The organism is Mycobacterium sp. UNC410CL29Cvi84, from assembly GCF_000686745.1.
Lineage (GTDB): Bacteria > Actinomycetota > Actinomycetes > Mycobacteriales > Mycobacteriaceae > Mycobacterium > Mycobacterium mucogenicum_B.
Genome location: NZ_JMLM01000001.1, coordinates 222860 through 684232 on the forward strand (window position 1 = coordinate 222860; position 461373 = coordinate 684232).

The 461373-nt window shown below is 67.7% G+C and carries 440 protein-coding genes, 3 tRNA genes and 2 pseudogenes (2 of these 445 only partly in view); 162 read left to right on the forward strand and 283 right to left on the reverse strand.

The window, feature by feature from the left end:
• From BR47_RS0101165 to pptH, 9 genes are all read right to left on the reverse strand, one after another.
• Positions 1–65, reverse strand: partial view of an acyl-CoA dehydrogenase family protein gene (locus tag BR47_RS0101165; RefSeq protein ID WP_020101932.1) — the 5' end (the start) only. 1204 nt of this gene lie to the left of the window's left edge; only the first 65 of its 1269 coding nucleotides appear in the window; its start codon is at positions 63–65; the stop codon falls past the left edge of the window.
• A complete protein-coding gene (locus BR47_RS0101170; protein ID WP_029118334.1) occupies positions 62–928 on the reverse strand; it encodes an SDR family oxidoreductase in 867 nt (288 codons plus the stop codon). Before BR47_RS0101170 ends, BR47_RS0101165 begins: the two co-directional genes overlap by 4 nt.
• A gap of 23 nt (positions 929–951) precedes the next feature.
• Positions 952–1827 carry a MaoC/PaaZ C-terminal domain-containing protein gene (locus BR47_RS0101175; protein ID WP_029118335.1) on the reverse strand — a complete coding sequence of 292 codons (876 nt, stop codon included), beginning with the start codon at positions 1825–1827 and terminating at the stop codon, positions 952–954.
• A gap of 1 nt (position 1828) precedes the next feature.
• Positions 1829–2269 carry a type II toxin-antitoxin system Rv0910 family toxin gene (locus tag BR47_RS0101180; protein ID WP_020101935.1) on the reverse strand — a complete coding sequence of 147 codons (441 nt, stop codon included), beginning with the start codon at positions 2267–2269 and terminating at the stop codon, positions 1829–1831.
• Positions 2270–2321: 52 nt separating this feature from the next.
• Positions 2322–3527, reverse strand: a complete 1206-nt coding sequence (locus tag BR47_RS0101185) for a lipid-transfer protein (protein WP_029118336.1) — start codon at positions 3525–3527, stop codon at positions 2322–2324.
• Positions 3528–3648: 121 nt separating this feature from the next.
• The gene (locus BR47_RS0101190) at positions 3649–4305 is read right to left on the reverse strand and encodes a TetR/AcrR family transcriptional regulator (protein WP_051634579.1); all 657 of its coding nucleotides are present in this window, start codon (positions 4303–4305) and stop codon (positions 3649–3651) included.
• A gap of 83 nt (positions 4306–4388) precedes the next feature.
• A complete protein-coding gene (gene truB, locus BR47_RS0101195) occupies positions 4389–5291 on the reverse strand; it encodes a tRNA pseudouridine(55) synthase TruB (protein WP_029118338.1) in 903 nt (300 codons plus the stop codon).
• The gene (pptT, locus tag BR47_RS0101200) at positions 5288–5947 is read right to left on the reverse strand and encodes a 4'-phosphopantetheinyl transferase PptT (protein ID WP_020101939.1); all 660 of its coding nucleotides are present in this window, start codon (positions 5945–5947) and stop codon (positions 5288–5290) included. The genes truB and pptT overlap by 4 nt, the downstream gene beginning before the upstream one ends.
• A complete protein-coding gene (gene pptH / locus BR47_RS0101205) occupies positions 5944–6885 on the reverse strand; it encodes an ACP phosphodiesterase PptH (protein WP_020101940.1) in 942 nt (313 codons plus the stop codon). Before pptH ends, pptT begins: the two co-directional genes overlap by 4 nt.
• A 162-nt stretch (positions 6886–7047) precedes the next feature.
• On the opposite strand from pptH, the gene BR47_RS0101210 reads away from it, so the two are divergent.
• Complete coding sequence (locus BR47_RS0101210) at positions 7048–7623, forward strand: DUF3558 domain-containing protein (protein ID WP_029118339.1); 576 nt, start codon at positions 7048–7050, stop codon at positions 7621–7623.
• A 31-nt stretch (positions 7624–7654) separates the two neighbouring features.
• Here BR47_RS0101210 and BR47_RS0101215 read toward each other — a convergent pair whose 3' ends face one another.
• The 3 genes from BR47_RS0101215 to BR47_RS33640 are packed head-to-tail and all read right to left on the reverse strand — an operon-like array spanning position 7655 to position 9251.
• Positions 7655–8056 carry a type II toxin-antitoxin system VapC family toxin gene (locus BR47_RS0101215; RefSeq protein ID WP_029118340.1) on the reverse strand — a complete coding sequence of 134 codons (402 nt, stop codon included), beginning with the start codon at positions 8054–8056 and terminating at the stop codon, positions 7655–7657.
• Positions 8053–8295 (reverse strand): type II toxin-antitoxin system VapB family antitoxin, encoded by a 243-nt coding sequence (locus BR47_RS0101220; RefSeq protein WP_029118341.1) that lies wholly within the window; start codon positions 8293–8295, stop codon positions 8053–8055. The genes BR47_RS0101215 and BR47_RS0101220 overlap by 4 nt, the downstream gene beginning before the upstream one ends.
• 50 nt (positions 8296–8345) lie before the next feature.
• Positions 8346–9251, reverse strand: coding sequence for a hypothetical protein (locus BR47_RS33640; protein WP_231506629.1), 906 nt, complete (start codon positions 9249–9251; stop codon positions 8346–8348).
• A 29-nt stretch (positions 9252–9280) separates the two neighbouring features.
• Here BR47_RS33640 and BR47_RS0101230 point away from each other — a divergent pair, with 29 nt between their 5' ends.
• The gene (locus tag BR47_RS0101230; RefSeq protein ID WP_090562291.1) at positions 9281–11041 is read left to right on the forward strand and encodes a CocE/NonD family hydrolase; all 1761 of its coding nucleotides are present in this window, start codon (positions 9281–9283) and stop codon (positions 11039–11041) included.
• Here BR47_RS0101230 and BR47_RS0101235 read toward each other — a convergent pair.
• Complete coding sequence (locus BR47_RS0101235) at positions 11030–11578, reverse strand: DUF1802 family protein (RefSeq protein WP_029118344.1); 549 nt, start codon at positions 11576–11578, stop codon at positions 11030–11032. The two genes, BR47_RS0101230 and BR47_RS0101235, sit on opposite strands and share 12 nt — an antisense overlap.
• Positions 11575–11841, reverse strand: coding sequence for a DUF2277 domain-containing protein (locus BR47_RS0101240; RefSeq protein ID WP_029105342.1), 267 nt, complete (start codon positions 11839–11841; stop codon positions 11575–11577). Before BR47_RS0101240 ends, BR47_RS0101235 begins: the two co-directional genes overlap by 4 nt.
• Positions 11842–11912: 71 nt before the next feature.
• On the opposite strand from BR47_RS0101240, the gene BR47_RS0101245 reads away from it, so the two are divergent.
• Positions 11913–12662, forward strand: a complete 750-nt coding sequence (locus BR47_RS0101245) for an enoyl-CoA hydratase (RefSeq protein WP_020101948.1) — start codon at positions 11913–11915, stop codon at positions 12660–12662.
• A 179-nt stretch (positions 12663–12841) separates the two neighbouring features.
• Here BR47_RS0101245 and BR47_RS0101250 read toward each other — a convergent pair whose 3' ends face one another.
• From BR47_RS0101250 to rimP, 7 genes are all read right to left on the reverse strand, one after another.
• Complete coding sequence (locus tag BR47_RS0101250) at positions 12842–14140, reverse strand: MATE family efflux transporter (protein ID WP_029118345.1); 1299 nt, start codon at positions 14138–14140, stop codon at positions 12842–12844.
• A gap of 111 nt (positions 14141–14251) precedes the next feature.
• Complete coding sequence (locus tag BR47_RS0101255) at positions 14252–15259, reverse strand: DHH family phosphoesterase (RefSeq protein ID WP_286154327.1); 1008 nt, start codon at positions 15257–15259, stop codon at positions 14252–14254.
• Positions 15228–15704 carry a 30S ribosome-binding factor RbfA gene (gene rbfA / locus BR47_RS0101260; protein ID WP_020101951.1) on the reverse strand — a complete coding sequence of 159 codons (477 nt, stop codon included), beginning with the start codon at positions 15702–15704 and terminating at the stop codon, positions 15228–15230. Before rbfA ends, BR47_RS0101255 begins: the two co-directional genes overlap by 32 nt.
• On the reverse strand, positions 15705–18554 hold the full coding sequence (gene infB, locus BR47_RS32380) for a translation initiation factor IF-2 (RefSeq protein ID WP_081831162.1): 2850 nt from the start codon (positions 18552–18554) through the stop codon (positions 15705–15707).
• Positions 18555–18687: 133 nt separating this feature from the next.
• Positions 18688–19083, reverse strand: coding sequence for a YlxR family protein (locus BR47_RS32385; RefSeq protein ID WP_081831183.1), 396 nt, complete (start codon positions 19081–19083; stop codon positions 18688–18690).
• A complete protein-coding gene (gene nusA / locus BR47_RS0101270; protein WP_020101953.1) occupies positions 19061–20104 on the reverse strand; it encodes a transcription termination factor NusA in 1044 nt (347 codons plus the stop codon). The genes BR47_RS32385 and nusA overlap by 23 nt, the downstream gene beginning before the upstream one ends.
• Positions 20101–20655 (reverse strand): ribosome maturation factor RimP, encoded by a 555-nt coding sequence (rimP, locus tag BR47_RS0101275; protein ID WP_036426523.1) that lies wholly within the window; start codon positions 20653–20655, stop codon positions 20101–20103. The genes nusA and rimP overlap by 4 nt, the downstream gene beginning before the upstream one ends.
• A gap of 168 nt (positions 20656–20823) precedes the next feature.
• On the opposite strand from rimP, the gene BR47_RS0101280 reads away from it, so the two are divergent.
• Together BR47_RS0101280 and BR47_RS0101285 are read left to right on the forward strand one after the other, a co-directional pair.
• On the forward strand, positions 20824–21354 hold the full coding sequence (locus BR47_RS0101280; protein WP_029118348.1) for a hypothetical protein: 531 nt from the start codon (positions 20824–20826) through the stop codon (positions 21352–21354).
• Positions 21351–21824 (forward strand): ferritin-like domain-containing protein, encoded by a 474-nt coding sequence (locus BR47_RS0101285; protein ID WP_029118349.1) that lies wholly within the window; start codon positions 21351–21353, stop codon positions 21822–21824. Before BR47_RS0101280 ends, BR47_RS0101285 begins: the two co-directional genes overlap by 4 nt.
• A 57-nt stretch (positions 21825–21881) precedes the next feature.
• On the opposite strand, the gene BR47_RS0101290 is transcribed toward BR47_RS0101285, so the two are convergent.
• From BR47_RS0101290 to mqo, 11 genes are all read right to left on the reverse strand, one after another.
• A complete protein-coding gene (locus BR47_RS0101290) occupies positions 21882–23627 on the reverse strand; it encodes a proline--tRNA ligase (protein WP_020101957.1) in 1746 nt (581 codons plus the stop codon).
• 11 nt (positions 23628–23638) lie between these two features.
• Entirely contained in the window at positions 23639–24298 is a 660-nt protein-coding gene (locus BR47_RS0101295; protein WP_029118350.1) for a 4a-hydroxytetrahydrobiopterin dehydratase family protein, read from the reverse strand.
• 76 nt (positions 24299–24374) lie between these two features.
• The gene (locus BR47_RS31850; protein WP_141772140.1) at positions 24375–24791 is read right to left on the reverse strand and encodes a hypothetical protein; all 417 of its coding nucleotides are present in this window, start codon (positions 24789–24791) and stop codon (positions 24375–24377) included.
• 61 nt (positions 24792–24852) lie between these two features.
• On the reverse strand, positions 24853–26277 hold the full coding sequence (locus BR47_RS0101305; RefSeq protein ID WP_029118351.1) for an alpha/beta hydrolase: 1425 nt from the start codon (positions 26275–26277) through the stop codon (positions 24853–24855).
• 33 nt (positions 26278–26310) lie between these two features.
• A complete protein-coding gene (locus tag BR47_RS0101310) occupies positions 26311–27846 on the reverse strand; it encodes an MFS transporter (RefSeq protein ID WP_051128518.1) in 1536 nt (511 codons plus the stop codon).
• 55 nt (positions 27847–27901) lie between these two features.
• Positions 27902–29131: a uroporphyrinogen-III C-methyltransferase gene (gene cobA / locus BR47_RS0101315; RefSeq protein WP_020101962.1), complete on the reverse strand. Its 1230-nt coding sequence runs from the start codon at positions 29129–29131 to the stop codon at positions 27902–27904.
• A gap of 22 nt (positions 29132–29153) precedes the next feature.
• Positions 29154–30536 carry a cobyrinic acid a,c-diamide synthase CobB gene (locus tag BR47_RS0101320; protein ID WP_051634546.1) on the reverse strand — a complete coding sequence of 461 codons (1383 nt, stop codon included), beginning with the start codon at positions 30534–30536 and terminating at the stop codon, positions 29154–29156.
• Positions 30537–30639: 103 nt separating this feature from the next.
• Positions 30640–31254, reverse strand: coding sequence for a cob(I)yrinic acid a,c-diamide adenosyltransferase (cobO, locus tag BR47_RS0101325; protein ID WP_029118353.1), 615 nt, complete (start codon positions 31252–31254; stop codon positions 30640–30642).
• A gap of 21 nt (positions 31255–31275) precedes the next feature.
• Positions 31276–33123 carry a magnesium chelatase subunit D family protein gene (locus BR47_RS0101330; protein WP_029118354.1) on the reverse strand — a complete coding sequence of 616 codons (1848 nt, stop codon included), beginning with the start codon at positions 33121–33123 and terminating at the stop codon, positions 31276–31278.
• Positions 33123–33590 (reverse strand): GNAT family N-acetyltransferase, encoded by a 468-nt coding sequence (locus BR47_RS0101335; RefSeq protein WP_020101966.1) that lies wholly within the window; start codon positions 33588–33590, stop codon positions 33123–33125. Before BR47_RS0101335 ends, BR47_RS0101330 begins: the two co-directional genes overlap by 1 nt.
• A 14-nt stretch (positions 33591–33604) precedes the next feature.
• Positions 33605–35101, reverse strand: coding sequence for a malate dehydrogenase (quinone) (gene mqo, locus BR47_RS0101340; RefSeq protein WP_029105347.1), 1497 nt, complete (start codon positions 35099–35101; stop codon positions 33605–33607).
• 114 nt (positions 35102–35215) lie between these two features.
• Here mqo and BR47_RS0101345 point away from each other — a divergent pair, with 114 nt between their 5' ends.
• The gene (locus BR47_RS0101345) at positions 35216–36277 is read left to right on the forward strand and encodes an alpha/beta hydrolase (protein WP_051634581.1); all 1062 of its coding nucleotides are present in this window, start codon (positions 35216–35218) and stop codon (positions 36275–36277) included.
• Between the two features lie 4 nt (positions 36278–36281).
• Positions 36282–37658: a mycothione reductase gene (gene mtr, locus BR47_RS0101350; RefSeq protein WP_029118356.1), complete on the forward strand. Its 1377-nt coding sequence runs from the start codon at positions 36282–36284 to the stop codon at positions 37656–37658.
• Here the strand turns inward: mtr and nicT are convergent.
• The 5 genes from nicT to BR47_RS0101375 form a co-directional block, all read right to left on the reverse strand.
• Positions 37655–38755: a Nickel transporter NicT gene (nicT, locus tag BR47_RS0101355; RefSeq protein ID WP_051634547.1), complete on the reverse strand. Its 1101-nt coding sequence runs from the start codon at positions 38753–38755 to the stop codon at positions 37655–37657. The genes mtr and nicT overlap by 4 nt on opposite strands.
• Before the next feature lie 15 nt (positions 38756–38770).
• Positions 38771–42007 carry a DEAD/DEAH box helicase gene (locus BR47_RS0101360; RefSeq protein WP_029118357.1) on the reverse strand — a complete coding sequence of 1079 codons (3237 nt, stop codon included), beginning with the start codon at positions 42005–42007 and terminating at the stop codon, positions 38771–38773.
• Between the two features lie 186 nt (positions 42008–42193).
• Positions 42194–42730, reverse strand: coding sequence for an alpha/beta hydrolase (locus BR47_RS0101365; RefSeq protein WP_029118358.1), 537 nt, complete (start codon positions 42728–42730; stop codon positions 42194–42196).
• A 43-nt stretch (positions 42731–42773) separates the two neighbouring features.
• Complete coding sequence (locus BR47_RS33420) at positions 42774–43121, reverse strand: hypothetical protein (RefSeq protein ID WP_138158366.1); 348 nt, start codon at positions 43119–43121, stop codon at positions 42774–42776.
• Between the two features lie 23 nt (positions 43122–43144).
• On the reverse strand, positions 43145–43531 hold the full coding sequence (locus tag BR47_RS0101375; RefSeq protein ID WP_029118359.1) for a hypothetical protein: 387 nt from the start codon (positions 43529–43531) through the stop codon (positions 43145–43147).
• A gap of 18 nt (positions 43532–43549) precedes the next feature.
• Here BR47_RS0101375 and BR47_RS0101380 point away from each other — a divergent pair, with 18 nt between their 5' ends.
• The 4 genes from BR47_RS0101380 to BR47_RS0101395 all read left to right on the forward strand — a co-directional run bounded on the left by BR47_RS0101380 (position 43550) and on the right by BR47_RS0101395 (position 48203).
• On the forward strand, positions 43550–44209 hold the full coding sequence (locus BR47_RS0101380; RefSeq protein WP_020101974.1) for a response regulator transcription factor: 660 nt from the start codon (positions 43550–43552) through the stop codon (positions 44207–44209).
• Position 44210: 1 nt separating this feature from the next.
• Complete coding sequence (locus BR47_RS0101385; protein WP_029118360.1) at positions 44211–45584, forward strand: sensor histidine kinase; 1374 nt, start codon at positions 44211–44213, stop codon at positions 45582–45584.
• Positions 45581–46510, forward strand: a complete 930-nt coding sequence (locus BR47_RS0101390; RefSeq protein WP_020101976.1) for a TAXI family TRAP transporter solute-binding subunit — start codon at positions 45581–45583, stop codon at positions 46508–46510. Before BR47_RS0101385 ends, BR47_RS0101390 begins: the two co-directional genes overlap by 4 nt.
• 103 nt (positions 46511–46613) lie before the next feature.
• Positions 46614–48203, forward strand: coding sequence for an amino acid permease (locus BR47_RS0101395; protein ID WP_029118361.1), 1590 nt, complete (start codon positions 46614–46616; stop codon positions 48201–48203).
• Here the strand turns inward: BR47_RS0101395 and BR47_RS0101400 are convergent, their stop codons facing one another.
• The 10 genes from BR47_RS0101400 to BR47_RS0101445 form a co-directional block, all read right to left on the reverse strand.
• Entirely contained in the window at positions 48204–49691 is a 1488-nt protein-coding gene (locus tag BR47_RS0101400; protein WP_029118362.1) for a cobyric acid synthase, read from the reverse strand.
• A 1-nt stretch (position 49692) separates the two neighbouring features.
• Positions 49693–50550 (reverse strand): type I methionyl aminopeptidase, encoded by an 858-nt coding sequence (gene map, locus BR47_RS0101405; RefSeq protein ID WP_029105350.1) that lies wholly within the window; start codon positions 50548–50550, stop codon positions 49693–49695.
• Between the two features lie 25 nt (positions 50551–50575).
• The gene (locus BR47_RS0101410; protein WP_020101980.1) at positions 50576–51157 is read right to left on the reverse strand and encodes a DUF1707 SHOCT-like domain-containing protein; all 582 of its coding nucleotides are present in this window, start codon (positions 51155–51157) and stop codon (positions 50576–50578) included.
• 31 nt (positions 51158–51188) lie between these two features.
• A complete protein-coding gene (locus BR47_RS0101415) occupies positions 51189–53003 on the reverse strand; it encodes a penicillin-binding transpeptidase domain-containing protein (RefSeq protein WP_029105351.1) in 1815 nt (604 codons plus the stop codon).
• Between the two features lie 186 nt (positions 53004–53189).
• A complete protein-coding gene (locus tag BR47_RS0101420; RefSeq protein ID WP_029105352.1) occupies positions 53190–54044 on the reverse strand; it encodes a GNAT family N-acetyltransferase in 855 nt (284 codons plus the stop codon).
• A 70-nt stretch (positions 54045–54114) separates the two neighbouring features.
• Positions 54115–55281 (reverse strand): flavodoxin-dependent (E)-4-hydroxy-3-methylbut-2-enyl-diphosphate synthase, encoded by a 1167-nt coding sequence (ispG, locus tag BR47_RS0101425; RefSeq protein ID WP_020101983.1) that lies wholly within the window; start codon positions 55279–55281, stop codon positions 54115–54117.
• Between the two features lie 9 nt (positions 55282–55290).
• Positions 55291–56526, reverse strand: a complete 1236-nt coding sequence (locus BR47_RS0101430) for a M50 family metallopeptidase (RefSeq protein ID WP_020101984.1) — start codon at positions 56524–56526, stop codon at positions 55291–55293.
• Positions 56523–57683, reverse strand: a complete 1161-nt coding sequence (dxr, locus tag BR47_RS0101435; protein ID WP_029118363.1) for a 1-deoxy-D-xylulose-5-phosphate reductoisomerase — start codon at positions 57681–57683, stop codon at positions 56523–56525. Before dxr ends, BR47_RS0101430 begins: the two co-directional genes overlap by 4 nt.
• An 88-nt stretch (positions 57684–57771) precedes the next feature.
• On the reverse strand, positions 57772–58572 hold the full coding sequence (locus BR47_RS0101440) for a DUF4097 family beta strand repeat-containing protein (RefSeq protein WP_029118364.1): 801 nt from the start codon (positions 58570–58572) through the stop codon (positions 57772–57774).
• 44 nt (positions 58573–58616) lie between these two features.
• Positions 58617–59120 carry a hypothetical protein gene (locus BR47_RS0101445; RefSeq protein WP_029118365.1) on the reverse strand — a complete coding sequence of 168 codons (504 nt, stop codon included), beginning with the start codon at positions 59118–59120 and terminating at the stop codon, positions 58617–58619.
• 166 nt (positions 59121–59286) lie between these two features.
• Between BR47_RS0101445 and BR47_RS0101450 the strand changes: the two genes are divergently transcribed.
• Positions 59287–59541 carry a DUF2631 domain-containing protein gene (locus tag BR47_RS0101450; RefSeq protein WP_020101988.1) on the forward strand — a complete coding sequence of 85 codons (255 nt, stop codon included), beginning with the start codon at positions 59287–59289 and terminating at the stop codon, positions 59539–59541.
• 60 nt (positions 59542–59601) lie between these two features.
• Here BR47_RS0101450 and BR47_RS0101455 read toward each other — a convergent pair whose 3' ends face one another.
• The 4 genes from BR47_RS0101455 to BR47_RS0101470 are packed head-to-tail and all read right to left on the reverse strand — an operon-like array spanning position 59602 to position 62877.
• A complete protein-coding gene (locus tag BR47_RS0101455; protein WP_029118366.1) occupies positions 59602–60345 on the reverse strand; it encodes a YoaK family protein in 744 nt (247 codons plus the stop codon).
• Between the two features lie 55 nt (positions 60346–60400).
• The gene (locus BR47_RS0101460; protein ID WP_029118367.1) at positions 60401–60829 is read right to left on the reverse strand and encodes an FHA domain-containing protein; all 429 of its coding nucleotides are present in this window, start codon (positions 60827–60829) and stop codon (positions 60401–60403) included.
• Positions 60830–60865: 36 nt separating this feature from the next.
• The gene (locus BR47_RS0101465) at positions 60866–62503 is read right to left on the reverse strand and encodes a SulP family inorganic anion transporter (RefSeq protein WP_029118368.1); all 1638 of its coding nucleotides are present in this window, start codon (positions 62501–62503) and stop codon (positions 60866–60868) included.
• Positions 62500–62877 carry an ArsR/SmtB family transcription factor gene (locus BR47_RS0101470; protein ID WP_029118369.1) on the reverse strand — a complete coding sequence of 126 codons (378 nt, stop codon included), beginning with the start codon at positions 62875–62877 and terminating at the stop codon, positions 62500–62502. Before BR47_RS0101470 ends, BR47_RS0101465 begins: the two co-directional genes overlap by 4 nt.
• A gap of 147 nt (positions 62878–63024) precedes the next feature.
• On the opposite strand from BR47_RS0101470, the gene BR47_RS0101475 reads away from it, so the two are divergent.
• Together BR47_RS0101475 and BR47_RS0101480 are read left to right on the forward strand one after the other, a co-directional pair.
• Positions 63025–64365: a condensation domain-containing protein gene (locus BR47_RS0101475; RefSeq protein ID WP_029118370.1), complete on the forward strand. Its 1341-nt coding sequence runs from the start codon at positions 63025–63027 to the stop codon at positions 64363–64365.
• Between the two features lie 25 nt (positions 64366–64390).
• Positions 64391–64930, forward strand: coding sequence for a TetR/AcrR family transcriptional regulator (locus BR47_RS0101480; protein WP_029118371.1), 540 nt, complete (start codon positions 64391–64393; stop codon positions 64928–64930).
• Between the two features lie 4 nt (positions 64931–64934).
• Here the strand turns inward: BR47_RS0101480 and rlmN are convergent, their stop codons facing one another.
• The gene (gene rlmN / locus BR47_RS0101485; protein ID WP_029105356.1) at positions 64935–66032 is read right to left on the reverse strand and encodes a dual-specificity RNA methyltransferase RlmN; all 1098 of its coding nucleotides are present in this window, start codon (positions 66030–66032) and stop codon (positions 64935–64937) included.
• Positions 66033–66126: 94 nt separating this feature from the next.
• On the opposite strand from rlmN, the gene BR47_RS0101490 reads away from it, so the two are divergent.
• Positions 66127–67092 carry a DMT family transporter gene (locus BR47_RS0101490; protein WP_081633439.1) on the forward strand — a complete coding sequence of 322 codons (966 nt, stop codon included), beginning with the start codon at positions 66127–66129 and terminating at the stop codon, positions 67090–67092.
• On the opposite strand, the gene BR47_RS0101495 is transcribed toward BR47_RS0101490, so the two are convergent.
• The 4 genes from BR47_RS0101495 to BR47_RS0101510 form a co-directional block, all read right to left on the reverse strand.
• Complete coding sequence (locus BR47_RS0101495; RefSeq protein ID WP_020102016.1) at positions 66983–67855, reverse strand: phosphatidate cytidylyltransferase; 873 nt, start codon at positions 67853–67855, stop codon at positions 66983–66985. The two genes, BR47_RS0101490 and BR47_RS0101495, sit on opposite strands and share 110 nt — an antisense overlap.
• 31 nt (positions 67856–67886) lie before the next feature.
• Positions 67887–68444 carry a ribosome recycling factor gene (frr, locus tag BR47_RS0101500; RefSeq protein WP_020102017.1) on the reverse strand — a complete coding sequence of 186 codons (558 nt, stop codon included), beginning with the start codon at positions 68442–68444 and terminating at the stop codon, positions 67887–67889.
• Between the two features lie 41 nt (positions 68445–68485).
• Complete coding sequence (gene pyrH, locus BR47_RS0101505) at positions 68486–69241, reverse strand: UMP kinase (protein WP_020102018.1); 756 nt, start codon at positions 69239–69241, stop codon at positions 68486–68488.
• A 126-nt stretch (positions 69242–69367) separates the two neighbouring features.
• Positions 69368–70057, reverse strand: a complete 690-nt coding sequence (locus BR47_RS0101510) for a class I SAM-dependent methyltransferase (protein WP_029118372.1) — start codon at positions 70055–70057, stop codon at positions 69368–69370.
• A 45-nt stretch (positions 70058–70102) separates the two neighbouring features.
• Between BR47_RS0101510 and BR47_RS0101515 the strand changes: the two genes are divergently transcribed.
• Positions 70103–70528 (forward strand): MarR family winged helix-turn-helix transcriptional regulator, encoded by a 426-nt coding sequence (locus tag BR47_RS0101515; protein ID WP_020102020.1) that lies wholly within the window; start codon positions 70103–70105, stop codon positions 70526–70528.
• 6 nt (positions 70529–70534) lie between these two features.
• On the opposite strand, the gene BR47_RS0101520 is transcribed toward BR47_RS0101515, so the two are convergent.
• From BR47_RS0101520 to BR47_RS0101535, 4 genes are all read right to left on the reverse strand, one after another.
• On the reverse strand, positions 70535–70984 hold the full coding sequence (locus tag BR47_RS0101520; protein ID WP_029118373.1) for a DUF350 domain-containing protein: 450 nt from the start codon (positions 70982–70984) through the stop codon (positions 70535–70537).
• A gap of 19 nt (positions 70985–71003) precedes the next feature.
• Positions 71004–72167: a glutathionylspermidine synthase family protein gene (locus BR47_RS0101525; protein WP_020102022.1), complete on the reverse strand. Its 1164-nt coding sequence runs from the start codon at positions 72165–72167 to the stop codon at positions 71004–71006.
• A complete protein-coding gene (locus tag BR47_RS0101530) occupies positions 72167–72781 on the reverse strand; it encodes a hypothetical protein (protein WP_029118374.1) in 615 nt (204 codons plus the stop codon). The genes BR47_RS0101525 and BR47_RS0101530 overlap by 1 nt, the downstream gene beginning before the upstream one ends.
• Positions 72782–72998: 217 nt before the next feature.
• Positions 72999–74405 (reverse strand): amidase, encoded by a 1407-nt coding sequence (locus BR47_RS0101535; protein ID WP_029118375.1) that lies wholly within the window; start codon positions 74403–74405, stop codon positions 72999–73001.
• 289 nt (positions 74406–74694) lie between these two features.
• On the opposite strand from BR47_RS0101535, the gene BR47_RS0101540 reads away from it, so the two are divergent.
• Positions 74695–76428: a purine-cytosine permease family protein gene (locus tag BR47_RS0101540; RefSeq protein WP_036426524.1), complete on the forward strand. Its 1734-nt coding sequence runs from the start codon at positions 74695–74697 to the stop codon at positions 76426–76428.
• 50 nt (positions 76429–76478) lie between these two features.
• Here BR47_RS0101540 and BR47_RS0101545 read toward each other — a convergent pair whose 3' ends face one another.
• Positions 76479–77573, reverse strand: coding sequence for a substrate-binding domain-containing protein (locus BR47_RS0101545; RefSeq protein ID WP_036420757.1), 1095 nt, complete (start codon positions 77571–77573; stop codon positions 76479–76481).
• 158 nt (positions 77574–77731) lie between these two features.
• Here BR47_RS0101545 and BR47_RS29425 point away from each other — a divergent pair, with 158 nt between their 5' ends.
• Entirely contained in the window at positions 77732–78190 is a 459-nt protein-coding gene (locus BR47_RS29425) for a MarR family winged helix-turn-helix transcriptional regulator (protein ID WP_231506631.1), read from the forward strand.
• Positions 78191–78254: 64 nt separating this feature from the next.
• Here the strand turns inward: BR47_RS29425 and fmdA are convergent, their stop codons facing one another.
• Positions 78255–79508: a formamidase gene (fmdA, locus tag BR47_RS0101555; protein ID WP_029118377.1), complete on the reverse strand. Its 1254-nt coding sequence runs from the start codon at positions 79506–79508 to the stop codon at positions 78255–78257.
• Positions 79509–79635: 127 nt separating this feature from the next.
• Here fmdA and BR47_RS0101560 point away from each other — a divergent pair, with 127 nt between their 5' ends.
• Complete coding sequence (locus BR47_RS0101560) at positions 79636–79920, forward strand: FmdB family zinc ribbon protein (RefSeq protein WP_029105360.1); 285 nt, start codon at positions 79636–79638, stop codon at positions 79918–79920.
• A 116-nt stretch (positions 79921–80036) separates the two neighbouring features.
• Here the strand turns inward: BR47_RS0101560 and tsf are convergent, their stop codons facing one another.
• Together tsf and rpsB are read right to left on the reverse strand one after the other, a co-directional pair.
• Positions 80037–80852, reverse strand: coding sequence for a translation elongation factor Ts (gene tsf, locus BR47_RS0101565; protein ID WP_020102030.1), 816 nt, complete (start codon positions 80850–80852; stop codon positions 80037–80039).
• Position 80853: 1 nt separating this feature from the next.
• Positions 80854–81675, reverse strand: coding sequence for a 30S ribosomal protein S2 (gene rpsB, locus BR47_RS0101570; protein ID WP_020102031.1), 822 nt, complete (start codon positions 81673–81675; stop codon positions 80854–80856).
• A gap of 289 nt (positions 81676–81964) precedes the next feature.
• Between rpsB and BR47_RS0101575 the strand changes: the two genes are divergently transcribed.
• Positions 81965–82450: a M23 family metallopeptidase gene (locus BR47_RS0101575; protein ID WP_029118378.1), complete on the forward strand. Its 486-nt coding sequence runs from the start codon at positions 81965–81967 to the stop codon at positions 82448–82450.
• 159 nt (positions 82451–82609) lie between these two features.
• Here the strand turns inward: BR47_RS0101575 and BR47_RS0101580 are convergent, their stop codons facing one another.
• From BR47_RS0101580 to BR47_RS0101600, 5 genes are all read right to left on the reverse strand, one after another.
• Positions 82610–83506, reverse strand: coding sequence for a tyrosine recombinase XerC (locus tag BR47_RS0101580; protein WP_020102033.1), 897 nt, complete (start codon positions 83504–83506; stop codon positions 82610–82612).
• Between the two features lie 68 nt (positions 83507–83574).
• The gene (locus BR47_RS0101585) at positions 83575–84738 is read right to left on the reverse strand and encodes a lactate 2-monooxygenase (RefSeq protein WP_029118379.1); all 1164 of its coding nucleotides are present in this window, start codon (positions 84736–84738) and stop codon (positions 83575–83577) included.
• Between the two features lie 85 nt (positions 84739–84823).
• Positions 84824–85669 (reverse strand): siderophore-interacting protein, encoded by an 846-nt coding sequence (locus BR47_RS0101590; RefSeq protein ID WP_029118380.1) that lies wholly within the window; start codon positions 85667–85669, stop codon positions 84824–84826.
• 37 nt (positions 85670–85706) lie between these two features.
• Complete coding sequence (locus BR47_RS0101595) at positions 85707–86777, reverse strand: glycoside hydrolase 5 family protein (RefSeq protein WP_029118381.1); 1071 nt, start codon at positions 86775–86777, stop codon at positions 85707–85709.
• A gap of 49 nt (positions 86778–86826) precedes the next feature.
• On the reverse strand, positions 86827–87483 hold the full coding sequence (locus tag BR47_RS0101600; RefSeq protein ID WP_020102037.1) for a TetR/AcrR family transcriptional regulator: 657 nt from the start codon (positions 87481–87483) through the stop codon (positions 86827–86829).
• A gap of 106 nt (positions 87484–87589) precedes the next feature.
• Here BR47_RS0101600 and BR47_RS0101605 point away from each other — a divergent pair, with 106 nt between their 5' ends.
• From BR47_RS0101605 to BR47_RS0101635, 7 genes are read left to right on the forward strand one after another with little or no spacing between them, the layout of a single operon-like run.
• Positions 87590–88720 (forward strand): VOC family protein, encoded by a 1131-nt coding sequence (locus BR47_RS0101605; RefSeq protein ID WP_029118382.1) that lies wholly within the window; start codon positions 87590–87592, stop codon positions 88718–88720.
• Positions 88717–89655 (forward strand): fumarylacetoacetate hydrolase family protein, encoded by a 939-nt coding sequence (locus BR47_RS0101610; protein WP_020102039.1) that lies wholly within the window; start codon positions 88717–88719, stop codon positions 89653–89655. The genes BR47_RS0101605 and BR47_RS0101610 overlap by 4 nt, the downstream gene beginning before the upstream one ends.
• Positions 89652–91535, forward strand: a complete 1884-nt coding sequence (locus tag BR47_RS0101615; protein ID WP_029118383.1) for an acyl-CoA synthetase — start codon at positions 89652–89654, stop codon at positions 91533–91535. The genes BR47_RS0101610 and BR47_RS0101615 overlap by 4 nt, the downstream gene beginning before the upstream one ends.
• A complete protein-coding gene (locus tag BR47_RS0101620; protein ID WP_029118384.1) occupies positions 91532–92308 on the forward strand; it encodes a 1-acyl-sn-glycerol-3-phosphate acyltransferase in 777 nt (258 codons plus the stop codon). The genes BR47_RS0101615 and BR47_RS0101620 overlap by 4 nt, the downstream gene beginning before the upstream one ends.
• Positions 92309–92326: 18 nt before the next feature.
• Positions 92327–93889, forward strand: coding sequence for a bifunctional 3-(3-hydroxy-phenyl)propionate/3-hydroxycinnamic acid hydroxylase MhpA (gene mhpA, locus BR47_RS0101625; protein WP_029105362.1), 1563 nt, complete (start codon positions 92327–92329; stop codon positions 93887–93889).
• A gap of 18 nt (positions 93890–93907) precedes the next feature.
• Positions 93908–96673, forward strand: coding sequence for an MMPL family transporter (locus BR47_RS0101630; protein WP_020102043.1), 2766 nt, complete (start codon positions 93908–93910; stop codon positions 96671–96673).
• Positions 96670–98265, forward strand: coding sequence for a YhgE/Pip family protein (locus BR47_RS0101635; RefSeq protein WP_029118385.1), 1596 nt, complete (start codon positions 96670–96672; stop codon positions 98263–98265). Before BR47_RS0101630 ends, BR47_RS0101635 begins: the two co-directional genes overlap by 4 nt.
• Before the next feature lie 273 nt (positions 98266–98538).
• Here BR47_RS0101635 and BR47_RS0101640 read toward each other — a convergent pair whose 3' ends face one another.
• From BR47_RS0101640 to BR47_RS29430, 4 genes are all read right to left on the reverse strand, one after another.
• On the reverse strand, positions 98539–98895 hold the full coding sequence (locus BR47_RS0101640; RefSeq protein WP_020102045.1) for a DoxX family protein: 357 nt from the start codon (positions 98893–98895) through the stop codon (positions 98539–98541).
• Between the two features lie 25 nt (positions 98896–98920).
• Positions 98921–99781 (reverse strand): fumarylacetoacetate hydrolase family protein, encoded by an 861-nt coding sequence (locus BR47_RS0101645; protein ID WP_029118386.1) that lies wholly within the window; start codon positions 99779–99781, stop codon positions 98921–98923.
• A gap of 90 nt (positions 99782–99871) precedes the next feature.
• The gene (locus BR47_RS0101650) at positions 99872–100558 is read right to left on the reverse strand and encodes a VOC family protein (RefSeq protein WP_029118387.1); all 687 of its coding nucleotides are present in this window, start codon (positions 100556–100558) and stop codon (positions 99872–99874) included.
• Between the two features lie 5 nt (positions 100559–100563).
• Complete coding sequence (locus tag BR47_RS29430; RefSeq protein WP_051634549.1) at positions 100564–101415, reverse strand: alpha/beta hydrolase; 852 nt, start codon at positions 101413–101415, stop codon at positions 100564–100566.
• 106 nt (positions 101416–101521) lie between these two features.
• On the opposite strand from BR47_RS29430, the gene BR47_RS0101660 reads away from it, so the two are divergent.
• From BR47_RS0101660 to BR47_RS33975, 4 genes are all read left to right on the forward strand, one after another.
• A complete protein-coding gene (locus BR47_RS0101660) occupies positions 101522–102181 on the forward strand; it encodes a TetR/AcrR family transcriptional regulator (RefSeq protein ID WP_036426526.1) in 660 nt (219 codons plus the stop codon).
• A complete protein-coding gene (locus BR47_RS0101665; protein WP_020102050.1) occupies positions 102174–102818 on the forward strand; it encodes a polysaccharide deacetylase family protein in 645 nt (214 codons plus the stop codon). Before BR47_RS0101660 ends, BR47_RS0101665 begins: the two co-directional genes overlap by 8 nt.
• A gap of 390 nt (positions 102819–103208) precedes the next feature.
• The gene (locus tag BR47_RS33970; protein ID WP_081831163.1) at positions 103209–103601 is read left to right on the forward strand and encodes an FAD-dependent monooxygenase; all 393 of its coding nucleotides are present in this window, start codon (positions 103209–103211) and stop codon (positions 103599–103601) included.
• Positions 103520–105370, forward strand: coding sequence for an FAD-dependent monooxygenase (locus tag BR47_RS33975; RefSeq protein WP_177127299.1), 1851 nt, complete (start codon positions 103520–103522; stop codon positions 105368–105370). The genes BR47_RS33970 and BR47_RS33975 overlap by 82 nt, the downstream gene beginning before the upstream one ends.
• A 137-nt stretch (positions 105371–105507) precedes the next feature.
• On the opposite strand, the gene BR47_RS0101680 is transcribed toward BR47_RS33975, so the two are convergent.
• Positions 105508–106209: a TetR/AcrR family transcriptional regulator gene (locus tag BR47_RS0101680; protein ID WP_081633441.1), complete on the reverse strand. Its 702-nt coding sequence runs from the start codon at positions 106207–106209 to the stop codon at positions 105508–105510.
• 249 nt (positions 106210–106458) lie between these two features.
• Between BR47_RS0101680 and BR47_RS0101685 the strand changes: the two genes are divergently transcribed.
• Together BR47_RS0101685 and BR47_RS0101690 are read left to right on the forward strand one after the other, a co-directional pair.
• The gene (locus BR47_RS0101685; RefSeq protein ID WP_020102053.1) at positions 106459–107649 is read left to right on the forward strand and encodes a cytochrome P450; all 1191 of its coding nucleotides are present in this window, start codon (positions 106459–106461) and stop codon (positions 107647–107649) included.
• Between the two features lie 61 nt (positions 107650–107710).
• Positions 107711–108799, forward strand: a complete 1089-nt coding sequence (locus BR47_RS0101690; RefSeq protein ID WP_029118391.1) for an S-(hydroxymethyl)mycothiol dehydrogenase — start codon at positions 107711–107713, stop codon at positions 108797–108799.
• A gap of 24 nt (positions 108800–108823) precedes the next feature.
• On the opposite strand, the gene dprA is transcribed toward BR47_RS0101690, so the two are convergent.
• From dprA to BR47_RS0101705, 3 genes are read right to left on the reverse strand one after another with little or no spacing between them, the layout of a single operon-like run.
• On the reverse strand, positions 108824–109957 hold the full coding sequence (gene dprA / locus BR47_RS0101695; RefSeq protein WP_029118392.1) for a DNA-processing protein DprA: 1134 nt from the start codon (positions 109955–109957) through the stop codon (positions 108824–108826).
• Positions 109954–111462, reverse strand: coding sequence for a YifB family Mg chelatase-like AAA ATPase (locus BR47_RS0101700; RefSeq protein ID WP_020103732.1), 1509 nt, complete (start codon positions 111460–111462; stop codon positions 109954–109956). Before BR47_RS0101700 ends, dprA begins: the two co-directional genes overlap by 4 nt.
• Positions 111462–111818, reverse strand: a complete 357-nt coding sequence (locus BR47_RS0101705) for a YraN family protein (protein ID WP_020103733.1) — start codon at positions 111816–111818, stop codon at positions 111462–111464. The genes BR47_RS0101700 and BR47_RS0101705 overlap by 1 nt, the downstream gene beginning before the upstream one ends.
• A 245-nt stretch (positions 111819–112063) precedes the next feature.
• Here BR47_RS0101705 and BR47_RS33425 point away from each other — a divergent pair, with 245 nt between their 5' ends.
• Positions 112064–112231: a hypothetical protein gene (locus BR47_RS33425; protein WP_020103734.1), complete on the forward strand. Its 168-nt coding sequence runs from the start codon at positions 112064–112066 to the stop codon at positions 112229–112231.
• Between the two features lie 57 nt (positions 112232–112288).
• On the opposite strand, the gene BR47_RS0101715 is transcribed toward BR47_RS33425, so the two are convergent.
• Genes BR47_RS0101715 through BR47_RS0101725 form a run of 3 tightly spaced genes read right to left on the reverse strand, consistent with a single transcriptional unit; the run spans position 112289 to position 115891 of the window.
• Positions 112289–113851 (reverse strand): acetolactate synthase large subunit, encoded by a 1563-nt coding sequence (locus BR47_RS0101715; protein ID WP_029118393.1) that lies wholly within the window; start codon positions 113849–113851, stop codon positions 112289–112291.
• A gap of 40 nt (positions 113852–113891) precedes the next feature.
• Positions 113892–114692, reverse strand: coding sequence for an acyl-CoA thioesterase (locus tag BR47_RS0101720; protein WP_029118394.1), 801 nt, complete (start codon positions 114690–114692; stop codon positions 113892–113894).
• Entirely contained in the window at positions 114689–115891 is a 1203-nt protein-coding gene (locus BR47_RS0101725) for a CoA transferase (protein WP_029118395.1), read from the reverse strand. Before BR47_RS0101725 ends, BR47_RS0101720 begins: the two co-directional genes overlap by 4 nt.
• A 113-nt stretch (positions 115892–116004) precedes the next feature.
• Between BR47_RS0101725 and BR47_RS0101730 the strand changes: the two genes are divergently transcribed.
• On the forward strand, positions 116005–116844 hold the full coding sequence (locus tag BR47_RS0101730) for an alpha/beta fold hydrolase (RefSeq protein ID WP_020103738.1): 840 nt from the start codon (positions 116005–116007) through the stop codon (positions 116842–116844).
• 270 nt (positions 116845–117114) lie between these two features.
• Complete coding sequence (locus BR47_RS0101735; protein ID WP_029118396.1) at positions 117115–118509, forward strand: WS/DGAT/MGAT family O-acyltransferase; 1395 nt, start codon at positions 117115–117117, stop codon at positions 118507–118509.
• Positions 118510–118605: 96 nt separating this feature from the next.
• Here BR47_RS0101735 and BR47_RS0101740 read toward each other — a convergent pair whose 3' ends face one another.
• Positions 118606–119211, reverse strand: coding sequence for a TetR/AcrR family transcriptional regulator (locus BR47_RS0101740; protein ID WP_036421529.1), 606 nt, complete (start codon positions 119209–119211; stop codon positions 118606–118608).
• 94 nt (positions 119212–119305) lie between these two features.
• Here BR47_RS0101740 and BR47_RS0101745 point away from each other — a divergent pair, with 94 nt between their 5' ends.
• Positions 119306–120463 carry a serine hydrolase domain-containing protein gene (locus tag BR47_RS0101745; protein WP_020103741.1) on the forward strand — a complete coding sequence of 386 codons (1158 nt, stop codon included), beginning with the start codon at positions 119306–119308 and terminating at the stop codon, positions 120461–120463.
• Positions 120464–120543: 80 nt separating this feature from the next.
• Here the strand turns inward: BR47_RS0101745 and BR47_RS0101750 are convergent, their stop codons facing one another.
• From BR47_RS0101750 to BR47_RS0101760, 3 genes are all read right to left on the reverse strand, one after another.
• Positions 120544–121344 (reverse strand): mycofactocin-coupled SDR family oxidoreductase, encoded by an 801-nt coding sequence (locus BR47_RS0101750; RefSeq protein ID WP_020103742.1) that lies wholly within the window; start codon positions 121342–121344, stop codon positions 120544–120546.
• Positions 121344–122951 carry a flavin-containing monooxygenase gene (locus tag BR47_RS0101755; RefSeq protein ID WP_020103743.1) on the reverse strand — a complete coding sequence of 536 codons (1608 nt, stop codon included), beginning with the start codon at positions 122949–122951 and terminating at the stop codon, positions 121344–121346. Before BR47_RS0101755 ends, BR47_RS0101750 begins: the two co-directional genes overlap by 1 nt.
• Before the next feature lie 118 nt (positions 122952–123069).
• Entirely contained in the window at positions 123070–123351 is a 282-nt protein-coding gene (locus BR47_RS0101760) for a hypothetical protein (RefSeq protein ID WP_141772143.1), read from the reverse strand.
• A gap of 282 nt (positions 123352–123633) precedes the next feature.
• Here BR47_RS0101760 and BR47_RS0101765 point away from each other — a divergent pair, with 282 nt between their 5' ends.
• The 6 genes from BR47_RS0101765 (at position 123634) to BR47_RS0101790 (ending at position 130068) form a co-directional block, all read left to right on the forward strand.
• On the forward strand, positions 123634–124815 hold the full coding sequence (locus BR47_RS0101765; RefSeq protein ID WP_029118397.1) for an acyl-CoA dehydrogenase family protein: 1182 nt from the start codon (positions 123634–123636) through the stop codon (positions 124813–124815).
• A 1-nt stretch (position 124816) separates the two neighbouring features.
• On the forward strand, positions 124817–125725 hold the full coding sequence (gene bphC, locus BR47_RS0101770) for a biphenyl-2,3-diol 1,2-dioxygenase (RefSeq protein ID WP_029118398.1): 909 nt from the start codon (positions 124817–124819) through the stop codon (positions 125723–125725).
• The gene (locus tag BR47_RS0101775; protein WP_036426600.1) at positions 125722–127185 is read left to right on the forward strand and encodes an FAD-dependent oxidoreductase; all 1464 of its coding nucleotides are present in this window, start codon (positions 125722–125724) and stop codon (positions 127183–127185) included. The genes bphC and BR47_RS0101775 overlap by 4 nt, the downstream gene beginning before the upstream one ends.
• 254 nt (positions 127186–127439) lie before the next feature.
• Positions 127440–128240: an IclR family transcriptional regulator gene (locus BR47_RS0101780; protein ID WP_029118400.1), complete on the forward strand. Its 801-nt coding sequence runs from the start codon at positions 127440–127442 to the stop codon at positions 128238–128240.
• A 31-nt stretch (positions 128241–128271) separates the two neighbouring features.
• Complete coding sequence (gene lipP1 / locus BR47_RS0101785) at positions 128272–129180, forward strand: LipP1 family hormone-sensitive lipase (RefSeq protein WP_029118401.1); 909 nt, start codon at positions 128272–128274, stop codon at positions 129178–129180.
• Between the two features lie 33 nt (positions 129181–129213).
• Entirely contained in the window at positions 129214–130068 is an 855-nt protein-coding gene (locus BR47_RS0101790; protein WP_029118402.1) for an SDR family oxidoreductase, read from the forward strand.
• A gap of 12 nt (positions 130069–130080) precedes the next feature.
• Here BR47_RS0101790 and BR47_RS0101795 read toward each other — a convergent pair whose 3' ends face one another.
• On the reverse strand, positions 130081–131007 hold the full coding sequence (locus BR47_RS0101795) for an AraC family transcriptional regulator (protein WP_029118403.1): 927 nt from the start codon (positions 131005–131007) through the stop codon (positions 130081–130083).
• A gap of 96 nt (positions 131008–131103) precedes the next feature.
• Between BR47_RS0101795 and BR47_RS0101800 the strand changes: the two genes are divergently transcribed.
• A complete protein-coding gene (locus BR47_RS0101800; RefSeq protein ID WP_036426601.1) occupies positions 131104–131616 on the forward strand; it encodes an anthrone oxygenase family protein in 513 nt (170 codons plus the stop codon).
• A gap of 6 nt (positions 131617–131622) precedes the next feature.
• Here the strand turns inward: BR47_RS0101800 and BR47_RS0101805 are convergent, their stop codons facing one another.
• On the reverse strand, positions 131623–132237 hold the full coding sequence (locus BR47_RS0101805) for a TetR/AcrR family transcriptional regulator (protein WP_029118405.1): 615 nt from the start codon (positions 132235–132237) through the stop codon (positions 131623–131625).
• A 101-nt stretch (positions 132238–132338) separates the two neighbouring features.
• Here BR47_RS0101805 and BR47_RS0101810 point away from each other — a divergent pair, with 101 nt between their 5' ends.
• Positions 132339–133283 carry an SMP-30/gluconolactonase/LRE family protein gene (locus BR47_RS0101810; RefSeq protein WP_051634550.1) on the forward strand — a complete coding sequence of 315 codons (945 nt, stop codon included), beginning with the start codon at positions 132339–132341 and terminating at the stop codon, positions 133281–133283.
• Between the two features lie 84 nt (positions 133284–133367).
• Positions 133368–134150 carry an SDR family NAD(P)-dependent oxidoreductase gene (locus BR47_RS0101815; protein WP_029118407.1) on the forward strand — a complete coding sequence of 261 codons (783 nt, stop codon included), beginning with the start codon at positions 133368–133370 and terminating at the stop codon, positions 134148–134150.
• A gap of 51 nt (positions 134151–134201) precedes the next feature.
• On the opposite strand, the gene BR47_RS0101820 is transcribed toward BR47_RS0101815, so the two are convergent.
• From BR47_RS0101820 to BR47_RS0101830, 3 genes are read right to left on the reverse strand one after another with little or no spacing between them, the layout of a single operon-like run.
• Positions 134202–135002: an SDR family NAD(P)-dependent oxidoreductase gene (locus BR47_RS0101820; protein WP_029118408.1), complete on the reverse strand. Its 801-nt coding sequence runs from the start codon at positions 135000–135002 to the stop codon at positions 134202–134204.
• 4 nt (positions 135003–135006) lie between these two features.
• On the reverse strand, positions 135007–135285 hold the full coding sequence (locus BR47_RS0101825) for a hypothetical protein (RefSeq protein WP_020103757.1): 279 nt from the start codon (positions 135283–135285) through the stop codon (positions 135007–135009).
• On the reverse strand, positions 135285–136418 hold the full coding sequence (locus BR47_RS0101830) for a 3-ketosteroid-9-alpha-monooxygenase, oxygenase component (RefSeq protein WP_036426528.1): 1134 nt from the start codon (positions 136416–136418) through the stop codon (positions 135285–135287). The genes BR47_RS0101825 and BR47_RS0101830 overlap by 1 nt, the downstream gene beginning before the upstream one ends.
• Positions 136419–136561: 143 nt before the next feature.
• On the opposite strand from BR47_RS0101830, the gene BR47_RS0101835 reads away from it, so the two are divergent.
• Positions 136562–138268 (forward strand): 3-ketosteroid-delta-1-dehydrogenase, encoded by a 1707-nt coding sequence (locus BR47_RS0101835; RefSeq protein WP_029118410.1) that lies wholly within the window; start codon positions 136562–136564, stop codon positions 138266–138268.
• A gap of 3 nt (positions 138269–138271) precedes the next feature.
• Here BR47_RS0101835 and BR47_RS0101840 read toward each other — a convergent pair whose 3' ends face one another.
• Positions 138272–138658: a DUF2237 family protein gene (locus BR47_RS0101840; protein WP_029118411.1), complete on the reverse strand. Its 387-nt coding sequence runs from the start codon at positions 138656–138658 to the stop codon at positions 138272–138274.
• Positions 138659–138661: 3 nt separating this feature from the next.
• Positions 138662–139144 (reverse strand): PTS sugar transporter subunit IIA, encoded by a 483-nt coding sequence (locus BR47_RS0101845; protein WP_020103761.1) that lies wholly within the window; start codon positions 139142–139144, stop codon positions 138662–138664.
• Between the two features lie 137 nt (positions 139145–139281).
• Between BR47_RS0101845 and BR47_RS0101850 the strand changes: the two genes are divergently transcribed.
• Positions 139282–140832 (forward strand): PTS transporter subunit EIIC, encoded by a 1551-nt coding sequence (locus BR47_RS0101850; RefSeq protein ID WP_029118412.1) that lies wholly within the window; start codon positions 139282–139284, stop codon positions 140830–140832.
• On the opposite strand, the gene BR47_RS0101855 is transcribed toward BR47_RS0101850, so the two are convergent.
• On the reverse strand, positions 140829–141497 hold the full coding sequence (locus BR47_RS0101855) for a PadR family transcriptional regulator (RefSeq protein WP_020103763.1): 669 nt from the start codon (positions 141495–141497) through the stop codon (positions 140829–140831). The two genes, BR47_RS0101850 and BR47_RS0101855, sit on opposite strands and share 4 nt — an antisense overlap.
• 60 nt (positions 141498–141557) lie before the next feature.
• Positions 141558–142091: a TetR/AcrR family transcriptional regulator gene (locus tag BR47_RS0101860; RefSeq protein ID WP_020103764.1), complete on the reverse strand. Its 534-nt coding sequence runs from the start codon at positions 142089–142091 to the stop codon at positions 141558–141560.
• 142 nt (positions 142092–142233) lie between these two features.
• Between BR47_RS0101860 and BR47_RS0101865 the strand changes: the two genes are divergently transcribed.
• Positions 142234–143448 carry a cytochrome P450 gene (locus tag BR47_RS0101865; RefSeq protein ID WP_029118413.1) on the forward strand — a complete coding sequence of 405 codons (1215 nt, stop codon included), beginning with the start codon at positions 142234–142236 and terminating at the stop codon, positions 143446–143448.
• A gap of 50 nt (positions 143449–143498) precedes the next feature.
• Here the strand turns inward: BR47_RS0101865 and BR47_RS0101870 are convergent, their stop codons facing one another.
• The 4 genes from BR47_RS0101870 to rplS form a co-directional block, all read right to left on the reverse strand.
• Complete coding sequence (locus tag BR47_RS0101870) at positions 143499–143804, reverse strand: DUF2469 domain-containing protein (protein WP_003893809.1); 306 nt, start codon at positions 143802–143804, stop codon at positions 143499–143501.
• A 92-nt stretch (positions 143805–143896) separates the two neighbouring features.
• Positions 143897–144580 (reverse strand): ribonuclease HII, encoded by a 684-nt coding sequence (locus tag BR47_RS0101875; protein ID WP_051128607.1) that lies wholly within the window; start codon positions 144578–144580, stop codon positions 143897–143899.
• Between the two features lie 9 nt (positions 144581–144589).
• Positions 144590–145459, reverse strand: coding sequence for a signal peptidase I (lepB, locus tag BR47_RS0101880; protein ID WP_029118414.1), 870 nt, complete (start codon positions 145457–145459; stop codon positions 144590–144592).
• 43 nt (positions 145460–145502) lie between these two features.
• Positions 145503–145844: a 50S ribosomal protein L19 gene (rplS, locus tag BR47_RS0101885; protein ID WP_020103768.1), complete on the reverse strand. Its 342-nt coding sequence runs from the start codon at positions 145842–145844 to the stop codon at positions 145503–145505.
• 316 nt (positions 145845–146160) lie between these two features.
• On the opposite strand from rplS, the gene BR47_RS0101890 reads away from it, so the two are divergent.
• Positions 146161–147081 (forward strand): serine hydrolase, encoded by a 921-nt coding sequence (locus BR47_RS0101890; protein WP_029118415.1) that lies wholly within the window; start codon positions 146161–146163, stop codon positions 147079–147081.
• 32 nt (positions 147082–147113) lie between these two features.
• Here BR47_RS0101890 and trmD read toward each other — a convergent pair whose 3' ends face one another.
• The 6 genes from trmD to BR47_RS0101920 form a co-directional block, all read right to left on the reverse strand.
• Entirely contained in the window at positions 147114–147803 is a 690-nt protein-coding gene (gene trmD, locus BR47_RS0101895) for a tRNA (guanosine(37)-N1)-methyltransferase TrmD (protein WP_029118416.1), read from the reverse strand.
• Between the two features lie 5 nt (positions 147804–147808).
• Positions 147809–148336: a ribosome maturation factor RimM gene (gene rimM / locus BR47_RS0101900; protein WP_029118417.1), complete on the reverse strand. Its 528-nt coding sequence runs from the start codon at positions 148334–148336 to the stop codon at positions 147809–147811.
• A gap of 2 nt (positions 148337–148338) precedes the next feature.
• Entirely contained in the window at positions 148339–148581 is a 243-nt protein-coding gene (locus tag BR47_RS0101905) for an RNA-binding protein (RefSeq protein ID WP_003881089.1), read from the reverse strand.
• The gene (gene rpsP / locus BR47_RS0101910) at positions 148578–149048 is read right to left on the reverse strand and encodes a 30S ribosomal protein S16 (RefSeq protein ID WP_029105754.1); all 471 of its coding nucleotides are present in this window, start codon (positions 149046–149048) and stop codon (positions 148578–148580) included. Before rpsP ends, BR47_RS0101905 begins: the two co-directional genes overlap by 4 nt.
• Before the next feature lie 225 nt (positions 149049–149273).
• Positions 149274–149705 carry a nuclear transport factor 2 family protein gene (locus BR47_RS0101915; protein ID WP_029118418.1) on the reverse strand — a complete coding sequence of 144 codons (432 nt, stop codon included), beginning with the start codon at positions 149703–149705 and terminating at the stop codon, positions 149274–149276.
• Between the two features lie 182 nt (positions 149706–149887).
• Positions 149888–151294: an HNH endonuclease signature motif containing protein gene (locus BR47_RS0101920; protein ID WP_051634552.1), complete on the reverse strand. Its 1407-nt coding sequence runs from the start codon at positions 151292–151294 to the stop codon at positions 149888–149890.
• 186 nt (positions 151295–151480) lie between these two features.
• Here BR47_RS0101920 and BR47_RS0101925 point away from each other — a divergent pair, with 186 nt between their 5' ends.
• Both BR47_RS0101925 and BR47_RS0101930 read left to right on the forward strand, forming a co-directional pair.
• Complete coding sequence (locus BR47_RS0101925) at positions 151481–152359, forward strand: D-alanyl-D-alanine carboxypeptidase family protein (protein ID WP_020103775.1); 879 nt, start codon at positions 151481–151483, stop codon at positions 152357–152359.
• 64 nt (positions 152360–152423) lie between these two features.
• Positions 152424–153257: a D-alanyl-D-alanine carboxypeptidase family protein gene (locus BR47_RS0101930; protein ID WP_020103776.1), complete on the forward strand. Its 834-nt coding sequence runs from the start codon at positions 152424–152426 to the stop codon at positions 153255–153257.
• Between the two features lies 1 nt (position 153258).
• Here BR47_RS0101930 and BR47_RS0101935 read toward each other — a convergent pair whose 3' ends face one another.
• A complete protein-coding gene (locus BR47_RS0101935; RefSeq protein ID WP_051634553.1) occupies positions 153259–154356 on the reverse strand; it encodes an amidohydrolase family protein in 1098 nt (365 codons plus the stop codon).
• Positions 154357–154358: 2 nt separating this feature from the next.
• Positions 154359–155936 (reverse strand): signal recognition particle protein, encoded by a 1578-nt coding sequence (gene ffh / locus BR47_RS0101940; RefSeq protein WP_029118421.1) that lies wholly within the window; start codon positions 155934–155936, stop codon positions 154359–154361.
• A 134-nt stretch (positions 155937–156070) separates the two neighbouring features.
• Between ffh and BR47_RS0101945 the strand changes: the two genes are divergently transcribed.
• The gene (locus BR47_RS0101945; protein WP_029118422.1) at positions 156071–157516 is read left to right on the forward strand and encodes an FAD-dependent monooxygenase; all 1446 of its coding nucleotides are present in this window, start codon (positions 156071–156073) and stop codon (positions 157514–157516) included.
• Here BR47_RS0101945 and BR47_RS0101950 read toward each other — a convergent pair.
• From BR47_RS0101950 to BR47_RS0101980, 7 genes are all read right to left on the reverse strand, one after another.
• Entirely contained in the window at positions 157497–159995 is a 2499-nt protein-coding gene (locus BR47_RS0101950) for a [protein-PII] uridylyltransferase (RefSeq protein ID WP_029118423.1), read from the reverse strand. The two genes, BR47_RS0101945 and BR47_RS0101950, sit on opposite strands and share 20 nt — an antisense overlap.
• 17 nt (positions 159996–160012) lie before the next feature.
• Positions 160013–160351, reverse strand: coding sequence for a P-II family nitrogen regulator (locus tag BR47_RS0101955; RefSeq protein ID WP_020103781.1), 339 nt, complete (start codon positions 160349–160351; stop codon positions 160013–160015).
• A gap of 60 nt (positions 160352–160411) precedes the next feature.
• Positions 160412–161731, reverse strand: a complete 1320-nt coding sequence (locus BR47_RS29440; RefSeq protein ID WP_167542136.1) for an ammonium transporter — start codon at positions 161729–161731, stop codon at positions 160412–160414.
• Positions 161732–162006: 275 nt separating this feature from the next.
• Positions 162007–163371: a signal recognition particle-docking protein FtsY gene (gene ftsY, locus BR47_RS0101965; protein ID WP_020103783.1), complete on the reverse strand. Its 1365-nt coding sequence runs from the start codon at positions 163369–163371 to the stop codon at positions 162007–162009.
• Between the two features lie 105 nt (positions 163372–163476).
• Positions 163477–167064, reverse strand: coding sequence for a chromosome segregation protein SMC (gene smc / locus BR47_RS0101970; RefSeq protein ID WP_029118424.1), 3588 nt, complete (start codon positions 167062–167064; stop codon positions 163477–163479).
• 51 nt (positions 167065–167115) lie between these two features.
• A complete protein-coding gene (locus BR47_RS0101975; RefSeq protein ID WP_020103785.1) occupies positions 167116–167421 on the reverse strand; it encodes an acylphosphatase in 306 nt (101 codons plus the stop codon).
• Positions 167418–167822, reverse strand: a complete 405-nt coding sequence (locus BR47_RS0101980; protein ID WP_020103786.1) for an OsmC family protein — start codon at positions 167820–167822, stop codon at positions 167418–167420. The genes BR47_RS0101975 and BR47_RS0101980 overlap by 4 nt, the downstream gene beginning before the upstream one ends.
• 99 nt (positions 167823–167921) lie before the next feature.
• On the opposite strand from BR47_RS0101980, the gene BR47_RS0101985 reads away from it, so the two are divergent.
• The 3 genes from BR47_RS0101985 (at position 167922) to BR47_RS31860 (ending at position 170303) form a co-directional block, all read left to right on the forward strand.
• Complete coding sequence (locus tag BR47_RS0101985; RefSeq protein ID WP_081831165.1) at positions 167922–168617, forward strand: hypothetical protein; 696 nt, start codon at positions 167922–167924, stop codon at positions 168615–168617.
• An 88-nt stretch (positions 168618–168705) separates the two neighbouring features.
• Positions 168706–169416, forward strand: a complete 711-nt coding sequence (locus tag BR47_RS29445) for an Rv0361 family membrane protein (protein ID WP_020103789.1) — start codon at positions 168706–168708, stop codon at positions 169414–169416.
• Between the two features lie 95 nt (positions 169417–169511).
• Positions 169512–170303, forward strand: coding sequence for an Rv0361 family membrane protein (locus BR47_RS31860; RefSeq protein ID WP_051634554.1), 792 nt, complete (start codon positions 169512–169514; stop codon positions 170301–170303).
• 9 nt (positions 170304–170312) lie between these two features.
• Here BR47_RS31860 and mutM read toward each other — a convergent pair whose 3' ends face one another.
• The 10 genes from mutM to BR47_RS0102045 form a co-directional block, all read right to left on the reverse strand.
• Entirely contained in the window at positions 170313–171173 is an 861-nt protein-coding gene (gene mutM / locus BR47_RS0102000) for a bifunctional DNA-formamidopyrimidine glycosylase/DNA-(apurinic or apyrimidinic site) lyase (RefSeq protein WP_020103791.1), read from the reverse strand.
• Positions 171166–171891, reverse strand: coding sequence for a ribonuclease III (gene rnc / locus BR47_RS0102005; RefSeq protein WP_020103792.1), 726 nt, complete (start codon positions 171889–171891; stop codon positions 171166–171168). The genes mutM and rnc overlap by 8 nt, the downstream gene beginning before the upstream one ends.
• Complete coding sequence (locus tag BR47_RS0102010) at positions 171888–172460, reverse strand: YceD family protein (protein ID WP_171024441.1); 573 nt, start codon at positions 172458–172460, stop codon at positions 171888–171890. The genes rnc and BR47_RS0102010 overlap by 4 nt, the downstream gene beginning before the upstream one ends.
• 56 nt (positions 172461–172516) lie before the next feature.
• On the reverse strand, positions 172517–173254 hold the full coding sequence (gene sepIVA, locus BR47_RS0102015; protein ID WP_020103794.1) for a cell division protein SepIVA: 738 nt from the start codon (positions 173252–173254) through the stop codon (positions 172517–172519).
• 240 nt (positions 173255–173494) lie between these two features.
• Positions 173495–173971 carry a pantetheine-phosphate adenylyltransferase gene (gene coaD, locus BR47_RS0102020; RefSeq protein WP_020103795.1) on the reverse strand — a complete coding sequence of 159 codons (477 nt, stop codon included), beginning with the start codon at positions 173969–173971 and terminating at the stop codon, positions 173495–173497.
• Between the two features lie 29 nt (positions 173972–174000).
• On the reverse strand, positions 174001–174573 hold the full coding sequence (gene rsmD, locus BR47_RS0102025) for a 16S rRNA (guanine(966)-N(2))-methyltransferase RsmD (RefSeq protein WP_081831166.1): 573 nt from the start codon (positions 174571–174573) through the stop codon (positions 174001–174003).
• Positions 174570–177953, reverse strand: a complete 3384-nt coding sequence (locus BR47_RS0102030) for a pyruvate carboxylase (RefSeq protein WP_029118427.1) — start codon at positions 177951–177953, stop codon at positions 174570–174572. The genes rsmD and BR47_RS0102030 overlap by 4 nt, the downstream gene beginning before the upstream one ends.
• Positions 177954–177987: 34 nt before the next feature.
• Complete coding sequence (locus BR47_RS0102035; protein WP_029118428.1) at positions 177988–178596, reverse strand: vitamin K epoxide reductase family protein; 609 nt, start codon at positions 178594–178596, stop codon at positions 177988–177990.
• Positions 178593–179426: a DsbA family protein gene (locus BR47_RS0102040; RefSeq protein WP_029118429.1), complete on the reverse strand. Its 834-nt coding sequence runs from the start codon at positions 179424–179426 to the stop codon at positions 178593–178595. Before BR47_RS0102040 ends, BR47_RS0102035 begins: the two co-directional genes overlap by 4 nt.
• Before the next feature lie 48 nt (positions 179427–179474).
• Positions 179475–180626: an alpha/beta hydrolase gene (locus BR47_RS0102045; RefSeq protein ID WP_177127300.1), complete on the reverse strand. Its 1152-nt coding sequence runs from the start codon at positions 180624–180626 to the stop codon at positions 179475–179477.
• On the opposite strand from BR47_RS0102045, the gene BR47_RS0102050 reads away from it, so the two are divergent.
• The 3 genes from BR47_RS0102050 to BR47_RS0102060 all read left to right on the forward strand — a co-directional run bounded on the left by BR47_RS0102050 (position 180619) and on the right by BR47_RS0102060 (position 183056).
• Positions 180619–181473 (forward strand): aldo/keto reductase, encoded by an 855-nt coding sequence (locus tag BR47_RS0102050; protein WP_404822202.1) that lies wholly within the window; start codon positions 180619–180621, stop codon positions 181471–181473. The genes BR47_RS0102045 and BR47_RS0102050 overlap by 8 nt on opposite strands.
• A gap of 5 nt (positions 181474–181478) precedes the next feature.
• Positions 181479–182315, forward strand: coding sequence for an aldo/keto reductase (locus BR47_RS0102055; protein ID WP_020103802.1), 837 nt, complete (start codon positions 181479–181481; stop codon positions 182313–182315).
• Positions 182316–182696: 381 nt separating this feature from the next.
• Positions 182697–183056 (forward strand): hypothetical protein, encoded by a 360-nt coding sequence (locus BR47_RS0102060; RefSeq protein ID WP_131809957.1) that lies wholly within the window; start codon positions 182697–182699, stop codon positions 183054–183056.
• A gap of 324 nt (positions 183057–183380) precedes the next feature.
• On the opposite strand, the gene BR47_RS0102065 is transcribed toward BR47_RS0102060, so the two are convergent.
• From BR47_RS0102065 to BR47_RS0102075, 3 genes are read right to left on the reverse strand one after another with little or no spacing between them, the layout of a single operon-like run.
• Positions 183381–184088, reverse strand: coding sequence for an HNH endonuclease family protein (locus BR47_RS0102065; protein ID WP_029118431.1), 708 nt, complete (start codon positions 184086–184088; stop codon positions 183381–183383).
• Complete coding sequence (gene recG / locus BR47_RS0102070) at positions 184085–186307, reverse strand: ATP-dependent DNA helicase RecG (protein ID WP_029118432.1); 2223 nt, start codon at positions 186305–186307, stop codon at positions 184085–184087. The genes BR47_RS0102065 and recG overlap by 4 nt, the downstream gene beginning before the upstream one ends.
• A 2-nt stretch (positions 186308–186309) precedes the next feature.
• Positions 186310–187986 (reverse strand): DAK2 domain-containing protein, encoded by a 1677-nt coding sequence (locus tag BR47_RS0102075; protein WP_029118433.1) that lies wholly within the window; start codon positions 187984–187986, stop codon positions 186310–186312.
• Between the two features lie 250 nt (positions 187987–188236).
• On the opposite strand from BR47_RS0102075, the gene rpmB reads away from it, so the two are divergent.
• Positions 188237–188431, forward strand: coding sequence for a 50S ribosomal protein L28 (gene rpmB / locus BR47_RS0102085; RefSeq protein ID WP_029105766.1), 195 nt, complete (start codon positions 188237–188239; stop codon positions 188429–188431).
• A 265-nt stretch (positions 188432–188696) separates the two neighbouring features.
• Here the strand turns inward: rpmB and BR47_RS0102090 are convergent, their stop codons facing one another.
• The gene (locus tag BR47_RS0102090; RefSeq protein WP_029118434.1) at positions 188697–189380 is read right to left on the reverse strand and encodes a uracil-DNA glycosylase; all 684 of its coding nucleotides are present in this window, start codon (positions 189378–189380) and stop codon (positions 188697–188699) included.
• 9 nt (positions 189381–189389) lie between these two features.
• The gene (locus BR47_RS0102095) at positions 189390–190352 is read right to left on the reverse strand and encodes a thiamine-phosphate kinase (RefSeq protein ID WP_029118435.1); all 963 of its coding nucleotides are present in this window, start codon (positions 190350–190352) and stop codon (positions 189390–189392) included.
• Between the two features lie 68 nt (positions 190353–190420).
• Between BR47_RS0102095 and BR47_RS0102100 the strand changes: the two genes are divergently transcribed.
• Positions 190421–190996, forward strand: a complete 576-nt coding sequence (locus BR47_RS0102100) for a DUF3515 domain-containing protein (RefSeq protein WP_051128610.1) — start codon at positions 190421–190423, stop codon at positions 190994–190996.
• Here the strand turns inward: BR47_RS0102100 and BR47_RS0102105 are convergent.
• From BR47_RS0102105 to BR47_RS0102115, 3 genes are read right to left on the reverse strand one after another with little or no spacing between them, the layout of a single operon-like run.
• Entirely contained in the window at positions 190993–192102 is a 1110-nt protein-coding gene (locus BR47_RS0102105; RefSeq protein WP_029118436.1) for a D-alanine--D-alanine ligase family protein, read from the reverse strand. The genes BR47_RS0102100 and BR47_RS0102105 overlap by 4 nt on opposite strands.
• Before the next feature lie 20 nt (positions 192103–192122).
• Positions 192123–193226, reverse strand: a complete 1104-nt coding sequence (locus tag BR47_RS0102110; protein WP_020103812.1) for a cystathionine gamma-lyase — start codon at positions 193224–193226, stop codon at positions 192123–192125.
• Between the two features lie 3 nt (positions 193227–193229).
• A complete protein-coding gene (locus BR47_RS0102115; RefSeq protein ID WP_036421563.1) occupies positions 193230–194210 on the reverse strand; it encodes an NAD(P)H-dependent glycerol-3-phosphate dehydrogenase in 981 nt (326 codons plus the stop codon).
• A 52-nt stretch (positions 194211–194262) separates the two neighbouring features.
• Between BR47_RS0102115 and cofC the strand changes: the two genes are divergently transcribed.
• The 3 genes from cofC (at position 194263) to mutT1 (ending at position 198173) form a co-directional block, all read left to right on the forward strand.
• Complete coding sequence (gene cofC / locus BR47_RS0102120) at positions 194263–194940, forward strand: 2-phospho-L-lactate guanylyltransferase (RefSeq protein ID WP_502685808.1); 678 nt, start codon at positions 194263–194265, stop codon at positions 194938–194940.
• Between the two features lie 62 nt (positions 194941–195002).
• Positions 195003–197180, forward strand: a complete 2178-nt coding sequence (locus tag BR47_RS0102125; protein WP_020103815.1) for an RNA degradosome polyphosphate kinase — start codon at positions 195003–195005, stop codon at positions 197178–197180.
• A gap of 63 nt (positions 197181–197243) precedes the next feature.
• On the forward strand, positions 197244–198173 hold the full coding sequence (mutT1, locus tag BR47_RS0102130) for an 8-oxo-(d)GTP phosphatase MutT1 (RefSeq protein WP_029118438.1): 930 nt from the start codon (positions 197244–197246) through the stop codon (positions 198171–198173).
• Positions 198174–198244: 71 nt separating this feature from the next.
• On the opposite strand, the gene BR47_RS0102135 is transcribed toward mutT1, so the two are convergent.
• The 3 genes from BR47_RS0102135 to leuC all read right to left on the reverse strand — a co-directional run bounded on the left by BR47_RS0102135 (position 198245) and on the right by leuC (position 201180).
• Complete coding sequence (locus BR47_RS0102135; RefSeq protein ID WP_029118439.1) at positions 198245–198901, reverse strand: HU family DNA-binding protein; 657 nt, start codon at positions 198899–198901, stop codon at positions 198245–198247.
• Between the two features lie 248 nt (positions 198902–199149).
• Positions 199150–199743 carry a 3-isopropylmalate dehydratase small subunit gene (gene leuD, locus BR47_RS0102140; RefSeq protein WP_029118440.1) on the reverse strand — a complete coding sequence of 198 codons (594 nt, stop codon included), beginning with the start codon at positions 199741–199743 and terminating at the stop codon, positions 199150–199152.
• Between the two features lie 12 nt (positions 199744–199755).
• Entirely contained in the window at positions 199756–201180 is a 1425-nt protein-coding gene (leuC, locus tag BR47_RS0102145) for a 3-isopropylmalate dehydratase large subunit (protein ID WP_020103819.1), read from the reverse strand.
• A 75-nt stretch (positions 201181–201255) separates the two neighbouring features.
• Between leuC and BR47_RS0102150 the strand changes: the two genes are divergently transcribed.
• The 3 genes from BR47_RS0102150 (at position 201256) to BR47_RS0102160 (ending at position 204619) form a co-directional block, all read left to right on the forward strand.
• Complete coding sequence (locus tag BR47_RS0102150) at positions 201256–201957, forward strand: IclR family transcriptional regulator (protein WP_029105769.1); 702 nt, start codon at positions 201256–201258, stop codon at positions 201955–201957.
• A gap of 120 nt (positions 201958–202077) precedes the next feature.
• Positions 202078–203394 carry a DUF1800 family protein gene (locus tag BR47_RS0102155; RefSeq protein ID WP_036426532.1) on the forward strand — a complete coding sequence of 439 codons (1317 nt, stop codon included), beginning with the start codon at positions 202078–202080 and terminating at the stop codon, positions 203392–203394.
• Positions 203395–203404: 10 nt separating this feature from the next.
• Positions 203405–204619: a DUF1501 domain-containing protein gene (locus BR47_RS0102160; RefSeq protein ID WP_020103822.1), complete on the forward strand. Its 1215-nt coding sequence runs from the start codon at positions 203405–203407 to the stop codon at positions 204617–204619.
• A 53-nt stretch (positions 204620–204672) separates the two neighbouring features.
• Here BR47_RS0102160 and BR47_RS0102165 read toward each other — a convergent pair.
• The 5 genes from BR47_RS0102165 to BR47_RS0102185 all read right to left on the reverse strand — a co-directional run bounded on the left by BR47_RS0102165 (position 204673) and on the right by BR47_RS0102185 (position 208464).
• Positions 204673–204745, reverse strand: a tRNA-Glu gene (locus BR47_RS0102165).
• A gap of 60 nt (positions 204746–204805) precedes the next feature.
• Positions 204806–204877, reverse strand: a tRNA-Gln gene (locus BR47_RS0102170).
• 128 nt (positions 204878–205005) lie between these two features.
• Entirely contained in the window at positions 205006–206463 is a 1458-nt protein-coding gene (gene gltX, locus BR47_RS0102175) for a glutamate--tRNA ligase (RefSeq protein WP_029118442.1), read from the reverse strand.
• A 1-nt stretch (position 206464) separates the two neighbouring features.
• Entirely contained in the window at positions 206465–207247 is a 783-nt protein-coding gene (locus BR47_RS0102180) for a fumarylacetoacetate hydrolase family protein (RefSeq protein ID WP_029118443.1), read from the reverse strand.
• 26 nt (positions 207248–207273) lie between these two features.
• Positions 207274–208464 carry an alpha/beta hydrolase family protein gene (locus BR47_RS0102185; protein ID WP_051634556.1) on the reverse strand — a complete coding sequence of 397 codons (1191 nt, stop codon included), beginning with the start codon at positions 208462–208464 and terminating at the stop codon, positions 207274–207276.
• 74 nt (positions 208465–208538) lie between these two features.
• Between BR47_RS0102185 and BR47_RS29455 the strand changes: the two genes are divergently transcribed.
• Entirely contained in the window at positions 208539–209768 is a 1230-nt protein-coding gene (locus BR47_RS29455) for an MFS transporter (RefSeq protein ID WP_020103826.1), read from the forward strand.
• A gap of 290 nt (positions 209769–210058) precedes the next feature.
• Here the strand turns inward: BR47_RS29455 and BR47_RS0102195 are convergent, their stop codons facing one another.
• The 7 genes from BR47_RS0102195 to BR47_RS0102225 form a co-directional block, all read right to left on the reverse strand.
• Positions 210059–210529 carry a DIP1984 family protein gene (locus BR47_RS0102195; protein WP_029105773.1) on the reverse strand — a complete coding sequence of 157 codons (471 nt, stop codon included), beginning with the start codon at positions 210527–210529 and terminating at the stop codon, positions 210059–210061.
• Positions 210530–210648: 119 nt separating this feature from the next.
• Positions 210649–210933: a hypothetical protein gene (locus BR47_RS0102200; RefSeq protein ID WP_029118445.1), complete on the reverse strand. Its 285-nt coding sequence runs from the start codon at positions 210931–210933 to the stop codon at positions 210649–210651.
• A 15-nt stretch (positions 210934–210948) separates the two neighbouring features.
• A complete protein-coding gene (locus tag BR47_RS0102205) occupies positions 210949–211239 on the reverse strand; it encodes a hypothetical protein (protein WP_141772144.1) in 291 nt (96 codons plus the stop codon).
• An 11-nt stretch (positions 211240–211250) separates the two neighbouring features.
• Positions 211251–211877 (reverse strand): dihydrofolate reductase family protein, encoded by a 627-nt coding sequence (locus tag BR47_RS0102210; RefSeq protein WP_029118447.1) that lies wholly within the window; start codon positions 211875–211877, stop codon positions 211251–211253.
• Positions 211878–211955: 78 nt separating this feature from the next.
• Complete coding sequence (locus BR47_RS0102215; RefSeq protein WP_029118448.1) at positions 211956–213230, reverse strand: DUF7373 family lipoprotein; 1275 nt, start codon at positions 213228–213230, stop codon at positions 211956–211958.
• A 9-nt stretch (positions 213231–213239) separates the two neighbouring features.
• Positions 213240–214121 (reverse strand): class A beta-lactamase, encoded by an 882-nt coding sequence (gene bla, locus BR47_RS0102220; RefSeq protein ID WP_029118449.1) that lies wholly within the window; start codon positions 214119–214121, stop codon positions 213240–213242.
• Positions 214122–214221: 100 nt separating this feature from the next.
• Positions 214222–214827 carry a TetR/AcrR family transcriptional regulator gene (locus BR47_RS0102225; RefSeq protein ID WP_029118450.1) on the reverse strand — a complete coding sequence of 202 codons (606 nt, stop codon included), beginning with the start codon at positions 214825–214827 and terminating at the stop codon, positions 214222–214224.
• Positions 214828–214897: 70 nt separating this feature from the next.
• Between BR47_RS0102225 and BR47_RS0102230 the strand changes: the two genes are divergently transcribed.
• Positions 214898–218143 carry an arabinosyltransferase domain-containing protein gene (locus tag BR47_RS0102230; RefSeq protein ID WP_081831167.1) on the forward strand — a complete coding sequence of 1082 codons (3246 nt, stop codon included), beginning with the start codon at positions 214898–214900 and terminating at the stop codon, positions 218141–218143.
• Between the two features lie 3 nt (positions 218144–218146).
• Here BR47_RS0102230 and BR47_RS0102235 read toward each other — a convergent pair whose 3' ends face one another.
• Genes BR47_RS0102235 through serA form a run of 3 tightly spaced genes read right to left on the reverse strand, consistent with a single transcriptional unit; the run spans position 218147 to position 221323 of the window.
• Positions 218147–218716, reverse strand: coding sequence for a hypothetical protein (locus tag BR47_RS0102235; protein WP_029118452.1), 570 nt, complete (start codon positions 218714–218716; stop codon positions 218147–218149).
• Between the two features lie 13 nt (positions 218717–218729).
• A complete protein-coding gene (locus BR47_RS0102240) occupies positions 218730–219740 on the reverse strand; it encodes a 3-isopropylmalate dehydrogenase (protein ID WP_029118453.1) in 1011 nt (336 codons plus the stop codon).
• The gene (gene serA / locus BR47_RS0102245) at positions 219737–221323 is read right to left on the reverse strand and encodes a phosphoglycerate dehydrogenase (RefSeq protein WP_020103839.1); all 1587 of its coding nucleotides are present in this window, start codon (positions 221321–221323) and stop codon (positions 219737–219739) included. Before serA ends, BR47_RS0102240 begins: the two co-directional genes overlap by 4 nt.
• Positions 221324–221399: 76 nt before the next feature.
• Here serA and BR47_RS0102250 point away from each other — a divergent pair, with 76 nt between their 5' ends.
• From BR47_RS0102250 to BR47_RS0102260, 3 genes are read left to right on the forward strand one after another with little or no spacing between them, the layout of a single operon-like run.
• On the forward strand, positions 221400–222830 hold the full coding sequence (locus BR47_RS0102250; protein ID WP_029118454.1) for a phytoene desaturase family protein: 1431 nt from the start codon (positions 221400–221402) through the stop codon (positions 222828–222830).
• Positions 222831–222844: 14 nt separating this feature from the next.
• The gene (gene wrbA / locus BR47_RS0102255; RefSeq protein ID WP_029118455.1) at positions 222845–223444 is read left to right on the forward strand and encodes an NAD(P)H:quinone oxidoreductase; all 600 of its coding nucleotides are present in this window, start codon (positions 222845–222847) and stop codon (positions 223442–223444) included.
• A gap of 46 nt (positions 223445–223490) precedes the next feature.
• Complete coding sequence (locus tag BR47_RS0102260) at positions 223491–223820, forward strand: hypothetical protein (RefSeq protein ID WP_020103842.1); 330 nt, start codon at positions 223491–223493, stop codon at positions 223818–223820.
• Between the two features lie 84 nt (positions 223821–223904).
• Here the strand turns inward: BR47_RS0102260 and ilvC are convergent, their stop codons facing one another.
• The 3 genes from ilvC to BR47_RS0102275 form a co-directional block, all read right to left on the reverse strand.
• A complete protein-coding gene (gene ilvC / locus BR47_RS0102265) occupies positions 223905–224906 on the reverse strand; it encodes a ketol-acid reductoisomerase (protein ID WP_177127309.1) in 1002 nt (333 codons plus the stop codon).
• 69 nt (positions 224907–224975) lie between these two features.
• Entirely contained in the window at positions 224976–225482 is a 507-nt protein-coding gene (gene ilvN, locus BR47_RS0102270) for an acetolactate synthase small subunit (RefSeq protein WP_029105777.1), read from the reverse strand.
• On the reverse strand, positions 225482–227323 hold the full coding sequence (locus BR47_RS0102275) for an acetolactate synthase large subunit (RefSeq protein WP_029118457.1): 1842 nt from the start codon (positions 227321–227323) through the stop codon (positions 225482–225484). Before BR47_RS0102275 ends, ilvN begins: the two co-directional genes overlap by 1 nt.
• A 259-nt stretch (positions 227324–227582) precedes the next feature.
• Between BR47_RS0102275 and BR47_RS0102280 the strand changes: the two genes are divergently transcribed.
• Positions 227583–227993: a PH domain-containing protein gene (locus BR47_RS0102280; RefSeq protein ID WP_020103846.1), complete on the forward strand. Its 411-nt coding sequence runs from the start codon at positions 227583–227585 to the stop codon at positions 227991–227993.
• A 23-nt stretch (positions 227994–228016) separates the two neighbouring features.
• On the opposite strand, the gene BR47_RS0102285 is transcribed toward BR47_RS0102280, so the two are convergent.
• Positions 228017–228919: a DoxX family protein gene (locus BR47_RS0102285; RefSeq protein WP_029118458.1), complete on the reverse strand. Its 903-nt coding sequence runs from the start codon at positions 228917–228919 to the stop codon at positions 228017–228019.
• 139 nt (positions 228920–229058) lie between these two features.
• Here BR47_RS0102285 and BR47_RS0102290 point away from each other — a divergent pair, with 139 nt between their 5' ends.
• A complete protein-coding gene (locus tag BR47_RS0102290) occupies positions 229059–230234 on the forward strand; it encodes a PQQ-dependent sugar dehydrogenase (protein ID WP_081633554.1) in 1176 nt (391 codons plus the stop codon).
• A gap of 29 nt (positions 230235–230263) precedes the next feature.
• A complete protein-coding gene (locus BR47_RS0102295; protein WP_029118459.1) occupies positions 230264–231373 on the forward strand; it encodes a hypothetical protein in 1110 nt (369 codons plus the stop codon).
• On the opposite strand, the gene gatB is transcribed toward BR47_RS0102295, so the two are convergent.
• Positions 231370–232866 carry an Asp-tRNA(Asn)/Glu-tRNA(Gln) amidotransferase subunit GatB gene (gene gatB, locus BR47_RS0102300; RefSeq protein WP_020103850.1) on the reverse strand — a complete coding sequence of 499 codons (1497 nt, stop codon included), beginning with the start codon at positions 232864–232866 and terminating at the stop codon, positions 231370–231372. The two genes, BR47_RS0102295 and gatB, sit on opposite strands and share 4 nt — an antisense overlap.
• A 23-nt stretch (positions 232867–232889) precedes the next feature.
• On the opposite strand from gatB, the gene BR47_RS0102305 reads away from it, so the two are divergent.
• Together BR47_RS0102305 and BR47_RS0102310 are read left to right on the forward strand one after the other, a co-directional pair.
• Positions 232890–233561, forward strand: a complete 672-nt coding sequence (locus tag BR47_RS0102305; RefSeq protein ID WP_029118460.1) for a hypothetical protein — start codon at positions 232890–232892, stop codon at positions 233559–233561.
• Positions 233562–233606: 45 nt separating this feature from the next.
• Positions 233607–234608: a glycerophosphodiester phosphodiesterase family protein gene (locus BR47_RS0102310; protein ID WP_036426535.1), complete on the forward strand. Its 1002-nt coding sequence runs from the start codon at positions 233607–233609 to the stop codon at positions 234606–234608.
• Here BR47_RS0102310 and BR47_RS0102315 read toward each other — a convergent pair.
• The 3 genes from BR47_RS0102315 to gatC all read right to left on the reverse strand — a co-directional run bounded on the left by BR47_RS0102315 (position 234605) and on the right by gatC (position 237513).
• Positions 234605–235636: an ATP-dependent 6-phosphofructokinase gene (locus tag BR47_RS0102315; protein ID WP_029105781.1), complete on the reverse strand. Its 1032-nt coding sequence runs from the start codon at positions 235634–235636 to the stop codon at positions 234605–234607. The genes BR47_RS0102310 and BR47_RS0102315 overlap by 4 nt on opposite strands.
• 96 nt (positions 235637–235732) lie before the next feature.
• Positions 235733–237217 (reverse strand): Asp-tRNA(Asn)/Glu-tRNA(Gln) amidotransferase subunit GatA, encoded by a 1485-nt coding sequence (gatA, locus tag BR47_RS0102320; protein WP_020103854.1) that lies wholly within the window; start codon positions 237215–237217, stop codon positions 235733–235735.
• The gene (gene gatC / locus BR47_RS0102325; RefSeq protein WP_020103855.1) at positions 237214–237513 is read right to left on the reverse strand and encodes an Asp-tRNA(Asn)/Glu-tRNA(Gln) amidotransferase subunit GatC; all 300 of its coding nucleotides are present in this window, start codon (positions 237511–237513) and stop codon (positions 237214–237216) included. The genes gatA and gatC overlap by 4 nt, the downstream gene beginning before the upstream one ends.
• 113 nt (positions 237514–237626) lie before the next feature.
• Between gatC and BR47_RS0102330 the strand changes: the two genes are divergently transcribed.
• The 5 genes from BR47_RS0102330 to BR47_RS0102350 all read left to right on the forward strand — a co-directional run bounded on the left by BR47_RS0102330 (position 237627) and on the right by BR47_RS0102350 (position 241470).
• Positions 237627–238283, forward strand: a complete 657-nt coding sequence (locus tag BR47_RS0102330) for an ACT domain-containing protein (protein WP_020103856.1) — start codon at positions 237627–237629, stop codon at positions 238281–238283.
• A gap of 91 nt (positions 238284–238374) precedes the next feature.
• Positions 238375–238986: a DUF4178 domain-containing protein gene (locus BR47_RS0102335; protein WP_029118462.1), complete on the forward strand. Its 612-nt coding sequence runs from the start codon at positions 238375–238377 to the stop codon at positions 238984–238986.
• Between the two features lie 9 nt (positions 238987–238995).
• Positions 238996–239412 carry a DUF4247 domain-containing protein gene (locus BR47_RS0102340; RefSeq protein WP_020103858.1) on the forward strand — a complete coding sequence of 139 codons (417 nt, stop codon included), beginning with the start codon at positions 238996–238998 and terminating at the stop codon, positions 239410–239412.
• Positions 239413–239437: 25 nt separating this feature from the next.
• Positions 239438–239896, forward strand: coding sequence for a DUF350 domain-containing protein (locus BR47_RS0102345; RefSeq protein WP_029118463.1), 459 nt, complete (start codon positions 239438–239440; stop codon positions 239894–239896).
• Positions 239896–241470: a polyamine aminopropyltransferase gene (locus BR47_RS0102350; RefSeq protein ID WP_029118464.1), complete on the forward strand. Its 1575-nt coding sequence runs from the start codon at positions 239896–239898 to the stop codon at positions 241468–241470. Before BR47_RS0102345 ends, BR47_RS0102350 begins: the two co-directional genes overlap by 1 nt.
• On the opposite strand, the gene ligA is transcribed toward BR47_RS0102350, so the two are convergent.
• Both ligA and BR47_RS29460 read right to left on the reverse strand, forming a co-directional pair.
• Positions 241467–243542, reverse strand: a complete 2076-nt coding sequence (ligA, locus tag BR47_RS0102355; protein ID WP_029118465.1) for an NAD-dependent DNA ligase LigA — start codon at positions 243540–243542, stop codon at positions 241467–241469. The two genes, BR47_RS0102350 and ligA, sit on opposite strands and share 4 nt — an antisense overlap.
• Positions 243543–243570: 28 nt before the next feature.
• Complete coding sequence (locus tag BR47_RS29460; RefSeq protein WP_051634557.1) at positions 243571–245562, reverse strand: alkaline phosphatase family protein; 1992 nt, start codon at positions 245560–245562, stop codon at positions 243571–243573.
• Between the two features lie 111 nt (positions 245563–245673).
• Here BR47_RS29460 and BR47_RS0102365 point away from each other — a divergent pair, with 111 nt between their 5' ends.
• Positions 245674–246069: an MmcQ/YjbR family DNA-binding protein gene (locus BR47_RS0102365; protein ID WP_029105782.1), complete on the forward strand. Its 396-nt coding sequence runs from the start codon at positions 245674–245676 to the stop codon at positions 246067–246069.
• Here the strand turns inward: BR47_RS0102365 and BR47_RS0102370 are convergent.
• From BR47_RS0102370 to BR47_RS0102385, 4 genes are all read right to left on the reverse strand, one after another.
• On the reverse strand, positions 246047–246688 hold the full coding sequence (locus BR47_RS0102370; protein ID WP_036426607.1) for a class I SAM-dependent DNA methyltransferase: 642 nt from the start codon (positions 246686–246688) through the stop codon (positions 246047–246049). The genes BR47_RS0102365 and BR47_RS0102370 overlap by 23 nt on opposite strands.
• A gap of 97 nt (positions 246689–246785) precedes the next feature.
• Positions 246786–248189 (reverse strand): HNH endonuclease signature motif containing protein, encoded by a 1404-nt coding sequence (locus BR47_RS29465; RefSeq protein ID WP_036426537.1) that lies wholly within the window; start codon positions 248187–248189, stop codon positions 246786–246788.
• A 141-nt stretch (positions 248190–248330) separates the two neighbouring features.
• Positions 248331–249656: an ABC1 kinase family protein gene (locus BR47_RS0102380; protein WP_029118467.1), complete on the reverse strand. Its 1326-nt coding sequence runs from the start codon at positions 249654–249656 to the stop codon at positions 248331–248333.
• 43 nt (positions 249657–249699) lie between these two features.
• Positions 249700–250851, reverse strand: a complete 1152-nt coding sequence (locus BR47_RS0102385) for a M24 family metallopeptidase (RefSeq protein WP_502685809.1) — start codon at positions 250849–250851, stop codon at positions 249700–249702.
• A gap of 52 nt (positions 250852–250903) precedes the next feature.
• Between BR47_RS0102385 and BR47_RS0102390 the strand changes: the two genes are divergently transcribed.
• On the forward strand, positions 250904–251854 hold the full coding sequence (locus tag BR47_RS0102390) for a 5'-3' exonuclease (RefSeq protein WP_029118469.1): 951 nt from the start codon (positions 250904–250906) through the stop codon (positions 251852–251854).
• Positions 251855–252011: 157 nt separating this feature from the next.
• Here BR47_RS0102390 and BR47_RS0102395 read toward each other — a convergent pair whose 3' ends face one another.
• Positions 252012–252755 (reverse strand): DUF4333 domain-containing protein, encoded by a 744-nt coding sequence (locus BR47_RS0102395; RefSeq protein ID WP_020100724.1) that lies wholly within the window; start codon positions 252753–252755, stop codon positions 252012–252014.
• A gap of 142 nt (positions 252756–252897) precedes the next feature.
• On the opposite strand from BR47_RS0102395, the gene BR47_RS0102400 reads away from it, so the two are divergent.
• Positions 252898–253776, forward strand: a complete 879-nt coding sequence (locus tag BR47_RS0102400; RefSeq protein ID WP_029118470.1) for an MBL fold metallo-hydrolase — start codon at positions 252898–252900, stop codon at positions 253774–253776.
• A 12-nt stretch (positions 253777–253788) separates the two neighbouring features.
• Here BR47_RS0102400 and BR47_RS0102405 read toward each other — a convergent pair whose 3' ends face one another.
• The 7 genes from BR47_RS0102405 to BR47_RS0102435 all read right to left on the reverse strand — a co-directional run bounded on the left by BR47_RS0102405 (position 253789) and on the right by BR47_RS0102435 (position 261879).
• On the reverse strand, positions 253789–256578 hold the full coding sequence (locus tag BR47_RS0102405; RefSeq protein ID WP_051634558.1) for a DEAD/DEAH box helicase: 2790 nt from the start codon (positions 256576–256578) through the stop codon (positions 253789–253791).
• Entirely contained in the window at positions 256562–257509 is a 948-nt protein-coding gene (gene tatC, locus BR47_RS0102410; RefSeq protein ID WP_029105058.1) for a twin-arginine translocase subunit TatC, read from the reverse strand. Before tatC ends, BR47_RS0102405 begins: the two co-directional genes overlap by 17 nt.
• A gap of 60 nt (positions 257510–257569) precedes the next feature.
• On the reverse strand, positions 257570–257827 hold the full coding sequence (tatA, locus tag BR47_RS0102415; RefSeq protein ID WP_020100720.1) for a Sec-independent protein translocase subunit TatA: 258 nt from the start codon (positions 257825–257827) through the stop codon (positions 257570–257572).
• A gap of 31 nt (positions 257828–257858) precedes the next feature.
• Complete coding sequence (locus tag BR47_RS0102420; protein WP_020100719.1) at positions 257859–258839, reverse strand: helix-turn-helix transcriptional regulator; 981 nt, start codon at positions 258837–258839, stop codon at positions 257859–257861.
• Positions 258836–259831, reverse strand: a complete 996-nt coding sequence (locus BR47_RS0102425; protein WP_020100718.1) for a helix-turn-helix transcriptional regulator — start codon at positions 259829–259831, stop codon at positions 258836–258838. The genes BR47_RS0102420 and BR47_RS0102425 overlap by 4 nt, the downstream gene beginning before the upstream one ends.
• 69 nt (positions 259832–259900) lie before the next feature.
• Positions 259901–261259, reverse strand: coding sequence for a Pup--protein ligase (gene pafA, locus BR47_RS0102430; protein WP_029105057.1), 1359 nt, complete (start codon positions 261257–261259; stop codon positions 259901–259903).
• Between the two features lie 53 nt (positions 261260–261312).
• Positions 261313–261879: a TetR/AcrR family transcriptional regulator gene (locus tag BR47_RS0102435; protein ID WP_020100716.1), complete on the reverse strand. Its 567-nt coding sequence runs from the start codon at positions 261877–261879 to the stop codon at positions 261313–261315.
• 112 nt (positions 261880–261991) lie between these two features.
• On the opposite strand from BR47_RS0102435, the gene BR47_RS0102440 reads away from it, so the two are divergent.
• A complete protein-coding gene (locus BR47_RS0102440) occupies positions 261992–262828 on the forward strand; it encodes an alpha/beta hydrolase (RefSeq protein WP_029118472.1) in 837 nt (278 codons plus the stop codon).
• A gap of 73 nt (positions 262829–262901) precedes the next feature.
• Here BR47_RS0102440 and BR47_RS0102445 read toward each other — a convergent pair whose 3' ends face one another.
• A complete protein-coding gene (locus BR47_RS0102445) occupies positions 262902–263108 on the reverse strand; it encodes a hypothetical protein (RefSeq protein WP_020100714.1) in 207 nt (68 codons plus the stop codon).
• 172 nt (positions 263109–263280) lie between these two features.
• On the opposite strand from BR47_RS0102445, the gene BR47_RS0102450 reads away from it, so the two are divergent.
• Positions 263281–263973, forward strand: a complete 693-nt coding sequence (locus BR47_RS0102450; protein ID WP_036420445.1) for a cupin domain-containing protein — start codon at positions 263281–263283, stop codon at positions 263971–263973.
• Positions 263974–263979: 6 nt separating this feature from the next.
• On the opposite strand, the gene BR47_RS0102455 is transcribed toward BR47_RS0102450, so the two are convergent.
• Genes BR47_RS0102455 through BR47_RS34180 form a run of 3 tightly spaced genes read right to left on the reverse strand, consistent with a single transcriptional unit; the run spans position 263980 to position 265645 of the window.
• The gene (locus BR47_RS0102455; RefSeq protein ID WP_020100712.1) at positions 263980–264249 is read right to left on the reverse strand and encodes a metal-sensitive transcriptional regulator; all 270 of its coding nucleotides are present in this window, start codon (positions 264247–264249) and stop codon (positions 263980–263982) included.
• 54 nt (positions 264250–264303) lie between these two features.
• Positions 264304–265485 (reverse strand): NAD(P)/FAD-dependent oxidoreductase, encoded by a 1182-nt coding sequence (locus tag BR47_RS0102460; RefSeq protein ID WP_020100711.1) that lies wholly within the window; start codon positions 265483–265485, stop codon positions 264304–264306.
• A 4-nt stretch (positions 265486–265489) separates the two neighbouring features.
• A complete protein-coding gene (locus BR47_RS34180) occupies positions 265490–265645 on the reverse strand; it encodes a DUF8730 family Cys-rich protein (RefSeq protein ID WP_090562312.1) in 156 nt (51 codons plus the stop codon).
• Positions 265646–265943: 298 nt separating this feature from the next.
• On the opposite strand from BR47_RS34180, the gene BR47_RS0102465 reads away from it, so the two are divergent.
• A complete protein-coding gene (locus tag BR47_RS0102465) occupies positions 265944–266375 on the forward strand; it encodes an MmpS family transport accessory protein (RefSeq protein WP_020100710.1) in 432 nt (143 codons plus the stop codon).
• A complete protein-coding gene (locus BR47_RS29470) occupies positions 266372–269215 on the forward strand; it encodes an MMPL/RND family transporter (protein WP_036426538.1) in 2844 nt (947 codons plus the stop codon). Before BR47_RS0102465 ends, BR47_RS29470 begins: the two co-directional genes overlap by 4 nt.
• A gap of 9 nt (positions 269216–269224) precedes the next feature.
• On the opposite strand, the gene BR47_RS0102475 is transcribed toward BR47_RS29470, so the two are convergent.
• Positions 269225–270754, reverse strand: a complete 1530-nt coding sequence (locus tag BR47_RS0102475; protein ID WP_029105055.1) for a PucR family transcriptional regulator — start codon at positions 270752–270754, stop codon at positions 269225–269227.
• A gap of 139 nt (positions 270755–270893) precedes the next feature.
• Here BR47_RS0102475 and BR47_RS0102480 point away from each other — a divergent pair, with 139 nt between their 5' ends.
• Genes BR47_RS0102480 through BR47_RS0102495 form a run of 4 tightly spaced genes read left to right on the forward strand, consistent with a single transcriptional unit; the run spans position 270894 to position 276712 of the window.
• On the forward strand, positions 270894–272324 hold the full coding sequence (locus BR47_RS0102480; protein ID WP_020100707.1) for a gamma-aminobutyraldehyde dehydrogenase: 1431 nt from the start codon (positions 270894–270896) through the stop codon (positions 272322–272324).
• A gap of 55 nt (positions 272325–272379) precedes the next feature.
• Positions 272380–274323, forward strand: coding sequence for a primary-amine oxidase (locus tag BR47_RS0102485; RefSeq protein WP_029118473.1), 1944 nt, complete (start codon positions 272380–272382; stop codon positions 274321–274323).
• A 3-nt stretch (positions 274324–274326) separates the two neighbouring features.
• Positions 274327–275178, forward strand: coding sequence for a universal stress protein (locus BR47_RS0102490; protein ID WP_020100705.1), 852 nt, complete (start codon positions 274327–274329; stop codon positions 275176–275178).
• Positions 275171–276712 carry an APC family permease gene (locus BR47_RS0102495; protein ID WP_020100704.1) on the forward strand — a complete coding sequence of 514 codons (1542 nt, stop codon included), beginning with the start codon at positions 275171–275173 and terminating at the stop codon, positions 276710–276712. Before BR47_RS0102490 ends, BR47_RS0102495 begins: the two co-directional genes overlap by 8 nt.
• Before the next feature lie 371 nt (positions 276713–277083).
• Here the strand turns inward: BR47_RS0102495 and BR47_RS0102500 are convergent, their stop codons facing one another.
• Positions 277084–279105 carry a fatty acid desaturase gene (locus BR47_RS0102500; protein ID WP_029118474.1) on the reverse strand — a complete coding sequence of 674 codons (2022 nt, stop codon included), beginning with the start codon at positions 279103–279105 and terminating at the stop codon, positions 277084–277086.
• A gap of 120 nt (positions 279106–279225) precedes the next feature.
• On the opposite strand from BR47_RS0102500, the gene BR47_RS0102505 reads away from it, so the two are divergent.
• Positions 279226–280242 (forward strand): AraC family transcriptional regulator, encoded by a 1017-nt coding sequence (locus tag BR47_RS0102505; RefSeq protein WP_020100702.1) that lies wholly within the window; start codon positions 279226–279228, stop codon positions 280240–280242.
• A gap of 13 nt (positions 280243–280255) precedes the next feature.
• On the opposite strand, the gene BR47_RS0102510 is transcribed toward BR47_RS0102505, so the two are convergent.
• Positions 280256–281440: a serine hydrolase domain-containing protein gene (locus BR47_RS0102510; RefSeq protein ID WP_029118475.1), complete on the reverse strand. Its 1185-nt coding sequence runs from the start codon at positions 281438–281440 to the stop codon at positions 280256–280258.
• A 47-nt stretch (positions 281441–281487) separates the two neighbouring features.
• Positions 281488–282975, reverse strand: a complete 1488-nt coding sequence (locus BR47_RS0102515; RefSeq protein WP_286154329.1) for a biotin carboxylase — start codon at positions 282973–282975, stop codon at positions 281488–281490.
• Positions 282976–283393: 418 nt separating this feature from the next.
• Between BR47_RS0102515 and gabT the strand changes: the two genes are divergently transcribed.
• The 3 genes from gabT to BR47_RS0102530 all read left to right on the forward strand — a co-directional run bounded on the left by gabT (position 283394) and on the right by BR47_RS0102530 (position 288831).
• On the forward strand, positions 283394–284734 hold the full coding sequence (gabT, locus tag BR47_RS0102520) for a 4-aminobutyrate--2-oxoglutarate transaminase (protein WP_029118476.1): 1341 nt from the start codon (positions 283394–283396) through the stop codon (positions 284732–284734).
• Positions 284731–286185 carry an NAD-dependent succinate-semialdehyde dehydrogenase gene (locus tag BR47_RS0102525; RefSeq protein ID WP_020100697.1) on the forward strand — a complete coding sequence of 485 codons (1455 nt, stop codon included), beginning with the start codon at positions 284731–284733 and terminating at the stop codon, positions 286183–286185. The genes gabT and BR47_RS0102525 overlap by 4 nt, the downstream gene beginning before the upstream one ends.
• Before the next feature lie 78 nt (positions 286186–286263).
• The gene (locus BR47_RS0102530) at positions 286264–288831 is read left to right on the forward strand and encodes an NAD-glutamate dehydrogenase domain-containing protein (protein ID WP_029118477.1); all 2568 of its coding nucleotides are present in this window, start codon (positions 286264–286266) and stop codon (positions 288829–288831) included.
• On the opposite strand, the gene BR47_RS0102535 is transcribed toward BR47_RS0102530, so the two are convergent.
• Together BR47_RS0102535 and BR47_RS29475 are read right to left on the reverse strand one after the other, a co-directional pair.
• Positions 288818–289255 (reverse strand): VOC family protein, encoded by a 438-nt coding sequence (locus BR47_RS0102535; protein WP_020100695.1) that lies wholly within the window; start codon positions 289253–289255, stop codon positions 288818–288820. The genes BR47_RS0102530 and BR47_RS0102535 overlap by 14 nt on opposite strands.
• A 70-nt stretch (positions 289256–289325) precedes the next feature.
• Positions 289326–289928: pseudogene (locus BR47_RS29475) on the reverse strand (alpha/beta hydrolase); the annotation flags it as partial.
• A 52-nt stretch (positions 289929–289980) separates the two neighbouring features.
• Here BR47_RS29475 and BR47_RS29480 point away from each other — a divergent pair.
• Positions 289981–290520: a GlxA family transcriptional regulator gene (locus tag BR47_RS29480; protein WP_231506633.1), complete on the forward strand. Its 540-nt coding sequence runs from the start codon at positions 289981–289983 to the stop codon at positions 290518–290520.
• Here BR47_RS29480 and BR47_RS0102550 read toward each other — a convergent pair.
• The 3 genes from BR47_RS0102550 to BR47_RS0102560 all read right to left on the reverse strand — a co-directional run bounded on the left by BR47_RS0102550 (position 290511) and on the right by BR47_RS0102560 (position 292945).
• A complete protein-coding gene (locus tag BR47_RS0102550; RefSeq protein ID WP_020103716.1) occupies positions 290511–290786 on the reverse strand; it encodes a DUF3303 domain-containing protein in 276 nt (91 codons plus the stop codon). The genes BR47_RS29480 and BR47_RS0102550 overlap by 10 nt on opposite strands.
• Before the next feature lie 153 nt (positions 290787–290939).
• Positions 290940–291965 (reverse strand): agmatine deiminase family protein, encoded by a 1026-nt coding sequence (locus BR47_RS0102555; protein WP_029118478.1) that lies wholly within the window; start codon positions 291963–291965, stop codon positions 290940–290942.
• A complete protein-coding gene (locus tag BR47_RS0102560) occupies positions 291962–292945 on the reverse strand; it encodes a nitrilase-related carbon-nitrogen hydrolase (RefSeq protein WP_029118479.1) in 984 nt (327 codons plus the stop codon). The genes BR47_RS0102555 and BR47_RS0102560 overlap by 4 nt, the downstream gene beginning before the upstream one ends.
• 83 nt (positions 292946–293028) lie before the next feature.
• Here BR47_RS0102560 and BR47_RS0102565 point away from each other — a divergent pair, with 83 nt between their 5' ends.
• Positions 293029–293643 (forward strand): TetR/AcrR family transcriptional regulator C-terminal domain-containing protein, encoded by a 615-nt coding sequence (locus tag BR47_RS0102565; protein ID WP_029105745.1) that lies wholly within the window; start codon positions 293029–293031, stop codon positions 293641–293643.
• Here BR47_RS0102565 and prcA read toward each other — a convergent pair whose 3' ends face one another.
• From prcA to dop, 4 genes are all read right to left on the reverse strand, one after another.
• Positions 293644–294411 (reverse strand): proteasome subunit alpha, encoded by a 768-nt coding sequence (prcA, locus tag BR47_RS0102570; protein ID WP_029118480.1) that lies wholly within the window; start codon positions 294409–294411, stop codon positions 293644–293646.
• Positions 294411–295253, reverse strand: a complete 843-nt coding sequence (gene prcB, locus BR47_RS0102575; RefSeq protein WP_231506634.1) for a proteasome subunit beta — start codon at positions 295251–295253, stop codon at positions 294411–294413. The genes prcA and prcB overlap by 1 nt, the downstream gene beginning before the upstream one ends.
• Complete coding sequence (locus tag BR47_RS0102580) at positions 295250–295444, reverse strand: ubiquitin-like protein Pup (protein WP_020103710.1); 195 nt, start codon at positions 295442–295444, stop codon at positions 295250–295252. Before BR47_RS0102580 ends, prcB begins: the two co-directional genes overlap by 4 nt.
• Positions 295445–295519: 75 nt before the next feature.
• Positions 295520–297028 carry a depupylase/deamidase Dop gene (dop, locus tag BR47_RS0102585; RefSeq protein ID WP_029118482.1) on the reverse strand — a complete coding sequence of 503 codons (1509 nt, stop codon included), beginning with the start codon at positions 297026–297028 and terminating at the stop codon, positions 295520–295522.
• Between the two features lie 43 nt (positions 297029–297071).
• On the opposite strand from dop, the gene BR47_RS0102590 reads away from it, so the two are divergent.
• Positions 297072–298253 (forward strand): hypothetical protein, encoded by a 1182-nt coding sequence (locus BR47_RS0102590; RefSeq protein ID WP_029118483.1) that lies wholly within the window; start codon positions 297072–297074, stop codon positions 298251–298253.
• Between the two features lie 68 nt (positions 298254–298321).
• Here the strand turns inward: BR47_RS0102590 and arc are convergent, their stop codons facing one another.
• Positions 298322–300160, reverse strand: a complete 1839-nt coding sequence (gene arc / locus BR47_RS0102595; RefSeq protein WP_502685812.1) for a proteasome ATPase — start codon at positions 300158–300160, stop codon at positions 298322–298324.
• Positions 300161–300327: 167 nt separating this feature from the next.
• Between arc and BR47_RS0102600 the strand changes: the two genes are divergently transcribed.
• The 3 genes from BR47_RS0102600 to BR47_RS0102610 are packed head-to-tail and all read left to right on the forward strand — an operon-like array spanning position 300328 to position 301689.
• Positions 300328–300834, forward strand: a complete 507-nt coding sequence (locus tag BR47_RS0102600; protein ID WP_020103706.1) for an MTB12 family secreted protein — start codon at positions 300328–300330, stop codon at positions 300832–300834.
• Between the two features lie 17 nt (positions 300835–300851).
• The gene (lppK, locus tag BR47_RS0102605; protein WP_029118485.1) at positions 300852–301388 is read left to right on the forward strand and encodes a lipoprotein LppK; all 537 of its coding nucleotides are present in this window, start codon (positions 300852–300854) and stop codon (positions 301386–301388) included.
• A gap of 7 nt (positions 301389–301395) precedes the next feature.
• Positions 301396–301689, forward strand: a complete 294-nt coding sequence (locus BR47_RS0102610; protein ID WP_029118486.1) for a DUF503 domain-containing protein — start codon at positions 301396–301398, stop codon at positions 301687–301689.
• Here BR47_RS0102610 and BR47_RS0102615 read toward each other — a convergent pair.
• Positions 301686–302543: a tRNA (adenine-N1)-methyltransferase gene (locus BR47_RS0102615; protein ID WP_029118487.1), complete on the reverse strand. Its 858-nt coding sequence runs from the start codon at positions 302541–302543 to the stop codon at positions 301686–301688. The genes BR47_RS0102610 and BR47_RS0102615 overlap by 4 nt on opposite strands.
• Positions 302544–302663: 120 nt before the next feature.
• On the opposite strand from BR47_RS0102615, the gene BR47_RS0102620 reads away from it, so the two are divergent.
• Together BR47_RS0102620 and BR47_RS0102625 are read left to right on the forward strand one after the other, a co-directional pair.
• Positions 302664–303497 carry a RecB family exonuclease gene (locus BR47_RS0102620; protein ID WP_020103702.1) on the forward strand — a complete coding sequence of 278 codons (834 nt, stop codon included), beginning with the start codon at positions 302664–302666 and terminating at the stop codon, positions 303495–303497.
• Positions 303494–304285: a thioesterase family protein gene (locus BR47_RS0102625; RefSeq protein ID WP_029118488.1), complete on the forward strand. Its 792-nt coding sequence runs from the start codon at positions 303494–303496 to the stop codon at positions 304283–304285. The genes BR47_RS0102620 and BR47_RS0102625 overlap by 4 nt, the downstream gene beginning before the upstream one ends.
• A 7-nt stretch (positions 304286–304292) precedes the next feature.
• Here the strand turns inward: BR47_RS0102625 and BR47_RS0102630 are convergent, their stop codons facing one another.
• Entirely contained in the window at positions 304293–304943 is a 651-nt protein-coding gene (locus BR47_RS0102630) for a winged helix-turn-helix transcriptional regulator (RefSeq protein WP_029105740.1), read from the reverse strand.
• A 63-nt stretch (positions 304944–305006) separates the two neighbouring features.
• On the opposite strand from BR47_RS0102630, the gene BR47_RS0102635 reads away from it, so the two are divergent.
• Positions 305007–306581, forward strand: coding sequence for an MFS transporter (locus BR47_RS0102635; protein WP_029118490.1), 1575 nt, complete (start codon positions 305007–305009; stop codon positions 306579–306581).
• Between the two features lie 437 nt (positions 306582–307018).
• The gene (locus tag BR47_RS33430; protein WP_177127301.1) at positions 307019–307492 is read left to right on the forward strand and encodes a polymorphic toxin-type HINT domain-containing protein; all 474 of its coding nucleotides are present in this window, start codon (positions 307019–307021) and stop codon (positions 307490–307492) included.
• Positions 307493–307512: 20 nt separating this feature from the next.
• Here the strand turns inward: BR47_RS33430 and BR47_RS0102645 are convergent, their stop codons facing one another.
• The 3 genes from BR47_RS0102645 to BR47_RS29490 all read right to left on the reverse strand — a co-directional run bounded on the left by BR47_RS0102645 (position 307513) and on the right by BR47_RS29490 (position 310091).
• Positions 307513–308019, reverse strand: coding sequence for a lipoprotein LppJ family protein (locus tag BR47_RS0102645; RefSeq protein ID WP_141772145.1), 507 nt, complete (start codon positions 308017–308019; stop codon positions 307513–307515).
• Entirely contained in the window at positions 308016–309218 is a 1203-nt protein-coding gene (locus BR47_RS31865; RefSeq protein WP_141772146.1) for a hypothetical protein, read from the reverse strand. Before BR47_RS31865 ends, BR47_RS0102645 begins: the two co-directional genes overlap by 4 nt.
• 141 nt (positions 309219–309359) lie before the next feature.
• Positions 309360–310091, reverse strand: coding sequence for a class I SAM-dependent methyltransferase (locus BR47_RS29490; protein ID WP_081831170.1), 732 nt, complete (start codon positions 310089–310091; stop codon positions 309360–309362).
• A 58-nt stretch (positions 310092–310149) separates the two neighbouring features.
• Between BR47_RS29490 and BR47_RS29495 the strand changes: the two genes are divergently transcribed.
• Complete coding sequence (locus tag BR47_RS29495; RefSeq protein WP_051634561.1) at positions 310150–310923, forward strand: helix-turn-helix transcriptional regulator; 774 nt, start codon at positions 310150–310152, stop codon at positions 310921–310923.
• A gap of 73 nt (positions 310924–310996) precedes the next feature.
• On the opposite strand, the gene BR47_RS0102665 is transcribed toward BR47_RS29495, so the two are convergent.
• The 5 genes from BR47_RS0102665 to hisG (BR47_RS0102685) all read right to left on the reverse strand — a co-directional run bounded on the left by BR47_RS0102665 (position 310997) and on the right by hisG (BR47_RS0102685) (position 316042).
• Complete coding sequence (locus BR47_RS0102665) at positions 310997–311446, reverse strand: NUDIX domain-containing protein (protein ID WP_029118492.1); 450 nt, start codon at positions 311444–311446, stop codon at positions 310997–310999.
• A gap of 33 nt (positions 311447–311479) precedes the next feature.
• The gene (locus BR47_RS0102670; protein ID WP_197035039.1) at positions 311480–312106 is read right to left on the reverse strand and encodes a histidine phosphatase family protein; all 627 of its coding nucleotides are present in this window, start codon (positions 312104–312106) and stop codon (positions 311480–311482) included.
• Between the two features lie 103 nt (positions 312107–312209).
• Positions 312210–314159 carry a glycosyltransferase gene (locus BR47_RS0102675; RefSeq protein WP_029118494.1) on the reverse strand — a complete coding sequence of 650 codons (1950 nt, stop codon included), beginning with the start codon at positions 314157–314159 and terminating at the stop codon, positions 312210–312212.
• Positions 314160–314250: 91 nt separating this feature from the next.
• Positions 314251–314934, reverse strand: coding sequence for a GAP family protein (locus BR47_RS0102680; RefSeq protein ID WP_029118495.1), 684 nt, complete (start codon positions 314932–314934; stop codon positions 314251–314253).
• A gap of 241 nt (positions 314935–315175) precedes the next feature.
• Positions 315176–316042 carry an ATP phosphoribosyltransferase gene (gene hisG, locus BR47_RS0102685; RefSeq protein WP_029118496.1) on the reverse strand — a complete coding sequence of 289 codons (867 nt, stop codon included), beginning with the start codon at positions 316040–316042 and terminating at the stop codon, positions 315176–315178.
• Between the two features lie 328 nt (positions 316043–316370).
• Between hisG (BR47_RS0102685) and BR47_RS0102690 the strand changes: the two genes are divergently transcribed.
• From BR47_RS0102690 to BR47_RS0102700, 3 genes are read left to right on the forward strand one after another with little or no spacing between them, the layout of a single operon-like run.
• On the forward strand, positions 316371–316697 hold the full coding sequence (locus BR47_RS0102690; protein WP_020103692.1) for an ArsR/SmtB family transcription factor: 327 nt from the start codon (positions 316371–316373) through the stop codon (positions 316695–316697).
• Positions 316684–317211, forward strand: coding sequence for an SRPBCC family protein (locus BR47_RS0102695; protein WP_029118497.1), 528 nt, complete (start codon positions 316684–316686; stop codon positions 317209–317211). The genes BR47_RS0102690 and BR47_RS0102695 overlap by 14 nt, the downstream gene beginning before the upstream one ends.
• A gap of 9 nt (positions 317212–317220) precedes the next feature.
• Complete coding sequence (locus tag BR47_RS0102700) at positions 317221–317856, forward strand: flavodoxin family protein (RefSeq protein ID WP_029118498.1); 636 nt, start codon at positions 317221–317223, stop codon at positions 317854–317856.
• Here BR47_RS0102700 and BR47_RS0102705 read toward each other — a convergent pair.
• Genes BR47_RS0102705 through BR47_RS0102720 form a run of 4 tightly spaced genes read right to left on the reverse strand, consistent with a single transcriptional unit; the run spans position 317840 to position 320906 of the window.
• A complete protein-coding gene (locus BR47_RS0102705) occupies positions 317840–319216 on the reverse strand; it encodes an FAD-containing oxidoreductase (protein WP_029118499.1) in 1377 nt (458 codons plus the stop codon). The genes BR47_RS0102700 and BR47_RS0102705 overlap by 17 nt on opposite strands.
• Positions 319203–319706: a DUF4126 family protein gene (locus BR47_RS0102710; RefSeq protein ID WP_029118500.1), complete on the reverse strand. Its 504-nt coding sequence runs from the start codon at positions 319704–319706 to the stop codon at positions 319203–319205. Before BR47_RS0102710 ends, BR47_RS0102705 begins: the two co-directional genes overlap by 14 nt.
• Positions 319707–319758: 52 nt before the next feature.
• Positions 319759–320604: an ATP phosphoribosyltransferase gene (gene hisG / locus BR47_RS0102715; RefSeq protein ID WP_029118501.1), complete on the reverse strand. Its 846-nt coding sequence runs from the start codon at positions 320602–320604 to the stop codon at positions 319759–319761.
• Positions 320605–320624: 20 nt separating this feature from the next.
• Positions 320625–320906 carry a phosphoribosyl-ATP diphosphatase gene (locus tag BR47_RS0102720; RefSeq protein WP_029118502.1) on the reverse strand — a complete coding sequence of 94 codons (282 nt, stop codon included), beginning with the start codon at positions 320904–320906 and terminating at the stop codon, positions 320625–320627.
• Positions 320907–321068: 162 nt separating this feature from the next.
• Here BR47_RS0102720 and BR47_RS0102725 point away from each other — a divergent pair, with 162 nt between their 5' ends.
• A complete protein-coding gene (locus BR47_RS0102725) occupies positions 321069–322466 on the forward strand; it encodes an HNH endonuclease signature motif containing protein (RefSeq protein ID WP_029118503.1) in 1398 nt (465 codons plus the stop codon).
• A 172-nt stretch (positions 322467–322638) separates the two neighbouring features.
• On the opposite strand, the gene BR47_RS0102730 is transcribed toward BR47_RS0102725, so the two are convergent.
• The 3 genes from BR47_RS0102730 to metH all read right to left on the reverse strand — a co-directional run bounded on the left by BR47_RS0102730 (position 322639) and on the right by metH (position 328607).
• Positions 322639–324093, reverse strand: coding sequence for a sugar porter family MFS transporter (locus BR47_RS0102730; RefSeq protein WP_020103683.1), 1455 nt, complete (start codon positions 324091–324093; stop codon positions 322639–322641).
• Positions 324094–324171: 78 nt separating this feature from the next.
• Positions 324172–324837, reverse strand: a complete 666-nt coding sequence (locus BR47_RS0102735) for an HAD family hydrolase (protein ID WP_020103682.1) — start codon at positions 324835–324837, stop codon at positions 324172–324174.
• A 5-nt stretch (positions 324838–324842) separates the two neighbouring features.
• Positions 324843–328607, reverse strand: a complete 3765-nt coding sequence (gene metH, locus BR47_RS0102740; RefSeq protein ID WP_051634562.1) for a methionine synthase — start codon at positions 328605–328607, stop codon at positions 324843–324845.
• A 265-nt stretch (positions 328608–328872) separates the two neighbouring features.
• Here metH and BR47_RS0102745 point away from each other — a divergent pair, with 265 nt between their 5' ends.
• The 10 genes from BR47_RS0102745 (at position 328873) to BR47_RS31875 (ending at position 342761) form a co-directional block, all read left to right on the forward strand.
• Positions 328873–329730, forward strand: a complete 858-nt coding sequence (locus tag BR47_RS0102745; RefSeq protein WP_155899670.1) for a PAC2 family protein — start codon at positions 328873–328875, stop codon at positions 329728–329730.
• Positions 329731–330006: 276 nt separating this feature from the next.
• Positions 330007–330804, forward strand: a complete 798-nt coding sequence (locus BR47_RS31870; RefSeq protein WP_029118505.1) for a helix-turn-helix transcriptional regulator — start codon at positions 330007–330009, stop codon at positions 330802–330804.
• Between the two features lie 47 nt (positions 330805–330851).
• On the forward strand, positions 330852–332156 hold the full coding sequence (locus tag BR47_RS0102755) for a S8 family peptidase (protein WP_036426543.1): 1305 nt from the start codon (positions 330852–330854) through the stop codon (positions 332154–332156).
• A 49-nt stretch (positions 332157–332205) separates the two neighbouring features.
• Positions 332206–334224 (forward strand): hypothetical protein, encoded by a 2019-nt coding sequence (locus BR47_RS0102760; RefSeq protein WP_029118507.1) that lies wholly within the window; start codon positions 332206–332208, stop codon positions 334222–334224.
• A 29-nt stretch (positions 334225–334253) separates the two neighbouring features.
• Entirely contained in the window at positions 334254–335294 is a 1041-nt protein-coding gene (locus BR47_RS29505) for a hypothetical protein (RefSeq protein ID WP_051634563.1), read from the forward strand.
• Positions 335295–335307: 13 nt separating this feature from the next.
• Positions 335308–337599: a hypothetical protein gene (locus BR47_RS0102770; protein WP_029118508.1), complete on the forward strand. Its 2292-nt coding sequence runs from the start codon at positions 335308–335310 to the stop codon at positions 337597–337599.
• 5 nt (positions 337600–337604) lie between these two features.
• Entirely contained in the window at positions 337605–337871 is a 267-nt protein-coding gene (locus tag BR47_RS0102775; protein ID WP_141772148.1) for a hypothetical protein, read from the forward strand.
• Positions 337871–338641: a hypothetical protein gene (locus BR47_RS0102780; protein ID WP_051634564.1), complete on the forward strand. Its 771-nt coding sequence runs from the start codon at positions 337871–337873 to the stop codon at positions 338639–338641. The genes BR47_RS0102775 and BR47_RS0102780 overlap by 1 nt, the downstream gene beginning before the upstream one ends.
• Positions 338642–338646: 5 nt before the next feature.
• The gene (locus tag BR47_RS0102785) at positions 338647–340698 is read left to right on the forward strand and encodes a hypothetical protein (protein WP_141772149.1); all 2052 of its coding nucleotides are present in this window, start codon (positions 338647–338649) and stop codon (positions 340696–340698) included.
• Positions 340699–340715: 17 nt separating this feature from the next.
• A complete protein-coding gene (locus BR47_RS31875; protein WP_051634565.1) occupies positions 340716–342761 on the forward strand; it encodes a glycoside hydrolase family protein in 2046 nt (681 codons plus the stop codon).
• A gap of 4 nt (positions 342762–342765) precedes the next feature.
• Here BR47_RS31875 and BR47_RS0102800 read toward each other — a convergent pair whose 3' ends face one another.
• Genes BR47_RS0102800 through BR47_RS0102815 form a run of 4 tightly spaced genes read right to left on the reverse strand, consistent with a single transcriptional unit; the run spans position 342766 to position 346934 of the window.
• Positions 342766–344193 carry a DUF1254 domain-containing protein gene (locus BR47_RS0102800; RefSeq protein WP_029118512.1) on the reverse strand — a complete coding sequence of 476 codons (1428 nt, stop codon included), beginning with the start codon at positions 344191–344193 and terminating at the stop codon, positions 342766–342768.
• Entirely contained in the window at positions 344190–345065 is an 876-nt protein-coding gene (locus tag BR47_RS0102805; RefSeq protein ID WP_029118513.1) for an SDR family oxidoreductase, read from the reverse strand. Before BR47_RS0102805 ends, BR47_RS0102800 begins: the two co-directional genes overlap by 4 nt.
• Positions 345066–345096: 31 nt before the next feature.
• Positions 345097–346335: a cysteine--1-D-myo-inosityl 2-amino-2-deoxy-alpha-D-glucopyranoside ligase gene (gene mshC, locus BR47_RS0102810; protein WP_029118514.1), complete on the reverse strand. Its 1239-nt coding sequence runs from the start codon at positions 346333–346335 to the stop codon at positions 345097–345099.
• A gap of 20 nt (positions 346336–346355) precedes the next feature.
• Positions 346356–346934 (reverse strand): tRNA-specific adenosine deaminase, encoded by a 579-nt coding sequence (locus BR47_RS0102815; RefSeq protein WP_020103676.1) that lies wholly within the window; start codon positions 346932–346934, stop codon positions 346356–346358.
• Between the two features lie 65 nt (positions 346935–346999).
• Between BR47_RS0102815 and BR47_RS0102820 the strand changes: the two genes are divergently transcribed.
• Positions 347000–347551, forward strand: coding sequence for a nucleotidyltransferase family protein (locus BR47_RS0102820; protein ID WP_036426630.1), 552 nt, complete (start codon positions 347000–347002; stop codon positions 347549–347551).
• On the opposite strand, the gene BR47_RS0102825 is transcribed toward BR47_RS0102820, so the two are convergent.
• From BR47_RS0102825 to pucL, 6 genes are read right to left on the reverse strand one after another with little or no spacing between them, the layout of a single operon-like run.
• Positions 347494–348624, reverse strand: coding sequence for an XdhC family protein (locus BR47_RS0102825; RefSeq protein WP_029118516.1), 1131 nt, complete (start codon positions 348622–348624; stop codon positions 347494–347496). The genes BR47_RS0102820 and BR47_RS0102825 overlap by 58 nt on opposite strands.
• Before the next feature lie 2 nt (positions 348625–348626).
• The gene (locus BR47_RS0102830) at positions 348627–349109 is read right to left on the reverse strand and encodes a nucleoside deaminase (RefSeq protein WP_020103673.1); all 483 of its coding nucleotides are present in this window, start codon (positions 349107–349109) and stop codon (positions 348627–348629) included.
• Positions 349106–351844, reverse strand: coding sequence for a molybdopterin-dependent oxidoreductase (locus tag BR47_RS0102835; protein WP_029118517.1), 2739 nt, complete (start codon positions 351842–351844; stop codon positions 349106–349108). Before BR47_RS0102835 ends, BR47_RS0102830 begins: the two co-directional genes overlap by 4 nt.
• 34 nt (positions 351845–351878) lie before the next feature.
• A complete protein-coding gene (gene uraD, locus BR47_RS0102840) occupies positions 351879–353804 on the reverse strand; it encodes a 2-oxo-4-hydroxy-4-carboxy-5-ureidoimidazoline decarboxylase (protein ID WP_029118518.1) in 1926 nt (641 codons plus the stop codon).
• Positions 353794–354621, reverse strand: coding sequence for an FAD binding domain-containing protein (locus BR47_RS0102845; protein ID WP_029118519.1), 828 nt, complete (start codon positions 354619–354621; stop codon positions 353794–353796). The genes uraD (BR47_RS0102840) and BR47_RS0102845 overlap by 11 nt, the downstream gene beginning before the upstream one ends.
• 3 nt (positions 354622–354624) lie before the next feature.
• Positions 354625–355527, reverse strand: a complete 903-nt coding sequence (pucL, locus tag BR47_RS0102850; protein WP_029118520.1) for a factor-independent urate hydroxylase — start codon at positions 355525–355527, stop codon at positions 354625–354627.
• Positions 355528–355729: 202 nt separating this feature from the next.
• Between pucL and uraD (BR47_RS0102855) the strand changes: the two genes are divergently transcribed.
• Genes uraD (BR47_RS0102855) through BR47_RS29520 form a run of 3 tightly spaced genes read left to right on the forward strand, consistent with a single transcriptional unit; the run spans position 355730 to position 357407 of the window.
• Complete coding sequence (gene uraD, locus BR47_RS0102855) at positions 355730–356218, forward strand: 2-oxo-4-hydroxy-4-carboxy-5-ureidoimidazoline decarboxylase (protein ID WP_029118521.1); 489 nt, start codon at positions 355730–355732, stop codon at positions 356216–356218.
• The gene (uraH, locus tag BR47_RS0102860) at positions 356215–356544 is read left to right on the forward strand and encodes a hydroxyisourate hydrolase (protein ID WP_029118522.1); all 330 of its coding nucleotides are present in this window, start codon (positions 356215–356217) and stop codon (positions 356542–356544) included. Before uraD (BR47_RS0102855) ends, uraH begins: the two co-directional genes overlap by 4 nt.
• The gene (locus BR47_RS29520; protein ID WP_081831171.1) at positions 356544–357407 is read left to right on the forward strand and encodes a MurR/RpiR family transcriptional regulator; all 864 of its coding nucleotides are present in this window, start codon (positions 356544–356546) and stop codon (positions 357405–357407) included. The genes uraH and BR47_RS29520 overlap by 1 nt, the downstream gene beginning before the upstream one ends.
• Here the strand turns inward: BR47_RS29520 and BR47_RS0102870 are convergent.
• The gene (locus tag BR47_RS0102870; RefSeq protein WP_029118523.1) at positions 357337–358122 is read right to left on the reverse strand and encodes a 3'(2'),5'-bisphosphate nucleotidase CysQ; all 786 of its coding nucleotides are present in this window, start codon (positions 358120–358122) and stop codon (positions 357337–357339) included. The genes BR47_RS29520 and BR47_RS0102870 overlap by 71 nt on opposite strands.
• Before the next feature lie 136 nt (positions 358123–358258).
• On the opposite strand from BR47_RS0102870, the gene BR47_RS0102875 reads away from it, so the two are divergent.
• Positions 358259–358516 carry a hypothetical protein gene (locus BR47_RS0102875; protein WP_020103664.1) on the forward strand — a complete coding sequence of 86 codons (258 nt, stop codon included), beginning with the start codon at positions 358259–358261 and terminating at the stop codon, positions 358514–358516.
• A 64-nt stretch (positions 358517–358580) separates the two neighbouring features.
• Here the strand turns inward: BR47_RS0102875 and BR47_RS0102880 are convergent, their stop codons facing one another.
• From BR47_RS0102880 to BR47_RS0102905, 6 genes are all read right to left on the reverse strand, one after another.
• Positions 358581–359246, reverse strand: coding sequence for a GNAT family N-acetyltransferase (locus BR47_RS0102880; protein WP_020103663.1), 666 nt, complete (start codon positions 359244–359246; stop codon positions 358581–358583).
• Positions 359247–359314: 68 nt separating this feature from the next.
• Positions 359315–360130, reverse strand: coding sequence for an SCO1664 family protein (locus tag BR47_RS0102885; RefSeq protein ID WP_029118524.1), 816 nt, complete (start codon positions 360128–360130; stop codon positions 359315–359317).
• Entirely contained in the window at positions 360117–360710 is a 594-nt protein-coding gene (locus BR47_RS0102890; RefSeq protein WP_020103661.1) for a DUF3090 domain-containing protein, read from the reverse strand. Before BR47_RS0102890 ends, BR47_RS0102885 begins: the two co-directional genes overlap by 14 nt.
• A 29-nt stretch (positions 360711–360739) precedes the next feature.
• The gene (locus BR47_RS0102895) at positions 360740–361459 is read right to left on the reverse strand and encodes a histidine phosphatase family protein (RefSeq protein ID WP_020103660.1); all 720 of its coding nucleotides are present in this window, start codon (positions 361457–361459) and stop codon (positions 360740–360742) included.
• A gap of 16 nt (positions 361460–361475) precedes the next feature.
• A complete protein-coding gene (locus BR47_RS0102900) occupies positions 361476–362306 on the reverse strand; it encodes an undecaprenyl-diphosphate phosphatase (protein ID WP_020103659.1) in 831 nt (276 codons plus the stop codon).
• 53 nt (positions 362307–362359) lie between these two features.
• A complete protein-coding gene (locus tag BR47_RS0102905; protein WP_029105734.1) occupies positions 362360–362671 on the reverse strand; it encodes a hypothetical protein in 312 nt (103 codons plus the stop codon).
• A gap of 128 nt (positions 362672–362799) precedes the next feature.
• Between BR47_RS0102905 and BR47_RS0102910 the strand changes: the two genes are divergently transcribed.
• The 3 genes from BR47_RS0102910 to BR47_RS0102920 are packed head-to-tail and all read left to right on the forward strand — an operon-like array spanning position 362800 to position 365220.
• Complete coding sequence (locus BR47_RS0102910; protein ID WP_051634567.1) at positions 362800–363852, forward strand: YncE family protein; 1053 nt, start codon at positions 362800–362802, stop codon at positions 363850–363852.
• Positions 363852–364151 carry a DUF5703 family protein gene (locus BR47_RS29525; RefSeq protein WP_051634568.1) on the forward strand — a complete coding sequence of 100 codons (300 nt, stop codon included), beginning with the start codon at positions 363852–363854 and terminating at the stop codon, positions 364149–364151. Before BR47_RS0102910 ends, BR47_RS29525 begins: the two co-directional genes overlap by 1 nt.
• A 10-nt stretch (positions 364152–364161) precedes the next feature.
• Entirely contained in the window at positions 364162–365220 is a 1059-nt protein-coding gene (locus tag BR47_RS0102920) for a quinone-dependent dihydroorotate dehydrogenase (RefSeq protein ID WP_020103655.1), read from the forward strand.
• Here the strand turns inward: BR47_RS0102920 and BR47_RS0102925 are convergent.
• Entirely contained in the window at positions 365145–366221 is a 1077-nt protein-coding gene (locus BR47_RS0102925; RefSeq protein ID WP_036426547.1) for an AraC family transcriptional regulator, read from the reverse strand. The genes BR47_RS0102920 and BR47_RS0102925 overlap by 76 nt on opposite strands.
• A 107-nt stretch (positions 366222–366328) precedes the next feature.
• Here BR47_RS0102925 and BR47_RS0102930 point away from each other — a divergent pair, with 107 nt between their 5' ends.
• Both BR47_RS0102930 and BR47_RS0102935 read left to right on the forward strand, forming a co-directional pair.
• On the forward strand, positions 366329–366880 hold the full coding sequence (locus BR47_RS0102930; RefSeq protein WP_020103653.1) for a 2,4'-dihydroxyacetophenone dioxygenase family protein: 552 nt from the start codon (positions 366329–366331) through the stop codon (positions 366878–366880).
• Positions 366881–366911: 31 nt separating this feature from the next.
• Positions 366912–368381 (forward strand): WS/DGAT/MGAT family O-acyltransferase, encoded by a 1470-nt coding sequence (locus BR47_RS0102935; protein ID WP_020103652.1) that lies wholly within the window; start codon positions 366912–366914, stop codon positions 368379–368381.
• Here the strand turns inward: BR47_RS0102935 and BR47_RS0102940 are convergent.
• The 3 genes from BR47_RS0102940 to BR47_RS0102950 all read right to left on the reverse strand — a co-directional run bounded on the left by BR47_RS0102940 (position 368359) and on the right by BR47_RS0102950 (position 371715).
• Complete coding sequence (locus BR47_RS0102940; RefSeq protein ID WP_020103651.1) at positions 368359–369714, reverse strand: hypothetical protein; 1356 nt, start codon at positions 369712–369714, stop codon at positions 368359–368361. The genes BR47_RS0102935 and BR47_RS0102940 overlap by 23 nt on opposite strands.
• Before the next feature lie 119 nt (positions 369715–369833).
• Positions 369834–370358 (reverse strand): YbhB/YbcL family Raf kinase inhibitor-like protein, encoded by a 525-nt coding sequence (locus tag BR47_RS0102945; protein WP_020103650.1) that lies wholly within the window; start codon positions 370356–370358, stop codon positions 369834–369836.
• Between the two features lie 28 nt (positions 370359–370386).
• The gene (locus tag BR47_RS0102950; RefSeq protein ID WP_020103649.1) at positions 370387–371715 is read right to left on the reverse strand and encodes a M20/M25/M40 family metallo-hydrolase; all 1329 of its coding nucleotides are present in this window, start codon (positions 371713–371715) and stop codon (positions 370387–370389) included.
• A gap of 74 nt (positions 371716–371789) precedes the next feature.
• Between BR47_RS0102950 and BR47_RS0102955 the strand changes: the two genes are divergently transcribed.
• Positions 371790–371875, forward strand: a tRNA-Leu gene (locus BR47_RS0102955).
• 83 nt (positions 371876–371958) lie between these two features.
• Here BR47_RS0102955 and BR47_RS0102960 read toward each other — a convergent pair.
• The 4 genes from BR47_RS0102960 to BR47_RS0102975 form a co-directional block, all read right to left on the reverse strand.
• Positions 371959–373410 (reverse strand): LLM class flavin-dependent oxidoreductase, encoded by a 1452-nt coding sequence (locus BR47_RS0102960; protein ID WP_029118527.1) that lies wholly within the window; start codon positions 373408–373410, stop codon positions 371959–371961.
• Between the two features lie 90 nt (positions 373411–373500).
• Positions 373501–374238 carry an SDR family oxidoreductase gene (locus tag BR47_RS0102965; RefSeq protein ID WP_029118528.1) on the reverse strand — a complete coding sequence of 246 codons (738 nt, stop codon included), beginning with the start codon at positions 374236–374238 and terminating at the stop codon, positions 373501–373503.
• A gap of 110 nt (positions 374239–374348) precedes the next feature.
• The gene (locus tag BR47_RS29530) at positions 374349–374807 is read right to left on the reverse strand and encodes a hypothetical protein (RefSeq protein WP_141772150.1); all 459 of its coding nucleotides are present in this window, start codon (positions 374805–374807) and stop codon (positions 374349–374351) included.
• Positions 374808–374819: 12 nt separating this feature from the next.
• The gene (locus tag BR47_RS0102975; RefSeq protein ID WP_029118529.1) at positions 374820–375239 is read right to left on the reverse strand and encodes a hypothetical protein; all 420 of its coding nucleotides are present in this window, start codon (positions 375237–375239) and stop codon (positions 374820–374822) included.
• A gap of 230 nt (positions 375240–375469) precedes the next feature.
• On the opposite strand from BR47_RS0102975, the gene BR47_RS0102980 reads away from it, so the two are divergent.
• The 4 genes from BR47_RS0102980 (at position 375470) to BR47_RS0102995 (ending at position 379295) form a co-directional block, all read left to right on the forward strand.
• Entirely contained in the window at positions 375470–376810 is a 1341-nt protein-coding gene (locus tag BR47_RS0102980; RefSeq protein ID WP_029118530.1) for an FAD-dependent oxidoreductase, read from the forward strand.
• A gap of 49 nt (positions 376811–376859) precedes the next feature.
• Positions 376860–377441: a TetR/AcrR family transcriptional regulator gene (locus tag BR47_RS0102985; RefSeq protein WP_029118531.1), complete on the forward strand. Its 582-nt coding sequence runs from the start codon at positions 376860–376862 to the stop codon at positions 377439–377441.
• Between the two features lie 29 nt (positions 377442–377470).
• Entirely contained in the window at positions 377471–378865 is a 1395-nt protein-coding gene (locus tag BR47_RS0102990; RefSeq protein WP_029118532.1) for a glycoside hydrolase family 1 protein, read from the forward strand.
• Between the two features lie 76 nt (positions 378866–378941).
• Positions 378942–379295: a heme-binding protein gene (locus BR47_RS0102995; protein WP_020103641.1), complete on the forward strand. Its 354-nt coding sequence runs from the start codon at positions 378942–378944 to the stop codon at positions 379293–379295.
• A gap of 88 nt (positions 379296–379383) precedes the next feature.
• On the opposite strand, the gene BR47_RS0103000 is transcribed toward BR47_RS0102995, so the two are convergent.
• The 9 genes from BR47_RS0103000 to BR47_RS0103040 form a co-directional block, all read right to left on the reverse strand.
• Positions 379384–380685: an NAD(P)/FAD-dependent oxidoreductase gene (locus BR47_RS0103000; RefSeq protein WP_029118533.1), complete on the reverse strand. Its 1302-nt coding sequence runs from the start codon at positions 380683–380685 to the stop codon at positions 379384–379386.
• Positions 380686–380991: 306 nt separating this feature from the next.
• Complete coding sequence (locus BR47_RS0103005) at positions 380992–381570, reverse strand: nucleoside deaminase (protein ID WP_081831172.1); 579 nt, start codon at positions 381568–381570, stop codon at positions 380992–380994.
• Between the two features lie 2 nt (positions 381571–381572).
• The gene (gene upp, locus BR47_RS0103010) at positions 381573–382202 is read right to left on the reverse strand and encodes a uracil phosphoribosyltransferase (RefSeq protein ID WP_029118535.1); all 630 of its coding nucleotides are present in this window, start codon (positions 382200–382202) and stop codon (positions 381573–381575) included.
• A 9-nt stretch (positions 382203–382211) separates the two neighbouring features.
• Positions 382212–383447, reverse strand: coding sequence for a URC4/urg3 family protein (locus tag BR47_RS0103015; RefSeq protein WP_036426549.1), 1236 nt, complete (start codon positions 383445–383447; stop codon positions 382212–382214).
• Positions 383444–384736 (reverse strand): GTP cyclohydrolase II, encoded by a 1293-nt coding sequence (locus BR47_RS0103020; RefSeq protein WP_029118537.1) that lies wholly within the window; start codon positions 384734–384736, stop codon positions 383444–383446. Before BR47_RS0103020 ends, BR47_RS0103015 begins: the two co-directional genes overlap by 4 nt.
• A gap of 90 nt (positions 384737–384826) precedes the next feature.
• The gene (locus tag BR47_RS0103025; protein ID WP_029118538.1) at positions 384827–388870 is read right to left on the reverse strand and encodes a bifunctional nitrate reductase/sulfite reductase flavoprotein subunit alpha; all 4044 of its coding nucleotides are present in this window, start codon (positions 388868–388870) and stop codon (positions 384827–384829) included.
• 174 nt (positions 388871–389044) lie between these two features.
• Entirely contained in the window at positions 389045–389875 is an 831-nt protein-coding gene (locus BR47_RS0103030; protein ID WP_029118539.1) for a sterol desaturase family protein, read from the reverse strand.
• A 12-nt stretch (positions 389876–389887) separates the two neighbouring features.
• The gene (locus tag BR47_RS0103035) at positions 389888–390592 is read right to left on the reverse strand and encodes a FadR/GntR family transcriptional regulator (protein WP_029118540.1); all 705 of its coding nucleotides are present in this window, start codon (positions 390590–390592) and stop codon (positions 389888–389890) included.
• A 133-nt stretch (positions 390593–390725) separates the two neighbouring features.
• Positions 390726–392219: a nitrate/nitrite transporter gene (locus tag BR47_RS0103040; RefSeq protein WP_029118541.1), complete on the reverse strand. Its 1494-nt coding sequence runs from the start codon at positions 392217–392219 to the stop codon at positions 390726–390728.
• Between the two features lie 173 nt (positions 392220–392392).
• On the opposite strand from BR47_RS0103040, the gene BR47_RS33980 reads away from it, so the two are divergent.
• Positions 392393–392518, forward strand: a complete 126-nt coding sequence (locus BR47_RS33980) for a hypothetical protein (protein ID WP_286154328.1) — start codon at positions 392393–392395, stop codon at positions 392516–392518.
• A 170-nt stretch (positions 392519–392688) separates the two neighbouring features.
• Here the strand turns inward: BR47_RS33980 and BR47_RS34185 are convergent, their stop codons facing one another.
• The 20 genes from BR47_RS34185 to BR47_RS0103145 all read right to left on the reverse strand — a co-directional run bounded on the left by BR47_RS34185 (position 392689) and on the right by BR47_RS0103145 (position 414416).
• Positions 392689–393249, reverse strand: a complete 561-nt coding sequence (locus BR47_RS34185; protein WP_029118542.1) for a hypothetical protein — start codon at positions 393247–393249, stop codon at positions 392689–392691.
• A gap of 10 nt (positions 393250–393259) precedes the next feature.
• On the reverse strand, positions 393260–394063 hold the full coding sequence (gene wag31 / locus BR47_RS0103055) for a DivIVA-like cell division protein Wag31 (RefSeq protein ID WP_020103630.1): 804 nt from the start codon (positions 394061–394063) through the stop codon (positions 393260–393262).
• 268 nt (positions 394064–394331) lie between these two features.
• Positions 394332–394625 (reverse strand): YggT family protein, encoded by a 294-nt coding sequence (locus BR47_RS0103060; protein WP_020103629.1) that lies wholly within the window; start codon positions 394623–394625, stop codon positions 394332–394334.
• A gap of 122 nt (positions 394626–394747) precedes the next feature.
• Positions 394748–395374 carry a cell division protein SepF gene (locus tag BR47_RS0103065; RefSeq protein WP_020103628.1) on the reverse strand — a complete coding sequence of 209 codons (627 nt, stop codon included), beginning with the start codon at positions 395372–395374 and terminating at the stop codon, positions 394748–394750.
• Positions 395375–395439: 65 nt separating this feature from the next.
• Positions 395440–396243 (reverse strand): YggS family pyridoxal phosphate enzyme, encoded by an 804-nt coding sequence (locus tag BR47_RS0103070; RefSeq protein WP_020103627.1) that lies wholly within the window; start codon positions 396241–396243, stop codon positions 395440–395442.
• A complete protein-coding gene (gene pgeF, locus BR47_RS0103075) occupies positions 396240–396950 on the reverse strand; it encodes a peptidoglycan editing factor PgeF (RefSeq protein ID WP_081633546.1) in 711 nt (236 codons plus the stop codon). Before pgeF ends, BR47_RS0103070 begins: the two co-directional genes overlap by 4 nt.
• A 42-nt stretch (positions 396951–396992) precedes the next feature.
• Entirely contained in the window at positions 396993–398171 is a 1179-nt protein-coding gene (gene ftsZ, locus BR47_RS0103080; protein ID WP_020103625.1) for a cell division protein FtsZ, read from the reverse strand.
• Between the two features lie 247 nt (positions 398172–398418).
• A complete protein-coding gene (locus BR47_RS0103085) occupies positions 398419–399399 on the reverse strand; it encodes a cell division protein FtsQ/DivIB (RefSeq protein ID WP_029118543.1) in 981 nt (326 codons plus the stop codon).
• Positions 399396–400805 carry a UDP-N-acetylmuramate--L-alanine ligase gene (gene murC, locus BR47_RS0103090; RefSeq protein ID WP_502685813.1) on the reverse strand — a complete coding sequence of 470 codons (1410 nt, stop codon included), beginning with the start codon at positions 400803–400805 and terminating at the stop codon, positions 399396–399398. Before murC ends, BR47_RS0103085 begins: the two co-directional genes overlap by 4 nt.
• Before the next feature lie 38 nt (positions 400806–400843).
• Positions 400844–401950 carry an undecaprenyldiphospho-muramoylpentapeptide beta-N-acetylglucosaminyltransferase gene (murG, locus tag BR47_RS0103095; protein WP_286154330.1) on the reverse strand — a complete coding sequence of 369 codons (1107 nt, stop codon included), beginning with the start codon at positions 401948–401950 and terminating at the stop codon, positions 400844–400846.
• 68 nt (positions 401951–402018) lie between these two features.
• Positions 402019–403743: a putative lipid II flippase FtsW gene (ftsW, locus tag BR47_RS0103100; protein WP_029118546.1), complete on the reverse strand. Its 1725-nt coding sequence runs from the start codon at positions 403741–403743 to the stop codon at positions 402019–402021.
• 292 nt (positions 403744–404035) lie between these two features.
• A complete protein-coding gene (locus BR47_RS31880) occupies positions 404036–404701 on the reverse strand; it encodes a DUF5642 family protein (RefSeq protein ID WP_029118547.1) in 666 nt (221 codons plus the stop codon).
• A 69-nt stretch (positions 404702–404770) separates the two neighbouring features.
• Entirely contained in the window at positions 404771–405850 is a 1080-nt protein-coding gene (gene mraY / locus BR47_RS0103110; RefSeq protein WP_020103619.1) for a phospho-N-acetylmuramoyl-pentapeptide-transferase, read from the reverse strand.
• On the reverse strand, positions 405847–407346 hold the full coding sequence (locus tag BR47_RS0103115) for a UDP-N-acetylmuramoyl-tripeptide--D-alanyl-D-alanine ligase (protein ID WP_029118548.1): 1500 nt from the start codon (positions 407344–407346) through the stop codon (positions 405847–405849). Before BR47_RS0103115 ends, mraY begins: the two co-directional genes overlap by 4 nt.
• Positions 407343–408884, reverse strand: a complete 1542-nt coding sequence (locus BR47_RS0103120; protein ID WP_029118549.1) for a UDP-N-acetylmuramoyl-L-alanyl-D-glutamate--2,6-diaminopimelate ligase — start codon at positions 408882–408884, stop codon at positions 407343–407345. The genes BR47_RS0103115 and BR47_RS0103120 overlap by 4 nt, the downstream gene beginning before the upstream one ends.
• A gap of 36 nt (positions 408885–408920) precedes the next feature.
• On the reverse strand, positions 408921–410861 hold the full coding sequence (locus BR47_RS0103125) for a peptidoglycan D,D-transpeptidase FtsI family protein (protein WP_029118550.1): 1941 nt from the start codon (positions 410859–410861) through the stop codon (positions 408921–408923).
• Complete coding sequence (ftsL, locus tag BR47_RS0103130) at positions 410858–412060, reverse strand: cell division protein FtsL (protein ID WP_090562326.1); 1203 nt, start codon at positions 412058–412060, stop codon at positions 410858–410860. The genes BR47_RS0103125 and ftsL overlap by 4 nt, the downstream gene beginning before the upstream one ends.
• Positions 412060–413208: a 16S rRNA (cytosine(1402)-N(4))-methyltransferase RsmH gene (gene rsmH, locus BR47_RS0103135; RefSeq protein WP_177127302.1), complete on the reverse strand. Its 1149-nt coding sequence runs from the start codon at positions 413206–413208 to the stop codon at positions 412060–412062. The genes ftsL and rsmH overlap by 1 nt, the downstream gene beginning before the upstream one ends.
• The gene (gene mraZ / locus BR47_RS0103140; RefSeq protein ID WP_020103613.1) at positions 413183–413617 is read right to left on the reverse strand and encodes a division/cell wall cluster transcriptional repressor MraZ; all 435 of its coding nucleotides are present in this window, start codon (positions 413615–413617) and stop codon (positions 413183–413185) included. The genes rsmH and mraZ overlap by 26 nt, the downstream gene beginning before the upstream one ends.
• A gap of 406 nt (positions 413618–414023) precedes the next feature.
• Positions 414024–414416, reverse strand: a complete 393-nt coding sequence (locus BR47_RS0103145) for an SCO2097 family morphological protein (RefSeq protein ID WP_029105722.1) — start codon at positions 414414–414416, stop codon at positions 414024–414026.
• A gap of 210 nt (positions 414417–414626) precedes the next feature.
• Between BR47_RS0103145 and BR47_RS0103150 the strand changes: the two genes are divergently transcribed.
• From BR47_RS0103150 to BR47_RS0103165, 5 genes are all read left to right on the forward strand, one after another.
• Complete coding sequence (locus tag BR47_RS0103150) at positions 414627–415220, forward strand: GNAT family N-acetyltransferase (protein WP_020103611.1); 594 nt, start codon at positions 414627–414629, stop codon at positions 415218–415220.
• A 90-nt stretch (positions 415221–415310) separates the two neighbouring features.
• Entirely contained in the window at positions 415311–415937 is a 627-nt protein-coding gene (locus BR47_RS0103155; protein ID WP_051128600.1) for an LppM family (lipo)protein, read from the forward strand.
• Complete coding sequence (locus BR47_RS33435; protein ID WP_177127296.1) at positions 415930–416073, forward strand: hypothetical protein; 144 nt, start codon at positions 415930–415932, stop codon at positions 416071–416073. Before BR47_RS0103155 ends, BR47_RS33435 begins: the two co-directional genes overlap by 8 nt.
• Positions 416074–416149: 76 nt before the next feature.
• Positions 416150–417208 (forward strand): bifunctional (2E,6E)-farnesyl/geranyl diphosphate synthase, encoded by a 1059-nt coding sequence (gene idsA2 / locus BR47_RS0103160; RefSeq protein ID WP_029105720.1) that lies wholly within the window; start codon positions 416150–416152, stop codon positions 417206–417208.
• Positions 417209–417214: 6 nt separating this feature from the next.
• Complete coding sequence (locus BR47_RS0103165; RefSeq protein WP_020103607.1) at positions 417215–418723, forward strand: alpha-(1->6)-mannopyranosyltransferase A; 1509 nt, start codon at positions 417215–417217, stop codon at positions 418721–418723.
• On the opposite strand, the gene BR47_RS0103170 is transcribed toward BR47_RS0103165, so the two are convergent.
• Entirely contained in the window at positions 418710–419114 is a 405-nt protein-coding gene (locus tag BR47_RS0103170; RefSeq protein ID WP_020103606.1) for an Rv2175c family DNA-binding protein, read from the reverse strand. The genes BR47_RS0103165 and BR47_RS0103170 overlap by 14 nt on opposite strands.
• Here BR47_RS0103170 and BR47_RS0103175 point away from each other — a divergent pair.
• The gene (locus BR47_RS0103175; RefSeq protein WP_051634572.1) at positions 419104–420345 is read left to right on the forward strand and encodes a protein kinase domain-containing protein; all 1242 of its coding nucleotides are present in this window, start codon (positions 419104–419106) and stop codon (positions 420343–420345) included. The genes BR47_RS0103170 and BR47_RS0103175 overlap by 11 nt on opposite strands.
• A 75-nt stretch (positions 420346–420420) precedes the next feature.
• Here BR47_RS0103175 and BR47_RS0103180 read toward each other — a convergent pair whose 3' ends face one another.
• Positions 420421–421806, reverse strand: a complete 1386-nt coding sequence (locus BR47_RS0103180; RefSeq protein WP_020103604.1) for a class II 3-deoxy-7-phosphoheptulonate synthase — start codon at positions 421804–421806, stop codon at positions 420421–420423.
• Between the two features lie 112 nt (positions 421807–421918).
• On the opposite strand from BR47_RS0103180, the gene BR47_RS29540 reads away from it, so the two are divergent.
• A complete protein-coding gene (locus tag BR47_RS29540; RefSeq protein ID WP_020103603.1) occupies positions 421919–422632 on the forward strand; it encodes a zf-HC2 domain-containing protein in 714 nt (237 codons plus the stop codon).
• On the opposite strand, the gene BR47_RS0103190 is transcribed toward BR47_RS29540, so the two are convergent.
• Both BR47_RS0103190 and BR47_RS0103195 read right to left on the reverse strand, forming a co-directional pair.
• Entirely contained in the window at positions 422629–423285 is a 657-nt protein-coding gene (locus BR47_RS0103190) for a DUF5134 domain-containing protein (RefSeq protein WP_029118555.1), read from the reverse strand. The genes BR47_RS29540 and BR47_RS0103190 overlap by 4 nt on opposite strands.
• Complete coding sequence (locus BR47_RS0103195; protein ID WP_051634573.1) at positions 423282–424655, reverse strand: PepSY-associated TM helix domain-containing protein; 1374 nt, start codon at positions 424653–424655, stop codon at positions 423282–423284. The genes BR47_RS0103190 and BR47_RS0103195 overlap by 4 nt, the downstream gene beginning before the upstream one ends.
• Before the next feature lie 113 nt (positions 424656–424768).
• Here BR47_RS0103195 and BR47_RS0103200 point away from each other — a divergent pair, with 113 nt between their 5' ends.
• A complete protein-coding gene (locus tag BR47_RS0103200; RefSeq protein WP_029118557.1) occupies positions 424769–426709 on the forward strand; it encodes a cytochrome c oxidase assembly protein in 1941 nt (646 codons plus the stop codon).
• Between the two features lie 70 nt (positions 426710–426779).
• Here BR47_RS0103200 and BR47_RS0103205 read toward each other — a convergent pair whose 3' ends face one another.
• On the reverse strand, positions 426780–429044 hold the full coding sequence (locus BR47_RS0103205; protein WP_029118558.1) for a heavy metal translocating P-type ATPase: 2265 nt from the start codon (positions 429042–429044) through the stop codon (positions 426780–426782).
• A 95-nt stretch (positions 429045–429139) separates the two neighbouring features.
• Here BR47_RS0103205 and sigC point away from each other — a divergent pair, with 95 nt between their 5' ends.
• The 5 genes from sigC (at position 429140) to BR47_RS0103230 (ending at position 432963) form a co-directional block, all read left to right on the forward strand.
• Complete coding sequence (sigC, locus tag BR47_RS0103210; protein ID WP_029105716.1) at positions 429140–429694, forward strand: RNA polymerase sigma factor SigC; 555 nt, start codon at positions 429140–429142, stop codon at positions 429692–429694.
• Positions 429695–429765: 71 nt separating this feature from the next.
• The gene (locus BR47_RS29545) at positions 429766–430224 is read left to right on the forward strand and encodes a hypothetical protein (RefSeq protein ID WP_020103597.1); all 459 of its coding nucleotides are present in this window, start codon (positions 429766–429768) and stop codon (positions 430222–430224) included.
• Between the two features lie 28 nt (positions 430225–430252).
• Positions 430253–430810, forward strand: a complete 558-nt coding sequence (locus BR47_RS31885) for a DUF5134 domain-containing protein (RefSeq protein WP_020103596.1) — start codon at positions 430253–430255, stop codon at positions 430808–430810.
• A 19-nt stretch (positions 430811–430829) separates the two neighbouring features.
• Positions 430830–431519, forward strand: a complete 690-nt coding sequence (locus BR47_RS0103225; RefSeq protein WP_029118559.1) for a YcnI family protein — start codon at positions 430830–430832, stop codon at positions 431517–431519.
• A gap of 49 nt (positions 431520–431568) precedes the next feature.
• Complete coding sequence (locus BR47_RS0103230; protein ID WP_167542221.1) at positions 431569–432963, forward strand: copper resistance CopC/CopD family protein; 1395 nt, start codon at positions 431569–431571, stop codon at positions 432961–432963.
• Positions 432964–432978: 15 nt separating this feature from the next.
• Here the strand turns inward: BR47_RS0103230 and BR47_RS0103235 are convergent, their stop codons facing one another.
• Entirely contained in the window at positions 432979–433473 is a 495-nt protein-coding gene (locus tag BR47_RS0103235; RefSeq protein WP_020103593.1) for a polyadenylate-specific 3'-exoribonuclease AS, read from the reverse strand.
• A complete protein-coding gene (locus tag BR47_RS0103240) occupies positions 433474–434313 on the reverse strand; it encodes a hypothetical protein (protein ID WP_020103592.1) in 840 nt (279 codons plus the stop codon).
• A 118-nt stretch (positions 434314–434431) separates the two neighbouring features.
• On the opposite strand from BR47_RS0103240, the gene BR47_RS0103245 reads away from it, so the two are divergent.
• The gene (locus BR47_RS0103245) at positions 434432–435697 is read left to right on the forward strand and encodes a glycosyltransferase family 87 protein (RefSeq protein WP_029118561.1); all 1266 of its coding nucleotides are present in this window, start codon (positions 434432–434434) and stop codon (positions 435695–435697) included.
• 162 nt (positions 435698–435859) lie between these two features.
• Here the strand turns inward: BR47_RS0103245 and BR47_RS0103250 are convergent, their stop codons facing one another.
• The 5 genes from BR47_RS0103250 to BR47_RS0103270 all read right to left on the reverse strand — a co-directional run bounded on the left by BR47_RS0103250 (position 435860) and on the right by BR47_RS0103270 (position 439234).
• Positions 435860–436561 (reverse strand): lysophospholipid acyltransferase family protein, encoded by a 702-nt coding sequence (locus BR47_RS0103250; protein ID WP_020103590.1) that lies wholly within the window; start codon positions 436559–436561, stop codon positions 435860–435862.
• Positions 436562–436648: 87 nt separating this feature from the next.
• Positions 436649–437059, reverse strand: a complete 411-nt coding sequence (locus tag BR47_RS0103255) for a hypothetical protein (RefSeq protein WP_081831185.1) — start codon at positions 437057–437059, stop codon at positions 436649–436651.
• Positions 437056–438309: an ArsA family ATPase gene (locus BR47_RS0103260; protein WP_029118563.1), complete on the reverse strand. Its 1254-nt coding sequence runs from the start codon at positions 438307–438309 to the stop codon at positions 437056–437058. Before BR47_RS0103260 ends, BR47_RS0103255 begins: the two co-directional genes overlap by 4 nt.
• Entirely contained in the window at positions 438302–438739 is a 438-nt protein-coding gene (locus tag BR47_RS0103265) for an SRPBCC family protein (protein WP_020103587.1), read from the reverse strand. Before BR47_RS0103265 ends, BR47_RS0103260 begins: the two co-directional genes overlap by 8 nt.
• 105 nt (positions 438740–438844) lie before the next feature.
• Entirely contained in the window at positions 438845–439234 is a 390-nt protein-coding gene (locus tag BR47_RS0103270) for a hypothetical protein (RefSeq protein ID WP_029105711.1), read from the reverse strand.
• A 119-nt stretch (positions 439235–439353) separates the two neighbouring features.
• On the opposite strand from BR47_RS0103270, the gene BR47_RS0103275 reads away from it, so the two are divergent.
• On the forward strand, positions 439354–441141 hold the full coding sequence (locus BR47_RS0103275) for an AMP-dependent synthetase/ligase (RefSeq protein ID WP_029118564.1): 1788 nt from the start codon (positions 439354–439356) through the stop codon (positions 441139–441141).
• Between the two features lie 78 nt (positions 441142–441219).
• Here the strand turns inward: BR47_RS0103275 and BR47_RS0103280 are convergent, their stop codons facing one another.
• The 4 genes from BR47_RS0103280 to BR47_RS29555 form a co-directional block, all read right to left on the reverse strand.
• Positions 441220–442356, reverse strand: a complete 1137-nt coding sequence (locus BR47_RS0103280; protein ID WP_029105710.1) for a glycosyltransferase family 4 protein — start codon at positions 442354–442356, stop codon at positions 441220–441222.
• Between the two features lie 18 nt (positions 442357–442374).
• Positions 442375–442884 carry a hypothetical protein gene (locus tag BR47_RS33660; protein WP_020103583.1) on the reverse strand — a complete coding sequence of 170 codons (510 nt, stop codon included), beginning with the start codon at positions 442882–442884 and terminating at the stop codon, positions 442375–442377.
• A gap of 290 nt (positions 442885–443174) precedes the next feature.
• On the reverse strand, positions 443175–444341 hold the full coding sequence (gene ripC, locus BR47_RS0103290; RefSeq protein WP_029105708.1) for a peptidoglycan hydrolase RipC: 1167 nt from the start codon (positions 444339–444341) through the stop codon (positions 443175–443177).
• A gap of 153 nt (positions 444342–444494) precedes the next feature.
• Positions 444495–444734 (reverse strand): hypothetical protein, encoded by a 240-nt coding sequence (locus BR47_RS29555; RefSeq protein ID WP_231388123.1) that lies wholly within the window; start codon positions 444732–444734, stop codon positions 444495–444497.
• 131 nt (positions 444735–444865) lie between these two features.
• Here BR47_RS29555 and BR47_RS0103300 point away from each other — a divergent pair.
• Positions 444866–446680, forward strand: a pseudogene (locus BR47_RS0103300) (DEDD exonuclease domain-containing protein); the annotation flags it as partial.
• Here the strand turns inward: BR47_RS0103300 and trpD are convergent.
• Entirely contained in the window at positions 446618–447721 is a 1104-nt protein-coding gene (trpD, locus tag BR47_RS32405) for an anthranilate phosphoribosyltransferase (RefSeq protein WP_502685814.1), read from the reverse strand. The pseudogene BR47_RS0103300 and the gene trpD overlap by 63 nt on opposite strands.
• 57 nt (positions 447722–447778) lie before the next feature.
• Here trpD and ctaE point away from each other — a divergent pair, with 57 nt between their 5' ends.
• The 5 genes from ctaE (at position 447779) to BR47_RS0103335 (ending at position 452563) form a co-directional block, all read left to right on the forward strand.
• On the forward strand, positions 447779–448390 hold the full coding sequence (gene ctaE, locus BR47_RS0103315; RefSeq protein ID WP_029105707.1) for an aa3-type cytochrome oxidase subunit III: 612 nt from the start codon (positions 447779–447781) through the stop codon (positions 448388–448390).
• Positions 448391–448425: 35 nt separating this feature from the next.
• Positions 448426–449253, forward strand: coding sequence for a cytochrome bc1 complex diheme cytochrome c subunit (qcrC, locus tag BR47_RS0103320; protein ID WP_177127312.1), 828 nt, complete (start codon positions 448426–448428; stop codon positions 449251–449253).
• Positions 449250–450413, forward strand: coding sequence for a cytochrome bc1 complex Rieske iron-sulfur subunit (qcrA, locus tag BR47_RS0103325; protein WP_020103576.1), 1164 nt, complete (start codon positions 449250–449252; stop codon positions 450411–450413). Before qcrC ends, qcrA begins: the two co-directional genes overlap by 4 nt.
• A complete protein-coding gene (qcrB, locus tag BR47_RS0103330; RefSeq protein WP_029118569.1) occupies positions 450410–452047 on the forward strand; it encodes a cytochrome bc1 complex cytochrome b subunit in 1638 nt (545 codons plus the stop codon). Before qcrA ends, qcrB begins: the two co-directional genes overlap by 4 nt.
• 291 nt (positions 452048–452338) lie before the next feature.
• Complete coding sequence (locus BR47_RS0103335) at positions 452339–452563, forward strand: TetR-like C-terminal domain-containing protein (RefSeq protein ID WP_029118570.1); 225 nt, start codon at positions 452339–452341, stop codon at positions 452561–452563.
• A 9-nt stretch (positions 452564–452572) separates the two neighbouring features.
• Here the strand turns inward: BR47_RS0103335 and BR47_RS0103340 are convergent, their stop codons facing one another.
• The 4 genes from BR47_RS0103340 to ctaC all read right to left on the reverse strand — a co-directional run bounded on the left by BR47_RS0103340 (position 452573) and on the right by ctaC (position 455730).
• Entirely contained in the window at positions 452573–453244 is a 672-nt protein-coding gene (locus tag BR47_RS0103340) for a DUF2561 family protein (RefSeq protein WP_029118571.1), read from the reverse strand.
• A complete protein-coding gene (locus BR47_RS0103345; RefSeq protein WP_029118572.1) occupies positions 453245–454072 on the reverse strand; it encodes a hypothetical protein in 828 nt (275 codons plus the stop codon). It lies immediately after the preceding gene.
• A 187-nt stretch (positions 454073–454259) separates the two neighbouring features.
• On the reverse strand, positions 454260–454679 hold the full coding sequence (locus BR47_RS0103350) for a cytochrome c oxidase subunit 4 (protein WP_020103569.1): 420 nt from the start codon (positions 454677–454679) through the stop codon (positions 454260–454262).
• 10 nt (positions 454680–454689) lie between these two features.
• The gene (gene ctaC, locus BR47_RS0103355; protein ID WP_020103568.1) at positions 454690–455730 is read right to left on the reverse strand and encodes an aa3-type cytochrome oxidase subunit II; all 1041 of its coding nucleotides are present in this window, start codon (positions 455728–455730) and stop codon (positions 454690–454692) included.
• A 138-nt stretch (positions 455731–455868) separates the two neighbouring features.
• On the opposite strand from ctaC, the gene asnB reads away from it, so the two are divergent.
• Positions 455869–457824, forward strand: a complete 1956-nt coding sequence (gene asnB / locus BR47_RS0103360; RefSeq protein WP_029118573.1) for an asparagine synthase (glutamine-hydrolyzing) — start codon at positions 455869–455871, stop codon at positions 457822–457824.
• 77 nt (positions 457825–457901) lie between these two features.
• Here asnB and BR47_RS0103365 read toward each other — a convergent pair whose 3' ends face one another.
• A complete protein-coding gene (locus BR47_RS0103365; RefSeq protein WP_029118574.1) occupies positions 457902–458873 on the reverse strand; it encodes a carbohydrate kinase family protein in 972 nt (323 codons plus the stop codon).
• A 74-nt stretch (positions 458874–458947) separates the two neighbouring features.
• Here BR47_RS0103365 and BR47_RS0103370 point away from each other — a divergent pair, with 74 nt between their 5' ends.
• The gene (locus tag BR47_RS0103370; RefSeq protein WP_029105705.1) at positions 458948–459580 is read left to right on the forward strand and encodes an Rv0361 family membrane protein; all 633 of its coding nucleotides are present in this window, start codon (positions 458948–458950) and stop codon (positions 459578–459580) included.
• Between the two features lie 31 nt (positions 459581–459611).
• Here the strand turns inward: BR47_RS0103370 and BR47_RS0103375 are convergent, their stop codons facing one another.
• Both BR47_RS0103375 and BR47_RS0103380 read right to left on the reverse strand, forming a co-directional pair.
• Positions 459612–459980: a HesB/IscA family protein gene (locus tag BR47_RS0103375; protein WP_020103564.1), complete on the reverse strand. Its 369-nt coding sequence runs from the start codon at positions 459978–459980 to the stop codon at positions 459612–459614.
• 45 nt (positions 459981–460025) lie between these two features.
• Entirely contained in the window at positions 460026–461090 is a 1065-nt protein-coding gene (locus BR47_RS0103380) for a glycerate kinase family protein (RefSeq protein ID WP_029118575.1), read from the reverse strand.
• 71 nt (positions 461091–461161) lie between these two features.
• Between BR47_RS0103380 and BR47_RS0103385 the strand changes: the two genes are divergently transcribed.
• On the forward strand, positions 461162–461373 hold the beginning of the coding sequence (locus tag BR47_RS0103385) for a DUF3043 domain-containing protein (protein WP_029118576.1). It continues 469 nt past the right edge of the window; 212 of the gene's 681 nt are visible here — the first part of the coding sequence; its start codon is at positions 461162–461164; the stop codon falls past the right edge of the window.

The window sequence follows — 461373 nt, forward strand, 5'->3', positions numbered from 1 at the left end:
TGCTTGTCGATGAACTCGCGGACGCTGTCGCGAATGAGCTCATCGGATTCGGACCACTCGATCATGACAGCCGCCCCGCGATGTCGTCGATCTCCCACAGACCGTCGGTCTCGATGGTGGTCAGGTCGTGCCAGCAACCGAGCTCAGAGATCGCACCGCCCTGCACCGCGAAGACCTTGCCGGTCAGCGGGCACTTCTCGGTCGCCAGGTACGCCACCAACGGCGAGATGTTCGCCGGGCTGAACAGGTCGACCTCGCCGTCGTCGGGCTCGGCCATCAGGGCACCCATGCCCGGCGTGGCCAGCGTCAGCCGGGTCCGCGCGATCGGGGCAATCGCATTGGCCCGCACGCCATAACGTTCCAGCTCTTCGGCCGCGACCAAGGTCATCGCGGCGATGCCGGCTTTGGCCGCACCGTAATTCACCTGCCCGGCGTTCGGGACGGTGAGACCCGATCCCGATGCCGTGTTGATCACCGCGGCATTCGGCTGGTTGCCGGCCTTGCTCTGCGCCTTCCAGTACGCGGCGGCGTGCCGGAGCACCGAGAAGTGACCTTTGAGATGCACCGTCACCACGGCGTCCCATTGGGATTCCTCCATGGTCGGGATGAAGCCGTCGCGCAGGATCCCGGCGTTGTTCACCACGACGTCCAGGCCGCCGAACTCGCTGACCGCCTGGTCGATCAGGCCGGCCGCGCCATCCCACGTGGCGATGTTGTCGGTGTTGGTGACGGCCTTACCGCCAGCGGCGCGGATCTCGTCGACAACCTCTTGCGCCGGGCCGGCGTCGGCACCCTCACCGGTGTTGCTGCCACCGAGGTCATTGACGACGACGCTGGCGCCTTCCCGGGCGAACAGCAGCGCGTGCTCGCGGCCGATGCCGCGCCCTGCGCCGGTGATGACGGCGATCCGTCCTTCCAGAGCTCCCATGTTGTGCAGTCCTTTCAAGTCGATTAGTCGGCGAAGACGGCGAGGCCGTCGGTGATGGCGAATTCCTCGCCGGCGGTTCCGTTTCGTACCGTCTCGAACGCGTACCTGGTGGTGCGGTTGCCGCGGCCCGACTGCCAGATTCGGGTCTCCAGATCGTCACCTGGGAAGACCATCTTGGAGAATCGGACGGCAAATCTCTTGAGCCCGTTGACATCTTCCCCACCGACCTCGGTCAGCAAGGCCCACGAGGTGAATGCCATGGTGCACAGGCCATGGGCGATGATGCCCGGCAGTCCCGCGTCCTTGGCCACCTCTTCGTCGAGGTGGATCGGCATCGGATCGCCCGATGCCGGTGAGTAGCGGAACGTCTGGTCCGCATCGACATGCTGAACGACTTTCGCCAGTGGGGGCTGGTCGCGCAGCGCGGCGTCGAACTTGTGATTCGGGCCCAATTCACCAATCTTCTTGCCGGCGTTGAACCCGCGGAAGAAGCACGTCACGTACTGTTCGTTGACGAGATCGCCGTCATCGGTCCGACATTCGAGGTAAACCGATGCTCGCGTGCCGTTCTCGAGCCCTTCGTAGCCGAGCATCATGCCGCGTGACACCAGTTTGTCACCCGGATAGATCGGCCGATGGAAGTGAAAGTCCTGTTCCCCGTGAACCACCCGAGGAATCAACTCCACGGGTGCCACATCGACGGTGGGCGTCAATAGGGATTCGAACACCGGCACGATCGCGAAGATCGGCGGCGCGACATCACCCGCAAGATGCGCGGATATCGGGTCGTTGGTGGCCTTGGCGTAGTCGATGAGATGTTCCCGGGTGACCTCGAAGTGGTCGTCGTCTGTCCATTTGTTCAACCCGGAGTCATCGAAAACCAGTTCCTCGTCGGCCATTTCAGACCGCCGCCGACGCAAGTGCGTCGAGCTGCTCGAGTGTCTTGTCGAGCTGCTTGGCGCCGTCCTTCTCGACCGCCTTGGCCAGCGCACCCTTGACCAGCGCGCCCTCGAAGTCGCCGGCCACCTTGAACTCCGAGCCGCTGCCCGATGGGGTCACGGTGAACTCGAAGAGCGCCTTGACGCCGGCCATACCAGTGCCGGACAGCACGAACGTGGTCGGCGCCTCCATCTTCTGGATCGTCCATTCGATCTTGTTGGCCATGCCGAGCATGACGATCTTCGCGGTCAGCGTGGTGCCCGGTGTGACCGTTGCCGGCACGTCACACAGCCACTTCTCGTGGACGGTGAACCACTTGTCCCAGTTGGGCAGATCGGAAACAATCGCCCACAACGCCTCCGGTGAGGCCGACAGCTGCTTGGTTGCTTCGATGTGTCCCATGATGGTGCTCCTCAGTTCTGATTGGATGTGTTGTGTTGTTAGATGTTTCGGTTCAGCGCTCGGCGCGCTGGTAGGCGGTGACGACGGCCGCCCCGCCCAAGCCGATGTTGTGCTGCAGGGCGGCCGTGACGTTCTCGACCTGCCGCTTGTCCGCGGTACCGCGCAGCTGCCAGGTGAGTTCGGCACATTGCGCCAGGCCGGTGGCACCCAGCGGATGCCCCTTGGAGATGAGCCCGCCCGACGGGTTGACCACCCACCTCCCGCCATAGGTGGTGTCGCCGTTGTCGATGAGCTTGGCCGCTTCACCTTCGCCGCACAGGCCCAGGGCTTCGTAGAGCAGCAGTTCGTTGGCGCTGAAGCAGTCGTGCAGTTCGATGACCTGGAAGTCCTCGGCCCCGAGTTCCGACTGCTCGTAAACCTGCTGGGCGGCAGCGACATTCATGTAGTAGCCGATGAGCGCCTTGCAGGTGCCGTCGAAGCTGTTCTCGAAGTCGGTGGTCATCGCCTGCCCGACGATCTCGACGGCCTGCCCAGCCAACCCGTGCTTCTCGACGAACGCTTCACTGGCCAGGATCGCCGCACCGGATCCGTCCGACGTCGGCGAGCACTGCAGCTTGGTCAGCGGGTCGTAGATCATCCGCGCGGCCAGGATGTCCTCAAGGCTGTATTCGTCCTGGAACTGCGCGTACGGGTTGTTGACCGAGTGCTTGTGGTTCTTGTAGCCGATCTTGGCGAAATGCTCTGCGGTCGAGCCGAATTGCTTCATGTGCTCACGGCCGGCGGCACCAAACATCCACGGCGCCGGCGGGAACAGCACCTCCGAGATTTCCGCCATCGCCATGATGTGCTTGGCCATGGGCTGTTCGCGGTCGTCGTAGGTGGAACCGAGCGAGCCGGGCTGCATCTTCTCGAAACCGAGCGCCAGCGTGCAGTCGGCGAGGCCGCTGCGCACCGCTCGTGCGGCGAGGTACAGCGCGGTGGATCCGGTCGAACAGTTGTTGTTGACGTTCACCACCGGGATGCCCGTCATCCCCAGCTCGTAGACCGCGCGCTGCCCCGAGGTCGACTCGCCGTAGACGTAGCCGACATAGGCCTCCTGAACTTCGCGATAGTCAATCCCTGCGTCCGCCAACGCTTTTGACCCGGACTCGCGGGCCATATCCGGGTAGTCCCACGCCGACCCGTCCAGATTGAGCCGAGAACCGGGCTTCTCGAACTTCGTCATCCCGACGCCGATCACATACACCTTGTTGGGCATGAAACCCTCTCTTTCTGTGCGGGTCGATAACATACCAACCTGTTTGTATCTTTACAAGAGGGTAGCCGAATACCCCGGCTCGATCAGCCGAGCGATCTCTGGCAAAAACGAAAAGAGCTGGCTAGGAAGTGATTTCGGCGTTGCCGGGTTGAACGGCCAGAGCCTCGACAAACATGCCGCGTAGCTGCTCACACACCCGGGCCCAGCGCTTGCGCGCCTTCTTCGTATCCCGATCCACGAAGGCCAAGAGCAGAATCCCCCGCAACGCATCCATTGCGGTGAACGCCAGGTCGCGCAAGTCCTTCTGTGCGGCCCGGCTCGGAATCAGTTGGGCCAGTGCGCTGATCAGCGCACCCGTGACGATGGGTTCGACACGCTCAATATGCTCGGCCAGCACCCGGTCAGTACGCGCCGCCACCCAGAGCTCCAGGGTCGCCACGAAGATCGGTCCCTGGTGGGATTCCCACAGGTAGTCCAGCGTCATCGTCACCGGATCCGGGCTGTTCGCCACCCGTCCGAGATCGCGGATGGCGGCCTGCACGCGCTGCTCGGCGAGGTGCTCGATCGCTGCGGCGACAAGATCTTCCTTGGACCGGAAATGGTGAACTTGGGCGCCACGCGTCACGCCGGCGATTTCCGCGACACGTTGCGTCGTGGTCCCGGAATAACCGTAGGTGACCAGGCAATCCACTGTGGCATCGAGCAGGCGGGTACGCATGGCGGCACTGCGCTCGGCCTGGGTACGGCGCTTGGCCTGCCCCTCCACACCTGCGGTCACGATTGCATCGTACGTGGCCAAAAGGTGAATTCCGGGCAGAAACCATTCCAATTGGTACGTAAATGCGCCATCTGTGGCCGCCGCTACAGCGTGGCCGGGCGCAGCACCACGACGCTGCTGGTGCGTTTGGGCCCGTCCTCCAACAGGGCGATCACGCGCCCATCGGCAGCGGTCGCGGCGTAGGTGCCCTCGATGCCGGCCGGCGCGAGGGCCCGGCCATGGCGCGTGTCCTCGGTCTCGGCGTCGGTCAGGTCCCTGCGCGGGAACCCCAGCAGACAAGCCGCATCCAGCGAGTAGCTCAATTCGGCGGCGTCGGTCAGCTGCTCCAACGTCCGCGCCTCGTCCAAGCCGTAGCGACCAACCTTGGTTCGCCGCAATGCCGTCAGGTGCCCGCCGACACCGAGCGTCGCGCCGACATCACGGGCCAGCGCCCGAATGTAGGTGCCCGACGAGCAGTCCACGGTCACGTCGACGTCGACGAATTCCTCGACGCGCCGCACCGCGTCAACAGTGAACCGAGAGATCCGCACCCGGCGCGCCGCCAGTTCCGGCGCCTTGCCTTCGCGGACCAGCTTGTACGCGCGCTCGCCGTCGACCTTGATGGCACTCACGGCCGATGGCACCTGGTCGATCTCGCCCCGCAATGCCGCGACCGCCGACTCGATCTTGTCGTCGGTCACGTGCGCGGCCGAAACCGTCTCCAGCACTTCGCCTTCGGCGTCTTCGGTCGACGTGGTCTGGCCGAGCCGGATGGTCGCGATGTACTGCTTGTCGGTGGCGGTCAGCAGACCGAGGATCTTGGTGGCCCGTTCGATGCCGACCACCAGCACGCCGGTGGCCATCGGGTCCAAAGTGCCGGCATGCCCCACTTTGCGGGTGCCGAACAGTCGCCGGCACCGGCCGACGACGTCATGGCTCGTCATCCCGGCGGGTTTGTCGACGATCACCAGGCCGGGTGGCGGGGCCGGCTTCGATGCAGCCTTCACAGTGAGATCGCCGTCAGGACAAGGCCGTTGGACACCGTGAAACGTCCCGGCAGTTCGGTCAACGGCGGCCCCGACTCAGCGGCCGGGTCGATGAGGATGCGCGACAGAAACGTGCCCGAAGTCCCCGACGAATCCAGCTCGAAGGTGATGTGCGCGTCCTCGAAACCCAGCCAACGGTGGGTCAACGGGAACCAGGCCTTGTACGTCGCCTCCTTGGCGCAGAACAGGATCCGGTCCCAGTGCAGGTCACCCTCCAGCGTCGTCACGGCGTCCTGCTCGGCAGGCAACGCGACGGCGCCAAGCACGCCCTTGGGCAGCACGCCGTGCGGTTCGGCGTCGATACCGACAGACCGCACCTCGGTGGCGCGGGCCACGACGGCGCCACGGAAGCCCTCGCAGTGCGTCAGGCTGCCGACGATCCCGTCGGGCCAGCACGGTTCACCCTTGTCCCCCTTGAGGATCGGGACCGGGCCGACGTCGAGCTTGCCCAATGCCTCACGGGCGCAGTGCCGCACGGTGATGAACTCGTTGCGCCGTTTGGCCACCGAGCGCGCGATCAGCGGTTCTTCCTCCGGCAGTGGAACCAGATCGGCCGGGTCGGAATAGGTCTCGGCGGTGGCTACCACGTCGGGCAGCACCTGGGTCAGCAAGGTCACAGTCGCCTCGAATTGATTCGGTCCTGCATCTTCTGCGCGTGCTCCCGCATTTCCTGGGTGATCTCGAAGTGACCACCGAAGTCGTTGAGGTAGCCGGGTGGGTACTGGGGGTCCGGCAGGATTTGGCGCATCCACCGATAAGGCTTGCGGCGCCGCCACTCTCGCGGATAGCCGACCGAGACCTCCTCGAACCGCACCCCGTCGTAGTAGGTGGTGCGCGGGATGTGCAGGTGGCCGTATACCGAGCAGATGGCGTTGTAGCGGGTGTGCCAGTCCTTGGTCGCCGTGGTGCCGCACCACAGCGAGAACTCCGGATAGAACATGGCGTCGCAGGGTTCGCGCACCAGGGGGAAGTGGTTGACCAGGACCGTGGACTCCATCCAGTCCAGGTCGTCGAGCTTCTTACGGGTGATGTTCACCCGGTCCCGGCACCACGCGTCCCGGGTGGCGTACGGCTCGCTCGACAGCAGGAACTCGTCGGTGCCGACGACGTTGCGCTCCTTGGCCACCGCGAGCCCCTCGGCCTTCGTGGCGGTGCCCGCGGGCAGGAAGCTGTAGTCGTACAGCAGGAACATCGGCACGATCGTCGCCGCGCCGCCGGGGCCGGTCCAGACCGGGAACGGATGCTCGGGGGTCACGATGCCCATCTGGTCGCACATGTCGACCAGGTAGTCGTAGCGGGCCTTCCCGAAGATCTGCATCGGGTCCTTGTTGGTGGTCCACAGTTCGTGGTTGCCCGGCACCCAGATCACCTTGGCGAAACGCTTGCGCAGCAGGTCCAGGGACCACCGGATGTCGTCGGTGCGCTCGGCGACGTCACCGGCGACGATCAGCCAGTCGTCCGGCGAGGCCGGGTGCAGCGACTCGGTGACCGGCTTGTTTCCGGTATGCCCGATGTGCAGGTCACTGATTGCCCAAAGGGTCGGCTGGGTCGACACAAAAATCCAGCCTACTTGGGTGGCAGCAACACCCGCTGAAGTGCCAACCGTCCCGCGCAGCGGGAGAAACTAGAACAGGTTCTCCCATCCTGTCCGGTGTGACGCAGGCGACTTGTAGACTCCCCGCAGTATTGCTCGGATCTAAGGGGTGTCATGGCAACGATGGCCGGGAAACTGCGGCTGGTGTCGGCGCTGTGTGCGCTCGTGACGGCAGGCGTGGTGGTCACACAGACCAACCCGGTGTCACCGACCGGCGGCGACAACGTAGAGCTACGCTCCACCTCCGCTCCACTCAGCAGCACCATCAAGTCGCCGATCATCTCCACGACGAACCCGAGCCCATTCGACCCGTGCGATCAGATTCCGCTCGACGCCATCAACGCCATGGGCCTGGCGTTCACCCCGCCCGACCATGAAGACGGCCTGCGTTGCCACTACGACGCCGGTAACTACCAGGTGGCCGTCGAGCCGATCGTCTGGCGCACCTACGAGCAGACGCTGCCGGCCGACGCCGTCGAGCTGAACATCGCCGGACACCGCGCCGCGCAGTACTGGATCATGAAGCCGACCGACTGGAATGACCGGTGGTGGGTGACCTGCATGATCACCTTCAAGACCAGCTACGGCCTGATCAACCAGTCGCTGTTCTACTCGCCGATCGAGTCGCCGGACCGCCCGGACTGCCTGCAGACAAACCTGCAGCGCGCCAACCAGCTGGTGCCGTTCTACAAGTTCTGATCGCGAGGCGACGGGCCCTGTGTCGCCACGTCTAGTTGGACTCGAGCGCTGACCGGACACCCGTGTGTCCGAAGTCATCGCCCTTCCACAGCAATGGCTCGCGGCAGTCGATCGCCAGTGCATATGCGAAGCAGTCACCGAAGTTCAGGCCCGCTGGGTGGCCACTGCCTTTCCCGAAGTCACGATAGGCCTGGCGGGCCAGCCGGGCCTGACGCTCGGTCACCGGTTCGATGACGAATCCGGCGCTATCCACCAGGTCATCGAACCGCGTACTGATGACTGGATCACGGCGTGCATCCAGGACGATTCCGCATTCGAGATAGCTTGCCGCCGACAACCGCGGCGCCACTGCGGCGGCGATCGCCCGGGCATAGACTCCCACGTCGTCCTCGTCAGCAATCAGCGCGACGATGGCCGATGTGTCCACGATCATTTGGGCAGTCCGTATTCGTCGTAAAGCAGCTCGCCATGGTCGGGAAGTCCCTCGGAGCCCAGCCGACTCCTGATACTGCGGGCAATATCCAGCAAGCGCTCTGCCAGGTCATCGGCCTGCAATCGTCGCAGCCGATCGTTCACCGCTGTCGCGACGGCCTGCGCCTGCGACTCGCCGGTGATCCTTGCGATCTCTTTCACGGCGTCATGGACGGCCGGGTCTTTGATATTCAGCGCCATGATTGGTACCTTCCTACCCCTTCGATGGTACCAATATTCCTTCGGGGCGGTCATGCCGATTTCACCTGGCGTCGCCGCGCACGCTCATAGGCCGCCGCGAACCGGGCCCATTGGTCTGCACTCGGAGGGACAGCAGCGTAGCTGCGGTCCATACCGCATGCTCTCTCGCGCAACCAATTCAGAACTTCGTCGAAATCTGCCTCCTCCACCGCGGGCAGTCGCAGCGCACCCCCGCAGGCGGCGAGTTGCTCTTCGTAGCGATCCTCCCAGCATTCGGTCCGCCAGCCGCTCCACAACTCAGGCAGCGCCCGGAACACACCCAAGACGTCGGCGGTGTTCCACACCCCGACCGCATTTCGGGGCACATCGATATGCACCCCGCCTTCGGGGATCTTGCCCAGCTTCAGTCGCTGGACGCCTTTACCCGGCAGCTTCTCGAGCAGAGCCGGCCCGTGCCATGCCTTGCTGTCGCCCCACCACAACGGCCACATCCGCAGCTCCCCCGACGCGTCGATCACGGAAACCAAGTGGCACAAAGCATTTCGCGATCTTGCCAGCTTCGGTATGGAGAGGACGTCCAGTGGCGGTAGGTCAAACCGCCTCCCGACGTATCCGCCAATTTCGGCGGTGCCGTCGTAGGCGTAGCAGATCTCATAGCCCGGCCACACCTCGGTGAGCGCCGCCAGGATGGTACGCCGGAACGGCATGTCCACCATGAGGCCGTCGCCGAAGAACACGACCCGCCGCCGGTCGAAATCGAAGACCGCACCACCGTCGCACCACAGCGGATCGGTCCACCAGTCATGGGAATTCTGCCGCCGCAGCGATTCCAGGAATTCCAGCGCCAGGTCCGGTCCGCCGATCAATAGGTCCACCATGCGGCAGCCCTCGCAGTGTGAGTAAACGTACTGCCACTCTTGGTCTTTCACGACAACAATGTTCGCTCGATTACCCATCGGATCCCCCCGCCTCGTGGGGTGCAGACATGTGCCGCACCGGCCTGAGTCCGGTCTACTCCGGGGGTCCGACAGATTGCGGTCCACAAGCGTCGGAGGCGCTCACGGCCGTCACGGTCCCCAGCAAGTGGGTACCCTTCGAAAACGTGAGCTCACGAACCACCCGCTTCGCTTCCCGACTACTGAGCCGCATCCTCGGCGTCCCACCCCCGACGACGGACTACACCGTCAGCCGCGTCACCACCCCGATGCGCGACGGCGTCGAACTCGTCGGTAGCCACTACGCGCCCACCGGCACTGCGAAGGGCACCCTGCTGGTGCGGTGCCCCTACGGCCGAGGGTTCCCCTTCGGCCCGGTGTTCGGCGCTGCATACGCCCGCCGCGGCTACCACGTGCTGCTGCAGAGTGTGCGCGGCACGTTCGGCTCCGGTGGCGACTTCGAACCGATGGTCAACGAGATCGCCGACGCCGTGGACACCGCGGCCTGGTTGCGCGATCAGCCGTGGTTCACCGGGTCGTTCGCGACAATCGGGTTGTCGTACCTGGGCTTCACCCAGTGGGCGCTGCTCACCGATCCCCCGCCCGAGCTCAAGGCCGCAATCATCATGGTCGGCCCGCACGACTTCGCCGAATCAACCTGGGGCACCGGCGCTTTCACGCTCGACAACTTCCTGGGCTGGAGCGACATGATGGCGCACCAGGAAGATCCACCGCTGGCCGTGCTGACCCGGCGCTTTCGGGCACCGCGCCTGGTCGCCCGCACGCACGACCAGGTGCCGGCCGGAGCCGCCGGACGCCGGCTACTGGGTTCCGGAGCGACCTGGTACGAATCCTGGCTGAGCCACCCCGACGGCGCCGACCCGTTCTGGGAGAACATGGCCCTCGCCGACACGCTCGACAAGGTCGACGTGCCGGTGCTGCTCATCGGCGGCTGGCAAGACCTGTTCCTGGAGCAGACCCTGACGCAGTTCCAGCGCCTGAAGTCGCGTGGCGTGCCGACCGCCGTCACCATCGGATCGTGGACCCACACCCAGGTGATGACCCGCGGCGGCGCCACGGTGCTGCGGGAATCGCTGGCCTGGCTCGACACCCACCTGGCCGAGCGCACCCCGGAGTCCGAACGGGCGGCCGTCCGGGTCGAGGTCAACGGGCAGGGCTGGCTGACCATGCCGGACTGGCCACCGGCCGCCACCGAACTCGAGCTCTACCTGCAGCCGGCGCACCGGCTCAGCGCGACCGCGCCCGCCGACACCGTGCCACCGTCGCGATTCACCTTCGATCCCGCGGCACCGACGCCCACGCTGGGCGGCCGGTTGCTGTCGTCGGCGGCGGGCTACCAGGAGGATTCCGCCCTCAGCCGGCGGCCCGACGTCGTCGACTTCACCGGTGAGCCGCTCGCCGAAGACCTGTACCTGGTCGGAAACCCGGTGATCGAGCTGACCCAGTCGTGCGACAACCCCAACCGGGACGTCTTCGTCCGGCTCAGCGCGGTCGACGCAAAGGGCAAGTCCCGCAACGTCAGCGATGGATTCCGCAGGCTGACAACACCTTCCGACGAGCCCGAGACCCTCCGACTCGAACTCGACGCAGTCGCGCACCGGATCCCCGCCGGCTCCAGGCTGCGGGTGATCGTCGCGGGCGGTTGCCACCCGCGGTACGACCGCAACCTCGGCACCGGCGAGCCCGTCGTCACGGGCGAGCGGATGGTGCCGGCCACCCACGCGGTGCACCACGGCTCCGGTGGGGTGTCCCGGCTGCTGCTGCCGGTGGTCGCGCTGTCAGCCGACTGAGTCGCGCACCCGCTCGGTGATGGCGGCCAGCGCCGCGTCGTCGTACACCGGCGGTCCCCACTCGGGCGTCACCGGCAGGTCCACCCAGCTGCGGCAGCCTGCGTAGTCGGGGGTACGCGGCAGCCGCACCGGTGCCACGAGTGGTTTGGCCTGCACCACCAGGACCGTCAGCCGGTGCCGGGGCCGGAAATCCAGCCGGTCGTTCTGCACGGATTCAGCGGTCCAAATATGCAGATCGGCGATGGCATCCAGCTGCTCCGGACGCTCAACTGGCACGGCCGCAACGACTTTCGCGCCGCCGCGCAGTACCACCTCGGTGTCGGTGCTGTCCCCCGCAGACTGCTCGAGAAGATCGGTGAACTCAGGACGGACCCGCGCCGCGTGGCTGTGCTCGACCGTCGGGAAGAACACGAACTCCGGTGCCGATACCTCGAAACGCTTCTCGCCGATACCGCCCTTGCGCAACAGCACCGTCTGGCGTCCGTCGAGCAGCGCCTGTACCGCCGCGCCCCACTCCTTGAGCGCGGGCGAATTCACTTGGCGGCCAACCTCGCCTGCACCTCGGGCCGCCGCAGCGGCGGCACCGTCTTGGGCGGCTGCCGACGGGCCGGCAGTTGGTTCAACAGTCTCTCGGTGACAGCCGTGACCTCCGCGACCGCGGCTTCGAAGGCGTCGACGTTTGCGGCGGTGGGACGGGTGATCCCGCTGACCTTGCGGATGTATTGACGCGCGGCGGCCTCGATCTCCTCGGCCGTGGCGGCCGGCTCCAGGCCACGCAGTTCGGTGATGTTGCGGCACATGGCCTCCACGATAGGCGCGTTCAGGCCGCAAGTTACGGTGTCGGTGGGTGACCGCAACGCAAGGAGCCAACGTGACCGACGTCCTACTGATCGACACCACCGACCGGGTTCGCACCCTGACGCTGAACCGGCCGAAGTCCCGGAACGCGCTGTCCTACGAGCTGCGCGATGCCTTCTACGGCGCGCTGCGCCAGGCCGAGGCCGACCCGGACGTCGACGTGGTGATCCTGACGGGCGCCGACCCTGTGTTCTGCGCCGGTCTGGACCTCAAGGAACTCGGCGAGGGCGCGGACCTGCCGGACATCTCGCCGAAGTGGCCCAACATGACCAAGCCCGTCATCGGCGCCATCAACGGCGCGGCCGTCACCGGCGGCCTGGAGCTGGCGCTGTACTGCGACATCCTGATCGCCTCGGAGAACGCCAAGTTCGCCGACACCCATGCCCGTGTCGGACTGCTGCCGACCTGGGGTCTGAGTGTGCGGCTGCCGCAGAAGGCCGGCGTCGGCCTCGCCCGCCGGATGAGCCTGACCGGCGACTACCTGTCGGCGGCCGAGGCGCTGCGCGCCGGGCTGGTCACCGAGGTGGTGCCGCACGACGAGCTGCTCCCGACCGCGCGCCGCGTCGCCGCCTCGATCGTCGGCAACAACCAGAACGCCGTGCGCGCGCTGCTGGACTCGTACCACAAGATCGACGGCTCGCAGACCGATGCCGGGCTGTGGATCGAAGCCGCGTCGGCCCGCAAGTGGATGGACGCCTCCAGCGGCAACGACATCGCCGCCAACCGCGACGCCGTCATGCAGCGCGGCCGCACCCAGGTCTAGTAGCTGTTCCCTCTCCCCGCGAGCGGCCGTGTTTGTACGCCGACACGCCGCTCCAGCTGTACGAGAACGTCCCGCTCACCGGCGATGAGCGGCACGTTTTTGTACGGGAACCACGGCGTGTCGTGTGCAGACATGGCCGCTCGCGAGAGGTGGGTGACGACGCCTTTCGGGCGCCCTGCTCACGCCCAGCGGCCGGACAGCGCGCGCCAGCCGACGAAGACGAGCCGCAGCACCAGGAACGTGGTCAGCCCGGACCAGATGCCGGCGAGGCCCCACCCGAAGGCGAGCGACAACCAGATCAGCGGCAGGAAGCCGACCAGCCCGCTGATCAGGGTGGCGTTGCGCATGAACTTCGCGTCACCGGCGCCGAGCAGCACCCCGTCGAGCGCGAAAACGATTCCCGCGATGGGCAATTGGGCCACCATGAACCACCACGGGATACCGATCTGATCCCGCACCGCATGGTCCGCGGTGAACACTGCCGGCAGCACACCGGAGCCCACTGCGAAAACCGCCGCCAGCACCGTCGCCGCGGCCGCCGAATAGACCGTCACGCGCCGCGCCACCGCCTTGGCATGCGCCGACTCCCCCGCGCCGAGGGCCGCGCCGACGAGTGACTGCGCCGCGATGGCCAGCGAATCCAGCACGAGCGCAAGGAAATTCCACAGCTGCAGCACCACCTGGTGGGCGGCGACGGCGGCCGCACCGAACCGGGCCGCGACCGCGCCGGCAGACAGGAAACACACTTGGAACGCCAGGGACCGTAGCACCAGGTCGCGGCCCATGGTCAGCTGCGCGCGCAGCACGTCGGGCCGCAGTCGCAGCGAAACCCGTTCGGACAGCAGCGCATACCCGAACAGCGCCGCGGCGATCCACTGCCCCACCAGATTGGCTACCGCCGATCCGGTCAGGCCGAGCCGCGGCAGCCCGAGCCACCCGAAGACCAGCACCGGACACAGCACCGCTGAAATACCCACGCCGACAAGCACATACCGCAGCGGCCGGACGGTGTCCTGCACACCGCGCAGCCAGCCGTTGCCGGCCATGGAGATCAGGATCGCGGGTACGGCCAAGATCGCGACACGCAGCCACGGCAGTGCGGTCTCGGCGATGCCGCCCCGTGACCCGGCGATGGCCGTGAGCAGAAAGGGCGCCAACGCCTGCACCACCACCACGATGAGCACGCCGACAGCCAGCGCCAGCCAGGTGGCCTGCACGCCCTCCCCGACCGCACCGGCCCGGTCACCGGCGCCGAAGCTCCGGGCCGACCGCGACGTCGTGCCGTACGACAGGAACGTCAGCTGCGAGCCGACAAGGCTGAGGATCAGGCCGCCGACCGCCAGGCCCGCCAACGGCAGCGCGCCGAGTCGGCCGACGACCGCAGTGTCGAGCAGGAGGTAGATGGGCTCGGCGGCCAGCACCCCTAGGGCAGGGAAGGCGAGGCCTGCGATGAGCCGGCCGGTGACCTCGGTGGTCATGACGCGCACGCTCGCCGGCCGCGAGCGGCACGAAGGTGCACGCCGAAGACGGCGTGTCGGCGTACAAACACGGCCGCTCGCGGGAAGGGGGCTGGCACGGGCAAGGGCCGGCTAGGAGAGCGCGGCGACGAGGGCCGCGACGACGTCGTCGGCGGTTCCGGTCGGTGAGTAGCCGGCCGCGAACCGGTGGCCGCCGCCGCCGAACGAACTCGCGAGCACCGACACGTCGATCTCGGTCTTGGCCCGCAGGGACACCGACCACTGCCCCGGCTCGATCTCTTTGAGCACCGCAGCCACCTCGGCCTCGGACGTGGTCCGCACGATGTCCACGATGCTCTCGACCTCTTCCGAGCGCGCCGCCGCGTATTCCTGGTGCGACACAACGGCATACACCAGGCCCTTACCTCCGGCGGCCTCGGGCACCAGGCACGCCGTCGACAACACGCGGGACAGCATGGGCAGCCACGAGTACGGGTGCGTGTCGAGCAGCGCGCGGCTGACGGCGGCGTTGTCGACGCCGATGTCGAGCAGCCGCGCCGCGAGCCGATAGGCCCGGGCGCTGGCCCACCGGAACGAGCCCGTGTCGGTGGTCAGGCCGGCGTACAGGCAATGCGCCACCGGCAGCTCGATCGGCTTGTCCCAGGCGTCCAGCAGCTCGGCCACCAGCATGGTGGTCGAATCTGCCGACGGGTCAACGTAATTCGCGGTACCGAACAACCGGTTCGAGGCGTGGTGATCGATCACCAGCACCTGCCGTCCGGGATCGGCCAGCTTCGCCAGCGACCCGAGACGGTTCACGCTCGGGATGTCGACGGTCACCACCAGGTCGGCGTCCGGACGCATCTGGTCCGGCGGCACCAGCAGGTGCCCGCCGGGCAGCGTCTGCAGCGATTCCGGCACGGTTGCAGGGGCGGCAAAACCGACCTGCACATCCTTACCGGCCTCGCTGAGCACCAATGCGAGCGCGAGGCCCGCTCCGATGGTGTCGGCGTCGGGGTAGACGTGGGCAACCACGCTCACGCTCTCGACCGCACCGAGCAGATCAGCCGCACCGCGCGCGTCAACCCGCGCGCCCTGCGGCCGAATCTCAGTCGTCGGTTCGATCGCCGTCACCTGCATCCTCGGAATCGCTGTCCCCCACCACACGGTACGGATCGGCGTCACCGGCGTGCTTGGCACCTTCGCGGATGCGAGCCACGTCCTCGTCGGCGGCACGGGCCCGGGCCAGCAGCTCCTCCATCTTCAGAGCCGCATCCGGCACGGTGTCGCGCTCGAAAGTCAGTGTGGGCGTGAACCGAACCCCGGTTCCCGCACCGACTCTCGTGCGCAACGCGCCCTTGGCCTTCTCCAGGGCAGCCGCGACGCCGGCGTAGTCCGGCTCCTCGTCGAGGCTGGTCCCGATCACCGTGTAGTACAGCGTGGCGTCGTGCAGATCACCGGTCATCTTGGCATCGGTGATCGTCACGCCGTCGAGCCGTGGATCCTTGATCTCGTACTCGATCGCCGAAGCGACGATCGTCGAAATACGCTTGGCCAATCGCTTGGCGCGTGCTGGATCGGCCACCTAGGTACGAGCCTTCTCGACGAGTTCGTACGTCTCGATGACGTCGCCTTCCTTGATGTCGTTGTAGGTCAGCGTCAGACCGCATTCGTAACCTTCGCGCACCTCGGTGGCGTCGTCCTTCTCGCGCTTGAGCGAAGACACCGTGAGGTTCTCGGCGATGACGATGTTGTCACGCAACAGGCGGGCCTTGGCGTTACGCCGCATGATGCCCGACTGCACGAGGCAACCAGCGATGTTGCCGACCTTCGACGACCGGAAGATGGCGCGGATCTCGGCGCGGCCGAGCTCCTTCTCCTCGTAGACCGGCTTGAGCATGCCCTTGAGCGCGCTCTCGATCTCGTCGATGGCCTGGTAGATCACCGAGTAGTACCGGATCTCCACGCCCTCGCGGTTCGCCAGCTCCGTCGCCTTGCCCTCGGCACGGACGTTGAAGCCGATGATGATCGCATCCGAAGCCGACGCCAGGTTGACGTTGGTCTCGGTGACGCCACCGACACCGCGGTCGATGACGCGCAGTTCCACCTCGTCGTCGATCTGGATGCCCATCAAGGCCTCCTCGAGCGCCTCGACGGTGCCCGAATTGTCGCCCTTCAGGATCAGGTTCAGCTGGCTGGTTTCCTTCAGCGCCGAATCCAGGTCTTCCAGGCTGATGCGCTTGCGCGAACGTGCGGCCAGCGCATTGCGCTTGCGCGCGCTGCGCCGGTCGGCGATCTGCCGGGCGATGCGGTCCTCGTCGACGACCAGGAAGTTGTCGCCGGCGCCGGGCACCGAGGTGAAACCGATGACCTGGACCGGACGCGACGGGAACGCCTCTTCGACGTCCTCGCCGTGCTCGTCGACCATGCGGCGGACGCGGCCGTAGGCGTCGCCGGCGACCACCGAGTCACCGACGCGCAGCGTGCCGCGCTGCACCAGCACCGTGGCGACCGGGCCGCGACCGCGGTCCAGGTGCGCCTCGATGGCCACACCCTGGGCCTCCATGTCGGGGTTGGCCCGCAGGTCCAGCGAGGCATCCGCGGTCAGCAGCACTGCTTCGAGCAGGCCGTCGATGTTGGTGCCCTGCTTGGCCGAGATGTCCACGAACATGGTGTCGCCGCCGTAATCCTCGGCCACCAGGTTGTACTCGGTCAGCTGCGCCCGGATCTTCTGCGGATCCGCGCCTTCCTTGTCGATCTTGTTGACCGCCACCACGATCGGCACATCAGCGGCCTGAGCGTGGTTGATGGCCTCCACCGTCTGCGGCATGACGCCGTCGTCGGCGGCGACCACCAGGATCGCGATGTCGGTGGCCTTGGCACCACGGGCACGCATGGCGGTGAACGCCTCGTGACCCGGGGTGTCAATGAACGTCACCAGACGCTCGTTGCCGTCCAGCTCGGTCAGCACCTGGTAGGCGCCGATGTGCTGGGTGATGCCACCGGCCTCGCCCTCGCGGACGTTCGCCTTACGGATCGTGTCGAGCAGTCGCGTCTTACCGTGGTCGACGTGGCCCATGACGGTGACCACCGGCGGCCGGCTGGCCAGGTCGTCCTCGTCGCCGGCGTCCTCGCCGTAGGTGAGGTCGAACGACTCGAGCAGCTCGCGGTCCTCGTCCTCCGGGGACACGACCTGCACGACGTAGTTCATCTCGCTGCCCAGCAGCTCGAGGGTGTCGTCACCCACCGACTGGGTGGCGGTCACCATCTCGCCCAGGTTGAACAGCGCCTGCACCAGCGAAGCCGGGTTGGCGTTGATCTTCTCGGCGAAGTCGCTCAGCGACGCGCCGCGAGCGAGGCGGATGACCTCGCCGTTGCCGTGCGGCAACCGCACGCCACCGACGATCGGGGCCTGCATGTTCTCGTATTCGGCGCGTTTTGCGCGCTTCGACTTACGGCCACGACGGGGTGCGCCACCGGGACGCCCGAAGGCACCCGCGGCACCGCCGCGCTGACCGGGACGACCGCCGCCGCCACCGGGACCACCGCCACCGGGAGCACCGCCGCCACCGGGGCGACCGCGGAAGCCACCACCGGCACCGGCACCTGCACCACCGCCGGCGCCACCGCCGCGGTAGTTACCGCCGCCACCGGCACCGCCGGGACGAGGGCCACCACCGGGACGCGGACCGCCACCGGGGCCGGGACGCGGACCACCCGGACGACCGACGGCACCCGGACGGGCACCCGGCGGACGCGGGGGCATGTTGCCGGGCGTGACACCCGGACGCGGGCCACCGCCCGGACGGGGTCCACCGGCGCCGGGACCCGGACGCGGGCCACCGGGACCGGGAGCCGGACGCGGGGCCGGGCGCTCGACCGGCTGCTGGGAAGAGAACGGGTTGTTGCCGACGCGCGGAGCTCGCGGGGCCGGCTTGGGGGCGCCAGGTCGCGGACCCGGGGTCGCGCCCGGGGTGGCCGGACGCGGCTGAGCCGGAGCGGCCGGGGCGGCCGACGCTGCCGGAGCGGCGGGCTCTGCGGGAGCCGGGGCCTGGGGCTGCGGAGCCGCGGGCCGGGGTGCGCCCGGCTTGGGTCCACCGGGAGCGGGAGCCGCCGGTGCGGGTGCTGCGGGTGCCGGAGCAGCCGCGGCCGGGGCCGCGGGCGCAGGCGCGGCAGGTGCCGCGACGGCAGCCGGCTTGGGTGCGCCGGGCTTCGGGGCACCCGACGGCTTGGCGGCCGCGGGAGCCGGTGCGTCGGACTTGGCGGGCTTGCCGCCGCCGAACGCCTCACGCAACCGGCGTGCGACGGGCGCCTCCACAGTGGAGGACGCAGATTTCACGAATTCGCCCTGTTCGCTCAGTCGGGCGAGCACTTCCTTGCTGGTGACACCGAGTTCTTTTGCCAACTCGTGTACGCGTGCCTTACCTGCTGCCACTTCTCTCCTCGTCGTGAGGCGTCAGCGGTGGGTAGGCCGCGCCTCGGTTTAGCTATGACGCATGGTCATCGGGACTTCACGGTGTGCTCATGTTCTTCGCTACCTGTTCTCTTGCTGTGGTGTTCCGGGTTCGTCAGGCGGGTAAGGCACTGAAGAACTCTTCGACCGCAGAGGTGTCCGGCGAACCGGTGATGCGCAACGCTCGGGCGAATGCTCGCCGCCGAACTGCCGCGTTGAGGCACTGCTGAACCGGGTGCAACCACGCACCCCGACCCGGCAGGCTACCCGCTGAATCGACCGAGACGGCGCATTTACCGTCCCCGTCGCGTACAGCTGCCACTCGAAGCAAGTCGACGGCCAGCTCTCGTTTCCGGCAGCCGATGCAGGTACGCACCGGAGCTGTCGGAGTCTCGCGCTGGATCACAGTGCAGTCTACCGTCTCGGGGCCCTTGAACTTCAATCGCGGTCTCGGCCCCGACACGCCGCCGGTAACTGCGGGTTTTTGCTCAGCGGTCGCGGCCGCCGCCATGGCCTGCCGACCGGCCACCGGCGTCCGCACCCTGACCGTCGGCGTCACTGCGGATGTCGATGCGCCAACCGGTGAGACGCGCCGCCAGGCGGGCGTTCTGGCCCTCCTTGCCGATCGCCAGCGACAGCTGGAAATCGGGCACCACGACGCGTGCCGCGCGCTGTGCCTCGTCGATCACCGTCACCGATACGACCTTGGCCGGCGACAGGGCGTTGGCGACGAACTTCGCCGGGTCCTCGTCGTAGTCGATGATGTCGATCTTCTCGCCCGAGAGCTCGCTCATCACGTTGCGCACGCGCTGACCCATCGGGCCGATGCAGGCGCCCTTGGCGTTCAGCCCCGGCACCCGCGACGCGACGGCGATCTTGGATCGGTGCCCGGCCTCACGCGCCACCGCGACGATCTCGACCGACTCGTCGGCGATCTCGGGGACCTCCAGCGAGAAGAGCTTGCGCACCAGGTTCGGGTGGGTCCGCGACAGCGTGATGACGGGTTCGCGGGCGCCGCGGGTGACCCCGACGACGTAGCAGCGCACGCGGTCGCCGTGCACGTAGCTCTCCCCCGGCACCTGCTCGGCGGCCGGGATCACGCCCTCGGAGCCCTTGGCCTCCGTGCCGACCCGCACCACCACGAGACCGCGGGCGTTGGCCCGGGCGTCGCGCTGGATGACGCCGGCGACGATGTCGCCCTCACGCGCCGAGAACTCGCCGTAGTTCTTCTCGTTCTCCGCGTCGCGCAATCGCTGCAGGATCACCTGACGCGCGGTGGTCGCCGCGATCCGGCCGAATCCCTCGGGGGTGTCGTCCCACTCGTGGATGACGGTCCCGTCGGTGTCGGTCTGGCGGGCGATCACCCGCACGATGCCCGACTTGCGGTCGATGTCGATGTACGCGTCGGGCTCGTGCCCTTCGGTGTGGCGGTACGCGGTCAGCAGCGCCGTCTTGATCGTGTCGACGACGACGTCGACGCTGATTCCCTTGTCCGCTTCGATGGCATGTAGTGCCGCCATGTCGATGTTCATCCGTCGGCCCCCTCTCCGGTCATACCCGCCAGCTCCAGTTCCCGGCGATTGGGTGGTGAAAATTCAACCTGTACAACAGCTTTCGTAATGTCCGCGAGCGCGACGGTCTGCACCGACAGCACTCCGCGGTTGGCGACGACCAGTTGGATCGCGCTGCCGTCGTGCTCGCCCAGCCGGCCCGTCAGCGACGTGCCGTCGGCCAGGGTCAGCGCGACCTTGCGACCACGGGCGCGACGGTAGTGCCGCTCCGCGGTCAGCGGACGCTCCACGCCGGGCGAGGTGACCTCCAGCACATACGGCTCGGAATCGGCGGCCACCTGGTCCAGCAGCTCGGATGCGAGGCGGGAAAGGTCGGCGACGGCATCGAGGTCAAGACCCGAGTCGCCGTCGGCCACCACGACGATGCGCGGAGGTCGCTTGGCAGCGTCGACCCGCACATCTTCGATGTCGTATCCGGCGTCCGCAAAAGCACTGCTGAGCAGCTCAAGCACTTGGCCTGTGGTCGGTAACCGACTGGGTGGCAGCGGTCGTTCCGGCGTGTCCCGGGCCACGGCGAGCTCCTCATCTTGAGTTGTGCGGACAGGGCCCCCAGAAGGGTGAACCCGGTACCAACGATACGCCAGCAGCGCATGGCCGAATGGCAATCGCGATCGCGGCACCGGAGAACATCCGGCGCCGCGGTGCCCGATGGCCGCTGTCCGCAATGGCAGGATGTGCCTGTGCCGCACACCGAAACCACCGTCAGCCGACGGCGTGTCCTGTTGGGCACGGCAGCTCTGGCGCTGCTCGGCGGCGCGGCGTCGGCCTGCGGGTCGGCACCGCAGCGCGATCCTGCCCTGGACATCCTGACCGCCGAACTCGACCGGGCCCGCCACGACAGTCAGCTGGCCACGTCCGCCGTCACCGGCGTACCGCCGCAGCTGGCGCCGGCGCTGACGGCCGTCGCGGCACTCCGGGACGCACACGCCCGCGCGCTGTCCGACGAACTGACCCGGATGGGCAACCCGCCGTCTGCCGCACCGTCGTCGACCACCGAGACCTCCGCCACCACCTCGCCGACGCCTGGCGCCACCCCGCCGCCGGCACCCCCGGCACCTCAGGAAGTCGTCGCGGCGCTGGAACAGGCCGCCGACAGTGCGGGCCGCGCCGCGGCCGGCCAATCGGGCTACCGGGCCGGGCTGCTGGCCTCGATCGCCGCCGCGTGCACCGCGGCACACACCGTCACCCTCGCCGGACAGGCCGCGCCATGACCAGCCCGCAACCCACCCCGACCCGCCCGGGCAGCGCCGCCGACGCCGCGCTGTACGACGCGATCGCCACCGAACACGGCACCATCTACGGCTACGGCCTGGTGTCGGCGCACACCACGCCGGACGTCAACGATCTGGTGGCCGAGGCCATGGCCAAGCACCGCGCCAACCGCGAAGCCGGCATCACCGCGCTGGCCGGACGATCGGTGCCGGCTCCGCTGCCGGCCGCGGGCTATCAGCTCCCCATCGACGCGAACAACCCGGCGGACGCGAGCAAACTGGCGCTGCAGATGGAAGAGGACACCGCCGTCGCGTGGCGCGCCGTGGCCGAGCAGGCCACCACCACCGAGGACCGGACCCTGGCCGTGAAGGCCCTCACCGATTGCGCGGTGCTGGCCGCCCGGTGGCGCGCGGCCCTCGGCGTGACGCCGGCCGTCGTGGCGTTCCCCGGCGGCGCCGAGCAGTCCTAGACGTCAACGCCGCGGATCGCAGTCACCTGGTGACCGCAATCCGCGGCACAACGAGGCCTACCCCGCCAGCGCGGCCGTGATCGCCGCCGCGGCGCCGTCGACCGGCACTTCGGTCTTCTCGCCAGTGAAGCGGTTGCGCAGCTCGACGGTGCCGTCGGCCCAGCCGCGGCCGACCACGACGATCCACGGCACACCCAGCAGCTCGGCGTCCTTGAACTTCACGCCCGGCGACGACGTGCGGTCGTCCAGCAGCACGTCGAGGCCGAGGCGGTCGAGTTCGCCCGCCAGCTCGGTCGCGCCGGTGCGGGCCTCGGCGTCCTTGTTGGCGATGACCAGGTGCAGGTCGAACGGCGACACCGACGACGGCCAGCGCAGACCGAGCTCGTCGTGGTGCTGCTCGGCGATCACCGCGACCATGCGCGACACCCCGATGCCGTAGGAGCCCATGGTCAGCCGCACCGGCTTGCCGTTCTCGCCCAGGACATCGGCACTGAAGGCGTCGGTGTACTTGCGACCCAGCTGGAAGACGTGCCCGATCTCGATGCCGCGCGCCGACACCAGCGGTCCGGCGCCGTCGGGCGAGGGGTCGCCGTCGCGGACGTCGGCGGCCTCGATGGTGCCGTCGGCCACGAAGTCACGGCCGGCGACCATGCCGACGATGTGCTTGTTGGGTTCGTCGGCGCCCGTGATCCACGACGAACCGTCGACGATGCGCGGGTCCACCAGGAATCGAATACCGTTCTCCAGCAACGCCTTCGGACCCACATAACCCTTCACGAGGAACGGGTTGGCGGCGAAGTCGGCGTCGTCGAGCAGCGCGTACTCCGCCGGCTCGAGCGCCGCGCCCAGGCGCTTCTCATCGATCTCGCGGTCGCCGGGCACACCGATACCCAGCAGTTCCCACTCGCCGCCCGGCTGGCGCACCTTCAGCAGCACGTTCTTCAACGTGTCCGCGGCGGTGATCTCGCGGCCGAGGTCAGCGGTGTTGGCCCACTCGACCAGGGTGGCGATGGTCGGGGCGTCAGGCGTGTCGTAGACGACGGCCTCGGGCTGGCCCTCGATCGGCAGCGACTCGGGAACCGCGGTGACGACGGCTTCGACGTTGGCCGCGTAGCCGGACTGCAGGCAGCGCACGAAGGTGTCCTCGCCGACCTCGCTCTCGGCCAGGAACTCCTCGGAGGCGCTACCGCCCATGGCACCCGACACCGCGGACACGATGACGTACTTGACCGCCAGCCGGTCGAAGATGCGCTGGTAGGCCTCGCGGTGGGCGTGGTAAGCGTCCTTGAGTCCGCTGTCGTCGATGTCGAACGAGTACGAATCCTTCATGATGAACTCGCGGCCGCGCAGGATGCCGGCGCGCGGACGCGCCTCGTCGCGGTACTTGGTCTGGATTTGGTAGAGCCGCAGCGGGAAGTCCTTGTACGACGAGTACTCCCCCTTGACCGTCAGCGTGAACATCTCCTCGTGGGTGGGCCCCAGCAGGTAGTCGTTCTTGCGGCGGTCCTGCAGGCGGAACAGGTTGTCGCCGTACTCGGTCCAACGGTCGGTGGCCTCGTAGGGGGCCCGCGGCAGCAGCGCCGGGAACAGGATCTCCTGCGCGCCGATGGCGTTCATCTCACTGCGGACGACGTCCTCGATCTTGCGGAGCACCTTCAGGCCCAGCGGCAGCCAGCTGTACAGGCCGGGCGCGATCGGGCGGACGTAGCCGGCCCGGATCAGCAGCTTGTGGCTCGGCACTTCGGCGTCGGCGGGGTCGTCGCGCAGCGTGCGCAGGAACAGCTCGGACATGCGGGTGATCACGGGTGGCCAGCTTAATCGCGGCCCTGCCAGGTGCAGACACACACCTCGTTGCCTTCGGCGTCGGCGAGCACCCAGAACGCCGGCGCCTCCCGATCGCTGAGCAGCACGCCGCCCGCCGCCAGTGCCGCCGCGATGCGCGCGGACGCCTGGTCGTGCGGGACGTCGACGTCGAGGTGGATGCGATTGCGTTGCGGCCGTGGCACATCCATCTGCTGGAACCACAAGGCTGGGCCACGGCCGGCAGGATCGACGAGTCCCCCACTCAGATCCGACGGCCCCGCTTCGTCGACGTAGCCGGTGACAGCCTTCCAGAACGGGCGCACCGCGGGGATGTCGATGGCGTCGATCGCGACCTCGATCGCCTGGACGGAAACGCCGCCCGGCGTGGTCGCCGCGCCGCGCTCGGCGAGCGATTCAGAGATGCGGCGTGCCAACGCGATGTCGTGCGCGGTGACCCCGTCGGCCGAGCGCAAGCGCAACACCACACGGTCGGCCCGTACGTCGAGGGTCAAGTGTCCCTGCGCTTCTGGGCCGGTCCCCTCGACCACTGCGGCGGCCAGTGCCGCCGCAGTGCCCAAACCGGCCGTCGGCACTTCCGTGTAGACCGCGCCGAGCACCAGACGCCACCCCAGCGGGGTCACCGCATCCGAAATGTCCTGCCGCCGCATCATGATTCGGCCCCCGCGACCATGTCATACCCCCTGGCGGTCATGCCTCATGCATAGCACTGCGGCGCGTGAGACGCCCTCAGAGCAGCGCTTTGTTCACCACCTGCTCGTACGCGGTCTTGTCCGTCACGCTGACCGTCGGGCCGAACTTCAGGACGATGTTCATCGCCTGGAAAGTGCCCGGCGTCGCCCCCGCGTAGCCTTCGGCAGCGCCGGTCGTGGAGAACACCAGCACCGTGACGGTGTCGGTCTCGATGGCCTCGATGCACTTGATGTCGGGGCATTTCTGCTTGGCCGCATCCCGCGGGTTGGCCACCGGCAGGCCCGCGGCACCCATGTCCCGCACCACGGCCTGCGCGGTGACGGTGTTGAGGATCGGGGCGCCCGTCAGCGCACCGGCCTGTGGCCCGGGAGCCGGCGGGCGCTGGCATCCGGTGATCACCATCGCGGCGAGCACAGCCGCCACGATCACAGCTCGGGCTCGCATTGCAGTCATGCACCATCAATAGCAGTGAAACCTGGAGCGCCGGCCACCGGGCGATGAAGCCGACGGCCAGCTACAGCGTCGGGACCGCGTGCGGGCCGGCTGCCCCACCGCCGGCATTCGAGGTGGTCGCCGTACCGGGCGCGCTCGGCCGGCCGGACGGTGCCGCGGCTCCCGGCGTGCGCAGCTTGCCTGCCACCCACGGCAGTGAATCCGCGAAGGCCTCATTGGCGAAGCCCCAGTCGTGAAGTCCGAGCAGCGCCCGGATGTCGGCGTTGATGCCGTGCTGCTGGGCGATTTCGCACAAGGTGCCGGCCGCGATGTCCTGGCCCTCCGGGTTCGCGCGCGCATCGCGCGGCACACCGGGGCCGGGTGCGTGGCAGGCCGCGACGGTCCCGGGGATTTCGAACAGCCCGGAGATGCCGTGGTACCGGCCGTACTGCCGCATCACGGTGCTCGGATCGAACTCGGCCCATTTGGCCGCGTCACCCCCGTAGAGCTTGGCGATGGTCTGGTCCTTGCTGCCGATGTTCGGGCTCAGGTCCCCGGCGATGTCGACGAATGCGCTGAACAGGTTGGGATGGCGCGTCGTGAGCTGCACCGCGCAGGTGCCGCCCATGGACCAGCCGACGATGCCCCAATTCTCGGGCTTGGGACTGACGCCGAAGTTCGAGATCAGATACGGAACGACCTCTTTGGTCAGGTGGACCGACGAATTGCCGTGGCTGCCGTTGACGCATTCGGTGTCGTTGTTGAACGAGCCGGTGGCATCGGCGAAGACGAACACCGGCGCCTCACCGCCATGGGCGGCCGCGTAGTTGTCGATCGTGGCCTTGGCATTGCCGGCCCAGATCCAGTCCGCCGGGGTGTTGAGCTGCGAGCCGATCATCATGACCGTCGGCAGCTGCGGCGGCGGATTGCTCGCGAACCATGCCGGTGGCAGGTAGACGAGTTCGGCGCGGTGCGTGAAGTTCGATTCCTGCGAGCTGGTCGAGATGGGCACCACGACACCGCGCGGCGGCCGGATGCCTTTGAGCTGCATGGCCGTGACCGTCCATCGGTCCACCTCGTCGGGCACCTTGCCGACGGTGAACTTGTGCCACGCCACGTACGCCGTCGGGAAGTATCCGACCCAGACATTCATCATCAGCAGTGCGCAGAGTGCACACAGGGGCACCGCGAGCAGGGCCACCCCGCGGCGCCGCCAGGGCGATCCGCGCCAGCCGAGGATCAGGACCGTGGCGGCGAACCCGCCGAGCGCCGTCCAGATCCACAGCAGTACCGGGGCCGGGTCACCGGCGATACCGAGCGAGGTGATGTACCAGTACAAGCCGGCCGCGCACGCGACGCCGACGGCGAGCGCCCACGGCAGCCGGCTGATGCTCCACTGCCGCGACCGTCGCCCGACCGCACAGCACAGCACCGCGAAAGTCAGTAGCTGGATCAGAAACGGAAGCCACCCATGCGTCAGCGACGCATGGGTGACGAACGAAGGCACGCCGATCCTCCAGGAAGCTACGTCGAGATCGAGCTACAGCTCTCCGGCGTCCAGCGCTTCCTTGGTGTCCTGCGCCGCCGCAACCTCGTCGGCGGTGTAGGTGATGAACAGCGCCACCACACCGACGATCACCGCCACCGCAGCGACCCAGAGCAGGCCGTACGTGTAACCGTGGTCGAGCGCCGTGTGCTGCGCGGCATTCATCTTGGCGACCGGACCGGTGGTCCCGCCGAGGTACAGCGTGCGCGAGGTGATGACGGCCTGGATGACGGCCAGCACGACCGGCCCACCCAGGTTCTGCAGCATCAGCGCGATGGCCGACAGCGGGCCGATGTCGCTCAGCGCGACGCCGGCGATGGCCGAGACGGTCAGCGGCACCACGATCATGCCGATGCCGAAACCACCGACGGTGATCGGGATGACGAGGTTCGGGAAGTACGGGATACCGCCATTGAGGGTGGAGCCGTAGATCATCGCGGCGAGCACCAGGACACCGCCGGCGATCACCAGCACGCGCGGCGAGAACATCGCCACCAGCTGCGACGACAGGCCCAGACCGATGCCGAGCGCGATGACGAACGGGATGAAGCCGATGCCGGCCTTCAGCGCGCTGTAGCCCATGATGTCCTGCACGTACAGGCCGATCAGGACGGTCAGCGTGAACATCACGCCACCGGCCAGGAAGACCGCGGCGAAGGTGGCCACGCGGTTGCGGTCCCGGAACAGGCTGAACGGAACGACGGGGTGCTCAGCGCTGCGCTCGACGAACAGGAACGCCAGGAACAGCACGGCCGCCGCGGCGCCGGAGCCCAGCGTCAGCGGGGACATCCAGCCCTTCTCCGGGCCCATCGAGAAGCCGAACACCGCCGCGGTGCAGGCCAGGGTCGCCAGGATGGCGCCGGCCGCGTCGAGCTTCATGCGCTCGCGGGACGTCTCGGTCAGGGTGGTGCGGGCCAGGTAGATCATGACGAGGCCGATCGGCACGTTCACCAGGAACGCGTAGCGCCACGAGAACACCGTCAGCGCGCCGCCGACGACGAGGCCCATCACCGAGCCGACGCCGGTCATGGCCGCGAAGATCGCGGTCGCGGCGTTGCGGGCCGGGCCCTTCGGGAAGGTGGTGGCGACGAGCGCCAGGCCGGTCGGCGAGGCGATCGCCGAACCGACACCCTGCAGCAGCCGGGCGATGACCAGGGTCGTCTCGTCCCACGCGACACCGCACAGGATGGAAGCGATGGTGAAGAGCGCGACACCGACGATGAAGGTGCGCTTGCGGCCGATGGTGTCGCCGAGGCGGCCACCGAGCAGCATCAGACCACCGAAGGTCAGCACATAAGCAGTGATCACCCAGCTGCGGCCGGCATCGGAAAGGCCGAGCTCGTCCTGAATCTTAGGAAGGGCAACGATGGCGACGGTGCTGTCCATCGTGGCCAGCAGCTGCATGCCACCGATGGCGATGACCGCGGAAAGGAAGCGGGGGGACGGAAGCCAAGCTGGATACCAGCTCTTTCGTTCGTCCTCGGTTTGCCCCACGTGAATCGTGAGCGGTTCGCGGCGGCTGTGTGCCATGGCGGTGCGCTCAGCGTCGTTGAGAGCCGTCATGGAAAGCTACCTTACAGTAATCTTAAGATTTCTTTAACCCTGCGAAGGCCGCCACATCCCCGATCACGATGATCGCGGGGGGTCGGATGCCCTCCGAACGGATGTCCTCCGCCGCATCGGCAAGCGTGGTCTGCAGCGTCTGCTGCGCCGCCGTCGTCCCGTGCTGGACCACCAGCACCGGTGTTTCCGCAGGTCGGCCGCCTTGCAGCAGAACCTTGGCGAAAAGTTCGATGCGCTCGACGGCCATCAGCAACACGATCGTGCCGCGCATCGCGGCCAGTGCGTCCCAATTCACTAACGATTCCGGGTGTCCCGGCGCGACGTGCCCGCTGACCACCACGAACTCATGGGTCACGGCCCGGTGGGTGACGGGAACACCGGCGAGGGCCGGAACGGCTATGGCACTGGTCACACCAGGTACGACGGTGACCGGAATGCCCGCGTCGGCGCACGCCAGCACCTCTTCGTAACCGCGCGCGAAGACGAACGGGTCGCCGCCTTTGAGCCGGACCACGAACTTGCCGTCCTTGGCCCGGTCGATCAGGACGGCGTTGATCGCGTCCTGGGCCATCGCCCGGCCGTACGGAATCTTGGCGGCGTCGATCACCTCGACGTGCGGACCGAGTTCGGCGAGCAGTTCCTGCGGGGCCAGCCGGTCGGCGACCACCACGTCGGCATGGGCGAGCAGCCGGCGGCCGCGGACGGTGATCAGCTCGGGGTCCCCCGGGCCACCGCCGACGAGCGCCACACCGCTGTAGCTGTCGGGTTCGGAGGCGTCGCCGATGGCGCCGCGCTGCAGCGCCTCATGGATGGCGGTGCGCAGCGCCGCCGAGCGCCGGTGTTCGCCGCCGGCCACCACGCCGACCGTCAGGCCGTCGTATTCGAAGGACGCCGGGGTCACCGCCGACCCTTCCAGGCCCGCGTCGGCGCGGACGCAGAAGATACGGCGACGGTCTGCCTCCGCGACCACCGCGGCGTTGACGGCCTCGTCGTCGGTCGCGGCCAGCACGTACCAGGCGCCGTCCAGATCGTCGGTCTGGAATTCCCGCGAGGTGAGGGTGATGCCGGTGCCGTCGGGGTTGTCGACGAGTGCTTCGACCACCGGGGTGGCGGCGGGCGCGACGACGTGGACGTCGGCGCCACTGGCGATGAGCAGCGGCAAGCGGCGCTGGGCGACGCTGCCGGCACCCACGACCACGACCTTCTTGCCGGACAGATGCAGCCCCACGAGGTAGGCATGCTGGGACGTCATTTTGCTCCTCGCGTGCGCAGTATCACCCGGCGAGTTTAGTTGCCGCCGATACGAACCGACGCACCGAGTGCGGATGCGCAGCCGGATGGGTGTGCAGGTAGCCGGCGTGCACGCCGCCGCGGACGGCCCCGTCGTGCACGGTGGCCTGCCCGGCGCCCCGGAAAACCCACGCCGGCGGCTGCTGCTCGGTGAATTCGACTGTGGTGCGGTGAAATTCGTGACCGGTGGCGCGCTCCCCCGCGGCGTGCATGCTGGAGTCGACCATCGCCACGGCATCCCGGTACCCCAGGGTCAGCCGCTCGGTGAAGCGCGCCGAACCCGGCAGCACGCCGCACATCGGGTGCCCGTCGAGGTCGTCGACCAGGTAGGTGAGGCCGGCACACTCGGCATGCACCGGTGCGCCGGCGGCCGCCAGCGCGGCAATCTGTTCGCGGACAACGGCATTGGCCGACAGTTCCGCGGTGAACTGCTCGGGGAAACCGCCCGGTATGACGAGCGCCTGCGTGCCGTCCGGCAGCGGGTCGGTGAGCGGATCGAAGGCCACGACCCGGGCGCCCGCCATCTCGAGGAGTTCGGCGTGCTCGGCGTACCCGAAACTGAAGGCCTTGCCGGCGGCGAGCGCGACGGTCGCGGGCGGACCGGACTCCAGCTCGGGAGCCCACTGCGGTGCGAGTGCGCCGATCCCGGCACACCGGGCCACCGCTTCGATGTCGACGTGGCGGGCGACGAGCTCGGTCATGACGTCGACGGCCTCATGCGCCCGGCGGCCGTGCTCGACGGCGGTGACGAGGCCGAGGTGCCGCGACGGAATCTCCAGACCGCTGTTGCGCGGGATGGCACCGAAAACCGGGATGCCCGCTTGCTCGCAGGCCTGCCGCAGCACCTCTTCGTGCCGCGGTGAGCCCACCTTGTTGAGGATCACCCCGGCGATCCGCACAGCTCGGTCGAACGTCGAAAAGCCGTGCAGCAGTGCGGCAATGCTCTGGCTCTGCCCCCGGGCGTCGACGACCAGCACCACCGGTGCGCCGAGCAGCCCGGCGACGTGGGCGGTCGACCCGGGCGCCGGGGACATCGGCTGATCGGTGATCCGGCCGTCGAACAGGCCCATGACGCCTTCGATGACGGTGACGTCGGCACCCGCGCTGCCGTGCCGGTAGAGCGGACCGATCAGGTCGGCGCCGACGAGGACCGGGTCCAGGTTGCGGCCCGGCCGGCCGGTGGCCAGGGCGTGATAGCCCGGATCGATGAAGTCGGGGCCGACCTTCGCAGCGCTCACCGTGTGCCCGGCGCGGCGCAGCGCACCCATCAGCCCGGTGGCCACGGTGGTCTTGCCGCTGCCCGACGCAGGTGCCGCGATCACGACCGCCGGGACGGCAGCGCCGGCGGTGGCGGTGCCGGTGGTCACTTTTCCCCCGCGAGCAGACACAAAACTGTCGTTTTCGAGCGAAAAACGACAGTTTTACGTCTGCTCGCGAGTGGGAGGTACCCCCAGCTCGTCAATGACACTTTCACCATTCGATGCCGCGCTGGCCCTTGCGGCCGGCGTCCATCGGATGCTTGACCTTGGTCATCTCCGTCACGAGATCGGCGGCGTCGAGGAGCTGCGGCGGGGCGTCGCGACCGGTGACGACGACGTGTTGGGTGCCGGGGCGCTCGGTCAGCGTCGTCACCACCTCGTCGATGTCCAGCCAGCCCCACTTGAGCGGATACGTGAACTCGTCGAGCACGTAGAAGTCGTGCTGCTCGGCGGCCAGCCGGCGCGAGATCTCGGCCCAGCCTTCGACGGCCGCGGCGGCGTGATCCTCGTCGGAGCCCTGCCTGCGGGTCCACGACCAGCCCGAGCCCATCTTGTGCCACTGCACCGGTCCCCCGACGCCCTGCTCGTCGTGCAGGCGGCCGAGCGTCTGGAACGCTGCTTCCTCCCCGACCTTCCACTTGGCGCTCTTCACGAACTGGAACACCGCGATGTCGAAGCCCTGATTCCAGGCGCGCAACGCCATCCCGAAGGCGGCAGTGGACTTTCCCTTGCCCGGGCCGGTGTGCACGGCCAGGATCGGCGCATTGCGGCGCGCCTTGGTGGTCAGTCCGTCGTTGGGGACGACGAGCGGTTGTCCTTGTGGCATGACGTTCTTCCTGCTGTTCTCTTACGCCGCGGCTTGCCCGGCCCGGACCACACGGGCCAGGTTGTCGGCGCGCAGCTGCGCCAGTTGCACGGCGGGCGCACCGAGCTGGCCCGCGAGCTGCTGCGCCAACCCCAGTCGAATGTAAGAGGTTTCGCAATCGACGACGACGGCGGCCGCGCCCTCGGCGACGAGGAGTCCGGCGGCGGTCCGGGTCCGGCCCAGTGGATCGGGTCCACCCGTGGCGCGGCCGTCGGTCAGCACGACCACCAGCGGACGACGGGCCCGGTCCCGCGTCTTCTCGCGCAGCACCACGTCCCGCGCGGCCAGAAGCCCTTGCGCCAGCGGCGTTTTCCCACCGGTGTCGAAACGGGCCAGGCGCCGGCTCGCGATGTGCACCGACGACGTCGGCGGCAACAGCAGTGTGGCCTCGGCGCCACGGAAGGTGACGACGGCGACCTTGTCGCGGCGCTGGTAGGCATCACGCAGCAGTGACAGCGTCGCTCCGCTGACGGCGGACATGCGGTCCCGCGCGGCCATGGAGCCCGAGGCGTCGACCACGAAGATCACCAGATTGCCCTCGCGCCCTTCGCGAATCGCATGACGGACGTCGGTGGGAGCCACGTGCAGGCGCCCGGCTTGTGGCCGGCGGTCGGCCGCGGCGAGCAGCGTGCCGAAGACATGTACGCCATGCCCGGCCTGGGCGTCGTCGGTCGCCGAGATCGGGGTGCCGGTGCGGTTGCGCGCCCGCGACCGCCGGCCGGGAGCACCCTCCCCGACGCCGGGCACGACCAGCGCCCGGGTCCGGAACGTTGCCGACGGCGGCGCACTGGGCCGCGATGTGCTGCCGGGTCCGGCCGAGTTTCCTTGCGGCGCCGCCTCTTCCGAGCTGTCTGCGGAAGTCCCGCCGCCCGGTGGGTCGGGATCGGGTTCCGGCTCCGGCTGGGACTGCGATTCAGCTTCGGCCTGCGCCATGGCATCGTCGAGCTGCTGCGGGTCCAGACCAGGATCGTCGAAGGGGTCCCGACGGCGCCGGTGCGGCAGCGCGAGTTCCGCGGCGACCCGGACGTCTTCCGCATCCACCGCCGACGCGCCGCGCCACGCCGCGTGGGCGACCGCCGTGCGGGCCACCACCAGATCGGCGCGCATGCCGTCGACGTCAAAGGCCGCACACAGCGCTGCGATCCGGCGCAACTCGTTGTCCGGCAACGACACCGATGCCACCGCGGCGCGGGCCTTGGCGATCCGGCCGGCCAGCTCGGCGTCATCGATGGCGTACCGCTCGGCGAAACCGGCCGGGTCGGACTCGTACGACATGCGGCGCCGGATCACCTCGACCCGGACGTCGACGTCCCGGGAGGCGTAGACGTCGACGGTGAGTCCGAAGCGGTCGAGCAGCTGCGGACGCAGCTCGCCCTCCTCGGGATTCATGGTGCCCACCAACATGAATCGCGCCTCGTGCGAATGCGAGACACCGTCGCGCTCGATGTGCACCCGGCCCATCGCGGCGGCATCCAGCAGCACGTCGACCAAATGGTCGTGCAGCAGGTTCACCTCGTCGACGTAGAGCACACCGCCGTGCGCGCGGGCCAGCAGACCGGGCGAGAAGGCATGTTCGCCGTCCCGCAACACCTTCTGCAGATCGATCGATCCGACCACGCGGTCCTCGGTGGCGCCGATGGGCAGCTCCACCAGGCGGGCTTCGGCGTCCACGGCGGCCAGCACTTCGGCCAGACCACGCACCGCGGTCGATTTCGCCGTGCCCTTCTCGCCGCGGATCAGCACGCCGCCGATATCGGGACGCACCGCGCACAGGATGAGCGCCAGCCGGAGCTGGTCCTGGCCCACCAGCGCGCTGAACGGATAGGTCACTACTGCTGCCCCGCTCCCAGACCCGGTCTGATCATCGGCACATGCGGTATGCCGTCCTCCAGAAATTCCTCACCGTCGCGGACGAATCCGTGGCGGGCGTACATGTCCTCGAGATAGGTCTGGGCGTCGATCCGGCAGGGGTAGGTGCCCACCTCGGCCAGGGCCGCCTGCATCAACCGGAGGGTGTGGCCCTGCCCGCGGTCGCTACGTTTGGTGCACACCCGCCCGATGCGGAACACCTTCTCCCCGCCGGGATGTTCCTCCATCAGCCGCAGCGTCGAGATGACTTGTCCGTCAGGGCTTTCCAGCCAGAAGTGCCGGGTCTCCGCCAATAGGTCGCGACCGTCGAGTTCGGGGTACGGGCACGCCTGCTCGACCACGAAGACCTCGACCCGCAACTTCAGCAGCTCGTAAAGTGTTGCGGCATCGAGATCCTTGGCCCAGCTGCGCCTCGGCGCGACGCTCATCCGACCCCCCGGCTTCAGGCCGGCTGGTCGAGCTTGAGTACCTTGGTCCCCCAGTCCCACACCTCGCGGTACAGCTTGGGTTCGCCCGACAGGCTCACGCCCAGCGACGGCACCATCTCCTTGAGCTTGGGCAGCCAGGTCTGGTAGCGGTCGCCGAAGCAGCGCTCGAGCACCTCGATCATGGCCGGCACCGCGGTGGAGGCACCCGGCGACGCACCGAGCAGACCGGCGATCCGGCCGTCCTCGGCGGTCAGGACCGTGGTGCCGAACTCCAGCACGCCACCGATGCCCTTGCGGCGGATCACCTGCACGCGCTGTCCCGCGACATCCAGCTCCCAGTCGGAATCGACTGCGCTGGGGGCGAATTCGCGCAGCGAATCGACGCGCTCACCCTCGCTGAGGGCCAGCTGCTCGAGCAGGTACTTCACCAGGCCCAGTTCGGTGACGCCGACGCCGAGCATCGACGCGAGGTTGTTGGGCTTGACCGACAACGGCAGGTCGGTGATCGAGCCCTGCTTGAGGAACTTCGGCGACCAGCCGGCGAACGGCCCGAACAGCAGCCACGACTGGCCGTTGATGATGCGGGTGTCCAAGTGCGGCACCGACATCGGCGGGGCGCCGACCGATGCCTGGCCGTACACCTTGGCCTGGTGCTTGACCGTCAGGTCCTGGTTGTCGGTGCGCAGGAACGCGCCGCCGACCGGGAAGCCACCGAAGCCCTTGGCCTCCGGGATACCGGCCTTCTGCAGCAGGTGCAGCGCACCGCCACCGGCGCCGAGGAACACGAACTTGGCGTTGATCTTCTGCCGGTCGCCGGTGCGCCGGTTCACGACGTTGAGCTTCCAGCTGCCGTCGGACTGCTTGCTGAGGTTGGTCACCTCGTGCCCGAACAGCGTCTCCATGCCGCGCTGCGCGGCGAACCCGATGAGCTGCTTGGACAACGAACCGAAGTCGACGTCGGTGCCGTCGGTGGTCCAGTTCAGTGCGACCGGGTCACTGAAGTCGCGCTGCTCGGCCATGAACGGCAGCCGGCGGGCGAACTCGTCCTTGTCGTCGATGTACTCCATGGTGGAGAACAGCGGGTTGGTCACCAGCGTCTCGCGCCGCTTGCGCAGGTAATCGATGCTGTCGGCACCGTGCACGAAGCTGACGTGCGGGATGGGGTTCAGGAAGCTCTTGACGTCCGGCAGGACGCCGTTCTCCACGGCGTACGCCCAGAACTGCCGCGTCACCTGGAACTGCTCGTTGACGTTGACGGCCTTCTTGATGTCGATGGTGCCGTCGGAGTTCTGCGGCGTGTAGTTCAGCTCGCACAGCGCCGAGTGGCCGGTGCCCGCGTTGTTCCACGGATCGCTGCTCTCGGCGGCGGCGCCGTCGAGGCGCTCGATCATGGTGATGGACCACTCCGGCTCGAGCAGCCGGATCAGTGCGCCGAGGGTCGCGCTCATGATCCCCGCGCCCACGAGGACGACGTCGGTCTGTGCGCTCCCAGCTACGTTTGCATTCGACACGTGATCGCTCGTCCTTCGTACTCGGGTTACCCGCCGGTATTGACGGTTGCTCGGTGCTCAAGGTTATCGCGACCGGTTTCGCCGCCGACGCGCTATCTCCTCCCATCGACCATGATGTTCGTCGCAGTTAGTGTTGAGCCCGTGACGCCGCAGGAGCCACAGGGACAACCCGAGTGGCAGCCGGACGTGCTGCCCGGGTACTGGCAGCAGACCATCGCACTGGGTCCCGACCCCGACGGCGAAGGTGACCTGGTCGCCACCGTCGTGCGGCGCGGTCAGCCCGGCCGCGCCGAGCACGCCGTGCTGGTGGTCCACGGCTACACCGACTACTTCTTCCACACCGAGCTCGCCGATCACTTCGCCAGCCGCGGCATCGCGTTCTACGCCATCGACCTGCACAAATGCGGGCGCTCGCGGCGTCCCGGGCAGACCCCGCACTTCACCACCGATCTGGCGTCGTACTACGGCGAACTCCGTCGGGCGCTGCAGCTCATCGGCGCGGACACCGCCGGCGCGCGGGTGTGCCTGTACGGCCACTCCGCCGGCGGACTGATCGCGACGCTCTTCACCGACCGCCTGCGCCGCGACAGCGCGCTGGGGACGCACCGGGTGACGGGCCTGATCCTCAACAGCCCGTTCTTCGATCTGCACGGGCCGGCCGCACTGCGTTCGGCGCCGGTGTCCGGCACGCTGCGGGCCCTGGCCCGCTTCCGCAAACTGGCGGTGATCCGCAAGCCCACCGAGGGCGGCTACGGCACAAGCCTGCACCGCGACCACGGCGGCGAGTTCGACTACAACCTGGACTGGAAACCGTTGGGCGGCTTCCCGGTCACCGTCGGCTGGATCAACGCCATCCGCCGGGGACAACTGCAGCTGCATCGCGGCCTCGACGTCGGGGTGCCGAACCTGATCCTGCGGTCGGACCACACCGTCGCCGAGACCACCACGGCGGCCGGGATGGAGCGCGGCGACGCCGTGCTGGACGTCAGCCAGATCGCCCGGTGGGCGGGCTGTGTCGGCAACCGCAGCACCGTCGTCCCGGTCACCGACGCCAAACACGACGTCTTCCTGTCACTGCCGGCGCCACGTGCCGTCGCGTTCGACGAGCTGAACCACTGGCTGGATTGGTATCTCCCCCAAGCGGTCTCCCGCACCACCCAACACGAACAGGCCTGACGTCATGGAGCACTACGACCTGACCATCATCGGAACCGGCTCGGGCAACAGCGTGCTCGACGAGCGGTACGACGGCCTGAAGGTCGCCATCTGCGAGCAGGGCAAGTTCGGGGGCACCTGCCTGAACGTCGGCTGCATCCCCACCAAGATGTTCGTCTACGCCGCCGACGTGGCCCAGACCATCCGGCACAGCGCCACCTTCGGCGTCGACTCGCACATCGACGGGGTGCGCTGGCCGGACATCGTCGAGCGCGTCTTCGGCCGCATCGACCCGATCGCGGCCGGTGGCGAGGACTACCGCCGCGGCCTGCCGAACATCACGGTCTACGGCAGCCACACCCGCTTCGGGCCGACGCTGCCCGACGGCACCTACACATTGCGGACCGCCGACGGCGACGAATTCAGCTCCGACCGGGTGGTCATCGCCGCGGGCTCGCGCAGCTGGATTCCCCCGACCATCGCCGGCTCCGGCGTCCCCTACTTCACCAGCGACGACATCATGCGCATCCCGGCGCTGCCCGAGCATCTGGTGATCATCGGCGGCGGCTTCATCTCGGTGGAGTTCGCGCATGTGTTCTCGGCACTCGGATCAAAGGTGACGATCGTCCTGCGTGGCGATCGGCTGCTCCGCCGCTGCGACGAGGAGATCTGCCGGCGGTTCAGCGCCGTGGTGGGCAAGAAATGGGACCTGCGCACGCAGGAGAACGTCGTCAGCGCACAGCGCGACGGTGACGGCGTCGTGCTCGAGTTCGACGACGGCGAGACCCTGCGCGCCGACGCCCTGCTGGTCGCGACGGGCCGGGTGCCCAACGGCGACCTGCTCGACGTGCAGCTGGCCGGGGTGAGCCTCGACGACGACGGCTACGTCGTCGTCGACGAGTTCCAACGCACCACGGCGCGTGGGATTTTCGCGCTGGGTGACGTGTCGTCGCACCACCAGCTCAAGCACGTGGCCAATCACGAGGCGCGGACGGTGAAGGAGAACCTACTGCGCGACTGGGACGGCGAGCTGGTGGCCAGCGACCACCGGTTCGTGCCCGCCGCGGTGTTCACCGATCCGCAGGTCGCGATGGTCGGCATGAACGAAGCCGAGGCGCGGGCAGCCGGTTTCGACGTCGTGGTCAAGGTGCAGGACTACGGCGACACCGCGTACGGCTGGGCCATGGAGGACACGACGGGCATCGTCAAACTGATCGGTGAGCGCGGCACCGGCCGGATTCTGGGCGCGCACCTGATGGGTTATCAGGCGTCGTCACTGATTCAGCCGCTGATTCAGGCGATGTCATTCGGGCAGACGGCACAGGACGTCGCCCGCGGTCAGTACTGGATTCACCCGGCGCTTCCCGAGGTGATCGAAAACGCGCTGCTGGGCTTGATCTAGCCGTCGGCCGGGCTGAGCCGGGCCGTCCACTTCTCCTCGATCCGGCCCCACCGCCACACCAGCAGCGCCACCACCCAGGTGACGACGAACAGCCCGACGATGCCGAATCCGACGGTGTTCAGGTCGATTCCGCCGATCCAGGCCCAGACGCCACCGGACCAGCCCAGCTCCTCGGCCAGCAACCCGAGCAGCTCGATGGTGCCGATCACGAGTGCCACCATGACGGACAGTCCGGTGATGGTGAGGTTGTAGTAGACCTTGCGCACCGGCCGGGCCAGCGCCCAGCCGTACGCGACGTTCATGAACGCGCCGTCGATGGTATCCAGCAGGCTCATCCCGGCCGCGAAGAGCACCGGCAGACAAAGGATTGCGTACCACGGCAATCCGGCCGAGGCGCCGGTTCCGGCCAGCACCAGCAGCGCCACCTCGGTCGCGGTGTCGAAGCCGAGGCCGAACAGCGCGCCCAACGGGTACATCTGCCACGGCTTGCTGATGGCGCGGGTGAACCGGCGCAGGATGCGGTTCATGAACCCGCGATTGTTGAGTTGATGTTCGAGTGCGGCCTCGTCGTACTCACCGCGGCGCATCCGCATGAACACCTGCAGGATGCCGACCAGGACAACGACATTGATGGCGGCGATCAGGTACAGGAAGAAGCCCGAGACGCCGGCGCCGATGAGCCCGGTGTACCGGTGGAGCATCGACGAATCGTCCTGCAGCGGGCCGACGATCGACGTGATGCCCAGCGACAGCAGCAGCGCCAGAGCGAACACGATGGTCGAATGCCCAAGGGAGAAGAAGAATCCCACGCTGAGCGGCCGGCTGCCACGTGCGTGAGGAGCCACGGCGTTGTCGGCCATGAGCTTGCGGGTGGTGTTGTCGATCGCCGCGATGTGGTCGGCGTCGAACGCGTGCCGCAGGCCCAGGGTGTACGCCGTGAGGCCGATCCCGATGCCGAGCGCCGTCCCGCCGACGGTGTGATGTTCCGGCACGACGACGAGGATCAAGGTCCCCCAGCCGATGACGTGCAGTGCGGCGATGACGCCGAACATCGCCGCCAGCCGCCCCCAATCCTGACCCGACAACGAAAGCCGCATGCGGTCCAGTCTCCCTCAGCCGAGTAGTTCGCGAATGTCGGAGGCGGATATTGCAGTGCCGAACATGTCGCCGTCGTCGATGACCGCGGCGAACAGCGCGCGCTTGCGTTCCTGCAGAGCGATCACCTTCTCCTCGATGGTGTTCTCGGACACCAGCCGGTAGACGTTCACCGGGCGCTGCTGGCCGATGCGGTGTGCGCGGTCGACGGCCTGCGCCTCGGCAGCCGGGCTCCACCATGGGTCGCACAGGAAGCAGTAGTCGGCAGCGGTGAGGTTGAGTCCGAAACCGCCGGCTTTGAGACTGATCAGGAACACCTTGGTCCGGCCGGCGCTGAAGTCGTCGATGGCTCGCGCCCGGCTCCGCGCGTCCACCGACCCGTCCAGGTAGCTGTACTCGATCCCGGCGGCATCCAGGCGGCCGCGCAATATCGCCAGAAAGCCGGTGAACTGGCTGAACACCAGCGCGCTGTGGTCCTCGGCGACCAACTGGTCCAGTTGTTCGATCAGGAAATCGACCTTGGTGGAGCCGGCCTCCATGGTCTCGGCATCGACGAGCCCGGGATGCAGGCTGAGCTGCCGCAGCAGGGTGAGCGACCGGAAAATCTGGAAGCGGTTCTTCTCCCACTCCCCCAGCAGGCCGAGCACCTTCTGTCGCTCGCGCGCCAGCCGGGTGTCGTAGATCTTCCGGTGTTTGGCCGACAGTTCGATGGCCAGTACCTGCTCCTGCTTCGGCGGCAGCTCCTTGACGACCTGATCCTTGGTGCGGCGCAACAACACCGGCTTGATCCGCCGTCGCAACAGCGCCAGGCGCCCGGGTTCGCCGTCGGACTCGATGGGCCTGCGGAAGTAGCGTTCGAAAATCTTGGGGCTGGGAAACAGACCGGGCACCGTGATGGACAACAGCGACCACAGCTCCATCAGGTTGTTCTCCATCGGGGTGCCGGTGATGGCCAGTTTGAACGGCGCATCGAGGCGGCGCGCGCACTGGTGCGTCTTGCTGTGATGGTTCTTGACGAATTGCGCCTCGTCGAGAATCATTCCGGCCCAAGCGATTTCCCGATACTTGTCGTTGTCGATCCGCAGCAGCGTGTAGGTCGTGACGACGATGTCGGCCGCGGCGACCTGCTCGGCGATGGGCACCGCGCCGCGGGCTTCGGTACTCGATACGACGACGGTGGTGAGCCCCGGCGCGAACTTCGCGCACTCCGCGGCCCAGTTGGATGCCACGCTGGTCGGCGCGACGACCAGAAACTTCCCCGCGCCCTGCTCGACGGCGCGGCTGATCAGGGCCAGGGTCTGGACCGTCTTGCCCAGGCCCATGTCGTCGCCCAGCACACCGCCGAGTCCGTTGTCCCACAGGAACGCCAGCCAATTGAGCCCGTCACGCTGGTAGTCGCGCAGCTCGGCCTGCAGTCCGGCGGGCGGGGACACCGGAACGGGCGGCTGCGCCGCGGCCAGCCGCGCCATGTTGTCGCGCCACTGCGCCAGTTCCCGGTCGACGACGCCGAGGCCCAGCAGCTCGTCCCACAATGTCGCGTTCAGCGACGACGCGTTCACCCGGTCGCCGTCGAGCTCCCCCAGCGCCTGGGCTTCCTCGATCAGGGCCCGCAGCCGCAGCAGTTCTGGGGTGTCGAGCCGGAAGTAGACCCCGTTCGACAGCAGCATGTGGGTGGCGCCCGACGCCAATTCGGCGATGACGGACGACAGCGCCACGGGGTAGCCGTCGACATCGATGGTGATGTGCAGGTCGAACCAGTCCTGCGCCGGCGCCTCGTCGGAGGACGCGGTGCCGAACCCGAGTTGCGCGCCGGCGACCGAGCGCCGGAATGCCGCGGCCCGCTCGTCGATTTCGACGATCAGCTGTTCGTACCCGGCGAGCTGCGGCAGCACCTCATGGCACAGCACCGCGATCTGCGGCAGGGACAGCCGGCGCGACAGCAACAGCGAGGCCAGCGGGTCGTCCTGCGCCGACAGTCCCGAAATCAGTTCCAGCGCCGGTGCGATCGCCCGCCACATCGCATCCTCGGCAGCGTTGTCCCGGATACCGCTCGTGCGCGTGACGCCCGCCGCGTCGAACTCCTGACGGCGCCCGTTCACCTCGTAGCGGGTGCGCCACTTCACGCGGCCGTCAACCTCGTCGGCCGTGATGCTGAGTACGGGCCACGGCCCCGCGATGTCGGGTTCGGCGAACAGGCCCTCCGGCATGTCGACGGGCACCGTCCGGCGCAGCCGCGGCAGCACGTCCACCGCGAACTCCGACAGCGCCTCGGGCGGAATCTGTACCTTCTCGTCGTTCGCGATCAACTTGAGCAGCGTGGGCCCGGGCACCGGCGCGAAGGCCCCGAGATGCAGGATGCCGTCCACCAATTGATGGATGCCGTGTGGCGTGGGTGCGCCCACCAGCCCGACGCCTTCGGGCGCCCGTGGTTCGCCGTCGACCACGAGCACCGTCGACATCTGCGCACCGCCGGTGTCGGAGACGGTGAAGTCCAGCCGCAACTGGACGTCCTTGGCAAGCTCCACCGCCCGGATTCCCGCTCCGGGGACGAGCGTGACGCCGGCCTCGACCGCCAGGTCCAGATCGGTCCAAAAGCTCTGTCCCACAGCGGAAAGCACCAACTGGTCGCTGCTGTACGGGTAGTAACCGGGCACCGCGAGCACCAGCGCCCGCAGCGCGCTGTACTGGTCCCGGTCGAACTCACCCGGGTCGGCCATGTCGAACAGGCGCCGCCAGCTGATGCCGCTCTTGATCCAGTTTCCGCGCTTGCCGACCGTCAACGTCCGGAGCGTCGCGATGGGCGTCGTGTGGTACCGGCCCGCCGGCAGCATCCCGAATTCCAGGGCCAACGACTTACCGGCGGCGTCGGTATCGGCGTCGGTCATCTCGTCCAGCAGCGAACCCAGCACCACTTGCCAGCGTTTTGGGGCCGCCCGGTCAGGTGCGCTCGGGATCGCCGCCAACAGCAGCGCGACCGCATGCTTGCAGTAGCGCCCCACCGGGCAGGTGCAGACGGTGTACTCGATCTCGAGGCCGGTACGGGGACCCGACAACGCCACTTCGACGTCGTAGTACTCGGACTTCGAACCGAGGCACGAGCCGGTGAGCGTCCCGTCGACCGCGTCATACCTCGCGGCCACCACGCGTCCCTGGTTGGCGTAGGTCTCGCCGCGGGCCAGCGTCTGGGCGTTGAAGGCACGAAGCACCTCGTGGGGCGCGAGCGCTAGCCCGGCCGTCGAGTCCGTGCCTTCCATGTCGTCACGATAACGGCCGGGACCGACAGGGGCAGATCCCGTCGCTTCGCTCGCCCTGGCGGCAGATCCCGTCGCTTCGCTCGCCCTGGCGGCAGATCCCGTCGCTTCGCTCGCCCCAGCGGCAGATCCCGTCGCTTCGCTCGCCCCAGCGGCAGATTCCGTCGCTTCGCTCGCCCCAGCAGCCGGTCACCAGGTACTGCTGCGCAGCACGATCTCGTTGGCCACCTGGGCGGTGAACTCCTCGGCACTGCGCCGGCCCAGGAGCTCGGCCAAGCGGAACTCGCCGTAGATGAAGCGTTGTCCAGCCTGCGCCCGCGCACGGGCATCGGCGCTGGTTACGACGACGGTGGTGTTGATCTCCACCGGCGGGCACCCGTCGCCCGACTCCCCGTCGGCCCGCGGATGGCTGCCGTCGACGGCCACCAGGGCGGTGAACCGGTCCAGACGAGTGGCCGCCAGCCGCCAGGCCAGCTCGCCCGCGCTGCGGTCGGCGAACAACAGCGCCCACTTCACCCCGAGCGTATCCAGAATGCCGACAACCGAATTCACGGTCAGCCGGTCATCGGCCTCGATCACCACGGTGCGCAGCGAAGCGGTGTGGAGCAGCTCGCACAAGGCGCTCGTCGCCTGCTTGGTCGTGAGCATGACGACTGTCGTGGCGGCGTCGGGGCCAGACACGTCGACGGTGGCGCCGAAACCGTCGACGGTCGGGATGATTGGCATGACGCCACCGTAGCGAACGTAACCGGACCGCAGGTACCGATATTCAGCAGCCGCCACCACCGCCGCCCCCGCAACCACCGCCGCCCCCGCAACCTCCACCACCGCAACCACCGCCGCCCCCGCAACCGCAGCCGCTCGAGCCACCGCCGTCCAAGAATCCGGCGCCCCACCCGCCGTCGGAACCCGCGCCCACGCCATAGGCCGCGGCACCGCGTCCGCCCGCACGAAGGCGGCGCGCTGCCCGACGGCGGCGCGAGCGCCAGGCCGCGAAGATGTGCATTCCGAGGATCGACCCGACGACCAAGAGGGACACGAGCATCGGCACCCACGAGGAATCACTGTCGGCGGCGTCCGCCATTCCGATCTCGGCTACCACGCTGACAACGTTCATGGTTTTCTCCGTTCCGTCGTCGCTCAGGCCGTCGGCCGCGAGTTGAGGTCCCAGTAGGCCCGGCCGACCGTGGGCGACGTGCCGTGGCGGTGCTGCCCGCCCTGGCACAGCGTGTGCGCCACGACCACGACATCGCAGGAGTGGCCGGTCGCCACCGGGTCCGATGCCGGCGCGAATCCGGTTGGGCTCGAGGCAGACCCGAGGGTTCCGAGGGCGACCAATGCGCCGGCCACGACGGAGACCGTCGCCTTGGCGAAATGGGTGTTCTGGTACATCGTGACCTCCTCATGTCTGTTGATGAGCACATGGTTTCCGCGCACCGCGTCCACCGGAATACTCCACGGGCCGCGCCGGGCCTTTCCTTGCACGATCCTCAGATCCAGCGCGAAATCAGGGGGTTCACCGACCACGAGCCCTACCATCGGCCCATGCGCGTGCTGCTCGTCGAGGACGACCAGGGTGTCGCCGCTGCGCTCGTCGAGCTCCTCGAACAGACCGGGCTCACCGTCACCCACACCACGCGCGGCGACGACGCACTCAATCGCGTCAAGGGCTGCGACCTGGTGTTACTGGATTTGGGTCTGCCCGACATGGACGGGCTGGACGTGCTGCGGACGCTGCGCCGCGCGTCGACCGCGCCGGTCATCATCATGACGGCGCGCGACAGCGACGGCGCCGTGGTGCTGGGGCTGCGCGCCGGGGCCGACGACTACCTGGTCAAGCCCGTCCGAAAGGCGGTGCTGCTGGCCCGGATCGAGGCCGTCATGCGACGGGTGCAGCGCGGCACCGGCCCCGTCGCCCGCCCGCCGGTGGTGGCCGGGCCGGTGACCATCGATCGCGACCGGCACGAGGTCACCGTGGGCGGCCAGGCGCAGGCGCTGACCAAGACCGAGTACCAGATCCTGGCCACGCTGGCTGCCCGTCAGGGTGAGGCGGTCAGCCGTGAAGAGGTGATGCTCGAATGCTGGGGCACCGCCGTGGTGGGCCGCTCGCGATCCCTGGATTTCTTCGTGGGCCAGATTCGGTCCAAGCTGGCCGGAATACCGCTGCACACCGTGCGCGGCTTCGGTTACCGGTTGGACCACTGACGTGGGTCTGCGGGTTCGCGCGCTGCTGATGACGCTGCTGCTCATCGCGACGGCGGCGCTGGCGATCCCGCTGGCCCTGAGCCTGGCCGACCACCGCACCAACGTCCTGCACACCGAACGCGAGCGGCAACTGACGACGCTGGCCGACGTCGCCGCCAGCGCGGGCGCACTCGACACCGAACTGGTCGAGCGTTACCACCGGGTGTACGGCGAAGGCGTGTTGATCGTCGACGCGGACGGCCGGACGCTCGCCGCCGCCGGCTTGTCGGTCACCGATCCGGGGGTGACGACGGCCGCCGAGCGGGCGTTGTCCGACGCTCCCGCCGCACCGCGGACCCGGATCATGCCGTGGGACCGGCGACCGATGCTGCAGGCCAAGGGAATTCGGCGGAACGGCGAGCTGGTCGGCGCGGTGGTCCTGGGCGTCGACCCGGCCACCGCCGCACACGACATCACCGTGGACTGGTTGTGGATCGCGGCGGGCTGCATCGTCTTGCTCGGGGTTGCGGCCGTCACCGCGCAGAGCGTGACCCGGTGGGTGCTGCGGCCGCTGGTCGGGCTGGAGCGGGCCGTCGAGGACATGGCCGGCGGCATCGCCGGCCAGCCGGCTCACGTGTCGGGACCGCCCGAGCTGCGGCGCTTCACGTCGGCGTTCAACGCCATGGCGCAGGCGGTGCACGCCTCGCTCGATCATCAACGCCGGCTCATCGCCGACGCCTCCCACCAGTTGCGCAACCCACTGGCCGCCGTGCGGCTGCGTGCCGACACCCTCGAAGACCACGTCGCCGAATCGGGGCGCCCGACCTACGACTCGATGTCGGCGGAGCTGGACCGGTTGGAGAACCTGCTGGCCCAGTTGCTCCGCCTGGCGCGCGCCGAGGAGGCCAGCCACAGCCACCGTTCCGGTCTGGTTGCGGCAGTGCATGACTCGACAGATCTGGACAGCGTCGTCGAGCAGCGGCTGGACTTCTGGCAGACCACCGCAGACCCCAACGACCAGCGACTGCGTTTCGAGACCGCCCACGCCCACCTCGCCGTCCAGATGCCGCGCCACGATGTCGAGCAACTCTTGGACATCGCGCTGGACAACGCCTTGCGCTACTCCGGCACGGGCACCACCGTCACCGTGTCGACGGTGCCGACCGACACCGGCATCGATCTCACCGTCAGCGACAACGGCCCCGGCCTACCGGCCGACACCGTCTCGCAGGCGGCCACCCGGTTCTGGCGCGGGCACGACGACAGCCAGGGCACCGGCCTCGGCCTGGCCATCGCCACCGAAATCGCGGCCGCACACGGCGGATTGGCGTCGGTCGAGCGGTCCCCCGACGGTGGTCTCGCGGTCCGCTATCACCTGCCGGCGAGCACATCATGACCCTGACCCGGCGCGCTTTCCTCGCCTCCTCTGCCGCGGCGGTCGCCGCGGGATGCCTGCCGAACAACACCCAGGGCACAATCCGGCTGGCCGCCGGAGATCGCGGTGGTCTCTACCTGGCGGTGGGCGAGATCTTCGCCCAGCGCCTCCGGGTTCGGTATCCCGGCATCACGGTCACCGTGATGCCCACCGCGGGCAGCGTCGACAATCTCGAGCTACTGCGGTCGGGCCAGGCGGACATGGCACTCGCACAGGCCGACGTGGTCGAGCAGCAGTTGCGAACCCGGCCGCCCACCGACGTCCCGCCGGCGGTCGCGCGAGTCTACGAGAACTATCTGCAGCTGGTCGTCCCCGACCACTCCGCCATCCGGCAGGTGAATGACCTTGCCGGACTGACCGTTTCCACCGGACCGTCCGGTTCCGGCGTCGCGGCCATCACCACGGTGCTCTTTCGTGCGGCGAATCTGACCGATCGGGTCCGGCGGGCCGACCTGCGCCTGAACGAGGCGGTTGCCGCGCTGGGCAACCGCACCATCGACGCGCTGGTCTGGTCCGGCGGCATCCCGACGCCCGCCATCGCCGAGCTCGACAAGACGCTGCCCCTGCGCATTCTGGACCTGACGCCGTGGGTGGCACCGATGACAGAACTGGCGTCCTACCCCTATCTGCTCCTGCGCGCGCCGATCGGCGCCTACGTGCCGTCGAGCGTGTACACCATCGGCTCCCCCGACCTGCTGCTGTGCCGGCCCGGCCTGCCGAACGCACTCGCGGCGGCCGCGGTCGATGTATTGGCGAACGACGCAACGCAACTCATGCCGCCCGAAGTCCGCGGACTGCAGTACCTGCAGCCGCCGTCGATGATCCAGACCGGCCGAATCCCGTTGCACCCCGGCGCCATCGAGGAATACCGCATCCTGCACGGCTGAAAACGGGCCGAAACATCCCCGAAACGGCGGCATCCGTTGGCCAGCGCGAAACCCTGACGCACCCTATTGTTCTTCAACATCCGGGGGTCCCAAGGAGGTCACAGTGCCAGAAGGACACGAAGCACTCACCGAAGACGAGCTGCTACTGGCCAAGCTCGGCTACAGCCAGGAACTGCATCGCTCCTGGTCCGGCTTCAGCAACTTCGCCATCTCGTTCTCGATCATCTCCATCCTCTCGGGGTGCTTCACCTCGTTCGGGCTGGGCTGGAACAATGGCGGACCCGCCGCCATCGCCTGGGGCTGGCCGATCGTCGCGACGTTCATCCTCGTCATCGGCCTCTGTATGTCCGAACTGGTGTCGGCGTTCCCGACCTCCGGCGGAATCTATTGGTGGGCAGCAAAACTCGGCGGCGCGAAGGCCGGTTTCTATGCCGGCTGGCTCAACCTCATCGGCCTGGTGGCCATCCTCGCCTCGGTGGCCTACGGCTGTGCGACATTCATCGACCTCACCTTGGGCACCCTCAGCGCCGACTGGCTGGCGGGATACAGCCTCACCCGGACATTCGTCATCTTCGTCGCCATCCTGGGCATCTCGGCGCTGATCAACATCTTCTCCAGCCACCTGCTGGCGATCATCAACAACGTCTCGGTGTGGTGGCACGTCTTCGGCGCGGCCGCCGTCATCGGCATCCTGATCTTCGTGCCGAGCCACCACGCGAGTTTCTCGGACGTCTTCGCCAAGACGATCAACAACAGCGGCATGTTCGGCGGCGCGACCTCGGGCGCCGGTTGGCTGTTCGTGGTGCTGCCGATCTCGGTGATCCTCACGCAGTACACGATCACCGGGTACGACGCGTCGGCACACCTGTCGGAGGAGACCAAGAGCGCGGCGGGCGCGGCTGCCAAGGGCATCTGGCGGTCCATCTTCTACTCGGCCGTCGGCGGCTGGATTCTGTTGCTGGCCTTCCTGTTCGCGGTCCAGGATTCCGATGCGGTGTCCAAGGGCGGCGGCGCGGTGGCCGCCATCTTCAACCAGGCGATGAGCTCGAACTGGGCGACGGCGGTGCTGTTCATCTCGACGGCCGGCCAGTTCTTCTGCGCCGTCGCCTGCCAGACCAGCGCATCCCGCATGCTGTTCGCTTTCAGCCGGGACCGTGCCGTGCCCGGCCACCGGTGGTGGTCGGAGGTCAACAAGCATCGGGTGCCGACGCACAGCGTCACGATCACCGCGGTCGTGGCCGCCGCACTCACGCTGCCGGCCCTGGTCAAGGTCGACATCAACGGCACGCCCACGCCCGTGGCGTTCTATGCCGTCGTGTCCATCGGCGTCGTCGGGGTGTACCTGTGCTTCGCCGTCCCGATCTACTACCGCTGGCGGGCCGGTGATGAATTCGCCACGGGCAGTTGGAATCTGCGCGGCCACCACAAGTGGATGGCACCGGTGGCGCTGGCCGAGATCACGATCACCTCGATCATCGCGATGTTCCCGACGTCCCTCGGCGGCGTGCCGTGGGACCCGAGTTTCGAGTGGAAGTTCGTGAACTACACGCCGCTGCTGGTCGGTGGCGTCCTGTTTCTGCTCTACATCTACTGGCACGTGTCGGTGAAGAACTGGTTCACCGGGCCCATCAAGCAGGTCGAGGAGCCCGTAGAACCGACAGCACCGGCAGAGCCGGTCGGCGAACCGGGCTGATCACCGGCACACGCTGCTGATCACCGGCCGGGCCGGCGCACCGGATTCGACGAGCTTCAGCACCGCGTTGATATCCACATGTGCGGCAAGCAGATCGGCCATCACGTCGAGTTGCACGTCGCGCAACGCGGCGACGTTCACGTCGTCGGCGACGACGAACCCGTCCTTGCCACAGCTCGTCGCGACCTCGGTGAGCCAGGTCCGCCGCACGGCGTCGTTGTCGAGCAGCCCGTGCCAGTGGGTGCCGTACACCTGGCCGCGCCGGATGCCGACTCCCAGCCAGTCCGGCTCCGCGCACCGCGCGACCCGGCCGTGGTGAATCTCGTAGCCGTACAACGGCGTATCCCAGTGTTTCAGGGTCTTGTCGGCATCGAACTCGATGTCGGCATCCAGCAGACCCAGGCCGGGGACCCGGCCCGCGCCGGACTCGACGGTGTCGTGGATCGTCGTGCACAGCATCTGGAACCCGCCGCAGACGCCGAGCACCGCGCGACCGGACCGGGCATGCGCCGTGGCGGCTTCGGCGAGTCCACGCTCGCGCAGCCAGTTCAGGTCGGAAACGGTCGCCTTGCTGCCGGGCAGCACCACCACATCGGCGCCGGCCAACTCGGCGGCGGTGTCGACCCAGCGGACGTGCACCCCCGGCTCGCACGCGAGGGCCTCGACGTCGGTGGAGTTCGAGATGCGGGGCAGTCGCACGGCGGCCACCGTCAGGACATCCCGGCCGCGCGGCGCCGTCGGCCGGCCCAGCTGCCCACGTGGCGTGACCGACAGCGAGTCCTCGGCGTCGAGCCACAGGTCGTCGCAGTACGGGATCACGCCGTAGGTCGGGCGTCCGGTGAGCGATTCCAGTTGCCGCAGGCCGGGTTCCAGCAGCGCCGGGTCGCCCCGGAACTTGTTGACGAGGAACCCGGCGATCAGTTTCTGGTCCGCGGGTTCCAGTACCGCCACCGTGCCGTACAGGTGCGCCAGCAGCCCGCCGCGGTCGATGTCGCCGACGACGACCACCGGCAGGTTCGCGGCGCGGGCCAGGCCCATGTTGGCGACATCGGTGGCCCGCAGGTTGATCTCGGCGGGCGAGCCCGCACCTTCACAGATCACCACATCGAATTCGCTTCGCAGCGAGGCCAATTCGTCGGACACGACGGTGGCCAGCTGTGTCCGGCGGGTGAAGTAGTCCCCCGCCGCCACCGTACCGGCGACGACGCCGCGCACCACGAGCTGCGAGGTCCGGTCGCCGCCGGGCTTGAGCAGGACCGGGTTGAACCGCACGCTGGGCGCCAGCCCGGCCGCCCGGGCCTGCATCGCCTGGGCCCGCCCGATCTCGCCGCCTTCGACCGTGACGGCCGAATTGTTCGACATGTTCTGGGCCTTGAACGGCGCCACCCGCACACCCTTGCGGGCGAGCAGCCGGCACAGCCCGGCCACCACCATCGACTTACCGGCGTCCGACGTGGTGCCGGCGACCAGCAGAGCCCCTCCGGTCACATCACGGCAGGGTCAGGATTTCGGCGCCGTCTTCGGTCACCACGAGGGTGTGCTCGAACTGCGCCGTCCACTTCTTGTCCACGGTCGCGACGGTCCAGTCGTCGTCCCAGATCTCGTAGTCGAGCGAGCCGAGGTTGATCATCGGCTCGATGGTGAAGGTCATGCCCGGCTCCAGCACGGTGTCGACCTCGGGCTTGTCGTAGTGCAGCACGATCAGGCCGTTGTGGAACGTCTCACCGATGCCGTGTCCGGTGAAGTCGCGAACCACGTTGTAGCCGAACCGGTTTGCGTACGACTCGATGACCCGGCCGACCACCGACAGCTGCCGTCCCGGCTTGACCGCCTTGATGGCCCGCATCGTGGCTTCGTGGGTGCGCTCGACCAGCAGCCGGTGCTCCTCGGACACGTCGCCGGCCAGGAAGGTGGCGTTGGTGTCGCCGTGCACGCCGTCCTTGTAGGCGGTGACGTCGATGTTGACGATGTCACCGTCCTCGATCACCGTCGAATCGGGGATGCCGTGGCAGATGATCTCGTTCAGCGAGGTGCAGCAGGACTTGGGAAAACCCTTGTAGCCCAGCGTCGACGGGTAGGCGCCGTGGTCGAGCATGTACTCGTGCGCCACCCGGTCCAGGTGGTCGGTCGTGACGCCGGGTGCGACGGCCTTGCCGGCCTCGGCGAGCGCCTGGGCAGCGATGCGGCCGGCGACGCGCATCTTCTCGATCACCTCGGGAGTCTGCACCCAGGGCTCGCTGCCCTCGCGCACCGTCGGCTTCCACGCGTACTCGGGGCGCGGGATCGACTTGGGCACCGGCAGGGTGGCGGACACCTCGCCGGGGCGAAGCGCAGTACGAACAGACATCGTCCCAGCTTAGCGAGCGCCGGAGTTATCGGTCGCCGCGGCCGAACCACGTCCGGCGCGGCCCGCGGATATCGACCGACCCGAACACCACCCGCCCGGTCAGGATGACGTGCGGGGTGCCGTCGGCGGGCGCGTCCTTGCGATGGTCGGTGGCACTGCCGACGGCCACCTCGACGTCGTCGATGGAGGCGCTGGCGCCGTCGGGCAACCGAAGATCCAGCGAGCTGAACTTGAGATCGAGTTCGATCACCACGATGGGCCCACCGAACCGGGCCCGCGTCAGGTCCAGGTCGATCGAGCCGACGCGCCGGACCAGCGCGAGCCGGGTCGGCACGACCCACTCACCCTGCCGCTTGAGCGACCCCATGACACCGCGCAGTTCGACGCGGTCGGCCGAGCCCGTGACGATCGCGTTGGGCGCGGGCAGGTCGCCGACCAGCACCGCCAGCTCAGCCTGCTGACGGGCGAGGGCGACCAACGCGGACCGCTCGGAGAACTCGTCCATGTCGATGAGCCCCAGAGCCACCGCGTTGTGCAGCCGCCGGAGCGTGCCGTTGCGGTCGGCGTCGGAGACGCGCAGGACCGCGATCTCGTCGCTGTTGGTCATCCAAACAGGCTACTCAGGCCGGGGCCTTCGGTCAGGCCAGGTAATCGGGCGGCAGGCCCTTGAACATGTCCCGGCACATGCGGACCGCGGTCTCCGACCCACCGCCGCCGACGATCAGGGCCGCGAAGGCCATGTCACCGCGGTAGCCGGCGAACCAGGCGTGCGAGCCGCCCTGGAACTCGGCTTCCCCGGTCTTCCCCCGTACGTCGCCGCTGCCGCGCAGATCCTTGGCTGTGCCGTTGGTCACCACCAGCTGCATCATGGGCCGCAGGCCGTCGATCATCTTCGTCGTGATCGGCGCCGTGTTGCCGGACACGGTCGTCGGGCGGCCCTCGATCAGCTGCGGGAGCGGGGTCTTTCCGGCCGCGACGGTCGCCGCTGCCAGTGCCATCCCGAAGGGGCTGACGACGACTTTGCCCTGGCCGAAGCCGTCCTCGGTGCGCTCGGCCAGGTTCACCGTGGGCGGCACCTTCCCGGTGACGGTGTCGATGCCGGCGACCTGGTAGTCGGCGCCGATGCCGTACTGGGCGGCGGCATTCGTCAGGGCGCGCGGCGGCATCCGGCTGGCCAGCTCGGCGAACGTCGTGTTGCACGAGTTCGCGAAGGCCCTGGACATCGGGACGACGCCGAGGTCGAACCGGTCGTAGTTCGGGATGGTGCGATGCCCGATGTCGATCGTGCCGGGGCAGCCGAGCAGCGTGTTGGGCCCGGCCATGTCGGTTTCGATCGCGGCGCCGGCGGTGATCATCTTGAACGTCGACCCGGGCGGGTACAGGCCCATGGTGGCGGTCGGGCCGTCGGCGTCGGCGGCCGCGTTCTGGGCCACGGCCAGGATTTCACCGGTCGACGGTTTGATCGCGACGATCATCGCCTTGCGGCCCACCATGTTCACGGCGTCCTGGGCGGCGTTCTGCACGTTGCGGTCCAGGCTGATGGTGATCGACGGCGCCGGCTTGCCCGGCACCTCGTTGAGGACGTCGATGTCGGCGCCGTTCTGGTTGACGCTGACGACGCGCCAGCCGGGCTGGCCGATCAGCTGATCGGCCACCTGCTTCTTGACCTCGGTGACGATCGCCGGCGCGAATCGGGGGTCGGTGGGCACCATCTCGGGCTGCGGCGTGATGACCACACCGGGCAGGTGCGCGAGCGCCCCGGACACCTTGTCGTTGTCCTCGCGGCGCAGGGTGATGAGGTTCAGCGGTCCGGTGGACGAGCTGGCCTGTTCGGCGAGCCGCTGGGCGTCCATGGTGTTGTCGAACTGTCGCAGGACGTCGGCGACCACGCGGGAGGTCCGCATCAGCTCGCCCGCCGCGGAACGGGCGTTCAGCGCGTAGTTGTAGTGGTACCCGGGTACCAGAACATTCGTGCCACCGAGTTCGTTGACCGAGGCGCGGACCGGTTGGTCGGCGCGCAGCTGGAAGCTCTGGTGCTCCCCCAGGTTGGGATGCAAATCCGTGCTGCCCCAACGGACTTGCCACCGGCCGTCCTGCCGGATCATGTTGAGCTGTCCGGTGTAGGCCCAGATGCGATCCTTGGGCAGGTGCCAGGTGTACCGGTAGGTGATCTTGCCGGTGTCCTGGGTGTACTTGGAGCCGAGCACCTGCGCGTCGAGCTTGGTCGCCTGCAGGCCCGACCAGGCCTGGTTGATCGCGGTTCGGGCGTCATTGGGCTTGTCGGACAGGTCGGCGGCGGCACCGGTGTCGCCGCGGCCGAGCGCGGCGAAGAACGCCTGCGCGGTGGGCTCGGGGCCGTTGGGCTTCGGGGTGCAGGCCGTCATCGCTCCTGCGACCGCCACCACCGACAACAACGCGGCCGAGCGTGAAACGGATGATGTGTGCGTTGCCATTGGGGCTGATGTTAGAAGTGTGACTAGCCCGCGACGTGGAGGCACACCGAGACGCAACCGTGACAGTTTTGTGAGCTACGCCGGATTGTGAGCTACGACGGGCCCCGGCGGCTACCTCGAGATCGACGTTCCATACCGCCCGCCCGGCGTGTCGCGTGCACAACGCGCATGTCGGGCGCGAAAACGTCAGTCCAGCAACACCGTGGCGTACGTGCCCAGCTGACTGAACCCGATGCGCCGGTAGATCGCCCGAGCCGGGGCGTTGAAATCGTTGACGTAGAGGCTGGGGGTCCGGCCGCTGCGCAGCACCGCCGACGCCAACGCCGCGGTACCCGCGGCGCCGAGGCCACGGCCACGCCAGTCGGGGTGCACCCACACACCCTGGATCTGACCGACTCGTGACGTCTGAGCGCCGATCTCGGCCTTGAACACGACCTGGCCATCCTCGAACCGCGCCCAGGCCCGGCCCGCCGCGATCAGCCCTGCCAGCCGGCGGCGGTAGCCGCGGCCGCCGTCGCCCATGCGTGGGTCGACCCCGACTTCGCCGATGAACATGTCCACTGCCGCAACGACATACGCGTCCAGCTCGTCCATCCGGACCGGACGCACCGCGGGGTCGACGGGGCATTGCGGAGCGTCGGACAGCGTCAGCAGCGGCTGGCAGTCCCGGACCTCGCGGGCCGGGCCCCACACCTGGGCCAGCTGCTGCCACATCGGCAGCACCAACTCGGCGCGACCCACCAGCGACGAACACCGCCGCGGCGCACTCATGACCTTGTCGGCGAACACCATCATGTCGGCCGCGGTGCCCCGCATCGGGATCAGGTTCACCCCGGCAAAGCACAGGGACTCCATGGGCTGGCTACGCGTCCACAGCTCGCCGCCGATGGCCACCGGATCGAGGCCGTGGTCACCGACCCGGGCGGCCACCATGCAGGTGCCGACCGGATCCTCGTCGAAGACCTGCTGCACCTGGGCAATTTCGCGCACCACTGATATCCGGCGCGCATCTGCGATCCGGAACAGAGGAGGTGCCGACATTCACCGACCTTTGTGAGTGTGACCTGGTTGCTATTCGGGGCCGTCCGTGACCGCAGTCACAGGACTGTGCTCAGCTTACGGTTACGACGGGCGAACCGCTCGCATCGGTTCCCGACTCGGCGGCGATTCGCATCGCCTCTTCGATCAGGGTCTCGACGATCTGCGACTCGGGCACGGTCTTGATCACCTCACCGCGCACGAAAATCTGGCCCTTGCCGTTGCCCGACGCCACGCCGAGGTCCGCCTCGCGGGCCTCACCCGGGCCGTTGACGACGCAGCCCATGACCGCGACGCGCAGCGGCACGTCCAGCCCGTCGAGGCCCGCCGACACCGCGTTCGCCAGCTTGTAGACGTCCACCTGGGCACGTCCACAGGACGGGCACGACACGATCTCCAGGCCGCGGGGCCGCAGGTTCAGCGACTCGAGAATCTGGTTGCCGACCTTGACTTCTTCCACCGGCGGCGCGGACAGCGAGACCCGGATGGTGTCGCCGATGCCCTCGCTCAGCAGCGCCCCGAACGCGACGGCGCTCTTGATGGTGCCCTGGAACGCCGGACCGGCCTCGGTCACGCCGAGGTGCAGCGGATAGTCGCACTTGGCGGCCAGCTGCCGGTAGGCCTCGACCATGATCACCGGGTCGTTGTGCTTGACGCTGATCTTGATATCGCCGAAGCCGTGCTCCTCGAACAGCGATGCCTCCCAGAGCGCCGACTCGACGAGCGCCTCCGGCGTGGCCTTGCCATACTTCGCGAGCAACCGCGGGTCCAGCGAACCGGCGTTGACGCCGATGCGGATCGGGATGCCCGCGGCACCGGCGGCCTTGGCGACCTCCTTGACCCGGCCGTCGAACTCCTTGATGTTGCCCGGGTTCACGCGCACCGCGGCGCAGCCGGCGTCGATGGCCGCGAAGATGTACTTGGGCTGGAAGTGGATGTCGGCGATCACCGGGATCTGGCTGTGCCGAGCGATCTCGGCCAGCGCGTCGGCGTCCTCCTGCCGCGGACACGCCACCCGGACGATGTCACAGCCCGACGCGGTCAGCTCAGCGATCTGCTGCAGCGTGGAGTTCACGTCGTGGGTCTTCGTGGTGCACATCGACTGCACCGCGATCGGGTAGTCGCTGCCGACGCCGACGTCGCGCACCATCAGCTGACGCGTCTTACGGCGCGGTGCGAGGGTCGGCGGTGCCGGGGGCTCGCTGCCGACGCCCGGCATACCCAAACCGATGGAGGTCATCACGGTCTCCTACTGGAAAAGTCGAATGGGGTTCACGAAGTCTGCCGTCACGGTCAACAGCATGTAGCCGCCGACCACCACCAGCACGACATAGGTGGCCGGCATCAACTTGAGGTAGTTCACCGGCGCCGCGGCGACTTTGCCGCGGGCCGCGCGAATCATGTTGCGGATCTTCTCGAAAGTCGCCACCGCGATGTGTCCACCGTCGAACGGCAGCAGCGGCAGCAGGTTGACCGCGGCGAGGACGAAGTTCAACTGCGCCAGGAAGAACCAGAACATCACCCAGATGCCGTGTTCGACGGTCTCCCCGCCGATCCGGCTGGCGCCGACGACGCTGATGGGAGTCTCCTTGTCCCGCTCGCCGCCGGCGATCGAATGGACGAGCGCGCCGATCTTGGTCGGAATCTTCGCCAGCGACTTACCCAGTTCGACGGACAGGTCACCGGTGAAGGTGAACGTCGCGGGTATCGCGGTCAGCACGTTGTACTGCGTCGGTCCGGGCTGCGGCGGCGCGGTCACGCCGATGGCGCCGACCGTCGCAGCGGTGTCGGAGTCCTTGTTCGTGAATCGCTGCGTCTGCTCGACGTTGACGGTGGTGGTGAACGTCCGTCCGCCGCGTTCGTACACGACGGGGACGGCGCCGCTGAGGCCGCGGATGGCCTTCGCCATCTCCTCGAACGTGCTGACCGGCTTGTCGCCGACCTTGACCACGACGTCCCCGGCTTTCAGGCCCGCCGCCGCAGCAGGTCCGGCGCCCGGGTGCGGGCACGGCCCGAACGGGTTGTCCCCCGTCTTGGCGACCTGCGGTGCGACACAAGCGGTCTCACCGATCACCGCGCTGGTCGGCGCGTGGAGGTCCGGCAGGCCCCACGACACCGCGATGCCGTAGATCAGCACCAGGCCGATGACGATGTTCATCGCGGGTCCGGCGAACAGCACCGCGACGCGCTTCCACACCTTCTGCTTGTACATCGCGTAGGGCTCGTCCTGCGGCGCGATCTCGTCGACCGACGTCATGCCCGCGATGTCGCAGAAGCCGCCCAGCGGGACGGCCTTGATGCCGTACTCGGTCGAGCCGAGCCGGTTCGGCCGGTGCGTGGACCACAGCGTCGGGCCGAAGCCGACGAAGTACCGCCGCACCTTCATCCCGGTGGCCCGCGCCACCCACATGTGGCCGCACTCGTGCAGGGCCACCGATACCAGCAGGCCCAGCGCAAAGAGCACGATGCCGATCGCATACATCATCGGGCGGGCACAACCTCCTGTGCGACGATGCGCCGCGCCCGGTCCCGGGCCCAATCCTGCGCATCGAGTACGTCCTCCACGGTACTGGGTTCGGCGGCCCATTGATCCGCGGCGCCCAGGACGTCAGCAACAGTCCGCACGATCGCCGGGAACCTGATCCGGCCGTCGAGGAACGCTGCCGCCGCCTCTTCGTTGGCGGCGTTGTAGACCGCGGTCAGGCAACCGCCGCGGGTACCGGCCTCACGGGCGAGCCGGACCGCCGGGAAGACGTCGTCGTCCAGTGGCTCGAACTCCCAGGTCGAGGCCGTGGTCCAGTCGCACGCCAGGGCGGCGCCCGGGACGCGGGCCGGCCAGCCCAGTGCCAGCGCGATGGGCAGCTTCATGTCGGGCGGGCTGGCCTGCGCGAGCGTCGAGCCGTCGGTGAAGGTGACCATCGAATGCACGATGGACTGCGGGTGCACCACGACGTCGATGCGGTCGTAGTCGATGCCGAACAGCAGGTGGGTTTCGATGAGCTCGAGCCCCTTGTTGACCAGCGACGCCGAGTTCAGGGTGTTCATCGGTCCCATGGACCAGGTGGGGTGGGCACCGGCCTGCTCGGGGGTGACGTCCTCGAGGTCCTTGGCCGCCCAACCGCGGAACGGTCCGCCCGACGCGGTGAGCACGAGCCGGGCCACTTCGTCACTGGTGCCGCCGCGCAGGCACTGGGCCAGCGCCGAATGCTCGGAGTCGACGGGCACGATCTGGCCGGGCTGCGCCGCCTTGAGCACCAGCGGTCCGCCGGCGACGAGCGATTCCTTGTTCGCGAGGGCAAGTCGGGCACCCGAGTGCAGCGCCGCCAGCGTCGGCTTCAGCCCGAGTGCGCCGACCAGAGCGTTGAGGACGACGTCGGCCTCGGTCTCCTCGACCAGCCGAGTGGCGGCGCCGGCGCCCGCGTACGTGACGTCCCCGATGCGCGCGGCCGCGGCGGTGTCGGCCACCGCGACGTTGGTGACGCCCGTCTCGGCACGCTGCCGGGCGAGCAGCTCGGCGTTGCCGCCGCCGGCCGCCAGGCCGACGATCTCGAACCGGTCGGGGTTGGCGGCGATCACCTCCAGGGCCTGGGTACCGATCGACCCGGTACTGCCGAGCACCAGGACTCGTAGCCGCTCACTCACGTCTCTATTGTGCCGCCCCGGCCGGGCTTCGGCGCCGGTGGTGGCACATCAGATCAGCAACGACGGGTCGCGGGGACGAGGCACCGCGTCAGGCAGGCACGGTCGTGGCGCGCCGGATCGTGATATCGCCCGAGGCGGTGCGGGCGTGCACGGTCAGCCGCCGGTCGTCGTTCTCGGGTCCTGCCGCGGGAGTCAGGTCGCTGCGCACGGTCCCGGACCGGCTGTCCAGATCGAGGTTGGCGGCGGTCCCCTGGGCGACGCCGACCTCGACGTCGCCGCTGGCGGTCGCGGCGGAAATCGACCCCGACTCGGCGGCGGCCACGGTCAGCGATCCGGACGCGGTCCGGCTGTGCACGCTCCCGCGCAAGGTGCCGACGGTCGCCGAGCCACTGGCTGCCTGAAACTTCAGGCCGCCGTCGAGACCATCGATCGACAGCTCCCCCGAAGCCGTGGACGCGTTGGCGTTGCCCAGCACGCGGCGGACTGCCAGGTCACCGGAAGCGGTGGCGGCCTTGATGTTTCCCTCGACAGCGTCGAGGGTGGCGTTGCCACTGGCGGCGTCGAACCGGCAGTCGCCGACTGTTCCGTCGACCCGCAGGTCCGCTGACGACACCGCGACCGCGAGCCTCGACAGCGACGGCAACGCGATGTCGACGGTGACCGCACCGCGCGACAGCGACAGCAGCTTCTTGCCGACGGTCACCGTCAGCGTGTCGTTGGCGAAGTCGATGTGCGCCTGCTCGGCCGCCCGGACGTCGGCCGCCCGCAGCGGGTCACGCGGCGTGACACGCACCTCGGTGTCAGGGCGGTCGGCGGCGGTGACGCGCACCGCGCCGGCACCCAGTTCGATCGTGGCGGTGATGGGGCCGGGCGTGGGAAAAGTTCGCATTGGGGTCTCCGATCGGTGGATGGGTTTTCTTCTGTTCGACGTCGTCAGCGGACCCAGCCGGTGACGGTGTTGCCGCGCTTTCGGTCACGTGGCGTCGACCCGCCGAGGGCGGCTCCGACCGCGCGAACCAGCCAGGCGTTGACCGACAGGCCGTCGCGTCGGGCGGCGGCATCCACGCCACCGCGCAGGGCCTCGGGCAACCGGAGGGTGACGCGCCAGGTTCCGCCGTCGTCGCCGGCCGGCACTGCGTCCCCGTCGGGAAGGTCCGTATCGGCAGGGTTCACACCGCGCGGATCGGCATCGGCCGCCGGCCCGGTCACGGCGAACTCCGGGTCTCGGCCGCGCAGGCGCACGTCGACCGACGCGGGCGCCAGTTCGCGGGTGATGTGCTCGGCCGCTTCGGACAACGCCTCGAGCAGCGCCAGCCGCAAGGCGGAGTCCAGTGGCGCGGTGAGCCGTTCGGCGAGTTCAGCTGCTTCCTCGCCACCGGCCGCAGCGGCGATTTCCAGCTCCAGCCGAACCCCGTCGACATACGGTTGCAGATCCATGACACCAATATGACACCACAGTGATGTCATCGCAAGTGTCATCTTGACGCCACGCATCGCGGCGGACGCACCGACTGCACCTGACCCGCCGCACTCCTCCGCACGAATACGACCGAGCGTCGTATGTAAGAATGTCGGCAATCCATCGGATCGTTAAGGAGTAGCCGTGGCCACCACCGAGGTCGAACGAAGCACCGGCGTCGACGTCGAGGACGTCCCCTCTGCCGAGTGGGGCTGGTCCAAGATGAACCGCGGCGTGATTCAGGCCGGTGGCATCCTGTCCGCCATCTTCTTGCTGGTGATGCTGCGCGGCAACCACGTCGGCCACGTCGAGGACGCCTGGCTGATCGGCTTCGCCATCCTGCTCCTGGTCATCGTCGTGCGCGGCTGGTGGCTGCGTCGCCGCGGCTGGATCCGCTAAGCACTTTCCACGACAAAGGCCACGAACTCTCGCGAGTTCGTGGCCTTTGTCGTTGGCGTCCTAGGCTGCCGCCTCAGGCTCGCGGTGCCGCTTGTCCGAATGGAAGAACGTGACGAGTGTCGTTGCGCCGCAGATCAATCCGACGGTACCGATGAGCTGCGGGCCGGTGAGACGGTCGGCCAGCCCGCCGCCCACACCCGCGCCGATCATGAACGACCCCAGCAGGGCGAGATATCCGAGCCAGTCATAGACGGTGCCCTTGCCGCAGATGTGGCGTTCCAGCCCCTGCCCCAGCTTCACGACCGTTCCGGTCACGTAGCTGAGCGGTACCGCCACTTCACCGTTCTTGACGAAGCTGGTGTTCAGCGCGCCCACCGAGAAACAGATGATCAGGATTCCGGTGAAGTTGACGTCCTCGTAGTACCAGCCGTCCTCATAGAGCTCGACCACCGACGCCACCAACAAACCGACGGTCACCAGGGCCGTGGCGCCGTGCGGATGGTTCTGCCAGTACCTGCGCCGCAGGAACGACGCCACGAAGACCCCCGCCAAGAAACACGCCATCAACCACAGGGCCGCCTGCGGCCCGGCCCCGGACACTTTCTGCCGTTCGGCGACGTCGAACCAGCCGAGCACGGCCCGTTCGGTGTTGCCCGTCATGAAGGTGACGAAGTAACCGGCACTGTGCAGGAACGCGACCGCGCCGATCATGCCGGCCAACCACGACAGCAGCCACGACAACCGTGCCTCCGGTCCGATGGCGGCTTCCTTGCTCACAACCCTGTCGGGCGACTGCTCATCCACCGGCACATTATGTACGGCACGGATCGACGGGCGGCTCCGATCAGTGCCCGCCCGGTCACCGGTCGTGCGGCCGGCAGGTGAAGCCGAGGCGGAACTTGCCGATCTGGATTTCGTCACCGTTGGTGAGCGGGAGGGACTGAACCAGGGCCCCGTTGACATAGGTGCCGTTGAGGCTGCCGCAGTCGATGATCCAGTATTCGTTGTCGAGCCAACGGATTTCGGCGTGGTGCCGGCTCACGGTGATGTCGTCGAGAAACACCGCACTGTCGGGGTGCCGACCGGCGGCGACGACATCGTCGGCCAGCAGGAACTGGCCGCCGGGGCCGGGGCCGCGGGTGATCACCAGCACACCCGAGCCCGGACACACCTCGGACACCGTCTGGTGGACGGCCTGGTCTTCGGCACGTTCGGTGATCACGCGGTGGATGGCGGTCGTGTGGACGGCAACGTCGGCGCCGAGGCGTGCGTCGTCGGTCAAACTCATATCGGGTTTCCTTTGCCTGGATGGGTTTTCGAAGCGCTACCGGGTGGTGTGGCTGCGGGCGTGGGCGATGGCATCGTCCAAGTTCTCGATGAGGTGGTTCTCGTGGCGCAGGGAGTCGATGATGCCGACACCCGCGAGCAGGTCTCGATGCTCGGGCCGGACACCTTTGATGATCACAGTGATACCCCGCGCCTCGAGGTCTTCGACGATTTGCGTCAGGGTGTGCGCGCCCGTCGCGTCGAGCATGCCGAGTTGCGACAGCCGGATGATCACCACCGACGTCTCGGGATGGTTGCCGTCGGTGATCGCGGCCGAAAGCCGTTCGGCCGCACCGAAGAACATGGCCCCGTCGAGCCGCAGCAGTGCGATGTGTTCGTCGCCCGGCACATACGGCCCCGGCAAGTCCTCACGAGTGACGCTGCTGCGCCGGGCCAGTGCCCGTAGCGCGAACAACGCCGTGGCCGCGATGCCGATCTCGACAGCCTGGATCAGGTCGAAACAGACCGTGACCGTTGCGGTCAGCACAAACGTCAGCGCGTCCGAACGCGTGGACCGCAGAATCCGCATGACCGTGTGGGGCGAGATCATCCGGAACGCCGTGACCATCAACACGGCCGAGAGCGCCGCCAGCGGGATGGTCCCGACGAGTCCGCTGACGAGATACACCACGGCCAGCAGCACCAGCGCGTGCACGATCGCCGCGACGCGGGTCCGCGCACCGGACCGCACGTTGACCGCGGTGCGGGCGATGGCCCCGGTGGCCGGCATGCCGCCGAAGACCCCGGAGGCGACCGACGCCAGCCCCTGTCCCACGAGTTCCCGGTTCGGGTCGTAGGGCCCGGTCGGGGACATCGTCGCCGCGACCCGTGCCGACAGCAGCGATTCGATGGCGGCCAGTGCGGCGATCGCCAGCGCCGCACCGAACAGCGAGTGCAGCACCGCCAGGTCGGCGTGCGGCCACACGGGAGCGGGCAGCCGTGACGGCAGCACCCCGATCCGGGGCGCCGACAATCCGGTACCCGCCACCAGTGCCGTCGCGGCGACAACAGCCACCAGCGACGCGGGCACCGCGGGGTGCAGACGGGGCAGCACAATCATCAAGACCGCCACCAGCGCCGTGACGACGAGGGCCGGCCGTGCCGCACCCATCTCGATGTGCGACAGGACCATGCCCGCGGCCACCAGCGGGGACCGTCCGGCGGGTGCCGCCTGCCCGAATGCGGCCGGGATCTGCTGCAGGAAGATGATGACGGCGATGCCGAGGGTGAATCCTTCGATCACCGGCCACGGAATGAAGGTCACCGCGCGTCCCACCCCGGTGACGCCGGCGACCACGACGATGACGCCGGCCAGGATGGTCACCGCGGCGACGCTGCCCAGTCCGTACTGGGCCACTATCGGTGCCAGGACCACCGTCATCGCCCCGGTCGGCCCCGACACCTGGACGTACGATCCGCCGAACACCGCGGCCACCAGCCCCGCCACGACAGCGGTGACCAGACCGGCCGCGGCACCGACGCCCGAGCTGATCCCGAACGCCAGCGCGAGCGGCAACGCGACCACCCCGACCGTCACCCCGGCGAGGACATCGCGTCGCCACGAGCGGCTCAGGCCCGCGTAGTCGGTGCGCGACGGCAGCAGCCGGGCGATGCGGTCACCGGCGACCGTGGTCATCTGCTGGTGCCGATCGGCGGCAGCGAGCCTACAGCGTCGAGCTGATCACGTTGCGCGGCAAGGGTATCGGCGAGGAAGGTCCGCGCGATGAGGAGCAGTTCGGCGATCTTCGGATGCGCCAGCGTGTAGTACACCGCATTGCCGGCCCGGTACCCGCTGACCACGTGATGACGTTTGAGCACGGCCAGATGCTGCGAGAGCAACGTCGGTTCGATATCGCTGGCGGCGAGGATGTCGCTCACCGGTGTCGGACCCTCGGAGGTCGACAGAATCTCGAGCACGCGGATGCGGGCCGGATGGGCCAGCGCTTTGAAGAGGTTCGCCTTGATCTCGTACAGCGGCCGTTCGGGACCGTCCAGCACGCTGTCGACCATCTGCCGCACTCCTACTTGATGGATTGAAGAAATTCTCAATCCATAGTAGCGCGTTCGGCACACCGGACCGATTCACGGGATGAGCCTCCCCCAGACAACTCACAGGCTCGCGCAGCGAAATATTGTGGGCTGGGTAACATTCGCGACATGACCGTAGCCGACAACACGATCGACCTGGGAGATCAAGCCTCCTTCACCGGCTTACGGGCGCTGGGTCGCGGCCCACTCATCCAGTACACCTGGATCTACGAACATCCGGTCGACCTCGATGGGCTGCGCCGGCTGCACCGCAATCTGGGTTCCGGCGGCCTGCTGGGCCGCCGGATCGAACGGTCGCCGCTGCCGTTCGGCCGCCATCGGTGGGTCCGCTCCACCGGGCCGGTGGACCTCGACGTCTCCCCCGGAACACGGCCTGTCTCCGAGCTGAACGACTGGGTCAACGAACGCGGCTACATCCCGGTCGACCCGGAACACGGCCCGCCATGGCATCTCGGCGTGCAGCAGCTCGAAGGCGGCGGCGCGGCGGTGTCGCTCGTGGTGTCGCACACCGTCGGTGACGGCCTGGCCATCGCCGAAGCCGTCGCCGACGCGGTCAACGGGTCGCCGCGCGATCTCGGCTACCCGATCGCCGGCGCCAGGACCCGGCGTGCGGCGCTGCGCGAAGACCTCCGCCAGACGGTCCGCTCGGTCCCCAGTTGGTTCAAGGCCGTGGTCGGGGCCGCCAAGATCGCCCGCGACCAGAAGGGCGACCTGGCGGCGTCGGCAAAATCGGTGAGCGCGCCGGTGTCCAGCGGGATCACCACGCCGGTGACGCCGCCGTTCGTCGTCGTCCACGTCGAGATCGAGGAGTGGTACCAGCGCGCGAAAGCCCTTGGCGGCACGAGCAATGTCCTGTTCGCCGCGCTCGCCGCCCGGGTCGGGCAGGTGGTGGGACGGTTGGGCGACGACGGCCGGGCCATGCTCTCGTTCCCCGTCAACATCCGCACCGAGGGCGACACCCGGGGCAATGCGCTGAGCACCATCACCGTGATGGCGGACCCCGAGAAGGTCAGCACCGACCTGTCCGAGTTGCGCAGCGACGTCAAGCGCGAGCTGGCCGGCGTCGACGAGTGGACCCGGATGATGCTCACACCCCTGCCGCTCACTCCCCTGGTGCCGAAGTTCGCGGTGCGGCGGCTCGAGAAGATGGTGCTCAAGGTCGGCAAGCCCATCGGCTGCTCAAACCTCGGGCAGTTCCCGCCGGCGTTCAACCGGCCCGACGGGACCGACGCCGACAACTTCCACGCCCGCCTGGTCGAGCCCGGACTGACCCCGGTGGACCTCGAGCGACTGAACGGTCACCTGTTCCTCGTGTTGTGCCAGACACCGACGTCGATGATCGTGACGGTCACCGCATGGGAACCGGGCGAGACGAACACCAAAGCGGCACTGGCTGATTCCACCCGCAAGGCGCTTGCCGAACTCGGACTCACCGGAACCGTCGACTAAGTTACCGAGTAGTACCATCGGTATCGTGGACAGCACCGCGAGCACCCCGGGCGGCTCCGTCGAGGACGCCTCGACTCCGAGCCGAATCCTGGTGGCCACCGCGGAAGTGCTTGCCCGTCAGGGCCAGACCAAGCTCAGCCTGTCCGAGGTCGCGACGCAGGCCGGCGTGTCCCGGCCCACCCTGTACCGCTGGTTCGCATCCAAGGAGGCGCTGCTCGAGTCGTTCGGGCGGTACGAGCGCGACTTGTTCGTCGACGGCATGACCGCGGCCACCGAGGGGCTACGCGGTACCGAAAAGCTCGATGCCGCACTGCAATTCATCGTGCAGTACCAGAAGACGTATTCCGGCGTACGGGTCATCGACATCGAACCGGAAGCGGTGCTCGCCCAGCTGCCGAACGTCGTCCCGACCATGCGCTCCCGTCTGCAGAAGCTGCTCTCCGGGCCGAACGCCGAGCTGAAGGCCGCGACGGCCATCCGGATCGCGGTGTCGCACTATCTCGTCCCGAGCGACGACACCGAACAGCTACTGGCGCAGCTGCGACACGCCGTCGGTTTGCGCTGAGAGACTAGCCCTCGGCCGCCAATTGCCCACAGGCAGCGGCGATTTCCCGGCCACGCGTGTCACGGACCGTGCACGACACCCCGGCCGCCTGCACCCGGCGCACGAACTCCCGCTCGACCGGTTTGGGACTCGCGTCCCACTCGCTGCCCGGGGTCGGGTTCAGCGGAATCAGGTTCACGTGCACCAGCGGACCGAGCGCGCGGTGCAGCTTCTTGCCCAAAAGGTCTGCGCGCCAAGGCTGATCGTTGACATCGCGGATCAGTGCGTACTCCACCGACACCCGGCGACCGGTGACGTCGGCGTAATACCGTGCGGCGTCGAGTACTTCGGCGACCTTCCACCGGTTGTTCACCGGGACCAGCGTGTCGCGCAGCTCGTCGTCGGGGGTGTGCAATGACAGCGCCAGCGTCACCCCCAGCTTCTCGTCGGCGAGTTTGCGGATCGCCGGAGCCAGGCCGACGGTCGAGACCGTCACCGACCGGGCGCTGATCCCGAAGCCCTCCGGCGGCGCCGCCGTGATCCGGCGGACGGCGGCCACCACCCGGTTGTAGTTGGCCAGCGGCTCGCCCATACCCATGAAGACGATGTTGGACAGCCGGCCGTCATGCTCGTTGCGCATCGCCGCCGACGCGGCCCGGACCTGCTCCAGGATTTCGGCGGTCGAGAGGTTCCGCTTCAGGCCGCCCTGGCCGGTGGCGCAGAACGGGCACGCCATACCGCAGCCGGCCTGCGACGAGATGCAGACGGTGTTGCGCTGCGGATAGCGCATCAGCACCGATTCGAACGTCGTGCCGTCCACCGCGCGCCACAGGGTCTTGCGGGTCTCGCCGGCGTCGCACTGAATCTGCTTCGCGGGGGTGATCAGGTCGGGGAACAGCGCCGAGGCCACCTGGTCACGCACCGAGGCCGGCAGATCGGTCATCTCGTGCGGGTCGGCGATCAGCCGGCCGTAGTACTGGTTCGCCAGCTGCTTGGCCCGGAACTTCGGCAATCCCAGCTCGGTGACGGCCTCGACCCGGCCGTCGGCGTCGAGGTCTGCCAAGTGCCGCGGCGGCATGCCGCGGCGCGGTGCATCGAACACCAGAGGAAGGGAAACGGCCATAACGGGCTTCAGTATCGCACCGACGGCACCCCCGGGACGAAATCACAGCCGAAAATCGTTGGACTCAGCGCCTATGACCACTCACCATGAGCCCATGCCACCCCGTCCCGCGTCACTCCTGGCCTTCGTCTACGCGTTAGGTTATCCCATTGGGGCCCTTGCCGTTTCGGCCCTGGCGCCGATGGCGACGCTGGTGTTCCGGTTCGGTCTGGCGGCTGCCATCCTGTCCACGTGGGCGCTGGTGGCGCGTGTGAAATGGCCCACTGGTACCAAGCTCGTGCACGTCGTGATCAGTGGTCTGCTCACGCAGGCCGTGCAGTTCATCTGCCTGTACCTGGCGTTGCTGCACGGCGCTCCGGCGGTGCTGGGCGCCGTCGTCATCTCGATGAACCCGGTCGCCACCGCGTTGTTGGCCGCGGTGTTCCTGGGCGAACGGCTGACCGCCATGCGCGTCGTCGCCCTGGTCCTGGGTGCGCTGGCGGTGCTGGCCGCGTGCGCCCAGCGGCTACTGATGGTCGGTGGCGTCGACGCGGTGATCGTGTTGCTGGTCGTCTCCCTGCTGGCCCTGGCCTCGGGCGGCGTCTACCAGCAGCGGTTCTGCCGCGGCGTCGATTTCCGCGCCACCGCGGCCGTGCAGAACGCGGCGTCACTGGTGCCGGTGGCGATCCTGGCCGCCTTCATGCCGTGGACGGTGACCAACCTGCACACCGCCGTCCTCGCGGTCGGAGCCGTGGTGCTGCTCAACGCGACGCTGTGCATGACGATGTACGTGCGGGCGATCGATCGCTACGGCGCCGCTGCGGTGGCCATGCTGTTCGCGGTCATCCCGGCGATCGCCGGCGTGCTGTCGTGGCTGCTGCTGGGCCAGCGCCCGGACCTGGGTGTGGTGGTCGGCCTGGTGCTCGGCGCACTGGCCTGCTGGCTCAACTCGCGAGCCGTGGCGCGGACCGTCAGGCCAGCAACTCCAGCACCAGCCATGCCGCCACTCCAGACGGCAGAATCGAGTCGATCCGGTCCATCAGACCGCCGTGACCGGGCAACAGAGTGCCCATGTCCTTGATCCCGAGGTCGCGCTTGACCTGCGACTCCACCAGGTCGCCCAGGGTGCCGGTGATGACGAGCATGATGCCGAGCGGCACGCCGACCCACAGCGGCCGGCCGGCCAGGTAGTGCACCGACAGCACCGAGACGACGATGCTGAACAGCAGTGACCCGCTGAAGCCCTCCCAGGACTTCTTCGGGCTGATCGCCGGCACCATCGGGTGCTTACCGAACAGCACACCCGCGGTGTAGCCGCCGATATCGGAGGCCACGACGCCCAACATCATGCAGAACACCTGCATGGCGCCTTCGTGGTAGCCGCCCTGGTGCGGGTAGATCAGCAGCGCCGTGAAGGCGCCGAACAGCGGCACCCAGGACGCCAGGAAGATCGTCACCGACACGTCGCGGGTGTAGTTGACCGGCGCGGCCTTGAGCCCGCCCGACAACAACCGCCAGATCATGCACAACGCGACGGTGGCGCCGAACGCCCCGAGGGCGCCGGCTTCCCGGTAGGGCCAGGTCAGCCAGATCATCGCCTGGCCGCCGATGAGCAGCGGGATCACCGGGACGGCGTAGCCGCCCTCCCGCAGCCGGCGCACCACCTCGTGCGTGGCCAGCGCAACCGCGAGGGCCACCAGCGCCACCCACAGCTGCGGGACGAACAGCAGAGTGGCGATGACGGTGCCGCCCAGGAGGACGCCGACGGAGATGGCCGCGGGCAGGTTGCGCCCGGCGCGCGATGTCTTCTTGGGCTCCCCGGTCGGGGTTGTTTCGGTGGCCACGAATGTGCGGATGCGGACGACTGGACGGTCCTCAGACCTCCAGCAGCTCGCCTTCCTTGTGCTTGACCAGATCGTCGATCTGAGCCGTGTAAGTGGCGGTGGTCTTGTCCAGATCCTTCTCGGCGCGCGCGACCTCGTCCTCGCCGGCCTCGCCGTCCTTCTTGATCCGGGACAGCTCGTCCATCGCCTTGCGACGGATGTTGCGCACCGACACCTTGGCGTCCTCGCCCTTGCCCTTGGCCTGCTTGACCAGTTCCTTGCGGCGTTCCTCGGTCAGCTGCGGGATCGAGATGCGGATGACGCTGCCGTCGTTGCTCGGGTTGACGCCCAGGTCCGAGTTCCGGATGGAGTCCTCGATGGCCTTGAGCTGGTTGGCCTCGTACGGCTTGATGACGACCAAGCGCGCCTCGGGGACGTTGATGCTCGCCAGCTGGGTGATGGGCGTCATCGAGCCGTAGTACTCGATGTTGATCCGGTTGAACATGCCCGGGTTGGCCCGGCCGGTGCGGATCGACCCGAGGTCGTCGCGGGCCACTGAAACGGCCTTGTCCATCTTCTCTTCGGCATCGAAGAGGGTTTCCTCGATCACTTCATCTTCTCCCGTCAGTCCCGCTCGCCCGGCCCCCAGCTCTAGCTGGAGACCAGCGTTCCGATCTTCTCACCCGCGACCGCGCGCGCGATATTGCCTTCGGTCAGCAGATTGAAGACCAGCATCGGCATGCCATTGTCCATGCAGAGGCTGAACGCAGTGGCATCGGCGACCTTCAAGTCGCGTTCCAACACCTCACGGTGGGTGATGCTGGTGATCATCTGGGCGTCGGGCACCTCACGCGGGTCCGCGGTGAACACGCCGTCGACGGCCTTGGCCATCAGGACCACCTCGGCGCCGATCTCCAGCGCGCGCTGCGCGGCGGTGGTGTCGGTGGAGAAGTACGGCAGGCCCATGCCGGCGCCGAAGATGACCACGCGGCCCTTCTCGAGGTGCCGGCGCGCCCGCAGCGGGATGTACGGCTCGGCGACCTGTCCCATGGTGATGGCGGTCTGCACGCGGGTGTCGATGCCTTCCTTCTGCAGGAAGTCTTGCAGCGCAAGGCTGTTCATCACAGTGCCGAGCATGCCCATGTAGTCGCTGCGGGTCCGCTCCATGCCGCGCTGCTGCAGCTGCGCACCGCGGAAGAAGTTGCCGCCACCGATTACGACGGCGACCTGGGCGCCGGCGCGCACGACCTCGGCGATCTGCCGGGCGACCAGAGCGACGACGTCGGGGTCCAGACCCACCGCGCCGCCGCCGAACATCTCACCACCGAGCTTGAGCAGCACCCGCTGGTAGGCCGGCCGGATCAAACCCTGGCCACCGTTGTCTGCCTCGTTGTCTGGGCTGGCCATCAGACTCCTTCGGTCCCCACACGTCACAGCTGCCCCGGCGATCGGCAGCGGCTCCATCCTGCCTCATGGCGATCGAGCCGGAGGCAAGGAGGGTGGAACCCGATGGGCGGGCGGCTACCTGGCGGACTACCCCAGGTGCGCCTGCAACAACCACGCACGAACCGACTTGAGTCCGTTCGGCTCGTCCCTGACGTCGACGTCGGCGAATCCCGTGCCGGGCGCTCCCGTCGTCCCGAAGCCCGCGGGCATGTTGCCGTGGATGCGGGCCGGCGAGATGTCGTCGATCACCCAGTACTTGCCGACGACCTCGCGCAGCTCGTCCTCGGTCACCGGGTTGGCCGGGCCGGCGGGCATGCCGCCGCGGTCGAAGACGAGGACGATGTAGGTGGCGCCGGGCGCGGCGGCCCGCACGATCGAGCGCTGGTAGCCGTCCCGGAGTTCGACGGGCATGGAGTGGAACAGCGTGCTGTCGATGATGGTGCCGAAGCGGCCGTCATATCCGGTGAAGTCGCTGATGTCGGCGACCGCGAAGCTGGCGTTGTGCGCACCGCGGCGGGCGGCCTCGGCCCGGGCCAGTTCGATGGCGGTGGCCGACTGGTCCAGACCCACGGTGGTGAAGCCGTGCTCGGCCAGGTAGATCGCGGTGGCGGCCTCGCCGCAACCGGCGTCGAGCACGTCGCCGTGCACCTTGCCGGCGTCGATCAGCGCGGCGATCTCGGGCTGCGGCCGGCCGATACTCCATGGCGGCCGGGCACCCATCTCGGGAGCCTCGCCGCGGTACGCGCTTTCGAACAGGGCATCTGTGGGTCTGGTCATACCTCCGGTTTATCAATGCACTTGATATATGTCAATATAATTGACATGTTCGAAGGTGAAGACGCTCCCCTGGGCTATCTGCTCAACCGGGTCGCCACTGCCCTGCGCGCCGAGATCACCGCCAATGTTCTTGACCCGCTTGGCCTGACGTTCCCACAGTTCGTCTGCCTGCGCATGGTGGACAACCGCCCCGGCATGTCCAACGCCGAGATGGCACGGTTCGTCGGGGTATCGCCTCAGGCGATGAACATCGTGGTGCGTGCGCTGCAGGACCGCGAGCTCATCACCCGGCCGTCGACCGTCGCGGCCGGGCGGTCCCGGCCCACCGAACTGACCCGGTCCGGCCGCACCCTGCTGGGCAAGACCGTCGCCGGCATCCGCGCCGCGGACGACGCCCTGCTGGCCGACCTGAGTCCCGCCCAGCGCCGGCAGTTCCGCGAGACGCTGACCAGCCTGGTGCCGCCGGAATAGCGGCGATCAGAGAATTGCGGCGGCGACGATCAGGCCGAACGCCAGGTACGAGGCCGCCACGTCCAGCACGACCGGGGAGAACTTCTCCTCGTGGAGCATCTCGCCGATGTCGAGGCCTTTGACGGCGCCGATCAGGCGCACCGAGAGTGCCTGTGCGGCAATGCCGACGAGGCCGAACACCAGTGTCTTGATCAGGCCGGCCGCCAGGTCACCCGACGAGCTGTAGATGGCGAGCACCACGATGAAGGCCATGGACACCACACCGGAGGCCGCCACCGCCGCGGCGTTGGGCCGGCCCGAGCGGACCAGCTCGCGCAGTGGCCCCGGCGTGGTCCAGTCGATCACGAAGAAGCCGAGGATCATCAGCGCGCCGCCGACGATCGCGTACAGCGCGATGGCCGACGCGCCGTGTCCGACGATGGACCAGTAGTCGTTGCCAAGAGCGGTCAGGGTCATGAAGTTCGTTTCCTTCCGGTCACTGCGGGATGCGGTGGGGCACAAAGGCTGCGCCGTTGTCGGTGACCAGACCCGAGGTCTCGCGGATACCGAGGCCGGCCGATTCGTCGCCGACGATCCAGGCGCCCAGCGCGGGACGCATGTCGTCGAACTGCGGTAGCGGATCGAGCAACTGGTACACGTAGCCCTCCTCGCCGTACACGCCGCCGGTCTGCGTCTCGTAGCCCGCGCCGACGATCGTCACGTTCGCCCCCTCGCGGCCGAGCTTGGGCTTGCGGACGTATTCGGTCAGCTCGTGCGGATCATCGATGTACGCCGGAAGCAGGTTCGGGTGTCCCGGGTACATCTCCCACAGCACCGCCAGGATGGCCTTGTTGCTCAGCAGCGATTTCCACAGCGGCTCGATCCACATGGTCTCCGGCAGGGATTCGGCTGCGTACTTGCCGAATTCGTCGTCGAGCACCCATTCCCAGGGGTAGAGCTTGAACAGCGTCGAGATCGGGGCGTCTTCCAGATCGACGAACCGATTCAGGTCCCGGTCCCAGCCGAGTTGCTCGATGGCCAGGCCGACGGTGTTCATGCCGGCCTCGGCGGCGCACTCCTGCAGGTAGGCCAGCGTCACGTTGTCCTCACCGCTGGTGTCAGCAGAGGACCAGGTGAAGTGGGCTTCGTTGCCGGGCAACCGATCCTGGATTTCCTTCCACCGCTCCACCAGCTTCTCGTGCAACGAGTTCCACTGGTCGTCGGCGGGAAAGACGTCGGTCTTCCAGTACCACTGCAGGATCGCGGCTTCGAGCAGCGATGTCGGGGTGTCGGCGTTGTACTCCAGCAGAACCGGGGGCCGGCGGCCGTCGTAGCGCAGGTCGAAGCGGCCGTACAGGTGCGGATCGCTACGGCGCCAAGACTTTTCGATGTGCGGCCAGCTCCACTCCGGCAACCCGAAGTCCCGGTAGCGCTCGGTCAGCACGATGTTCTCGACGGCTTCCAGGCACATCGAGTGCAGCACCTCGACCGAGGCCTCGATCGAGAGCACCTCGTCCATGTCGAACACGTAGTGCACCGACTCGTCCCAGTACGGACGGTCGTTCCCGTGTGCGTCGGTGGCCGGGGTGTCGAAACACATGCCCTGGCTGGCAACGATCTGCTGCCACCCCGGTCGCGGGGCGTGACGTTCGCGCCGCATCAGCTACCGGAGCTTCCGTGGCTCGACGAACCGAAGCCGCCGCGCGACACCGACGACCCCGACTTGGAGATGGAGGTGCCGGATTTCGTTGTGGCCGTAGTGCCTTTCGGCAGGGTCAGGGTGCCACCGTGCGCGATGCTGCCCACGCCGGAGTTGGAGCCGCCGTAGTAGTAGCGGTACGGCGATCCCATGTACAAGAACGTGCTGCCGCCGCCGTAGTTGGTGCCGCTGCTGCAGTAGCTGTCCGGCACCACTTCGTTGGTGCCGTCCTTGACGCAGGAAGCGCTGATCTGATCGTCGCGATGGAAGATCGCATAGCCGGCGGCGACGACTGCCACCACACCGACGCCGACCGCCGAACCGATGAGGACCTTCTTGCCGGTCGCCGCGCGCTTGCGGGCCTTCTCGGCCTTCACCCGCTCGATCTCTTCCTCGGCTTCGCGCGCCCGCTTGGCCTTGTCCCGGGCCCGTGCCTCACCGACGGTCGGCTGCCGCGGCTTGGCCGTGGCCGGGTCCTGCCAGCGGACGGAGCCCTGCGGTTCTGCCGGGGGCGCCGGGGGTGCCGGCGGCGTGAATTCCGGGGTCGGATTCGGGGTGGGACCCGCCGGGGGCACCGGCGGCGAACTCGGCTCGGACCCGGGCGCAGGATCGGACCCGCCGCCTTGAGCCGACGATTTCCACGGCTGCCTTTCAGCCCCGTTCTCGGGCCCGACAGTCATGCACACCCCCAATTGACGCAACCTGTGAGACAGCATAAGGCTGGCCGCGCGACAAAGCGGTCGTTGACGCTGCTTCCGTGGAGCAAAAGTGGCCGCCGTCGGCCGGGCTGCGTCAACGCGCCGCGAGCGACGGCCAGCCGATCTCCCGCTCGAGCTCGAAGGCCAGCGCCAGGAGCGTCGCCTCCTGCCCCGCCGCCGCGCCGAACATCATGCCGACCGGCAGTCCCGACGCGGACTGGGCCAGCGGCAGCGAAACCGCCGGTGCTCCACTGGCGTTCTGCAGCGGGGTGAATCCAACCCAGTCGATGAGCCGCGACATCACCTGGTCGAAGTCGGCGGTCGGGTCCAGGTGCCCGATCGGCGGGGTGACCTCGCTGAGGGTCGGGGTGAGCACCACGTCGTAATCGCGGGCCAGGCGCGCCGGAATGCGCCGCGACGCAGCCAGCCGGGCGATGGCGGCCGGCACGCGGTGCAGATTGCGGGCCGCCTTCGCTTCCAGTCCCAGGGTCAGGTTGTCCAACCTGATGCGATCGAAGCTGGGGCCGAAGGTGCGCTTTCCGCCGCGAACCAGCGCGAAGGCCAGGAAGGACCAGTAGAGCAGGAAGTCGTCGCGGAACCGCTCCGGTGCCGGGTTGCCGATCTCGGTGACGCGATGGCCGAGCTCCTCCAGCCGGGCCGCGGTCTGCATCGTCAGCTCCCGGATCTCCGGACTGGCCTCACGGCCGATCGAGCTGGTGCACACCGCGATGCGCAGCCGCCGCGGTCCGGGCGCGGTGACGTCGCCGATCGGCGCCAGCTTCGGGTTCCGGTAGACGCGCTCGGCCCCGCGGTAGAACGCCGCGGTGTCCCGGACGCTGCGGGTGAGGACGCCGTTGGCGACGATCTGCAACGGCATCCGGGTCTCGCGGTCCAGCGGCAACCGGCCGCGGGTGGGCTTGAGACCGACCAATCCGTTGCAGGAAGCCGGGATTCGGATGGAACCGCCGCCGTCGTTCGCGTGGGCGATGGGCACCACGCCGGCCGCGACGAACGCGCCCGAGCCGGACGACGACGCCCCCGCGGTCACCATGGTGTCCCACGGGTTACGTACCGGGCCCAGCCGCGGGTGCTCGGCCGAGGCGCTGAAACCGAATTCGGACAGCTGCGTCTTGCCGAGCGCCACCAGGCCAGTCGACAGGTACAGGCGCGCCCATTCCCCGTCCGCCGGCAGCGGCCTGGGCGTCCAGGCATCGGCGCCCTGCATGGTCGGCCAGCCGCCGACCGCGACGTTGTCCTTGATGAACGTCGGAACGCCGTCGAAGAATCCGCCGAAAGACCTTGGTGCGTTCGCCTTTTCGACCGCCTGGTCAAAGGCCTCGTACGCCATGCCGTTCAGTTCGGGCTGCGCCTTCTCGGTGCGGGCGATCGCCGCCTGCACCACCTCAGCCGCCGACACCTCGCCGCTGCGGATCGCGTCGGCGACACCGACCGCGTCGAGGTCACCGAGGGCGTCGTCACCGAATGTGCTGATCCGTGTCATAGGAGCCACGGTACCAAGCAGTACCACCGGCCCGCCTTACCCCCAGATTTCACGATGTGAGTCCGGACACCGACTTCGGGCGCCATTGAACGCGCTGCGTAAACGCCTAGTTTCCCCGGCGTAACTTTCCATTTGAACTAGTGCCATATGGAAGTAACTGGTGCTAATTTCCGTTCACCCGGCTGCTGCAGGTCGCGGACCGGTCCGGTCATTGGCGCCCGCATCCGACCTGCCTGCCTGATGCATTGCATCACTGGCGATTACGACGGATTCGACAGGAAACGCGTTCATGACAACCGAGCAATCCCTAGACGAAGTGCACGGCCAGCCGATGGCCGCAGCACGCGTCGGCCCCTGGTCCCGCTTCGTCACCTGGGCGAACCAGGACACCATCGAGGACTTCTCACTTCGCTACGCGCCCAAGTCTTTTCGCAAATGGTCACCGATGGCATGCGCCGTGGCCGCACTGGGCGGCATCGCGTATCTCGCCGACTACTCCATCGGCGCCTCGATCGCCGTCACCCACGGCGCGGCCAGCGCGGTCGTCGCGATCCTGGTCGCCGCGGTCACCATCTTTCTCACCGGCATCCCGATTGCCTACTATGCCGCCAAGTACAACATCGACATGGATCTGCTCACGCGCGGAGCGGGTTTCGGATACTTCGGCTCGACGCTGACGAGCCTCATCTACGCCAGCTTCTGCTTCATCTTCTTCGCGCTCGAGGGCGCGATCATGGCGCAGGCGATGAAGTTGGCGTTCGGCATTCCACTGGCGCTCGGCTACATCATCGGCTCCCTGATCATCATTCCGCTCGTGCTCTACGGCATGACGGCCCTGGCCAAGTTCCAGGTCTGGACCCAGCCGTTGTGGCTGATCCTGTTCGTCGCGCCCATCGCCTTCATCGCCACCGCGGATCCGGCGGGCTTCCACGGGTTCCTGAGCTGGGCGGGCAACGGCGGCAGCGAACAGGTGACGGCCATCGGAGTCGGCGCGGGCGCCGGCGTGGCACTGTCGCTCATCGCCCAGATCGGTGAACAGGTCGACTACCTGCGCTTCATGCCAGAGAAGTCGGAAACACCGCCACTGCGGTGGTGGGCCGCGGTACTCGCCGCGGGCCCCGGTTGGGTGATCCTCGGTGCGGCCAAGCAGATTTGCGGCGCCTTCCTGGCCTTCTACGTCGCGGGCAAGGTCGGTTTCGCGGCCGCCACCGAACCCATCGAGCAGTTCCTCGGCGGTTTCGGCTCGGTGATCCACAACGACGCCCTCGCGCTCGGATTGGCCACCCTCATGGTGTTGCTGTCGCAGGTGAAAATCAATGTGACGAACGCCTATTCGGGCTCGCTGTCCTGGTCGAACTTCTTCAGCCGGGTGCTGCACGTACACCCGGGCCGGGTGGTGTACCTCGGTCTGCACATCGCCATCGCGCTGGCGCTGATGCTCAGCAACATGTTCGCCGTGCTCAACACCATCCTGGGGTTCTACTCCAACGTCGCGATCGCCTGGATCGGTGCGATCGTCGCCGACCTGGTGATCAACAAGCCACTGCTCAAGCTCAGTCCGTCCTACGTCGAGTTCAAGCGGGCCTACCTCTACAGCATCAATCCGGTCGGATTCGTCTCCATGCTGGTGGGTTCGGTGTTCTCGATCTTGGCCTTCTACCACGCTTTCGGGGATTTCCTCGCGGCCTGGTCGCCGTACCTGGCGCTGACGCTGGCATTCGTGCTGTCCCCGGTGATGTGCATCGCGACCAAGGGCAAGTACTACCTGGCGCGGCGCAATCCACTTCGCGAGGAGATCGAGAAGGAGCCACTGTGGGCGGGACAGACGCTGCTGGACGTCGTCGACCAGAAGCGGTACGAACTGCCGGACATGGTGCACGACTGCCCGTTCCACAACGGCACCGTGTCCTCGCTGACGTGCACTCTCACGAAGGACTGCCATGACATGTGCAAGAAGGACGGATACACCGATTCCACCAGCGCAGAGCTATTGAAAACCGCGGTGGCACCGCAGTCGAACTGATGAACCGTCATGGCCTCGCCCAGAACACCGGGCGGGGCCATGGCTGTCAGTCAAGGGGTGAGCTCGGCGATCACATCGAATTCGAGTTGGTCCGCGCTGGCGAGGTACACGGGTTGACGAGTATGAGCACCACGCATGACGACCTCGCCGCGCGGACCCTGGTAGGCGACATTGGCGCGCGCCCGGTCGATCGCGGCCACCTCCAGGCTGCGGGCCGTCTGTGCGAGCGCCGTGAGCAACAGCAGCCCCTCGTAACAGGATTCACCGATGTTGTTGAGCGCCGGGGCCGCACTGCCGAACCGCCGCAGATAGTGCGAGCCGAACCCCATGTTCACCTCGGTGGGCAGGCTCTCGAAGTAGCCGCACGCGGTGTACAGACCGGTCGTCGCCCCACTTCCGCTGGCGCACAACACATCCTCGCCGATCATCAGCGACAGGCGCACGACGCTCTGGTCCAGGCCGGCGCGGGCGAACGCGCGGTTGAACGCCGCGTTGTCCGCACCCACCATCAACACGAGCACCCCGTCGGCGTCCGAGCTCGCGATGACGTCGAGCATCGTCCGGAAATCGCGCCCGCCCAGCGGCACGAATGCCTCACCGACGAATTCGAGGCCCGATCGCCACATGTACTCCTTGGTCACGCGGGCGGTCTGCCGCGGCCAGATGTAGTCGTTGCCGACGATGCACCAGCGCTTCAGCCCGAGGTGCTCACGCAACCACATCAACGCCGGAAACAGTTGCTGCTCCGGTGTTTCCCCCACCATGTACACGCCGTCGGTGCTCTCGCCACCCTCGTAGAACGTGGTGTACACGTAGGGCACCCGCCCGGCCGTCTGCGGCGTGATGACCCGCCGGGCATTCGACAGGTGCCAGCCCACCACGGCGTCGATCTGCTGCTGGGCGACGAGGCGGCCCAGCTCGTCCGCAAGCTCGCTCAACGGTGCTCCGGCGTCGACCGGATGAATCCGGACGGGCCGGTCCAGGATGCCGCCGGCGGCGTTGATGTCCTCGGCGGCCAGTTCAGCGCTCGCCTCGCACGACGGTCCGAACATCCCGGCGGGCCCGCTCAACGGCACCACGAGCGCAATGTCGACCACATCCCGGTCGGGGCGCGCGGGAGTCGTCGCAGGTTTCGGATTCACCATCACCTCACCTTGGGACACCGGCCCAGCCATGCCACACCAATCGCGACGACCACGACGTCCGTCGCCCGGGTGACCAGAATTCAATTTGAAGATACCTGCCGATCAGCGCTGTTTCACGGCGAGATGCAAGGTCCGACCACGGTAGGCTGGTCGCCACCATGGAAATGAAGCCCGGCGCCCGTGCAGACACCATCGAGGAGCTCGCTCGATTGGTGAAGTCGGTCGCCTTCGAACTGGACCGCGTCGTGACCGATCACCTGGGCGGTTTGACGGTGCGTCAGTGGCACGTGCTGGCCGCACTCGAGGGCGGTGCCGGAAAGCCGATGACGGCACTGGCCGAGGTGACGCTGCTGCCCGGGCCGAGCCTGACCAGGCTCGTCGACGGGATGGTCGACGACAATCTGGTGTTGCGCAAGGCCGATGTGGTCGATCGCCGACGGGTGTTGGTGTACCAGACCCGGCGGGGCAGCGCGCTGTACCGCCAGATCCGGGAGCGGCTCAACAAGTCCGAACAGCTGGCCGCGCTGTGCACGTCAGCGTCGCTGCAGCCCGAAACACTGACCGAACTCCTGGGCGTCCTGCAGGGTTCGACCTCCCCGGCAGATCTGCGCGACTGACCACCACACCCGCCAAACAGCCAGTCCCCCAAGGAGATCGGGGAACTGGCTGCCGGCTGCGGGATCAGAAACTGGCGTGTGGCGCGCCCATTCCGGGATCGATCTGGTACGGCCCGGACGCCGACGGCGCCACCGGGAAGTCGAAGATCGCCGTCGGGATGTACACCGTCGCACAGGAATTCGGGATGTCCACCACGCCGGAGAGCCGGCCCTCGATCGGGGCGGACCCGAGCAGCAGGTAGGCCTGCTCCGGGCTGTAGCCGAACTTCGTCAGGTAGTCGATGGCGTGCAGACATGCGCGCTGGTACGCCAGATCCGAGTCGAGGTACTTCTGCTCGCCATCGAGAGTGACCGAGGTGCCGGAGAACGCCAGCCATTCCGAGTACTGCGGGTCGGTGTTGCCGGGCATGAAGATCGCGTTCTCATGGACGCCGTAGGTTTCCATGCCGCCCTTGATCAGATCCACGTGCAGGTCCATGAACCCGCCCATCTCGATCGCGCCGCAGAACGTGATCTCGCCATCGCCCTGCGAGAAGTGCAGGTCGCCGAACGACAGGTTCGCGCCGGGGACGAACACCGGATAGAACACCCGGCTGCCCTTGGTGAGGTTCTTGATGTCCTGATTTCCGCCGTTCTCGCGGGGCGGCGCGGTGCGGGCGGCCTCGGCGGCAGCCTTGGTGAAGGCGTCGCCGCGCAACGAGCCCAGGATCGCGTCCTGCGGTTCGGGCGGCAATGCCAGCGGCGGCACGCGGTCGGGATCGGTGGCGATCAACGCGCCTTCGCGGGCGTTCCATTTGGCCAGCAGGGCCGCCGACGGCGCGGTGCCCATGAGGCCGGGATGCACGATGCCGGTGTACTTCACATGGGGCACGTGGCGTGAGGTGGCCTTCTGGCCGGAGAAATCCCAGATCGCCTTGTAGGCGTCGGGGAACTGGTCGGTGAGGAACCCGCCGCCGTTCTGCTTGGCGAAGATGCCGGTGTATCCCCAGCCCTGCCCTGCCAGCGGCCCCGAGTCTTCCTGCGGAATGGGCCCGACGTCGAGGATGTCGACGATCAGCAGATCACCCGGCTCGGCGCCCTCGATCGCGAACGGCCCGGACAGGCAGTGCACGCCCTTGAGCGGCGCGTTGAGGATGTCCTCGGCCGAGTCGTCGTTGTGGATGGCGCCGTCGAACCACTCGCGGCAGTGCGCCCGGAAGCTGTCCCCCGGCTTGACGGTGACGGCCGGCGGGATGTCCGGGTGCCATCGGTTGTGACCGACCAACTGTTGGTCGGTGAACTTCTTCGCCGAATCCAAGGGGAACAGCAATTCCGGCACGTTGACCTCCTAGCGACACAAAAACACTTGCTTCCGAATGGAAGTATTCAATAGTGAAGGTGTCTCGTCTGCGGTTCGGGCAAGTTACATCCGGATGACGTTGACGCAGAGGGCTTATGGTGTCGTTGTGCCTACCTACGTATTCCGGTGTGGACAGGGTTGCCCGGACTTCACCGAACAGCATTCGATGGCGTCCGCGCCCGCCGATACCCCGTGTCCGAGCTGCAGCGGCGCGGCCAAGCGCCGCATCGGCGCGCCTGCGCTGGGTGCCGGCAGCTCGCCGGGCATGCGGGCGCAGGACGCCACCCGCGCCACGGCGGATCGCCCCGATGTCGTCCAGAGCCTGCCCACGAGTCGCCGCCGCGCGCCGGTGACCACGAATCCGTTGCACCGCAAGCTCCCCCGGCCCTAGCCGGACAAAGCAAAACCCCGCGCACTCCGGGATCGCCGGGTTTGTGCGCGGGGTTTTGTCAGTGAGCGGCGACGGCGAGCCGTCAATCCTGGGTGTGGTGTGCCGCCCAAACTCTGTTACTGCTGGCCGACCTCGAACCGCACGAAGCGGGTCACGGTGACGCCGGCCTCGTCCAGCAGGGCCTTCACGGTCTTCTTGTTGTCGGACACCGACGGCTGGTCGAGCAGCACGACGTCCTTGTAGAAGCCGGTGACGCGGCCTTCGACGATCTTCGGCAGTGCGGCCTCGGGCTTGCCCTCTTCCTTGGCGGTCTCCTCGGCGATGCGACGCTCGTTGGCGACCAGGTCGGCGGGCACGTCCTCACGGGTGAGGTACTTGGCCTTCAGCGCGGCGATCTGCAGCGCGACCGCGTGAGCGGCCTCTTCCGAAGCACCGTTGTACTCGACCAGCACACCCACGGCCGGCGGCAGGTCCGCGGCACGCTTGTGCAGGTAGGTCTCGACGGTGCCGTCGAAGTAGGCGACCCGGCGCAGTTCGAGCTTCTCGCCGATCTTCGCGGACAGGTCCGCGACCAGCTGCTCGACGGTGGTGCCGTCGACGGTGGCGGCCTTGAGGGTCTCCACGTCGTTGGCCTTGGCCGCGACAGCAGCGGTGAGGATCTGGTCCGCGAGAGCCTGGAATTCGGCGTTCTTGGCGACGAAGTCGGTCTCGGAGTTCAGCTCGATGAGGGCGCCGTCCTTGGCGGCGACCAGGCCCTCGGCGGTGGCGCGCTCAGCGCGCTTGCCGACGTCCTTGGCACCCTTGATGCGCAGGACCTCGACGGCCTTGTCGAAGTCACCCTCGGTCTCAACCAGTGCGTTCTTGCAGTCGAGCATGCCGGAGCCGGTGAGCTCCCGCAGTCGCTTTACGTCAGCAGCGGTGTAGTTAGCCATCTCAGCTTTCTGTGGTGGTGGTTTCGGTGGCGGCTTCCGGAGAAGACGCGGTCTCGGTTCCTGCCGTGGCCCCGGCGAGCAGTTCCTGCTCCCACTCGGCGAGCGGCTCGGCGCCTTCGGCCTCGGTCTTGGCACCCGAGCGGGCCTGCAGACCCTCGGCAACCGCGGAAGCGATCACCTTGGTCAGCAGCGCGGCGCTGCGGATGGCGTCGTCGTTACCCGGGATCGGGTAGTTGACCTGGTCGGGGTCGCAGTTGGTGTCCAGGATCGCGATGACCGGGATGCCGAGCTTGATGGCCTCGGAAACGGCCAGGTGCTCCTTGTTGGTGTCGACGACCCAGATGGCCGACGGAACCTTCTGCATGTCCCGGATACCGCCGAGGCTGCGCTCGAGCTTGTTCTTCTCACGCGTCAGCATGAGGATTTCCTTCTTGGTGCGACCCTCGAAGCCACCGGTCTGCTCCATGGACTCGAGTTCCTTCAGGCGCTGCAGGCGCTTGTGAACGGTCGAGAAGTTGGTGAGCATGCCGCCCAGCCAGCGCTGGTTGACGAAGGGCATGCCGACGCGGGTGGCCTCGTCAGCGATGGACTCCTGCGCCTGCTTCTTGGTACCGACGAAGAGGACGGTGCCGCCGTGGGCAACGGTCTCCTTGACGAATTCGTACGCCTTGTCGATGTAGGTCAGCGTCTGCTGCAAGTCGATGATGTAGATGCCGTTGCGGTCGGTGAAGATGAACCGCTTCATCTTGGGGTTCCAGCGACGGGTCTGGTGCCCGAAGTGTGCGCCGCTGTCAAGCAGCTGCTTCATGGTCACTACGGCCATGTTGGTGCCTCACTTAGTTATCGGTTGTCGTCCGGTATCGGGTGATTCCGGACCCTGGCGTCTGCTGCGTGCCGGACCCAACTCGGTTGTCCGAGGTGGGACCGCCCGGCATGCGGTGGCGACCCGAGATCGAGCCGCTGTGCAGGCGCGCGAAGTCAACCCACGAATGCGGATTGCAACGGGAAGTTTACACGCTTCCCAGGGGTGCTTTTGTCCACAGTGCGCCGGTTATCCACAGATCGGGTTTCCGGGGGTGCCGAAACCGCCGCCGAAGCGCTGAACTGGCCTGATGCGGACCCTGGTGGTGCTCCTGATCGTCGGACTCTCCTCGACCGGCGTGGCGCACGCCACCGACGGCCGGCTGGACTGGCCGCTGCGGCCGCGACCGGCCGTCGTGCGCACGTTCGACGCGCCGCGGCCGAACTGGCAGCGCGGGCACCGGGGCGTCGACCTCGCCGGCGCCGCCGGCCAGACGGTGTACGCCGCGGCCCCGGGCACCGTGGTGTTCGCCGGGGAGCTCGCGGGCCGGCCGGTGGTGTCGGTCGCCCATCCGGGCGGGCTGCGGACCAGCTACGAGCCGGTCCGCGCCGCGGTCCGGCCCGGCGCCGTCGTCGCCGCGGGTGCGCCGCTGGGCACGCTGCTGGCGGGGCACCCCGGGTGCGCGAGCTGTCTGCACTGGGGCGCGATGTGGGGTGCGTCGTCCGATGCCGACTACGTCGATCCCCTCGGTCTGCTCGCCGAGACCCCGATCCGCCTGAAACCCGACTCCCCCTAACCGCGAGCGGCCGTGTTTGTACGGCGACACGCCGCTATTCGCGTGCACAATGTGCACCCTCGCCGGCCGCGAGCGGCCCCAAACTACACACCTGGCCCCGCGTGTCGCTGTGCAGACACGGCCGCTCGCGCGGAGATTGAGTGAAGTGGACCGGGCGAATCAGGCGCGAGGGTGGGCCTGGTCGTGGACGGCGCGCAGGCGGGCGACGGTCACGTGCGTGTAGAGCTGGGTGGTCGCGAGCGACGAATGGCCCAGCAGCTCCTGCACCACCCGCAGGTCGGCGCCGCCTTCCAGCAGGTGGGTGGCCGCGCTGTGGCGCAGCCCGTGCGGCCCGATGTCGGGGGCACCGTCCACGGCCGAGATCGTCTGGTGCACGACGGTCCTCGCCTGGCGGGGGTCGAGCCGTCGCCCTCGCGCCCCGAGCAGCAGTGCCGGGCCCGACGTCGCGACTGCCAGTGCCGGGCGGCCATCGGACAGCCAGGCCCGAAGCGCTTTGGATGCCGGCTCACCGAAGGGCACGGTGCGCTCCTTGTCGCCTTTACCGAGCACGCGCAGCAACCGGCGGCTCTGGTCGACGTCGTCGATGTCGAGGCCACACAGCTCACTGACGCGGATGCCGGTGGCGTACAGCATCTCGACGATCAGCCGGTCGCGCAGTGCCATCGGATCGCCTTGTTCCGCACCGGAATTCGCCGCCGACATGGCATCGACGGCCTGGTCCTGACGCAGCACGGCAGGCAGTGAGCGATGCGCCTTGGGGGTCTGCAGCCGCACGGCGGGGTCGGTCTCGAGCAGGCCCCGCCGCACGGCCCAGGCAGTGAAGGTCTTGACCGCCGACGTCCGGCGGGACAGCGTCGTCCGGGCGGCGCCCCTGCCGGCCTGCTCGGCGAGCCACGACCGCAGCGTCATGAGGTCCAGGTCGGCGATGGTTGCGTCGTCGCCGAGGAATTCCCCCAACGACCGCAGATCACCGAGATAGGCACGCCGGGTGTGCTCGGAACGGCCGCATTCGAGTTCGAGGTACTGATCGAACTCATCGAGAACTGCCTGGTGCACTCCCCTACGTTCGCAGAACGCTCGGCCGATCGCCCGTCACGCCACCCGTCGGTGGCCGAGCTGTGACCTCAGACGTCGACGCGGCGCAAGGCATCCGGCGTCAGGTCGGCCAGCGAGCGGTAGCCGTCGATGGCCATGGTCAGGTCGGTCTCCGCCAGCAGCGACCGCACCACGTGAACGACGCCGGCGGTGCCGGCCAGTGCCATGCCGTACGCGTACGGCCGGCCGATGCCGACCGCGGTCGCCCCCAGCGCCAGTGCCTTGACGACGTCGGCGCCGCTGCGGACGCCGGAGTCGAACAGCACCGGCATGCCGTCGGCCGCCGCGACGACGCCGGGCAGACAGTCGATGGCCGGGATTCCGCCGTTGGCCTGTCGGCCGCCATGGTTGGAGCAGTAGATGCCGTCGACCCCGGCGTCACGCACACGACGGGCGTCGTCGGGATGACAGATGCCTTTGACCAGCAGTGGCAGCTTCGTCAGCGAGCGCAGCCAGGCCAGGTCGTCCCAGGTCAGCGAGTTCCCGAAGTCCTGCACCCACTGCATCACCACGCCCTGCGGGTTCTGCTCCGGCGGCGCCGCCAGCTTGGCCCGGAACACCGGGTCGCTGGTGTAGTTGGACAGGCAGTGGCCACGCAACTGCGGGAAATTGGCCGTCGATAGGTCGCGGGGACGCCAGCCGGGCACCCACGTGTCGAGGGTGACGACGATGCCCTGGTAACCGGCGGCTTCGGCGCGGCTGACCAGGCTGGCCGCCAAGTCGCGGTCTTTCGGGGTGTACAGCTGGAAAAAGCCTGGGGTGTCACCGAATTCGGCGGCGACGTCCTCCAGCGGATCACTGGTGAGCGTCGAGACCATCATCGGCACCCCGGTCTGGGCCGCCGCGCGTGCGGCGTGCAGGTCGCCGTGGCCGTCGCGGGCGCAGATGCCCATGACGCCGATGGGCGCCAGGAACAGCGGCGACGGCAGCTTCAGGCCGAACAGGTCGATGGTCAGGTCCCGCTCGGTGGCCCCGACCAGCATCCGCGGCATCAGGCCCCAGCGCTCGAAGGCGCTGACGTTGACGCGCTGCGTCCGCTCGTCACCGGCGCCGCCGGCGACGTACGACCAGATCGACGGCGGCATCGCGGCCTCGGCGCGCGCCTCGAGCTCCGCGAACGAGATCGGCAGCGTCGGCACGACACCGCCCAACCCCTGCAGATAGATCTCGAGTTGGTAGTCACCGAACGCCATCAGGCCCGCCTTTCCGTTGCCACTTCGGCTGAGGATCGCACACTAGCGTCGGCCCGCGCCGTGGCTTCGGGCTCTGCGCGTCGGCCTATGCCTCGGCTTCGGCCTTGGCCAGCTCCGCCTTCCACTGCCGGAAGGTCTCCTCGGTGCGGCCGCGGCGCCAGTAGCCGGAGATGGACGCCCATTCGGCGCCGACGCCGCGCTCCTTGCGCAGGTACGGCCGCAGGTTGTGCATGACGGTCTGGGCCTCGCCGTGCACGAACACCTGGACCTGGCCGGGCAGCCAGTCGGCCGCCCGGACCGCCGCGACGAGCGGCGCGTTGTCGCCGGCCCGGTCGTCGGGCACCAGGTCGGCGCGGCCGCCGCGGTGGATCCAGTGGATCGTCACGCCTGCGGGCGCGGTCAGGTCGAGCTCGTCGTCAGGTCCGTCGACCTCGATGAAGGCCTGGCCGATCGCGTTGGGCGGCAATGCCTCCAGCGCGGTGCTCAGCGCGGGCAGCCCGGCTTCGTCGCCGGCCAGCAGGTGCCAGTCGGCGGCTGGGTTGGGCGCGTATGCCCCATTGGGTCCCATGAGATACGCCGGATCGCCGGGCGCCAACGACGCCGCCCACGGCCCGGCCACGCCGGTGTCGCCGTGCACGACGAAGTCGACGGTGAGTTCGCGCTGCTCGACATCGACGTTGCGCACGGTGTAGGTCCGCACCGTCGGGCGCTGGTCGGCCGGCAGCTCCTCGAAGCTGTCGAGCGTCAAAGGCTGCGCCAGGCCGGCGACCTCGATACCCGCGGGCACGATGACGAACTTGACGTAGGAATCGGTGAATTCCTTGGGACTGAAGGTGTCGAACCCGTTGCCGCCGAACACAACACGAATCATGTGCGGGGTCAGGCGCTGGGTGCGGAGTACTTCGAACGTATGAATCGGACGGCCTGCCACGCCTCGACTATACGAGCGGCGCGGCCACCGTGGTGGGCTACCGAGCCAGCACCGCCGCCGTGTACTTGGGCTTCCAGTCCGACGTCAGCAACGCGCCGAAGTTGGATTCGAGATCGTCACGTTTGGCGGTGTCGGTGTCGCGCACCGCAAAAATGAATGCCGGGCCGCTCCAACCGGCCCCTGCCACACCCGACAGCACCTGCAGGATCTGACGCGCCTGCTCGTCCTGGCTGACACCGCGGGCCTGCGGAGCGCAGGTCGAGGCGCCCAGTTCCGTCATCCAGACCTTCTTGTCACCGTCACCGTTGACGGTCATCAGATCGTGCACGCGCACCAGATCCGACCACCCGTTGTCACCGTCTTCGGCGATGCCGCCCGGGAACACATACGGGTGCATCGCGGTGGCATCGAAGAACTTCCGCGCACCATTGGCATACATGTCGGCGAGGAATTTCGTCGGCGCGTCCGAGCCGGTGGCGCGGCTCAGCCCGGCGGCGATGACCGTGGCGTCGGGCTGAATGGCCTTGATCGCCGGATACGCCGCCTTGAGCAGTTCGGTGTAGACCGCGGCGCGGTTGTCGGTGAATCCGAAGAACAGCGGCAGGTTCGGCTCGTTCCAGATCTCCCAATGGGCGACCCGGTCGCCGTAGCGTTGCACGACGGCCATGACGAACGCGGCGTAGTCGGCCGGATTCACCGGTGGCGCACTGAAATACGAGCCCGGTGCCCGAGCCCACGTGGGGCTGTACGCGATCAGGCCGAGCACCTTCAGACCCCGCTTCTTGGAGCCGTTCACCCAGTGGTCGACGTAGTGCCAATTGTATTGCCCCTTAACGGGTTCCACGATGTGCCAGTCGATCAGCACCCGCATCCACTCGGCCCGGGTTCTGGCGACGGCATCGAGTTCACGGTCGGCGTCGGCGTCGCTCATCCAGGACTGGGGCGCGCCGACGCTGAATCCGTAACCGGCGTCGGGCACCACAGGCATCGCGACGAGCGAGGGACGCACCCAGAGACAAGTACCTACCGTCAGCACGCCGACCAGCCCGACGACCACGGCGAGTCGACGGAACAAGCTGCTGACATGGTGGGTCACCGCGGGGGTCACGTGCTCCGGCCGAGATCGAAACTCATGCTGTGCCGGCGATCTGGCCGGCTCATGCAAACGGCGCCACGCCATCGAGATCGGGAAGTGGCCGCTGACAGATTTGATGCGCTTCGTCGGCGGGCAGACCGAACAGTCGTAGCAGGTCTTCGGTCACCCGATCGGTCGCTCCCGCGTCGTCGCGTTCAGGCTCTTGTTGCAGGAGCTTGCCGAGCCCGAGGAGTGCCCCGGCGGCAAGGGCCATGGCCAGTTTGGGGTCGTCGACGGTGAACCGGCCAGCGGTGGCGGCGGCCGTGATGTCCCGTAATGCGCGCGGCCCCAGGCCACGATCCGACGTCATGAGATTGAGGCCGTTGGCGAGCAGGATCCGACTCTCCTGCGGGCGGCGCCGGAACAGGCGACCGGTCAGCCGGTAGCTGCAGGCAAATGTTTCGGCCGGGTCGTCGATCGACGAAGCGGTGAGCTGGTCAAGCAGCGCGCCATAGTTATCGAGCACATCGGCCACCGCCGCCTCGAACAACTCCTCCTTGCTGTCGAAGTGGTTGTAGAACGAGCCCATTCCGACGTCTGCCGCTTGGGTGATCTCCAGGACCGGGACGTTCAGTTTTCCTTCTGCGATCAGCGCCTGCGCGGCCTGGATCAGCGCCGCGCGGGTGCGCTGTTTCCGGCGTTCGAGGCGGTTGACCGGCTCGTCCTGCAATGCGCTCACCGACTCAGAATAGCAGCGCTTATCAGTTTTGATGATTTCGTCAGAAACACTTGACTGAGCGTCACGTCGTATGTGACGATTTCGTCAGAATGAAAGGGGTCAGGCGATGAACGACCTGGTCGGCGCACACAACGATCTCCACAGCGAGCAGGGTGCCTTGGAAGGCGAGCATTGCGGGCGCTCCCGCAACCCCTTGATCAAGGTGACGGACGTCGCCTGGCTGGAATTCGACAAACCCGACCTGGCGCGCGCCGAGGCCTTTGCCCATGCGTTCGGCTTCGGCACAGCGCTGCGCACCGATACCGAATTGCATTTGCGCGGCAGCGATCCCGACGCCCCGTGCGTCCTCATCCGGCGTGGCCCGCAGACGCGTTTCCGCGGCATGGCGTTCGCCGCCGGCGACGACGCAGACCTGGTGCGACTGGCCGACAAGACCGGCGCGCCGGTCGCTGCGCTACCCGAATCGATCGGCGGCTCGGGTGTGCAATTGACCGACCCCAGCGGCATCCCGGTACGTGTGGTGTCCGGCACCCATCCGCTGACCCCGCTGCCGGCCCAGGCCCCGCACACCTTCAACGTCGGCCACGACGTCGAACGGATCAACGCGACCCAGCGGCCGCCCCGGGTGCCGACGACGGTGCAACGCCTCGGCCACGTCGTCGTCCAGTCCACCAAATACCATGCGGCACTGGACTGGTACCTCGATACGCTCGGCTTGATCGTCAGCGACTTCCTGTATTTCCCGGGGCAACGCCAACGCGGCCCGACGATGAGCTTCATCCGATGCGACCGCGGCTCGATCCCAACCGACCATCACACGCTGGCGCTGGCGCTGGGACCGGCGAACCGCTACGTCCACTCGGCCTATCAAGTCAGTGACCTCGACGCTCTCGCCGCCGGCGGCGAATACCTCAAAGACCATGGCTACCAACGTTCCTGGGGTATCGGTCGGCACATCCAGGGCAGCCAGATCTTCGACTACTGGCGCGACCCCGACGGATTCATGGTCGAGCATTTCACCGACGGCGACATGTTCGACAACACACTCGAACCCGGATGGGCGGAGTTCACCGCCTCCGGCCTCGCGCAATGGGGACCGCCGGCCACCTCAGACTTCCTGGGCACCAGTCCCCGGCACGCGCGCGGCGAGGTGCGAGAACTGCTCACCGCACTGCGCAGCCACAACGAATTCGACGTCAACCGCCTCATCGGCCTACTGAAAGCAGCCAAATCATGACCATCTCCGTTCTGCGCACCGCCGACGCTTGGTGGGTGTACACCGCCACCGGAGCGGCCAAGATCGCCACCGACGCGACCACCACGGGCGCCCTGCTCGGCGACCGCGCCGCCATCGAAGCCGCTGCCGCCGACACCGCCACGGTGCCGGTCGACAGCCTCGAACTCGTGTCACCCGTGACCGCACCCTGCCGGGTGGTCGCCCAGATGACGAACTTCGCCTCGCATGTCAAAGACGCGGGGATGGAGCCGGCCTCGATCCCGTTGACCTTCTTCCGTAAATCGTCGGCGTCGATCACCGGCCCATCGGACGCGATCGTCAAACCCAGCCACGTGCGGTTCCTGGACTATGAAGTGGAGATCGGTCTGGTCATCGGTACCGACATCCCGGTGGGCAGCACCATCACCGAGTCCAACCTCGCCGACTACGTGGCCGGACTGGTGGTCACCAACGACGTCTCCGCCCGCGACATCCAGCTGCCCCAGACACAGTTCTACGAGGCCAAGTCCTACCCCACCTTCACGCCCGTCGGCCCGGCCCTGGTGCTGTTGACCGCGGCCGAGCTCAAGCGCTTCGGCGAGCTGCGACTGCAGCTGCGCGTGAACGGCGAACTGCGGCAAGACATGCGCGTTGCCGGCGACATGATCTACCCGCCGCTGCAGGCCCTGCAATCGCTGACCCGCTTTCAGGACCTCAGTGCCGGCGACCTGATCCTGACCGGCACGCCCCTCGGCACCGCGCTGAGTGCGCCGCCCAAGGCCGTCGCCTTCATCGGGTCGCTGCTGCCGCCCGCCGTGAAATGGAAGGCCTTCTTCAAGAGCCAGGCACGCAACCCGAAATACCTGCACGACGGTGACATCGTCGAGACGACCATCGCCACCGATGACGGCGCCATCGACCTTGGCGCCCAGCGCAACATCGTGAAGTACGCATGAGCGCGAACCTGTTGTGGCCCAGGTACTCCAGCCCGACCGACCTGGCCGACATCGAAGCCGTCCCGCTGTCCGAGCGGGGATTGCCGGCCTCCACCTACGCGCTGCTGGCACGCGCCGCGCAGATGTGGCCGGACCGGATCGCCATCAGTGTCCTGCCCGACGGCGAACGTTGGGAGAAGCCCGTCGAGCGCACCTTCGGCCAACTGCTGCACGACGTGCACCAGAGCGCAAACCTACTGCGCGACTTGGGTGTTCAGCGCCATGATGCGGTTGCGCTCATCGCCCCGAACTGCGATGACCTGATCACCGCGACCCTGGCGGCCCAACTGACCGGCATCGCCGCGCCCATCAACGGCGCACTCTCCCCGGAGCACGTCAGTGAACTGGTGCGGCGATCCGGCGCCCGGGTCCTCATCACGGCGGACGCTCAGCTCGACGCCTCGGCATCGGCGGTGGCAGACCGCCTCGTCGGTGCCGGCTTGATCGACACCATCCTGCTGATCGGACCGACCGGCGCCACGCCGATCGACGTCCCTACCGTAGCCGGGGCGAACGTCGACTACCTGACCCGACTGTCCGCGGCACACGACGGCACCCGATTCCACGGGGCCGCAATGGAATCCACCGATCTGGCCGCGTTGTTCCACACCGGCGGAACCACCGGCGCGCCGAAACTGGCCGCACACACGCACGCCAACGAGGTGGCCGATGCATGGATGATCGCCGCCAACACCTTGCTCGATGAAACCTCGGTGTTGTTCGCCGCGTTGCCACTGTTCCACGTCAACGCACTCGTGGTGACGCTACTGGCGCCGCTGCTGCGCGGACAGCAGGTGCTGTGGGCCGGCCCGCTCGGCTACCGGGACATGGGGCTGTACGGCAACTTCTGGAAAATCGTTGAGCGCTACCGAATCTCGACTATGAGCGCGGTACCCACGGTGTACTCGGTGCTCAGCCAGATCCCAGTCGACGCCGACATCTCCAGCATGGAAATGGCCATTGTCGGCGCCTCCGCACTGCCAGATGCGGTGCGCCACGACTTCCAGTCGCACACCGGCGTCCCGCTGCTGGAAGGCTACGGATTGACGGAGGCAACCTGCGCCAGCGCGCGCAGCTTCCCCGGCCATCCCCGGCCCGGTTCGGTAGGCCAGCGACTGCCCTACCAGCAGGTCAAGACGGTCGACATCGACGACCATGGCGTCTGGCACGAACTGCCGTCCGGCCAGATCGGCACCCTCGCGATCGGTGGCCCCACCGTGTTCGCGGGCTATGTCACCGGCCGCAACACCGACGGTTTCGTACTCGACGGCAACGGCAAACTGGTCGACGGCTGGCTCGACACCGGCGACCTCGCATGGGTCGACGACGACGGCTTCGTGCATTTGTGCGGGCGCGCGAAGGACCTGATCATCCGCGGCGGGCACAACATCGACCCGGCGATGATCGAAGATGCGCTGCTGGCCCATCCCGACGTCACCGGTGTCGCCGCGGTCGGCCGTCCCGACGTGCACGCCGGTGAGGTACCGGTCGCGTATGTCACATTGCGGCCCGACGCTGCCACGACTCCGGATTTGTTGCGGCAGTGGGCCGTTGAGCACGTCGCCGAGAGCGCGGCTGCTCCGAGATCGGTGATCGCGATCGACGCCATCCCGGTCACCGCCGTCGGTAAACCGTACAAACTGCCGCTGCGGGCCGACGCCACCCGCAACGCGGTCCGTGACGCACTGGCCGCTGTACCCGGCGTCGCCGACGTCGAAGCAGCCGTCGACGACGGTGCCATCGCCGTGACGGTTGTGGTCGGCGCCGATGCCGACACCGACGCCATTGCCGCGACCCTGGGTCGCTACGCGCTCGCATGGGACATCAAGGAACGACCATGACCGACCCCTCCTCGACAGCATCGGCGCTCAAGTCCGTCATGCGCGTGGCGGTGCCGAACTATCTGCGGTGGTACCACCGCCACGAAATCCACATCGACGCCGAGATTCCCGAGCCTGCATTGCTTGTCGCCAATCACGGCTTCGGCGGCCTCGTGGACCTGAACGTCCTCGCCATGATCGCCGTGCGCGAAAAAGCGGCGCTGAGGCGGCCGACCACCGCGCTCGTTCACCAGGTGGCGTGGACGGTCGGCGCCGGCCGCATCGCCGAGTTTCTCGACGGCCGGCCCGCAAGCCAGGAATCGGCAGACGCCACCTTCGCCGCCGGGCACAACGTGCTCGTGTTTCCCGGTGGTGACGTCGACGCCGGGAAGTCTTGGTGGGATCGCAATCAGGTGCATTTCGACGCGCGCTGCGGGTTCGCCCGGCTGGCCATGAGCCACGGCGTACCGGTGGTCCCCGTCGTGACGGCAGGCGCCGGTGATTCGTTGTTCGTCGTGTCCGACGGTCGACGGCTCGCACAACAGCTGGGCCTGCCGCGGCGCCTGCGCATGAAGGCACTGCCGATCAGCGTCACCATCCCGTGGGGACTCAACATCGGCGTCGCCGGCATGCTCCCCTACGTCGCATTGCCGACCAAGCTGGTGACCGCCGTCCTGCCCCCGATGACGCCACATGCCGGGGAAACCGCCGAGGACTTCGCAGCCAGAATCGAGGCCGCCATGCAGGCCCGCCTCGACACTCTCGTCGCCAACCGCAAGCCGATCATCGGCTGATCCGAGTCGAGGACCGAAATGCCTGACCCTGTAACGCAATCCGTGCCCGTTGTCGTCGTCGGCGCGGGACCGACCGGTGTCACCGCGGCGACGTTGCTCGCCGACCACGGTGTGCCCACGCTGGTTCTCGACCGCTGGGAATCGGTCTATCCCCAGCCACGCGCGGTGCACCTCGATGACGAGATTCATCGCATCCTCGCCCGGCTCGGTGTCGCCGAAGAATTCGCCGCGATTTCGCGGCCGGCGCTCGGCTTGCGGCTGCTCGACCAGAACCACCACACGCTGGCCCAGTTCGACCGCGACCCCGCCCGCAGCAAGCACGGCTTCCCGCAGGCCAACATGTTCGACCAGCCGGTACTGGAAGAGCTGTTGCGCGCCAACCTGGCCAAGCGCCCAAATGTTGAGCTGCGCGGCAATTCCGAGGTCACCGGCATCACCCAGCACGAACCTGGCCGCGTGCGGGTGACCTACGCCGACCGTGCCACCGGAACAGAGCACGTCGTCGAAACCGGCTACGTGCTGGGCTGCGATGGCGCCAACAGCATCGTGCGAGCTGCCATCGGTGCCGCCATGGAAGACCTGCGTTTCGAGCAGCGCTGGCTGGTCGCAGACGTTGTCACCGAGGCCGAGCTCGATCAGTGGGATGGTGTGCATCAGGTGTGCGATCCCGTTCGGGCTGCGACGTACATGCGGATCGGTCCCGACCGCTACCGCTGGGAATTTCGGCTGCTGCCTTCGGAAACCACGGCCGACTTCAGCACCATGGCGACCCTACGGCCCCTGGTGGCCCCCTGGATCGGCGATGTCGCCGACGCTGAGCTCGACCTCGTGCGCGTCACTGAGTACACCTTTCGCGCACAGATTGCCGACAGCTGGCGCGAACGCAACGTGTTCCTCCTCGGCGACGCCGCCCACCTCACTCCGCCATTCATCGGGCAAGGCATGGGCGCGGGCCTGCGCGACGCGATGAACCTGGCGTGGAAACTCGCCGGCGTGATCAACGGAGAGCTACCCGAGGCCCTGCTGGCAACTTACGAACAAGAACGGAAGCCCCACGCGCGCAGCATGATCGGCCTGGCACTGGGCATGGGATGGGCGATGACAGCCGGTGGACATGCCGGAAACATCGTGCGACGCACCGTCGCCCCCAGGCTGGGGTTGATACCCGGCCTGCGCGACAAGCTCACCGACGGCACCACCCCGCGGCTGCATGAGTCGGCGCTGGTCATCAAAAGCCGTAGACCCCGTCGCCTTGCCGGATCGTTGTGCCCCAACCCGGTACTGGCCGATGGACAGCGCCTGGACACGTTGCTGGGCAATGGCTTCGCGCTCGTCACCACGACCCGTCCACTCGCGTTCCACTGCGCCGCGCTCGCTGAGCAAGGCATTGTGGTCCATGTCGCCGAACCCGGCGGTGAATTGGAACGGTGGCTCCGCCGTGGCCACGCCACCGCCGCTGTCATCCGGCCTGATCGCACGGTCATGTGCGCGGGCCGCGACGTGTGGAAACTCTGCGCGGCCATACCGGGATTTGCGACGATCGTTCAGCGCAGTAGTTCACACGCCACCGCATCCACCTAGACCAGTCAGGCGATCGGCATGTCGTCCTTCCTCTACCAATTGGGCCAGCTGCTGGTGCGCCGGCGCCGCTGGGTCATCGTCGCCTGGCTGCTCGTGCTCGCCATCGCCGTCGGCCTCGCCGGCTTCAACAAAGGCACCGACGACACCTTCGCTGTCCCCGGCACCCAATCGCAGGACGCCCTGGACTACCTCGGGCGCGTATTCCCCGAGACCAGCGGCTCCTCGGCCCAACTGGTCATCGTCGCCCCGGCCGGCCAGAACGTCACTGCCCTGGGCGCCGCACCCACCGCCACTGCCGTTGACCAGCTCACCAAACTGCACCAGGTCGCTTCGGTGATCAACCCGTTCGATCCCGCCCCGAAGACCGACACCCCACCAGGCAGCCCACAACCCCGAATCCAGGCGCCCATCTCAACCGATCATCGCGCCGCGATCCTCACCGCTCAGCTGACGGTCGCCCTCGCCGATGTCACACCCGAGACCCGCGACCAGATCACCCGCATCGGACAACAGCTGGCAACCGACATCGGCCACGGCGTCAGCGTGCATGTCGGCGGGCCCGCCTTCAGTAATCCCGTCCCCAAACTCAGTCCCACCGAAGGCATCGGTCTGCTGATCGCGCTCCTGGTGCTCCTGGTAGTCTTCGGCTCCCTGATCGCCGCTGGCATGCCGCTACTGACCGCGATCCTCGGCGTCGCGATCTCGGTGGCCCTCATCTACTCCGCCACCGTATTCACTCCCGTGTCCTCGACCGCGCCGATGCTCGCGGTGATGCTGGGGCTGGCGGTCGGCATCGACTATGCACTGTTCCTGCTGTCGCGGCACCGCGATCAGCTTGCCGACGGGCTCGAGGTCGGGGAATCCGTGGCCCGCGCCACCGCCACCGCCGGATCGGCCGTGACGTTCGCGGGTCTGACGGTCATCATCGCGCTACTGGGCCTGTTCGTCGGCGGTATCCCGTTCCTGACCACGATGGGTCTGGCAGCCGCTTCCGCCGTGGCCGTCGCCGTCGCGATCGCCGTCACCCTGATCCCGGCGCTGATGGCTCTCGCCGGTGAACGCCTGCGACCCAAAACCAAACCGACGCAGGCCAAAACTACCGCCACGACGCGACTGCGCCGCATCGAATGGAGTCGGCTCTGGGTGCAGACGGCCACCCGCAAGCCGGTGGTGACGGTCGTCGTCATCGTCGCCGGACTGGCCGTGTGCGCACTACCGGCGACTGAGCTGCGACTTGCTCTGCCGGACAACGGATCCGAAGAACACGGCAGCCCCGCCCGCGACACCTACGATGTCATCGACGAGCACTTCGGCCCCGGCTACAACGGCCCACTCATCGTCACCGCCGACATCATCGCCAGCACCGACCCGATCGGTGTGGTCAACAAGATCGCCGAAGACATCGCCCACCTACCCGGGGTGGCCAGCGTCCCGCTCGCCACGCCGAACCCCAAGGCAGACACCGGCATCATCCAAGTCGTCCCCACCACAGCACCGGACTCGGCGCAAACCGAGACCCTGGTGAACACACTGCGCGCCCAGCGCGAGCACTTCCAAAAGGCCTATGGCACCGACACCGCGGTCACCGGCATCACCGCCGTCGGTGTCGACGTGTCTGCCCAACTCGGGGCCGCACTGTTGCCCTTCGGGGTACTGGTCGTCGGGCTGTCACTGGTTCTCCTCGCGATGGTGTTCCGCTCAGTCTGGGTACCGGTCAAGGCCACCGCCGGATACTTGCTGTCGGTCGGAGCTGCCTTCGGAGCGACGTCCTTCGTCTTTCAGCAAGGCCACTTCGCCACCATGCTCGGGGTGGATCGCGTCGGCAGTGTGGTCAGCTTCCTGCCGATCATTCTCATGGGTGTGCTGTTCGGTCTGGCCATGGACTACGAAGTGTTCCTGGTATCGCGGATACGGGAAAGCTATGTGCACCAGGGTGATCCGCAGCAGGCCATCGAGTCCGGATTCATCTCGGCGTCGCGGGTGGTGGTAGCCGCGGCAGTCATCATGTTCGCCGTGTTCGCCGCCTTCGTCCCGGAGGGCAGCGCCGTCATCAAACCGATCGCGTTCAGCCTCGCCATCGGCGTCTTCGTCGACGCGTTCCTGGTTCGCATGACCCTGGTACCGGCAGTGCTGGCACTGCTTGGCCGGCGGGCCTGGTATCTGCCCGGCGCCATCGACCGCCGCCTGCCGATCTTCGACGCCGAAGGCGACGGCCTCATGCATGAGCTACGGCTGGCGGACTGGCCAGAACCTGGTTGCGACGACGCGATCGATGCCACCGGTCTAACTCGCACCGACGACCGCGGCCGCAACGTCTACGCCGGCATCAATCTGGCCGTGCCACGCGGTTCCGTCGTCGTGCTGCACGGCCCCGGGCCGGCCGGAAAGACCGCACTGCTGTACACCCTGGCGGGCCGTGTCGGCCGTATCGCCGGTGACCTCAAAGTTCTCGGACACGTGCTGCCGCAACATATGCGAACCGTCCGCCGGCAGGTCGCCGTGGTCACCTGCCACGACACCGCCGCGCCGGAAGCCGCGCTCGACGAGGCGCTCGCGAACGACATAGAGCTGATACTCATCGACGACGCCGACATCGTCATCCGCACCACCTCGCGTGACCGTGTGCGCGAAGTGCTCGCGGACCGCCGCAGCGCATCCGGACGCCCTGTCACCTTCGTGGTGACCTGCCAGGACCTCGCCCGCATCGCCGACCTGCTACCCGACGACACCGACAGTATCCACACCGTGGACCTCAACCCTGCAACCGCCGGAGCGAGCAAATGATCGCCTCTCTCGCAAGCCCGACTCACGACTCAGGCGCGCGCGGAAAGCTGCTGTGGCGCAGTTGGTTCGGACTACTGTTGCTACCGGTTCTGGTTATGGTCCTGTTCTTGTGGGCGTTCTGGGCTCCCGAATCGAACCACGGCGCCGCCAAAGCTGCCGTGGTCAACAACGACAAGCCGGTCACCGTCAATGGCCAGACCATCCCGCTGGGACGGCAATTGGCCAGCAACCTCACCACATCAAAAGCTGCCTTCACCTGGATCCTGACCGACGCCGCAGATGCGCGCGACGGTCTGGCGCGGGGCGACTACGGCGCCGTCGTCACCATCCCGGAAGACTTCTCCGCAAAAGCGACATCATCGGCGAATAGCAATCCGCTCAATGCCGGTCAAGCCGAAGTCCGGGTGCAGGCATCCAATGCCACCGGTGTCGCCGACCCGCTGGTCACCAGCCAAATCGCCCAGGTGGTGCTGCGAACCCTCAATCAGCAGATCGTCCAGACCTACCTGGACCGGGTGTACGTATCCTTCGGCAAGATCCACGACCAACTTGGTGCAGCAGCGAAGGGCGCATCCGAATTGGCCGACGGGGCAGACAAACTGACGGCCGGCGCAGCGCAGTTGGCAGCCGGAACTGGCCAGCTTTCCTCGGGCCTGGATGCGGCGCAAGCCCAAGCGAACCAGGTGCGAGCGGCAGCTTCCGGTCTGCAACAGCATCTTCAGCTACCGCCGCCTCCCTCACCGCCCGCAGCGGTCACCGACCGTGTCGACGCACTCACCGGGCAGATAGGTACCGCCATCAATGGCGTCCATCAACTCGATTCCGGTGCGCATCAGTTGGAGGGCGGTTTGCGGCAACTGTCCGGTGGCGCACACGAATTGGCGACCCAACTCGCACAGGGTCGCGATCAGGTGCCCGCCTACGACCAGACACAGCGTGACCGCATGAGCAATGTCGCGGCCACACCGGCCATCGCGGTCACCGACGGCACCGATCTGGGCGCAGCCGTCGCGGCGGTCGCGGTCACCCTGGCACTATGGGCCGGCGCGCTCAGCATCTTCATCAGCAGCCCGCCGCTGCCGAACGCCGTCCTCACATCACGGAAATCCACGCGACGGATCGTGGCGAGCGCCATCGCGCCCGGTGCCGCGATAGCGGTGGTGTCCGCAATTCTGTTGAGCGTCACACTCATACCGGTTCTCCATCTACCCGCGGGCAGGTGGTTCGGATTGCTCGGGGTCACGATACTGACCGCGTTGACCTTCACGGCTCTCAACCAGGCCGCCACCGCCGCGTTCGATCTGGCCGGCCGCTTCGTCTGCATCGCCGTCCTCGTTCTCGCGGTCGTCACCAGCCTGACCTCGACGATCCCGCCAGCTCTCCACGGCGTCGGGAACGTACTGCCCACGCACGCAGCGATCCTCGCCCTCCGTGGGGTCATCATCGGATCGAACACCACCATCGGCGGAGCTCTCGAACTCGCCGTCTGGATGATCGGCGCCGCGGTAGCGACCCTGTTTGTCACCGAAGGCCGTCGCTCGCTCAGCGGCCGACAGTTGCGCCTCGGCTACGTCTCTTCGCCTGAGGTATGACGAGAGAGCGATGCTTGCACCAACATCAATATGGGCGTGATCGAATTCCTGGTTGTTCGAGTTCAAACCGCTCACCCTCGCGCGTTTCATTGCGCGGGCACGCCGCGATGTTTGAGTCGGCCCTAGAAATCTTGGGTTTCCTTGCACGACTGAATCGCGCGGCAGTAACCAGCCCATCTACTGCGCATAGCGTGCTGCGCCGCTCGGTCACGAGCGCATCAGAACGGCAGGTCGACTCGGTGGCTTCGAGTCGGACTGGCAGGTGCCCTCCGGTCAGGAGATGTGACCGAGCTCGAGGACCAAGATCGCTGCCGCGGTAGCTCCCACCGCGAGTGCCGGGACGACGGCGAGGATGCGGTCGTGGACGCGGATATGACTCCCGGCGGCGCCGATCATCAGCAAGGTCACGCCAGTTGCCGCCGCGATCGCCAAGGGCCGCAAAATGAACCCGGCGAGCAGACCCGCTACGGCGACCAGTTCCAGGAGTCCGATAGCGCGGTTCAGTGCGTGCGGGACGCCGAGGTGTTCGGCATGGCGTTGCGCGGAGGGTGCATTGACGATCTTGGGAGCGCCTGCTGCGACGAGGATGATCGCCAGCGCCGCGGCCGCGATCATGCTGTAGGCGTGCATAAGTTAGTTCTCCTGCCGCTCGGCGCTATTGGGCTGTGATGGGGTTGCGCAGCTGGCCGAGTCCCTCGATGGTCGAGACCAGCAGGTTTCCTGGCTTGAGGTAGCGAGCCGGGATGCGCGAGTAGCCCACGCCGGCGGGAGTGCCGGTGAAGATGAGGTCGCCGCAGCGCAGTTCGCAGAACGTGGACAGGTAGCTGATCAAGGTGGCGATGTCGAAGATCATGTCGGAGGTTCGGGCCGATTGAACTGTGTCGCCGTCGACGGTCGTGCTGATGGCCAGGTCGTCGGGGTTGGCGAGTTCATCTGGCGTGGTGATCCAGGGGCCAATCGGGGTAAATGCGGCATGGCTCTTGGCCAGGCTGAATTGTGGTGGATCTCCGGCCATTTGGGCTTCGCGGTTGGAAATGTCTTGGCCGATGCAGAATCCGGCGATGTGGTTCGCAGCCTGTTCACGGGCGATGTTGCGTCCTGCCGTTCCGATCACGACGACCATCTCGACTTCCCAGTCGCAGGTCTCCGTGGGCAGTGGGATCGAGTCGGCCGGCCCGGTGATCGACGAGGGAAACTTAGTGAACACCAGTGGGACGTCGGGGACGCTCAGGCCGGTTTCTTCACTGTGGTCGGCGTAGTTCAGCCCGACCGCGAAGATTTGGCTGGGGTTGCTCACCGGCGGTCCGAGCGGGGTGGGATCTTTTGCGAGGCTGGCGAGAGTGTGCGTTAGTTCGGGTGTTGGTTGTGTCTTCCGGTACCAGTCACGAATGTCGGCGATGTGTGCGATAGCCGCGTCCGGGTTGCTGGAGAACAGCCCGTTGGAGCGACTGGCGAGATCGACGGTGCCTGCGTGGGTGATAAGTGTGGCTCGGCCGTTGAGGTTCGCGAGCTTCATGGCGTAAGTCCTTTGATGTCAGTGCTGTTGGCGGATAGGAGCCCGGCCGCCACCGAACGCGATCGGCAGCGGGCCGGATGGGGATGACCGTTAGTCGAGGCGAACCGGGGGGTCGGTTTGACTCACGAGCTGCCAGACCATCTCGTCGGGCATCGCGATGATCTGCTCGTAGACCTCTGCTGGGTAGTGCATGTGCGGTTTGGACGGATCGTTTCCGGGTTGGGTTACCGGTGCCGCCGATGGAATGAAAGGCTCTGGGTTGCGGTACTTTTCGAGTTCCTCGGCATCAATCCCGTTAATGGCAACAATTTCCGGGTCGATCCACGCGCGATCGTCGATCGCCTCGCCGGTCGTCAACTCCAGCGTGATGCCCTCGGGGCCGGCGAAGTAGATCGATTGGCAGAATCCGTGATCGATGGGACCGAGCACCACGATGCCGCGGCTGCGGATGCGATCACGCAGCGCCAGGAGCTCGTCAAAGTTCGCGACGTGCAGCGAGACATGTTGCATTGCACCGGCTGCTACCGGGTTGGTGGCATTCCCGGCATGCGTGACGCCGTAGTCGCGGGTGTCGGGGTTGTCGGGATGATAGACGAATGCGATGTATGACTCTGGGTTCAGTTCGACGAACCCGTGCCATGCCCCTTCCGCGCCGTGCATGCGGTAGAGCGCCTTGAGTGGGCAGCCGAGAACATCGGTGAAGAAGGCGATCTGGGCTTTGATGTCTCGAGTGGAGATCGCGAGGTGGTTGACCCCGCGTGGGTGGATTGCGGTCATCGCGCTTACCTTCCGTGGGTTGTTGGTGCGGTTGTGTTCGTCAGCTGCTTGTGGCACCAGGTGTGCACGACCTGGCTGTAGTCGGCGGTATGGAACAGCATCAGCTGGTGGACGCCGTTCGGGTGCACGTGGAATTCGACCGGCCCTCCCGTGGCGTCGACGACCAACTTGGCCAATGCGGGGGTGAAGATGGGGTCCTTTTCTCCGACCGCGAAGAGGATTGGTTTGGCGTTGTCCGCCAACGCAACAGCTGGGTCGTACCGCATGAGCGAACCCATCGCCTTGAAGTCGTAGGCCCAGGTGTTGAGCGGATCGCGGTGCTTCTGCTGGCCCGCCCCGCGGAAGCCGTAATCCTCGTCGAAGTCGATGAATCGGTCGATGTTGAACTCGAGCGCGTGGCCGTACATCGCGAGCAGCTGCTCGTACGCCGCGCTGCGGAAAGGATTGTCGGCAGGAACCAGCGGCGAGGATGGAATCGCGTAGCCCATCAAAATCGCACCCGCGATCCTCTCCGATGCGGCGTACGCGCAGTAGGCCGCCGCGGCACCGAGCGATGATCCCTTGATGAATACGGGCAGTCCTGTTGTGTCGCCGATGTGGTCCGCCATCTCCAGCGCGGCGGTAACCCATTCGTCGATGGTGAAATCACCCGCGCGCCGGCTCGCGCACGAACGGCCATGGCCAGGTGCGTCCATGGACCAGACGTCCGCGCCCAGCCCTGCGTAGTGCGCGGCAAAGTTGTCGTAGATACCGCCATGCCCACCCATACCGTGCTGGATGAGCAGGGCATGGTCAGCATCGGGGCTGGTGAACCGGTAAGCGAACGTTTCGCCCACCATGTGTTCTTCCCGTTTCATCGCGAATCTCCTGGGATCGACGTGAGGTAAATGGACCGGTTAAGTTGATGACCATCAATTAATCACAAATGTTGATGGCCGTCAACATCTTCGGTAGATTGAGGGCATGACATCGGAAAAACGCCGTGGTCGTCCGCCGGCAAGCGAGTCGCCCGCCTCGGTCGATGCGATCCTGGCGGCATCGCTGCGGGTGTTCGCCGAACGCGGATTCGACGGCACCTCGATTGCGGCGGTGAACCGGGAGCTTGGCGTCAGCCACAACCTCATCCACCAGCGGTTCGGCTCGAAAGAGGACCTGTGGTTTGCCACGGTGGATTGGGCCTTCGGCCTGGTTGAACGCGGCCTGGCCGATATCAATCCCGCCCCCGACACCGACCTTTTGGGCGCGACACGGAGCACCATCGTCCGGTTTCTCGAACTGCATGCCGAGCATCCCGAAATACTGCGACTTGTCACCGTCGAGGGAGCAGTGCCCAGTGCGCGTTTGACCTATCTCTGGGAGGCGCACATCGGCCCGTCGATCATGCGAGTCTTGTCCCCGTTGAAGGTGCTGGTCGACGCAGGGGTCCTAACGGAGGCAAACATCCGTAGCCTGCATTTCCTGGTCGCACACGGAGCGACCGCACCGTTCAGCTTGGTTCCACTGGCAGAGCAGATGGCGCCGGAAGATCCGCGTAGCACGGCCGCCGTCCGTGAACACGCCGAGTTCGTGGCAGACCTGGTCGTCGCAGGGCTCAAAGCGCGCGGAGCCGACCGCAGTGGATAGCGCCAAAGTCACTCTGAGCTTCGACAACGGACCGAGCGAGGTCACGCCGACGGTTCTCGACATCCTGCGTCAACGGTCAATTCAGTCGACGTTTTTCGTTGTCGGAGAACAACTATTGACGCCCGGTGCGATGTCGATGATCGAGCGGGCGGCGAGTGACGGACATTGGATCGGCAACCACACCATGACCCACTCGATACAGTTCGGGGATGACGACGACCCGCGATTACCTGAACAGGAGATCGGCGCCGCACAGCGTCTGCTCGAGCCATTCGCCCACCCGGACAAGCTGTTTCGACCCTACGGAGGTGGCGGCATACTCGACCAGCGCCTCCTCAGCGCGGCCGCGGTCGACTACATCGAGACAAACGAGTACACCTGCGTGCTGTGGAACTGCGTCCCACACGATTGGGACGAACCGGACCACTGGGTCGAACGCTGCGTGCGTGACGTGCTCACCCGTCCGTGGAGCCTGGTCGTCATCCACGATCTGCCCACCGGGGCGATGGACCACCTGCCGGCCTTGCTGGATCAACTGGACTCCCTGGGCATCGAAATCGTCCAGTCGTTTCCGCCGGATTGCGTCCCCATCCAATCCGGCCGGCGAACAGGGTCCCTGACCGGACTCGGGGTCTGATCCGCTGCCCGAGTCCACTTTTCGTCGACCGCGCGACCGACTGGACCAAAAGACCTTCTCGCCAATTACTGGGAACACGCTTCATCAGACACATTGGGCATCATCCCAATCCCGCTGCGATACAGGTGCTTTGCGCCACTTGTAGAACGCCTGGGTCGAGAATCCCAGGACCCGGCAACGATCCGCTTGACTGACGATAGATTCGTATATGAGGATATCGTCAGATTGTGTCGCAGGGCACATCGAGATGCGATGGAGGACAGCAACAATGGTCAGCACCTGCCAAGGGACGTCAAGATTCGACGAACTTCCTCATGGCCGTTGCCGACCGTGTCCTAGAGCCGCGGCCGGCCGGGCCGCGAAGACTGCCGACCGGATCGGCAGGCGGCGATGAGCGCCGACGGGTCGCAGGATTGTTACGACGTCGCCGTTATCGGTTTAGGTCCTGTCGGCGAGCTCGCGGCGATCTTGCTTGCCCGTAGCGGTCTTCGTGTTCTTGCCGTCGACCGGGAAGCCGATGTCTATGGCAACCCCCGCGTGGGGGTTCTCGACGGCGAAGCGCTGCGAAGTTTGCAGAAGGCAGGCGTCTACGAAGAGGCGGTGGTCGACATGATTTCCGGAGCGGGCGCACAATGGGCGTCACGGGCTGGAGCGATCCTTGCCACGACAATGCCCACGAAACTCCTCAGGCACACCCGTGGTTGTCGGCCATCTATCAACCGTTACTGGATCGCCACCTTCGGACTGCTCTGGCGAGTTACCAAATGGTTGACGTGCGGGTGAATCACGAGTTGACCGGGTTGATCCAGCACGCTGATGGAGTTGCGCTCGAGTTTCGGGATGGCCAGGGCGCCGTCAGCCGAGCCCGTGCGCGGCTGGTCCTGGGCTGCGACGGTGCCAATAGCACTGTTCGTGAAGCTGTAGGGGTGCAGCTCGAAGGATCGAGCTTCAACGAGCCTTGGGTGATCGTCGACGCGAAGCTACCTGAGCCGATTGCCCATGTTCCCTACTTTTGCTTCACGATGGATCCGGCGGGACCGCGGATGACCGGTCGGCTCGCCGACGGCAATCACCGTTGGGAGCGCAAGGTGATGCCCCATGAAAACCGTGACGAGCTCCTGCAACCAGGTGCCGCAGCGCAGATGATCGCCGAGCACGCCGACCCTGACACCGCACAGATACTGCGCCACGTCGTGTACACGTTCCAAGCCAAGCAAGCACAACGATGGCGGGTGGGCCGAGTCATGTTGTGCGGAGACGCAGCTCATTTGATGCCGCCGATGGCAGGCCAGGGCCTCAACTCGGGTATTCGCGATGTGACCAACTTGTCGTGGAAGGTAAGCGCGGTACTGCGCGCAGGAGCGCCCCTTGAGCTCCTCGACACATACGAAGATGAGCGCCGTCCACATGTCGTCGCGATGACCAACCTGTCATTACGGGCCGGTCGTCTCATCATGCTTCGATCATCACGAGCGGCGGCAGTTCGCGACAACGCCATCGCCGCGCTGATGCGCATACCGCAAGTGCGCCAACACGTTCGGCAAGGCCGCTACCGCCCGCCGGCGCGGTATCGGCGCGGACTGCTGATCGGAGCACCATCGCGGCGCTCGTCGGTCGGCATGCTGTTTCCCCAGCCCTACGTTCGCACCTACAGCGGCCAAGAGCACCGGCTCGATGACGTCGCCGGATCAGGATGGCGCATCATCGGCTGGGGCGACGATCCGCGAGCCGGTTTGTCGGTACAAGGACGTCGCTTGGCCCAGGAGGTCTTGAACGCCAGTTTCGTCACGTTGTGTCCGCCCGGTGGCCGCTCGATCACCCCGGGTGCCTCCCCGCAGGTTTTGGAGGACATCAGCGAAACGTCGCGTCGCATGTTCCGGGCTCAGCCCTTCGTCGTCGTACGGCCCGATCACTACGTGTGCGCCAATCCCGCACACCACGACCTGGATTCCGCGGTCCGCCAGATCGCCCAGCGGGTATCGAGCCGCGGATCGGACACGGCTGCCGGCGAGTCCGGCCCGTTGACGGGCACTTGGCTACTCGACCCTGGCACTGTGCACGTAGGCTTCACCGCCCGCGGGATATGGGGATTGCTGCCTGTCTCCGGCCATTTCGCGCAATCGTCGGGATCGCTGACGTGGAATGGAGATGGCTCCGCAGAGGTACGTCTCGAGGTGCAGGCCGCTAGCATCACGACAGGGCTGAAGGCGCGCGATCGACACTTGCTGGCGCCGGATTTCCTCGACGCGGCCGCATATCCCACCATCAGCTTCCAGGGGCATGCGTCCGCGCCACGCTCAGATGCGCTCACCGTGCGCGGTGCACTGACCATCCGCGGACGGACGGCCGAGACCGAAGTCGAGGTCACACTTTCGCGGGAGGGCGTCGAACTGGTCGGCGAAATGGCATCGCGAATTACGCTGAGCGACTTCGGGATTACGCCGCACTTGGGCATCGTGCGTCCCACCGTCGAGCTGCGCATGCACGGGCGCCTCATCGCGGAAAACACGGACATTACCGATGGGGCCCGTGCTACTGCGCGTAGGCCCTAACTTTCCGTGGGGCGCACCTTGCCCCGAAGTGCGCCCCAGGATGGCACTACTGCCGGCGCACCTCCAGTCAAGACTTCGTCCACGACTCGACGGTGCGAAAAAGACTCGAGCGGAAAGTAATTCAATACCGAAGAGGACTATTGCAATGAACCGCCGACGTGCTCCAGTCCGCTGGACTCGATTGCCGACAGATCCGGCAGAGGACGCCGGCACAGAGAGCGCGCCTGCTTGGAAGTCACGCCGAAAGCGCGCAATACCCCCTCCGCGATTTGGTCAGTGGCGGCGGCGTCATCCCGATCTGGCTGCTCGCGCAGGAGTGTGCCGAGGCCAAACAGGGCACCACCAGCAAGAGATAGCGCCAGTTCGGGATCGCCGATGGTGAAGCGGCCGGCGTCGATCGCGGCTGCAATGTCACGCAGAGCGCGCGGCGCCATCCCTCGATCGGAAAGCACCATCGCTGATCCGCGGCTCAAGATCAGCTGACCTTCTTGGGGTCGGCGCCGGAAGAGTCGACCACCGAGGCGGAAGCTGGTGGCGAACGCCTCGGCGGGATCGGCGATGTCAGCGGTATAGGCATCCAGTAGTGCGCCATAGCCGTCCAGAACGTCGTCGACAGCAGCTTCGAAAAGCTCTTCCTTGCTGGTGAAATGGTTGTAGAACGACCCTATCCCAACGTCGGCGGCCTGGGTGATTTCCAGGACAGGCACGTTGAGAGCACCTTGGGCGATAAAGCTCTGGGCCGCGCGAATGAGGGCGCCGCGAGTGAGCATTTTGCGGCGTCGCAGTCGGGAAATCGATTCAGCTCCGGCCTCGGAGGCGTCGGCGTTGGCCTCATTCATCCACCGACTGTATCAACCACATCAGTTATGAAGATTTCGTCATAACAGCCTTGACTGAGGATACAGTCGCATGTGATGATTTCGTCAGAAACAGTGAGAAGTGACGAACATGACTGCCGATTGAAGAACACTGGACTGTGTCGATCGAGCACATCGCCACGTTGAGCGACGTAGCCGGCGCTCTCCTGATCACAGCGACCCAATGACCCTTCGCGCGAGTGCGCGAACAACCCCGAATAGGACGACGCCATGTTGCGTAGCCCCCAGGGCATTGCCACCTACCGGCCGAATATCTACACCACCGAGGCAATCCGCCGACCCTATGAGCACTACCGCACTTTGCGCCGACTCGGACCGGTCGTGTGGTTGCCGCGCCACCGCCTCTACGCCCTGCCGCGCTACGCCGAATGTAAAGCCACTTTGCGCGCGGACAGCGTATTTGCGTCCGGGTACGGAGTCGCGGTTAATCCCCTGACCAACCGCTTGTCCCGCGGCACCACACTCAACAGCGACGGCGCCGAACACGACCAACGCCGCAAACTGGTGGCGCACCGCCTGATGCCCCGAGCGCTGCGTGCCCTGAGCACTGCAGTTGACCAGCAGGCCGCCGCCATCGTGGATGCAGCGGTGACCAAAGTCCACATCGACGGAGTCGCCGACCTGGCCACCGCGATGCCGGCGTCACTCGTACCCGACATGGTCGGCTGGCCCAGAGAACACCGAGACCACCTTATCCCTTGGGGCGCAGCAACATTCGATCTCATGGGGCCGATGAACTGGCAAGCGATCAAAGCAATCCCCCGTAGTCTGCAGATGCTGTGGTTCGCGCGGCGGGTAGTGCGCGACCGCAACGTCCTCGACGGCAGCATGGTCGACGAACTCCTGACCGCCGCCGACAACGGCGATCTCAGCCTTGACGATGTACCACCGCTGCTGCTCGACTACATCGCCCCGTCGTTGGACACCACGATCAGCGCCATCTCCAGTGCGGTCTACCTCTTCGCTACCCACCCTGAACAGTGGCAGCTACTCAGGGCAGAACCAACTCTGATACCCAACGCCATCAACGAGGTGATCCGCCTGGAGTCTCCGCTGCGGGCATTCACGCGAAAGGTTCTCACGGACACCGAAATTGCCGGCAGCCTGATCCCGGCAGGCGCACGCGTCCTGGCCTTGTATGCCTCGGCCAACCGCGACGAACGCGAATGGGACAAACCCGACGAATTCGACATCCGTCGCGACGCCGGTCGTCAAATTGGATTCGGCAACGGCGCGCACGCCTGTGCCGGGCAGGGTCTGGCCCGACTGGAGACCGCGGCTATTCTCACCGCCTTGACGGCGCGGGTGCAACGCATCGAATTGGCCGGCACGCCAGTGTGGGCGATCAACAACATCATTCATCGCCACGAGCATCTGCCTATCAGGCTGATCGCCGCTTGATAGGCCGTTCACTACAGACATTCCCTACCGCAGGACACATCATCTGTTAAGGAGAAACAGCGTGCCGCAGACAGTGCGTGGTGTGATTTCCCGGGCCAAGAAGCAGCCCATCGAGCTCGTCGACATCGTCATCCCCGATCCCGGACCCGGTGAAGTCGTCGTCGACATCATCGCCTGCGGCGTGTGCCACACCGACCTCACCTACCGCGAAGGCGGCATCAACGACCAATACCCGTTCCTGCTCGGCCACGAAGCCGCCGGCACCGTCGAAGCCGTCGGAGAGGGCGTCACCCACGTCGCCCCCGGCGACTTCGTCATCCTCAACTGGCGCGCCGTCTGCGGCGAATGCCGCGCCTGCAAACGCGGCCGCCCCCACCTGTGCTTCGACACCTTCAACGCCACCCACAAGATGACGCTCACCGACGGCACCGAACTCACCCCCGCCCTGGGCATCGGCGCCTTCGCCGACAAGACCCTCGTGCACGAACGCCAGTGCACCAAGGTCGATTCCGAAGCCGACCCCGCCGTCGCCGGACTGCTGGGCTGCGGCGTGATGGCCGGCATCGGCGCCGCCATCAACACCGGCGGCGTCACCCGTGACGACACCGTCGCGGTCATCGGCTGCGGCGGCGTGGGCGATGCGGCCATCGCCGGCGCCGCCCTGGTCGGCGCCAAGCGGATCATCGCCGTCGACACCGACAACAAGAAACTGCACTGGGCGCGCGAGTTCGGCGCCACCCACACCATCAACGCCCGCGACCTCGACGCCGTCGAGACCATCGCCGACCTCACCGACGGCTTCGGCGCCGACGTCGTCATCGACGCCGTCGGCCGCCCCGAAACCTGGAAGCAGGCGTTCTACGCCCGCGATCTGGCCGGAACCGTTGTCCTGGTGGGTGTTCCGACACCCGACATGACCCTCGAGATGCCGCTGATCGACTTCTTCTCCCACGGCGGATCGCTGAAGTCGTCGTGGTACGGCGACTGCCTGCCCGAACGCGACTTCCCCACCCTCATCAGCCTGTACCTGCAGGGCCGGCTCCCGCTGGAGAAGTTCGTCACCGAACGCATCGGACTCGACCAGATCGAGGACGCCTTCCACAAGATGCACAGCGGCGAGGTGCTGCGCTCGGTGGTGGTCCTCAAGTGAGTGGTCACGGCCCAGGAGCACACCTCATCCCGCCCTCCTGATCCGCCACTGCCCGTCCTGTTTCTCCACCAGACCGCTGATCTCCAGCAGCGCCAGCGGCCCGAGCACACGTTCGGGTGGCAGGGCCGCACCGACCGAGATCTGCTCGAGGCTGCGGAAGCCCCGTGCCGGCAGCGCCTCGTACACCTGAAGCTGGTCCGGGGTCAGGTCATCGAGCGGTGTCTCTGGATGCTCGGGTTCATCGGCCAGTTCGCCTATCCGCCCGATCAATTCGACGACCTGCTCGGCCCGGTCGACCAGGGCCGCACCGTTGCGGATGAGGACGTGGCATCCCGCCGAAGCGGCCGACGTCACCGGGCCGGGCACCGCACACACCTTGCGGCCCATCGCGGTCGCCCACGCCGCGGTGTTGGCCGCCCCGCTGCGCAGCCCAGCTTCAACCACCACGGTGGCCCCGGATAGCGCCGCCGCCAATCGGTTTCGGGTCAGGAACCGGTATCTGGTCGGCCGCTCCCCCGGCGGATACTCGCTGAGCAGCAGCCCCGAGGTGGCCACCCGGTGCAGCAGCGCCGAATGCCCCGACGGGTACGGCACGTCGATACCCCCGGCAAGCACTGCCATGGTGACGCCGTCCGACGCCAACACCGCGCGGTGCGCCGCTCCGTCGATGCCATAAGCGCCACCAGAGACCACCGCGGCGTCACGTTCGACGAGGCCCGCTGCAATCTCGGCAGCGACATGTTCGCCGTACGCCGTGCACGCCCTGGTGCCGACGATGGAGGCAGCGCGTTCGGCGATCTCATCGAGGCGGGCCGGGCCGAGCGCCCACAACACCATGGGCGGGTAACCCGATGGCCGCTCCCACACCGCCTTGTTCGCGAACGCGACGAACGACAGGTACGGCCACTCATCGTCGTCGGGCGTGATCAACCGCCCACCGCGGCGATCGAGAATCTCCAAATCCCGCGCCGCGCAATCAACCTCACGGCGCGCGGCGACGCTGCCGGTGAGGTCCGAATCCTCGCGGCCGCGCCGGATCATGTCTGCCACCTCGACCGGCCCGTGATCGGCCACCAATACCGTCAACCTCGGGCACGGCGGTTCAGCCACCCGCGACAGATACGCCCACGCCCGCAGTTCCTGCTCGTCGGCACTCATCGGACATCTCCCTCGCGGAAACCCAATGCCGTGCTGACGTCCTCGAGGTTGGGCGCATCGCGGCCCGCCAGATCGGCCAGGGACCACGCGACGCGCAACGTGCGGTCAACGCCGCGGATACTCAACCGGCCGGAATCGAGGGATTTGCGCAGCGGCTCCATGGCGTCCCGGCTCAGCCGGAATCTGCGGCGCAGCAGGGGCCCTGGTACCTCGGCGTTGGTCCGGACTCCGACGTCCTGCCATCGCTCGGCGGCGGCCGCACGGGCGGCGGCGACGCGGGCACGGACAGCACTGGTGGATTCGGCGGCGTGGTCACCGAAGGCGCCGGCGAGTACAGGGTGCATATCGACACGCAGATCGACGCGGTCCATCAGCGGCCCGGAGAGCTTGCCCAGATACCGACGCCGGTCGGCTGACGGGCACACACAGTCCCGCGGGTTCGGCGGAGCGCACGGGCACGGATTCGCCGCGAGGACCAACTGGAAGCGAGCGGGATAGCACGCCACGCCGTCACGACGTGCCAGCCGAATCTTGCCTTCCTCCAACGGGGTCCGCAGGGCTTCGAGCACGCTGGTCCCGATCTCGGCGCACTCGTCGAGGAACAGGACGCCGCGATGCGACCGGCTGATGGCGCCGGGGCGTGCCATCCCGGAGCCACCGCCGACGAGTGCCGAGACACTGGACGTGTGATGCGGCGCCACGAACGGCGGGCGGGTGATCAGCGGCGTATCACCGGTGAGCAGCCCGACCACCGAATGGATGGCGGTGACCTCCAGCGCTTCCTCCTCGGTCAGGTCGGGCAGCAGCCCCGGGAGCCGTTGGGCCAGCATCGTCTTGCCGATCCCCGGCGGCCCCGTGAGCATCAGGTGGTGGGCGCCGGCGGCGGCGATCTCCACTGCCCATCGAGCTTGGGTCTGACCGACCACGTCGGCCAGGTCGACGCCGTCGTCGGCGGCCGGCGCCGTCGTGTCGACCCGCCCGTCCAGCGGCGCCTTCCCATTGAGCCACGCCTGCATCTGTCCGAGCGTGCGAACGCCCCATACCTCGATGCCGTCGACGAGACTGGCTTCGGCCAGATTCTCGGCAGGCACGACCACCGACGGCCACCCTTCCCGCTTGGCAGCCATGACGGCAGGCAGCACGCCCTTGACCGGACGCACCCGACCGTCGAGTGCCAGTTCGCCCAGCAGGACCGTCTTGTCCAGCCGTCCCCAGTGCGTCTTCAGATGCGCCGACAGCACCGACGCGGCGATCGCCAGGTCATACATCGACCCACCTTTCGGCAGCGTGGCCGGCGACAGCCCGAGAGTCAGCCGCGACATCGGCCAGCTGTTGCCGCAGTTGGTGATCGCGGCCCTGACCCGGTCCCGCGACTCCTGCAGCGCCGCATCGGGTAGGCCGACCAGATGCACCCCCGGCAGCCCCGAGGTGATGTCCGCCTCGATCTCCACCATGACGCCGTCGAGGCCGCGGATGGCCACCGAGTAGGCCCGTCCCAGCGCCATCAGCCGATACCTCTCAGATGCACCAGCTCCGGCTCCCGGCCACCGAGCCGGACGCCGACCACATCGATCCGCACATCGGGCCAGTGCGCGTTCTGCTCAGCCAGCCACACGCTGGCCAACCGACGCAGCCGACGGGCCTTCTCGGGCGTCACCGCTTCCTCGACACCGCCGAACTCCGTGGTGGTGCGGGTCTTCACCTCGACGAAGACCACCGCACTGTGGTCCCTTTCGGTGGCGATGACGTCGAGTTCACCCCACCGGCAGCGCCAGTTCCGGGTCAGGACCGTCATTCCCAGCGAGACCAGGTGGTCGACCGCGAGCTGTTCACCGAGCGCTCCGATCTCGGCGCGGGTCATGCGTGGTGGTGTGTTCATGCCGTCACCGTGGCCGGAGCCACCGACAGATCACGAGACGAAGACCCTCGGATCCGGCGTCCGGAAGACAGTTATGCACAGTGCGCGATTCATCCACAGGACCGGCCGACAGACTGATTACTGCCGAAGAACGATCAATTGCTGCCAACGCCCAACTACAGAAATACTGCCGGCCCTCCACCCGTTGAACCGAGCATCAAAGCTTCAGATACAAGGAGTTGGGGACAATGAAGAAGCTCGGAATCGCCGCACTGGTGGCAAACGGATTGGCAGCAGCGGTGCTGGGACTGGCCGCGCCGGCGTCGGCGGACATCTCCCACCACGACTGGGTCAACGACATCCACCCGCGCGCCGAGGCGCCGCAGGTGGACAACAGCGTGCACCAGAGCCGCTGACCGTCAACAGGATTCGGGGCCCCTCACCGAGGGGCCCCGAATTTTTTTGCCCGGCACCTACAGCAGCGCCGGCACCGCCGCGTCGATCAGGTACGGCCCCGGTGTGGCGTAGCCCACGCGGAGCAGGTCGGCCAACTCCGCCGTTGTCGTCGCCTTCGCCGACGGCACGCCCATGGCCGCCGCCAGCGCCGCGAAATCCGTCGTCGGGCCCGAGAGATCAAGCATCGCCGCGGCTTTCGGCCCACTGGCCTCGGCCCCGACGCGCTGCAGCTCCATGCGCAGGATCGCGTAGGCGGCATTGTTGAGGATGACCGTCACCACGTCGAGCTGCTCGTGCGCCATGGTCCACAACGCCGAAATCGTGTACATCGCACTGCCATCGGACTGCAGACACAGCACCGGACGGTCCGGGCGGGCCACCGCGGCACCGACCGCACTCGGCAATCCGAACCCGATGGCGCCGCCGGTCAACGTCAACAGGTCGTGCCGCGGCGCGCTCATCGTCGCCTGCGGCAGCAGGAACCCGCTGGTGTTGGACTCGTCCACGATGATCGCGTCGTCGGGCAGCGTCGCGGCCACCACCTCGACCCAGTTCTGCGTCGTCAGAGCCGAGTCTGTCGGCAGCTCCGGCACTTTCAGCTCGGTCAGCACCGGCTCGGTACCCGGCGCCACCGAATCGGCCAGTTCTTCCAGACGCGCGACGATGTCGCTGCCCACGGTGTGTATCTGGCAGCCGCCCGGCACCAGGTCACTCGCCTTGCCGGGGTAGGCGAAGAACGACACCGGGGACCGGGCGCCGGCCAGCACGAGGTGCTCGGCGCCGGTGAGCTGGAACTGAGCGGCTTCGGCGAGATACGCCAGGCGTTCGAAGTTGGGCCGGCCGGCGCCGCGTTCGAGCCGGGCCGGGAAGGTCTCGATCAATACCTTGGTTCCGGTGGCCTCGGCGATCCGGCTCGCGGCACGAAGGCCGCGCTCCCGGCAGGCCGCGCTGCCCAGCAGCAGGACGGTGCCGGCGCCGAAGACTTCGGGACCGGCGTCGAGCAGCTCGTGTTCGTCAGGGTCGACGCCGGCGCGGTAGTCGAACGACGCCGCGCTCGTGGTCGGCTCCCCCGCCGCCGGCTCGGCGCCCTCGGTCCACGACACATCCGCCGGCAGGATCAGCGTGGCCACCTGTCCCTGCTGCGCGGCCTCGATCGCGGCCACCGCGTCGTTGGCGATGTCGGCCAATTTCTCGCACCGGCGCACCCATCCCGACACCGTGCCCGCCATCGCGTCGATGTCGGATTCCAGTGGTGCGTCGTACTTCTTGTGGCCGAGCGCATGGTCGCCGACGACGTTGACCATCGGCGAATAGGCCCGGCGGGCGTTGTGCAGGTTGGCGATGCCGTTGCCGAGTCCGGGGCCCAGATGCAGCAGGGTGGCCGCCGGCTTCTCGGCCATGCGGGCATAACCGTCGGCGGCACCGGTGACCACACCCTCGAAAAGGCAGAGCACACCACGCATCTCGGGCACGGAGTCCAGTGCCGCGACGAAGTGCATCTCGCTGGTTCCGGGATTACCGAAGCAGACGTCGACGCCGGCGTCGACCAGTGTGCGGATCAGTGCCTGTGCGCCGTTCATCGTTCTCCTAGGGTTCTTCACCAGCCTGCCGACGACGGTACTACCGGTCCGCGATCAGACCTTCCTGCACCATTGTCGCGACCCTGGTTCCGTCTGCGCCGACCAGACTCCCGGTGATCACACCGCGGCCCCGGCCCGCGGCCGGAGAACGCGATTCCAGCAGATTCCAGTGATCGGCCCGGATCGGGTGGTGAAACCAGATCGAGAAATCGGTGGTGCCGCTGCGGTGGGTGCGTGCCTGCATGGAGTGTCCGTGCACCTGCAGCGCCGGGTCGATCCCGTAGAGGTCGGTGATGTAGCAGGCAATCATCATGTGCGGCAACTGTTCCGGTGGCATCGCCACCGTGGCCCGCCACCACATGCGCCGGACGAACTCGCCCGACGACCGGTCGTCGACGATCCGGATGTCGATCTCGTCCAGCGGCACCGCGGGCGCCGGCCCCGGCGGCCCGGTCAACGGCAGCAGCTCGGGATCCTCTGGCAGTGACCGTGTTTCATCGTGTTCGGGGCCGGCCAGGTCCATCGAGAAGGACACGGTCGCGACGGTCAGCAGCCGCCCGGCCTGGCAGGCCTCGACCCGCCGCGCCGCCGCGGTCCGTCCGTCGTACACCCGGACCACCGTGTAGTCCGTGGTCGCGCCGGCCTCTCCCCCACGCAGGTACTGCAGGTGCATGACCGTCGGGCGCATCTCCGGGTTCACCGTCTGACATGCGGCGGACAGACTCTGCGCCATCAGCAGGCCGCCGAAGGCCCGCTTGCCGTTGGGTCCCCCGGCCGCCCCAAGCCAGGACTCGGGCCCGGCACCGGGCGACACCACCAACAAGTCGGGCAGCACGGTCATGCCACGGTCCCCGCTTCCGTCAGCCCGGCGACATCGGCTGCGGTGAGCCCGAGCCGCTCGGTCAGCACGGCGGTGGTGTCGTCGCCGAGCGCCGGCGCCGGCCGCGCGGGCGGATACTCACCGTCGATCCGCAGCGGCAGGCCCGGTGCCAGGTGGCGGCCGATGCGCGGCTGGTCGAGTTCGGTGAACAGCGGGTTGTCGGTCACCTTGGGACTCGCGGCCACCTCGCTGAAGTCGCGGTAGCGCTCCCACAGGATCGACGTCGCACCCAACGCCGCCGTGATCTGCTCGGCGGTGTGCGCACAGAACCAGACGGTGAACAGACCGGTGAGCGCGTCGCGGTGCAGATAGCGCTGCCCCTCATCGGTGAAGTCCGCACCGAGCGATTCCGACAGCGCGGCAACGGCTTTCGTCGTACCGGTGACCTCGACCAGATCCCGGAAATGGCGTCCGGTCAGCGCGACGATCATGAACGCGGCGCCGTCGGCACTGACGAACTGCTGCCCGTACTGGCCGAAGATCGAGTTGCCGATGCGTTCACGGCCGACCCCGTTGACCATCACCTCGGTCAGGAAGCTGAGATTCCCGGCGGTGGCCAGGGCCACGTTCTCCAGTGGGATGCTGACCTGCTGGCCCTCGCCGCTGCTGTCGCGGTGGCGGAGCGCCGCCGTCACCGCCAGCGCCAGGTACAGGCCGCACGACACGTCCCAGGCCGCCAGCACGTGGTTCACCGGAGTCTGCAACTCGGACGGACCGGTGACCAGCGGAAAGCCCAGCCCGGCGTTGACGGTGTAGTCCACGGCCGTACCACCGTCGGCCCGGCCGGACACCTCGGCGTGGATCAGGTCGGACCGCAGCGCGGAGAGGTTCTCGTACGAATGCCATTGCCGGCCCGCCACATTGGTGATGAAGACCCCGGCGTCGACGATCAGCCGGGTCACCAGGTCCTGACCTTCCGGTGAGCGCATGTCCACCGCGACGGATCGCTTGCCCTTGTTCAGGCCCGCCCAGTAGATGCTCTCGCCGTCATCGGTCACCGGCCAGCGGTGGTAGTCCGCGGCGCCGCCGATGGGATCGATCCGGATGACCTCGGCACCGAGCTGCGCCAGCGTCATCCCCGCCAGGGGCACTGCGACGAAACTGGAGATTTCGACGATGCGCACGCCCGCCAGTGGACGCGCAGACTCCGGCACGGTCATCTGGACACCATAAAGGCCGCTCGCAGCACAACGGGGCGCCCCCGGGCGCGACGCGTCCCGCCGGACGGGAGGTGGTGGCGACCGCGTGACATCCGCACCGTAATTTGGAACGTATGAGTGAGCTGAAGGAAGTCCAGACCGAGCGCGGAACGCTGCGTTATTACGACGAGGGCAGCGGCCCTGTAGTGCTGTTTCTGCACGGTTCGGGCCCGGGCGTGACGGGCTGGCGGAACTTCCGCGGCGTCCTGCCGACGTTCGCGGCACACTTCCGCTGCCTGATCCTCGAGTTCCCCGGCTTCGGCGTCAGCGACGACTTCGGTGGCCACCCGATGATCGACGCCCAGTCCGCGGTCGTGCCCTTCCTCGACGCGCTCGGGGTCGAGAAGGTGGACATCGTCGGTAACTCGATGGGCGGCGGCGTCGGCATCAACTTCGCCATCAACAACCCCGACCGCATCGGCAAGCTGGTCACCATCGGCGGTATCGGCACCAACATCTTCAGCCCCGGCCCGAGCGAGGGCATCCGGCTGCTGCAGGAGTTCACCGAGGACCCGACCCGGCAGCGGCTGATCGACTGGCTCAACTCGATGGTGTACGACGAGAAGATCGTCACCGAAGAGCTGATCGAAGAGCGCTTGAAGCTGGCCTCCGATCCCGAGACGCTCGAGTCGGCCCGCCGGATGTACGGCAAGGCCGCCTTCAAGATGATGATGAAGTTCATGCGGTCGGCCGATGCGCCGCCGCAGCCCTGGGCTCAGATGCACAAGGTGAAGGCGCCGACGCTGTTGACGTGGGGCCGCGACGACCGCGTCAGCCCGCTGGACATGGCGCTCATCCCGATGCGCACCATCTCCAACGCCGAGCTGCACGTGTTCCCGAACTGCGGGCACTGGGCGATGATCGAGGCCAAGGAGGCATTCGAGAGCACGGTGCTGGGCTTCCTGCAGCGCTGATCGTCTGCACGGGCGGCCGCGTACCGCACACCGATCCCATGGTGTGCGGTACGCGGCCGCCCGTTGTCATCTGGTCGCCGGAATATATTGTCCGGCTTATCAATTGACCGGAATGGAACATCGACCGTCGACGCCTGACCATCGGGTCACGTTGCGCGCCAAGACGATTGCCGAGCTACGGCGCGCGGAGACAACCGTCACACTCCGAAGTTCGTACCAATCCGCCGATTTCAAGCGAGGCGCACCCGCGCGCATTCTAGGATCAGCCCCATGAATCGCTTGTCCGGTGCCGACGCCACCTTCTGGTTCGCGGAGACCAACAGCTGGCATATGCATGTCGCCGCGTCGTCGATCTACGACCCCACCGACGCACCGGATTTCAGCTTCGAGTCCGTGAAGGCGCTCATCGCGGCGCGTTTGCCGGAGATGCCGCAACTGCGGTGGCGGGTGACCGGCGCGCCGCTCGGCCTCGACCGGCCGTGGTTCGTCGAAGACGAGGAACTCGATCTCGACTTCCACGTCCGCCACATCGCGGTCCCCGCACCCGGCGGCCGCCGCGAACTCGACCAGTTGGTGGGACGGCTGATGTCCTACAAGCTGGACCGGTCCCGGCCGCTGTGGGAACTCTGGTTCATCGAGGGCGTCGAGGGCGGCCGCGTCGCCGTGCTGATGAAGATGCACCACGCCATCATCGACGGCGTCTCGGGAGCCGGGCTCGGGGAGATTCTCCTCGATTTCACGCCCACCCCGCGACCGCCGGCGGCCGAACCGAGCGGATCACTGGTCGGCGTCAAAGCGCCCGGCATCGAATTGCAGGCCCTGGGCGGTCTGATCAACATCGGCATCAAGACGCCCTACCGCGTCGTGCGTTTCCTGGAACAGACCGTGCGCCAGCAGATTGCGGCACTCAGCGTCGCCAACAAGCCACCCGGCTACTTCGACGCACCGCCCACCCGGTTCAATGGCCCGATCTCACCGCACCGGCGGGTCAGCAATTCCGGCGTGTCCCTGGAGCGTGTGAAAGCGGTGAAGGAAGCATTCGGCGTGAAGGTGAACGACGTCGTGCTGGCGCTCGTCTCGAGTGCCATGCGCACATATCTGGAGGACCGGGGCGAGCTGCCCGACAAGTCGCTCATCGCGCAGGTCCCGGTGTCGACCCGCACCGAGAGTTCCAGCGATCAGGTCGGCAACCAGGTGAGCGCGATGTCGGTGTCGCTGGCATCCGACATCGTCGACCCCGCCGAACGCATCAAGGCCATCTACGCCAGCTCCCAGAGCGCCAAGGAAATGGCGAAAGCCCTTACCGCACACCAGATCATGGGGCTGACCGACACCACCCCACCCGGCCTGGTGGCCCTGGCCGCCCGGGCGTACACGGCGAGCAAGCTCGGCGGCACCCTCAAGCCGATGAACCTCGTCGTGTCCAACGTGCCCGGGCCGCCCGTGCCGCTGTACATGGACGGCGCCGTCCTCGAACAGATGATGCCGATGGGTCCCCTGGTGATGGACGTCGGACTCAACGTCACCTGCTTCAGCTACCGCGACCGCATCGATTTCGGCTTCGTCACGACGCCCGAGATGGCGAACGACATCGACGCCATGGCCGACGCCATCGAGCCGGCACTGGTAGAACTCGAGATCGCGGCCGGGCTCGTCGAACCATGACCGCGCACAGTCATAAGCGAGGCTGGGCACTTCGCGGGTGGGCATCCGAGTCAGCGGGCGACGTCGACGAATTCATCCGCCGACGGTCCTGAAGTCCTATTCCGAACGCCGGTCGATCATTTCGATCAGCGCCTCGATCGCGCGATCCACGCGACGTCGGTCACCCGTCAGCAGAAGATCGACCTGAAGACCACGCACCTGCGCCAGCACCAGGGTCGCAAGGGTGTCCGCCTCTTTGGGCGAACAGCCGGTCCGCACCAGCTGTGCCGCAATGATATTGAGCCAATCATGGATGCTCGCCTGCGCCAGGTCAGCAACGCGGCCACCCTCTCGGGTTGCCCGACCCACCACCTCGAAGAGAAGAACGAACTGCCGCTGCTCAGCCGGGTCGCAAAGCCGTTTCCACGTCGTGCGCAACAGCCGCGACGCCGTCTGGTCAGGATGCATCTGGTCATCACCGGACAGCTGATCGACGAAGTCCGCCCTGATCTTTGCGATGACCTGTAGCAGTAGGTCTTCCTTTGACACGAAGTGCCGCAGCAACGTGGCATGCGTGATCCCCAGGGCGCGTGCCATATCACGCAGCGACAGGTCACTGATTCCGTTATCGAGCACGTACTCGGTGGCGGCGGCCAGTAGTTCAGGCCGCCGATGCTGGTAACGGAGCGTACGTCCGTCCACTCGACCTTCGCTCGCCTGCATTCCGGGCCCCACTTTCAGATAGGCGTACCAACTGGTTGTACTAACCAGTTGGTACGCCTATATTAGGCGCACCGCCGCAAAATGAGAGGTTGACATGGCCGACCACACTCCGTCCTCGTTCGTTGAACTGGGCTTGTTCACCGGAATTCCACAACACGAGAACTTTTCCCGGATCCCCGAACTGCTTCCCACCAGCAAGATGTCCCCCTCCTCGACCCCACACGACTGGCCCGTCGGCGATCCCCTCGAATTGCCGAAGTCGTACGCGCTCAACGGAGAATGCAAGTCGACAGAGGACTTCCTGGCCCAAACGGACACCGCCGCACTCTTGGTTCTGCGCGACGGCGCCATCTCCCACGAGTGGTACGGGCTGACCGGCGGTCCGAACGTTCCGTGGATTTCGATGTCTGTGGCCAAGAGCGTCATCTCGGCACTTGTCGGCATAGCGGTCGAGGACGGGCACATTGCGGGTATCGATCGGCCCATCAGCGACTACATTCGCGTCGCCCCGGGCTCTGCGTATGACGGCGTCTCGATCAAGGATGTGCTCCAGATGTCTTCGGGTGCGCGGTGGAACGAGGACTATAACGACGCGGGGTCCGACATCTTCCGGTTGGCGGCCGCGATGGGCGAAGGTGGAACGCTCGAGGAGTTCGTCGCAACCATGGTCCGCGACATCGAACCGGGGCACGTCTGCCGCTACAACTCCGGCGATACGCAGGCTCTCGGAGCGCTGCTCGTCGGTGCGACGGGCCGTTCCATCACCGACTATATGCAGGAGAAGCTCGTCGAGCCCTTGGGCATCAGCTCACCCGCGTACTGGTTGGTCGACTCGACCGGCATGGAGGTTGCATTCGGCGGCCTCGTCATGACTGCGCGCGACTACGCGAAATTCGGTGAGCTGTATCGCAATGGCGGCCGCTGGCGGGGTCAGCAATTGGTTCCTCAGTCATGGGTGGACGCGTCGCTGGCGGCTGATGCCGAACATCTTCTACCGGGGCGTCCGATCATCGGCAGCCATCCGCTCGACCTGGGTTACGGCTACCAATGGTGGCTGCCCGCCGTGGATTCGGGAGAGTTCAGCGCCATCGGCGTGTACAACCAGTTCATCTACGTCGACCCAGGCAAGAAGACGGTGATCGTGAAACTGTCGGCGAACCGCAGGTACGGCACCAGCGACGACGAAATCACCAACCGCGAACTCGAGACGGTCGCCTTCCTCCGCACGCTGGTCGGTGAACCAGCCCGCTGAGCCGCACCGCGCGCCGGACCAGGAGTGGCCGATCATCGTTGCATCGCAGCAGAGTTCGTTTTCTGCACGTCCGAGGCGGGTCAGGCCTTCTGCGTCAGCCCCGCGTCGACGACCAGTTGAGTGCCGGTGATGTAGCGGGCCTCGTCGGACGCCAGGAACACCACCGCGTTGCTGATGTCCTCGGGCTCCACCCACGGCACCGGCAACAGGTTGCGTGCGGCAAGCACTTCCGCGACGTCGTCGGCGGTCGGGTTCTCCAGATCGGGCCGGATGCGCTTGAAGGTCTCCGGGTTCAGCACCATCGGGGTGCCGACCGCGCCGGGGTGCACGGTGTTGACCCGAATCCGCTTGGGCCCCAGCTCGTTCGCCAGAGTGCGGGCCAGACCCACCACCGCATGCTTGGTGGAGGTGTACGCGGCGGTGTTCGCGGAGCCGCGAAGTCCGTTGGTGGAGCTGATGATCACCACGGATCCGCCGGCCGGGCCGAAATGCGGAACGGCGGCCTTCACCGTGTGCCACACCCCGGTGAGGTTCACGCCGATGACGCGTTGCCAGTCCTCGGTGGTGACCTCCCACGACGGCGCCGACGCCGAATGGATGCCGGCGTTGGCGACCACGACGTCCAGCCGGCCGAACTCCCAGGCCCCTTCGTCGACCGCGGCTTGCACCTCGTCGAACGACGACACGTCGGCCACAGCGGTGAAACAACGCTGACCGCGCTGCTTCACGGCATCGGCAAGATCGGCCAAATCGGCTGCCGCACTGGCGACGTCGAGAGCGATGATGTCGGCGCCCTCGTCGGCGAACCGCTCACAGTGGGTCCGGCCGGTGCCGCGGGCGGCACCGGTGACGAGGGCGACCTTGTTCAGCAGCCCTGACATCAGCCGGCCTTGGTCAGTTCGAATCCCTTGTACCCGGCGGCCGCAACCTCGGCGCAGATGTCGTTGTAGGCGGCGAAGCCACCGATGAACAACATGAAAACCCGTGGCTTACCGGGCACATTCGCGCCCATGTACCAGGAGTTCGCCTTCGGGAACAGCGTCTGGTCGGCGCGGCGCACCAGTTCGGCGCCCCAGGCGTCGACCGCGTCCGTGGTCGCCTCGATGGCCGCATACCCGTTCTTGCCGACGTACTCGATCGCGTCGGCGATCCAGTTCACGTGCGCCTCGGCGTGCAGCACCATGTTGGCCAGCACGGCCGGCGCGCCGGGTCCGTTCACCAGGAACATGTTCGGGAAGCCGTCGACGCCCAGGCCCAGGTAGCTACGCGGTCCGTCCACCCAGTTCTGCTTGAGCTTCTCACCACCGCGGCCGGTGATGTCGATGCGTCCCAGAGCGCCGGTGAGCGCGTCGAATCCGGTGGCGAAGATGATGGCGTCCAGGTCGAACCGGGCCTCAGTGGTGGTGATGCCGGTGGCGTCGATCTGCTCGATCGGCGTCTTCTTCACGCTGACCAGCTTCACGTGTGGCTGGTTGAACGTCTGGAAGTAGTTGGTATCGGTGCAGATCCGCTTGGCGCCGATCGGGTGGTCGTTCGGGATCAGCAGGTCGGCGACCTCGGGATCGTCGATGACCGCGCGCACCTTCTCGTCGTAGAACTTCTTGGCCTCGGCGTTGGCCACCGGGTCGACCATCTGGTCCAGGAAGGTCTTGCTGAACAGCACGCCGCCCAGCTGCCAACGCTTTTCGAACTCCGCACGGCGCTCTTCGTCCGACAGCTCCATGGTGAGCTTGGGGTGCGCCAGGTGCGGTGAGCCGCCGCCGCTGCGCCACGACAGCTCGCGGCGCTGGTCGTAGCTGGCCTTGACCTCGGCTTCCCGCTCGGCCGTCAGCGGCTCGTTGCCGGCCGGCACGGAGAAGTTCGGAGTGCGTTGGAAGACAACGAGTTCGGCGGCCTGCGCGGCCACAATCGGCGTGGTCTGGATGCCCGACGAACCGGTGCCGATGAGGCCGACGCGCTTGCCGGTGAAGTCGACGCCCTCGTGCGGCCAGTTCGCGGTGTGGTAGGTCTCGCCGGCGAAGGTCTCGACGCCGGGGATGTTCGGCAGCAGCGGATCGGACAGCGCGCCGGTGGCCATGACGCAGAACTGCGCGTCCACCGTCTCACCGGTGTCGGTGGTGACGGTCCAGCGCAGCGTCTCCTCGTCGAGCGTCGCCGACACCACGCGGGTGTTCAGCCGGATGTCGCGGCGCAAGTCGAACCGGTCGGCGACATGGTTGATGTACGTGAGGATTTCGGCCTGGGTGGCGTACTTCTCGGTCCAGGTCCACTCCTGCTGCAGGTCCTTGTCGAACGAGTAGCAGTAGTCGATGCTCTCGACGTCGCACCGGGCGCCGGGGTACCGGTTGTAGAACCACGTGCCACCCACATCTGAGGCCGCCTCGAACACGACGACCGAATGGCCTTCCGACCGCAGCTTGTGCAGTGCGTAAAGACCGGCGAACCCGGCACCGACTACTACGACGTCAACCTGTCCAGCGCTGCTCATAGTGCGAAGTTAGCCGCCCTCGGAATGTCCCAGTACGAGGCGTCCCGGTGAACGGACGACCCGCCGGATCGCGTCCCGACCATCGGACCGGACACCCAAGGCGCGATGGCGCCGACGTTCACGGCACAGTCGGGTCGGACTCCGCCGGGCCGGGACTCGGATCTCCCGGAACGGGCGTGGCGCCCGATGCGACCGTTCCAGAGCCCGGTCCCCACTCGCCGTGCCCGTACGGGCCAGGTCCGAGACAGTCCGGATCCACACCGTGGGGTCCCCAACAGCCGGGCGGCTCGGCGACCATCGACTCGAACCCACCCGGCGCGCCTGAAATCTGGGTCACGGGCACAACCACGGCGCCGGCGATCGCCAGTACGGCGGCAACGGACACGGTCGGTCCGATCACCTGCTTCCAACGGCACGTCCATCCGTACATCGCGCTGCCTCGCCTCTGTCCGGTCGTCAACCTTCGGGCTCGATGATCCGCCGTCTCGGGCCGGGGAGGTAGAGCCCATCGGTCCGGCGACGAGAGCCTTAGGTCCCGTCGTGCTGTGAGCCAGGAATGCGATGCGCCAACCAGATCCACGTCGCTGAAGGATTTTCGCCCGCTGACCGGGAACAGCCTCCCGGTGCGCCGCGGGTGCGGTAAACCATTAATTAGCCCATCACAGGAGTTAGGAAAACGACCATGACCCAGCGGGTTATCGACAAACTCGGTGACATCGCCGACCAGCTTCGCGAACAAGCCTGGGAGGCAGAGAAGTTGGGCCAGCTGCCCGACGAGACCGTGAAGCTGATGAAGGCCGCCGGCAACATCAAGCTGCTGCAGCCCAAGGAATATGACGGCCTGGAGGTGCATCCGCGCGAGTTCGCCGAGACCGTGATGGCGACCGCCGCCCTGGACCCGGCCGCCGGCTGGATCAACGGCGTCGTCGGTGTGCACCCGTACCAGCTCGCCTACGCCGACCCGAAGGTCGCCGCCGAAATCTGGGGATCGGACACCGACACCTGGGTCGCGTCGCCGTACGCCCCGCAGGGCGTGGCCCGGCCCGTCGATGGTGGCTACATCTTCAACGGCCGCTGGCAGTTCAGCTCGGGCACCGACCACTGTGAGTGGATCTTCCTGGGCGCCATGCTCGGTGACGCCGAGGGCAAGCCCCTCATGCCGCCGCAGATGCTGCACATGATCCTGCCCCGCAGCGACTACGAAATCGTCCAGGACTCCTGGAACGTCGTGGGCCTGCGCGGTACCGGTTCCAAGGACGTCATCGTCAAGGACGCCTTCGTCCCCACCTACCGCACCATGGACGCCACCAAGGTGATGGACGGCCGGGCCCAGATCGAGGCCGGCATGACCTCCCCGCTGTACCTGATGCCGTGGTCGACGATGTTCCCGCTCGGCATTTCGTCGGCCGTCATCGGCATCGCCGAGGGCGCCCTGGCCGCCGCGCTCGATTACCAGCGTGAGCGCGTCAACTCCAGTGGTGTGGCCATCAAGGACGACCCGTACGTCATGTACGCCATCGGTGAGGCCGCCGCCGACATCAACGCCGCCCGCCAGGAACTGCTGGCCAACGTCGACCGGATCTACGACATGGTCGCCGCCGGCAAGGAGGTGTCGTTCGAGGACCGCGCCGCCGGCCGGCGCACCCAGATCCGGTCGGTGTGGCGCGCGGTGTCCGCCGTCGACGAGATCTTCGCCCGTTGCGGCGGCAACGCCACCCGCATGGACAAGCCTCTGCAGCGCTACTGGCGCGACGCGCATGTCGGTCAGGCCCACGCCATCCACGTGCCCGGTACCACCTACCACGCATCGGCGCTGAGCAGCCTGGGCGTGGATCCGCAGGGCCCGCTGCGAGGCATGATCTGACGTGAGTGACCTGAAGAGCCTGGGCTATGTGAAGGTCCAGACCGCCGACATCGAACGCTGGCGCCAATTCGCCTTCGACGTACTGGGTTTCGCGAAGGGCAGCGGTCCCGATCCCGATGCGCTGTACCTGCGGATGGACGAGCGCACCGCCCGCATCATCGTGGTGCCGGGCGATGCCGACCGCATCGTCACCGTGGGCTGGGAGGTCCGTGACGGCGCCGCCCTGCGCCGGGTGCAGGCCACCCTCGACGGCGCCGGGGTGCCGTGGAAGCAACTGTCGCTGGACGAGGCCGACGCCCGTCGCGTCGACGAGGTCATCTCCTTCGTCGACCCGGCCGGCAACGACGTCGAGGTGTTCCACGGTGCGGTGCTGGATCACAGCCCCGTCGTCACACCGTTCGGCGCCCGCTTCGTCACCGAGGGCCTCGGCCTCGGCCACGTGGTGCTGCCGGCACAGGATGCCAAGGGACTGTTCACGTTCTACACCGAGGTGCTGGGCTTCCTGCCCCGCGGCGCCTTCCGGGTGCCCGCTCCCCCGGAGTTCGGCCCCCTGCGCGTGCAGTTCCTGGGCATCAACGAGCGGCACCACAGCCTGGCGATCTGCCCGGCCGCGACGCTGCGTGACCCGAAGCTGATCCACCTCATGGTCGAGGTCGACACGCTCGACGCCGTCGGGCAGGCGCTCGACCGCGTGAACCGCGACGGCTTCCAGCTGTCATCCACGCTGGGCCGGCACACCAACGACAAGATGGTGTCGTTCTACGTGCGTTCGCCCGGCGACTGGGACATCGAGTTCGGCACCGAGGGCATGAAGGTCGACGAACGGCATTACACCGCAGAGGAAATCACTGCCGACAGCTACTGGGGCCATGAGTGGATGGGCGTTCCGCCGCGGGCGATGCTGCCATGAGTGCCGACCTGAAACCGGTCCCGGCATCGGCCATCACCTCGTGGGATGACGAGGCCGACGTCGTGGTCGTCGGCTACGGCATCGCCGGTGCGGCCGCAGCCGTAGAGGCCTCGGCGGCGGGCGCCGACGTCCTGGTCGTCGAACGCACCGGCGGCTGGGGCGGCGCCGCCGCCATGGCCGGTGGATTCATCTACCTCGGCGGTGGCACCGATCTCCAAAAGGCCTGCGGTTTCGACGATTCCGTGGAGAACATGGCCGCCTTCCTGAAGGTGGCCATGGGTCCCGGCGCGGACGCCGAACGGATCGACGACTACTGCGCGGGCAGCGTCGCCCACTACGACTGGCTCGTGAGCTGCGGCGTGCCGTTCAAGCCGGTGTTCTGGGGTGAGCCGGGCTGGGAGCCACCGAGCGACGAGGGCCTGATGTTCACGGGTGGCGAAAATGCCTTCCCGTACAACACGATTGCCGCCCCCGCCCCGCGCGGCCACGTGCCGCAGATGACCGACAAGGTCGCCGGTGAGCGCAGTGGCGGCTACATGTTGATGAAGCCGCTGGTGGAAACGGCCACCGCGCAGGGCGTCCGGTCGGTGTACGACACCGAGGTGCAGTCGTTGATCACCGAGGCCGACGGCCGGGTGGTCGGCATCGTGGCACGCCGCTACAGCGACACCGTGGCGATCAAGGCGCGCCGCGGCGTGGTGCTGGCCTCGGGCAGCTTCGCCTACAGCGACGCGATGGTCGCCCAGTACGCACCCCGCATCGCGGGCCGTCCGGCGGCGAGTATCGAGCAGCACGACGGCCGGGCGATCCGGATGGCCCAGGCGCTCGGCGCCGATCTGGCGCACATGGATGCCACCGAGGTGGCGTTCTTCTGCGACCCGCAGCAGCTGGTCCGCGGCATCCTGGTCAACGGCTTCGGCCAGCGCTACATCGCCGAGGACACCTATGCGGGACGCATCGGCCAGCAGACGCTGTATTACCAGGACAACACCGCCTACCTGATCATCGACGGCGATGCGATGGAAGAGGCCATGGCCGCGACCTCGGCGACGCCGTTCCTGCGCCGCCCGGCCACCTGGGTATGCGAGACGGTCGCCGAGCTCGAAGCCGAGATCGGTCTGCCCGCGGGGGTCCTGCAGCACACCGTCGCCTATTACAACGAGCACGCCGCGAACGGCGCGGACCCGCTGCTGCACAAGAAGCCGCAGTGGCTGCGTCCGATCGGGTCCCCCGTCGGCGCGATCGACCTGCGTAACAGCACCGGTGGGTTCACCCTCGGCGGCCTGCTGACCACGTTGGACGGCCGCGTCGTGCACGTCAGCGGCGAGCCGATTCCGGGTCTGTTCGCGGCCGGCCGGAGCGCGGCAGGCCTGTCTGCCTGGGGTTATGCCAGCGGGGTGTCCCTGGGCGACGGCAGCTTCTATGGTCGCCGCGCCGGGAGGTCCGCCGCGCAGAGCTGAAACCTCAGGTTCCGCGTGTCGTCACCGTGCGTGTCGCCGCCGCGGTAACCACTGTGGTCGTGTCCCAAATCTGGGCCATGAGCTGCAAAATTGATAGACGAGGCGTCCCTTGCCAACCCGGCTCGGGGCGCCTCGTCGTGCATATATTCTGCCGCGCTCCAGCGAAATGTGTGACAAGCCCCACCGCCGTGTGATACAAACAGTCATATTCCTAATAGGAATATCCCACGGAGCAACGGAGCTTGGAGGCCGACATGACAGCAGCAGTCGAATCCACCACCCCCAGCGCGGTCATCGACCGGGTCTCGCTGGTCCTCGACGCGTTCGACGGCCCCGGCCGCCTGACCCTGGCGCAGATCGTGCGCCGCACGGGTCTGCCCCGTTCCTCTGCCCACCGGATGCTGGAGCGCCTCGTGCAGCTGCGCTGGCTGCGCCGCAACGGCCGCGACTACGAACTGGGGATGCGTCTGGTGGAGCTCGGCTCGCTCGCCGTGCACCAGGACCGCATGCACCGGGCCGCCGGCCCGCTGCTGCACGAACTGCACCGCGCCACCGGCCTCGTCGTGCATCTCGCCGTGCTCGACGGCGGTGACGTCGTCTACCTGGAGAAGGTCGGCAACGGCATGATGACCGTGCTGCCGTCGCGGGTGGGTGGCCGCCAGCCGGCGCACTGTACCGCCGTCGGCAAGGCGATCCTGGCCTACAACCAGGACGCCGAGGTCGACCTCATGAGCCGCAAGACCAAGTACTCGATTGCCAACCGCGCCCAGCTCGCCACCGAACTGGCCAAGGTGCGCGCCCACGGCGTCGCCTTCGAACGCGAAGAGTCGGTGCCCGGATTCGGTTGTGTCGCAGCGCCGATCGGTCGCCAGGGTGAGGCCGTCGCCGCCGTCTCGGTGTGTGGTCCAATGAACCGCATGGCCTTCGAACAGCTGACCGCGCCCGTGCGCATGACCGCCATGGGCGTCTGGCGCAACGCCGAGGATTCCCGAGTCGCGCCGACGCTGCAGCCGATGCGGCCGCTGCGCATGGGCCCGGCGCTGCAGTACGCATGAGCCGCCAGCGAGTAGCGCTAGCGGATCGCGCATGAGCCTGGACCCCCAGATCGCCGGCCTCCTCGAGGCACTCAACAGCGGCTTCCCCGACCTGCCGAACATGACCGGGGCGCAGGCGCGCGCCGCCATTCGCGCGCGGTTCGTGGCACCTGCCGAACCCGAGGCGGTCGCCTCCGTCACCAACACAGAGGTCGACGGCATCGGAGTTCGCATCTACCGCCCCGCGACTGACGGTCCGCTGCCGATCTTCGTGTTCGCGCACGGCGGCGGCTTCGTCTTCTGCGACCTGGACTCGCACGACGGGCTGTGCCGCAGTTTCGCGAATTCGATTCCCGCCGTGGTGGTTTCGGTGGACTACCGGCTGGCGCCCGAACATCAGTGGCCGGCCGCCGCCGAAGACGTCTACGCCGTGACCCAGTGGGCCGCCGCCCATGCCGCCGAACTCGGCGGCGACCCGGCGAAGCTCGTGGTCGGCGGCGACAGCGCCGGCGGCAATCTCTCCGCGGTCACCGCGCTGATGACCCGCGACCGCGGCGGCGCGCCGCTGGCCGCGCAGGTCCTGCTCTACCCGGTGCTGACCGCCGACTTCACCTACGGCTCGTACCACGAGTTCCGCACCGGCTACTACAACACCACCGCCGCCATGCAGTGGTACTGGGACCAGTACGTGCCCAACACCACCGACCGCGAAAACCCCTATGCGGCACCACTGTCCGCGTCCGTCGAAGGCGTCGCCCCGGCCGTGCTCGTGGTCACCGGCTATGACCCGATGCGCGACGAGGCCCTCGCCTACGCCGAGGCACTGCGCGCGGCCGACGTACCGGTGACCGAGCTGTACTACGGAGCCATCCACGGTTTCCTGACCATGCCGGTGCTCGACATCGCGCATCGTGCCCGTCGCGACGTCGCCGACGCACTGACCAAGTTGCTCGCCGACTAGACGGCGATTCCCCCACCAATCGAGGAGATCATCATCGGCACCTACGCTGTGACCGGTTCGGCATCCGGCATGGGATACCAGGCGGCCAAACAGCTACGCGCTCAGGGCCATACGGTGATCGGTGTCGACCTCAAGGACGCCGACGTCATCGCGGACCTGTCGACCGCCGACGGCCGACGTACCGCCGCCACCCGGGTGCTGGAACTGTCCGAAGGCACGCTCGACGGTGCCGTGCTCGCAGCCGGGATCGGACCCGGGGCCGGCGCCGATCGCGCGCGCCTGATCGCCCAGATCAACTACCTCGGCACCGTCGACCTGCTGACGGCCTGGCAGCCGGCCCTGGCGGCCGCGGGCAACGCGAAAGTCGTTGCACTGGGCAGCAACTCCAGCACAACGGTGCCCGCGGTCCCCCGCCGCGCCATCCGCGCGCTGCTGGCCGGCGACGCCGACCGCGCGGCCCGCGCCGTGCGGTTCTTCGGCGGCGGCGCCTCCGCGCTCATGTACGCCGCGTCCAAGATCGCTGTGGCCCGCTGGGTCCGGCAGACCGCGGTGACGGCCGACTGGGCGGGCCGCGGCATCCGGCTGAACGTCCTGGCGCCCGGCGCCATCATGACCCCACTGCTGCAGGCGCAGCTCGATTCGCCGCGTGAGGGCAAGGCCGTTCGTGCCTTCCCGATCCCGACCGGCAACTTCGGCGATCCCGTGCACCTCGCCAACTGGATCACCTTCATGCTGTCGGACTCCGCCGACTTCCTCTGCGGCAGCGTCATTTTCGTCGACGGCGGCACCGATGCCTACTTCCGGCCCGACGGCTGGCCCAAGGGTGTTCCCCTGCGCGGCATTCCGCGGTACGTGTGGCGGCACCGCCGCTTCGCCAAGACCCGCTGACCGCCCGCCGGGCTACCCCTGGGCGCGGATTGCCTTGGGGCTCATGCCGTAACGGCGCTTGATCGCGGTGCTCAGCGCGAAGGCGGTGCCATAGCCCACGCGGCCGGCGACGGCTTCGATGGTGGCATCCGACCCGCGCAGCAGGTCGACGGCCAGCGCCAGGCGAATCTCGGTCAGCAGTGCCATCGGTGGCTCGCCGACGAGTTGGGTGAAGCGCCGCGCCAGTGCCGCCCGGGACAGCCCGACCTCGGCGGCCAGCGACCCCACGGTCCAGGGATGTGCCGGGTTGTTCTCGATGAGCCGAAGTGCCGTGCCCACCTGAGGATCTCGATACGCGCGGTACCAGGCCGGCGCCTCTGCCCGGGAGAACCAGCTGCGCAACGCGGCAATGGTGAGCAGATCGAGCATTCGGTCGAGCACCGCACCTTGGGCCGGCTCATCACGCGACATCTCGTCGAGCAGCAGATCGACCAGCATGGTGTTGAGCTCGCCCCGCCGGACCACCACAAGCGGCGGCAACGCGGTCAGCAGCCGCCGGCAGACCGCCCCAACTTCTTCGTAGGTGCCGGTGATCAACAAGGTCTGCGCATCGGGGCGGGTGCCCCAGCTGCGGATTCCCAGACTCAGTGCCTCACACAGTGGTTCCCCGTCGATGGTCGTGGTGACCTGCCCCGGGTGCACGACGACTTCGGGTGCGGTGGCCGCGTCATCGGCGACGGTGTAGCAGTCGGGTCCGCGGAAGATCGCGATGTCGCCCGCCTCGAGTCGGTGGCCGGCGGCGCCATCCGGCAGAACGGTCGCCGACCCACGGGCGACCACCACGATGGTGAGCGGAGCCTGGTCCTGCACGCGCAGCGACCACGGCGGGTCGAGCAACGACCGCATCAGAAATGCGCCACGGGCACGTGGCCCCTCCAATAACCCGGCCAGGGCGTCCACGCATCCACGGTAGACGACCGCCGATGTAGACGCTCACGTATGGAAGTGAGCCTCTTGACGATGGAACGTCCAACCGCCGGCCAATACCGTCAGCTCATGACCTTCACCAAGCTCCCCCAGCCGCTCGGCACGACGGCGCTCATCGTCGCCCTGTTGTCCTCCGGGCTGCTCGCCGGCCTGTACTACGCGTATGCCGTGTCGGTGATGCCCGCACTCGGTGCCTTCGACGACCGCACCTTCATCGACGTCATGAACAAGATCAACGTCGTCATCGTCAACCCGCCGTTCCTGCTGACCTTCCTCGGATCGGTCGGCTTCACCGCGCTGGCCGGGGCGTTCTACCTCAAGCCCGGCGCCCGGCCCGTACTGATCTGGATCGGCATCGGCCTGGCCCTCAACCTCGCCAGCCTCGCCGTCACATCGGTGGTCAACGTGCCGCTCAACGACAAGCTCGCCACCGCGGCCGCTTCGAGCAGTCCCGCCGATCTCGCGTCACTGCGCCAGCAGTTCGAGACGTCGTGGGTGCGCTGGAACATGATTCGCGCACTGGCGAACACCGCGGCCACCGGCGTCCTGGCCTGGGCGCTCGCCGTGCCGGTCCGCGGTTGACCCGGGCTACTGCCCCGCGGCCAGGATGCTGATCGCGATGTCGGTGGCCGGGCCGATGACGGTCTCGATGTCCAGGTCGTCTTCGGCGGTCTGCGCGGCGAGTTCGCGCACGCCGGCGAGCAGCATCACGGCTTTGGGCTTGGTGACGGGCGGCAGCCCGGCCCGCTGAAACCCGGGGTTGGTGGCGAGTTCGCCCAGCAGAGCGGCGAGTTCGGCGAAGTTTCGCCGCTGGATCGGACGGGCGGCGGCCCCCAACGCGGGCAGGTCGCGAATCCAGCTCAGTGAAATCGCCGGCCGTGCTGTGAGATGCGCGATGTAGGCAGTGAACATCTGGCGAATCTGATTGTGCCAGTGCGCATCTGAGTCGACGGCCGCCCGGATGTCGGCGACCAGATCGTCGGTCACCGAGGCCAGCAGCGCGAGGTAGCACTCCTGCTTGTTCGCGAAGTGCAGGTAGAAGGTGGTCTTCGAGGCCTGCGCGACCCGCACGATATCGACGACGGACGTCGCGGCGTAGCCGCGTTCGGCAATCAACGCCGCGAGGGCGTCGACGAACCGCTGACGGGCCACGTCGGGCGACTCACCGGCCGGTTCGCTGCTCTCGACCTCCGTGTTGCGCATCCCAGTACGTTATCGTACTGTCCCCTGACGTGCGAGTACGACGACGTACTCACACATGGATCGGGCGCGGGACGCCGGGTGACTGGGTGCGGAGGAAGACGATGATTCGTGAGGTACGACGCCGCAGACGCGCCGCCGTCGCCCGCCTGGTATCGACCGCGGCGCTGGCGCTGCTGGCCGTCATCGGCACACCGCCGGCACCCGCGTCCGCCGTGGCGATCACCCGCTGCCCGTGGCGGGCCACCACCGTCGCGAGCGGACTGGGCTCGCTGGAGAACCTCGCATTCGACGGTGCCGGCACCATGCTCGTCTCGCGCACCGTCGGCACTTCGGGCCAGCTGTACCGCCTCACGCCCGACGGCAAGGGCAGCACGCTCGTACCGAATGTTGCTGCGCCGGGCAGCATCACCGTCGCCGACGGGGCGGCGTACTTCACCACCGGCAACAACTTTCTCTCCGGCGTCTTCGGCAGCAAGGACGGCAGCATCGCCCGTGTGGACCTCGGCACCGGCGCCCTGACGACGATCGCGACCAAGCTCACGATGCCCAACGGCATGGTCCGGTTACCCGACGGCTCATTCGTCGTCTCCCGCAACATCGGCTGGACCACCGGACTGACCAGGATCAGCGCCGACGGCACCCGTGAAACCCACCTCGCACCGTCGGTGACCATGGCCAATGGCCTGACATACGACGCCGCGCACAACGCCGTCATCGCGTCGATGGACCTGCACCCCGTCAGCACCCTGGCCATCGTGGACGTCAACGATCCCACCCACATCCGCACCGTCAACCTGGGCCTGTTCGGGCTGTTCGGGTTCCCCGACGACCTCACGGTCGGCCCGGACGGCCTCATCTACCTGGCGATGGACGGCGGCGACATCGTCCGCATCGACCCCGACCACCACGCCGCATGCATTCTGGCCTCGGGGATGTTCGGCAGCACCTCGGTGCGCTTCGGCGCGGGCACCGGCTGGGACCCCCTCGCGCTGTACAGCACCGACCTCTTCGGCACCGTCCACAAACTCACGCCGACCGCAGGTTGAGAAGGCATCCCGGTGACCGGGCACCGGCCGTCCCGCCGGGCACGGGTGCCGCAAGAATCCTTCGGCAACGAAAGGACTTGCAGCATGGATAGATTCAGCGACCGCCGGGTCATCGTGACCGGCGCCGGGTCGGGCATCGGCCAGGCCACCGTGGCCCGCCTGCTCGACGAGGGCGGCACCATCGTCGCGTGCGACATCTCCGCCGAAGGGCTGGCCCGCACCCGGGAAGCCGCCGAAAAAGCCGGCACCGCAGCGCGTCTGACGACCACGGTCCTCGACATCTCGTCCGAAGCGGACGTCATCAAGGGCGTCGATGCCGCGATCGCCGACATGGGTGGCCTGGACGTGCTGGTCAACGTGGCCGCGATCGAAACCTGCTCGCACACCCACGAAACCACCCTGGCCGACTGGAACCGCATCATCGCGGTCAACCTCACCGGCACCTTCCTGATGACCCGCCAGGCCCTGCCGGCCCTGCTGGAATCGGGCCGCGGCGTGGTCATCAACTTCACCTCGACCTCGGCGAGCTACGCCCACCCGTACATGTCGGCCTACTCGGCCAGCAAGGGCGGCATCCTGAGCTTCACCCATTCGCTGGCGCTCGAGTACGCCAAGAAGGGGCTGCGCGCCGTGAACATCCAGCCCGGCGGTGTCTCGACCCCGCTGGCCAACGGCACGTTCGCCAAGATGCCCGAAGGCACCGACTACGGGCTGTGGACCAAGCAGGTCCCGATGCTCAACACCGGCAATGACGCGAACCTGGGTGATCCCAGCGCGGTCGCCGCGGTGGTCGCCATGGCGGCTTCCGATGACGGCGCGTTCCTCACCGGCACCGAGATCCGCATCGACGGCGGCGCGCACTGCTGAGGCGCCACGAACTTCCGCGGGTGCTCAGCGGACGGAATCCGATCTGTCCGCTCAGCGGACGACCACGTCGCTGGGCACCCGCGGATCACCAAGCATCGCCCGGTGCGACGGCGGCGTGCGGCCGTCGACATCGGTGATGCCGTAGCGCTGGGCTTCTTCCGCGGCGATCACGGTCTGCCCGCTGATGCCGTCCAGGTCCGGGTCCCGGTACAGCGCGTTGATCACATGCCCGATGAACTCCGGCGTCTCGAAGTTGCCCGCGGCCTTGGCCAGCGTCTCGGCGTCGAACGCCTGCTTGAACTTGTCGGTGAGCAGGATGCCCATCCAGATCGACAACGTCGACACCCCCGTGCCGTGGAAGTCGACGGCCATGTCGGCGGCCATCTTGTCCACACCGGCCTTCTGCGCACCGTAGGCGGGGCCGTGCATGTAACACACCGCACCCGGCGACGACGTGAACGCGATCAGGCCGCGGCCCTGTGCCACCAGTAGCGGTGCGGCGTGCCACGACGCCACATAGGCCGACCGCAGGCCGACGTCGAGCACGTCACCGAGGCCGATCGGCTTCTCCCAGAACGGCTTCGGATCGACGAGGTTGTCATGCACCACGGCGGCGTTGTTGACCAGCAGATCGAGCCGTCCGGCCTCGTCGGCCACCCGGGCGAACAACGCGGCCACGGCGTCGTCATCGCGGTGATCCACCGGAACGGCGATGCCGCCGTCGCCGGGATCGGTGACGGTCCGACCCGTCAGGTAGACCGTCCAGCCGTCGGCCACCAACGCCGCCGCAATGCCCTTGCCGGCGCCCCGGCTGGCTCCGGTGACGACCGCGACCCGCTTGTCTGAGCTCATGCGGCTATGGTGCCACGCCCAGTTCGTCCTGAACGACGTGCACGACACCGGCCGCCACCGCATCCGCGATGGACTCCTTCAGCTGGCCGCACGCCAGGAAGATCCGCCCCGGCAGGCACTCGGCCCGCTTGCGCTCCTCGCACCGCGCGGCCGACTCGCGCGTCCACTGCACGCTGGTCTGCTGCCAGCTGCCCTTGCGCGCCAACACCTCTGCGCCACAGGCACGGCAGGCCACCGGCACCATCGGCATGTCGGCCAGCCGGATGTCGGGCCGCGCGGTCATCAGACCGACTCCGCGGCCCGTGCTGCAGCGATGTTGGCTTCCATCTCCTTGGTCCACGCCTCACGCGGGACGGTGGTGTCCAGTTCGTATTCGAAGCGGTCGGTCATCTCCGGCACCACATCCGCGACGTCGACGTAGAACTGCTCGTACCACCGGCGCAGCTGGTAGACGGGGCCGTCCTCCTCGACCAGGAGCGGGTTGTCGATGCGGGCCTTGTTCTTCCAGATCTGCACGTCCTGCTCGAAGCCCTGTTTCACCCAGTCACCGAGCGCGTGCGCCGTCGCCACGGCAGCCTCCTCGGGCAGGCCCGTCATCTTCTTCACGATGATTCCGTACTGCAGCACAAACGAATTCGCGTCGATCGGGTAATGGCAGTTGATCAGGATGGTGTTGTGATCGGCGTCCGGGTAGTGGTACGTCAGGTCGTCGATCATGAAGGACGGCCCGTAGTACGACGCCACCGATGTCGAGCCGAGCATCTTCGCACCTTCGGTGCCCTGCATGTCCTCGCGGCCGCCGCCGTTCATGTACTGCGTCGCGACCTGGCCTTCGAAGATGTTCTTGAAGTGCGACGGCACCGCGCCGTGGATGTAGAAGAAGTGCGCCATGTCGACGACGTTGTCGATGATCTCGCGGCAGTTGACGTTGACAACCGTTGTGTACCAATGCCAATCGGTCCACTCGTCGCTGCCCGCCTGCTCGATGCGCGGGATGTAGTTCTCCGCCGGCGGCGCGCTGCCCTCGGGGTCGTTCCAGATGAACAGCATGCCGTCCTGCTCGAGGGTCTCCCACTTCGCGGTACGCGCGAGGCGCGGCGTGCGCTTGGCGTACGGCACGAGCTTGCACTTGCCGTCGCCACCCCAGCGCCAGTCGTGGAACGGGCAGGCGATCTCGTTGCCCTTGACGGTGCCCTGGCTCAGGTCACCGCCCATGTGCCGACAGTAGCTGTCCAGCACGTTGAGCCGGCCGTCCGCACCGCGGAACACGACGAGCTTCTGCCCGAAGGCTGCGATCGAGTGCGGTTTGCCGTCACCGAGGTCCTTGGTCAGGCCAAGGCAGTGCCAGCCACGGGCGAACCGGGTTGGCGCTTCACCGGCTTCGATCTGGCGAACATCGACATCCTCCAGCGACATCTGATGACCATCCTCACATTGAAAACTGGGCTGCAGTTTGATGTTTCAGGTCTAACAGCAACGGGGCGGGCGATGCACGTGTTCTCCCGCTGGCAGGGACGCCCGAGGCCGGAAATCCGTCTCTCGCAATACGCTTGGCGGCCGTGACGACATCTGCCGCGGCCACGATTCCGGCCGGCCTCGACATCACCGACACCACCGTCGATCTGCTGGTGATCGGTTCCGGCACCGGCCTGGCCGCCGCGCTCAGCGGTCATGAATCCGGGCTGAACGTCCTCGTGGTCGAGAAGGCCTCCGACATCGGCGGATCCACCGCCCGCTCCGGTGGTGCCCTCTGGCTGCCGGCCACGGAACTGCTGACCGACAAGGGCACCGCCGACACCGCCGATCGCGCCGCGACGTACCTCGACGCCGTCGTCGACGGGACCGCGCCGGCGGCCCGCTCGGCCGGCTTCCTCCAGCACGTCAACGCCACCGTCGACATGCTGGCCCGGACCACCCCGATGCGACTGTTCTGGGCCCGCGAGTACTCCGACTACCACCCTGAGCGACCGGGCGGCCGCGCCACCGGGCGCACCTGCGAATGCCGCCCGCTCAACGCCCGTGTACTGGGCACCTACCGGGACCGGCTGCGCGGCGGCGTCATGGAGGTCAAGGTCCCGATGCCGACCACCGGCGCGGACTACAAGTGGATGAACCTGATGGCGCGGGTGCCGCGAAAAGGCTTGCCGCTCATCGCAAAACGGCTCGCGCAGGGCGTCGGCGGCAAGCTGCTCGGGCGCGAGTACATCGCCGGCGGCCAGGCCCTGGCGGCCGGGCTGTTCGCCGGTGTGCTGCAGGCCGGCATCCCGATCTGGACCGACACGTCGCTGGTCCGGCTGACCGGCGACGGTCAACGGGTCACCGGTGCGGTGCTGTCGCACGGCGGCCGTGAGGTCGCCGTCACCGCCACGCGCGGTGTGGTGCTGGCCGCCGGTGGCTTCGACCACGACATGGCGATGCGCCACAAGTACCAGTCCGATTCGCTCGGCGACCACGAGAGCCTCGGCGCCGATTCCAACACCGGTGAGGCCATCCGGGCCGCCACCGATCTGGGCGCCGCCACGGCGTTGTTGGACCAGGCCTGGTGGTTCCCCGCGGTCGCGTCCGCCAACGGCCGCCCGCCCGCCGTGCTGCTGGCCGAGCGCTCGCTGCCCGGCTCGCTCATCGTCGATCAGGACGGCAAGCGCTTCGCCAACGAGTCGACCGACTACATGTCGTTCGGCCAGCGCGTGCTCGAACTCGAGCGGGCCGGCACCCCCGTCGAGTCGATGTGGATCGTGTTCGACCAGAAGTACCGCAACAGCTACGTCTTCGCCGCCGGCTCGTTCCCGCGGATGCCGCTGCCCAAGTCCTGGTACCGGGCCGGCATCGCCGCCAAGGCCACCAACTTCGCCGATCTGGCGGCGCAGATGGGTGTCCCGGTCGCCGATTTCGAGCAGACCATGACGCGGTTCAACGAGAGCGCGGCCGCCGGCATCGATCCTGATTTCGCCCGCGGCCTCAGTGCCTACGACCGCTACTACGGCGATCCGACGGTGACGCCGAACCCGAACCTGCGCCCGCTGGTCAAGGGCCCGTTCTACGCGGTGAAGATGACGCTGAGCGACCTCGGCACCTGCGGCGGCGTCGTGGCCGACGAGCGTGGCCGGGTGCGCCGCGAGGACGGCGGCGTCATCGAAGGGCTGTACGCGCTGGGAAACACCGCGGCCAACGCCTTCGGCGCGGTGTACCCGGGCGCGGGCGCGACCATCGCGCAGGGCCTGGTGTACGGCTACATCGCCGGCCGGGATGCCGCCGGAAAGTTGTAGAGCTCAGAGACCGCCGAGATCGTCGGGCACGTCGACGGCGTACGCCTGCAGCACCTCGAGCGGCACGACCTCGAGGGTCCGCTCGTGCGTGGAGGCGAGCACCACCGGTGCCGCGTAGCCGTCGTTGTGCGCCCGCAGCCAGTTCACCGCGGTCACGCACCAGCGGTCGCCCGGCGACAGGCCCGGGAAGCGGTATTCCGGCATCGGCGTGGACAAGTCGTTGCCGATCGAGCGCTGGTGCGCCAGGAACTCGCCGGTCACGACGGCGCAGATGGTGTGCCGGCCGGCGTCCTCGGGCCCGGTCGAGCAGCAGCCGTCACGGTAGAAGCCGGTCAGCGGTTCGGTGCCACACGGTTCCAGCGGAGCACCGAGCACATTGCGATCTGCCACCGGTCAATCCTGCCTTAGCTTGTTCGCAGTGAAAAGGCTTGCCCCGCACTCGATGTCCGCACCCGAGGTCACCGCGGCCGACAACGTCACGTTCTCCGGCACGCGTTCGTCCATGACCACCACGGCGACAATGGGATTGAGCCCCTTGGCCTCGACCGCGGGCACGTCGTAACCGATGACGACCTGACCCGCCGTGACGTCGTCACCCTGACTGACATGAGCCGTGAAACCGTCGCCGTTCAGCGTGACGGTGTCCAGACCGAGGTGCACGAGAACACCGACGCCGTCCGCGGTCAGGACGACGTAAGCGTGCGGCATTAGCTTCAGGAGCCTGCCGCTGACCGGGGCGACCGCCTCGATCACGCCGCGCGGCGGGTCGATCGCGGCGCCGTAGCCGACCATGCCCGCCGAGAACACGGGGTCCGGGACGTCCTCGAGCCGAACCGCACGCCCAGCGACCGGGGCGAGAACCGACGTCTGACTCACTGGCGTATCTCCTCTGTTCGTGCGCTCCAACAATACGAGCGCCGCCGAACGCGCTCTCACTGACGCATCTTCTCGTCTAAGCTTCCGCAAAGCTTGCGCGCCGAGTGGCGTTTTTGCGGCACAGAAGGGTCTCGCACATGAACGGCACCGCGAAAATCGCAGGAGCACAGGAAAAGTCGGAACTGCGCATCCCCGGCTTCGCTCAGCTGCAACGGCTCGGCAAGAGCCTCATGTTGCCGATCGCGGTGCTGCCCGCGGCGGGAATCCTGCTCCGGCTGGGGCAGGACGACCTGCTGGGCAAGATCAAGGCGCCCGTCATCGGGCCGTTCGTCCACGCGATGAGCGCGGCCGGCGACGCGATATTCACCAATCTCCCACTGTTGTTCGCCGTCGGTGTGGCCATCGGTTTCGCCCGGAAGGCGGACGGCTCGACAGCACTGGCCGCCGTCGTCGGCTACCTCGTGGTGCAGTCGGTGTTCAAGACCATGTCACCCGTCGTGCTCGCCGGCGAGGTCGACAAGGCGGGCAGCCAAGCCCAGATCAACTACAGCGTGTTCGCGGGAATCGTGGTCGGCCTGCTCACCGCGTGGCTCTTCGACCGCTACCACACCATCCAATTGCCCGCGTACCTAGGATTTTTCGGGGGCCGGCGGTTCGTCCCCATCGTGGTGTCGGTCACCTGCCTGTTCCTCGCGTTCGCGATGAGCTACTGCTACCCGCTCTTCGACGCGGGCCTGACAGGCCTGGGCAAGTTCATCGGCGGTTCGGGTGCCTTCGGCGCCTTCGTGTACGGATTCGCCAACCGCATGCTGATCCCATTGGGCCTGCATCACATCCCGAATTCCTACGTGTGGTTCCTCTACGGCGACTACCAGACTCCCGACGGCCACGTCGTCACCGGTGAACTCACGCGCTTCGCCTCGGGCGACCCGACCGCGGGCATCCTCACGTCGGGGTTCTATCCGGTGCTCATGTTCGGTCTGCCGGCCGCCGCCCTGGCGATGATCCACGTGGCGAACAAGAAGCAGCGGAAGGTCGCCGTCGGCATCCTGTCGGCGGCCGCGTTGACGGCGCTGCTGACCGGGGTCACCGAACCGCTCGAATTCTCGTTCATGTTCGTGGCGTTCCCGCTGTACGTCATCCACGCCGTGCTGACCGGGCTGTCGTTGGCGGTCGCGTACCTGCTCGACATCCACCTCGGCTTCTCCTTCTCCGCGGGGCTGGCCGACCTCCTCCTCTACGGCACCGCACCCGCCGCGAAGAACATCCCGCTGCTCATCGGCATGGGCATCGTCTTCTTCGTCGTCTACTACGTGCTGTTCCGGTTCGCCATCACCAAGTGGAATCTGCGGACCCCGGGGCGGGAGCCCGAGACCGAATTCGAAGCCGAGGAGCAGGCGAATCTCGGCGAAGGCGCGGACTCCACGACGGCGGTGGCCGCCGGCGGCGCAGCGGCGGAGAGCAGGCCGGAGCAGGTGATCGCGGCGTTCGGCGGCCGGGACAACCTCGTCGCCGTCGACGCGTGCATCACGCGCCTGCGCATCGAGGTCGCCGACAAGAGCAAGGTCGATCAGGACCGGCTGAAGAGTCTCGGTGCCGCGGGCGTCATCGAGGTCGGCAACAGCGTCCAAGCGGTGTTCGGCACCGACTCCGAAGCCCTCAAGAACGACATCACCGACATCCTCTAGACGTCGTGGCGGCCCTGAACCTCGCGCTCGACCTCACGCCACAGGCCCGGCATCGAACGCGGCATGCCCGCAACGCCTTTCGCCGCGGTCTGTAGCACCGCGTCGGCGTCGTCGATGTCCTTCATCAGTTCGAGCGCCAGTTCCCGCTCGGCGGCGTAGTACTTGGCCGCCCAGCGCAACGCGATCACCGAATACGCCCACACCGGCTGGGCCTTGGCCCCATCGGAGTCCTCGGCGGCCTGCCGCTCCATGGCCTCGCAGTAGGCGACGTGCTGCTCGAGCAGCTCCCGCAGCCGCGTCGGGTTGCTCAGGTGGCCGAACGTAACCCGCAGCAGCACACTGTGTTTGAGCACCGGCGGGTCGACGGGAGCGTTGTTGGTCCAGTCGGTCACGGCAGCCATGCCGGACTCGGTGATCTTGTACAGACGGCGCGTGCGCAGGCCCTCGTCCTGCTCCACGCGGGACTCGAGATAGCCAAGTCCCTCAAGCTTTTTCAGCTCGGTGTAGATCTGGCTGTACGACGGGCTCCAGTAGTAGAAACCGACGCTCCAGTCGATCCACTTCTTGATGTCGTAGCCGCTGAGTTCCTCTTCGTACGACAACATGCCCAGCAGCGTCCAACTCGTCGCCGCCAGCGACGGTTTGCTCTGCGGCTTGCTTGCCATCTGCTTAGCCTAACAATCTATTGCCGCAAAGGCCCCAGTCATGACCGCCTGTCGGGACAGTCATTGCCGGGCCACCGGCGGGGCTACGGCGGCCACATACCGGCGTACCACCAGCTCTTCGGCTTTTTCGTCGGCCAATGGCCAACACAGCAACGACAGCACGACCCGCACGATCCAGTCCGCGAGAAGCGGATCCGTGATCCCTGTCAGCTCGGCTGCCGCCTGTGAGAGCCGGGGTGAGTCGAAGTCGATGAGGGCGCCGGCACGCACGACACCCGAGGCCAGCGGGTCGGCCCGGACCACCCGCAGGGACGTCAGCACGGCCGCCGCGATCCGCTCGGGCCCGGTGTGCCCGGCCACCGCCTGCGCGATCTCCTGCCCGACCCGCATGACCGCGCGCGCCAGCACGCCGTCGCGCAGCGCCTGCTTACCGCCGACGTGCCGGTACACCGTGGCGCGCGAACAGCCCACGCTCGCGGCGACCTCGTCGATGTTCAACCGGTCCAGGCCCCGGGCCGCGGCGCTGGCCGCGGCGGCGGCATAGATGCGTTCGGCGCCCGCATCGCGGCGATCGGCGCCGATCAACCAGTCCATCTGCCTGATACTAATCCATCAATCTGTCTCACGGCGAGACGAAAATTCTGAATCCGTCTGCATCACCGCAGCTCGCGGACCGTGCGTGAGACAGCCGAATTTCGGCCTTGACATGCTGTTATGTGAGCCCAAAACTCAAGGCGTGCAACTGGTTTCAGATCTGCTCAGCCCGTCCACGCTGGACGATCCGTACGACTGTTATGCGCAGCTTCGCCTGGCCGGTCCGGTGCACCGCGTGCCCGGCACCGACTTCTACCTGGCCACCACCTGGGATGCCGTGCAGGAGGCCGTCAGCCGCCCGGAGGACTTCTCCTCCAACCTGACCGCCACGCTCGTGAATGCCGGAGCCAAGACGGGGGCGGTTCGGCCGGGGACCTTCGACATGGGAGCCGTCGACACCGCCGGGCATGTCCTCGCGACCGGCGACGACCCGCGGCATGCGCACGAACGCAAACTGGTGCTACCGGCCCTGGTGGCCAAGAGAATTCGGGCGCTCGAGCCGGCGATCGCCGACATCGCCCGGCAGCTGTGGCACGACGCGGCGGCGGACGGCAGCATCGAATGGATGTCCGCCATCGGCGACCGCCTGCCGATGACGTTGGTGGCCAGGCTCATCGGGCTGCCCGACGACGATGTGCCGCAGCTGGTGCAGTGGGGCTACGGCAGCACCGAACTGCTCAGCGGCGTCTTCGACCTCGACCACATCGGCACCGCGGTCGAGACGTCGGCACAACTTGCCGGCTACCTGTACGCGAAATTCGCTGAGGCACAAGCGAATCCGGGCGACAACCTGCTCGGTGACCTCGCCCGCGCGGTGGCCGAGAACACCGTCACGGCCGAGGTGGCGGTGCTGATGCTGCTTCAGCTGGTCGGCGCCGGCGGCGAATCCACCGCCGGGCTGATGGGCAACGCCGCGCGGCTACTCGCCACCCACCCCGACGTCCAGGAACAGGTACGGAACGACCCGCAGCTGGTGCCCGCGCTGCTGGAGGAGACGCTGCGGCTGGAGTCACCGTTTCGCAACCATCACCGGCACATCCGGCAGGACACCACGCTGGCGGGCGTTCCGCTGCCCAAAGACGGTCACCTGCTGCTGCTCTGGGGGTCGGCCAACCGCGATCCGGCGGCCTTCGATGACCCCGACCTACTGCAATTGGGCCGGCCGAACCTGCGGAATCATCTGGCGTTCGGGAAGGGCCTGCATTTCTGCGTCGGCGCGGCACTGGCCCGCACCGAGGCCCGCATCGGGATCACCACACTGCTCGAGGCCACCAACTGGTTCGAGCTCGCCGACGCCGAGTGGGTGCCGAGCCTCATGGTGCGCCGGCACCTGCGACTGGAGCTGCACTACCGCTGACCGTCGCCGGTGGCGCCACCGGCGAACAGCTCGCCGAGGGTCGGCACGGGCTATTCGGGCAGGCGCAGCTCGGGCTTCTCGACCTCTTCGATGTTGACATCTTTGAAGGTGATGACCCGGACCTGCTTGACGAACCGCGCCGGCCGGTACATGTCCCAGACCCAGGCGTCGGCCAGCCGCAGCTCGAAGTAGACCTCACCGTCGGCGTTGCGCGGGATCAGCTCGACGCTGTTGGCCAGGTAGAAGCGCCGCTCCGTCTCGACGACATAACTGAACTGCCCGACGATGTCCTTGTACTCGCGGTACAGCGAGAGCTCCATCTCGGTTTCATACTTCTCGAGATCCTCGGCACTCATCGGCACAGACTCATCAGTTCAGCGGTCCTTCGGTTTACTCGGTGTTGCAGGGCCATGTCTTGTTCGGATCGGCGGCCGGTTCCCATTTTCCCCTACCCGGATCGGCAGCGCTGCCCTATCGCCGGGTTGGCAGCGAGCTTGCGCACATTGGCGAACGAGAACCGGTGTTCGGGACACGGCCCCAGTTCGGCCAGCGCCGCGGTGTGGGCCGCGGTGCTGTACCCCTTGTGTACCGCAAACCCGTAGCCCGGATGCACGGTGTCCATCTCGACCATCAGGCGGTCGCGGCTGACCTTGGCCAGCACGCTCGCCGCCGCGATGCAGGCGGCTGCGGCATCCCCGCTGACCACCGGCAGCGACGGCACCGACAGGCCCGGCACCCGGAACCCGTCGGAGAGCACGTAACCCGGCCGCACGGACAGGCCCGCGACCGCGCGGCGCATGCCTTCGATGTTGGCGATGTGCACCCCGCGCCGGTCGACCTCGACCGACGGGATGAACACCACGTGGTACGCGAGCGCGTAACGCCGGATCAACGGGAACAGCCGCTCCCGCTCGGCTTCGTTCAGCTTCTTCGAATCATCAAGGGCCGCGAGGCTTTCCAGCCGATTCGGCCCCAGCACACAGGCCGCCACGACGAGCGGGCCGGCGCAGGCCCCACGGCCGACCTCGTCAACCCCGGCCACCGGCCCCAGCCCGCCGCGGTACAGCGCGGACTCCAGGGTGCGCAGGCCCGCGGACTTGCGGATCACCGTCCGGGGCGGCCAAACGGGCACCGAAGAACCTTATTGACCGGTCTGCGGATTGACCGTGACCACACCGCCCCAGCGCGACGGCGGCCAGGCGATGAACCGCGCTTTGCCGATCACATTGGCGACGGGCACGGTGCCCGCGGTCGGGTCACCGGTGCACATCAGCGCGTTGATCGCATCCGTCGGGGTGTTCGTGCAGTGCGCGCGCGAGTCGGCCGAGTGGGTGCGGTTGTCCCCCATCACCCAGAGCCGACCGTCCGGCACCTTCACCGGGCCGAACTCATTGCCCAGGCAGGGGTCTGTCGCCGGGTCGACCATCATGGTCGCCGGGTCCAGGTACGGCTCCTTGAGCTTCTTGCCGTCGACCGTCAGTCCCGTCGAGTTGCGGCACTGCACGGTCTGGCCACCCACGGCGATGACGCGCTTCACCAGATCGTTCTCGTCCGGCGGCACGAAGCCGACGACCGAGAGCGCGTTCTGAATCCAGCGCATGGTCGGGTTGTCCGAACGGATCGACTTGTAGCTGATGTTCCAGTTCGGCGGGCCCTTGAAGACCACCACGTCGCCCGGCTCGGGCGAGCTGAACCGGTAGGTCAGCTTGTCCACCATGATCCGGTCGCCGACGCAGCCGCTGCAGCCATGCAGCGTGGGCTCCATGGACTCCGACGGAATCAGGTACGGCCGCGCGACGAACGTCAGCACGAGGTAGTACAGCAGCACCGCAGTGACGACGAGGACGACGCCCTCACGCAGCGCGGCCAGCTTCGACTTCGGCTTCTCGTCGGCTTCTTCGGCCTTGCCGGCCTCGTCTGCCTTCGTGACCGAGTCAGCGGTCGCTGCCGTGTCGGCGTCGTCCGTCGTCGGACTGTCCGGAGTGGTGCTGTCTTCGCTTGGGCCGGTCACGGCACCAGGCTAATCAGCTCGGCGGAAAGGTCGCCGAACAAGCTCAGCGCTTTTCCTTGATCTTGGCCTTCTTGCCACGGAGCTCGCGCAGGTAGTACAGCTTGGCGCGACGGACGTCACCGCGGGTGACGACGTCGATGTGGTCGATGTTCGGCGAGTGCACCGGGAAGGTCCGCTCGACGCCGACGCCGTAGCTCTCCTTGCGGACGGTGAAGGTCTCACCGATGCCGCCACCCTGACGACGGATCACGACGCCCTTGAACACCTGGATGCGGTGCTTGTTGCCCTCGATGACCTTGACGTGCACATTGAGGGTGTCGCCGGGGTTGAAGGCCGGGATGTCGTCGCGCAGCGACGCCTGGTCGACGAAGTCCAGCGTTTTCATCGGTGACACTTCCTTGCTAACTCGCGGGCTACAGCCGCCGGACGCCATGCGGCGCGACGGAAAAGCCATTCTCTTTACGGACGTTGGTCGGATGCCGTAGCGGGCGGGGACACATCCGAAACAGACGCCGACCCCGCGCCCAGCGCAGACAACTGCTCAATTGTGCCAGACAGCCGCCGGGTGACGAAATCGTGACCCCAGCGGGGCCGGTGCAGCCGACATCACACCCGGCACCGTCACAGACGTCACACCCAACACACATTTACCCGTTACGCTGATCAATCAGATTTTTATCCACCGTGATCTGAGGAGACCCATGCGCCCGCAGCACTTCAAGCTGCTGACCATCACCGCTGCCGCGGCAACGGTGATGCTCACAGCTGGTTGCGAGGCCAAGGTCTATGGGGCCGCGCCGCCGAACAAGATTGCGCTGACCGTCGTACCGGTCGTGACCGCGCTGGAGATGCCGGAGGCCCCGGCCGCCGAGCCCGCCGCGGCCCTGACGGGCCTCGATGCCCGCGAACGCAGCGCCACCAACGACGCCGCGGCAGCCGGCGCGACGATCAGCGCCGCGGTCCTCGATCGGAACACGGGCCAGCTGGTCGCCACCGGCAACGGTTCCGCCATGCCCATCGCGTCGGTGGCCAAGCTCTTCATCGCCGACGACCTGCTGCTGCAGGAGGCCAAGGGCCAGATCGAGCTCACCGCGGCCGACCGGCAGTCGCTGGACACCATGCTGCGCTCGTCCGACGACTCCGCGGCGGAGATCTTCTGGAACCGCAGCGGCGGCAACAGCGTCGTCAGCCGCGTCGCGGCCCGCTACGGGCTGACCGGGACAACCGTGCCCTACGACGGCAAGTGGTGGAACACCATGAGCACCACCACCGACCTGGTGCACTACTACGACCAGTTGCTGAACGGCACCGGCGGGCTGCCGCCGGAGCGGGCCAGCATCATCCTGGCCAATCTGGCCGCCTCCACGCCGACCGGCGCCGACGGCTACCCACAGCGCTTCGGCATCCCGGACGGCCTCTACGGCGAACCGGTTGCGGTGAAGCAGGGCTGGATGCCCGAGTGGGGCGGCAACAACTGGATGCACATGTCCACCGGCGTGATCGGCGCCGACCGGCGCTACGTCATGGCGATCGGCTCGCTGCAGCCCACCGATGACGCCACGGCACGCACAACCATCACCAACGCCGTGAAGACGATGTTCCCGGGCGGGCGGATCAGCTAGCCGGGGCGAGCGAAGCGACGGGAAGTCGTCCGCTAGTCCGTCAACAGGTCCGGCCGGCGCTCCCGCGTCCGCTGCAGACCCTGTTCGCGGCGCCAGGCAGCGACCTTGGCATGATCGCCCGACAGCAGCACCGGCGGCACCTCGAGGTCACGCCACACCGGCGGCCGCGTGTAACTCGGCCCCTCCAGTACGCCCCCGACGTGCGCCGAGTGCGAATCATCTTGGTGCGACGCCGGATTGCCCAGGACGTCGGGAAGCAAGCGGACCACGGCCTCGATCATGACCAGTGCCGCGGACTCACCGCCGGGCAGCACGTAGTCACCGATCGACACCTCCTCGACCCGCATGCGCCGGGCGGCGTCGTCGGCGACGCGCTGGTCGATGCCCTCGTAGCGGCCGCACGCGAACACCAGGTGCTTCTCGCCGGTCCAGCGGTGCGCGTGTTCCTGTGTGAACAGCCGGCCAGCCGGCGTCGGGACCACCAAAACCGTTTCCGGCGTACAGATTTCGTCGAGAGCGGCACCCCAGATCGGCGCCTTCATCACCATGCCCGGCCCGCCGCCGTACGGCGAATCGTCGACCGATTTGTGGACGTCATGCGTCCAGTTCCGCAGGTCGTGCACACCGAGTTGGACGGTGCCGTTGGCGATCGCCTTGCCTGGTAGGGACTGCTGCAGCGCATCGAGATACGCCGGGAAGATGGTGACGACGTCAATCCGCATGGGCGTCAGTCCAACTCGAGCAGGCCGTCGGGCGGATCGATCTCCACCAGACCGTCGGCCAGCGACACCGTCGGCACCATGTGGGTGACGAACGGCACCAGTACCTCGGCACCGGATTCGGTTCGGATGGACAGCAATTCGCCGCCCGGGGTGTGCAGCACCTCGGTCACGACACCCACGTCGACGCCGTCGACGGTGCGGACCTTGAGGCCCTCGAGCTGGTGATCGTAGAACTCGTCGGGCTCGTCGATGGGCGGCAGGCTGGCGGAGTCCACCAGAAACAGCGTGCCGCGCAACGCATCTGCCGCGTTGCGATCGGTCACGCCATCGAGGCGGACCAGCAAGCGGCCGCCGTGCTCGCGCATCGATTCGACGACGAAGGTCCGTTCGGGACCGGGATTTCGGGCTCCCGGGCGGCCACGCAGCGATGATCCCGGCGAGAACCGCTCGCCGGGATCATCGGTACGTACTTCGACGACAACCTCGCCGCTGATGCCGTGCGCCTTGACGACGCGGCCGACCACGAGGTCCATATTTACTGGTCGGTGTCCACCACGTCGACGCGGATGCCCCGGCCGCCGATGCCGGCGACCAGCGTCCGCAGCGCGGTGGCCGTGCGGCCGCCGCGCCCGATGACCTTGCCCAGGTCATCGGGGTGCACGTGCACCTCGACGGTACGACCGCGGCGGCTGGTCACCATGTCGACCCGGACATCGTCGGGGTTGTCGACGATTCCGCGGACCAGGTGCTCTACGGCGTCGACGACGACGCTGCTCATTCGGCGGGCGCTTCGGCCTCGGCCTCAGTGGCCTCGGCAGCCTCGGTCTCGGCGGCAGCCTCAGCCGCTTCTTCCTTCTTGTCCTTGCGCTTCTTCAGCGTCACGGCCTCGCCACCGGGGGCGGCGTCGGCGTTGGCCAGCGCGGCGTTGAACAGGTCCAGCTTGGACGGCTTGGGCTCCTTGACCTTCAGGGTGCCCTCGGCGCCCGGCAGGCCCTTGAACTTCTGCCAGTCACCCGTGATCTTCAGCAGGGCGGCGACCGGCTCGGTCGGCTGTGCGCCGACGCCCAGCCAGTACTGCGCGCGCTCCGAATCGATCTCGATCAGGCTCGGCTCTTCCTTCGGGTGGTACCGGCCGATGACCTCGATGGCACGGCCGTCGCGGCGGGTGCGCGCGTCGGCGACGATGATGCGGTACTGGGGGTTGCGGATCTTGCCAAGCCGGGTGAGCTTGATCTTGACAGCCATGTTCTGCACTTCTCCTGATGATTGCCACGCTGCAATTCAGCGACTCAGGCGGATTGCCCGGTCCGGTCTTGCCTCACGTGTGTGACCGCCGCGCGGCGCATTGAACGAGTCGCGGACAGACAGCCGACCATTCTGCCAGAGCAGCTGCGACCGGCCCAAATCCCGAGGACGCGCTAAACCACACGTCGCCGGAGGCGACTCAGACCACCCGGTGCCGGAGGCGACTCAGACCACCCGGTCGAAGCACTTCGTCTCGACGCGGCGCGTCATGCGCCACCCCTCGGCGGTACGGACGAACTCGTCCTCGTACCAGAGACCGCAAAACAGCACTTGGCTCTGCTTCTCCGCGTCGCCCGACGGCAGCACCATCGGGTTGAAACAGATGGTGCGCGATTTCGCGGTGTCGCCGGTGATGGTGACGTCGAAGTTGCCGAGCATGTGGGCGTAGGCCGGAAAGTTCGGCAGCACCTGCGCCAACCATTCCTTGACCTCGGGGAAATGCCCGTCGATGCCGCCCATCGCGCGGTAGTCGATGTAGGCATCGGGCGTGAAAACCTGTGCCAGATCATCGAATCGGCGGGTATCGATGGCCGTCGAGTACGCGACCAACAGTTGTTGGATTTCCAGACGGTCCGAGATCTCTTCGAGGCTCAGCATGGTCCGATTGAACACCACCGGACAGCTGTCCGGATGGTGGGCCGGAGCTTGACGGAGTGGCGGCCGTCGGACCCGTTCGCGTCGCAGGCCCATCGAACATGCTCCAGCCGCTCCGGTACGCAAACTGAATCAGACATGAGGACCTCACGCGGCGGTCCTCATTGCCCCGTCGCGCAGTCCAATCACGTCGCCGGACTGTCACTTTCACCGTCACCGCCCTCGCCCTCGGCCGGGTAGAGCGTGGGGTGGTGGTAGTGGTTGGTTCGGGGTTGGCCGATGTCCAGTAGTGGTGGTGGGGTCCAGTGAGCGCGGCCGTTTTTCATGGTGGTGGTCCAGCCACCGTCGGTGGCCAGGCGGTTGTCGGGTCCGCAGGCCAACGTGAGGTCGGTGATGTTCGTCTGGCCGCCGTCGCGCCAGTCGGCGACCGCGTGATGGGCTTGGCAGTCGGCGGCGGGCCGTGTGCAGTCCGGGCGGGTGCAGCCTTTATCGCGGGCGAACAGGGCCAAGCGTTGACCGGTGGTGGCGGTGCGCCGCGCCCGACCCAGATACAGCGGAACATCACCATGGTTGTCGAAGACGGTGAGGTAGCAGGACGCCCCGGCGCGGGCGGCCAGGTTCACCAGATCCTTGACTGGCAGCGGCGATCCGGTGTGGGTGTCGGCGACCCCGGCCCGGTCTTCTAACTGCTCGAGCGTGCAGGTCGCCACGATGGTGACCGGAAATCCGTTGTGCTCACCCAAATCGATGGACAGCAGCAACCGGCCCATCGTTTCCCAGGCATCGTGGTGACGCTGAGCCAAGGTGCGGTGGTCGTTATCGATCTGCTCTTGGGTGGGGGTGCCGCAGGTGCACGGGTGTTCGTCGGCGGGGTTGCACATACCGGGGGCGGCGTACTTGACCATCAACGCTTCGTAGACCGCGCGGGCTGTCGGGGTGAGTCGGCCCCGCAGTTCACTGCTGCCATCGGGACGCTGTTTACCGACTACGATGCCCCGCTCGCGGTCGGGGTCAGGGTCGCGGTCATCAGGTTCGGGACCGTCCTGATCCAACTCGTAGAGTTTGCGTTTGACCACCGACCGCAACCCCTCGGGGGTCAGGTGGCGGGCGGCGGCCACCAGAGCGCATTCAGCCTCATCGACAGCGGCCAGGCCCGCCCAGGCGGGCAGTTTGACGAAAAACGACTCGATGACATCGACATGATCACCATTGATCACCCCCGCAGCCACCGCGTCCGCGACATGCGGCCGCAGCGGCGGCAGCACTTCCCCGGTCAGCGACCGCCGCGGGCCCAGAAGTTCGGCGTGCCGGACCCGGCGACGAGCCTCCTCGCTGCTGAGCCGGTCCCGGGCACGCAGCACGTCGGCCCAGTTTTTCGCCCCGATCTCGTTGGCGGTGGTTTGGGCCTGCAACGCGGCCACCACGGCATGATCAACGGCTTCGGCGGCGCACCGCATCTGCTCACGGTGCGACTGCAGCGCCAACAACTCCGGCACCGACAGGGTGCTGTAATCCAGGGCGGCGGCCCGGACCAGTGCCGAATCGAGGTCGTCGTAGACCTCCTCCACGAGCGTGGCCGTGCCGATACCCATATTTCGAACACTAGTTCGAATCACCGACATTTCGCTGTGACGAATGAGGCCCTAGTCACCCACCGTGACCAGCGCAAACAAAGTGACCAGAGTTTTCCAAGATTGTCGGTCGCGCCGAACAGGAGCCACTGGTGCGACGACGTCCAGGCGGCGCCGTCCAGGTTCGGCCAGTAGGCTGCTGGCTCCATGGGAAGGTTCGCAACCGCCGTCATGGCGACCCTGACGCTCGTGTTCCTCGTCGCGCCGCCGGTTGCGGCCGCTGACCCCGACATCCAACCGGTCGGCACCGTGCAGATCCCGGCAGGGCCGGCACCGGCCTGGATCGTCGCCGACATGGACTCGGGCCAGATCCTCGCCGGTCAGGACATCGACCTGCGGCATCCGCCCGCCAGCACCATCAAGACGCTGCTGGCGCTGACGGCACTCAGTGAACTGCCGAACCTGGACGCGACCGTGGCCGGCACCGTCGCCGACACCCAGGTGGAGTGCAACTGCGCCGGCATCGTTCCCGGCCACGTCTACACCGCCCGTCAGCTGCTGGACGCGGTGCTGCTCGCCTCGGGCAACGACGCCGCCAACGCCCTGGCCGACATGATCGGCGGCTACGACGTCGCCGTCGCCAAGATGAACGCCAAGGCCGCCGCCATCGGCGCCGTCGACACCCACGCCGCCACCCCGTCGGGCCTCGACGGCGCGGGCGGTTCCGGCTGGACCACACCCCGCGACCTGGCCATCATCTTCCGTGCCGCGATGGCCAACCCCTACTTCGCGCAGATCACCGCGCAGCCCGCCGCGACGTTCCCCGGCAAGAGCGGCAACGAGCAGATCGTCAACGAGAACCAGCTGCTGCAGCGGTACCCGGGCGCCATCGGCGGCAAGACCGGGTTCACTAACGCCGCCAAGAAGACCTACGTGGGAGCCGCCGACCGCGGCGGCCGCCGCCTCGTCATCGCGATGATGTACGGCATGGTGCGCGAGGGCGGGCCGACCTACTGGGATCAGGCCTCGCAGTTGCTGGACTGGGGCTTCGCGCAGGACCGCTCGGTCAGCGTGGGCTCCCTCTAACCGAGACCCGACCGGAATCTCGGCGCGAGCTGATCGCAGCCTGGGATCCGTAGCGTCGGCGCTCGTGCGCAAACTGTTCACGGCGACCGCGCTGGCCCTCGGCGCACTACTGGTGACGCCGATCGCTACACCCCTCGCCGCGGCCGAACCGTCCGGGCAGCCGACGGGCGCACAGGCGCTGGCGAACGGCCCCGCCAAAGCGTGGCTGGTCGCCGACCTCGATACCGGCCAGGTACTGGCGTCGCAGGACCCCAATGGCTCGTACGCGCCGGCCAGCACCATCAAGCCGCTGCTGGCGATGGTCGTCCTGGACAACCTCCGGCCCGATGCCCTGGGCCGGGCCAACGACTCGCACACCAAAGTCGAGTGCTCGTGCGTCGGGCTCAAACCCGGGCAGGTGTACTCCGTGCGGCAGCTCCTCGACGGGCTGCTCATGGTGTCGGGCAACGACGCCGCGAACATGCTGGCGGACATGCTCGGCGGCCAGCGCGTCACGGTGGCCGCCATGAATCGCAAGGCGGCGGCGCTCGGCGCCCGCAGCACCCGTGCCGGCTCACCGTCCGGGCTCGACGGGCCGGGCTGGGAATCGATCACCACACCGCGCGATCTCGGGGTGATCTACCGGGCGGCGCTGACCTATCCGGTGATCGCCGAGATCTTCCGGCAGACGTCGGCGCAGTTCCCCGGCCGGACCCTCACCAGTCAGAACGAGTTGTTGACCGGTTACCCGGGCGATTTCGCCGGCAAGACCGGCTACACGGACCGGGCCCGCAAGACGTACGCCGGTGCGGCACAACGCGGTAACCACCGGCTGGTCGTGGTGCAGATGTACGGCACCGGCGATCTCTACCCGCAGGCCCGGCAGTTGTTCGACTGGGGTTTCAGCCAGTACGCCTGAGTCAGTAGACCCGGCCGCGCAGGATCACCAGGGCTGGGTGGTCGAGCACGCCCGGTAGCCGTGGGTCCTCGGCGTAGCAGACCAGGTCGGCCGACGCGCCGTGCTCGAGTGCCGGACGCCCCAACCACTTTCGCGCATTCCAGCTGGCCGCTCCCAGCGCATCCGTCGGGCTCAGCCCCACCCGGCCGAGGGCGGCGACCTCGTCGGCGATACGGCCGTGGGCGATCATGCCGCCGGCGTCGGTGCCCGCGTAGATGGGAACGCCGGCCTCGTGTGCGGCGCCGACCCGCTGCGGGCACGTCGCGTACAGGTCGCTCATGTGCTTGGCGTAGGCCGGGAACTTGGTGGCTTTCTCCGCGATACCGGGGAAATTCTCGATGTTGATCAGGGTCGGCACCAGCGCCGTGCCGCGGGCCAGCATCAGCTCGATGATGTCGTCGGTGATGCCGGTGCCGTGCTCGATGCAGTCGATGCCCGCGTTGATCAGTCCCGGCAGGGCCTCCTCGCCGAACACGTGTGCCGTGACGCGGGCACCGTTGGCGTGGGCGGCGTCGATGGCCTGTTTGAGGATGTCGTCAGACCACAACGGCGCCAGGTCGCCCACTCCCCGGTCGATCCAGTCGCCGACGAGCTTGACCCAGCCGTCACCGCGGCGGGCCTGCTCGGCGACGTACTGCGGCAGCTGCGATTCGTCTTCGATGTCGATCGGCAGCCCCGGCATGTAGCGCTTGGGCCGGGCCAGGTGCCGTCCCGCGCGGATGATCCGTGGCAGGTCGTCGCGGTCGTCGAAGGCGCGGGTGTCGACGGGCGATCCGGCGTCGCGCAGCAGCAGCGCACCGGCCTGCCGCTCGGTCTCGGCCTGGCGCTCGGCCTCGTCGAGTTCGACAGGGCCGCCCGGCCCGATGCCGACGTGGCAGTGCGCGTCGACGAGGCCGGGGATGATCCAGCCGCCGTCGAAGATCGTCTCGGCGTTCGCGATCGGCTCGGCCGAGAGCACGCCCTGGTGTATCCAACACTGCACCTCGTCGCCGTCGGGCAGTCCCCGACCGCGGATGTGCAGCCTCGGGGCGAGCGAAGCGACGGGAGAAGCCGCCCGCACGGCTACTTCTTCGGGAACTTCAGCTGTGACAGATCGAAGTCGGCAAGGCCCGGCGGCAACTCGTTGAGCCCCTGCGGCATGTTCGACAGGTCCGGGAAACCGCCCGGCAGCGCACTCGGGTCGAGACCGAACGGGTTGGCGGCCGCCTTCGGCGCCGTCGGGCCCCGTCCGCCCTTCCGCCCCTTGCCGGCCTGCTTGTTCTTACCCTTGGCGGCTTTGCGAGAGCTCTTGCGGCCGAACGGCATTCCCATCTGGCCGGCCATCTGCGACATCATCTTGCGGACCTCGAAGAAGCGGTCGACCAGCTGGTTGACCTCGGCCACCGTGACACCGGAACCGTTCGCGATGCGCAGGCGCCGGGAGGCGTTGATGATCTTCGGGTCGGACCGCTCGGCGGGGGTCATGCCGCGGATGATGGCCTGAATGCGGTCCAGGTGGCTGTCGTCGACGGCCGCCAGGGCGTCCTTCATCTGACCGGCACCGGGCAGCATGCCCAGCAGGTTCCCGATGGGGCCCATCTTGCGGATCATCAGCATCTGCTCGAGGAAGTCCTCGAGCGTCAGTTCGCCGGAGCCGATCTTGGCGGCGGCCTCTTCGGCCTTCTTCTGATCGAAGACCTGCTCGGCCTGCTCGATCAGGGTGAGCACGTCGCCCATGCCCAGGATGCGCGACGCCATGCGGTCCGGGTGGAAGACGTCGAAGTCCTCGAGCTTCTCACCCGCGGAGGCGAACAGGATCGGCGCGCCGGTGACCTCACGCACCGACAGCGCGGCACCACCACGGGCGTCACCGTCCAGCTTGGTCAGCACGACACCGGTGAAGCCGACGCCCTCACGGAAGGCGTTGGCGGTGGTGACGGCGTCCTGGCCGATCATCGCGTCGAGGACGAACAGCGTCTCGTCCGGCTTGACGGCGTCGCGGATCGCCGCGGCCTGGGCCATCAGCTCCTCGTCGATACCGAGGCGGCCGGCGGTGTCGACGATCACGACGTCGAAGTGCTTGGCCTTGGCCTCGGCCAGACCCGCGGCGGCGACCGACACCGGATCACCGGTGGTCATCTGGTCGATGGTCACGCCATCGGGCGAGACTCCCGGGTGCGGCGCGAAGACGCTGACGCCCGCCCGCTCACCGACGATCTGCAGCTGGTTGACGGCGCCGGGGCGCTGCAGGTCACAGGCGACCAGCAGCGGCGTATGTCCTTGATCCTTGAGCCATTTCGACAGCTTGCCGGCGAGGGTCGTCTTACCGGAACCCTGCAGACCGGCGAGCATGATCACCGTTGGCGGGGTCTTGGCGAACGCCAGCTGGCGCGTCTCACCACCGAGGATGCCGATGAGCTCCTCGTTGACGATCTTGACGACCTGCTGCGCCGGGTTCAGCGCACCGGAGACCTCGGCGCCCTTGGCACGTTCCTTGATCCGGCCGATGAACTCGCGCGTGACCGGCAACGACACGTCGGCCTCGAGCAGGGCCAGGCGGATTTCGCGGGCGGTGGCGTCGATATCGGCGTCGGTCAGCCGGCCCTTGCCGCGCAGGCCTGACAGCGCACCGGTCAACCGGTCGGACAGGGATTCAAACACGGGGTTAAGCCTAACTGCAGCGCCCGTCGCCGGTACTTCGGCACCACCGTCCCCTTGACACGGTGACACCTCGACGCGCAGTATTTCATCACACGATGAATTCATTGCCTGATGAATTAATTGAGGAGCCGGAGATGACCACTTTGAACAGCACCGACGTCGTCGTTGTCGGCGCCGGCCCGACGGGCCTGGCGTTGGCATGCGAACTGGCCATGCGCGGCGTCGCGGTGCAGCTGCTCGAACAACGCCGCGACATCCCGAACATCACCCGGGCCTTCGGCGTGCATGCGCGGACGCTGGAACTACTGGACGCCCGCGGCCTGGCCGACGAACTCGTGGCGCGCGGCCTGCCGGTCCAGAGCGTGAGCCCTGTCCCGGGCGCCGCGATCAACCTGCAGGAAGTACCCACCCGCTACCCCATGGTCTTGATGGCACCGCAGAGCCTGACCGAACGGGTGCTGACCGCCCGCGCCATCGAACTCGGCGTCGAAATCCGTTACGGCGCGGAGGTTGTCGGCCTGACACAGGACACCGACGGCGTCACCGTGCGCCTCGCGGACCAGAGCACGGTCCGCGCCGGTTACCTCGTCGGCTGCGACGGCGCACACAGCGCGGTGCGCACCATGCTGGGCATCGGATTCGCCGGCAAGCAGTACCAGACCCACATCCTGCTGGCAGACGTTCAACTGGCGAACCCGCCGGCCGACGGGCTGGCCGCCGCCAACAGTCCCGACGGCGTCGTGCTGCTGGTCCCGTTCGGCGACGGCTGGTTCCGCGCCATCGCCTGGGACCGGACCCGGGAAGACGTGCCGCTCGGCGAGCCGGTACCGCTTTCCGAGATCACGGCCTCCATGCGCCGCATCGCGAAAACGGACTTCGGCATGGGCGAGATGCGCTGGAGTACCCGGTTCCTGTCCGAGCGACGCCAGGCCGACCGCTATCGCGTCGGACGCTGCTTCATCGCCGGGGACGCGGCCCACATCCACTCGCCTCTCGGCGCGCAGGGCATGAACACCGGCATCCAGGACGCGATGAACCTGGGCTGGAAGCTGGCGTCGGCCGTCAAGGGCACCGCACCGGCCTGGCTTCTGGACAGCTACCAGACCGAACGCCATGCCGTGGGCGCCAACGTCCTGAAACTCACCGACGCTTTCAATCAGCTGGTGCTGGGACGCAGCCTGCCGCGGCGACTGCTGCGGCGCGTCGCGATCACCGCGCTCCTGAGCACCGGACCGACCCGGCGTGCGTTGGGCGGCCGACTCAGCGGAATCGCGATCAGTTATCCACGCAAGCGCGACGATCATCGACTCGTCGGGCGACGGATGCCCGACATCGCGTGCGCGGGCACCCGCGTCTACGAACTGCTGCGCGACGGCCGGTTCCTGTTGCTGACCAAGAGCGGTCCGGCGCTCGGCCGCACCGACGTCACCTGCGCGGTCACCGGCGATGACCAGTTGCCGCCCGCCGTACTGATCCGACCCGACGGATACGTCGCGTGGGCCGGGGCGGCGGCCGATGCGCCCGCCGCCGTCCGGAAGTGGTGCGGCAGTGCCGAACTCGCTAACTCACCTCAGCGGTGATCACCGCGGGCTTGGCCGGCGCGGGCGCGGGCAACACCGCGTACAGATCCTGTTCGAACGCCGTCCGGGCCTCGGCGGCCGTCAAGGATTCCGGAACCACCAGACCGAACGCGTCGACGACGGTGGCGCCGAGCGTCGTCACCTTGGCCCAGGCGACGTCCGCGCCCTTGCGTTCGACCACCGCGGCCAGGCGCGCGAGCAGGCCGGGCCGGTCGGCGCTGCGGATCTGGACGACCAACTCGTCGTCCGAGGAGCCCGGGAACCACCGCACGCGCGGCGGCGCGACCGTGTGGTAACCCGGCACCGCTGCCAGAACCTCACCGGCGCGCCGGGTCGGGGCCGGAGTCTCCTCGTCCCGCTGCTCGAGTGCGGCGATCACGTCGAGATCACCGTCGAGCGCCAGGATGAACTGCTGGCGCAGCAGTTCCGCGGCGGGCGGAGAGCCGAAGTGCGGCGACACCACGAACGTGTTTATCGCCAGTCCCTCATGGCTGTTGACCGACGCCGAATGCACCCGCAGCGAATGCAGGGCCAGCACGCCGGCGGCTTTGGACAACAGGCCGCGCCGGTCCGGGGCGAGCATGGTGACGTTGAACATGTGCGCACTGTCCGCCGCGGTGAGTTCCACGTGGACGCCGCTCGGATCGGCCCGCGAAAGCAGTTGCGGATCAATGGGATCGGGGTGCGGCAGGTCCTCCCCCGCCATCATCAGCCGGCAGCGCCGGACCAGATCGCCGATCAGGGAGGCCTTCCAGTCACCCCACACGCCGGGGCCGGTGGCGAGCGAATCCGCCTCGGCCAGCGCGTGCAGCAGCTCCAGCAGCAGTCCGTCACCGCCCAGCGCGTCGACGACCGCGGCAATGGTGTTGGGGTCCTGCAGGTCTCGTCGCGTCGCCGTCTCCGGCAGCAGCAGGTGGTAGCGCACCATCTTGACCAGCACCTCGATGTCGGCCGGCCACAGGCCCAGCCGGATGCCGATCTGGTTGGCCAGTTCGGCGCCGATCACACTGTGATCGCCACCCCGGCCCTTGCCGATGTCATGCAGCAGCGCACCCAGCACCAGCAGATCGGGCCGGTCCACGCGGGTGGTGAAAGCGCTTGCCCGGGAGACAGTTTCGATCAGATGACGGTCGACGGTCCAGATGTGCACGACATCGCGCGGCGGGAGGTCGCGGATCGCGCCCCACTCCGGGAACAACCGGCCCCACAGCCCGGTCCGGTCGAGGGCCTCCACGGTGGACACCGCGCCGGGCCCGGCCGCCAGCATCACGAGCAGGTCGTTGAGCGCTTCTTTCGGCCACGGTGCCCGCAGTTCGGGCGCTGATTCGGCCAGCCGCGCCAAGGTCGATCCCGCGATGGGCAGTCCGTTGGTGGCCGCAGCGGCGGCCACGCGAAGAATCAGGCCGGGATCGCGCTGTGGCTTGGCGTCGCGGGCCAGGATGACCTCGCCGCCGAATTCCAGCACGCCCTCGTCCAGCGGTCGCCGGACCGGTCGCTTGAGCGCCGCAAATCCCCTGCGCGGCAGGGCATTCCCCGCGGTACGCACGCCGGCGTCCACGTAGAAGCTGATGGTGCGGGCGGCATCGCTGATCATGCGCGCCAGATCGAAGCGGTCACCGATACCCAGTGCGGCGCCGACCTCGTCGGCGTACTGGGCCAGCACCATCTCACGGCCCTTGTGCGAGACGCGATGGAGCTCGGTACGGACGTTGAGCAGTGCCAGGTGGGCGTCGCCCAGGGTGCCGATCGGTGACGCCACCGAACGGCTCGGGTAGACGTCGGCCAACTGCGCCATCGCCAGCGCGTTGAGCAGCTGCACATCACGCAGGCCGCCGCGGCCGTTCTTCAGATCCGGTTCCGCGCGGTGCGCGATCTGACCGGACCGCTCCCACCGCGCCGCGGCGTGTTCGATCAATTCGGTGAAGCGGGAAGTGATCCCGGTCCGCCACTGCCGCCGGGCACCGCCGACCAACAGCGACGACAGATCCGAGTCGCCCGCGATGTGCCGGGCGTCGAGCATGGCCAGCCCGGCGGAGACGTCGCCGGCGGCGGTCTTGAGTGCCTGTGGCACCGTCCGGACGCTGTGGTCGAGGTGAATGTTGGCGTCCCACAACGGGTACCAGAGCGCCTCGGCGACCTCGGTGACGGCGGCCTGCGGCAGGTCGTCGTGCAGGAGCATCAGATCCAGGTCCGAGTACGGCAGCATCTCCCGACGCCCGAGACCACCGGTCGCCACGATGGAGAATCCACTGGTCTCGGTGATGCCGATCTCGGTTGCCTTTGCGGCAAGCCAGAATTCGTACAGATCAACCAGCGCTTCGCGCAACGCCGCCGAATCGAGGCGGCGTGCGCCGCCGTTGAGCAGCTGCTCGACAGCAGCGCTCAGGTCGCTGGCCGGACGGGGTGATCCCGCTGCCGGAGCAGGCGAAACCGAAGTATCGTCGGCTCCGGCAGCGGAATCTGGTGTCTGCATTGTCATCTGGTGGTCAGCCGACGTCAGATGGCGTCGCTGCCCCGCTCACCCGTGCGGACGCGCACCACGGTTTCGACAGAGGTGACCCACACCTTGCCGTCGCCGATCTTGCCCGTCCGCGCGGCCTGCACGATGACATCCACGACCTTGTCGACCGACGCGTCGTCGACGATGACCTCGACCCGCACCTTGGGCACGAAATCCACCGAGTACTCAGCACCGCGGTAGACCTCGGTGTGGCCCTTCTGGCGGCCGTAGCCCTGCACCTCGCTGACGGTCATCCCGAGGATTCCCATTTGCTCCAGACCGGTCTTGACGTCTTCGAGCGTGAACGGCTTGACGATCGCCGTGATCAACTTCATTTGATCAATTCCTTCCAAATAACCGCGAAACCCGTGGATGTCACCGTAAATCCTTCCCGATCACGCGAATTCATAAGCGGTTTCCGCGTGTTCGGCCTCGTCGATACCGGTGGCCTCATCTTCCTTGTCGAGGCGCAGGCCGATGGTGTACTTGACGATCAAGGCCAAGATAGCCGTACCGATCGCCGAGTAGGCAAGCACCGCGAACGCGCCGACGGCCTGACGCCACAGCTGGTCGAACCCGCCGCCGTAGAACAGGCCCTTGACCGCGGCCGGAGCCTCGGGAGCGGCCACCAGGCCGACCATCAGGGTGCCGAACAGACCACCGACGAGGTGCACACCGACGACGTCGAGCGCATCGTCGAAGCCCAGCTTGAACTTCAGGCCCACCGCCAGCGCGCAGACCACACCGGCGCCCGCACCGATCGCCAGCGCACCGAGCACGTTGACCGACGAGCAGGACGGGGTGATGGCCACCAGGCCGGCCACGATGCCCGACGCCGCACCCAGCGAGGTGGCGTGGCCGTCACGAATCTTTTCCGTCAGCAGCCAGAACAGCATTGCGGCGGCGGTCGCCACCGTGGTGGTGACGAAGGTCGTCGCGGCGACACCGTCAGAGGTCAGCGCCGAACCGGCGTTGAAGCCGTACCAGCCGAACCACAGCAGACCGGCGCCCAGCATGACGAACGGCAGGTTGTGCGGCCGCATCGGAGTGGTGGGCCACCCGGCGCGCTTGCCCAGGATGATCGCCAGCACCAGACCCGCGGTACCGGAGTTGATGTGCACCGCGGTACCACCGGCGAAGTCGATTGCCTTGAGGTGGTTGGCGATCCAGCCGCCGTGCTCGCCGGTGATGCCGTCGAACGCGAACACCCAGTGCGCGACAGGGAAGTAGACGAAGGTGGCCCACAGGCCGGCGAACAGCAGCCAGCCGCCGAACTTGAGGCGGTCAGCCACGGCGCCGGAGATCAGGGCGACGGTGATGATCGCGAACATCAGCTGGAACGCCACGAACACCAGCTGCGGGATGGTCCCGGCGAGCGGGATCTTGACGGCCGCGGTGGTTCCCGCGGCAAGATGCGACACCAACGAGTTGCCGCCGATCAGGCCCTTGAGTCCCCAGTATTGCGTCGGATCCCCGACGAAGCCCCACTTGTCGTTGCCGAATGCCAACGAGTAGCCGAACAGCACCCACAAAACCGTGACGACGCCCATCGCACTGACGCTCATCATGATCATGTTGAGCACACCCTTACGGCGCACCATGCCGCCGTAGAAGAACGCCAGACCCGGTGTCATCAGCAGCACGAGTGCAGCACTCGCCAACATCCATGCTGTGTCACCGGTGTCCGGCGTGCCCAAGATAGGGAATCCATCCACTGGCCGCTTCCTCCTTAACCCATGTCACAGGCAGATGCCGATGACCTAGGCCAGAACTTTGCGCATCGGTTGTTTCGCCGACGGCGCGCGGGCGTTTCACATATGTGAACGGATCGACCAGTTACGTTTCGGCGCGGTTAATGCCCTCTTCGTAGGCCCCGGCCCGCCCTGTGAGTTCCCGACGCGCAACAACAAAACCGCCCTATTCCGGGTGGAATAGGGCGGTTTCGCATCTTCTCGTCAGCGGGAGGCAACCACTCGGCCGGCGGTGGCGACTACCCCAGGAGGGCGTCGACGAAGGCTGCGGGCTCGAACGGCGCCAGGTCGTCGGGCCCCTCGCCGAGACCGACGAGCTTGACCGGCACGCCGAGCTCCTGCTGCACCCGGAACACGATGCCGCCCTTCGCGGTGCCGTCAAGCTTGGTCAGCACCACGCCGGTGATGTCGACCACCTCGGCGAAGACCCGGGCCTGCGGCAGGCTGTTCTGGCCGATCGTGGCGTCGAGCACCAGCAGCACCTCGTCGACCTTGGCGCGCTTCTCGACGACGCGCTTCACCTTGCCCAGCTCGTCCATCAGACCGGTCTTGGTGTGCAGCCGGCCTGCCGTGTCCACCACGACGACGTCAGCGCCCGCTGCGATGCCCTTGTCGACGGCGTCGAAGGCGACGGAGGCCGGGTCCGCGCCCTCGGGGCCGCGCACGATGTCGGCGCCGACGCGGGCGCCCCAGCTCTGCAGCTGGTCGGCCGCGGCGGCGCGGAAGGTGTCGGCCGCGCCGAGCACGACGCGGCGGCCGTCCGCGACCAGCACGCGGGCCAGCTTGCCGACGGTGGTCGTCTTACCGGCTCCGTTGACGCCGACGACCAGCAGCACCGACGGCTTGTCGGCGTGCGGCAGCGCCTTGATGGACCGGTCCAGATCGGTTCGCAGTTCCTTGATCAGCACCTCACGCACCACCGCACGGACGTCGGCCTCGGTGCGCACATTGGCCTCGGCCATGCGGCTGCGCAGCGCGGTGACGATCGATTCGGTGGCGACGGGCCCCAGGTCGGCGATCAGCAGGGTGTCCTCGATGGACTCCCACGAGTCCTCGTCGAGGTCGCCGCCACCGAGCAGGCCCAGCATGCTGCGGCCCAGCGTGGTCTGCGACTTGGCCAGGCGGCCGCGCAGGCGCTCCAGCCGGCCCGCGGTCGGTGCGATCTCGTCGCGCGGGGCGACCTCGGGCTCCGGCTCGGGAGCTGCCTCGGGTTCGGGTTCGGGCGCAATCGTCGGCTCGGGCTCGGCGACCACGTCCGGCTCGGCGACCACGTCGGGCGCCTCAGCGACCACGTCCGGCTCGACCACGACCTCCGGCGCCTCGACCGCAGGCTCGGGCAGCTGCACATCGGCGATGGTGCGCTTGCGCGAGTCTCGCGGAATCTCGGCGTCGTCGCCGACGGTAGGCAGCTTCTCCGCGGTGTCCGAACTACTGAACGTGATGCCTGATGACGCCGTGTAGCCGCCGGACCGGTCCAGCTTCGGAGTCTCCTCCGGCGCGGACAGCGAAATCCTGCTGCGCCGGTAGCGGACGAATCCGACCACCAGCGCGGTGACAACGAGAACAGCAATGATCGCTATCGCGATCCAGAGACCTTCCGACACCGTGCCATTCTGTCAGCCGCTCCCCCGACGCCCACGCCTGGCGCTGACTCGGCGGTAGCGGCGCGCAAGTGCGCGTGGACGTCACCCCGGACGCAGGGTGCACCCCTACGTCGGGCTGGAGACCAACTCCTGGCCACGCATGCGCTGCGAGATCACCTGGGTGATGCCGTCGCCCTGCATGGTGACGCCGTAGAGCGCGTCGGCGACCTCCATGGTCGGCTTCTGGTGCGTGATGACGATCAGCTGCGACTTTTCCCGTAGCTGCTCGAACAAACTGATCAGACGGCGCAGGTTCACGTCGTCCAGCGCGGCCTCGACCTCGTCCATGACATAGAAGGGTGACGGGCGGGCGCGGAAGATCGCCACCAGCATCGCCACCGCGGTGAGTGACTTCTCACCGCCCGACAGCAGCGACAACCGCTTGACCTTCTTACCCGGCGGCCGGGCCTCGACCTCGATGCCGGTGGTGAGCATGTCGCTGGGATTGGTCAGCAGCAGCCGGCCCTCGCCGCCGGGGAACAGCGTCTGGAACACCTGGCTGAACTCGGCCTCCACATCGGCGTACGCCTCGGTGAACACCCGCAGGATGCGCTCATCGACGTCGGCGATGACGTCCATCAGATCCTTGCGAGCGCCCTTGACGTCCTCCAGCTGAGTGGACAGGAAGTTGTAGCGCTCCTCGAGCGCGGCGAACTCCTCCAGCGCCAAGGGATTCACCCGGCCGAGCTCGGCGAGTTCCTTCTCGGCCTTCTTCGCGCGGCGCTCCTGGGTGGGCCGGTCGAAGGCCATCGGCGTGGGCGCGCTGACCTGCTCGCCACGTTCCTTGGCCTGCTCGTACTCGGCCATCTCGAGTTCGGTCGGCGGCAGCGGCACGTCCGGTCCGTACTCGGCGACCAGATCGGTGACCGCCATGCCGAACTGCTCCAGCGCCTGCTGCTCGAGTTGCTCGATACGAAGGGCCGCTTGGGCTTTCGCGACCTCGTCACGGTGCAACGCCTCGGTTAACGCAGCTGCCCGGGCGCTGAGTTCGGACACTTCTGCCCTGACCCGCGTCAATCCCTCGGAGCGCTGAGCGCGCTCGGTGGCGAGCGCGTCGCGTTTGCGCGCCGCCAGAGTCACTGTGGCAGCCAGCTTTTCGGCCACCAGCCGCCCGGAGTCCGCGACCGCGGCCGCGACCTTCGCCGCGTTCTCGCGCGCTTCGCGGGCGCGCGCCGCCCGCACCCGAGCCTCACGCTCGGCCGCCGCGGCGCGGCGCAGCGAATCCGCCCGTCCGCGAACGGCATTCGCGCGCTCCTCAGCGGTACGCACTGCCAGCCGGGCCTCGACCTCGATCGCTCGCGCCTCTTCGGCGGCCGCAGTCGTCTCGGACCGGTCGACGAACTCGACGTCGAACATCGGCTCCTGCTGCGCGTTGTGGAACCGGTCTTCCAGCTCCGCCAGCTCGGCCAGGGTGCGGCTGCGGCCGGCTTCCAGCTCGTCGCGCTGCCGGATCAGCTGTTGCCACTCGGCCTCAGCGGTCCGGGCCTCGTGCCCGAGCCGGGCCAGCTGCTCATAGATCGCCGAGATCGCGGCGTCGGACTCGTGCAGCGCGGCCAGCGCGTGTTCGACGGCGTCACGACGCGCCTTCTGTTCAGCGAGGGCACCGGACAGCGCGGCACCGTATTCACCGGTCTGGCGATCGGCCTCGACCAGCGCGGCGCGAGCCTTGTCGATCTCTGCGGTGATCTCGAGGGCGCTCGGCTTACGGTCCGACCCGCCGCTGACCCACCCCGCGCCGACCAGGTCACCGTCGGCCGTGACGGCCCGCAGCTCCGGGCGCGCAGCCACCAGCTCCAGCGCCGCCGGCAGATCGTCGACCACAACGACCCGGCCGAGCATGGCGTGCATCGCTCCCGCCAACCGGGACGGTACCTCGACCAGGTCCAGCGCCCACAGCGCCCCGGACGGCAAATCCCCACGCGGCGAAGCGGTTTCGCCGGGCCAGTCACCCAGCACGATGGCGGCGCGGCCACCGTCGCCCTTCTTGAGCGCGTCGACCGCGGCCCGGGCGGCATCGAAACTCTCGGCCGCGAGCGCGTCGGCAGCGGCGCCCAGCACCGCCGCGATGGCCGCCTCATGGCCCGGCTGCACCCGCACCAGCTCGGCGACCGAACCGAAAAGCCCTGCGCCGTCATGGTTTTCCTGCAGCCACGCCGAGCCGTCTTTGAGATCCAGGGTCACCGACAAGGCGTCGATACGCGCGCGCAGCGAGGCCACTTGCTTCTCCGCGGCGCGCTCGGCGGCCTGCAGTTCGTCGACGCGTTCGTCGGCCTGCAGCATGGCGTTGATGGTGCGGTCGTGGTGTTCGTCCAGCCCGTACTCGCCGGCATCGAGCTCGCCGACCTTGCTCTGCACCAGTTCGAACTCGGCTTTCGCCTGCTCGACCCGGGCGGCCGCCTCCTCGATGCTGCCGGTCAGCCGGACCGCGCCCTCGTCGATCGATTCGATACGGGTGCGCATCGTGTCGACCTGTCCCGACAACCGCGCGAGCCCTTCGCGCCGGTCCGCCTCGGCGCGGGCCGCTGCCATCTGGGCGCGTTCGGCGTCGGCCGCGGCACGTTCGCATTCGGCCAGCGCGCCGCGGGCGGCTTCCAGCCGGGTCCGGGATTCGGCGAGTTCGGCGAGCAGTTGTTCCTCGTGCTCGGCGACGGCGTCGGCCTCGGCGTCGAGCGCGTCCGGGTCCGGCCCGGTCGACACCTCCGGATCGGCGTCGAGCAGATTGGTGCGCTCGGTGGCGATGCGGACGGTGGCGCTGACCCGTTCGGCCAACGCGGACAACCGGAACCAGGTCTGCTGCGCGGCCTCGGCCCGTCCGGACAGGCCCGATACCGCGGCTTCGTGGCCGGCCAGCTCCGCCGAGGCGGCCTCGAGGCGCTCGGCCACTTCTCCGTGCTCGCGCCGCAGCGCCGTCTCGGTCTGGTTGGTGTCGTCGAACTCGGCCTGCCGTGTCACCAGGTCGTCGGCGGCCAGGCGCAGCCGCGCGTCGCGCAGATCGGCCTGGATGGTCTGCGCGCGGCGCGCCATCTCGGCCTGCCGGCCCAGCGGCTTGAGCTGACGGCGCAGCTCGGTGGTGAGGTCAGTCAGGCGGGCCAGGTTGGCCTGCATGGCATCGAGCTTGCGGACCGCCTTCTCCTTGCGCCGGCGGTGCTTGAGCACACCGGCGGCCTCCTCGATGAAGGCGCGCCGGTCCTCGGGGCGCGATTCCAGGATTTCCGAGAGCTTGCCCTGGCCGACGATGACGTGCATCTCGCGGCCGATACCGGAGTCGGACAGCAGTTCCTGGACGTCCATGAGCCGGCAACTGCTGCCGTTGATCTCGTACTCGCTCGCGCCGTCGCGGAATACGCGCCGCGTGATCGAAACCTCGGAGTACTCGATAGGCAGGGCGTTGTCCGAGTTGTCGATGGTCAGGGTCACCTCGGCCCGGCCCAGCGGCGCTCGCGACGACGTGCCGGCAAAGATGACGTCTTCCATCTTGCCGCCGCGCAGGGTCTTGGCGCCCTGTTCGCCCATCACCCAGGTCAGGGCGTCGACGACGTTCGATTTGCCCGAACCGTTCGGCCCCACCACGCAGGTGATGCCGGGTTCGAAGCGAAGAGTCGTCGGCGACGCGAAGGACTTGAAGCCCTTCAGCGTCAGACTCTTCAGATGCATGGGGTGAAACCCTACCGTCGCGCCGGTTAAATGCCGGGGACCCCTGGGCTTCTAACGCTCAGAAAATCCCTCGATCGGGTCGCCCGCGGCGGCCCAGTCGTCGACGACTGTCGTGACCGTGCCCGGGGTCGTGCCGCTACGCAGGAGCTCCAGCAGCCGCTCGCAATCGGCGCGCGGCCCCTGTGCGACGACGTGCACCCGGCCGTCCGGCTTGTTGCTGGCGTAGCCCGTGAGGCCCAGCTCCAGCGCCCTGGCCCGGGTCCACCACCGGAACCCGACGCCCTGTACCTGGCCGTGCACCCAGGCCGACAGCCGGACCACGTCGGCGGAGCCGACAATCGGGCCTTCAGCGGTCACTCGGCAAACTCGAACGTGACCTCGGTGCCCGCCTTGAGCGTGCGGCCGACCGTGCAGACCTTGTCGATGGCCCGCTCGACGACGATCTTGAGCCGCTTGATCTCGTCTTCGGACAGGCTCGAGAGGTCCAACTCCATGGATTCCTGCAACAGCGGGTAGACCTCGTTCTCCCGGTCCGGCGGCCCCGACACCCGGATGGTGGTCTGGTAGTCGTCGCCGAGGCGGGTCCGCAACGGCGCATCGCTGCTCATCCCGCTGCACGCCGCCAACGCGATCTTGAGCAATTCCCCCGGGGTGAAGACGCCCTCGACGTCCTCGGACCCGACGAGGACCTCGGCTCCTCGCGAGCTGTGCCCGGTGTAGCGGCGCACCCCGGTCCGTTCGACCCACAGTTCCGTCATGGCTCATTTGTACCGTGCCGACGGCACTGTTCCTGCAGGGAACCTTGTTGAGGCCCAGGTAATGTCAGGGGCCGCACAACTCTCGGGGGGAGAGATCACATGACGTACCCACCGCAAGGCCCGTATCCAGGCCCGTCCGGGTACCTGCAGCAGGGCCCGTACGCCGTCGGCCAACCGGTTGCTCCCGGCTACCCCGCTTACGGACCGCCCGCCGCATATGGCCCGCCGGGATACGGTCCGGTGCCCGGTCAGCCGATGCCTTACGGCTATCCCGGTGCCACACCGCCGAACTCCGGTGGTCCGGGCAAGTGGATCCTCATCGTCGGCGCCGTGGTGCTGGTCCTGGTCCTCGGTGGCGTGGGCATCTACGCGTTGACCGGTTCCTCCGACGACGACCAGTCCACGTCCGCGAGCAGCGCGGGCAGTCAGTCGGGCCAGACGCGCAGCGGTGGAACCGCCCCTAGAACGTCGAGTGGCGCCAATTCAGAGGAAGACGAGATTCGCCAATTCCTGGCCACGTTCGGTGGCGGCGACATCGCCTCGATCTCCTGCGCCAACGACCGCAAGTTCTTCGGTCAGGCGGGCGGCGGCGCATTCGGCAGCATGCCGGTGCCGAAGGTCGCAGGTGACCCGGAGAGCATGAAAGCCCTCGACATCAACGTCACCGGTGACCGCGCCACGGTCCAGCCCCCGGGGTCGTCGCAGGTTGCGATCTGGCTGCGTAAAGAAGGCGGCGAGTGGAAGCTCTGCTCCACTGACAACCCGGTGTTCAAGAACCTTCCCGGGATGAAGTAACGCCCGAGGCTGACCGGCGTTTCCGGTGGTAGACGGCCCAGCGGTGTTAACTTGGACGGCAAGCACAGTTCACAGGGAGCGACCAGACATGACCTATCCCCCGCTCGGGCCGCAGCCAGGCGGTCAGCCGTGGCAGCAGCCGCAGCAGCCGGCACCCGGGTTCCCGCCGAGCGGCTACGGCCAGCCGGGATACGGCCAATCCCAGCCCGCCTACGGGCAGCCCACCTACGGACAGCCCGCCTACGGTCAGCCGGCGTATGGCCAACCGGCCTACGGCCAGCCCGGGTACGGACAGCCGCCGGGTTACCCGCCGATGGGCCCGGGGTTCCCCGGCGCACCGCAACCCAAGTCGAACGGCCCGAAGTGGGCCCTGATCGGTGGGCTCGCGGCCATCGTCGTCGTCGGCATCGTGCTCGCCGTGGTCCTGGTCACCAATTCCGGCGGTGGGCTCAGCGCACTGGGCGGCAATTCCGATGAGGATCAGATTCGGAGCCTGATGAGCTCGGGGCCGTCGTCGATCAAAGAGCGCTCGTGCGAGAACGACCAGAAGTTCTTCAGCAAGTTCCCCGGCATCGCCGACAGCACGGGCACCAATCCGACCGGGGCCAAGGGCAAGGCGACCGTCGACAGCGTCAACGTGACCGGGGATACCGCCACCGCGGAAGTCACCGCGACGTCGAGCAGCGGCCTGGAGCGTTCCGGCACCCTCTACTTCCGCAAGGAAAGCGGCGAGTGGAAGATCTGCTTCACCGACTCACCGCAGCTGAAGCAGCTGCAGAACCTGCCCGGCATGAAGTAATCGACCTGTGACTTACCCGGCCGCTGTTGGCATTTCGGGTAACGGCGCTGGTGTTACGTTGGACACCAAGCACAGTCCACAGGGAGCGCGCAGACATGACCTATCCCCCGTCCGGTTCGGATCCGGGCGCCCAGCCCTGGCAGCCGCCACAGCAGCCGACCGAGGGATACGGCCAGCCTGCGTACGGTCCACCGGCCTATGGGCAACCGGTCTACGGGCAGCCTGACTACGGCCAACCCGCCTACGGCCAACCCACGTACGGGCAGCCGGCCTACGGACAGCCCGTGTACGGACAGCCTGGCTATGGACAGGCGCCCTACGGTCAACCGGCCTATGGACCGCCGCCCGGATACCCGATGGGGCCCGGCTTCCCGGGTCAGCCGGGGTTCCCGCCGCCCACACCGCCCAACAACACCCGTAAGTGGGCGCTCATCGGCGCGGCGATCTGCGCCGTCGTCCTCGTGATCGGGGTCGTCGTCGCGGTGGTGGCGACACGCTCCGATTCCGGTTCGGACACCGCGTCCGGCGGTGGCCAGGTGTCGATCGGCGGGTCGTCGACGGACGAGGACAAGATCCGCGACCTGATGACGTCGCAGATCGATACCTTTGACGACTTCAAGGCGCACTCCTGCGCGAACGACGTGAAGCTGTACGACAAGGTGCCGTCGATCGCGGGCAAGTTCGGCAAGGGCAGCGACAGCGACGCCGGCCCCGGTTCGACCAAGAGCGCCGAGATCACCGACATCAACGTCAACGGCGATCGCGCGACGGTGAACGTCAAGTCGGCCAGCGGGGTCACCAGCGTTCCACTGCGCAAAGAAGGCGGCGAGTGGAAGTTCTGCATGACCGATTCGCCGAAGTTCAAGGGCATTCCCGGGCTGAAGTAGCCCGGACCGTCAGATCGGTCGCGGAATGCGTGGCCGCGGTTGGCATTTCGGACAGTAGTACGACGAGCGGTTCATGAACTTCTCCCGCCGGATCGCCGTGCCACAGCGGCGGCACGGCTCCCCTTCCTGGCCATAGGCGTCCAGCGACCGGTCGAAGTACCCGGACTCTCCGTTGACGTTGACGTACAGCGAGTCGAATGACGTGCCGCCTTGTGCCAGAGCCGAATTCATCACGTCGGCCGCGTGCACGAGGAGCTCCCCCAGCCGGCGGCGAGCCAGCGCCGAGGCCGGGCGAAACCCGTTGACCTGCGCCCGCCACAGCGATTCGTCGGCATAGATGTTGCCGACACCGGACACGACGGTCTGGTCCAGCAGCTGACGCTTGATCTCGGAGTCCTTGCGCCGCAAGACATTCACCACGGCATCAGGATCAAATGCGGGATCCAGCGGATCACGGGCGATGTGCGCCACCGGCACCGGCACGACGCTGCCGTCGACCTCGACCAGGTCGCACACCTGCCAACCACCGAAAGTCCGTTGGTCGACGAAACTCAGTTCGGTGCCGTCGTCGAGCACGGCCGCGATGCGCAGGTGCGACGGCCGGGCCGGCGGCCCGATCAGCATCTGGCCACTCATGCCAAGGTGCACCACGAGCGCCTCGTCACCGTCGAGGGTCAGCCACAGGTACTTGCCGCGGCGGCCCGTCCCGGTGATCCGGCGTCCGGCCAGCCGGCCGGCCAGATCAGCGGGACCGTTGTCGTGCCGTCGCACGGCGCGCGGGTGCAGCACCCGTACCGTGGTGAAACCTTTTGCCACGACATGTGATTCGAGGCCGCGGCGGACGACCTCGACCTCTGGAAGCTCAGGCATTGCTGACGGCGTCGGGATCGACCGCGGGGCTGGCCTCCAGCGCCTGGTACGCCGCCGCGGCGGCGTGCTGTTCGGCTTCCTTCTTGGTGCGCCCGGTGCCTTCGCCGTAGTCGATGCCGCCCACCACCGCCCGTGCGGTGAACTCCTTGTCGTGCTCCGGACCGGTGGACGTCACGACGTACGAGGGGACGCCGATCCGGCGGGCCGCGGACAGCTCCTGCAGGCTGGTTTTCCAGTCCAGACCCGCACCGAGACTCGCCGCGGTATCGAGCGCGGCGCTGAACAGCCCCATCACCACGGTTTGGGCCACCTCATGGCCGTGCTCGACATACGTTGCACCGAGCAGTGATTCGAGTCCGTCGGCCAGCAGGTTCGCCTTCTGGGCACCGCCGCTGGCCATCTCGCCGCGGCCCAGCAGCAGGTAGCTACCCAGCCCGTCGGGGGTGAGGCTGCGCGCGATCTCGGCCAGCGCCTGGGTGTTCACCACCGCGGACTTGAGCTTGGCCAGCTCGCCTTCACTCCGGTCCGGGTAGCGGCGGAAAATCTCGGCCGTGATCACCAATCCGAGCACGGCGTCGCCCAGGAACTCCAGCCGTTCGTTGGTCGGCAGGCCGCCGTTCTCGTACGCGTAGCTGCGGTGGGTCAGCGCCACGGTCAGCAGATCATCGGGCAACTGCACGCCCAGCGCCGCCAGCAGCGGCGCACGATCTACCGTCACGAACCGCCCTCCGACGAAGCCCCGTCGGCGTCGGAGGTCTCGGGCAGCAGCGCCGACAACTTCGCCCATCGCGGGTCGATCTTGTCGTGGTGATGGTCCGGTTCGGCATCGAGCAGGCGCACACCACAATCCGGGCACAGCCCCGGGCAGTCCGGCGTGCACAGCGGCGAGAACGGCAGCGACAGCCCGACCTCGTCGATGATCGACTGTTCGAGATCGACGGCGTCGTCGACGACGTGGCCGACCTCGTCTTCCTCGGTGGTGGCCTCGGTCGCGCTGTCGGGATACGCGAACAGCTCGGTGAGGTCGACGGTGACGTGCCCGGACATCGGGTTGAGGCACCGCGAACACTCGCCGGTGGTCGGCGCGGACACCGACCCCGTCACCAGCACGCCCTCCGACACCGACTGCAGTAGCAGGTCGAGTTCGATGGGCGCCCCGGGCGCGATCGCCATCAGATCCAGGCCGATCCGCTCGGGACTGGGCACGGTTTCGACGTGCGTGATCATCGACCCGGGCCGGCGGCCCAATCGGGCAATGTCAATGGTCAGCGGACTCGGGCCAGGCATTCCTCAATCCTACGTCGGCGCCGATCATCGACCGGACACCATTCCCGCAAAGCGGTTCAGCGCTGGGCGTAGTCGTGCGTGCCGGCAGCGGTACGCAGCTGGTGCCGGCCCCGGCTGACCGAGCGCAGCGTGCCCTGGAGGTGCTCCTCGAACTCGGCGAGCTTGGTGTCGACGTAGATGTCGCACTCGCCGCGCAGTCGGTCGGCCTCGGCGTGCGCGGAGTCGATCATGCGGGTGGCCTCGGCGTGGGCGGTCTGAACGACCTCGGTCTCGGACACCAGGCGCTGCTGCTCCTTGATGCCCTCCTGCACGGCCTTCTCGTAGGACAGATTGCCGCTCTCCAGCAGCCGGTCGACCTCGGCCTTGGCCCGGTTGGTGCTGGCCTCGTACTCACGCTTGGCGGTGCTGGCGATCCGGTTGGCCTCTTCGCGGGCCTCGACGACCATGCGCTCGCTGTGTGCGCGCGCCTCGGAGACCATGCGGTCGGCCTGCGCCTTCGCGTCGGCCAGCAGCCGGTCCGCCTCGGCACGGGCGTGGTTGACCAGCGAATCCGCCTCGGCCGTGGCCGACGACACCATCGAGTCGGCGTGCTGCTTGGCCTCGCGCAGCATCCCGTCGCGGGCGTCCAGGACGTCCTGGGCGTCGTCCAGCTCGCCGGGGATCGCGTCCTTGATGTCGTCGAGAAGTTCCAGAACATCGCCCCGCGGCACCATGCAGCCCGCGGTCATCGGCACTCCGCGTGCCTCTTCCACGATCGCGCCGAGCTCGTCCAGCGCCTCAAATACTCGGTACACGGCAACATCCTCCAGGCGTAGTTGGTTGTTACCAGTGTGCCTGTTGTTACTCGTGTGACTGGGCTTTGGCGGCCGGTGTGTCGCGAACAGGATTTGCTTGTTCGCTGACTCTGCCGCTGAGGCGCAGAAGTACAAGTAGCCCGAGCCCGGGTAACAGGACCGGCGATGACGTCCCGTCGGCTCTGCCAACAGGGCGCACAAGTGCGGGACGGCCGGGCCGTCACCGCGGGGTCAACGCCCTCAGCCGGCCAGCTTGGCCTGCAGCCGCTTGTTCACCACCGGCGGCAGCAGGTCGGTGACGTCACCCCCGAGGGCCGCCACCTCCTTGGCCAACGACGACGACACGAACGAGAACTGCGGCTTGGTCGCGACGAAGAACGTGTCGACGCCGGCGACGTGCCGGTTCATCTGAGCCATCTGCAGCTCGTACTCGAAGTCGGTGCCGGTGCGCAGGCCCTTGACGATGGCCGTCAGCCCGCGCGACCGGGCGAAGTCGACGACGAGACCCGACCCGGCCTCGGCGCGCAGGTTCGGCAGATGCGACGTCGCCTCGGTGATCATCGCGATGCGTTCCTCCGCGGTGAACATGCCCTTCTTGTTGGGGTTCACCAGCACCGCCACGACCACCTCGTCGAACTGGGCCGCCGCCCGCTCGAAGACATCGAGGTGACCAAGGGTTATCGGATCGAAGGATCCCGGGCAGACCGCACCACTCATAGCCCATGACGGTACAAGGCGCGGCGGCGTCAGTCCCGACTGGTCAGAGGAGTCCACTCCGCCATTTCGAGTCGGGTGTCGCCGTACCGCCGCTCCTTCAGCACGGTCCAGCCGGCCGGCCAGACGAGCGCCGGACCGGACGCCGGGCGCTCGATCACCGCGATGGCGCCATCGGCCAACCAGCCACCCGAAACAAGCTGTCCGACAACGGCTTCCACGTCGGCGGCCGGCACGTCGTAGGGCGGGTCCGCGAACACCAGGTCCACCGGCCGCGGCGCCGACGTCGCCGCCACACTGGATGCCGTACCGCAACGGACGACGGCGCCGTCGACCCCGAGCTCGGCGATGTTCCGCGAGATCACCGCCGCGGCGCGCCGGTCGGCCTCCACGAACAGGGCCGACGCCGCACCGCGTGACAACGCCTCCAGCCCGAGCGCACCTGACCCGGCGTACAGATCGAGGACCCGGGCCCCGTCGAAGTCCACCCGGGCCGCCAGCACGTTGAACAGCGACTCGCGGACCCGATCCGTCGTCGGCCGAGTCCCTTTGGCGGGCACCGAGATCCGGCGGCCGCCGTGGCGGCCGCCGATGATCCGGGTCAGCTGATCACCACGAGCAGATCACCACCTTCCACGCCCGCGGTGGGCGTGACGGCGATCCGCGCGACGGTACCGGCCTTGGGTGCGGTGATGGCCGCCTCCATCTTCATGGCCTCGATGGTGGCGATGGTCTGGCCCGCGTCGACCTGGTCACCGACCGCGACGCCGACCGTGACGACGCCCGCGAACGGCGCGGCGACATGGTCCGGGTTGGTGCGGTCGGCCTTCTCGGCGGCCGGCACGTCCGCGGCGATGGCGCGGTCGCGCACCAGCACGGGCCGCAGCTGCCCGTTGATCAGGCACAGCACGGTGCGCATGCCGCGCTCGTCGGGCTCGGACACTGCTTCCAGTCCGATGAGCAGCTCGACGCCCTTCTCCAGCTGCACGCGGTGCTCTTCGCCGCGGCGCAGGCCGTAGAAGAACTGGTTGGCGCTCAGCCGCGAGGTGTCGCCGTACTCCTCGCGGTGCGCCAGGAACTCCTTCGTCGGACCGGGGAACAGCAGCCGGTTCAGCGCACCCTGGCGCACGGGGCCGGGGGTGGCCAGCTGGGCCTCGTCCTCCGCTGTCAGCTGCTGCTCGGGCCGGGCCGGGCCGCGCCCCTCCAATGCCTTGCTGCGCAACGGCTCCGGCCAACCGCCGGGCGGGTCGCCGAGCTCGCCGCGCAGGAAGCCGATGACGCTGTCCGGGATGTCGTAGCGCGACGGGTCGGTCGCGAAATCATCGGCGGTGACGTGGGCACCGACCAGCGACAGCGCCAGGTCACCGACCACCTTGCTCGACGGCGTCACCTTGACCAACCGGCCCAGGACGCGGTCGGCGCCGGCGTAGGCGTTCTCGATCTCCTCGAACCGGTCCCCCAGGCCCAGCGCAATCGCCTGCTGGCGCAGGTTGCTCAGCTGGCCGCCGGGGATTTCGTGGGTGTAGACGCGACCGGTCGGCGCCGGCAGACCGGACTCGAACGGCGCGTACACCCGGCGCAGCGCCTCCCAGTACGGCTCCAGGTCGCAGACCGCCTCCAGCGACAGCCCGGTGTCGTACTGCGTGTGCGCGGCCGCCGCGACGATGGACGACAGCGCGGGCTGGCTGGTGGTGCCGGCCAGCGGCGCCGAGGCACCGTCGACCGCGTCGGCGCCGGCGTACCAGGCGGCCATGTAGGTCGCGAGCTGCCCACCCGGGGTGTCGTGCGTGTGCACGTGCACCGGCAGGTCGAAGCGAGACTTCAACGCGGACACCAGTTTTGCCGCGGCCGGCGGGCGCAGCAGACCGGCCATGTCCTTGATGGCCAGCACGTGCGCACCGGCTTCGACGATCTCGTCGGCGAGCTTGAGCCAGTAGTCCAGCGTGTAGATCGTCTCGCCCGGATTCATCAGGTCGCCGGTGTAGGACATCGCGACTTCGGCCACCGCGGAACCGGTTTCGCGCACCGCCTCGATGGCGGGGCGCATGGACGACACGTTGTTGAGCGCATCGAAGATCCGGAAGATGTCGATGCCGGTCGCCGTGGCTTCCTCGACGAACGCCGACGTCACCAGCTCCGGATACGGCGTGTAGCCGACGGTGTTGCGGCCGCGCAGCAGCATCTGCAGACAGATGTTGGGCATCGCCTCACGCAGTGCGGCCAGGCGCTCCCACGGATCTTCCTTCAGAAAGCGAAGGCCCACATCGTAAGTGGCGCCACCCCAACACTCGACCGACAGCAACTGCGGCGTCAACCGGGCGATGTACGGAGCGATCTCCAGCAGGCCGGTGGACCGCACGCGGGTCGCCAGCAGCGACTGGTGCGCGTCACGGAAGGTGGTGTCGGTGACGCCGACGGCCGGGGTGTCACGCAGCCAGCGCGCGAAGCCTTCCGGCCCCAGTTCGTCCAGCCGCTGCTTCGACCCCGCGGGCGGAGCCGCCTTCAGGTCGACGGCGGGCAGCTTGTCGCGCGGGTACACGGCCGCCGGGCGCGGCCCGTGCGGCTGGTTGACCGTGACATCAGCCAGGTAGTTGAGGATCTTGGTGCCGCGGTCGGCGCTACTGCGGGCGGTCAGCAGCTGCGGACGCTGGTCGATGAACGACGTCGTCACCTTTCCGGCGACGAAGTCGGGGTCGTCGAGCACCGCCTGCAGGAACGGGATGTTCGTCGAGACGCCGCGGATACGGAACTCGGCCAGGGCCCGCTTGGCCCGCGCCACGGCCGTCGTCAAATCCCTTCCGCGACAGGTCAATTTGACCAGCATGGAGTCGAAGTGGGCCGACACCTCGGCGCCGAGGTTGGTGCCGCCGTCGAGCCGGATGCCGGCGCCGCCCGGCGTGCGGTAGGCGGTGATGCGGCCGGTGTCGGGACGGAAGCCGTTGGCGGGGTCCTCGGTGGTGATGCGGCACTGCAGCGCGGCGCCGCGCGCCTGCATGGTCTCCTGGCTCAGGCCCAGCTCCTCGAGCGACGAGCCGGAGGCGATACACAACTGCGACGCGACGAGGTCGACCGCGGTGATCTCCTCGGTGACGGTGTGCTCGACCTGGATGCGCGGGTTCATCTCGATGAACACATGCTGGCCGCGCTCGTCGACGAGGAACTCGACGGTGCCGGCGCACGTGTAGCCGATCTGCCGGGCGAAGGCCACGGCGTCGTTACACATGCGCTCCCGCAGTTCGGGATCCAGGTTCGGCGCGGGCGCCAGCTCGATGACCTTCTGGTGCCGACGCTGGACGCTGCAGTCGCGCTCGAACAGGTGCATGACGTTGCCGTGGGTGTCGGCGAGGATCTGCACCTCGATGTGCCGTGGGTTGACGACGGCCTGCTCCAGGAACACCGTCGGGTCACCGAACGCCGAATCGGCTTCGCGGGACGCGGCTTCGATGGCCTCGCGCAGGTCGGCCGGGTCGGCCACGCGGCGCATACCGCGGCCGCCACCACCGGCGACGGCCTTGACGAACAACGGGAACTGCATGTGCTCGGCGGCGGCGAGGAGGTCGTCGACCGACGACGACGGCTCCGACGAGGCCAGCACGGGCAGCCCGGCGGCGCGGGCCGATTCGATGGCGCGCGCCTTGTTGCCGGTCAGTTCGAGGATGTCGGAGCTGGGTCCGACGAAGGTGATGCCCGCGGCGGCGCAGGCGGCCGCCAGTTCGGGGTTCTCCGACAGGAAGCCATATCCCGGGTAGATCGCGTCGGCGCCGCACGCCAACGCGGTCGCGACGATGTCGTCGACGTTCAGGTACGCCCGGACTGGATGGCCTTTCTCCCCGATCTGATACGACTCGTCAGCCTTGAGCCGATGCAGCGAGTTGCGGTCCTCGAACGGGTACACCGCGACGGTGGCGATACCCAGTTCGTTGGCTGCGCGAAAGGCCCGGATCGCGATCTCACCGCGGTTGGCCACCAGGAGTTTGGAAATCACCCAGTGACCCTAGCGGTTACGGCCAGCTGAAGCACTAGATCAGCGTGGACCAATAGCTCCAGAATCGATCAAGGATCAGCAGGGCGATCGCGGTGATCCACACGGCGTACAGCGGCCACCGCCACTGGTACAGGGTGTCCACCACTTTGTTGCCAGCAGCCAAGGGCCGCAACGCAATTGACGCCACCACGATCAACAGCGCCACGGTGACGACCCAGACCACCATGCAGTACGGGCACAGGGCGCCGATCTCGTACAGGCTCTGGTAGATCAGCCAGTGCACGAACACCGTGCCCAGCAGCGTGCCACCGGCCAGACCCGCCCAGTACCACCGCGGCAGCCGAACGCCCGCGACGGCAAGCACACCGGTCACGATCACGACGCTGAAGGCGGCGATGCCCAGGAGCGGGTTCGGGAACCCGAACAGCGAGGCCTGTTTGGTCAGCATCACCGACCCGCAGGACAGCACCGGGTTGATGCTGCACGACGGGACGTACGACGGGTTCTGCAGCTGCCGGACCTTCTCGACCGTCAGCACGAACGCGGCGAGTTCGCCGATGATGCCGGCGAGGAGAATCCAGACGGCGGCGGGGCGGCTGACCGCCACGCCCGCCTGCCGCTGCGAGGTGTCGACGTCGGTCACTGGTGCGGTGCCGGAGCGGGCTGCGGTGCCGGGGCGCCCGGTGCCGGAGCGGCGGGGGCCGCCGGTGCGGCGGGCAGGTTCGGCAGATCCGGCGCGACGGCCTTGATCTTCTCGATCAGGCTGTTCGGGTCACCGTTCGGGACGAGGCTGGTCTCGGTGCCGTTGATCTTGATGGTCGGGGTGCCCTGAATCTCGGCGTTGCGGGCCATGTTGTTGACCATCTCGGTGTAGACGCCGTTCTCGACGCACTTGCTGAGCGGATCATTCGGGCCGACGGCGACACCGGACTGGCGCGCGTACTCCAGCAGCTTGGCGTTGTCGGGGAACGACGCCGCGGTCTCCTCGGGCTGGTTCTTGTACAGCGCTTCGTGGAAGCGCCGGAACGCAGCCTTGTCCTCGTCGGCGACGCAGTACGCCATGGCGCCGGCGCGCGTCGAGTACGACTTCGGGTCGCCGCGGCCGATGATCGAGACGATGTTGTAGTCGACGGCGATGTCGCCGTTGTCGATCAGCTTGGCGATCGTCGGGCCGTACGTCTTCTCGAAGACGCCGCAGACCGGGCAGAGGAAATCCTCGTAGATCGTCAGGGTGACCTTCGGATCCTTGGTGCCGGGGTTGGTGACGACGTTGCTCGCCGCGATCTGGACCGCCTGTACCTTGTGCGGGTCGGCCTTGGGCTTGCCGTTCATGACGATGTACGCCACCAGTACCACCGCGAAGATGATGACAAGCGCGGTCAGCCCGCCCTTGACCACCCAGTCCCGCTTGCGGTCCGCAGCCTTCAGGTCATAGCTGGCGTTCTTCGATGACTTCGACGATTTCGACGGCACGGCGTCAAGGGTACCGACGCCGTCCCCGAACTCGGCCGGAGCCGTACCTCAGCGGGTGAGGTGAGCCCGGAACGCGGAGATGAAGTCCGCCGTCGCGACCGCGCTGTCGCCGCCGAGGGGGAAGAAGTTCGCGAAGGCGTGGACCAGGGACCCGTACCTGCGGTGGTCCACCGGCACCCCGGCGGCGGCCAGTGCCGCGGCGTAGGCGTCGCCTTCGTCGCGCAGCGGATCGAACCCACCGGTGAGCACCAGCGCGGGCGGCAGCCCCGACAGATCCTCTGCCAGCAGCGGCGACACCCGCGGATCCGCCGGATCGAGCGCCGATTCTGCGAGGTAGTTGGCCCGGAACCAGTCCATGTCGACCTTGCTCAGGAAGTAGCCGTCGGCGAACAGCACCTTCGACCGCGTGTCCCCCGCGAAATTCGTGACCGGATAGATCAGCAGCTGCAGGGCTGGCAGCGGCGCATGGTTGTCGCGGGCCCGCTGCGACACGACAGCCGCCAGGTTGCCGCCGGCGCTGTCACCGCCCACCGCGATCTTCGCCGGGTCGGCGCCCAGCCGCGCCGCGTTCTCCACGCACCAGAGATAGGTGGCGTAGCAGTCGTCGGAGGCGGCCGGAGCCGGATGCTCGGGAGCCAGCCGGTACTCGACGGAGACGACGTGCACGCCGGCGTCGCGGCTGATCAGCCGGCACAGCCCGTCATGTGACTCGATACCGCCGACGACGAATCCGCCGCCGTGAAAGAAGACCAGCAGCGGCGCGGGACCGGTGCCGTCGGGCTGGTAGTGCCGCGCGCGCAGGGGTTCGACCGGACCGGGAACCGTGAAGTCGGTCGTCGTGACGGCGATCGCCGGGTCGAGGTACTGCGACAACGCCAGCAGCTGAGTGCGCGAGACGTTGATGTCGCTGCTCACGACCAGGCCCCCGGCGCCGGTGGCGTTCTGCGCCGCCAGCATCAGCTGCAGAGTGGTGTCCAGGGTGTTGCCGTCGATCGTGACGCGACGCCCGCCGAGCAGCACGCGCTTCAGCTGATCGGGAATCTTGGGAAGGATGCGCAGGGCGATGCCGCCGGCCCGGGTCAGGACCGCCAGGCGCAGGCGACTCGGCCGTCCCGCGGCCGGATGCTCTGGCCGGACGACCAGTTCGACGTCGGTTGTCACTGCCGCCGGCACAGCGTCGCCTGGCATGCTCATGGTCATGGCTGATCCTTCAGGTGCTCCGAGTCCAACACTGACGCTCAACGACGGTACGTCCATTCCGGTGGTGGGTCTCGGGGTGTGGCAGACACCGGCCGAGGACACCGAACGCGCCGTCAGTGCAGCATTGCACGCCGGATATCGCCATATCGACACCGCGGCGGCCTACGGCAACGAAGACGGCGTCGGACGGGCCGTCGCCGCCTCCGGCCTCCCGCGCGAAGAGGTCTACATCACCACCAAGCTGTGGAACTCCGAACAGGGTTACGAGAAGACCCTCGCCGCGTTCGACGCCAGCATGGCGCGGTTGGGGCTCGACTACCTCGACCTCTACCTCATCCACTGGCCGACGCCCGCGCAGAACCTGTTCATCGACACCTTCAAGGCTTTCGCGCACCTGCGTGACCAGGGGCGAATCCGCGCGATCGGTGTCAGCAACTTCGAGCCCGAGCACCTCAAACTGCTCATCGACGCCACCGGGATCGTGCCCGCGGTGAACCAGATCGAACTGCATCCGCGACTGCCGCAGGCCGAGCTGCGCGAAACGCACGCCCGCTACGGGATCGCCACCGAGGCCTGGAGTCCGCTGGGGCAGGGTTCCCTGCTCGAGGACCCGATCGTCACCGCCATCGCAGAGCGACACGGAAAAACGCCAGCGCAGGTGCTGATTAGGTGGCATATCCAGCTGGGTAATATCGTCATCCCGAAATCGGTGAACCCAGACCGGATTGCGAGCAATTTCAACGTGTTTGATTTCGAGCTGAGCGAAGCGGACATCGCGTCCATCGCGACCCTCGACAACGGCACCCGCCTGGGCCCGGATCCACGAACATTCAACTTCACAGGGTAGGTGACATGGCCTCCGCAGAGATTCCCAATGTGGCGCTCCACGACGACAATACGATTCCGGCGCTTGGCCTCGGCGTCGCCGAGCTGTCGGACGCCGACACCGAGCGTGCCGTCTCAGCCGCGCTCGAGATGGGTATCCGCCTGATCGACACCGCCGCCGTCTACGGCAACGAGGAAGCCGTCGGGCGGGCCATCGCGTCGTCGGGCATCCCGCGCGCCGAGATCTTCGTGACGACCAAGCTGGCCAACGCCGACCAGGGTTTCCAGGCCGGCCAGGACGCATTCAAGGTCAGCCTCGACAAGCTCGGCCTGGAGTACGTGGACCTCTACATGATCCACTGGCCCGCCGGCGACATCAGCAAGTACGTGGACAGCTGGGGCGCCCTGATCAAGCTGCACAACGACGGCACCGCGAAGTCGATCGGCGTCTGCAACTTCACCGACGAGGACCTGTCGACCATCATCGACCTGAGCTACGTCAGCCCGGTCGTCAACCAGATCGAGCTGCACCCGCTGCTGAACCAGTCGGCGCTGCGCGCGGTGCACGCCGAGCGCGGCATCGTCACGCAGGCCTACAGCCCGCTGGGCGTCGGCAACCTGCTGACCCACCCGACCGTGCAGTCCATCGCCGCCGAGTACGGCAAGACCCCGGCGCAGGTGCTGATCCGCTGGAACCTGCAGCTCGGCAACTCGGTCATCCCCCGCTCGTCGTCGCCGGAGCGCATCGCCGAGAACCTCGACGTGTTCGGCTTCGAGCTGGCTGCCGAGCACATGGACGCCCTGAACGGGCTGGACGACGGCACCCGCTACCGCCCGGACCCCGCCACCTACACCGGCATCTGAGGCCGCCGGCGGTTCATCAACCGCTACCGACACAAATGGTCGTTCTCCCCTGGGGAGGACGACCATTTGTGTTTGGCGCGAACGATTTTGGGTAGTCGCGACGGGCGACTGCGCTCCCCTGTCACAGATGTGCCCAGTGGGTCACGTGTGTCGATTGTGGAAAAACTCGCAGCAATTGATTCGTGTTAACTATCCCACTATTACCTCCGGTGCGTTAATTTGATATTGCGTCCATTTATTCCGGCGCAACCAGACATCATCGAGCAGGGGGTTCGAGAAATGGTTCACTCATTCAGGAACACTTCGCAATTAACGACTCCGACAATTGGTCGCCTCTCCCAGCGCTTGCTAATGGGCGCGGCAACAATTGGACTGGGCGCATTGCTATTCACATTCGGAGCGGGCACGGCGCAGGCCGACACCTCCACCTCCGGGGTCACGAGCCACGCCAACGCACCCACCTCGAGTAGCCCGGTGGGCGGCATCGCAGGCGCGCTCGACGGCACGGTGAAGACCGTTGCCGGTGCGCTCCACGGCACCACCAAGACCCTGGCCGCCGACCTCAACGGCACCACCCACACCGTCGCCGCCGACCTCGACGGCACGACCAAGACCGTCGCCGGCGGACTCCACAACACCACCAAGACGGCCGCGGGCGCACTCGATGGCACCACCAAGACCGTCGCCGGTGCACTCAACGGCACCTTGAAGACCATCGGCGGCATTTTCGGACGCCGCTGAACAGGTCCCACGACAGGCAGGAGCGAATTTGGCATCAGGCTGCGGCGAAATATCGACAGAACACTGAATCGACGGCATTCCGGCATCCAATTCAGTAGCCCCGCTATCGATTATTTCGTCGTGTCCGCCGAATGAGATGAGCAGATATTGGTTGCCGAGTTGCGGTAGCTCGGCAACCAATATCTGCGCAATTCGCGCCAGACCCTATTCGAATTAGCCGGTTCGCCACCTAGACACATTCCAGCAAATGACCAACCGCCATTTGTTGTGCAGAATCACCCATACCGGCAACAAAACCGCAGAAGCTCGGTGATGTACTACGACCTAGCCCGTCGGGCAGGTGGCCGCGGCATCCCGTAAGACGGGCACCGACGGCGCGTCCACGGGCAGCCCATAGCCACGCAGCACCGCGATGTACTGCACCGCATACTGGCACCAGAAGCCATGGTTCGGCGGCATCCAGTCCGAGGGCTGCTTGTCGCCCTTGTCCTGGTTCGCTTTCCCCGACACCGCGAGCAGATTCGCCGGATCGTTGGCGAATCGGAGCCGGAGCTCGTCGTTCCAGTCCCTGGCCCCGAGGTCCCAGGCCAGCGCAAGCGGCACGATGTGATCGATCTGCACCGCCGCGCCGATCTGGTTGCCGCGCGTGAAGGCGATGGTGTCGTTCGTGTACGGGTCGCGCAGCACACCGGTCTTCACCGCCTGCGGGCACCGCTTCAGCGACACGACGGTCTTGTCGGTCAGATCCCGGTTCAGGATGTCGTTGCGGGTGTCGCAGCCGTTGTGGCCCTCGGGCGCCGAATTGTCGTCGGTCCAGGACTCGCCGAACGCTGCGCGCCGGTAGTTCGGGTCGCGCACGCGCCGCGGGATGACCGCCAGGCCCGCCAGGAGGTCGGTACCGGGGACGACAGTCGGGACGACGGCACCGTCGACGCCATCGGCGACCGCGGCCGGCTCGTCGGCCGTACCGACCTGGATGGCCACCACCACCGCCAGCACCACAGCCGCCACCAACCACAGCAGGCGCTTCACGCCTTGTCCAGGTACTCGACGCGATCGGTGTCGACGAACTGCGCGGCCAGTGCGGACATGCCCGGATCATCCGGATTCTGCGCGTACGCCGCCTGGCAGAAGGCGCGGGCCGACTCGATGACTTCCTGATGGTCGGCCAGCGACAGGAACCGCAGGTGCCCGGCCCGCCCGGATTGGTTGAGGCCCAGGACGTCACCCTCGCGGCGCTCCTGCAGGTCGAGATCGGCCAGTTCGAAGCCATCGAGGGTCCCGGCCACCGCCTCCAGCCGGGCGCCGGCCTTCGATCCCGGCGGCAGCTTGGTCGCGAGCAGGCACAGGCTGGCGTGTGAGCCGCGGCCGATGCGGCCGCGCAGCTGGTGCAACTGGCTGATGCCGAAGCGGTCCGCGTCCATCACGACCATGACCGTCGAGTTGGGCACGTCGACGCCGACCTCGATGACGGTGGTACACACCAGCACATCGATCTGTCCGGCCCGGAAGGCCGACATGATGGCGTCCTTCTCGTCGCCGGGCAGCCGGCCGTGCATGAGCCCCAGCTTCAGGCCCTCCAGCGGCCCCGCGCGCAGCTTGTCGTACAGCTCGACGACGGTGACCGGCGGTGGACCGGCCTGATTCTTCTCGTCACCCGTCTTGTCGTTCTCGTCGATCCGGGAGGCCACCACGTAGGCCTGCCGGCCGGCCGCGACCTCTTCACGGATGCGGGCCCACGCCCGGTCGAGCCACGCCGGCTTCTGGGTGACGAAGATGGTCTTGGTGTCGATCGGCTGCCGGCCCCGCGGCAGCTCCCGCATGGTCGAGGTCTCCAGATCGCCGTACACGGTCAGCGCGACGGTACGCGGGATCGGGGTCGCCGTCATCACCAGCAGGTGCGGCGTCAGACCGTCGGGAGCCTTGGCGCGCAAGCGGTCTCGCTGTTCCACCCCGAACCGGTGCTGCTCGTCGACCACCACCATGCCGAGCCGGTCGAACTCCACCGCGTCCTGCAGCAGGGCGTGGGTGCCGATGACGATGCCGGCCCGCCCGCTCGCCACCTCCTCGCGCACCTGCCGTTTCTGTTGCGCGGTCATGGATCCGGTCAGCAGCGCCACCGACGTCGCATCGTCGGGGGCACCGAGCTGGCCCGCCATGGCGAGCGGCCCCAGCACGTCGCGAACGGACCGCGCGTGTTGCACGGCAAGCACTTCCGTCGGGGCGAGCAGCGCGCACTGGTATCCGGCGTCGACCATCTGCAGCATGGCGATCAGCGAGACGATGGTCTTGCCCGAGCCGACCTCGCCCTGCAGCATCCGGTTCATGGGGCGGGACTCGGACAGCTCGGCCGACAGCACCTCGAGCACGTCACGTTGGCCCGCGGTCAACTCGAACGGCAGCCGGTCACGCAGGGCGGCCGCGAGACCGGTGTCGATCGGCGGCGCCGGCGGACCGGATTGCGACTGGGTGCCGTGCCGACGGGCGGCCAGTGCCCACTGCAGCCCGGCGGCCTCGTCGAAAGTCAGCCGCTCCCTGGCCTGTTCGCGATCGGCTTCGCGCTCGCCGAGGTGGATGCCGCGCAGCGCCTGGTCCTCCGAGATCAGGCCGCGCTGCGCGCGGATGGATTCCGGCAGCGGGTCGGATATCGGGTCCAGCACGGCGAGCACCTGCAGGATGCACGCGTAGATGTCCCAGCTCTGCACCTTGGCGCATGCCGAGTAGATCGGGAAGAACTCCCGCTCGAACGCCGACATCTGCAGTTCGCCGTGCATCTTCTCGGAGGCGTCGGCGATCTTCTTGAGCGCCGGCGAACCGAACGTGCGGCCGGCGCCGGAACTCAGGACCAGGTGCGCGGGATGCGTCAATTGCATTGTGCGCCCGTAGAATCCGACCACGCCCGACAGCATCACCCGGGTGCCCTCGACGAGGGATTTCTTGAGGAACTTGGCGTTGAAGAAGGTCGCGGTGACCTTCGGGTTGCGATTCCCGAGGGTCACCACCAGGTATTCGCGCTTGGGCGCCCGATTGGTCCAGCGCGTCTCCGCCTTGGTGATGACGTCGACGAACGTGACGTGGTCGCCTTCCTCGGGCAGCTCGGTGTCTTCGCCGAGCACCGTCATACCCTGGCTGTACTTGCGCGGATAGTGCCGCAACAGATCGTTGACGGTGCGGATGCCGAGGAATTCTTCCAGCGGCGCCGCCGATTTCGCGCCCAGTACGTGCACCAGTGAGTCGGTCAGCGCGACCACCGCTACTCCACCCCTATCAGTAACGCGTCGCCGCGGTGACCGGTGTGATAGGTCACCAACTCGGCCGCCAGGTGCTCCTGGCGCACGTGTTCGGCGAGCGCGACGCCCACCTCGGCGTCGACACCCGCGCCGGTCAGCACCGTGACCAGTTCTCCGCCCGACGACAGCAGCAGGTCGATCAGCCCGCTGGCGGCACTGACCAGATCGTGCCCGACGATCAGCACCTCGTCACCGGCGATGCCCAGCCCGTCCCCCGGACGGCACCGCCCGGCCCACGTCAGCGCCGCCTCGGTGGCGATCCGTACCGATCCGTGCCGGGCGCCTGCCGCCGCGCGCGCCATGTTGTAACCGTCGTCGACGGCCTGCCGGGCCGGGTCGTGCACGGCCAGCGCCGCCAGTCCCTGCACCATGGATCCGGCCGGTACCGGCACGACGTCCATGCCCCAGCTGATTGCCGTGGCGCAGCCGGCCACCAACTCCTCGGCGGCCAGAAAACCGTTGGGCAGCACCATGATCTGCGCGGCACCCGTGCCGACCAGCCCGGCCAGGAACTGCTGCGCACTGACCGGTCCGTCGCCGGGCCGCAGCACGTGCGCGCCCTCGCCGCCGAACAGTTCCCCCGCGCCGTCGCCGTCGACGATCGCCAGCACGGCGCGGTCGCGGCTCCAGCCGCCGGACGGGCGGGCCCCGGCCGCCCCGATCAGCGCGGTGACCTGAATCCGGCTGACGGTGCCCAGATCGAGGGCGGCCTCGATCGCGGCGCCGGCGTCGTCGGCGTGCACATGCACGCTGTATTGGACGCCGGCGATCGCGGCGGCGATGGCAACCGATTCACCGAGTCGCAGCAGCCGGGCGCGCAGGACCTCGACGTTGTCCGGGTCGCAGTCGCCCAGCAGGTACATCACCTCGAATTGTGGTGCTGCGCCGTTGATTTCGTGGTGGTCATGGTGGTCGTGACCGTGCTCTGCCCGCGCCTGCCCGGGTTGGTACTGAGGCCGGGGCGTCGAGCCGCCGGACAGCGTCACGGTCAGGGCGTCGAGCAGGACCAGCAGGCCGCGTCCGCCGGCGTCGACGACACCCGCTTCCGCGAGCACGTCGAGCTGATCGGTGGTGCGCTCGAGCGCTGCCGCGGCGGCATCCGAGACGGCGGCGGCCATCGTCGCGAGGTCGGTCACCCCGTCCTGACTCTCGGCTTCCAGCGCGGCCGCCTGCAGCACCGACACGATGGTTCCGGGCACGGTCTGCCCGACCGACGCGACGGCCAGTACCTGGGCGTGGTGCAGGGCCGCGGTGAACTCCGGCGCCGTGATCTCGCCGCACTCCCTGTCCTCACCGCGTTGCAACGCGGCCTCGGCGACCACGTCGGCCACGCCGCGGAGGATCTGCGACAGGATGACGCCCGAGTTGCCCCGGGCGCCGTGCAACGCCCCGGCCGACAACGCGGCCGACACCGCCACCACGTCATTGCCCGCCGTCTTGACGGCCTCGTCGGCCTGCGCGGCGGCAGCACGCATGGTGAACAGCATGTTGGTGCCGGTGTCGGAGTCGGCGACGGGATAGACGTTCAGCCGGTTGATCTCGTCGGTGTGGGCGATGAGGTGCAGGACCGCGGTGTGCGCCCAGTCGCGCAAGGCGATCCCATCCAGCGGACGGGGTGTGCGACCCACGCCAGCTGACATGTGACCTCCATCGCGTCCGCCCGGGTTCACCCCGATTCTCCAGTCGCCCGCCGGGTGCCCCTCGGCGCCCCGCCAGCCTAGCCACTGGCCCCGACAAATCTCCTGACCAGCTCCCGTGGAACCGCCGTCACCAGACCCATTTTGGTGATCGTCGGGCCGCCCGGTATCCTGGTCAGGTTGTCTGTTCGCGCCGCACAACCCTGTGGCCGTCGGACTCAGACCCCAAGTACTGATTTTCGAGGAGTTCTTCATGGCCGCCGTGTGCGACATCTGCGGAAAGGGACCGGGCTTCGGCATGTCCGTCTCGCACTCCCACCGTCGGACCAACCGCCGCTGGGATCCGAACATCCAGACCGTGCGTGCCGTCGACCGTCCGGGTGGCAACCGCAAGCGCGTCAACGCCTGCACCTCCTGCCTCAAGGCCGGCAAGGTCACCCGCGGCTAGTTTCGGCTACCGCCGGGCGGATTCGTTCCGCCTGACAACTGAAAGCTTCACACCTAAGCGCTGCACGAATCCCGTGCAGCGCTTTCGTGTGTCTTCAGTTCGCACTGTCGGTTGAGCGTGCGTCCACGCTGCGGCCTACTCGCACGATTACGCCCAGGACGCAGGGTCAACTCGATATCAGCGCTCAGAGCCGTTGACTCTCACGTGAGGGCGCACCTCACTCGAACAAATACGCCCTGGGTACAGGGTCAACGTGCACACAGCGCTAGGGCAGGCGCCAGTCGATGGGTTCGGCGCCGAGGCGCGTCAGCAGCTCGTTGGCCCGGCTGAACGGCCGGGACCCGAAGAACCCGCGTGACGCCGACAGCGGCGACGGGTGCACCGATTCGATGCTCGCGCAGCGTTCGCCGGTCAGCATGGGCTTGAGGGTCTGCGCGTCCCGGCCCCACAACACCGCCACGAGCGGCTGCGGCCGCGCGATCAGCGCGTTGATCGCGCATTCGGTGACGGCCTCCCAGCCTTTCCCGCGGTGCGACGCGGGATTGCCCGGCCGGACCGTCAGCACCCTGTTCAGCATCATGACGCCCTGTTTCGACCACGGGCTCAGGTCACCGCAACTGGGCGGCTCGTAACCCAGGTCGGCGGTGTACTCGGTGAAGATGTTGGACAGGCTGCGCGGCAGCGGCCGCACGTCGGGTGCCACCGAGAAACTCAGCCCGACGGCATGCCCGGGCGTCGGATAGGGGTCCTGGCCGACGATCAGCACCCGCACCTCGTCAAAGGGGAAGGTGAAGGCGCGCAACACGTTCTCCCCCGCCGGCAGATAGCCGTGGCCGGCCGCGTTCTCGGCGCGCAGGAATTCACCCATCGCGGTGATTTGCGGGGCGACGGGCTCCAGGGCCGCGGCCCAGCCGGGGTCGATCAGGTCGTGCAGGGGTCGGGCAGTCACGCCAGTACCTTACTGACCGAACGATTCCCAGCCGCCGACTCCATGCCAGGGCGCGCCGTCGACCGTCACGCGCGGGTCCCCCGAACCGACCGTCCCGATCGCCCGCCACCCCACGGGCAGTGCGCCACCGAAGGTGCCGACCAGCACGTGATCCTCGCCGCCGCCGAGCACCCAGTCGCGGGCGTCAGCGCCCAACATCGCGGCCGCCGGCGTCAACATCGCCACGTCGGCCTCGAGCGCTGCCATCGACAGGTCGATCGCCACACCCGAAGCCGCCGCGATGTGGCCGAGGTCGGCGACCAGGCCGTCGGACACGTCCGTCAAGGCCGTCGCGCCCGCCGCCGCGGCAGCCGGTCCCTGGCCATAGGCCACGTGCGGCACCAGATGCCGTCGGCGCAACTCGTCGAACTCGTGGATACCCTTGCGCCACAAGTCATATCCCGCTCCCGACCAGCCCACGTCACCGACCACCGCGACGGCGTCCCCCGGTTGCGCACCGGAGAGCAGCACGGGCGGGCGGCCACCCAGGTCACCGAGCACCGTCACCGACACCACCCACTGCGGCGCGGCCACCAGATCACCACCCACGATTCCGGCACCGAATTTCGTTGCCTCCGACCACATTCCGTCGGACAGCCGCTGCGCGTCCGCGGCCTCCGTGTCGACCGGCGCCCCGAAGCCGACGACGAACGCGTAGGCCCGCCCGCCCATGGCCTCGATGTCCGCGGCATTCTGCGCAATTGCCTTGCGCCCCACGTCATGCGGCGTCGACCAGTCCCGCCGGAAATGCCGGCCCTCGACCAGCATGTCGGTGGACACCACGACCCGGCCGTCGGCGACCGTCAGCAGGGCGGCATCGTCACCCGGGCCGACGACGACTTCGGCGGGCTGGGTGCGGCGGGCGGTGATCCGCCCGATGAACGCGAACTCGCCGAGCCCCGCCAGGGTCTCCCCGGATTCCGCGCTGGTCATGGTGGTGGAGTCTATGCAGGCTCACCGCCGTCAGCTTCCCCGGGCGGCGGGCGCTTAGAGTGGCCGTCATGACCGAACCCGGTGACCGCAACGATCTGACGGGCGATCCGGATGGGCCGCCCCGCGGCGCCATCATCGCTGCCGTCGTCGTGGCGGTCGCCGCGATCGTCGGTCTGCTCGCGTATGCCGCGCTGCGGCAGGCACCTGCCGACAAGCCCGTTGCGCTCCCGCTCGCCGGCGCCCCGGCACCGCAGGCCGACAGCGACCAGTGCCGAGCCCTCCTCGCGACGCTGCCGGACACCATGGGCGACTTCCGGCGGGCGACGCTCGCCGACCCCGCCCCGGCCGGCGCCGCGGCGTGGCTGGGCCCGACCGGCATCGACACGGTGGTGCTGCGCTGCGGCGTCGAGCGGCCCGACGATTTCGTCGTCGGCGCGCCGCTGCAGATGGTCAATGCGGTGTCGTGGTTCGAGGCCAGCGGACCGAGTGCCAGTACCTGGTACGCAGTCGACCACGGCACGCCGGCCACCTACGTCGCGCTGACGCTGCCGCAGGGCTCCGGTCCCACGCCAATCCAGACCATCTCCGAGCTCATCGAAAAGGTGATGCCGGCCCGCCCGCTGGACCCGGCACCGGCTCGCTAGCGCAGGCCCGTCCCGCGCCGGAGCGCGGTGTCCACCATGACACTGAGCAGTGTGGCGTAGTCGACCCCACTGGCCGCCCACATCTGCGGGTACATCGAGATGGTGGTGAAGCCGGGCATGGTGTTGATCTCGTTGATCACCGGCCCGTTCTCGGTCAGGAAGAAGTCGACGCGCGCGAGGCCCTGGCAGTCCAGCGCCTTGAACGCGCGGATGGCCAATTGCCTGATCTCGTCGGCGGTTTCGTCGTCGACCTTGGCGGGCACGTCGAGCTCGGCGGCGTCCTCGAGGTACTTGGTGGCGAAGTCGTAGAACCCGCCACCCACGCGAATCTCGCCCAGCTCGCTGGCCGCGACACGGCCGTCCGGGTACTCCAGCACACCGCATTCCACTTCGCGGCCCGGCATCGCGGCTTCGACGATCACCTTCGGATCATGTTGGCGCGCATAGGCGATGGCCTGATCCAGCTCGTCCCACGTGGCAACGCGGCTGACGCCGATGGACGATCCACCGCGGGCCGGCTTCACGAACACCGGCAGTCCCAGGCGCTCACGGTCATCCAGGCTCAGCGTCACATCGCGCGGCCGCAGCACCACCTGGTCGCCGATGGGCAGGCCGTCGGCGGCCAGCAGCTTCTTGGTGAATTCCTTGTCCATGCCGGCCGCGCTGGCCAGCACACCGGCGCCGACGTACGGCACGCCGGCCAGTTCCAGCAGGCCCTGGATGGTGCCGTCCTCGCCGTACGGTCCGTGCAGCACCGGGAAGACGACGTCGACGGCCGTCAGCACCTGCGCGACGCCGTCCTGCAGCGACAGCAGTTCACCGCGGCGGTTCGGATCGGCGGCCAGCGTCAGCGCGGTGCCGGACGCCTCGGTGACACCCGGCAGCTGTCCGTCGGTGATAGCGAGGGTCTCCGGGCGGCCGTCTCCCAGCACCCAGGATCCCTCCGGGGTGATGCCGACGGCGACGACCTCGTAGCGGGCCGGGTCCAGGTTGCGCAGGATGCTCCCGGCCGAAACACAGGAGATGGCGTGCTCCGAACTGCGTCCGCCGTAAACGACGGCGACCCGGGTACGGCCGGTGGCTCCTGAGGATTGAGGGGCAGTCACAACCTAGAGAGGCTACCTGGCTACCCCAGTGCACCCGTGATGTCGGCCAGCAGGTCGTCGGTGTCCTCGATGCCGAGCGATATCCGCGCAAAACCCGGCTCGACCGCATCGCCCCAGCGTGCGCGCCTGTCGACCGAGGTGTGGATGCCGCCGAAACTGGTCGCGGCGACGAGCAGCCGGCTGCGGTTCACGAGGTCCCGGACGGCGGCGGCATCGGCCAGCTCGATCGCGATCAGGCCGCCGAAGCGTCGCATCTGATCGCGGGCGACGGCATGCGCCGGATCGGTCGGCAGGCCGGGATATCGCACCGCCCGCACGGCGGGGTGCCCTTCGAGCGTCATCGCCAGGGCGAGCGCGTTGCCGCACTGGCGCTCGAACCGCAGACCGGCGGTGCCGAGACTCCGGAGCGCCAACCAGGCCTCGAAGTGGCCGAGGATCGCGCCGGCCAGCAGCCGGTCCCGTTCGATGGCGGCCATGAGCTCGCGGTGGCACCCGGCGACGTAGCCGGCGATCAGATCGCTGTGCCCGGACAGCCCCTTCGTCGCGCTGGCGACCACCAGATCCGCGCCGAGCGACAGGGGTCGCTGGCCCAGTGGCGTCGCGGCGGTGTTGTCGACCACCAGGGTCGCGCCGCGGGCACGGCAGATCGTGGACAGCCGGTGCAGGTCGACGACGTCCAGCGTCGGGTTGACCGGAGATTCGGCGAGCACGACGTCGGCGCCCACGGCGGCGTCGTACATCTGCGCGGCGCTCGCCTCGATCACCGTGACGCCGCGGGCCGCGAGATGCTCGGCCGCGTATCGGCGCACCTGGTAGTAACCGTCGGCGGGGACCACCAGAGTGGTGCCCGGGGTCGCCAGTACCCGCAGCGCCGACGAAATGGCGGCCATTCCCGAGGAGAACGTGAGCGCCGACACGGCACCCTCCAGTTCGGCCAGAGCCGATTCCAGTTGGCGCCAAGCCGGATTGGAGTTGCGGCCGTAGAAGTCCAGACCGTCCGATTCATCGTCGGACAAGTGGTAGGCCGCCACCGGAACCGGCGGCGGCGCCACCGGCTGTCCTGGAACCCGTTGCGACGCAGTCGCTTTGACGCTACGGGTGGAGTCGCCGAGCTGACCGTCCACGACTCACTCCGGCTTGGTGCTGCGGCCGAGCAACAACGCGAACGCCTGGTCCACCGACAAACCCTTGTGGCACACCCGGTTCACCGCGTCGGTCAGCGGCATCTCGACGTCGTAGCTCTCGGCGAGCGCCAGCACCGACTGGCAGGACGTGACGCCCTCGGCGACCTTGCCACTGGCCGCGGCCGTCGCCGACTCCATGGTGCCGCCGCGCGCCAGACGTTCGCCGAAGCTGCGGTTGCGGGACTGCGGTGAGGTGCAGGTCGCGACCAGATCACCGACGCCGGCAAGCCCGGCCAGCGTTACGCCCTTGGCGCCGAGCGCGATTCCCAATCGCATGATCTCGGCCAGCCCACGCGTGATGATCGCGGCGGCGGTGTTCTCGCCGAACCCGGCGCCCGCCGCCATCCCGCACGCCAGCGCGATGACGTTCTTGCAGGCCCCGCCCACTTCGGCGCCGATCACGTCGGCGCTGGTGTACGGGCGGAAGTAGCCGGTGGCGAATGCGCGCTGCAGCGCGACCGCGCGTCCGGAATCTGTGCACGCGATGAGGGTGGCGGCGGGCTGCTCGTCGACCACTTCGCTGGCCAGGTTCGGGCCGCTGAGGACTGCGACGCGACTCGGATCGGCACCCGTCACCTGGACGATGACCTGGCTCATGCGCAACAGGTTGTCGAGCTCGATGCCCTTGGCCACGCTGACCAGCGTGGTGTCGTCACCCAGATATCCGGTCCAGGCGGACAGGTTGGTGCGCAGCGTCTGGGACGGCACCGCCAGCAGCACGGTGCAGGCACCCGTCAGCGCCTCGGCGGGATCCGCCGTCGCCTTGATGGACGCCGGCAGCGCCCGGTCGCCGAGATATTTCGAGTTCCGGTGGGTCTCGTTGATCTCGCGTGCCACCTCGGCGCTGCGCGCCCACAACGTCACATTGTTGCCCGCGTCCGCCAGGACTTTCGCCAGTGCCGTCCCCCACGCGCCGGCACCCATCACCGCTGCCTCCACCACGCGTCAACAGTAGCCCCGCCGACGCTTTGGCAGTATGGCGGTCATGAGCGGCGACCCGAGGGTGCAGACGGCCGGTGATGTCACCGGTGTCGGGTTGATCATCGCGGTGAAACGGCTGGCCGCGGCCAAGACCCGACTGGCCCCCGTTTTCGCCGGCGATCTGCGCGAGCAGGTGGTGCTCGCGATGCTGCTCGACACCATCACGGCCGCCCTGGCCGTGCCGGCCGTCGGCTCGGTGACGGTCGTCACCCCCGACCCCGACGCCGCCGCCGCGGTGCGTGAACTCGGCGCCGATGTACTGGTGGACCCCACTCCGGCCGGACACCCCGATCCGTTGAACCACGCACTGGCCGCCACCGAGCGCGCGCTGCGGGACCGCGTGACGAACATCGCGGTGTTGCAGGGCGACCTGCCTGCACTGCGCACCGCCGAATTGGCCGACGCCATCGCCGGCGCCAGTCGGCATGCCCGCAGTTTCATCGCCGACCGGCACCGCACCGGCACCGCGGCCCTCTTCGCCTTCGGCGCCCCGCTGGTCCCCGAGTTCGGCACGGATTCCGCACGGCGCCATGCGGATTCGGGTGCGGTGGAGCTGGACGGCGAGTGGCCGGGACTGCGCTGTGACATCGACACCCCCGACGACCTCGAGACGGCGCGCCGGCTCGGTCTCGGCCCCGCCACGACCCGGATCGTCGGCGCGACGCTGCGTTGACCGTGCCCCGTTTCCGCCATCGGCATTCACCAACCATGTGGCTTGCGTCCCGCCGATAGGGAATGATCGTCGGGGTGACCGACGCCGACATCCGACCCGCACATACCGACCGGACACCCGTCGACTCGGACCCCGAACCGCTGCCGGCGGCCACCGCGGATCCGACGGACGGCGCACTACCTGATGACCGCTACCTCAACCGCGAGCTGAGCTGGCTGGACTTCAATGCCCGCGTCCTGGCGCTGGCTGCCGACCGGTCGCTGCCGCTGTTGGAGCAGGCCAAGTTCCTGGCGATCTTCGCCTCGAATCTCGATGAGTTCTACATGGTGCGGGTGGCCGGGCTGAAGCGCCGCGACGAGACCGGCCTGTCGGTCCGGTCGGCGGACGGGCTGTCGCCGCGCGAACAGCTGCGCCGGATCGGTGAACGCACCCAGCAGATCTCGACCCGGCACGCCAACGTGTTCGGTGAGGTGGTGCGTCCGGCACTGGCCGAGCAGGGCATCACGATCGTCAACTGGAGCGAGCTGGACGAGCACGAGCAGTCCAAGCTCTCCACGTATTTCCACGATCAGGTGTTCCCCGTGCTGACACCGCTGGCCGTCGACCCCGCGCACCCCTTCCCGTTCGTCAGTGGCCTGAGCATCAACCTCGCCATCACCGTGCGCAATCCCGACGACGGCACCCAGCATTTCGCCCGAATCAAAGTGCCGGACAACGTGGATCGGTTCGTGGAACTGCCCGACCCGGGGACGGCGGCCGACGGCGTGAAGTCGCGGGTGCGGTTCCTGCCGATGGAAGAACTCATCGCCGCATTCCTGCCGGTGCTGTTCCCCGGGCTGGACATCGTCGAGCATCACGCCTTCCGGATCACCCGCAACGCCGACTTCGAAGTCGAAGAGGACCGCGACGAGGATCTGCTGCAGGCGCTGGAACGCGAGCTTGCGCGCCGCCGGTTCGGCTCGCCGGTGCGGCTCGAAGTCGCCACCGACATGACCGAGAACATGCTCGACCTGTTGCTGCGCGAGCTGGACGTGCACCCGGGCGACGTCATCGAAGTTCCTGGACTGCTGGACCTTTCGTCACTGTGGCAGATCTACGGCGTCGACCGGCCCGACCTGAAGGATCGGCCGTTCGTGCCGGCGACTCCCCCGGCGTTCGGCGAACGCGAGACGCCGAAGAGCATCTTCTCGACGCTCCGCGACGGGGATGTCCTGGTGCACCACCCGTACGACTCGTTCTCCACCACGGTGCAGCGTTTCATCGAGCAGGCCGCCGCCGACCCGAACGTGTTGGCCATCAAGCAGACGCTGTACCGCACCTCGGGTGATTCGCCGATCGTCAACGCGCTGATCGATGCCGCCGAGGCCGGCAAGCAGGTGGTGGCGCTGGTGGAGATCAAGGCCAGGTTCGACGAGCAGGCGAACATCAAGTGGGCCCGCCAGCTGGAGCAGGCGGGCGTGCACGTGGTGTACGGCCTCATCGGACTCAAGACGCACTGCAAGACGGCGTTGGTGGTGCGCCGCGAAGGTTCGACGATCCGCCGGTACTGCCACATCGGCACCGGCAACTACAACCCGAAAACCGCACGCCTGTACGAAGACGTGGGCCTGCTGACCGCCGCACCCGAGATCGGCGCCGACCTCACCGACCTGTTCAACTCGTTGACGGGCTACTCACGCAAGGTCTCGTACCGCAACCTGTTGGTCGCTCCGCACAGCGTGCGACGCGGCATCATCGAGCGCATCGAGCGCGAGATCGAAGCCAAGCGCGCCGGCGGCGACGGCCGCATCCGGATGAAGATGAACGCGTTGGTCGACGAGCAGGTCATCGACGCGCTGTACCGGGCGTCGCAGGCCGGGGTGCGTGTCGAGGTCGTGGTCCGGGGTATCTGCGCACTGCGTCCCGGCGCCGAGGGATTCTCCGAGAACATCGTGGTGCGGTCGATTCTCGGCCGCTTCCTTGAACATTCACGCGTTATTCACTTCAACGCCATCAATGAATTCTGGATCGGCAGTGCCGACATGATGCATCGTAATCTCGACCGGCGCGTCGAGGTGATGGCGCAGGTGAAGGACCCGAGACTGACCGAGGAGCTGAGCGGCGTGTTCGATTCCGCGATGGATCCGGCGACCCGCTGCTGGGAGCTGGGTCCGGACGGACACTGGACTGCGCTGCCCCGGGAAGGCGAGAAGGTACGGGATCACCAGGTGTCGATCATGGAGCGGCACCGCACACCGTAGTTGTCGCACGGCAACTGACGCACCGCGAAAACCTGATCCCGACAACCACATCCAGGAGCACAGGTGCCGAACAAGACGGCGCACGACAACCGCGTGACGCCGGTGCTGGCGGCCGGGGCGGTGTTGTGGCGCCCCGGCGAGTCCGGAGAGCCGCTGATCGCCGTCGTCCACCGACCGCGCTACGACGACTGGTCGCTGCCCAAGGGCAAGGTGGATCCCGGTGAGACCGAACCGGTTACCGCCGTGCGGGAAATCCTGGAGGAGACCGGGTACGCGTCGGTCCTGGGCCGCCGGCTGGCCTCCGTCAGCTACCCGCTGGAGTACGGCACCAAGAAGGTCCGCTACTGGGCGGCGCGCACGACCGACGGCGACTTCAGTCCCAACTCCGAGGTGGACAAGCTCGACTGGCTGCCGGTGGCCGAGGCGATGCTCCGGCTGCAGTACCCGCATGACCGAAAAGTTCTGCGGCGCTTCACCCGTCGACCCGGCGATACCCGCACCGTGCTGATCGTCCGGCACGCCACCGCGGGCCGCAAGGCCCGGTACAAAGGTGACGACCGGCTGCGGCCTCTCGACAAGAAGGGCCGGGCACAGGCGGAATCGCTTGTCGGCCAACTGCTCGCTTTCGGTGCCAGCGACGTCCACGCGGCGTCGCGGACCCGGTGCCATCAGACCGTCGAGCCGCTGGCGCAGGAACTCGGTGTCCGGATCCGGGACGAGCCGACGCTCACGGAAGAGGCCTTCGCGGCCGACCCCGACGCTGCGCGGAAGCGGGTGCTGAAGATCGCCGCGAGAAGCGACAGCGAAACGGTCCCCGTCATCTGCACGCAGGGCAAGGTGATCCCGGACCTGATTTCGTGGTGGTGCGAGCGCAGCGGTATCCGGCCCGACAAATCGCGTAATCGCAAGGGCAGCATGTGGGTGATGTCACTGCACGGTGACACGCTCGTCGCCGCCGATCACATCGGCAGCCCCTTGCCGACCAAAAGCTAGCGCTCCACACACAGACACGCCGTGGATCGGTTGATCCACGGCGTGTCCGAGTCGGACCTATCGGATAGGGCTTAGCGGCGGCCCTTCTTGGCGGGAGCAGCCTTCTTAGCCGGAGCGGCCTTCTTGGCGGGAGCGGCCTTCTTGGCCGGAGCCGCAGCCTTCTTCGCCGGTGCGGCCTTCTTGGCGGGAGCGGCCTTCTTGGCCGGAGCCGCAGCCTTCTTCGCCGGTGCAGCCTTCTTGGCGGGAGCGGCCTTCTTGGCCGGAGCCGCAGCCTTCTTCGCCGGAGCGGCCTTCTTGGCGGGAGCGGCCTTCTTGGCCGGAGCCTTGGTGGCGGCAGCCTTCTTGGCGGGAGCAGCCTTCTTGGCCGGGGCGGCCTTCTTGGCAGCGCCGCGCTTGGCCGGAGCTGCGGTGGCGCCGCGCTTCACGGCGGGGCCATCAGCCGAAAGACGCTGCTGGCCAGCGACAACGGCCTTGAACTGAGCGCCCGGGCGGAAAGCCGGAACCGACGTCGGCTTCACCTTGACGGTCTCACCGGTGCGCGGGTTGCGCGCGACGCGGGCGGCGCGGCGACGCTGCTCGAAGACGCCGAAGCCGGTGATGGTGACGCTCTCACCCTTGTGCACGGCGCGGACGATGGTGTCCACGATGTGCTCGACGGCCGCGGTGGCCTGACGACGATCGGTGCCCAACTTTTCTGTCAGGGCATCGATGAGTTCTGCTTTGTTCATCCAAAACCTCCGATTTCAGTGGCCCTGGCTGGACCGACTAATGCACACGGTAAACCCAGTACCCGCCGATTTCCAAGAGCCACGCCCGGTTTCGGGCATAGCTATGACGAAATTCGGCAATCCGGTTGGCCCACTTGGGAGGTGGTTGAGAGGTTTCGAAACGTGGTTGCGGGGGCAGGGATTCGAGCTGCGCCCGAGTGCCGAAATTGCTCCGCAGGCCCTCTGACGGGACCTGCGGAGCCCCTTGGTCAGGCCGGCAGAGTGTGCGGTTTGTAGCTCGGCCGACGCTTCTCGAAAGCCTCGATCTCGTCGCGTTTCCGCAGCGTAAGGCCTATATCGTCAAGTCCTTCGAGCAGCCGCCACGCGGTGTAATCGTCAATCTTGAAGGGCAGCACGACCGTTCCCGCGGTCAAATTCCGATCTTGAAGATTCACAGTGATTTCCAGCCCCGGATTCTGCTCGATGAGCTTCCAGAGCAGTTCGACATCGTCCTGTGCGACCTCCGCGGCGAGCAATCCGGCCTTGCCAGAATTTCCCCGAAAAATATCTGCGAAGCGCGACGAGATGACGACCCGGAATCCGTAATCCATCAATGCCCACACCGCGTGTTCGCGCGACGAGCCGGTGCCGAAATCGGGTCCGGCGACCAGAACCGAGCCGCGGTCGAACGGCGGGAGGTTGAGGATGAACGACGGATCGGTGCGCCAGCCGGCGAACAGCCCGTCCTCGAAACCCGTTCGGGTGACCCGCTTCAGGTACACCGCGGGGATGATCTGGTCGGTGTCGACATTGGACCGGCGCAGCGGAACGCCGATTCCGGTGTGGGTGTGGAAAGCCTCCATTACAGTGCGCTCCTAGCTCAGATCAGCGGGTGAGGACAGGGTTCCGCGCACCGCGGTGGCGGCGGCGACGGCGGGAGACACCAGGTGGGTGCGGCCGCCCTTGCCTTGGCGGCCTTCGAAATTCCGGTTGGATGTCGAGGCGCTGCGCTCGCCCGGAGCCAGCTGATCGGGGTTCATGCCCAGACACATCGAGCAGCCGGCCTGCCGCCACTCGGCGCCGGCGGCGGTGAAAACCTCTCCCAGACCCTCGGATTCGGCCTGTGCACGCACCGCCATCGACCCGGGCACCACGAGCATCCGCACGCCGTCGGCGATCTTGCGGCCACGCAGCACATCGGCCACCACCCGCAGATCTTCGATCCGGCCGTTGGTGCAGGAACCGACGAACACGGTGTCCACCGCGATGTCCCGCATGGGCGTATTGGCCCGAAGGTCCATGTAGGCCAACGCCTTTTCGGCGGCCAGCCGGTCACCTTCATCGAACATTTGTTCTGGGTCAGGGACATTCGCGGACAGCGGCACACCCTGCCCGGGGTTGGTACCCCAGGTGACGAACGGGCTCAGGGTGGCCGCGTCGATGTGCACCTCGGTGTCGAATTCGGCACCCTCGTCAGTACGTAACGCCGTCCAGGCCGCCACGGCCGCGTCCCAATCCGCCCCCTGCGGCGCATGCGGACGGCCCTTGAGGAACTCGAACGTCGTCTCGTCGGGCGCCACCATGCCGGCGCGGGCACCCGCTTCGATGCTCATGTTGCAGATCGTCATGCGGCCTTCCATCGACAGCGATTCGATGGCACTGCCGCGGTATTCGATGACGTGACCCTGACCGCCGCCCGTACCGATCTTGGCGATCACCGCGAGAATGATGTCCTTGGCACTGACTCCCGGCGGCAGTTCGCCGTCGACATTGACCGCCATGGTCTTGAACGGCTTGAGCGGCAACGTCTGGGTCGCCAGCACATGCTCGACCTCGGACGTGCCGATGCCCATCGCGATCGCGCCGAAGGCGCCGTGCGTCGAGGTGTGGCTGTCACCACACACCACCGTCATACCGGGCTGGGTCAGACCCAGCTGCGGTCCGATGATGTGCACGATGCCCTGCTGCGCGTCACCCATCGGGTGCAGGCGGATGCCGAATTCCGCACAGTTGCGCCGCAGCGTCTCAACCTGAGTGCGGGACACGGGATCCGCGATCGGCTTGTCGATGTCGATCGTGGGGACGTTGTGGTCCTCGGTCGCGATGGTGAGGTCCGGGCGATGCACGGGACGACCGGCCAGGCGCAGGCCGTCGAATGCCTGCGGGCTGGTGACCTCGTGCACCAGATGAAGATCTATATAGATGAGATCGGGTTCGCGGGCGGCGCCTTCACCGGCACCCTCGACCACCACATGGTCCGCCCAGACCTTCTCCGCCATGGTGCGTGGCTTGTTCGTCATGACTGTGCAGTTCCTTCCGCGATACCCGGGAGGGCTGACCTACCATCTCACAATGCGAGACGTTAGTATCTCCCTGTGAGACAGGATAGCGGCATCGGCGTCCTCGACAAAGCGGTGGGTGTGCTGCATTCAGTGGCCGAGTCACCGTGTGGACTGGCCGAACTGTGCACCCGCACCGGGCTGCCCCGGGCGACCGCCCACCGACTGGCAGCAGGCCTCGAGGTCCACCGACTTCTGGCCCGCGACAACGAGGGACGGTGGCGGCTCGGCCCGGCACTGACCGAATTGGCCGGGCAGGTCAACGATCCGCTGCTGAGCGCGGCGGGCGCGGTGCTGCCCCGGCTGCGCGAGATCACCGGCGAGAGCGTGCAGCTCTACCGCCGGGAAGGCATGGCCCGGGTGTGCGTCATGGCCCTCGAACCACCGTCGGGTCTGCGCGACACCGTGCCGGTCGGCAGCCGCCTGCCCATGACCGCCGGCTCCGGTGCCAAAGTCCTGCTGGCGTACAGCGATCCCGCGACGCAGCAGGCGGTGCTGCCGACGGCGAAGTTCACCGACCGGGTACTGGCGGAGGTCCGCAGGCGCGGTTGGGCACAGAGCGCCGCCGAGCGCGAGCCCGGCGTGGCCAGCGTCTCGGCACCGGTGCGGGACAACCGCGGTGCGGTGATCGCGGCGGTGTCGGTGTCGGGGCCGATCGACCGGATGGGCCGCCGCCCCGGCGTGCGCTGGGCGAGCGATCTGCTGGCCGCGGCCGAAGCGCTCACCCGTCGTCTGTGACACCAATCAGCAAACCTTTGAATCCGCCGCATCCGGTGACGACGGCGGCGCTGATCACCTAAGTTCCTAAGAGGCCCCGGCAGCGCCGGCGGGGAGTACCGCCGTTGGAAAGTAGGTTTCATCGTGTCGCAGCCACCGCAGTGGCTGGCAACCGCACGGATGCTGCGCCGCACGGGCTTCGGAACCACCGGAGCCCAGGTGGACGCTGTCGTCAAGCAGGACTGGTCGGGGTATCTCGATTGGGCGCTGAGCCTCGATCCGAACGCCGACCCGGGTGCCATCGCGACCCCGATGCCGAAATCCCCCATCCCGCAATACCCGCCGTCGGGTGCCTCGGCCACCGAGATCGCCGCATTCGGCCAGGAACTCGTGGCGCGCATGCAGGAACTGTCGGGCTGGTGGTTGCGCCGCATGGCCGCCGTGCAGCAGCCCATCCACGAGAAGCTGACGCTGTTGTGGCACAACCACTTTGCCACCTCGGCAGAGAAGGTCAACGCGGCCCAGTTGATGGGCGAGCAGAACGAGAAGCTGCGCACCCTCAAGCTCGGTGACTTCGGCAGCCTCGCGTGGGCCATGCTCACCGACGGTGCGATGCTGCACTGGCTCGACGGTGACGTGAACACCGCCGCGGCGCCCAACGAGAACCTGTCCCGCGAGTTCATGGAGCTCTTCACCATGGGACATGCCAACGGCTACACCGAGATCGACGTCAAAGAGGGCGCCAAGACCCTCACCGGGCGGCACCTGAAGCCCGACGGCAGCACCGTCATCTACGCCGAGCATCACGACGAGTCCGTCAAGACCGTGCTCGGGGTCACCGGCAACCTCACCGACACCGACTTCTGCAACATCGTCCTGCGCCAGCCCGCCTCCGCCGCGTTCGTCGCCGGAACCCTCTGGCGCCTGCTGGCTTCGGACCAGCCGGCCTCCCCCGACACCGTGACCCGCCTGGTCGCCGCCTACGGCCCCAACCGAGATCTCAAGGCGCTCACCAAGGCCGTCGTGCTCGATCCCGAATTCACCAAGGCCGCCGGCACCGTCGTCAGCACTCCCGTGGAATGGCTGATGGGCATCGTCCGGTCGCTCGCGGTCCCCCTCGACGACGAGCACGTCCTCGCCGACCTCGACCAGGTGCTCCGGGTGATGGGTCAGCGCCCCTTCTATCCGCCGGACGTCGGCGGCTGGCCCCGCGGCCAGCTCTGGTTGTCGACCAACAGTGCGGCGGCGCGGGTCTGGGCCGCCAACCGGCTGCTGGCGCTCAGCGACATCAGCGCCGTCGAGCAGATGGCGTCCAGTGAGCGGATCGACGGCGTCGGTTACCTGTTCGGCATCGGCGCCTGGTCGGATCGCTCGGCAGCCGCGCTCAAACCGTTGGTCTCCGATCCACACCGGCTGGTGGCAGCGGCCGTCATCACCCCCGAGTACGTGACGTCCTGAAGAGATCCCCATGCCCGAGTTCAATCGCCGCAAGTTCTTGATCGCCAGCGCCGGTGCCGGCGCCGCCGGTCTGCTCGGCGGTGTCGCCGCGGTGACGCTGCCCGATCTGCTGCGCGAAGGTCAGGACCGTCCGCTGCCGACCAACCAGGGCATCCTGGTGATCGTCACGCTCTACGGCGGCAATGACGGCCTCAACACCGTTATCCCGTACGCCGACAACGCCTATCACGACGCCCGCCCCGAACTCGCCTACAAGCCCGAGGAAGTGCTCCACCTCGACCCGGCGTTCGGGCTCAACCCCGCGCTCACCGGGATGTCGAAGCTGTGGCAGTCCAACAAGCTCGCGATCGTGCGCGGTGTCGGCTACCCGAAGCCCGACCGCAGCCACTTCCGCTCCATGGACATCTGGCAGACCGCCAACCCCGTCGACGCGGTCACCAGCGGCTGGATCGGCCGCTGGCTCGACACCAGCGGCGACGACCCGATCCGCGCCGTAAACATCGGCACCGTGCTGCCGCCCCTGGCCGTCGGCCAAAAGCACGTCGCGGCATCACTTTCCGACTTCGTGCCGGCCATCCCGCCCGACGTCGCGCGCACGTTGGCCGCGCTCAGCGCCGACGACCCGAACGACACCACCGCCATGAGCCAGGTGTGCGAGTCCTACCGTGCCAACCACTCCACCAACAGCCGCTTCGCGCCGGTGATCAACGGCCGCCTGCAGACCATCGGCCAGGCCGACAACCAGTTGGCCAGTGACCTGGAACTGGTGGCCCGCTGCATCCGCGCCGGGGTGCCCACGCAGGTGTACATGACGCAGCTGCTGGGCTTCGACACACACGCCGACGAGCGCGCCCCCCAGCAGGCATTGCTCAAGACCCTCGACGACGCGCTCACGCCTTTCTTCCACAAGCTTCAGGGCACGCCGTACGGCCGCAACGTCGTGGTGCTGATGTACTCGGAATTCGGGCGGCGCGTCGCGGCCAACGCCTCACAGGGCACCGACCACGGCACGTCCGGTCCGGTGTTCATCGCCGGCACTCCCGTCAAGGGCGGGTTCTACGGCGACGAGCCGAGCCTTACCGATCTCACCGACGGCGATCTGAAGACCACCGTCGACTTCCGTGACGTTTATCACGAACTGCTCCACGGCACCCTCGGCGCCGATCCGGAGCCGTCGGTCGGGCGCGGCCGGCGGGATCTCGGATTCCTGGCCGGCGGCAGGTAAGACCCCGAGAAAGACAAAACGCCGGACCTGTTGTCAGGTCCGGCGTTCGTACGTACCCCCGATGGGATTCGAACCCACGCTACCGCCGTGAGAGGGCGGCGTCCTAGGCCGCTAGACGACGGGGGCTAGAACTTCCGGAGCGATAGCTTAGCTCAGTTGCGCTGGCTGACCTAATCGCTCCGGCAGCTGGGGTACCAGGACTCGAACCTAGAATGGCTGAACCAGAATCAGCTGTGTTGCCAATTACACCATACCCCATTTGATGCCCATAACCGCAGGTCACGGGCATCTTCGGCCTGGAAACCTCAGCGGATGTTCGCCGCTTTGCGCTTTCCGGGCCGACGAGCAGACTACCAAACAGTTGGCCCTGCCTTTAAATCGCCCGCTCACAGGCCGTTTCGGGCCGCCTGCAACCGCGCCAGACTGCGCTCACGGCCGAGCAATTCCATCGACTCGAACAGCGGCGGGCTGACCGTCGCGCCCGTGACCGCCACCCGGATGGGACCGAACGCCTTGCGGGGCTTGAGTTCCAGGCCGTCCAGAAGCGCCGCCTTGAGCGCGGCCTCGATGTTGGCGGTGTTCCACTCGCCGACGCCCGCCAAGGCGCTCAGCGTCGCGTCCAGGACCGCGGCAGCCTCGGGCTTGAGTTCCTTGGCCGCCGACTTCTCGTCGATCACGTAGGCGTCGTCGTTGAAGAACTTCACGAGGTCCCACGCGTCGCCGAGGACCACGATGCGGGTCTGGATCAAGTCGGCCGCCGCGGCGAAAGCCAAGGCGTCCAACGTGGTGTCGTGGCCGTGCGCGTCGAGGTACGCCTTGAGCCGTGCGGCGAAGTCCTCCGGGGCCAGCCGGCGGATGTGCTCGGCGTTGATGGCGTCGGCCTTCTTCTGGTCGAATCGCGCCGGGTTCGAGTTGACGTCGGCCACGTCGAAGGCCGCCACCATCTCGTCGAGACTGAAGAGGTCGTTGTCGTCGGCGATGCCCCAGCCCAGCAACGCCAGGTAGTTCAGCAGGCCCTCGGGGATGAATCCGCGGTCGCGGTGCAGGAACAGGTTGGACTGCGGGTCGCGCTTGGACAGCTTCTTGTTGCCGTCACCGAGAACGCTTGGCAGGTGGGCGAATTGCGGCACCGCGTCGGCGATACCGATCCGGATCAGCGCCTGGTACAGCGCGATCTGCCGCGGCGTCGACGGCAGCAGATCCTCGCCGCGCAGCACATGGGTGATCTTCATCAGCGCGTCGTCGACCGGATTGACCAAGGTGTACAACGGCTCTCCGCTCGCGCGCGTGATCGCGAAGTCCGGAACCACGCCGGCGGCGAAGGTCGTCTCGCCACGCACCAGGTCCACCCAGGTGATGTCCTCGTCGGGCATCTTGAGGCGCAGCACCGGCTTTCGGCCCTCGGCCTCGAACGCGGCCTTCTGCTCGGCGGTGAGGTCGCGGTCGTAGTTGTCGTAGCCCAGCTTGGGGTTACGGCCCGCCGCGAGGTGCCGGGCCTCGACCTCTTCGGGTGTCGAGTAGGCCTCGTAAACCTCGCCCGCGGCAAGCAGTTTCGCGATCACGTCGCGGTAGAGGTCGCCGCGCTGCGACTGCCGGTACGGCTCGTAGGGGCCGCCGACCTCGGGCCCCTCATCCCAGTTCAGCCCGAGCCAGCGCAGCGCGTCGAGGATCGCGTTGTAGCTCTCCTCGCTGTCGCGCGCGGCATCGGTGTCCTCGATCCGGAAGACGAAGTCGCCACCGGTGTGTCGCGCGTACGCCCAGTTGAAGAGGGCGGTGCGGACCAGGCCGACGTGCGGCGTGCCGGTCGGCGACGGACAGAAGCGAACCCTGACAGGTGTGGTCACGTTATTTCCCTTTACGCACAACAGGATTGGAGAGGGTGCCGATACCCTCGACGGTGATGCTGACGGTGTCGCCGTCCTCGATGGGGCCGACGCCCTCGGGGGTTCCGGTGAGGATGATGTCGCCGGGCAGCAGCGTCATGACGGCCGAGACCCATTCGATGATGGCGCCGACGTCGTGCAGCAGCAGCGCGGTGTTGCTGTCCTGACGTTTCTCACCGTTCACCTCGGTACGGATGTCCAGGTCGGCCGGGTCCACCGCGGTCTCGATCCACGGGCCGACGGGGCAGAACGTGTCGTGCCCCTTGGCCCGCATCCACTGGCCGTCCTTCTTCTGCTGATCACGTGCCGAGACGTCGTTGGCGATCGTGTAGCCGAGGATGTAGTCCTTGGCCTTGGCGGCCGGGATGTCCTTGCCCGGACGTTCGATGACCACCGCCAACTCGCCCTCGTGGTGCACCGGGTTGGCGTCTGCGGGCAACTGGATCGGGATGTTCGGCCCGATGATCGCGGTGTTGGGTTTGAGGAAGATCACCGGATCCTCGGGCGGCTCGCTGCCCATCTCACGGGCGTGTGCCGCGTAGTTCTTGCCCATGCAGATCACCTTGCTGGCCAGGATCGGCGCCAGCAGCCGGACGTCGGCCAGCGGCCAGGTGCGTCCGGTGAAGGTGGGGTTGCGGGACAGGTACTGCTCAGCGATTTCTTTGCAGACCGCATCGGAGTTCGGGTCGCCCTCGATCACCACAAAAGCGACGCCGTCTGGACTGGCAATTCGACCTAGGCGCATCCGCCCAGCCTAGTGAGGCCCGCTGGTCAGCCCGCGAACTGGGCTTGAAGGAACGGGGTGGAGTCGGCCATCGAGGTCAGCACAGTGCTGGAGTGGTCGTCTTCGGGGTAGACGTAGAGCGCCACGTCCTGGCCGTTGGCCTTGAGCTGATCGGCGAACTTCAGGGTCGACGACGGCGGCACGTCACGGTCTTTGAGGCCGACGCCGAGGAAGATCGGCCGGTCGTAGCCGGTGATCGGCGTGCCCATGAAGTCGGCCAGCGCGCCGCGCATGCCCGGTAGCGATGCCAGTGGGGCGGAGAAGAACTGCGACGGCGTCAGACCCGTGACCGCCGCGCTCAACGGTGCCGTGCACAGCGTTTCGGCCTTGTCGGCAGCGGCCAGACCAGCCGGTGTGAGCACACTGTTGACGTCCGGGCGGAGCTCCCGGAATCCGGCGAGGATGTACGCCGTATAGGCCGACGCGATGGGACCCAGCCCGGGCGGCAGCACCATGTCGGGACCGGCCGTGATGACGACATCGTCGATGTTCGCCGGGGTGCCGGTCGCCACGACGCCGCGGTAATCCAGGCCTGTCCCCTTGCTGAATTCGGTGGCCCACCGCGCGCTCGCGACCGCCGCGGCGCCGCCCTGGGACTGGCCGACGAGCGCCCACTTCGGCGACAGCGGCAGATTCATGTGATGCGCGGCGATCACCGAATCGATGATGGCGTGCGCGGTGGCGACGCTGTTGAGGTAGCTCATCAGGCCCGGGGTACCCAGACCCGTGTAGTCGGAGCCGACGACGACGTAGCCCTGATCCAGCCAGTGGGACAGGTATTCGTTGTCGCGCGCACTGCGCGGCTGCGCCGAGGGCGTGCAGTCGTCACCGAGGCCGACGGTGCCGTGCGCCCAGGCGATGACGGGCCACCCGCCCGCGGGGGCTTCGCCGTTCGGCACGAACACCGCTGCGGTGCTGACGGCGGGCGAATTGTGTTGGTCGGTGGTCGAATACAGGATCCGGTACGCGCGCGCCGCACCGGCGACCGACAGCTCGGGGCGCAGCGGGACGGTCCGGATGAGCGCGCCCGCCGGCGGCACCCGGTCCGCGAATGCCCGGGCGTCCAGGCCCGACCAGTTCGGCGCGGCCGCCCATGCCGTGGGCAGCGGCGCCGCCACCAGCGCCAAGCCGACCGCGAAAGCCGCCGCCAGCCGGGAAAGGTTCACTCGCAGAGCCATGACGGAACCCTATGCCTTCTCATATATTGAGAAATAGATTCATATCTTGAGAACCACGGTGGCACCATGAAGCCATGGCCACCAATGTGTCAGCCGTCCGCCGCTGGTCGATGCTGGTGATCGCGCTCGGTTCGACGATGTGCGCCAACGTCTTCATCAACGGCGCGGCCTTCCTGATCCCGACGCTGCATGGCGAACGCGGGCTGGACCTGTCACGCGCCGGGCTGGTCTCGGCCATGCCGAGCTTCGGCATGGTGCTGACGCTGATCGCCTGGGGCTGGGTCGTCGACCGGGTCGGTGAGCGGTTCGTTCTGGTTGTCGGGTCACTGTTGACGTCGTTGGCGGCGTTCGCGGCGGCCTGGGCCGACTCGTTGGTGGCGGTCGGCGCCTTCTTGTTGCTGGGCGGCATGGCGGCCGCGAGCTCCAATTCGGCGAGCGGCCGGTTGGTGGTCGGCTGGTTCCCGCCGGAGCAGCGCGGCCTGGTGATGGGCATTCGCCAGACGGCGCAGCCGTTGGGAGTCGGGTTGGGCGCCTTGGTGATTCCGCGTCTGGCCGAGTCGTCAGGGGTGTCCGCCGCGCTGCTGTTCCCCGCGATCGCCTGTCTGGTCGCCGCCGTGGTGACCGTGCTGGGCGTCATCGACCCGCCCCGGCCGCCCCGATCCTCCGCCCCCGCAACCGATCTGGCCAATCCCTACCGCGGGTCGTCGGCGCTGGCACGCATCCACGCGGTGTCGGTGCTGCTGGTCGTGCCGCAGTGCCTGGTGTGGACCTTCTCACTGGTGTGGCTGATGACAGCGCACGGTTGGTCCGCCGGAGCGGCGGGCACGATGGTGACGGTGGCCCAATTGTGCGGTGCCGCAGGGCGCATCGGCGCCGGCCGGTGGTCGGATCTCGCCGGATCGCGGCTGCACCCGGTGCGGGTCATCGCGATTCTGGCCGGTGCCACCATGGGGCTGCTGGCGCTGTGCGACTACCTGCACTGGCCGGTGGCGGTGTTCGTGATGGTGGTCGCGTCGGTGGTGACGGTGACCGATAACGGGTTGTCCTTCACCGCGATTGCCGAGATCGCCGGGCCGTTCTGGAGCGGCCGGGCGTTGGGTGTGCAGAACACGGCGCAGTTGCTGACGGCAGGCATCGTGCCGCCGGCATTCGGCGCCTTGATCGGAGTCTTCGGGTTCCCGGCGGCGTTCGCGGTGTGCGCGCTGTTCCCGGTGCTGGCCGTGCCGCTGGTACCGGTCGCGGCAGACCCGTTGCGGGCCAAGCCCGTTCCCGACGTCGACTCCTACGCCGAACGTGAGGCCTGACGAGACGACGCGCCGCCGGCGCCTCGAAATCCCCCACGCTCGGCCTAGGCCACAGCGCTGGCTGCCCAGCGATATCGCGGTGTAGGCCCCGTACCCACCCTCGTTGTCGTAGATCTGCACGTGGTGATGCGTTGTGCCCCGTGCTCTGTCACCTGTGCACACTGCTGGGCTGCGATGTGCCGGCGGGATTCGAACCCATTTGCACTGCCCTCCGCGCGCCTGGAACGGTTAGGAGCCGTTTGCGGTTTGTGCACGCCTCCGCGACAACTACCTGCTACACCATGCCGCTGTCAGTCCAGCAGCTCGATCTCCCAGTTGGCCTTCTGGATTCGGACGTCGAGCTCGCGCAGCTCCTGCGCCACGCGATCGGCCCGCGACCGCAGATCGCCGACAGACAAGGCCGACAACATCTTCAGTTCCGAACGCAGCTGCCGCGAGTAGCCATGCTGGTTGGCGCCCGCTGCCGCGTCCGCGGCCGTGGTCAGCACGTGGTGCCGCAACCGCAGCGCGTCACGCCGGCCGAGTGCGTCGGTGAGCGTGCCGTCCGCCCCGACCGAGTTGGCCGCGTTGGTCAGGTTGATCCGCCGGATCAGGGATTCGTAATCGCCCAGCGCGCCTTCGATCTCGACGAGTAGCGCTGCGGCGTCCTCGGCGGGCTCCTCGCCTTCCTGGAACCGGGCATTACCCACCACGCGCACGCGCAACTGCTCGATTCGGCGAACCGCGTTCGCACGCAACGACAAAGCTTCTGCCAACTTCATGATTTTCACCTCGCTTCTCGTGGCACAGGCCGAGCATTCGTTTCTCGGCCCGAACCATGATGAGCGCAAAAGGGTTGGCCGGCAACGCATTTTTCAGCGGGCCGGCCCGCCGGCCGCGATCAGTTCTGCGCGCCGACAAAGAACAGTACGAGTACCGCAACCAGACCGAACAGGGCGGCGAAGAATGCGCCACATGCCACGTCGTCGAACCGTGGCCGCACCGTCGCAACCAGAACCGCTGCCGCGGCGACCAGTAACGCGCCGGCCGGCGCGAACAGCCAGTAATACAACAACGGCGCCGGCGACATCACGACCAGGCCGAGCGCGTAGCCACCGAACAGATATCGCGGATCAACGTCCCGCTCGATCCGTGGATCGAGCGTGCTTTCATGCTCGAAGGACATACCCACCTCCTCTGGTCAGCGATACATCGTCACCGTGGCAACGGCCTGCAGGTACAGCAGACCGACAATGAACCAAACGCTCGCGGGTGCGACCACCAGTGCCACGGCGACGCTGGTGAGTACCCGTGCGCGCGACAGCAGCGCCGCAATCAGTAGGCATATCAGCGAAAGACACACCGCTGCAGTCAGATTCGTTCCGTCGACCCGATCGAGGTGCGGATCATCGCCGGGGCCCATGGCCCCGACCGCCAGCAGACCCCAGCCGATTCCCCCTAAGACCGCGCCGGCGAGTACGCCGCGCGTCAAGTCCCTACCAGTCAAACGTCCCCCCGATCCGGTGCACTCATATCCCCCGTCGCCGGCACGCCCTCGGCCAGCCCGTACTGCAGGTACACGATGCCGGCCGGGCTGGATACCGGGTCCTTGAGCAGCGTCAGATTGGACGGCACCGCGCCGCCGTCGAACACTTTCTTGCCGACCCCCAGCACAATAGGATGCACCCACAGGTCGATGCGATCAAACAGTTTTTCGCGCAACAGGGTCTGTACGAAGTTCAAACTCCCGACCACCTTCACGTGCTCGTGGCGTTCGCGGATTTCGCGCACTTCGGTCACCAAATCCGCGCCGATCTGCGACGAACCCGACCACGACAGGTCCGGCGTGCCGCGCGAGGCGACGTACTTGGGAATGCGATTGAACATGTCGGCGAATTCGTCATCCTGGTGCGGCCAGTAACCCGCGAAGATGTCGTATGTCCGCCGGCCCAGCAGCAGTGCATCGGTGCCCTCGTACGCGGCGCCGACCTGCTCCCCCGACACATCGTCGATCAGCGGTGCCTGCCACCCTTCGAACGGAAAACCGCCGTCGGCGTCTTCTCCGGGACCGCCGGGCGCCTGCCCGACGAGGTCGAGGGTGGCGAACAGCGCGAGGTGAATCTGGCCCATTTCTGGCTCCTGACGAGTCGGTGGTGTCTGTCAGTGAGGTAGACCATCGGACTCGGCGAAACTCATCGGAGCGGCCGGCTACTTCCCGGACAGCACCCGGTACTGCGCCGAAATCTGTTGGTCCACAGCAGTTTCGTCGTCGGCGAAGACCTGGAACACAAATCTGTCGGTACGCGCGAGGCAGCTGTAATGCCACCCCAGGATGCGCCATGTCACGGTGGCATCCGGGCGCGCGAAGTCGCGAAGGTGCTCGAAACACCGCGCGCCGGGGAACCCCGGCACCGGCCCCGCCATCTGCACGTCCGGATTCGTCATGGTCAAAGCGCTGGTGGCGTCCAGCAGCTGCGCGGCCGAATCCGCATTGGGCGCCTGGTAGACCCGGCCCCACCGCTGCGTCACCCACTGAACGCCGGCACGTTCGAACTGGGTGGTCATGCTCACCGGGTCGGATTCGAAATGCAGCCATGCCCGCGGTCGCCACGTCCCGATCAGCACCCCCTGCTGCCGATCGGGGGTGGTGATCGTCTTCGACAACAACTGGTCGTCGCTCGGATCTTTGGGCAGGTCAGCGAGTTTCGCCGGTTCGGTCGGCACGAAGCTCTTGATCAGCGATTGCTGCCTGCCGAGCAGGTCGGAAGCCAGCAGCTTGGCCCGCAGCGGCGCATTGGTCGACTTGGTGGCTTTGGCACTGACGAATTGGTACAGCACAAACCGCCCCTGCGCGGTGTATGCCGCGACGCCACTGGCGCCCGTGCCGTAGTCCGCGCCGAGCGCCGGCACCGTCCCGACACCGACCGAGATCTGGACCGGATACGTCGGGAACGGAGTGGCCACGATCGGGCCGAACTGCGCGGTGAACTCACCCGCGGCCGCGGCCGCCTGGGCATCATCGGGGAACATCAGCACCGCATTCTGGATTTCCAGATCAGAGTCTTTGGACCCGGATGACCGGTACGACCCGAAACCGGCAACCAGGTTGTGCGCCCTGGCAATGCCCTGCATGACATTGTCTTTGGACACCCCGAGGATGTTGTCGACGCCGAACTCCGACGTCATGGTGCCGGTCCCGATCGCCCCCGGTTTCGTCACCGACGCATCGATTTCCCAAGGCCCGACGACGTATTCGGCCATGCGGGTGGATTCGACGATCGACTGCGTGAGCGGGTTGGGGCCGGCGCTGAAGAACGGGGTGCTCGGCTTGATCTGGTAGTTACCGGTCCGCAGTTGGCTGACGTCGGGTTCGGGGTCGCTCAGGGAGCCGCCGAACCGCGCGGTGCCGGTCGTGGCCGTCGAGCAGCCGGCGATCACGCACACGCACGTGACCACGGCCAACGCCAGGTTCCGGATCCCCACGATCCAACACTAACTGTGGCCGAGGCGCGCCAGCACTGATCGCACGCACTCCGCGACCGCCTCGTTGAACGGCCCGGCGTCCCGCCGCACGGTGCGGGTGCGGATCAACACCGTGAGCATGACCCGCTCGCGTTTGGGTCCGATGAGCATGCCGGCGTCGTTGGTCGACCCGTAGTCGCCGCTGCCGGTCTTGTCCGCGCTGGTCCATCCCTCGGGCAGACCCGCGCGAAAACGCCTGGTGGACGTCGCCGTCTCGCCCATCCACCGTTGCAGCTGAAACTGCGCCGCACCCGGCAATGCATCGCCGACGAGAATCGCGCGGTACCCGCCGCACAGGGCCCGTGGCGTGGTGGTGTCGCGGAGGTCGCCGGGCGCCGCCTCGTTGAGGTCCGGTTCCCAGCGATCCAGCCGCGTCTGCGAATCGCCGATCGAGCGGGCGAAATCCGTCAGGGCGGACGGCCCGCCGATGGTCCGCAACATGATGTTGCCTGCGGCGTTGTCGCTCTGGGTCAGGGCCGCCGCACAAATGTCCCGTAGTGGCATCCGCGCCCCGACCGCGGGGCCCAGCACCGGCGAGTTGACAACGATGTCCGCGGTGGTGATCGGCACCATGGCATCGAGATTCGCCTGACCCGCCTTGGCCATCTGCAGGATGCGTGCCGCCGCATACGCTTTGAATGTCGAGCAGATCGCGAACCGCTCGTCGGGACGGTGCTCGACCGTCGCCGAAGACTCCAAATCAACTGCGTAGACGCCGATTATCGCCTGATAGCGATCTTCCAGTTCTTCGAAGCTGGTCGGCTCGTCCGCCTTGGTGGGCTGGCACCCGGCCAGCACGCCCGTGGCGGCCAACCCGACGATGAAATCCCGTCGGCTCAGCGATACCCCCACGCATCCCAGCCAACCATGTATCGGCGCGCCACGCCAACGCGGGGTGCTCCACCGGAGCACACCTGCCACGCAGCCACGCCTTCTTTTGGCTCCCAACCGGTTACGCCCGGTCGTCCGACTCAGTGGCAGCGAACGGCGCGAGCAGGAACTCGTCGACGAATCTGGTGAACGTCTCGTCGACAAAGGACGGGTCGGGTGCGGTGAAGTACTCGATGATCAAGCCCTGGAAGGTGGCCAGCGCGATCCGCGAGCGAGTTTCGGCGACGTGGTCGGGCATCCCCAGGGCGAGCAGGCGCGCCTTCGAATTGCGCGTCAGCAGCGACAGGGTGTCCCAGGTGTATTCGCGGTAGGGACTGTCGACCCCACATGCGGCGCCGAAGATCTGCAGCACGATGCGCAGACTGTCGCGGCGGTCTCCGCGGGTGCACTCATACCAGTCGTCGAAGCACCATTGCCGATGTGCGGCAACGGAATCCGGCAGGTCCAGCTCCTCGGTGGCCGGTATCGCCGCACGCTGTTGCCGGTTCAAGACTTCGAGCATGAGGTTCTCTTTGGTACCGAAGTAGTACACGAGCATCCGGGCACTGGTCCCGAGCTGAGATGCGAGCTCGCGCAACGAGGTGTCGACCACCCCGGTGCGCGCCAAAATGGCGCCGGCAGTGACCAATAGCTCTTCGCGTTTCGCGTGGTCGAATGGCCTCGGCACGCTTGACTGTAACAGTTGCTTCGAATACTGATGGTGTGGTGGGTGTGAACACGAGGGCGGGGGGCGCTCGGTGAGCCTGGTGCGCGATGACGCCGACTCGGTGACCAACGACGAGCCCGAGACCCCACTGGCCGGTGCCGACCGCCCGCTGCGCCGAACCCGGTGGGTGGCGATCGTGGCCGGCCTGGTGGGATTCGTTGCCAGCGTCATGATTCCGGTGCTACCGGTGGTGCAGACGACCGCGACGCTGAACTGGCCGCAAGGCGGGCAGCTGGGCAACGTCACCGCACCCCTGCTCTCGTTGACGCCGGTATCGCTGGCGGCATCGGTGCCGTGCACGCTGATTCGCGAAGTGCCGGCCGCCGGCGGCCTGATCCTGGGGACGGCGCCTGCGGCAGGTAAGCAGGCGATGCTCAACGGGCTCTTCGTCACCGCCACCGAGCAGCGCGTCGACGTGGTCGCACGCAACATCGTCATCCTCAGCGTGCCGCGCAGCCGCTTCAGCGACCCGCAATGCCGGCGGTTGCAGCTGTCGTCGTCGACGGCAGGCACGTTCGCCTCGATCATCGGCCTCAGTGATCCCGGAACCGGTGCGGCGCTGGGCGGCGGTTTCACCGACCCGAACCTGCGCCCCCAGATCGTCGGCCTGTTCACCGATCTGGCCGGTCCCGCCCCGGACGGACTCACCTTCTCGGCCACCGTCGACACCCGATTCACCAGCTCTCCCTCGGCGTTGAAAGCGGCGGCGATGCTGGCCGGTATCGCGGGCACAATCGTTGCGCTACTGGCGTTGTGGCGCCTGGATCGCCTCGACGGCCGTCGCGCCCGGCGGCTCATTCCCGTGCGCTGGCGGGCGTTCACCGCAGTGGATGCCACGGTGATCGCGGTGTCGGTGTTCTGGTACGTCGCCGGCGCGGGTTCCTCAGACGACGGCTACCAGTTCGGCATGTCCAACACGGCAAGTCACGCCGGCTACATGGCCAACTACTTCCGCTGGTTCGGCAGCCCCGAGGATCCGTTCGGCTGGTACTACGACCTGATCGCCGCGATGACCCGCGTCAGCCACGCCAGTCTGTGGCTGCGCCTGCCGGACCTCATCTGTGCACTGGTGTGCTGGCTGCTGCTGTCCAGAGAAGTGCTCCCCCGACTCGGTCCCGCCGTCGCCAGAAGCAAGCCGGCAGTGTGGGCGGCTGCCCTGGTGTTCATCGCGGCGTGGATGCCGTTCAACAATGGATTGCGTCCCGAAGGTCAGATCGCTACCGGCGCTCTCATCACGTACGTCCTGGTCGAACGGGCCATCGCGACGCGCCGACTCACACCGGTGGGGCTGGCGATCATCGTGGCGGCTTTCACGCTGGGCATCCAGCCCACCGGGATCATCGCCGTCGCCGTTCTGTTGGCCGCCGGTCGACCGATCGTCCGGATAATCGTGATCCGAGCCCGGACGATCGGGATCTGGCCCGCGCTGTTACCGCTTGCCGCAGCCGGATTCGTCGTGCTGACCATCGTGTTCGCCGACCAGACCCTGGCGGCGGTACGCGAGGCGACCGCGGTACGCACCGCCATCGGACCCGCCCAACCCTGGTACACCGAGAACCTGCGCTACTTCTATCTGATTCTGCCGACCACCGACGCCGCCCTGTCGCGCCGCTTCGGAATCTTGATGACCATCGCCTGCGTCTTCCCTTCAATGCTGATGTTGTTGCGCCGCAAACGAATTCCGGGCGTCGCCACCGGTCCCGTCTGGCGACTGATCGGCGTCATCTTCGCCACCTTGTTCCTGCTCACCTTCGCCCCGACGAAATGGATCCACCACTTCGGGCTGTTTGCCGCCGTGGGCGCCGCGATGGCGGCGGTGGCCACCGTGCTGCTCGGTCCGGCGGTACTTCGTTCGCCGCGCAACCGGATGGCGTTCCTGTCGGCCGTATTGTTCGTCCTGGCATTGTGTTTCGCCTCCACCAACGGCTTCTGGTACGTCTCCAGCTACGGCGTGCCGTTCAACGACAGCAGCCCCCATCTGGGGCCGGTCACCGTGAGCGCCGTCCTGTTCGCACTCTCTGTGCTGACCGCCGGCTACGCGGGCCGGCTGCATCTGGCCGCGCCCGCCGACCGCGAATCCCGCTTCACCCGGCTACTGACCGTCGCGCCCGTGCCGATCGCGGCCGGGTTCATGGTGCTGGTCTGTGTCGGGTCGATGCTGTACGGAGCCATCAAGGAATACCCCAGCTACTCCAATGGCTGGGCCAACCTGCGCGAGCTCGCCGGCGGCTGCGGGCTGGCCGATGACGTCCTGGTCGAACCGGACGCCAACAGCGGATTCCTGACGCCGGTCCCCGGAAACTACGGCCCCCTGGGGCCGCTGGGTGGCACCGATCCGATCGGCTTCGATCCGAACGGTGTACCCGAACACACACTGGCAGAGTCGGTTTGGCAGGATCACCCCAAATCAGGGACCGACTACGACTGGGACGCGCCCACCGCTCTCGACGCTCCCGGAGTCAACGGCTCCGGCGTCGTGTTGCCCTACGGCCTCGACCCCGCGCGGGTGCCGGTCGCCGGCAGCTTCGGCTACGGCCCGCAGCGCCTCAGCACGCTCGCGTCCGCCTGGTACCGGCTCCCCGCCGCCGACGCCGCCCACCCACTGGTCGTGGTCACCGCGGCCGGCACCATCACCGGCAACAGTGTCCTGTCGGGGCATACCGACGCCCAGACCGTCGCACTCGAATACGGCACACCCGGCCCCGACGGCGCACCGACCGCGCGTGGCCGACTCACGCCGTACGACATCGGCCCGCAACCGGCCTGGCGCGACCTGCGCTTCCCCCGCGCCGCAATCCCCGCCGACGCCCGTTACGTCCGGATCATTGCCGTAGACCAGTCGCTGGACGTCGGCGACTGGGTGGCCGTCACCCCGCCGCGTGTCCCCGAATTGCGTTCAGTTCAGGAGTATCTCGGCTCAACCCAACCGATCCTCCTCGACTGGGCGGTGGGCCTGGTGTTCCCGTGCCAGCAGCCCATGTTGCACGCCAACGGCGTCACCCAGGTCCCCACTTACCGCATCTCCCCGGACTATCCCGCCAAGATCGAAATGCCCGACACCTGGCAATCCGGCGAGAACGGCGGCCCACTCGGCATCACCGATCTTCTGCTGCGCGCCCACGTCATGCCGACCTACCTGTCGCGGGACTGGGGACGAGACTGGGGATCACTGCGCAGATACACACCGGTCGTCGATGCGCCCGAAGCACGTCTGGACCTCGGGACCGCGACCCGCAGCGGGCTGTGGAGCCCCGGCCCGATCCGTATCGGGCCGTGACACCTAGCGCGGGTGCCGAGGCCGCACCAACAGCGCGGCCACCAGGAAGCACAGTGCCCCGACAAACGTCCCGAAGTTGGCGAGCCACTCGTCGACCGTGACGCCGGTCTTGCGGACGAACGCCGCCAGCGCCGAGACCTGGAACGCGACGCAGCCCATCATGTTGATCCACGATGCCTGCCAGGCAACGGATTTCGGCGACCACAAGCCGACGACCATGACCGCCAGCAGACCACTGAGCAGGAAGGCCAGCGATCCGGCGGCGTCGGGCGCCCAGACGTAACGCCGTTCGGCGAGCACTGCATGCGCCCACACCGCCGCACCCGTGCTGACGTTGAACAGCACGGTGCCCATGAATTGGATTGCCGCCGACCACCATTGGATCCCCGGCGGGGCCAGCACGTATTGCATCAGGGCGGCGGTGGTGAAGAACCACGACCCGATGAAGCACAGCACGTTCGTCGCTCCGGCCCCGGCCACCGAGGGAAACCCCGGGACCGTGGCCAGCGCGAAGAACGTCGAGCCGATGGCGAACAGCCAGCACTGCCTGGTGAGGGTGGCAAGGCCGGTCATGCCGCTCACGGCATTACAGGAAGCTGCGAATCCGCTCGCCGGTCTCCGACGTCGACAGTTTGGCGTCGCCGCGCGTCGAAAGGTGCTCGGCGACAGCCTTGTCCACGCGGGCCGCGGCGTCGGTCTCCCCGAGGTGGGTCAGCAGCAGCGCCACGCTCATGATGGCGGCGGTCGGGTCGGCAAGACCCTGGCCGGCGATGTCGGGTGCGCTGCCATGCACCGGCTCGAACATCGACGGGTTGGTGCCCGTCGCGTCGATGTTGCCCGATGCCGCCAGGCCGATGCCGCCGGAGACGGCCGCGGCCAGGTCGGTGATGATGTCGCCGAACAGGTTGTCGGTGACGATCACGTCGAAGCGGCCCGGATCGGTCACCATGTAGATGGTCGCGGCGTCCACGTGCATGTAAGCGGTCTGGACGTCCGGGTACTCGGCCCCGATCTCGTCGACCGTGCGCGTCCACAGCGAGCCGGCGAACGCCAGCACGTTGTTCTTGTGCACCAGGGTCAGGTGCTTACGCCGCGTCCGGGCCTTCTCGAACGCGTAGCGCACCACGCGCTCCACACCGAACCGCGTGTTGGTGGACACCTCGGTGGCCACCTCGTGCGGGGTGCCGACGCGGATGGCGCCACCGGTGCCGGTGTACGGCCCCTCGGTGCCCTCGCGGACGACGACGAAGTCGATGTCCGGGTTACCGGCCAGCGGGCTGTCGACGCCTGCGAACAGCCGCGACGGCCGCAGGTTCACATGGTGATCCAGGGCGAACCGCATGGTCAGCAGCAGGCCGCGCTCGAGCACGCCGCTGGGCACCGACGGATCGCCGATGGCGCCCAACAGGATTGCGTCGTGCGTCTTGAGCTCGTCGACCATGCCCTCGGGCAGGGTCTCGCCGGTTTCGTGGTAGCGCTTGGCGCCCACGTTGTACTCGGTGCGCTCGACACCGGGCAGCACGACGTCGAGGACCTTCAGTGCCTCGCCGATGACCTCGGGGCCGATGCCGTCACCGGCAATGACGGCGAGCTTCACGACAGATCCACCAGTTCCAGCGTGGTCGCGCCGACGGCCTCGCCGATCGCGCTGAGCACCTCGGCCGGCACCTCGCGGTCCAGGCGCAGCATGATCGTCGCGCCCGAACCGTCGGCGTCCTGCGACAGCTGGGCCGCCAGGATGTTGACCTCGGCGGCACCGAGCAGCGTGCCGATCTTGCCCAGGGCACCCGGCTGGTCGCCGTAGTTGAGGATCAGGTTGACGCCCTCGGCGCGCAGGTCCAGGTTGCGGCCGTTGATCTGGACGACCTTCTCGACCAGCTGCGGGCCGCTCAGGGTGCCCGACACGTTGACGACCGAACCGTCGGCGGCCACGGCGCGCACGTCGACGACGCTGCGGTGGTTGGGGCTCTCGGTCTCGGTGGTGAGGACGGCCTCGACACCACGCTCGGCGGCCAGCGCCGGCGCGTTGACGAACGTCACCTGGTCCTCGATGACAGCCGAAAACAGGCCACGCATCGCCGAAAGCTTCAGAATCTCAACGTCTTCCGACGCCAGCTCGCCGAGCACCTCGACGTTCAGCGAGGCCGGGAGCGCCGGCGCCAGCGCACCGACCAGCAGGCCCAGCTTGCGCACCAGGTCGAGCCACGGGGCGACCTCTTCACCGACGACACCGCCGCCGACGTTGACGGCGTCCGGCACGAACTCGCCGGCCAGCGCCAGCTTCACGCTCGCGGCGACGTCGGTGCCGGCACGGTCCTGGGCCTCTTCGGTGGAGGCACCCAGGTGCGGGGTCACGACGACCTGCGGCAGCTCGAACAACGGGCTGTCGGTGCACGGCTCGGTGGCGAAGACGTCGAGGCCGGCGCCGCGGACGTGGCCGCTGGTGATCGCGTCGGCCAGGGCCTGCTCGTCGATCAGGCCACCGCGGGCGGCGTTGACGATGATGACGCCCGGCTTGGTCTTGGCCAGCGCTTCCTTGTTGATGAGGCCGGCGGTTTCCTTGGTCTTGGGCAGGTGCACCGAGATGAAATCAGCGCGACCCAAAAGCTCATCGAGGCTCAACAGCTCGATACCCAGCTGGGCGGCACGGGCCTGCGAGACGTAGGGGTCGTAGGCCACGATGTGCGCGCCGAACGCGGCCAGGCGCTGCGCGACGAGCTGGCCGATACGGCCCATACCCACGACGCCGACGGTCTTGCCGAAGATCTCGGTGCCCGAGAACTTGGAGCGCTTCCAGGTGTGCTCGCGCAGCGTGGCGTCGGCGGCCGGGATCTGGCGGGCCGTCGAGAGCAGCAGCGCCAGGGCGTGCTCGGCGGCGCTGTGGATGTTCGAAGTGGGGGCGTTGACGACCAGCACGCCACGCGCGGTGGCGGCGTCTACGTCGACGTTGTCCAGGCCGACGCCGGCGCGGGCGACGATCTTGAGCTTGGGCGCGGCGGCCAGCACCTCGGCGTCCACCGTGGTGGCCGAGCGCACCAGAAGGGCGTCGGCTTCCGGCACGGCGGCCAGCAGCTTCTCGCGGTCGGGTCCGTCGACCCAACGGACCTCTACCTGGTCGCCGAGGGCGGCGACGGTCGATTCGGCGAGTTTGTCAGCGATGAGTACGACAGGAAGGCTCACGCGCACAGACTAGTGGTCCAGGTTGCGCGCATTCCAATCGCGGTTACCTTGACTTCCCGCTCCCTAGGATCGAGTGGTGGACGTCACCGTCGTCGGTAGTGGGCCCAACGGACTGGCCGCGGCCGTCATCTGCGCGCGAGCCGGGCTGTCGGTCCGGGTCATCGAAGGTCAGCCGACTCCGGGCGGCGGCGCCCGCAGTGCCCCTGACCCCGAGTTTCCCGGTGTCCTGCACGACGTCTGCTCGGCGGTGCATCCGCTGGGCGTGGCATCGCCGTTCTTCGCGGAATTCGACCTCGCGGCCCGCGGGGTGGAGATGGTGACGCCGGAGATCTCCTATGCCAATCCGCTCGCCGGACGCCCGGCCGCGATCGCCTACCACTCGCTGGACCGCACCTGCGCCGAGCTCGAACACGGCTCATCGTGGCGACGGCTGCTGGGCCCGCTGGTCGAGCACGTCGACGGCGTCCTCGGCTTCTTCCTCGGCGACAAGCGGTCGCTGCCGCCGGACCTGCCGAGCACCGTCCGTGCCGGGCTGCGCGTGCTGGCCCAGGGCAGTCCGGCGTGGCATCTGCTGCGCGGCGACGATGCCCAGGCCCTGTTCACCGGCGTCGGGACCCACGCCATCCACCCCATGCCGTCGCCCGTCAACAGCGGCGCGGGCATCATGCTCAGCACTGTCGCGCACACGGCGGGCTGGCCGGTCCCCGTCGGCGGCACCCAGACGATCACCGACGCCCTCATCGCCGATCTGCGCGCGCATGGCGGCGAGCTCATCACCGGCTCCCCTGTCACGAGCCCGCCCGGCGGCGTCGTCATCTACGACACCTCGCCGACCGCGCTGCTCGACATCTACGGCCCGGCCGTTCCCGACCGGTATGCAAAAGCGCTGCGGCGCTACAAGTTCGGTCCCGGCGTCTGCAAGATCGACTTCGTGCTGTCCGGCGAAATCCCGTGGCGCGACCCGCGCATGGCGTCGTCGCCGACCGTCCACCTCGGGGGCACTCGGGCCCAGATGGCGCACGCCGAGCGCGAAATCTGGCAGGGCCGCCATGCCGAGCACCCCATGACACTGGCCTCGCTGCCGCACCTCGCCGATCCGTCGCGCATCGACGCCCAGGGCCGGCGACCCCTGTGGACCTACTGTCATGTGCCCGCGGGCTCGACCGTCGACCAGACCGAGACCGTGATCGCGTTATTTGAAGACGCCGCACCGGGTTTCCGCGATCTGGTGCTGGCGGCCCGGGCGGTGCCGGCAGCCGAGATGTCGCGGTACAACGCGAATTACGTCGGCGGCGACATCATCGTCGGCGGCGCGACGCTCAAGGCCGCGATGGTCGGGCCGACGCTGCGGGCCAACCCGTGGACCACGCCGATCCCCAAGGCATACCTGTGTTCGTCGGCCACCCCGCCGGGCACCGGCGTGCACGGGATGGCCGGCCTGTACGCCGCGCGCACCGTACTGCGTCGTGAATTCGGGGTGAAGACGCTGCCGTCGCTCGCGCCATAGTGTTGGCTTGGCGCATGGCCAAGCTTTCTGTGATCTTCTACTCCGCGACCGGGCACGGCACGTCCATGGCGCAGCGCATCGCGAGCACCGCCGAATCGCTGGGTGCCGAGGTGCGGCTGCGGCCCGTCGCCGAGACCGCAACCCCCGATTCCTTCGCACACAACCCGGCCTGGACCGCGAATTACGAAGCGACCAAAGATCTTCCGGTCGCCACGGGCGACGACATCGTCTGGGCCGACGCGGTGATCTTCGGTTCGCCGACCCGTTTCGGCTCGGTCGCATCGCAGCTGCGGGGATTCCTCGATTCCCTCGGCGGCCTGTGGTCGAAGGGTGTGTTGGCCGACAAGGTGTACGCCGGGTTCACCTCGACCAACACCGCACACGGCGGCCAGGAGACGACGCTGCTGTCGCTCTACATCACGCTCATGCACTGGGGCGGCATCATCGTGCCGCCCGGCTACACCGACCCGCTCAAGTTCGCCGACGGCAACCCGTACGGCGTGAGCCTGCTGGCCAATCACGACAACATCCGCCAGTTCGACGACAACACCTACGCCGCGCTGGACCACCTGGCGCGGCGGGTCGTCACGGTCGCGGACCGGTTGGGCGGGTAGAAATTTGGCGTCGGGACACCCCTGTCGGCCGACTTACGGTTGAGGGGTGACGTTCGCAGGCACAGCCCGGCTGGTGGGCGCGGTACCCAATGAGCGCTGGTTCGCCGTCGGCGATCTGGAGCTCTATCAGATGCGCCCGCCGTTGTGCGGGTATCACGTGATCGCGGCCGAACGGAGCATGTGGGCCATGCGCGCCCAGGCCATCTACCCAGATGGCCGCATCGAACCGCCCGAGCCCGATGATCCCGTGTCCACCGACTTCTACGGGGTGGCCGGCGAGGGCCTCGACATCGACCGGTCCGTGAAGCTGCCGGGCAGCGCCGACGGCCGCAACGTCGCCCGCGCGCTGGCGGGCATCGGGTACGCGTTGTACTGAGACGCCCAGAAACGCCGAAAGGCCGGTTATCGCACGCTTTTTCGTGAATCGCGTGCGGTAACCGGCCAGTCGGTGATCGAAAACCTAGGCGGTCTCGGTGATCGGCCGGTCGACCCAGCTCATCAGGTCGCGCAGCTTCTTACCGGTGACCTCGATCGGGTGCTCGGCGTTGGCCTTGCGCAGACCCTCGAGCTCCTTGTTGCCGCCCTCGACGTTGGCGACCAGGCGCTTGACGAAGGTGCCGTCCTGGATGTCCTTCAGGATGGCGCGCATGCGCTCCTTGGTGTCGGCGTCGATGACGCGCGGGCCCGACAGGTAGCCACCGAACTCAGCGGTGTCCGACACCGAGTAGTTCATGCGGGCGATGCCGCCCTCGTACATCAGGTCGACGATGAGCTTGAGCTCGTGCAGCACCTCGAAGTAGGCCATCTCCGGGGCGTAGCCGGCCTCGACCATGACCTCGAAACCGGTCTTGACCAGTTCTTCGGTACCACCACAGAGGACGGCCTGCTCACCGAACAGGTCGGTCTCGGTCTCTTCCTTGAAAGTGGTCTTGATGACGCCGGCGCGGGTGCCGCCGATGCCCTTGGCGTAGGACAGGGCCAGCGCCTGGCCCTCGCCCTTGGGGTCCTGGTCGATGGCGATCAGGGCCGGGACGCCCTTGCCGTCGACGAACTGACGACGCACCAGGTGGCCGGGGCCCTTGGGGGCAACCATGCCGATGGTGACGTTGGCCGGGGGCTTGATCAGGCCGAAGTGGATGTTGAGGCCGTGGCCGAAGAACAGCGCGTCGCCGTCCTTGAGGTTGGGCTCGATGTCGTTGGTGAAGATCTCGGCCTGTGCGGTGTCGGGCGCGAGCAGCATGATGACGTCGGCCCACTTGGCGACCTCAGCCGGGGTGTCGACCTCGAGGCCCTGCTCGGTGACCTTCTCGCGGGACTTCGAGCCCTCCTTCAGGCCGACCTTGACCTGCACACCCGAGTCGCGCAGCGAAAGCGAATGCGCGTGTCCCTGGCTGCCGTAGCCGATGACGCCGACCTTGCGACCCTGGATGATCGACAGGTCCGCATCGTCGTCGTAGAACATCTCAACTGCCACTTGACTTTTCCTTACCTTGTTTCTCTTGTTCGAAGTTCTGCTTGGGATCCAGCTCGGTTACTTGGCCGCGCCGATGCCGCGCGGGCCGCGCGCCAACGAAACCACACCGGACTGCACCAGCTCGCGAATACCATACGGCTCCAGCACTCGCAGCAGTGCTTCGAGCTTCTCCTGGGTGCCGGTGGCCTCGATGGTCAGTGACTCGGTCGACACGTCGACGACCTTCGCGCGGAACAGATTGACCGCCTCGATCACCTGGCCACGGGTGGTGGCGTCGGCCCGCACCTTGATCAGCGCCAGCTCACGGGAGACGGAGTTGTCCGGCTCCTGCTCGACGATCTTGATGACGTTGATCAGCTTGTTGAGCTGCTTGGTGATCTGCTCCAGCGGCAGCTGCTCTTCCACGCAGACCACGATGGTCATGCGGGACATGTTCTTCTGCTCGGTGGCGCCGACCGCCAGCGACTGGATGTTGAAGCCACGCCGGGAGAACAGCGCCGCCACGCGGGCGAGCACGCCGGGGGTGTCCTCGACCAGAACCGACAATGTATGAGTAGTAGCCACTAGACCTGATCCTCGTTGTCGAACAGCGGACGGATATCGCGCGCCGCCATGATCTCGTCATTGCTGGTGCCTGCGGCGACCATCGGCCACACCTGGGCGTCGGCCCCGACGATGAAGTCGATGACGACGGGCCGGTCGTTGATCTCGCGGGCCTGCCGGATGACGTCCTCGACGTCCTCGGCACGCTCGCAGCGCAGACCGACGCAGCCAAGCGCCTCGGCCAGCATCACGAAGTCCGGGATGCGGTGCGAGTGGGTGGACAGGTTGGTCTGGCTGTAGCGCTCGTCGTAGAACAGCGTCTGCCACTGGCGCACCATGCCCAGGTTGCCGTTGTTGATCAGCGCAACCTTGATCGGCGCGCCCTCGAGGGCGCAGGTGGCCAGCTCCTGGTTGGTCATCTGGAAGCAGCCGTCGCCGTCGATGGCCCACACCTCGGCCTCCGGGCGGGCGAACTTGGCGCCCATCGCGGCCGGGATGGAGAAGCCCATGGTGCCGAGACCGCCCGAGTTCAGCCAGGTCTTCGGGTTCTCGTACTTGATGAACTGCGCGGCCCACATCTGGTGCTGACCGACGCCCGCCACGTACAGCGCGTCCGGTCCGGCGATCTGGCCCAGCTTCTCGATGACGTACTCCGGCGAGAGGCTGCCGTCGCTCTGCGGGCCGTAGCTCAGCGGGTAGGTCTCCTTGACCCCGTTGAGGTAGGTCCACCAGTCGGCGAGGTCCAGCGTGTCGGCGGCGACGCCGTCGCGACGCAGCGCCGCGAGCAGATCGACGATGACGTTCTTGATGTCACCGACGATCGGCACGTCGGCGTGCCGGTTCTTGCCGATCTCGGCGGGGTCGATGTCGGCGTGGATCACCTTGGCGTCGGGCGCGAACGACGACAGCTGGCCGGTGACCCGGTCGTCGAAGCGGGTGCCGAGTGCGATCAGCAGGTCACTCTTCTGCAGCGCCGCCACGGCCGAGACCGTGCCGTGCATGCCGGGCATGCCCATGTGCTGCGGGTGGCTGTCGGGGAACGCGCCGCGCGCCATCAGGGTGGTGACGACGGGAATGCCGGTCAGCTCGGCGAGTTCCAGCAGCTCCGCGGACGCCTCACCGCGGATGACGCCGCCACCGACGTACAGCACGGGCTTGCGCGCCGCGGCGATCAGCTTGGCGGCCTCACGGACCTGGCGGCTGTGCGGCTTGGTGTTCGGCTTGTAGCCGGGCAGGTCGATGACCGGCGGCCAGCTGAAGGTGCACTGACCCTGCAGCACGTCCTTCGGGATGTCGACGAGGACGGCGCCCGGACGGCCGGAGGCCGCGATGTGGAACGCCTCGGCGATGACCTTGGCGATGTCGTCACCGTTGCGGACCAGGAAATTGTGCTTCGTGATCGGCATGGTGATGCCGGAGATGTCGGCTTCCTGGAAGGCGTCGGTGCCGATCAGCCCACGGCCGACCTGGCCGGTGATCGCGACGACCGGGATCGAGTCCATCTGGGCGTCGGCCAGCGGCGTCACCAGGTTGGTGGCACCCGGGCCCGAGGTGGCCATCATCACGCCGACCTTGCCGGTGGCATGCGCATAGCCCGACGCGGCGTGGCCGGCGCCCTGCTCGTGCCGCACCAGGACGTGGCGCACCTTCTTGGAGTCGAACAGCGGGTCGTAGACCGGCAGCACGGCACCACCGGGGATGCCGAAGATGGTGTCGACGTCGAGTTCCTCGAGCGACCGGACGACGGCCTGGGCACCGGTCATCTGCTGCGGGGCAACGATTTTCGAATGACCGTTAACCGCGCCGCCGGCGCCGTTGGGCTGCTGCGCCGACTCTGGCGGTCGCGTGGTGGGTGCGCTCACTCTTGTCCTCTTGATCGTGTTGCGGTTTTGGCGTTCCCGGGCAAACAAAAAACCCCCGTCAGCGTCTGCTGCTGTACGAGGGTTGCGCGTCGATGCTTGTAGTCGGCTTAGTCAGCCTGGTCACGCACCAACGCGCCCAGTTACTACAAGCAATGCCGAGGTCTGCATAACGGTGACGGTAGTCCTCGCGGCGCGCGCAGGTCAAATCACATCTCTTGCCGGACACACCCGGCAACCGCCCGATCCGCCGCCTGGGAAGATGAACGGTGTGAGCCGCCGAACCGCCTCGACCGCACCCCGACCCGTCGTGATCAAGATTCCGGGGGTCGCCCATCTGGCGGTGGGGTTCTTCGCCATCGGCCTGCTGGCCCTGGTGTTCGCCGGTCCGGCCTGGTGCGCGGCGCTGCTCGTCATCCCGATTCTGTTGTCGGCGATGGTGATTCGCTACCGCACGGTGGCCGACAAGAAGGGCGTCACCGCGCGGTCGCTGCTCGGCAGCCGGACGGTGACGTGGCAGGACATCAAGGGGCTCCGCTTCGACCGCTCCAAGTGGGCCAAGGCCGAACTGACCGACGGCACCGAATTGCGCCTGCCGGGTGTGACGTTCGCGTCACTGCCGGTGCTGACGGCCGCCAGCGGCGGCGTCGTGCCCAATCCGTACAACGAGTGAGGCCGGTCGAGCGTCGATCGAGCTCAGTGCAGCGGGTTTGATCCGTTCAGCAGCAGCCACACGCCGACGCCCGCGCCGATGCCGAGCAGCAGGCACAGGATCGACCCGATGAACGGCCGGCGGGCCCAACCTCGTCCGGCGTCGAAGCCGTAGAGCCCCGGCCCGGTCAGGGTCAGAGCCGCGGCCAGCACGATCAGGGTCACCAGGTACTCGTGGCCCTCGGGCAGGAAGTACGGGAAGTAGCCGTGCACGGGCTGTGCGGCCACCTCGACGGCGAGCGCGTTGACCAGGTAGGCCACGGCGACCGCGGCGGCCACCGGCGTGAACAGCCCCAGGACCAGCAGGACACCGGCCCCGATCTGCGCTCCGGTGGCGAGGTACGTCAGTATCCCGGCGTGCTGGAAGCCGGCGGCGGCCAGCGCGTGCTCGTACCCGTTCAGGCCCTGCCCGCCCCACCAGCCGAACGCCTTCTGCAGGCCGTGGACCACCAGCCAGGCGCCCAGGCCGACGCGCAGCACCATGAGACCCAGGTCCTGGGTGCCGCGGCGCTTGGCGACGCGCACGCGGGCATCGGTCTCGGGATCGGGCTCGATCTCGGCGGGGCCCAATGTCTGGGCCTGCTCCGCGTTCCTCTCCCGGGGTTGCACGTACGGCAGCGGCTCGGGTTCATGCATGAGATCGAAGGCCATCGAGGACGGCGTCGAGGACGACGCGGCCGTCACCTCGGTCGCCTCGTCGGACGACGCGTTGTCGAACCGCGGGATGGCCGTGGTCGCGGCGGTCTCACCGCCGTCTGCGCCGCCACTGCCGCGGTATGTCGTGATGGGCAGGTCGTCTTCTGGATCGACCAGGCGTGCCGACGCGGGCCTGGCGGCCGACTCATCGGGCCGTTGCCATGCACGCGGGTCATGGGAAGTACTGGTCATGGTTGCCAGGGTAAGTGCAATTGCACTGCTGACCGTGGATTTAAGGGGTGGTTTGGGCGGCTTGTTCTCGGGATTTGCCCGGCCCGGCGCGTGGCCCCGACGTGGCGAGCATCGTCAAACAGTCCGTAACCTGACGGGCATGACATTGCGGCGGTCGACGCGGGCTGCGCTGACGAGGCCCGAACACCGGCCTGGGCGTTCCGGCTCTGCACCCGCTCGGCGGGTCCTGGCGTTGTGCGCCATCGCTTTGCTGGCGCTGCCCAGCTGTGCCCGTTTCGATTCGGCGGCGTCCGAGCCGTTCACCATCGAGCCCGACCTCGGCGGGGCGCCCGCCTCGCCCCCGCCGCCTCCGCCGCCGCTGCCGCCCAACCCGTTCCCGAAGGCCTGCCCGGCGCCGGCCGTGCTGCAGGGCTGCCTGGAGAGCACCAGCGGCCTCATCATGGGCGGCGACAGCAAGTCGGCGATCGTCGCCGAGCGCGTCACCGGCGCCGTCAAGAACATCGCCACGAACGCAGAACCCAAGGTCAAGACCGTTATTCCGGTCGACGCGTCCGGTGACGGCGGGCTCATGGACATCGTGTTGTCGCCGAGCTATCAGCAGGACCGGCTGATGTACGCCTACATCACCACGCCGACCGACAACCGGGTCATCCGCATCGCCGACGGCGACGTGCCGAAGCCGATCCTGACCGGGATTCCCAAGGGCCCCACAGGCAACACCGGAGCGCTGATCTTCAGCAGCCCGACGACCCTCGTGGTACTCACCGGCGACGCCGGAAACCCCGCTGCCGCAGCCGATCCGGCTTCGCTGGCGGGCAAGCTGCTGCGCATCGAGCAGCCGACAACGGTGGGCCAGGCGCCACCGACCACCGCGCTGTCGGGCATGGGCTCCGGCGGCGGGCTGTGCATCGACGGCGCCAGCGGCTCGTTGTACGTCACCGACCGAACCCCGACCGGCGACCGGCTGCAGCGGATCACCAAGGACTCCAAGGTGTCGACGGTGTGGAGCTGGCCCGACCGCCCCGGTGTCGCGGGCTGCGTGGCGACCGACGACACCGTCATGGTCAACCTCGTCAACACCAAGAAGACGGTGGCCGTGCGGCTGTCGAAGGAGACCGGCGCGGTCACGGGTGACCCCGAGGCGCTCCGCACGGACACCCACGGCCATGTCTTCGCGCTGAAGCTCTCCCCCGACGGCAATGTCTGGGGCGCCACGGTGAACAAGACGGCCGGCGACGTCGAGAAGTTCGACGACGTCGTGTTCCCGCTGTTCCCGCAGGGCGGATTCCCGCGTAGCACTGACGACAAGACGTAATTGGCACCCGACGTGCGAGAGGTCGCTCGATGATGCGCGCCTGCCCGGCCGACTTCGCTCGGTTGGCCGGCTACCTGGGCTTTTCCTGCGACGACGATTCCTGGGTCAAGCTGCGCAACCCACTGACCCTGACCCACTGGACCATGCCGGTCGTCGAGCTGCTGATGCTGATCGGCGCCGCACTGGCGCTGGCCTACGCGCTGCGGCGCGTCCGGCGGGACCCGACCGGGATCGCCATCTGGCTGGCGTCGGTGGTCTATGCGCTGGTGACCGAACTCCCCCGCCATCCACCCGACATCTTCGCGGGCACCCGGCTCGGGGTCATGTTGGTGCACAACGTGTTCAGCGTCGATTTCGTCGACGGCCGGCTACCGCTGTACATCGTGGCGCTGTACCCGGCGACCATCACCCTCGCGTACGACATCGTCCGCGCCACCGGGGTTTTCGAACGGCGCGGCGCGGTGATCGGCGCCATCTGCGTCGGCTTCGTGCACGGCTGCGTCTACGGCGTGTTCGACCACCTCGGCCCGCAGCTGCGCTGGTGGGTCTGGAACACCGCGAACCCCCTGAATCACCCGACGCTCGGCTGCGTACCGGTCAGCAGTTGGGTCAGCCTGGCGGTCGTCGGGCCCGCGGCGGTCGCGTTCCTGGTGCATGTGCTGATCGGGCGCCGGGTAGCCGCGGGCACACCGCCGGGTGCGGTGTCGCTGGCCTGGCGCATACCGCTCATCAGCGTGCTGGCACCGGTCATCATGGGACTGCTCAGCCTGCCGACGTTGCTGTCCGCCCAGCACAGTGCGACGCAGTACGCGGTCCTCGGTGTCGAGGTGGCGGTGTTCTTCTTGGTGGCGGTGCCGGTCCTGATCCAGGACTGGCGGATCACGCGCCGCGTCGGCACGGAGCACCCGAGTCCGTACGTGCGGGTCTTCGGGGTGCTGTACCTGCTCACCTTCACGGTGCTGTGGCTGGCCGCACTGCCCGACTTCGCCGGCGCCATCGACGGCGTCACGGGTGCGGGCACGCCGACCGGCAATCTGCCCTGCGCCGCGGTGTGTTTCGTGATCGCGGGCTACTGCGTCGCGGGCGTCTCGTCACTCAGTCCGAAGACCACGCCCGCGCCGCAGGCGGCGCTGCGCTAGCTGCAGGCCGCGATGACCAGTTCGCGCACGCGCGCCGCGTCGGCCTGACCCTTGGTCGCCTTCATCACCGCGCCGACGATCGCACCGGCGGCCTGGACCTTGCCGCCGCGGATCTTGTCGGCGATGTCCGGCTGGGCCGCCAGCGCCTCGTCGATCGCGGCCTGGATGAGCGAATCGTCGCGCACCACAACGAGTCCGCGGTCGTTCATCACCTGCTCGGGCTCGCCCTCGCCGGCCAGCACACCCTCGACGACCTGGCGGGCCAGCTTGTTGGACAACTTGCCGTCGTCGACCAGCTTGACCACCGCGGCGACCTGCGCCGGGGTGATGGCCAGCTCCTCGAGCGTCACTTCGCTCTCGTTGGCCTTCTGCACCAGAAAGTTGCCCCACCATGCGCGGGCCGCCTCACTGGACGCGCCGTGCTCGACGGTCGCGGCCACCAGCTCCACCGCACCGGCGTTGACGAGGTCGCGCATGACCTCGTCCGAGATGCCCCAGTCTTCTTGAATCCGCTTGCGCACCAACCACGGAAGCTCCGGGATGGTGCCGCGCAGCCGCTCCACCAACTCGTCCGACGGAGCGATGGGCTCCAGGTCCGGCTCCGGGAAGTAGCGGTAGTCCTCGGCGGTTTCCTTGCTGCGGCCGGCCGTGGTGTGCCCGTCCTCGTGGAAGTGCCGGGTCTCTTGCGTGATGGTGCCGCCGGACTGCAGCACGGCGGCCTGCCGGCGCATCTCGTAGCGGACCGCCACCTCGACGCTCTTGAGCGAGTTGACGTTCTTGGTCTCGGTGCGGGTGCCGAACTCCGCGGCGCCCTTGAGCTTGAGCGAGACGTTGGAGTCGCAGCGCATCGAGCCCTGGTCCATGCGGACGTCGGAAACGTCCAAGCCGCGCAACAGGTCCCGCAGCGCGGTGACGTAGGCGCGGGCGATCTCCGGGGCACGTTCGCCGGCGCCCTCGATGGGCCGGGTGACGATCTCGACCAACGGCACCCCGGCCCGGTTGAAGTCGGCCAGCGACGTGGTGGCGCCGGAGATGCGGCCGGTGTCGCTGCCCAGGTGGGTCAGCTTGCCGGTGTCCTCCTCCATGTGGGCGCGCTCGATCTCGACGCGCCAGGTGCTGCCGTCCTCCAGGGGAACGTCGAGGTAGCCGTTGACGGCGATGGGCTCGTCGTACTGACTGATCTGGTAGTTCTTCGGCTGGTCCGGGTAGAAGTAGTTCTTCCGGGCGAACCGGCCCCACGGCGCGATGTCGCAGTTCAGCGCGAGCCCGATCCGGATCGCGGACTCCACGGCCGCCTCGTTGACCACCGGCAGCGCACCGGGCAGGCCCAGGCACACCGGGCACACCAGCGTGTTCGGCTCGGCGCCGAACCGGTTCGCACAACCACAGAACATCTTGGTCTCGGTGGACAGCTCGACATGGACTTCCATGCCCATGACGGGCTCGTACGTCGCGAGGACGTCGTCGTAGTCGAGAAGGTCTGCGTCAGCCATGCGTTGATCGTAGTGTCGGCCCCATGAGCGCCGGTCAACCGCTGCCCCCAGCACCCGTGAACCGGACGTTCGCGGTGCTGGTGGTCGGGGCGATCGTGGCAGTGGCCGTGGTGGTCACCGGTGGTGTCATGGCGATCCGCGGCCTCGTGGATCCGGGTATCACCAACCTCGAGGCGTCGATGGCGGTGGGGCGGCAGGACTTTCCCGACTGGCCGACGGCCAGGTTCGACGGTCCCACGCAGAGCACGGCCACCCGGCCGTCCACAGAAGACGTGTCACCGCAATCCTGTGTGGCGCTGGCCGGCGCGCCGAGCCGGCAGGCCGTCCAGGTACAGCTGAAGAAGGACACGCACCACGCCCTCGCGGTCTGGCTGAGGCTGCCGTACACGTGGCCGAACTACGCCGAGGCCGCGCGCACCTGCACCCGCTACACGATCAACGACCTGCTCGTGATCGACGTCGACCGCCGGCCCAATCCCGCTGCCCTCCCCGCCTGGGTGGTGACCGTCCGCGAGACCGTTTCCGCCCGCGGCGGCCTGGTGACGCCGTTCATGAGCGTCAAGGTGCTCGGGCAGTACCGCGGGGTGTCGGTCACCGCCATCTGCCTCATGACGGCCACCGACCCGCCGCAGACCTGCGACAAGCCCCTGGCCTCGTTGTTCACCGCGCAGGTGCACAAGCTCGCCGCGGTCTGACCCGTCGTTCACCGGCCATTTCCCGAGACCGGTTAATCTCCGCGGATGCTCGCACGCATCGGCGCCCTGCTGACCACCTTCGCGCTGACGGCCATGCCCGTCGCATCGGCCGATTCCGGCACTTTCGACCTGCAAGCGCACCGCGGCGGACGCGGCGAGACCACCGAGGAATCGCTGCGCGCCTTCACCAAGGCCATCGAGCTCGGTGTCACCACGCTGGAACTCGACATCGTCCTCGCCAAGGACGGTGCGCCGATGGTGTGGCACGACCCGGCCATCCAGCCCGAGAAGTGCGCCGACACCGGCCCCGCCTTCCCCGGCGACCCGCAGTACCCCTACGTCGGCAAGCTCGTGCACGACCTCACCCGGGCCCAGCTGCACACGCTCAACTGCGGCAAGCTGCTCGACGGATTCCCGGCCGCCGAAGTGGTGACCGGCAACAAGATCGCCACCCTCGATCAGGTTTTCGCGCTCGCGGACGCGCACCACGCCGGCGTCCGGTACAACATCGAGACCAAGATCGAAGCCGACAAGCCCGAAACCTCCGCCACACCACAGCAATTCGTCGACGTCATCCTCGCCGCGGTGCGGGCTGCCGGCAAGGTCGACAAGGTGGAGATCCAGAGTTTCGACTGGCGCTCGCTGCCGCTCGTGCGGACGCAGGAACCCGGTATCCCCTTGGTGGCGCTGTGGGATGAGACGACCTGGGTGCCGAACTCGGCGTGGACGGCGGACGTGAACCCGGCCGTCGTCACCGACCCGATCGCCGGGGCGGCGTCGGTCGGCGCGGACATTCTGTCGCCCGGCTACTCGGTGCCCTACGGGCTGACGCCGAAGGACCCGGATTTCGCGCTGGTGGCCGACCGGGCGTTCATCGACCGCGCGCATGCCCGTGGGCTCAAGGTGATTCCGTGGACGATCAACGACGCCGACACCATGAAGGCACAGATCGCGGCCGGCGCCGACGGCATCATCACCGACTACCCGAGCCGGCTGCGCGCGGTGGAATCGGAACTCGGCATGCCACTGCCGAAGGCCTACCGCTAACCGAAGAACTCCGCGGCGTCGTCGTAACGGCTCTGCGGCACCAGCTTCAGTTGCCGGACGGCGTCGGCCAACGGCACGCGGCCGATCTCCTGGCCCTGCAACGACACCATCATCCCGTACTCCCCCGCGTGCGCGGCGTCGGCGGCGTTGATCCCGAACCGGGTCGCCAGCACGCGATCATGGGGCGTCGGCGTGCCGCCGCGCTGCACGTGACCGAGCACCGTGGTGCGGACCTCCTTGCGGATCCGCTTCTCGATCTCGATGGCCAACTGCTGCGCGACGCCGGTGAATCGCACATGCCCGAATTCGTCAATTCCGCCGTCGCGCAACTGCATTGAGCCCTCGGCCGGTCGCGCGCCTTCGGCAACGACGCAGATGAAATGCGAATCTCCGCGCACGAAGCGCTGTTTCACCAGCCGGCACACCTCTTCGACGTCGAACGGCTGTTCCGGGATCAAGGTCATGTGGGCGCCGGCCGCCATGCCGGCGCCGAGCGCGATCCAGCCTGCATGCCGTCCCATCACCTCGACGAGCATCACCCGCTGGTGCGACTCGGCCGTGCTGTGCAGCCGGTCGATCGCCTCGGTGGCGATCATCAGCGCGGTGTCGTGGCCGAAAGTGACGTCGGTGCAATCGATGTCGTTGTCGATGGTCTTGGGCACACCGACGACGGGGACGTTCTCTTCGGCCAGCCAGTGCGCCGCCGTCAGCGTGCCCTCCCCGCCGATCGGGATCAGCACGTCGATGCCGTTGTCCTCGAGCGTCTGCTTGATCTGGTCCAGCCCGGCCCGCAGCTTGTCGGGGTTGACGCGCGCCGTGCCCAGCATGGTGCCGCCCTTGGCCAGTAGCCGGTCGTTGCGGTCGTCGTTCTTGAGCTGCTCGCGGCGATTCTCGAGCAGGCCACGCCAGCCGTCCCGGAATCCGACGACCGTCGAGCCGTACCGGGCATCGCACGTGCGGACCACCGCCCGGATCACCGCATTCAGGCCAGGACAGTCACCGCCACCGGTCAGCACACCTATCCGCATGACCCCATACTGCCCGCTCGCGGGTTCTCGTTCTCGTCGAACGTGCAGCAGGCTCGCCGAATCGACAGATCCGGCGAGCTGTGCGCACGTTCGGCGCTAGACGGCGGTGGGCAGGGCGCCGCGGGCGGCTTCGTAGGCCGCACCGACGCGGTACAGCCGGTCGTCGGCCAGGGCCGGCGCCATGATCTGCAGCCCGACCGGCAGATTGTCGTCCGGCGACAGGCCCGACGGCACCGACATGCCGCAGTGGCCGGCCAGGTTCAGCGGCAGCGTGCACAGGTCGAACAGGTACATCGCCAGCGGGTCGTCGACCTTCTCGCCCAGGCCGAACGCGGTGGTCGGGGTGGTCGGGGTGACCAGCACGTCGACCTTCTCGTACGCGCGATCGAGGTCGCGCGCGATCAGGGTGCGCACCTTCTGGGCCTGGTTGTAGTACGCGTCGTAATAGCCCGACGACAGCGCGTAGGTGCCGATCATGATGCGGCGCTTGACTTCTGGCCCGAATCCGGCGGCACGCGTGAGCGCCATGACCTCTTCGGCACTGTGGGTGCCGTCGTCGCCGACCCGCAGGCCGTAGCGCATCGCGTCGAAGCGCGCGAGGTTCGACGACACCTCGGACGGCAGGATCAGGTAGTAAGCCGCGAGCGAGTAGTCGAAGTTCGGGCAGTCGACCTCGGTGATCTCGGCGCCGAGCTCGGTCAGCTGGTCCACCGCGGTGTTGAACGACGACAGCACGCCGGGCTGGTAGCCCTCGCCGGTGTGCAGCTGCTTCACCACACCGATCCGGATGCCCTTGAGGTCACCGGCGGCGCCGGCCCGGGCCGCTGCGACCACATCGGGCACGGGAGCGTCGACCGAGGTGGAATCGCGCGGGTCGTGGCCGGCGATCACCTGGTGCAGCAGCGCGGTGTCGAGCACCGTGCGGGCACACGGCCCGCCCTGGTCCAGCGACGACGCGCAGGCGATCAACCCGTACCGCGAGACGGTGCCGTAGGTGGGCTTGACACCGACCGTCGCGGTCAGCGCGGCGGGCTGACGGATCGAACCACCGGTGTCGGTGCCGATCGCCAGCGGCGCCTGGAACGCCGCGAGCGCCGCGGCACTACCGCCACCGGATCCGCCCGGCACGCGGTTGACGTCCCAGGGGTTGCGGGTCGGGCCGTAGGCCGAGTTCTCGGTCGACGACCCCATGGCGAACTCGTCCATGTTGGTCTTGCCGAGGATCGGAATCCCGGCCGCGCGCAGTCGCGCGGTCACGGTCGCGTCGTACGGCGACCGCCAGCCCTCCAGAATCTTCGAGCCGGCCGTGGTCGGCGCGTCGGTGGTGGTGAAAACGTCCTTGAGCGCCAACGGAACACCGGCGAGCGGCGAGGCCAGCGGCTCGCCGGCGGCCACCTGCTTGTCGACGGCCGCGGCAGCGGCCAGGGCCTCCTGGGCACCCACGTGCAGGAAGGCGTGGTAGGTCTCGTCGGTGGCGGCGATCTGGTCCAGGTGCGCCTGGGTGACCTCGGTGGCCGACACGTCGCCGGCGGCGATCTTCTCGCCGAGCGTGGCGGCGTCGAAACGGATCAGGTCGCTCACTCTGCTTCTCCCAAGATGCGGGGCACGGCGAACCGGCCGTCCTCGGCCCGCGGGGCCTCCGCCAGCGCCTGCTCCTGCCCGAGGCTGGCCACCTCGACGTCGGGCCGGGTGATGTTCACCTCTTTGAGCGGATTGCCGGTCGCCTCGATACCGGTGACGTCGACGGCCTGAATCTTGCCGACGTGCGCCAGGATGGCATCGAGCTGGCCTGCGAAACTGTCCAGCTCACCATCGGTCAGGGCGAGCCGGGCCAGATTCGCCAGATGGGCGACATCGTCCCGGGAAATCTTCGACACGTCGAAACAGCCTAGTGGGGAGCCCGATGGGTCCCGCGACGGGGAACGCATCCGTGACACGCGACGCACCTGCACGTCCTGCCATCGCCACGACGCTGTGCCACAGTTGTCGCGTGTCCTCCTATCTGCTGCGGGTGCAGCTCGAAGACCGCCCCGGTAGCCTCGGCTCCCTCGCGGTGGCTCTCGGCTCGGTGGGCGCCGACATCCTGTCGCTCGACGTCGTCGAGCGCGGACCGGGCTACGCCGTCGACGACCTGGTGGTCGAGCTGCCGCACGGGTCCATGCCCGACACCCTGATCACCGCCGCGGAGGCGCTCAAGGGCGTGTACGTGGACAGCATTCGGCCCCACACCGGGCTGCTCGAAGCCCACCGCGAACTGGAACTGATCGACCATGTGGCGGCCGCCAAGGGCAAGGCCGCCCGCCTCCAGGTGTTGGCCGACGAAGCACCGCGCGTGCTGCGCGTCGGATGGTGTGTGGTGGTGGCCGGCGGCGCCGAGCCCCGCCGCATCGCCGGCAGCCCGGGTGCGCCCGAGACGCTCGCCTACTCGGCGCCGTGGCTGCCGCTGGAGCATGCCGCTGCCCTGGACGCCACCGGCGACTGGGTGCCGCAGTTCTGGCGGGATATCGACACAACCCTGGCCGCGGCACCGTTGGGCGACCCGTACACCGCGATCATGCTGGGCCGCCCGGGCGGGCCGGCCTTCCGCCCGTCAGAGGTCGCGCGGCTCGGATACCTCGCCGGCATCATCGCGACCATCGTGCGCTGACCGTCTCGTTCGCAGCCACTTCACCTGCGCGAATACGGTCGCGGAAACGCCGAGACTGCTAGCGTGAGCCCACATCTCGCTGGAGGGCACCGTGAGCACATTCCTGATCGTCGTCGGCGTCCTGCTGATGATCGCGGCCATCGTCGTCGTGGTGCTCGCCTTCACCCGGGCCAAGAAACCAGGGACCGCCGGCGCCCGCCAGGATCCGCTGACAGCCGGCGAGATGCCCGTGTTCGGACCGAAGCAGCTCGGTCCCGGCGCGATCGTCAGCTATGGCGGCGTCGACTACGTGGTGCGCGGCTCGGTGACCTACCGCGAAGGGCCGTTCATCTGGTGGGAGCACCTGCTGGAAGGCGGTCAGGGAGAACCGATCTGGTTCAGCGTCGAAGAGGACGAGGGGCGGCTGGAACTCGCGTTCTGGACCAAGCGGCCCGACCTGGCACTGCAGCCCATCGGCCCCCTCACCATCGACGGGGTGCAGTACGACGAGGTCGAGACCGGTGATGCCCAGTACAGCTCCGAGGGCACGACGGGCCTGCCCGCGCACGGCCAGATGAACTACGTCGACTACGCCAGCGCCGGCCGCGCCGCCCTGCTGAGTTTCGAGCAATGGTCACCGAACTCGCCGTGGGAGGTGTCGACCGGCAAGATCATGTCGCCCGGTGAGCTGACGGTGTATCCCGCTCCCCCCGCCGGCTCGTAGGTCAGTGTCATGACCCGGGGCAAGATGCTGATTCTCGCCGGGGTGCTCGCGGTCGCATCGGTGATCTGCCTGGCGATCGGCATCAGCACCGCCCGCACCATTCAGTCGTACGTCAAAGACCGCTATCAGAACGTCGGCTACAACACCTACCGGTGCAGCGGATCGCCGAGCGCCGTCGCCGACGACCTCGCCCGGGCCCATCGACCGGAGGCGCGCGCGACCGATCGCGGCAACTACTACCTGCGCTACAACGACTCCATCGCCATTGTGGGGGCGGGCTCCGGACAGGCGTGCACCGTCCGGCTGGAGAGCCTCAACTCGGGCTACAACCACGGCAGCTACGTATTCCTGGGTCCCGGGTTCAGCCCGGGATCGCCGTCACACAGTTCCGGCGGCAGCTCGGGCGGACCGGGCGGCGTCAAGTGACCACATCAATTCCGAGGAGACCCCGATGAACCTGGCCGCCATCGACTTCGGCACCGTCCACACCGACGCGATCATCCAGAACGTGGTCGCCTCGGTGCTGTACTTCCTCGTGGGAGTGCTGGTGCTGGCCGCCGGCTTCGTCATGGTCGACGTGCTGACGCCGGGCAATCTGCGCCGTCAGGTGTTCGTCGAGCGGCGGCCCAACGCGGTGGCGATCACCGCCGCGATGGATGTCTCGTTGGCCGCCATCGTCATCACCGCGATCCACTCCAGCTCCGACCGTCTCGGGCAGGGCCTGATCGACACGGTCATCTACGGGCTGATCGGCGTCGCGTTGCAGGGCCTGGCGCTGGTGGTCGTGGAGTTGTTGGCGCCCGGCCACTTCCGTAACGACATCAACGCCGAAGAGTTCCACCCCGCGGCGCTGTCCGTCGCGGTGGTGCTGTTGGCGGTCGGCGGTATCAACGCCGCCGCGCTCAGCTGATGGTCGCCGAGGCCGTCGGGGTTCCGGCCGCCCCGGTCGTCGGAACCCGTTGGCGCGCCCTACTTCTGGCGGCCGTCGCGGCGTGTGCCGCGTGCGGCATCGTCTATGAGCTTGCGCTGCTGACCCTCTCGACGAGTCTCAACGGCGGTGGTGTCGTGTCGACGTCGCTGATCGTGGCTGGCTACGTGGCGGCCCTCGGCGTGGGCGGGCTTTTGGCCAAGGCGCTGCTGGCGCGCGCGGCGATCGGTTTCATCGCGGTGGAGACGGCGCTGGGTGTGGTGGGCGGCCTGTCCGCGACGGTGCTGTACGTGACGTTCGCGTTCCTCGGCGACTCGGATTGGGTGCTCGGCATCGCGACGGCACTCATCGGCGGACTGGTCGGCGCGGAAGTGCCACTGCTGATGACGCTGCTGCAGCGCGGCCGGGTGGCCGGTGCCACCGACGCCGGCCGGGTGCTGGCCAACCTCAATGCCGCCGACTATCTGGGCGCACTGCTGGGTGGGCTGGCGTGGCCGTTCCTGGTGTTGCCATATCTGGGCATGATCCGCGGTGCAGCGGCCACCGGGATGATCAATCTGGCTGCCGCGGCAGTGGTTTCAGTGTTCCTGCTGCGCCGCATCCTGAGCCGGCGGGAGTTCGTCGCCGCGCTCAGCGTCCTGGTGCTCGCGTTCGCGGTACTGGCCACGCTGATGGCGTCCGCTGACGGCATCGAGACGACGTCCCGGCAGCGGCTGTACGCCGACCCGATCGTGGCCTACCGGCATTCGGCCTATCAGGAGATCGTGGTGACCCGCCGGGACGACGACACCCGGCTGTATCTCGATGGCGGACTGCAGTTCTCGACGCGCGACGAATATCGCTACACCGAATCGCTGGTGTACCCGGCGCTGGGGCAGGGCGCGCGTTCGGTGCTGGTGATCGGTGGCGGTGACGGCCTGGCGGCGCGGGAATTGTTGCGCCAGAAGGGCATCGACCGCATCATCCAGGTCGAGCTCGATCCGGCGGTGGTGGCGGTCGCGCGGACCAAGCTGCGCGACGCGAATGCCGGCGCGCTCGACGATCCCCGCGTTCGGCTGATTCTCGACGACGCCATGACGTGGCTGCGCGTCCCACACCCGGACGCCGTACCGCCGGGCGGGTTCGACGCGGTCATCGTCGACCTGCCCGACCCCGACAACCCGGTGCTCGGCCGGCTGTACTCCACGGAGTTCTACAGCCTCATCGCCCGGGTGCTGGCGCCCCAGGGTCTGCTGGTGGTGCAGTCCGGCAGCCCCTACTCGACGCCGGTCGCGTTCTGGCGCACGGTGTCCACCATCGCATCGGCGGGCCTGGCCGTGACGCCGTACCACGTCGAGGTACCGACGTTCGGCGACTGGGGTTTCACGCTGGCCCGTCGCGGTCCCCTGCCGCCCGCGCCGACGGTGCCCAAAGACGCTCCGCCCCTGCGGTTCCTGAATCAGCGGGTGCTCGACGCCGCCACGGTCTTCGCGCCCGACACGGCGCCGCAGCACCTGCCGCCGTCGACGCTCGAGCATCCGCTGATCGTCGACGACATGCGGCGCGGGTACCGCTAAGCCTCCTCGGGGGACGCCTCAGGTTCCGGTCCGACCTCCAGCAGCCGCCGGAAGCCGTCCTCGTCGAGGATCGGGACGCCGAGCTCAACAGCCTTGTCGTACTTGGATCCTGGCGCGTCGCCGGCCACCACGTAGGCGGTCTTCTTCGACACCGAACCGGCCGCCTTGCCGCCGCGGACCAGGATCGCCTCTTTGGCCTCGTCGCGCGAGAACCCCGTCAGCGAGCCGGTCACCACGATCGACAGGCCCTCGAGGGTGCGCTCGATGCTCGCGTCGCGTTCGTCGGCCATCCGTACGCCCGCGGCGCGCCACTTGTCGACGATGGCACGGTGCCAGTCGACGGTGAACCAGTCGATCACGGCGGCGGCGATGGTCGGGCCGACGCCCTCGACAGCAGCCAGCCGCTCTTCGGACGCTTCGGTGATCGCTTGCAGGTCACCGAATTCGGCGGCCAGCGCCCGCGCCGCCGTCGGGCCGACGTGCCGGATGGACAACGCCACCAGCACCCGCCACAGCGGCTGCTGCTTGGCCTTGCCGAGATTGGCCAGCAGCCTTGCTCCGTTGGCCGAGAGCTCACCCTTCTGGGTTTTGAACAGGCTGGTGCGCAGCAGGTCGTCTTGGGTGAGGTTGAAGACGTCGCCCTCATCGGTGATGACGCCGGCGGCCAGCAGTGCGGTGGCCGCCTCATAGCCGAGGCCCTCGATGTCGAAGGCGCCACGACCCGCGACATGGAACACCCGCTCACGCAGCTGCGCGGGGCATGACCGGGTGTTGGGGCAGCGGATGTCGGCGTCGCCCTCCTTGGACGGCGCCAGCGTGCTGCCGCACTCGGGACATGTTGCGGGCATGACGAATTCACGTTCGGTGCCGTCCCGCAGATCGACGACCGGGCCGAGCACCTCGGGGATGACGTCACCGGCCTTGCGGATCACCACGGTGTCGCCGATCAGCACGCCCTTGCGCTTCACCTCGGTGGCGTTGTGCAGCGTCGCGAGCCCGACGGTCGATCCCGCCACCGTGACGGGCTCCATGTACGCGAACGGCGTGACGCGGCCGGTACGGCCCACGCTGACCCGGATGTCGAGCAGCTTGGTGGTGACTTCCTCGGGCGGGTACTTGTACGCGATGGCCCAGCGGGGTGCCCGGCTGGTGGCGCCGAGGCGGCGCTGCAGGGTTCGGTCGTCCAATTTGACCACCAGACCGTCGATTTCGTGATCGACGTCGTGGCGGTGCTCGCCCCAGTACGCGACGCGTTCGGCCACCGCCGCGATGCCGGTGACGCGGGTGGTGTGGTCGGACACCGGCAGGCCCCAGGACTTCAGCGCGCGGTAGGCATCGTGCAGCGAGGCCGGCTCGAAGCCTTCGGTGTAGCCCAGACCGTGGCAGATCATGTGCAACCGACGGCGCGCCGTGACGGCCGGGTTCTTCTGCCGCAACGACCCGGCCGCGCTGTTGCGCGGATTGGCGAACGGCGCCTTGCCCTCCTCGACGAGGCTGGCATTGAGCGCGGCGAAATCCTCGACGCGGAAGTACACCTCGCCACGGACCTCCAGCACCGCCGGCACCGGGAATTCGTCGGTGCCGGTCAGCTGCTCGGGGACGTCGGTGATGGTACGGGCGTTGAGCGTGACGTCTTCACCCGTGCGGCCGTCCCCGCGCGTGGCGCCGCGGACCAGCTTGCCGTCGCGGTACACGAGCGCCAGCGCGACGCCGTCGACCTTGAGCTCGCAGAGGTACTCGAGGTCGCGGCCCAACTCGTTGGTGAGCCGCGCGGCCCATGCGGTCAGCTCATCGGTGTTGAAGGCGTTGTCGAGCGACAGCATCCGCTCCAGGTGCTGCGCCTCGCCGAACTCGGTCGCAAACCCGGCGCCGCCGACCAGCTGCGTCGGCGAATCCGGCGTCCGCAGCTCGGGGTACGTCTCTTCGAGCTGCTGCAACTGGCCCAGCAGCTTGTCGAACTCACCGTCGGAGATGATCGGTGCGTCCTTGACGTAGTAGCGGAACTGGTGGCCGCGAACTTCTTCGGCCAGTTCCTGCCATTGCCGGCGCACGTCGGGGTCGGGTGAGCTCACTCGGTAAGGCTAGCGAAGGGGTACGACGTCAGGCCGCGATGATCCCCGACGCCGGCCCGCACGCCACGAGGACCGTGCACGCGGCCACCGGACTCAGCGGCGCCTGCGGATCCTCGGCGCCGACCAGTGGCGGCAGCGGCGGGATGAAGATCGGCACGAGGCTGGCCCCGGTGACCCCGGTCAGCCGGGCGACGACCTGCGCGACGACGTTCGTCGCCGCGTACGTCAGGCTGCCGACCAGCTGCACGGGCACGATCATCGTCTGTGCCAGCGGGCTGACGACGAAGATGTGCTGTGCCGCGATCGACTCCAGCTGCGCCGTCACCTGCTGGAACGCCTGATTGAGGAAGTAGGGCACGGACGCGGCGACGGTGCGCAGTCCGAGCTTCAGATCGGTGCCGATGTTGGGGTACCCGTACTTGCCGATCACGTCCAACACCGCGGCCCGCAATGCCGCGTCGTCGTCGATCGGTGTGACCGTGCTGCCGCCGAGGCCCGTAATGGAGACGCCGTCGGACTTGAGCGACGGCGTACCGCCGAACAACGTCACGACCGTCGGTGTGACGTCGACGATCTGGTATTTCAGGTTGACGCCGCCCGCGGTGAACAGATCCGGGTTGTTGGCGATGACGAAAGTCGATGTCTCATTGGGTGATTGGAAGCCGTGGCCGAAGCCCTTGCTGTCCTGGTGACCATGATCGGTGACGACGATGACGGTCCACTGCTCGCCGGTCGCCGCTTCCCAGTCGTTGACCGACTGCATGATCTCGCCGATGTTGCGGTCGACATTCCGCACCGCCTCGGCATATGCCGTGGATGCGCCGCCGTAGTTGTGCCCGTTCTCGTCGACGCCGACGAAGTAGCTGAACACGAAGTTTGGCTTGCTGGGGTCGGCAGCGGCGATCGCAGCCTCGGTCGCATCGCCGACGGCGTTGTCGGTGAGTGACCAGTTGGAATCTCCCGCGATGTGCGAGATGTTGACGACGTGGTCGGCGCCGACCGAACCCGACACCGCGATGCCCGAGATGACGTCCCAGTTCGCGATGGCCGTGGTCTGGATACCCGGATTGAACGTCTCGAGCTGATTGAACACCGTGGGCCACTTGTTGTAGACGGCCGGATTGAAGATGTTGTTGATGACGCCGGTCTTCTCGCCCCAGACGCCGGTCAGAATGGCGGTCCATGACGGATTGCTGATCGTGGTGTGCCCGACGATGCTCGCCGGCGCCGTGGTGCCGCCCTGCATGAGCTGGAAGAAGTTGGCATTGGCCGGATCAGCCAGCACCCGGCTCAGATTGGTGCCGTCGACGCCGATCACCAGCACATTGGGCGTGGTGTCAGCGAGCGTCGAAACCGGCTGTGACGCAACGGCACTGGTGGGCTTGAGCGTCTTGCGTTCCAGTTCGTCGCGCACCGCGGCCAGGGCCACCAGTACCGATGTCGAGCTGAGCGGCGATACGGGCGCCTGAAGCGACCGCAGCGCCCTGGTGAGTTTGGCGATGGGATCTGTCGATACCGCGGCCACCTTGACGGTGGGCTGTGCGGAGCTCGCTTGTGTCGAAATCGCGGCGGTGACCGTCGGGGTGCCGGCGGTCTTGGCCGGTGCAGCGGCCGTCAGCTGGTCCTCGTGTTTGAGGCTGGCGACGCGCGGCAAGGCGACCCGCGGCGCGGGCTTGGCTGCCTCCGGTTTGTCGGCGGTGGGCTTGTCGGTGGCGGTCTTGTCGGTGGCAGCGGGCTTCTCGCGCTTCTTGTCCGGCTTGCCGGCCTGTTCCTCGTTGGTGGGCTTCGACTTCGACTTGGCGGGCTTTCGCTGCTTCTTCGGCTTCTTCGCCGGAGCGTCCGACGACGTCGCTGCCGTCTGGGAGGTCTGCGAGGTCTGGGATGTAGGTCCCGCGCCTGTCGTTCCCGCCCCTGTGGTGTCGGCCCACGCCGGGCAGTCACTCCACCCCGCGAGCGCGGTCCCGATTCCCAGGGCGACCGCCAGTCCCCCGACCCGACCAATGCATCTTCCCGCTGTCATCCGGAATGTATAACGCGCGACAATTATCGACCGCACAGGAATCGCGAACCTGACGCACAGTCATCTCGAAGGTTGGACACCCGCCGCGCCGCCGCGGGTTACCGTGGCAACGTGCCGCATCCGATCATGTTCGACGATGACGACCCCGGCCTGGCAGAGCTGCGCGCGGTCGCGCTGAGCTTCCCCGAGGCCTTCGAGAAAGTGTCGTGGGGCCGGCCGGTGTTCTGCGCGCCCAAGATGTTCGCGATGTACGGCGGCAACTCGAAGACGACGGGCGAGATGGTCGCCTACCCGCATTCACTGCTGGTCAAGGTCGACGAGTCCGACCGTGCAGCACTGGAACAGGATTCGCGCTTCTACTATCCCGCCTACATGGGCCCGTCGGGCTGGCTCGGGCTGGATTTCACCGCGGCCAAGGTCGACTGGGACGAGGTCCGGGAGCTGCTCGACGCATCGTTCCGGCTCGTTGCGACCAAGCGATTGATCAAGCTGCTCGACGCGCAATGAGGTAGGCCTGCGGCGTCGATTCGGCGTCATCGGGTTGCCGGACCGTTTCGGCATAGACGCGAAACCCGCTGGTCGACAACAGCTGTGCGACCGCCTCGGGCCTGCGGCGGATGAACGTCAAGTCCACCTGCTCGCCGTCGAAGTCCGTCAGCACCCGCGGCTCGTCACCGACCTGAAACGCCAGAAGCAGCACGCCGTCCGGCGCCAGGACCCGGTGGAACTCGGCGAAAACCCGCGGCAGGTGCGCGTCTGGGACATGGATGATCGAGTACCAGGCGCAGAGCCCGCCGACGCTGCCGTCGGCCACGTCGAGGTCGAGCATCGACCCGATGCGGAACTCCAGACCCGGATTGTGCTGCCGCGCCTGCTCGATCATGTTGGGAGACAGATCGATTCCGGTGACGTCCAGGTCCGCCGCCGCGAGCGCCGCGGTGGCCACGCCGGTGCCGCACCCCACGTCCAGCACGCGCGGCTTCCCCTTCTTGGTGACCAGTTCGGCAAAGGCATTGATCATGGCGCGGTCCACCGGCCTGTCGTCGAGATGGTTTTGGAAGCGCCTGACGTAGTGCGCGGCCGCACGGTCATAGCCGTCGCGGGTCGTGGCCAGGAAATCGGGCATCAGCCAACGGTACGCGGGCATGCCGACACGGTCGGCCGGACGCGCGGCATCCGCAGCGCGCCGACTTGCCGTATCACCGGGCGCCGTCGACCCCCGGTTAGCTTGCGGGACTGTCACTTTCGCCGCCCTCGTCATCGCCGCTCTCGGCTGGGTAGAGCGTGGGGTGCCAGTATTGGTTGGTTCGGGGTTGGCCGACGTCGAGTAGTGGTGGCGGGGTCCAGTGGGCGCGGCCGTTGGCCATGGTGGTGCTCCAGCCGCCGGTGTCGGCGAGGCGGTTGTCGCAGCCGCAGGCGAGGGCGAGGTTGGTGATGTCGGTGGGTCCGTCATCGCGCCAGTCAGTGTCGACGTGATGGGCCTGAGAACGCGAGGCGGAGGCGGTGCAGTTGGGTTTGGTGCAGCCCAGGTCGCGGGCGAAGAGGGCGAATCGCTGCGCCACAGTGGCGGTGCGACGTGCTCGGCCCATGTACAGCAGCTGTTCACCGTGCTGGTCGAACACAGCAAGGTAGTGATCGGCACCATTGGTGGCGGCCATCTGCAGCAGATCCTTGATGGGGAGCTTGCTGCCGGTGTGCGTGAGCGCGACCCCGGTGCGCTGCTCCAAATCGGTCACAGTGCAGGTGGCCGCGATGACGACAGGTAGGCCGTTGTGGTCGCCGAGGCCGGTTCCGAGGGCGATGCGACCCATGGCGGCGAGGGCGTCGTGGTTGCGTTGGTCGGCGCTGCGGGTGTCGTTGTCGATCTGGGCCTGGGTAGGCGTACCGGACTGGCACGGTGTGGGGTCGGCGGGGTTGCACATGCCGGGGGCACCGAGTTTGGCCTGGACCGCTTCGAGGGTGGCGCGTGCTTCGGGGTCGAGCCAGCCGTCCACTTTGGACATGCCGTCGGGTTGTTGTTTGCCGATGCGGAAGCCGCGCTTGCGGGCACGTTCGGCATCATCAGGCAGCGGCCCGTCCTGATCGAGCAGGTAGAGCAGCGCCTCAGCCGCCGCCCGCAGTTCTTCCGGGGTCTGGTGCCGCGCACCAGCAACCAGGGACTGCTCGAACTGCCCACAGGTGCCGGGGTCCACCCACCCGGGGAGTTTGTTGATGAACTGGCCGATCACCTTCACGTGCTCGGTGTTGATCATGCCCTCGGCCTGGGCCGCGGCGACAAACTCCCACAGCGGCGGCAACGACTCCCCGGTCAACCCGGTGCGGGGCGCCAAATGCTGGGCGTCGCGGACCCGACGATTGGCTTCAGTGGTATCCACGCGTAACCGGATACGCAGCACCTCAGCCCAGTTCTTCGCCCCCAACTCCCGGGCCGTGACCTGAGACTGCGTGGCGGCCAGGATCTGGTGATCCACCGCCTCGGCGGCGCACTTCAGAGTTTCGCGGCGGGACTGCAACTCCAACAACGTCCGCACATCCAGGCCGGTGTAGTCCAGGGACGCGAGCCGAGCCTGCGCGGCCTCGTAGGCGGCATACGCCTCCTCGACAGCGGCCGGATCGGTCAATCCCATGCTTCGAACACTAGTTCGAACCACCGACAAATTTCCGCAGTTTGGGACGCCTGTGCCGAAAGTGACCAATGAGGTCAAACTTGTTGCCCAACAAGACGTTTCACCAGCCGCAACGACTCCGGCGTTGCCGCGCCGAACTCGTCAGTCCTCGCGGAACCCGGGCACCCACTTGTCGACGATCTCGGCGTAGTTGATGGTCGCGTCCAGCTGCGCGGCAATGCCGAGCAGACCGCCGAGCACCCGGAACATCATCAGATAGTTGGGCGGCAGGTTCAGCTGGCGGCTGGTCTTGAACGTGGCGGCGAACTGCTCGCTGCGAATGTCCGCGGCGGTGGCGGCGATGCCCTGCAACCATCTGCGGCTGAAGTGGAAGCTCTCGTGGCGCAACGGTTCGATGTACGGCAGCAGGTAAGCGTTGATCTCCTCGTGCGAGACGGTGGCCCCGGCGGGGATGAAGCCTTCCTCGCGCAGATACGCCGTCATCTCCTCCCACTTCTCATCGCGCGCGAGCCGCAGAATGGGACCGGTCGCGCGCGGCAGACCGCCTTCGTGGACCGCGACGGCACCGAAGTCCATGACACCGAACCGCCCGTCGTCGAGCAGCATGAAATTGCCGGGGTGGGTGTCCACGTGGAGCAGCCCGCAGCGATACGGGGCGCTGATGGTGACCTCGAGCAACAGGTGCGCGCACTTGTTGCGTTCGTCTTCCGTGCCATTGGCGATGATCTCGGAGAGCTTGCGGCCCTCCATCCATTCGGTGATGACAACCTTGGGTGACGACGCGACGACCGCCGGGACGTAGAACTGCGGATCGCCCGCAAAAGCCTTGGCGAACGCCCGCTGATAGTCCGCCTCGATGCGGTAGTTCAGTTCTTCCTCGGTGCGCTCGATGAGCTCGTCGATGATGCTCTTGACGTCGGCGCCCGGAACCACCTGCTTGAACAGTGTGGTCAGCATGCGCAGCGTCTTGAGGTCGGCACGCACGGCCTCGTCGGCACCCGGGTACTGCACCTTGACCGCGACGCGGCGGCCGTCGCTCCACACCGCGCTGTGTACCTGACCGATGCTGGCGGAGGCGACGGGCGTGTCGTCGAAGGACTGGAAACGCTCACGCCACTTGGTGCCCAGCTGGGCATCGAGCACGCGGTGCACCTTTTCGGCGGGCAGCGGCGGGGCGTCGCTCTGGAGCTTGGTCAGAGCTTCGCGGTAGGGCTCGGCATACGCCGGTGGGATGGCGGCCTCCATGACCGAAAGCGCTTGTCCCAGCTTCATGGCCGCGCCCTTGAGCTCCCCCAGCACCTGGAACAGCTGTTCGGCGGCCTTCTCGACGAGCTCGGCGTTGACGTCCTCTTTCGACTTGCCGGTCATACGCTTGCCGACGCCCAGGACGGCGCGGCCCGCGATCCCGGCAGGAAGGGTTGCCAGTTTGGCGGCACGTCCCGTGCGGCCACGGCGGATTTCAGCCATGGCGTCGATCTTGTCTTTCTTAGCCGATCTTGACAACAGCCCGCTATGAAACCGGGACAACCACCAGTTCGTGCGGCTGGTTGTTCATCGACACGCAGCCGTCGTCGGTGACGACGACGATGTCCTCGATCCGGGCGCCCCACTGCCCCGCGAAATACACACCGGGCTCGACGCTGAACGCCATGCCGGGCTCGAGCGTCAGGGCGTTGCCCGCCACGATGTACGGCTCCTCGTGGACCGACAGTCCGATGCCGTGGCCGGTGCGGTGGACGAACACCTCGGCCAGCCCCTCGGCGGCCAGGACGTCGCGGGCCGCGGCGTCGATCTGCTCGGCGGTCATCCCGGGCCGGACCGCGGCCACGGCGGCAGCCTGCGCGCGTTGCAGCACCGAATACTGCTGTGCCACCACGGGATCGGGTTCACCGATGCTGTATGTCCTGGTGCAGTCCGAGTTGTAGCCGGGCTCGACGGGCCCGCCGATGTCGACGACGACGATGTCCCCGACCTGCAATTCGCGGTCGGAGCATTCGTGATGCGGGTCGGCACCGTTCGGTCCGGAGCCGACGATGATGAACGCCACCTCCGAATGCCCTTCGGCGACAATCGCTTCGGCGATATCCGCGGCGACGTCGGCTTCGGTGCGGCCCGGCACCAGGAACTCGGGCACCCGCGCGTGGACGCGGTCGATGGCCGCACCGGCCTTCGTCAGGGCGTCGATCTCACTGGCGTCCTTGATCATTCGCAACTGCCGCAGCACGTCGGTGGCCAGCACCGGCACCGCGCCGAGGACCGACGCCAGCGGCAGCAGGTGCAGTGCGGGCATCGCGTCGGTCACCGCGACGGCACTGCCCGGCAGCGCCGCGGCGACCAGCGCGTAGGCGTCGTCGCCGTCGACCCAATCCTGCACTGCCAGGCCCAGTTCCAGGATCGCCGACTCCTTCAGCGACGCCAGCTCCAGCCGCGGCACGACGACCGTCGGCGTCGAACCATCAGCTGGCACCACGAGCGCCGTCAGCCGTTCGAAGGTCTGCGCCCGCGACCCCACCAGATACCGGAGGTCGTAACCCGGCGTGATGACGAGCCCGGCCAGGCCGGCGGCTTGGGCGGCCGCGGCGGCCGAGCGCAGGCGCGCGGCATAGACGTCGGTGTTGAATCGACCAGCTGTCACATTCCCCGTCACTTCGCTCGCCCGCATAGCAATAGGCTAGTGCGATGCTGACCGACATCCGTGACAGGCGGGCCTGAACATGAACCAGCCGATCCTCCTGCTCGACGGCGCCAGCATGTGGTTCCGGTCGTACTTCGGGGTGCCGTCCTCGATCACCGCGCCCGACGGCCGTCCCGTGAACGCGGTCCGCGGCTTCATCGACAACATCGCGGCCCTGGTCACCCAGCACCGTCCCGGCCGCCTGGTGGTGTGCCTGGACCTGGATTGGCGGCCGCAGTGGCGCGTCGACCTGATCCCGTCCTACAAGGCACACCGGGTACTCGAGGAGCATCCGGACGGTGAGCCCGACCTCGAGGAAGTGCCCGACGATCTGACGCCCCAGGTCGCCATGATCATGGAGCTGCTCGACGCGTTCGGCATTGCCACCGCCGGCGCAGCAGGTTTCGAGGCGGACGATGTGCTGGGCACGCTGGCGACCCGGGAGCAGACCGACCCCGCCATCGTGGTGAGCGGTGACCGCGACCTGCTGCAGCTGGCCAGTGACGACGGACCTGGAATCAGGGTGTTCTATATCGGTCGCGGCCTGGCCAAGGCGGTGCTGTACGGGCCCGCCGAGGTCGCCGAGAACTATGGTGTCCCGCTGGATCGCGCCGGCGCGGCATACGCCGAACTCGCCCTGATGCGCGGCGATGCGTCCGACGGTCTGCCGGGCGTCGCCGGCATCGGCGAGAAGACCGCGGCGACCCTGCTGCAGACCTACGGTTCCCTGGCCGCGATCGAGGCGGCCGCGCAGGACCCGACCTCCAAAATGGCTGCGGCGCAACGCAAGAAACTGCTGGCCGCGGCGGACTACATCACGGCCGCGCTGCCCGTCGTCCTCGTCGCGACCGACGCGCCGGTGTCCCTGTCGACGGAATCCGACGCCCTGCCGCTGGCTGCCCGCGACCCGCAGCGCGTGGCCGACCTGGCCGGCAAGTACGGCGTCACCAATTCGGTCGCGCGGCTGCAGAAGGCGCTCGACAAGCTGTAATCCGCCGGTTCATGCGACGAGTGTGCCGTCAGATCGCAGATCTGCTCGGTGGGGCGATCCAGCCGCACGCTCGACGGCGTAAACGACTCAGGCCGGAACCCCCGTGTCATATGTGACGTAGAGGTTCCGGCCTGGGCCTGGTGAGAGTTGAGTGGAACTACTTCGGGCGGCCGACCTCGTAGGTGCCCTTGTCGTCCTTGAAGGTGACCTTGACGGTGCGCTTGGTGCCGTCGATGTTCACGTCGCAGTCGAACGTCTGCCCGGACTTGACCTCAGGATCGCTGCCGTTGTTGCACTTGACGTCCTTGACGTTCTTGGCGCCGTAGCCGTTGGTCTCGTCGGTCAGGATCTTCTGCACGCCCGACTGCGCGGCGTTGATGTCGAGCTTGGTGGTGACGAAGAAGCCCGGCCACAGGAACCCGAGGACACCGACGACCGCGACGACGACCGCGGCCACGACCCCACCGATGATCAGCAGGGTCTTGCTGCTGGCCTTCTTGGCGGCCGGGGCGCCGAACTGCTGATCGAACTGCTGACCCGCGGCACCCTCACCGAACTGCGGCTGACCGTAGGCGCCCGGCTGGCCGTACTGCGGCTGACCGTACTGACCCGGCTGGCCGTACTGCGGCTGACCGTAGGCGCCCTGCTGCGGGTAGCCCTGCTGCGGGTAACCCGGGTACTGCTGCTGCGGGTAGCCCGGAACCTGCTGTGCCCCAGGCTGCGCGGCGCCGGGCTGCACCGCCGGGTACTGCTGCTGGTACTGCTCCGGGTTGTAGGCCGGCTGCTGCCCCCACGCCGGGGCGGCAGTGGTCGGCTGCTCGGCGCCGGACGCCGGCTGACCCCAAGCGGGCTGCTGACCTTGCCACTGCTGTGACGGATCAGTTCCCTCTGGACCGCTCATCGTCTCTCCCTCGGTGCTCTACTACTCGGACGTCATCCGAGCTGCTGGTCAACCACACTACCGGTGTCACCGTTCCTGGATGACCCGCACGCGGGGCGCGTGTCTGGGCATCGCCTGACCCGGCCGGCCTTAGTCTCGCGGTATGACGGACCAAATCCGGCTCGGCAACGCCATCTTGACCCGCGTCGCGGAAACCCAGGTTCAGATCCCCACCACGCTGTGGCCGTCGACGCCGCCGGAGGCCTGGCACGCCGAGGCCGAGCTGCTGGCCCCCCGGTTCTGGAACCCCGAGACCGACCTGTTCCGGATCGCGATCCAGAGCTGGGTCCTGCAGGTGGACGGGCTCACCATCGTCATCGACACCGGCGCGGGCAATGACCGGCACCGGCCGCACATGCTGCCGCTCGATCACCTCAACACGCCGTTCCTCGACACCATGCGGGCCGCGGGCATCGACCCGGCCGACGTCGACGTCGTCCTCAACACGCACCTGCACACCGATCACGTCGGCTGGAACACCCAACTGGTCGACGGCGCCTGGGTACCGACGTTCCCCAACGCCCGGTACCTGATGCCCGAGGCCGACTACCGGTTCTTCGCGCCTGACAACCCCGAGACCACCGACGAGATGCGAACGGTGTTCGAGGACAGCGTCATCCCGGTGGCGGACCAGACCGTGCAGTTCTCCGGCGACTACCAGCTGAGCGACTCGGTGTGGCTGCGGCCGGCACCCGGCCACACGCCCGGATCGTCGGTGCTGTGGCTCGATGCCGGTAAGCCGGCGGTGTTCGTCGGCGACCTGACGCACTGCCCCATCCAGATTCCGCGGCCGGATGATCCGTGCGCGTTCGACGTCAACGCGGCCGAGGCGACCGTGACCCGCAAGCGGGTGTTCACCGAGGCATCCCGGCGGCGGGCGGCCGTGGTGCCCGCGCACTATGCCGGCCACGGCGGCGCCACCATCGTGGCGCGCGGCGACCGGTTCATGGTCGACGACTGGCTGGATCTCAGCCTGGCCTGAGCCGGCCCGCGATCACATGGAGTCGATGGCGACGACGCCGCGACGCACGGCCCCGATGGCCCGCTTGGCCGTCACCCGCAGCTGCGGCGCCGGCGCGGCGAGCCGCACCTGGTCCAGCAGGTCCAGCACCTGACGGCACCACCGCACGAAATCACCTGCGGGAAGCGCATTTCCGTTGCCGTTGTCGGACATCAACAGCGCCGCTGTCAGGTCGCCGTAGGTCGCCCAGCTGTACATGGCGGCGACAAACCCGGCATCGGGTTCGCGACTGAACGGCAGCCGGTGCCGCCGCTCGTCGCCCCGGATGTCGGTCCACAGCCTGCGGGTTTTCGCCAGCGCACGACGCACCTCGTCGGTCGCCTGCTCGGCGCCCGGCGGCACGGTCGGGCCGTCGCCGCGTGACTCGAACAGCACCGCCGACACCACCGCGGCCAGCTCGGCCGGGTTCAGGTCGTCCCACACCCCGCCGCGGAGGCACTCGGCTACCAGAAGGTCGCTCTCGCTGTAGATCCGGGCCAGCAGCCGCCCGTCGTCGGTCACCGCCGGCTCGCCGTCGGCGCCTTCGATGAAGCCGCGCTCGCTGAGCAGCGACACGATGCGGTCGAAGGTGCGGGCCAGGGAGTTGGTGGCCGCGGCGACCTTCTGCTGGGTCTGGTCGTTGTCGCGTTCGATGCGCAGGTAGCGCTCGGCGGCGCGCACTCGGGCTTCGCGGTCGGGCAGTTGATGCGCGGGGTGACGGCGCATCTGCTCGCGCAGACGGGCCAGCTCCGGGTCGATGTCCGGTGTCGCCTCGGTCGCGCCGCGGCTGCGGCGCACCGACGGGACCTCGAGCTTCTCGGCCGCCGACAGCAGCGCCGACGCCAGGTCCCGGCGTACCTTCGGCTGCCGGTGTTCCACCCGTTTGGGCAGCGACATGCTGCCCAGACGCTGCGACGTTCCCGCGTAGTCGGCGGCGGAAATCCTTCCGGCCCAACGATGTTCGGTCAGTACCAGCGGGCGGGGGTCGTCGGCGTCGTACGCCGGCTCCAGCACCACGGCCAGTCCGCTGCGGCGGCCGAGGCCGATGGCGATGACGTCGCCACGCTGCAGCGCGGCCAGCGCGTCGTTGATGCCCTTGCGCCGCGTCAGGCGACCGGCTCGGGACTGCGCCCGCTCGCGTTCGGTGATGCCGGCCCGCAGCCGCGCGTACTCGAGCACCGAATCCCAGTCGTCACCCTGCTCGGCTGCGATCTCGGCGAGCATCCGCTCACCGCGCTTGATGCCGCGCACCAGCCCGGTGACCGACCGGTCCGCCTGGTACTGCGCGAACGACTGCTCGAGCAGTCGGTGCGCCGCGGCCGGCGTCATGTGCTGCACCAGGTTGATCGTCATGTTGTACGACGGCGCAAAGGAACTGCGCAGCGGGAACGTTCGGGTCGACGCCAGACCGGCGACCTGGGCCGGATCGGCCATCTCGTCGGTGGCGTGCCACAGCACGACGGCGTGGCCCTCGACGTCGATGCCGCGGCGCCCGGCGCGACCGGTCAGCTGCGTGTACTCCCCCGGCGTCAACGGGGCGTGCTGCTCGCCGTTGTATTTGACCAGGCGTTCCAGCACCACGGTGCGGGCCGGCATGTTGATGCCCAAAGCCAGTGTCTCCGTAGCGAAGACGGCCTTGACCAGGCCGGCGGTGAACAGCTCCTCGACGGTGTGCCGGAACACCGGCAGCAAGCCGGCGTGGTGGGCCGCCAGGCCGCGCAGCAGGCCTTCGCGCCACTCGTGATAGTCCAGCACCGCCAGATCGGACTCGGCCAGATCGGCGCAGCGCCGGTCGACGATCTCGGCGATCCGGTCGCGCTCGGTCTTGTTGGTCAGCCGCACCGCGGACCGCAGGCACTGCTTGACCGCGGCGTCGCACCCGGCGCGGGAGAACACGAAGGTGATGGCCGGCAGGAGCCCGGCCTGGTCGAGCGTGCCGATGACGTCGGGCCGGCTGGGCGGCCGGTACATGGCGGGCCGACCACGATGGCCGTCTCGGCCACGCCCGCGCGGCTGCCAGTCCATCAGCCGGTCCGCCTCGCGGCGATGCGCGATGTGCCGCAACAACTCCGGGTCGACGCGGGCCTTCCCCTTGCCGGGGGCCGCGCCCTTGGACAGGTCGAACAGATCGAAGAGCCGCTTGCCCACGAGCATGTGCTGCCACAGCGGCACCGGGCGGTGTTCATCGACGACGACGGTGGTGTCACCACGAACGGTCTGGATCCAGCCGCCGAACTCCTCGGCGTTGCTCACCGTCGCCGACAGGCTGACCAGCCGGACCTCGTCGGGCAGGTGCAGGATCACTTCCTCCCACACCGCGCCGCGCATGCGATCGGCCAGGAAGTGCACCTCGTCCATGACGACAAAGGCCAGGCCGTGCAACGCGTGAGAATCGGCGTACAGCATGTTGCGCAGCACTTCGGTGGTCATCACCACGATGTCGGCATCGCCGTTGATCGCCTGATCACCGGTGAGCAGGCCGATGCGTTCGGCGCCGTAGCGGGCCACCAGATCGTTGTGCTTCTGGTTGCTCAGCGCCTTGATCGGAGTGGTGTAGAAGCACTTGCGCCCGGCGGCCAGCGCCAGATGCACCGCGAACTCGCCGACCACGGTCTTGCCGGCACCCGTCGGGGCGCACACCAGGACGCCGCGACCGTTCTCGAGCGCCACGCAGGCCTCGGTCTGGAACGGATCAAGGGTGAATGACAGGCCGGCGGCGAAGTCGCGGAGCTGCGGCCCCGGTTCGATCGGGGTCACGTCCTGCGGGTCAGGTGGCGTCGTCATCGATGGTCAGCCGGGTCGGGGTGGGCACGGCAGATGGCGCATCGATGGGTTCGACGGGCCCGATCGGGGCGGCTTCGTCGTCGGGCACGGTCTCGGCTTCGCGCCGGGCCTTGCGCCGGTCGTGCAGCCGCGCCACCTGGATCGACATCTCCAGCAGCACGGTCAGCGCCAGCGACAGCGCCAGCATCGAGAACGGATCCGAGCCGGGCGTCACGAACGCCGCGAACACGAACAGACCGAAGATCAGCCCGCGGCGCCAGGCCTTGAGTTTCTCGTAGGTGAGCACCCCGACCAGGTTCAGCATGATGATCAGCAGCGGGAACTCGAAGCTGATGCCGAACACGATCAGCAGGTTGATCAGGAAGCCGAAGTACTGCTCACCGGACAGTGCGGTGATCTGCACGTCGCTGCCGACGGTCAACAGGAACGACAGGGCCGTGGACAGCACCACGTAGGCCAGGACCGCACCGGACACGAACAGCAGCGCGCCGACACCGACGAACAACGACGCGAAGCGCCGTTCCTTCTTGTAGAGGCCCGGGGTGATGAAAGCCCAGATCTGGTAGAGCCAGACCGGGCAGGCCAGGATGATGCCCGCCGCCATGCCGACCTTCAGACGCAGCATGAACTGGTCGAACGGCGCGGTGGCCAACAGCCGGCACTCGCCGTCGGGCGCGATCGACGCTCGCGATGACGCCGGCAGCGAGCAGTACGGGCCGCGCAGCCAGTCACCGAGACTGGGGAATCCGAAGAAGCTGTGGCCGTACCAGAGAAAGCCGACGACGGTCGTCAACAGGACCGCGATGACGGCGATCAGCAGCCGGGTCCGGAGCTCCTCGAGGTGATCGACGAGCGACATGGTGCCGTCAGGATTGACCCGCGACCGTCGACGGCGCGGGTCAAGCTTTCGGAAGATTCCAGATATTGGCACGTGAGTTGAAAGAGGCCGACCGCCGCGTGCACTGGGCCCGCGGCGGGATCACGGCAAAGGTCAGGCCGGGTGCTTGTCCGCGGCGTCCGGCGCGGCCTGCGGTGCAGGTGCCGGGTTCTCGACGCGCTCAGCAGTGATCGGACGCGGCGCAGGCTGCTGCTCCGTCGTGCCGTCCGACTGCATTTCCTTCAATTCGGACTTGAAGATGCGCATCGACTTACCAAGCGAACGCGCGGCGTCCGGCAGTTTCTTCGCACCGAAGAGCAGCACGAACACCGCGATGACGATCAACCAGTGCCACGGTTGCAAACCGCCCAATTTGGGTCACCTCCAGAAGTTGAGGCCGAGTCTACTCGCCAAGGCCGGGTTCATATGCCGCCAGCGCCGCGACCGCGGACTCCCGCACCCGGTCGGCGAGTGCCGGCGGGTCCAGGACCCGGACCGCCGAACCGAAACCGAGGACGAACCGGGCCATCCAGTCGGTCGACGCGTAACTCATGGTGGCTTCCCAGCTGCCGTCGGGAATCTCGCGCTGCACCGCCAGCGGGTAGTAGTCGAACATCCACGCCGCGGACTCGTCGATCAGCAGCGTCGCCACCGGGAGTGTCGGATCCGCGGTCTCCGCGGAGAACAGCGACGTGTCCGGGCCGGCCTGCACCGCGGGCGCCGGCGGTGCGGCGGGTTCGTCCAGCGCGGTGGCGTCGACGACGCGGTCGAAGCGGAACAGCCGCACCCCCTCGGCGGTGCGGCACCACGCCTCGAGGTAGCTGTGGTCACCGATCAGGGCCACCCGGATCGGGTCGACGATGCGTTGCGAGACGGTGTCATGCGACGCGGAGTAGTACTCGAGGGACAACGCGCGCTTGTCGCGGACCGCGGCCCGCACCGTCGCGGTCGCCTTGTTCTCGACGTCGCCGGTGACATCCGGGGCCGGTACCGCCGCGGCCGTCGCGCCGGCGGTCCCGGCAGCGGCCTCGATCTTGGCGATCACGCTGCGCGCCACGTCGGGATCCACCACACCGGGTACGTCGACCAGCGCGCGCAGCGCCATCAGCACACCGGTGGCCTCCGGCGAGGTGAGTCGCAGTGCCCGGTCCATCCCCGCCGAGAAGATCACCTCGATGGTGTCGCCCTCGAAGTCGAGGTCGATCAGTTCCCCGGGACCTCCGCCGGGCAGTCCGCAGACGAACAGCTGCCAGAGGTCGGCTTCGAGCTGCTTGCGCGTCACGCCGAGATCAGCGGCGGCCTTGGTGTGGCTGACCCGCGGATTGGCCTGGAAATACGGGACCATGTTCAGCAGCCGCACGAGGCGGGTGGATACGTTGCTCACTTGTGAAGGCTCTCCCCCGCCTGCGCACGCAACCGACCGATCACGTTGTCCCGCAAAGATTTCGGCTCCAAGGCCACGGCGTCGGCGCCGTAGCCGGCGACCTCCCGGGCCAGCCGGTCGACCATGCCGATGTCGATGACGATCTCGTCGCCGCTGCGCCCGCCGCGCGTACTGGGTGACGTGCTGACGGCCTGCCGGCGCAACGCCGTCGCCCGCCCCTCGGCGACCCAGATGCGTGCCTGCTCGCCGGCCGGCCACTCGGCGACCGCGCGGTGCACGATGTCCCGCAGGTTGACGCCCTCGGGCCGCGTGACGGCGTGGTCGGGTCCGACGGCGCGCACCTCGCCGGCGATGCGCGACACCCGGAAGGTGCGCGCGTCGTTGCGGTCGCGGTCGTGGCCGACGACGTACCACCGGCCGCGGTAGGTGACCACGCCCCACGGCTCGAGGGTGCGGTCGACGTAGGGCGAGCTCCGGTTGGGGCGGTGCGCGAACTGCACGGCACGGCCGGAGTCGATGGCGGACAACAGAATTCCCAGGGCCTCCTCGGAACCGCGCAGCCCCTGCGTGGTTCCGGTGGTGATCGCGACGCCTGCGTCGGGCGCGTCGACGTCCACGCCGGCCGCCCGCAGCTTGAGCAGCGCGCTCTGCGTGGCGGTGACCATCTCCTGCGATTCCCACAGCTGGGTGGCGATCGCGACGACGGCCCGTTCGTCGCCCGTCAGCTCGACGGGCGGCAGCTCGTAGGCGGTGCGGTTGATGCGGTAGCCGTCGTTGACGTCCATCATCGAGGCGCGCCCGGTCTCCAGCGGGATGCCGAGGTCGCGCAGCTCGTTCTTGTCGCGCTCGAACATCCGGGAGAACGCCTCGTCGGTCGGCGGGTCCTGGTAGCCGGTGACGTTGGCCCGGATCTGCTCCGCGGACAGATAGCTACGGGTGGACAGGAGCGCAATGACGAGGTTCATCAACCGCTCAACCTTGGACGTCGCCACGTCCAACAGACTAAGTGGTTGCTGTGCGCCGTCCCGTTACCGGCGCGCCCGCTGTGCGGGACGCGCCCGTCACATGCTGGCGATCAGCCGGTTCACCCGCTCGTCGACCGACCGGAACGGGTCCTTGCAGAGCACCGTGCGCTGCGCCTGGTCGTTGAGCTTCAGGTGCACCCAGTCGACGGTGAAGTCGCGCCCGGCTTCCTGTGCGGCGGTGATGAATTCGCCGCGCAGCTTGGCCCGGGTGGTTTGCGGCGGGGTGTTGACCGCCGCGTCGATCTCCTCGTCGGTGGTGATGCGGGCGGCCAATCCCTTGCGCTGCAACAGATCGAACACGCCGCGTCCGCGCTTGATGTCGTGGTAGGCCAGGTCCAGCTGCGCGATCTTGGGGTCGGACAGCTCCATGCTGTAGCGATCCTGGTACCGCTGGAACAACTTCCGCTTGATCACCCAGTCGATCTCGGTGTCGACCTTCGCGAAGTCCTGGCTCTCGACGGCGTCGAGCTGGCGGCCCCACAGGTCGACGACCTGCTCGAGCTGCACGTTCGGCTCGCGGGTCTGCAGGTAATCGACGGCACGCGAGTGGTATTCACGCTGGATGTCCAGGGCCGAGGCCTGCCGCCCGCCGGCCAGCCGCACGGCACGTCGGCCGGTCAGGTCGTGGCTGACCTCGCGGATGGCCCGAATCGGGTTGTCCAGCGAGAAGTCCCGGAACGGCACGCCCGCCTCGATCATCTCCAGCACCAGCGAGGCGCTGCCCACCTTGAGCATGGTGGTGGACTCGCACATGTTGGAGTCGCCGACGATGACGTGCAGCCGGCGGTACTTCTCGGCGTCGGCGTGCGGCTCGTCGCGGGTGTTGATGATGGGGCGTGATCTCGTGGTCGCGCTGGAGACACCCTCCCAGATGTGCTCGGCGCGCTGGCTCAGACAGAACGTCGCGGCCTTCGGGGTCTGCAGCACCTTGCCCGCGCCGCAGATCAACTGGCGGGTGACCAGGAACGGCAACAGCACGTCCGAAATCCGGGAGAACTCGCCGGCCCGCACGATCAGGTAGTTCTCGTGGCAGCCGTAGGAGTTGCCCGCCGAGTCGGTGTTGTTCTTGAACAGGTAGATGTCGCCGCCGATGCCCTCGTCGGCGAGCCGCTGCTCGGCGTCGACCAGCAGGTCTTCGAGCACGCGCTCGCCGGCGCGGTCGTGCGTGACGAGCTGCGCGAGGTTGTCGCATTCGGCGGTCGCGTACTCGGGGTGGCTGCCCACATCGAGGTACAGCCGCGCACCGTTTCGCAAGAACACGTTGGAACTGCGGCCCCACGACACCACTCGCCGGAACAGATACCGCGCTACCTCGTCAGGGCTGAGCCGGCGATGACCATGAAAAGTGCAGGTCACGCCAAACTCGGTCTCGATTCCCATGATCCGTCGCTGCACATAATCGAGCTTACGGGTTGGGAATGGGTATTAGGTGGGCAACAGGCCGGGCATCACGCAGAGATACCGGCGGCCTGCCGGGCGGCCCTGACGAAGGCGGTCTTGGTCGAGTCGATTCCGTCGAGGTATCCGCCGACCAGCGCGGCGTCCCGCAGCAGCACGAGCGATGCCGCGATCTGCTCAGGGTTGGCACGGCCGCCGGCCGCGTCCTGCAGCGCACCGCGAAACCAGTTGCGGTGCCGGGCGATGAGTTGCCGTACCGGGCTGTCCGGCGCGGGGTACTCGGCGGCGGCGTTGATGAACGGACAACCGCGGGTGTGGTACCTCGCGATGTCTTCGGCGATGCCGTCGATCACCAGCTCCAGCATGTCGGTATCCGGGCCGGCGGTGGCCGCGGCGTCGCGGAAGTAGCCGCGAATGGTCTCGTCCTCGAGGCCGAGGTACGCCTCGACGAGGCCTTCCTTGCCTGCGAAGTGGCGGTACATCGTGGCGCGCGTGACGCCCGCTTCGGCGAGTATCCGGTCGACGCCGACGGCGTGGATGCCTTCGCGGTAGAACAGCTCCGCCGCGACCCGGAGCAGCCGCTCACGTGGGCGCAGAGCCGGTTCCGCGGTATCCATAACCCCAGCGTACTCGCAAGCTAGAACGTTCTTTCTGAATTCGGGAACACATCCCGGCCGTCGACGGTTACACCGAGCAGAACGACCGTTCTTTCTACTTCAAGGAGACGCCATGACCATCACCCCGACCGAACAGGCCGACATCGACCGCGCCAACCGCTCCGGACGGCAGCCCGTCGTGTTCGTCCACGGCTTGTGGCTGCTGCCGAACAGCTGGGACAACTGGCGGACGTTGTTCGAGGAGCAGGGCTTCGTGACCCTCGCCCCCGGTTGGCCGGACGACCCGGCGACCGTGGCCGACGCCCGTCGCGATCCGTCGGTCTTCGCACACAAGGGCGTCGGCGACATCACGCAGCACTACGCCGACGTCATCCGCGCCCTCGATCGCGAGCCCATCATCATCGGCCATTCGTTCGGCGGATTGATCACCCAGAAACTGGCGGGCCTCGGCCTCGCCAAGGTGGCGGTCGCGATCGACCCCGCGCCGTTCCGCGGGGTGCTGCCGTTGCCGCTCGCGGCGCTGCGCTCGGCTTTCCCCGTGCTCGGCAACCCGCTCAACCGCGGCCGCGCGGTCGGCTTGACCCCCAAGCAGTTCCGGTTCGGGTTCGGCAACGCGGTCTCCGAGGAAGAGTCGAACAGCCTCTACGAGAGCTACTCGGTCGCCGGCCCGGGCCTGCCCCTGTTCCAGGCCGCCACCGCCAATTTCCACCCCGGCACCGAGGCCAAGGTCGACACCAAGAACCCGGAACGTGGTCCGCTGCTGATCATCTCGGGCGAGAAGGACCACACCGTGCCGTGGGCCATCGCCAACGCGTCCTACAAGCGGCAGCAGAAGAACCCGAACGTCACCGAGATCGTCGAAATCCCGGGGCGCGGCCACTCGCTGGTCATCGACAACGGGTGGCGCGACGTCGCCGCCACCGCACTGGATTTCGTCCGGCGCTTCTGACCCACCCGACCAGAAACGGCTCCGTCCGCCACCCGCAGTGGGTGGCGGACGGAGCCGTGCCGACTGGGCGGGATCAGAACGACGTATCCAGGTAGCCCGAGCTCTGGTTGGCCTCGTCGTGGTTGGAGAAGTGCTCGCCCAACACGTAAGACGAATGCGGATCGGTTCCGTTGGGGATCAGCGGATCAGTGTCGGCGCTGGCGATCGGCGCCAGCAGGAGGGCGCCGGCGATGCCGGCCGCGGCCATTGCGGGGGCGATGAACTTGATGGGGTTCTTCATGATCGGCGCTTTCTGTCGAAGGGCTCGTCCGCTTTCGGACTGACTCAATCGTCGGCTCTGACCAGGCAAAAGTCGCTACTGCAGGCACCCATTCCGTATTGCAGCCAGCCGGAAGACGCAGTTGGGTGCCAGCGCTGACGACAACGAGCGGGGCGACGACGAACCTGTCCGCATGATGATCAATCGACGGACGATGCTCGGCGGCGCGGGCGCAGTCGGGGTTGCGGCGATAGCCGGCGCAAGCGCCGACCGCGCGTTCTCATCCCCGTTGTCCCGCAACGACACTCAGGACGCGACCATGACCGACAACGCCGCCCGGTTCGGCAACCCACGCATCCCGGCCGAACTGAACACCGCGCAGCCGCACATGTTCCACCTCGGCGCCCTGGCGCCCACCCAGTTCGAGGGCGGCACGCTGCGCCAGGCCTACGAGGGCAATTGGCCGATCCTGACCGGGCAGGAAGCCAGCGTCGTGATGGTCACCCTGGAACCCGGCGGCATCCGCGAACCGCATTGGCACCCCAGCGCCTGGGAGATCAATGTCATCACGGCCGGCGTGGCGACCTGGACCCTGCTCGACCCGCTGGGGCACGCCGAGCAGTTCGAGGCCAACGTCGGCGACGTGGTGTTCGCGCCGCAGGGCTCACTGCACTACTTCGAGAACAAGGGCACCGAGAATCTGAGCCTGCTGATCGTGTTCAACGCCAGCACGCAGGAGGGCGAAGACGACATCGGCATCGGCGCATCCATCAGCAAGCTGCCGCCAGATGTTCTCAGCGTGGTGTTCGGCGTTCCCGCAGACACTTTCACCAAGTTCAAGAAGATCGACCAGTCGCTCACGATCATCAAGCGGCCGGCCCACTGAGCCGCCTCACGCCAGCGACAGGAAGAGCTTCTCCAACTCGGCCTCGGTCATCGGCTCACGGCCCTCCTCGGCGTTACCGGCCAGGCACTCGCGCAGCCCGGTGGCGACGATCTTGAATCCCGCCCGGTCGAGCGCCTTCGACACCGCCGCAAGCTGCGTGACGATGTCCTTGCACTCCCGGCCCTGCTCGATCATCGAGATGACGCCGGCGAGCTGACCCTGCGCGCGGCGCAGCCGGGCCAGAACGGCGGCCATGGCCTCTTCATCGCCGACCATGTCGCACCTGCCTTTCGTTGGTTCGCAGCCTGAGCCGCTATACCCCTCAGGGTATCAGCGCCCGGCCGGGACGGCGGCGCGCTCCCACAGCGCCCGCCACTCGTTCTCTTCGGTCTGCTTGTCGTGGTGGAGCAGTTCGGACGGCTCGGTCAGATGGATCGTCGGGTGCGGCGTCGCAAAGAAGTTGCCCTTGCCCTGAGCCGAGACATGGCCACCGACGTCGATGTAGCAGTAGCCCTCGCCCGACATCGCCGCGCCGTCGCCGACCCGCCCGAGATAGCGCAGTGCGTTGCGGGCCGCGGCCCTCGCCCCGTTCTTGGCGAAGATCGCCGCCTTGGGCAGCGGCCGCCCGGACTCCGCGGTCACGGCGGCCGCGTCACCGATGGCGAAGATGCCCGGGTACCCGGTGGCCATCTCGGTATCGACGGCGATCCAGCCCGCGCCGTCGATCGTCACGGCCGGCTCGTGTGGCGGGACGAACACCAGGAGGTCGAACTCGGCGGCGGCACCGTCGGCGAAGTGGACCACCTTGCGCTCGGCGTCGATGCGCGCGACGGCATGCTCGCCGTGGAATCCAATGTCATTGGCGCCCAGCATCTCCACCAGTTCCAGCCCGGCGTACGGGCCCGCCGACGGCATGGGCTGCTTTTCCGGGGTGTAGACCGCAATGTCGGTGGCGTCCCGGTGGCCGTTGTCCCGCAACAGGTCCGCAGCCAGAAGGGCACCCTCGTAGGGCGCGACGGGACAGCGGTACGGCAACGAGGTGACCAGGAAGACGAGCTTGCCACCCGAGAACTGCTGCAACGCGGCGTGCGCGGCAGCGGCGGCCTCGGCGCTGTAGTAGTGCACGGCGGACCCGGCGTCGACGGCCTCACGCAGGCCCGGCACCTTGTCGATGACGTTGCGGGCACCGGTGGCGATGATCAGCGCGTCGAAGGCGATCTCGTCACCGTCGGCCAGCGTCACGACGCGCGCCGAATGGTCGATGTCGGCGACCGTCCCGGTGACGGTGTTGACGCCGCGCAGCGCGGAGACGGTGGGCTCGATGGGCACGCTGCCCTCCGCACGCCAACCGCGCAGCACCCAGGGCAGGGTGAAGCCGAGGAAGTGCGAGAAGTCCTCGTCGACGATGGTCAGGTCGAGATCGTCAAGGGCCACACCGGATTCGGCAAGCTCCTTGACGACCGACAACCCTCCGATGCCGGCGCCGAGGATGACGAGCTTCTTGTCTTTCACGTTCCTACCTCCAGAACTTCATGCGGGACGGTCGATCGGATTTGGGGTGCCCGTCGCACCACTGGCCGGCGGGTACCGTGGCCTTGACGGCGTCGACGTGCATCCCGCAGCCCGACCAGGTGGTCTTGCCGCATTGCGAACATCGCTTGGCCTGGCACATGATTCACTCCCTTCAGTGGCCGCACGGGCGATCGAGCCGGTGAGCTGTTGCGCTCCTTGGCGATTCGATCCGATCAGACTCTCCGCCGCGGCTCGTACCCTTCCTTCATAGCATGCCCCCTGGGGTATGTGCCAGTGATCTTGTCACACATCTCACGACATCGTTTATACCCTAGGGGGTATGGTACGTTCGGCCTCGACGCAATACCCCACTGGGTATGTACAAGATCAGTCGCAGCCGTGGTCTATCGGCTGCTCCGGGCCGGCGACAACCGGCCCATCGGCGAAGGGAGACAACGATGCCGGCAGTCCTGGCGAGAATCTGGGTGCCCGCCGTGACCGCGGCGGCTGTCGCGCTGGGCGCGGTGGCCGTCACGCAGCTGCGTGGCGCGTTCGGCTCCGAACCGATCTTCACCGCAACCGGCAGCAGTGCCCAGCCACTCGCACCCACACACGTCAAGCGCGTCGTCTATGAGGTTTTCGGCCCCACCGGTACCGCGGGCAGCGTCAACTACCTCGACCAGAACGCCCAGCCGGTGCAGGCGAGTTTCCGCAGCCTGCCGTGGACCGTCGAGATCAGCACGACCGCGCCGGCCACGATCGCGAGCGTGGTGGCGCAAGGCGACAGCAACCGGCTCGGCTGCCGCATCACCGTGGACGGCGAGGCCCGCCAGGAGCAGTCCGCCACCGGACGTGATGCCCAGACCTCATGTCTGGTCAAGAACGCATGAGCGGCAAGACCTACGACACCCGCCCGGTGTACATGCGGTTCATCCGGCGGTTCGCCTGGCCGATCATCGTCGGGTGGCTGCTGCTGACAGTGGCCCTGAATGTGCTTGTGCCGCAGATCGAATCGGTGGCCCGAGAGCACGCGGTCACGATGTCGCCGCAGGACGCCCCGGCGTTGATCGCCGCCAAGAAGATCGGTGCGACGTACCGTGAGTCGGATTCCGACAGCATCGCGATGGTCGTCCTCGAAGGCGACGAGAAACTCGGCGACGAGGCACACCGCTATTACGACGGCCTGGTGCGGGCGCTGCGGGCCGACCCCGAGCACGTGCAGCACGTCCAGGACGTCTGGGGCGACCCGCTGACCTCGGCGGGCGTGCAGAGCCGCGACGGCAAGGCGGCCTACGTCCAGCTGAATCTCGCCGGCGACCAGGGCAGCACGCTGGGCAATGAATCGGTCGACCGCGTGCGGGAAATCGTCGAGCGGCAGACGCCTCCCCCGGGCCTGAAGGTCTACGTCACCGGGCCGGCGCCGCTGACCACCGACATGAACGAGGCCGCCGACAAGAGCATGCTCACGATGATGGGTGTGACGGGTGTCGTCATCATCATCATGCTGGCCGTGGCCTATCGCTCCGCGAGCACTGTCGCGCTGGTCCTGGTGATGGTCGGGTTCGAGATGGGCACCGCCAGGGGCCTGGTCGCGCTACTCGGCGATCACGGCCTGCTGAGCTTCTCGACGTTCGTGGTTGCCATGCTGTCCTCGCTGGCCATCGCCGCGGGAACCGACTACGCGATATTCCTGGTGGGCCGCTACCACGAGGCCCGCCAGGCCGGACAGGCCCCGGAAGCGGCCTACTACACCATGTTTCGCGGCACCGCCCACATCATCCTGGGCTCCGGCCTGACCATCGCGGGCGCGACGCTGTGCCTGCACCTGGCACGCCTGTCGTACTTCAAGGCGCTGGGTATCCCGTCCGCGCTGGGGCTCGTCGTGGTCGTCGCGGGCGCATTGACCGCCGCGCCGGCCGTGGTGGCGGTCGCCACCCGCCGCGGCCTGCTCGAGCCGAAGCGGAAGACCAAGACCACGGGCTGGCGGCGCATCGGCACCGCCACGGTCCGATGGCCGGCGCCGATCTTCGTGGCGTCCCTCCTCGTCGCCCTCGTCGGAATCATGTTCATGCCCACCATGAAACTGAGCTTCGACGACCGCTTCTACATCCCGCGCGACCTGCCGTCGAACGTCGGATACGACGCCGCCGAGCGCCACTTCAGCGCTGCCACGATGAATCCCGACATCCTGATGGTCGAGACCGATCACGACATGCGCAACAGCGCCGACATGGTCATCCTGGACAAGCTGGCCAAGGACATCTTCAAGTTGCCCGGAATCGCGATGGTGCAGAGCATCACTCGGCCGTTCGGCGGGCCGACCGAACACACCTCCATCCCCTTCCAGGTCAGCGCCCAGTCCATTCCGATCCAGCAGAACCTCCAGATCATGAAGGACCGGATGGGCGACATCCTGAAGATGAGTGACGACCTCGGTGGCCTGATCGGACCGATGAAGCGGTTGCAGGCGCTGGTGGACCAGATGAGTGGCGCCACGCAGCACCTGGCGACGGACGTACACCAGATGCACACCACCATGGGCGAACTGCGCGATCATCTGGCGGACTTCGATGACTTCGCCCGGCCGCTGCGCAACTACTTCTACTGGGAGCAGCACTGCACCGACATTCCGGTCTGCGCGGCAACAAGATCCGTCTTCGACGCCATCGACAACGTCGACACCTTCAGTTCGGACATGGCCGCACTGGGCACCGACATGGACAGCACCGTGGCGCTGCTTCCCCAGATGAAGGCGCAGTTCCCGCCCATGATCGCGACGGTCGAGTCCATGCGCGGCACGCTGCTGACCCTGCACAGCAGCTTCTCCGGGCTGATCACCCAGATGTCCGCCATGGCCGATACCGCAGGCGCCATGGGCCAGGCCTTCGACGCATCCCGTAGCGGCGACTACTTCTATCTGCCCCCAGAAGCCTTTGCCAATGCGGACTTTCAGCGCGGTCTCAAGCTGTTCCTGTCCCCTGACGGCAAGGCCGCGCGCTTCATCATCACGCACGCCGAGGACCCGGCCACCCCGGACGGCATCGCCGCGGTGCTGCCCACACTCGAGACCGCGCATCAATCGGTGAAGGGATCGGCCCTCACCGACGCCAAGTTCTACCTCGCCGGCACCGCCGCGATCTATCGCGACATCCAGTCCGGCTCGCAATACGACCTGCTGATCGTCGGCACCGCCGCGCTGACCCTGATCTTCGTCGTCATGTTGCTGATCACGCGGGCGCTGGTCGCATCGCTGGTGATCGTCGGCACCGTGCTGCTGTCGCTGGGTGCGGCGTTCGGGCTCTCGGTGCTGGTGTGGCAGAACCTGCTTGGCCTCGAGTTGAACTGGATCGCACCGGTTTTCGGGCTGATCATCCTGCTGGCGGTGGGCTCCGACTACAACCTGCTGCTGGTCTCCCGGTTCCAGGAGGAAATCGGCGCGGGACTGAAAACCGGCATCATCCGCTCGATGGGCGAGACCGGCAGTGTCGTCACCACAGCCGGTTTGGTGTTCGCCTTCACCATGATGTCGATGGCGGCCAGCGATCTGAGCTCCATCGGCCAGGCCGGTACGACCATCGGACTCGGATTGTTGTTCGACACCTTGATCGTTCGGTCATTGATGACGCCGTCGGTCGCGGCCCTCCTCGGCCGGTGGTTCTGGTGGCCGCTGCGACCCCGCCGCACGGCGGTGGTCGCAACCGAACAGCACTCCCCTGTGCCGGTGGGCTGATCAGTCGCCTCAGTCGCCCGGCGTCCGCGCCAAGATCGCCAGCAGCAGTTCGGCGCGGACCCGGGCGACGGCCAGGTCGACTCCGAGCAGCGCCTCGGCGGTCTCGATGCGCTTGCGCATGGTGTGTCGGTGCACGCCGACGGCCGCGGCAGCGGACTCCCAGTGGCCGTTGGCTTCCAGGAAAGCGCGCAGCGAGGTCAGCAGCCCCGTGCCGAACTCCGCGTCGTGGTCGAGAACCGGGGTCAGCACCGCCGCCCCGAGCGCAACCAGCACGTCCCGGCTCTCCCCGAATGCCAGCAGCGCGCTGCCGGCCAGCGCGGAGAATTCGAGCGGAGGCCGGCCGCATTCCGCGACGGACGCCGCCAGCCGGGCGTTGTCGACGGCCTCGGCCAGTTTGGTCAGCGGCTGAATTCCGCTGAGCCCCAGGCGGATGGTCCGCCGCAGCGACGCATCGATCCGCGCCACCAGCGCGGCAGCGATCTCGTCGGCCTCCGCTCCCGGCAACAGCACCGCCAGCCATTTGTCGGCGCCATGGACGAATGCGGACTGACCTGCCTGATCCAGCTGATCGTGGATCGCCGCGCTCACCTTCCTGAGCAGGTTGGCCGCGTCGGCATCCGTGTCCGAATCCGCCTGGACGACCAGCACTCTGATGCGGCCCCGGTGGTCGGCGGCCTGAGACAGCTGCGCCCAGGCCGGCTCCAGGTTGGCCTCGCCGGTGAGGATGAGGCCCAGCGACTGTTCGTTGAGTCGCTGCTGCGCTTCCTTCAACCGCACCGGTTTCTCGAAATCCAGCGCGAGCAACGAGTTCGCGTGGCCCAACAGCACCTGATCGACCGGGCTCAGTGCCGTTTCACTGACCACGCCGAGCACCCCGTGCGAGCGGCCACCGACGCGGATGGACTGCTGCGCGACGGTGACGCCTTCGGCCAGCACCGCGACGGCCGACGCGGCCCCGGGCTCGATGGCGTCGCGCACCAGGTTGACGGTGGTGACGTTGAGATTTCGCGGGTGGGACGCGATCACCGTGCCGGACGGATCCAGCACCACGACGCTGGCCCGCAGCGCCCGCCCCAGTTCGGCCGCAACCTCTTGCGGGCCGCCACTGACGACGGCCCGGGTGATCCGTGGCTGCGCCCGGGACGCCCGCAGCACCGCGTCGTACTGCAGTGCCGCGATGCGTGAGCTGACGCGCTGCACGACGGCCGCGAACGGCGTCCGCAACGGAATCTCCAGCAGCGGCAGCCCCAGCTCCTCCGCGGCGGCGACCAGTTCCTCGGGCACCTCGTCGAAGGTGAGTCCGATACCGAATCCCACGCCGGCGACGCCACTTTCGTGGAGGCGCTGGAGATAGTGCCGCCGGTCCGCAGACCCCGCAGGCAGACCGATGCCGGTGGTCAGCACCAGCTCGCCACCGGACAGCCACTTGGCCGGGTCAGCCAACTCGGTGGTCAGGACCAGACTGATCTCGCTACCGACGCCGCCGGCACCGCCGCGCAGCCGGATTCGCAGATCGGCTTGGTCCAGCACCCATCGCACCGGAACCGTCACCGGCATGAATGTACAGAATGTCGAAAAACCGCACTGAAAATCCCAAGAATGTCCGATGCTGAGGTGTGTGTCCTGGCGCACACTTGTGCAGCCAGTTGTCTGACCAACTTCACCCGAGGACGGCGCGATGTCGATCGAAACACTGCAGAACTACATTGACGGGCAATTCGTCGCGTCGTCATCATCGGAAACGATCGACCTGATCAGCCCGGTCGACGAAGCCGTCGTCGGACGCTCGCCGGTATCGAACCGCGCCGATGTGGACGCAGCCGTCACAGCCGCCGAACGCGCCTTCCAGACCTGGGGCCGCAGCACCCCGGGCGACCGCCAGGCCGCGCTGCTCAAGCTCGCCGACGCCATCGAGGCACATGCCGACGAGATCGTCGAGGCCCAGTGCCGCAACACCGGCCAGCCCAAGGCCATCGTGCACGCCGAAGAGGCCATCGCCGGCGCGAACCAGCTCCGCTTCTTCGCCGGTGCCGCCCGGATGGTGCACGGCCTGTCCGCCGGTGAATACCTGGAGGGCTACACGTCGTACGTCCGCCGCGAACCGATCGGTGTCGTCGGACAGGTCGCGCCGTGGAACTTCCCGTTCCTGATGGCGATCTGGAAGATCGGCCCCGCCCTGGCCACCGGCAACACCGTCGTCCTCAAGCCCAGCGACACCACCCCCGAGAGCACCCTGGTCCTCGCGCGGCTGAGCAAGGGCATCCTGCCCGACGGCGTGCTCAACGTCATCCTGGGCACCGCCGAGACCGGCGCCGCCCTGGTGGAACACCCTGTGCCGGGCCTGGTTTCGATCACCGGATCGGTCCGCGCCGGCATCGCCGTGGCGGAATCCGCAGCCAAGCAGCTCAAGCGCAGCCACCTGGAACTCGGCGGCAAGGCACCCGTGGTGGTCTTCCCCGACGTCGACATCGCCAAGGCCGCGGCCGGCATCGCCGAGGGCGGCTGTTTCAACGCCGGCCAGGACTGTACGGCGGCCACGCGCGTGATCGTGCACGAGTCCATCCACGACGAGTTCGTCACCGCACTCGCCGCGGCGGCGCAGAACCTGCGCCCCGGCCTGCCCGACGACCCGGACGCGTTCTACGGACCGCTGAACAACATCAACCACTTCAACACCGTGATCAAGAAGCTGGACAATCTGCCGCCGCACGCCACCGTCGTCACCGGCGGAAAGCGCCTCGGCGACAAGGGCTTCTACCTCGAGCCGACGATCATCAGCGGCGTCCACCAGGACGACGCGATCGTCCAGGAGGAGACCTTCGCCCCCGTCATCACCGTGCAGCCCTTCTCGACCGACGAAGAGGCCATCGCACTCGCCAACGGCGTGCGTTTCGCGCTGGCGTCCAGCGTGTGGACCAAGGATCACGCCAGGGCCGAAAAGTTCACCCGCGCACTCGATTTCGGGTGTGTCTGGATCAACTGCCACATCATGCTGACCGCCGAGATGCCCCACGGCGGCTTCAAGCAGTCGGGCTACGGCAAGGACCTGTCGATCTACGGCGTCGAGGACTACACCCGGATCAAGCACGTCATGAGCTCGCACGACTGATCCGTTCTCCCTTTTCGCCCCACCGACTCGACCCTTGCCGACAGGAGTTTCACCGATGCCCGACACCTTCCACCCCCTCGACCCGCTGACCGCAGCCGAATTCACCAAGGTCGCCGAGCTTCTCGCGGCCGCGCACGGCGTCGGAGACGGCTGGCGGTACACCTCCGTCGAGATGATCGAACCGGCCAAGGTCGAGGTGGCCGCGTTCGACGCCACCGGCACCGCGCCGGACCGGCGCGCGCTGGCGACACTGCTCGACACCTCGAACAACCGCACCTACAAGAGCGTGGTGTCGTTGACGGACGAGTTGGTGCTGTCGTGGGACCACATCCCCGGCGTGCAGCCGAACTTCACCGTGGACGAGTGGGAAGAGGCCGACGAGGTTCTGCGCAAGAACCCGGAAGTCATTGCGGCCCTGGCCAAACGCGGCATCACCGACATGGACCTGGTGTTCATGGACACCTGGACCTACGGCGACGTTGTGATGCCGGAGAAGTACAAGGACCGCCGCCTGGGCTGGACCGACACCTGGGTGCGGGCTGCCGAGGGCGCCAACCCCTACGCCGGCCCCGTCAACGGATTCCACTGTGTCATCGACATGAACACCATGGAACTGCTGGAGATCGAGGACACCTTCACCGTCGATCGGCCGGAGATGATGGGTGAGTATGTGCCGCAGCACATTCCCGAGCGCATCCGGAAGGCCAGCACCCGGGAGCCGCTGCAGCCGCTGAACATCACTCAGCCCGAGGGTGTTTCGTTCACGCTCGAGGGAAATCTGCTGAAGTGGCAGAACTGGTCGCTGCGCGTCGGGTTCAACTACCGCGAGGGCATGACGCTGCACGCGGTGAGCTACAACGACAACGGCAATGTGCGGTCGGTGGCCAACCGGATGTCGTTCGCCGAGATGATGGTCCCCTACCGCGACCACTGCACCGACCATTACCGCCGAACGGCTTTCGACATCGGCGAGTGGGGCATCGGCTTCATGACCACCTCGCTGGAGCTCGGCTGCGACTGTCTCGGTGAGATCCGGTACCTGGACGCCGTGCTGCACAACAGCAAGGGCGAGCCGTACACCATCAAGAACGCCATCTGCATCCACGAAGAAGACAACGCCGTGCTGTGGAAGCACGTCGACCACCACGCCGGCGCCGAGGTGCGCCGCATGCGCCGGCTCACGGTGTCGTTCCACGTGACCGTCGCCAACTACGAGTACCTCACCTACTGGCGCTTCTACCAGGACGGCAACATCGAATGTGAGGTCCGCGCAACGGGAATCATGGTGGTGAGCAACTTCCCGGAGGGCCAGGCCCACCCGCACGGCACGCTGGTCGACAACCGCACCTACGCGCCGTACCACCAGCACTTCCTCGTCGCCCGCCTCGATCTCGACGTCGACGGCACCGCGAACACGGTGTACGCCAGCGAGACCGAGATCGAGCCGATGGGACCGGACAACCCCTACGGACTGTCGCTGCGCCAGCGCAACACCCCGCTGCGCACCGAGGCCGAGGGCAAGCAGGACATGAATTTCCAGACCCAGCGGGCGTGGAAGGTCGTCAACGACAACGTCCGCAACGGCATCGGCACCGCGCCCGCCTACAAGCTGGTGCCCGGCGGCGCCTTCCCCGCCATGTTCGATCCGAACTCCCCGGTCCTGGCACGCTGCCGGGCCATCGAGCACACCGTGTGGGTCACCCCCAACTCCCCCGATGAGCGCTGGCCCGCAGGCGAATTCGTCACGCAGAGCAAGGAAGACACCGGCCTGCCGATGTGGACCGAGGCGAACCGCTCGATCGAGAACACCGACGTGGTGCTGTGGTACGTCTTCGGCATCCACCACATCACCCGGCCGGAAGACTGGCCGATCATGCCCGTCGACACCGTCAACTTCTGGCTCAAGCCCGTCGGCTTCTTCGATCGCAATCCCTCGATCGACGTGGCACCGACGCCGCCGAAGGCCTGCCACACGTCCTCCAACTGTGAAGAAGGCTAGCCCGTGAGCAATCCACGAATCGCCGTCGCATATCTCGCAACTCCCGGCGGTGACGACGCCGTCGCCGTCGGCGAGCAGATCGCCCGCACCCTCGGCGCCGAGATCGATCTGTGCATGGTGCTGCCCAGCGACCGGTCGGCGCTCGCCACCACGCCCGGCGGCATCCTGCAGCGCGAAGCCGAAAGCTGGCTCGCCGCAGCCGCGGCCGGGGTCCCCAGCGACCTCAAGGTGACGACGCACCTGAGCTTCGACGAGTCCAGCACCGCTGGCCTGATCGCGGCGGCCGAGGCTGCCGGTGCCGAGGCTCTGGTGGTCGGTGGCGCCGGCGGAGGCATCGCCGGCTCGCTGTCGCTCGGCTCGGTGGTCAACGACCTGGTCCACGCGTCGCCGATTCCCGTGGTGATCGCACCCCGCGGCGCCCGGCTGAAGCACAACGACCGGATCCGGGAAGTCACCTGCGCCGTCGGCACCCGGCCCGGGGCCAAGCTGCTCCTGGACAGCGCGCTGCGGCTCTGCCGGGACACCGGGACGCCGCTGCGCCTGGTGTCGCTGGTCGCCGTCGACGACGCCGACGATCTGGAACTGGCACAGCAGCACGCGCAGAAGGCCCTCGACCAAGCGAAAGCTTTCCTGCCGGAAGGCATTCCGGTCAGCTCGCGCGTGGCCACCGGCGCAGGCGTCGAGGACGCCGTCAACAAACTCGGCTGGCATGACGGCGACGTGATCATGGTCGGGTCCAGCCGGCTCGCACAGCCCCGCCGGCTCTTCCTGGGATCGACCGCGGCGAAAATGCTGCGCGTCCTGCAGGTCCCCATGATCGTGGTTCCGAAAGATGAAGGGGCTGATAATGACTGAACAACTGGCCGATTCCGACCTCGCTCGCGTAGAGCGGGAAGAAGGCCTCGTCGCCAAGGGCCTCGCCGCAGGCAGAATCGGCACCTTCACCGGGGCCATCCTCGGTATCTCGACCGTGGCACCGGGCTACACGCTCACCGCCAGTATCGGCCTGATCGTCGCGGCGGTCGGGCTGAAGATGCCGGCCATCCTGATCGCCGGCTTCATCCCCATGTTCCTGACCGCCTACGCGTACCGTGAACTGAACTCGCGGGCACCCGACTGCGGCGCGTCGTTCACCTGGTCCACCAAGGCTTTTGGCCCGTACGTCGGCTGGATGTGCGGCTGGGGCATGGTGATCGCCACCATCATCGTGCTGTCCAATCTCGCCTCGATCGGCGTCCAGTTCGGCTATGAATTCCTGGGCAGCGTGCTCCACAACGAGAAGCTCGCGACGCTCTCGGCCGACAACGTCTGGGTCAACATCGGATCCACCGTCGCGCTGCTGGCCATCGCCACCTACATCTCGTGTCGCGGCATCACGACCAGCGAGAAGGTGCAGTACGTCCTGGTCGGCTTCCAGATGATCGTCCTCGTCACATTCTCGATCGTTGCGATCGTGCGATCGGGCGGGGCCGAAGGGCACCTGAGCTTCGACATCGATTGGTTCGACCCGTTCACCGGATTGACCATGAGCGCCTTCGTGATCGGGCTCATCGGCTCCATCTTCGCGTTCTGGGGTTGGGACACCTGCCTGACCCTCGGTGAGGAATGCAAGGACCCCACCAAGGTTCCCGGCCGCGCCGGCCTGCTCTGCGTCCTGTCGATTCTGCTGACGTACCTCCTGGTGGCGGTCGCTGTGATGATGTACGCCGGGATCGGAGACACCGGCCTCGGGCTGGGCAACAAGGACAACGCGGCCAACGTCTTCGGCGCGCTGGCCTACCCGGTACTCGGCAGTTGGGGCGGCCCGCTGCTCCTGCTGGCGGTATTCGCCTCGTCGATCGCCAGCCTGCAGACCACCGTGCTGCCGGCCGCCCGCACCATGCTCGCGATGGGCACCTACGGCGCCTTCCCCAAGCGGTTCGCCAACGTCAGCCCCCGCACGCTGTCGCCGGTGTTCAGCACCGTGGTCGCGGGTGTCGTCACCGCCGCGTTCTACACCATCGTGACGCTGCTGTCCGAGCGCACACTGCTGGATACCATTGCCGCCCTTGGCATCATGATCTGCTGGTACTACGGCATCACGGCGTTCGCCTGCGTCTGGTTCTTCCGCAAGGAACTGTTCCTCAACGCGCACAACGTCATCTACAAGCTGGTGTTCCCGCTACTCGGCGGCATCATGCTGCTCTCGGTATTCGTCAAATCGGTGCTCGTCAGCATGGATCCGACAGCCAGCGGCAGTGGCGCGGAGATCGGCGGCATCGGGCTGGTGTTCTACCTGGGCTTCGGCATCCTGCTCTTCGGCGCGGTGCTGATGCTCGTGATGCGCGCGTCACAGCCGGCGTACTTCCGCGGCGAGACGCTGACGATGGATACTCCCCCGCTGCCCTGAACGGGGGTCGACGCGCCCCGTCACGCTTCGGCGTGGCGGGGCGCGTTTTTTGTGGGGTAGTTCGCTTGTGCCCGTTCACCCTGCAACCTGGGCGCAAAAGACCGAGTAGCGGTGTGCGCAGGCACAGGATCAACGCCCAAACCAGGCATTCCCGCGTTCACCCTGCAACCTGGGCGCAATAGACGAGTAACGGTGTGCCTGGCTGCAGGGTGAATACCCGGGTGCACGAGACAAGTACCTCACTTCAATCACGATGCACTGCAGGACAACATGATTGAAGCGAGGTATCTATCTCGGCGACTGGACGTCCCTGGCTTCAATAGCCAGCGGTAGATCGCCGCATGATTGACGTCAGGGACCTCGTTACGCCGTCAGGCGTCGTAATCGACCGACACCGCCGGGCTGGTCGGATGCGACTGGCAGGTGAGGATGTAGCCGGCATCGAGATCACCCCGCCCGAGGGCGAAGTTCTGCTCCATGTCGACTGTGCCCTCGAGCAATTTGGCCCGGCAGGTACCGCACGCACCGCCCATGCACGAGTAGGGCGCGTTGCTCCCGGCTTGCAATGCACCTTCCAGGATCGTGTCGCCGGCCGCGAGGCCGAAAGTCTGCCGCTTCCCGGACAATTGGACGGTGACGGCGGCGGCCTGATAATCGCGGGCGGGCGCGTCGCCGCGGTCGAACCCGGTGAACAACTCCAGATGGATCCGCTCGGGATCGACGCCACCCTCGATCAACGTCTCGCGCGCGCCGGTGGACATCGCGGCAGGGCCGCACAGGAACCACTCGTCGACGGTATCCGGACGAAGATCCGCCGTGAGCCAGCCGGTCAGTCGCTCCGTATCGATGTGGCCGGACAACTCAGGGGTGTGTCGCGGCTCGGCCGACAACACGTGCCGGATTTCGAGGCGGTCGGCGTACCGGGATTCGAGACGGTCGAGTTCGGTGCGGAACATCGTGGTCTCTTTGGTTCGGTTGCCGTAGACGAGGGTGAAGCGGCTCTCGGTTTCGAGCTCCATGACGGTGGCAAGAATCGACAGCACCGGGGTGATGCCGCTGCCGGCCACCAGACCGACGTAGTGCTTGCGGTGCAACGGATGCAGCGCCGAACTGAAGCTGCCGGCCGGGGTCATCACCTCCAGGACGTCGCCGGCCTTGAGCTGATCGGCGACAAAACCCGAGAACGTCCCTCCCGGAATGTGTTTCACCGCGATCCGCAGCTGAGCCCGCGTGGCCGGCGCGCAGATGGAGTAGCTGCGGCGCACGCCCTCGCCACCCAGATCCGTGCGCACCGAGACGTGCTGGCCTGGTTCGAATCGGAACTGATCCTGAAGTGCCTCGGGAACGGCGAAAGTCACCAATGTGCTGTCGGCGGTGATCGGATCGACGGCAGCCACCGGAATCCGGTGGAACACCGCGTGCGGCGAACTCGAGCGCACCGGCATCCGCACCGGCAGCAGCCGACCGAGCTTGCCGTTGAGTTGCTTCCATTCCCGGAACTCGCCGGACTCGAGCGACTGTCCGAACACCGTGGAAATCGCGGCGTTTCGGTCCAGGTATGCCTCCTCGTTGCGGCGCCAGGTCTTGGTGTACCGATAGAACGGCACCGACGGGTGCAGGTGGTGCACCAGATGGTAGTTCTGCGACAGCATCAAGGGCGTGTAGAGCCACTCCATGCCGACGCGGGTTCTGGTCGCCCGGTAGCGGTCACTGCGCTGGGTGTCCTGCAGACCGTGGTGCGGCATCCAGTCGAACCACCACGCCAAGACCACCACTGCGATGCGCTGCGGGATGATGAAGACGACGGCGAGCGTCCAGAAGTGGCCCGACATGATGGCGGCGATCAACCCCGTCACCGAAAGGGCCACGCACGCCAGGGTTTCGGCGACCTCGGCCTTGGGGCGGCTGCGGATCTTGCGGATCAGATAGTTGCCGTAGGACACGTCGAGAACAGCCCAGCGGAACGGCAGTTGCCACGCCGGTCCATGCGAGGCGAAGGTGTCCGGATCGTTCTCGTCGTCGTTCGAATGCCGATGGTGCTCAATGTGAATGAACCCGAACGACGGAAACGAGATCAGGGGCTGGACGAACAGCACCGCCAACCGTCCGAACAAGCCGTTGACCCAACGGGTGGAACTGATCGCATAGTGCACGGCGTCGTGGACGACGGTGAACATCGTGAAGGTCACCACCGCGTTGACCACGATGGGCACCCACATCGGAGCAGCACCGTCCAGATAAGCGACTGTTGACGCGACGAATGCCACCAGTCCCGCCAGAAACAGCGCCACGGTCGGCCACGCCAACTTCGGTACCTGCTCACCGGGATCCGGCAAGGCCGCTCGCACGGCGGCTTGGCTGTCCGCCCGATCGGCCACTTCCACTGACGCCATTCGACACTCCGTCTGTCAGGCAACCCGCGTTGGTTGCGTCTGCCGAAAAACGCTACGGACAGGGCCGATGCGATTGAATGTTTCAACGGGACGCCGATTTGGTATTTTCGGACAGTGGGTATGACCCCGGTCTGGGCGGTGCCGCGGGGCACCGAAGGCGTCCGCATCATGGTGCAGGGCGCCATCGCGCATGGGATGACGGCCGCCGAATGTCTGGCGGGCAGCGGGCTGACCGAAGCCGACCTGGACGACGAGAACGCGGAGATCTGGGCGCACCAGGAATTCGACGTCATCCGCAATCTCATTGCCGGGCTTGGCGACAGCCCGGGCGTCGGCATCGAGGTGGGAGTGCACTCCACCCTGGGTCGGGCCGGCCTGCTCGGTTTCCTGATCCTGGCGAGCCCCAATCTGCGGCAGGGCGTGGAACTGATCCTGCCCTATCTTGCACTCTCCCCCACCCACCTCCGCTTCTCGGTGGAGACCGACGACGAGTACGGGTACCTCGTCGCCGATGACAGTGAATTACCCACGGATGTCAGGTCATTCATCGTCGAGCGGGACCTGGCCGGATTCGTCGCCGCGACGCAGGGCGCGAACCTGGCACTCACACCGTCGTGGGCAGAGACGACGCTCGACGCCGAGCGCGCCGCAAAGCTCGCCGAGCTGTGGCGGCTTCCCGCGTCCGGCGTACGTTCCGGCCGGCGCACCAACCGCCTCGCCGTCACCCATGAAGTGCTGGAGATGCCGTCGCCGCTCGCCGACGCCAACACGGCGCGCAAGATCGAACAGCAGTGCCGGGACTTGCTCGAACGCAGGCTGTCTCGCGTCGGCGTGGCGGGCCAGGTCCGCAGCCGGCTACTGCACAACCCCGGTGAGCTGCCGGCGATGCCGACCATCGCCGACGAACTGCACATCGATCAGCGCACCCTGCGCCGTCGGCTCGCCGCCGAAGGCACGTCCTACCGCGCATTGCTCGACGAGGTCCGCCGTCACCTGGCCGTCGAGCTGCTCCAGCAAGACCTGTCCGTGGAAGAGATCTCCCGGCACCTGGGGTACGCCGAAACAGCCAACTTCACCCACGCTTTCAAGCGCTGGGAAGGCACCGCGCCGAGCTACTTCCGCAGGCCGCGGTCGTAGCTCGGCGCCAGGCTCACACCAGAGCGGCCGCCACCGCGTCGAACGCGCGCAGCGTGGAGAACAGCATGTGCGCGTGTTGCGGCAGCGGCCAGCTCGACAGCTTGGCGGCCACCACACCCGCCGGCCGGTTGACGTAGATCATCTGGCCGTGGATGCCCAGACACAGCAGCACGTCGTTGCCCGGGTACGGGAACCAGACCTGGTTGCGGTACATACCGCCGGGCATCCGGTTGTCGCCGGGGCTGTAGGCGAACGCTTCACGCGAATCTGCGCCTCCCACAACGGTATCGGCGATCCACGCCGCGGGCAGCACCTGCTCGCCGAGCAGCGACACCCCGTCGTTCAGATACAGCGAACCGAAGCGCACCAGGTCGCTCAGGCACGCGCTGATGCCGCCGTCGAACATGCCGCTGCCCATCGAGTCGATGCCGATGTTGGCATCGTGGGCGGCGCCGAGCCGGCTCCACACCAACTGCGACATCAACTCCGGCATCCGGGCGCCGGCCGCGGCCTCGCAGACCCAGCCGAGCACATCGGTTTCGCACGAACGGTATTCGAACGGCCCGCCGTGCGGCCCCTTCTGCCGCAGCGTGAGCAGGAAGTCGTACATCGTGGCCGGGACGTCGGGATGGGTCCGCGGCGACCAGCCGATGGCCTGCTCCAGTACCCGCACCTCGGCGGCCGGGTCCAGGTAATCCTCGGAGAACGCGATGCCCGAGCGCATGTCCAGCAGGTGCCGGACCGTCGCGCCGTAGTAGCCCGAGTTGGCCAGCGCCGGAACGTAATCGGACGCCAGGGCGTCGACGTTGAGTGCTCCGGAACCGGCCAGCGCACCGGCCACCGCGGCGATCAGGGTCTTGCTCACCGACATCAGCAGGTGCGCCGTTTCGGGCTGCATGCCGCCGTAGTACTGCTCGGCGAAAACCCGGCCGCGATGCGTCACGATCCAGCCGTCGGTGGCGGTCGCCGCCATGACCTGCCCGACCGTCGAGGGCGTGCCGTCGGGCAGCATCACCCCAGTAGCCGAGACGTCGGAATGGGCCGACGGCAGCGGCGCCACCGGACCCGCACCGCGGGAAATGGTTGCGGTGGGCAGGAATTCAGCGACGTGCTGGAACGACCAGTGCAAGTGTGGCGCGGACTGCCAGTTCGCCAGTGAAATGACGGACGGCGTGCGGCCCGGGTCTGAACCAAGCACGGCCGCTCCTGTCGCACGACGCCGAGTGAGCCGGCGCGATGACCTCATCATAGAGACTTCACACTCCCGCCCACGACGGCCGGCGACGCCGCGGACTGCGCCAGCGGAACGCCGCGGTACAGCGCACGGATCGAATCGATCAGGTGCCGGGCTCGGATGGTCAGCGCCGTGCCGCCCTGCGCGGCATCCCACTGCAACCGGCCTTTGGTCACCAGCACGCCCAGATCAGCCCCCTTCCACCGGTAGTCACCGGCGGGATAGATCCGCAGGAAGAAGGCCTCGGACTCGTCCTGCAGCTGATGCCAGTCGAGCGCGGCCCGCCGGAACACCAACGCGCCGTCGGCATCCAGGGCGTAGTGCCCGGTCGCCGGCGTGCCGACCAACTGCTCGACGGTGTCGCTGGTCTCCTTGATGACCATCTGACTCCAGACGTCAGCGGACGCCAGCTGCTCCCAGCGTTCGTTGATCTCGTCGACATCGAGGTCGAAGTCGACGTCCATGTACTCCAGCAGGTGGAACAGGAACAGCGGGACGTCGGCGTAGGCACCGGCCGTCACATTGGTGATCGACGTGGCGCCGCTGATGCGGGGATTGAGCTCACCCAGGTACACCTCGCCGTCATCGGTGTCGACGAGGACGTCGACCTCGAAGTAGCCGCGGTAACCCTCGGCCGCCAGCCGGTCTCCGAGCCGTCGCACCAATTGTGTTGCCGCGGCGCGGCGTTCGGGGGTCAGGACATCTGCGTACATCTCGTTGCCGCACCATCCGCCGCGGTACGGCGTCAGCTCGGCATAGCCTGTCAGCTCGCTCATGAACGGGCCGACGACGGTGCCGCACCGGGTCAGCACCGCCTCGACGGCAACGGGCCGGTTGTTGATGCGGCGCATCACCTTGATGTCCTGCCCGACGATGTGCTGGGCGTGCTTGCGCCAGTCGGCCTCCGACGAGATGAAGAACGTGGTCTTGCCCGAGTCGCCATACGGCGTCTGGATCACGAGTTCACTGCCGAGGGCGGCCTTTTCGGCGGCCGCGGTGAGCTGCTCGTAGCTGTCGACGTTGGTCAGTACGTTGGGGACGCTCGGCGCACCGGCCTCGTTGCCCAGCCGGGTCGTGACGAGCTTGGAGTCCAGGTGCTCGCGCAGCGCGGCCGGCGGCAGGATCAGGTCGTAGCCGAGTTCGGCGCAGATCGCCTCGGTCTCGGCGTCGAAGAACACCATGGCCACCTTCGGCCGGACACCCGGCGCCAGGCCGCGCTGCATGTGCGCCCGCACCTCGGGATTGCGCAGCAGCCAGTTGTTGATCTCCTCACCGCTCTCGAACTCGCGGTAGGGCTTGTGCCTGGGGCTGAACACGTGCGGGTGCGAGCCGTCCCAGCCGTCGTAATAGGTGACGAACGAGAACCTGCGCACCCACCGGTCCAGGCCCAGCAGGTTGAACGGGGTGGCGCCGACGAAGTAGATGGGCACGTCGTTGGTGCGGAAGAAGTGCCGGACTTCTGACATGTTGCGCAAGTTCCGCAGATGCGGTGTCGGCACCGGCGACGACGCGAACGCGGCGTCCGTCCCCACGCTCACCTCGGGCGCCGGCGCGGGCGACGGCACGACGGGGACTGCCTTGGCCTGCGCGGCCACGCGCTTGGCCGGCGTCTTCGCCGGGGTCTTGGCCGCAGCCTTCGTCGGGGTCCCGGCGGGGCTCTTGGCCGGCGCCTTCGCCGATGTCGTGGCCTTCGCGGCACGGGTGCCGCGGGCTGTGGTGCGGCGAGTTGGTTCGGTCACAGTTCACCCCTCGTTGTGATGTTGGCGGTGTTCACAGTGTGGTTTCGGAGCGACCGCCGCACACACGACAAAATGGCGTGCCCTCTTCCAACCAAATCGACAACATGGACATGGTCATCGGGCTCCGGACGGCACAGAATCAGCAGTACACAAGCCGTTCGATCACCAGGAGCAACCGATGACCGACATCACCTATCGACTGGCGCAGAAGCGCAACATCGTCACCGCGCTGCCCGGTCCGCGATCGGCCGAGGTGTCGGCGCGCCGCCAGGCCGCCGTGGCCGGCGGCGTCAGCTCCTCGGCCCCGGTCTACGCCGCGGACGCCGACGGCGGCGTCATCGTCGACATCGACGGCAACTCGCTCATCGACCTGGGTTCGGGCATCGCCGTCACCAGCGTCGGCGCCTCGCACCCCGGTGTCGCCGCAGCGGTGGCCCAGCAGGCAGCCCGCTTCACCCACACCTGTTTCATGATCACCCCGTACGAGGGCTACGTGGAGCTCGCCGAGCGCCTCAACGCCATGACCCCCGGCGATCACGAGAAGCGCACCGCATTCTTCAACTCGGGCTCCGAGGCCGTCGAGAACGCCGTCAAGGTCGCGCGCCTGGCCACCGGCCGGCAGGCCGTCGTCGCCTTCGACCACGCCTACCACGGCCGCACCAACATGACGATGGCGCTGACCGCCAAGGCCATGCCCTACAAGACGCAGTTCGGTCCGTTCGCGCCCGAGATCTACCGGATGCCAGCGTCGTACCCGTACCGCGATGGCCTGACCGGTGAGGCCGCAGCCAAGGCCGCCATCAGCCGCATCGAGACCCAGATCGGCGCCGCGTCGCTCGCCGCCGTCATCATCGAGCCCATCCAGGGCGAGGGCGGCTTCATCGTGCCCGCGCCGGGATTCCTTGCCACCATTGTTGATTGGTGCAAGGCCAACGGCGTCGTGTTCATCGCCGACGAGGTGCAGACGGGCTTCGCGCGCACCGGTTCGTGGTTCGCCTCCGACCACGAGGGCATCGTCCCCGACATCATCACCATGGCCAAGGGCATCGCCGGCGGCATGCCGCTGGCCGCCATCACCGGCCGTGCCGACCTGCTGGACGCCGTGCACCCCGGCGGCCTGGGCGGTACCTACGGCGGTAACCCCGTCGCCTGCGCCGCGGCACTTGCCACGCTCGACGCCATGGCCGAGATGGACCTGCCCGCCCGGGCCCGCGCCATCGAAGCGTCGGTCCTGCCGAAGCTGCAGGCCCTCACCGACACCGGGGTCATCGGCGACGTCCGTGGCCGCGGCGGCATGCTGGCCATCGAGATCGTCAAACCGGGCACCAGCGATCCCGATCCGGTGCTCACGAAAGCCATTGCGGCAGAGGCGTTCAAGCGCGGCGTCATCCTGCTGACCTGTGGCTCGTACGGCAACATCATCCGCCTGCTCCCGCCGCTGGTGATCAGCGACGAACTGCTCGACGAGGGCATCGCCGTCCTGAGCGACATCGTGCGCGAAATGGCGGCGGCCCGATGATCGACCGCACCACACTGCTGGAGTCCATGCCCACCGAGCTGTGGCTCGGCGGCCTGCAGGTCCCCGCGTCCACCGGAGCCCGGTTCGCCGTGCACGACCCGGCCACGGACGCCGTGCTCATCGAGGTCGCCGACGCGTCACCCGCCGACGGTGCCCGCGCCCTCGACGACGCGGTCGCCGCGCAGGCATCGTGGGCCGCCACCCCGGCCCGCGAACGCGCCGAAATCCTGCGCCGCGCTTGGGAACTGGTCATGGAACGCCGCGACGACTTCGCGCTGACCATGACCCTCGAGATGGGCAAGCCATTGGCGGAGAGCCAGGGCGAGGTGAACTACGGCGGCGAGTTCCTGCGCTGGTTCGCCGAAGAAGCGGTCCGGATCAACGGCCGCTACACGCAGTCCCCCACCGGCACCGGCCGCATCCTGGTCACCAAGCAGCCCGTCGGGCCGACCCTGGCGATCACGCCGTGGAACTTCCCGCTGGCCATGGGCACCCGCAAGATCGGCCCGGCGCTGGCGGCGGGTTGCACCATGATCGTCAAGCCCGCCGCCGAAACCCCGCTGACCATGCTGCTGCTGGGCCAGGTTTTCGCCGACGCCGGCCTGCCCGCCGGCGTGCTGTCGATCCTGCCGACCACCGATGCCGCCGGCCTGACCGGCCCGCTGCTGGCCGACCCGCGCCTGCGCAAGCTGACCTTCACCGGTTCCACCGGTGTCGGCCGGAAGCTGTTGGCGCAGTCCGCAGATCGGGTGTTGCGTACCTCGATGGAACTCGGCGGCAACGCCCCGTTCGTGGTGTTCGACGACGCCGATCTGGACGCCGCGGTCGACGGCGCGATGGCCGCCAAGATGCGCAACATGGGTGAGGCCTGTACCGCCGCCAACCGCATTCACGTCGACAACGCCGTGCGCGCCGAGTTCACCGAGAAGCTCGCCGCCCGCATGGCCGCACTGGCCACCGGCCCGGGCGACCAGGCCGGCAGCCAGGTCGGTCCGCTGATCACCGCCAAGCAGCGGGCGACCGTCGACGAACTGGTGCAGGACGCCGTCAACAAGGGCGCCACGGTGGCCACTGGCGGCAAACCCGTTGAAGGCGAAGGCTTCTTCTACCCGCCGACCGTGCTCGCCGACGTGTCGACCGACGCCCGCCTCCTGCGCGAGGAGATCTTCGGACCGGTCGCCGCGATCATCGGATTCGACGGCGAGCAGGCCGGCATCGATGCCGCCAACGACACCGAGTACGGCCTGGCCGCCTACGTCTACACGCAGGGCCTTGACCGGGCGCTGCGCGTCGCCGAAGCAGTCGAGGCCGGAATGGTGGGCGTCAACCGCGGCGTCATCTCCGACGTGGCCGCGCCGTTCGGCGGCATCAAGGAATCCGGCATCGGTCGGGAAGCCGGCAGCGAGGGCATCGAGGAGTACCTCGAGACCAAGTACATCGCCCTTCAGTAGTTGCGCCGCAACACCTTTCCTTCTACCCCCCTGCAACCACACAGACATCCAAGTAAATAGACCGGAGTAGTCCTCCCCATGCAGAATTCCGCTGCCCGGGTGTCTTTCGACGCCGACGGGCTGAACAACCACGCCCAAATCCAGTGGCCCGCACAGCCGCCGCTGCTCGCCGACGTCTGCGCGATGTTCGAGTCCTTCGGCCTGCGCGTCGCCTCCTACCACCATTCCGATGACGCCGGGCACTGCTACGAGTTCGGCGACCTCTCGCTCTCCGACGCGACACGTGACCTGGTCGCGCAGGCCTGCGAGGCCGCCATCGCGGGCCGCTGGAACGTCGACCGGTATGCGATGCTCATCGCCGCGGCAGGCATCGATTGGCGCCGGGCGGTGCTTATCCGCGCCGCGTGCCGGTTCCTCCGGCAGACGGGGCTGGGGTTCTCCGAGGACTACATCGTCGAATCCCTCGTGGCCGCGCCCGATTTCGTGAACGCGCTGCTGACCCTGTTCGATGCCCGGTTCAACCCGGGCACCGACGCCGACATCGAGCAGGCGGATCGCGACGTCGCAGGCCTCGTGGAAGCCGCCACCTCACTGGACGACGACCGGATCCGCCGGGCGCTGCACGCCTTCGTCACCGCGACGTTGCGCACCAACTGGTTCCAGGTCGGCGCCGATGGTCAGCCCAAGGACTACGTGTCGTTCAAGATCGACTCGTCACGCCTGTCGATCACCGGACCCGTCGTGCCTTATCGCGAGATCTTCGTGCACTCCGACACCGTCGAGGGCGTGCACCTGCGCAGCGGCGCCATCGCCCGCGGCGGCCTGCGCTGGTCCAACCGTGCCGAGGACTTCCGCACCGAGGTGCTGGGTCTGATGAAGACACAGGCCGTGAAGAACGCCCCGATCGTGCCGACCGGCGCCAAGGGTGCCTTCGTCCTGCGTTCTGCCACTGTCGATCCCGCTGACGGTTACCGCACGTTCATCCGCGGCCTGCTCGATGTCACCGACAACATCGTCGACGGCACCGTCCGTCACCCCGACCGCACGGTGTGCCCCGACGGCGATGACGCCTACCTCGTGGTCGCCGCCGACAAGGGCACGGCCACCTTCTCCGACCTGGCCAATTCCATTGCCGCCGAGTACGACTTCTGGCTGGGCGACGCCTTCGCCTCGGGCGGGTCGGCCGGATACGACCACAAGGCCATGGGCATCACTGCCCGCGGCGCCTGGCTGTCGGTGCGGCGGCACTTCGCCGAGGCCGGTCATGACATCGACGTCGACCCGTTCACGGTCGCCGGCATCGGCGACATGTCGGGTGACGTGTTCGGGAACGGAATGCTGTTGTCCCACAACATCAAACTGGTCGCGGCATTCGACCACCGGCACATCTTTCTCGACCCGAATCCGGACTCCGAGACCTCGTACGTCGAGCGCGAGCGTCTCTTCCGCCTCCCCCGCTCCAGCTGGCAGGACTATGACCCGGCGCTGATCTCCGCCGGCGGTGGCGTGTGGCCGCGCACCGCCAAGTCGATCCCGCTGTCGGAGCAGGCCAGGGCGAGCCTCGGCGTCCAGGCCACCGAATGCACGCCCGACGAGCTGATCAGCGCAGTGCTGCGGGCACCGGTCGATCTGCTGTGGAACGGCGGCGTCGGCACCTACGTCCGCGCCGACGACGAGACCGATGCCGACGCACAGGACAAGGCGAACGACCGGGTCCGCGTCACCGCATCGCAGTTGCGCTGCAAGGTGATCGGCGAGGGCGGCAACCTCGGCCTGACTCAGCAGACCCGTATCGCGTTCGCGCTGAACGGCGGCCGTGTCAACGCCGACTTCATCGACAACGCCGCCGGCGTCGCCACCTCCGACCTCGAGGTCAACCTCAAGATCGCACTGGACTCCGGCAATATCGCCACCGCACAACGCAATAAGCTGCTCGCCGACGCCACCGACGATGTCGCCGCGCGGGTGCTGGCCGACAACGCCGACCAGATTCTCGCGATCAGCATGGCGGCCGCTGAAGCAGGCTCGCTGTTGGAGCGGCACGTCCGGCTCATCAGCAACCTGCAGGACGTGGCCGGCGTCGACCCCGATGTCGAGGGACTGCCGTCGAAGCAGGAACTGGATCGCCGCCGTCTCGTCGGACTCGGACTCACCCGCCCCGAAATCGCCGTGCTGCTGGCACAATCCAAGAATCTGGTGTCGCAGGAGCTGTTGGCCTCCGACGTACCGGATCACGAGATGTTCGTCGGCCGCCTGGCGCAGTACTTCCCGGCCGGCATCGCCGAGCACGTCCGGGCAGAGATCGCGAACCACCCGCTGCGGCGCGAGATCGTCGCGACCTCGGTCGCCGGTGAGCTGATCAACCGCGTCGGGCCCGGCACCATCTACCGCATGCAGGAACGGCTGTCGGTGAGTACGGCCGACGTGGCGATGGCGTACGCGACGGTGCGCGACATCCTCGATCTCGACAACCTGTGGTCCGAGGTGCTGACCGGTAAGACCGATGAGACCCAGCGCATCCAGGCGCTGCTGGAGATCCGGGAGCTGCTCGAGCACCTGACGTCGTGGGTGGTGCGCAACGGCGCGGGCAACCGCGACCGGGTGAGCGCCGCGGTCAGCCGGTTGATGGCCGTCAGCTCTTCTTGAGCTCCTCGGCGAACATCACGATGATGCCGCTGGGACCGCGGACGTACGTCAGTTTGTAGATGTCCTCGTAGGTCGCCACGCCACGCAGTGGGTGACACCCGTGACGGGCGGCGATCTCGAGGGCCGCATCGATGTCGTCGACCGAGAACGCGACGCGGTGCATCCCAATATCGTTGGGGCGGGTGGGTTCAGACTCGTTCGCCTCGGGATGGATGTACTCGAAGAGCTCGATGCGGCCGTGACCGTCCGGTGTCTCGAGCATCGCGATGTTGGCGTGGTTGCCGTCGAGACCCACCGCGGTTTCGGTCCATTCGCCACTGACCGTGGCACGGCCGACCACCGTGAGCCCGAGGTCGGTGAAGAACGCGATGGTCGCGTCGAGATCGCGCACGGCGATGCCGACGTTCTCGAGTTTGATGGCCATATCTCGGATGCTACCCAGCACGGGCCGGTACCAAACGATGCCCGCGCCGGTCCCTGCCGGCTAGCCGTCGTCAGCCGTTGTGCAGCGCATCCCGTAGCGCGTCGATGGCGAGCTTGCGGGCAACGTTGGTGGCCGGGGTGTCCCGGAGCGAGTCCAGCAGCATGAAGTCGTGCACCGTACCGCTGATGCGGACCGCCGTGACCGTCACGCCCGCCTCGCGAAGTTTGTTGGCATACAACTCGCCACCATCGCGCAGCACGTCAGCTTCGGCGGTGATCACCAGGGCCGGCGGGAGACCACGCAGCTGGTCGAGGGTGGCCCGCAGCGGCGATGCGTACGGCTCCGCACGTTGCGCCTCATCCTTCGTGTAGGCGTCCCAGAACCACAACATGCCGTCGCGGGTCAGGTAGTAGTGCTCGGCGAACTGGTGATAGGACTGCGTGTCGAAATCGGGTCCGGTGACGGGATACAACAGAATCTGGGCCTTCAGATCGATGCCGCCGCGTTCCTTGTTCATCAGGGCGAACACCGCCGACATGCACCCGCCCACCGATTCACCGGCCACGGCAACGCGCGAAGTGTCCAGCCCATGCTCGACGCCGTGCTCGAGGAGCCACTGCCCGACGGCGTAGTTCTGCTCCACCTGCGTCGGATAGCCGTGTTCGGGAGGCTTCGCCGACTATCTGGCAACACAATTCCCGAACATCCGCGTCGACGCCGCGCGCATGGTGATCGACGACATCGACATCATCACTGCCGCAGGAATTTTGGCATGGGTCGACCTCGGACTGACGTTGGTCGACCGACTGTTGGGCCCCAGCGTCATGCTGCACACCGCACGGTTCATCCTGGCCGATCCGCCCCGCCGGCAACAGCGCACCTATCAGGAGTTCACGCCGCGACTTCGCCACGGCGACAAGGAGGTTCTGACGGCGCAGACCTTCATCCACGCGAACGCCGGCCGGCAACTGGCCGTGGCGGAACTCGCGCAGGTCGCCGGGGTGCAGCCCCGAACGTTCCAGCGCCGCTTCAAAGAAGCGACGGGGTCAACCCTGACCGAGTACCTGCAATCCGTGCGCGTCGCCAATGCGCGCGAATCGCTCGAACTGTCCAGGACTTCGGTCGAGCAGATCGCGATGGACGTTGGCTACCTTGATGTCTCGACGTTCCGGCGACTCTTTCAACGGACGACCGGCCTCACACCCAGTGAGTACCGGAAGCGGTTCGGAATCGCGGACGGCAGACCTGAAGGCCGCTATCCGTAGAGCTTGGCGACGATGGCGCCGAACTCATCGTCCTCCAGTACCGGGGTGGCTTCGATCTGGAGATACTCCTGCCACTCGGAGATGAGCTCGAACACCGGCTTGGCATCAGCGGCGTCGATCACCGAGCAACCGCTGCCGTTGAGACCGAACCACCGCCCGAGTTGGGTGGCGCCGTCGGGCGGCTTCGCCCCGGTCTGCAGGAAGTGTTCGGCCGTCGCCCGCATCCGAGCCGGATCGATTGCATGCCATTGCACCAGGTATTTCATGAGAAGCCGCCTTTGAAGTCAGTTGTCGGGCACTGCAGGTCGCGGCCAAGGAGCCGCCGCGACCTCCCGAACAATCGGCGGCGTCCATGGGGCGATGACTTCAATAAAGCACCACTCTGGCAGCTGAGCATCAGCCAAATGGCTGAGATCAGATCACCGCGGCGACGGCTGATGCTGTGTGATGCAGTGGATGCCGCCGCCACGCTCGAACAGCGGCCGCGCGTCGACGCTGACCACGCGCCGGCCGGGGTACTGCTCGGCCAGGATCGCCGCCGCATCGGCGTCGCGCGGATCACCGAACGCGCACGCGATGACGCCGCCGTTGACCACCAGGTGGTTGATGTAGCTGTAGTCGACGTAGCCCTCGGCATCGGTCAGCAGGTCGGGTGCGGGCAGCTCCACGATCTCCCACGGCCGGCCCGCGGCATCGCGGGTGTCGGCGAGAGCTTCACGAATCTCCTTGCACACCAGATGGTCCGGATGTGCATCGGACCGCTGCGCATGCAGCAGGAGGCGTCCGGGTGACGTGATGGCCGCGACGATGTCGACGTGTCCACGGGTGCCGAAGCGCTCCGAATCGCGGGTCAGGCCGCGCGGCAGCCACACGGCATGCGTGGCACCGAGGGTGCGGGCCAGTTCGGCTTCGATGTCGGCCTTGGTGGCGCCGGGATTGCGGCCGGGGTCGAGTTGGACGGTCTCGGTGACCAGCACCGTGCCCTGCCCGTCGACCTGGATACCTCCGCCCTCGTTGACCAACGTCGAGCTGATCACCGGAACACCGGCCCAACCGGCCACGGCGGCACCGATTTTCGCGTCGCGATCCCAGCGCGCCCAGTCCTGGGCACCCCAGCCGTTGAACACCCAGTCCACCGCCGCCACCGAACCGTCGCCGGCATGCACGAAGGTCGGGCCGATGTCGCGCATCCAGGCGTCGTTCAGCGGCGCCTCGACGATGTCGACGTCAGCGGACAGGTACCGCCGCGCGGCAGCCGTTTCCGCGGGGTCCACCACCACGGTCACCGGCTCGAACTCAAGCACCGCATGGGCAACGGCGGCCCATGTCGAGCGGGCCTCGTGGTGTTCGGTTTCGGTGTCCCCCAAGGAATATCCCTCCGACGGGAACGCCATCCACACCCGGTCCTGCGGCGCGCTCTCCGCAGGCATCACGTAGTTGGTCATTTCACCACCGCGGTGGCTTCGTGGCCGGCGCCGTACGGGCGCTGCGCGTCGACAGGTGCGGTCAGCGCGCCGTAGCTCTCCGGACGCCGGGTCAGCAGGAACGGGAACAGCTCGAGCCAGTCGCGGCGCTGGTCGAGGTCCAGATCGGCGACCAGCACCGCCTCCTCGTCACGCGGGGCCTGCACCAGCACCCGTCCGTACGGATCGGAGATGAACGACGAACCATAGAAGGTCACGGTGCCCTCGTCGCCGATTCGGTTGGGCACCACCATGAATAGACCACTGTTGATGCCGTTGGCGACGATGACCTGCTGCCACAGCGGCTGGGTGTCGAAGGCGGGAAAGACGGGCTCGGAGCCGATGGCCGTCGGGTAGACGACGATCTCGGCACCGCCGAGCGAGTAGTTGCGGGCCACCTCGGGGAACCATTCGTCCCAGCACGTCGGCATGCCCAGCTTGGCGCCGAGCCCCTCGGGCTCGTAGACCGGGTACGGGTTGCCCTCGGCCGGACCGGCCCGGAAGTAGGTGTCCTCGTAGTAGCCCGCCGAGATCGGGATGTGCATCTTGCGGGTCCGGCCGGCGAGCTCACCCGACGGGGAGACCAGGATCGCCGTGTTGAAGCCCAAACCGTCTGCGGCCGGCGACTTTTCGTACAGCGACGCGTGCACGAAGATGCCGTTGGCGCGGGCCGCCTCGGCGGCGAGTGCGAACGTCGGGCCGTCGAGGAGATCTTCTGCGGCATCCCCCGGGTTCGGGCCGGCCGGGGTGTCGGCGGGGTACCGGAGCAGCGTGATCTCCGGCAGGCAGACCAGCGCGGCGCCCTCTCCGGCCGCGCGGTCGATACCGTCACGCAGCACTTTGGTGAGCTCGTCGGCGTCGGGACGCCAGCGGTGCTGCACCAGGCCGACCCGCACGGGCGGGCGCGTCGACTCGGTGCTGCGCGACAGCGACTCGGGTGCGGTGGCGGTCAGGGTGATCATCAGCTGGACTCCTAAAACGAATTTGATTCGTTTTATTGTGACCCCACTTACCCCTGCTTGTAAAGAGGTAGTAGACATATGCCATGGGCCGCCCCTCCAAACCGCTGCTTTCCACGGATCGCATCGCCAGCGCAGCAATGGATTTGGTCAACAAGACCGGGGGCTTCACCGTGCCGGAACTGGCCCGGGCCCTCAAGGTCAGCCCGTCATCGCTGTACAACCACGTCGCGGGACGTGAACAGATCGTCGAGTTGCTGCGCGAACGGGCGATGTCCGACGTCGCGCTGCCTGCCGACGACCCGCAGCGGCCATGGACCGACGTCGTCGCCGACATCATGCGGTCCTACCGCCAGAGCTACGCCCGCTACCCGCGGCTCATCCCTCTGCTCACCTCGCACGCGGTGAACAGCGACCACGCCCTCACCATGTACAACGTGCTGGCCGTCGCGTTCGACCGGGCCGGGTTCGATCCCGCGGACACCTTGCGGGCCATCACGCTGATCGACTCGTTCGTGCTCGGCTCGGCGCTCGATGTGGCCGCGCCCGACGAACCCTGGCAGGCCGGCGCCGATGTCGGTCCGGAATTCGCGGCCGCACTGGCCACCGGCACCAGCAAACCCGAACGCGCCGATGACGCCTTCGAATTCGGCGTCAGAGTGCTACTCCGCGGACTGGCGGCGGTCCCGTCGGCCGACTGATTACTCGGCCGCGTCGCCTTCGGGCTTGCTCTCGCCGTCGGCGGACTTGGCCTCGTCCTTGGCCTCCGACTCCTCGGCCTTCGGCAGGACGGCGTCGAGCGCTGCGCCGGTGATCCGGCGGAACGCGCGCCGTGGCCTCTTGGCGTCGAGGATCGCCACCTCGAGCGTCGCGGCGCCCAGCACGCGGTCGCCGGCCCCGGCGTGCAGCGCGTCGACGGCGATCCTCACCGCGTCGGCCAGGCTCGCGTTCTCCTGGTAGGAGTCGTTGAGTGCGGCGATGATCGGCTCGGTCGTACCACCCATGACGACGAAATGCGGCTCGTCGGCGATGGACCCGTCGTACGTGATCCGGTACAGCTCAGGGGCTTTCGTCTCGCCGTGGTGCGCCACCTCTGCGACGCACAGCTCGACCTCGTAGGGCTTGGCCTGCTCGGTGAAGATGGTGCCGAGCGTCTGGGCGTAGACGTTGGCCAGCTGTCGGCCGGTGACGTCCCGCCTGTCATAGGCGTAGCCCCGGGTGTCGGCGAACTGGATGCCGCCGCGTCGCAGGTTGTCGAACTCGTTGAACCGGCCGACCGCGGCGAAACCGACGCGGTCATACAGCTCGCTGACCTTCTGCAGCGACCGCGACGGGTTCTCCGCGACGAACAGCACGCCCCCGTCGTAGGCCAGCACGACCACGCTGCGACCCCGCGAAATGCCTTTGCGCGCAAGCTCGGACCGTTCCCGCATCGCCTGTTCGGGCGAGATGAAATACGGAAAGCTCATCAGGCATTACCTTTCGCGCGCGTCCGGTTGGCGATGACTTCCCGGGCCAGCGCGGCGATGCGCTCCTCGGTGACCTCTTCGGCGCCCTCGGCACCGATCAGCACCGCGGTCGGATAGATGCCACGCGTCAAGTCCGGTCCGCCGGTGGCCGAATCGTCGTCGGCCGCGTCGTACAGCGACTCGATGGCGACCTTCAGCGCCGAATCGGCATCGGTCACATGCGAATACAGCTTCTTGATCGACGACTTGGCGAACAGCGAGCCCGAGCCCACCGACTGGTAGCCCTCGTCCTCGATGTTCCAGCCACCCGCGGCGTCGAACGAGACGATGCGACCGGCGTTGCCCGGGTCGGAGTCGTCCAGGTCGTAGCCCACCAACAGCGGCAGCGCGACGAAGCCCTGCAGGGCCGCGCCCAGATTGCCGCGCACCATGATGGCGAGTCGGTTGACCTTGCCACGGAACGTCAGCGGCACGCCTTCGAGCTTCTCGTAGTGCTCGAGCTCGACGGCGTACAGCCGCGCGAACTCCACCGCGATGGCCGCGGTGCCGGCGATACCGGTCGCGGTGTAGTCGTCGGCGATGTGCACCTTCTGCACGTCGCGGCTGGCGATCATGTTGCCCTGGGTGGCGCGGCGGTCACCCGCGATCAGCACGCCGCCGGGGTATTTGATCGCGACGATCGTCGTGCCGTGGGGCAAGTCGGCACCGCTGGTCACAGAATCACCCACCACCGGCAGCAGGTGGGGCGCCTGCCGGCTGAGAAAGTCCGAAAACGAGGACAGGTTCAGGTGGGGTGAGGTGACATCCAGTCGATCAGAGAAAGGCCCGAACGCTGCCGTCACTGGCCGCCCTTTTGGACGTATGCGCGCACGAAGTCCTCAGCGTTCTCTTCCAGCACGTCGTCGATCTCGTCGAGCAGGTCGTCGGTGTCCTCAGCGAGCTTCTCGCGACGTTCCTGACCTGCGGCAGACGTGCCGGAGAGGTCGTCGTCCTCGCCGCCGCCGCCACCGCGCTTGGTCTGTTCCTGAGCCATCGCCGCCTCCTGATTGCTCGATTCTCTGACTTCACACTACCGGTCCGCGCCCGGGTTCCCCGGGAACACAAGCAGTTACGTGGTGAGCTGTTCCACCAACTCGACCGCGCTGTCCACCGAATCGAGCAACGCACCGACGTGGGCCTTGCTTCCACGCAGCGGTTCCAGCGTCGGAATCCGCACCAGCGACTCGCCACCGAGGTCGAAAATCACGGAGTCCCAGCTGGCCGCGGCGATGTCCGCACCGAACCGGCGCAGGCACTCACCACGGAAGTAGGCGCGGGTGTCGGTGGGCGGGTTGTCCACCGCGTCGAGCACCTGCTGCTCGGTGACCAGCCGCTTCATCGAGCCACGCGCCACCAGGCGGTTGTACAGCCCCTTGTCCAGCCGGACGTCGGAGTACTGCAGGTCCACCAGGTGCAGGCGCGGCGCGTTCCAGCCCAGGTTCTCCCGCTGGCGGAAGCCCTCCAGCAGGCGCAGCTTGGCCGGCCAGTCCAGGAGTTCGGCGCATTCCATGGGATCGCGTTCCAGCAGGTCCAGGACGTGCGCCCAGGTCTCGATGACGTGGTCGGCGCGCGGGTCGGGATCGCGGCGTTCCTGCAGCTTGGCCACCCGGTCCAGGTAGATGCGTTGCAGCGCAAGGGCGGTCAGTTCGCGGCCGTCCGCCAGCGCCACGGTCGCGCGCAGCGACGGGTCGCGGCTGATGACGTGCACCGCGTGCACCGGCCGGGCCAGCGCCAAATCGGACAGGTCGATGCCCTCGGCCGGCCCGAACTCGATGAGGTCGAGCACCAGTGACGTGGTGCCCACCTTGAGGTACGTCGACGTCTCGGCCAGGTTGGCGTCACCGATGATGACGTGCAGCCGGCGGTACTTGTCGGCGTCGGCGTGCGGCTCGTCGCGGGTGTTGATGATGCCGCGCTTGAGCGTCGTCTCGAGCCCGACCTCGACCTCGATGTAGTCGGCGCGCTGCGTCAGCTGGAAGCCCGGCTCATCCCCCGACTGCCCGATGCCGACGCGGCCAGACCCCGTCACGACCTGACGGGACACGAAGAACGGCGTCAGCCCGGCGATCACCGAGTTGAACGGCGTCTGCCGGCTCATCAGGTAGTTCTCGTGCGTGCCGTACGACGCGCCCTTGCCGTCGACATTGTTCTTGTACAGCTGCAGCCTGGCCGCGCCCGGGACGCTGGCCACATACCGTGCCGCGGCCTCCATGACCCGTTCGCCGGCCTTGTCCCAGATGACCGCGTCCATCGGGTCGGTGACCTCGGGAGCGGAGTACTCCGGGTGGGCGTGGTCGACATACAGCCGGGCGCCGTTGGTGAGGATCATGTTCGCCGCGCCGATCTCGTCGGCGTCGACGATCGGGGCCGGGCCCGTGGAGCGGCTCAGGTCGAAGCCACGCGCGTCGCGCAGCGGGGACTCGACCTCGTAGTCCCAGCGCGTGCGCTTGGCCCGCTGGATGCCACTGGCCGCCGCGTACGCCAGCACCGCCTGGGTGGACGTGAGGATCGGGTTCGCGGTCGGATCAGACGGCGAGGAAATGCCGTATTCGACCTCTGTTCCGATGATCCGTTGCATGCCGCCAAGACTAGACGGCTGTTGATACGCGACGATTAGCCGCATGACCACATCGGGGCGCGCGGAGCGACCGGAAAAGCCCGCGCGGAGCGACCGCGTCGCCGCCGAGACCTGGTTTCTGCGCCGCGGACTGCCCGCGGTGCTGCGTCCGGGGGCGCTGGTGCGACGACTGTGGCAACGCTCGGCACCGGCGCTGGCCGGGTTCGCGGTGTTCATGGCCAACTCGATCCTCGTCACTGCCGTCACCGGCAAGCACACCATCAACATCGAGGGCCAGCCCACCCGGACCGAATGGTTCATCCTCGCCCTTCTCCTGCTGGTGGCGCCGCTGGCCGCACTGGCGGGCTGGCTGGTGTCGCGCATCGCGTCGTGGCGTAACCGCGCCACGGCGGCCGCGGTGGCGGTGGCGATATGCCTGGCCGGCGCGGTGTTCGGCGGCCCCGGGGCCTATGTCAGCAGCAACGTGATCTACGTCGGCGTGGTCATCGCCGTCATCCTGGCCTGCACCGCAACCGGCATCGGCTCGATCCTGGGCTGGGCCTTGGACACCACAGCGCACAACCTGACCCTCGTGGGCAACCTCTTCGTGCGGGCCCTGCCGATCATGCTGTTGACGGTGCTGGTGTTCTTCAACACCTACGTCTGGCTGATGGCGGCCAACGTCAGCCGGGCCCGGCTGTGGTCCGCGCTGGGCTTCCTGGCGCTGATCGCCGTGGCATTCGTCATCGCGACCACCATCGACCGGGTCCGGCCGATCCTGACGGCCACGACGCCCGACACACCGGATGCCCAGCGCGAAACCCTGGCCGGCACCCCGTTCGAGCAGCTACCCGCGTCCGACCACCGAATCCCGTTGTCCCGCATCGAACGTGTCAACGTGGTGTTCGTCCTGGCCATGTCGCAGGTGTTGCAGCTGCTGATCGTCGCGCTGGTGACCGCATTCATCTTCCTGGTGCTCGGCCTGATCCTGATCAGCCCGAAGCTGCTGGCGGAATGGACGCGCAACAACGGCTCGCCCGAGGGCACCATCTTCGGCATGACGCTGCCCATTCCGGAGTCGCTGATCCAGACGACGCTCTTCCTGGGCGCCCTGACCTTCATGTACATCACGGCCCGCACCACGACCGACGCCGAGTACCGCGCCGAGTTCGTCGACCCGCAGGTCGACAGCCTGCGTCGCCGACTGGACGCGCGCGATCGCTACCTCGCCGACCGCGCGCGCTGAGCCGCGATCGGTCAACAGACACAAAACCGTCCCTCCTCCGGGGAGAAGGGACGGTTCTGTGTGCGGGTCTACAGGTACTGACCCAGGTTGCTCTCGGTGTCGATGGCCCGGCTCGCGGACGAGCTCTTGCCGGTGACCAGCGTGCGGATGTAGACGATCCGCTCGCCCTTCTTGCCCGAAATCCGCGCCCAGTCATCGGGATTGGTGGTGTTGGGCAGGTCTTCGTTCTCGGCGAACTCGTCGACGATCGAGTCCAGCAGATGCTGCACCCGCAGACCGCGCTGCCCGGTTTCCAGCACCGACTTGATCGCGTACTTCTTGGCCCGGTCCACGACGTTTTGGATCATGGCGCCGGAGTTGAAGTCCTTGAAGTACATGACCTCCTTGTCGCCGTTGGCGTAGGTGACCTCGAGGAAGCGGTTGTCGTCGATCTCGGCGTACATCCGGTCCACGATCTTCTCGATCATGGCCTTGATGGTCAGCGCGCGATCGCCGTTGAACTCGGCCAGGTCGTCGGCGTGGACGGGCAGTTCCTCGGTGAGGTACTTGCTGAAGATGTCCTGCGCCGCTTCGGCGTCCGGCCGCTCGATCTTGATCTTCACGTCCAGGCGGCCGGGCCGCAGGATGGCCGGGTCGATCATGTCCTCGCGGTTGGAGGCGCCGATGACGATGACGTTCTCCAGGCCCTCGACACCGTCGATCTCACTGAGAAGCTGTGGCACGACAGTGGTTTCGACGTCGGAGCTGACGCCGGTGCCACGGGTGCGGAAGATCGAGTCCATCTCGTCGAAGAACACGATCACCGGGGTGCCCTCGGAGGCCTTCTCGCGAGCCCGCTGGAAGATCAGGCGGATGTGCCGCTCGGTCTCGCCGACGAACTTGTTGAGCAGCTCGGGGCCCTTGATGTTCAGGAAGTAACTCTTGGCTTCCCGGGCGTCGTCGCCGCGGATCTCGGCCATTTTCTTGGCCAGCGAGTTGGCGACGGCCTTCGCGATGAGCGTCTTGCCGCAACCCGGAGGGCCGTACAGCAGCACGCCCTTCGGCGGCCGCAGTGCGTACTCCCGGTACAGGTCCTTGTGCAGGAACGGCAGCTCGACGGCGTCGCGGATCAGCTCGATCTGCCGCGTCAGGCCACCGATGTCGCTGTAGGCGACGTCCGGCACCTCTTCGAGGACCAGGTCCTCGACCTCGGCCTTGGGGATGCGCTCGAAGGCGTACCCGGCCTTGCTGTCGACCAGCAGCGAGTCGCCCGGCCGCAGTTTGCGCGCGCGCTCGTCCGCCAGGTCATCGACACCTTCGAGCACCTCGGCGACCTCGGGGTCGAGGTATTCGAGCGCGACCAGCGGCTCGGCGAGCCAGACGATGCGCTCCTCGTCGGCATGGCCCACGACAAGGGCGCGCTTGCCGTCGTTCAGGATTTCGCGCAGGGTGCTGATCTCACCGACCGACTCGAACGAGCCGGCCTCGACCACCGTCAGCGCCTCGTTGAGGCGGACGGTCTGGCCCTGCTTGAGTTCGGATACCTCGATGTTCGGCGACACCGACAGCCGCATCTTGCGGCCGGAGGTGAAGACGTCGACGGTGTCGTCGTCGTGCGTGAGCAGCAAGACGCCGTATCCGCTGGGCGGCTGCCCCAGCCGATCGACTTCCTCACGAAGCGCCAGCAACTGCTGCCGCGCCTCTTTGAGGGTGTCCATCAACTTGCCGTTGCGGGTCGTCAGCGAATCGATGCGGGCTTCGAGCTGCTGCACGTCACGCGGTCCGCGATGCGTCGCGGCCGCGTTCGTGAGCTGCTCTCGCAGCGCCGCCGTCTCACTGCGAAGCCGCGCCAACTCGGCGGCATCGGTGCTGGACATGGGGTTCTGACGAGGTATGCCCGGGTTGCCGAAGGCGTCCGGGCGATCCATTTCAGACATCTTGCGCTCCTTTCCCGCACCGGAAGTTGGTGCGGCGGATACCTCAACGCTACCGGCGATCTGCCAATCATGGGCGTCGAAGGAATTGCGACACACGGGTGTCCCTCTGACCGCGCTGTTAATCTCATACGCGAGTCGGGCTCATCGAAAGGACCGCAGTGATCGTCAAATCCCTCGTCACCGGCATCGCAGCCACCGCCCTCGTCGGTGCCGCAGCCGTCGGTACGACCGTGGCTTCGCAGACGGCCATCCCGACCACTGGAACGTCGACGGCCGTCGCGCCGGTCGTCCGCCAGGTACCGCTGCCCCAGGCGCCCGCGCCGGGACTGCAGACGTCACTGGTGTCCACGCTCACCGGGCTGACGGCCGCCGGCAGCTTCGCCGGGTCCAAGGGCAGCTACATCCAGGGCGGCGTCGGCCGGCTCGAGGCGATCACCGCCGACCGGGCCTACAGCAATGCCGTGAAGCAGGGCGTGTTCCCCATGAGCTTCGCCATTGCCGATATCGATGACCTCGGCGATGGCACCGCGACGGCAAACGTCACCGCCACCGCCGCCACGGGTGCCACCGCATCCCAGCCGCTGACCTTCGTCGCCGGCCCCAGCCCCACCGGCTGGCAACTGTCCAAGGGGTCGGCCATGGCCCTGCTGTCGTCGGTGAAGTAGGCGCCAGGACCAGCCCGGTGAATCCGACCCGAGGAACCCTGATCGCCGTCGTCGCGACGGCGATCGGGTTGGCCGGGTGCAGTGAACACGTCGAGCCGCCCGCCGACCCCATGCCCCGTTCACTGCTGACCACCGACGCCAAGACACCCGCGGCCGCACCGCTGCCGTCACCCGACGCGATCACCGCGGTGCTGTACAAGATCGCGGACCCCGCGGTGCCCTCGGCACAAAAGATCGGACTGATCCAATACGGCACCGCCGAGGATCAGGCCGGGCTGGACAACTTCACCAAGGCGCTGCGCGACAACGGCTTCAATCCGATGAATGTGACGGCGACCGACCTGCTGTGGTCGGCCGGGCAGCCGGGCGACATCATCGCCACGATCACCATCAGCTCGGTCGCCGCGCCGGACAACAAGTTCACGTTCCCCATGGAGTTCAGTCCCATCCGGGACGCCTGGCAGCTGAACCGGCAGACCGCCAACCTGCTGCTCAAGCTCGGGCAGCCGGGCGGGCCCGGCGCCTCTGGTGCGGCCCCGACACCTGGTCGCTGAGCTGCCGATGTGGGTCGGTTGGCTGGAGTTCGACCTGTTGCTGGGCGATGTGCACTCGCTGAAAGAGAAGCGCTCCGTGATCCGGCCGATCATCGCCGAACTGCAGCGCAAGTTCTATGTGTCAGCGGCCGAGAGCGGCAATCAGGATCTGCACCGCCGGGCGGCGATCGGGGTGTCGGTCGTCGCGGCTGACCGCCGTCACGTCGTCGAGGTGCTCGATGCCGCCGAACGTCAGGTTGCGGGGCGCCCGGAGATCGAGCTGCTGTCCGCGCGGCGCGGCCTCGTCAGCAGCGAGGACTAGATGTTGCGCTTGCGCCGCAGCGGCTGCGGCGTCACCGCCCCCGGCGCAAGGCGGCGAGCGCTGATGAGGAACGCCGTGTGGCCCCGCATCGAGTGCTGCGGGCGCACCGCGAGGCCGACGACGTCCCAGCCGCGCTGCAGCGACTCCCAGGACCGCGGCTCGGTCCAGCACTGCTGCTCGCGCAGCGCCTCGACCGTCTTCGACAGCTGCGTGACGGTCGCGACGTAGACGATCAGGACGCCGCCGGGGACCAGCGCCTTCGACACCGTCTCCAGCACGTCCCACGGCGCGAGCATGTCGAGCACGACGCGGTCGACCTCGCCCTCCCCCGTCGCTTCGCTCGCCCCTGCGCCGCCGTCGTAGTCGTTGAGATCGGCGATGACGAGGTTCCAGTTCTCCGGCCGCTCACCGAAGAAGGTCTCGACGTTGCGCACCGCGTGCACCGCATGGTCGTCGCGCACCTCGTAGGACGTCACCGAACCGCCCGGGCCGACGGCCCGCAGCAGCGAACACGTCAGCGCGCCGGAGCCGGCACCGGCCTCCAAAACCCTTGCCCCCGGGAAGATGTCGCCCTCGTGCACGATCTGCGCGGCGTCCTTCGGGTAGATCACCTGCGCGCCGCGCGGCATCGAGAGGACGTAGTCGATCAGCAGCGGGCGCAGCACCAGGAACGGGTCGCCGTTGGTGGATTTCACGACGCTGCCCTCGGGCTGGTCGATCACCGAATCGTGGGTGATGATGCCGCGATGGGTGTGGAATTCCCCACCTGTCTCCAGCACCATCGTGTAGTGCCGGCCTTTGGCGTCGGTCAGTTGGACGCGGTCGCCGACGGTGAAGGGTCCGGTGATTCTCACCGGGCCAGCCTGCCAGCCGACCCGTCCCGGCAGACGGCCGGGGTTCGCGAACTTTGTCGTGGCCCCCACCTAAGCTGCAGGCATGAGTACCGCCAACGAGGAGCTGAAGGCGGATCGCCGATGACCGCCACTGCCCCCACCCGGCGGCCGGCGCTGTCGCCGTCGCGGGCCGGCGACTTCAAACAGTGCCCGCTGCTCTACCGGTTCCGGGCCATCGACCGGCTGCCGGAGCCGCCGTCGACCGCGCAGTTGCGCGGCTCGCTGGTGCACGCCGCGCTGGAGCAGCTGTACGCGCTGCCTGCCACCGACCGCGTGCCGGAGACCGCGCTGTCCCTGGTCACGCCCGCCTGGGACGCCGTGGTGGCGGAGAAGCCCGAGCTGGCCGAGGAGATCGCGCCCGAGCTGCGGGAGACGCTGCTCAAAGAAGCGCGGGCCCTGCTGTCGGGGTACTACCGGCTCGAGGACCCGACGCGCTTCGACCCGCAGAGCTGTGAACAACGCGTCGAGGTCGAGCTGTCCGACGGCACGCTGCTGCGCGGCTTCGTCGACCGGATCGACGTCGCGCCGACCGGTGAGCTGCGGGTCGTCGACTACAAGACCGGCAAGGCCCCACCGGAAGCGCGCGCACTGGCCGAGTTCAAGGCCATGTTCCAGATGAAGTTCTATGCGGTGGCCCTGCTCCGGCTGCGCGGGGTGGTGCCGGCGCGGCTGCGGCTGCTGTACCTGGCCGACGGCCAGGTTCTCGACTACAGCCCCGACCTGGCCGAGTTGGAGCGGTTCGAGAAGACCCTGATGGCCATCTGGCACGCCATCCAGAAGTCGGGCGAGACCGGTGACTTCCGGCCCAACCCGTCCAAGCTATGTTCCTGGTGCACGCACCAAGACCTGTGCCCCGCGTTCGGCGGCACTCCCCCGCCCTATCCGGGCTGGCCCGACAGTTTCGGAATCGCATGATCGACTGCTATTACCGTCGGCTCGACGCCGACGGCGATTTTCAACGCTTCGAATCCACCGAAGGCACCGGTAGTAACTGGGATTCGAGCATTCAGCACGGGTCGCCGCCGCTGGCACTGCTGACCAAATCGATCGAAGAGCTCGCCGCCGGTAGCGGCATGCAGGTGGGTCGGCTGACCCTCGACATCCTCGGCGCCATTCCGGTTGCGCCCGTTGCGGTTCGGGCGTGGGTGTCGCGGCCCGGCTCGCGGATCTGCATGATGACCGCGGAGATGACGGCGGCGCAGCGGGACGGTTCCGACCGTGCGGTGGCGCGGATGTCGGCCTGGTTGTTGGCGACGACCGACACGCGGGACGCGGCCCTGGATCGCTACCCGCCGATGAAGCGGTTGCCCGACACCGGTTTCCGGCATCACTGGCAGGGCCGGCCCGGCTATCTCGAGACCGTCACCTGGGAGCCCCAGCCCGACGATGCGGGCGCGGCCGTCGTGTGGATGCAGCCGCTGGTCTCGCTGGTCGACGACGAGAAACTGACCGCCCTGCAACGGCTTGCCATGGTCGTCGACTCCGCGAATGGCGTTGGCGCAGCACTGGATCCGAATGAGTTCATGTTCATGAACACCGACACCACGGTGCACCTGCACCGCGCCCCCGTCGGCTCGGAGTTCTGCCTGCGGGCGCGCGGTTCGATCGGGCCCGACGGCCTCGGGTCGACCACTGCCGAGCTGTTCGACGAACAGGGCTTCATCGGGACGTCAGCGCAAACGCTGCTGGTGCAGCGACGCTGAGTCGGGATCACTTCGCGACGTCGACGGCGGACGTGGGCGCGTCGAAGAAGACGCGCAACGCCGCGAGGTCGCCGGTGATGTCGACGAGCGGGGCGACGTCGTCGAGGGCAAGCAAGCCCGCCGCGAGCCCGAGAACAATCTGCGCCTCGGCCGTCAGCACGGCCTCGAGCTTGCCGCCGTCGGGCCAGCCGACGTCGATGCCGGCCGCGGTCGCGCTCAGTTGAACGGTGACACCGTCCACCACGATTCCCACCGTGGTCGGCCGATCGCCGGGCACACGCGCGGACAACAAGGCCGGCAGCGCCAGCAGCAGCCCGTCGGCGCGGAAGGAATCCCCCTCCGGGCCGCGGATCATCAGCGGCGTCGACCACCGGATCATGGCGTAGATCGGCTCCCGCAGCTGAGCACCCCACTCGGTGAGGGCGTACGTGATCGCGTTGGCCCCGTCGGACAGGCGCCGTTCCACCACGCCGGCGGATTCGAGATCGCGAAGCCGGTCGGTCAGTAGGTTCGTCGCGATCCCCGGCAGCCCCTCCCGGAGCTCACCGAAGCGTGCCGGACCGATCAAGAGCTGGCGGACGATCAGCAGGTTCCACCTGTCACCCACGACATCCAACGCCCTGGCAAGCCCGCAGTACTGGCCGTAGTCTCGACTCATCATCACCTACTTGCTAATTTAAAGTACAAATTATTATATCAACCATCTAGAGAGACGGCGGCCATGACCATCGAACAATCACCAACTCGGCCCGCGCGCCGCAAGGCGGGCATTCTGGCCGCCGTCTACGTCGCCGTGCTCGCCATCAACATCGACGTGACGATCGTCAACGTCGCCCTGCCCAGCATCGCGACCCAACTGCACGCCGATACCCGCGGCCTGCAGTGGGTCGTCGACGGCTACACCCTGACCTTCGCGGCGCTTGTGTTGGCAGCAGGCAGCCTGTCGGACCGCTATGGCCGCCGACCGGCGCTCCTCATCGGACTGCTCGGATTCGCCGTCACCAGCGGTATCGGCGCCGCGTCGACGAGCACGGAAGCCCTCGTCGCGGCGCGGTTCGGCATGGGCGTTTTCGCCGCGCTGATCTTCCCCACCACCCTGTCGATCATCACCAACACGTTCGACGACCGCCGCCAACGCGCCGCGGCACTCGGCGGTTGGGGCGCCGTGGTCGGCGTCGGCGTCGCCGCCGGACCGGTCACCGGAGGCCTTCTGCTCGAACACTTTTCGTGGAGCAGCGTCTTCTGGGCACTCATCCCGTTGGCGCTACTGGCCGCGGTTCTCGGGTTCTTCCTGGTGCCGGAATCACGCGACCCGGGTGTGCCCCCGCTCGACATCCGGGGCCTTGTCACCTCGACCGCGCTCCTCGGAGTGCTCGTCTACACCATCATCGAAGCCCCCGCCCGGGGCTGGCACAGCCCCGCGACGCTGTCCGGATTTGTTGCTGCCGCAGCGCTGACCTTGGCCTTCGTGACGATCGAGCAGGCCGCTGAGCACCCCATGCTCGATGTCAGGTTGTTCACCGACCGCAGATTCAGCGCCGCCAGCGCATCGGTGGCCGTCACCTTCTTCGCGCTGTCCGGCTTCATCTTCCTCATCACGCAGTACTTCCAGGTGCTCCGCGGATTCAGCCCGTTCTCGACCGGCGCCCGCATCCTGCCCGTCGCGGGCTCCATCGCCATCGGCTCCATCGCCGGCGGGTTGCTCGCACCGCGAATCGGTACGCGCGTCGTCGTGGTCAGCGGGCTGGCATCCTTCGGCACCGCCATGGCCTGGATCGCCGGCAGCATCGACACCGCCACCCCCTATTGGGCCACCATCGTTGGGCAGATGGTGCTCATGGGTCTGGGCATCGGCCTGGTCTCCACTCCCGCAACCGAATCCATCATGCTCGTGCTGCCACCAGCCCGAGCCGGTATCGGATCCGCGGTCAACGACGCCACCCGTGAGCTGGGCGCCACGCTTGGCGTGGCCATCGTCGGCTCGCTCTTCTCCTCGATCTTCAGCGACCGTCTCGCCGACAGCGCGTTCGCGGTGACCGGGAAGGCCGAAGAGGCCGGCAACTCCGTGCCGACCGCGTTCGGGATCGCCACTGCGAACCCCGAACTCCTTGCCGCCGTGCAGCATTCGTTCCTCAGCGGCATCACGACGGCGTGCGGCGTCGTCGCGGCGCTGTGCTACATCGCGGCTGCCGCCGGTGTCTTCGCACTACCCGGTCGACGGTTTCAGCCTCCGGTCAGCGCGACGAGCACCTCGGATGAGTCGGAGCCACGCGCATCGGTTGCACAGCAGGCGTGACGTAGGACAACGACCCCGAAAAATCCGGGCGTTCGCGCCGGCGTTGCCGTTTGCTGTGCGCTAGATCACCGCCCCGCGCCATTCGGTTTCGGCGCCGGCTCCCGACTACACCTGCAGAACGTGTCCGACATTGGCGACGGATATCAGAACTCGTGTTTTCAGGGGGAATCGTCGTGACGAACTTCATGTCGGGTGACCGGTCATGGTGGAGTCGCAGTCGTTGGTGGCGGGTGCCGGTGGCTTTGATGGTCACCATCGTCCTGTCGATCTGCGGGATACTCTGGTTGGCCGGCATGGATCGTCCGAGCTCGGAGGAACACGCCGGCGCGCCGCGGGTCTCGGACGCACCGGCCACGCCCCTAGAGGCGCCAACAAGCCCACTGACACAGCGGGTTCCGTGCGCGGGTCAATCATTCAGCCCGGACACGCTGGTACTGATGGCCGATGGCAGCAAGCGCCCCATCGCGGAGCTCAAGGCCGGCGATCGCATGTGGTCGGTCGACCCGGAAACCGGACACCGCAGCAGTGAGCTGGTGGAAGCGGTCCTGGTCGACCACGACACCGACCTGCTCGACCTCACGATCACCAACCCCGCCGATGTCGCTTCGGTGGTGCACACCACCGCCAAGCACCCCTTCTACAGCACGGGGCGGGCGTCTTCTGAGGTCTCCGGGTTGGCAGCCACCACCGGCGCACCGAGTCGGCCGGCGGCCGAATGGGTCGATGCGAAAGACCTGCGTTCCGGCGATCGGTTGACCACCCCGTTCCATGACAGCGTTGCGCACGTCGCAGGCAGCACGCCGGTGTTCGGCTCGGCCGACATGTGGGATCTGACGATCGCGAACACCCACGCCTTCTTCGTCGCCACCCTCACCGCAGCGGTCCTGGTCCACAACTGCCCGGCGCGGTAATCCGGCTGCCGCCGCGGACATCAACTGAGCTGGAGGTCCTCGACGTCGCCTATGGTGGCTTTGGTGGTGGTCGTGTCGCGGCATTCACCCAAGAGCTCGACCGATGCCAGGGCAACGCTGGCATCCGGCGGCGACAGCAGAGCGTTCACTGCACCCTTTTTCAACGCCGTTGAGTGGCTGATGAAGTCGCCGTCCGGAGACCATCCACCGCGCCGGAGGCGCTGGGTCATGTCGTCGAACTCCGCCACCGCAGCCTGCGGGTCAGCGGGCGGGCGATAGGAGATTCTGACGTCGCCGCGAAACGGCCCCTGGTTACCGTCGCTGCACGATGAATGCCAAAAGTGTGCCGATTCAATGGGTTTGGCGATGAGTCGGCTGACTTCTGTTGCAGCGTCGATGACTTGGCTCCTGGACTGCTGCGGTGTCATCGGATGGAGCACACCATTGGCGAGTGCATTCAGCGTGTCGCATCCCGCCAGTACCGTTGCCGCCGCGATTGGGATCACTACACACAGGGCACGGTTCACGGTGTCGAACTCCGTCCGCGGTGCTCCTGACCACTGGTCGGCGGCTGACGCAGGTCGATCAGTCCACCGTCGGCGCGGTAGCCCTCGACGGGTCTCAGCACGCAGCCTTCGCCGATCATGTCGGTCCGGTAGAACCGCTCGAACATCTCGGCCGCCTCGTGTGCGGTGAATACTTCGTGGCGGCTGATCGTCTCGACGCTGCGCGGCAGCACGATGTCGACGTCCTGCCCGCCGGGGCTCGCGTGCTGGTGGCCAACTACCGAACGCACTGACACCGCGCCGATCTCGGCTCCGCCAGGTTCGCAGTACTCGATCGTCATCGCGTCGGCACTGCCCGCGGCTTGCAGGTAGTGCGACGTGGAGAAGTCTGCCGGCGCCCCAGCCGATGGGCGGGCACTGAGGACGATGGCCCACGGATCGGAGCCGTCCATGTCATGCACGTGATGGGCCATCATGCCGCGGTGGTGTTCCCGGCTCAGGTCGACGGACACGTTGCTGCGTTTGGTCTCGTACATCGCCGAGTAATCATGCGTGGGTTTCAGACTGACCCTGAATTCGTAATACGCCTGCGGGCCTTTCGCCCACGCGGACAGGTACTTGAGCACGTCCACCGTCGAGGACATTCCGCCGCTCTCCCCGGCGACGATGGCTTGGTCCGCCATCTGTGCAGCCTCTTCGGCGCGGCCCGCGGCGATCAGCGCGGTGACCGTCCGTGTCAACGCCCGGTTCGGGGCAATGCCGTCACCGCGCTGCTCGAGCGCCGACACATAGTCGGCGACGGTCGGGTACGCGGTGATGAACTGGGTTCTGGCACGGTCGAATGCGTCGAGCACCGGGCTCCAGTTCGGCTCGTCGGTGGCCGGCACATCTAGTGAGCCCTCGTCGATGCGCAGCGGCTGAACCCTGAATGCCCCGTTGACCCGGCGGTTGATCCGCATCTGCGGACCCATTGACACATCGGGCAGGAAAGCGTCCCAGAGGATTTCGTCGACGGCCAGCGGCTTGACATCGACAGTCCAGATGACGCGTAGCCTGTCTGGGTCTTTGTCCGGATGAAAAACCCGCGGATAACACAGTTCGGTGAGATAGATGTCGTCGACCACGAACCCGGAACCACCGACGAACCTCATCCCCCGAGCGCGGCACGCCGGTCGCAGCGCGTCATTCCACGCCTGCTCCACCGATGAGCGTTTCGTCATGCGCCCCCCATGCCGCAGTACTTGTTGGCGCAACGCGCCGGATATTTTCAGGCTACGAGCAACCAAAGGCCGCACCCGACACCAATTTCCGCCGAGATGGCCAGCGAAGACGACAGGACTCGATGTCACGCGCGTCCTTTCTCAAATTTTGTCACTTTTCGGATCCGCCCCGGCGGGATAGCCCCTGGAAAACCGTTCTGCTGCGGTGGCCTGAACGGGACGCTGGGCGTCGATGTAGACCAGCGCGCCGCCCCGGCGCTGCCTAATGGTGGTCAGCCCCGCGTCGGTGAACCAACCGCCGGCGTCGGAAAACGTCGCGGGCGGGCCGAACACTCCGAATCGTCGACCAAACGCCATGAAGGCATCACAGCGCCGCAGCTCACCGTGAAGCGCAACGTCGGCGGTCACGCGGCCACCGGGCCGCACGCACCGCGCCATTTCCCGTACCGCTGCCGCCGGATCGGGAAGGCAATGCAGCCCGCTGAAGCACGCGACAAGATCGAACTCGCCGTCACCGAACGGCATGCTGGTGATATCGCACTCAACGAACTCCACCGTCGAATTGCCGCCGGCACCGGCAAAGCGTCGCGCTCGCGCAAGCATCGCCGGCGAGATGTCCGCCGCGACATAGCGCGCCCGCTGACCCGGACGCAGCCTGCGCAAGGTGATGCCACCGCCGCACGGCACATCCAGGATCGACGATCCGTCAGGCATGACGCTCACGGCATCCATGGCGCCAAGCAACCCCCGCGCATCGTCTCCGACGACCAGACGCAGGTACGCGTTGGCCACCGGTTGCCGTTGCATTGCCCAGTCATAGAACGAGCCCACCGTCGCGACAAACCACCGACTTCCCCAGGCACCAGTCAACATTCGCTCCCTTCAGGCCGCCGATCGATCGCCACGGCTTTCTCGTCATTACGATGCGGGCATGGTCGTCGGTGCGCTTCCAGAAACGTTCGCTCTCGATGACCGGCCCGTGTGTTGGCTGTCGTTGGGCAGCACCATCTATCTCGGTCCGCCGCTGGACCTCGGCGGGCACGCCAAGATGGTGGGCGCCCTCATCCTTGGCGTATCGGGACCGCTGACGATGACGAACGGCGGCCAGTCGGCGTGTGCCCGTTCCGTGTTCATCCCAGCGCAACTGGTCACGGAGATGGTGGAAGTGCCGGAGCGGGTAGCTGTGTGCACGTTCGATCCCACGGCCACACGAGTGGCGAGCTGCACCGACGGGATGTGCGAGAGCGACGAAGGTCTGTACACCGGTCACCGCAATGAACGCAGCCTCATCGAGATGTTCACCGAGGATGCCTTCAATCCTTACGGGATTCTTCACCGACTCGGGGTCTCCACGCCCAGTACCAGCCGACCGGTCGACCCACGGATCGCTCTGGTTGGCGAACAGATCCGTGGCGATCCGCAGACTACGGTCAGTGCATCGGAAGCCGCTGCAACAGTGGGACTTTCACCCTCCTACTTCCTTACACTGTTCGCAGCCGAGACCGGAACTACGTTCCGCAGGTACCGGTTGTGGGTCCGGCTGATTCACGCAGCAACGGCAATTGCCAACGGAAAATCCTTGACGCAGGCATCGGCTGACGCGGGATTCGCCTCTCCCTCACATCTCAGCGATACCGCCCGCGCGCTTCTGGGCGTCTCCACGACGGCCGCACTCGCCACCGGAGCACGGCTACTGGTTGACTGACCGCTTCACGTCCAGTTGCTGTACAGCCCTGGACACGACAGGTCGTGTCTCACGGATGGCGATTGGTCCTGTCTTAATCGTTGGTGTCGCGGGCCCGCGTGGTGGCGAAGCGTTTGTCGATCAGCTCCAGCCAGGCGTCTTGATGGTCTGCCAACGACTGACTTAAGGGTAGGGGCACGAACCGGCAGATGACAATGAGCCCGTCGTCGGCGTCATCTCCGCGAACGACATGCTCCCACTCGTCAGGGGTTGCGGAGTCGACATCAATCGTGAAGTAGGTGGTGCGGCGTGGTTGCCCGGTAAGGGGGTGTGGCCGATCCTCGGTCACCAGCTGCTCACGGAGGCGAAGACCCGGAAGGCCAGCCTCCTCGTGGACTTCCCGCAACACGGCTTCTTCGGTGGTTTCGTCGAAATGGACACCGCCAGCGGGGATCTGCCTGCCGGCTTGCGCGCATGCAGCTTGCTCGAAGACGAGCAGCTCCCATGAGTGGCGCCGCCGCAGAACATAGGCAGCAACTCGTATCCGGGGAGAACTCTCAGATTCATTCTGTAGTGGTCACGGTCCTAGTGCGGTGGGTTCGAGATGGCGGGTGTCCGCGAGCGCGGCCACTTGGCGATTGTGGAAGTAATCATCCTGGCGAAGGGTCGTGATGCTGCCGGGAGTTGATCGAAAGTTCGCGTAGCCCAACGACTCCGGGGGCATTCGTATCCAGGCGGCGATAACGAAGGTAAGTGCGAACCCATGTGTCACGATCACTTGATGTTCGGCGGGGCTCGCCACAATGGGTTCCATCGCTGAATAGACCCGAGCTGCGAAATCCGCCTTCGTTTCGGCCCCGGGGATGCCCTCGTCATGGTTCAACCGATCACCGGCAGCCGGCGGGGGGATGAACCGCTCTCCGAGCCAGCGTTGGGGACGTCCCTCAGCTGTCCCGTAGGACTTTTCGCGTAGGCGCCGGTCAAGGATCACAGCCGAGTTGATTGCATTGCTAATCTGCTCAGCGGTACGTCGGGCACGCAGTGAGTCCGACGAGAAGATGTCCGCAGTGACCCCGCCTGGGATCTGTTCACGCATCCACCGTGCGATCGACATCGCATCGGCCAAGCCCTTCGCCGTCAAATCTGAGTCATACCAGCCGCCGACCAAATCCTCGCAGTGGTGCGTGGATTCCGGATGGGTCACTACGTAGATCGTCTTACCCACGCCCTACCGTAACGAGCCGAACCGCCCAGACCCAGTCTCGTCTCGGATCTAGAGAATGTGGACGACTCAGAACTTGTCTCAGCTAAACAGGCTTGCTCGCCTCAAAAACCTGCTGCCAGGTACTGGAGCTTGTGAGGCGCGGTCGGGCGTGGCGGTAGGTGCGGCGCATCCTTGGAAATGCGGTGCTGACACGGATGCCGAGCCCGACTGATTCGCGCAGCAGGGCGAACATTTTGGCCCGGTCGCGCTGACGGTAGACCACGCCGCGCCCGTCGGCGGTTGTCACGGTCACCCCGTCGACTTTGCAGAGCGAGAACCACCGCGCGTCCTGCGTCGCGACGTTGATCTGCGGACGCTGATGATGGATGGGGTCGTGCGGCTTGAGCTGGTGCACGACACCGCGGCTCAGCCGAGTGACGATCGCCAGCGGGTTGGTCGGGATGTTGACCTTCCTGCGCCACTTCTTGTCCGACGGCGCGGGCAGCGCCGTCGCGCTCTCCAGCACCACCGTGTCCGGGTACTGTGCGCGCAACTTGCGGACGTCGGGTAACGCGGACTCCAGGATCGAGAAGATGCGGTCGGGCCCGGCCAGGAAGTCGTTCATCGCCCTGTTCTGGATGGCGACGGTCGAATACTCAAGGCAGATAAGGTGTTTGATCGTCGCCTTGAAGTGACTGGCCACCAGGCCGCGAATGTTGCCGTCCCAGTGCATGGCCGCGACGACGAGTCGGTTGCGCAGGTGGAAATACGCCTGCCAGTCGATGGCGTCGTCCTTGTCACTCCAGGCCATGTGCCAGATCGCCGCACCCGGCAGCGTCACCGTCGGATAGCCGTGTTCCCCGGCGCGCAGCCCGTATTCGACGTCGTCCCACTTGATGAACAGCGGCAGCGGCTGACCCAACTCCTCGGCGACCTGGCGCGGGATCATGCACATCCACCAGCCGTTGAAGTCGACGTCGATACGACGGTGCAAGAGCCTGCTGCGGTACTCCTCCTCGTCGCTGAGCCGGTACTTGGCGAAGTTGTGGTCGTATTCGGTGTTGACCGCTCCCGACCACATGAAGTTCTCGGAGTCGACCATCTCACCCATCACGTGCAGGTGCGAGGGCTCCTGCAGGTTGAGCATTTGGCCGCCGACGAGCGTGGGCACCTTCGCGAACCGGTTGAATGCCAGCGCCCGCAGGATCGAGTCGGGTTCAACGCGGACGTCGTCGTCCATGAACAGAATCTGTTCGCAGTCGGTGTGTTTCAGCGCCTCGTACATGACCCGGCTGTAGCCGCCGGACCCGCCGAGGTTGGGCTGATTGTGAATGGACAGCCGATTGCCGAGCGCGGCCGCAGCAGCGTCAAACCCGGGATGATCCTTGGCCTTCTTGGTGCCCTGATCCGAGACGATGACGGCGCTGATCATCTCGTCGACCGCGGGGTCCGAGGTCAGTGCGGCGAGTGCGTTGACGGCGTCCGACGGCCGGTTGAACGTCGGGATGCCGACGGCGATGTTCGCCCTCCCGGGCGCGGCGATCGGCGCGTACCAGCCTGCGTGGTGCAGCGTGGACTTCGCGTCGGTGGTGATGTCGAACCAGATCCAGCCGCCGTCCTCGAACGGGGTCAGCTCGATCTCGACCTCGAGCACCGCGGGCTCACCCTCGGTCGCGCTGTGGATCGGGGCGCCGCCGACGGTGATCCGGGCGCCGGTGGACTTGGAGCGGTAGACGTCGACGCGAGCACTGCCGGTCAACTCGACGCGCAGCACGACCGATTCCAGGATCGACCAGCGCCGCCAGTAGCTGGCAGGGAACGCGTTGAAGTACGTCGCGAACGAGACCTCGGACTCGGCGCCGATCTCCAACGTCGTCCGGGTGGGCGCGTGGGCCCGCCGTGCGTTGGTCTCCGATTCCTCTATGTAGAGCTTGCGAACGTCGAGCGGCTCACCGGGGCGCGGCAGGATGATGCGGGCCAGTGGGCTGACCGCCCGTGACTGCCCGGCCTCCAACGCGCCCGACGAGACATCTGCGAAAACCAGCTCAGACATACCCGCGATTAGACCACCACCAAACAACTCTCGTTCCTAGCGAAACGAGCATGGTCAGAATCTGCCTCGGCCCTGCATCTCAATTTTGGTGTCACCACCATCGATCGCGGTGAACAACGGCGTCGGCGAACAATGCCACTCCAGCTACCAGGAATAAGAGGCGCACCCCGATCGGCCCGTATCGGGTGAGACTTCGCACCAACCAGCGCTGCGCCTGGTCGGCCCGTTTACTTCGGCTGGTGGATAGGCCGAGGAGCACCATGCACGGCAACATGGTGAGGACTGAGTACACGATCACGATTACTGGCCAGGTCGGCGGCCGCGGATGCAGGGCTGAAATCATTGCCAGGCCCGCCAAGTAGGGAACAGCAGTAGGAGCCTGGCCGAGACCGATTGCGGCGCCAAGGAATCCGAGCAACCACGGGCGCTGGCGCATCGCCGCCAGGGCCCAGCCTGGCGCAGTCGTTTGGGCAACCAGCGGGAAGAACGCCAGCAAGATCAGCACCAGCCCCAGCACCATCTCGCCCCAGTACCTCACTGGAGGAGTCAGATGGAAGCTGGTCAGATCGGTGAGTAATCCCAAGCCGAGCACGACGCACAGGCCGAAAGTGGTAGTTACCGCGAGGACCCCGGCAATGAAGCTCACTCCACCCGGGAGCGCAGACTGACGATTCAATCGACTGCCGTAGATCACTGCCGAGACGACGCCGATGTTCAGGACGTTGAGCGAGTCGAGGAACGCCAAACCCGCCAATGTCAGCAGCAGCGCCGTCATCGTCGCGTTTCCCCCGACACCCTTAGAGTGTCGGCAAGGGTGCACCGAAACGTTCGCGATGAACGTCTCATTCACCATACGGCGCCTGGCCGAAAAGTAAGCAAACGATAAGACCGTGTCGGTCGCCGAGGGTTGCTTAGTGCGTCACCCGCGATGTCGGATCGATTGCACGAGGACGGGTTATCTCTTATCTAGAGACACGAGACGCCTCAGATCCTGTCTTGTGAGGACCCGGCTGAAGCTAAAGGCGGCACGCCGCAAGCTCAGTGGCCAGAATCGCGACTGCGCCGAGGGCCTTGAGCTTGTCCATGGTGAGGTTGAGGCCAGTGCGTGCCACCAGAGCTCGCACCGCCACCCAGCCGTCATCGGCCAGCGGTGAAACCGTTGGTGATTCAATGCCAGGAGTGAGCGCACATGCCTGCACCAGTGCCGTTCGGGGGCAGTCGTAGTCGACCATGACGTATCGGCGCGCGGTCAGAACTCCTTGGAGGCGCTCGACCATCACCCGGATTGCCTCAGTCGCGTCATCGTTGAAAGATTTGGTGCTGCTCTTAATCAGGACGGCTTCCGAAAGCAGCAAGGGTTGCCCGAAGGCGATCAGACCCGCATTGTCTAGTGAGGTCCCTGTCTCCACCACATCAGCGATTGCGTCGGCCAAGCCTAGGGCTACTGCGTTTTCGACCGCGCCCTGCAACTCGACTATTGTCGCCGAGACACCTACTTGCGCTAGATGTTTGGCAACCAATTTCGGATAGGAAGTGGCAACTGAAAGCCCGTGCAGCTCCGCTGGCGTGGTAGGGCCGCCGGGACGGGCGGCGAAGAAAAATCGCGATCGCGCGAACCCGAGGTCCATGACGGTGTCGGCCGCGACGTCGGCATCCTCGAGCAGATCACGGCCGGTGATGCCCAGATCTAGAGTGCCCGAACTGACATAGACCGCGATGTCGCGCGGACGTTGGAAGAAGAACTCGATGCCGTTGTCGGGGTCGAAGCAGTTCAATTCCCGATCCCCAGCGCGAGGCAAGGCATAGCCGGCGTCGGCTAACAGCCCAAGGGCGGACTCGCTCAAAGAGCCCTTGTTCGGCACGGCTACACGCAGGAGGGACATCCAGTAGATGTTGGATACTCGCAGCCCGTCGGTCCAGCGAATTTCCGAAGAGCTTCCGCGCCGCGAGCGCCTTCGGGGGAGCCAATCACGCCGATGAACTTCACCTCGTTTCACTTCTAGAGAATCGAGACAGCCAGATCGCAACAGCTTGGGCAGCCCACGCGGTTGTGACATTGCTTGATATCTGGGGCAATTGGTGACATCGGTGGGACATCGATTTTGAGAATGTGACGTCACGTTTGAGAACGGACAGACAACCGAACCTCGCCGTTCAAGCCTCCGCCTATATCTACTTGCATCTATATAGACGTCTAGGCATACTGACTTCATGGACGTGTTCGAAGCGGTTGCCGAACCGAACCGGCGCGCACTGCTCGACGTACTCGCCGAGGGCGAACGCACCGCGGGCGAGCTGGTCGCCACCCTCCCCGGACTGACCCAGCCGACGGTCTCCCGTCACCTCCGGGTGCTCCGGGAAGTCGGACTGGTCGAGGTGCGGCCCGATGCCCAACGACGCATCTACGCGCTACGCGCCGACGGTCTGGTCGAGATGGACCAGTGGATCGATCGCTACCGCCGCTACTGGACCAACCATCTGGACGCCCTTGAGCGCCATCTGGATTCGACATTCGAGGAGGAACATGACAACCGATGAACTCGAGGGCGTCGTCACGGTCGACGGTGACCGCGCAACGCTCACATTCGAGCGGCGCCTGAAGCACCCCGTCGAGCGGGTGTGGGCCGCGATCACCGAGCCCGCGCATCGCGACATCTGGATGGGCAAGACCGTCATCGACGGACGTGAGGGCGGCTCGATCGAGACGGTCGCCTCCGGCCCGCCCGTGCCACCGGACATGAAGCGCATGACGGGCCGCATCCTGGTCTGGGATCCGCCACACGTGTTCGAACATGAATGGCACCAACAGATCGTCGAACCCGGCGTGGTCCGCTACGAACTCACCGCCGACGGCACCGGCACCCTGCTCCGCATGACCCATCGCGGCCTCGGTGTGCCCAACGCCAACGGATTCCGGCCTGGCACACAGGCTTTCCTCGACCGGCTGCAGGCGCTGCTCGACGGCACTCCCCTGCCCGGCTGGCTGGAGCGATACGCCGAGATCGCCGGGCACAGCCCGCTCGACGCCCCACCCGCAGGTCCCAACACCTAGGAGCACACGATGTCGGACAACACCTTTCACGACGCCCCATCGGTGGCTGTCGCCTACCAGTCCGGGTTCGGCCACACCGCGTTCCTCGCCGAGGCAGTCGCCGCCGGAGCCAGGTCGGCCGGCGCGGCCGTCACCCCGATCCGGTTGGGTGATCTCACCGAAGAGGATTGGCAAACACTGGACACCGCGGACGCGATCATCTTCGGCACTGCCACCTACATGGGCAACGTGTCGGCGGCATTCCAGACGTTCGCCGAGCAGACCGGCCGCCGGTGCCAGCAGGGCACATGGCGCGACAAGGTCGCCGCCGGATTCACCAACTCCGGGAGCAAGAGCGGCGACAAGCTCAATTCGCTTGTCTCGCTGGCGGTGTTCGCCGCCCAGCATCACATGCACTGGGTGAACCTGGGCCTGGGTCCGGGCTGGAATCACTCCACCGCAAGCGCGGACGAACTGAACCGGCTGGGCTTCTGGCTCGGCGCCGCAGCGGCAACCGACGTCGATGCGAACCCCGACCAGGTGCACCCGTCCGATGTCGCGACGTGCGAGCACCTGGGCCGGCGGGTCGCCGAGGTCACCCGGCAACTGGTCGCCGGACGTGTTGCGGCACAGGCTGTTACGGAGCCCGTTACTGCAGGGGCCTGAGCCCCTCGAGCATCGTGGGCACCAACTCGGCGACGGTCGGGTGGATGTGCACGGTGTGCGTCATGGTGGTGTACGGGGCTTTGGCGGCCATCAGATCGAGGATGCAGTGCACCACCTCATCACCGCCGACGCCGAGAATGGACGCGCCGAGAATCTGGTTGGTCTCGGCGTCGACCACGACCTTCATGAAACCCTGTGTCTCCCCTTTTTCGACCGCGCGGCCGACGCGGGTCATCGGCCTCTTGCCCACCAACGCTTTTCGGCCCGACTCCCGAACCTGGGCCTCGGTCAGGCCGGCCCGCCCGAGCGGCGGATCGATGTACAGGGCGTAGGTGGGGATGCGGTCGCTGACGCGGCGGGGTTCGTTGTCGAGCAGGTTGGCGGCGACGATCTCGAAGTCGTTGTACGACGTGTGGGTGAACGCGCCCTTACCGTTACAGTCGCCCATGGCCCAGATGTGGTCGACGGTGGTCCGCAACTGATCGTCGACGGTGATGTATCCCCGCGAATCCGTCGCCACCCCGGCCTTTTCGAGACCGAGGTCGTCGGTGTTGGGCACCCGGCCGACCGCGACCAGCAGGTGCGAGCCCGATACGACGGCGCTGCCGGTGCTGACCGCCACCCCGTCACCGTCTTTGGCCACCCGAATGTCACTGGCGCCCAGATGGACTGTGATGCCCTCATGTTCGAGGATGTCCTTGATGGCGGCGCAGACGTCGTCGTCTTCGCGTGAGGCGAGCCGTGGTCCCCGCTCGACCACCGTGACCTCGGCGCCGAAGCGGCGGAACATCTGCGCGAACTCCAGACCGATGTAGCTACCGCCGATGATCACCAGATGCTCTGGCACCGTGTCGAGTTCGAGGATGCCGACGTTCGTGAGGTAGTCGACGTCGGACAGACCGGGGATGTCCGGCGCCGTCGCGCGGCCGCCGGTGTTGAGGAAGATCTGTTTGCCGGTGATCTGTTGGTCGCCGACCTGGAGGGTGTGCGGGTCGAGAAAGCGTGCGTGGCCGCGCAGCAGCGTGCAGCCGTCCATGCCCTCCAGCCAGCTTTCGACGCCCTCACGGTCTGCGGTGACGATCCCGTCCTTGCGGCCCTTGACTTTCGCCATGTCGACGGTGACATCGCCGGTGCCGATGCCGTATGCGGCACCGCGGCGGGCCAGGTGTGCGGCGTAGGCGCTGGCGACCAACGTCTTCGTCGGGATACAGCCGTAGTTCACGCACGTGCCGCCGACGAGCTTGCGTTCGATGACGGCGACAGTCCGGCCGGCCTCGGTGAGTCGGCCGGCCAGAGGCGGTCCCGCTTGTCCCGCGCCGACGATGATGGCGTCGAACGCGGTGGCCTCAGACGACGACATACGGACCGATGGCACTCAGTACGACGGCCGCGATCGCGAAGCCACCACCGACCGCAAGCACATCCTCGGCGAGCGCCACCGGCAGGTCGTGTCCGCCGTTGCGCGCCACCAGGATTCGGCGCGCATGAAAGCCTGCCAGCGTCCCGATGACCGCACCGATCATGCCGCCGCCCATCCCGATGAACGTGTGGTGCCACCCGGCGCCGATGACCGCACCGGCGAACGCACCGGTGAACAACCGGGCCCCGAACTGCGACGGCACCGTTCGCGCCGGCGTCTTGGGCAGCTGATCGGTGATCAACTCGACCACCAACAGGATCGTCAGCACCGTCACCGTGATCCAGTTGCCGACCCATTCGGCCCAGGTACCCACCAGCGGCAACCAGCCGAGCTTGGCACCCCAGGCCACCACGGCGGGTGGAGTCAGCGCCCGCAGGCCCGCGACCACACCAATGAGTAAGGCGAACAGCAGAACCAGCGCTTGCGTCACGTGACCCTCCGTCAGATTGCGGACCTCACGGCGACGCTAACACCGGCACGGGTCAGAAGCGACAGAACCGGATATCGGACGCCAAGATCGCCTTCGCCCCGATGGCCGCCAGCTCATCCATGATGGCGTTGACCTGGCGCCGCGGCACCAGCGCGCGCACCGCGACCCAGTCTGCGTCGGCCAGCGGCGCGATGGTCGGCGATTCTAGACCCGGCGTGATGGCCGTTGCCTGCTCCAAAACGCTGCGCGGGCAGTCATAGTCGAGCATCAGGTACTGCTGCCCGAACACGACGCCCTGGATGCGGGCCGCGAGCTGGTCGCGAGCCGGGTCCGGCGCGACGTCGGCGCGCTCGATGAGAACTGCTTCCGAATCGCACAGCGATTCACCGAAAGCCACCAGGTTGTGCAGCGCCAGGGTCCGTCCGGATCCGACGACGTCCGCGATGGCGTCAGCGACACCGAGCTGGATCGAGATTTCCACCGCGCCGTCGAGGCGGATCACCGTGGCGTCAATCCCCTTGTCGGCCAGGTCTTTCCGCACCAGGTTCGGGTAGGCGCTGGCAACGCGCTTGCCGGCCAGGTCGGCGACGGTCCAGTCCCGACCCTTGGGTGCGGCATAACGGAATGTCGAGGATCCGAACCCCAGGGCCAACCGCTCGTTGACGGGTGCCATCGACTCGGCGGCCAGGTCGCGACCGGTGATGCCGAAGTCCAACTGCCCGGAGCCCACGTAGATAGCAATGTCCTTGGGGCGCAGGAAGAAGAACTCGACCTTGTTCACCGGGTCGACGACCGTCAGGTCCTTGGGATCGGTACGGCGGCGGTATCCGGCTTCGGACAGGATGTGGGCGGCGGACTCGCTGAGCGCGCCCTTGTTCGGGACGGCGACGCGGAGCAGGCCGTTGGTCGGTGCGGCGGTCACAGCTTGCCGTACACGTCGTCGAGGGTCAGGCCGCGCTTGATCATCAATACCTGCGTCCAGTACAGGAGCTGGCTGATCTCGCCGGCCAGCTCGTCGTCGCTCTCGTGCTCGGCGGCGATCCACACTTCGCCGGCCTCTTCGATGATCTTCTTGCCCAGATGATGCACGCCGGCGTCCAACGCCGCGACGGTGCCGCTGCCGGCCGGTCGGGTCTGCGCGCGCTCACTGAGCTCGGCGAATAGCGCATCGAAGGTCTTCACGGGCTGCAATTGTTTCACGCTGCGGGCGCGGGCCGTGCACGTGGCCACCTGGGGGCAGGCTGCGGGACTACAACCGCTCTCGAAAAAACTTTGGTCACTTTGATTGCGCTGGTCACAGTGGGTAACTAACGACCCATTCGTCACAGCGAAATGTCGGCACCTCGAACTAATGTTCGAAGTATGGTTAGTGACCGGGACACCATCTTCGCCGCCTACGCGGCCGTAGAAGATGCGGTCACCGAACTCAACGCCTTCGACTACAGCGGCCTGTCGGTCGCGGACCAGTTCGAACTGCTATCCCGGCGGGAAACACTGATGCGGCGGTTCCCGGTCGCCGGCCACGCCCTGCTGGCCGGTCTGCGGGCCCAGACCACCCCGCGCGAGATCGGCGGGAAAAACTGGGCTGATGTCCTGCGGATCCGGCTGCACATCAGCAGCGACGAGGCGCGACGCCGGGTCCGCCACGGCGAACACCTCGGCCCGCGCACCGGACTCACCGGCGAGGCATTACCGCCGCTGTGGGAAGACGTGGCCGCCGCCCAGGCCGCCGGTGACCTCAACACCGAGCACATCGAAGTGATCGCCAACTTCCTCGGCGCGTTGCCGATGTGGGTGGACCTGGCCACCACCACCCAATGCCAACAGACTCTGGTGGCCGGGGCGCGGCACCAAAACCCCGAAGAACTACGCGCCGCGGCGAAGAAGTTGATGGATGAACTCGACCCGGACGGCCCCGAACCCGACGACGCCGAGCCCAACCCGAAACGCGCCATCAACCATGGCAAGCAGCGCTCCGACGGCACCAGCGAGGTCAGCGGCACCATCGATGCCGAGACCCGCGCCTACTGGGATGCGATCAACGAAAAGTGGGCCGCCCCCGGCATGTGCAACCCGGCTGATCCGGTGCCCTGCATTTCCGGGACGCCGACGCAGGAGCAGATCGACAACGACACCCGCACCCCGGCCCAACGCCGACACGACGCCTACAAGATGGTCGGCCGGATGATCCTGTCCTCCGGGATGCTCGGCGCGCTCAACGGCCTGCCCGTCACGGTGGTCGCCCGGTGCACGGTGACCGACCTCGAACGCCGGGCCGGGGTAGCGGTCACCCACACCGGCACGAAACTGCCCATCGGCGACCTCATCCGCATGGCCGGCCAAGGTGCCCGCCACTATCTGGCCGTGTTCGACCACCACACCCACATCCCGCTCTACCTCGGTCGAGCCCGGCGCACCGCCACACCCGGCCAGCGACTGGCCCTGTTCGCCGCGCACCTGGGCTGCACCCGCCCCAACTGCACCGCCCCCGCCTCCCGCAGCCAAGCCCACCACCTGATCCCGTGGAAACACGGCGGAACCACCGACATCACCAACCTCACCCTGGCCTGCGGCCCCGACAACCGCGCCGCCGACACCGGAGGCTGGACCACCACCATGGGCCCCGACGGCAGAACCCACTGGACCCCACCACCACTACTCGATGTCGGCCAACCAAGGACGAACCACTACCACCACCCCACCCTGTATCCGACCGAGGGGGAAGAAGCCGATGGTGAAACAGACAGTCCTACAGACTGATACGGCGCGATGAGCTGGTCGCGCCGGGGCGGCGACCGCTCTGGCGCGGCAGATCGAGCGTCAATACCGTGGGCATCGGCCATCTGGTGGAGATTCACGGTGTTCGAGGCCGGATTCAGCCCGTCAGGTCAGCCGAGTCAGCCACATCAGCTACACGGCACACCCAGCGGGCTCACTTCGCCAGCAACTCGGCGTGCATATCTTCCAGCGCAACACCTTTGGTCTCGCGAACCCACTTGGCGACGAACACCAGCGACAGGAACGCGCACAGCGCGTAGAAGCCGTACGCGACGCCGAGCATGCTGCGCAGTTCGGGGAAGGTGACGGTGATCGCCCAGTTGGCGACCCACTGGCCGGCCGCAGCGAGACCCAGCGCCGCGGCCCGGATGCGGTTGGGGAACATCTCCCCCAGCAGCACCCAGACCACCGGTCCCCAGGACATGCCGAACGCGACCACGAACAGATTGGCGGCGACGAGGGCGACTGGTCCCTCGACGCCACTGAGCTGCGGCACCCCGTTCACCTGTGGTGCGGTGCCGAAGATGACCGCCATGGTGGCGAGCGTCAGCGTCATGCCGGCGGAGCCGATGAGCAGCAGCGGTTTGCGACCGATCTTGTCGATCAGCATGATCGCGATGACCGTCGTCAGGATGTTCACCACCGACGTGATGACAGTGATCAGGAACGACGAGCTCTCGTCGAAACCGACGGCCTCCCACAGCACATTCGAGTAGTAGAAGATCACGTTGATCCCGACAAACTGCTGGAACACCGACAGCGCCAGACCGACCCAGACGATGCCGTAGAGGCTCAGCGGTCCCCCGCCGGGCTTGCACATGTCGCGCCACGTGGGCTTCTCTTCGGACTCGAGCGTCTGCTGGATGCGACCGATGGTGATCTCGAGGTTCTTCTCCCCCAGCAACGTGGTGAGCACCTTGCGTGCTTCCGGAATGCGATGGGTGGCAACCAGATAACGCGGGGACTCGGGAATGGTGAAGGCCAGCAGGCCGTACACGGCGGCGGGGATGGCCATCAGGATGAACATCCAGCGCCAGGCCTCCTGGCCCAGCCACAGCATGTTGCTCGCGCCACCGGCCAGATGTGCCAGCAGTGCGTCGACCGCCAGCGACAGGAAGATGCCGCTGACGATGGCCAGCTGCTGTAGGGACCCGAGCCGGCCGCGGATGCTCGCCGGGGAGGTTTCAGCGATGTAGGCCGGCGCGATCACCGACGCGATACCGACGCCGAGACCCCCGACGACCCGGAACGCCACCAGCACCCAGATGTTCCACGCCAGCCCGGCCCCGATCGCGCTGATCAGAAACAGCAGCGCGGCCAGCTTCATCACCGAGAGCCGGCCGATCCGGTCGGCGAGCCGGCCGGCCGTCATGGCGCCGACGGCCGCACCGAGCAGCGCCGAGGCCACCGCGATCCCCAGAGACTGGTCGTCGATCGCAAAGTGCAACTGGATCGACTTCACCGCACCGTTGATGACGGCGCTGTCATAGCCGAACAGCAGACCACCGAGCGCGGCTACCGACGCTATGCGCACCGCACTGCGACCGGAGTCGAACTCCTCGCCATCGAAGATCGCTGTTGTGTCGTCACCGATCGGGCCATGGGACATCGGACGTCCTTTCGCAACGCTGCGTGGGGTGCGTCAACAATCGCACAGCAGGCCGCGCCGCAGGACCAGAACCAGCGGCTACGAACACATTTCGGTGTAGATGTCGCGGAGGTCGGAGACCCCGAGGCCGGCCAGCGACTCGATGTGCCGGCGGCGTGGTCCGTCGGGCACCTCGACATCGTTGGGCACGACGAGCACGACGCAGCCCGCGGCATCGGCGGACGTCGCACCGGTCACCGAATCCTCGATGGCCAGGCAGTCCTCCGCCGCAACCCCCAGCAGTTCGGCGGCCCGCAGGTACGGCGCCGGGTGCGGCTTACCGTCGGGCACCTCGTCGCCGCAGACCGTGACCGTGAAGTAGTGGCTACCAATGGTTTTCAGCGCCTGCTCGGTCAGTGTCCGCCGGGTGTTGGTCACCAGCGCGAGCGGAATGTCGCTGGCGGCCAACGTCTCCAGCAACTCCTGTGCACCCGGCCGCCAGGGCAGCCCCTGCTCGAACAGCTCACCGGTGTAGTCGTGCAGCCAGTCCGCGGACTCGGCCATGGACTCCGGCGTCGGGTCCAGGCCGAGGTCGTCGTAGACGATCCGCATGACGTTCTCGGCCGAGCCGCCGACCGTCGTCTCCCGCACGGCGTCGGTCAGCACCCCGCCCTTTTCGGCGTAAAAGGCGTGCATCGCGACATCCCACAGCTTTTCGGAGTCGACGAGCGTGCCGTCCATGTCGAACAGGACAGCTTTGAACATCTACCTCAGTCCTCCGGGTTGTAGCCGAGGTTGGGCGCGAGCCAGCGCTCGGCTTCCTTCAAGGTCCAGCCCTTGCGCCGCGCGTAGTCGGCGACCTGGTCCTGGGCCAAGCGGCCGACCACGAAGTACTGCGACTGCGGGTGCGAGAAGTACCAGCCGCTGACGGCGGCACCGGGCCACATCGCCATCGACTCGGTCAGCTCGATACCGGTCCGCTCGGTGACGTCCATCATGGAGAACAGCGTCGTCTTCTCGGTGTGCTCGGGGCAGGCCGGGTAGCCCGGCGCCGGGCGGATGCCGACGTACTTCTCCCCGATGAGCGCCTCGTTGTCGAGCTGCTCGTCGGGCCGGTATCCCCAGAACTCCTCGCGCACGCGCTGGTGCATCCGCTCGGCGAACGCCTCGGCAAGCCGGTCGGCGACCGATTCCAGCAGGATGGCGCTGTAGTCATCGAGCGCCGCTTTGAATTCGGAGATCTTGTCGGCGCTACCCAGCCCGGCAGTGACCGCGAAGGCGCCGACGTAGTCGGCCAGACCCGTGTCCTTGGGCGCGATGAAGTCACCCAGCGACTTGTTCGGGATGCCGTCGCGGTGCTCGCCCTGCTGACGCAGGTTGTGCAGCGTGGTGAGCACCTCGGTACGGGTCTCGTCGGTGTAGACCTCGATGTCGTCGCCGACGGCGTTGGCCGGGAAGAAACCGATCACGCCGTTGGCGCGCAGCCACTTCTCCTTGATCAGGGTGTCGAGCATCTCCTGGGCATCGTCGTACAGCTTGCGGGCGGCCTCACCCGATGCCGGGTTGTTGAGGATGTCGGGGAACTTGCCCTTCATCTCCCAGGCGTTGAAGAACGGCTGCCAGTCGATGTACTCACGGAGCTCGGCCAGGTCGTAGTCGAGGAACTCGCGAACGCCGACGCCCTGGGCCGGCACCGGCGGTGTGTAGCCGTCCCACTCGATCGGCGTGCGGTTGGCGCGCGCCTTCTCCAGCGTCAGCATCGGCCGCTCGTTCTTCTGCGAGTGCCGTTCGCGAAGGGCCGCGTAGTCCTTCTCGGTGGCCTCCATCAAGGCGGGACGCTGCTTGTCGTCGAGCAGCGCGGCCGCCACCGGCACCGAGCGCGACGCGTCCTTGACCCAGACCACCGGACCGCTGCGGCGCGGCGAGATCTTCACGGCCGTATGCGCGCGCGAGGTCGTCGCACCGCCGATCAGCAGCGGAATCTCGAGGCCCTCGCGCTCCATCTCGACGGCGAAGTTCACCATCTCGTCGAGTGACGGCGTGATCAGGCCAGACAGCCCGATGATGTCGGCGTTGTGCTCCTTGGCGGCGTCCAGGATCTTCTGGGCCGGCACCATCACACCGAGGTCGATAACCTCGAAGTTGTTGCACTGCAGGACGACCCCGACGATGTTCTTGCCGATGTCGTGGACGTCGCCCTTCACGGTCGCCATCACGATGGTGCCGTTGGTGTCCTTGCTGTCAGCCGTCCCGTTCTCGGCCTTCTCCGCCTCGATGAACGGCAGCAGGTACGCCACGGCCTTCTTCATCACGCGGGCCGATTTCACGACCTGGGGCAGGAACATCTTGCCCGCACCGAACAGGTCACCGACGACGTTCATGCCGTCCATCAGCGGGCCCTCGATCACCTCGATGGGCCGGCCGCCGGCGGCGGCGATCTCGGCGCGCAGTTCCTCGGTGTCGTCATCGACGTGGGCGTCGATGCCCTTGACCAGGGCGTGCGTGATGCGCTCACGGACCGGCAGGCTGCGCCACTGCGCCGCGACCGGGTCCTCTTCCTTGCCCTTGGTGTTGAACCGCTCGGCGATCTCCAGCAGCCGCTCGGCCGCGTCCTCGCGCCGGTTCAGCACGACGTCCTCGATGCGGTCCCGCAGTTCGGGGTCGATCTCGTCGTACGGCACCAGCGCACCGGCGTTGACGATGCCCATGTCCAGGCCCGCCTTGATGGCGTGGAACAGGAACACGGCATGGATCGCCTCACGCACCGGGTTGTTGCCGCGGAACGAGAACGACACGTTCGAGATACCGCCCGAGATGTGGACGCCGGGCAGGTTCTCCTTGATCCAGGCGCACGCCTCGATGAAGTCGATGCCGTAGGTCGCGTGCTCCTCGATGCCGGTCGCCAGCGCGAAGCAGTTCGGGTCGAAGATGATGTCCTCGGCCGGGAAGCCGACCTCCTCGGTCAGAATCCGGTACGCGCGTCCACAAATCTCCTTGCGGCGCTCCAGGTTGTCGGCCTGCCCCTGCTCGTCGAAGGCCATCACGACGACGGCGGCGCCGTACTTACGGCACAGCCGCGCCTCCCGGATGAACTTCTCCTCGCCCTCCTTCAGGGAGATCGAGTTGACGATCGGCTTGCCCTGCACGTTCTTCAGGCCGGCTTCGATGACCTCGAACTTGGAGGAGTCGATCATCACCGGCACGCGGCTGATGTCGGGCTCGGCCGCGATCAACTTGGTGAAGCGGTCCATCGCGGCGACGCCATCGATCATGCCCTCGTCCATGTTGATGTCGATGACCTGCGCACCGACCTCGACCTGCTGCAGCGCGACCGACAGCGCGGTGTCGTAGTCCTCGGCCTTGATCAGGTTGCGGAACCTGGCCGAACCGGTGATGTTGGTGCGCTCACCGATGTTGACGAACAGCGAGTCTTCGGTGATGTTGAGCGGCTCCAGCCCCGACAGTCGGGTGGCCACCGGGATCTCCGGCAACTCGCGAGGCGCCTTGCCCTCGACGACCTTGGCGATCTCGGCGATGTGCGGCGGCGCGGTGCCGCAGCAGCCGCCGACCAGGTTCACCAGACCGGCCTCGGCGAACTCCTCGATGTAGCCGGCCTGACGCTCCGGGGACTCGTCGTACTCGCCAAAGGCGTTGGGCAGACCCGCATTCGGGTAGCAGGAGACGAAGGTGTCCGCGATACGCGCCACCTCGGCGATGTACGGGCGCATCTCGGGCGCGCCGAGGGCGCAGTTCAGGCCGACCGCCAACGGCTTGGCATGCCGGATCGCATTCCAGAACGCCTCGGTGACCTGACCGGACAGGGTGCGGCCGGACGCGTCGGTGATGGTGCCCGAGATGATCAACGGCCAGCGGCGGCCGCGCTCCTCGAACAGCGTCTCGATGGCGAACACCGCGGCCTTGGCGTTCAGCGAGTCGAAGATCGTCTCGATGATGAGAATGTCGGCGCCACCGTCGACGAGGCCGTTCGCCGCTTCGAGGTAGGCCGCGACCAGCTGGTCATAGGAGACATTGCGGGCGCCGGGATCGTTGACGTCGGGCGAGATCGACGCGGTCCGCGTCGTCGGGCCCAGGGCGCCGGCGACGTAGCGCGGCTTCTCCGGGGTGCTGAACTCGTCGGCGGCCTGACGGGCCAGGGCGGCGCCGGCGTAGTTCAGCTCGTAGGCGAACTCCTCCATGCCGTAGTCGGCGAGCGAGACCGCGTTCGCGTTGAACGTGTTGGTCTCGAGGATGTCGGCGCCCGCCTCGAGGTACTCGCGGTGGATGCCCTCGATGATCTGCGGCTGCGTCAGGGTGAGCAGGTCGTTGTTGCCGACCAGATCGCTCGGCCAGTCCTTGAACCGTTCGCCGCGGTAGCCGGCCTCATCGGGGCGGTCACGCTGGATCGCCGTGCCCATCGCGCCGTCGATGACCATGATCCGCTGACCCAGCGCAGCCGTGAGTTCGGCGGTGCAGTCCGGGCGGATGTTCGGCACGAAGGTTTTCACCGGGGCGGCAGTCACATGCGTTCCTTCCATTGCGGAAGGCGTCCTTAACTCTGCCGAGCGTGGCGGACACCGGAAAACCCGGATCCGTTGCAACGCCTCTCGACGCCAAAGAGTCTACGTCGTCAGCTGACAGACGTTCGGACGCCCACGTTGGACAGTCGTTTGTCCAGTGCAGTCACATCACCATGGTAGGTGGAGCCGCCAAACCGGTTTGCCGGCCCGACCCGCCCGGGGGTAGCACTCGCGGGTGCCGATAAGGGCTTACGCTGGCGTTGTGAGCCCGTCCGACCGGCCCTTGCCACAGGGACTTGACCTGCCCGAACTGCACGACGCCGTCGTCGTCGCGGCGTTCGAGGGGTGGAACGACGCCGGAGACGCCGCCAGTGACGCCCTCGAACACCTCGATGCCATGTGGGAGGCGCGGACCATCGTCGACATCGACGATGAGAGCTACTACGACTACCAGGTGAATCGCCCCGTGATCCGCCAGGTCGACGGCGTCACGCGCGAGCTGGTGTGGCCGTCGATGAGCATCTCCCACTGCCGCCCACCGGGTTCGGATCGCGATGTGGTGCTGATGCACGGCGTCGAACCGAACATGCGCTGGCGCACCTTCTGTGCCGAACTGCTGGCGATCCTGGACAAGCTGAACGTGCAGACCGTCGTCATCCTCGGTGCGCTGCTCGCCGACACCCCGCACACCCGCCCGGTGCCGGTGTCCGGCGCGGCCTACTCGGCTGATTCGGCCAAGTTCTTCGGGCTCGAAGAGACCCGCTACGAGGGACCGACCGGCATCGCCGGGGTCTTCCAGGACGCCTGCGTGCAGGCCGGTATCCCGGCCGTCACGTTCTGGGCGGCGGTTCCCCACTACGTGTCGCAGCCGCCCTGTCCCAAGGCCACCGTCGCCCTGCTGCGTCGGGTCGAGGACGCCTTGGACGTCGAGGTGCCCCTCGGCGACCTGCCGGCGCAGGCCGAGGAGTGGGAGCAGTCGGTCACCGAGATGACGGCCGACGACGAGGAGATCGCCGAGTACGTGCAGTCCCTCGAGGAACGCGGCGACGCCGAAGTCGACATGAACGAGGCGCTCGGCAAGATCGACGGCGACGCGCTGGCGGCGGAGTTCGAGCGGTACTTGAAGCGCCGCGGCCGGTAGCGCTCAGCAGCTCCGACCACGATTTACGACGCAGTTTGCTGATTACGAACGCTCACAGGTAACCCGCAATATATTTGCAGGGTTGACCACCGTCGATCCAGCCCCGCACACTGCGCCACCTGCTACTCGACAACGGATCGACCCGGTGGTTGAGCGACCGGACACAACAGGGAGGGCAGCTATGGGGGCAACCGATGCGGAAGTGGCCAGTGGCATGGCTACCAACGCAAATATCATTGTTTCCCAACGAATTTCGACAGCCGACACACAGCCGGCTTGAGCCGCGTCTGTCCCGACCTCGAGCTCGAACTCGGCATGCCGACCCAGCGGTCACGCGTGATGGAGATGAGGAACGCACACGCGCTCGATTGTGTACGAGAGCTCCTCGACCTCGATGAGAGCTCGTCGCAGTGGCTGACCGGCCGGCTGGTATTGTGCCGGTTTGGCGCCGACCTGGCCGAGGCAAATGCGGCCGGGCACATCCGCTTTCAACGCGACGATGCTGTCGCCAACTGGTGTGTATGGCAGCGCGACTCACCTGCTCGACCCACCCTCGAACGCCAGCAGGAACAGCCACTGCCCGACGGAAAAGATTGGTGGACCGTCAGCGCAACCAGGCGACATGTTTATGACGCGTTGGGCGTTGGACATCTGGCTGAGTTGCCGTTGCGCACCGCGCCGTCCTCGCCGAGTCTCATGGTCTTGCGGCGCACACAACAGTTCGACACCATCGACAGCGATGTGCTCGTGGCATCTCGGGCGACGTTGCTTCTCATCGAAACGCTGATCGACCGGCTGTTTCCGCCACTCACGACCGCTGCAGGGCTGAACGCGGACTACGCGATGGTGCTCACCGCCCGTGAACGCGAGGTTCTCGAGATGCTCAGCTACGGGCTCCTGGCACGGTCGATCGCAGCGCGGCTGCAGGTCTCCGAGCGAACTGTTCACAAACACCTTGGCAGTCTCTACCGCAAGCTCGATGCGCACGACCGGCTGCTTGCTGTGAAACGAGCGCAGTCGCTCGGCTTGTTGACGCCAACGGCGCCGCCTGCCAAACCCGTTCCGGCGAGGTAGTACTTCTACGCATATGCAGGCCTACAGCGCCGACGCACACTCAGTCCGTGAAGCACCACCTGGTGGTGAAGATGCGACGGCTCATCCCTGAGCCGCCCCGCATACCTGACTGGATTTCCTTCATCACGGACAAGTCGAGCGTGGTGACCTCGGTCAACGCCGAAGTGGATGCGGCCCTGAAGACACGAGGCTTCGTATTCTGGGTGACCCACGAGTACGCCCCCGCGCTGGATGGTTGGGCCGCACTCGAGGTGCACCACGGTCTGGATCGCACCTATCGCCTGGTGATGCAACAGACCGAGACTCGACTGCCGGACGAACTGGTGCTTGCGGTTGCTTCGCTGCCATCTGTCGAAAGCGCTCACCAACTCGAAGTCGGCGGTGCGGTGATCCCCGAACCGCAACCGATGCCGGTCGCGGCAGGACAGAGTCTGGACGACGGCCGCAGCATGATCGGACTGGACTTCGCGCGCGCACTAACCCGCGGACGCCGTGACGTTCGCGTAGCCGTACTCGACACGGGGATTAATCTCGACCATCCCGAATTGCGCGGAAAGGTAGTCGCCAAAGCCGATTTCGTGGATCTCCAAGGTCTGGACACGTCGTCGTTCGTCGGCGACTTCCTCGGCGCCGACGACGACCCCGAAGACGAGCTCGGCCACGGCACCCACGTCGCCGGCATCATCGCCGCCGAGGGTGTCCGGATGGAACCCGGCATCGCACCCGACTGCGGACTGATGGCCGTACGCGTCCTCGCCACCCTCGAAACCGGTGGGCGCAAGCAGGGTGCCGGAGTCGTCGACAACATCAACCCCGCCATCAAGTGGGCTGTCGACAACCGTGCCGATGTCATCAACATGAGCCTGGGGATCCGCCACACCGGTGGCGGGCTGCCGCACGAAGACGTGATCCGTTATGCGCTCGCGCATGGGGTGAGCGTCATCGCCGCGAGCGGAAACGACGGCACCGACACCAAGTACTACCCCGGTGCGCTGCCCGGGGTGATCGCCGTCGGGGCCGTCGGCAGCGACCGCGAGGTGACGTCGTTCACGTCGTACGGTGCCCGCATCACAGTCGTCGCGCCCGGCGTGAACATCCTGTCCAGCTTCGCCAAGGGCCACTACGCAGTCGCGTCGGGCACCTCACAGGCGGCGCCGTGCGTGGCAGGCGCCGTCGCGCTGTTGAAGTCCTTCGCCCGGGACAACGGGTCCGGGCTCGGCGTCGAGGACGTTGCCCGGATCCTCCGCGAAACGTCCGACCGGCCCGACCGCCGGCTGCGGACACTGCACGCCGGCTACGGCGTGATCAACATGACCGACGCCTTCAAATGGCTTATGGCGTCACTGAATTGAAGTCCCCCAGGGCCGAGGCCCGAAGTGACACGGCACGCAGGAGATTCCCATGACGACACCGACCGGTTCCGAATTCGAGCCGCGCGTCATCGCACCCCAGGGGTTCAGGCTCCGGCGGGCCAACGCCACGATGACCGGCTTCACGCCGGCCGTGGATTCCTTCGTGGAAGACAGGTTGGACGAGCTCGACGCCTTGCTCAAGAAACGGATCATCCCCAAGGGGCCCAGAACGAGGGACGTCCTCGTCGAGTTGCTCAAATCCCCGCTGACGGCGCGCCGCGCATCGAGCGGCGTGGGCAAGTGGGCTGACGGCAGCCTCGCCGACCGGCTCCGTGACCAGCAGCCGAACCCCGCCGAACAGACGATGCACGAGGTGATCGACGAGGACCCCGCGTTGGCACGTATGCGCTACCGCTTCGACGAAAGCCTCGACGCGCGGCGAACCGGTCTGGACATCAACGCGCGAACAGTCCTGGACCGCGCCAGCGTCCGGGACCTGCTCGTGCTGCAGGCCTCGCTGATCCTCGGCATCACATCGCAGTCCGCACTGCTGAACTTCGTCTTCACCAATCCGACCGGAGTGCCACAGATCATCCGGTACGCCGTGGTGAGCGCGGCGCGTGATCACATCCAGGACAAGCGACTTCGGGTCAGGGGCATCGACGAGGACAACAGCGAAGTCGTCGCCGCGCTGGCGAAGCTGAGCCTGTCGGAGGAATCACTGGGTACCGCGTCGATCGCAACCGCCACGTCCTTCATCGAGAGCTCGAAGTACGACGAGCTGATCGAAGAGGGCACGAAACTAAAGATCACCGATATCCCCGCGGAAATCCGGCCGCGCCTGGTGCAGTACATCAAGGAATCGACGGTCGAGGTCACCAAACAGAACGCGCCGTTCATCCTGCCGATGTATCTGGCCAAGGCCGCGACGACCAGCACCACCTCCAGCGGTGGAACGACCGACGACCCGTTCGCAGTCAGTTTCTTCGTTGAAGACAGTGCTTCCCTACAGGTTTCGACCGCGGCCGTGAAATGCGCCGCACAGCTGTACTACGTCATGGTGCTGGGCGAGGAACTCGGGGTGTTCGACGCGGTCCGCTACTTCACCCACCGCTACCTGTTCCGCGAAGGCTTCGCGGTAGAAGACCCGCGACTCCGGCGCGACCTTGAAAACTACGTCTTCTCCGAGCAATTCCCGGGCCTCGATCGCGAGACCGGGCAGGACCGGAACATGCGCTGCACGCGCGACGGTGAACGGCGTTCGTTCTACCGGCAGGTCTTCAACCACGGCACGGAACCTGTTCCGGGAGAAGGGCTTCCGAACACCGAATTCGGCAGGCTCTGGAAGATCCTCATGCTCGAATCCGCGCGCTACCTGGAGCGCGCACAGGCGAGCCCGAATCCCGACAATTACGTGTCACGGCAGAACGTCATGCAGGCGGTCGAGGACCTGCAGTACAACCTGTCGGTCACGTGCGTCGGCATGGCGACGGTGATGACGCCGCTGATGTACGCCGAACTCGACTTCGTGGTCAACCGCATCCTCGGGCACGAGGAGGTGCGCAAGCACCTGGTGCCTTCGGGTGGTTCGTGGTGGAAGGTCGTCGAGAAGCTTCAGGCCGGCCAGGGCCGCAGAGGCCGAGCTTCGGTGTTGCACAACAAAGCTCGACTTGGCTACTCGCTGCTTCGGGAGATCGCCGAATACACCCCCTCCCGGTTCGAGGAAGATGGGCCGTTCTCGGCGTTCATCAGCAACATCGATGCGTTCATCACCACGCAGTCGATCCTGCAGGAAGAGGCCGAAAGCAGCCCCGGCACAGCCGAAAACGGCGACAGCTCTTCGTATGACGATGGCTACGGGGACGACAGCAACGGGAACGGCCACGCGAACGGCAACGGCCGGCCGCCAGGTATGCCGGATGTGACGAAACTTCCTGGCATGCCAAACATTCCGGGCGTCAACGCACCATGGCCAGGATCATCGAACGGCAGTTCCCACGCGGGCATGAACGGCACACCGGTGCCGGCACGTGCGTCCGACGGGGCCGGCGACGAGTGGGACTTCTAGGGCGATTCGGCGACGGAGGCATGGCGCAAATGACCGACATCATTTCCCCCGACGGCGAGATCCTCGGGCAGGCTCGCAGCATCGCACAGAGCTGGTTGGCGACCAGCCCGGCATTCGCGAATCTCGCGTGGGAAGACCAGCAACAGGTCTACTTCGACACCGTGCGGCGAGAGGCCGACAACCTGCTCCGGCAACAGGGCCGGCCACCGCAGTATGCGGTGCCCACGGCCACTGATTCGGGAAAGGAGATGGGGTTCAAGGGTTACGACCCCGGCTTCCAAGGGTCCACCCAGGCATTCAACGAACTCGTCGATTCCGTCGACTTCCCACAGTTTGTGGCCGACCTGCTCAAGGCCGTCTTCAACGCCAACTTGAAGGTGATGAAGGAGCAGACCGACTCCTACATCAAGCTGATGAAGGAGTGCACGAAGTCCACTGCCGACTTCATCAAGAAGATCAATGATGACGACACCTTCGCCAAACTCGCTGAGAGCAAGAGCGACCAGTACAACGTGACGACCGAGCAGCAGCCCAACGGCAGCATGAAGCTCGCGCTCACCAACCCTCAGGGCGACAAGCTGGATCCCGAGGACTCCGTGGTCAAGAAGGCGATCCTCGAGACCAAACTCAACATGGCCAAGGAGCACCGCGCGGCGCTGCGCGAGGTGCTGCTGATGGGTGTGACCCGGCTGGTGGTCGACAAGGGCACCGTCGAGGCAGGTGTGGAATTCATGATCACCGCCAACCGCAAGAGCACCGCGATGCATCAGGATCAGAACATCAACACCACCACGCTGACGATGGACTACGACCCGCCACTGTTCGGTTTGTTCGGTGGGCCCAGCGGCTCGATGTCGATGACCAACACCAACATTCAGGTCAACACCTCGCAAAAGGAGGCCACCGATACCCTCTCCGCCAAGCTGACGGGCAAGGTCAACATCCAGTTCAAGACCGACTACTTCAAGCTCGACAACTTCGCGAACATGTATGCCGACGGCGGCGTCGCGGCGATCAAACCGCCGGCCGCAGGCGCCGCGGGTACCGGCGCGCTGCCCGCCGGCCGTTAGCCCATGAACTGCCATGGCGCTCGCCATCCTGCGCTTGGACGACAGCGACGAGACCGGGCTCGCGTTCAGCGCCGACACGGGAACGAGCGGCTACTACCGAATCCATCTTGGCAAGGAGGTTCGACGTGACGATGGAATCGACGTCATCGACGGGCCGTACTGGTCGTCGCCGCTACAGCTCAACCCTCGCGCCGGCAGGCACCTGGACACGCGCACCACGATTCGGCTGCCCGCCGGCGTCGTCACCGAACGCGGCACCCTGGCACAACTCGAGACCTGCCGCGGACCCGACGGCCGTGGGCCGGCGTTTTCCCGGCCAGTGCGGGTGGCCGTGCCCGTTGGCGCCCCAGCGCGCATCGGCGCTCCGCGCCTTTCCGCTGAGCGGGTACTGACCATGTCCGCGACGTCCGCGATGTCGGCGCGCACCGCGGTCCTGAGCCGCCCGCGGATGGTCTCCGTGTGCAGTGCCGAGGAGCGCTTCAGCCGGCCGGCCAGCGTCGCCGACCTGATCGGCGCCGTCACCAAAGCTGCCACCCCGGTCGTACTCGATGTCATCAACCGCGCGGCGCAGCCGGACAGCTCAGGCACACCCGGGTCCAACGACGTTGCGGGCCTTGCCATCCCGGCACTCCTGTCGGATGTGCTGCGGTCCATCCTCGGTGCACTCGCCGTCCCGCCCGGTGCCGCGCCACCCACGACTCCGGGCCCGGCGCCCGTCACCCAGCCGCCCACCCCGCCGGCACCACCGCCCGCGGCGGCGGGTGTCGCGCGACCGGCCTCGACGCACATCCGCGCCGCAAACCGCTTCTTCCCGGATGCCTACACCCGGCCGATGATCTTCGGTGTCGACGACGCCCTACTCGCCGCCGTCGCGGGTCCCGCTCTCTCCGGCATTGTCGGTCCGCTGGTACAGGCGCTCCCCCAGCTGCTGAACGCGGCCAACAAGCAGAAGCTCGACCGCCAGGCGGCCACCGACAAACACGTCACCGACCTGCTGTCCGAGGTGAACCGCGGCATGCTGATGCAGCAGCTCATCTCGGCACAGAACCAGCCGGTGAATCCGGGTATCGCATCATCCGATCTCGCGGCTATCGGGTCGCTGCTCCAGCAGCTGACGACGGCCCCGGCACCGGCCGGCACGCCCGCGACCGCCGTATCCCGTCCCGCCAGCACGACCGACCCGACCGCGTCGCTGATAGCCAGCCGGGCGGTCCTGAGTGCCGTGACGGGACCCGCGGTGACGCTGTTGGGCAGTCCTCGGGTGGCGTTCGCTCACGACCAGGCCATCACGCTGCGCTACCGGCTCGACGTCGGTGCCGGTGGCCCAGCGAGGGCGATCCCACGCGCGATCCTGACCTGGTGTGCGCGCGAGCCGGGCGGGGCCACTGATTTGTGTTGGCACACAGAAAAATTGTCGAACGTCGCGCCCGGGACCGAGCTCAAGATCGCCCTCACCCCCGAGGAAAGCAAGGCGCTGCCCGCCGACACGGACCTCGAGGTCCTGGCGTCGCTGCGGTGGAAGGGCGCCAAAGGCACGTACCAGGCCACCTGCGTGCACAAGCTGGTACTGGCCTCCCGGGTTCAGGTCCGTGATCGCGGAGACATCATCGGCAACCCTGTCGAGCTCACCGACATGAACCGGTTCCGATCGTTCTGGAACAAGGTGTGGGACTCGCCGACGAACGGCGCAGGCACCGAGGCCCTCCCGCTGTGGGGACTGGACGCCGCGCTGCGCTACTCGGTGGTGGCGGTGGGCACCGCCCAGGGCAATGGGCTCATGCAGACCCGCGTGCAACAACAGCCGACCGACCAGGGCCTGCGCGCACAGACCAAGGGGCGCATCAAGAGTGGGCTCGAAGTCAGTGTCACCGAGCTCAACAAACTGTTGCCGCTGTGGGCCGGCGAGCAACCGCTTCCGGACGCGGACCTGGCGGCGTTCACGGCACGGAACTGGTTGGCCGGACAAGGCGGCGACACAGTCACCCAGGTCCGAATGGCAGGCAAGCGCGGCACCCGCGGCGTGTTGTGGGTGGTTCCCGTCCTGAAACTGCGCGCTTTCACCCTCGCGACCGCAGCCGATACCGATCCCTATGGCCAGCTCATCGGCACACAGGACCGCACCGTGCATTTCCCTGTCATCGAGAGCGTCCGCCTCGTCGGGCTGGCCTCGTTGCGCGAAGGCAGCGAACCGGGCGAAGCGGCCGAGGTCGACGGTGCGGTGTACCGATTCGACGGATACGACGTGGTGCTGCAATCCCTGGTCGGACTCGAACCCGCACAACCCATTTCGCGGGCGAAGGGATGAGCGCGATGGACGAGGCGTTTCTTCCGCTGTCCGAGTTGTTGCCGGGGCTGCTGCCGGCACTGCCGGATCTCTACGACCCCGACGCCGGTGTGCGTACCCGGGTCACCGGGCTGGATGTCGAGACGCCGGTCGAGCTGGACATCGTCGTGGACGCCTACGGCGTCGTCCGCCTCGGCGGCACGCCACCGATCTACCACATCGCGACCAGCACGCTACCGGTGTTCCACGCGATTCGGTTGGTCGCGGTACGCGGCGAGGAAGAGCCGGGCTGATGGCCGTCCAAGCCCGGCCCGACGAGGTCCACACCCGCGGCTCCGCCAATTCCGCTTGGCGGCTGGAGGATTTCGTGGATTCGCTCGTCGTGGAGCTCGACAAGACGCGAGAAACGCTCGCAGTCAAGTCGATCAACAAACCGCTGAGCTACTCGGTGAAGGAGGTGGCACTCGATGTGAACGCCTTCCCTACTTATGACGGTGACACGGTGCGTTTCACCACCGCGCAACCGGGTCAAGAAGGAGCTTCCAAGCTGACGATCCAGCTCGGCTCGATCACCGACCAGCAAGTGCGCGCCACCACCAAACATCGTGCGGGCGTACCGGATCAGAATCTCACCGAGCTCGACGTCGATGACGCCACCCGATCCAAGCTACGCAAGATCGGGGTGAACTCCGTGGACGATCTGAAGGATCTCGAGGCCCGCAACGTCGACCTCAAGTCGGCGACCGGCACCGATATCGACTACAGCAGTTTGGCGCGCAAGATCAACCAGTCCCGCAGGGCCAAGGCCGCGCCGGCGATTGAAGGGGTCAGCCTGTCGCAGTCCGATGGCGAACCGTGCCTGCTCATCGAGGGCCGCAACCTCGGCCTCGATCCGACGTTTCCTCCTGTCGCGGTGGTCAATGACCGACTGGCCGAGGTGTTGTCCAGTGGCCCAGGTCATTTGACCATCCGACTGGGATCGCATAACTCCCTCCGCGAGGAGAACGAGGTCGTGCTGACCTTGGACCCCTATGCGGTCGTCAAGGTGAACGTGAGGGTGTGAGGTTCATGGAAAGCCGACCAGTAACCCGTGACCTGGAATTCGACCGGCTGCTGCGAACGAGATACGGCTACGCGCCGGCGGAGTCGAATCAGCATCGCGACGGCCGCACGCGCCGCTCCGTGACGATGACGGCTGACGCAGGCATCGAGGTGCTCCCTCAACCAGGTATCGGCGCGGCCGACGAGTTACCTGAATACGTCGTGGACCGGGTTCCCGCGGCCATCCCCCGGCCAGCGGTCCCCGCGCCCGCGACCCCGCCGCTCCAGCCGCCCCCCGAAACTCCCTCGGCGCCAATCGAACCCACGCCCCCGTCGTTCGAGCCGCCACCGCCGTCGCTGCCACCGACGCCGGCTCCGGCACAACCCATGCCCGCGCCGACGCCGGCTCCGGCACAACCCATGCCCGCACCGACGCCAACGCCCGCCGCCGAGCCCGCGCTGCCCGCGTCGATCGCGGGCTCGCCGTTGACCGATGCGGACCTGGCGAACGACATCCGCGCCATCCTGTCCGGTGGCGCCGCGCAGCCCGCGGCCGCCGCGCCGATGTCCGACCCTGGCCGCCCGATCGACAGCCCGAACACCCAGGAGATCTTCGACAAGATCCGTGCCAGCATGGCGTACGCGAACAGTTACGACCTCGGCACCCGCGACCTGCGACGCTTCGAGCAGTTCGAGCGCAATGCCGCTGCGGCGGCGCGGGTCCCGGCTCCGCCACCGGCGCCGCCGATGACAGAGTCCATGTCGCAGCCGATCATCGCGCCCGAAGTGCTTTCCGGCGTGGCGCTCGTCCCCGGCTGTGCCGGTGCCGCACTCACCATGGCGCTGGCGCCTGAACGTAGCGTGGCGATGTACGACACCGGCGAGCATGTGCTGTCCGCGGGTGACCTCTACCCCGACCAGTTGACGGTCGGCAGCGGTGCGGGCGTGGCGTTCTCGTACGGGCAGCTGGTGTCGATGGGCGACTTCTACGCCACGGTCGACGATCTGAAGAATGCCGCTCCGGCCGAGCTGAGCGCGCTCAAGGCATTGATCACCCGCAACACGGCCTTCTATCGCAAGCCCGTGGGCGGCCGGCCCAAGGACGATCCTGACGACATCTCCCACAAACAGTGGAACGACGCGACGAGCAAGCGCTACCTCAAGCTCGCCGACGACAACTACGCGCACTTCTCTCCGCCCGACGTGCTCGGACTCACCGACCACATCACCACACCCACCAACAGGTCAGAATGGGAGAAGTACCACAACCGCGCCATCGAAGAGATGAAGGCTCTGGTGGCGGCCCACCCGAATGCGTCGGTGGCCCCGTTCGGACCGCTGGCGACAAATGCGTTCGGCGACCATTTCCTCACCGACGCCTTCGCATCGGGGCATCTCGTCAACAAGGAAGTGGTGATCAACCGCTTCCGCCGCGGATTCTACAAAGGCACAAGCACTTTGACGTCCGGCGCCGAGAAGTTCCTCGAAAAGCTCGCCGCCGCCGCGTGGGCGTACCCCACCATCCGCGAGACCTTCTCACCGCTGGAACTACCCACCAGGGACGCCAGCAAGCTGTTCATCCAGTGGAACATCGACACCGAGAATGCCTTCCGCAAGCTGCTGATCCAGATCGCAGAGCGCGAACCCACCAAGGTCCAGAACCTGGTGGCGAAGACACTCCACGACCACCTGAACCAGGTTGGCGTCGAGGTCGTCAACGACAACGGCGACGGACCATGGAAGCTCAAGGGCGACTACTACCTCGGCGAGCCCACGCTGACGATCATGCGCAAAGCCGTCCAGCAGTCCGTCGACAACATACTCAGCCCGGAAATCCTGGTCAGCGAGGCCGACCGAGGACCCCTATCGCTCGCCCACCACGGCGCGCAGATCGCCAAGGTCTGGAAATTCGTGCCGAAACCCACCGCTGCGGGCCGCGCTCAGGTGCTCAAGGCGATCGACTCGTTCACCGACCTCAACTCACCGACGCTGCTCACTGCCGCGGCCGAGCTGCTCGAAAGGCAGCGCAAGCTCATCGCCGATGAGCTCATCGAACGCAAGTTCCTTGCACACGAGTGAAATTCAGGAGAACCGCGATGAGTGCCACGACCGACAATCGGTTCCTTGACCGCCGCTACTACGGCACCGGCAACGGCATCCTCGATCGCCCACGCCGCGCCCGGTCCTTCGCGGGAGTCGCCACCGCCGCAGACCGGACCCTGGTCATCCTCATCGAGAACGGCGGCGTCGACCTCGGCCTGCCTGACCTCGTCGACAAGTTGATCAGCGAATTACCCGGCGCGTCGATCATAAGCACGAGCATGAAGGCGCAGATCGTGACATCGCTCCGCGATTGGCTGCGCACCACAACCGACAACCTGATCGAGACCGCCGAACTGACACTCAACCGCTACTCGGCAACAAAGCCCGACAAGTACGGCGATGTCGTGATTCTGCGCGACTCGTCGGCCACTTTCGCAGAACTCAAGTCCACCCTGTTCGCTGCGTCACGCGCCGGCAAGGTCATCGATCTGATGATCCTCACACATGGACGGAGCAACTACATCTCGGCCGACAACGGTATCGATGGCGACCGAATCCGTTCCCTGGCAAAGGAATACGGGGGACCCCTGAACATTCGCTCGGTGTACATGATGAATTGCGTCGGTTCCAGCCTGAACCAGGCGTGGCTCGACATCGGCGCCCGCACCAGCGCGGGCAGCCATCAAAACAACTACCTGCCTGAACCGACGACATACTTCTTCTTTTCCGCGTGGAAGGCGGGCCAGTCGTTCGAGTCGGCAGTGACGGGGGCGTACCGGAAGACCATCGATGAGATCAACGCAGCGCTGCGTGCCATCGTCACCGCTATCGTCCCGTTCGCCGGAGCATCACTGGCATCCAAGATCGATGTCAGCGGGCTGTCGTTCATCGTGGCGAGCCGACCCGAGGTGGTGGGTGCGGGCGGCATGACGATTTCGACCGACGCCCTGCCGCCCGCGTCGAGCGGGACGTCGACCGGCCAGAGCCTGATCATCACAGTGGTGCCGCCTGGCTCGCGGGCGCTGGTCAGGGGGATGTCGGTGCCTCGCGCCGTCTCGCCCAGCGGACGCACGTTTATCCTCCGGTGGGAGCTGCCCGGGCCGGATCTCGATCGCCGGATCGCAGCTGTGGAGGCATTCCTCACCGACCGGATCGTGACCCCGTTAACGCAACCACAGGTCGACGCGATGGCGTGCTTCGGTGTCGGCATCGGCGCCGTGCCGCTGCTACGGTCCACCCTGCTCAAATTGCTCGATGCCGGCGATCTGGCCGCTGTGCCAGGTGAGATGCGCAAGTGGATACGGCTGCGTCAGGACGGCCGTATCGCCGAGGACGAGCGGCTGATCGAGCGCAGGCGCGCCGAGGCAGAGCTCTTCGGCGGCGGCGCGACCGCCCTGGCGGTTCCGGCGTCGCGCGAGGTGCGCGAGTACTCGTACCAGCAGAACCCCGCAGCCGCCGCCATCGGCCTGGCGGAAGTGGTCGAGTGGGGGCTGGCAGCCGGCGCAATCGTGCAGGCGGGGGTTCAGGATGCGTCCGGCTCGTTCAGCCTGACCTACGACGACGCGCACCGGTTGCTCACCCCGCAAGGCAGGCTCGGCATGCCGGGCGTCACGGCAGCCACCCAGAACTACCGCCGGCGGTTCCTCTTCGTGCCGCAGTTCCGCGCGGGCACCGCGCACGCCACCATCGACGTGGTGTGGAGCGGCAATGCCTACGGCGAGATCACTTCGGTGGTGTTCGAACGCGTGCTAAGCGAATCAAGCAACTGGTCGAAGTCCGACCTGCACATCACGGTCAATGCCATGAGCCGCATCCCGGTAAGCCGCGACCCGCGCGAATGGCCGCTGACGTTCCGATATCAAGGCAATTACGACCCTCTGGGCAACGGGCTCTTCGAGTTCCAGGGCGAGATCGAGGTCAACGCGTTCGGCGGCATCCGCTGGATCAGCAAGCACCAGGTGGTCTCGCGGTCGACTTCGGACTTCTTCATCAGCGGCGAGCCCGAAGATCAGGTTCGGCGTGGACCCGATGTCTGGCCGGCGACGCCAGCGATCCCGGCCGACCAGGCGAAGTTCCTGCGCGAGAACGTGCCAACTTAGGCGGTCAGCCCTTGACCGGCTTGGGCGCCTTCCACGTACCGTCGAGCGCTTCGGGTTTGGGCCAGTACAGCCGCATCGCGATGACGAACGGGCCGGTCGGGGCGGGCAGCCAGTTGGCTTCGCGCGCCGGTCCGGGCGACTTGTTCTGCACGTTCAGCGTGATGCCACCGTCGGGGTCCTTGATCAGGGTGGGCAGCATCGCCGAGTTGATCAGGTAGCGGTTGATGGGGTTGGCCACCAGCAGGCTCTGCGGCATCTCGTACATGGTCACCGACCAGAAGGCGTTGACCGGCGGCAGCTGCCCGGGGGCGAACCGCAGCGTGTAGTTGTTGGCGCCGGTCAGCGGCGCTCCGGCGCTGTCGTTCGACGCGCCCGGGTAGATCGCCTCGGCCGCGGTGTTGCCGTAGATGCCGAGCACCGCGCCGGCCATGCGGTACAGGTAGTTGCCCCTGAGATCAGTTGCGGTGCCGAACAATTGGGCCGACGTCACCTCGCCGGTGTCGAACTTGTCCTTCTTGAAGGTGTCGAACGCCGCCCAGGCATCCGCCATTCCGTCCGTCACGGCCTTGCGGTTCTCGGGCGTCAGCTGGTCCGCGCGGAACGAGCCGTCAGGACCGATCCCGATGGCCGCGAAGCGCTGACGCATGACCTCCTCGGCGGGCTGCGCCGGCGCGAACTTCATTGCGAAGTTGAGGATTTCGAAGAACTTCGGTGAGGTGCGCTCGTCCTGCGCCGACAGCGGGGCGACGAAGTCGACGGGCGGCGCCGGCGGTGCGGGCGGCTGCTTCAGGAACGCCGACAGCGGCGTCACCTGATACCCGGCCTGAATCTTCTTGACGTTCTCGATGTCCGTCGGTCCGAACAGCTGGGTGCGGTACAGGACGAAGGCCAGGTCGGTCGAGCTGCGGATGACCCGTTCGACACCCGGCGGTGTCGCGCCGTGCCAATTCGGCCCGGCCAGAAGGTAATTGCCCGCGCCATTGCCGGTCGCGCGGCTGCCCACGTACGCGATGTTGTAGGTGTAGCCGTCGACGAACTGCAGCGAGTAGTAACGGCCCGGCTCGACCTCCGGCACGCTGAGCACCAGGGGCTCGGCCCGCAGATCGGCACCCAGGAACGAGTACGGGGTGTCCGAGTTGGGCGTCTGGATCGCCTTGTCCTCGGGGGTGAAGACGCGTGCGACGTTGTGGATCTGGTTCCAGGCACCCTTGTACTCGGGACCGGCCTTGTCGGCGAAGTACGAGTACTGGACCCGGTAGTTGTCGACCATCGGAAACCCGTACGTGTACGCGGATTTCGCGATGGCCCGCACCTGCTCCGGAGTGGGTGGCTGCGGGGTGGAGGGGCTCGACGAATCGTGGCCGGAACACCCGGTCGCCGCCAGCAGCAGTGCGACGAGACCCAAGCGCGCCAGGCCGACCCGCACCGTCATCCCTTGTCGAGCTGCTCGGTGTGCGCGCTGGACGAGCGGCCCAGGGCGACCACCTCGGCGTCCATGCGGGGCAGCAGATCCGGCACGAACTTGGCCACCGGCACCTCACCGATGCGCGTCGCCAGCAGCGGCCGCAGCCAGCGCAGCGCGCCGACCCAGCCGGGGCAGTTCACGCGCGTCTTGCGCCCCTCGATACCGGCGACGAAGGCCTCGCCGCACTTGTCGACCGACGTGGTCTTGCTGATGGGCCACGGCAGCTTCGTCAGCATCTCGGCGAACGTCGACAGGTCGGACTTGGTGTCGCGGACCATGGCGGTGTCGATCCAGGACATGTGCGCCGAGCCGACGTCGACACCGCGGTAGCCGACCTCCAGGCGCAGCGCGTTGGCGAAATGCTCGACGGCGGCCTTGGAGGCGTTGTAGGGCGCCAGGCCCGGTGCCGCGGTGTAGGCGGCCAGCGACGACACGATCAGGACGTAGCCGCGGCGGTCGATGACCGACGGCAGCGTGGCGCGCACGGTGTGGAACACCCCGAGGACGTTGATGTCGAGCAGCCGCTTGAAGGCCTCGGGATCGACCTGCAGCACCGAGCCGTAGGTCGCGATACCGGCGTTCGCCGTCACCACGTCGATGCCGCCGAAGCGTTCGACGGCCGCATCGGCGGCGGCCTGCATCGACGACAGGTCGCGGACGTCGGCGACCACGGTCAGGACATCGTCACCGAGCGTGGCGGCGGTGGCGTCCAGCGCCGCCGCGTCGACGTCGGTCAGCACCAGCTTGGCGCCCTTGCGGTGCAACCGGCGGGCCACCTCGGCCCCGACCCCCGCAGCACCACCGGTGATGAAGACGACTTTTCCGTACACAGAACCCATGGTGGCAAAAAGTACTCTCACGCCGAAGTGACTAGAGGGTCACCCCGAGCAGCGCGTCGACGGCCGAGGCCACCAACCGCGGCGACGCGGGGTCGTGGCCCCCGTACTCGAGCGCGTCGGTCGACCAGCCATCAAGGGCGGCAAGGACTTTCGGGGTGTCGAGATCGTCGGCCAGGTACCGGCGGACCCGGGCGAGGAGATCGGTGGCATCGGGTCCGGCGGGCAGCGCGGTGGCCGCGCGCCAGCGCTGCAACCGCACCTGCGCGGTGCTGAGAACCTCGGGGCTCCAGAAGCGGTCGGCGCGGTAGTGCCCGGCCATCAGACCCAGTCGAATGGCGCCCGGGTCGACACCGTCGGCCCGCAGCTGCGACACCAGCACCAGGTTGCCGCGACTCTTGCTCATCTTGTGGCCGTCCCAGCCGATCATCCCGCCGTGCACGTAGTGGCGGGCGAAACGCCGCTCCCCCGTTACCGATTCGGCGTGTGCGGCCGAGAACTCATGGTGCGGGAAAGTGAGGTCGCTGCCGCCGCCCTGGATGTCGAGACCGGGGCCGATGCGGTTCAGCGCGATGGCGGCGCACTCGATGTGCCAGCCCGGGCGGCCCGCGCCGAACGGCGACGGCCAGCTCGGCTCGCCCGGCCGCTGCACCCGCCACAGCAGGGCGTCCAACGGACTGGCCTTGCCGGCACGGTCGGGATCGCCGCCGCGCTCGCCGAACAACGTCAGCATGGTGTCGCGGTCGTAACCGGACTCGTAGCCGAACTGGGCGGTGGCGTCGGCCCGGAAGTAGACGTCGGGGTATTCGGAGTCGTCGATCACGTACGCCGCGCCCGAGGCCAGCAGCTTCTCGACGAGCTCGACGACCTCGGCGATCGACTCGACAGCGCCGACGTAGTCGTGCGGCGGCAGCACCCGCAGCGCCGTCATGTCCTGGCGGAAGAGCTCGGTCTCGCGGTCGCCGAGAGCGCGCCAGTCGATCCCGTCGCGCGCGGCCCGCTCGAACAGCGGATCGTCGACGTCGGTGACGTTCTCCACGAACTGGACGTCGTGGCCCGCGTCGAGCCAGTACCGGTGCACCAGGTCGAAGGTCAGGTAGGTGGCGGCGTGACCGAGGTGCGTGGCGTCGTACGGCGTGATGCCACAGACGTACATGGTGGCCTTGGGACCGGCCGAGACCGGCCGGACCTGACGGTCAGCGGTGTCATAGAGCCGGAGTTCGGGGCCGTGGCCCGGCAGGTTCGGGACACTGGGCGCCAGCCACGATCGCATGACGTCGACTTTAGCCGTCGTCAACTCAGTGGAATGCCGCTGCCCGGCTTCGACTCCTGATACTGCTCCGAGAGTTCTTGATACCGCCGCGCAATCCGCGCGATGCGATCGTGCAGGTCGCCGCGGCGCGGTTCCGGCTCTTCATCGGCAAGATCGCGAATCCCGTGAGCGGTCCAGAACGCGTTGGTTCGTCGATAGCCGCCCGGATCCAGACCGAACAGCTCTTTCAGGATTCGCAGATCATGCGGAATCGCGAAGCTGTCGCGCGAATCCTCGTGGCTGAACAGGTAGTAGTAGTTGTCGAAACCGGCCCAGGTGATCGCCGACATGCACAGGGTGCAAGGCTCGTGCGTGCTCAGGAACAGCAGGTCACGCGTCGCCGGGCGGTCTGCGATCTCGTAGAACTGGTTGAGCGTGCTGATCTCGCCGTGAAAAAGCGGATTGCGCGTTTCCGCGTTGGTCCCCGCCAGCACCAACGACAGATCCGATTTGCGCAGCAGCGCAGCCCCGAAGACCTTGTTGCCCGCGGCAACGCCCTGCGCGGTCAACGGAAGGATGTCGGACTCGATCACGTCGAGCAGTCTCGGGACGAGCTCCATGTGAATACTCCTCATCGGTGGTTTTCGGAGCGGATGGTTACGCCTGGGCCGGTATCGTCCGCACGGTGAGGCCGCCTGATCAACCCCGAGTCGCCGGGCTGTTGTTGGCCGCGGGCGCGGGCCGCCGGTTCGGCATGCCGAAAGCCTTGGTACCCGGGGCAATTGAGCGCGCCGTCGACGTGTTGTTCTCGGGTGGCTGCGCCTCTGTTGCCGTCGTTCTCGGCGCCGAACACGAACGCGCCGCGGCGCTCGTGCCCGACACGGCGACGACCATCGTGGCGACGGATTGGGAGGAAGGCATCGCGGCATCGCTGCGCGCGGGACTCGCGGCGATCGATGGTGAGGCCGCGCTGATTCATCTCGTTGATCTGCCGGATGTCGGGCCGGGCGTCGTCGCGCGCTTGTGTGCTCTGGCGGATCGCGACCGGCTCGCCAGGGCGACCTACTCCGGCACGCCCGGGCATCCCGTCGTGATCGGCCGCAGTCACTGGGACCGGGTCAGTGCGAGTGCTCGCGGCGACCGCGGCGCACAGGAATACCTGAACAGCGTTGGCGTGCTTCATGTTCCCTGCGAGGATCTGGCGACGGGTGCAGACACGGACACACCGGCACGCTGATGAACATCGCCGTCGCGGTCACGCAGAGGAAGGCCTGTGCCGCCTTCCCGCCGGCTGATGATCTCCGCCATGATCGCGATCGCGATCTCCTCGGGAGTTCGGCCGCCCAGATCCAGTCCGATCGGAGAGGACAGCCGGGCCAGTTGACTGTCGTCGATCCCCCGCTCGCGCAGCCGTGCCACCCGGTCGTCATGGGTTCTGCGCGAGCCCATCGCGCCGACGAAACCGATCTCGGGCACCGCCAGGGCCACCTCGAGTAGCGGCACGTCGAAGCGGTCGTCGTGCGTCAGAACACAGATCGCGGTGCGGGCATCGATCAGCCCGGCATCGACCTGTTGCCTGAGGTAGCGATCGGGCCAGTCCACGACAACGTCGTCGGCCATCGGGAACCGGTCTTTCGTGGCGAACACCGCTCGCGCATCGCACACCGTCACGCGGTAGCCGGTGAATGCCGCCGCGTGCGCGACGGCGGCGACGAAGTCGGTCGCGCCGAAGACGATGAGCCGCGGTTTGGGTGTCAGTACGCGCGCGAAGATGACGTCGCCGTAGGGGCCGCTCAGCGTCTGACTGCTGGTCAACGAGTCCGCGGCGCGCACCACGGCGTCGTCCAGCGAGCCGACGCCGAGGCTGCCCTTCACCGACCGGTCGGCGATCACGAGGTGACCACCGGGAGCCGGCCCAGTAGAGCTGACGAGCGTGGCCAGGACAGCAGTCTGGCCCCGATCGGCGACCTTTACCGCGAACTCGAGTTCCGCGACGTTCGACGGGCCGACGCGCTCGACGAAGACATCGATGGTGCCGCCGCACAACAGACCGACAGCGAACACCGACTCGTCACCGGCGCCGTAGCTGACGAGCCTCGGTTCGCCCGAGGCCAGCACCTCCAGCGCCAGCTCGTACACCGCGCTCTCCACACAACCACCGCTGATGGAGCCGACGACGCAGCCGTCGCCCGTCACGAGCATCGACGTACCCGGGCCGCGCGGCGTGGATCCACCGGCCGCGACCACCGTGCACAGCGCCACCGACTCACCGAGCCGGGTGCGGGCCAACAGATCCTCGATGACGTCCATGGTCAGTACTGAACCCGGTTGCTGTTGCCGATCCACGTCTCGAACGGCAGGAATGACCGGTCCAGGCGGTGCTGCTGGACGGGGACATCCCAGTGCGCCCGCGGCTTGTCGAACAGTTCGTAGAAGGCCCGGTCGTCGAATCCGCCGACGGCCGCGTCATGGCGGTCCGCCGCGAACACGATGCGATCGACCCGGGCCCACAAGGCCGCGGACAGGCACAGCGGGCAGGGTTCGCACGACGAGTAGAGCGTGTGCCCCGCAAGGCTGAAGTTCCCGACCCGCTCGCAAGCGGCCCGGATCGCCATGACCTCGGCGTGTGCGGTCGGATCGAGGTTCTGCGTCACCCGGTTCTGGCCGGTGGAGACCAGCTCGCCGGCGCCGACGACCACCGCACCGAACGGCCCGCCGCCGGCTTCGACATTGGCCGTTGCCAGGTCGATCGCGACGCCGAGCCACTTCGGATCGGTACCCGTGAAAGCGTTCATTGTGGTGTTCCTTCCTGCGCCAGCCGCCAGACCCGGTCCCTCGACATGGGGAGTTCGTATGGACGCACACCGAGGGCGCGACGAATCGCGTTGGCCAGGGCGGGCGCCACGGGGTTGTACGGGGATTCGCTCATCGATTTCGCGCCGTACGGACCGAGGTCGTCGGCGGTCTCGGCGAACAGCACGGTTGTCTCCGGAATGTCGGCCATCTGGGGCACCCGGTACAGGCGGAATGTGGGCGTCGATACCCGGCCCGATTCGTCGATCATGATCTCTTCGTAGAGCGCCGATCCGATGCCCTGGGCGACGCCGCCTTCGACCTGCCCCCGGCATTGCGCCGGATTGACGACGGTGCCCGCGTCGGCGGCGTGCACCGACTGCAGAATCTTGACCGTCCCGGTCTCGGTATCGACCGCGACCCGAAATCCCTGCACGTTGAACGCGATCGAACGCAGTTCACCCGTTTCGGCACCCGTCGTCTGGATACCGTCGCCCACCCGATACTGCGCCGGCGCGGCCGCGATGATGTCGCCGAATCGCACCAACCCGGTCGAGGTCTGCACCCCGTGTTCGCCCAGCGCGCCGACTTCGCCGGTCAGCTGAAAGACCGTGTCCAGGATCACCTCTCGCATGCTCGACGCCGCGGCGTACAACGCCTTGCCCGCGACCGTGGTCCCCGCCGAGGCGAAGGCCCCCGTGTCGTAGTCGGCGGCATCGGTATCGCCGTTGCGCAGCGTGATCCGCTCCGGTGTGGTGGCCAGCGCGGTGGCGGCGATCTGCGTGTGGACCGTCGAGGTTCCGTTGCCGAATTCCACGGTCCCGATGCCGACCTCGTAGCCGCCGCTCGGGGTGAGCCGAACGTTGACCGAGGAGAAATGGCCCCGCGGAGCCATGGTGGCGATCGCCGACAATGCGATGCCCTCCCCTGTCCGCCACTGAGCTCCCGCCGGGGCACTCTCGCCGTCGACACCGGCCAGGGCCCGCTCGACGAGGTCGAGGCACTGGTCGAGCCCGTAGCTGCCGTAGACCAGGTCTGGTTCGGGTTCGGGATGCGCGATCAACAAGTCGTCGCCTTCGCGCACCATGTTCGTGCGACGAATGGTGAACGGGTCGATGCCCAGCTGCAGTGCCAGCTCATCGAGTGCGCTCTCGATGGCGAAGATCACCTGACCGAGCCCATACCCGCGGAACGCGCCCGACGGCGGGTTGTTGGTGTAGACGGCCTCGGCGTCGACCCGCTTGACGGGGCATCGATAGACCGAAATCGACTCCGCGCAGCCGTGGAACATGACGCCCGGCGAGTGGTTTCCATAGGCGCCGCCGTCGCTCAGCACGGCCAGCTTCATCGCCGTCAACGTGCCGTCGGAGCGGGCGCCGAGGGTCACGTCGACACGCATGGGATGGCGATAGGCGGTCGCGATGAGCTCATCGGTCCGCGACATCTCATACGCGACCGGCCGCCCGGTGCGCAACACGGCGACCGCGACGAGGTCTTCGGTGAACATCTCCTGCTTGCCGCCGAAACCGCCTCCGACACGCGCGGTGTACACGCGCAGCCGGTCCTCGGGCAGGCCGAGCAGGTAAGAGAGTTCCTTGCGAACCAGAAACGGAACCTGTGAGCTGGTGCGCAGGGTGAGCCGGCCGTCGTCGTCCAACCAGCCGATGGTGCCATGGGCCTCCAGCTGCGCGTGCGTAACCCGCGCGGTCCGCCACGTACCGCCGACCGTGACATCCGCGTTCGCCAGGGCCTCGTCGATGTCGCCGCCGAAACCGTCGTGCATCGCCGCGATCACGTTGCGCGACGCGTCGGCGACGCCATCCTCGAGCGTCCGGTCCGGATGCAACAGCGGCGCGCCCGCCGACCTCGCGGCCTCCGGATCGAACACCGCGGGCAGCAGCTCGTACTCGACCACGATGCGCCGTGCCGCGTCCTGCGCGGCCGCAGGCGTGTCGGCGACCACCGCCGCAACCCGTTGACCGATGAAACGGACAACCGGGTCGAACACGAGGGTGTCGTCCGGGTCGTCGGTCCGGATCTCGTGGCGCGCAGTGGAAAAGCGCGGCGTCTCGACGTTGCGGTGCGTGAGGATCACTTCGACACCGGGCACCTGCTCGGCGGCCGCGGTATCGATCGCCAGGATGCGGGCGTGCGCATGAGGTGACCGCAGCACCGCGAGATGCAGCAGCCCGGGCACGTCGATGTCGAAGGTGAAGGGCTCGCACCCTGTGACGATGCGTCGGCCGGCGGGCGGCCGCAATGACTGTCCGATGGCCGGACCCGCAACGGCCACGCCGTCGCCACTGCCCGTGACGGCCGCATGGATCGCTTCGCGAATCGGACGGTAACCCGTGCAACGACACAGGTTGCCCTTCATCCGGCGGTCGAGATCACCGAGGTCGTCCGGCTTCAGGGTGGACGCGGTGACGATCATTCCGGCGGTGCAGAAGCCGCACTGAAAGGCGAAGTTGTCGCAGAACGCGCGCTGCACCGGATGCAGCTCGTCGCCGTCGGCGAGCCCGGCAACCGTGGTGACGGCGCGGCCGCTCACCCGGGCGGCGGGGTAAATGCAGGAGTGCACCGGCACGCCGTCGAGGATGACCGCACACGCTCCGCAGTCGCCGGCGTCGCATCCCCGCTTGACGTCGAGGTGCCCGGTTTCCCGGAGCAGGGTGCGCAAGCACTGCCCCGGGCGAGCATCGGCTTCGACGGTCGTGCCGTTGACATCAAATCTCATACGCACGCCATCACGCGGTGCCGCCGGCCGGTCGTCATCGCGCGATTCGCAGGCGTCGGGCAGAGGCAATGGGATTCGCGTCGGCAACCAGGTCGTCGAATCGCCACGCCGCGATTCGCGAGATCTCACTGAGCGCCGCCATGTGCTCAACCTGCGGGGAATTGTCCAGGCGCCGCCAGCCGAGGGTCAGGATGTGCTCGCGCCTTTCCAGATCCCGAAGGCAGATGATGAGGGGGAAGCCGAATTTGGCTTCGTAGGCCGCAGACAGCTCGCTGAATTCCTCGGCTTCCTCCTCGGTGAGACCGTCGAGACCCAGGTAGGCCAGATCGACTTTCGACACGTTGTGTTCCTGGGTCTGGGCGAGGTCCGGATACGCCTGCATCAACTCCATCTGCTCGGCGGGGGTGGCCGCGAGCAGCGCGGTCTGGACGGCGCCACGCAGTGCGCGGGTGTCGGCGAACGGCCGTTGCGCGAACGCGCGCTCGACCGGCCAAGAGAGGCCCTGATAGAGGACCGAGAACGTCTTGACGAACTCCTCCTGCGTCATCTTGTTGACGGCATCGAGTCCGACTTCGCCGGTCCGTGGCGTGCCCGCAACCATCGGGCCGCGGTTCGGCCCGATGTGGAAGAACACGATGTTCAGGACGATCGCGGCAAGGGCGCCCAGCGTGATCCCTGAGCCACAGATGATCTGGGCCCACGCGGGAAAACTGAATTTCAACAGCGGTTGGGCGGTGACGAGCATGCCGAGGCCGAGTGCGGTGCCGACGATCACCGCGTTGCGGTGGTCGTTGAAGTCGACCTTCGACAGGGTCTGGATGCCCACCACAGCCACGGTGGCGAACAGCGCCAGCGACGCCCCGCCGAGCACCGAATGCGGGATCGCGGCCACGACGGCCGCGGCCTTGGGGAGATAGCCCAGCACGATCATGATGACCCCCGCGGTGGCGACCACCCAGCGGCTCTTGACCTGCGTCAAGCGAACGAGCCCGACGTTCTCCGCGAAGCACGTGTACGGGAACGAGTTGAGGACGCCGCCGATCGTGGTCGCCATGCCGTCGGCGCGCAGTGCTCTGGCAATGTCGCCCGCGCCCACGCGCTTACCCACGATCTCGGCGGTCGCGAAGACATCACCCGTGGTTTCCACCGCGGTGATGATCATGACGACGATCATCGAGATGATCGCGGTGGCGCTGAATGTGGGCCAGCCGAAGTAGAACGGCGTGGTCACGCCGAGCCAGTGGGACGTACCTACCGCACTGAAATCGACATCCCCGAGCACTGCGGCAACCGCGGTGCCGAGGACCAGCCCGGCCAGCACGGCGATCGTCGCGAGGAAACCGCGGAAGAGGCGCTGCATCACGATGATGATCAGCAGCGTGCCCGCGGCATACGCGAGATCCTTCAGCGCCACATCCGTTTTCATCGCCTCGGTGGTCGTGCCGCCGACGATGTCGTTGGCCGCGACGGGCAGGAGCGCGATCCCGATGATCGTGATGACCGATCCGGTGACGACCGGTGGGAAGAAGCGCAGCAGCTTCGAGAAGTACGGCGCCATGAAGAAGGTGAAGAGCCCGGCGACGATCACCGACCCGTACACCGACAGCAGACCGGGAACCCCTGACAGGCCGCCGGCTGTGCCGATCGCGATCATCGGGCTGACCGCCGCGAAGGTCACCCCCTGGATCAACGGGAGTTTGACGCCCACTTTCCAGAAGCCGACGGACTGGATGATCGTCGCGATGCCACACGTGAACAGGTCGGCATTGATGAGGTGGATCGTCTGCTCGGGCGACAGCTTCAGGGCGCCGGCGACGATGATCGGAACCAGCACCGCGCCGGCATAGAACGCCAGCACGTGCTGCATCCCGTAAACCGCGAGCTTGGGAATCGGCAACACCTCGTCGACGGGATGCACGGCCTTGCGCGCGACGTCGGCTCGGTCCGTCTCAATCGGCATGGCCCACCTCCAGGCGAGAAGAAATTTCTGAGCGAATGTCCACAGCGAGCACCGCGCTGACGGCCCGGCGCCAATCCGCGGACCCGAGTGGGTCGGTGTAGTAACCGGATGCGGCCAGGACGTCGGACCGGAGAGCTTCGGCGTCGGGCAGCTCCGGATAGCGAAAGACGGTGGGCGCGAGCGTCGCAGCCGTGACGGTGAAGACCGCCGATCCGTCGTCGTCGCGGCGGCCGCTGACGACGGCACCGGAGCGTCCGTACTCTGCCAGCGCGATGGTGCGCAGTGCCGCCGTGGACCGCAGCGCCCGCTCAGGCAGGTGCAAGGCCCGCAGCACCTCGCCGTGCGCCAGCGAGTTGGTCCCGTTGCCGGTGACCAGATCCGCGACCGGCTCCCATCGGGTCTGGCCGTCAGGAGTCCAGATCTCGGCCACGCCGTCGAGCGCGACGGCAAGCGACACCATCGATGCGGCCGCGAACGACCGGCAGATGTTGCCTCCGACAGTGGCGATGTTCCAGATCTTGAACGAGGCGAGTAGCGCGTTGGCGCAGTCGCCGAAGAGCTGCTGGGCCGGCCACTCGGCGCGGCGCGGATAGTGCACGAGTTCGGCGATGGTGCAGGTGGCGGCGATGCGCAGTCCCTCGCCGGTGCGCTCGATGGCGGCCCAGTCCATGGTCGTGAGGTCGACGACACCGGTGAGCTCGGCCTGCGGTTCAGAGAACGTCCACGTCCCCCCGGCGACGAAGGACTCGCCATCGGCCAGGCGCAGGTCGTCGCGTGTTCGCGCGAATCGGTATCGGCTGACGGTGTGCAGGTCCATGGCTCAACAGAAACCTGGAATCGTGGCCCACGCCTCCAGCGCCTGCTCCGCGCCTTCGCGGGTGATGGTGGCCTGGATCAAGCCGTACGGCCGGTCGGCGGCGTAGAAGACCTCGTTCGGGTTCTCCAGACCGAACGGGCTGAGGTCGACGACGAAGTGGTGCTTGTTGGGGCACGACAACTTCACTTCGGCAACCACGTCGAACTTCTCGAGGATCGCCTTGCCGATCTCGAACAGCGTCTGTTGCAACGCGAGCGAGTGGACGCCGGCGAACGTGGCGAGCACGACCTCGGTGATGGCCTCGTGCAGCGCGTTGAAGTCGAGGTCGGTGTCAGTGCTCAGGTAGCGCCACCATGCCGTGATGGACGTGGCCATGATGCGGTCGTCGGTCTCGACGAGCGTGGTGTATTTGTCGCGGGGGAAGCCGTGGAACTCCGATCCGGTCGACTTGAGCACGACGCAGTCCTTGATGCCGGACACCACCCACGTCGTGTCGCCGGCCATCTGGACGACCGTCGTCCGGACGAACTTGCCGGCCCGCACAAACGAGTGGTCGTGCGGCTTGCCGTCGACGACGATTCGCTCCCACGCGTATTCCTCTGCCTCCCAACGGCCTCCGGTGACCCACTCGAAATCACCGACGAAGTGCCGGCCCAGGGCGATCAGGAAATCCTCGGGCGACTTGACGCCCACTTCTTTCGCGTAGGCGTAGACGGTGTTCTTCTGCGTGTCGGTCGCGACGACGTGCGAGTTGTCACCCGCGTAGTGGCATGCGCTGAAATCGCCCCGCAACTGCGAGGTGACGTTCAGATCGATGATGCGATGTACGGGGGTGTCCCGGACGATGCGCACGAGGCGGTTCTCCGCCTTGCCGTACTGATTCGACCCGAGGACGATGTCACCCACTGCCACGATTTCCCCTGACGCACGTTGAAACGGCTTACCGCTGCAACGTACGTTTCAGTTTTTGTTGTGGCGTCACCATTTCGTTTCAACCGTGTGACGGTGTTTCCGCCCCACAGATGGCCGGAATGGCCTGGACCTGGACGTAAACGGATCGTAACAATCTCGTCAGGGCGAATCTTTGCTGCAACGCTAGATTCAGTCCATGGATCTTCAGACCTTCAACGCTGCGTTGCCTGAGGAAGCCGAAGAGGTGCTGCGTCCCTGCGCCGATATTGCGTCCTGGCTCAGCGCGGTTGTCGCCGCGCGGCCTTTTGCGACCATCGGTGAACTCGAGTCGACGGCCGCGCGCGCCGCCGCCGACTGGAGCGTCGACAACCTGGACCAGGCACTGGCACAACACCCGCGCATCGGTGAACGAGCCGACGGAACATCGGTCGAGTCCGGCCTCTCGCGCGGCGAACAGCCGGCCATGCCCGACGCGCTTGCGACAACGATGGCCAGGGCCAACGCGGACTATGAAGCGAAGTTCGGGCGCATCTTCCTCATCCGCGCGAAGGGCCGCAGCGCTGCCGACATCTATGACGCCCTGCGGTATCGGCTGTCACTCGACCGCGAGGAGGAAGCCGCCATCGCCATCGGCCAGCTTCGTGAGATCGCACTGCTCCGCCTGGCAGAAAGGGTGACGCCATGACATCGCCGGCCACGGAGACATCCCTGTCCACTCATGTGCTCGACGCCGCCCGCGGGAAACCCGCCGCGGATCTCGAGGTCGTCCTGAGCCGAATGAACGAGCAGGTGGCGACCGCACACACTGACGATGACGGCCGAATTCGTTGGGACGTCCCACTGAATCCCGGTGACTACCTACTGCATTTCGCGACGGGCGCCTGGTTCGCGAGTGCAGGTCGGGAGACGTTCTACCCCGCCGTCGACGTGCACGTCACGGTCGGAGCGGGCCATACGCACGTCGCGCTGTTGCTCAGCCCGTTCGCGTACACCACGTACAGGGGCAGCTAATGCGCGCGGACGAGCCGGACTCGCTGGAGGCGAGAATCGCGAATTGCTATGCGTCCCTTAGCCCGCAGGAACGCCGCGCTGCCGATGTGCTGCTCGCGCATGCGGGCGATGCCGGTACCTATCGCGCCAGCGAACTCGCCACCATGGCCGACGTCTCGAAGGCGACGTTCTCCCGGCTGGTGCGCGCCCTGGAATTCAGCAACTTCGACGCCATGCGTGAGCACCTGCGTGCCCTGCGGCGATCAGGTGTGCCCGTCGCCATCGAGCGCGCGCCCGACGTCAGCGCCATCATCTCGCAGGACATCGCGAACCTGCACGCCATGCATGCGCTGCTGGATGAGGCGGTGGTCGAGGCTGTCGCAGAGAAGATCGCCACTTCCCGTCGCGTCGCCGTCTGCGGCTACCGGAGCAGCCTGGCCGCGGCAACCGTGCTGAGGCTGAACCTCGCACAAATCCGGCCCGACACCTGGCTGGCGCCCAGTTCGGGTCAGTCCGTCGCCGAGGACATCGCGGACTTCGATGAGCGGGACCTCGTCATCGCGATGTCGTTCCGGCGCCACGGCCGGTGGGCCAGAGAACTCGTCGACTGGGCTCGCGAGTCGCGAATTCCGTTGGCGCTCTTCGCCGATGACCAACTGCGTGCGCTCGCGCCACGCTCCACGTGGTGGCTCGAATGCCCCAACGTCTCCCCCGGCGCGTTCGACAGCCACGCTGCGGTGATGAGCCTCGTTGCCGTTCTCTCCGATCGCGTCCTTGCCCTCACGCCTGACGGCGCACAGCGCATCGACCGCGTCAACTCGGTCCACGAGTCACTTGGCGCACCGCCTCGAGCAACGAGTCGGCGAACTCCGGGCGGCACATGACGAAGTCCGGCAGGTAGGGGTCGGGCCGGTTGTACCGCAGCGGCGAGCCGTCCAGGCGCGACGCGAACAGCCCCGCCGCCTGCACCACGCCGGCCGGTGCCGCCGAATCCCATTCCCACTGCCCGCCGGCGTGCACGTAGGCGTCGACGTCGCCGCGCACCACGGCCATGGCCTTGGCGCCGGCCGAGCCGATGCCGACGAGCTCCATGTCGAGCACATCGCGCAGCCACCAGACGATGGCCGGCGGCCGGTAGGTACTGGTGGCGACGCGAATGGGGCCGGGACGACGCGGCGGCGGTCCGGTCACCGTGTCGGTGCGGTGCACCTCGCCGTGCGCGGGTAGCGCGACAGCCGCGTCGGTAATGGACCCGTGCGGGGTGCCGTTGCGCTGCCACAGCGCGATGTGGACGGCCCAGTCCGGCCGGCCCCGCCCGAACTCGCGGGTGCCGTCGACCGGGTCGACGATCCACACCCGGTCCGAGCGGAGCCGGACGAGGTCGTCGGCGGCCTCCTCCGACAGGATGGCGTCGTCGGGGCGCGCCGTGCGCAGCCGGTCGAGAATCAGCGTGTTGGCGTGCCGGTCGCCTGCCGCGCCGAGGGTGTACGGATCGTGGGAGCCGAGCCGGTCGCGGACCGACAGCAGGAACTCCCCTGCCTCCTGCGCGACCTCGGCGGCCAGCGTGACATCACTGCGCTCGCTGTCCGCCATGCCCATGAGTATCGCCGAGGGCAAGGTCACAGCCGAAATCGCCTATTCACAGGCACGTTGCAGGCTGCTGGCAGGTCCTGCCGAAATAGGCCTCATAACATTTCGAACAACTATTTACCGAGTAGTCATTAAGGAGGACGTCATGAAGGTGGCGAAGACATTCGGATTCGTGGGCATCGCCGCAGCAGTGACGATGGGCGTACTCGGCGTGACCAACGCACCTGCGCCGGACAACACGCCCGTCGCCTCGTCGGGTCACGGCTCGAGTTCCGGCGAATACACCCAGCCGACGGTCGCCGATATCAACATGGGCGCGACCGCCACTCCGACGACACCCAGCAGCGTCGAGCCCGTCACCGTCGCTTCCCCGCCGGTGAAGGCCAAGCCGTACTCCGGCTGAGCCGCCCACAGGCACGAAAAGGGCTCCGGGAGATTCCCGGAGCCCTTTTCCGTTGCGGCACAGCCTAACTCGGGGTGGCTCCCGGAGCGCGGACGACCATGGGCACGGCCGGGAAGTACGATGCCATCTCCGACCGCGACCGGCGCAGCGCCGCGGTGCCGTAGCCACGGTGGCGGTATTCCGGGTGGACCCAGATCCGGACGTTGACCTCGCCGCCGACCAGTTCACCGAACACCATGCCGACCTTGGCGCCGTCTTCCTCGGCGACGAACCACACCGCTTCCTCGGCGTTGACGCGGCCGAGAGCGGCCTTGATCTCGTCGTCCAGGTCGCCGGCGGCACGGCCCGAGCCGTCACCGGAAGCACCGACATCGGCGGTGCGGGTGGCGAAGATGTCGCGGTCGTCGGCACCGGAGAACGGGCGCAGCGACAGGTTGTCCCCGAAGCTGGCGGGGCGGTCTTTCACCGTGAAAGACAGCTGGCTGTTCAGATCTTCGAGCTCGTCGGCGATGCGCTTGCGGGCGTCCTTGGTCAGCAGATCGAAGGACATCGCCATGACCTGCTCGCCGCCGGCATGCGAGGTGCCGAGCAGCGTGGCGATGGCGTCAACGGCGGCGGCCTTGTTGTCGGCTTCGACGATGACGTCCAGCACCTCGTGCCGGCGGTCCAGTGCTTTCTGGAGGGCATCGGTGATCTCGCGGCGGGCTGCGGCCTTGTCGTGGTCGGTCATGCCGACGAGCCTAGAGCACTACTGAGCGGTAGGGCGGCGTAAATCGGTTACCTGTGTGCAAACTGCGATCAAAAGGCCGGCCACGGGATCGGCCGGTGCCGATCCGGGCTGGGCATGATCGGATTGTCAAGCAGCTCAACAACTCTCGCTTGCAACGCGGCGATCTCGTGCCGGGTGAGGTGCGGTGCCAGCGTCGCGGCGAGGCCGTCGCGCAGGGTGTCCCGCAATGCGGCGACCGCACCGAGCATGTCGTCGTCGATCGGTTTTCCGGCCCAGCCCCACAGCACGGTCCGCAGCTTGTCCTCGGCGTGCAGGCTCACGCCGTGGTCGACGCCGTACACCTGGCCGTCGGCGCCGGCCAGCACGTGCCCACCCTTGCGGTCGGCGTTGTTGATCAGCACGTCGAAAACCGCCAGCCGGTGCAACCGGGCGTCGTCGGCGTGCACCAGCACCACTTCGTCACCCTTGTGGTCGTAGGCCCGCAGGATCGGCAGGTATCCCGCCGGCACCCGGCCGGCGGGAACGAGGTCGACGAGGTCCGGGCCGGGCGGGGGCTCGGTCTCACTGAGCGCGTCACCGGGCTGGTCGACCCAGCGCTGCACCATGCCCGGGCCCGCCGGTCCGTCACGAATGATGGTGTGCGGCACCAGGTCCCAGCCCAGGGCGGCAGACACCAGGTAGGCCGCCAGCTCCCGTCCGGCCAAAGTGCCATCGGGGAAGTCCCACAGCGGCGCCTCCCCGGAGATCGGCTTGTACACGCAATGCAGCAGGGCGCCGTCGAGCTCGGCCTCGCACAGGAACGTCGCGTTGCTGGCCGACCTGATGCGCCCGAGCGCCGTCAGCGCACCGCGCTGCAGAACCTGCTGCGCGTCAGGAGGCGTCATCCGGCTCATCACCGTCGGCATCCAGCATGCCGCGCCGATATCCGTTGGTGCGCACGCAGATATGGCCCTCGGGGTCGAGCGGCTCCTCGCACAGCGGGCACGGCGGCCGGCCGGCGGAGATCACCCGGTTCGAGCGGTTCGCGAAGTCCCGCGCCGACTGCGGACTCAGGAACACCCGCACGGCGTCGGGGCCTTCCTCGGCATCGTCGAGCACGACGGAGGCGTCGAACTCCGAGTCGGTGACGGCCAGCAGTTCCACCACGACGGTCTGCGCTTCGGAGTCCCAGCCGAGACCCATGGTGCCGACCCGGAATTCGGCGTCCACGGGCATGACGAGCGGGTTGAGGTCGGTCACCTCGCCGGTGTCGGGCGGGATCGGCGTACCGAACCGGCGGTTGATCTCGACCAGCAGCGCGGAGATGCGTTCGGCCAGGACCGCGACTTGCTGCTTCTCCAGCATGACCGAGACGACCCGCTGCTCGTGCACGGCCTGCAGGTAGAACGTCCGGTTACCAGGCTGCCCAACGGTCCCGGCCACGAAGCGGTCGGGAGATCGGAAGACGTGAATTGCGCGAGCCATGGCACCTTTCAAAATACCGGTTCACCGGTCTAATCGGTCGAGCCGCCGACGGTTGCGTCGTGTGTCGGGACGGCATCGTCGGGCTTGCCGGCTTCGTCGGATTTGGGCTGCTCGGGCTGCGGGCGCAGCGACGAGCTGAGATCCGTGCCGGTGTGGTTGACGTGCAGGACGAACGGCCGGTGCGGCGTGTAGCGGATGACGCTCATCGAGGCCGGGTCGGCGACGATCCGCTGGAACCCGTCGAGGTGGACGCCGAGAGCGTCGGCCAGGACCGCCTTGATGACGTCGCCGTGGGTGCAGGCGATCCACAGCGTGTCGCCGTCGTGTTCCTGCGCCAGCGCACGGTCGATCTCGCGGACCGCCGCGACGGCGCGGGACTGCACCTGTGCCAGCCCCTCACCGTCCGGGAACACCGCTGCGCTGGGCTGCTGCTGGATGACGGGCCACAGCGGTTCTTTGACCAGTTCGGCGATCTTGCGGCCGGTCCAGCCGCCGTAGTCGACCTCGGTCAGCCGGTCGTCGACGCGCGGTTCGATACCGAGCGCCGCGGCCAGTGGGGCGACGGTGTTCTGGCAGCGCAGCAGCGGCGACCGGACGATGGCCTTGACCGGCAGTTCGCCGATTCGGGCGACGACCCCCTCGGCCTGGGCGCGGCCCTTGTCGTCGAGGTCGACGCCCTCGGACCGGCCGGCCAGGGTGTGCGCGGTGTTGGACGTCGAGCGCCCGTGCCGCAGCAGGATGACGGTCATCTGGTCCCCTCGAGTGTCACTGTGCGGCCACCACCCCGGTACCGAGCAGCGCCAGCACCGTCACGCCGAGCACGACGCGGTAGCCGACGAACCAGTACATGCTGTGCCGCACCAGGAATTTCAGGAACCAGGACACCGCGGCGTAGCCGACCACGAACGCGATCGCGATGGCGACGGCCAGCTGCGCGCCGGTGGCGCTCATGCCTTCGGTGACGGGCTTGAAGGCGTCGGGCAGCGAGAACAGCCCGGAGGCCAGCACCGCCGGGATGGCGAGCAGGAAGCCGAAGCGCGCCGCCAGCTCACGGTTCATGCCGAGGAACAGGCCGGCGCTGATCGTCGCGCCGGAGCGCGACACTCCCGGCACCAGCGCCAGGCACTGCGCCAGGCCGACGATGACGCTGTCCTTCCACGTCAGCTGCTCGACGTCGCGGGTCTGCTTGCCGACGTACTCGGCGAGGGCGATGACTGCGGAGAAGACGATCATCGCGGTGGCGATGACCCAGAGATTGCGGGCGCCGGAACGGATCTGGTCTTTGAAGAGCAGTCCCAGCACGCAGATCGGAATGGTGCCGATGATGACCCACCAACCCAGCCAGTAGTCGGCGGTGCGGCGGGCGGCGTCGGTCAGCCCGCCGAACCAGGCGGTGAGGATGCGCCAGATGTCCTTGGCGAAATAGATCAGCACGGCGGCTTCGGTCCCCAGCTGGGTGACCGCGGTGAACGAAGCGCCGGCGTCACCGGCGAAGAAGAGGCGGGAGGCGATGGCGAGATGGCCCGACGACGACACCGGCAGAAATTCGGTGAGCCCCTGCAGGACAGCCAGCACGATCGTCTGCCACCAGCTCATGGCTGCCACGTCAGTCACGCCGACGACCGTACCGTGAGCGGCGGACGCAGGCGTTAGTGGTTGCGCTGCACCGGTTGTGCGTCGGCGACGGCGTCACGGACGGCGGCGGCCAGACTGCGCTCGTCGTGCACGTCGACGTGCGCCAGGCTTCGCGAGGACACCGCGACGACGTCCTCTTCCTGCGGCACCGGCCCGGACAGACGCGGGCGGTAAATCTCCACAATCAGCACACGCTTGTCGTCCAGGCGAAACGAAAAACTCCGGCCGTCGCCAACTTGGCCAAACCCGCTGGCCCGCAGACCTGTGGAAAGGTCTTCGATAGCAAAATTACCGTTGGCCAGATCGCCGTCGGTGGCAATGCTCATGCCTCCGACCATACCCCTCCGGTACGTGACGTACCCGCCGGAAGCAGATAATTGACGCCAATATATTTGCCTAAGCTTGTAATTACGGATCCCCCGCCGTTCGCCGAACCGAAAGACAGCCTGTGTCAATGGATCACCATCCCATTAATTGTCGGCTGCGTGAATATGGGGCGAACATAACAAGATTCGCGACGGCCGCGCTGGCCATCGGCGCGTTGGCGGCCTGCTCGTCGCATCCGGCCGAGACGCCGCCGCCCACCATCTCCCCCGCACGTGCCGCGGTATCGCCTGCGGTCACCGCCGCCCCCGACGGCGTCGTCCACCTCCTTCCCGGCCCTGGCACGGGCGCCAGCTTCGACGCGGCGACATCGTCGCTCGTGGTGCTCGGCACCGACGGCACCGGGCGTCCGGTGGTGACGGTCCCCGGCACCCCGCCGGTGGTGCTGCCGACGGCCGCGACGGGTGTGACGGGCGACGGCGCGGGCACGGCGTTCCTATCCACCCGTGGCGGCTACCTGCGGTTCGACATCGGCAAGCGCGCGGTGCAAGCCGTCGCGGTGGACGGCCAGTCGAATACCGACTTCACCTCGATCGCCCGGCGGGCCGACGGGAAACTGGCGCTGGGGACTGCCGACGGCGCGGTCCTGATCGTCGACGGCAGCGCCGTGCGGTCCCGGATGAAGGCCTTCGCCCGCGTGGACGGGCTTGCCGCGCAAGGCAATACCGTCGTGGTCCTGGACCGCGGGCAGACGTCCGTGACCGAGGTGAACGCCGACGGCACCGACGTCGCCCAGGCGCTGCGCGCCGGTGAGGGCGCCACCACGCTGGCCGCCGACCCCGCCGGTCGCGTGCTGGTGGCCGACACCCGCGGCGACGGCCTGCTGGTCTTCGGGACGACGCCGCTCATGCTTCGCCAGCAGGCGCCGGTGCGGGGCGCGCCGTACGGCATCGTCGGATCGTCGAAACTCGCCTGGGTTTCACAGACCGCGACAAACAGCGTGGTTGGTTACGATCTTTCGACTGGTATCCCTGTCGAGAAAGTCCGATATCGCACCGTGCAGCAGCCCGACGTCCTGTCCTTCGACGATCGCACCGGCACCTTGTTCGTGGTGTCGGGGTCGGGCGCCGGGGTCCAGGTGATCGCGAACGCCGCCGCGGGGCCGGGGTCGGGCGGCCACTGATGCAGCGGGGGCGGATGCCGGCAGCGTGGGCGGAGGACTTGTCCGACGACTACGAATGGATTCCGCTCCGGTTGCCCCCGGAGGTGACCAGGCTGACGGCATCCACCCGATTGTCGATCGAGGCCGAATATCGCGGGTGGGAACTGACCCGGGTGCGCCTCTATACCGACGGTTCGCGCCGCGTGCTGCTGCGCCGCCGCAAGATCAGGGCGAGCGAAGCGACGGGAAATGGTTCCAGGGCGGGCGAAGCTCCGGAACGGCTGCCCGATAGGTTGGCGCCCGAACAGCCGTCGATGTGAGGAGCCGTTGATGTATCGCGCCCTGCGCTGGGTGTTCTTCCTGGTGTCTCCGGAACGGATCCATACCTGGGTGTTCGCGCTACTGCGTGTCGCGACCGGGTTGGCCGTCAGCCGCCGCTTGCTGGCGAAGTGGCTCGCCCCGTCGGACCCGGTGCTGGAGACGACGGTGTTCGGCGTGACGTTCCCGGGCCCGGTGGGCCTGGCGGCCGGCTTCGACAAGAACGGCAGCGGCATCAACGCTTGGGGCCCACTGGGTTTCGGCTACGCCGAGGTGGGCACCGTGACGGCGCAGGCGCAGCCGGGTAATCCGGCGCCGCGGCTGTTCCGGCTGCCCGAGGACCGCGCCCTGCTGAACCGCATGGGCTTCAACAACCATGGGGCCGGCGAGCTCGCCATCCGGCTGACCCGCAGCCAGTCCACCGTGCCGATCGGCGTGAACATCGGCAAGACCAAGGTCACCCCGCCCGAGCGTGCCGTCGACGACTACGCCGAGAGCGCCCGGCTGTGCGGGCCGCTCGCCGATTTCGTGGTGGTGAATGTCAGCTCGCCGAACACGCCCGGGCTGCGTGACCTGCAGGCCGTGGCGTCGCTGCGGCCCATCCTGGCCGCCGTGCGCGCCGAGACCACCAAGCCCGTGCTGGTGAAGATCGCGCCCGACCTGTCCGATGACGACGTCGACGAAATCGCCGACCTGGCCGTCGAATTGGGGCTGGCGGGCATCGTCGCGACCAACACCACGATTTCCCGCGAAGGGCTGCGGACCCCCGGCGTGGCCGAGCTCGGTGCCGGTGGCGTGTCCGGCGCCCCGGTGGCCGCGCGGTCGCTCGAGATCCTGCGGCGGCTGCACAAGCGCGTCGGCGATCAGCTGGTGCTGATCAGCGTCGGCGGCATCGAGACCGCCGACGACGCCTGGGAGCGCATCCTCGCCGGTGCCTCGCTGGTGCAGGGCTACACCGGCTTCATCTACGGCGGTGGCCTGTGGGCCAAGCACATTCACGACGGCGTGGCGGCGAAGCTCAAGGCCGGCGGGTTCGCGTCGCTGGCCGACGCGGTTGGTTCGGGAGCCTGATCGCGCACGGCTGAGCGCCGATGCGCTGACGCCGAGGTGCCGAACCAGCGTTGGCTCGATCGCGACAGCACGCTCTGCTCGCTGTAGCCGAGCAACCCCGCCAGCTGTCCCAACGGGATGTCGGTGCTGCGGAGATAGCGGTCGGCCTCCTCGCGGCGCACCTGGTCGACGAGTGCGGCAAACGACGTGGCCTGCGTCTCCAGTTGCCGCTGCAGGGTGCGCGGATGCACCGCAAGATGCTGCGCGACCAGGTCGAGGGTCAGGCCCCCGGTGGGCAGCATCCGGCGGATCAGCAGCCGCACCGGTTCGGCGATCTGCGAATCGGCCGGTACCGCGATCGTGTTCAGGTAGTCCCGCACGACGTCGTGCACCGCGGCGTCGGCCGCCAGCGGCCGGGCAAGCACCGACCTCGGGAAGCGAAAACCGTTGTCGGGCTGAGCAAAACGCACCGGGCACCCGAAATACTCGGCGTAGTTCTGCGGGCTGGTCAGCGGTTCGTGTCGGAAGTGCACCGCCGCCGGCGTGAAGTCGGGACCTGTCAGCAGCCGGAACACCCGCAGCGAGACGCCGAGGGCTAGCTCGGCCGCCTGCCGGTGCGCGATGGAGCGGGGTACCGCGAGGCGCCAGTCGAACCGGGCATGGCGTGCCGCCGGCTGCGCGTCGATGGTCGCCGTCAGAGCCGGGCTGTAAACGGACATGTACTGGTCGATGGCCTCGAACGCGGCACCGACGGTCGCCGCGGTCCGGGCGGCGATCCCAACCGGGCCGAGGATATCCAGGCCCTGGCGCAGCGCCAGCTGCCTGCCGAAGTCGGGCGTCGCCGTCATCGTGGCCGCAGTCTCCAGCGTGGTGACGACGCTGCGGTAGTTGATGAAGCTGTCCTGGTCACCGACCGCCTCGATCGGAATGTGGCTCAGGGCGAGCAGGGGCGCGGGGTCTTTTCCGAGTTCCCGGACGAGTTCCAGGAAGCCCTGCAACGACGTGCCGCGCACAAATGGCATGTCGTCTACTGTCAAGAAATTGTCATTTGATGTCAAGTATTGGACTCCGGCGCACCGCAGAATCGATGCATACCAACCGAAGCCACCCGACATCGAAAGGCCCGAAAATGACCGCCATCGCCTCCCCCGAAATGGTCACCACCCGCAGCGGCGCTCCTCTTCCGCTGGTCGCGCTGCCGCAGGGTGAACTGCTGAGCGTCAACCTCGCCGAGACCTCGCTGCTGAAGGACGCCCTCGGCCCGGGCATGAGCTTCCACCCCCTGCGACTGGACACCGAACGTGGCGAGTACGTCATCCTCGCCAGGATGGCCCCGGGCGTCGGCCTGCAAATCCACTACCACACCGGACCCGCGCAGGTGTACACCATGCAGGGCTGCTGGCTTTACCGCGAATACCCCGACCAGCCCCAGACGGCCGGCTCCTACCTCTACGAACCCGGCGGCTCCGTCCACACCTTCTACACGCCTGAGGACAACACCGAGGACACCGTCGCGCTCATCTGGGTCGACGGCGCGAATGTCAACTTCAACGAGGACGGCACGTTCCACTCGATCCTCGACGCGGTGTCCCTGCACTACCTGACCGAGACAGTGTCCGCAGCTCAAGGCACCAAACCCGTCTTCGTCCACGGTGGCGCCGCCGGCGTCGCCAAATCCTGATCCACAAGCCGAGACCCTGAAAGGACCGGCCATGACCTTCCGGAAATTGACCAGCCTCGATGCCCAGTTCCTGGCGATGGAGGACGGGCGCGCACACGGCCACGTCAGCGTGCTGAGCACCTACGCGCCGTACACCGCAGACGGCCGCCGGCTGACCGCCGAGGTGATCCGGGACCTCGTGGCCGAGCGGTTGCCGCTCCTGCCGCCGTTCCGCTGGCGACTCGTCAGGGTGCCATTCGACCTCGACCACCCGTACTGGGTCGACGCAGACGACGTCGATGTCACCTATCACGTACAGGAATCCGCGCTGTGGGCACCGGGTGACGATCGCCGGCTCGCCGACCACGTCGCCGAGATCATCGCGAGGCCCCTGGATCGGTCACGGCCGTTGTGGGAGATCCACGTGATCAGCGGACTGGCCGACGACTCCGTGGCACTGCTGATCAAGATGCACCACGCCGCGGTCGACGGCGTCTCGGGCGCCGAGGTGCTGCGGGTGCTGCTCGATGACACCGTGGAAGGACAGCCAGTGGTGGCTCCCCACAGCGTGGAACCGCAGCACCGGCCGTCCCAGGCCGAACTTCTCGGCCGCGGGTTGACCAACATGTGCCGATACCCCGCACGGTCCATTCGCGCCGCGGTGCGTGCGCTGCCTCACCTCGACGAGGTGCCCACGCTGCGAGGTGTGCCCGGCGTCAGCACGGTGGCGCGGCACAGCCGGTCCGCCAAGGCGATCCTGGAGCGCACGAACACAGCCGAAGGCACCGAACTCGTCGCACCGCGCACGCGGTTCCAGACCGCGATCTCGCCGCGCCGAAGTGTGGCGTTCGGTTCGGTGTCACTGGCTGAGGTGAAAGCCGTCAAGGATCACTTCGGATGCAGCATCAACGACGTCGTGATGGCGATGTGCGCGTCGGGGTTGCGGTCGTGGTTGGCCGACGAAGGCGAACTGCCGGACGGACCACTGCTGTCGTTCGTGCCCGTGTCCGTCCGCACCCCTGAGCAAACCGGCACGTTCGGTAACCGGGTCACGGTCATGATGGCCGAACTGCCGACCGATGAGGCCGATCCCGTCGAGCGGCTACACCGGGCGCAGGCCACCATGACCGCAGCGAAACTGCGTCACCAGGCACTGCCGGCGTCCCTGTTGGAAGACGCCAACGACCTCATCCCGCCGGCGCTGTTCGCCCGCGCCACCGGCACGGCGTTGCGCCACGGGGCAGCGTTCCTGCAGCCGGCCGTGAACGCCGCGATCTCCAACGTGCCCGGTTCCCCCACGACGCTGTACTGCGCAGGCGCCGAACAGCTTTCGCAGTTTCCGATCTCCGGCGTACTGCACGGAGTCGGGCTGAACATCACGGTGTTCAGCTACCGCCAAGAGCTGTCGATCGGCATCGTCGTCGACCGCGATCAACTCGACGACCCGTGGCCGTTGCTCGACGCGGTGCGCGCCTCCCTGTCAGACCTGACTGCGGCGATCAGTAGACGACCGTCGGCGTGACGCCGAGTTCGTCCAGGGTCTGCTGCACGTGGTCGCGCAGGACGGCCTTGGTGTTCTCGGCACCGACCTGGTACCCGACGATGCCCAGGGTGACCTTGCCGTTGTGACGTAGGGCCGTCACCACGAGTAGACCACCGGGCTGCTCGATGTCCGCCTTCTTCACGTTCTGCTCGACGCCCCAGCAGTTCACGAAATCGGCCTGGTGCGTCCCGTCGATGCGGCCGACCAGCTCCGGTACGTCACCCACGTTGGAGCAGGTGACCGGTAGCTCGCCGAGCACCATGGCCGCGGTGTGACGGACCGCGCGCCGTGGGATGAACGGCGTCAGCGGCAGCAGCTGGAAGGACTCGTCCGGCTCCTCCCGGGCCCGGCGCAGGGCGGCGCGGATCTCGCCGCGGAGTTCGGTCAGGTCCGTCGTCGCCAGTGCGGGGTCGACGGTGAACGTCGTGAACGTCATCGCGTTGGCCCGGGTGTCTTCGAAGGACGTGCGGTCGTTGATGGCGACCATCAACGAGATGGCGCCGTCCCGCGCACGCTGGCGACCCATCCGCACACCGAGGCGCGTGGCGAACGCCGAGACCAGCGAATAACTGTTGCCGCCGAGCTCGGCGGCGCGCGCGTCGAAATGGCCGATGTCGATGTTGGCGGAGGCGAACGGCACGTGCACGATCTCGTCGCCGCCCGTCGCATCCACTGTCGCCGGCGCTGCCGTCATCTCACCGCGTCGCTGGTAGGCGAGCTTGGCGGCCACGGCGATCGTGCGGCGCACTTCGGGCAGGTCCCGCAGCGTCTGGCGCAGGTCGGAACGGATCGCCTGCCACCGGCTGCGCGAGTGCGGCTGCCCGTAACCGAGATCGCGTTCGTTGCCGAGGACCGCGTCCATGAACGCGACGACCGATCCGGTGCCGTCGATGAGGCAGTGCGACAACACCATCGCGACCGCCGTCGAGCCGTCGGTGAAGGGCTGCACGCCGAGATGCCAGCCCGGCCCATGCTCCGGATCAATCGGGATGCGTGACCGCGCCTCCAGCCAGTCGCTCAGTTCGGAACGCGGACAAGCTGTTTCGGCAATGTCGATCGGGCGTGGGGCGCCCGTTGCGGCCACCCAGCGATGCCGGCCGAACGGGACCGGCGACCGCTCGATATACCGCGCCACCAAGCCCTTGCCGAAGTTCTCGTTGAAGCGGCGCAACCCGTCGAGATCCACCGGGCCCTCGTAGAACCACAGCGCCATGCCGACCTGGACCCGCCCGCTGGCCCGGTACGACAGGAAGGTCGCCTGGTCGATGTAGTCGAGGCGGTCCTGATCCGTCGGTGCCGCGCGCTTACTCACCGGCGCAGATGTGGACAAAGCGGATGGCCCCCTCGCTTCAGGCTCGGTGAGCGTCGCTGCCACCGACCTCGGTCTGATGGTAGGTCGGGCCGCGAGCAGTCGCGACCCGACCGGCCGGGCTACTTCTGCTCGTACGTGCCGTGGACGACGGCCCGCGCGATCGCCTGCATGAACAGGTTGAAGCCCAGGAACGCCGGGGTGGCGTCCTCGGGGATGTCGAGCTTCTCGACGGGCAGCGCGTGCACCGCGATGTAGTACCGGTGCGGGCCGTGGCCGGCCGGCGGGGCGGCGCCCAAGAAGCGCTTGAGGCTCGCGTCGTTGGCCAGGGTGATAGCGCCGCCGGGCAGCGCGTCGCCGTTGCCCGCGTCCTCGGGCAGCTCGGTGACGTCGGCGGGCAGGTTGGCGACGGCCCAGTGCCAGAAGCCCGACGCGGTCGGGGCGTCGGGGTCGTAGACGGTGACGGCGAAGCTGCGCGTCTCGGCCGGGAAGCCCGACCAGCTCAGCTGCGGCGAGACGTCTTCTCCCCCGGCGCCGAAGATGCCACTGACCTGGGCGTTGGCCAGCGGGCCGCCGTCGGTCAGCGACGTCGAGGTCAGGGTGAAGGTCGGCAGCTGCGGCAGGTTGTCATACGGCGAAGCGGTCATGATGTCCTTTCGATGGCGGGCAGAGCTGTCAGCAGTGCGTCAGGAAGTGTTCGAGGACCTTGGCGCCGAACTGTAGTGCGTCCACAGGGACGCGCTCGTCGACCCCGTGGAACAGCGCGGCGAAATCCAGCTCGGGCGGCAGCCGCAGCGGGGCGAAGCCGAAGCACCGGATGCCCAGGCGGACAAACGCTTTCGCGTCGGTGCCGCCCGACATCATGTAGGGCACCGTGCGGGCGTCGGGGTCGACGGCCAGGATCGCGGCGTTCATCGCGTCGACGAGGTCGCCGTCGAAGGTGGTCTCCACGCTCGGCAGGTCCCGCTCCCAGGTGCGGGTGATGTTGGGGCCGAGCAGCGCGTCGAGTTCACGCTCGAAGGCCTCCTTGCGCCCCGGCAGGACACGGCAGTCGACCATGGCCTCGGCGGTGGCCGGAATGACGTTGGCCTTGTAGCCGGCCTTGAGCATCGTGGGGTTCGCGGTGTCACGCAGAGTGGCGCCGACGATGCGCGCGATGCCACCCAGCTTGGCGATGCTGCCTTCCAGGTCCGGCGAGGTCGGGTCGAGGTCGTAGCCGGTCTCTTCCGACACCGCGGCCAGGAACTGCTCGACCGACTCGGACAGGACCAGGGGGAACTGGTGCCGGCCCAGTTTGGCGACGGCTTCGGCGATCTCGGTGACGGCGTTGTCGTCGTGCACCATCGAGCCGTGCCCGGCCCGGCCGCGGGCCGTCAGCCGCATCCAGGACAGGCCCTTCTCGGCCGTCTCGATGAGGTACAGGCGGCGTTCGCCGCCCGCCTTGGTCGGGACCGTCAGCGAGAAGCCGCCGACCTCGCCGATGGCCTCGGTGATGCCGTCGAACAGGTCGGGCCGGTGGTCGACGAGCCACTGGCAGCCGTAGGTGCCGCCGTGCTCCTCGTCGGAGACGAAAGCGAACACCAGCTCTCTCGGCGGCACGATGTTGTTGCGTTTCAGATGCCGCGCGACGGCGATCATCATGCCGCACATGTCCTTCATGTCGACCGCGCCGCGGCCCCACACGTAGCCGTCCTTCACCGCGCCGGAGAACGGGTGCACGCTCCAGTCGGCGGGCTCGGCGGGGACGACGTCGAGGTGGCCGTGGATCAGCAGCGCGCCGCGGTTGGGGTCGGCGCCGGGCAGCCGCGTGAAGACGTTGCCGCGGCCGGGCGCCGTTTCGACATACTCCGTTTCGTACCCCACCTCTTCGAGCTGAGTGGCCACCCAGCGGGCACATTCGGCCTCGCCATTTGTGGTCTCCGGCTCCCCGGTATTGGACGTATCGAACCGGATGAGCGAGCTGACGAGCTCAACGACTTCGTCTTCGGGCGCAGTCACAGTCACATTCGTACCACCTCGGTTTTGGACTGAGCACCTCGATCCGTTAGCCTAAGCTGCCCGGCCAGACGGCAGGGCAGGTCCGAGTGGCGGAATGGCAGACGCGCTAGCTTGAGGTGCTAGTGCCCTATTAACGGGCGTGGGGGTTCAAGTCCCCCCTCGGACACACTGAGCGGCTCAGCCGCGATCACACACCAGCGACAGAAACCCCGGCCTTTGGGCCGGGGTTTCTTCGTCTCGGCTGACCACTCAGCGGCCGCGCGCCGGTTGCGCCGCGGTCGATCCCGACGACGACGGCAGCGTGGACGGGCGATCGATGACCGTCGATGACGGCCCACCGACCCGGTATCGCGCGCCACGGTGCTCCTGCGGCAGCCGGTCGCCATTGCCGAGCAGCTTGTGCCGCAACGACCCCGGCTGGTAATCCGCCTGGTAGGCACCCCGTTCGGTCAGCACCGGAACCACATGCTCGATCACGTCGGCGAACGAACCGGGGGTGATGGCATACGCGAGGTTGAAACCGTCGACGTCGGTCTCGGCGACCCACTCCTGCAAGGTGTCGGCCACCGTCGCACCCGACCCGACGATCCGCGGACCCATGCCGCCGATCTCGCCCCACTCGGCGATGTCCCGGACCGTCCACTCCCGGCCATCGGGGTCGGCCGACTGAAACGCCTTGACGGCGGACAGGATGGCATTCGAGTCGACGTTGCCGATCGGCTCGTCCAACCCGTAGCGGGCCAGGTCCACGCCCATCCACCCGGACATGAACACCAGCGCGCCTTCCGGGTCGCCGTAGGAGAGCAACTCGCGGTGCTTGGCGTGCGCCTCGGCGTCGGTGGCCGCGGTGATCACCGTCGACAGATTGAAAATCTTGGCCGAGTACGGATCCCGGCCGGCCAGTTCCAGCTCCCGGCGAATCGTCGAAACCGTCTCGGCCAGAATGGCTTTGGTCGGCGCTGCGGTGAAGATCGCCTCGGCGTTCTCGGCGGCGAACCGTACCCCGCGCGGCGACGAGCCGGCCTGGTAGATCACCGGCGTCCGCTGCGGCGACGGCTCGGCGAGGTGCACACCCGGCACACTGAAATGCGTTCCGGAGTGCCCGATGTGGTGCACCTTGTCCGGGTCGGTGAACACCCCGCGCTCGCGGTCGCGGACCACCGCGTCGTCCTCCCAGGAGCCCTCCCACAGCTTGTACAGCACCTCGAGATATTCGTCAGCGTGGTCGTACCGGGCGTCGTGGGCGGGCTGGTCGGTCTGGCCCATGTTGCGCGCCGCCGCGGGCAGATAGCCGGTGACCACATTCCAGCCGATCCGCCCCTTGGTCAGGTGATCCAGGGTCGATATCCGGCGAGCGAAGGGATACGGGTGCTCGAACCCGGTGCCGGTGGTGATGCCGAAGCCCAGATGCTCGGTGACCAACGCCATCGCCGATACCAACAACAGCGGGTCGCCCACCGGAATCTGCGCGGCCTGCCGGATGGCGGCCTCGTCGCTGGCTCCGTAGACGTCGTAGGTACCGAGCACATCGGCGATGAACAGGCCGTCAAACCTGCCGCGCTCCAACAACTTCGCCAGTTCGGTCCAGTACTCCAGGTCCTTGTAACGCCAGGACTGATCCTCCGGATGCCGCCACAGTCCGGGCGACTGATGAGCGACACAGTTCATGTCGAAGGCGTTGAAGCGAATTTGTCGGGTCACTACTCCACCGTGCACACATCTCGCGTATCAGACACCGATTGCACTCAGCACGAACATTTTTCGCGGCGTCAGCCGGGGTGGCGAGCCGCGTCAACGCAAGCTGTACCCGCCGTCGGGATAGATCGTGGAACCCGTCGTCGCGCCGTTGAGGAACAGATGAACGACGGCGGCCGCGACCTCGTCCTCCCGCGCCAGTTTCCCGGTGGTCGAGGCGTCGACAAAATGGGCGAACGCCGCTTCCCGCACGACCTGGGGCCGCTGATTCCACAAGTTGCCGTCCACGGTGCCTGGCGATATCGCGTTCACCCTTACCGGCGCGAGTTCAACGGCCAAGCCGCGGGCCAATCCCTCGATGGCGGCGTTGGCTGCGACGTAGGCGGGCGCCGCCCCGGCAGGCCGCACACTGGCTGCCCCGGCCATCAGGACGACGGACGCATCGGCGGTCAGCACCGGCAGCGCGGCCTTGACGACGCGGTACTGACCCCAGAACTTCGAGTCGAAGGGCGACGCGGCGTCGGTCAGCGAGAGTTCGCGCATCGCTCCGGTGACGTAGGTGGCCGCGGTGGTGAAGAGGGCATCGACGGCGTCGAGCCGGGCGAACAGAGCGTCTATAGTGCGCTCGTCGGCGGTATCGACGACCTGCCATGTCGCCGCCGGGCCCAGATCGGCGGCGGCCTTCTCGAGCACCCCGGCGCGGCGCCCGCCCAGCACCACCGCACCCCCACCGGACACCACCAATCTGGCCACCGCGAAACCGATTCCGGACCCGCCGCCGATGAGGACGACCGTGCGATCCGCGAATGCGTCGCCGGCAAGGAAACTCTTCATGGCGCCGACACAATCGTCTGCACCCGGCACCGTCAATCGATTCGATCAGTTTGACGCGCTTGGCATGGTTTCGCGATGTGACGGAACCCGTTGCGACTCAGGGCTGTACGTCAGATGCCGTCGACGTAATCGCCCGTGCAGATGTTGTAGTGCCCCGCCGGGTTGAACGACTCTCCGTAACCGGGGAAGTACCACTTCGCCGCCTGGTACATCAGCTGGCCGTCGCAGTAACCGAGGTTGTAGGCCACGATCGTCGCCGATTCCTTGACCGACTGCGAGACACTGACGACGCCCGGCGGCATGCCGTACGACGTGCCCGTCCCGGTGGCCCGTTCCCCACCCCAGGACGACCACGTGATGCCCCAGATATCGCCTGTCGGGTCGCCGCCGTTGAAGACCCGCGCGGGTTGCACCGTGCCGTAGCCGCGCGCACTCGGGTTCCAGGCACGGCCGAGCGTCGGTTGCGGGTCGGCCCGCACGGCGGGCGTGCCGGACGTCGAGCACGCGGCCACGGCCATGGTGGTCGCGATGGCCGCGGCGATCTGCGCCGCGAACTTCTTCGTTGTCATCGGCTTCATGGATCAGCCCAGCTCATAGGAATCGCGTGACACTCGGAAAAAGTGTCCGGTGGTGGAATCGCTACACGTCACTCCCGTGGGTTCGCTGTCGCAGGTGATGGAGCCCACCACCCGCTTCTGGCCATAGCCGAGAGTCGGTGCGCCGTCGGGAAATTCGTGATCCGAATGCCAGTCGCCCCCGATGGGCGCGCGGCCCACGTCAAGAATGAACCGGTTCCCCTTCCCGCCCATCGTGTAACCCGCGGGACGCGCGATGAACCACGTGTAGTCCTTGATCTCGCACATGGCACCGCCCGCGCTCATCTTGCAACCGACGTTCCCCGATGGGGAGCGAAAGTCATAGGTGTCGTCGGCATGCGCGGTTGCCGCCAGGCCGATCGTCGCCGCGACCGCCGTGGTCGCGATCAGCGCCAGCTTCATCATCGTCGTGGACTGTCCCTTCTCGGAATGGCGCATGACGGGCGCCGTTCGCCGTCGACGGCCGTCGTGGCCGGTCACTCACCAAGGGTGCGACTGACGCCTTGGCGGTTTCTTGGTGCGCGAGCGCCACCCTCCGAACAGGTGCTGTGATCGGCATCTCCATCGCCGACGTAGGCCTTGCGGTACCCACGTACCAATTTAGGCTTGCCTTACCTAATTGATTGAGGTGCTGAGTGCGTGACATCCGCGTGGCGGTGATCGGGGCAGGTCCGGCCGGAATCTATGCGTCCGACATCCTGGTCGACGAATACCCGCAGGCCAGGGTCGATCTGTTCGATCGCCTGCCGGCCCCGTACGGGCTGGTCCGGTACGGCGTGGCACCTGATCATCCCCGGATCAAGGAGATCATCAAGGCGCTCCGGCGAGTGCTCTCACGCGACGAGATCCGCTTCATCGGCAACGTGCACTACGGCACCGATGTGAAACTGTCCGATCTGCGTCGCCACTACGACGCCGTCGTCTTCGCCACCGGGGCACGCGCGGACCGCCCGCTGGACATCCCCGGCATCGAACTGCCCGGCAGCTACGGCGCCGCCGATTTCGTGTCCTGGTATGACGGCCACCCCGACGTGCCACGAACCTGGCCGCTGGAGGCCAAGAGTGTTGCGGTGCTCGGCGCAGGCAATGTGGCGCTCGACATCGCCCGGATGCTGGCCAAGCCCGCCGATGAACAGCTGAGCACCGAGATCGCCGGCAATGTGTACCAAGGCCTTTCACTGAATCAGGCCACCGATGTGCACGTCTTCGCCCGGCGCGGCCCGGCCCAGATCAAGTTCTCGCCGATGGAATTCCGCGAGCTGTCCCACTCCCCCAGCGTCGACGTGATCGTGCACCCGGAGGGCTTCGAGATCGACGAGGCCAGCCAGCAGGCCATCAACACCAACAAGTCCACCAAGCTCGTCGTCAACACCATGATGCGATACTTCGACGTCGAACCCACCGGCGCGCCGCACCGCATCCACATTCATCTGTGCCAATCCCCCGTCGCGGTGCTCGGCACCGACCGCGTCGAAGGACTGCGGACCGAACGCACCGAGCTGATCGGCGACGGAACCGCCCGGGGCACCGGCGAATTCACCGATTGGCCGGTGCAGGCCGTCTACCGCGCGGTCGGTTACCTGTCCTCACATCTGGCCGATCTGCCGTTCGACCACCACGCCGGCGTGGTCCCCCACGACGCCGGCCGGGTCCTGGACCTCGATGGCGAGCTGATCGAGGGCACCTACGTCACCGGCTGGATCAAACGCGGGCCGATCGGACTCATCGGACACACCAAATCCGATGCGTCCGAGACGATCACCAGCCTGCTGGCCGATCTGCCGGGACTGCGCGCACCGGAGATCGGCGAACCCGATGCCATCCTGGAGCATCTGGCCGGCAACAGCATCGACTACACCACGTGGGCGGAATGGGAACGCCTCGACGCCCACGAGATGGCCCTCGGCGCACAGCAGGGCCGCGAGCGGGTCAAGGTGGTGCCCCGCGCCGACATGATCAGCGCCGGCCGGCGGTAGGGAGCCGACTCCGGACACTTCCAGCCGCGGTTGTCGCTAGCCTCACGTCATGCCAACTGTGGGGCGGTATGCCAAGGGCGAGGCCAAGCGCGCGGAGATCAAGGCCGTCGCACTCGCGGTACTGGAACGCGACGGCGAGGCCGCTGCGTCGATGCGCGTGATCGCCAATGAGGCGAACATCAGCCTGGCGGGCCTGATGCACTACTTCCCCACGCGTGACGTCCTCCTGACCGAGTTGCATCGCGACGCCGATGCGAAATTCGAAGAGCGGTACCGCAATTCGGACGTCGACATCGACCCGGGCGAGGCCATGGCACAGGCGATGGTGGACAAGGCCGCCAAACCCGGATCGGGGACGGTCTATCTGTCCCTGGCCGCGGCCGCCGCCGTCGATCCGTCCCATCCGGCCGCGGATTACCTGCGCCAGCGATACGAGAGCATGCGCGCGACCATCAGCGACTACGTCCGCCGCCGGCAGGCGTCCGGCGCGGTCCCCGCGCACGTCGACGCCGATTTCGCCGCCACCGCGCTGATCGCCGCGGCGGACGGGATTCAGATCCAGTGGATGTCCGATCGATCGATCGACATGGGCGCTCACGTGCGCGCGGTGTGGGGCGCATTACTGTCCTGACCAAAACAGTGCAGTGTATGGTTTTTGGTATGAAGTGGAACCGGGTTGTCGTGGCGTCGGCCGTTGCCCTCTCGCTGGGCCTCTCCGCCTGCGGCGCGAAGCAGGACGCAAAGCAAGAGCGGACGGACAGCAGTTCGTCGTGGAATCGCAACTTCTACTGGGGTACCGCAACGGCCGGTTACCAGGTGGAAGGCGACGCTCCCGACAGCAACTGGCGCCGGTACGTCGACCGGACGGCCGGCAAGCCCGTCCCACCCGGCGCCGACGTCCTGAGCGCAGCTCCGGTGGAGCCCTACAAGCAGGCCGACGACTTCCGGCACCGCTACAAGGAGGACATTGCCAACGCGCATGCCATGGGCGTCAACACTTTTCGCTTCGGGGTCGAATGGGCGCGGGTGATGCCGCAGCCCGGCAAGTGGGACGAAAAAGAACTGGCCTACTACGACGACGTGGTCGCGACGCTGCTCGCCAACGGCATGACGCCGATGATCACGCTGATGCACTGGGTCTACCCCGGCTGGATCGCCGACCGCGGCGGCTTCCTCAACAATGTCGCCGCGTTCGAGGACTTCGCCAAGGCGATCACCAAACGCTATGCGGGGCAGGGCGTGCTGTGGGTGAGCATCAACGAGCCACTGGCCTTCGGCGCGATGGAACTGCGCACCGGCGCCATCAAACCTGACCAGTTCGGCACGTTCCTCGACCGCGCCGCCGACGCCCACCGCGCCGTCTACCGCGCCGCCCACGACGCCGACCCCAAGGCCAAGGTCACCACCAACGAGGCCTACATTCCGCCGGAAGTGTTGGCGCAGTTCAGCGGATTCGGCGTCAAGGGAATCGAGGGCTCGTTCTTCGACCGGGTCCGGGACAGCCTCGACTACCTCGGCTTCGACTACTACACCGGTACGGCCGCGGACAATCCCGCGTCGGCGCAGAGCATGGCGGCGCGGTGGAACATCAAGCTGCAGCCCGAGGACATCTACTACGTGGCGCGTCATTACGCCCAGCGGTATCCCGGCCTGCCCATCTATGTCGTCGAGAACGGCATGGTCACCGACAACGCGAAACCGCGCACCGACGGCGTGACGCGATCGCAGTACCTCAGCGACACCGTGTTCTGGCTGCAGCGAGCAAAGGCCGACGGCATCCCGATCATCGGCTACAACTACTGGTCCCTCATCGACAATTACGAGTGGGGCAGCTACCAGCCACGCTTCGGCCTGTATTCGGTTGACGCGCTGGGTGATCCAGCACTGCGTCGCGTGCCGACCGACGCCGTCCAGACCTACACGCAGATCACCCGCGACGGCGGGACGCCGCCGGCATATCGGCCCGTGATCCCCGCAGCGAAGTGCTCCACGACCGTCGGCAAGGACAGCTGCGCGCCGCTGGATGCAAACGGGCCGACGGTCGCGCTGCGCTGAGCCCGGCCTGCCAACACGCGGACCGAATTCGGCGCAATGCACCCGAGATCGCCGGGTTTCCAGCAGGATCACAGATATGAAACTGACTGCCATGCTCGCGCTCGCCGGGTTCGCCTCGCTCACGATCGCCATCCCCAACGCGACCGCAGCGCCGTGTACCGCCAGCGGACTGGCCAGCACCGCGGGCTCGGTCCTGGCCCAGGCCGGGGCCTACCTCGACGCCCACCCGGGCGCCAACGAAGCCCTGACCAACGCGAGCTCGTCAGGCGACGCGGAAGGCGCCGTCCGGGCGTACTTCACCGCTCATCCCGGCGAGTTCTTCGACCTGAAGAACATCGCGCGGCCCCTGACGACGCTGCGCGGTCAGTGCGGCGGCATGTCGGTCTCACCCGCACAGATGTCTGCGCTGTTCGACGCGCTGTCGTCGTGAGGCGCCGCGGCCAGGGACGTCAGCGCCAGTAGCCCTGATGTGCTTGTGCCGCTTCGTCTTCCAATAACAGCTACGCAGATGCAGCTGCCTAGTGGCCGTGTCGGCTGAAGTGGTCCGATACTCGATCGAGAGCCCACAGCGCACGAACGGCCGGGGCACTGTAGGGCAGGTTCGGCGGAAACGCAGTTCGATCCGTCCAAACCGATTTCAGGTTCGCGTGCGGCTCGTCGCCCATCAAGCGGTCGGCGAGGAGTGAACCCAGGTACGGCGCTTGCGTCAGACCGTAGCCGTTACACCCGAGCGCGAACAGAACGCGGGGGTCGGACTGGCCGGCGACGGGCAGGAATGACGGCGTCATCGCCACCCAACCACCCCAGGTACGGCGTGGCGCGACATCACGCAGCGAAGGAAACCGGTCCCGGAAGCCGCGCAGCAGGTCTTTCACGATCACCGGTTCCGGCGAGCGCACCCCCAGCGGCCCCTGCGCGGACTGGACCTGTCGGGTGCCGCACACGATGGTGTTGTGCGGCGTCGGCCGGAAGTTCGACACCACCATGTTGTTGGTGGTGAAGCCCGCACCGCTCGTCCAGCCTGTGTCCGCGATACGTTCAGGATCGATGGGTTCGGTTTCGAAAACCGTCACCCACAAGGGCGTGGCGAGACGAGGCGGGGCGAAGGCCAGGTCCGTGGAGTAGGCGTTCGTGGTCAACAGGGCCCGCTCTGCCCTGATTTTGCCGTCGGGCACGCTGATGACGAGGCCATTGCCACTGGAATCAACCGAGAGTACCGGTGTGTGCTCGAATACTCTGGCCCCAGATGCCAGCAGCGCGTCACGAACACCGAGCGTGTACTTGCCGGGATTCACCAAACCTCCGCCCGGCTCGAAAATGCCGCCCAGGAACCCGTGCGGCAAACCGAACTCGCGGGCATCGACGTACTCAGCCTTGGACCCCGCGGATCGGAGAACTTTGGCGGCTTGCTTGGCACTGCGAACCTCGCGCGCCGACGAACTCACCATGGCGACGTTGCCGGTGCGCTGGTAGTCGCACTCGATCCCCAACCGCTCGATCAGCTCGTCGGCATACTCCATGGCCGATTCGGCGAAGCGGACAATCCCGGGAAGGCGACGCGGATACAGCGCGCCCAACATGCGTGGATCGCCGGAGAGAGCATCCGAGAGGTGCCCGCCGTTACGAGTGCTGGCACCCCACCCGCAGATTCCGGCCTCCAGCACCACGACGTCGGCGCCCCTCTCGGCCAGCCGGAGCCCAGCCGCCATGCCGCCCAAACCACCACCGATAATGGCGATGTCGCAACGGATTTCACCCTCCAACGAAGGCGCGGTCACCTCGGGTCGAGCGACCCACCCGGTGTCGAACAAATACTCCATGCCTGTCTCCTCGATTGACGCCCGTACCGGAAGGCGGATGACAAAACAAGAAATCGATTCGTGTTCGATTCCCTAGGGCCGCAGGCGCGGCCCCTTCTACGGGCGAGTCTACGCCTTTAATTACGCGGTGTCACTGACATGATGTAAGTATTTGAGTTGGCATCTGTGATCTGCGTGGCACTGCCCGCCAACAGGTTCCACCAAGTTGCGTGCGCGGACTGCAGTCAGTTCGCCGCGCCCACAGTCCGGCGCCGTTGTGTGCGTTGTTCGACGCGCTGTCGTCGTGAGGCGCCGCGGCCAGGGACGTCAGCGCCAGTAGCCCTGATGTGCTTGTGCCGCTTCGTCTTCCAATAATGGCCCGATGACGGCGATCGGGCGGTAGCCGTGCAGCAGGATGTCGCGGCACGGCAGTGCGTAGCCCGCGTTCCTCGGGTCGCCGCCGGTGAATTGGAGCAGCCGGGTGTTGGACATGCCGTACACCACCCGGCCGATGCCGCTCCAGAAGGCGCCGCCCGCACACATCGTGCACGGCTCGGTGCTGGCGTACAGCGTCGCCGGCTTCATGCCGTCGTCGCCGAGCGCGCGCCACGCGCTGCGGACGGTGACCATCTCGGCGTGGTCGGTCGGATCACCGCCGTCGACCGACGACGTGTTGCCGTGCGCGGCCACCACGTTGCCGGCGGCATCGGCAACCAGGGCGCCGTAGGGGGCGCCGCCGGCCTCGCGCGCCTGCTCGGCCAGCACGAACGTGCGCCGGAGCAGGGCCAGGTCTTGCGGGCCGGGATCGGGTTGGGCGTGGGCCGGGCCCACGGCGCCGGCCGCCGCCGACGCGCCGAGGACGATCCCGGCGCCGCGTAGCACGGTCCGCCTGTTCGGGTTGTGCATGGCTACTTGGTGCCGAAGATGCGGTCGCCGGCGTCGCCGAGGCCCGGCACGATGTAGCCGTGCTCGTCGAGCTGCCGGTCCAGCGCCGCCGTGTAGATCGGGACCTCGGGGTGGGCCGCCTGCATGGCCGCGACGCCCTCGGGACAGGTCAGCAGACAGACGAACTTGATGGAGCGCGGCCGGTACTCCTTGAGCCGGTCGATCGCGGCCACGGCCGAGTTTCCGGTGGCGAGCATCGGATCGCACACCACGATGTCGCGCTCGTGCAAATCGCTCGGCATCTTGAAGTAATACTCCACGGCGACATGGGTTTTCGGGTCCCGGTACAGCCCGATGTGGCCGATGCGCGCGCCGGGAACGACGCTGAGCATGCCGTCCAGGATGCCGCTGCCCGCCCGCAGGATCGAGGCGAAGACGAGCTTCTTGCCGTCGATCACCATGCCGGTGGTGGACTCCAGCGGTGTGTCGATCTCGATCTCGTGCATGGGGATGTCGCGCAGCACCTCGTAGGTCATCAGCGCGGAAATCTCGTTCAGCAGCGCACGAAAGCCCTTGGTGGACACGTCTTTCTGTCGCATCAGCGTCAGCTTGTGCTGAACCAGCGGATGGTCGACGAGATGCAGGTTACCCATGGCGCCCTCCTAGAAAACCGTGCCGTCACTGCTGATGGACAGCGGCGGGTTGCCGGCCCGCAGCTGCTGCGCCAGGGTGCGCCCGGCTGCCCAGGTACCACCCTCCAGAACACAGGCCAGCGGCAGCGCCGCGGAATCGAGGCCGAGCGCGGTGCGCACCAGCGGCGCAAGCTCGTCCAGCAGTGCGACGGTCAGTGCTCGCCATTCGACGACCAATTCGTCGGCCACCGACCAGGTTCGGTCCGCGGCCGACGGATCCCGCAGGCGCAGAACACCGGTATCGAGCAGCAGGCCGCCGTTGCGGTATTCGGGCAGGCCGGTGAGCGCGTCCAGCCCGGTGACCGGCACGCCGGCCCATTCGAACGGCTCCAGTAGTGAGTAGGTCAGCCACTGCGACAGCTTGTGGAACGGCATCCACCCACGCGACAGCCCCGGTCCCGGCACTGCCGGGTGCGGCCAGCAGTCACCGAGCGGGATGCCGCCAATGTCGTTGTCGGCCAGCCAGACTCCGGAAAGGGTGCCCAACAGCCGCACCAGGATGTCGTGCGCGTGGACTTCCGGGCCGGCCAGCACGTCGAACAGGCCGCCGGGACGCCCCTGCGGGCCGAAGACCTCAGGACGATCGTCGAGCGCGGCACCGAGCCGCCGCAGCAGCTGCACCCGGCCGCTGAGCCCGACCAGTGGATTGTCCGGCGCGGCCTGAAATGCCCGGCCGAGGGCGGCGTCGTCGATGGCGCGCAGTGCCGCGGCGTCGACCTGCCAGGGCTGGGCCGGGTCACTGGAGAACAGCCCGTCGGCGAAGGCATGCCAACTGGCCACCCCGAGGCCTTCGGACCGCGTGAAGCGTTGACCGGTAATCGGTTCCGTGTAGCCCCAGTCGGGACCCGCACCGGCGTCGAGCAGCACACTGACCACGGCCAGGTCGATCATGGCGCGGGCCTGAGCGGCGGCATCCAACCCGGCCAGCCGGGCGCGCAGGTCGGCGGTGCGGTCGACGCCGCCGGCCTCGAAATGGCGCCAGCGGCTGTGGTACGGGATCGCCAAATCCGGGTAGCGCGTGCGGGTGACGTCGGCGACGAGGTCAGCGGCCTGCGCCAGTGCGTCGTCATCGACCACGAACCAGCGGGACTCCCCCGCGCGTGCCCGGCACAGCAGGAACTCGGCGCGTTCGCGGACGGCGCCTGTGCTGCGCAGGATGCCGACCGCGACGGCGCTGTCGGTGCCAGTGCCGGTGCTGATCGTCATGACGTGAGTCCGCGGCCCTTGGCGATCTTGAGTTCGTCGGCGTCGGGCACCGGTCCGGGGGTGAAGTAACCCGCGGCTGTCTTGGCGTCGATCTCGACGCGGGCATCGGCCGGGATCAGGTCGTCGGGGATGTTCACGCGTTCGACGACCTCGATACCCGACCCGGTGATGGCGTCGTACTTCATGTTGCTCATCGACACCAGGCGATGAATCTTGCGGATACCCAGCCAGTGCAGCACGTCGGGCATGAGCTCCTGGAATCGCATATCCTGCACTCCGGCAACGCATTCCGTGCGGGCGAAGTACTGGTCGGCGGTGTCGCCGCCGACCTGACGCTTGCGCGCGTTGTACACCAGGAACTTGGTGACCTCACCGAGCGCGCGACCTTCCTTGCGTGAATAGGCCACCAGCCCTACCCCGCCGCGCTGCGCACCCTGGATGCACTCCTCGATGGCATGCGTGAGATACGGCCGGCACGTACAGATGTCGGAGCCGAAAACGTCGGATCCGTTGCACTCGTCGTGCACGCGGGCGGTCAACTCCACGCTGGGGTCGGCGAGATCGCGGGCCTCGCCGAAGATGTAGACGGTCTGCCCGCCGATGGGTGGCAGGAAGACCTCGAGGTCGCCGCGCGTGACGAGTTCGGGGTACATGCCGCCGGTCTCCTCGAACAGCACGCGGCGCAGTTCCGTTTCGCTGCAACCGAATCGCGCGGCGATCCCGGGGAGGAACCAGACGGGCTCGACGGCCGCCTTGGTCACCAGCGCGGCGCCATTGTCCAGCAGTACCCGGCCGTCGGGGCGGAGCCGGCCCTTGACGATCGCCTCGGCGACCTCCGGCAGCATCACGTGGGCCTTGGTGATGGCGATGGTCGGCCGGATGTCGTAGCCGGCGGCCAGTTCGGCGGGGAACGCCTCCGCGACCATGGCGCCCCACGGGTCCAGACTCACGATCGCCCCGGGGTCGGCCCACTGTGGGTACGGGCCGACCACATCGGTGGGCGCGGTGTTGGTCAGGTCGGCGCGGTGCTCGGGCGACAGCGCCCCCGCCGCCACCGCCAATGCCCGGTAGACGCTGTAGGAGCCGCTGTGGGTGCCGATCACGTTGCGGTGCGCGCGCGTGGTCGTGGTACCGATCAGCGGGCCGCGCTCAGCGGCGGTCGCTGCACCCCAGTGGATCGCCAGGGCGTCGGCCGCGCCGCTGTGCGACGTCAGCCGGATGTGGCGGGCAGGGCCGCGCGGCGGCACCGCGGCAGAAGGACCTGACGCTGCGTCCGAATCCAAGACCATCGACATCGCTCCTTCCCGGCAAGCTCCAGTCAACCCCGAAACCGCCGGGTGTGCAGCGGTACCGCCGGACCGCCTGGCCCGGCACGCCGATCAGTAGACGTCGCGGACGTAGCGCTTGTCGGCGATCAGCTCACGCTTGTAGTCGTGCGCCGCCGATTCGGACATGCCGCCGTGGGTCCTGATGATGTTGGTGAGCGCCGCGTCGACGTCCTTGGCCATCCGCGTCGCGTCGCCGCAGACGTAGAAGTGCGCGCCGTCCTCGAGCCAGCGCCACAGAATCTCGCCGCGCTCGCGCATCCGGTGCTGCACGTACACGCGGCGCGCCTGGTCCCGGGAGAACGCGGTGTCCAGCCGGGTCAGCAGACCGTCGGCAGCGAAGGCCTCCAATTCGTCTTGGTAGTAATAGTTTTCGGCCCGGTGCTGGTCGCCGAAGAACAGCCAGTTGCGGCCGGTGTGCCCCAGTGCCCGACGCTCGTGCAGGAAGCCGCGGAACGGTGCGATGCCCGTGCCGGGACCGACCATGATCATCGGGGTCAGCGCATCCTCGGGCGGCCGGAAATGCGGTGCCGGCTGCAGGAACACCGGCACCGTCTGCGCTCGGTCGGCTAGATAGGTGGATGCGACGCCGTGCCGGGTGCCGCCGCGGGCGCCCGCGTAACGGACGACCGACACAGTCAGTTGGACCTCGTCGGGACTCACCAGCGGGCTGGACGAGATCGAGTACGAGCGTGGCGCCAGGCGCACCAACGCATCTCGCCACTCCTCGGGTTCCGCGCGGACCGTGAACTCTTCGACGAGGTCCAGGCCGGTGCGGCCGTCCAGCCAGCGGTCGCGTTCCCCCCGGGGCGCCCGCAGAATCTTGGCGCGGCTGCGTTCGGCCACGAAGTCGATCAGGTTCGGCGACACCTTGCAGATGTCATATGACGTGGTCAGGGCATCGCGAAGCGCGGTTTCGCCGCCGTCGATCTCGATGACCTCGTCACCGGAGAGGCCGGTTGCCGTCAGCCACGCCGAGACGGTCTCCGGGCAGTTGGCCACCACCACTCCGAGCGCGTCGCCGACGCCATAGCTGACGTCGTGCCCGGACAGGTCGAAGCCGATCTGCCGCACTTCCTTCATGCCACCCTTGGTCAGCACAGTGTTGCGGCACAACGGGACCGGCAGCGGGTTGTTGCGGGTGAACGGCTTGGCAGGTGCGGCAGGTTTGGCGGGTGCGGCGGGCCTGGCGGGTTTGGCCGGCGCGGTCGGCACCTGCGGTGCTGCCGCGGCCAACTCGACGACCGCATCGGACCAGTGCGCAAGCGGCTCGTCGTCGTACGCCTCGCAGTCCGCGCGGTCCAGCAGCGCCGTGGCCCCGAGTTCGGCGAAGCGGCCGTCCAGGGATTTGGCGTAGCCGCAGAAGTTCTCGTACGCCCGGTCGCCGATTCCGAGTACGGAGTACCGCACCCCGGAGAGATCCGGCGCATCGGCGGCGCTCAAGCGAGCCCAGAAATCGGCGCCGTTGTCGGGCGGCCCGCCGTCCCCGAAAGTGCTTGTCACGACCAGGACTTCGCCCGCGGCGGCGAGCTCGTCCAGCGCAGTGTCGTCGAGAACCTGCAGCCGGGCCCCGGCGATCTTCGCGGCCAGTCCGGCGGCGAACTCCTCCGCGGTGCCGGTCTGCGAGGCCCACAGCACCAACGGTCCCGCGGGCTCCGGTGGGACATCGAGGGCGGGCACCGGACCCGCGACGCTGTGTGCTCCGGCCAGCGCCCCGTCGACCCACAGCCGCACCATGGAGCTGACGGGCGCCGACGCGGGCAGCACCGGGACCCCGGTGGATTGCTCGACGCCACTGAAAAAGCCGGACAGGTAGACCTTTTCGGTGTCGCTGAGCGCTGGAGGTTCGGCCAGGCCGAGCGCGGTGGCCAGCGGGTGGGTGCCGGCACCGGTGAGTGCGGCGAGGGGCTCGACAACGGCCTCGGTCACGACCGGCGCCAATCGCACCGCGCACACCTTGAATTCGGGCTGCAGCGAATCAGGGTCCACCGCATCGTTGGTGACGGCGTTGATCGTGACCTGGTCACCCTGCTGGTCGTTCCAGTGGAACGGCGCGAAGCAGTTCCCCGGCCGCACCCGGTCGGTCAGGACGGCCGGCAGGACCGCCGTGCCGCGGCGCGACGAAACCTCGACGGACGCACCGTCGGCAATCCCGAGGTCAGTCGCGTCGGTGGGATGAATCTCGATGAACGGCTTCCCGGTCAGCTTGTTGAGCTTCTCGACCTTGCCCGTCTTGGTCATGGTGTGCCACTGGTGCTGCAGCCGACCGGTGTTCAGTACCAACGGGAATTCGTCGTCGGGCAGTTCCCTGGCGTCCAGGTGCGGGCGTGCGTGAAACACCGCCCGGCGTGAGGGAGTCGGGAACACCAGCCGCGGCCGGTGCCCGTCCGCACCGACGAACAGGTCCTGGCTCACGCCGTCGTTGAGATAACGGATCGGGTTCCGGTCGCCACTGTCCGGCGGGCACGGCCACTGCAGTGGGGTCTCCCGCAGTCGCTCGTACGTCACGCCGCTGAGGTCGTAGCCCGTCCGGCGGTTGGTGAACTGACGGATTTCGGCGAACACGTCCTCGCTGGACTTGTACTCGAAATCGTCGCCGAAGCCCATGTGCCGGGCGACATTGCAGATCAGTTCCCAGTCGGGCCGCGCTTCTCCGGCGGCGGGGATGCTCTGCTGCAACAGGGTCAGGTTGCGCTCGGAGTTGATCATGACGCCGTCGGCCTCGGCCCACAGCGTCGCGGGCAGCACGATGTCGGCGTAGGCGTTGGTCGCGGTGTCCTGGTAGGTGTCCTGGGTGATGACCAGCTCGGCGGCCCGCAGGCCGTCGATCACGGTCTGCCGATTGGCCACGGAGGCAACGGGATTGGTGCAGATGATCCAGACGGCCTTGATGTCACCGGTGCCCAGCTGCCGGAACATCTCGATGGTGCCGGGGCCGACGTCGGTGCGGATGGTGCCCGGTTCCAGCTCCCACTGCTCTTCGACGAAGGCCCGGTCGTCGGCCGACGTCACCGCACGCTGCCCGGGCAGACCCGGTCCCATGTAACCCATTTCGCGGCCGCCCATGGCGTTGGGCTGGCCGGTCAGGGACATCGGGCCGCTGCCGGTGCGGCAGATGGCGCCGGTGGCCAGGTGCAGGTTGCAGATGGCGTTGGTGTTCCAGGTGCCGTGCGTGCTCTGGTTCAAACCCATGGTCCAGCACGACATCCACTCCCCTGCCTCCGCGATCATCGCGGCGGCGCGGCGGATGTCGGCTTCGGGGATGCCGGTGCTCTCGGCGACCTTCGCCGGCGCATAGTCGGCGAGGAACGCGGGCATGGTCTCCCAGCCCTCGGTGTGCTCGGCGATGAATTCGTGGTCGATCGCACCACTTTCGACCAGGAGGTGCAGCAGGCCGTTGAGCAGCGCCAGGTCGGTGCCGGGTTTGATCTGCAGGAACAGATCGGCCTTGTCGGCGGTCGCGGTGCGGCGCGGGTCGACGACGATCAGCTTGGCGCCCTTGGCGATCCGGTCCGCCATGCGCAGGAACAGGATCGGGTGGCAGTCGGCCATGTTGGCGCCGATCACGAAAAACAGGTCGGCCGAATCGAAATCGGTGTATGACCCGGGCGGGCCGTCGGCACCGAGCGACTGCTTGAATCCGGTCCCGGCGCTCGCCATGCACAGCCGGGAGTTGGACTCGATGTGCACGGTGCGGATGAAGCCCTTGGCCAGCTTGTTGGCCAGGTACTGGGCCTCGATGGTCATCTGCCCCGAAACGTACAGCGCCACAGCGTCGGGACCGTGTTCGTCGATGATGGCCCGCAGCCGGCACCCGGCTTCGGCGGTGGCGTCGTCGGTGGCGACGCTGACCATCTCGCCATTGCGCCGCACCAACGCGGTGGTGAGCCGGCCGTCGTCGGCATGCATCAAGTCGGCGTGCGTGGCGCCCTTGGTGCACAGCCGTCCGAAGTTGGTGGGGTGCAAGCGGTCCCCGGATACGCGTGCGATCACAGGCAGCCCGGTACCGGCGTCGGTGCGGGTTTCGACCGAAATACCGCAACCGACACCGCAGTATGAGCACGCAGTACGTGTCGTGTGCGGTCCTGCAGTGGTCACGAATCCCCTTGGCTCGTAGCTGTTCGAAACAGTTCTACGGGCCGCCGATGCCGCATCCGTTGCGCGACTATGTACTGCGCGTCAACCCGAGCTCACCTGGCCGTCAGGGCCTGGTGCGCAACATGTTTCATGCCGGAATCATGATGGAAACCTGCCGGAAATCTGTGAGCTGCGTTACGCACTGTCGGGCGACCAGCCCGGTCCGCGGAACGTGTGGCCGAAGCGCTGCTTCCACGTCTTCGCCGTTCGCACATCCTGCCAGATGGCGGTGTATTCGTGCGTGGCAACCCGTAGCGGATTGAAGGTCTTGATGTTCTTGGTCAGACCGTAGACCACGCGCTCGCCCTCCGGCCGGAAACTGCCGAACAGCCGGTCCCAGATGATCAGGATGCCACCGTAGTTGGTGTCCAGGTACTGGTCGTTGGAGCCGTGGTGCACCCGATGGTGCGACGGCGTGTTCATCACGAATTCGATGGGCCGCCAAAGCTTGCCGACCCGTTCGGTGTGGATGAAGAACTGGTAGAGGAGGCTGACCGACTGCTGCAGCAGGATCATCCACGGCGAGAAGCCGAGGAACGCCAAGGGCAGCCAGAACGGCAGCGCCGTGAACGGCGTCCAGGTCTGCCGCAGTGCCGTCGACAGGTTGTAGTGCTCGCTGGAGTGGTGCACGACGTGGCTGGCCCAGAACACCCGGATCGTGTGGTGGGTGCGGTGATACCAGTAGTAGACGAAGTCGTCGGCGACGAAGAGCGCGATCCAGGTCAGCGGATTGTCGGCGGGAAGATGCACCGGCGCGACCAGATAGGCCGCGCTGAGCGCCGCCAGGACCACCAGTTTCCACCCGATGTTGACGATGACGTTGCCGATGCCCATCGTGAGACTCGTTCGGGAATCCCGGAATTCGTAGCCGACCTCGTCGTCGTCCGGCAGGAAGCGGAAGGACAGCGCCTCGAGCACCAGACAGAGCACGAACACCGGCACGGCGTGCAGGATCAGATCGAACATGGGCAATGACTCCTACTGCTGAGCGGAAAGGATTTCGACGACCCGGCCCAGCAGGTCGTCGGCCACGCGGTGAGCAGCGTCGGCGTCGCGCGCGACGAGGTGCTCGGCCAGCGTGATGTGGGCGTCGCGGTCGGCCAGTTCGGCGGACGTACCGAGGTCGGCGATCGAGCCGAAGCCGATGTCGGCGAATGCCGCGACCAGCGTGTTCAGCGCCAGCCGGTAGGCCAGGTTGCCGCTGCCGTCGACGATCACGGTCCAGAACGTCAGGTCAGCGGCGATCGATTCGTCGGTGTGCTGCGCCGGGTAGGCCGCAGCGGCATCTGCGATGGTCGTCAGCTGTTCGCCGGAGGCGTTCCTCGCGCACAGCCGGGCCGCATCGGCCCCGACAGAGCGGCGCATCACCATGATGTCGCGGGCGATCTGCAGCGCCGGCACGGCGCCGGTGGCGGCGAGGGCGCTGAGGACGTCCAGGCCGGCCGTCTGCCGCCAGTCCTGGACCCGGGTCTTGCCGCCGTGGCTGATGCGTACCAGCCGGGCCTGCTGCAGCCGCTTGAGCGCTTCCCTGATGGCGTGCCGGTTCACCGCGAAAGCGAGGGCCAGCTCGCGCTCGGACGGCAATGCGTCGTCGACCGCGGCACGGCCGGACAGGATCTCGTCGACGAGGTGCGCGAAGACCGAGTCACTGACCGCGGACCGCGTGACGGGTGCGATGTCCATGGGGTCAATGATCGGGGCCACCGCGACAAGTGGTCAACTGGTTGGACCAGTTATCTGGATCACAAACGCGCTGGACCCGAACAGAGAGATGCCCCGCGGGAAACTCCCGCGGGGCATTTCGGCGAACTTCCGGCTACGTTGCCGGAACGAAATCCCGGCCGACGTGCTCGCCCGTCGCCGCGCGCAGATGCGGCTGGCGCAGGAACACGAACCAGGTGACGACACCGCACACCACGTAGAAGGCGAGGAACACCCAGAACGCGGTGGTCGCCGAGTGGGCCGGCCCGGCGTAGGACGCCCGGAGCACGACGTTGACGAGCACGCCACCGAACGCGCCGACCGCACCGGCGAAGCCGATCAGTGCGCCGGACATGCTGCGCGACCACAGGGTCTTCTCCGCGGCACTCAGCTCGTCCTTGCTCTGCGCCTTGGCTTCGAAGATCGACGGGATCATCTTGTAGGTCGACCCATTGCCGAGGCCGGTCAGGATGAACAACACCATGAACGCCGTGATGTAGACGGCCATCTGGGCGCCGGTCGCCGCGCCCTTGGTGGCGTCGTCCCACATGCCGGTGCTCACCAGGACAGCGGTGACGATCGTCATCGCGGTGAATGTGTACAGCGTGATCTTGCCGCCACCGATCTTGTCTGCCAGCTTGCCGCCGAACGGACGCGAGATCGAGCCAAGCAGCGGGCCCAGGAAGGCGATCCACGCGGTGTGGATGGAGGCGTCGAAGTTGGCCTTGGCCAGCTCCTTGGCGGCTTCCTTCGGCAGCTTGGCCACCGACGCGACGTGGTACTTCTCCAGCAGCGGCGCGACGTCCTGTGCGGTGAAGTTGATGTTCAGAATCTGGGTGAACGCGAAGCTGAACCCGATGAACGAACCGAAGGTGCCGATGTAGAGGAAGCACATCACCCACGAATTGCGGAACTTCATGGCCTCGACCATCGCCGAGAGGTTCGACTTCTGCCCCTGGATGTTGTCCATGAACAGCGCGGCACCGAGCGCAGCGGCGGCCAGCAACACCAGATAGATGGCGCAGACGACCTCGGGACGACGGTTGCCGAGCGTCGCGATGACGACCAAACCGATGATCTGGATGACCGGCACACCGATATTGCCGCCGCCGGCGTTCAGGCCCAGCGCCCAGCCCTTGAGTCGCTGCGGGTAGAAGGCGTTGATGTTCGTCATCGACGACGCGAAGTTGCCGCCACCGAAACCGGCGACCGCGGCGACGATCAGGAACGTCGTGTACGACGTCCCCGGATGCATCATGAAGTACATGGTCAGCGCACACGGGATGGCCAGCATCAGGGCGCTGAAGATCGTGAAGTTACGGCCACCGAACTTGGCCGGTCCGATGGTGTACGGAATGCGCATGAACGCGCCCACCGCGATCGGGACGGCGCCGAGGACGAACTTGCCCAGCGCATCGATGCCGTAGACGGCCTGCGGCATGAACAAGACCATCACCGACCAGATGCTCCACACCGAGAAGCCGACGTGCTCGGCGAAGATCGACCAGATCAGGTTCCGCTTGGCGATGTTCTTGTTGCCCGCGTCCCACGCAGCAACATCCTCAGCATCCCAGTGCTCGATGTCGCGGTTTCGACTCAACAGACTCACAGTGCCTCCAGGCCTCCCAGGTAGGAAATTGGTTGGCTACATATGTACGGGGGCGCGATGCCGCAGCTGTTGCCCTTCGGTGTCAGCAAAGTCAATAGGGGCTCATTCGCCCACGCGGGCTCGAGTGACCCGCGTGATTCACAGCCGTCGTCTCACCGCAACAAGCACGAAATGTGGGCGCGAACGCCCGGGTGGACGCCTGGCTGCCGACGGCGGTGCCGATCAGGCGGCCGATCCTGGCGGAGGAGGCCGAGGAGTACGTGAATTCACTCGTGGCGGCGATTCGCGGCGGTTATTGAAGTCAGGGACGTCTGACGGCCAGGACTAGTACATGGCCTCGATCACGACAGCTCACCGTGCCTGGCGATTGAAGCCAAGTACTTCTCCGGCTCGGTCAACGAAAAAAGGCACCGCCGCGACGGGAATCCGTCGCGGCGGTGGCCTCAGTATGAAATTGGGAGCGCCGGGCTCAGGCCTTCTTGGCCTCGTCCTCGTCCGCCTTGGCTTCTTCGGTACCTTCGGCTTCCTCGGATTCGGTCTCGCCGGCGGTCTCAGGCTCGTCGGTTTCCTCGGCAGCGTCGTCGGCCTCGGACTCCTCCGAAACCGCGTCGGCCTCGGAGGTCGCCGCTTCGGCCTCGGGCTCGTCGTGCTCGTCGGCCTCGGAGCTTTCGGCCTCGGCCGCTTCGGGCTCGTCAGACGCCTCGGCTTCGGGCTCGTCTTCCGAAACCTTCTCGGCCACAACCGTTTCGGGCTCGTCAGCCGGGTAGTCCTCGACAGGCTCCGCGGCCGCTTCTTCTTCCGCCGCGTCTTCTTCGCCGGCCTCGGTGGCCAGCGCGTCGTCGACATCGGGGACGGAGTCGGCCGCCGCACCGCCGCGCGAGCGCTCCCGCAGCGCGTCGACGATGAGCAGCAGCACCCCGATGACGCTGGCGCCGATACACACCCAGGCGATCAGCTCATTGCTCGTGACAATCGCGGTCACCAGTGCGGTCAGCCCGATGAGGGCAAGGACCAGGGCAATGATCAGCATTGGTCAGCCGTCAGCTGTTGCCCCGGTTGAACTGGCCGAAGCCAGCACCCTCGCCACCGGCCGCCGAATCCGCCGGTGCGGCAGAACCACGCTGGCCGAGCTCTTCGAGCTGCGACTCCAGGTAGGTCTTGAGGCGGGTGCGGTACTCGCGCTCGAACGTGCGCAGCTGCTCGAGGCGGCCTTCCAGCACCGTGCGCTGCTGGTTGATGTTGCCCATGATCTCGGTGTGCTTGCGCTCGGCGTCGGCCTGCAGGGCGTCGGCCTTGTCCTGGGCCTGACGCAGCTGGGCCTCCGAACGGGTCTGCGCGTCGGCCAGCATGGCCTCGGCGCGCGCCTTGGCATCGGCGACCGTGGTCTCGGCGGTGCGCTTGGCATCACTGACCAGAGCGTCGGCCTGGGCGCGGGCGTCGGCGAGGGTCTTGTCGGCCTCGGCCTTGGCCGAACCGGTGAGACGGTCGGCGGTGTCCTGGGCCAGGCTCAGCACCTTGGCCGCGCGGACGTGGTGGTCCTCGCCGACCGGCGCGGCGACGGGAGCGGCCACCGGCGCGGGCGCCGCGACGGGCTCGGGCTCCGGTGCGGGCGCAGGCGGGGTGTAGACCGGAGCCGCGACCGGCTGGCCGGTGCGGGCGGACTGGAGCTCGGCGTCGAGTTCGGCGACCCGCTGCCGCAGATCACTGTTCTCTTCGATCAGCCGGGTCAGCTCGGTCTCGACGAGATCGAGGAACGCATCGACCTCATCCTCGTTATAACCGCGCTTGCCAATCGGCGGCTTGCTGAATGCGACGTTGTGGACGTCAGCCGGAGTTAGCGGCATCTTCTGCCCCCTTGCAGTCTGGACCGTCAATCGGTGTCAAAGTGTAGAGCGATCAAAGTGTAGAGCGATCGTGGAGTAACTGGCGTCCATCCTGTCACAGCAGACCCGTCGGTTGCAGGCGAGGTCCGGAATTAAGAACGAATTTCAATGTTTCATTGGAATTCGGCAACGCAGCCCGACGTTCGGCGCGAATTGACCAAAACGAAAGAAGCGCATTAATTACATAAATGTAATTAATGCGCTTCTGCAGGTCAGAGGAACGTCGCGCTCAGGCCCCGACCTGATCGAACGACAGCCGCATGCCGATGAACACCACCATGAGCAGCACCACGATGGACAGGTCGACCCGGACCGGCCCGATGGTCAGCGGAGGGATCAAGCGCCGCAACAGCTTCACCGGAGGATCGGTCACCGTCATGATCGCCTCGAGGATCACCACGGTCAGTCCCCTCGGCTGCCAGTCCCGGCTGAATCCGCGGATGAACTCCACCACCACGCGGGCGATCAACAGCAGCCAGAAGACGAACAGCGCAAAACCCAGAATGTCGAAGAACAGGGTCAATGCAACAGACCTCACTAGCGCGGGAAAAGCGCCGACTGCTGTCGGCGCTTGAGAGCGAGCCTACCTAACGCAGACCCCTCCGGCCGGGGGCCGAAGGGGTCTTGCGTGGAGCTGCGTAGGTATTACTGGTAGCTGTAGAAGCCCGCCTCGGCGATCCGGCGACGCTCTTCGGCGCTGACGTCGACGTCGGCCGGCGACAGCAGGAACACCTTGGTGGCGACCTTGTCGAACGAGCCGCGCAGCGCGAAGGCCAGGCCGGCGGCGAAGTCGACGAGGCGCTTGGCGTCGGCGTTGTCCATCGACACCAGGTCCATGATCACCGGGGTGCCGTCGCGGAAGCGCTCACCGATGGTGCGGGCCTCGCTGTAGTCCTTGGGGCGCAGGGTCGTGATCTTGGCCAGGGCGCTGCCGGCCTCGAACAGCTCGGCCATGCGGCGGGGCTCCATGGCGACGGCGCCACGGGTGGCACCACGCAGGGTGTTGAAGCGCGGGCGCTCGAACTCGCGCGGGCCGCGAGCCGGCATCTCGTCGTAGCCACCGCGGTAACCCATGGGGGCGCTTTCGTATTCGCGGTCGTAGCCGCGCGGCTCACCACGGCCGTAGTCCTCGTCCTCGAAACGCTCGTCACGGGGGCGGCGCGGCGCCTGGTAGGCGCGCGATGGACGGTCTTCGTCGTCGTAGTACTCGTCGTCATAGTCGTCCATCGGCGCCATACCGAAGTAGGCCTTGACCTTGTGCAGTGTGCTCATCGGATGCCCCTAGCTAAGAATGTGGTGTCTGGTGACTGTGATGTAAGTGTGACTGGAGTGACTACTCATGGTGACGTTAGAGGACGCGGTCCCATTAGCGCGGTACCGACACGCACACACGTTGACCCGTGTCGCACCGCAATTTCCAGGTCGTTCGACATGCCCGCGGACAGCCCCAGCCGGTGGGGGTATTGCGTTTGGACCCTGAGCAATTCAGCCTCCAGCCGCGCAAACTCCGCTTCGGCCTCGCTGGCCAGCGGCGGGATGGCCATCAAGCCAGCCAGACCCAGCCCCGGAGCGGTGTGCGCGGCCGCGCACAACTCGTCGACCAGATCAGGCCGGTCCACCGGCACGCCGCCGCGGGCCGGATCCCCGTCGAGGCTGACCTGGATATATACCTGCAACGGCTCGGACCTGCGGCCCTGGTCCAGCGCCTCGATGGCGCCGCGGGACAGCGCCGCGATCAACGGCGCGGTGTCGACCGAATGCGCCACCGCAGCCCAGCGCGCCACGGCTCGCGCTTTGTTGCGTTGAATTCGGCCGATCATGTGCCATCGAATTGCATTGTTCGACTCTATGTTCGATGACGCATCCAACAATTCGCCCGGCGCTGTGATCAATTTCTTGTCCGACAAGGCGCCCGACACCTCGGCGACTTTGCCCGCCGCTTCCTGCTCCCGCGATTCACCGAATGCCCGACAGCCCAATCCGAACAGCGCAACAACATCACTCGCCGGAAAGAATTTGGTCACCGGAAGAAATTCGATGTCGGCCCGATCCCGGCCGGCGGCTGCCGCGGCAGCGTCGATTCGCGCCTGAATCCGGGCCAGCGACGCGGCCAGTTCGGCCTCGCGCGGCGCGCTGGTCATTCCATCCACACCACCGACGCCAGCCGCCCGGTCGGGGCGCCACGTCGGTGGCTGAACAGATTCGGATCGTCGACCGTACAGCGCGGGTCGATGTCGATGGCCTTGATGCCCAAGCCGGCCAACTGCTTGGCGATGCCGGCCCGCAGGTCCAGACCCACCGTGCCGCGGGCGGTCGTGGTGATGCTGCCCGGCAGCACCGCCTCGACGTCGTCGGCCATCTCGTAGGGCACCTCATAATTGCGCCCGCTGACCGCCGGGCCGAGCAGGACCGAAAGGTCCTGTACCTGCGCGCCGAGTTTCTGCATCGCCTCGACCGTGCGCAGCACCACGCCCTTCTGCGCGCCGACTCGTCCGGCATGCACGGCGCCCACCACACCGGCGCGGGCATCGCCCAACAGGACCGGCACGCAGTCGGCCGTGATCACCGCGAGCGGAAGCCGCGGCGTCGCGGTGACCAGGGCGTCGGTGTTGTCGTAGGCTCCCCCGGCTCCAGTTCCAGGGCCCTCGACAACTTCGACATGGTCACCGTGCACCTGGTTCATCCATACCAACGGGCCGTGCCCGATGGCCTCGGCCAGCCGAGTCCGGTTGGCCGCCACGGCCTTTGGATCGTCGCCGACGTGGTCACCCAAGTTGAACGTGTCGAACGGGGCCTTCGAGACCCCGCCCGCACGCGTCGTAGTCACTCTGCGGATACGGAACGTCACGATGACAAATTTATCCGGCGTATCCGCAACACTCGGTCACTGTCAGTGCTTCATGAACGGCGGCACGTCGACGTCGTCATCGTCGTCGCCACGGCCGCCGACGCTCACCGTCACACCGTTGGTCGCCGCCGGGACGCTGCCCGGGTCGGCGTTGAAGGCGCCGAGCTTGCCCGCGCTCGCCGCCCCGAAGGTCTGCGCCCGGTGCGCGCCACCGGCAGCAGCCGGCGTCGCCGTCGCACCCGGCACTGCCGAGGTGACGGGCTTGCGGCTCTGACCGGCGGTGTCGAACCCCGCCGCGATGACCGTGACCCGGACCTCGTCGCCCAGCGAATCGTCGATGACGGTTCCGAAGATGATGTTGGCCTCGGGGTGTGCGGCATCCTGCACCAGCGACGCGGCCTCGTTGATCTCGAACAGACCCAGGTCGCTACCGCCGGCCACCGACATCAGCACGCCCTGCGCGCCGTCCATCGAGGCCTCCAGCAGCGGCGAGTTGATGGCGATCTCGGCGGCCTTGAGCGCACGACCGTCGCCGCGGGCCGAGCCGATACCCATCAACGCCGTGCCGGCGCTGCTCATGACGCCCTTGACGTCGGCGAAGTCGACGTTGATCAGGCCGGGCGTGGTGATCAGGTCGGTGATGCCCTGCACACCGTTGAGCAGCACCTCGTCGGCGCTGCGGAACGCGTCCATCAGCGAGACGGCTGCGTCGCCCATCTGCAGCAGGCGGTCGTTGGGGATGACGATCAGGGTGTCGCAGCTCTCGCGCAGCGCCTGGATGCCCAACTCGGCCTGGTTCGAGCGCCGCTTACCCTCGAACGAGAACGGGCGGGTGACCACACCGACGGTCAGCGCGCCGAGCTTGCGGGCGATGCCGGCGACGACGGGCGCGCCACCGGTACCGGTGCCACCACCCTCACCGGCGGTGACGAACACCATGTCGGCGCCGCGCAGCAGCTCTTCGATCTCGTCCTTGGCGTCCTCGGCGGCCTTGCGCCCCACCTCGGGGTCGGCGCCGGCACCCAGGCCGCGGGTCGAGTCGCGGCCGACGTCGAGCTTGACGTCTGCCTCACTGAGCAGCAGCGCCTGCGCGTCGGTGTTGATCGCGATGAACTCGACGCCGCGAAGGCCCTGTTCGATCATGCGGTTGACGGCGTTGACGCCGCCGCCGCCGACACCGATCACCTTGATGACGGCTAGGTAGTTATGCGGGGGTGTCATCTGACGTCTTCCTCCCTGGCTCGGTTTGTCCTGAGCAAAACTTCTCGAATCAAAACCCTAAACCTCAACCATAGGGTTAGAGTTATGTCAAGTTGTTCCGCGCAAACAGAACGGTAGGGTGCGGCCGCGCCGCAGCCGTGCAGGCGCGCCGAGAGTTCACGCGATTTTTCTGCCCGGGCGAGCGAAGCGACGGGGAAATAGGTGGCCTGGCGAGCGAAACAGCGGCGACAGGCTGGAAGTCGATGAGCTACTTCACAGTGGGCAGGTCGGGACTGGACACGTCATAGGTGTGCCCCGGCTGCGTGAGCAGCGCGCCCAGCTTGAGCGCCTTCTCCTCCGTGCGGTCGGTGGTCCCCCAGATGACCTCACGACCGTCGTTGAGCGTCAGCGTGACAGCGGCGACCGACGGCGCCCCCACCCGCGCGACCTGGCTGAAGACCTCAGGACGCAGCGACAGCAGAACCTCGAGGGCCGCCAGGGTCGCCGGATCCTTCGGGCCGGGATTGTCGGCGTCGAGGTACGGCAGTCCCTGTGGCGGCGGCTCGGTCGCGAAATCCACGCCGTCGCGGTCGAACAGGTGCGGACCGTCCGGGTACTCCTTGGCCGCCACCGGGACCCGCTCGGCCACCGTGATCCGCAGCGTCGACGGGTATTCCCGCTGCACCCGGGCACTGGCCACCCGCCGGATCGTGGCGACCCGCTCGGCCACCGCGTCGGTGTTGACCTGCAGCAGCGGCGTGTCCGGTTTGACCGCGGCCGCCGCCGTCACTTCGTCCTCGGTGAGGGTCGCCAGGCCGGTGACCACCGTGTGCCGGACCGCCATGATCGGCGTGAAGTACAGCACCAGGCCCAGCGTGACGGCGACGACGGCCGTCACCGCCGACCACAACAACATCTTCAGGCCGCGGATGACGCCGCGCGTGGGCGCCTTGGGCTGGTCGGACAGGCCCGCCGCCCGGCGCCGGGCCTCCTGGCGCGCCTGTTCCAGTGCCCTGGCCCGCTCCAGCGCGATGCGGCGTTCCTCCCGCTCGCGCCGGGCGCGGCGACGGGGCCCTTCGTAGTCGGGTGACGCGGGATCGGCCGATGCGGCGTCCGGCGCCGCCTCGTCCGCGGGCGCTTCTGCCGCCGCGTCCGGCGCCACATCCGCCGCCACCTCGCCCTGCACCGTATCGTCCTGCGCCGCAACAGGTTCGGTAGCCGGCTCCCCCGAGCCGTCCTCCACGGTCACGGCGTGGGCCGTCCCGGGGCGGCACGGTTGGCCTTGACCTCGAGTGCGGTCAGAATCTCGCGACCCAGCAGCGTGACGTCGCCGGCACCCATGGTGACGATGACGTCACCGGGACCGGCCTTGGCCGCCACCTGGTCGGCCACCGCGGAGAAGTCCGGCACGTAATGCACCGGGGCCGAGACGTGTTCGACGATGCTCGCGCCGCTGACGCCTGCCAGCGGGGCCTCCCGTGCGGCATACACGTCGAGGACGAACACTTCGTCGGCACGATCCAGGGCCTGACCGAATTCCTTCGCGAAAGTCTGTGTCCGCGAATACAAATGGGGCTGGAACACCACGATGGACCGCGACGTGCCGGCCACGGCCCGCAACGCCTCGAGCGTCGCCCGGACCTCGGTGGGATGGTGCGCGTAGTCGTCGAAAACCCGGACGCCGTAAGCGGTTCCGACCGCCTCGAAGCGGCGCCGCACACCTTCGAACCCGGTGAGACCGTCGAGCACGGCCTCCGGATCGGCGCCGACCTCCCGGGCCGCCAGCAGCGCGGCCAGCGCGTTGAGCGCCATGTGCTTGCCCGGCACCGACAGCCGCATGCCCCGGCGGTGCGGCTCGCCCGCCAGTTGGATGGCCGCCACGCCGCCGGTGCCCTGCTGCTGCCAGGTCAGCAGCGTCGCTTCCAGATCCGCGCGCTGTGCACTGCCCATGCCGTACCGCAGCACGCGCACGCCGCGCTCGGCCGACCGCTGTGCCAGCGCCTCGGCACCCGGATCGTCGGCACACACCACCAGCGCACCACCGGGACGCAGCCGGGCCACGAAGTCGTCGAACACCGCGGTGTAGGCCTCGACGCTGCCGAAGTGGTCCAGGTGATCGGCCTCGATGTTGGTCACCACCGCCACATCAGGGGTGTATTCGAGCAGCGAACCGTCGCTCTCGTCGGCCTCGGCGACGAAACAGTCACCGCTGCCGTGGTGCGCGTTGGTGCCGGCCTCGCCCAGGTCGCCGCCGACGGCGAACGACGGGTCAAAACCACTGTGCTGCAACGCCACAATGACCATCGACGTCGTCGTGGTCTTGCCGTGCGTGCCGGTCACCAGCACCGAGCGGTAGCCGGCCATCAGCTTGGCGAGCACGACGGGGCGCATGATCACCGGGATGCCGCGTCGGTGGGCCTCCACCAGCTCGGGGTTGTCCTTCGGGATGGCGGCGTGCGTGCTGACCACGACGGTCGGACCGCCCGGCAGCATGTCCAGCGACGACGCGTCGTGCCCGATCCGGATCTCGGCACCGCGGGCCCGCAGCGCCGCGACACCACGGGACTCCTTGGCGTCCGAGCCGGACACCTGGCCGCCGCGGTCCAGCAGAATCCGGGCGATACCGGACATCCCGGCACCGCCGATACCGACCATGTGCACCCGAGCCAGCTCGGGTGGCAGCTCCCGCGCCGTCACCGGATACCCAATGCGGTGTCCAGGGCGATCTGCGCCACCCGCCGGGCCGCGTCGCGGTGGCCGGCCAGCGCGGCCGCCGTCGTCATCTGATCCAGTGCGGCGGTGTCGCGCATCAAGTTTCCGATCCGTTCGGTGACGAAGTCCGGGGTCAGCTCGGCGTCGTCGACCAGGAGGCCGCCGCCGGCGTCGACCACCGGGAGTGCGTTGAGTCGTTGCTCGCCGTTGCCGATCGGCAGCGGCACGTAGACCGCGGGCAGACCGACGGCGCTGACCTCGGCGACGGTCATGGCGCCGGACCGGCAGATCGCCAGATCGGCCGCGGCATAAGCCAAATCCATGCGGTCGAGGTACGGCACCCCGACATACGGCGGGGCACCCGGCGCCGGTTCCGGCAGCTCGAGGGTGTTCTTGCGGCCGTAGGCGTGCAGCACCGAAACACCTTGTGCGGCGAGGTTTTCCGCCGCGCCGGACACGGCACGGTTGAGCGACTGCGCGCCCTGGGATCCGCCGAACACCAGGAGCACGCGGGCGTCGTCGGCGAAACCGAAGAACTCGCGGGCCTCGGCGCGCAGCGCAGCCCGGTCCAGTGAGGTGATCGACTCGCGCACCGGAATCCCGACGACCTCGCTGCCCTTGAGACCCGAATCCGGTACCGCGGCCAGCACCCGGCGCGCCGAGCGGGCACCGACCTTGTTGGCCCAGCCCGCACTGGCGTTGGCCTCGTGCACCACGACCGGGACGGTGCGGCGGCGGCGCAGTCCCCCGCCGCGGGCGGCGAGGTAGGCGGGCAGCGAGACGTAGCCGCCGAATCCCACGACGACGTCGGCGTGGACGGCGTCGAGCACGTCGCGGGTCTCGCGGACCGCGGCCCGGACCCGCAGCGGCAGCCGCGCCAGGTCAGCAGAAGGCTTGCGCGGCAACGGAACCGGCGTGATCAGCTCGAGGTCGTAGCCACGTTCGGGGACCAGCCGGGTCTCCAGCCCGCGGGCCGTGCCGAGGGCGGTGATCCGGACGTCGGGCCGCAGCGCCACGAGTGCGTCGGCGACCGCCATCGCGGGTTCGATGTGACCTGCGGTGCCACCTCCGGCCAGAACCACCGAGATGCGGGGGCCTGCCCCGTCGCTCCGCTCGCCCCGGTGGCTTCCCCCGTCGCTCCGGCCCGAACTCACACTCACCCGTACCGCTGACCTTCCAATGTGCGGACCCGCGGGTCCGACCGGCGCGGGTCACGTCTTTGTTGACCCTTGAGGTCACCATTTTGCCTTGCACGCCGTCCGGCACCGTCGGCCGGTACGGGGTTTCGGCGGGCGCGGTCCGACCGCCGGTCCGGTTCCTCGGTGCGTCGCGTGCGCCGCGGGGCGTCGGTCCGGCGCTGCCGGGGCGGGGGCTCCTGCCTGGTGGCCTGCCGAGTGGGTCGCGCAGACTTCGTGGGCTTTGCCGGCTTGGCGGGTTTGGCCTGCCGGGCGGGGGGCTTGCGGACCGGCTTGTCGCCGCGGCCACGCAGCCGGTCCCGGGCCGAGTCCAGGGTGGTCGGCGAATACGGCACCGGCGGCGGCAGCCGCAGGATCCGGTTCATCCGGTCGTCGCGGCCGGCCCGCAGCGCGGCCACCGCCTCGGGTTCGTGGCGCGCCGCATTGGCAATCAGACCGATCAACAGAAGTGTTGTGGCCGTTGCGGTTCCACCGGCGGAGATGAGCGGCAGCTGGATGCCCGTGACCGGCAACAGACCCAGCACGTAGCCGACGTTGATGAACACCTGGCCGACCACCCACAGCGTCGTGGTGGCCGTCAGCAGCCGCAGGAACGGGTCGACCGACCGGCGCGCGATGCGCATGCCGGTGTAGGCGAACAGGCCGAACAGCGCCAACAGTCCCGCTGCGCCGATGAAGCCGAGCTCCTCGCCGATGATGGCGAAGATGAAGTCGTTGTGCGCGTTGGGCAGGTAGTTGAACTTCGCGGTGCCCTGCCCCAACCCGTCACCGAACATGCCGCCGTTGGCCAGCGCGTACTTGGCCTGCCGCGACTGGTAGCCGATGCCCTGCAGGTCCGAGTCGGGGTCCAGCCAGGCCCGCACACGGTCGGAGCGGTAGCCGGCGGAGACCGCCATGATGGCCGCCGCACCGATGCACAGGACCAGGGAGCTCAGGAAGATCCGCAGCGACAGACCGGCGTACCAGAGCAGGCCGAGCAGGACGATGCTGACCGACACCGTCTGCCCGAGGTCGGGCTCGGCGACGATCAGGCCCAGCGCCAGCACCGCCGCCGGGACCAGCGGAAACAGCAGCTCTTTCCAGCCGGCGTGCTGCATGCGGCGGGTCGCCAGCAGGTGCGAGCCCCAGATCGCGAAGGCGATCTTGGTCAGCTCGGACGGCTGCATGGAGAAGCCGGCGACGACGAACCAGCCGCGGGCGCCGTTGGACAGGTGGCCGATGCCCGGGATCAGCACCAGGGCGATCAGCACGAGGCTGACGATGAACGCCGGCAGCGCCATCCGGCGCATGAACGCGATGGGCAGCCGCAGCGCGACGTAGAACGCGATGAGGCCGATGACGGTCCAGAGCACCTGCTTGGCGAAGATGGTCCAGGGCGAGCCGTCCTCGTCGTACGAGTGCACGCCCGAGGCCGACAGCACCATGGTCAGGCCCAGTGTGATCAGCAGTGCCGCGCAGGCGATGACCAGGTGGAACGACGTCATCGGCCGGCTCAGCCAGGCCCCGAACCGGGCCCGGGGGCCCTGCCGCTTGGGTGCGGCGGGCTTGGCGGTCGACTCTGCGGCCGCGTCTTTGCCCGACTCTTTGCCGCCGTCGGTGGAGTCGCTCGGGTTCTTCTCGTCCGGAGCCTGCGGTTCTTCGGGGCCGGCTTTGCCCCGGCGGAGCTTTGCAAGGATGTCCGGCATGTGACTACCCGACCTCGTCGTTCACATTGGTCACAAAAACCACAACTGTCCCTTGCATCCCAAAATCCTCCCCTGTCGCACCCGCAGGGCGCGGCACATCCGGCGCGTGTCGCCGGAATGGGGCGATTTGCCAGGAGGCCGTCGTCACATGGCGCGCGAGGCCGCCGCCCCGCGTTGACAGTGCGCCGAGGGCGCACGTTCCTCGGCTGTGCGTCGCGAATGCAACGTCACGGCGAGATTCGGGGCGTTTTGCCGTCACCCGGTTACGTTCGCGGCGTGGCCCGGCGGACGATCAGCTCTTGATCGCCGCGACCGCCTTGGCGAGCAGGTCCTTGGCGACCTGCGGGTCGACGTCGGCCTGGACGACGGCGACGGTCTTGTCCCCCAGGACGGCGGTGTAGGTGGTTTCCTCGATGGCCTTGCCATTGGCGGTGATGTGCGCCTGCACGCCCATGGTCTTCGCGCCCGCGATGTCGGGGCCGGGGACGCGCTCGACCGTCGCGGTGACGCCGTCGGTCGAGTCGACGGTGAACTGATCACAGCCCGCATGGCCGAGTTCGCCTGCGGTGCCGACCGCTTCCGCCGCCACCACGATGACGGTGTGGCCCTCCTGGTTGCTGCCGATGAAGCCCGCGGTCTTGGCGCCGACGCCGGCCGGCGCGAGCGGCTTGAGCAGCGGCGCGCACTCGGTGGGAGTGACGACCGATGGCGGCGTGGTGGTGAGCGCGCCGACACCGGGCGCGTCCAGCTTCTCCTGGGTGACGGTGTCCGCCTCCAGATCCATCGGGTCGTAACCCGGCGGCAGGCTGCTCTTGGCGCCGCCGACCTTCGAGATGTCGTACTTCGCCGCGGCCTGGCCGCCGCTCCCGGACTTACCGTCCGAACCGCCGCAACCGGCGATCAGCGCCGCGCCCGTCAGCACGACAACAGGCCCGACCAGGTACTTCTCGACAGTCATGGCGCGAACCCTAACAGCGGGCTCCGGCACCACCGCGCAAATGCTGAATGTCGGCTGGGAGCCGCGTGTCTAGCGGCCACCCGCCGACAGCCACTCGCTGTAGAACAGCGCCACCCCGAGCCCGCAGGCGATGGCGGTGAGCAACCAGAACCTGATGATCACCGTGGTCTCGGCCCAGCCGGCCAGTTCGAAATGATGATGGAACGGCGCCATCCGGAACACCCGGCGCCCGGTGGTGCGGAAGGCCAGAATCTGGACCACCACCGAGGTCACCTCGGCGACGAACAGGGCGCCGAGCACGATGGCCAGCGTCTCGGTCCGGCTGGTCACCGACAGGCCGGCGATGATGCCGCCGAGCGCCAGCGAGCCGGTGTCGCCCATGAAGATCTTCGCCGGCGCGGCGTTCCACCACAGGAACCCGATGCAGGCACCTGCCGTCGCGGCCGCGACGAGCGCCAGGTCCAGCGGGTCGCGGACGTTGTAGCAGCCCGGTCCCGGGCTGGTGGCGCACGCGTTGCGGTACTGCCAGAACGTGATCAGCACGTACGCCGCACTGACCATCGCCATGGCACCGGCCGCCAGGCCGTCCAGACCGTCGGTGAAGTTGACGGCGTTGGACCACGCGCTGACCAGCACCACGATGAACAGCACGAACAACAGCGGGCCCAGGGTGACGGTCGCGATCTCGCGCACGTAGGACAGGCCCGCGCTGCCCGGCGTCAGTCCGTAGCCGTTGCGGAACTGCAGCACCAGCACACCGAACAGGACGGCCGAGACCAGCTGACCGACCGTCTTGGCGGTCTTGTTCAAACCCAGGTTGCGGGCCCGGCGGAGCTTGATCAGATCGTCGATGAAGCCGACGGCCCCCAGCGACGTGGCCAGGCCGAGCACCAGCAGACCCGAGGCCGACGGCCCTTCGCCGTCGACCAGCAGCCCCACGAGATGGGTACCGAGATAACCGCACCAGATGCCGGTGACGATCGCGACGCCACCCATCGACGGCGTGCCGCGCTTCTTCTGATGGCTGGCCGGACCGTCCTCGCGGATCTCGTGCCCGAAGCCCCGGCGGGTGAACAGCCGGATCAGCACCGGCGTCAGCACGATCGACACCGCGAGCGCGATACCGACGGCGAACAGGATCTGAATCATGCGTGTCCCTCCCGCGCCAGCTCCTCGGCAAGCGCGCCGAGCCCCGCGGAGTTCGAGGCCTTGACCAGCACGACATCGCCGGGCTCCAGCTCGGCGCGCAGCAAATCAAGCGCGGCTTCGGCATCGGGGACGGGCGATACCTCGCTGCCCCACGAACCTTCCATCACCGCGCCGTGTTGCATGGCGCCCATAGTCCTCCCGGTTCCGACGACGACCAGTCGTGACACATCTAAACGCACGGCCAGTCGACCGATGCTGTCATGTTCGGCAATCGCGTCGTCACCCAGTTCGGCCATCTCGCCGAGCACCGCCCAGCTACGCACCGGCGCGCCGGTTTCGGCACGCGCCGACTTGGCCATCCAGGCCAGCGCTTTGAGGCCCGCGCGCATCGAGTCGGGGTTGGCGTTGTAGGCGTCGTTCACCACGACCACCCCGTCGGCGCGGGTGGTGACCTGCATGCGGTGCTTCGAGACGGGGCCGGCGCCGGCGAGCGCGTCAGCCACCTGCTGCAGGGTCGCGCCGCACTCCAGGGCGACCGCGGCGGCGCTGAGCGCGTTGGACACCTGATGGTCGCCGTGTACAGCGAGTGCAACGTCGACGTGCTGCTCCCCCGCGTGCAGGGTGAAGCGCGGGCGGGCCAGCTCGTCGAGGGTGACGTCACCGGCCCACAGGTCTGCGCCGGGCGACCGGGACACCCGCACCACGCGGGCCCCGGTGACGTCGGCCATCGCGGCGACGGCACCGTCGTCGGCGTTGAGGATGACGATGCCGGTGGCCGGAACGGCTTGCGGCAGTTCGGACTTCGTCGCGGCGATGACGTCGCGCGAGCCGAACTCGCCGAGATGCGCAGTGCCGACGTTGAGCACCACACCGATCGACGGCGGTGCGATCGCGGCGAGCGCGGCGATGTTGCCGGGGTGCCGCGCCGACATCTCGAGCACCAGGAAGTCGGTATCGCCGGTGGCGCGCAGCACCGTCCACGGATGACCGAGCTCGTTGTTGAACGATCCGGGCGGCGCGATCACCTCGCCGAGCGGCGCGAGCACCGCGGCCAGCAGGTCCTTGGTCGACGTCTTGCCCGACGAGCCGGTGACGCCGATGATCCGCAGGCCCCCGGCGGCCAACCGGTCGGCCACGGCGCGGGCCAGCTTCCCCAGTGCGGCCAGCACTGCGGCGCCCGAACCGTCGGTGTCGTGCTCGAGTGCACCCGAGGCCGAATCGACCTGTCCGGCAACCGGTTTGACGACGATGGCCGGCACCCCGACCGGCCGCGCCGCCAGCACCGCGACGGCACCGGCCGCCACCGCACCCGCGGCGAAGTCATGTCCGTCGGTGTGGGCGCCCGGCAACGCCAGGAACAACCCGCCTTCCGTGACGGCCCGCGAGTCGAATTCGACGGTTCCGGTCACGCGTGTCGAGGCGGCAGCCTCGGGCGTGATGTCGGACAGCTCGCCGCCGACGATGTCGGCGATCTCTGCCAGGGTCAGGTCGATCATGCGGGTGACTCCCCAGCTTTCCCGGCCGCTGCATCGAGCGAGGCGGCCAATTCATCACGATCATCGAAGGGCCGGGTCTGGCCGGCGCGGGTCTGGCCCGACTCGTGGCCCTTGCCCGCAACCAGGACGGTGTCCCCCGCGCGCGCCCAGGCGACGGCGTGGTCGATGGCGGTCCGGCGGTCACCGATCACCACCACCTCGGCCGAGCCGTCGGCGGCACCCGCGGCGATCGTGGCCCGGATGAGGTCCGGATCCTCGTCGCGCGGATTGTCGTCGGTGATCACGACCAGGTCCGCGAGTTGCGCGGCGATGCGTCCCATCGGCTCACGTTTCCCGGCATCCCGGTTGCCGCCGGCGCCGAAGACCACGGCCAGCCGGCCCCGGGTCTGCGGGCGCAGCGTCTGCAGCACCGCTTCCAGGGCGCCGGGCTTGTGCGCGTAGTCGACGAGGGCCAGGAAGTCCTGCCCGCGGTCGATGGGCTGCAACCGGCCGGGCACGGTGGCGGTCGCCAGTCCGGGTGCCGCCTGCTCCGGCGTGACGCCGACGGCGTCGAGCAGTGCCACCGCGAGCAGCGCGTTGGCGACGTTGTAGCCGCCGGGCAGGCCGATCCGCAGCGCGTGCCGAGCGCCTTCGGGCCCGACGGCGGTGAACTGCTGGCCACCGCGATCGGCGGCGATGTCGGTGACGGTCCAGTCGGCGTCACCGCTGGTGCTGACGGTCACCGGATCGGCGGCGCGGGCCGCCATCTTCCGGCCCCAGTCGTCGTCCACGCAGACGACCGACACCTCGGCGTGGTTGGGCGAATCAGGTTGGAACAGCCGGGCTTTGGCGTCCAGGTAGTCGTCCATGGTGGGGTGGAAATCGAGGTGGTCGCGCGACAGGTTGGTGAAGCCGCCGGCGGCGAAGCGCAGCGCGTCCACCCGGCCCAGCGACAGCGCGTGGCTGGACACCTCCATGACGACGGTGTCGACGCCGCGTTCGACCATGGTGGCCAGCAGCGCCTGCAGCGCCGGCGCTTCGGGGGTGGTCAGGGAACTCGGCAGGTCGCGGCCGTCGATCCGGATGCCGACGGTGCCGATGAGCCCGGCCACCCGCCCCGCGGCGCGCAGCCCCGCCTCGACCAGATAGGTGGTCGTGGTCTTGCCGGAAGTCCCGGTGATGCCGATGACGCGCAGCCGTTCGGAGGGCCGGCCGTAGATTTCGGCGGCGACCTCGCCCAGGACCGCCCGCGGGTCGGGGTGCACGAGGACGGGCACACCCACGTCGAGGAGTTCCCGGCCCGCCGGGTCGGTCAGCACCGCGGCGGCGCCGGCCGCGACGGCGTCGGCGGCGAACCGCGCGCCGTGTGCGGCTGATCCCGGCAGTGCCGCGAACAGGTCACCGGCGACGACGTCGCGGCTGCTCAGCGTGACACCGGTGACGCGCAGCTCCCTGGCCTGGGGCTCGGATGGCAGCGCGGCGCCGACGTGGTCGGCCAACGAGCCCAGCGCGGCCCCGACAGGGTCAGCGGGGCGCAAGGTAGGCGAAGACATGGCCATGACACAGTACCGGGCCGGAGACGGGCGCCCGGCCCGTCAGGTGGCCTGCAGGACCAGCGGCGGACCGGGGTCCGGTGACAGCGGCACGTTCTCCCGCTGCATCAGCCATGCCGCGATGTTGTGGAACAGCTGTGCCATGGAGTGGCCCGGCGTGCCGTCGGCATTGCGCTGCGGGTTGTTGGCCATGATCCCGACGACGTAACGCGGGTCGTCCGACGGCGCCATGCCGGCGAAGGTGATCCAGTAGTGGTCGTCGTCGTAGTAGCAGCCGCAGGCCGGGTTGATCTGCTGGGCGGTGCCGGTCTTGCCGGCCATCTGGTAGCCCTCGACAGCGCCCGGCCAGCCGGTGCCCTGCTGGGTGCCGCGCGGGTCGCGCTGGAGGGTCGCGCGGAACATGTTGCGCAGCGTCGCCGCGGTCTGCGGCGACACGACCTGCACGCCCTCGGGCGCCGCCTGGTCCTGATGCGTGCCGTCGGCCGAGACGATCGACTTGACGATGCGCGGCGGGATGCGCAGGCCGTCGTTCGCGATGGCCTGGTACATGCCGGTCATCTGGAGCAGGGTCATCGAAAGGCCCTGTCCGATGGGCAGGTTCGCGAACGAGCTGCCCGACCACTGGTCGATCGGCGGGACCAGCCCCGCGCTCTCGCCGGGCAGGCCCGAACCCGTGCGCTGGCCGAGGCCGAACTTCGTCAGCATGTCGGCGAAGCGCTCCGGGCCGACCCGCTGGGCCAGCATCAGGGTGCCGATGTTGGACGACTTCCCGAAGACACCGGTGGTGGTGTACGGGTCGGTGCCGTGGCCCCACGCGTCGCGGATGGTGACGCCACCCATGTTGTAACTGCCCGGAACCTGAAGCACCTCATCGGGATTCGAGAGCCCGAACTCGATGACCGACGCCGCGGTGACGATCTTGTTCACCGAGCCCGGCTCGAACGGCGACGTCGCAGGCAGGTTGCCCATCTGCTTGTCGTCCTGCCGGTTCAGTTCCTGGGCCGGATCGAAGGTGTTGTCGTTCGTCATGGCGAGAATCTCGCCGGTCTTCGAATCCAGGACGACCGCCGAGACGTCGTGCGCGCCCGACATGTCCTTGGCCTGCTGCACCTGCTGCTGGACGTAGTACTGGATGTCGTTGTCGAGCGTGAGCTGGATGGTGGCGCCGTTGATGGCGTCGTGCCGGTCCCGGTAGCTGCCGGGGATCACCACGCCGTCCGAGCCGCGGTCGTAGGTGACCGAGCCGTCGGTGCCGGAAAGCTTTGCGTCGAAGGAATCTTCGAGGCCGAGCAGGCCGTGGCCGTCCCAGCCGATGTCGCCGACGACGTTCGCGGCCAGCGAGCCACCGGGGTACTGCCGGATGTCCTGGCGCTCCGCGCCGACCTCGGGGTACTTCTTGGTGATGGCGTCCGAGATCGCCGGGTCGACGGCCCGCGCGAGGTAGACGAACGAGTCCCGGCCGGTGATCTTCTTGGCCAGGGTCGCGGCGTCGGGCTTGTTGTTCAGCAGGCCGGCCACACCGACGGCGATCTCGTTGAGCCGCTTGTCGGGGTCCGGCGCCGCCGGGGTCTTGGCCTTCGCCTCGGTCAGCTGCTGGCGGATCCGGTTCGGTTGGAAGGTCAGTGCGCGGGCCTCGATGGTGAACGCCAACTTGGCACTGTTGCGGTCGACGATGCTGCCGCGCACCGCCTTCTGCACGTCGGTGACCTTGAGCTGGCTGGCGGCCTCGGCGCGCAGACCGGCCGCCCGCGGGCCCTGCAGGAAGAACAACTGGACGGCCGCGGCGAGCAGCACCACCGCGATGACGATGTTGCCGGCCTTGTGCCGGAACCCGAACGAACCGGTCCGGCCCTCGGGCACGACGGCCTCGCGGGTGCGCCGGTCGTGCGCCGAATGCGGTTGCGCGGGACGCGGTTTGGCGGCCGAACGCTTGCGTGGCGTGCCCGGCGCAGCACCCGTCTTGCGCGGTCGCGTGCCGCTCATGCGGGAAGGCCGGGGGCAGGCTGCGCCGGCAACGGGGCCGGGACCGGAGCCGGGGCGACGGGGGCCTGTGCGACTGGGGCCGGGGCGACCGGGGCCTGTGCGACGGGCGCAGGCAGCGCGGCCTCAGGCTGCAACGCGGGGCCGGGCAGCGTGCCCTGCCCAGGCACCGGGAGCGCCGGAGCCGCAGGCACGGGCGCCGCGAGGGCTGGCGCCGGGACCGCCGGAGCCGCGGGCGCCGGTGCGTGCACGACCTGCTCGCGCGGGTCGACCACGACGGGCGCCGGAGCGGCGGCGGGGGCCGGAACGGCCCCCGGGACCGCAGCTGCGGGAGCCGGAACGGCACCCGGGACCGGTATAGCTGCGGGAGCCGGAACGCCCGCCGGAGCGGGGACGGGAGCGGCAACAGGTGCCGGCACCGGGGCGGGTGCAGCGGCCGGGGCCGGGCGCGGGGCCGCGGCCGGGGCCGCCTCGGGCAGTGGCGTGTTCAGCGGTGGCGGCGGCACCCCCTGCGCCGGCTTCGGGCTGCCGACCAGCAGCCAGTTGCCGGTGGGGTCCTGCACCAGGTGCGCGGTGTCGCGCGACGGGATCATGCCGAGGTTGCGCGCCGCATCGGCGAGGGCCGGCGCGGCCTGCGCGACCAGCACGTCGCGCTCGAGCGCCTCTTTCTGCTGCTGCAGAGCCTGATTGATCTCTTTGGCGCGGCCCAGCTCGTACGACCGTTCGGCCGCGGAGGTCGACAGCCACAACGTGACGCCCAGGCCCATGCCCAGCGCCCCGATGATCAGCACGACGAACGGCACCCGCGCGATCAGATGCCGCGGGTTGAGGTCCATCTCGGCGATGCGGATGAGCAGCCGCTCCCGCAGCGGGGTGCGAACAACCTTGGGCGCCTTGGCCTTCCGAGCCTTGGCGCGGGCCTTGGCCTGCGAGGCGCTCTTGGGGCGCGACGGCGCCGCCGTCGGCCGCGCGAACGGCGTGGTCTGCGGTCCGGCGCCGGTCGGCTTGGACCGCTGCGGCCGGACGTCGCGCTTGCCGCGCTTGACGCGGGCGTCAGTCTTGTTGTCGCGCTTGGCTTCCCCCTTGCTGCCCTCGCGACGCGATGCCGGGTCGCCGCCGCGGCGTGTGGCGCGGCGGCGCGGATCGGGGTCGGAGTCCCGTCGAGCATTGCCGCCGCGTACCGGTGCTGGCCGCTTTGCCATCACAGACCTCCCCTTGTGACAACTTTTTCCAGTGCGCGCAGGCGGACGGACGCGCTGCGCGGGTTCAATTCGAGTTCGTGTTCGTCGGCCCGCTCGGCGCCCCGGGTCAACGAGGTGAAGAGCGGCTCGTAGCCGGGCAGCTCCATGGGCAGGCCCTCCGGGGTACGCGATGCGATGGCATCGGTGAAGTACCCCTTGACGATTCGGTCTTCCAGCGACTGATACGCCTCGACCGCGATCCGGCCGCCGGGACGCAGCGCGTTCAGCGCGGCGGGGATCGCCGCCCGCAGGCAGTCGAGCTCGCCGTTGACCTCGGTGCGCAGCGCCTGGAACGTCCGCTTGGCCGGATGCCCGCCGGTGCGACGCGCCGGGGCCGGGATCACCGCGTAGAGCAGCTCGACCAGCTCGGTCGTCGTGGTGAACGGGCGGCGGGCGCGCTCCCGGACGATCGCGCCGGCGATGCGCGAGGCGAACTTCTCCTCGCCGTACTCGCGCAGCACGCGGGTGAGCGCCTTGGCGTCGTAGCTGTTCAGGATGTCGGCCGCGGTCAAGCCCGAGGTCTGGTCCATCCGCATGTCCAGCGGTGCGTCCTGCGCATACGCGAAACCGCGCTCCGCCTGGTCGAGCTGCATCGAGGACACCCCGAGGTCGAACAGGATGGCGTCCAATTCGCCTGGCCGGTAACCGGATTGGGTCAGCGCCTCGTCGATGCCGTCGTACGGGGTGTGGACCAGGTGCACGCGGTCACCGAACGGCGCGAGGCGCTCCCCCGCGAGCCGCAGCGCGGTCTGGTCGCGGTCCAGGCCGATGAGCGTCACAGCGGGGAACCGCGTGAGGAAGGCTTCGGAGTGGCCACCGGCGCCCAGCGTCGCGTCGATCATGACTGCGCCGGCACCGTCGGCGCTGCCCCGGGTGAGTGCCGGGGCCAGCAGCTCGACACAGCGGTCCAGCAGCACCGGAATGTGCGGCCGACGATCGGTCAACGCAACACCCCCAAAAGGCTTCAGCTGGTGGATTTGTGCGGCCCCTGCAGCGAGGTCTCTGTCCGAGTTCGCGAACCTGACGTTGGGGAAGTACGCCAGGGCCGGTTCGGGCAGAGGCCACGCTGCACGGGCCTGCAGGTCAAAGGGTGCTGCCGAGCGCTTCATCGCTTGCCGCGGAGAAGTTCTCTTCGTGAGTTTCTTGGTAGGTCTGCCAGGCCGCGGCATCCCAGATTTCGAGGTAGTCCACCGCACCGATCACGACGCATTCCTTGGTCAGGCTCGCGTAGCGACGGTGATCGGCCGACAGGGTGATGCGGCCCTGAGCGTCGGGGTGCTGCTCGTCGGCGCCCGCGGCGAAAACGCGCAGGTCGGCACGAGCAGCGGGGTCGTTCCGGGGAGTGCTCGCCACGCGGCGGGCGATCTCGGCTTCGAACTCGGCCCTCGGGTACACGGCGAGGCTGTGATCTGGACTTTTGGCGACCATCAACCCTCCTGCCAGTGCATCGCGGAACTTGGCGGGCAACGTCAGTCGCCCCTTGTCGTCGAGCTTCGGCGTGTAGGTACCCAGGAACATCAGGCACCTCCCACCACTCCGGAGTCCGTCTCTCCGATGTCCGCCACATTACCCCACAATCCCCCACTTCTCTCCATCTCAAGTCTAAAAATCGCCTTATCTGCCCCACCTGACGCAGCAATCACGAGAAATCAGGGGTGGAGTTCGGCATCAAACAGCCTGGATGAGCGATGAAATCCCAGCTGGAGACCCATGTGGGAGATTGGTGGGGCGTTGTGGGGAGTCGCGGAGCGCAGCCCCTGAAAAATCGTGGCGCACGGCGCCGCCGGCAAATTTCGCTACCAACCCGGCGTGTCGCGCGTCACACCGCCACGAACAGGCAAGAGCGCGTCGAAAACAAACCAGGCCGAGCGAAAAACAAAACAGGGGCAGCCGAATCGGCTACCCCTGCGTCACGCGTCAGCGTCTATTCGTCGAACCGGCGACGGAAGCGGTCTTCCATACGGTTGGTGAACGAGTTGCCGGCACGGGACCGCTTGGACTTGCCACCCCCCGGAGGCGACTTCTCCTTGGACAACACCCGGGGACCGGTCACCGCGAAGACAGCACCGGCAAACATCACCACGAAACCGATGACGCTCAGGATCGGCAGCTGGTTGATCCACAGAATCCGAAAGGCCACACCCAGCACCAGCAACGCCAGACCCAGGACGAACAGCCCCGCGCCCTGCAGTCGCCGCCGCGCCGACGGCGCGCGCAGCGTGCCGCCCCGGACACTCGAAGCGAACTTCGGGTCCTCGGCGTACAGCGCACTCTCGATCTGGTCGAGCATGCGCTGCTCATGATCGGAGAGTGGCATCCGCGCCTCCCAACTCACACCGCTGCCCGCAGCGGCTCCTGACGTCTGCACCCGTGGTCACGGATACCTAACAGTCATGATACGAGGTCACACAGACACGTACCACATACTTCAGACTCCCGAATTGTAAGACTGGGACGTCGGCCGGGCGACAGCGCCTGTTCAGAAACCCGACACCCGACTTCCCTGCCGCACCGAAAGGCTCACACCGTGGCGACGCTCCTGACCGATCTGTCGCCGGCTGACATGCAGCACCGCCTCGACGACGCGCTGTCCGTCTACGTCGACGCGATGCGCTACCCACGCGGCACCGAACGCCAGCGGGCCTCGATGTGGCTGGAGCACACCCGCCGCGACGGCTGGACCGGAGTGGCGGCGTTCGACGTCCCCACCACCGACGAGGCACCGGAGGCCGCACTTCGATCCGCCCCCATGCTCGGGGTCGCCTACGGGTACCGCGGCGCGCCCGATCAGTGGTGGTACCAACAGGTCGCGACCGGTCTGCGCCACGTCGGCACCCCCAGCGAACGCATCGACCAATTGATGAACGGGTATTTCGAGCTCACCGAACTGCACATCCACCCGCGGGCGCAGGGGCAGGGACTCGGCGAGGCGCTCACCCGGCGGCTGCTCGCGGGCGCCACGGAATCCCACGTCCTGCTGTCCACGCCGGAGATCCACGGCGAGGACAACCGGGCCTGGAAGCTGTACCGCCGGCTCGACTTCCACGACGTCATGCGCAGCTACTTCTTCCCCGGTGATCCCCGGCCGTTCGCCATTCTCGGCCGGGCCCTGCCACTGTGATCCATCCGGCGTGCCGCTGTCCCTACCGCGATCTGGCACGATAACGGCGTGAACCGCCGCCGCCACCTGCGCGCCTTGCTGCTGTTTCTGATGCTGCTCCCCCTCGCGGTCGGCTGCGTGCGCGTCCACACCTCGCTCACCATCTCGCCCGACGACCGGGTGTCCGGTCAGATCGTGGCCGCCGCGAAGGCCAAGAACGCGGACGACAAGGGTCCGCAGCTGACCAACAGCCTGCCGTTCGCGCAGAAGGTGGTGGTCTCGGACTACCGCAAGGACGACTACGTCGGCTCCGAGGCGGTGTTCTCGGACCTGAACTTCTCCGAGGTGCCGCAGCTGGCCAACCTGAGCCGGGACTCGGCCGGCGCCGACATATCCCTGCGCCGCGCCGGTGACCTGGTGATCCTCGAAGGCCGCGTCGACCTGACGACGCTGAGCGATCCGGATTCCGACGTGACGCTGTCGGTGGCGTTTCCGGGCGACGTCACGTCGACCAACGGCGAGCGCGTGGCCAGCGACATCGTCCAGTGGAAGCTCAAGCCCGGCGTCGTGACCACCATGAAGGCCCAGGCCCGCTACACCGACCCGAGCGCGCGCTCGTTCACCACGGCCGCCATCTGGATGGCCGTCCTGGCCTTCGCTGTCGCCGGCGTCATCGGCGGCCTGGCCTACTGGAGCCGCGACCGCTCGCCCAAGCTCGCCGCCGTGTCCGATGAGTGAGTTCGCCGCAGTGCCGACAAGCGACTTCGCCGCAGTGCCGACAAGCGACTTCGCCGCAGTGCCGACAAGCGACTTCGCCGCAGTGCCGACAAGCGACTTCGCCGCAGTGTCCGACCGCCGGCCCGGCACCCTCTAATCTGAATGCACGATTTCGGGGTCAGGAGAGGGGACGCGCGCTGAGCGTCGATGCCGCAGGTCCGTCGGCTGGCGAGCTGGCGAATGCCATCACAGATCAACTGCGCGACTATCTCGCCGAGCGCCGGCGGGACAGCGCCTACATCGGCGACGCCTATGCCGATGTGACGGGAGCACTCGAAGAGTTCGTCCTGCGCGGCGGCAAGCGGGTCCGCCCGGCCTTCGCCTACTGGGGCTGGCGCGCCGTCGCCCCCGATCCGGGCCACCCGGCCGACCCGGCGGTGCTGCGCCTGTTCTCCGCACTGGAACTGCTGCAGGCCTGCGCCCTGGTCCACGACGACGTCATCGACTGTTCTGCGACCCGACGCGGCCTGCCGACAGTGCACCGGCTGTTCGCCGACCGGCACCGCCGGCAGGGCTGGCGTGGGTCGTCCGAGCAGTTCGGGCTGTCCGCGGCCATCCTGCTCGGTGACCTCGCCCTGTCCTGGGCCGACGACATCGTCGCGAACGCCGAGCTGTCCGCCGACGGGCGCCGGCGCGTCAACGAGGTGTGGGCGCACATCCGCACCGAGGTCCTCGGCGGGCAGTATCTCGATATCGTCGCCGAATCCAGTGGCGCCGACACCGTGGCCTCGGCCATGAACGTGAACCTCTACAAGACCGCGTCCTACACCGTCACCCGGCCGCTGCAGCTGGGCGCCGCGGCCGCCGCCGACCGCCCTGACGTGCAGAAGATCTTCCACTCGGTCGGCAACGACCTCGGTATCGCGTTCCAGCTGCGCGACGACGTGCTCGGCGTGTTCGGCGACCCGGCCGTCACCGGCAAGCCGTCGGGTGACGACCTGCGCTCGGGCAAGCGCACCGTGCTGCTGGCCGAGGCCGTGGAACTGGCCGAGGCCTCCGACCCGGCCGCGGCGGCCCTGCTCCGCGACTTGATCGGCACCGACCTGACGGACGGCCAGGTCGGCGAACTCTGCGGCGTGATCGAGGCCGTGGGCGCCTTGGGCGCCGTCGAACAGCGCATCGCGCTGCTCACCCAACGTGGACTGGACGCCCTCGCGGCCGCCCCCATCGACGAGGGCGCCAAGGCCGGCCTCACCGAACTCGCCCGGCGGGCGTCCAACCGGTCCGCGTAGGCCACGATGTCGACCTCGACCACGGCCCCCGGGGCGCTGGCCCGGCTCACCGCCTTCGGACGATCCGACGAGGGCCGCCCCGCGCTGCTCGGCTTCGCCGGCGCCATCCTGATCGCCCTCGGCGGCCTCGGCGCCGGCAGCACCCGGCAGCACGATCCCCTGCTGGAGTCGATGCACCTGTCGTGGTTCCGGTTCGGCCACGGGCTGGTGGTGTCGTCGATCCTGCTGTGGACCGGCGTGGCCCTGATGCTGGTCGCCTGGCTGGCGCTGGGCCGGCGCGTCGTCGACCGCACCGCGACCGACTACACCATGATCGCGACGACCGGCTTCTGGCTGGCGCCGCTGCTGCTGAGCGTGCCGGTGTTCAGCCGCGACACCTACTCATACCTGGCGCAGGGCGCGCTGCTGCGCGACGGGCTGGACCCCTACCTCGTCGGGCCGGTGGACAACCCGAACTCGTTGCTGGACAACGTCAGTCCCATCTGGACCACCACCACCGCGCCCTATGGCCCGGCATTCATCCTGGTGGCCAAGTTCGTCACCATGATCGTCGGCGACCACGTCGTCGAGGGCACCATGCTGCTGCGGCTGTGCATGCTGCCCGGCCTGGTCATGCTGATCTGGGCGGCGCCCCGCGTGGCCCGCCATGTCGGCGCCAACAGCGCTGCCGCCCTGTGGATTTGCGTCCTCAACCCGCTGGTGATCATCCACCTGATGGGTGGCGTCCACAACGAGATGCTGATGGTCGGCCTGATGATGGCCGCCATCGCGCTGACCTTCGAACGGCATCCCATCGCCGGCGTCAGCCTGATCGCCCTCGCGGTGGCCGTGAAAGCGACCGCGGGACTGGCACTTCCGTTCATGGTGTGGGTCTGGATGCGCCAGTTGCGCGAACGGCACCCGTGGGGTCAGGTCCGCGCCTGGCTGGCGGCCACCGCGGCGTCCGGAGTGATCTTCACCGTGGTGTTCGCCGTGGTGACGGTGGCGGCGGGCGTCGGGCTCGGCTGGCTGACGGCACTTGCCGGTTCGGTGAAGATCGTCAACTGGCTGACCGTCCCGACCGCGGTGGCCAATCTGATCCACGCCATCGGCGGACTGTTCACCACCGTCAGCTTCTACGCGGTGCTGGACGTCACCCGCATCATCGGCATCGCGATCATCGCGATCTCACTTCCCTTGCTGTGGTGGCGATTCCGGCACACCGACCGGGAAGCGCTGATCGGCATCGCGCTGGTGATGGCGGTCGTGGTGCTGTTCGTGCCTGCCGCGCTGCCCTGGTACTACACCTGGCCGCTGGCGATCGTCTCGGCACTGGCGCAGAGCCGGTCGGCCGTCGCCGCGATCGCCGGGTTCTCGACCTGGATCATGGTCATCTTCAAACCCGACGGCTCGCACGGCATGTACTCGTGGCTGCACGTCATCCTGGCGACGGGATGCGCGGTAGCCGCCTGGTATTCGCTGGCGCACGCGCCGGAGCCGAAGACGACGGCGGCCGAGCCGGCTAGTACGCCATAGCCTGAGCGCGCCGCAGCACTTCCCTGGCCTGGTGCGAATGCAGCGCGTCGACCGGACGCGCATTGGCGACGCGCTCGGTGGTGCCGTCGCGGGTCAGGGTCAGCGACTCGTCGGCGGTGAACAACCACCGCACGATGTCCGTCTCGTGGTAGCCACCGTCGCGCAGCAAGACGAGCAGGCCCGGCAGCTGCTTGACCACATGTCCCTTCGCGTCGAAGAAGAGCTTGGGCACCACGATGGCACCGTTCCGGCGCACTCCGAGGAGATGTCCGTCCCGCAGCTGCTGGTGCACCTTGGTCACCGGGATACCCAGCATGGATGCCACTGCGGGAAGGTCGTAGACCGCTTCATCGGGATCGATAACGTCCTCGGCGGCCGGAATGCTGCTCACGCAGGAGATTCTAGAGCCGTACCATTGCCGGGTGCAGCCATCCCGACAACCGGACCCACTTATCGGTGCGGTACTGGACGGGCGCTACCGCGTGGATGCACCGATTGCCAGTGGCGGCATGTCGACGGTGTACCGCGGCCTGGACACCCGGCTCGACCGCCTGGTGGCACTCAAGGTCATGGATTCGCGGTACTCCGGCGATCAGCAGTTCCTGACGCGCTTCCAGCGCGAGGCCCGCGCCGCCGCCGGCCTGAAAAGTCCTGGGCTGGTGGCGGTTTACGACCAGGGGTTCGACGGTCGGCACCCGTTCCTGGTGATGGAGCTCGTCGAGGGCGGGACGCTGCGCGAGTTGCTGCGCGAGCGCGGCCCGATGCCGCCGCACGCGGTGGCGGCCGTGCTGGCCCCCATGCTCGACGGCCTGGCGGTGGCCCACGAGGCGGGCCTGGTGCACCGCGACATCAAGCCCGAGAACGTCCTGATCTCCGACAGCGGTGAGGTCAAGATCGCCGACTTCGGGCTCGTGCGCGCCGTCGCTGAGGCCAAGATCACGTCGACGAGCGTCATCCTCGGCACTGCGGCGTACCTCTCCCCCGAACAGGTCAGTACCGGCGACGCCGACCCGCGCAGCGACGTCTACTCCGTCGGCATCCTGGCCTACGAGCTGTTGACCGGCACCACACCGTTCACCGGCGACAATCCCCTCAGCGTCGCGTATCAGCGGCTGGATCAGGACGTACCGCCGCCGAGTTCGGCAATCGCCGGTGTGCCAAAGCAATTCGACGACCTGGTGGCCTGCGCGACGGCCCGCGTGGCCGACGACCGCTACCTCGACGCCGGCGACATGGGGGCCGAGCTCGCCGCGATCGTCACCGACCTGGGACTGCCCGAATTCCGGGTCCCGGCGCCGACGAACTCGGCGCAGCACACCGCGGCGGCGGCCCAGCGTGGCCGTGCCGAGCGCACCACGGTCGCGACGGGCCGGGCAACCGCCCCGAAGCCGGCACCGCAGCACACCCTGCAGTTCACCATGGACCCGGCGATGGACCCCGCATTGCTCGAATCACCCGTGGTGACAAAGCAATTCGCCGGCATCGACCTGGACGACTTTGCCTGGGCGCGGCAGCGGTCGCGACGCGCGGTGCTGTTCTGGCTCATCGCGATCCTGACGCTGACCGCGTTGGTCGCCGCCGGCGCCTGGACCCTCGGCACCAACATCGACGGGCTGTTCTAGAAACGCCGAATGGCCACCTGCCGCACGGGTTTCGCGTGAAAACCATGCGCCGGGTGGCCACTCGGCGGGGTGAGGCTAGTCGCGCAGCATCTCCGCGACGAGGAACGCCAACTCCAGGCTCTGCTGGGTGTTCAGGCGCGGGTCGCAGGCCGTCTCGTAGCGGCCGGCCAGGTCGTCGTCGGAGATATCCTGCGCGCCACCAAGACATTCGGTGACGTTCTCGCCGGTGATCTCGACGTGGATGCCGCCCGGGTGCGTGCCCAGCGCGCGGTGCACCTCGAAGAAGCCCTGCACCTCGTCGACGATGCGGTCGAAGTGCCGGGTCTTGTAGCCCGTCGAGCTCTCGTGGGTGTTGCCGTGCATCGGGTCGCACTGCCAGATGACCTGGTGGCCGGAGGCCTCCACCTTCTGGATGATGCCCGGCAGCACGTCGCGCACCTTGCCGTTGCCCATCCGGCTGACCAGCGTGAGCCGGCCCGGAATGTTGTGCGGGTCAAGGCGTTCCACGTACTCGACGGCCATCTCGGGCGTCGTCGTCGGGCCGATCTTGATGCCGATCGGGTTGGCGATGGTCTCGACGAACGCGATGTGCGCGTGGTCCAGCTGACGGGTGCGCTCGCCGATCCAGACGTAGTGCGCCGACAGGTCGTACAGGCGCGGTTCGTCGAACTCGGTGGACAGGCGCAGCATGGCGCGCTCGTAGTCGAGCACCAGGGCCTCGTGGCTGGCGTAGATCTCGGCGGTCTGCAGGTTGCGGTCGTTGACGCCGCAGGCCGTCATGAAGTTCAGGCCACGGTCGATCTCGGCCGCCAGCGCCTCGTACCGGGCACCCGCCGGCGACGTGCGGACGAACTCGCGGTTCCATTCGTGCACCTGCTGCAGCGACGCCAGACCCGACGAGGTCAGCGCCCGCACCAGGTTCATCGCGGCGCTCGCGTTGGCGTAGGCCCGCACCAGGCGCGACGCGTCGTGCACGCGCACCGCGGGGTCCGGGTCGAAACCGTTGACCATGTCACCGCGGTAGGACGTCAGGCCCAGCGAGTCGGTGTCCGACGAGCGCGGCTTGGCGTACTGCCCGGCGATGCGGGCCACCTTGACCACCGGCATGCTGGCGCCGTACGTCAGCACGACGGCCATCTGCAGCAGGGTCCGGATGTTGGCCCGGATGTGCGGCTCGGTGTTGTCGACGAACGTCTCGGCGCAGTCGCCGCCCTGCAGCAGGAACGCCTTGCCCTGCGCCACGTCGGCCAGCTGCAGCTTGAGCTTCTCGATCTCGGACGGCACGGTGATGGGCGGCACGCTCTCGAGCACCTTGCGCATCGCAGCAGCCTGGTCCGCAGGCCAGCTGGGCTGCTGCGCGGCCGGACGGGACAGCGCGTCGGCAAGGCGCGTGCGCAGGTCCTCGGGCAGCGGGGGCAGCTCGGGCAGCTGGTCGATGGGTACGTCGACGGTCCAGTTCACGTGTCTATGGTACCGGCGCCGACCAGCGACTATTTACCCGCCAAAACGGCGCCGATCGACGGATTCGGGACCACCGGGAGAAAACCTCGCCCGGTGCGCGACTATTGACGATGTGGAGTGCGAGATTGCCCGGGAGGCGCTGTCCGCGCGCATGGACGGCGAGCACGAACCCGTCCCCGCGCGCCGCGTCGACGAGCACCTGGCGTCCTGCCCCGAGTGCCGGCAGTGGCACGACGAGCTGGACAGCCAGATGCAGCTGCTGCGCGGACTGATCGCCGCCGACCGCACCCGGATCACCACGGTGGCCGACACGGTCTCGCCACCCGCCCTTCCCGAGACCCGCACCGGCCTCGACTGGCTGCGCATCGGCCTCGCGGTGGTGGGCACCATCCAGATCGTCCTGGCCGTGCTGCAGGCGGCCGGCGTCAGCATCGGCGTGCACGTCGGGCACACCATGGGCGGGCACGTGGTCAACGAGTCGACGGCCTGGTCCGTCGCCCTCGGCGTCGGCATGCTGGTCGCCGCCGCCCGGCCTGCCGCGGCGATGGGCCTGGCGATCGTCGGCGGGGTCTTCACCCTCGTACTCACCGGCTACGTCGTCGTCGACGGGCTGACCGGCGCGGTCGGTGCGGTCCGCATGCTGAGCCATCTGCCGGCGCTGGCCGGCGTGGTGCTGACCGTGCTGGTGTGGCGCCGCCATGCCGGCGAGCCCCCGCGGCCGGACCGCGACGCGGCACCCACGCTCGACGACATCACGCTGCCGGACAACGCCTCCCGCGGCCGCCGCCGGGGCCACTTGTGGCCGACCGACGGCAACGCGGCCTAGATCATCACGCCGAACATGATCGCCATGCCGGCCGCCGCCATGGCCTGACACGCCACGGCGAACCACAAGCGAGCCGGGGCCTCGGGGCGCTCGTGCCGCAGCGCGAAGTAACGGATGCCCCACCACAGTGCGGCGATCCCGAACAACGCTGTGACCGCCCAGTTCACGGCGTCGACCCACGCCGACGGGTGCCCACAGCCACCCATCGGACCCGCATGCGCCGTCGTCCCGGACATGTCCATGCCCGGCATGGACGACATCGAGGACGCCGGCTGCGATGCCTCGGCAGCGGTTCCGGCGCACTGCCCGGGCAGCACCCGCCCGTCCATCACGGCGTACATCCACGCCATCGCCAGCATCATCACGGCGTGATAGCCGTCGGCCACCCGATGGCCGGAGCGCACCACCAGGAGGACGGCGAACCAGCCGGCCGCCAGCAGGAAGAACACCAGCGGCGGCCGGTTGGGCACGCCCATCCCGGCCGGCCACGCCATGACCAGCATCGCCACGGCCATCACCAGGTGCAGCACCCGGCTGGTCTGGTCGGCCCACGTCCGGTTCTCATGGGCCGTGACCAGCGCGTACACGCACTGCGCCGCGCTCAGCAGGAACAGCCCGGTGACGAGCAACCGGAGCCAGATGTCGGCGATCACCGCGTCGCCTGCCGCCGCCGGCGCCAGCCCAGCGCCACGTCGACCGCGACGAACAGGGCCAGCGTGAGGCCGAACAACGGAGCGAAGCACCCGACGCCGCCGAGAACCAGCACCAGCAGCGCCGCCTCGTAGGGCCGCAGCGCCGACAGCGCACCGCGCCGCTGCCCGGTCGGCAGAGTGAAACCGGCGCCGCGGGTCGGCCGCCGTCGCCACCACATCCGGTACCCCAGCACGATCGCGACGATCATCGCGAGGGCGACCGCGATCAGCACCAGCTGGTTGACGAGGCCGAACAGGACGCCCATGTGCAGGTCGATGACCCAGTCGGTCATCTTGGCCATCAACGGCCACTCGGCGAAGTCGAGGCGCGCCGTCACCGTGCTCGTGGCGGGGTCGACGACGATCGCGTCGTACTGCGTCGGCCAGTCGCGCTTGCGTTCGGCGACCTGCCAGCCCTGGCCGGCCGTCGTCGGCGGATACATCCACATCGGTGTCCGCAGGTGGGCATCATGGGCGACCTGAAGCGCCGTGTCGGCGCCGCGCAGCGCGGTGGCCTCGTCGAGCGTCGCGCCGGCGGCCTGCCCCGGCAACGCGGTGTCGACGGACGGACTGGTCCAGCTCAGCTGCGTCCGCAACTGGGCGACGTTCTCCCCCGCGAACCGCGACCACGTCATGCCCGAGACCGCCAGCAGCGCCACCGCCGTGAGAATCCAGACCCCGAGCGTGCCGTGCCACGACAGCAGCCGGCGCCGCCCGGTCGCCCGCACATCGGGGACGACGAGCCGGCGCGGCTCGCCCCTCGTGTGCCCGATCCACAGCAACAGGCCCACGCCGGCGATCACCCACGACCAGCTGGCCGCCAGCTCGCTGTAGTTCCGGCCGAAGGCCCCGAGGTGCAGGTTGCGGTGCAGTTCGTCGAACCAGGCCCGCACCGGCAGCCACTGGCCGTAGGTGGTCAGGGCGCCGCGGACCGCGCCCGTATACGGGTCGACGAACACCGTGCGCGCGTAGTCGGCGGGGACGTCGTCCACCGCGAGCGTCACCTGCGTCGTCTCGTCCGGCGCGGCCGGCGGCCGGATGCTGGTGACGGTGCCCTCCGGGTGCGCGGCACGGACGGCCGACAGCTGGGCAGCCAGCGGCAGCTGCCGGTCGCCGACGTGGTCGACGGTGAGTTCGTGCCGGTACACCGCGCTGTCGATCTGCGGGATCACCGCGTACAGCAGCCCGGTGACGGCGGCGATCAGGATGAACGGCGCGACGAACAGGCCGGCGTAGAAGTGCAGCCGCAGCAGTGCCGGGCGGAAACGCTTCCACGCCGACGGATCGGACGCGACGGCGACGTCCGATTCGGGCAGGTGGGTATGACTCACAACTTGTATTGGTCGGCCCGCGGCGCCAGGAGTTCCTGCGCCCGGAAAATTTCTACGACACCTGGTCGTAGACTGGGCGTGATCAGTTCTTCAGGTGGAAGGCCGGTATTTCGATGGGCTCGGACCGGGCCGGCAGACTAGCGCTGCCACTGTTGGGTTATCTGGCCGCGGTCGCCGCCTTGGTCACCTACGCGCTCATCTCGGGCGACCAACGCTTCGTCGCCACGGGCGACAGCTACCCCGGCACGTTCACCTCTGTGGCCGAACCGGTCGGCTACTTCACGGCCACCATCGCCGCCGCAATCTGCCTCGGTGGCCTGCTATACGTCGTCACCACCGCGCGACCCGACTCCAAGGGCGTCATCGACCCGCCGTCGTTCCGTATTCACCTTGTGCTGGAACGGGTTTCACTGGTCTGGCTGGTGGCCTCTGCGTTCATGGTCGTGGTGCAGGCGGCGACCGATGCCGGCGCCCCGGCACTGCGACTGCTGGAAAGTGGCCGCCTCGGTGAGGCCATCGGCGCGTCCGAGATGGCCCGCGGCTGGATCGTCGCCACCCTGTGCGCCGCGGTCGTGGCGCTGACGCTGCGGTTCAGCGTGCGGTGGATCGCCATGGTCGTGCTGTTGCTGCCGAGCGTGATCGGCGTCCTGGCGCTGCCGGTGACCGGCAACGCCAGCGAAGGGCCTGACCACGACTACACGACCAGTGCGGTCATCGTGTTCGCGGTGGCGCTGGCGGTGCTGGCCGGCACCAAGATCGCAGCCGTCATCAGCCCGCCGGCCGCCGACCTCTACCGCCGCGTACTCATCATCCAGGTGGCCTGCGGCACCGCGGCCCTGATCTACGGCGTGCTGCTGCTCGCCGAACAACTCGGCCCCACCGGGCTGACCGGCAGCGTCTACGGGCGGTGGGCCATCGTCGCCGCGATCGCGCTGGCCGCGTCGTGGATCACCGATGCCGCGGCACTGCGCCGCGCCAAGCCGTCCCGGCTGGCCACCTGCCTGCCCGCGATCACCGCGCTCGCCGCGGTGTCCGCCATGGCGGTGCAGACCGCGCCGCGCCTGTTGCACCACAAGTACACGACCTGGGACGTCTTCCTCGGGTACGAGCTGCCCGACCCGCCGAATGTGGTTCGGCTGCTGACGGTCTGGCGGTTCGACACGTTCATCGGCATCGGCGCGATCGCGCTCGCCGGACTGTATGTCTACGCCTACCTGAAGCTGCGTCGCCGCGGCGACGAGTGGCCCGTGGGCCGGTTGCTCGCGTGGCTGATCGGCTGTGCGGCACTGCTTTTCACCAGCAGCTCGGGCGTGCGGGCCTACGGCTCGGCGATGTTCAGCGTGCACATGGGCGAGCACATGACGCTCAACATGTTCGTCCCGGTGCTGCTGGTGCTGGGCGGCCCCGTGACCCTGGCGCTGCGCGCCCTGCCCCCGGCCGGCGAGGGCGCCCCGCCCGGGCCCCGCGAATGGATCCTGTGGCTGGTGCACTCGAAAGTGACGGCCGCCCTGTCGAATCCGATCGTGGCGTTCGTGCTGTTCGTCGCGTCGCTGTACGCGGTGTACTTCACCCCGATCTTCAACACGCTCGTCCGCTACCACTGGGGCCACGAGTTGATGAGCGTGCACTTCCTGCTGGTCGGCTACCTCTTCTACTGGGGCATCATCGGCATCGACCCGGGCCCGAAGCGCCTGCCGTTCCTGGGCCGGCTCGGATTGTTGTTCGCGGTCATGCCTTTTCACGCGTTCTTCGGTATAGCGACCATGACCATGACCGACACCATCGGCGGGCCGTTCTACAAGTTCGTCGGCCTGCCGTGGCTGTCCAGCATCGGCGCCGACCAGCACCTCGGTGGCGCCATCGCGTGGGGTTCGAGCGAACTGCCGGTGATCCTGGTGGTCATCGCCCTGGTGGCGCAGTGGGCGCGGCAGGATCGCCGCGCGGCCTCCCGCGCGGATCGGCACGCCGACGCGGACTACGGCGACGGCGACGACGACCTGGATGCCTACAACGCCATGCTGCGTGAGCTGGCCCGCCAGCGCGGCCAGCAGTAACCGCAGTCCCGACGTCAACCAGTGATTAGTGCACGATTTTCCGCGTCACGCGCGGAAAATCGTGCACAAATCACTTGAAGTTGCGCAGCCGCAGGCTGTTCGACACCACGAAGAACGACGAGAAGGCCATCGCCGCGCCCGCGATAAGCGGGTTGAGCAGCCCGGCCGCCGCCACCGGGATGGCGGCGATGTTGTAGCCGAAGGCCCACACCAGGTTCATCTGGATGGTGCGCATGGTCGCCTTGGCCAGGTCGAGGGCCTGCGGCACCGAATCCAGGCTGTCGCGGACCAGGATGATGTCGGCGGCGCCGATCGCGACGTCCGTGCCACGGCCGATGGCCAGACCCAGATCCGCACAGGCCAGCGCCGGGCCGTCGTTGATGCCGTCACCGACCATCGCGACCATGCGACCGCGGTCGCGCAGCTGCTGGATGACGTCGACCTTGCCGTCCGGGAGCACATCGGCGATGACGTCGTCGATCCCCACGGCGGCACCCACCGCGGCAGCGGCCGCCGGGTTGTCGCCGGTCAGCAGGATGGTCTTCAGACCACGCTCGTGCAGTGCCGCGATGGCGCCCGCCGCCGATTCGCGTACCGCGTCGGCGACCGCGATGGCACCGCACAGCTCGTCGTCGACGGCCACGAAAACCACTGTCTCGCCGCGGGATTCGGCGCCGCGCCGGGCTTCGGAAAGTACTGCGGGCACCGCCGCACGGCCGGCCGCCCACGACGGCTTGCCGATGCGCACCTCGCGCTCCCCCACGGTGCCGACGACGCCGCGGCCGGGAACAGCCTGGAAATCAACGACTTCCGCATGCTCGGGCGCCGACGTGGTGATGGCCACCGCGACCGCGTGCTCGGAAGCCGACTCCACCGCCGCGGCGAGGGCCAGCACGTCGTCGGACTTCCAACCGTCGGCAGCAGTGACCGCGGTGACGGCCAGGTGCCCGGTGGTCAGGGTGCCCGTCTTGTCGAAGACGACGGTGTCGACGGCCCGGATCGCCTCGAGCGACCGGTGTCCCTTGAGGAAGATGCCGAGTTGTGCGCCGCGTCCGGACGCCACCATCATCGCCGTCGGCGTGGCCAGACCCAGCGCACACGGGCACGCGATCACCAGGACCGCCAAGGCGGAGGCGAAAACCTTGTCGGGACCGGCGCCGGCCAGGGTCCAGCCCAGCGCGGTCAGTGCGGCGATGGCGAAGACGCACGGTACGAACACCGAGGCGATGCGGTCGGCCAGGCGCTGCGACTCGGCCTTCTGCGCCTGCGCTTCCTCGACCAGCCGCACCATGCCGGCGAACTGGGTGTCGGCGCCGACGGCCGCGGCCTCCACGATCAGGCGTCCGTCGAGCACGATCGTGCCGCCGATGACGCTGCTGCCGGGCGTCGCCCGGACCGGCTTGGCCTCGCCCGTCATCACGCTGGTGTCGACGGCGGCCGAGCCCTCGACCACGAGTCCGTCGGCCGCGATCGTCTGACCGGGCCGCACCACGAACTTCTGCTGTTCGGCGAGCTCCTCGGCCGGGATGACCATCTCGGTGCCGTCGGCGAGCAGGATCGTGACGTTCTTCGCGCTCAGTGCCGCGAGCGCCCGCAGCGCACTGCCCGCCTTGGACTTGGCGCGGGCCTCGAAATAGCGGCCCGCCAGCACGAACACCGTGACGCCGGCCGCGACCTCGAAGTAGATCGCGTCACTGCCGACCAGGGCCTGCCAGATGCCGGTGGCCTCGGTGGCGTGGTGTCCGAAGAAAACCGTGTAGAGCGACCAGACCGTGGCCGCGGACACGCCGACCGAGATCAGGGTCTCCATGGAGACCGCGCGATTGCGGGCATTGCGCAGCGCGACGCGGTGGAACGGCCAGGCGGCCCACGTGACGACCGGCAGCGCCAGCGCGGTGAGCACCCACTGCCAGCCGGTGAAACGGGTGCTGGGGACGACGGCGAACATCACCGACAGATCGGCGAGCGGGACGAACAGCACCGCGGCCACCAGCAGGCGGCGCAGCAGATAGTTGGCGTGCGAGAGGTCCTCGTCGTCGCGGTCGCCGGCGATCACCCCGGAGCGGGGCTCGGCTTCGTAGCCGGCCTTGCGGATCGCGTCGCACAGATCGGAATCGGCAACCTCGGGAAGGGCGTCGACCGTGGCGACGCGGGTGCCGAAGTTCACCGAGGCGCGGACACCCGGCATCTTGTTGAGCGTCCGCTCGACCCGCGCGGAGCAGGCGCCACACGTCATACCGGTCACATCGAGCTGCACCCGGCGCGCGGCCGCACTGTCATCGGTGGTTGCGGCAGCGTCGACCGCGCTGCCAACCACTGTGCTGGCCGTCATCATCCTCCTATTGTCCCCGGCGGAGCCGAGGTACCCAAAAACATTGGTCGGACGTGCCCGGCTGTGAGTTCCCGGCACTCGTCACATATGGTCGGGCCGTGAACAGCCGCGGCGACGACGACGAGGTGACCCGCCTGGCACTGGCGGCCGGCCGGGGCGATCGCGCCGCATTGGAGCAGTTCATCAAGGCTACCCAGCGCGATGTCTGGCGCACCGTCGCCTATCTCGACGAGCCCGGCAGCGCCGACGACCTGACGCAGGAGACCTACCTGCGCGCCCTCGGCTCACTGCCCCGGTTCCGCGGCCGGTCGACGGCCCGCACCTGGCTGTTGTCGATCGCCCGCCGCGTCGTCGTCGACCACATCCGGCGCAAGCAGTGCCGGCCGCGCAGCAGCGCCGCCATCGAGCCCGAGACCGTCATCGACATGCACCAGCCGACCGCCCGGTTCGAGGACATCGTCGAAATCCGCATGCTGCTCGACGGTGTCGACGCCGACCGCCGGGAAGCGCTGCTGCTGACCCAGGTGCTGGGCCTGTCGTACGCCGAGGCCGCCGAAATCTGCGGCTGCCCCGTCGGCACCATCCGCTCCCGGGTCGCCCGGGCCCGCGACGACCTGCTGCGGGCGGGGAACCAGGACCAGAGCGCGGGCTGACCGCGGAACCCGGGCCGCCACTTGTCCGACCAACTCTGCGAAACTGGTCTACAGACTGAACGGAGTTCGGCTTGTCCACCCGCCACGCGATCGACCTCGAGCACACCCTGAGCGCCATCGGGCGCCGGGTGTTCGACGAGGTCTGGATCGGTCCTGCCCGCCGCTACCCCACCGCCGTCGCGGTCGTCGTGTTGGCGGTGTCGGCCGGGGTCAGCTGGTCGGAATCGCATCGGTGGGTACTGAAGGTCGTCGCCATCCTGTTCACCCTGGCCGCGATTGCATCGGCAACAGCGCTGTGGCGCAAGCGGTTTCGCGTGTGTTGCGCGGCGCTGTACCTGTCGGGCGTGGCCACGGCCGCCGGGTTCGGCGCGGTCTGGTGGTGCCAGACGTCACCCGCGAGGGTCGCGGTGTGGTGGCCGCTGGCCGGTTTCGTCGCTGCCGCGGTGCTGGCCGTCTGCTGGCTGGGCGTGGTGCTGACACCGTTGGAGCGGTCCCAGCCCGACATGCGGTTCAAGCCCGCCGGGAACTGAATCCCCTTTCCGTACGACTAATGACAGCGTGATCGCCGATTCCGCCCTGCGCTGGGCGCTGACTGCCGTGTTCGCGGTGGCCGCGCTGCTGTTCGCGGGCGCCGGGCGGCGCGTACCCGGACAACGCGGCGTCGCGGTGCTGCATGCGCTGGCTTCGGTGGGCATGATCGCGATGCTGTGGCCGGCCGGTATGCAGGTGTCGCCACTGCTGTACGTGCTGGTGTTCACCGCCGGCGCGCTGTACTTCGCCTACCTCGCCTTGTTCGGCTTCGAGCTACCGCACCCCGTCTACCACTGCACCATGATGGCCGCGATGGCACTGATGGGCCTGCTGATGGCGCCGAACGCCGGCGTCCCCGTGGCGACAGCTCAAACCTCCGGTCACCACAGCGCCCACCTCGGTCACGGCGCCATCGCCGTGACTCCCCCAGGCTGGTTCACCGTGGTCTGCATCGTGCTCGCGATCGGATTCTGCGCCGCCGCGCTGTGGTGGTTCTACCTGCTGGTGCGCGGGCCGAAGCGCCCGTACGCCGACCTGCTCATGGCGCTCGGCATGAGCGTCGCCTTCGCTGTCATGGCCGTCTGACCCCTCTCGAAAGGACAACATGCCCAAGCTGATCCAGACCCTCGCCGCCGTCACCGCGACGACGGCCTGCGCCGTCGCTCTGGCCGCACCGGCCGCCGCCCACGTCAAGGTGACCGGCGACGCCACCCAGGGCGGCTGGGGCGTGCTGAACTTCCGCGTGCCGACCGAGTCGGACACGGCGTCCACCACCGGCCTGTTGGTCGTGCTGCCCGACGACCAGCCGATCATCTCGGTCAGCACGCAGCAGAAAGCCGGCTGGACGGCCACCATCACCAAGAAGAAGCTGCCCGCCCCGCAGAAGGACGACGACGGCGCCGAGGTCACCGAGTACGTCTCGTCGGTCGAGTGGAAGGCCACCGCGCCGGACGCGCCCATCCCGCCGCACCAGTTCAACGTCTTCGCCATCTCGGCCGGCCCGCTGCCCAAGGTCAACACACTGACGCTGCCCGCGGTCCAGACCTACAGTGACGGCAAGACCGTCAACTGGAACGAGAAGGCCAACCCGGGCCAGCCCGAGCCCGAGCACCCGGCGCCGGCCCTGCACCTGAAGCCCGCCGGCGGCGGCGACCACGACCGGCCCGCGGCCGCGGCTCCGGCTGCCGCGGCGCCGACGTGGCCGGGCCTGACGGCGCTGGCCGTGTCGGTGGTCGCGTTGCTGGTGGCGATCGCTAGCCTGGCAGCCTCCCGACGAAAGACGAGTCACGACTAGAAAACCCAGACCGGTCGCAGCGCTGCTCGCGGCTCTGCTCGCGCTCCTGCTGCCGGCTCCCCTCGCACACGCGCACGCCGTCCTGGTCTCCAGCGATCCGGTGGACGGCGCCACCCTGCCGGCCGCGCCGAGCCGGGTCACCTTGAGCTTCGATGAGCCGGTTCGCCTGATTCCCGGTGCGGTCCAGGTGATTTCGGGCTCCGGCACGCGGGTCGATCGGGAGGTCCGGCAGCGGTCGGGCAACACCGCCATCGAACTGGACCTGCCGCCGGACCTGCCGCGCGGCAGCTACACCGCGACGTGGCGGCTGATGTCGGCCGACGGGCACGAGGTGTCCGGGTCGGTGAGTTTCGGTGTGCAGCAGGCGCCGGACGCGCCGCCGGAGGCTCATCCGGTCGCCTCGTCGTCGACAGCGTCGGACATCGCCCGCAGTCTCACGTACGCCGGCCTGGTGCTGTGCGTCGGCGTGCTCGCGGCGGCCCGGCTGGTGTGGGGGTGGGCGCTCGCGTTGCGCCGCACCCGCGTGCTGGCCGGCATCGGCTGGCTGCTGCTGGCCGCCGCGACCGTCATCAACGCCATCACCACCGGACCCGACGTCCAGCTCTACGTGCAGGCGGTTCTGCTCGTGCTGCTCGCCGCGACGGTGCGCGCCGGTACCGCGCTGTTCGTCGTCATCGCGACGGCGCTCGCGGCCGGTGTGGCCGCGTCCGGGCACGCCTCGGCCGGCCCCGACCCGTGGCTCGCCACTTCCGCCACCACCGTCCACCTGCTGGCGATGGCACTGTGGCTGGGCGGGCTGGCTGTGCTGACGCTGGTGGTCCTGCCTGCCCGTCGCAGCGACGAGCTGCAACGGTGGTCCCGGGTGGCCTTCGGCTGTGTCGCGGCGGTCCTGCTCACCGGCGAGTACCAGGCCTGGCGGCAGGTGTCGCCGATCGAGTCACTGTGGTCGACCGGCTACGGAATGGCCTTGTGCGCCAAGGTTTTCCTGGTGACGCTCATGGCCGCCCTGGCCTACCTCGGGCGGCGCCGGCTCACCCCGGAGCGGCTGCGTCGGACCGTACCGTGGGAAACCGCGCTCGCGGTGCTGGTCTTGCTCATGACCACGGTGCTCACCGGCGAGCCGCCCGCCCGCACCACCTACGGCCCCGCGTTCACCGCCACCGCCGCGCTCGATGAGGGCCGGCAGGCGCAGGTGCATCTCGACACCACGCGGCACGGCGCCATCCCGATCGACGTCGCGGTGCCCGGTGCCACCGGGCTGCGGGGCACCCTCTCGAGCGCCGAGATCGCTTCCCTGCCGGTGCGTTTCACGGCGGGTCCCGACGGTCGCTGGCACAGCACCTACGCCACCGCGCCGCGGCCGGGACTGTGGACGCTGCAGCTGACGGTCCAGTTCGGCCCGAACGACGCCACCGTCACCAGCGTGCCGTTCCGCGCCTGGTGAGCCGGCCCCGCTGAGTTACCGGGGCGCCGTCATCATCTCGGCGATCAGCCGGTAGCGGTGCAGGTTGTGGCGCGCGTCGACCAGCGCGTCGTGGGAATCGCGCGGCCGCGGTGGCATCCGCGGGCTGCCGCAGTCCTCCCAGAACTGCCGCAGTTCGCGGGTGAAGCGCGGCATCGCCGGCGGCAGGTCGGCCATCGGCCCCCACAGCTGGCACAGCACCACGTGGTCGTACGCCCCGACCCAGGCCCACAGCTCGATCGGCTCATCACCGTCGATGTTGAAGAAGTCCTCCAGCTCGGACCGGATCTGCCGCCGCGAGCGCCACACCTTCGATGACGGCGACGGCAGCTTCGGCAGCACGTTCTTGCGCACCCAGGAACCCGCCCGGTCCGGGTCGAACTCCGAGGAGACGGCGTAATACTCGCGCCCGTCCTCGGCGGCCACACCGATCGAGATCAGGTCGATGGTGCGACCGTCGTCGATGAACTCGGTGTCGTAAAAAAACTTCATTCAGGCAACCTCGGTCGGCGTTCGGTCCGGCGGCGCGGGTGCCGCGTGGATCTCGCGGTCGAGCTGTTGGTCCACGGCCGCGTCGTCGGGAAACTTTGGCATACCGGCGATCGCATCCTGTAACCACAGCTTCGCCCGCACCACCGGCCGGCGTAGCCACCGCTCGCGTTCCAGCGCTTTGTGCATCTTGCGCGGCCGGCTCGTATACCGCCACCGGGCCCACGGCGCGTGCGGTCGCGAGAGCCGGATTGCACCGATGACCAGCAGCGGTGTGATGAACATCCCAATCAGACCGGTCCACACCTTGCCCTTGAGCAGCACGATGACGGCCATCGCCAGCGTGATGAGGGCCAGCGCCACGACCATGACCCGGGCCGCCACGTCCTGATCGTCACGCCACACGGTGATGTCGAAGAACGACAGCGGGTTGAACCCCAGGATCAGCAGCCCGGCGACCGCGATCGCGACGAACACCGCGTCGACCGAGGTACGGCCATCCTCGGCCCAATACACGTCCGACAGATGCAGGATCAACGCGAACTCGTCCAGGACCAGGGCCGCGCCGATGCCGAAGAAGATTGCCGCCACGGTGAATTCGGTGACGCCGCCGTCGACCGCCAGCGTCACCATCGTCACGCCCGACACCATCACCAGCACCACGCCGATCACCGCGTGATGGATGTGCAGGCCGCCGTGACCGATGTTGCGCGGCTGCCACCACTTGCGCGGCGCCGGATTGTCGGCGTGGGCCCGGATGTAGCGCACCACGGTCCGGGTCACGAAAAACGTCAGGATGAACGCAATCAGGCACCACAACAACGGCAGCCGCCCACTGGACACGAACTCCGTAGGCAAGGGCGACCGCACGGTGAAAAAACTTACGCCCGGGTATGCGTGTCACTGCCCCGCAGGGCGCCGACGCGCCGGGCCCCCCGATAGGCTGTCCGGCGAGATGCGTATGGGAACTTGGTCGTGGCCCGCCTCCGGTCAACGGCTGGCCTGGCGGCTGTTGCAGTTGCTGGCCACGTTGACGTTGGTATGGGGCGCCTGGCGACTGCTGGGTCATACGCCGTACCGGATCGACATCGACGTGTACCGGATGGGCGGCCGCGCCTGGCTGAACAACACGCCGCTGTACAGCGAGAGCACGATCTTCCGTACCGAGGCCGGCATCGACCTGCCGTTCACGTACCCGCCGCTGGCCGCGATCATGTTCGCGCCGTTCGCCTGGCTCCCCCTGCCCGCGGCGAGCGTGGCCATCACGGTGACGACGTTCGTGTTGTTGCTGGTGTCCATCGTGATCGTGCTGACCCGGCTGGACGTCTGGCCGCAGTCCCGGCTGCGCGGCTCGGCCCTGGCCCGCCGCTGCTGGCTGGCCGTCGCGATCGTGGGACCGGCCGTGCTGTTCCTCGAACCGGTGCGGTCCAACTTCAACTTCGGTCAGATCAACGTCGTCCTCATGACGCTGGTGATCGCCGACTGCGTCCCCCGCCGCACCCCGTGGCCGCGCGGCGTCCTGCTCGGCGTGGCGATCGCCCTCAAGCTGACCCCGGCCGTGTTCCTGCTGTACTTCCTGCTGCGCCGCGATTTCCGCGCGCTGCTCACCACGGTGGCATCGTCGATCGTGGTCACGCTCATCGCCTTCGCGCTGGCGTGGGGCGACTCGTGGGAGTACTGGACCAAGACCGTGCGCAACACCGACCGCATCGGCACCGCGACGCTGAACACCAACCAGAACATCTCCGGCACGCTGGCGCGGTTCGGGCTGTCGGCGACGCCGCGGTTCGTGCTCTGGGTTCTGCTGTGCTTCGCGGTGCTGGCGCTGACGGTGTGGGCGGCCCATCGGGTGCTCCGCGCGGGCCAGCCGGTGCTGGCCCTGATGTGCGTGGCGATGTTCGGCCTGGTGGTGTCACCGGTGTCGTGGTCGCACCACTGGGTGTGGGCCCTGCCGACCATGGTGACCATCACCGTGATCGCCTACCGGGAACGCAGCGCCGCCCTGGCCGCGGTGAGCGCACTCGGCGCGTTCCTGCTGGTCTTCACGCCGATCCGACTGCTTCCCGAGCACCACGAGGTCGACGCGACGCTGTGGCGTCAGGTGATCGGCAGCTCGTACGTGTGGTGGGGGCTGGCCGTCATCGCCGCGGCGGGCACCGTCACCGGCCGCGGCACGCCGTCAGCCGACGCGGCTGAGCACGTCGCGCCGGTCTCGGCGACGAACTGACCGTGGCAGGGACCCGGCCGGCGCGGCCGTAACCCCACGGCGGTCCGAGAGCCGATTTTCCGCCACCGCGTTACGTTGGCGCAGCCGCGCCCTGGCTGTGGGAAATCACGAAAGCCGAGAACTGCCGCCTGGTGACGGCAATCCTCGGCTTTAGCGTTCTGTTCAGCCGGCTTTGATCGCGGGCGGCGGCGTCTTGCCCTCTTTGACGTCGGCCGCGTACAGGTCGACGTACTCCTGGCCGGACAGCCGCATCAGCTCGTACATGACCTCGTCGATCACGGCGCGCTCGATGAAGCGGTTACCGGCCAGCCCCTCGAAGCGGCGGAAGTCCATCGGCTTGCCGAACTTCACCTCGACGCGCGCGAAGTGCCACATCTTGCTTCCCGGCGGGTTCACGACGTCGGTATTGATCATGGCGACGGGAATGACGGGGATGCCGGTCTCCAGCGCGATGCGGGCCAGGCCGGTCTTGCCCTTGTAGAGCTTGCCGTCGGGCGAGCGCGTGCCCTCGGGGTACATGCCGAGCAGCTTGCCCTGGTCGAGGATCTTGGCGGCGGCGGCCAGCGCGTCGGCGGCGGAATCGGCGTTGGTGCGGTCGATCGGCACCTGGCCGGTCGACGAGTAGAAGAACTTGATCAGCTTGCCCTTGATGCCGGTACCGGTGAAGTACTCGGCCTTGGCCAGGAAGAAGATCCGGCGGCGCAGCACCAGCGGCAGATAGAAGCTGTCGACGACGGCCAGGTGGTTACTGGCCAGCAGAACAGGCCCCTCGTCGGGAACGTATTCCAGCCCCGTCACTTTCGGACGGCCCAGCAGGCGCAGCAACGGGCCCATCAAGATGTACTTGTAGAACCAGAAGAACATCGAACCTCCCGCTGAGGGCCCCCGGACGGTGCCCCCGACAACTTTACCCACCGACTGTCGGCCCGACCACAGCCCGCAGCGGACTGGTCATTCCTCCACAGATACCGGAATGGACTGGTATCGACCCGGCCCTGGTGGGCCGTCCGGATCGTCGGGCTGGCGGTGCTTGCCACCGGGACCGGACGGGTCCGTCGGCGGCTCGGGGTGCGGGCCGACGGGTCCCTGGTCGGCGAGCGCGGCACGCACCGCGTCGAGAAAAGTCGTGCTGTGTTCGGCGATGGCCGTCAGCATCGGATGCTGTTCGTCGTTGGCCAGGGCGACCAGTGCGCACACGGGGCACCACACCTGGTTGCAGTCGCTCGGGTTCTCGCCGTCGGCGAGCATGGCCACGGACAGCCGGACGACGGGATCGATCTTGTCGAGGAGCGCCTGGGCCAGCAGCCGCAGGTCCACTGGTAGGTCGCCCAGAGCGTCCGCCCCGAAATTGGTGTGCGTCACTTGGGCCACACCTCCGGGTCAGGGCGAAAACGGACGGTCAGTTCACAGCCGCGCAACGACGCGCCGATCACGATGCACCGGCGCAGGACTGATGCCAACGGGACCCGGCGCCTAGTGCCACCCGAGCCGATGATCAGGTCGTCGTCGACGCGGCCCAGCGTCAGAGACCCCGGGTCGATTTGCGGCAATTCTATCCGCAGCCGGTAGACGGCATCCAATCCTGAGCCCGATTCGCGGTCGACGATGGGGCGCGGGGGCGCGGGCGGCGGGGCGCCGTGCCGCAGCCGTGACGCATCCAGCAGCTCCCCCAGCGCCTTCGGCCCGATGGGCTCGCCGGCCAGGTGCGGCACCAGCACCAGACGTACGTCGCCGACGGCGGCATCCAGGTCGCTGAGCATGCTGCGCTGCTCGGCGATGCGCTCGGCGTACCAGTCGAAGGCCGGGTGCGCGGGCAGGTTCACGTACTCGTACGAATCATCTTGGACCAGAACCTGATTCACGATCAGCTCCGACACGTGCACGCCCATCAACGTGAGCGACGCCAGCGTCCGCACCGCCTCGGCCACCACCACCCGTTCCGGGGTGAGCACCAGGTGCGCGGTGACGTCCGGCTGGTCGAGCAACTCCCCCAGCGCCTCGGTGGCGGCGGCGAGGCGCTCGACGAGGGTGACCATGGCGGCCGTCTTCGCATCGGCCAGGCCGACCGACAGGCGCCGGTGCCGCGGCCAGGCCTTCTCCAGATACAGGGCGAACGCGGCGGGCAGCGTCAGCATCCGCATCGCATCGGCGGTCGAGGCGCAGTCGACGATCACGTGGTCCCAGTTGCCCGACGCCGCCAGCTCGGCGACCTCGTGCAGACCCAGCACCTCCTGGATCCCGGGCAACGCCGAAAGTTCCTCGGGTGCAACGTCTCCCACATCGGAGTCCGGGAACCGGGCGACCAGCACCGCAGCCACCTCACGCCACCGCGCCTCCAGCAGCGCCAGGGTGTCGAGCGCCAGGGCATCGAGCACGACGCCGGCGCCGTCGTCGACGGGGACCTGCGTGGGCGTCCGCAGCCCGGTCGGCGGGACGTCCGCCCCGAGCACGTCACCGGTGGAGTGGGCCTGGTCGGTCGACACGATGAGGACCCGCTGCCCGGCACGGGCATCACGCACCGCGGTGGCCGTGGCCACCGTCGATTTGCCTACTCCACCCTTACCGACGAACAGACTGATCCTGGCACGCCCAGCAGGGTCCGTGTCACTCAGACTCGACTCGCTTCTTGAGGTCCTTGAGCGCCGTGTCGGTCAGCCGGCGCTCTGCCTTGCGTTTGAGCAATCCGATCATCGGAATCATCAGATCAACCGACAGTTCGTACGTCACCTCGGTGCCAGAACCCTTGGGCGACAAGCGGTATGTGCCTTCGAGCGCCTTCAGCAGGGTGCTGGACACCAGGGACCAGCTCACCGACTTGCGGTCGGCGGGCCACTGGTACGTGAACACCATGGTGTCCTTGAGCACCGTGGCGTCGAGGACCATCCGCGCGGTCTTCGGGTAACCGTCGGCGTAGACGTCCAGGACCTCGGTCTCCGGGTACTCGGCGACCCAGTCGGGATATGAGCCGATGTCGGCGATGACGTCCATCACGGTCGCCGGGTCGGCGTCGATGTAGATGGTCTGCGCAGTCTTGTCAGCCACGTGTCCACTTCCCGAGTTGACGATGCCGGCGCGGGCGTCAGACGCCCGTCTGCCGAGTTCTCAATGTACCGCCAGCGCCCGGCCCTGGCCGGGCGATACCGGGCCTCAGGCCAACCGGGACACGCCCACCGGGCGCGTCCGCTCGAGATCGGTCTTGATCTCGAAAGCCATGTTCTTGCCGGCCACCCGGCGACGGTGGTTGAGGTCCGCCAGGTTCAGCTCGGCCAGCGCGGCACCGGACACGCCCGTCGGCTCGGCGTGCAGGAAATAATGCAGCACGACGCCGTCCATGACGGTCTCCAGCCAGACCTCCATGGTCCCGGTCAGTGCACCGGTGACGGTCCACCGCTGCCCCGCCGGACCGCGGTCTTCGACGACCGTCAGCTTGAGGTCCGGCCACCAGCGCCGCCAGCTGCTCTGGTTCGCCACGGCGGCACCGACGGCGGCGGGGTCGGCACACACGAAGGTCTCGTCGGCGATCTGGATGCTGTTCATCAGGACCAGCTTCACATACGCCTCCACAGTGTGATGAAGCACCCGACTACGCTGAGCACGGCATTGCTGTCACGGCACTGCTGCCAGTACTGCTTTGCTCTGACCCGAAAGGCCACACCGTGCGTGAGTTCAGCGTTCCCGCATCGTTCACCATCGGCGAATACGACAACGTCGTCGCCCCGGTGTACTCCCTCGAGCGCGATGACCCCAAACACGTAGCCATCCAGCGCCTGGTCGGAGACACCTGGACCGACGTCACCAGCGCCGACGTTGCCGCCCAGGTCCGGGCCACCGCCCTCGGCCTGATCGCCAAGGGCGTCAAGCCCGGTGACCGCGTGGTGCTGCTGTCGGCGACCCGCTACGAGTGGCCGATCATCGACTTCGCGATCCTGTCGATCGGCGCGGTGACGGTGCCCATCTACGAGACCTCCGCCGCCGATCAGATCCGGCACGTGCTGGCCGACTCCGGCGCCGTCCTGGCGTTCGCCGAGGCCGACTCCCACGCCGCCAAGATCGAGTCAATCCGGTCCGAGGTGCCCGCGCTCGGTGAGGTGCTGGTCATCGACGGCGGCGCCCTCGATCAGCTGGCCGACGCCGGCGCCGGCGTCGACCGCGCCGAACTGGACGCTCGCCTGGCCGCCATCAAGTCGAGCGACCCGGCCACCCTGATCTACACCTCCGGCACCACCGGCCGCCCCAAGGGCTGCCAGCTGACCCACGCCAACCTGCTGTCGGAGCTGCGCGGAGTCAAGGCCTGCTTCCCCGACCTGCTGGCCAAGGGCCAGAAGCTGCTGGTGTTCCTGCCGCTGGCGCACGTGCTGGCCCGCGCGGTCGCGGTGGCCGGCTTCAGCAACCAGGTGACCCTCGGCTTCACCAGCGACATCAAGAACCTGGTGCCGATCCTCGGGGTGTTCAAGCCGACGCTGGTGGTGTCGGTGCCACGCGTGTTCGAGAAGGTCTACAACACCGCTGAGCAGAACGCCCGCAACGACGGCAAGGGCAAGATCTTCCAGATCGCCGCGGACACCGCCATCGAGTGGAGCAAGGCGCAGGACACCGGCGGTGCCGGCCTGCTGCTCAACCTCAAGCACACGGTGTTCGACAAGCTGATCTACGGCAAGCTCAAGGCCGCCCTCGGTGGCAACTGCGTCGGCGCCATCTCCGGCGGCGCCCCGCTGGGCGCGCGGCTCGGCCACTTCTACCGCGGCGTCGGCGTCACCATCTACGAGGGCTACGGCCTGACCGAGACCAGCGCCGCCATCACCGTGAACCGGATCGGCGAGCTGAAGGTCGGCACCGTCGGAAAGCTGGTGCCCGGCAACAGCATGCGCATCGCCGAGGACGGCGAACTGCTGCTGTCCGGCGGTGTGGTGTTCGGCGGCTACTGGGGCAACCCGACCGCCACCGACGAGGCCTTCACCGACGAGTGGTTCCACACCGGTGACCTCGGCGCCATCGACGACGACGGCTACCTCTCGATCGTCGGGCGCAAGAAGGAGATCATCGTGACCGCGGGCGGCAAGAACGTCGCCCCGGCCCCGCTGGAAGACGTCATGCGGGCACACCCGCTGATCAGCCAGGCCATGTGCGTGGGTGACCAGGAGCCGTTCATCGCCGCGCTCGTCACCATCGATCCCGAGGCGTTCGAGGGCTGGAAGCAGCGCAACGGCAAGGACGCCGGCGCGTCGGTGGGCGACCTGGCCGAGGACGCCGCGCTTGTCGCCGAGATCCAGAAGGCCGTCGACGACGCCAACCAGACGGTGTCCAAGGCCGAGGCCATCCGGAAGTTCCGAATCCTGCCGGTCGACTTCACCGAGGACACCGGCGAGCTGACGCCGACGCTGAAGGTCAAGCGCAAGGTCGTCGCCGAGAAGTTCGCGGCCGAGATCGCGGCGCTCTACAGCTAGACGATTCCTCGCGAGCAGACGTAAAACTGTCGTTTTACCAAGCGAAAACGACAGTTTTATGTCTGTTCGGCGGAGGAACTAGAGCAGCTCCGAAAGCCGCTCGCCCTTGAGCTTCCACTGCCAGTTGTCGACGACGAACTGACGGCCGGCGGCGCCCATCGCAGCAGCCAGGTCGGGGTTGGCCAGGACGTCGATGATGGCGGCGGCGATGTCTTCGACGTCGCGACCGTCGACCACATGGCCGGTCTTGCCTTCCACGACGGTTTCCGGTGCGCCGCCAGAGTCACCGGCGACCACCGGCACGCCGCACGCCGAGGCCTCGAGGAAGACGATCCCCAGGCCTTCGACATCGAGCCCGTTGCCCCGGGTCCGGCATGGCATGGCGAAGACGTCGGCCATGGCATGGTGGGCCGGCAACTCATCGCCGGGCACCCCTCCGGTGAACACCACGTGGTCGGTGACGTCGTAGCGCCGTGCCAGCTTCTGCAGATCGTCGCGGTACGGCCCGTTGCCGACGATCACCAGCGCGGCACCGTCGATCCGTTGCCGGATGACGGGCAGCGCCCGGATCAGCATGTCCTGTCCCTTGCGTGGCACCAGTCGTGACAGGCAGACGATCACGGGCCGCTGCCCCAGCCCGTACCGGGCGCGCAACTCGGCCCGGGCCACCTCGTCGGGGACGAAGCGGTCGACGTCGACCCCGGGCGACAGGTATTCCAGCGCGGCGTCCGGCCCGAACGCCGCGGCGAACCGGTTACGGGTGTAGTGACTGACGAAGGTCACCACGTCGGTGTTGTTTCCGATGTGCCGCAACGCGTTTCGCGCGACGGGCAGCATCGACCAACCCACCTCGTGCCCGTGCGTGCTGGCGACCACGCGGGTCGCCCCGGCATCGCGGGCCAGCGGGGCCAGCAGCGCCAGCGGCGCGGCGGCGCCGAACCACACGGTGTCGATGTCGTGCTCGGCGATGAGGCGGCGCATCCGCAGCGCGACGGTCGGTTCGGGCACCATCAACGTCGTCGGGTGGCGGACCACCTCGTACCCGGCGGCCCCGGCGGCCTTGTCGTATTCCGGGGCGCCCTTCCACTTCGGGGCGTACACCGTCAGCTCGTGCGAACCGCGGACGAGCAGCTCACCGACCAGACTCTCCAGATACGACTGGATGCCGCCGCGGCGCGGCGGAAAATCGTTGGTCAACAGCAGCACCCGAGACATCGCGGTCAGGCTATCGCGTCAGCCGCCGGCCGCGAGCCACCGCTGCCACGCGGCGGTCAACGCGTCGCGATCCGTGCCGAGGGTGGCGGTCAGCGCGGTGTCGAGGTCGGGATGTCCGGCGCCGCACGCCGCCAGGTACAGCCGGCGCAGGACTGGATCGCCGAACTGCGCGCCCACGAACCGGGCGAACCACCAGGCGCGGTCATACGCCAGCGACAGCGCCGGCCCGGTGACCTGGAAGTCGGCGTTGGTGGGCAGCACCGCCATGGCGGCCGGCGCCGGCCGCGGGGTGCGCGGGCGGCTGACGTAGTCGGCGACGCCCTCGGTGAGGCACCACGGCGCGTCGGCCGCCGTCACGGGCCGGGAGGCGTAGTGGAAAAGCTCGTGGCGCAACACGATTCGCAGTGCGCCGGGACCCATCGCGGCGGCGCCGGGCGCGAATACGATGCGGTCGACGGTGGTGGCCGCGGCGAACTCTTCCTTCCCGCCGGCCAGCGCCCGGAACTCCTCGTCGGTGCCGGTGGTCACGATGGTGATCTGACGGCGCCAGTCGTCGCCCCAGAATGCGGTGACCGCGGCGACCGCGCCGTCGAGTTCCGCGGTGATGCGTCCCGGCAGCGTCGAGCCGGGGTCGAGGACCAGGAGTTCAGCGGTCCGGCCGTCGGCCAGCCGGATGTCGGTCGGCGCCGTCGGTGCGGCGAGCGGCGGTGCCGTGGCCCGCGACGGGGCGGCCTCGTTGTCGGGACCGCGGTTCAGTACGACGGCCGCGGCGGCCGCTTCCGCGGCGAGAAGGCCGAGGACGGCCCGTCGGGAGAGGCTCAGTAGCGACGCACGTTGTAGATCGGCGCGTTGTCGACCGGCGCCACCCGCACGGGCACACCGAACGTCGATGCGTGGACCATCATGCCGTCGCCGATGTAGATGCCCACGTGCGAGGCGTCGGAGTAGTAGCTCACGACGTCGCCGGGCTGCATCTGGTCGCGCGACACCGCTTGGCCACCGGCGGCCTGCGCGTAGCTCGAGTGCGGCAGCGAGATGCCGGCCTGCTGGAACGCCCACATCACCAGGCCCGAGCAGTCGAACTGGCCGGGACCGGCGGCACCCCAGACATACGGGTCGCCGATGCGGGTCAGAGCGGCCTGCACCGCGATGGCGCCGGCAGCGGTGCCGCCACCGTTGTCCGACGGTGCGGGCAGCCCCTCGACAGGCGGGTTCGGGCCGGCCGCGTTGATGGACGGGTCCTGGCCGGGGGCCGGCGGAACCGCGTCGGGGTTCTGCGGGAGACCGTCGGGGGCGGGGGCGGGCGGCGCGGCAGCCGGGGCCGGCGGCAGGGCCGCCAGCGCCTGCCGCTGGCTCGGCGTCAGCGCGGTGTAACGGGACTTGACGATGGCGATCTGCACCTGCAGCTTGCTTTGCTTGGACTGCAGATCGGCACGAACGGCGGCGGCCTGCTCGGCCGCGGTCTTGGCTTCGGATGCCGACTTGGCCGAGTCGGCCTCGGCCTTCGTGGCGGAGTCGGAGGCGCTGTGGAAGTTGGCCATCTGCGCGGCCATCTCACCGGCCATCACACGCTGGACCGAGAGCTGGTCGATCAGGCCCTGCGGGGAATCGGCGGTAAGGATGGCGTCGATGCCGTCGGTACGGCCGCCCATGTACTGCGCTGCAGCAATCTTGTCGACCGAGTCCTGGTAGGTAGCCAGGTCGTTCTTGGCGACTTCCGCGGCGGCAGCGGCGGCCTCGTGCTTGGAGTCGGCGGCCTTCGCGGCAGCCAGCTTCTTGTCCAGATCGAGCTGCGCGGCGTGCATGGCCTCGGTGGTCTGTTCCGCCTGGCGCGAGAGCTCGTTCAGCTTTGCTACGGCGTCGTCGGCCGGATCGGCCATGACGTTGCCCGCAAACGCACTACCAAGTATGGTGAGCCCCGCGATCGCACCGGCTACTGGTCGTTTAAGACTGCATATGGTGCGGTGTGTGCGGTGGAGACTCAAGATTTCGCGTCCTTCAACTGCGGGTTCGAGCCGCTTCGAACTCAGTGAGGTCTCGAATAGGTTACGAAACGGCATCGGCGTTGTCCAACGGGAATGGCCAATCTATCAGCCCGTCCCCCGATCCCGTTAACCAGCATCACAATGTGAGGGTCGTCACGCTACGCCCGCAGCGCTTGACTCGCCACCGATGTCGTCTTTCGGCCTGCCGATGGGAACCAACCGCAACCGCGGCGCCATGCCGGCATCGGCGAGCACCTCCAGCGCGCGGCGCTCGTCGTCCATCAATGTCTCGGGCACGCCCAGCAAAACACTGACCACGCAGTCACCGCAGCCGGGACCGCGTACCGCGCAGTCGTCGCAGTCGATCTTGACCGGCCCGTTGTCGAACTTCATCTCTGACTCCTTCATCGGTTGAGGCGCACGCTAGCGACGTCCACCGACAAAAAAGTGCGGGTGATCAGCAACCGGATAACGGAATGACATCGATGGGATTTCTTGTCGGTGCCGGCCCCTACTGTCACGTCATGGGCTCCGGCAGCGCCACCGACCAGTTGGCTTTCGATCTCGATGAGGCGTTGCTGCGCGACACCACATTCGTGGTCGTCGACCTGGAGACCACCGGCGGCCGGGCCCGGGCGGACGAGACCGGAGGCGGCTGGGACGCCATCACGGAGATCGGCGCGGTCAAGGTGCGCGGCGGCGAGATCATCGGCGAACTGGCCACCCTGATCGACCCGGGCCGCGCCATCCCGCCACAGATCGTGCAGCTGACCGGGATCACCACGGCCATGGTCTGCGACGCCCCGCGCATCGAATCCGTGCTGCCCGCATTCCTGGAGTTCTGCCGCGGCGCCGTCCTGGTCGCCCACAATGCGGGCTTCGACATCGGCTTCCTGCGGGCCGCGGCCGAGCGGGCACAGCTGCCCTGGCCCAACCCACCGGTGCTGTGCACCGTCAAGCTGGCCCGCCGCGTACTGACGCGCGACGAGGCGCCGAGCGTGCGGCTCTCGGAGCTGGCCCGGCTGTTCCGCGCCACCACCACACCCACACACCGCGCCCTCGACGACGCCCGCGCCACCGTCGACGTCCTGCACGGACTGCTCGAGCGCATCGGCAACCAGGGCGTGCACACGCTGGCCGAGCTGCGCGGCTATCTCCCGGACGTCACCAAGGCGCAACGCCGCAACCGCAAGCTCGCCGACGCCCTGCCCAGCTCCCCCGGCGTCTATCTGTTCCGCGGGCCGTCCGAGGAGGTGCTGTACGTGGGCACCGCGGTCGATCTGCGCCGCCGGGTCCGGCAGTACTTCACCGGCGCCGACCCCCGGGCCCGCATGAAAGAGATGGCGTCCCTTGCCATCCGCGTCGACCACGTCGAGTGCGCCCACGAGCTCGAGGCCGGGGTGCGCGAACTGCGGCTCCTCGCCGCGCACGCGCCGCCCTACAACCGGCGCTCGAAGGCCCCGCACAAGTGGTGGTGGGTGGTGCTCACCGACGAGGCCTTCCCCCGGTTCAGCGTGGTGCGCGCACCACGACACGACCGGGCGGTCGGCCCGTTCCGGGCGCATGCCGACGCCGTCGACGCGGCGCTGCTGCTGGCCCGCTTCACGGGCGTGCGGACCTGTACGACGCGGCTGGCGCGGGCCGCCCACCACGGGCCGCAGTGCCCGGAGCGGGAACTGTCGCCATGTCCGGCGCCGCGCGGCATCACCGCAGGCGCCTACGCCGAATTCGCCGACCGGGCGGCGGAAAACATTGCCGGCGTTGATGATTCCGCACTCTGCACGGCACTGAAACACATCGACGACCTGGCGGCCGAGGGTCGTTTCGAGACCGCGGCACGGCTCCGCGACCATGCCGCGACCGTCATCGACGGACTGTGGCGTGGTCAGCGTCTGCGCGCCCTGACCGCACTGCCGGAGCTGGTGGCGGCCCGGCCCGACGGCGCCGGCGGCTGGCACCTCGTCGTGGTCCGGTACGGCCAGTTGGCAGCCGCCGGCAATGCGCCGCGGCGCGTCCCCCCGATGCCCGTCGTCGACGCGATATCCGCTGCGGCACAGGTGATCCTGACGTCGGAACGGCCACTGGGCGGTGCGCCCGTCGAGGAGGTCGCGCTGATCGTGCGCTGGCTGGCCGCGCCCGGTGTGCGCATCGTGCGCACCGATTCCGGCACGGCGTCGGAGGCCGGCTACTGCCTGCCGATCACCGCGGCCGGACGGTGGGCCGAGTGGGCCGCCACCGCCCGGTCGGCCCGGGCGGCAGCGCAGCAGGCGGAGCGGTCAGACCTTCTGAGTGAACCGAGCCCACCGCGCGAGCAGCTGCTCGGCCGCGCCCGAATCGATCGCCTCGGTGGCGCGGGCCAGACCCCGCTCCCACGCCGGCACCCACTGGGCGTCGCTGGATAGGCCGGCATGAGCCACCATGGCCCCCGCGGCGTTGAGCACCACGGCATCCCGGACCGGACCCTTCTGACCCGCGAACACCGCCCGCACCGACTCCGCGTTGGCCTTGGCGTCACCGCCCCGCAACTCGCTCAGGTCGGCGCGCGCGAAACCGAACGCCTTCGGGTCCAGCGTCAGCCGCTCCACGGTGCCGGCCTGCACGCGCCAGATGGTGCTCGTCGTCGTGGTGGTCAGTTCGTCGAGCCCGTCGTCGCCGTGCACAACCAGCACGCTGGAGCCGCGCGCGGCGAACACGCCGGCCATCACCTCGGCCAGCTCCGCCCAGGCGCAGCCGATGAGGCCGGCGCGTGGCATCGCCGGATTCGTAAGGGGCCCCAGGAGATTGAAGACCGTCGGCACCCCGATCTCCCGTCGTACCGACGACGCGTGCCGATAGGACTGATGGAACTGCGGGGCGAACGCGAACCCGATACCCACCTCGGCGACCGAGCGGGCCACATCACCCGGCGACAGATCGATGCGGACGCCCAGGGCCTCCAGGGTGTCGGCACCACCCGACAACGACGACGCCGCCCGGTTGCCGTGTTTGATCACCGGCACCCCGCACGCGGCGACGACGATCGACGCCATCGTGGAGAGGTTGACGGTGTTGGAGCCGTCCCCACCGGTCCCCACAATGTCGACGACGTCGCTGCCGATCGCGGCGAGCGCGTCGGCGGGCACTTTTCGGGCGTGTCGCAACATCACATCGGCGAGTTCGGACACCTCCGCAGAGGTGGGTCGCTTCATCTTCATCGCAATGGCGAATGCAGCGATCTGCGCCGGGGTGGCAGTACCCGTCATGACCTGGTCCATTGCCCACCCCGCCTGACCCGCGGCAAGGTTCTGGCCGGTGGTCAACCGGCCCAGGATCTGGGGCCACAGGGGCCCGTCGGTGGTCGGTTCCTGATGAGGATCGGTGGTAGGCACGGACCCGATTATGGCCAATGTCGGCACCCGGGTGGAGTTCAACAACTACAAAGCGTCATACTTACCGCTGTGACGAGCGCTGTAGGTACCTCCGGAACCGCGATCACGTCGCGGGTGCATTCGCTGAACCGGCCGAATATGGTCAGTGTCGGCACCATTGTGTGGCTTTCCAGTGAGTTGATGTTCTTTGCTGGACTGTTCGCAATGTATTTCACCGCGCGCGCCCAGGCAGGCGGCGTATGGCCGCCTCCCCCCACGCACCTGAACCTGGCCGAGGCCGTTCCGGTGACGTTGGTGCTGATCGCGTCGTCGTTCACCTGCCAGATGGGTGTGTTCGCCGCCGAGCGCGGTGACGTCTTCGGCCTGCGCCGGTGGTACGTCATCACGCTGCTGATGGGCACGTTCTTCGTCGGTGGCCAGGCGTTCGAGTACTTCATGCTCGTCAGCGAAGGCACCACGATCCCGAGCAGCGCCTACGGTTCGGTGTTCTACCTGGCGACCGGCTTCCATGGCCTGCACGTCATCGGCGGTCTGGTGGCGTTCATCTACCTGCTGGCCCGCACGAAGATGAGCAAGTTCACCCCGGCCCAGGCCACCGCTGCCATCGTTGTGTCCTACTACTGGCACTTCGTCGACATCGTGTGGATCGCCCTGTTCGCCACCATCTACTTCGTTCGATGATCGGCTCGCCGATGCGCTTCCTGACCAACTCGTCGATGAGAAGGGGTTCGATGACCAGCAAGTCCCGCCGTCGGTTACACCGGCGCCTTTCAGCAGCCATGTTGCTGCTGCTCGGACTTCTAGTCGCTGGTGGCCTGGCGGCCACCCTGACGCCGCGGCCCCAGGTCGCGAAGGCCGACGAGTCGCAGTTGGCTCTGCTGCGCACCGGCAAGCAGCTGTTCGAGACGTCGTGCGTCTCCTGCCACGGCGCCAACCTGCAGGGTGTGACCGACCGCGGCCCGAGCCTCATCGGCGTCGGCGACGCGGCCGTCTACTTCCAGGTGTCCACCGGCCGCATGCCCGCCATGCGCGGTGAGGCCCAGGCACCCCGCAAGGACCCGGCGTTCGACGAGCACCAGATCGACGCCCTCGGTGCCTACATCCAGGCCAACGGCGGCGGCCCCCGGGTTCCGCGTGACGCCAACGGCCAGATCAACCAGCACTCGTTCCTCGGTGAGAACGTCGCCCGCGGTGGCGACCTCTTCCGCCTGAACTGCGCGTCCTGCCACAACTTCACCGGCAAGGGCGGCGCACTGTCGTCGGGCAAGTACGCGCCCGACCTCGGCAAGGCTGCCGAAGTGCCGGCGCAGGTGTACACCGCCATGCTCACCGGCCCGCAGAACATGCCCAAGTTCTCGGATCGTCAGCTGACCCCGGAAGAGAAGCGCGACATCGTCGCCTACGTCCACGAGTCGGCGAATGCCCGCAGCCAGGGCGGCTACGGCCTCGGCGGCTTCGGCCCCGCGCCCGAGGGCATGGCGATGTGGATTATCGGGATGGTCGCCGTGATCGGCGCGGCTATGTGGATCGGAGCTCGCGCATGAGCGAGAACGTGAACATTCCCAGTGACGATGAGCTGCGCGAGATGTCGCGCGAGGAGCTCGTCGAACTGGGCGGAAAGATCGACGGCGTCACGACCGTCTTCAAGGAACCCCGCTGGCCCGTCGAGGGCACCAAGGCCGAGAAGCGCGCCGAGCGTCAGGTCGCGGCCTGGCTGCTGCTCGGTGGCCTGTCCGGCCTGGCCCTGCTGCTGGTGTTCCTGTTCTGGCCGTGGGAGTACAAGCCGTTCGAGTCCGAGGGCGAGTTCATCTACTCGCTGGCGACCCCGCTGTACGGCCTGACCTTCGGTCTGTCGATCCTGGCGATCGGCATCGGCGCGGTGCTCTTCCAGAAGAAGTTCATCCCCGAGGAAATCTCGATCCAGGACCGTCACGACGGCGCCTCCCCCGAGGTGCACCGCGCCACCGTCGCGGCCAACCTGACCGACGCGCTGGAGGGCTCAACCCTCAAGCGCCGCAAGCTGATCGGCCTGTCGCTCGGCGTCGGCCTGGGTGCGTTCGGCCTGGGGACCGCGGTCGCCTTCATCGGCGGTCTGATCAAGAACCCGTGGAAGCCGGTCGTGCCGACCGCCGAGGGCAAGAAGGCCGTCCTGTGGACGTCCGGCTGGACCCCGCGTTTCCACGGCGAGACCATCTACCTGGCTCGGGCCACCGGCCTGCCCGGTGAGTCCCCCTTCGTGAAGATGCGTCCCGAGGACATCGACGCGGGCGGCATGGAGACCGTGTTCCCGTGGCGCGAGTCCGACGGCGACGGCACCACCCTCGAGTCGCACGAGAAGCTGTCGAAGATCGCACTCGGTGTGCGTAACCCGGTGATGCTCATCCGCATCAAGCCCGAGGACCTGTCCCGCGTGGTCAAGCGCAAGGGCCAGGAGAGCTTCAACTTCGGTGACTTCTTCGCCTACACCAAGGTGTGCTCGCACCTGGGCTGCCCCTCGTCGCTGTACGAGCAGCAGACCTACCGCATCCTGTGCCCCTGCCATCAGTCGCAGTTCGACGCGCTGCACTTCGCGCGGCCGATCTTCGGTCCGGCGGCCCGCGCCCTGGCGCAGCTGCCGATCACGATTGACAAAGAGGGCTACCTGGTCGCCAACGGCGACTTCATCGAACCCGTCGGACCGGCATTCTGGGAGCGCAAATCATGAGTCCCAAGCTCGCTGACATCGCTGCCGCACAAGGCGATGCGATCGACTCGCGGTACCACCCGTCGGCCGCCGTACGCCGGCAGCTGAACAAGGTCTTCCCGACGCACTGGTCCTTCATGCTCGGTGAGATCGCGCTGTACAGCTTCCTCGTGCTGCTGCTCACCGGTGTGTACCTGACCCTGTTCTTCGATCCGTCGATGACCGAGGTCATCTACAACGGCGTCTACCAGCCGCTGCGCGGCGTGCAGATGTCGCGTGCCTACGAATCGGCCCTGGAGATCTCGTTCGAGGTCCGCGGCGGTCTGTTCGTCCGCCAGATTCACCACTGGGCCGCGCTGATGTTCGCCGCATCGATCATGGTGCACCTGGCGCGCATCTTCTTCACCGGTGCGTTCCGCCGCCCGCGTGAGGCCAACTGGATGATCGGCTCGGTGCTGCTGATCCTGGCCATGTTCGAGGGCTACTTCGGCTACTCGCTGCCCGACGACCTGCTCTCCGGTATCGGTCTGCGCGCCGCCCTGTCGTCGATCACCCTGGGTATCCCGGTCATCGGCACCTGGATGCACTGGGCCCTGTTCGGTGGCGACTTCCCGGGCAACATCATCATCCCGCGCATGTACGCCCTGCACATCCTGCTGATCCCGGGCATCATCCTGGCCCTGATCGGCGCCCACCTGGCGCTGGTGTGGTTCCAGAAGCACACCCAGTTCCCCGGCCCCGGCCGCACCGAGAAGAACGTCGTCGGCGTGCGCGTCATGCCGGTGTTCGCGATCAAGGGTGGCGCGTTCTTCGCGCTGGTGACCGGCATCCTGGGCATCATGGGTGGTCTGCTGCAGATCAACCCGATCTGGGAACTGGGCCCCTACAAGCCCTCGCAGGTGTCCGCCGGTAGCCAGCCCGACTTCTACATGATGTGGACCGAAGGCCTGGCCCGTATCTGGCCGGCCTGGGAGTTCTACCCCTTCGGCCACACCATCCCCGCCGTCATGGGTGTCGCCGTGATCATGGGTCTGGTCTTCACGTTGCTCATCGCTTATCCGTTCATCGAGGCCAGGGTTACGGGCGATCATGCCCACCACAACCTGCTGCAGCGTCCGCGTGACGTGCCGGTCCGCACCGCCATCGGTGCCATGGCCATCGCGTTCTACATGGTGCTCACCCTGGCCGCGATGAACGACATCATCGCGCTCAAATTCGACATCTCCCTGAACGCCACCACCTGGATCGGCCGCATCGGCATGGTCGTCCTGCCCGCAGTGGTCTACTACCTCACCTACCGCTGGTGTGTAGGCCTGCAACGCAGCGACCGCGCCGTCCTCGAGCACGGCATCGAGACCGGCATCATCAAGCGCCTGCCCCACGGCGCGTACGTCGAGCTGCACCAGCCGCTGGGCCCGGTCGACGACCACGGCCACCCCACCCCGCTGGAATACCAGGGTGCCGCACTGCCCAAGCGCATGAACAAGCTCGGCTCCGCCGGCTCCCCCGGCACCGGCAGCTTCCTGTTCGCCGACTCCGCCGTCGAACAGGAAGCCCTGGCCGACGCCGAACACGCCGCCGAGCACAAGGCACTCACCGCCCTCAAGGAATACCAGGACGAAATCTCGCCCAACGGCTCCAACGGGCATCACTAGTTCGATCTACGGTTTCGGCCCGGTCTGGTTTCCACCAGACCGGGCCGAAGTCGTTTTCGGGTCCCACTCCCCTACCCCACCCGTTTTTCTTGCGTTGCGTCTGCGATGAGGGTGAGAAAAGTCGAGTGCCGTGCGTCCTGAGCACAGGCTCGACGGGGCGGGAACGCCGAGCTAACCGTTTGCGGCGAACGCCGCCTCGATCCAGTTACCGAACTCGCACGCCAGGTGCCACCGGTGCTGAGCGATCATGTACGGCGCGGTGAGCCAAGGGAATTCGACACACAGCCGCGCGTGCGGACCACGCAGACCAGGTTCTGGGAGGAACGCTTCCGGCGCAGTGGCGCGGTCGTCGACCGCGCGATCACCCGCGGCGAACTTCCGCCGGGCACCGACCCGCGCGCAGTGCTGGAGATGGCCGCCGGCCCGGTCTATTTCCGCTCCCTGTTCACCGTGGACGCGGTGACACCCGCGTATCTCAGTGAGACCGCGCGACGCGCCATCCGCGCCGTCGCATAGCGCTGAGCGTCAGGCTGCGCGGGCGTCCTCGGCCGACGCCTCCAGCACAGCATGCAGACCGCGCAGGCAGTACCAGGGAATGGCCACCATGGCGGCGGTGATGATGAATGCCAGGCCGTACAGGATCCAGGCCAACTCGTCGTGGCTGTCGGCCAGCATGTACGCGCCCAGGAACACGAACAGTGTCGCGCCGCCCATGGCCGCGGCGATCCCGAGCGTGCAGCGCAGCCACAGCTGATCCACCGCCGCGACCGGAAAGCCCACCATGCTGGTCGCCGGCGACGCCGAATAGCGGCGCACGACCGGATCGTCGAAAGAGCGCAGCGCACTCTGCGGCAGTTCACCGGTGGGACGACGGTCGTCGCCCTCGGACGGGCCGCCACCGAGCAGCGGCAGCGGTGCCGCCCCACCGCGACGGGCACGCAACAACAACGGGATGGCGCCCACGATCACCGCCGCGGACACCGCGATGACGGAGTACAGCAGCCACGGCGTGTGCGACGACGCCGCACCCGACGGGTGCCGGGTACCAAGGTCCACCATCGCGACGACAGCGGCCACCCCGGCGCCCAGGGCCGCCAGCCACAGGGCCACAGAGCCACCGAGCAGAAGACGGTCCAACTGGTCGGGGCTGCCGCCGGTCACTCGCGACCGGGTTGAAGTCTCAGCGTTGTACGGCATTTAACAGCTCGTCTGCCAATCATCGTTTGTCTGCGAGGCCAGCGTCTGGCCGTCGCTGGTCACAATCGAACAGTTCAGGTGGCTCAGCCGCAGCAGGCTGGAGGCCTGTACCGAGCCCACATCGGACATCGAGATCGGTGTCAGAGTGATCATCCACGGGATGTAGACGTTCTGCTGGGTGCGCTGGCGTCCCGCGGCATCGGTGTACGTCACCGAAATGCGGTCCAGCGGCGCCTTCGTGCCCCAAATCCGGTACGTGACATACCGCGGCCCGGTCGGCGGCGCGGACGTCGTCGCCGGCGGCGCGGCCGCGGCGGTGCTGGGCGGCGGAGGCGGCGGCTCTTCCGACGGCGGCGGAGGCGGCGGCTGCGTCACGGTCACCGTCGACGGAGGCGGCGGCGGTGGTGGCGGCGGGGGCGCCTCGGTTGTCGTGGACGGAGGTGGCGGCGTGGTCGTGGTGGTGAACTCGTCCTGGAACGGCGGCGCCGACGTGGTGCTGGTCGACGGCGTCGCCACATTCTCCGAGTCGGTGTTGCGGGTCACCAGGATGGCGACGGACGCCACCAGCGAGATGGCGGCGATGATGGCCACGACGCCGACGACCCACGGCCACCGCGGCGGCGGAGTGTCGTCAGCTTCGGATTTGGCCTCGTAGCTGTCGTAGTCGTACAGCGCGGGCTCCGGCGGCACGTACGGAGCGATGGTGAAGTGCTCGGACTCGGGCGCAGAGTAGGCCTGCGAATAGATCTCGGTTTCGCCGGTGCCTTCACCGGCGCCCGATGGCTCCCGGGCCGCATCATCCGAGCCCGGGGAATGTGACCCGCTCACGTACGCCTATCCCTCTCGACCACTGTGTCGCTGCAGCTGGGGAACACCGCCTACGGCGACATTCCAGCCTTCGGCAGACATTACCCAACATGGGCCCGGCATGGCCGCACCGGACGGTGCCAGAGGACCATCTGACATACGGTTGTGACCTGACCGCAGAGCGATCAGGTCACAGGGGCCGTATGTGTCAGTGCTTCTCGGGGCCGGTGTAGTACTCGAAAACCAGGCCGGCAACGGTGGCCAGCACGAAGCAGACGCCGGCGACGATCAGCCAGGGCAGCCACAGGCCGATACCGACCGCGGTGGTCGAGGCCGACAGCGCGATCAGCAGCGGCCACCAGCTGTGCGGGCTGAAGAAGCCCAGCTCGCCGGCGCCGTCGGAGACCTCGGCGTCTTCGTAGTCCTCGGGCCGGGTGTCGAGGCGACGGGCCACGAACCGGAAGAACGTGCCGATGATCAGCGACAGGCCGGTGGTCAGCACCAACGCGGTGGTGCCGGCCCACTCGATGCCACCGTTCGCGTACAGCGCGGTCAGCGCTCCGTAGCCGACGGTCGCCAAGGCGAAGAAGGCAGTCAGAATCTCGAAAAGTCGGGCTTCGATATGCATGGCGTATCCCCTACTTGCTCGCCTGAGCCGGCGAACCGACCTGCTCGCCGCGGCGAGAGTCGAACGGATGGGTCGTCTGGGCCACCGGCGGCAGGCCGATCGACACCAGGGCGTCGGCGTTGGTCGCCTTCGGGTGATCGATGCGGTACTGCAGGTAGGCCTTGAACTGCTCCGGCTCCACGACGCGCACCTCGAAGTTCATCATCGAGTGGTACGTGCCGCACATCTCGGTGCAGCGGCCGACGAACGGACCGGTCTTCTCGATCTCGGTGACCTGGAAGATGTTGTCCGAGTGGTTGGCCTCGGGGTTCGGGATGACGTCTCGCTTGAACAGGAACTCCGGCACCCAGAAGCCGTGGATGACGTCGGCCGAGGCGATCTGGAACTCGATGCGCTTGCCCTTCGGCAGAACCAGGATCGGAATCTCGGTGCTGGTGCCGATGGTCTCGACCTTGTCGAAGTTCAGGTAGCTGCGGTCCTCGGGGTTCTCGCCGCGGATCGGGCCGACCTTCTCCTCGCCGTGCTCGTCCTTGCCCTCGGGCTTGGACTTCATGGCTTCCTTACGGGCCGCGTCGGCGCCGTCGTAAGAGAAGGTGTTGTCCTTGAAGGCAACCTTCTGGTAGCCGAACTTCCAGTTCCACTGGAACGCGGTGACGTCGATGGTGACCTCAGCAGGCTTGCTGTGGTCCATCATCTTCTCCTGCACCACGACGGTGAAGTAGAAGAGCACCGAGATGATGAGGAACGGCACGACGGTCAGCACCAGCTCCAGCGGCATGTTGTAGCCGAACTGGCGCGGCAGCTCCGTGTCCGTCTTCTTCTTGCGGTGGAACGCCATGGCCCAGAAGATCAGCGCCCACACAATGGCGCCGACGACGAACGAGGCGATGACCGACCAGACCCAGAGGTCACGGTTGGCGTGGGCTTCGGGGGTAATACCCTCCGGCCAGCCCAGGCCGAATACGGTCTGCCAGCTGCATCCGCTGAGCAGCAGCGTCGACGCGCCGAGAATGGCGGACAACGCCACCAAACGGAGCCCGCGAGCGGTCACGTTGAGGCCCTCCTAGAGGTCGGTCAAGCCGGTCGAATACTACGCAGCGTAGACCACGCCCGCAGCGCCGAGCGAAGCGACCGGCCAATCGGCAGCGTCGGTTCTGAGTTCACCTGCCTGAACAGGCATACTGGCGCCGTGTGCGGACTGCTGGCCTATCTGGCCGACCCTGTTGCCGACCATTCCACTGACCTCGTGAACGCGGTCTCGGATGCCACGCATCCGATGCGTCACCGGGGTCCGGACGAGTCGGGCGCCTGGGCCGACGACAGCGATCCGACCGACGGTCATCACACCGTCGTCCTCGGCTTCAACCGGCTGTCGATCATCGACATCGCACACAGCCACCAGCCGCTCCGCTGGGGTCCGCCCGAGGCCCCGAACCGCTACGCGCTGGTGTTCAACGGCGAGATTTACAACTACCTCGAGCTGCGTGAGGAACTGCGCGCCGAGTTCGGTGCCAAGTTCGCCACCGAGGGCGACAGCGAGGCGATCGTCGCCGCCTACCACTACTGGGGCACCGCGGCGCTGAACCGCCTGCGCGGGATGTTCGCCTTCGCGCTGTGGGACACCGAGACCCGCGAGCTGTTCTGCGCGCGCGACCCCTTCGGCATCAAGCCGCTGTATCTGGCGACGGGCCCCGGCGGCACCATCGTGGGCAGCGAGAAGAAGTGCATCCTCGACCTGGCGGCCCGCGCCGGCGTCGACCTGAGCATCGACGAGCGCGCCGTCCAGCACTACACGGTGCTGCAGTACGTGCCCGAGCCCGAGACGCTGCAGCGCGGGATCCGCCGGCTGGAGTCGGGCAGCTACGCCCGTATCCGCCCGGGCCAGCAGCCCGAGGTGACGCGCTACTTCAAGCCGAAGTTCGCCGCTGTGCCATTTGTCACAGGGCAGGAGCAGGCGCGGTACGACGAAATCACCGCCGTGCTGGAGGATTCGGTCGCCAAGCACATGCGGGCCGACGTCACCGTCGGCGCGTTCCTGTCCGGCGGCATCGACTCCACCGCGATCGCCGCGCTGGCGATGCGGCACAACCCCAAGCTGATCACCTTCACGACAGGCTTTGAGCGCGAAGGCTTTTCGGAGGTCGACGTGGCCGTCGCCTCCGCCGAGGCCATCGGGGCGCGGCACGTGACCAAGGTCGTCAGCCAGGCCGAGTTCGTCGCGGCGCTGCCCGAGATCGTCTGGTACCTGGACGAGCCGGTGGCCGACCCAGCGCTGGTGCCGCTGTTCTTCATCGCCCGCGAGGCTCGCAAGCACGTCAAGGTGGTGCTCTCCGGCGAGGGCGCCGACGAGCTCTTCGGCGGCTACACCATCTACCGGGAACCGTTGTCCCTCAAGGCTTTCGACCGCGTCCCGCGGGGCCTGCGGCGCGGGCTCGGCAAGGCGTCCAAGTCGCTGCCGGACGGTATGCGCGGCAAGAGCCTGCTGCACCGCGGGTCGTTGACGCTCGAGGAGCGCTACTACGGCAACGCCCGCAGCTTCTCCGACGAGCAGTTGCAGTCAACCCTGGCGCAGTTCAACCCGGAGTGGACCCACACCGATGTGACGGCGCCGATCTACGCCGAGTCCGCGGGCTGGGACCCGGTGGCGCGCATGCAGCATCTGGACCTGTTCACCTGGCTGCGCGGCGACATCCTGGTCAAGGCCGACAAGATGACCATGGCCAATTCACTGGAACTGCGGGTGCCGTTCCTCGATCCCGAGGTGTTCGCGGTCGCGTCCAAGCTGCCGTACGACCAGAAGATCACCCGCACCACGACCAAGTACGCGCTGCGCCGGGCCCTCGAGCCCATCGTGCCCGCGCATGTGCTGCACCGCGCGAAGCTGGGTTTCCCGGTGCCGATCCGGCACTGGCTGCGCTCTGGTGAGCTGCTGGAGTGGGCCTACGCGACCGTCGACGCGTCGCAGGCCGGGCATCTCATCAACCTCGACGCCGTCCGGCAGATGCTCGAGGAGCACCGCAACGGCGTCAGCGATCACAGCCGCCGGCTGTGGACGGTGCTGATCTTCATGCTGTGGCACGCCATCTTCATCGAGGGCAGCGTCACGCCGCAGATCAGTGAGCCCGTCTACCCCGTCGAACTCTGACCACTACGCCGAAAGTGCGGGAAACGACCGCGAATTCGCACTGAATTCGGCCATTTCCCGCACTTTCGGCGTAGTGCTTAAGCGAGCGCTGCGGTGATCTCGTCGGCAGCTTCGGCGCCGAACGCGGCCGACAGCCGCGGCAGCGCGGTGGCCTTGTCCCAGGTCCACTCCTGCGGACCCGGCGCCTCGAGCACCAGGGTGGCGACGAGCGAGGCCAGCTGAGCGGCCCGCTCCAGGCTCAGGCCGGCGCCACGGCCGGTGAGGAAGCCGGCGCGGAACGCGTCACCGATACCGGTCGGGTCGACCTTCTCGTTCTCAGGCACGACGTCGACGTGGACGAACGAACCGTCGCCGACGATGTCGACGCCCTTCTCCCCCAGCGTGGTGACGCGCAGCTCGATCTGGCTCATTACCTCGGCCTCGGACCAGCCGGACTTCTGCAGCAGCAGGTCCCACTCGTAGTCGTTGGTGAACAGGTAGGCGGCGCCGTCGATGAGACGACGAATCTCCTCGCCTGACAGACGGGCCAGCTGCTGGCTGGGGTCCGCGGCGAACGGCAGACCCAGCTTCCGGCATTCCTCGGTGTGCAGGAACATGGCCTCGGGGTCGTTGGCGCCGATGATCACGAGCTCGGGCTCACCCTGGGCGGCGACGAGATCGGCCAGCTTGATGTTGCGCGCCTCCGACATGGCGCCGGGATAGAACGACGCCAGCTGCGCCATGTCCTCGTCGGTGGTGCAAACGAATCGGGCGGTGTAGGCAGAGTCGGACACCAGCACCTGCGAGCAGTCGACGCCGTGCGACGTGAGCCAGCCGCGGTACTCGTCGAAGTCCTTGCCCACCGCGCCGACCAGCGTCGGGCTGCCACCCAGGATGCCGATGGCGTAGGCGATGTTGCCGGCGACGCCGCCGCGGTGCACCACCAGGTCGTCGACCAGGAAGCTCAGCGACACCTTCTGCAGGTGTTCGGCCAGCAACTGCTCGGCGAATCGGCCCGGGAAGCGCATCAAATGGTCGGTCGCGATCGATCCGGTCACGGCAATGGTCATTCGGCGAGCTTACCCAGCGCAGCCGTAGTAGTCGGACCGGTCCACCCGCGCGGGTGCGCTAGCCTGTGGACAACATGGACGGCGCATATCCGTACCCGGAATCGATTCCCCCGCAGCCGGGTCCGGGGAACCCCACCTACGGTGCCCCCTATGGTGGCCCGCCCGCCTCTTACCCGACGACACTTCCACCGGCCGTGGAGTATCCGTCGGGCGGCGGTAACAACACCAAGCGAATCCTGCTGGTCGTCGGCGCCGTGGTTGCGGTCGTCGCCGTCATCGGCGGCATCATCTTCGCGGTTCGCAGCACCAGCGATCGCGGCCTGACCGACGCCTCCGCCAAGTCCGCCATCCAGGGCTACCTGAACGCGTTGCTGCAACAGGACAAGCAGACGGTGGCACGGCATGCCCTGTGCGGCCTGTATGACGGCATCAAGGATCACGCCACGGATTTCACCGTGGCGAATCTGGCCAGTGATGCGTTCCGCAAGCAGTTCGGTCAGGCGGATGTGACGTCGATCGACAAGATCGTGATGCTGTCACCGAATCAGGCGCAGGTGCTGTTCACCATGAAGGTGGCGCCGTCAGGCCGGCTGCCGCGCGGTTCGGGACCGAAGAACAACGAATTGCAGGCTGTCGCCCAGCTGCTGGTGCAGCCGCGCGAGACCCTGGTCTGCTCGTACCTGCCGCGTCCGGCGGACTCCCTGTAGGAGAACCGCCGGACCAGCACGGTCGGCTATCTCAGTTGAACGAATCGCCGCAGGCGCAGGAGCCGGTGGCGTTCGGGTTGTCGATGGTGAAGCCCTGCTTCTCGATGGTGTCGACGAAGTCGATGGTGGCGCCCTGCACGTACGGGGCACTCATGCGGTCGACGGTCAGGTTGACGCCGCCCACGTTGGTGGTGAGGTCACCATCAAGGGTGCGGTCATCGAAGAAGAGGTTGTAACGCAGGCCGGCGCAGCCGCCCGGTTGCACGGCGATACGCAGCGCGAGGTCGTCACGGCCTTCCTGGTCCAGCAGAGCCTTGGCCTTGGCGGCCGCCGCGTCCGACAAGATCACGCCGTGGGTCTCGGTCGAGGTACCGGTGCTGGTCGCGTCCTCAACAGTCATTGCATCTCCCTGGTGCATCGATTACCTGGCACTATCCAGGCACCATCAACGGTACCTTGTCGGGCCGTTATTCCCGAGTTCAGCGGCTACGCCCGTAGCTAATCCGGTCAGCTGGTTGGCCGCGTCGCTCATGGCCAGCTCCACCGAACCGGCGTGATCGGTGATCGAATACGCGGCCTCGATGCCGGCGTCGGCCAGCGCGGACGGGTCCAGCGTCACCTGCCCGGCCAGCACCAGGACAGGCGTGCCGCCGGCCTGGCCCACCAGTGCGCTGATCACCTTGCCGTGCAGTGACTGGTCGTCGAACCGGCCCTCACCGGTGATGACCAGGTCCGCGGCAGCCAGGTCGGCGGCCAGCCCGGTGTGCTCGGCGATGACCGTCGCGCCCGATTCGCGCCGTCCGCCCAGCGCCAGCAGCGCCGCGCCCAGGCCGCCGGCGGCGCCGGCTCCCGGTTCGACGGCGACGTCGCGGCCGGCCACCGATTCGAGTTCGCGGGCCCACGCCGTGAGCCGCTGCTCCAGCAGTTCCACCGTGGCGGGGTCGGCCCCCTTCTGCGGACCGAACACCGCGGCCGCACCCATCGGCCCCAGCAGCGGATGTTCGACGTCGGAGGCGACGATGACCTCGACGCCTGCCAACCTCTGACATGCCGGCGTCAGCCCGCCCAGCGCCGCAACGAGACCCAGACCGCCGTCGGTGCACGAGCTGCCGCCGAGGCCCACGACCACTTTCTGCGCGCCCGCCGTCAGCGCCGCGTCGACGAGTTGCCCTACCCCGAAGCTGGTGGCGTCCAGCGCGGTCCGCACCGTCGGCGGCCCGCCGAGCAGCGCCAATCCGCAGGCCTGCGCGCACTCGATATATGCGGTGTCCTGGTGCAACACCCAGTGCGCGGTGACGTCGCGATCGAGCGGGCCGCGCACCGTCGCCGTCTGCAGACCGCCCAACCGTTCGGCCAGGACGTCGACGAAACCTGGGCCGCCATCGGACTGCGGGGCGAGCACCAGCGTGTCGGCCGGCCGCGCGACGGTCCAGCCCGCGGCGATGGCCGCCGCGGCCTCGACCGCGGTGAGGCTGTCGCCGTAACAGTCGGGGGCGACGAGGACTCTCATCGGAGCAGGTTAAGCCGCCTACAGCTCGGGTGCATGACGGCCGAGCCCGGCGACCGAAGTAACCTGACACCGTGAATCTGCTGGGCCGCAAGAAGGACAACGCCGACTCCGGGGACGAGAGCGGCGGTGCTGACGACGTCAACGTGACCGTCGACTCGGACGACGATGCCGGGGCCCGGACCACCGCGCCCAAGGGCCGCCCGACCCCCAAGCAGAGCGCGAACCGTAAGCGCGGCCCCGTTGCACCGGCGCCGATGACGACGGCCGAGGCGCGCAAGCGGCG

Coding starts and splice junctions, on each gene's coding strand:
- BR47_RS0101170 (WP_029118334.1), bottom strand. CDS start 928: ATGGGAGCTCTGGAAGGACGGATCGCCGTCATCACCGGCGCAGGGCGC.
- BR47_RS0101175 (WP_029118335.1), bottom strand. CDS start 1,827: ATGGCCGACGAGGAACTGGTTTTCGATGACTCCGGGTTGAACAAATGG.
- BR47_RS0101180 (WP_020101935.1), bottom strand. CDS start 2,269: ATGGGACACATCGAAGCAACCAAGCAGCTGTCGGCCTCACCGGAGGCG.
- BR47_RS0101185 (WP_029118336.1), bottom strand. CDS start 3,527: ATGCCCAACAAGGTGTATGTGATCGGCGTCGGGATGACGAAGTTCGAG.
- BR47_RS0101210 (WP_029118339.1), top strand. CDS start 7,048: ATGGCCGGGAAACTGCGGCTGGTGTCGGCGCTGTGTGCGCTCGTGACG.
- BR47_RS0101215 (WP_029118340.1), bottom strand. CDS start 8,056: ATGATCGTGGACACATCGGCCATCGTCGCGCTGATTGCTGACGAGGAC.
- BR47_RS0101220 (WP_029118341.1), bottom strand. CDS start 8,295: ATGGCGCTGAATATCAAAGACCCGGCCGTCCATGACGCCGTGAAAGAG.
- BR47_RS33640 (WP_231506629.1), bottom strand. CDS start 9,251: ATGGGTAATCGAGCGAACATTGTTGTCGTGAAAGACCAAGAGTGGCAG.
- BR47_RS0101230 (WP_090562291.1), top strand. CDS start 9,281: ATGTGCCGCACCGGCCTGAGTCCGGTCTACTCCGGGGGTCCGACAGAT.
- BR47_RS0101240 (WP_029105342.1), bottom strand. CDS start 11,841: ATGTGCCGCAACATCACCGAACTGCGTGGCCTGGAGCCGGCCGCCACG.
- BR47_RS0101250 (WP_029118345.1), bottom strand. CDS start 14,140: ATGACCACCGAGGTCACCGGCCGGCTCATCGCAGGCCTCGCCTTCCCT.
- BR47_RS0101255 (WP_286154327.1), bottom strand. CDS start 15,259: ATGCAGGTGACGGCGATCGAACCGACGACTGAGATTCGGCCGCAGGGC.
- BR47_RS32385 (WP_081831183.1), bottom strand. CDS start 19,083: ATGGCGGCGGCCGCGACCGCTGAGCAAAAACCCGCAGTTACCGGCGGC.
- nusA (WP_020101953.1), bottom strand. CDS start 20,104: ATGAACATCGACATGGCGGCACTACATGCCATCGAAGCGGACAAGGGA.
- BR47_RS0101285 (WP_029118349.1), top strand. CDS start 21,351: ATGACCAGCCCGCAACCCACCCCGACCCGCCCGGGCAGCGCCGCCGAC.
- BR47_RS0101295 (WP_029118350.1), bottom strand. CDS start 24,298: ATGATGCGGCGGCAGGACATTTCGGATGCGGTGACCCCGCTGGGGTGG.
- BR47_RS31850 (WP_141772140.1), bottom strand. CDS start 24,791: ATGACTGCAATGCGAGCCCGAGCTGTGATCGTGGCGGCTGTGCTCGCC.
- BR47_RS0101310 (WP_051128518.1), bottom strand. CDS start 27,846: ATGGCACACAGCCGCCGCGAACCGCTCACGATTCACGTGGGGCAAACC.
- cobA (WP_020101962.1), bottom strand. CDS start 29,131: ATGACGTCCCAGCATGCCTACCTCGTGGGGCTGCATCTGTCCGGCAAG.
- cobO (WP_029118353.1), bottom strand. CDS start 31,254: ATGCCACAAGGACAACCGCTCGTCGTCCCCAACGACGGACTGACCACC.
- BR47_RS0101335 (WP_020101966.1), bottom strand. CDS start 33,590: ATGAGCGTCGCGCCGAGGCGCAGCTGGGCCAAGGATCTCGATGCCGCA.
- BR47_RS0101345 (WP_051634581.1), top strand. CDS start 35,216: ATGTTCGTCGCAGTTAGTGTTGAGCCCGTGACGCCGCAGGAGCCACAG.
- mtr (WP_029118356.1), top strand. CDS start 36,282: ATGGAGCACTACGACCTGACCATCATCGGAACCGGCTCGGGCAACAGC.
- nicT (WP_051634547.1), bottom strand. CDS start 38,755: ATGCGGCTTTCGTTGTCGGGTCAGGATTGGGGGCGGCTGGCGGCGATG.
- BR47_RS0101360 (WP_029118357.1), bottom strand. CDS start 42,007: ATGGAAGGCACGGACTCGACGGCCGGGCTAGCGCTCGCGCCCCACGAG.
- BR47_RS0101365 (WP_029118358.1), bottom strand. CDS start 42,730: ATGCCAATCATCCCGACCGTCGACGGTTTCGGCGCCACCGTCGACGTG.
- BR47_RS33420 (WP_138158366.1), bottom strand. CDS start 43,121: ATGAACGTTGTCAGCGTGGTAGCCGAGATCGGAATGGCGGACGCCGCC.
- BR47_RS0101380 (WP_020101974.1), top strand. CDS start 43,550: ATGCGCGTGCTGCTCGTCGAGGACGACCAGGGTGTCGCCGCTGCGCTC.
- BR47_RS0101390 (WP_020101976.1), top strand. CDS start 45,581: ATGACCCTGACCCGGCGCGCTTTCCTCGCCTCCTCTGCCGCGGCGGTC.
- map (WP_029105350.1), bottom strand. CDS start 50,550: ATGTCTGTTCGTACTGCGCTTCGCCCCGGCGAGGTGTCCGCCACCCTG.
- BR47_RS0101410 (WP_020101980.1), bottom strand. CDS start 51,157: ATGACCAACAGCGACGAGATCGCGGTCCTGCGCGTCTCCGACGCCGAC.
- BR47_RS0101415 (WP_029105351.1), bottom strand. CDS start 53,003: ATGGCAACGCACACATCATCCGTTTCACGCTCGGCCGCGTTGTTGTCG.
- BR47_RS0101420 (WP_029105352.1), bottom strand. CDS start 54,044: ATGTCGGCACCTCCTCTGTTCCGGATCGCAGATGCGCGCCGGATATCA.
- ispG (WP_020101983.1), bottom strand. CDS start 55,281: ATGACCTCCATCGGTTTGGGTATGCCGGGCGTCGGCAGCGAGCCCCCG.
- BR47_RS0101430 (WP_020101984.1), bottom strand. CDS start 56,526: ATGATGTATGCGATCGGCATCGTGCTCTTTGCGCTGGGCCTGCTGGTA.
- BR47_RS0101440 (WP_029118364.1), bottom strand. CDS start 58,572: ATGCGAACTTTTCCCACGCCCGGCCCCATCACCGCCACGATCGAACTG.
- BR47_RS0101445 (WP_029118365.1), bottom strand. CDS start 59,120: ATGGATCTGCAACCGTATGTCGACGGGGTTCGGCTGGAGCTGGAAATC.
- BR47_RS0101460 (WP_029118367.1), bottom strand. CDS start 60,829: ATGAGTTTGACCGACGACGCACGCCTCGGCGCCGACGTTGCCGTCCAC.
- BR47_RS0101465 (WP_029118368.1), bottom strand. CDS start 62,503: ATGACCACGGTCGCCGGTGACCGCATCGCCCGGCTGCTGCCGTCGCGC.
- BR47_RS0101470 (WP_029118369.1), bottom strand. CDS start 62,877: ATGGTCGACAGCGTGCTGGACGGTCCCGAACGGCCGCTGTACGAGATC.
- BR47_RS0101475 (WP_029118370.1), top strand. CDS start 63,025: ATGACCGTAGCCGACAACACGATCGACCTGGGAGATCAAGCCTCCTTC.
- rlmN (WP_029105356.1), bottom strand. CDS start 66,032: ATGGCCGTTTCCCTTCCTCTGGTGTTCGATGCACCGCGCCGCGGCATG.
- BR47_RS0101490 (WP_081633439.1), top strand. CDS start 66,127: ATGCCACCCCGTCCCGCGTCACTCCTGGCCTTCGTCTACGCGTTAGGT.
- pyrH (WP_020102018.1), bottom strand. CDS start 69,241: ATGGCCAGCCCAGACAACGAGGCAGACAACGGTGGCCAGGGTTTGATC.
- BR47_RS0101510 (WP_029118372.1), bottom strand. CDS start 70,057: ATGACCAGACCCACAGATGCCCTGTTCGAAAGCGCGTACCGCGGCGAG.
- BR47_RS0101515 (WP_020102020.1), top strand. CDS start 70,103: ATGTTCGAAGGTGAAGACGCTCCCCTGGGCTATCTGCTCAACCGGGTC.
- BR47_RS0101520 (WP_029118373.1), bottom strand. CDS start 70,984: ATGACCCTGACCGCTCTTGGCAACGACTACTGGTCCATCGTCGGACAC.
- BR47_RS0101525 (WP_020102022.1), bottom strand. CDS start 72,167: ATGCGGCGCGAACGTCACGCCCCGCGACCGGGGTGGCAGCAGATCGTT.
- BR47_RS0101535 (WP_029118375.1), bottom strand. CDS start 74,405: ATGACACGGATCAGCACATTCGGTGACGACGCCCTCGGTGACCTCGAC.
- BR47_RS0101540 (WP_036426524.1), top strand. CDS start 74,695: ATGACAACCGAGCAATCCCTAGACGAAGTGCACGGCCAGCCGATGGCC.
- BR47_RS0101545 (WP_036420757.1), bottom strand. CDS start 77,573: ATGGTGAATCCGAAACCTGCGACGACTCCCGCGCGCCCCGACCGGGAT.
- BR47_RS29425 (WP_231506631.1), top strand. CDS start 77,732: ATGGAAATGAAGCCCGGCGCCCGTGCAGACACCATCGAGGAGCTCGCT.
- tsf (WP_020102030.1), bottom strand. CDS start 80,852: ATGGCTAACTACACCGCTGCTGACGTAAAGCGACTGCGGGAGCTCACC.
- rpsB (WP_020102031.1), bottom strand. CDS start 81,675: ATGGCCGTAGTGACCATGAAGCAGCTGCTTGACAGCGGCGCACACTTC.
- BR47_RS0101575 (WP_029118378.1), top strand. CDS start 81,965: ATGCGGACCCTGGTGGTGCTCCTGATCGTCGGACTCTCCTCGACCGGC.
- BR47_RS0101585 (WP_029118379.1), bottom strand. CDS start 84,738: ATGGCGTTCGGTGACTACCAACTCGAGATCTATCTGCAGGGGTTGGGC.
- BR47_RS0101605 (WP_029118382.1), top strand. CDS start 87,590: ATGAACGACCTGGTCGGCGCACACAACGATCTCCACAGCGAGCAGGGT.
- BR47_RS0101610 (WP_020102039.1), top strand. CDS start 88,717: ATGACCATCTCCGTTCTGCGCACCGCCGACGCTTGGTGGGTGTACACC.
- BR47_RS0101615 (WP_029118383.1), top strand. CDS start 89,652: ATGAGCGCGAACCTGTTGTGGCCCAGGTACTCCAGCCCGACCGACCTG.
- BR47_RS0101620 (WP_029118384.1), top strand. CDS start 91,532: ATGACCGACCCCTCCTCGACAGCATCGGCGCTCAAGTCCGTCATGCGC.
- mhpA (WP_029105362.1), top strand. CDS start 92,327: ATGCCTGACCCTGTAACGCAATCCGTGCCCGTTGTCGTCGTCGGCGCG.
- BR47_RS0101630 (WP_020102043.1), top strand. CDS start 93,908: ATGTCGTCCTTCCTCTACCAATTGGGCCAGCTGCTGGTGCGCCGGCGC.
- BR47_RS0101635 (WP_029118385.1), top strand. CDS start 96,670: ATGATCGCCTCTCTCGCAAGCCCGACTCACGACTCAGGCGCGCGCGGA.
- BR47_RS0101640 (WP_020102045.1), bottom strand. CDS start 98,895: ATGCACGCCTACAGCATGATCGCGGCCGCGGCGCTGGCGATCATCCTC.
- BR47_RS0101645 (WP_029118386.1), bottom strand. CDS start 99,781: ATGAAGCTCGCGAACCTCAACGGCCGAGCCACACTTATCACCCACGCA.
- BR47_RS0101650 (WP_029118387.1), bottom strand. CDS start 100,558: ATGACCGCAATCCACCCACGCGGGGTCAACCACCTCGCGATCTCCACT.
- BR47_RS29430 (WP_051634549.1), bottom strand. CDS start 101,415: ATGAAACGGGAAGAACACATGGTGGGCGAAACGTTCGCTTACCGGTTC.
- BR47_RS0101660 (WP_036426526.1), top strand. CDS start 101,522: ATGACATCGGAAAAACGCCGTGGTCGTCCGCCGGCAAGCGAGTCGCCC.
- BR47_RS33970 (WP_081831163.1), top strand. CDS start 103,209: ATGAGCGCCGACGGGTCGCAGGATTGTTACGACGTCGCCGTTATCGGT.
- BR47_RS0101680 (WP_081633441.1), bottom strand. CDS start 106,209: ATGAATGAGGCCAACGCCGACGCCTCCGAGGCCGGAGCTGAATCGATT.
- BR47_RS0101685 (WP_020102053.1), top strand. CDS start 106,459: ATGTTGCGTAGCCCCCAGGGCATTGCCACCTACCGGCCGAATATCTAC.
- dprA (WP_029118392.1), bottom strand. CDS start 109,957: ATGAGTGCCGACGAGCAGGAACTGCGGGCGTGGGCGTATCTGTCGCGG.
- BR47_RS0101700 (WP_020103732.1), bottom strand. CDS start 111,462: ATGGCGCTGGGACGGGCCTACTCGGTGGCCATCCGCGGCCTCGACGGC.
- BR47_RS0101705 (WP_020103733.1), bottom strand. CDS start 111,818: ATGACCCGCGCCGAGATCGGAGCGCTCGGTGAACAGCTCGCGGTCGAC.
- BR47_RS33425 (WP_020103734.1), top strand. CDS start 112,064: ATGAAGAAGCTCGGAATCGCCGCACTGGTGGCAAACGGATTGGCAGCA.
- BR47_RS0101715 (WP_029118393.1), bottom strand. CDS start 113,851: ATGAACGGCGCACAGGCACTGATCCGCACACTGGTCGACGCCGGCGTC.
- BR47_RS0101720 (WP_029118394.1), bottom strand. CDS start 114,692: ATGACCGTGCTGCCCGACTTGTTGGTGGTGTCGCCCGGTGCCGGGCCC.
- BR47_RS0101725 (WP_029118395.1), bottom strand. CDS start 115,891: ATGACCGTGCCGGAGTCTGCGCGTCCACTGGCGGGCGTGCGCATCGTC.
- BR47_RS0101730 (WP_020103738.1), top strand. CDS start 116,005: ATGAGTGAGCTGAAGGAAGTCCAGACCGAGCGCGGAACGCTGCGTTAT.
- BR47_RS0101735 (WP_029118396.1), top strand. CDS start 117,115: ATGAATCGCTTGTCCGGTGCCGACGCCACCTTCTGGTTCGCGGAGACC.
- BR47_RS0101740 (WP_036421529.1), bottom strand. CDS start 119,211: ATGCAGGCGAGCGAAGGTCGAGTGGACGGACGTACGCTCCGTTACCAG.
- BR47_RS0101745 (WP_020103741.1), top strand. CDS start 119,306: ATGGCCGACCACACTCCGTCCTCGTTCGTTGAACTGGGCTTGTTCACC.
- BR47_RS0101750 (WP_020103742.1), bottom strand. CDS start 121,344: ATGTCAGGGCTGCTGAACAAGGTCGCCCTCGTCACCGGTGCCGCCCGC.
- BR47_RS0101755 (WP_020103743.1), bottom strand. CDS start 122,951: ATGAGCAGCGCTGGACAGGTTGACGTCGTAGTAGTCGGTGCCGGGTTC.
- BR47_RS0101765 (WP_029118397.1), top strand. CDS start 123,634: ATGACCCAGCGGGTTATCGACAAACTCGGTGACATCGCCGACCAGCTT.
- BR47_RS0101775 (WP_036426600.1), top strand. CDS start 125,722: ATGAGTGCCGACCTGAAACCGGTCCCGGCATCGGCCATCACCTCGTGG.
- BR47_RS0101780 (WP_029118400.1), top strand. CDS start 127,440: ATGACAGCAGCAGTCGAATCCACCACCCCCAGCGCGGTCATCGACCGG.
- lipP1 (WP_029118401.1), top strand. CDS start 128,272: ATGAGCCTGGACCCCCAGATCGCCGGCCTCCTCGAGGCACTCAACAGC.
- BR47_RS0101800 (WP_036426601.1), top strand. CDS start 131,104: ATGACCTTCACCAAGCTCCCCCAGCCGCTCGGCACGACGGCGCTCATC.
- BR47_RS0101805 (WP_029118405.1), bottom strand. CDS start 132,237: ATGCGCAACACGGAGGTCGAGAGCAGCGAACCGGCCGGTGAGTCGCCC.
- BR47_RS0101810 (WP_051634550.1), top strand. CDS start 132,339: ATGATTCGTGAGGTACGACGCCGCAGACGCGCCGCCGTCGCCCGCCTG.
- BR47_RS0101815 (WP_029118407.1), top strand. CDS start 133,368: ATGGATAGATTCAGCGACCGCCGGGTCATCGTGACCGGCGCCGGGTCG.
- BR47_RS0101820 (WP_029118408.1), bottom strand. CDS start 135,002: ATGAGCTCAGACAAGCGGGTCGCGGTCGTCACCGGAGCCAGCCGGGGC.
- BR47_RS0101825 (WP_020103757.1), bottom strand. CDS start 135,285: ATGACCGCGCGGCCCGACATCCGGCTGGCCGACATGCCGATGGTGCCG.
- BR47_RS0101830 (WP_036426528.1), bottom strand. CDS start 136,418: ATGTCGCTGGAGGATGTCGATGTTCGCCAGATCGAAGCCGGTGAAGCG.
- BR47_RS0101850 (WP_029118412.1), top strand. CDS start 139,282: ATGAACGGCACCGCGAAAATCGCAGGAGCACAGGAAAAGTCGGAACTG.
- BR47_RS0101855 (WP_020103763.1), bottom strand. CDS start 141,497: ATGGCAAGCAAGCCGCAGAGCAAACCGTCGCTGGCGGCGACGAGTTGG.
- BR47_RS0101860 (WP_020103764.1), bottom strand. CDS start 142,091: ATGGACTGGTTGATCGGCGCCGATCGCCGCGATGCGGGCGCCGAACGC.
- BR47_RS0101870 (WP_003893809.1), bottom strand. CDS start 143,804: ATGAGTGCCGAGGATCTCGAGAAGTATGAAACCGAGATGGAGCTCTCG.
- rplS (WP_020103768.1), bottom strand. CDS start 145,844: ATGAAAACGCTGGACTTCGTCGACCAGGCGTCGCTGCGCGACGACATC.
- BR47_RS0101890 (WP_029118415.1), top strand. CDS start 146,161: ATGCGCCCGCAGCACTTCAAGCTGCTGACCATCACCGCTGCCGCGGCA.
- trmD (WP_029118416.1), bottom strand. CDS start 147,803: ATGCGGATTGACGTCGTCACCATCTTCCCGGCGTATCTCGATGCGCTG.
- rimM (WP_029118417.1), bottom strand. CDS start 148,336: ATGGACCTCGTGGTCGGCCGCGTCGTCAAGGCGCACGGCATCAGCGGC.
- BR47_RS0101905 (WP_003881089.1), bottom strand. CDS start 148,581: ATGAGCAGCGTCGTCGTCGACGCCGTAGAGCACCTGGTCCGCGGAATC.
- rpsP (WP_029105754.1), bottom strand. CDS start 149,048: ATGGCTGTCAAGATCAAGCTCACCCGGCTTGGCAAGATCCGCAACCCC.
- BR47_RS0101915 (WP_029118418.1), bottom strand. CDS start 149,705: ATGCTGAGCCTCGAAGAGATCTCGGACCGTCTGGAAATCCAACAACTG.
- BR47_RS0101920 (WP_051634552.1), bottom strand. CDS start 151,294: ATGGGTATCGGCACGGCCACGCTCGTGGAGGAGGTCTACGACGACCTC.
- BR47_RS0101925 (WP_020103775.1), top strand. CDS start 151,481: ATGGGAAGGTTCGCAACCGCCGTCATGGCGACCCTGACGCTCGTGTTC.
- BR47_RS0101945 (WP_029118422.1), top strand. CDS start 156,071: ATGACCACTTTGAACAGCACCGACGTCGTCGTTGTCGGCGCCGGCCCG.
- BR47_RS0101950 (WP_029118423.1), bottom strand. CDS start 159,995: ATGACAATGCAGACACCAGATTCCGCTGCCGGAGCCGACGATACTTCG.
- BR47_RS0101955 (WP_020103781.1), bottom strand. CDS start 160,351: ATGAAGTTGATCACGGCGATCGTCAAGCCGTTCACGCTCGAAGACGTC.
- smc (WP_029118424.1), bottom strand. CDS start 167,064: ATGCATCTGAAGAGTCTGACGCTGAAGGGCTTCAAGTCCTTCGCGTCG.
- BR47_RS0101980 (WP_020103786.1), bottom strand. CDS start 167,822: ATGACGGAACTGTGGGTCGAACGGACCGGGGTGCGCCGCTACACCGGG.
- BR47_RS0101985 (WP_081831165.1), top strand. CDS start 167,922: ATGACGTACCCACCGCAAGGCCCGTATCCAGGCCCGTCCGGGTACCTG.
- BR47_RS29445 (WP_020103789.1), top strand. CDS start 168,706: ATGACCTATCCCCCGCTCGGGCCGCAGCCAGGCGGTCAGCCGTGGCAG.
- BR47_RS31860 (WP_051634554.1), top strand. CDS start 169,512: ATGACCTATCCCCCGTCCGGTTCGGATCCGGGCGCCCAGCCCTGGCAG.
- mutM (WP_020103791.1), bottom strand. CDS start 171,173: ATGCCTGAGCTTCCAGAGGTCGAGGTCGTCCGCCGCGGCCTCGAATCA.
- BR47_RS0102010 (WP_171024441.1), bottom strand. CDS start 172,460: ATGCCTGGCCCGAGTCCGCTGACCATTGACATTGCCCGATTGGGCCGC.
- coaD (WP_020103795.1), bottom strand. CDS start 173,971: ATGAGTGGTGCGGTCTGCCCGGGATCCTTCGATCCGATAACCCTTGGT.
- BR47_RS0102050 (WP_404822202.1), top strand. CDS start 180,619: ATGGTCATGGCTGATCCTTCAGGTGCTCCGAGTCCAACACTGACGCTC.
- BR47_RS0102045 (WP_177127300.1), bottom strand. CDS start 180,626: ATGACCATGAGCATGCCAGGCGACGCTGTGCCGGCGGCAGTGACAACC.
- BR47_RS0102055 (WP_020103802.1), top strand. CDS start 181,479: ATGGCCTCCGCAGAGATTCCCAATGTGGCGCTCCACGACGACAATACG.
- BR47_RS0102075 (WP_029118433.1), bottom strand. CDS start 187,986: ATGTCAGCTGGCGTGGGTCGCACACCCCGTCCGCTGGATGGGATCGCC.
- rpmB (WP_029105766.1), top strand. CDS start 188,237: ATGGCCGCCGTGTGCGACATCTGCGGAAAGGGACCGGGCTTCGGCATG.
- BR47_RS0102095 (WP_029118435.1), bottom strand. CDS start 190,352: ATGACCAGCGCGGAATCCGGGGAGACCCTGGCGGGGCTCGGCGAGTTC.
- BR47_RS0102100 (WP_051128610.1), top strand. CDS start 190,421: ATGACCGAACCCGGTGACCGCAACGATCTGACGGGCGATCCGGATGGG.
- BR47_RS0102115 (WP_036421563.1), bottom strand. CDS start 194,210: ATGGGTGCCGGCGCGTGGGGGACGGCACTGGCGAAAGTCCTGGCGGAC.
- cofC (WP_502685808.1), top strand. CDS start 194,263: ATGGCGGTCATGAGCGGCGACCCGAGGGTGCAGACGGCCGGTGATGTC.
- BR47_RS0102125 (WP_020103815.1), top strand. CDS start 195,003: ATGATCGTCGGGGTGACCGACGCCGACATCCGACCCGCACATACCGAC.
- BR47_RS0102135 (WP_029118439.1), bottom strand. CDS start 198,901: ATGAACAAAGCAGAACTCATCGATGCCCTGACAGAAAAGTTGGGCACC.
- leuD (WP_029118440.1), bottom strand. CDS start 199,743: ATGGAGGCTTTCCACACCCACACCGGAATCGGCGTTCCGCTGCGCCGG.
- leuC (WP_020103819.1), bottom strand. CDS start 201,180: ATGACGAACAAGCCACGCACCATGGCGGAGAAGGTCTGGGCGGACCAT.
- BR47_RS0102160 (WP_020103822.1), top strand. CDS start 203,405: ATGCCCGAGTTCAATCGCCGCAAGTTCTTGATCGCCAGCGCCGGTGCC.
- BR47_RS0102180 (WP_029118443.1), bottom strand. CDS start 207,247: ATGCGCCTAGGTCGAATTGCCAGTCCAGACGGCGTCGCTTTTGTGGTG.
- BR47_RS0102185 (WP_051634556.1), bottom strand. CDS start 208,464: ATGGCTCTGCGAGTGAACCTTTCCCGGCTGGCGGCGGCTTTCGCGGTC.
- BR47_RS29455 (WP_020103826.1), top strand. CDS start 208,539: ATGGCCACCAATGTGTCAGCCGTCCGCCGCTGGTCGATGCTGGTGATC.
- BR47_RS0102195 (WP_029105773.1), bottom strand. CDS start 210,529: ATGAAGTTGGCAGAAGCTTTGTCGTTGCGTGCGAACGCGGTTCGCCGA.
- BR47_RS0102200 (WP_029118445.1), bottom strand. CDS start 210,933: ATGTCCTTCGAGCATGAAAGCACGCTCGATCCACGGATCGAGCGGGAC.
- BR47_RS0102210 (WP_029118447.1), bottom strand. CDS start 211,877: ATGGGCCAGATTCACCTCGCGCTGTTCGCCACCCTCGACCTCGTCGGG.
- BR47_RS0102235 (WP_029118452.1), bottom strand. CDS start 218,716: ATGACCGGCCTTGCCACCCTCACCAGGCAGTGCTGGCTGTTCGCCATC.
- wrbA (WP_029118455.1), top strand. CDS start 222,845: ATGGCCAAGCTTTCTGTGATCTTCTACTCCGCGACCGGGCACGGCACG.
- ilvC (WP_177127309.1), bottom strand. CDS start 224,906: ATGTTCTACGACGACGATGCGGACCTGTCGATCATCCAGGGTCGCAAG.
- BR47_RS0102280 (WP_020103846.1), top strand. CDS start 227,583: ATGAACGGTGTGAGCCGCCGAACCGCCTCGACCGCACCCCGACCCGTC.
- BR47_RS0102285 (WP_029118458.1), bottom strand. CDS start 228,919: ATGACCAGTACTTCCCATGACCCGCGTGCATGGCAACGGCCCGATGAG.
- BR47_RS0102290 (WP_081633554.1), top strand. CDS start 229,059: ATGACATTGCGGCGGTCGACGCGGGCTGCGCTGACGAGGCCCGAACAC.
- BR47_RS0102295 (WP_029118459.1), top strand. CDS start 230,264: ATGATGCGCGCCTGCCCGGCCGACTTCGCTCGGTTGGCCGGCTACCTG.
- gatB (WP_020103850.1), bottom strand. CDS start 232,866: ATGGCTGACGCAGACCTTCTCGACTACGACGACGTCCTCGCGACGTAC.
- BR47_RS0102305 (WP_029118460.1), top strand. CDS start 232,890: ATGAGCGCCGGTCAACCGCTGCCCCCAGCACCCGTGAACCGGACGTTC.
- BR47_RS0102310 (WP_036426535.1), top strand. CDS start 233,607: ATGCTCGCACGCATCGGCGCCCTGCTGACCACCTTCGCGCTGACGGCC.
- BR47_RS0102315 (WP_029105781.1), bottom strand. CDS start 235,636: ATGCGGATAGGTGTGCTGACCGGTGGCGGTGACTGTCCTGGCCTGAAT.
- BR47_RS0102340 (WP_020103858.1), top strand. CDS start 238,996: ATGACCCGGGGCAAGATGCTGATTCTCGCCGGGGTGCTCGCGGTCGCA.
- BR47_RS0102345 (WP_029118463.1), top strand. CDS start 239,438: ATGAACCTGGCCGCCATCGACTTCGGCACCGTCCACACCGACGCGATC.
- BR47_RS0102350 (WP_029118464.1), top strand. CDS start 239,896: ATGGTCGCCGAGGCCGTCGGGGTTCCGGCCGCCCCGGTCGTCGGAACC.
- BR47_RS29460 (WP_051634557.1), bottom strand. CDS start 245,562: ATGACAGCGGGAAGATGCATTGGTCGGGTCGGGGGACTGGCGGTCGCC.
- BR47_RS0102370 (WP_036426607.1), bottom strand. CDS start 246,688: ATGCCCGATTTCCTGGCCACGACCCGCGACGGCTATGACCGTGCGGCC.
- BR47_RS29465 (WP_036426537.1), bottom strand. CDS start 248,189: ATGGGATTGACCGATCCGGCCGCTGTCGAGGAGGCGTATGCCGCCTAC.
- BR47_RS0102380 (WP_029118467.1), bottom strand. CDS start 249,656: ATGGCTGAAATCCGCCGTGGCCGCACGGGACGTGCCGCCAAACTGGCA.
- BR47_RS0102385 (WP_502685809.1), bottom strand. CDS start 250,851: ATGCGGGCGAGCGAAGTGACGGGGAATGTGACAGCTGGTCGATTCAAC.
- BR47_RS0102390 (WP_029118469.1), top strand. CDS start 250,904: ATGAACCAGCCGATCCTCCTGCTCGACGGCGCCAGCATGTGGTTCCGG.
- BR47_RS0102395 (WP_020100724.1), bottom strand. CDS start 252,755: ATGAGCGGTCCAGAGGGAACTGATCCGTCACAGCAGTGGCAAGGTCAG.
- BR47_RS0102400 (WP_029118470.1), top strand. CDS start 252,898: ATGACGGACCAAATCCGGCTCGGCAACGCCATCTTGACCCGCGTCGCG.
- BR47_RS0102405 (WP_051634558.1), bottom strand. CDS start 256,578: ATGACGACGCCACCTGACCCGCAGGACGTGACCCCGATCGAACCGGGG.
- BR47_RS0102435 (WP_020100716.1), bottom strand. CDS start 261,879: ATGGATACCGCGGAACCGGCTCTGCGCCCACGTGAGCGGCTGCTCCGG.
- BR47_RS0102440 (WP_029118472.1), top strand. CDS start 261,992: ATGACCATCACCCCGACCGAACAGGCCGACATCGACCGCGCCAACCGC.
- BR47_RS0102445 (WP_020100714.1), bottom strand. CDS start 263,108: ATGAAGAACCCCATCAAGTTCATCGCCCCCGCAATGGCCGCGGCCGGC.
- BR47_RS0102450 (WP_036420445.1), top strand. CDS start 263,281: ATGATGATCAATCGACGGACGATGCTCGGCGGCGCGGGCGCAGTCGGG.
- BR47_RS0102455 (WP_020100712.1), bottom strand. CDS start 264,249: ATGGTCGGCGATGAAGAGGCCATGGCCGCCGTTCTGGCCCGGCTGCGC.
- BR47_RS34180 (WP_090562312.1), bottom strand. CDS start 265,645: ATGTGCCAGGCCAAGCGATGTTCGCAATGCGGCAAGACCACCTGGTCG.
- BR47_RS0102465 (WP_020100710.1), top strand. CDS start 265,944: ATGCCGGCAGTCCTGGCGAGAATCTGGGTGCCCGCCGTGACCGCGGCG.
- BR47_RS29470 (WP_036426538.1), top strand. CDS start 266,372: ATGAGCGGCAAGACCTACGACACCCGCCCGGTGTACATGCGGTTCATC.
- BR47_RS0102480 (WP_020100707.1), top strand. CDS start 270,894: ATGTCGATCGAAACACTGCAGAACTACATTGACGGGCAATTCGTCGCG.
- BR47_RS0102485 (WP_029118473.1), top strand. CDS start 272,380: ATGCCCGACACCTTCCACCCCCTCGACCCGCTGACCGCAGCCGAATTC.
- BR47_RS0102495 (WP_020100704.1), top strand. CDS start 275,171: ATGACTGAACAACTGGCCGATTCCGACCTCGCTCGCGTAGAGCGGGAA.
- BR47_RS0102500 (WP_029118474.1), bottom strand. CDS start 279,105: ATGGCGTCAGTGGAAGTGGCCGATCGGGCGGACAGCCAAGCCGCCGTG.
- BR47_RS0102505 (WP_020100702.1), top strand. CDS start 279,226: ATGACCCCGGTCTGGGCGGTGCCGCGGGGCACCGAAGGCGTCCGCATC.
- gabT (WP_029118476.1), top strand. CDS start 283,394: ATGACCGACATCACCTATCGACTGGCGCAGAAGCGCAACATCGTCACC.
- BR47_RS0102525 (WP_020100697.1), top strand. CDS start 284,731: ATGATCGACCGCACCACACTGCTGGAGTCCATGCCCACCGAGCTGTGG.
- BR47_RS0102530 (WP_029118477.1), top strand. CDS start 286,264: ATGCAGAATTCCGCTGCCCGGGTGTCTTTCGACGCCGACGGGCTGAAC.
- BR47_RS0102535 (WP_020100695.1), bottom strand. CDS start 289,255: ATGGCCATCAAACTCGAGAACGTCGGCATCGCCGTGCGCGATCTCGAC.
- BR47_RS29480 (WP_231506633.1), top strand. CDS start 289,981: ATGGTGATCGACGACATCGACATCATCACTGCCGCAGGAATTTTGGCA.
- BR47_RS0102550 (WP_020103716.1), bottom strand. CDS start 290,786: ATGAAATACCTGGTGCAATGGCATGCAATCGATCCGGCTCGGATGCGG.
- BR47_RS0102555 (WP_029118478.1), bottom strand. CDS start 291,965: ATGACCAACTACGTGATGCCTGCGGAGAGCGCGCCGCAGGACCGGGTG.
- BR47_RS0102560 (WP_029118479.1), bottom strand. CDS start 292,945: ATGATCACCCTGACCGCCACCGCACCCGAGTCGCTGTCGCGCAGCACC.
- BR47_RS0102565 (WP_029105745.1), top strand. CDS start 293,029: ATGGGCCGCCCCTCCAAACCGCTGCTTTCCACGGATCGCATCGCCAGC.
- prcA (WP_029118480.1), bottom strand. CDS start 294,411: ATGAGCTTTCCGTATTTCATCTCGCCCGAACAGGCGATGCGGGAACGG.
- BR47_RS0102580 (WP_020103710.1), bottom strand. CDS start 295,444: ATGGCTCAGGAACAGACCAAGCGCGGTGGCGGCGGCGGCGAGGACGAC.
- dop (WP_029118482.1), bottom strand. CDS start 297,028: ATGCAACGGATCATCGGAACAGAGGTCGAATACGGCATTTCCTCGCCG.
- BR47_RS0102590 (WP_029118483.1), top strand. CDS start 297,072: ATGACCACATCGGGGCGCGCGGAGCGACCGGAAAAGCCCGCGCGGAGC.
- arc (WP_502685812.1), bottom strand. CDS start 300,160: ATGGATCGCCCGGACGCCTTCGGCAACCCGGGCATACCTCGTCAGAAC.
- BR47_RS0102610 (WP_029118486.1), top strand. CDS start 301,396: ATGTGGGTCGGTTGGCTGGAGTTCGACCTGTTGCTGGGCGATGTGCAC.
- BR47_RS0102620 (WP_020103702.1), top strand. CDS start 302,664: ATGACCGCCACTGCCCCCACCCGGCGGCCGGCGCTGTCGCCGTCGCGG.
- BR47_RS0102625 (WP_029118488.1), top strand. CDS start 303,494: ATGATCGACTGCTATTACCGTCGGCTCGACGCCGACGGCGATTTTCAA.
- BR47_RS0102630 (WP_029105740.1), bottom strand. CDS start 304,943: ATGAGTCGAGACTACGGCCAGTACTGCGGGCTTGCCAGGGCGTTGGAT.
- BR47_RS0102635 (WP_029118490.1), top strand. CDS start 305,007: ATGACCATCGAACAATCACCAACTCGGCCCGCGCGCCGCAAGGCGGGC.
- BR47_RS33430 (WP_177127301.1), top strand. CDS start 307,019: ATGGCCGATGGCAGCAAGCGCCCCATCGCGGAGCTCAAGGCCGGCGAT.
- BR47_RS31865 (WP_141772146.1), bottom strand. CDS start 309,218: ATGACGAAACGCTCATCGGTGGAGCAGGCGTGGAATGACGCGCTGCGA.
- BR47_RS29490 (WP_081831170.1), bottom strand. CDS start 310,091: ATGTTGACTGGTGCCTGGGGAAGTCGGTGGTTTGTCGCGACGGTGGGC.
- BR47_RS29495 (WP_051634561.1), top strand. CDS start 310,150: ATGGTCGTCGGTGCGCTTCCAGAAACGTTCGCTCTCGATGACCGGCCC.
- BR47_RS0102675 (WP_029118494.1), bottom strand. CDS start 314,159: ATGTCTGAGCTGGTTTTCGCAGATGTCTCGTCGGGCGCGTTGGAGGCC.
- BR47_RS0102680 (WP_029118495.1), bottom strand. CDS start 314,934: ATGACGGCGCTGCTGCTGACATTGGCGGGTTTGGCGTTCCTCGACTCG.
- hisG (WP_029118496.1), bottom strand. CDS start 316,042: ATGTCCCTCCTGCGTGTAGCCGTGCCGAACAAGGGCTCTTTGAGCGAG.
- BR47_RS0102690 (WP_020103692.1), top strand. CDS start 316,371: ATGGACGTGTTCGAAGCGGTTGCCGAACCGAACCGGCGCGCACTGCTC.
- BR47_RS0102695 (WP_029118497.1), top strand. CDS start 316,684: ATGACAACCGATGAACTCGAGGGCGTCGTCACGGTCGACGGTGACCGC.
- BR47_RS0102700 (WP_029118498.1), top strand. CDS start 317,221: ATGTCGGACAACACCTTTCACGACGCCCCATCGGTGGCTGTCGCCTAC.
- BR47_RS0102705 (WP_029118499.1), bottom strand. CDS start 319,216: ATGTCGTCGTCTGAGGCCACCGCGTTCGACGCCATCATCGTCGGCGCG.
- BR47_RS0102725 (WP_029118503.1), top strand. CDS start 321,069: ATGGTTAGTGACCGGGACACCATCTTCGCCGCCTACGCGGCCGTAGAA.
- BR47_RS0102730 (WP_020103683.1), bottom strand. CDS start 324,093: ATGTCCCATGGCCCGATCGGTGACGACACAACAGCGATCTTCGATGGC.
- BR47_RS0102735 (WP_020103682.1), bottom strand. CDS start 324,837: ATGTTCAAAGCTGTCCTGTTCGACATGGACGGCACGCTCGTCGACTCC.
- metH (WP_051634562.1), bottom strand. CDS start 328,607: ATGGAAGGAACGCATGTGACTGCCGCCCCGGTGAAAACCTTCGTGCCG.
- BR47_RS0102760 (WP_029118507.1), top strand. CDS start 332,206: ATGACGACACCGACCGGTTCCGAATTCGAGCCGCGCGTCATCGCACCC.
- BR47_RS29505 (WP_051634563.1), top strand. CDS start 334,254: ATGACCGACATCATTTCCCCCGACGGCGAGATCCTCGGGCAGGCTCGC.
- BR47_RS0102770 (WP_029118508.1), top strand. CDS start 335,308: ATGGCGCTCGCCATCCTGCGCTTGGACGACAGCGACGAGACCGGGCTC.
- BR47_RS0102775 (WP_141772148.1), top strand. CDS start 337,605: ATGGACGAGGCGTTTCTTCCGCTGTCCGAGTTGTTGCCGGGGCTGCTG.
- BR47_RS0102780 (WP_051634564.1), top strand. CDS start 337,871: ATGGCCGTCCAAGCCCGGCCCGACGAGGTCCACACCCGCGGCTCCGCC.
- BR47_RS0102785 (WP_141772149.1), top strand. CDS start 338,647: ATGGAAAGCCGACCAGTAACCCGTGACCTGGAATTCGACCGGCTGCTG.
- BR47_RS31875 (WP_051634565.1), top strand. CDS start 340,716: ATGAGTGCCACGACCGACAATCGGTTCCTTGACCGCCGCTACTACGGC.
- BR47_RS0102800 (WP_029118512.1), bottom strand. CDS start 344,193: ATGACGGTGCGGGTCGGCCTGGCGCGCTTGGGTCTCGTCGCACTGCTG.
- BR47_RS0102805 (WP_029118513.1), bottom strand. CDS start 345,065: ATGGGTTCTGTGTACGGAAAAGTCGTCTTCATCACCGGTGGTGCTGCG.
- mshC (WP_029118514.1), bottom strand. CDS start 346,335: ATGCGATCGTGGCTGGCGCCCAGTGTCCCGAACCTGCCGGGCCACGGC.
- BR47_RS0102815 (WP_020103676.1), bottom strand. CDS start 346,934: ATGGAGCTCGTCCCGAGACTGCTCGACGTGATCGAGTCCGACATCCTT.
- BR47_RS0102825 (WP_029118516.1), bottom strand. CDS start 348,624: ATGGACGTCATCGAGGATCTGTTGGCCCGCACCCGGCTCGGTGAGTCG.
- BR47_RS0102830 (WP_020103673.1), bottom strand. CDS start 349,109: ATGAACGCTTTCACGGGTACCGATCCGAAGTGGCTCGGCGTCGCGATC.
- BR47_RS0102835 (WP_029118517.1), bottom strand. CDS start 351,844: ATGAGATTTGATGTCAACGGCACGACCGTCGAAGCCGATGCTCGCCCG.
- uraD (WP_029118518.1), bottom strand. CDS start 353,804: ATGCCGATTGAGACGGACCGAGCCGACGTCGCGCGCAAGGCCGTGCAT.
- BR47_RS0102845 (WP_029118519.1), bottom strand. CDS start 354,621: ATGGACCTGCACACCGTCAGCCGATACCGATTCGCGCGAACACGCGAC.
- uraD (WP_029118521.1), top strand. CDS start 355,730: ATGGATCTTCAGACCTTCAACGCTGCGTTGCCTGAGGAAGCCGAAGAG.
- uraH (WP_029118522.1), top strand. CDS start 356,215: ATGACATCGCCGGCCACGGAGACATCCCTGTCCACTCATGTGCTCGAC.
- BR47_RS29520 (WP_081831171.1), top strand. CDS start 356,544: ATGCGCGCGGACGAGCCGGACTCGCTGGAGGCGAGAATCGCGAATTGC.
- BR47_RS0102870 (WP_029118523.1), bottom strand. CDS start 358,122: ATGGGCATGGCGGACAGCGAGCGCAGTGATGTCACGCTGGCCGCCGAG.
- BR47_RS0102875 (WP_020103664.1), top strand. CDS start 358,259: ATGAAGGTGGCGAAGACATTCGGATTCGTGGGCATCGCCGCAGCAGTG.
- BR47_RS0102880 (WP_020103663.1), bottom strand. CDS start 359,246: ATGACCGACCACGACAAGGCCGCAGCCCGCCGCGAGATCACCGATGCC.
- BR47_RS0102885 (WP_029118524.1), bottom strand. CDS start 360,130: ATGACGCCTCCTGACGCGCAGCAGGTTCTGCAGCGCGGTGCGCTGACG.
- BR47_RS0102890 (WP_020103661.1), bottom strand. CDS start 360,710: ATGGCTCGCGCAATTCACGTCTTCCGATCTCCCGACCGCTTCGTGGCC.
- BR47_RS0102895 (WP_020103660.1), bottom strand. CDS start 361,459: ATGACCGTCATCCTGCTGCGGCACGGGCGCTCGACGTCCAACACCGCG.
- BR47_RS0102900 (WP_020103659.1), bottom strand. CDS start 362,306: ATGAGCTGGTGGCAGACGATCGTGCTGGCTGTCCTGCAGGGGCTCACC.
- BR47_RS0102905 (WP_029105734.1), bottom strand. CDS start 362,671: ATGAGCATTGCCACCGACGGCGATCTGGCCAACGGTAATTTTGCTATC.
- BR47_RS0102910 (WP_051634567.1), top strand. CDS start 362,800: ATGGATCACCATCCCATTAATTGTCGGCTGCGTGAATATGGGGCGAAC.
- BR47_RS29525 (WP_051634568.1), top strand. CDS start 363,852: ATGCAGCGGGGGCGGATGCCGGCAGCGTGGGCGGAGGACTTGTCCGAC.
- BR47_RS0102920 (WP_020103655.1), top strand. CDS start 364,162: ATGTATCGCGCCCTGCGCTGGGTGTTCTTCCTGGTGTCTCCGGAACGG.
- BR47_RS0102925 (WP_036426547.1), bottom strand. CDS start 366,221: ATGCCATTTGTGCGCGGCACGTCGTTGCAGGGCTTCCTGGAACTCGTC.
- BR47_RS0102930 (WP_020103653.1), top strand. CDS start 366,329: ATGACCGCCATCGCCTCCCCCGAAATGGTCACCACCCGCAGCGGCGCT.
- BR47_RS0102935 (WP_020103652.1), top strand. CDS start 366,912: ATGACCTTCCGGAAATTGACCAGCCTCGATGCCCAGTTCCTGGCGATG.
- BR47_RS0102945 (WP_020103650.1), bottom strand. CDS start 370,358: ATGACCGCTTCGCCGTATGACAACCTGCCGCAGCTGCCGACCTTCACC.
- BR47_RS0102965 (WP_029118528.1), bottom strand. CDS start 374,238: ATGAAGAGTTTCCTTGCCGGCGACGCATTCGCGGATCGCACGGTCGTC.
- BR47_RS29530 (WP_141772150.1), bottom strand. CDS start 374,807: ATGACAACGAAGAAGTTCGCGGCGCAGATCGCCGCGGCCATCGCGACC.
- BR47_RS0102975 (WP_029118529.1), bottom strand. CDS start 375,239: ATGATGAAGCTGGCGCTGATCGCGACCACGGCGGTCGCGGCGACGATC.
- BR47_RS0102985 (WP_029118531.1), top strand. CDS start 376,860: ATGCCAACTGTGGGGCGGTATGCCAAGGGCGAGGCCAAGCGCGCGGAG.
- BR47_RS0102990 (WP_029118532.1), top strand. CDS start 377,471: ATGAAGTGGAACCGGGTTGTCGTGGCGTCGGCCGTTGCCCTCTCGCTG.
- BR47_RS0102995 (WP_020103641.1), top strand. CDS start 378,942: ATGAAACTGACTGCCATGCTCGCGCTCGCCGGGTTCGCCTCGCTCACG.
- BR47_RS0103000 (WP_029118533.1), bottom strand. CDS start 380,685: ATGGAGTATTTGTTCGACACCGGGTGGGTCGCTCGACCCGAGGTGACC.
- BR47_RS0103005 (WP_081831172.1), bottom strand. CDS start 381,570: ATGCACAACCCGAACAGGCGGACCGTGCTACGCGGCGCCGGGATCGTC.
- upp (WP_029118535.1), bottom strand. CDS start 382,202: ATGGGTAACCTGCATCTCGTCGACCATCCGCTGGTTCAGCACAAGCTG.
- BR47_RS0103015 (WP_036426549.1), bottom strand. CDS start 383,447: ATGACGATCAGCACCGGCACTGGCACCGACAGCGCCGTCGCGGTCGGC.
- BR47_RS0103020 (WP_029118537.1), bottom strand. CDS start 384,736: ATGGTCTTGGATTCGGACGCAGCGTCAGGTCCTTCTGCCGCGGTGCCG.
- BR47_RS0103030 (WP_029118539.1), bottom strand. CDS start 389,875: ATGTTCGATCTGATCCTGCACGCCGTGCCGGTGTTCGTGCTCTGTCTG.
- BR47_RS0103035 (WP_029118540.1), bottom strand. CDS start 390,592: ATGGACATCGCACCCGTCACGCGGTCCGCGGTCAGTGACTCGGTCTTC.
- BR47_RS34185 (WP_029118542.1), bottom strand. CDS start 393,249: ATGCTGATCATTGCCCTGGTCCTTGCCCTCATCGGGCTGACCGCACTG.
- wag31 (WP_020103630.1), bottom strand. CDS start 394,063: ATGCCGCTAACTCCGGCTGACGTCCACAACGTCGCATTCAGCAAGCCG.
- BR47_RS0103065 (WP_020103628.1), bottom strand. CDS start 395,374: ATGAGCACACTGCACAAGGTCAAGGCCTACTTCGGTATGGCGCCGATG.
- BR47_RS0103070 (WP_020103627.1), bottom strand. CDS start 396,243: ATGACCAGCGCGCCGCGCGAGGCCGAACTGGCCGCGTCGCTGGCCCGG.
- ftsZ (WP_020103625.1), bottom strand. CDS start 398,171: ATGACACCCCCGCATAACTACCTAGCCGTCATCAAGGTGATCGGTGTC.
- murC (WP_502685813.1), bottom strand. CDS start 400,805: ATGGTCGGTATCGGCGGTGCCGGGATGTCCGGTATCGCCCGGATTCTG.
- ftsW (WP_029118546.1), bottom strand. CDS start 403,743: ATGCCGGACATCCTTGCAAAGCTCCGCCGGGGCAAAGCCGGCCCCGAA.
- BR47_RS31880 (WP_029118547.1), bottom strand. CDS start 404,701: ATGACTGTCGAGAAGTACCTGGTCGGGCCTGTTGTCGTGCTGACGGGC.
- mraY (WP_020103619.1), bottom strand. CDS start 405,850: ATGATTCAGATCCTGTTCGCCGTCGGTATCGCGCTCGCGGTGTCGATC.
- BR47_RS0103115 (WP_029118548.1), bottom strand. CDS start 407,346: ATGATCGACCTGACCCTGGCAGAGATCGCCGACATCGTCGGCGGCGAG.
- BR47_RS0103120 (WP_029118549.1), bottom strand. CDS start 408,884: ATGGCCATGTCTTCGCCTACCTTGCGCCCCGCTGACCCTGTCGGGGCC.
- BR47_RS0103125 (WP_029118550.1), bottom strand. CDS start 410,861: ATGAGCGGCACGCGACCGCGCAAGACGGGTGCTGCGCCGGGCACGCCA.
- ftsL (WP_090562326.1), bottom strand. CDS start 412,060: ATGGCAAAGCGGCCAGCACCGGTACGCGGCGGCAATGCTCGACGGGAC.
- rsmH (WP_177127302.1), bottom strand. CDS start 413,208: ATGAAGCGCTCGGCAGCACCCTTTGACCTGCAGGCCCGTGCAGCGTGG.
- mraZ (WP_020103613.1), bottom strand. CDS start 413,617: ATGTTCCTGGGTACCTACACGCCGAAGCTCGACGACAAGGGGCGACTG.
- BR47_RS0103145 (WP_029105722.1), bottom strand. CDS start 414,416: ATGCCACTCTCCGATCATGAGCAGCGCATGCTCGACCAGATCGAGAGT.
- BR47_RS0103155 (WP_051128600.1), top strand. CDS start 415,311: ATGCTGCTCCCCCTCGCGGTCGGCTGCGTGCGCGTCCACACCTCGCTC.
- BR47_RS33435 (WP_177127296.1), top strand. CDS start 415,930: ATGAGTGAGTTCGCCGCAGTGCCGACAAGCGACTTCGCCGCAGTGCCG.
- BR47_RS0103165 (WP_020103607.1), top strand. CDS start 417,215: ATGTCGACCTCGACCACGGCCCCCGGGGCGCTGGCCCGGCTCACCGCC.
- BR47_RS0103175 (WP_051634572.1), top strand. CDS start 419,104: ATGCTGCTCACGCAGGAGATTCTAGAGCCGTACCATTGCCGGGTGCAG.
- BR47_RS0103200 (WP_029118557.1), top strand. CDS start 424,769: ATGGGCTCGGACCGGGCCGGCAGACTAGCGCTGCCACTGTTGGGTTAT.
- BR47_RS0103205 (WP_029118558.1), bottom strand. CDS start 429,044: ATGATGACGGCCAGCACAGTGGTTGGCAGCGCGGTCGACGCTGCCGCA.
- BR47_RS0103225 (WP_029118559.1), top strand. CDS start 430,830: ATGCCCAAGCTGATCCAGACCCTCGCCGCCGTCACCGCGACGACGGCC.
- BR47_RS0103235 (WP_020103593.1), bottom strand. CDS start 433,473: ATGAAGTTTTTTTACGACACCGAGTTCATCGACGACGGTCGCACCATC.
- BR47_RS0103245 (WP_029118561.1), top strand. CDS start 434,432: ATGGGAACTTGGTCGTGGCCCGCCTCCGGTCAACGGCTGGCCTGGCGG.
- BR47_RS0103250 (WP_020103590.1), bottom strand. CDS start 436,561: ATGTTCTTCTGGTTCTACAAGTACATCTTGATGGGCCCGTTGCTGCGC.
- BR47_RS0103270 (WP_029105711.1), bottom strand. CDS start 439,234: ATGAACAGCATCCAGATCGCCGACGAGACCTTCGTGTGTGCCGACCCC.
- BR47_RS0103280 (WP_029105710.1), bottom strand. CDS start 442,356: ATGTCTCGGGTGCTGCTGTTGACCAACGATTTTCCGCCGCGCCGCGGC.
- BR47_RS29555 (WP_231388123.1), bottom strand. CDS start 444,734: ATGAAGTTCGACAACGGGCCGGTCAAGATCGACTGCGACGACTGCGCG.
- qcrC (WP_177127312.1), top strand. CDS start 448,426: ATGAGAAGGGGTTCGATGACCAGCAAGTCCCGCCGTCGGTTACACCGG.
- qcrA (WP_020103576.1), top strand. CDS start 449,250: ATGAGCGAGAACGTGAACATTCCCAGTGACGATGAGCTGCGCGAGATG.
- qcrB (WP_029118569.1), top strand. CDS start 450,410: ATGAGTCCCAAGCTCGCTGACATCGCTGCCGCACAAGGCGATGCGATC.
- BR47_RS0103340 (WP_029118571.1), bottom strand. CDS start 453,244: ATGCCGTACAACGCTGAGACTTCAACCCGGTCGCGAGTGACCGGCGGC.
- BR47_RS0103350 (WP_020103569.1), bottom strand. CDS start 454,679: ATGCATATCGAAGCCCGACTTTTCGAGATTCTGACTGCCTTCTTCGCC.
- BR47_RS0103365 (WP_029118574.1), bottom strand. CDS start 458,873: ATGACCATTGCCGTGACCGGATCGATCGCGACCGACCATTTGATGCGC.
- BR47_RS0103370 (WP_029105705.1), top strand. CDS start 458,948: ATGGACGGCGCATATCCGTACCCGGAATCGATTCCCCCGCAGCCGGGT.
- BR47_RS0103375 (WP_020103564.1), bottom strand. CDS start 459,980: ATGACTGTTGAGGACGCGACCAGCACCGGTACCTCGACCGAGACCCAC.
- BR47_RS0103380 (WP_029118575.1), bottom strand. CDS start 461,090: ATGAGAGTCCTCGTCGCCCCCGACTGTTACGGCGACAGCCTCACCGCG.